Source organism: Bradyrhizobium sp. HKCCYLS2038 (assembly GCF_051167655.1).
Classification (GTDB): domain Bacteria; phylum Pseudomonadota; class Alphaproteobacteria; order Rhizobiales; family Xanthobacteraceae; genus Bradyrhizobium.
Map to the genome: position 1 here is coordinate 114,230 of NZ_JBNPTM010000003.1, position 445,922 is coordinate 560,151.

Annotated in this window: 449 protein-coding genes, 4 tRNA genes and 1 pseudogene (1 of these 454 cut by a window edge); 220 read left to right on the forward strand and 234 right to left on the reverse strand. The window is 65.4% G+C overall.

The window, feature by feature from the left end; translation table 11 throughout:
• The first annotated feature begins 119 nt into the window (after positions 1-119).
• Positions 120-734: a CinA family protein gene (locus ACQR1I_RS14100; RefSeq protein WP_315799941.1), complete on the forward strand. Its 615-nt coding sequence runs from the start codon at positions 120-122 to the stop codon at positions 732-734.
• A gap of 311 nt (positions 735-1,045) precedes the next feature.
• Here ACQR1I_RS14100 and ACQR1I_RS14105 read toward each other — a convergent pair whose 3' ends face one another.
• From ACQR1I_RS14105 to ACQR1I_RS14115, 3 genes are all read right to left on the reverse strand, one after another.
• Positions 1,046-1,348 (reverse strand): type II toxin-antitoxin system RelE/ParE family toxin, encoded by a 303-nt coding sequence (locus ACQR1I_RS14105; protein ID WP_434867329.1) that lies wholly within the window; start codon positions 1,346-1,348, stop codon positions 1,046-1,048.
• Entirely contained in the window at positions 1,327-1,554 is a 228-nt protein-coding gene (locus tag ACQR1I_RS14110; protein WP_434867328.1) for a hypothetical protein, read from the reverse strand. Before ACQR1I_RS14110 ends, ACQR1I_RS14105 begins: the two co-directional genes overlap by 22 nt.
• 340 nt (positions 1,555-1,894) lie before the next feature.
• Positions 1,895-2,164: a hypothetical protein gene (locus ACQR1I_RS14115; protein WP_434867327.1), complete on the reverse strand. Its 270-nt coding sequence runs from the start codon at positions 2,162-2,164 to the stop codon at positions 1,895-1,897.
• A 555-nt stretch (positions 2,165-2,719) separates the two neighbouring features.
• Between ACQR1I_RS14115 and ACQR1I_RS14120 the strand changes: the two genes are divergently transcribed.
• Positions 2,720-3,982 (forward strand): methyl-accepting chemotaxis protein, encoded by a 1,263-nt coding sequence (locus ACQR1I_RS14120; RefSeq protein ID WP_434867326.1) that lies wholly within the window; start codon positions 2,720-2,722, stop codon positions 3,980-3,982.
• 358 nt (positions 3,983-4,340) lie between these two features.
• Here the strand turns inward: ACQR1I_RS14120 and ACQR1I_RS14125 are convergent, their stop codons facing one another.
• Together ACQR1I_RS14125 and lipA are read right to left on the reverse strand one after the other, a co-directional pair.
• Positions 4,341-4,814, reverse strand: a complete 474-nt coding sequence (locus ACQR1I_RS14125; protein WP_434867325.1) for a type II toxin-antitoxin system RatA family toxin — start codon at positions 4,812-4,814, stop codon at positions 4,341-4,343.
• Between the two features lie 9 nt (positions 4,815-4,823).
• Positions 4,824-5,783 (reverse strand): lipoyl synthase, encoded by a 960-nt coding sequence (gene lipA / locus ACQR1I_RS14130; protein ID WP_434867324.1) that lies wholly within the window; start codon positions 5,781-5,783, stop codon positions 4,824-4,826.
• Between the two features lie 135 nt (positions 5,784-5,918).
• On the opposite strand from lipA, the gene ACQR1I_RS14135 reads away from it, so the two are divergent.
• Positions 5,919-6,584 (forward strand): DNA-3-methyladenine glycosylase, encoded by a 666-nt coding sequence (locus tag ACQR1I_RS14135; RefSeq protein ID WP_434867323.1) that lies wholly within the window; start codon positions 5,919-5,921, stop codon positions 6,582-6,584.
• 114 nt (positions 6,585-6,698) lie between these two features.
• Here the strand turns inward: ACQR1I_RS14135 and ACQR1I_RS14140 are convergent, their stop codons facing one another.
• The 5 genes from ACQR1I_RS14140 to ACQR1I_RS14160 all read right to left on the reverse strand — a co-directional run bounded on the left by ACQR1I_RS14140 (position 6,699) and on the right by ACQR1I_RS14160 (position 13,848).
• The gene (locus tag ACQR1I_RS14140; protein ID WP_434867322.1) at positions 6,699-9,563 is read right to left on the reverse strand and encodes a valine--tRNA ligase; all 2,865 of its coding nucleotides are present in this window, start codon (positions 9,561-9,563) and stop codon (positions 6,699-6,701) included.
• A 301-nt stretch (positions 9,564-9,864) separates the two neighbouring features.
• Positions 9,865-10,614: a PopZ family protein gene (locus tag ACQR1I_RS14145; RefSeq protein WP_434867321.1), complete on the reverse strand. Its 750-nt coding sequence runs from the start codon at positions 10,612-10,614 to the stop codon at positions 9,865-9,867.
• Between the two features lie 387 nt (positions 10,615-11,001).
• Entirely contained in the window at positions 11,002-12,408 is a 1,407-nt protein-coding gene (locus ACQR1I_RS14150) for a TolC family outer membrane protein (protein ID WP_434888734.1), read from the reverse strand.
• 280 nt (positions 12,409-12,688) lie between these two features.
• A complete protein-coding gene (locus tag ACQR1I_RS14155; protein ID WP_434867446.1) occupies positions 12,689-13,354 on the reverse strand; it encodes a protein-L-isoaspartate O-methyltransferase family protein in 666 nt (221 codons plus the stop codon).
• A 308-nt stretch (positions 13,355-13,662) separates the two neighbouring features.
• Positions 13,663-13,848 carry a hypothetical protein gene (locus tag ACQR1I_RS14160; RefSeq protein ID WP_434867319.1) on the reverse strand — a complete coding sequence of 62 codons (186 nt, stop codon included), beginning with the start codon at positions 13,846-13,848 and terminating at the stop codon, positions 13,663-13,665.
• A gap of 256 nt (positions 13,849-14,104) precedes the next feature.
• On the opposite strand from ACQR1I_RS14160, the gene ACQR1I_RS14165 reads away from it, so the two are divergent.
• Positions 14,105-14,179 (forward strand) — tRNA-Asn (locus tag ACQR1I_RS14165).
• A 233-nt stretch (positions 14,180-14,412) separates the two neighbouring features.
• Positions 14,413-15,771 carry a tyrosine-type recombinase/integrase gene (locus ACQR1I_RS14170; protein ID WP_434867318.1) on the forward strand — a complete coding sequence of 453 codons (1,359 nt, stop codon included), beginning with the start codon at positions 14,413-14,415 and terminating at the stop codon, positions 15,769-15,771.
• A gap of 114 nt (positions 15,772-15,885) precedes the next feature.
• On the opposite strand, the gene ACQR1I_RS14175 is transcribed toward ACQR1I_RS14170, so the two are convergent.
• The gene (locus tag ACQR1I_RS14175) at positions 15,886-16,155 is read right to left on the reverse strand and encodes a DNA -binding domain-containing protein (RefSeq protein ID WP_434867317.1); all 270 of its coding nucleotides are present in this window, start codon (positions 16,153-16,155) and stop codon (positions 15,886-15,888) included.
• A gap of 101 nt (positions 16,156-16,256) precedes the next feature.
• Between ACQR1I_RS14175 and ACQR1I_RS14180 the strand changes: the two genes are divergently transcribed.
• Complete coding sequence (locus ACQR1I_RS14180; RefSeq protein ID WP_434867316.1) at positions 16,257-16,670, forward strand: hypothetical protein; 414 nt, start codon at positions 16,257-16,259, stop codon at positions 16,668-16,670.
• Here ACQR1I_RS14180 and ACQR1I_RS14185 read toward each other — a convergent pair.
• Complete coding sequence (locus tag ACQR1I_RS14185; protein ID WP_434867315.1) at positions 16,652-17,275, reverse strand: SAM-dependent methyltransferase; 624 nt, start codon at positions 17,273-17,275, stop codon at positions 16,652-16,654. The genes ACQR1I_RS14180 and ACQR1I_RS14185 overlap by 19 nt on opposite strands.
• A gap of 264 nt (positions 17,276-17,539) precedes the next feature.
• Between ACQR1I_RS14185 and ACQR1I_RS14190 the strand changes: the two genes are divergently transcribed.
• From ACQR1I_RS14190 to ACQR1I_RS14200, 3 genes are read left to right on the forward strand one after another with little or no spacing between them, the layout of a single operon-like run.
• Positions 17,540-17,953: a hypothetical protein gene (locus tag ACQR1I_RS14190; RefSeq protein WP_434867314.1), complete on the forward strand. Its 414-nt coding sequence runs from the start codon at positions 17,540-17,542 to the stop codon at positions 17,951-17,953.
• Positions 17,954-17,959: 6 nt separating this feature from the next.
• On the forward strand, positions 17,960-18,682 hold the full coding sequence (locus tag ACQR1I_RS14195; protein WP_434867313.1) for a hypothetical protein: 723 nt from the start codon (positions 17,960-17,962) through the stop codon (positions 18,680-18,682).
• Positions 18,683-18,688: 6 nt separating this feature from the next.
• Positions 18,689-19,351 (forward strand): SOS response-associated peptidase, encoded by a 663-nt coding sequence (locus ACQR1I_RS14200; RefSeq protein WP_434867312.1) that lies wholly within the window; start codon positions 18,689-18,691, stop codon positions 19,349-19,351.
• A gap of 398 nt (positions 19,352-19,749) precedes the next feature.
• On the opposite strand, the gene ACQR1I_RS14205 is transcribed toward ACQR1I_RS14200, so the two are convergent.
• The 8 genes from ACQR1I_RS14205 to ACQR1I_RS14240 all read right to left on the reverse strand — a co-directional run bounded on the left by ACQR1I_RS14205 (position 19,750) and on the right by ACQR1I_RS14240 (position 23,853).
• Positions 19,750-20,568, reverse strand: coding sequence for a hypothetical protein (locus ACQR1I_RS14205; protein ID WP_434867311.1), 819 nt, complete (start codon positions 20,566-20,568; stop codon positions 19,750-19,752).
• 556 nt (positions 20,569-21,124) lie between these two features.
• On the reverse strand, positions 21,125-21,499 hold the full coding sequence (locus tag ACQR1I_RS14210) for a hypothetical protein (RefSeq protein WP_434867310.1): 375 nt from the start codon (positions 21,497-21,499) through the stop codon (positions 21,125-21,127).
• Positions 21,483-21,671: a hypothetical protein gene (locus ACQR1I_RS14215; protein ID WP_434867309.1), complete on the reverse strand. Its 189-nt coding sequence runs from the start codon at positions 21,669-21,671 to the stop codon at positions 21,483-21,485. Before ACQR1I_RS14215 ends, ACQR1I_RS14210 begins: the two co-directional genes overlap by 17 nt.
• Positions 21,672-21,855: 184 nt before the next feature.
• Positions 21,856-22,602 (reverse strand): hypothetical protein, encoded by a 747-nt coding sequence (locus ACQR1I_RS14220; protein WP_434867308.1) that lies wholly within the window; start codon positions 22,600-22,602, stop codon positions 21,856-21,858.
• A gap of 52 nt (positions 22,603-22,654) precedes the next feature.
• On the reverse strand, positions 22,655-22,870 hold the full coding sequence (locus ACQR1I_RS14225) for a hypothetical protein (protein ID WP_434867307.1): 216 nt from the start codon (positions 22,868-22,870) through the stop codon (positions 22,655-22,657).
• Positions 22,871-22,879: 9 nt separating this feature from the next.
• Complete coding sequence (locus tag ACQR1I_RS14230) at positions 22,880-23,227, reverse strand: hypothetical protein (RefSeq protein ID WP_434867306.1); 348 nt, start codon at positions 23,225-23,227, stop codon at positions 22,880-22,882.
• Positions 23,228-23,229: 2 nt separating this feature from the next.
• On the reverse strand, positions 23,230-23,622 hold the full coding sequence (locus tag ACQR1I_RS14235) for a hypothetical protein (RefSeq protein WP_434867305.1): 393 nt from the start codon (positions 23,620-23,622) through the stop codon (positions 23,230-23,232).
• A gap of 12 nt (positions 23,623-23,634) precedes the next feature.
• A complete protein-coding gene (locus tag ACQR1I_RS14240; protein WP_434867304.1) occupies positions 23,635-23,853 on the reverse strand; it encodes a hypothetical protein in 219 nt (72 codons plus the stop codon).
• A 420-nt stretch (positions 23,854-24,273) separates the two neighbouring features.
• Here ACQR1I_RS14240 and ACQR1I_RS14245 point away from each other — a divergent pair, with 420 nt between their 5' ends.
• Both ACQR1I_RS14245 and ACQR1I_RS14250 read left to right on the forward strand, forming a co-directional pair.
• Entirely contained in the window at positions 24,274-24,534 is a 261-nt protein-coding gene (locus ACQR1I_RS14245; RefSeq protein WP_434867303.1) for a hypothetical protein, read from the forward strand.
• Complete coding sequence (locus ACQR1I_RS14250) at positions 24,534-25,166, forward strand: hypothetical protein (RefSeq protein ID WP_434867302.1); 633 nt, start codon at positions 24,534-24,536, stop codon at positions 25,164-25,166. Before ACQR1I_RS14245 ends, ACQR1I_RS14250 begins: the two co-directional genes overlap by 1 nt.
• A gap of 10 nt (positions 25,167-25,176) precedes the next feature.
• Here the strand turns inward: ACQR1I_RS14250 and ACQR1I_RS14255 are convergent, their stop codons facing one another.
• The 10 genes from ACQR1I_RS14255 to ACQR1I_RS14300 form a co-directional block, all read right to left on the reverse strand.
• A complete protein-coding gene (locus ACQR1I_RS14255; RefSeq protein WP_434867301.1) occupies positions 25,177-26,091 on the reverse strand; it encodes a DNA N-6-adenine-methyltransferase in 915 nt (304 codons plus the stop codon).
• Positions 26,092-26,182: 91 nt separating this feature from the next.
• A complete protein-coding gene (locus tag ACQR1I_RS14260) occupies positions 26,183-26,344 on the reverse strand; it encodes a hypothetical protein (protein ID WP_434867300.1) in 162 nt (53 codons plus the stop codon).
• The gene (locus tag ACQR1I_RS14265) at positions 26,341-26,712 is read right to left on the reverse strand and encodes a hypothetical protein (protein WP_434867299.1); all 372 of its coding nucleotides are present in this window, start codon (positions 26,710-26,712) and stop codon (positions 26,341-26,343) included. Before ACQR1I_RS14265 ends, ACQR1I_RS14260 begins: the two co-directional genes overlap by 4 nt.
• Entirely contained in the window at positions 26,709-26,951 is a 243-nt protein-coding gene (locus ACQR1I_RS14270) for a hypothetical protein (RefSeq protein ID WP_434888735.1), read from the reverse strand. Before ACQR1I_RS14270 ends, ACQR1I_RS14265 begins: the two co-directional genes overlap by 4 nt.
• Positions 26,952-27,125: 174 nt before the next feature.
• Positions 27,126-27,479, reverse strand: coding sequence for a hypothetical protein (locus ACQR1I_RS14275; protein ID WP_434867297.1), 354 nt, complete (start codon positions 27,477-27,479; stop codon positions 27,126-27,128).
• 1 nt (position 27,480) lies between these two features.
• On the reverse strand, positions 27,481-27,633 hold the full coding sequence (locus tag ACQR1I_RS14280; RefSeq protein ID WP_434867296.1) for a hypothetical protein: 153 nt from the start codon (positions 27,631-27,633) through the stop codon (positions 27,481-27,483).
• A 234-nt stretch (positions 27,634-27,867) separates the two neighbouring features.
• The gene (locus ACQR1I_RS14285) at positions 27,868-28,173 is read right to left on the reverse strand and encodes a hypothetical protein (RefSeq protein WP_434888736.1); all 306 of its coding nucleotides are present in this window, start codon (positions 28,171-28,173) and stop codon (positions 27,868-27,870) included.
• 274 nt (positions 28,174-28,447) lie between these two features.
• Complete coding sequence (locus ACQR1I_RS14290; RefSeq protein WP_434867294.1) at positions 28,448-28,984, reverse strand: hypothetical protein; 537 nt, start codon at positions 28,982-28,984, stop codon at positions 28,448-28,450.
• A gap of 21 nt (positions 28,985-29,005) precedes the next feature.
• A complete protein-coding gene (locus ACQR1I_RS14295) occupies positions 29,006-29,212 on the reverse strand; it encodes a hypothetical protein (RefSeq protein WP_434867293.1) in 207 nt (68 codons plus the stop codon).
• Entirely contained in the window at positions 29,212-29,403 is a 192-nt protein-coding gene (locus tag ACQR1I_RS14300) for a hypothetical protein (RefSeq protein WP_434867292.1), read from the reverse strand. Before ACQR1I_RS14300 ends, ACQR1I_RS14295 begins: the two co-directional genes overlap by 1 nt.
• A 233-nt stretch (positions 29,404-29,636) precedes the next feature.
• On the opposite strand from ACQR1I_RS14300, the gene ACQR1I_RS14305 reads away from it, so the two are divergent.
• From ACQR1I_RS14305 to ACQR1I_RS14355, 11 genes are all read left to right on the forward strand, one after another.
• The gene (locus tag ACQR1I_RS14305; protein WP_434867291.1) at positions 29,637-29,951 is read left to right on the forward strand and encodes a hypothetical protein; all 315 of its coding nucleotides are present in this window, start codon (positions 29,637-29,639) and stop codon (positions 29,949-29,951) included.
• Positions 29,952-30,325: 374 nt separating this feature from the next.
• On the forward strand, positions 30,326-30,550 hold the full coding sequence (locus tag ACQR1I_RS14310; RefSeq protein WP_434867290.1) for a hypothetical protein: 225 nt from the start codon (positions 30,326-30,328) through the stop codon (positions 30,548-30,550).
• Positions 30,540-30,785: a helix-turn-helix domain-containing protein gene (locus ACQR1I_RS14315; RefSeq protein ID WP_434888737.1), complete on the forward strand. Its 246-nt coding sequence runs from the start codon at positions 30,540-30,542 to the stop codon at positions 30,783-30,785. Before ACQR1I_RS14310 ends, ACQR1I_RS14315 begins: the two co-directional genes overlap by 11 nt.
• A 294-nt stretch (positions 30,786-31,079) precedes the next feature.
• Complete coding sequence (locus tag ACQR1I_RS14320; protein ID WP_434867288.1) at positions 31,080-31,583, forward strand: NUDIX domain-containing protein; 504 nt, start codon at positions 31,080-31,082, stop codon at positions 31,581-31,583.
• 16 nt (positions 31,584-31,599) lie between these two features.
• A complete protein-coding gene (locus tag ACQR1I_RS14325) occupies positions 31,600-32,445 on the forward strand; it encodes an EamA family transporter (protein ID WP_434867287.1) in 846 nt (281 codons plus the stop codon).
• Positions 32,446-32,643: 198 nt separating this feature from the next.
• A complete protein-coding gene (locus tag ACQR1I_RS14330) occupies positions 32,644-33,090 on the forward strand; it encodes a response regulator (protein ID WP_434867286.1) in 447 nt (148 codons plus the stop codon).
• On the forward strand, positions 33,087-33,506 hold the full coding sequence (locus ACQR1I_RS14335) for a response regulator (RefSeq protein ID WP_434867285.1): 420 nt from the start codon (positions 33,087-33,089) through the stop codon (positions 33,504-33,506). The genes ACQR1I_RS14330 and ACQR1I_RS14335 overlap by 4 nt, the downstream gene beginning before the upstream one ends.
• Before the next feature lie 240 nt (positions 33,507-33,746).
• Entirely contained in the window at positions 33,747-33,926 is a 180-nt protein-coding gene (locus ACQR1I_RS14340; protein WP_434867445.1) for a hypothetical protein, read from the forward strand.
• A gap of 331 nt (positions 33,927-34,257) precedes the next feature.
• Positions 34,258-35,049, forward strand: a complete 792-nt coding sequence (locus tag ACQR1I_RS14345) for a transporter substrate-binding domain-containing protein (RefSeq protein ID WP_434867284.1) — start codon at positions 34,258-34,260, stop codon at positions 35,047-35,049.
• 230 nt (positions 35,050-35,279) lie between these two features.
• Positions 35,280-35,771, forward strand: coding sequence for a hypothetical protein (locus tag ACQR1I_RS14350; RefSeq protein ID WP_434867283.1), 492 nt, complete (start codon positions 35,280-35,282; stop codon positions 35,769-35,771).
• 24 nt (positions 35,772-35,795) lie between these two features.
• Positions 35,796-36,122, forward strand: a complete 327-nt coding sequence (locus ACQR1I_RS14355) for a hypothetical protein (RefSeq protein ID WP_434867282.1) — start codon at positions 35,796-35,798, stop codon at positions 36,120-36,122.
• Positions 36,123-36,176: 54 nt separating this feature from the next.
• Here ACQR1I_RS14355 and fusA read toward each other — a convergent pair whose 3' ends face one another.
• From fusA to ACQR1I_RS14370, 3 genes are all read right to left on the reverse strand, one after another.
• Positions 36,177-38,228, reverse strand: a complete 2,052-nt coding sequence (fusA, locus tag ACQR1I_RS14360; RefSeq protein WP_434867281.1) for an elongation factor G — start codon at positions 38,226-38,228, stop codon at positions 36,177-36,179.
• A gap of 425 nt (positions 38,229-38,653) precedes the next feature.
• On the reverse strand, positions 38,654-39,184 hold the full coding sequence (locus ACQR1I_RS14365; RefSeq protein WP_434867280.1) for an SMI1/KNR4 family protein: 531 nt from the start codon (positions 39,182-39,184) through the stop codon (positions 38,654-38,656).
• A 1,051-nt stretch (positions 39,185-40,235) separates the two neighbouring features.
• The gene (locus tag ACQR1I_RS14370) at positions 40,236-41,255 is read right to left on the reverse strand and encodes a 1-aminocyclopropane-1-carboxylate deaminase (protein WP_434867279.1); all 1,020 of its coding nucleotides are present in this window, start codon (positions 41,253-41,255) and stop codon (positions 40,236-40,238) included.
• 146 nt (positions 41,256-41,401) lie between these two features.
• Here ACQR1I_RS14370 and ACQR1I_RS14375 point away from each other — a divergent pair, with 146 nt between their 5' ends.
• Complete coding sequence (locus ACQR1I_RS14375) at positions 41,402-41,878, forward strand: Lrp/AsnC family transcriptional regulator (RefSeq protein WP_434867278.1); 477 nt, start codon at positions 41,402-41,404, stop codon at positions 41,876-41,878.
• Between the two features lie 107 nt (positions 41,879-41,985).
• Entirely contained in the window at positions 41,986-42,852 is an 867-nt protein-coding gene (locus tag ACQR1I_RS14380; RefSeq protein ID WP_434867277.1) for a DUF2147 domain-containing protein, read from the forward strand.
• A 68-nt stretch (positions 42,853-42,920) separates the two neighbouring features.
• Here ACQR1I_RS14380 and ACQR1I_RS14385 read toward each other — a convergent pair whose 3' ends face one another.
• Together ACQR1I_RS14385 and ACQR1I_RS14390 are read right to left on the reverse strand one after the other, a co-directional pair.
• Positions 42,921-43,328, reverse strand: a complete 408-nt coding sequence (locus tag ACQR1I_RS14385; RefSeq protein ID WP_008965351.1) for a (R)-mandelonitrile lyase — start codon at positions 43,326-43,328, stop codon at positions 42,921-42,923.
• Positions 43,329-43,376: 48 nt separating this feature from the next.
• On the reverse strand, positions 43,377-44,075 hold the full coding sequence (locus ACQR1I_RS14390) for a ribonuclease activity regulator RraA (RefSeq protein ID WP_434867276.1): 699 nt from the start codon (positions 44,073-44,075) through the stop codon (positions 43,377-43,379).
• A gap of 247 nt (positions 44,076-44,322) precedes the next feature.
• Between ACQR1I_RS14390 and pxpB the strand changes: the two genes are divergently transcribed.
• The 3 genes from pxpB to ACQR1I_RS14405 are packed head-to-tail and all read left to right on the forward strand — an operon-like array spanning position 44,323 to position 46,892.
• Complete coding sequence (gene pxpB / locus ACQR1I_RS14395; RefSeq protein WP_434867275.1) at positions 44,323-45,054, forward strand: 5-oxoprolinase subunit PxpB; 732 nt, start codon at positions 44,323-44,325, stop codon at positions 45,052-45,054.
• A complete protein-coding gene (locus tag ACQR1I_RS14400) occupies positions 45,051-46,085 on the forward strand; it encodes a biotin-dependent carboxyltransferase family protein (RefSeq protein ID WP_434867274.1) in 1,035 nt (344 codons plus the stop codon). The genes pxpB and ACQR1I_RS14400 overlap by 4 nt, the downstream gene beginning before the upstream one ends.
• Positions 46,086-46,118: 33 nt before the next feature.
• The gene (locus ACQR1I_RS14405; RefSeq protein WP_434867273.1) at positions 46,119-46,892 is read left to right on the forward strand and encodes a LamB/YcsF family protein; all 774 of its coding nucleotides are present in this window, start codon (positions 46,119-46,121) and stop codon (positions 46,890-46,892) included.
• 15 nt (positions 46,893-46,907) lie between these two features.
• Here ACQR1I_RS14405 and ACQR1I_RS14410 read toward each other — a convergent pair whose 3' ends face one another.
• The 6 genes from ACQR1I_RS14410 to ACQR1I_RS14435 form a co-directional block, all read right to left on the reverse strand.
• Positions 46,908-47,054, reverse strand: a complete 147-nt coding sequence (locus tag ACQR1I_RS14410; protein ID WP_434867272.1) for a hypothetical protein — start codon at positions 47,052-47,054, stop codon at positions 46,908-46,910.
• A 174-nt stretch (positions 47,055-47,228) separates the two neighbouring features.
• Positions 47,229-48,833 carry a sulfite reductase subunit alpha gene (locus ACQR1I_RS14415; protein ID WP_434867271.1) on the reverse strand — a complete coding sequence of 535 codons (1,605 nt, stop codon included), beginning with the start codon at positions 48,831-48,833 and terminating at the stop codon, positions 47,229-47,231.
• Positions 48,830-50,620: a NirA family protein gene (locus ACQR1I_RS14420; protein WP_434867270.1), complete on the reverse strand. Its 1,791-nt coding sequence runs from the start codon at positions 50,618-50,620 to the stop codon at positions 48,830-48,832. Before ACQR1I_RS14420 ends, ACQR1I_RS14415 begins: the two co-directional genes overlap by 4 nt.
• Before the next feature lie 344 nt (positions 50,621-50,964).
• Positions 50,965-52,119 (reverse strand): CmpA/NrtA family ABC transporter substrate-binding protein, encoded by a 1,155-nt coding sequence (locus ACQR1I_RS14425; protein ID WP_434867269.1) that lies wholly within the window; start codon positions 52,117-52,119, stop codon positions 50,965-50,967.
• On the reverse strand, positions 52,116-52,706 hold the full coding sequence (locus ACQR1I_RS14430) for an ANTAR domain-containing response regulator (protein ID WP_434867268.1): 591 nt from the start codon (positions 52,704-52,706) through the stop codon (positions 52,116-52,118). Before ACQR1I_RS14430 ends, ACQR1I_RS14425 begins: the two co-directional genes overlap by 4 nt.
• A gap of 228 nt (positions 52,707-52,934) precedes the next feature.
• Positions 52,935-53,498, reverse strand: a complete 564-nt coding sequence (locus tag ACQR1I_RS14435) for a hypothetical protein (RefSeq protein ID WP_434867444.1) — start codon at positions 53,496-53,498, stop codon at positions 52,935-52,937.
• Positions 53,499-53,771: 273 nt separating this feature from the next.
• Between ACQR1I_RS14435 and rimO the strand changes: the two genes are divergently transcribed.
• On the forward strand, positions 53,772-55,091 hold the full coding sequence (rimO, locus tag ACQR1I_RS14440) for a 30S ribosomal protein S12 methylthiotransferase RimO (RefSeq protein ID WP_434867267.1): 1,320 nt from the start codon (positions 53,772-53,774) through the stop codon (positions 55,089-55,091).
• A 46-nt stretch (positions 55,092-55,137) separates the two neighbouring features.
• Here the strand turns inward: rimO and ACQR1I_RS14445 are convergent, their stop codons facing one another.
• Positions 55,138-56,265 carry a DUF2336 domain-containing protein gene (locus tag ACQR1I_RS14445; protein WP_434867266.1) on the reverse strand — a complete coding sequence of 376 codons (1,128 nt, stop codon included), beginning with the start codon at positions 56,263-56,265 and terminating at the stop codon, positions 55,138-55,140.
• Positions 56,266-56,680: 415 nt separating this feature from the next.
• Between ACQR1I_RS14445 and ACQR1I_RS14450 the strand changes: the two genes are divergently transcribed.
• From ACQR1I_RS14450 to ACQR1I_RS14460, 3 genes are all read left to right on the forward strand, one after another.
• Positions 56,681-57,877 carry an acetylornithine transaminase gene (locus ACQR1I_RS14450; protein ID WP_434867265.1) on the forward strand — a complete coding sequence of 399 codons (1,197 nt, stop codon included), beginning with the start codon at positions 56,681-56,683 and terminating at the stop codon, positions 57,875-57,877.
• A gap of 241 nt (positions 57,878-58,118) precedes the next feature.
• Positions 58,119-58,466: a hypothetical protein gene (locus tag ACQR1I_RS14455; protein WP_434867264.1), complete on the forward strand. Its 348-nt coding sequence runs from the start codon at positions 58,119-58,121 to the stop codon at positions 58,464-58,466.
• 118 nt (positions 58,467-58,584) lie between these two features.
• On the forward strand, positions 58,585-59,337 hold the full coding sequence (locus ACQR1I_RS14460; RefSeq protein WP_434867263.1) for a hypothetical protein: 753 nt from the start codon (positions 58,585-58,587) through the stop codon (positions 59,335-59,337).
• A 19-nt stretch (positions 59,338-59,356) separates the two neighbouring features.
• Here the strand turns inward: ACQR1I_RS14460 and ACQR1I_RS14465 are convergent, their stop codons facing one another.
• The 3 genes from ACQR1I_RS14465 to pcsA form a co-directional block, all read right to left on the reverse strand.
• Positions 59,357-60,331 (reverse strand): quinone oxidoreductase family protein, encoded by a 975-nt coding sequence (locus ACQR1I_RS14465; protein ID WP_434867262.1) that lies wholly within the window; start codon positions 60,329-60,331, stop codon positions 59,357-59,359.
• A 195-nt stretch (positions 60,332-60,526) separates the two neighbouring features.
• Complete coding sequence (locus ACQR1I_RS14470) at positions 60,527-61,252, reverse strand: TerC family protein (protein WP_434867261.1); 726 nt, start codon at positions 61,250-61,252, stop codon at positions 60,527-60,529.
• Positions 61,249-61,983 carry a phosphatidylcholine synthase gene (pcsA, locus tag ACQR1I_RS14475; protein WP_434867260.1) on the reverse strand — a complete coding sequence of 245 codons (735 nt, stop codon included), beginning with the start codon at positions 61,981-61,983 and terminating at the stop codon, positions 61,249-61,251. The genes ACQR1I_RS14470 and pcsA overlap by 4 nt, the downstream gene beginning before the upstream one ends.
• A gap of 117 nt (positions 61,984-62,100) precedes the next feature.
• Between pcsA and ACQR1I_RS14480 the strand changes: the two genes are divergently transcribed.
• Entirely contained in the window at positions 62,101-63,300 is a 1,200-nt protein-coding gene (locus ACQR1I_RS14480; protein ID WP_434867259.1) for a UbiH/UbiF family hydroxylase, read from the forward strand.
• 64 nt (positions 63,301-63,364) lie between these two features.
• Here the strand turns inward: ACQR1I_RS14480 and ACQR1I_RS14485 are convergent, their stop codons facing one another.
• Positions 63,365-64,318 carry an AEC family transporter gene (locus ACQR1I_RS14485; RefSeq protein WP_434867258.1) on the reverse strand — a complete coding sequence of 318 codons (954 nt, stop codon included), beginning with the start codon at positions 64,316-64,318 and terminating at the stop codon, positions 63,365-63,367.
• Positions 64,319-64,451: 133 nt separating this feature from the next.
• Between ACQR1I_RS14485 and hspQ the strand changes: the two genes are divergently transcribed.
• Positions 64,452-64,784 carry a heat shock protein HspQ gene (gene hspQ / locus ACQR1I_RS14490; protein WP_008965329.1) on the forward strand — a complete coding sequence of 111 codons (333 nt, stop codon included), beginning with the start codon at positions 64,452-64,454 and terminating at the stop codon, positions 64,782-64,784.
• A gap of 104 nt (positions 64,785-64,888) precedes the next feature.
• On the opposite strand, the gene ACQR1I_RS14495 is transcribed toward hspQ, so the two are convergent.
• Positions 64,889-65,668, reverse strand: a complete 780-nt coding sequence (locus tag ACQR1I_RS14495) for an invasion associated locus B family protein (protein ID WP_434867257.1) — start codon at positions 65,666-65,668, stop codon at positions 64,889-64,891.
• Positions 65,669-65,940: 272 nt separating this feature from the next.
• Here ACQR1I_RS14495 and ACQR1I_RS14500 point away from each other — a divergent pair, with 272 nt between their 5' ends.
• The 3 genes from ACQR1I_RS14500 (at position 65,941) to ACQR1I_RS14510 (ending at position 70,706) form a co-directional block, all read left to right on the forward strand.
• Entirely contained in the window at positions 65,941-67,755 is a 1,815-nt protein-coding gene (locus ACQR1I_RS14500; RefSeq protein ID WP_434867443.1) for an extracellular solute-binding protein, read from the forward strand.
• Between the two features lie 66 nt (positions 67,756-67,821).
• On the forward strand, positions 67,822-69,330 hold the full coding sequence (locus ACQR1I_RS14505) for an AMP-binding protein (protein ID WP_434867256.1): 1,509 nt from the start codon (positions 67,822-67,824) through the stop codon (positions 69,328-69,330).
• A 143-nt stretch (positions 69,331-69,473) separates the two neighbouring features.
• Complete coding sequence (locus ACQR1I_RS14510; RefSeq protein ID WP_434867255.1) at positions 69,474-70,706, forward strand: GGDEF domain-containing protein; 1,233 nt, start codon at positions 69,474-69,476, stop codon at positions 70,704-70,706.
• Positions 70,707-71,016: 310 nt separating this feature from the next.
• Here ACQR1I_RS14510 and ACQR1I_RS14515 read toward each other — a convergent pair whose 3' ends face one another.
• The 3 genes from ACQR1I_RS14515 to ACQR1I_RS14525 all read right to left on the reverse strand — a co-directional run bounded on the left by ACQR1I_RS14515 (position 71,017) and on the right by ACQR1I_RS14525 (position 76,248).
• Complete coding sequence (locus ACQR1I_RS14515; protein ID WP_434867254.1) at positions 71,017-71,694, reverse strand: hypothetical protein; 678 nt, start codon at positions 71,692-71,694, stop codon at positions 71,017-71,019.
• 754 nt (positions 71,695-72,448) lie between these two features.
• Positions 72,449-75,961, reverse strand: a complete 3,513-nt coding sequence (gene mfd / locus ACQR1I_RS14520) for a transcription-repair coupling factor (protein WP_434867253.1) — start codon at positions 75,959-75,961, stop codon at positions 72,449-72,451.
• Positions 75,961-76,248: a succinate dehydrogenase assembly factor 2 gene (locus ACQR1I_RS14525; RefSeq protein WP_434867252.1), complete on the reverse strand. Its 288-nt coding sequence runs from the start codon at positions 76,246-76,248 to the stop codon at positions 75,961-75,963. The genes mfd and ACQR1I_RS14525 overlap by 1 nt, the downstream gene beginning before the upstream one ends.
• Positions 76,249-76,443: 195 nt before the next feature.
• Between ACQR1I_RS14525 and recG the strand changes: the two genes are divergently transcribed.
• The gene (gene recG, locus ACQR1I_RS14530) at positions 76,444-78,546 is read left to right on the forward strand and encodes an ATP-dependent DNA helicase RecG (protein ID WP_434867251.1); all 2,103 of its coding nucleotides are present in this window, start codon (positions 76,444-76,446) and stop codon (positions 78,544-78,546) included.
• 188 nt (positions 78,547-78,734) lie between these two features.
• On the opposite strand, the gene ACQR1I_RS14535 is transcribed toward recG, so the two are convergent.
• Complete coding sequence (locus tag ACQR1I_RS14535; protein WP_434867250.1) at positions 78,735-79,586, reverse strand: DUF1932 domain-containing protein; 852 nt, start codon at positions 79,584-79,586, stop codon at positions 78,735-78,737.
• Between the two features lie 156 nt (positions 79,587-79,742).
• Positions 79,743-81,671: an autotransporter domain-containing protein gene (locus ACQR1I_RS14540; RefSeq protein ID WP_434867249.1), complete on the reverse strand. Its 1,929-nt coding sequence runs from the start codon at positions 81,669-81,671 to the stop codon at positions 79,743-79,745.
• Positions 81,672-81,928: 257 nt separating this feature from the next.
• Between ACQR1I_RS14540 and ACQR1I_RS14545 the strand changes: the two genes are divergently transcribed.
• Positions 81,929-82,303 carry a VOC family protein gene (locus ACQR1I_RS14545; RefSeq protein WP_434867248.1) on the forward strand — a complete coding sequence of 125 codons (375 nt, stop codon included), beginning with the start codon at positions 81,929-81,931 and terminating at the stop codon, positions 82,301-82,303.
• A gap of 26 nt (positions 82,304-82,329) precedes the next feature.
• Here ACQR1I_RS14545 and ACQR1I_RS14550 read toward each other — a convergent pair whose 3' ends face one another.
• From ACQR1I_RS14550 to glmS, 3 genes are all read right to left on the reverse strand, one after another.
• Positions 82,330-83,115 carry a DUF502 domain-containing protein gene (locus ACQR1I_RS14550; protein ID WP_434867247.1) on the reverse strand — a complete coding sequence of 262 codons (786 nt, stop codon included), beginning with the start codon at positions 83,113-83,115 and terminating at the stop codon, positions 82,330-82,332.
• Between the two features lie 149 nt (positions 83,116-83,264).
• Positions 83,265-83,879, reverse strand: coding sequence for a LysE family translocator (locus ACQR1I_RS14555; RefSeq protein ID WP_434867246.1), 615 nt, complete (start codon positions 83,877-83,879; stop codon positions 83,265-83,267).
• Between the two features lie 375 nt (positions 83,880-84,254).
• The gene (gene glmS / locus ACQR1I_RS14560; protein WP_434867245.1) at positions 84,255-86,081 is read right to left on the reverse strand and encodes a glutamine--fructose-6-phosphate transaminase (isomerizing); all 1,827 of its coding nucleotides are present in this window, start codon (positions 86,079-86,081) and stop codon (positions 84,255-84,257) included.
• 230 nt (positions 86,082-86,311) lie between these two features.
• Here glmS and ACQR1I_RS14565 point away from each other — a divergent pair, with 230 nt between their 5' ends.
• Complete coding sequence (locus tag ACQR1I_RS14565) at positions 86,312-86,536, forward strand: hypothetical protein (RefSeq protein WP_434867244.1); 225 nt, start codon at positions 86,312-86,314, stop codon at positions 86,534-86,536.
• Between the two features lie 19 nt (positions 86,537-86,555).
• On the opposite strand, the gene ACQR1I_RS14570 is transcribed toward ACQR1I_RS14565, so the two are convergent.
• Together ACQR1I_RS14570 and glmU are read right to left on the reverse strand one after the other, a co-directional pair.
• A complete protein-coding gene (locus tag ACQR1I_RS14570) occupies positions 86,556-86,744 on the reverse strand; it encodes a hypothetical protein (protein WP_434867243.1) in 189 nt (62 codons plus the stop codon).
• Positions 86,745-86,766: 22 nt separating this feature from the next.
• Positions 86,767-88,113 carry a bifunctional UDP-N-acetylglucosamine diphosphorylase/glucosamine-1-phosphate N-acetyltransferase GlmU gene (gene glmU / locus ACQR1I_RS14575; RefSeq protein WP_434867242.1) on the reverse strand — a complete coding sequence of 449 codons (1,347 nt, stop codon included), beginning with the start codon at positions 88,111-88,113 and terminating at the stop codon, positions 86,767-86,769.
• A 145-nt stretch (positions 88,114-88,258) separates the two neighbouring features.
• On the opposite strand from glmU, the gene ACQR1I_RS14580 reads away from it, so the two are divergent.
• Together ACQR1I_RS14580 and ACQR1I_RS14585 are read left to right on the forward strand one after the other, a co-directional pair.
• Positions 88,259-89,539 (forward strand): hypothetical protein, encoded by a 1,281-nt coding sequence (locus ACQR1I_RS14580; RefSeq protein WP_434867241.1) that lies wholly within the window; start codon positions 88,259-88,261, stop codon positions 89,537-89,539.
• A 107-nt stretch (positions 89,540-89,646) separates the two neighbouring features.
• A complete protein-coding gene (locus ACQR1I_RS14585; RefSeq protein ID WP_434867240.1) occupies positions 89,647-90,027 on the forward strand; it encodes a hypothetical protein in 381 nt (126 codons plus the stop codon).
• Here the strand turns inward: ACQR1I_RS14585 and ACQR1I_RS14590 are convergent.
• Positions 89,987-91,567 carry a beta-(1-6) glucans synthase gene (locus ACQR1I_RS14590; protein WP_434867239.1) on the reverse strand — a complete coding sequence of 527 codons (1,581 nt, stop codon included), beginning with the start codon at positions 91,565-91,567 and terminating at the stop codon, positions 89,987-89,989. The genes ACQR1I_RS14585 and ACQR1I_RS14590 overlap by 41 nt on opposite strands.
• A 377-nt stretch (positions 91,568-91,944) precedes the next feature.
• On the opposite strand from ACQR1I_RS14590, the gene ACQR1I_RS14595 reads away from it, so the two are divergent.
• The 4 genes from ACQR1I_RS14595 (at position 91,945) to ACQR1I_RS14610 (ending at position 96,633) form a co-directional block, all read left to right on the forward strand.
• Positions 91,945-92,514 carry a beta-1-3, beta-1-6-glucan biosynthesis protein gene (locus ACQR1I_RS14595; RefSeq protein ID WP_434867442.1) on the forward strand — a complete coding sequence of 190 codons (570 nt, stop codon included), beginning with the start codon at positions 91,945-91,947 and terminating at the stop codon, positions 92,512-92,514.
• Positions 92,515-92,836: 322 nt separating this feature from the next.
• Positions 92,837-95,554: a glycosyltransferase gene (locus ACQR1I_RS14600; RefSeq protein ID WP_434867238.1), complete on the forward strand. Its 2,718-nt coding sequence runs from the start codon at positions 92,837-92,839 to the stop codon at positions 95,552-95,554.
• Between the two features lie 413 nt (positions 95,555-95,967).
• Positions 95,968-96,043 (forward strand) — tRNA-Lys (locus ACQR1I_RS14605).
• Between the two features lie 41 nt (positions 96,044-96,084).
• On the forward strand, positions 96,085-96,633 hold the full coding sequence (locus ACQR1I_RS14610; protein ID WP_434867237.1) for a metallophosphoesterase: 549 nt from the start codon (positions 96,085-96,087) through the stop codon (positions 96,631-96,633).
• Between the two features lie 47 nt (positions 96,634-96,680).
• Here the strand turns inward: ACQR1I_RS14610 and ACQR1I_RS14615 are convergent, their stop codons facing one another.
• Both ACQR1I_RS14615 and ACQR1I_RS14620 read right to left on the reverse strand, forming a co-directional pair.
• Positions 96,681-97,025, reverse strand: coding sequence for a hypothetical protein (locus tag ACQR1I_RS14615; protein WP_434867236.1), 345 nt, complete (start codon positions 97,023-97,025; stop codon positions 96,681-96,683).
• Between the two features lie 295 nt (positions 97,026-97,320).
• Entirely contained in the window at positions 97,321-97,791 is a 471-nt protein-coding gene (locus tag ACQR1I_RS14620; RefSeq protein ID WP_434867235.1) for a hypothetical protein, read from the reverse strand.
• A 492-nt stretch (positions 97,792-98,283) separates the two neighbouring features.
• Between ACQR1I_RS14620 and ACQR1I_RS14625 the strand changes: the two genes are divergently transcribed.
• The gene (locus ACQR1I_RS14625) at positions 98,284-99,546 is read left to right on the forward strand and encodes a hypothetical protein (protein WP_434867234.1); all 1,263 of its coding nucleotides are present in this window, start codon (positions 98,284-98,286) and stop codon (positions 99,544-99,546) included.
• Between the two features lie 343 nt (positions 99,547-99,889).
• On the opposite strand, the gene ACQR1I_RS14630 is transcribed toward ACQR1I_RS14625, so the two are convergent.
• From ACQR1I_RS14630 to ACQR1I_RS14640, 3 genes are all read right to left on the reverse strand, one after another.
• Positions 99,890-100,279 (reverse strand): hypothetical protein, encoded by a 390-nt coding sequence (locus tag ACQR1I_RS14630; RefSeq protein WP_434867233.1) that lies wholly within the window; start codon positions 100,277-100,279, stop codon positions 99,890-99,892.
• Positions 100,279-101,529, reverse strand: coding sequence for a hypothetical protein (locus tag ACQR1I_RS14635; protein WP_434867232.1), 1,251 nt, complete (start codon positions 101,527-101,529; stop codon positions 100,279-100,281). The genes ACQR1I_RS14630 and ACQR1I_RS14635 overlap by 1 nt, the downstream gene beginning before the upstream one ends.
• Positions 101,530-101,638: 109 nt before the next feature.
• Entirely contained in the window at positions 101,639-101,944 is a 306-nt protein-coding gene (locus ACQR1I_RS14640; RefSeq protein ID WP_434867231.1) for a hypothetical protein, read from the reverse strand.
• 105 nt (positions 101,945-102,049) lie between these two features.
• Between ACQR1I_RS14640 and ACQR1I_RS14645 the strand changes: the two genes are divergently transcribed.
• The gene (locus tag ACQR1I_RS14645; protein WP_434888738.1) at positions 102,050-102,211 is read left to right on the forward strand and encodes a hypothetical protein; all 162 of its coding nucleotides are present in this window, start codon (positions 102,050-102,052) and stop codon (positions 102,209-102,211) included.
• 47 nt (positions 102,212-102,258) lie between these two features.
• Here the strand turns inward: ACQR1I_RS14645 and ACQR1I_RS14650 are convergent, their stop codons facing one another.
• Positions 102,259-102,723: a hypothetical protein gene (locus ACQR1I_RS14650; protein ID WP_434867230.1), complete on the reverse strand. Its 465-nt coding sequence runs from the start codon at positions 102,721-102,723 to the stop codon at positions 102,259-102,261.
• A 738-nt stretch (positions 102,724-103,461) separates the two neighbouring features.
• Here ACQR1I_RS14650 and ACQR1I_RS14655 point away from each other — a divergent pair.
• Entirely contained in the window at positions 103,462-104,079 is a 618-nt protein-coding gene (locus ACQR1I_RS14655; protein ID WP_434867229.1) for a LysE family translocator, read from the forward strand.
• Between the two features lie 300 nt (positions 104,080-104,379).
• Here ACQR1I_RS14655 and ACQR1I_RS14660 read toward each other — a convergent pair whose 3' ends face one another.
• Entirely contained in the window at positions 104,380-106,017 is a 1,638-nt protein-coding gene (locus ACQR1I_RS14660; protein ID WP_434867228.1) for an isocitrate lyase, read from the reverse strand.
• A gap of 146 nt (positions 106,018-106,163) precedes the next feature.
• Here ACQR1I_RS14660 and ACQR1I_RS14665 point away from each other — a divergent pair, with 146 nt between their 5' ends.
• The 5 genes from ACQR1I_RS14665 (at position 106,164) to ACQR1I_RS14685 (ending at position 110,500) form a co-directional block, all read left to right on the forward strand.
• Positions 106,164-107,636, forward strand: a complete 1,473-nt coding sequence (locus ACQR1I_RS14665) for a helix-turn-helix domain-containing protein (protein ID WP_434867227.1) — start codon at positions 106,164-106,166, stop codon at positions 107,634-107,636.
• 179 nt (positions 107,637-107,815) lie between these two features.
• On the forward strand, positions 107,816-108,874 hold the full coding sequence (locus ACQR1I_RS14670; RefSeq protein WP_434867226.1) for an acyltransferase family protein: 1,059 nt from the start codon (positions 107,816-107,818) through the stop codon (positions 108,872-108,874).
• Positions 108,875-109,061: 187 nt separating this feature from the next.
• A complete protein-coding gene (locus ACQR1I_RS14675; RefSeq protein WP_434867441.1) occupies positions 109,062-109,427 on the forward strand; it encodes a hypothetical protein in 366 nt (121 codons plus the stop codon).
• 135 nt (positions 109,428-109,562) lie between these two features.
• Positions 109,563-109,976: a response regulator gene (locus ACQR1I_RS14680; RefSeq protein WP_434867225.1), complete on the forward strand. Its 414-nt coding sequence runs from the start codon at positions 109,563-109,565 to the stop codon at positions 109,974-109,976.
• A gap of 110 nt (positions 109,977-110,086) precedes the next feature.
• A complete protein-coding gene (locus ACQR1I_RS14685) occupies positions 110,087-110,500 on the forward strand; it encodes a group II truncated hemoglobin (RefSeq protein WP_434867224.1) in 414 nt (137 codons plus the stop codon).
• Positions 110,501-110,512: 12 nt separating this feature from the next.
• Here ACQR1I_RS14685 and ACQR1I_RS14690 read toward each other — a convergent pair whose 3' ends face one another.
• The 5 genes from ACQR1I_RS14690 to ACQR1I_RS14710 form a co-directional block, all read right to left on the reverse strand.
• A complete protein-coding gene (locus ACQR1I_RS14690) occupies positions 110,513-110,707 on the reverse strand; it encodes a hypothetical protein (protein WP_434867223.1) in 195 nt (64 codons plus the stop codon).
• 44 nt (positions 110,708-110,751) lie between these two features.
• A complete protein-coding gene (locus ACQR1I_RS14695; protein ID WP_434867222.1) occupies positions 110,752-111,150 on the reverse strand; it encodes an NUDIX hydrolase in 399 nt (132 codons plus the stop codon).
• 118 nt (positions 111,151-111,268) lie between these two features.
• Positions 111,269-111,757 carry a hypothetical protein gene (locus ACQR1I_RS14700; protein ID WP_434867221.1) on the reverse strand — a complete coding sequence of 163 codons (489 nt, stop codon included), beginning with the start codon at positions 111,755-111,757 and terminating at the stop codon, positions 111,269-111,271.
• Positions 111,758-112,466: 709 nt separating this feature from the next.
• Positions 112,467-112,643: a hypothetical protein gene (locus ACQR1I_RS14705; RefSeq protein ID WP_434867220.1), complete on the reverse strand. Its 177-nt coding sequence runs from the start codon at positions 112,641-112,643 to the stop codon at positions 112,467-112,469.
• Between the two features lie 10 nt (positions 112,644-112,653).
• Positions 112,654-112,905 carry a hypothetical protein gene (locus tag ACQR1I_RS14710; protein WP_434867219.1) on the reverse strand — a complete coding sequence of 84 codons (252 nt, stop codon included), beginning with the start codon at positions 112,903-112,905 and terminating at the stop codon, positions 112,654-112,656.
• A gap of 317 nt (positions 112,906-113,222) precedes the next feature.
• Between ACQR1I_RS14710 and ACQR1I_RS14715 the strand changes: the two genes are divergently transcribed.
• A complete protein-coding gene (locus ACQR1I_RS14715) occupies positions 113,223-113,576 on the forward strand; it encodes a DUF6481 family protein (RefSeq protein WP_434867218.1) in 354 nt (117 codons plus the stop codon).
• Positions 113,577-113,694: 118 nt separating this feature from the next.
• Here the strand turns inward: ACQR1I_RS14715 and ACQR1I_RS14720 are convergent, their stop codons facing one another.
• Positions 113,695-113,931: a pentapeptide MXKDX repeat protein gene (locus tag ACQR1I_RS14720; protein WP_434867217.1), complete on the reverse strand. Its 237-nt coding sequence runs from the start codon at positions 113,929-113,931 to the stop codon at positions 113,695-113,697.
• A gap of 354 nt (positions 113,932-114,285) precedes the next feature.
• On the opposite strand from ACQR1I_RS14720, the gene ACQR1I_RS14725 reads away from it, so the two are divergent.
• From ACQR1I_RS14725 to ACQR1I_RS14735, 3 genes are read left to right on the forward strand one after another with little or no spacing between them, the layout of a single operon-like run.
• Positions 114,286-115,308 (forward strand): TRAP transporter substrate-binding protein, encoded by a 1,023-nt coding sequence (locus ACQR1I_RS14725; protein WP_434867216.1) that lies wholly within the window; start codon positions 114,286-114,288, stop codon positions 115,306-115,308.
• Between the two features lie 3 nt (positions 115,309-115,311).
• Positions 115,312-115,854, forward strand: coding sequence for a TRAP transporter small permease (locus tag ACQR1I_RS14730; RefSeq protein ID WP_434867215.1), 543 nt, complete (start codon positions 115,312-115,314; stop codon positions 115,852-115,854).
• Positions 115,851-117,209, forward strand: coding sequence for a TRAP transporter large permease (locus ACQR1I_RS14735; RefSeq protein ID WP_434867214.1), 1,359 nt, complete (start codon positions 115,851-115,853; stop codon positions 117,207-117,209). Before ACQR1I_RS14730 ends, ACQR1I_RS14735 begins: the two co-directional genes overlap by 4 nt.
• Positions 117,210-117,288: 79 nt before the next feature.
• On the opposite strand, the gene ACQR1I_RS14740 is transcribed toward ACQR1I_RS14735, so the two are convergent.
• From ACQR1I_RS14740 to ACQR1I_RS14750, 3 genes are read right to left on the reverse strand one after another with little or no spacing between them, the layout of a single operon-like run.
• Positions 117,289-118,200 carry a hydroxymethylglutaryl-CoA lyase gene (locus ACQR1I_RS14740; RefSeq protein WP_434867213.1) on the reverse strand — a complete coding sequence of 304 codons (912 nt, stop codon included), beginning with the start codon at positions 118,198-118,200 and terminating at the stop codon, positions 117,289-117,291.
• Positions 118,201-118,223: 23 nt separating this feature from the next.
• Entirely contained in the window at positions 118,224-120,230 is a 2,007-nt protein-coding gene (locus tag ACQR1I_RS14745) for an acetyl/propionyl/methylcrotonyl-CoA carboxylase subunit alpha (RefSeq protein WP_434867212.1), read from the reverse strand.
• Positions 120,231-120,232: 2 nt separating this feature from the next.
• A complete protein-coding gene (locus ACQR1I_RS14750) occupies positions 120,233-121,840 on the reverse strand; it encodes a carboxyl transferase domain-containing protein (protein ID WP_434867211.1) in 1,608 nt (535 codons plus the stop codon).
• Positions 121,841-122,168: 328 nt separating this feature from the next.
• On the opposite strand from ACQR1I_RS14750, the gene ACQR1I_RS14755 reads away from it, so the two are divergent.
• Together ACQR1I_RS14755 and ACQR1I_RS14760 are read left to right on the forward strand one after the other, a co-directional pair.
• Complete coding sequence (locus tag ACQR1I_RS14755; protein ID WP_434867210.1) at positions 122,169-122,819, forward strand: TetR/AcrR family transcriptional regulator; 651 nt, start codon at positions 122,169-122,171, stop codon at positions 122,817-122,819.
• Positions 122,816-123,304 carry an Lrp/AsnC family transcriptional regulator gene (locus tag ACQR1I_RS14760; RefSeq protein WP_434867209.1) on the forward strand — a complete coding sequence of 163 codons (489 nt, stop codon included), beginning with the start codon at positions 122,816-122,818 and terminating at the stop codon, positions 123,302-123,304. The genes ACQR1I_RS14755 and ACQR1I_RS14760 overlap by 4 nt, the downstream gene beginning before the upstream one ends.
• Positions 123,305-123,375: 71 nt before the next feature.
• Here ACQR1I_RS14760 and ACQR1I_RS14765 read toward each other — a convergent pair whose 3' ends face one another.
• Entirely contained in the window at positions 123,376-123,681 is a 306-nt protein-coding gene (locus ACQR1I_RS14765) for an ETC complex I subunit (protein WP_172236498.1), read from the reverse strand.
• A 224-nt stretch (positions 123,682-123,905) separates the two neighbouring features.
• On the opposite strand from ACQR1I_RS14765, the gene ACQR1I_RS14770 reads away from it, so the two are divergent.
• From ACQR1I_RS14770 to ACQR1I_RS14790, 5 genes are all read left to right on the forward strand, one after another.
• Complete coding sequence (locus ACQR1I_RS14770; RefSeq protein ID WP_434867208.1) at positions 123,906-125,084, forward strand: OpgC domain-containing protein; 1,179 nt, start codon at positions 123,906-123,908, stop codon at positions 125,082-125,084.
• Between the two features lie 164 nt (positions 125,085-125,248).
• The gene (locus tag ACQR1I_RS14775) at positions 125,249-125,653 is read left to right on the forward strand and encodes a translational machinery protein (protein ID WP_434867440.1); all 405 of its coding nucleotides are present in this window, start codon (positions 125,249-125,251) and stop codon (positions 125,651-125,653) included.
• 59 nt (positions 125,654-125,712) lie between these two features.
• Positions 125,713-126,774, forward strand: a complete 1,062-nt coding sequence (locus ACQR1I_RS14780) for an efflux RND transporter periplasmic adaptor subunit (protein WP_434867207.1) — start codon at positions 125,713-125,715, stop codon at positions 126,772-126,774.
• A complete protein-coding gene (locus tag ACQR1I_RS14785) occupies positions 126,771-128,006 on the forward strand; it encodes an ABC transporter permease (protein ID WP_434867206.1) in 1,236 nt (411 codons plus the stop codon). Before ACQR1I_RS14780 ends, ACQR1I_RS14785 begins: the two co-directional genes overlap by 4 nt.
• Positions 128,003-128,707: an ABC transporter ATP-binding protein gene (locus tag ACQR1I_RS14790; protein ID WP_434867205.1), complete on the forward strand. Its 705-nt coding sequence runs from the start codon at positions 128,003-128,005 to the stop codon at positions 128,705-128,707. The genes ACQR1I_RS14785 and ACQR1I_RS14790 overlap by 4 nt, the downstream gene beginning before the upstream one ends.
• A 332-nt stretch (positions 128,708-129,039) precedes the next feature.
• Here ACQR1I_RS14790 and ACQR1I_RS14795 read toward each other — a convergent pair.
• The 4 genes from ACQR1I_RS14795 to ACQR1I_RS14810 all read right to left on the reverse strand — a co-directional run bounded on the left by ACQR1I_RS14795 (position 129,040) and on the right by ACQR1I_RS14810 (position 131,804).
• Positions 129,040-129,116, reverse strand: a tRNA-Pro gene (locus ACQR1I_RS14795).
• A gap of 224 nt (positions 129,117-129,340) precedes the next feature.
• Positions 129,341-129,994 (reverse strand): cold-shock protein, encoded by a 654-nt coding sequence (locus tag ACQR1I_RS14800; protein ID WP_434867204.1) that lies wholly within the window; start codon positions 129,992-129,994, stop codon positions 129,341-129,343.
• A gap of 200 nt (positions 129,995-130,194) precedes the next feature.
• A complete protein-coding gene (locus ACQR1I_RS14805; RefSeq protein ID WP_434867439.1) occupies positions 130,195-130,956 on the reverse strand; it encodes an SIR2 family NAD-dependent protein deacylase in 762 nt (253 codons plus the stop codon).
• A 566-nt stretch (positions 130,957-131,522) separates the two neighbouring features.
• Entirely contained in the window at positions 131,523-131,804 is a 282-nt protein-coding gene (locus ACQR1I_RS14810; RefSeq protein WP_434867203.1) for a hypothetical protein, read from the reverse strand.
• Positions 131,805-131,955: 151 nt separating this feature from the next.
• Here ACQR1I_RS14810 and ACQR1I_RS14815 point away from each other — a divergent pair, with 151 nt between their 5' ends.
• Entirely contained in the window at positions 131,956-132,099 is a 144-nt protein-coding gene (locus ACQR1I_RS14815) for a hypothetical protein (RefSeq protein WP_434867202.1), read from the forward strand.
• A 668-nt stretch (positions 132,100-132,767) separates the two neighbouring features.
• Here the strand turns inward: ACQR1I_RS14815 and ACQR1I_RS14820 are convergent.
• Complete coding sequence (locus ACQR1I_RS14820) at positions 132,768-133,070, reverse strand: HU family DNA-binding protein (protein ID WP_006614754.1); 303 nt, start codon at positions 133,068-133,070, stop codon at positions 132,768-132,770.
• 588 nt (positions 133,071-133,658) lie between these two features.
• On the opposite strand from ACQR1I_RS14820, the gene ACQR1I_RS14825 reads away from it, so the two are divergent.
• Entirely contained in the window at positions 133,659-134,111 is a 453-nt protein-coding gene (locus tag ACQR1I_RS14825) for a VOC family protein (RefSeq protein WP_012044102.1), read from the forward strand.
• A 318-nt stretch (positions 134,112-134,429) separates the two neighbouring features.
• Positions 134,430-135,071: a glutathione S-transferase family protein gene (locus ACQR1I_RS14830; protein ID WP_434867201.1), complete on the forward strand. Its 642-nt coding sequence runs from the start codon at positions 134,430-134,432 to the stop codon at positions 135,069-135,071.
• Positions 135,072-135,084: 13 nt separating this feature from the next.
• Here ACQR1I_RS14830 and ACQR1I_RS14835 read toward each other — a convergent pair whose 3' ends face one another.
• From ACQR1I_RS14835 to ACQR1I_RS14850, 4 genes are all read right to left on the reverse strand, one after another.
• Entirely contained in the window at positions 135,085-135,339 is a 255-nt protein-coding gene (locus ACQR1I_RS14835; protein WP_434867200.1) for a porin, read from the reverse strand.
• A gap of 76 nt (positions 135,340-135,415) precedes the next feature.
• Positions 135,416-135,673 (reverse strand): PilZ domain-containing protein, encoded by a 258-nt coding sequence (locus tag ACQR1I_RS14840; RefSeq protein ID WP_434867199.1) that lies wholly within the window; start codon positions 135,671-135,673, stop codon positions 135,416-135,418.
• A gap of 135 nt (positions 135,674-135,808) precedes the next feature.
• Positions 135,809-135,883 (reverse strand) — tRNA-Glu (locus tag ACQR1I_RS14845).
• Positions 135,884-136,099: 216 nt separating this feature from the next.
• Positions 136,100-136,432, reverse strand: a complete 333-nt coding sequence (locus ACQR1I_RS14850) for a Rieske 2Fe-2S domain-containing protein (protein WP_434867198.1) — start codon at positions 136,430-136,432, stop codon at positions 136,100-136,102.
• Between the two features lie 192 nt (positions 136,433-136,624).
• Here ACQR1I_RS14850 and ACQR1I_RS14855 point away from each other — a divergent pair, with 192 nt between their 5' ends.
• A complete protein-coding gene (locus ACQR1I_RS14855) occupies positions 136,625-137,377 on the forward strand; it encodes a hypothetical protein (protein ID WP_434867197.1) in 753 nt (250 codons plus the stop codon).
• A gap of 308 nt (positions 137,378-137,685) precedes the next feature.
• Here ACQR1I_RS14855 and ACQR1I_RS14860 read toward each other — a convergent pair whose 3' ends face one another.
• The 3 genes from ACQR1I_RS14860 to hemA all read right to left on the reverse strand — a co-directional run bounded on the left by ACQR1I_RS14860 (position 137,686) and on the right by hemA (position 139,957).
• Positions 137,686-137,901, reverse strand: a complete 216-nt coding sequence (locus ACQR1I_RS14860; RefSeq protein WP_434867196.1) for a hypothetical protein — start codon at positions 137,899-137,901, stop codon at positions 137,686-137,688.
• 103 nt (positions 137,902-138,004) lie between these two features.
• Complete coding sequence (locus tag ACQR1I_RS14865) at positions 138,005-138,580, reverse strand: hemerythrin domain-containing protein (RefSeq protein ID WP_434867195.1); 576 nt, start codon at positions 138,578-138,580, stop codon at positions 138,005-138,007.
• Positions 138,581-138,727: 147 nt separating this feature from the next.
• Complete coding sequence (hemA, locus tag ACQR1I_RS14870) at positions 138,728-139,957, reverse strand: 5-aminolevulinate synthase (protein WP_434867194.1); 1,230 nt, start codon at positions 139,955-139,957, stop codon at positions 138,728-138,730.
• Positions 139,958-140,383: 426 nt separating this feature from the next.
• Here hemA and ACQR1I_RS14875 point away from each other — a divergent pair, with 426 nt between their 5' ends.
• The 4 genes from ACQR1I_RS14875 to ACQR1I_RS14890 all read left to right on the forward strand — a co-directional run bounded on the left by ACQR1I_RS14875 (position 140,384) and on the right by ACQR1I_RS14890 (position 143,882).
• A complete protein-coding gene (locus tag ACQR1I_RS14875) occupies positions 140,384-140,623 on the forward strand; it encodes a hypothetical protein (protein ID WP_434867193.1) in 240 nt (79 codons plus the stop codon).
• Between the two features lie 206 nt (positions 140,624-140,829).
• Positions 140,830-141,858, forward strand: a complete 1,029-nt coding sequence (locus ACQR1I_RS14880; RefSeq protein WP_434867192.1) for a PrsW family intramembrane metalloprotease — start codon at positions 140,830-140,832, stop codon at positions 141,856-141,858.
• Positions 141,859-141,978: 120 nt separating this feature from the next.
• On the forward strand, positions 141,979-142,566 hold the full coding sequence (locus tag ACQR1I_RS14885) for an HdeD family acid-resistance protein (RefSeq protein WP_434867191.1): 588 nt from the start codon (positions 141,979-141,981) through the stop codon (positions 142,564-142,566).
• Between the two features lie 230 nt (positions 142,567-142,796).
• Positions 142,797-143,882 carry a 3-deoxy-7-phosphoheptulonate synthase gene (locus tag ACQR1I_RS14890; RefSeq protein ID WP_434867190.1) on the forward strand — a complete coding sequence of 362 codons (1,086 nt, stop codon included), beginning with the start codon at positions 142,797-142,799 and terminating at the stop codon, positions 143,880-143,882.
• Positions 143,883-143,929: 47 nt separating this feature from the next.
• Here ACQR1I_RS14890 and ACQR1I_RS14895 read toward each other — a convergent pair whose 3' ends face one another.
• From ACQR1I_RS14895 to epmA, 3 genes are read right to left on the reverse strand one after another with little or no spacing between them, the layout of a single operon-like run.
• Positions 143,930-144,166 (reverse strand): hypothetical protein, encoded by a 237-nt coding sequence (locus ACQR1I_RS14895; protein WP_434867189.1) that lies wholly within the window; start codon positions 144,164-144,166, stop codon positions 143,930-143,932.
• A 36-nt stretch (positions 144,167-144,202) separates the two neighbouring features.
• Positions 144,203-145,297: a lysine-2,3-aminomutase-like protein gene (locus tag ACQR1I_RS14900; protein ID WP_434867188.1), complete on the reverse strand. Its 1,095-nt coding sequence runs from the start codon at positions 145,295-145,297 to the stop codon at positions 144,203-144,205.
• A complete protein-coding gene (gene epmA, locus ACQR1I_RS14905) occupies positions 145,294-146,346 on the reverse strand; it encodes an EF-P lysine aminoacylase EpmA (RefSeq protein ID WP_434867187.1) in 1,053 nt (350 codons plus the stop codon). The genes ACQR1I_RS14900 and epmA overlap by 4 nt, the downstream gene beginning before the upstream one ends.
• A gap of 150 nt (positions 146,347-146,496) precedes the next feature.
• On the opposite strand from epmA, the gene efp reads away from it, so the two are divergent.
• The 3 genes from efp to ACQR1I_RS14920 all read left to right on the forward strand — a co-directional run bounded on the left by efp (position 146,497) and on the right by ACQR1I_RS14920 (position 149,097).
• Positions 146,497-147,063, forward strand: coding sequence for an elongation factor P (gene efp, locus ACQR1I_RS14910; protein ID WP_015666849.1), 567 nt, complete (start codon positions 146,497-146,499; stop codon positions 147,061-147,063).
• A 108-nt stretch (positions 147,064-147,171) separates the two neighbouring features.
• A complete protein-coding gene (locus ACQR1I_RS14915) occupies positions 147,172-148,758 on the forward strand; it encodes a M23 family peptidase (RefSeq protein ID WP_434867438.1) in 1,587 nt (528 codons plus the stop codon).
• Positions 148,759-148,833: 75 nt separating this feature from the next.
• Positions 148,834-149,097, forward strand: a complete 264-nt coding sequence (locus tag ACQR1I_RS14920) for a hypothetical protein (protein WP_434867186.1) — start codon at positions 148,834-148,836, stop codon at positions 149,095-149,097.
• A 246-nt stretch (positions 149,098-149,343) separates the two neighbouring features.
• On the opposite strand, the gene ACQR1I_RS14925 is transcribed toward ACQR1I_RS14920, so the two are convergent.
• Positions 149,344-149,526, reverse strand: coding sequence for a hypothetical protein (locus ACQR1I_RS14925; RefSeq protein ID WP_434867185.1), 183 nt, complete (start codon positions 149,524-149,526; stop codon positions 149,344-149,346).
• A gap of 59 nt (positions 149,527-149,585) precedes the next feature.
• Positions 149,586-150,053 (reverse strand): carboxymuconolactone decarboxylase family protein, encoded by a 468-nt coding sequence (locus ACQR1I_RS14930; protein ID WP_434867184.1) that lies wholly within the window; start codon positions 150,051-150,053, stop codon positions 149,586-149,588.
• A gap of 53 nt (positions 150,054-150,106) precedes the next feature.
• On the opposite strand from ACQR1I_RS14930, the gene ACQR1I_RS14935 reads away from it, so the two are divergent.
• A complete protein-coding gene (locus ACQR1I_RS14935; protein WP_434867183.1) occupies positions 150,107-150,679 on the forward strand; it encodes a MarR family winged helix-turn-helix transcriptional regulator in 573 nt (190 codons plus the stop codon).
• A 49-nt stretch (positions 150,680-150,728) separates the two neighbouring features.
• Positions 150,729-151,949, forward strand: coding sequence for a lytic murein transglycosylase (locus ACQR1I_RS14940; protein ID WP_434867182.1), 1,221 nt, complete (start codon positions 150,729-150,731; stop codon positions 151,947-151,949).
• Positions 151,950-152,273: 324 nt separating this feature from the next.
• Here ACQR1I_RS14940 and ACQR1I_RS14945 read toward each other — a convergent pair whose 3' ends face one another.
• The 3 genes from ACQR1I_RS14945 to ACQR1I_RS14955 form a co-directional block, all read right to left on the reverse strand.
• Entirely contained in the window at positions 152,274-152,639 is a 366-nt protein-coding gene (locus ACQR1I_RS14945) for a hypothetical protein (RefSeq protein ID WP_434867181.1), read from the reverse strand.
• A gap of 351 nt (positions 152,640-152,990) precedes the next feature.
• Positions 152,991-154,787: a flavin-containing monooxygenase gene (locus tag ACQR1I_RS14950; protein WP_434867180.1), complete on the reverse strand. Its 1,797-nt coding sequence runs from the start codon at positions 154,785-154,787 to the stop codon at positions 152,991-152,993.
• 454 nt (positions 154,788-155,241) lie between these two features.
• Positions 155,242-156,036, reverse strand: a complete 795-nt coding sequence (locus tag ACQR1I_RS14955; protein WP_434867179.1) for an NYN domain-containing protein — start codon at positions 156,034-156,036, stop codon at positions 155,242-155,244.
• 259 nt (positions 156,037-156,295) lie between these two features.
• On the opposite strand from ACQR1I_RS14955, the gene ACQR1I_RS14960 reads away from it, so the two are divergent.
• Positions 156,296-156,691, forward strand: coding sequence for a hypothetical protein (locus ACQR1I_RS14960; protein ID WP_434867178.1), 396 nt, complete (start codon positions 156,296-156,298; stop codon positions 156,689-156,691).
• Between the two features lie 37 nt (positions 156,692-156,728).
• Here ACQR1I_RS14960 and ACQR1I_RS14965 read toward each other — a convergent pair whose 3' ends face one another.
• Together ACQR1I_RS14965 and ACQR1I_RS14970 are read right to left on the reverse strand one after the other, a co-directional pair.
• Positions 156,729-157,163, reverse strand: a complete 435-nt coding sequence (locus ACQR1I_RS14965) for a 2'-5' RNA ligase family protein (RefSeq protein WP_434867177.1) — start codon at positions 157,161-157,163, stop codon at positions 156,729-156,731.
• A 179-nt stretch (positions 157,164-157,342) separates the two neighbouring features.
• A complete protein-coding gene (locus ACQR1I_RS14970; RefSeq protein ID WP_434888739.1) occupies positions 157,343-157,759 on the reverse strand; it encodes a hypothetical protein in 417 nt (138 codons plus the stop codon).
• 678 nt (positions 157,760-158,437) lie between these two features.
• On the opposite strand from ACQR1I_RS14970, the gene ACQR1I_RS14975 reads away from it, so the two are divergent.
• Both ACQR1I_RS14975 and ACQR1I_RS14980 read left to right on the forward strand, forming a co-directional pair.
• Positions 158,438-158,593 carry a hypothetical protein gene (locus ACQR1I_RS14975; protein WP_434867175.1) on the forward strand — a complete coding sequence of 52 codons (156 nt, stop codon included), beginning with the start codon at positions 158,438-158,440 and terminating at the stop codon, positions 158,591-158,593.
• A gap of 268 nt (positions 158,594-158,861) precedes the next feature.
• Entirely contained in the window at positions 158,862-159,134 is a 273-nt protein-coding gene (locus ACQR1I_RS14980) for a hypothetical protein (RefSeq protein WP_434867174.1), read from the forward strand.
• Between the two features lie 19 nt (positions 159,135-159,153).
• Here the strand turns inward: ACQR1I_RS14980 and ACQR1I_RS14985 are convergent, their stop codons facing one another.
• The 5 genes from ACQR1I_RS14985 to ACQR1I_RS15005 all read right to left on the reverse strand — a co-directional run bounded on the left by ACQR1I_RS14985 (position 159,154) and on the right by ACQR1I_RS15005 (position 162,891).
• A complete protein-coding gene (locus ACQR1I_RS14985; RefSeq protein WP_434867173.1) occupies positions 159,154-160,755 on the reverse strand; it encodes a DHA2 family efflux MFS transporter permease subunit in 1,602 nt (533 codons plus the stop codon).
• Entirely contained in the window at positions 160,752-161,927 is a 1,176-nt protein-coding gene (locus tag ACQR1I_RS14990; protein ID WP_434867437.1) for an HlyD family secretion protein, read from the reverse strand. The genes ACQR1I_RS14985 and ACQR1I_RS14990 overlap by 4 nt, the downstream gene beginning before the upstream one ends.
• Positions 161,928-162,031: 104 nt before the next feature.
• Positions 162,032-162,409, reverse strand: coding sequence for a PRC-barrel domain-containing protein (locus tag ACQR1I_RS14995; protein WP_434867172.1), 378 nt, complete (start codon positions 162,407-162,409; stop codon positions 162,032-162,034).
• A gap of 71 nt (positions 162,410-162,480) precedes the next feature.
• A complete protein-coding gene (locus ACQR1I_RS15000; protein WP_434867171.1) occupies positions 162,481-162,648 on the reverse strand; it encodes a hypothetical protein in 168 nt (55 codons plus the stop codon).
• 21 nt (positions 162,649-162,669) lie between these two features.
• Entirely contained in the window at positions 162,670-162,891 is a 222-nt protein-coding gene (locus ACQR1I_RS15005; RefSeq protein ID WP_434867170.1) for a DUF6894 family protein, read from the reverse strand.
• Positions 162,892-163,098: 207 nt separating this feature from the next.
• On the opposite strand from ACQR1I_RS15005, the gene ACQR1I_RS15010 reads away from it, so the two are divergent.
• Positions 163,099-164,112: an SDR family oxidoreductase gene (locus tag ACQR1I_RS15010; protein WP_434867436.1), complete on the forward strand. Its 1,014-nt coding sequence runs from the start codon at positions 163,099-163,101 to the stop codon at positions 164,110-164,112.
• Between the two features lie 16 nt (positions 164,113-164,128).
• On the opposite strand, the gene ACQR1I_RS15015 is transcribed toward ACQR1I_RS15010, so the two are convergent.
• On the reverse strand, positions 164,129-164,260 hold the full coding sequence (locus ACQR1I_RS15015; protein WP_434867169.1) for a hypothetical protein: 132 nt from the start codon (positions 164,258-164,260) through the stop codon (positions 164,129-164,131).
• A gap of 35 nt (positions 164,261-164,295) precedes the next feature.
• On the reverse strand, positions 164,296-164,478 hold the full coding sequence (locus tag ACQR1I_RS15020; protein ID WP_434867168.1) for a hypothetical protein: 183 nt from the start codon (positions 164,476-164,478) through the stop codon (positions 164,296-164,298).
• 699 nt (positions 164,479-165,177) lie between these two features.
• Between ACQR1I_RS15020 and ACQR1I_RS15025 the strand changes: the two genes are divergently transcribed.
• Both ACQR1I_RS15025 and ACQR1I_RS15030 read left to right on the forward strand, forming a co-directional pair.
• Positions 165,178-171,477 (forward strand): HAMP domain-containing protein, encoded by a 6,300-nt coding sequence (locus tag ACQR1I_RS15025; RefSeq protein WP_434867167.1) that lies wholly within the window; start codon positions 165,178-165,180, stop codon positions 171,475-171,477.
• A 13-nt stretch (positions 171,478-171,490) separates the two neighbouring features.
• Positions 171,491-172,981 carry an HWE histidine kinase domain-containing protein gene (locus ACQR1I_RS15030; protein ID WP_434867166.1) on the forward strand — a complete coding sequence of 497 codons (1,491 nt, stop codon included), beginning with the start codon at positions 171,491-171,493 and terminating at the stop codon, positions 172,979-172,981.
• 9 nt (positions 172,982-172,990) lie between these two features.
• Here the strand turns inward: ACQR1I_RS15030 and ACQR1I_RS15035 are convergent, their stop codons facing one another.
• Both ACQR1I_RS15035 and ACQR1I_RS15040 read right to left on the reverse strand, forming a co-directional pair.
• Positions 172,991-175,276, reverse strand: a complete 2,286-nt coding sequence (locus ACQR1I_RS15035) for an FdhF/YdeP family oxidoreductase (protein ID WP_434867165.1) — start codon at positions 175,274-175,276, stop codon at positions 172,991-172,993.
• A 281-nt stretch (positions 175,277-175,557) separates the two neighbouring features.
• Positions 175,558-176,118 carry a type 1 glutamine amidotransferase domain-containing protein gene (locus tag ACQR1I_RS15040; protein ID WP_434867435.1) on the reverse strand — a complete coding sequence of 187 codons (561 nt, stop codon included), beginning with the start codon at positions 176,116-176,118 and terminating at the stop codon, positions 175,558-175,560.
• A gap of 257 nt (positions 176,119-176,375) precedes the next feature.
• On the opposite strand from ACQR1I_RS15040, the gene ACQR1I_RS15045 reads away from it, so the two are divergent.
• Entirely contained in the window at positions 176,376-176,627 is a 252-nt protein-coding gene (locus tag ACQR1I_RS15045; protein ID WP_434867164.1) for a hypothetical protein, read from the forward strand.
• Positions 176,628-176,703: 76 nt separating this feature from the next.
• Here ACQR1I_RS15045 and ACQR1I_RS15050 read toward each other — a convergent pair whose 3' ends face one another.
• Complete coding sequence (locus ACQR1I_RS15050) at positions 176,704-176,934, reverse strand: hypothetical protein (RefSeq protein ID WP_434867163.1); 231 nt, start codon at positions 176,932-176,934, stop codon at positions 176,704-176,706.
• A 104-nt stretch (positions 176,935-177,038) separates the two neighbouring features.
• Here ACQR1I_RS15050 and ACQR1I_RS15055 point away from each other — a divergent pair, with 104 nt between their 5' ends.
• The gene (locus ACQR1I_RS15055; protein ID WP_434867162.1) at positions 177,039-177,230 is read left to right on the forward strand and encodes a DUF3072 domain-containing protein; all 192 of its coding nucleotides are present in this window, start codon (positions 177,039-177,041) and stop codon (positions 177,228-177,230) included.
• A 106-nt stretch (positions 177,231-177,336) separates the two neighbouring features.
• Positions 177,337-177,624 (forward strand): hypothetical protein, encoded by a 288-nt coding sequence (locus ACQR1I_RS15060; protein ID WP_434867161.1) that lies wholly within the window; start codon positions 177,337-177,339, stop codon positions 177,622-177,624.
• 19 nt (positions 177,625-177,643) lie between these two features.
• Here the strand turns inward: ACQR1I_RS15060 and ACQR1I_RS15065 are convergent, their stop codons facing one another.
• Positions 177,644-179,008, reverse strand: a complete 1,365-nt coding sequence (locus ACQR1I_RS15065) for a glycoside hydrolase family 3 N-terminal domain-containing protein (protein ID WP_434867160.1) — start codon at positions 179,006-179,008, stop codon at positions 177,644-177,646.
• Between the two features lie 211 nt (positions 179,009-179,219).
• Here ACQR1I_RS15065 and ACQR1I_RS15070 point away from each other — a divergent pair, with 211 nt between their 5' ends.
• The 7 genes from ACQR1I_RS15070 to ACQR1I_RS15100 all read left to right on the forward strand — a co-directional run bounded on the left by ACQR1I_RS15070 (position 179,220) and on the right by ACQR1I_RS15100 (position 188,431).
• Positions 179,220-180,707, forward strand: a complete 1,488-nt coding sequence (locus ACQR1I_RS15070) for a DUF4153 domain-containing protein (protein WP_434867159.1) — start codon at positions 179,220-179,222, stop codon at positions 180,705-180,707.
• Between the two features lie 23 nt (positions 180,708-180,730).
• Positions 180,731-181,426: a response regulator gene (locus ACQR1I_RS15075; RefSeq protein ID WP_434867158.1), complete on the forward strand. Its 696-nt coding sequence runs from the start codon at positions 180,731-180,733 to the stop codon at positions 181,424-181,426.
• A complete protein-coding gene (locus ACQR1I_RS15080; protein WP_434867157.1) occupies positions 181,423-183,042 on the forward strand; it encodes an ATP-binding protein in 1,620 nt (539 codons plus the stop codon). The genes ACQR1I_RS15075 and ACQR1I_RS15080 overlap by 4 nt, the downstream gene beginning before the upstream one ends.
• Before the next feature lie 311 nt (positions 183,043-183,353).
• A complete protein-coding gene (locus tag ACQR1I_RS15085) occupies positions 183,354-184,970 on the forward strand; it encodes an ABC transporter substrate-binding protein (RefSeq protein ID WP_434867156.1) in 1,617 nt (538 codons plus the stop codon).
• 24 nt (positions 184,971-184,994) lie between these two features.
• Positions 184,995-185,972 carry an ABC transporter permease gene (locus ACQR1I_RS15090; protein ID WP_434867155.1) on the forward strand — a complete coding sequence of 326 codons (978 nt, stop codon included), beginning with the start codon at positions 184,995-184,997 and terminating at the stop codon, positions 185,970-185,972.
• A 3-nt stretch (positions 185,973-185,975) separates the two neighbouring features.
• Positions 185,976-186,806: an ABC transporter permease gene (locus ACQR1I_RS15095; RefSeq protein ID WP_434867154.1), complete on the forward strand. Its 831-nt coding sequence runs from the start codon at positions 185,976-185,978 to the stop codon at positions 186,804-186,806.
• Complete coding sequence (locus tag ACQR1I_RS15100; RefSeq protein ID WP_434867153.1) at positions 186,803-188,431, forward strand: ABC transporter ATP-binding protein; 1,629 nt, start codon at positions 186,803-186,805, stop codon at positions 188,429-188,431. The genes ACQR1I_RS15095 and ACQR1I_RS15100 overlap by 4 nt, the downstream gene beginning before the upstream one ends.
• On the opposite strand, the gene ACQR1I_RS15105 is transcribed toward ACQR1I_RS15100, so the two are convergent.
• Positions 188,428-189,738: an NAD(P)/FAD-dependent oxidoreductase gene (locus tag ACQR1I_RS15105; protein WP_434867152.1), complete on the reverse strand. Its 1,311-nt coding sequence runs from the start codon at positions 189,736-189,738 to the stop codon at positions 188,428-188,430. The two genes, ACQR1I_RS15100 and ACQR1I_RS15105, sit on opposite strands and share 4 nt — an antisense overlap.
• Positions 189,739-189,887: 149 nt before the next feature.
• Between ACQR1I_RS15105 and ACQR1I_RS15110 the strand changes: the two genes are divergently transcribed.
• The gene (locus ACQR1I_RS15110) at positions 189,888-190,745 is read left to right on the forward strand and encodes a VOC family protein (protein ID WP_434867151.1); all 858 of its coding nucleotides are present in this window, start codon (positions 189,888-189,890) and stop codon (positions 190,743-190,745) included.
• Positions 190,746-190,785: 40 nt separating this feature from the next.
• Here the strand turns inward: ACQR1I_RS15110 and ACQR1I_RS15115 are convergent, their stop codons facing one another.
• The gene (locus ACQR1I_RS15115; protein WP_434867150.1) at positions 190,786-191,820 is read right to left on the reverse strand and encodes a 2Fe-2S iron-sulfur cluster-binding protein; all 1,035 of its coding nucleotides are present in this window, start codon (positions 191,818-191,820) and stop codon (positions 190,786-190,788) included.
• Positions 191,820-193,751, reverse strand: a complete 1,932-nt coding sequence (locus ACQR1I_RS15120) for an ethylbenzene dehydrogenase-related protein (RefSeq protein ID WP_434867149.1) — start codon at positions 193,749-193,751, stop codon at positions 191,820-191,822. Before ACQR1I_RS15120 ends, ACQR1I_RS15115 begins: the two co-directional genes overlap by 1 nt.
• Before the next feature lie 1,063 nt (positions 193,752-194,814).
• On the opposite strand from ACQR1I_RS15120, the gene ACQR1I_RS15125 reads away from it, so the two are divergent.
• From ACQR1I_RS15125 to ACQR1I_RS15170, 10 genes are all read left to right on the forward strand, one after another.
• Complete coding sequence (locus ACQR1I_RS15125; protein WP_434867434.1) at positions 194,815-196,566, forward strand: type I secretion system permease/ATPase; 1,752 nt, start codon at positions 194,815-194,817, stop codon at positions 196,564-196,566.
• Between the two features lie 3 nt (positions 196,567-196,569).
• Positions 196,570-198,510: an HlyD family type I secretion periplasmic adaptor subunit gene (locus ACQR1I_RS15130; RefSeq protein WP_434867148.1), complete on the forward strand. Its 1,941-nt coding sequence runs from the start codon at positions 196,570-196,572 to the stop codon at positions 198,508-198,510.
• 59 nt (positions 198,511-198,569) lie between these two features.
• Positions 198,570-200,705: an autotransporter strand-loop-strand O-heptosyltransferase gene (locus ACQR1I_RS15135; RefSeq protein ID WP_434867147.1), complete on the forward strand. Its 2,136-nt coding sequence runs from the start codon at positions 198,570-198,572 to the stop codon at positions 200,703-200,705.
• Positions 200,706-201,227: 522 nt separating this feature from the next.
• Positions 201,228-204,512: a beta strand repeat-containing protein gene (locus tag ACQR1I_RS15140; RefSeq protein ID WP_434867146.1), complete on the forward strand. Its 3,285-nt coding sequence runs from the start codon at positions 201,228-201,230 to the stop codon at positions 204,510-204,512.
• A gap of 163 nt (positions 204,513-204,675) precedes the next feature.
• Complete coding sequence (locus tag ACQR1I_RS15145; RefSeq protein WP_434867145.1) at positions 204,676-204,864, forward strand: hypothetical protein; 189 nt, start codon at positions 204,676-204,678, stop codon at positions 204,862-204,864.
• A gap of 223 nt (positions 204,865-205,087) precedes the next feature.
• On the forward strand, positions 205,088-206,836 hold the full coding sequence (locus ACQR1I_RS15150) for a hypothetical protein (protein ID WP_434867144.1): 1,749 nt from the start codon (positions 205,088-205,090) through the stop codon (positions 206,834-206,836).
• A 223-nt stretch (positions 206,837-207,059) separates the two neighbouring features.
• On the forward strand, positions 207,060-211,280 hold the full coding sequence (locus tag ACQR1I_RS15155) for a sulfotransferase (RefSeq protein ID WP_434867143.1): 4,221 nt from the start codon (positions 207,060-207,062) through the stop codon (positions 211,278-211,280).
• A 575-nt stretch (positions 211,281-211,855) separates the two neighbouring features.
• Complete coding sequence (locus ACQR1I_RS15160; RefSeq protein WP_434867142.1) at positions 211,856-212,449, forward strand: formyltransferase family protein; 594 nt, start codon at positions 211,856-211,858, stop codon at positions 212,447-212,449.
• A 293-nt stretch (positions 212,450-212,742) separates the two neighbouring features.
• Positions 212,743-213,093: a hypothetical protein gene (locus tag ACQR1I_RS15165; protein ID WP_434867141.1), complete on the forward strand. Its 351-nt coding sequence runs from the start codon at positions 212,743-212,745 to the stop codon at positions 213,091-213,093.
• A 52-nt stretch (positions 213,094-213,145) separates the two neighbouring features.
• A complete protein-coding gene (locus ACQR1I_RS15170) occupies positions 213,146-213,583 on the forward strand; it encodes a hypothetical protein (RefSeq protein ID WP_434867140.1) in 438 nt (145 codons plus the stop codon).
• 9 nt (positions 213,584-213,592) lie between these two features.
• On the opposite strand, the gene ACQR1I_RS15175 is transcribed toward ACQR1I_RS15170, so the two are convergent.
• Positions 213,593-213,808: a hypothetical protein gene (locus ACQR1I_RS15175; RefSeq protein WP_434867139.1), complete on the reverse strand. Its 216-nt coding sequence runs from the start codon at positions 213,806-213,808 to the stop codon at positions 213,593-213,595.
• 219 nt (positions 213,809-214,027) lie between these two features.
• Between ACQR1I_RS15175 and ACQR1I_RS15180 the strand changes: the two genes are divergently transcribed.
• Together ACQR1I_RS15180 and ACQR1I_RS15185 are read left to right on the forward strand one after the other, a co-directional pair.
• Positions 214,028-214,918: a DMT family transporter gene (locus ACQR1I_RS15180; protein WP_434867138.1), complete on the forward strand. Its 891-nt coding sequence runs from the start codon at positions 214,028-214,030 to the stop codon at positions 214,916-214,918.
• A gap of 186 nt (positions 214,919-215,104) precedes the next feature.
• Entirely contained in the window at positions 215,105-216,565 is a 1,461-nt protein-coding gene (locus ACQR1I_RS15185; protein ID WP_434867137.1) for a caspase family protein, read from the forward strand.
• A gap of 81 nt (positions 216,566-216,646) precedes the next feature.
• Here the strand turns inward: ACQR1I_RS15185 and ACQR1I_RS15190 are convergent, their stop codons facing one another.
• Together ACQR1I_RS15190 and cysK are read right to left on the reverse strand one after the other, a co-directional pair.
• Positions 216,647-216,886, reverse strand: coding sequence for a BrnA antitoxin family protein (locus tag ACQR1I_RS15190; protein ID WP_434867136.1), 240 nt, complete (start codon positions 216,884-216,886; stop codon positions 216,647-216,649).
• Positions 216,887-216,888: 2 nt separating this feature from the next.
• Entirely contained in the window at positions 216,889-217,854 is a 966-nt protein-coding gene (cysK, locus tag ACQR1I_RS15195) for a cysteine synthase A (RefSeq protein ID WP_434867135.1), read from the reverse strand.
• Positions 217,855-218,425: 571 nt separating this feature from the next.
• Here cysK and ACQR1I_RS15200 point away from each other — a divergent pair.
• Positions 218,426-218,644 carry a hypothetical protein gene (locus ACQR1I_RS15200; protein ID WP_434867433.1) on the forward strand — a complete coding sequence of 73 codons (219 nt, stop codon included), beginning with the start codon at positions 218,426-218,428 and terminating at the stop codon, positions 218,642-218,644.
• 139 nt (positions 218,645-218,783) lie between these two features.
• Here the strand turns inward: ACQR1I_RS15200 and tgt are convergent, their stop codons facing one another.
• Entirely contained in the window at positions 218,784-219,938 is a 1,155-nt protein-coding gene (tgt, locus tag ACQR1I_RS15205; protein WP_434867134.1) for a tRNA guanosine(34) transglycosylase Tgt, read from the reverse strand.
• 220 nt (positions 219,939-220,158) lie between these two features.
• Between tgt and ACQR1I_RS15210 the strand changes: the two genes are divergently transcribed.
• Positions 220,159-221,238 carry an aspartate-semialdehyde dehydrogenase gene (locus ACQR1I_RS15210; protein ID WP_434867133.1) on the forward strand — a complete coding sequence of 360 codons (1,080 nt, stop codon included), beginning with the start codon at positions 220,159-220,161 and terminating at the stop codon, positions 221,236-221,238.
• Between the two features lie 325 nt (positions 221,239-221,563).
• Here the strand turns inward: ACQR1I_RS15210 and queA are convergent, their stop codons facing one another.
• The 4 genes from queA to coaD form a co-directional block, all read right to left on the reverse strand.
• A complete protein-coding gene (queA, locus tag ACQR1I_RS15215) occupies positions 221,564-222,658 on the reverse strand; it encodes a tRNA preQ1(34) S-adenosylmethionine ribosyltransferase-isomerase QueA (protein WP_434867132.1) in 1,095 nt (364 codons plus the stop codon).
• A 128-nt stretch (positions 222,659-222,786) separates the two neighbouring features.
• Positions 222,787-223,251, reverse strand: a complete 465-nt coding sequence (locus tag ACQR1I_RS15220) for a peptidylprolyl isomerase (RefSeq protein ID WP_434867131.1) — start codon at positions 223,249-223,251, stop codon at positions 222,787-222,789.
• A gap of 266 nt (positions 223,252-223,517) precedes the next feature.
• Complete coding sequence (locus tag ACQR1I_RS15225) at positions 223,518-224,081, reverse strand: peptidylprolyl isomerase (RefSeq protein WP_434867130.1); 564 nt, start codon at positions 224,079-224,081, stop codon at positions 223,518-223,520.
• A gap of 74 nt (positions 224,082-224,155) precedes the next feature.
• A complete protein-coding gene (gene coaD / locus ACQR1I_RS15230) occupies positions 224,156-224,650 on the reverse strand; it encodes a pantetheine-phosphate adenylyltransferase (RefSeq protein ID WP_434867129.1) in 495 nt (164 codons plus the stop codon).
• 286 nt (positions 224,651-224,936) lie between these two features.
• Between coaD and ACQR1I_RS15235 the strand changes: the two genes are divergently transcribed.
• Positions 224,937-225,194 (forward strand): hypothetical protein, encoded by a 258-nt coding sequence (locus tag ACQR1I_RS15235; RefSeq protein WP_434867128.1) that lies wholly within the window; start codon positions 224,937-224,939, stop codon positions 225,192-225,194.
• A gap of 69 nt (positions 225,195-225,263) precedes the next feature.
• On the opposite strand, the gene gyrA is transcribed toward ACQR1I_RS15235, so the two are convergent.
• From gyrA to ACQR1I_RS15250, 3 genes are all read right to left on the reverse strand, one after another.
• Entirely contained in the window at positions 225,264-228,014 is a 2,751-nt protein-coding gene (gene gyrA, locus ACQR1I_RS15240) for a DNA gyrase subunit A (RefSeq protein ID WP_434867127.1), read from the reverse strand.
• Between the two features lie 171 nt (positions 228,015-228,185).
• Positions 228,186-228,584, reverse strand: a complete 399-nt coding sequence (locus ACQR1I_RS15245) for a DUF2306 domain-containing protein (protein ID WP_434867126.1) — start codon at positions 228,582-228,584, stop codon at positions 228,186-228,188.
• 196 nt (positions 228,585-228,780) lie between these two features.
• Positions 228,781-229,284 (reverse strand): single-stranded DNA-binding protein, encoded by a 504-nt coding sequence (locus tag ACQR1I_RS15250; RefSeq protein WP_434867125.1) that lies wholly within the window; start codon positions 229,282-229,284, stop codon positions 228,781-228,783.
• Between the two features lie 460 nt (positions 229,285-229,744).
• Between ACQR1I_RS15250 and ACQR1I_RS15255 the strand changes: the two genes are divergently transcribed.
• The 7 genes from ACQR1I_RS15255 to uvrA all read left to right on the forward strand — a co-directional run bounded on the left by ACQR1I_RS15255 (position 229,745) and on the right by uvrA (position 238,816).
• A complete protein-coding gene (locus ACQR1I_RS15255; RefSeq protein ID WP_434867124.1) occupies positions 229,745-230,512 on the forward strand; it encodes an outer membrane protein in 768 nt (255 codons plus the stop codon).
• Between the two features lie 193 nt (positions 230,513-230,705).
• Entirely contained in the window at positions 230,706-231,461 is a 756-nt protein-coding gene (locus ACQR1I_RS15260; protein ID WP_434867123.1) for an outer membrane protein, read from the forward strand.
• A gap of 248 nt (positions 231,462-231,709) precedes the next feature.
• Positions 231,710-232,492 (forward strand): outer membrane protein, encoded by a 783-nt coding sequence (locus ACQR1I_RS15265; RefSeq protein WP_434867122.1) that lies wholly within the window; start codon positions 231,710-231,712, stop codon positions 232,490-232,492.
• A 215-nt stretch (positions 232,493-232,707) separates the two neighbouring features.
• Entirely contained in the window at positions 232,708-233,436 is a 729-nt protein-coding gene (locus ACQR1I_RS15270) for an outer membrane protein (protein WP_434867121.1), read from the forward strand.
• 308 nt (positions 233,437-233,744) lie between these two features.
• Positions 233,745-234,392, forward strand: a complete 648-nt coding sequence (locus ACQR1I_RS15275) for an outer membrane protein (RefSeq protein ID WP_434867120.1) — start codon at positions 233,745-233,747, stop codon at positions 234,390-234,392.
• Positions 234,393-234,789: 397 nt separating this feature from the next.
• Positions 234,790-235,479, forward strand: a complete 690-nt coding sequence (locus ACQR1I_RS15280) for an outer membrane protein (protein WP_434867119.1) — start codon at positions 234,790-234,792, stop codon at positions 235,477-235,479.
• 274 nt (positions 235,480-235,753) lie between these two features.
• Complete coding sequence (gene uvrA / locus ACQR1I_RS15285) at positions 235,754-238,816, forward strand: excinuclease ABC subunit UvrA (RefSeq protein ID WP_434867118.1); 3,063 nt, start codon at positions 235,754-235,756, stop codon at positions 238,814-238,816.
• Between the two features lie 190 nt (positions 238,817-239,006).
• Here the strand turns inward: uvrA and ACQR1I_RS15290 are convergent, their stop codons facing one another.
• The 3 genes from ACQR1I_RS15290 to ACQR1I_RS15300 form a co-directional block, all read right to left on the reverse strand.
• On the reverse strand, positions 239,007-239,303 hold the full coding sequence (locus ACQR1I_RS15290) for a DUF1963 domain-containing protein (protein ID WP_434867117.1): 297 nt from the start codon (positions 239,301-239,303) through the stop codon (positions 239,007-239,009).
• A 134-nt stretch (positions 239,304-239,437) separates the two neighbouring features.
• Positions 239,438-239,740 (reverse strand): hypothetical protein, encoded by a 303-nt coding sequence (locus tag ACQR1I_RS15295; RefSeq protein ID WP_434867116.1) that lies wholly within the window; start codon positions 239,738-239,740, stop codon positions 239,438-239,440.
• Between the two features lie 174 nt (positions 239,741-239,914).
• Complete coding sequence (locus ACQR1I_RS15300) at positions 239,915-240,907, reverse strand: lipase family protein (RefSeq protein WP_434867115.1); 993 nt, start codon at positions 240,905-240,907, stop codon at positions 239,915-239,917.
• Positions 240,908-241,181: 274 nt separating this feature from the next.
• Between ACQR1I_RS15300 and ACQR1I_RS15305 the strand changes: the two genes are divergently transcribed.
• Positions 241,182-241,826 carry an HAD hydrolase-like protein gene (locus ACQR1I_RS15305; RefSeq protein ID WP_434867114.1) on the forward strand — a complete coding sequence of 215 codons (645 nt, stop codon included), beginning with the start codon at positions 241,182-241,184 and terminating at the stop codon, positions 241,824-241,826.
• 34 nt (positions 241,827-241,860) lie between these two features.
• Here ACQR1I_RS15305 and ACQR1I_RS15310 read toward each other — a convergent pair whose 3' ends face one another.
• The 4 genes from ACQR1I_RS15310 to ACQR1I_RS15325 all read right to left on the reverse strand — a co-directional run bounded on the left by ACQR1I_RS15310 (position 241,861) and on the right by ACQR1I_RS15325 (position 247,073).
• A complete protein-coding gene (locus ACQR1I_RS15310) occupies positions 241,861-242,796 on the reverse strand; it encodes a cytochrome D1 domain-containing protein (protein ID WP_434867432.1) in 936 nt (311 codons plus the stop codon).
• Between the two features lie 241 nt (positions 242,797-243,037).
• Entirely contained in the window at positions 243,038-243,604 is a 567-nt protein-coding gene (locus ACQR1I_RS15315) for an SRPBCC family protein (protein WP_434867113.1), read from the reverse strand.
• Between the two features lie 105 nt (positions 243,605-243,709).
• The gene (locus tag ACQR1I_RS15320; protein ID WP_434867112.1) at positions 243,710-244,393 is read right to left on the reverse strand and encodes a UPF0149 family protein; all 684 of its coding nucleotides are present in this window, start codon (positions 244,391-244,393) and stop codon (positions 243,710-243,712) included.
• A gap of 610 nt (positions 244,394-245,003) precedes the next feature.
• On the reverse strand, positions 245,004-247,073 hold the full coding sequence (locus ACQR1I_RS15325) for a methyl-accepting chemotaxis protein (RefSeq protein WP_434867111.1): 2,070 nt from the start codon (positions 247,071-247,073) through the stop codon (positions 245,004-245,006).
• 198 nt (positions 247,074-247,271) lie between these two features.
• Here ACQR1I_RS15325 and ACQR1I_RS15330 point away from each other — a divergent pair, with 198 nt between their 5' ends.
• The 3 genes from ACQR1I_RS15330 to ACQR1I_RS15340 all read left to right on the forward strand — a co-directional run bounded on the left by ACQR1I_RS15330 (position 247,272) and on the right by ACQR1I_RS15340 (position 248,316).
• Positions 247,272-247,550, forward strand: a complete 279-nt coding sequence (locus ACQR1I_RS15330) for a DUF2312 domain-containing protein (protein WP_434867110.1) — start codon at positions 247,272-247,274, stop codon at positions 247,548-247,550.
• 154 nt (positions 247,551-247,704) lie between these two features.
• The gene (locus ACQR1I_RS15335) at positions 247,705-248,049 is read left to right on the forward strand and encodes a zinc ribbon domain-containing protein YjdM (RefSeq protein ID WP_434867109.1); all 345 of its coding nucleotides are present in this window, start codon (positions 247,705-247,707) and stop codon (positions 248,047-248,049) included.
• Positions 248,050-248,124: 75 nt separating this feature from the next.
• A complete protein-coding gene (locus tag ACQR1I_RS15340; protein ID WP_434867108.1) occupies positions 248,125-248,316 on the forward strand; it encodes a hypothetical protein in 192 nt (63 codons plus the stop codon).
• 13 nt (positions 248,317-248,329) lie between these two features.
• Here the strand turns inward: ACQR1I_RS15340 and ACQR1I_RS15345 are convergent, their stop codons facing one another.
• Positions 248,330-249,298: a VOC family protein gene (locus tag ACQR1I_RS15345; protein WP_434867107.1), complete on the reverse strand. Its 969-nt coding sequence runs from the start codon at positions 249,296-249,298 to the stop codon at positions 248,330-248,332.
• A 460-nt stretch (positions 249,299-249,758) separates the two neighbouring features.
• Between ACQR1I_RS15345 and ACQR1I_RS15350 the strand changes: the two genes are divergently transcribed.
• Both ACQR1I_RS15350 and ACQR1I_RS15355 read left to right on the forward strand, forming a co-directional pair.
• A complete protein-coding gene (locus ACQR1I_RS15350) occupies positions 249,759-249,974 on the forward strand; it encodes a hypothetical protein (protein WP_434867106.1) in 216 nt (71 codons plus the stop codon).
• A gap of 227 nt (positions 249,975-250,201) precedes the next feature.
• On the forward strand, positions 250,202-250,432 hold the full coding sequence (locus ACQR1I_RS15355; RefSeq protein WP_434867105.1) for an FmdB family zinc ribbon protein: 231 nt from the start codon (positions 250,202-250,204) through the stop codon (positions 250,430-250,432).
• A gap of 22 nt (positions 250,433-250,454) precedes the next feature.
• Here ACQR1I_RS15355 and ACQR1I_RS15360 read toward each other — a convergent pair whose 3' ends face one another.
• The 8 genes from ACQR1I_RS15360 to ACQR1I_RS15395 all read right to left on the reverse strand — a co-directional run bounded on the left by ACQR1I_RS15360 (position 250,455) and on the right by ACQR1I_RS15395 (position 256,801).
• Positions 250,455-250,886, reverse strand: coding sequence for a Rieske (2Fe-2S) protein (locus ACQR1I_RS15360; protein WP_434867104.1), 432 nt, complete (start codon positions 250,884-250,886; stop codon positions 250,455-250,457).
• A gap of 94 nt (positions 250,887-250,980) precedes the next feature.
• A complete protein-coding gene (locus ACQR1I_RS15365; RefSeq protein ID WP_434867431.1) occupies positions 250,981-251,703 on the reverse strand; it encodes a DUF3750 domain-containing protein in 723 nt (240 codons plus the stop codon).
• A 132-nt stretch (positions 251,704-251,835) separates the two neighbouring features.
• Positions 251,836-252,573, reverse strand: coding sequence for an SH3 domain-containing protein (locus ACQR1I_RS15370; protein ID WP_434867103.1), 738 nt, complete (start codon positions 252,571-252,573; stop codon positions 251,836-251,838).
• Positions 252,574-252,703: 130 nt separating this feature from the next.
• Entirely contained in the window at positions 252,704-252,850 is a 147-nt protein-coding gene (locus tag ACQR1I_RS15375; RefSeq protein WP_434867102.1) for a hypothetical protein, read from the reverse strand.
• A gap of 21 nt (positions 252,851-252,871) precedes the next feature.
• Positions 252,872-253,834: a hypothetical protein gene (locus ACQR1I_RS15380; RefSeq protein WP_434867101.1), complete on the reverse strand. Its 963-nt coding sequence runs from the start codon at positions 253,832-253,834 to the stop codon at positions 252,872-252,874.
• 130 nt (positions 253,835-253,964) lie between these two features.
• Complete coding sequence (locus tag ACQR1I_RS15385) at positions 253,965-254,780, reverse strand: DUF2066 domain-containing protein (RefSeq protein WP_434867100.1); 816 nt, start codon at positions 254,778-254,780, stop codon at positions 253,965-253,967.
• 25 nt (positions 254,781-254,805) lie between these two features.
• Entirely contained in the window at positions 254,806-255,102 is a 297-nt protein-coding gene (locus ACQR1I_RS15390; protein ID WP_434867430.1) for a copper-binding protein, read from the reverse strand.
• Between the two features lie 847 nt (positions 255,103-255,949).
• Positions 255,950-256,801 (reverse strand): 3-hydroxybutyryl-CoA dehydrogenase, encoded by an 852-nt coding sequence (locus ACQR1I_RS15395; protein WP_434867099.1) that lies wholly within the window; start codon positions 256,799-256,801, stop codon positions 255,950-255,952.
• Between the two features lie 329 nt (positions 256,802-257,130).
• Between ACQR1I_RS15395 and ACQR1I_RS15400 the strand changes: the two genes are divergently transcribed.
• The 13 genes and pseudogenes from ACQR1I_RS15400 (at position 257,131) to ACQR1I_RS15460 (ending at position 267,683) form a co-directional block, all read left to right on the forward strand.
• Positions 257,131-257,577 carry a hypothetical protein gene (locus ACQR1I_RS15400; RefSeq protein ID WP_434867098.1) on the forward strand — a complete coding sequence of 149 codons (447 nt, stop codon included), beginning with the start codon at positions 257,131-257,133 and terminating at the stop codon, positions 257,575-257,577.
• Between the two features lie 111 nt (positions 257,578-257,688).
• The gene (locus ACQR1I_RS15405) at positions 257,689-258,153 is read left to right on the forward strand and encodes a DUF2231 domain-containing protein (protein ID WP_434867097.1); all 465 of its coding nucleotides are present in this window, start codon (positions 257,689-257,691) and stop codon (positions 258,151-258,153) included.
• Positions 258,150-259,490 (forward strand): annotated as a pseudogene (locus tag ACQR1I_RS15410) (PQQ-dependent sugar dehydrogenase). Before ACQR1I_RS15405 ends, ACQR1I_RS15410 begins: the two are co-directional and overlap by 4 nt.
• Before the next feature lie 38 nt (positions 259,491-259,528).
• Positions 259,529-259,726 carry a hypothetical protein gene (locus ACQR1I_RS15415; RefSeq protein ID WP_434867096.1) on the forward strand — a complete coding sequence of 66 codons (198 nt, stop codon included), beginning with the start codon at positions 259,529-259,531 and terminating at the stop codon, positions 259,724-259,726.
• Positions 259,727-259,844: 118 nt separating this feature from the next.
• The gene (locus ACQR1I_RS15420) at positions 259,845-260,057 is read left to right on the forward strand and encodes a hypothetical protein (RefSeq protein WP_434867095.1); all 213 of its coding nucleotides are present in this window, start codon (positions 259,845-259,847) and stop codon (positions 260,055-260,057) included.
• 91 nt (positions 260,058-260,148) lie between these two features.
• Positions 260,149-260,952 carry a DUF72 domain-containing protein gene (locus ACQR1I_RS15425; RefSeq protein ID WP_434867094.1) on the forward strand — a complete coding sequence of 268 codons (804 nt, stop codon included), beginning with the start codon at positions 260,149-260,151 and terminating at the stop codon, positions 260,950-260,952.
• A gap of 14 nt (positions 260,953-260,966) precedes the next feature.
• Positions 260,967-261,500, forward strand: coding sequence for a DUF4142 domain-containing protein (locus tag ACQR1I_RS15430; protein WP_434867093.1), 534 nt, complete (start codon positions 260,967-260,969; stop codon positions 261,498-261,500).
• Between the two features lie 300 nt (positions 261,501-261,800).
• On the forward strand, positions 261,801-262,538 hold the full coding sequence (locus ACQR1I_RS15435) for a Crp/Fnr family transcriptional regulator (protein WP_434867092.1): 738 nt from the start codon (positions 261,801-261,803) through the stop codon (positions 262,536-262,538).
• Between the two features lie 72 nt (positions 262,539-262,610).
• On the forward strand, positions 262,611-264,677 hold the full coding sequence (locus ACQR1I_RS15440) for a sensor histidine kinase (protein WP_434867091.1): 2,067 nt from the start codon (positions 262,611-262,613) through the stop codon (positions 264,675-264,677).
• A gap of 446 nt (positions 264,678-265,123) precedes the next feature.
• Positions 265,124-266,020 carry a hypothetical protein gene (locus ACQR1I_RS15445; protein ID WP_434867090.1) on the forward strand — a complete coding sequence of 299 codons (897 nt, stop codon included), beginning with the start codon at positions 265,124-265,126 and terminating at the stop codon, positions 266,018-266,020.
• Positions 266,021-266,175: 155 nt separating this feature from the next.
• Positions 266,176-266,382 (forward strand): hypothetical protein, encoded by a 207-nt coding sequence (locus ACQR1I_RS15450; RefSeq protein WP_434867089.1) that lies wholly within the window; start codon positions 266,176-266,178, stop codon positions 266,380-266,382.
• A gap of 115 nt (positions 266,383-266,497) precedes the next feature.
• Positions 266,498-266,890 carry a hypothetical protein gene (locus ACQR1I_RS15455; RefSeq protein WP_434867088.1) on the forward strand — a complete coding sequence of 131 codons (393 nt, stop codon included), beginning with the start codon at positions 266,498-266,500 and terminating at the stop codon, positions 266,888-266,890.
• A 118-nt stretch (positions 266,891-267,008) separates the two neighbouring features.
• The gene (locus tag ACQR1I_RS15460; protein ID WP_434867087.1) at positions 267,009-267,683 is read left to right on the forward strand and encodes an HAD family hydrolase; all 675 of its coding nucleotides are present in this window, start codon (positions 267,009-267,011) and stop codon (positions 267,681-267,683) included.
• Positions 267,684-267,687: 4 nt separating this feature from the next.
• Here ACQR1I_RS15460 and ACQR1I_RS15465 read toward each other — a convergent pair whose 3' ends face one another.
• The 4 genes from ACQR1I_RS15465 to ACQR1I_RS15480 form a co-directional block, all read right to left on the reverse strand.
• The gene (locus ACQR1I_RS15465; protein WP_434867086.1) at positions 267,688-268,524 is read right to left on the reverse strand and encodes an HD domain-containing protein; all 837 of its coding nucleotides are present in this window, start codon (positions 268,522-268,524) and stop codon (positions 267,688-267,690) included.
• A gap of 158 nt (positions 268,525-268,682) precedes the next feature.
• Positions 268,683-269,018, reverse strand: a complete 336-nt coding sequence (locus ACQR1I_RS15470) for a cytochrome C (protein ID WP_434867085.1) — start codon at positions 269,016-269,018, stop codon at positions 268,683-268,685.
• A gap of 10 nt (positions 269,019-269,028) precedes the next feature.
• The gene (locus tag ACQR1I_RS15475) at positions 269,029-269,913 is read right to left on the reverse strand and encodes a hypothetical protein (protein WP_434867084.1); all 885 of its coding nucleotides are present in this window, start codon (positions 269,911-269,913) and stop codon (positions 269,029-269,031) included.
• Positions 269,914-270,130: 217 nt separating this feature from the next.
• On the reverse strand, positions 270,131-270,313 hold the full coding sequence (locus ACQR1I_RS15480) for a hypothetical protein (RefSeq protein WP_434867429.1): 183 nt from the start codon (positions 270,311-270,313) through the stop codon (positions 270,131-270,133).
• A 221-nt stretch (positions 270,314-270,534) separates the two neighbouring features.
• Between ACQR1I_RS15480 and ACQR1I_RS15485 the strand changes: the two genes are divergently transcribed.
• The 3 genes from ACQR1I_RS15485 (at position 270,535) to ACQR1I_RS15495 (ending at position 271,450) form a co-directional block, all read left to right on the forward strand.
• Positions 270,535-270,768 carry a DUF6894 family protein gene (locus ACQR1I_RS15485; protein WP_434867083.1) on the forward strand — a complete coding sequence of 78 codons (234 nt, stop codon included), beginning with the start codon at positions 270,535-270,537 and terminating at the stop codon, positions 270,766-270,768.
• Between the two features lie 14 nt (positions 270,769-270,782).
• Positions 270,783-270,944: a hypothetical protein gene (locus ACQR1I_RS15490; protein ID WP_434867082.1), complete on the forward strand. Its 162-nt coding sequence runs from the start codon at positions 270,783-270,785 to the stop codon at positions 270,942-270,944.
• Between the two features lie 116 nt (positions 270,945-271,060).
• Positions 271,061-271,450 (forward strand): hypothetical protein, encoded by a 390-nt coding sequence (locus ACQR1I_RS15495; RefSeq protein ID WP_434867081.1) that lies wholly within the window; start codon positions 271,061-271,063, stop codon positions 271,448-271,450.
• Positions 271,451-271,489: 39 nt separating this feature from the next.
• Here the strand turns inward: ACQR1I_RS15495 and ACQR1I_RS15500 are convergent, their stop codons facing one another.
• Positions 271,490-272,788 (reverse strand): ArgE/DapE family deacylase, encoded by a 1,299-nt coding sequence (locus tag ACQR1I_RS15500; RefSeq protein ID WP_434867080.1) that lies wholly within the window; start codon positions 272,786-272,788, stop codon positions 271,490-271,492.
• A 191-nt stretch (positions 272,789-272,979) separates the two neighbouring features.
• Between ACQR1I_RS15500 and ACQR1I_RS15505 the strand changes: the two genes are divergently transcribed.
• Positions 272,980-273,234 (forward strand): hypothetical protein, encoded by a 255-nt coding sequence (locus ACQR1I_RS15505; RefSeq protein WP_434867079.1) that lies wholly within the window; start codon positions 272,980-272,982, stop codon positions 273,232-273,234.
• Positions 273,235-273,295: 61 nt separating this feature from the next.
• Here the strand turns inward: ACQR1I_RS15505 and ACQR1I_RS15510 are convergent, their stop codons facing one another.
• Positions 273,296-273,886, reverse strand: coding sequence for an NADPH-dependent FMN reductase (locus ACQR1I_RS15510; protein ID WP_434867078.1), 591 nt, complete (start codon positions 273,884-273,886; stop codon positions 273,296-273,298).
• 143 nt (positions 273,887-274,029) lie between these two features.
• A complete protein-coding gene (locus ACQR1I_RS15515; protein ID WP_434867077.1) occupies positions 274,030-274,287 on the reverse strand; it encodes a hypothetical protein in 258 nt (85 codons plus the stop codon).
• Between the two features lie 325 nt (positions 274,288-274,612).
• On the opposite strand from ACQR1I_RS15515, the gene ACQR1I_RS15520 reads away from it, so the two are divergent.
• Entirely contained in the window at positions 274,613-275,065 is a 453-nt protein-coding gene (locus ACQR1I_RS15520) for a hypothetical protein (RefSeq protein ID WP_434867076.1), read from the forward strand.
• Between the two features lie 31 nt (positions 275,066-275,096).
• On the opposite strand, the gene ACQR1I_RS15525 is transcribed toward ACQR1I_RS15520, so the two are convergent.
• From ACQR1I_RS15525 to sfnG, 7 genes are read right to left on the reverse strand one after another with little or no spacing between them, the layout of a single operon-like run.
• The gene (locus ACQR1I_RS15525) at positions 275,097-276,293 is read right to left on the reverse strand and encodes an acyl-CoA dehydrogenase family protein (protein ID WP_434867075.1); all 1,197 of its coding nucleotides are present in this window, start codon (positions 276,291-276,293) and stop codon (positions 275,097-275,099) included.
• 28 nt (positions 276,294-276,321) lie between these two features.
• A complete protein-coding gene (locus tag ACQR1I_RS15530) occupies positions 276,322-277,098 on the reverse strand; it encodes an ABC transporter ATP-binding protein (RefSeq protein ID WP_434867074.1) in 777 nt (258 codons plus the stop codon).
• Positions 277,099-277,152: 54 nt separating this feature from the next.
• The gene (locus ACQR1I_RS15535) at positions 277,153-278,484 is read right to left on the reverse strand and encodes an ABC transporter substrate-binding protein (RefSeq protein WP_434867073.1); all 1,332 of its coding nucleotides are present in this window, start codon (positions 278,482-278,484) and stop codon (positions 277,153-277,155) included.
• A gap of 26 nt (positions 278,485-278,510) precedes the next feature.
• Positions 278,511-279,566 (reverse strand): branched-chain amino acid ABC transporter permease, encoded by a 1,056-nt coding sequence (locus ACQR1I_RS15540; RefSeq protein WP_434867072.1) that lies wholly within the window; start codon positions 279,564-279,566, stop codon positions 278,511-278,513.
• Positions 279,566-280,456 carry a branched-chain amino acid ABC transporter permease gene (locus ACQR1I_RS15545; protein WP_434867071.1) on the reverse strand — a complete coding sequence of 297 codons (891 nt, stop codon included), beginning with the start codon at positions 280,454-280,456 and terminating at the stop codon, positions 279,566-279,568. Before ACQR1I_RS15545 ends, ACQR1I_RS15540 begins: the two co-directional genes overlap by 1 nt.
• Positions 280,456-281,373 carry an ABC transporter ATP-binding protein gene (locus tag ACQR1I_RS15550; protein WP_434867070.1) on the reverse strand — a complete coding sequence of 306 codons (918 nt, stop codon included), beginning with the start codon at positions 281,371-281,373 and terminating at the stop codon, positions 280,456-280,458. Before ACQR1I_RS15550 ends, ACQR1I_RS15545 begins: the two co-directional genes overlap by 1 nt.
• An 11-nt stretch (positions 281,374-281,384) precedes the next feature.
• Positions 281,385-282,491: a dimethylsulfone monooxygenase SfnG gene (gene sfnG / locus ACQR1I_RS15555; protein ID WP_434867069.1), complete on the reverse strand. Its 1,107-nt coding sequence runs from the start codon at positions 282,489-282,491 to the stop codon at positions 281,385-281,387.
• A gap of 718 nt (positions 282,492-283,209) precedes the next feature.
• Here sfnG and ACQR1I_RS15560 point away from each other — a divergent pair.
• The gene (locus ACQR1I_RS15560) at positions 283,210-284,553 is read left to right on the forward strand and encodes an FAD/NAD(P)-binding protein (RefSeq protein WP_434888740.1); all 1,344 of its coding nucleotides are present in this window, start codon (positions 283,210-283,212) and stop codon (positions 284,551-284,553) included.
• Positions 284,554-285,494: 941 nt separating this feature from the next.
• On the opposite strand, the gene ACQR1I_RS15565 is transcribed toward ACQR1I_RS15560, so the two are convergent.
• Together ACQR1I_RS15565 and ACQR1I_RS15570 are read right to left on the reverse strand one after the other, a co-directional pair.
• Complete coding sequence (locus ACQR1I_RS15565) at positions 285,495-285,752, reverse strand: hypothetical protein (protein WP_434867067.1); 258 nt, start codon at positions 285,750-285,752, stop codon at positions 285,495-285,497.
• Between the two features lie 66 nt (positions 285,753-285,818).
• The gene (locus tag ACQR1I_RS15570; protein WP_434867066.1) at positions 285,819-286,865 is read right to left on the reverse strand and encodes a DUF2778 domain-containing protein; all 1,047 of its coding nucleotides are present in this window, start codon (positions 286,863-286,865) and stop codon (positions 285,819-285,821) included.
• Between the two features lie 223 nt (positions 286,866-287,088).
• On the opposite strand from ACQR1I_RS15570, the gene ACQR1I_RS15575 reads away from it, so the two are divergent.
• The 4 genes from ACQR1I_RS15575 to ACQR1I_RS15590 all read left to right on the forward strand — a co-directional run bounded on the left by ACQR1I_RS15575 (position 287,089) and on the right by ACQR1I_RS15590 (position 291,181).
• A complete protein-coding gene (locus ACQR1I_RS15575; RefSeq protein ID WP_434867065.1) occupies positions 287,089-287,520 on the forward strand; it encodes a DUF1810 domain-containing protein in 432 nt (143 codons plus the stop codon).
• Between the two features lie 152 nt (positions 287,521-287,672).
• On the forward strand, positions 287,673-287,918 hold the full coding sequence (locus ACQR1I_RS15580; RefSeq protein ID WP_434867064.1) for a hypothetical protein: 246 nt from the start codon (positions 287,673-287,675) through the stop codon (positions 287,916-287,918).
• A gap of 216 nt (positions 287,919-288,134) precedes the next feature.
• Positions 288,135-290,231, forward strand: a complete 2,097-nt coding sequence (locus tag ACQR1I_RS15585) for a PAS domain-containing protein (RefSeq protein WP_434867063.1) — start codon at positions 288,135-288,137, stop codon at positions 290,229-290,231.
• A 29-nt stretch (positions 290,232-290,260) separates the two neighbouring features.
• Positions 290,261-291,181: a dienelactone hydrolase family protein gene (locus ACQR1I_RS15590; protein ID WP_434867062.1), complete on the forward strand. Its 921-nt coding sequence runs from the start codon at positions 290,261-290,263 to the stop codon at positions 291,179-291,181.
• A gap of 18 nt (positions 291,182-291,199) precedes the next feature.
• On the opposite strand, the gene ACQR1I_RS15595 is transcribed toward ACQR1I_RS15590, so the two are convergent.
• The 3 genes from ACQR1I_RS15595 to ACQR1I_RS15605 form a co-directional block, all read right to left on the reverse strand.
• Complete coding sequence (locus ACQR1I_RS15595; RefSeq protein WP_434867061.1) at positions 291,200-292,822, reverse strand: ABC-F family ATP-binding cassette domain-containing protein; 1,623 nt, start codon at positions 292,820-292,822, stop codon at positions 291,200-291,202.
• A gap of 105 nt (positions 292,823-292,927) precedes the next feature.
• Positions 292,928-293,386, reverse strand: coding sequence for a hypothetical protein (locus ACQR1I_RS15600; RefSeq protein WP_434867060.1), 459 nt, complete (start codon positions 293,384-293,386; stop codon positions 292,928-292,930).
• Positions 293,387-293,588: 202 nt separating this feature from the next.
• The gene (locus ACQR1I_RS15605) at positions 293,589-294,623 is read right to left on the reverse strand and encodes a glutamine synthetase beta-grasp domain-containing protein (protein ID WP_434867059.1); all 1,035 of its coding nucleotides are present in this window, start codon (positions 294,621-294,623) and stop codon (positions 293,589-293,591) included.
• 542 nt (positions 294,624-295,165) lie between these two features.
• Between ACQR1I_RS15605 and ACQR1I_RS15610 the strand changes: the two genes are divergently transcribed.
• Entirely contained in the window at positions 295,166-295,360 is a 195-nt protein-coding gene (locus ACQR1I_RS15610; protein WP_434867058.1) for a DUF2735 domain-containing protein, read from the forward strand.
• A gap of 91 nt (positions 295,361-295,451) precedes the next feature.
• Here the strand turns inward: ACQR1I_RS15610 and ACQR1I_RS15615 are convergent, their stop codons facing one another.
• The gene (locus tag ACQR1I_RS15615; RefSeq protein WP_434867428.1) at positions 295,452-295,757 is read right to left on the reverse strand and encodes an MliC family protein; all 306 of its coding nucleotides are present in this window, start codon (positions 295,755-295,757) and stop codon (positions 295,452-295,454) included.
• A 95-nt stretch (positions 295,758-295,852) separates the two neighbouring features.
• Here ACQR1I_RS15615 and ACQR1I_RS15620 point away from each other — a divergent pair, with 95 nt between their 5' ends.
• On the forward strand, positions 295,853-296,593 hold the full coding sequence (locus ACQR1I_RS15620) for a tyrosine-protein phosphatase (RefSeq protein WP_434867057.1): 741 nt from the start codon (positions 295,853-295,855) through the stop codon (positions 296,591-296,593).
• 12 nt (positions 296,594-296,605) lie between these two features.
• Here ACQR1I_RS15620 and ACQR1I_RS15625 read toward each other — a convergent pair whose 3' ends face one another.
• From ACQR1I_RS15625 to ACQR1I_RS15635, 3 genes are all read right to left on the reverse strand, one after another.
• Positions 296,606-297,310 (reverse strand): hypothetical protein, encoded by a 705-nt coding sequence (locus tag ACQR1I_RS15625; RefSeq protein WP_434888741.1) that lies wholly within the window; start codon positions 297,308-297,310, stop codon positions 296,606-296,608.
• 102 nt (positions 297,311-297,412) lie between these two features.
• On the reverse strand, positions 297,413-297,631 hold the full coding sequence (locus ACQR1I_RS15630) for a hypothetical protein (protein ID WP_434867055.1): 219 nt from the start codon (positions 297,629-297,631) through the stop codon (positions 297,413-297,415).
• 90 nt (positions 297,632-297,721) lie between these two features.
• Positions 297,722-298,312, reverse strand: a complete 591-nt coding sequence (locus tag ACQR1I_RS15635; RefSeq protein WP_434888742.1) for an SGNH/GDSL hydrolase family protein — start codon at positions 298,310-298,312, stop codon at positions 297,722-297,724.
• A gap of 233 nt (positions 298,313-298,545) precedes the next feature.
• Between ACQR1I_RS15635 and ACQR1I_RS15640 the strand changes: the two genes are divergently transcribed.
• The 3 genes from ACQR1I_RS15640 (at position 298,546) to ACQR1I_RS15650 (ending at position 300,403) form a co-directional block, all read left to right on the forward strand.
• Positions 298,546-299,226 carry an SDR family oxidoreductase gene (locus ACQR1I_RS15640; protein ID WP_434867053.1) on the forward strand — a complete coding sequence of 227 codons (681 nt, stop codon included), beginning with the start codon at positions 298,546-298,548 and terminating at the stop codon, positions 299,224-299,226.
• 95 nt (positions 299,227-299,321) lie between these two features.
• Positions 299,322-300,020, forward strand: coding sequence for a DUF2161 domain-containing phosphodiesterase (locus ACQR1I_RS15645; RefSeq protein WP_434867052.1), 699 nt, complete (start codon positions 299,322-299,324; stop codon positions 300,018-300,020).
• 77 nt (positions 300,021-300,097) lie between these two features.
• Positions 300,098-300,403 (forward strand): hypothetical protein, encoded by a 306-nt coding sequence (locus ACQR1I_RS15650; protein WP_434867051.1) that lies wholly within the window; start codon positions 300,098-300,100, stop codon positions 300,401-300,403.
• A 97-nt stretch (positions 300,404-300,500) separates the two neighbouring features.
• On the opposite strand, the gene ACQR1I_RS15655 is transcribed toward ACQR1I_RS15650, so the two are convergent.
• From ACQR1I_RS15655 to ACQR1I_RS15665, 3 genes are all read right to left on the reverse strand, one after another.
• Positions 300,501-301,124: a GNAT family N-acetyltransferase gene (locus ACQR1I_RS15655; protein ID WP_434867050.1), complete on the reverse strand. Its 624-nt coding sequence runs from the start codon at positions 301,122-301,124 to the stop codon at positions 300,501-300,503.
• A 161-nt stretch (positions 301,125-301,285) separates the two neighbouring features.
• Positions 301,286-301,684, reverse strand: coding sequence for a PaaI family thioesterase (locus ACQR1I_RS15660; RefSeq protein WP_434867049.1), 399 nt, complete (start codon positions 301,682-301,684; stop codon positions 301,286-301,288).
• A gap of 117 nt (positions 301,685-301,801) precedes the next feature.
• Entirely contained in the window at positions 301,802-303,082 is a 1,281-nt protein-coding gene (locus tag ACQR1I_RS15665; protein ID WP_434867048.1) for an ArgE/DapE family deacylase, read from the reverse strand.
• A 147-nt stretch (positions 303,083-303,229) separates the two neighbouring features.
• Between ACQR1I_RS15665 and ACQR1I_RS15670 the strand changes: the two genes are divergently transcribed.
• Both ACQR1I_RS15670 and ACQR1I_RS15675 read left to right on the forward strand, forming a co-directional pair.
• Positions 303,230-303,382 carry a hypothetical protein gene (locus ACQR1I_RS15670; protein WP_434867047.1) on the forward strand — a complete coding sequence of 51 codons (153 nt, stop codon included), beginning with the start codon at positions 303,230-303,232 and terminating at the stop codon, positions 303,380-303,382.
• A 17-nt stretch (positions 303,383-303,399) separates the two neighbouring features.
• A complete protein-coding gene (locus tag ACQR1I_RS15675; RefSeq protein WP_434867046.1) occupies positions 303,400-303,648 on the forward strand; it encodes a DUF6719 family protein in 249 nt (82 codons plus the stop codon).
• 271 nt (positions 303,649-303,919) lie between these two features.
• Here the strand turns inward: ACQR1I_RS15675 and ACQR1I_RS15680 are convergent, their stop codons facing one another.
• Positions 303,920-305,158 (reverse strand): hypothetical protein, encoded by a 1,239-nt coding sequence (locus ACQR1I_RS15680; protein ID WP_434867045.1) that lies wholly within the window; start codon positions 305,156-305,158, stop codon positions 303,920-303,922.
• Here ACQR1I_RS15680 and ACQR1I_RS15685 point away from each other — a divergent pair.
• The 3 genes from ACQR1I_RS15685 to ACQR1I_RS15695 all read left to right on the forward strand — a co-directional run bounded on the left by ACQR1I_RS15685 (position 305,120) and on the right by ACQR1I_RS15695 (position 309,349).
• Complete coding sequence (locus ACQR1I_RS15685; RefSeq protein WP_434867044.1) at positions 305,120-306,001, forward strand: hypothetical protein; 882 nt, start codon at positions 305,120-305,122, stop codon at positions 305,999-306,001. The genes ACQR1I_RS15680 and ACQR1I_RS15685 overlap by 39 nt on opposite strands.
• Positions 306,002-306,167: 166 nt before the next feature.
• Positions 306,168-307,499: an HlyD family type I secretion periplasmic adaptor subunit gene (locus tag ACQR1I_RS15690; protein ID WP_434867427.1), complete on the forward strand. Its 1,332-nt coding sequence runs from the start codon at positions 306,168-306,170 to the stop codon at positions 307,497-307,499.
• Between the two features lie 125 nt (positions 307,500-307,624).
• Entirely contained in the window at positions 307,625-309,349 is a 1,725-nt protein-coding gene (locus tag ACQR1I_RS15695) for a type I secretion system permease/ATPase (protein ID WP_434867043.1), read from the forward strand.
• A gap of 103 nt (positions 309,350-309,452) precedes the next feature.
• Here ACQR1I_RS15695 and ACQR1I_RS15700 read toward each other — a convergent pair whose 3' ends face one another.
• Both ACQR1I_RS15700 and ACQR1I_RS15705 read right to left on the reverse strand, forming a co-directional pair.
• On the reverse strand, positions 309,453-309,812 hold the full coding sequence (locus ACQR1I_RS15700; protein ID WP_434867426.1) for a hypothetical protein: 360 nt from the start codon (positions 309,810-309,812) through the stop codon (positions 309,453-309,455).
• A gap of 386 nt (positions 309,813-310,198) precedes the next feature.
• On the reverse strand, positions 310,199-310,750 hold the full coding sequence (locus tag ACQR1I_RS15705) for a CreA family protein (protein WP_434867042.1): 552 nt from the start codon (positions 310,748-310,750) through the stop codon (positions 310,199-310,201).
• A gap of 229 nt (positions 310,751-310,979) precedes the next feature.
• Here ACQR1I_RS15705 and ACQR1I_RS15710 point away from each other — a divergent pair, with 229 nt between their 5' ends.
• The 4 genes from ACQR1I_RS15710 to ACQR1I_RS15725 all read left to right on the forward strand — a co-directional run bounded on the left by ACQR1I_RS15710 (position 310,980) and on the right by ACQR1I_RS15725 (position 315,165).
• Positions 310,980-312,728, forward strand: a complete 1,749-nt coding sequence (locus tag ACQR1I_RS15710) for a L,D-transpeptidase family protein (protein WP_434867041.1) — start codon at positions 310,980-310,982, stop codon at positions 312,726-312,728.
• Between the two features lie 156 nt (positions 312,729-312,884).
• Positions 312,885-313,457 (forward strand): glutathione peroxidase, encoded by a 573-nt coding sequence (locus tag ACQR1I_RS15715; protein WP_434867040.1) that lies wholly within the window; start codon positions 312,885-312,887, stop codon positions 313,455-313,457.
• Between the two features lie 174 nt (positions 313,458-313,631).
• Positions 313,632-314,585, forward strand: coding sequence for a polysaccharide deacetylase family protein (locus ACQR1I_RS15720; RefSeq protein ID WP_434867039.1), 954 nt, complete (start codon positions 313,632-313,634; stop codon positions 314,583-314,585).
• 19 nt (positions 314,586-314,604) lie between these two features.
• Complete coding sequence (locus ACQR1I_RS15725; protein WP_434867038.1) at positions 314,605-315,165, forward strand: dihydrofolate reductase; 561 nt, start codon at positions 314,605-314,607, stop codon at positions 315,163-315,165.
• Between the two features lie 12 nt (positions 315,166-315,177).
• Here the strand turns inward: ACQR1I_RS15725 and ACQR1I_RS15730 are convergent, their stop codons facing one another.
• Both ACQR1I_RS15730 and ACQR1I_RS15735 read right to left on the reverse strand, forming a co-directional pair.
• Entirely contained in the window at positions 315,178-315,633 is a 456-nt protein-coding gene (locus tag ACQR1I_RS15730; protein ID WP_434867037.1) for a DoxX family protein, read from the reverse strand.
• A gap of 146 nt (positions 315,634-315,779) precedes the next feature.
• The gene (locus tag ACQR1I_RS15735; RefSeq protein WP_434867036.1) at positions 315,780-318,092 is read right to left on the reverse strand and encodes an NADP-dependent malic enzyme; all 2,313 of its coding nucleotides are present in this window, start codon (positions 318,090-318,092) and stop codon (positions 315,780-315,782) included.
• A 267-nt stretch (positions 318,093-318,359) separates the two neighbouring features.
• Between ACQR1I_RS15735 and ACQR1I_RS15740 the strand changes: the two genes are divergently transcribed.
• The gene (locus ACQR1I_RS15740; protein ID WP_434867035.1) at positions 318,360-320,342 is read left to right on the forward strand and encodes a hypothetical protein; all 1,983 of its coding nucleotides are present in this window, start codon (positions 318,360-318,362) and stop codon (positions 320,340-320,342) included.
• Between the two features lie 817 nt (positions 320,343-321,159).
• Here ACQR1I_RS15740 and ACQR1I_RS15745 read toward each other — a convergent pair.
• Together ACQR1I_RS15745 and ACQR1I_RS15750 are read right to left on the reverse strand one after the other, a co-directional pair.
• Positions 321,160-321,396 (reverse strand): hypothetical protein, encoded by a 237-nt coding sequence (locus ACQR1I_RS15745; protein ID WP_434867034.1) that lies wholly within the window; start codon positions 321,394-321,396, stop codon positions 321,160-321,162.
• Positions 321,397-321,820: 424 nt separating this feature from the next.
• Positions 321,821-322,270, reverse strand: coding sequence for a GNAT family N-acetyltransferase (locus ACQR1I_RS15750; RefSeq protein WP_434867033.1), 450 nt, complete (start codon positions 322,268-322,270; stop codon positions 321,821-321,823).
• A 113-nt stretch (positions 322,271-322,383) separates the two neighbouring features.
• Here ACQR1I_RS15750 and ACQR1I_RS15755 point away from each other — a divergent pair, with 113 nt between their 5' ends.
• Entirely contained in the window at positions 322,384-323,010 is a 627-nt protein-coding gene (locus tag ACQR1I_RS15755; RefSeq protein ID WP_434867032.1) for a LysE family translocator, read from the forward strand.
• Between the two features lie 29 nt (positions 323,011-323,039).
• On the opposite strand, the gene ACQR1I_RS15760 is transcribed toward ACQR1I_RS15755, so the two are convergent.
• Entirely contained in the window at positions 323,040-323,933 is an 894-nt protein-coding gene (locus ACQR1I_RS15760) for a LysR family transcriptional regulator (protein ID WP_434867031.1), read from the reverse strand.
• 114 nt (positions 323,934-324,047) lie between these two features.
• On the opposite strand from ACQR1I_RS15760, the gene ACQR1I_RS15765 reads away from it, so the two are divergent.
• From ACQR1I_RS15765 to ACQR1I_RS15775, 3 genes are read left to right on the forward strand one after another with little or no spacing between them, the layout of a single operon-like run.
• Positions 324,048-324,650 carry an FMN-dependent NADH-azoreductase gene (locus ACQR1I_RS15765; RefSeq protein WP_434867030.1) on the forward strand — a complete coding sequence of 201 codons (603 nt, stop codon included), beginning with the start codon at positions 324,048-324,050 and terminating at the stop codon, positions 324,648-324,650.
• 30 nt (positions 324,651-324,680) lie between these two features.
• Positions 324,681-325,517 (forward strand): pirin family protein, encoded by an 837-nt coding sequence (locus ACQR1I_RS15770; RefSeq protein ID WP_434867029.1) that lies wholly within the window; start codon positions 324,681-324,683, stop codon positions 325,515-325,517.
• A 25-nt stretch (positions 325,518-325,542) separates the two neighbouring features.
• A complete protein-coding gene (locus ACQR1I_RS15775) occupies positions 325,543-326,391 on the forward strand; it encodes an SDR family oxidoreductase (RefSeq protein ID WP_434867028.1) in 849 nt (282 codons plus the stop codon).
• 49 nt (positions 326,392-326,440) lie between these two features.
• On the opposite strand, the gene ACQR1I_RS15780 is transcribed toward ACQR1I_RS15775, so the two are convergent.
• The 4 genes from ACQR1I_RS15780 to aspS form a co-directional block, all read right to left on the reverse strand.
• Positions 326,441-327,991, reverse strand: a complete 1,551-nt coding sequence (locus ACQR1I_RS15780) for an ABC transporter substrate-binding protein (RefSeq protein ID WP_434867027.1) — start codon at positions 327,989-327,991, stop codon at positions 326,441-326,443.
• A gap of 437 nt (positions 327,992-328,428) precedes the next feature.
• Positions 328,429-329,925: an MBOAT family O-acyltransferase gene (locus tag ACQR1I_RS15785; protein WP_434867026.1), complete on the reverse strand. Its 1,497-nt coding sequence runs from the start codon at positions 329,923-329,925 to the stop codon at positions 328,429-328,431.
• 5 nt (positions 329,926-329,930) lie between these two features.
• Positions 329,931-331,025: a hypothetical protein gene (locus ACQR1I_RS15790; RefSeq protein ID WP_434888743.1), complete on the reverse strand. Its 1,095-nt coding sequence runs from the start codon at positions 331,023-331,025 to the stop codon at positions 329,931-329,933.
• A gap of 43 nt (positions 331,026-331,068) precedes the next feature.
• On the reverse strand, positions 331,069-332,841 hold the full coding sequence (aspS, locus tag ACQR1I_RS15795) for an aspartate--tRNA ligase (protein WP_434867024.1): 1,773 nt from the start codon (positions 332,839-332,841) through the stop codon (positions 331,069-331,071).
• 267 nt (positions 332,842-333,108) lie between these two features.
• On the opposite strand from aspS, the gene ACQR1I_RS15800 reads away from it, so the two are divergent.
• On the forward strand, positions 333,109-334,584 hold the full coding sequence (locus ACQR1I_RS15800; protein WP_434867023.1) for a protein adenylyltransferase SelO: 1,476 nt from the start codon (positions 333,109-333,111) through the stop codon (positions 334,582-334,584).
• A gap of 396 nt (positions 334,585-334,980) precedes the next feature.
• A complete protein-coding gene (gene rnd / locus ACQR1I_RS15805) occupies positions 334,981-336,129 on the forward strand; it encodes a ribonuclease D (protein ID WP_434867022.1) in 1,149 nt (382 codons plus the stop codon).
• A gap of 97 nt (positions 336,130-336,226) precedes the next feature.
• On the opposite strand, the gene ACQR1I_RS15810 is transcribed toward rnd, so the two are convergent.
• Positions 336,227-336,394: a hypothetical protein gene (locus tag ACQR1I_RS15810; RefSeq protein ID WP_434867021.1), complete on the reverse strand. Its 168-nt coding sequence runs from the start codon at positions 336,392-336,394 to the stop codon at positions 336,227-336,229.
• A gap of 32 nt (positions 336,395-336,426) precedes the next feature.
• On the opposite strand from ACQR1I_RS15810, the gene ACQR1I_RS15815 reads away from it, so the two are divergent.
• Entirely contained in the window at positions 336,427-336,603 is a 177-nt protein-coding gene (locus ACQR1I_RS15815) for a hypothetical protein (RefSeq protein WP_434867020.1), read from the forward strand.
• A 22-nt stretch (positions 336,604-336,625) separates the two neighbouring features.
• Here the strand turns inward: ACQR1I_RS15815 and ACQR1I_RS15820 are convergent, their stop codons facing one another.
• From ACQR1I_RS15820 to ACQR1I_RS15830, 3 genes are read right to left on the reverse strand one after another with little or no spacing between them, the layout of a single operon-like run.
• Positions 336,626-337,207 (reverse strand): isochorismatase family protein, encoded by a 582-nt coding sequence (locus ACQR1I_RS15820; RefSeq protein ID WP_434867019.1) that lies wholly within the window; start codon positions 337,205-337,207, stop codon positions 336,626-336,628.
• Positions 337,204-337,827 carry a GNAT family N-acetyltransferase gene (locus ACQR1I_RS15825; protein ID WP_434867018.1) on the reverse strand — a complete coding sequence of 208 codons (624 nt, stop codon included), beginning with the start codon at positions 337,825-337,827 and terminating at the stop codon, positions 337,204-337,206. The genes ACQR1I_RS15820 and ACQR1I_RS15825 overlap by 4 nt, the downstream gene beginning before the upstream one ends.
• On the reverse strand, positions 337,814-338,455 hold the full coding sequence (locus tag ACQR1I_RS15830; RefSeq protein ID WP_434867017.1) for a hypothetical protein: 642 nt from the start codon (positions 338,453-338,455) through the stop codon (positions 337,814-337,816). Before ACQR1I_RS15830 ends, ACQR1I_RS15825 begins: the two co-directional genes overlap by 14 nt.
• 55 nt (positions 338,456-338,510) lie before the next feature.
• On the opposite strand from ACQR1I_RS15830, the gene ACQR1I_RS15835 reads away from it, so the two are divergent.
• The gene (locus tag ACQR1I_RS15835; protein ID WP_434867016.1) at positions 338,511-339,554 is read left to right on the forward strand and encodes a LysR family transcriptional regulator; all 1,044 of its coding nucleotides are present in this window, start codon (positions 338,511-338,513) and stop codon (positions 339,552-339,554) included.
• 16 nt (positions 339,555-339,570) lie between these two features.
• On the opposite strand, the gene ACQR1I_RS15840 is transcribed toward ACQR1I_RS15835, so the two are convergent.
• Entirely contained in the window at positions 339,571-340,713 is a 1,143-nt protein-coding gene (locus ACQR1I_RS15840; RefSeq protein WP_434867015.1) for an autotransporter outer membrane beta-barrel domain-containing protein, read from the reverse strand.
• 358 nt (positions 340,714-341,071) lie between these two features.
• Here ACQR1I_RS15840 and ACQR1I_RS15845 point away from each other — a divergent pair, with 358 nt between their 5' ends.
• Positions 341,072-341,281 carry a cold-shock protein gene (locus tag ACQR1I_RS15845; RefSeq protein WP_434867014.1) on the forward strand — a complete coding sequence of 70 codons (210 nt, stop codon included), beginning with the start codon at positions 341,072-341,074 and terminating at the stop codon, positions 341,279-341,281.
• A gap of 154 nt (positions 341,282-341,435) precedes the next feature.
• Here the strand turns inward: ACQR1I_RS15845 and purN are convergent, their stop codons facing one another.
• Both purN and purM read right to left on the reverse strand, forming a co-directional pair.
• On the reverse strand, positions 341,436-342,089 hold the full coding sequence (purN, locus tag ACQR1I_RS15850) for a phosphoribosylglycinamide formyltransferase (protein ID WP_434867013.1): 654 nt from the start codon (positions 342,087-342,089) through the stop codon (positions 341,436-341,438).
• 13 nt (positions 342,090-342,102) lie between these two features.
• On the reverse strand, positions 342,103-343,176 hold the full coding sequence (gene purM, locus ACQR1I_RS15855) for a phosphoribosylformylglycinamidine cyclo-ligase (protein ID WP_434867012.1): 1,074 nt from the start codon (positions 343,174-343,176) through the stop codon (positions 342,103-342,105).
• Positions 343,177-343,333: 157 nt separating this feature from the next.
• On the opposite strand from purM, the gene ACQR1I_RS15860 reads away from it, so the two are divergent.
• From ACQR1I_RS15860 to ppx, 4 genes are all read left to right on the forward strand, one after another.
• On the forward strand, positions 343,334-343,888 hold the full coding sequence (locus ACQR1I_RS15860) for a CDP-alcohol phosphatidyltransferase family protein (protein WP_434867011.1): 555 nt from the start codon (positions 343,334-343,336) through the stop codon (positions 343,886-343,888).
• A 76-nt stretch (positions 343,889-343,964) separates the two neighbouring features.
• Positions 343,965-344,642 (forward strand): chromosomal replication initiator DnaA, encoded by a 678-nt coding sequence (locus tag ACQR1I_RS15865; RefSeq protein WP_434867010.1) that lies wholly within the window; start codon positions 343,965-343,967, stop codon positions 344,640-344,642.
• 149 nt (positions 344,643-344,791) lie between these two features.
• The gene (locus tag ACQR1I_RS15870) at positions 344,792-346,987 is read left to right on the forward strand and encodes an RNA degradosome polyphosphate kinase (protein ID WP_434867009.1); all 2,196 of its coding nucleotides are present in this window, start codon (positions 344,792-344,794) and stop codon (positions 346,985-346,987) included.
• Positions 346,988-347,014: 27 nt separating this feature from the next.
• On the forward strand, positions 347,015-348,514 hold the full coding sequence (gene ppx, locus ACQR1I_RS15875) for an exopolyphosphatase (protein ID WP_434867008.1): 1,500 nt from the start codon (positions 347,015-347,017) through the stop codon (positions 348,512-348,514).
• 27 nt (positions 348,515-348,541) lie between these two features.
• Here ppx and ACQR1I_RS15880 read toward each other — a convergent pair whose 3' ends face one another.
• A complete protein-coding gene (locus ACQR1I_RS15880; RefSeq protein ID WP_434867007.1) occupies positions 348,542-349,405 on the reverse strand; it encodes a TerC family protein in 864 nt (287 codons plus the stop codon).
• A gap of 99 nt (positions 349,406-349,504) precedes the next feature.
• Complete coding sequence (gene ndk / locus ACQR1I_RS15885; RefSeq protein ID WP_015667252.1) at positions 349,505-349,927, reverse strand: nucleoside-diphosphate kinase; 423 nt, start codon at positions 349,925-349,927, stop codon at positions 349,505-349,507.
• 285 nt (positions 349,928-350,212) lie between these two features.
• Between ndk and ACQR1I_RS15890 the strand changes: the two genes are divergently transcribed.
• The 3 genes from ACQR1I_RS15890 to ACQR1I_RS15900 all read left to right on the forward strand — a co-directional run bounded on the left by ACQR1I_RS15890 (position 350,213) and on the right by ACQR1I_RS15900 (position 352,804).
• Entirely contained in the window at positions 350,213-350,482 is a 270-nt protein-coding gene (locus ACQR1I_RS15890; RefSeq protein ID WP_434867006.1) for a sulfur globule protein precursor, read from the forward strand.
• A gap of 188 nt (positions 350,483-350,670) precedes the next feature.
• A complete protein-coding gene (locus tag ACQR1I_RS15895; RefSeq protein ID WP_434867005.1) occupies positions 350,671-350,871 on the forward strand; it encodes a hypothetical protein in 201 nt (66 codons plus the stop codon).
• Positions 350,872-350,935: 64 nt separating this feature from the next.
• Positions 350,936-352,804: an ABC-F family ATP-binding cassette domain-containing protein gene (locus ACQR1I_RS15900; protein ID WP_434867004.1), complete on the forward strand. Its 1,869-nt coding sequence runs from the start codon at positions 350,936-350,938 to the stop codon at positions 352,802-352,804.
• Positions 352,805-352,850: 46 nt separating this feature from the next.
• On the opposite strand, the gene ACQR1I_RS15905 is transcribed toward ACQR1I_RS15900, so the two are convergent.
• From ACQR1I_RS15905 to ACQR1I_RS15915, 3 genes are all read right to left on the reverse strand, one after another.
• A complete protein-coding gene (locus ACQR1I_RS15905) occupies positions 352,851-353,348 on the reverse strand; it encodes a hypothetical protein (protein WP_434867425.1) in 498 nt (165 codons plus the stop codon).
• 205 nt (positions 353,349-353,553) lie between these two features.
• Positions 353,554-354,006, reverse strand: a complete 453-nt coding sequence (locus ACQR1I_RS15910) for a DNA polymerase III subunit chi (RefSeq protein WP_434867003.1) — start codon at positions 354,004-354,006, stop codon at positions 353,554-353,556.
• Positions 354,007-354,020: 14 nt separating this feature from the next.
• Positions 354,021-355,517, reverse strand: a complete 1,497-nt coding sequence (locus ACQR1I_RS15915; protein ID WP_434867002.1) for a leucyl aminopeptidase — start codon at positions 355,515-355,517, stop codon at positions 354,021-354,023.
• Between the two features lie 332 nt (positions 355,518-355,849).
• Here ACQR1I_RS15915 and lptF point away from each other — a divergent pair, with 332 nt between their 5' ends.
• The 10 genes from lptF to ACQR1I_RS15965 all read left to right on the forward strand — a co-directional run bounded on the left by lptF (position 355,850) and on the right by ACQR1I_RS15965 (position 369,337).
• Complete coding sequence (lptF, locus tag ACQR1I_RS15920; protein ID WP_434867001.1) at positions 355,850-357,019, forward strand: LPS export ABC transporter permease LptF; 1,170 nt, start codon at positions 355,850-355,852, stop codon at positions 357,017-357,019.
• Positions 357,016-358,113, forward strand: coding sequence for an LPS export ABC transporter permease LptG (lptG, locus tag ACQR1I_RS15925; RefSeq protein WP_434867000.1), 1,098 nt, complete (start codon positions 357,016-357,018; stop codon positions 358,111-358,113). The genes lptF and lptG overlap by 4 nt, the downstream gene beginning before the upstream one ends.
• Positions 358,113-360,611: an LPS-assembly protein LptD gene (locus ACQR1I_RS15930; protein WP_434866999.1), complete on the forward strand. Its 2,499-nt coding sequence runs from the start codon at positions 358,113-358,115 to the stop codon at positions 360,609-360,611. Before lptG ends, ACQR1I_RS15930 begins: the two co-directional genes overlap by 1 nt.
• Positions 360,612-360,716: 105 nt before the next feature.
• Positions 360,717-361,652, forward strand: a complete 936-nt coding sequence (locus ACQR1I_RS15935) for a SurA N-terminal domain-containing protein (RefSeq protein WP_434866998.1) — start codon at positions 360,717-360,719, stop codon at positions 361,650-361,652.
• Positions 361,652-362,653 carry a 4-hydroxythreonine-4-phosphate dehydrogenase PdxA gene (gene pdxA / locus ACQR1I_RS15940; protein ID WP_434866997.1) on the forward strand — a complete coding sequence of 334 codons (1,002 nt, stop codon included), beginning with the start codon at positions 361,652-361,654 and terminating at the stop codon, positions 362,651-362,653. The genes ACQR1I_RS15935 and pdxA overlap by 1 nt, the downstream gene beginning before the upstream one ends.
• Entirely contained in the window at positions 362,650-363,510 is an 861-nt protein-coding gene (gene rsmA / locus ACQR1I_RS15945; RefSeq protein ID WP_434866996.1) for a 16S rRNA (adenine(1518)-N(6)/adenine(1519)-N(6))-dimethyltransferase RsmA, read from the forward strand. Before pdxA ends, rsmA begins: the two co-directional genes overlap by 4 nt.
• 27 nt (positions 363,511-363,537) lie before the next feature.
• On the forward strand, positions 363,538-364,596 hold the full coding sequence (locus ACQR1I_RS15950) for an alcohol dehydrogenase (RefSeq protein WP_434866995.1): 1,059 nt from the start codon (positions 363,538-363,540) through the stop codon (positions 364,594-364,596).
• A gap of 107 nt (positions 364,597-364,703) precedes the next feature.
• Positions 364,704-366,053 carry a caspase family protein gene (locus tag ACQR1I_RS15955; protein WP_434866994.1) on the forward strand — a complete coding sequence of 450 codons (1,350 nt, stop codon included), beginning with the start codon at positions 364,704-364,706 and terminating at the stop codon, positions 366,051-366,053.
• A gap of 53 nt (positions 366,054-366,106) precedes the next feature.
• Entirely contained in the window at positions 366,107-366,610 is a 504-nt protein-coding gene (locus ACQR1I_RS15960; RefSeq protein ID WP_434866993.1) for a hypothetical protein, read from the forward strand.
• 288 nt (positions 366,611-366,898) lie between these two features.
• Positions 366,899-369,337 carry a hypothetical protein gene (locus ACQR1I_RS15965; protein WP_434866992.1) on the forward strand — a complete coding sequence of 813 codons (2,439 nt, stop codon included), beginning with the start codon at positions 366,899-366,901 and terminating at the stop codon, positions 369,335-369,337.
• Positions 369,338-369,344: 7 nt separating this feature from the next.
• Here ACQR1I_RS15965 and gmk read toward each other — a convergent pair whose 3' ends face one another.
• From gmk to fabD, 7 genes are all read right to left on the reverse strand, one after another.
• Positions 369,345-370,004, reverse strand: a complete 660-nt coding sequence (gene gmk, locus ACQR1I_RS15970) for a guanylate kinase (RefSeq protein ID WP_434866991.1) — start codon at positions 370,002-370,004, stop codon at positions 369,345-369,347.
• Between the two features lie 3 nt (positions 370,005-370,007).
• Complete coding sequence (locus ACQR1I_RS15975; RefSeq protein WP_434866990.1) at positions 370,008-370,895, reverse strand: YicC/YloC family endoribonuclease; 888 nt, start codon at positions 370,893-370,895, stop codon at positions 370,008-370,010.
• A 123-nt stretch (positions 370,896-371,018) separates the two neighbouring features.
• Positions 371,019-372,305 carry an endolytic transglycosylase MltG gene (mltG, locus tag ACQR1I_RS15980; RefSeq protein WP_434866989.1) on the reverse strand — a complete coding sequence of 429 codons (1,287 nt, stop codon included), beginning with the start codon at positions 372,303-372,305 and terminating at the stop codon, positions 371,019-371,021.
• 259 nt (positions 372,306-372,564) lie between these two features.
• Positions 372,565-373,830, reverse strand: a complete 1,266-nt coding sequence (gene fabF, locus ACQR1I_RS15985) for a beta-ketoacyl-ACP synthase II (RefSeq protein ID WP_434866988.1) — start codon at positions 373,828-373,830, stop codon at positions 372,565-372,567.
• A 222-nt stretch (positions 373,831-374,052) separates the two neighbouring features.
• On the reverse strand, positions 374,053-374,292 hold the full coding sequence (locus ACQR1I_RS15990) for an acyl carrier protein (protein ID WP_006610957.1): 240 nt from the start codon (positions 374,290-374,292) through the stop codon (positions 374,053-374,055).
• 435 nt (positions 374,293-374,727) lie between these two features.
• Positions 374,728-375,465: a 3-oxoacyl-[acyl-carrier-protein] reductase gene (gene fabG / locus ACQR1I_RS15995; protein WP_434866987.1), complete on the reverse strand. Its 738-nt coding sequence runs from the start codon at positions 375,463-375,465 to the stop codon at positions 374,728-374,730.
• A 34-nt stretch (positions 375,466-375,499) separates the two neighbouring features.
• The gene (gene fabD / locus ACQR1I_RS16000) at positions 375,500-376,456 is read right to left on the reverse strand and encodes an ACP S-malonyltransferase (protein WP_434866986.1); all 957 of its coding nucleotides are present in this window, start codon (positions 376,454-376,456) and stop codon (positions 375,500-375,502) included.
• 372 nt (positions 376,457-376,828) lie between these two features.
• Here fabD and rpsF point away from each other — a divergent pair, with 372 nt between their 5' ends.
• From rpsF to rplI, 4 genes are all read left to right on the forward strand, one after another.
• On the forward strand, positions 376,829-377,302 hold the full coding sequence (gene rpsF / locus ACQR1I_RS16005) for a 30S ribosomal protein S6 (RefSeq protein WP_434867424.1): 474 nt from the start codon (positions 376,829-376,831) through the stop codon (positions 377,300-377,302).
• Between the two features lie 5 nt (positions 377,303-377,307).
• Positions 377,308-377,547: a 30S ribosomal protein S18 gene (gene rpsR / locus ACQR1I_RS16010; protein ID WP_008963441.1), complete on the forward strand. Its 240-nt coding sequence runs from the start codon at positions 377,308-377,310 to the stop codon at positions 377,545-377,547.
• Positions 377,548-377,679: 132 nt separating this feature from the next.
• A complete protein-coding gene (locus ACQR1I_RS16015; RefSeq protein ID WP_434866985.1) occupies positions 377,680-378,627 on the forward strand; it encodes a DUF2232 domain-containing protein in 948 nt (315 codons plus the stop codon).
• 51 nt (positions 378,628-378,678) lie between these two features.
• A complete protein-coding gene (gene rplI, locus ACQR1I_RS16020; protein WP_434866984.1) occupies positions 378,679-379,272 on the forward strand; it encodes a 50S ribosomal protein L9 in 594 nt (197 codons plus the stop codon).
• Between the two features lie 62 nt (positions 379,273-379,334).
• On the opposite strand, the gene ACQR1I_RS16025 is transcribed toward rplI, so the two are convergent.
• Positions 379,335-380,087, reverse strand: coding sequence for a hypothetical protein (locus tag ACQR1I_RS16025; protein WP_434866983.1), 753 nt, complete (start codon positions 380,085-380,087; stop codon positions 379,335-379,337).
• A gap of 408 nt (positions 380,088-380,495) precedes the next feature.
• Here ACQR1I_RS16025 and ACQR1I_RS16030 point away from each other — a divergent pair, with 408 nt between their 5' ends.
• The 6 genes from ACQR1I_RS16030 to ACQR1I_RS16055 all read left to right on the forward strand — a co-directional run bounded on the left by ACQR1I_RS16030 (position 380,496) and on the right by ACQR1I_RS16055 (position 386,956).
• On the forward strand, positions 380,496-381,746 hold the full coding sequence (locus ACQR1I_RS16030) for a class I SAM-dependent methyltransferase (RefSeq protein ID WP_434866982.1): 1,251 nt from the start codon (positions 380,496-380,498) through the stop codon (positions 381,744-381,746).
• 162 nt (positions 381,747-381,908) lie between these two features.
• Positions 381,909-382,031, forward strand: coding sequence for a hypothetical protein (locus ACQR1I_RS16035; RefSeq protein ID WP_434867452.1), 123 nt, complete (start codon positions 381,909-381,911; stop codon positions 382,029-382,031).
• Between the two features lie 275 nt (positions 382,032-382,306).
• The gene (locus tag ACQR1I_RS16040; protein ID WP_434866981.1) at positions 382,307-383,815 is read left to right on the forward strand and encodes a replicative DNA helicase; all 1,509 of its coding nucleotides are present in this window, start codon (positions 382,307-382,309) and stop codon (positions 383,813-383,815) included.
• Positions 383,816-383,860: 45 nt separating this feature from the next.
• Positions 383,861-385,060: an alanine racemase gene (gene alr / locus ACQR1I_RS16045; protein WP_434866980.1), complete on the forward strand. Its 1,200-nt coding sequence runs from the start codon at positions 383,861-383,863 to the stop codon at positions 385,058-385,060.
• 860 nt (positions 385,061-385,920) lie between these two features.
• Positions 385,921-386,118, forward strand: coding sequence for a hypothetical protein (locus tag ACQR1I_RS16050; RefSeq protein WP_434866979.1), 198 nt, complete (start codon positions 385,921-385,923; stop codon positions 386,116-386,118).
• A 31-nt stretch (positions 386,119-386,149) separates the two neighbouring features.
• On the forward strand, positions 386,150-386,956 hold the full coding sequence (locus tag ACQR1I_RS16055; protein WP_434866978.1) for a hypothetical protein: 807 nt from the start codon (positions 386,150-386,152) through the stop codon (positions 386,954-386,956).
• Positions 386,957-387,807: 851 nt separating this feature from the next.
• Here ACQR1I_RS16055 and ACQR1I_RS16060 read toward each other — a convergent pair.
• The 3 genes from ACQR1I_RS16060 to ACQR1I_RS16070 form a co-directional block, all read right to left on the reverse strand.
• Positions 387,808-388,080: a hypothetical protein gene (locus ACQR1I_RS16060; RefSeq protein WP_434866977.1), complete on the reverse strand. Its 273-nt coding sequence runs from the start codon at positions 388,078-388,080 to the stop codon at positions 387,808-387,810.
• A gap of 272 nt (positions 388,081-388,352) precedes the next feature.
• A complete protein-coding gene (locus ACQR1I_RS16065) occupies positions 388,353-389,657 on the reverse strand; it encodes an SCP2 sterol-binding domain-containing protein (RefSeq protein ID WP_434866976.1) in 1,305 nt (434 codons plus the stop codon).
• 34 nt (positions 389,658-389,691) lie between these two features.
• Entirely contained in the window at positions 389,692-390,510 is an 819-nt protein-coding gene (locus ACQR1I_RS16070) for an SDR family NAD(P)-dependent oxidoreductase (RefSeq protein ID WP_434866975.1), read from the reverse strand.
• Here ACQR1I_RS16070 and ACQR1I_RS16075 point away from each other — a divergent pair.
• Positions 390,509-391,183, forward strand: coding sequence for a TetR/AcrR family transcriptional regulator (locus ACQR1I_RS16075; RefSeq protein ID WP_434866974.1), 675 nt, complete (start codon positions 390,509-390,511; stop codon positions 391,181-391,183). The genes ACQR1I_RS16070 and ACQR1I_RS16075 overlap by 2 nt on opposite strands.
• Positions 391,184-391,250: 67 nt before the next feature.
• Here the strand turns inward: ACQR1I_RS16075 and ACQR1I_RS16080 are convergent, their stop codons facing one another.
• From ACQR1I_RS16080 to ACQR1I_RS16095, 4 genes are all read right to left on the reverse strand, one after another.
• Positions 391,251-391,820, reverse strand: a complete 570-nt coding sequence (locus ACQR1I_RS16080) for a GNAT family N-acetyltransferase (protein ID WP_434866973.1) — start codon at positions 391,818-391,820, stop codon at positions 391,251-391,253.
• Positions 391,821-391,889: 69 nt separating this feature from the next.
• A complete protein-coding gene (locus ACQR1I_RS16085; RefSeq protein ID WP_434866972.1) occupies positions 391,890-392,381 on the reverse strand; it encodes a hypothetical protein in 492 nt (163 codons plus the stop codon).
• A gap of 129 nt (positions 392,382-392,510) precedes the next feature.
• Entirely contained in the window at positions 392,511-393,245 is a 735-nt protein-coding gene (locus ACQR1I_RS16090; RefSeq protein WP_434866971.1) for an FkbM family methyltransferase, read from the reverse strand.
• 131 nt (positions 393,246-393,376) lie between these two features.
• Positions 393,377-393,613 carry a cysteine rich repeat-containing protein gene (locus tag ACQR1I_RS16095; protein WP_434866970.1) on the reverse strand — a complete coding sequence of 79 codons (237 nt, stop codon included), beginning with the start codon at positions 393,611-393,613 and terminating at the stop codon, positions 393,377-393,379.
• Between the two features lie 27 nt (positions 393,614-393,640).
• Here ACQR1I_RS16095 and ACQR1I_RS16100 point away from each other — a divergent pair, with 27 nt between their 5' ends.
• Entirely contained in the window at positions 393,641-394,411 is a 771-nt protein-coding gene (locus ACQR1I_RS16100) for an exodeoxyribonuclease III (protein WP_434866969.1), read from the forward strand.
• A 25-nt stretch (positions 394,412-394,436) separates the two neighbouring features.
• On the opposite strand, the gene ACQR1I_RS16105 is transcribed toward ACQR1I_RS16100, so the two are convergent.
• Positions 394,437-394,925 (reverse strand): hypothetical protein, encoded by a 489-nt coding sequence (locus tag ACQR1I_RS16105; RefSeq protein ID WP_434866968.1) that lies wholly within the window; start codon positions 394,923-394,925, stop codon positions 394,437-394,439.
• Between the two features lie 161 nt (positions 394,926-395,086).
• Positions 395,087-395,812, reverse strand: a complete 726-nt coding sequence (locus ACQR1I_RS16110; protein ID WP_434866967.1) for an alpha/beta fold hydrolase — start codon at positions 395,810-395,812, stop codon at positions 395,087-395,089.
• A 103-nt stretch (positions 395,813-395,915) separates the two neighbouring features.
• Between ACQR1I_RS16110 and ACQR1I_RS16115 the strand changes: the two genes are divergently transcribed.
• A complete protein-coding gene (locus ACQR1I_RS16115) occupies positions 395,916-396,905 on the forward strand; it encodes a helix-turn-helix domain-containing protein (RefSeq protein ID WP_434866966.1) in 990 nt (329 codons plus the stop codon).
• Here ACQR1I_RS16115 and ACQR1I_RS16120 read toward each other — a convergent pair.
• Positions 396,897-397,193 (reverse strand): hypothetical protein, encoded by a 297-nt coding sequence (locus tag ACQR1I_RS16120; RefSeq protein ID WP_434866965.1) that lies wholly within the window; start codon positions 397,191-397,193, stop codon positions 396,897-396,899. The two genes, ACQR1I_RS16115 and ACQR1I_RS16120, sit on opposite strands and share 9 nt — an antisense overlap.
• 253 nt (positions 397,194-397,446) lie before the next feature.
• On the opposite strand from ACQR1I_RS16120, the gene ACQR1I_RS16125 reads away from it, so the two are divergent.
• The 6 genes from ACQR1I_RS16125 (at position 397,447) to ACQR1I_RS16150 (ending at position 403,164) form a co-directional block, all read left to right on the forward strand.
• Positions 397,447-398,172, forward strand: a complete 726-nt coding sequence (locus ACQR1I_RS16125) for a sulfite exporter TauE/SafE family protein (protein ID WP_434866964.1) — start codon at positions 397,447-397,449, stop codon at positions 398,170-398,172.
• A gap of 19 nt (positions 398,173-398,191) precedes the next feature.
• Complete coding sequence (gene radA / locus ACQR1I_RS16130) at positions 398,192-399,691, forward strand: DNA repair protein RadA (RefSeq protein ID WP_434866963.1); 1,500 nt, start codon at positions 398,192-398,194, stop codon at positions 399,689-399,691.
• 175 nt (positions 399,692-399,866) lie between these two features.
• Positions 399,867-400,493, forward strand: a complete 627-nt coding sequence (locus tag ACQR1I_RS16135; RefSeq protein WP_434866962.1) for a CvpA family protein — start codon at positions 399,867-399,869, stop codon at positions 400,491-400,493.
• Between the two features lie 59 nt (positions 400,494-400,552).
• Entirely contained in the window at positions 400,553-402,049 is a 1,497-nt protein-coding gene (purF, locus tag ACQR1I_RS16140) for an amidophosphoribosyltransferase (protein WP_434866961.1), read from the forward strand.
• Positions 402,050-402,059: 10 nt separating this feature from the next.
• Positions 402,060-402,215: a hypothetical protein gene (locus ACQR1I_RS16145; protein ID WP_434867451.1), complete on the forward strand. Its 156-nt coding sequence runs from the start codon at positions 402,060-402,062 to the stop codon at positions 402,213-402,215.
• Between the two features lie 205 nt (positions 402,216-402,420).
• Positions 402,421-403,164, forward strand: a complete 744-nt coding sequence (locus ACQR1I_RS16150; RefSeq protein ID WP_434866960.1) for an SDR family NAD(P)-dependent oxidoreductase — start codon at positions 402,421-402,423, stop codon at positions 403,162-403,164.
• A 4-nt stretch (positions 403,165-403,168) separates the two neighbouring features.
• Here ACQR1I_RS16150 and ACQR1I_RS16155 read toward each other — a convergent pair whose 3' ends face one another.
• The 5 genes from ACQR1I_RS16155 to ACQR1I_RS16175 form a co-directional block, all read right to left on the reverse strand.
• Complete coding sequence (locus ACQR1I_RS16155; RefSeq protein WP_434866959.1) at positions 403,169-404,800, reverse strand: hypothetical protein; 1,632 nt, start codon at positions 404,798-404,800, stop codon at positions 403,169-403,171.
• Positions 404,801-405,000: 200 nt separating this feature from the next.
• Complete coding sequence (locus ACQR1I_RS16160; RefSeq protein ID WP_434866958.1) at positions 405,001-405,393, reverse strand: 4Fe-4S binding protein; 393 nt, start codon at positions 405,391-405,393, stop codon at positions 405,001-405,003.
• Positions 405,394-405,693: 300 nt separating this feature from the next.
• Positions 405,694-406,032 (reverse strand): hypothetical protein, encoded by a 339-nt coding sequence (locus tag ACQR1I_RS16165; protein ID WP_434888744.1) that lies wholly within the window; start codon positions 406,030-406,032, stop codon positions 405,694-405,696.
• Entirely contained in the window at positions 406,029-407,267 is a 1,239-nt protein-coding gene (locus ACQR1I_RS16170; protein WP_434866956.1) for a patatin-like phospholipase family protein, read from the reverse strand. Before ACQR1I_RS16170 ends, ACQR1I_RS16165 begins: the two co-directional genes overlap by 4 nt.
• Positions 407,264-408,166 carry a DUF3313 family protein gene (locus ACQR1I_RS16175; RefSeq protein ID WP_434866955.1) on the reverse strand — a complete coding sequence of 301 codons (903 nt, stop codon included), beginning with the start codon at positions 408,164-408,166 and terminating at the stop codon, positions 407,264-407,266. The genes ACQR1I_RS16170 and ACQR1I_RS16175 overlap by 4 nt, the downstream gene beginning before the upstream one ends.
• Positions 408,167-408,346: 180 nt before the next feature.
• On the opposite strand from ACQR1I_RS16175, the gene ACQR1I_RS16180 reads away from it, so the two are divergent.
• The 3 genes from ACQR1I_RS16180 (at position 408,347) to ACQR1I_RS16190 (ending at position 411,585) form a co-directional block, all read left to right on the forward strand.
• Complete coding sequence (locus ACQR1I_RS16180) at positions 408,347-408,979, forward strand: TetR/AcrR family transcriptional regulator (RefSeq protein ID WP_434866954.1); 633 nt, start codon at positions 408,347-408,349, stop codon at positions 408,977-408,979.
• 98 nt (positions 408,980-409,077) lie between these two features.
• A complete protein-coding gene (locus ACQR1I_RS16185) occupies positions 409,078-410,214 on the forward strand; it encodes a hypothetical protein (RefSeq protein ID WP_434866953.1) in 1,137 nt (378 codons plus the stop codon).
• Between the two features lie 144 nt (positions 410,215-410,358).
• Positions 410,359-411,585, forward strand: a complete 1,227-nt coding sequence (locus ACQR1I_RS16190; protein WP_434866952.1) for an ABC transporter substrate-binding protein — start codon at positions 410,359-410,361, stop codon at positions 411,583-411,585.
• A gap of 65 nt (positions 411,586-411,650) precedes the next feature.
• Here ACQR1I_RS16190 and ACQR1I_RS16195 read toward each other — a convergent pair whose 3' ends face one another.
• From ACQR1I_RS16195 to ACQR1I_RS16230, 8 genes are all read right to left on the reverse strand, one after another.
• A complete protein-coding gene (locus ACQR1I_RS16195) occupies positions 411,651-412,919 on the reverse strand; it encodes a TCR/Tet family MFS transporter (protein ID WP_434867423.1) in 1,269 nt (422 codons plus the stop codon).
• Positions 412,920-413,003: 84 nt separating this feature from the next.
• Positions 413,004-414,137, reverse strand: coding sequence for a helix-turn-helix transcriptional regulator (locus ACQR1I_RS16200; protein ID WP_434866951.1), 1,134 nt, complete (start codon positions 414,135-414,137; stop codon positions 413,004-413,006).
• Between the two features lie 241 nt (positions 414,138-414,378).
• Positions 414,379-415,749 (reverse strand): ribosome biogenesis GTPase Der, encoded by a 1,371-nt coding sequence (gene der / locus ACQR1I_RS16205; protein ID WP_434866950.1) that lies wholly within the window; start codon positions 415,747-415,749, stop codon positions 414,379-414,381.
• A gap of 84 nt (positions 415,750-415,833) precedes the next feature.
• Positions 415,834-416,367 carry a hypothetical protein gene (locus ACQR1I_RS16210; RefSeq protein WP_434866949.1) on the reverse strand — a complete coding sequence of 178 codons (534 nt, stop codon included), beginning with the start codon at positions 416,365-416,367 and terminating at the stop codon, positions 415,834-415,836.
• 44 nt (positions 416,368-416,411) lie between these two features.
• Entirely contained in the window at positions 416,412-417,065 is a 654-nt protein-coding gene (locus ACQR1I_RS16215) for a tetratricopeptide repeat protein (protein WP_434866948.1), read from the reverse strand.
• A gap of 179 nt (positions 417,066-417,244) precedes the next feature.
• Positions 417,245-418,840 (reverse strand): class I adenylate-forming enzyme family protein, encoded by a 1,596-nt coding sequence (locus tag ACQR1I_RS16220; RefSeq protein ID WP_434866947.1) that lies wholly within the window; start codon positions 418,838-418,840, stop codon positions 417,245-417,247.
• Between the two features lie 111 nt (positions 418,841-418,951).
• Positions 418,952-419,539, reverse strand: coding sequence for an NnrU family protein (locus tag ACQR1I_RS16225; protein ID WP_434866946.1), 588 nt, complete (start codon positions 419,537-419,539; stop codon positions 418,952-418,954).
• Positions 419,540-419,721: 182 nt separating this feature from the next.
• Positions 419,722-420,312: a hypothetical protein gene (locus ACQR1I_RS16230; RefSeq protein WP_434866945.1), complete on the reverse strand. Its 591-nt coding sequence runs from the start codon at positions 420,310-420,312 to the stop codon at positions 419,722-419,724.
• Positions 420,313-420,475: 163 nt separating this feature from the next.
• On the opposite strand from ACQR1I_RS16230, the gene ACQR1I_RS16235 reads away from it, so the two are divergent.
• Positions 420,476-421,207 carry an aspartate/glutamate racemase family protein gene (locus ACQR1I_RS16235; RefSeq protein ID WP_434866944.1) on the forward strand — a complete coding sequence of 244 codons (732 nt, stop codon included), beginning with the start codon at positions 420,476-420,478 and terminating at the stop codon, positions 421,205-421,207.
• A 6-nt stretch (positions 421,208-421,213) separates the two neighbouring features.
• On the opposite strand, the gene ACQR1I_RS16240 is transcribed toward ACQR1I_RS16235, so the two are convergent.
• Positions 421,214-421,999 (reverse strand): gamma-glutamyl-gamma-aminobutyrate hydrolase family protein, encoded by a 786-nt coding sequence (locus tag ACQR1I_RS16240; protein WP_434866943.1) that lies wholly within the window; start codon positions 421,997-421,999, stop codon positions 421,214-421,216.
• Between the two features lie 244 nt (positions 422,000-422,243).
• On the opposite strand from ACQR1I_RS16240, the gene ACQR1I_RS16245 reads away from it, so the two are divergent.
• The gene (locus ACQR1I_RS16245) at positions 422,244-423,392 is read left to right on the forward strand and encodes an AI-2E family transporter (RefSeq protein ID WP_434866942.1); all 1,149 of its coding nucleotides are present in this window, start codon (positions 422,244-422,246) and stop codon (positions 423,390-423,392) included.
• An 8-nt stretch (positions 423,393-423,400) separates the two neighbouring features.
• Here the strand turns inward: ACQR1I_RS16245 and ACQR1I_RS16250 are convergent, their stop codons facing one another.
• From ACQR1I_RS16250 to ACQR1I_RS16280, 7 genes are all read right to left on the reverse strand, one after another.
• Positions 423,401-424,570: a M20 aminoacylase family protein gene (locus ACQR1I_RS16250; protein WP_434866941.1), complete on the reverse strand. Its 1,170-nt coding sequence runs from the start codon at positions 424,568-424,570 to the stop codon at positions 423,401-423,403.
• Positions 424,571-424,700: 130 nt separating this feature from the next.
• Positions 424,701-425,249, reverse strand: a complete 549-nt coding sequence (locus ACQR1I_RS16255) for an HD domain-containing protein (RefSeq protein ID WP_434866940.1) — start codon at positions 425,247-425,249, stop codon at positions 424,701-424,703.
• 18 nt (positions 425,250-425,267) lie between these two features.
• Positions 425,268-425,570 carry an antibiotic biosynthesis monooxygenase family protein gene (locus ACQR1I_RS16260; RefSeq protein ID WP_434866939.1) on the reverse strand — a complete coding sequence of 101 codons (303 nt, stop codon included), beginning with the start codon at positions 425,568-425,570 and terminating at the stop codon, positions 425,268-425,270.
• A 68-nt stretch (positions 425,571-425,638) separates the two neighbouring features.
• Entirely contained in the window at positions 425,639-426,868 is a 1,230-nt protein-coding gene (locus ACQR1I_RS16265; RefSeq protein WP_434866938.1) for a diguanylate cyclase, read from the reverse strand.
• 422 nt (positions 426,869-427,290) lie between these two features.
• The gene (gene rpsI, locus ACQR1I_RS16270) at positions 427,291-427,773 is read right to left on the reverse strand and encodes a 30S ribosomal protein S9 (RefSeq protein ID WP_006611043.1); all 483 of its coding nucleotides are present in this window, start codon (positions 427,771-427,773) and stop codon (positions 427,291-427,293) included.
• Between the two features lies 1 nt (position 427,774).
• The gene (gene rplM / locus ACQR1I_RS16275) at positions 427,775-428,239 is read right to left on the reverse strand and encodes a 50S ribosomal protein L13 (protein ID WP_434866937.1); all 465 of its coding nucleotides are present in this window, start codon (positions 428,237-428,239) and stop codon (positions 427,775-427,777) included.
• Positions 428,240-428,397: 158 nt separating this feature from the next.
• Complete coding sequence (locus ACQR1I_RS16280) at positions 428,398-428,829, reverse strand: PaaI family thioesterase (RefSeq protein ID WP_434866936.1); 432 nt, start codon at positions 428,827-428,829, stop codon at positions 428,398-428,400.
• Positions 428,830-428,899: 70 nt separating this feature from the next.
• On the opposite strand from ACQR1I_RS16280, the gene ACQR1I_RS16285 reads away from it, so the two are divergent.
• The 3 genes from ACQR1I_RS16285 (at position 428,900) to ACQR1I_RS16295 (ending at position 431,940) form a co-directional block, all read left to right on the forward strand.
• The gene (locus ACQR1I_RS16285; protein ID WP_434866935.1) at positions 428,900-429,721 is read left to right on the forward strand and encodes an enoyl-CoA hydratase; all 822 of its coding nucleotides are present in this window, start codon (positions 428,900-428,902) and stop codon (positions 429,719-429,721) included.
• 125 nt (positions 429,722-429,846) lie between these two features.
• Positions 429,847-430,431: a CoA-binding protein gene (locus tag ACQR1I_RS16290; protein WP_434866934.1), complete on the forward strand. Its 585-nt coding sequence runs from the start codon at positions 429,847-429,849 to the stop codon at positions 430,429-430,431.
• Positions 430,432-430,656: 225 nt separating this feature from the next.
• Positions 430,657-431,940, forward strand: a complete 1,284-nt coding sequence (locus tag ACQR1I_RS16295; RefSeq protein WP_434866933.1) for an O-acetylhomoserine aminocarboxypropyltransferase — start codon at positions 430,657-430,659, stop codon at positions 431,938-431,940.
• 290 nt (positions 431,941-432,230) lie between these two features.
• Here ACQR1I_RS16295 and ACQR1I_RS16300 read toward each other — a convergent pair whose 3' ends face one another.
• A complete protein-coding gene (locus ACQR1I_RS16300; RefSeq protein WP_434866932.1) occupies positions 432,231-432,425 on the reverse strand; it encodes a hypothetical protein in 195 nt (64 codons plus the stop codon).
• Between the two features lie 327 nt (positions 432,426-432,752).
• Between ACQR1I_RS16300 and ACQR1I_RS16305 the strand changes: the two genes are divergently transcribed.
• Positions 432,753-433,091 (forward strand): hypothetical protein, encoded by a 339-nt coding sequence (locus ACQR1I_RS16305; protein ID WP_434866931.1) that lies wholly within the window; start codon positions 432,753-432,755, stop codon positions 433,089-433,091.
• Positions 433,092-433,234: 143 nt separating this feature from the next.
• Complete coding sequence (locus ACQR1I_RS16310) at positions 433,235-433,549, forward strand: hypothetical protein (RefSeq protein WP_434866930.1); 315 nt, start codon at positions 433,235-433,237, stop codon at positions 433,547-433,549.
• A gap of 7 nt (positions 433,550-433,556) precedes the next feature.
• Here ACQR1I_RS16310 and ACQR1I_RS16315 read toward each other — a convergent pair whose 3' ends face one another.
• The 3 genes from ACQR1I_RS16315 to ACQR1I_RS16325 form a co-directional block, all read right to left on the reverse strand.
• The gene (locus ACQR1I_RS16315) at positions 433,557-433,880 is read right to left on the reverse strand and encodes a transcriptional regulator (protein WP_434866929.1); all 324 of its coding nucleotides are present in this window, start codon (positions 433,878-433,880) and stop codon (positions 433,557-433,559) included.
• Positions 433,881-433,981: 101 nt separating this feature from the next.
• A complete protein-coding gene (locus ACQR1I_RS16320; protein ID WP_434866928.1) occupies positions 433,982-434,209 on the reverse strand; it encodes a type II toxin-antitoxin system RelE/ParE family toxin in 228 nt (75 codons plus the stop codon).
• Between the two features lie 709 nt (positions 434,210-434,918).
• Positions 434,919-435,998, reverse strand: a complete 1,080-nt coding sequence (locus tag ACQR1I_RS16325; protein ID WP_434866927.1) for a COX15/CtaA family protein — start codon at positions 435,996-435,998, stop codon at positions 434,919-434,921.
• Positions 435,999-436,100: 102 nt separating this feature from the next.
• Between ACQR1I_RS16325 and ACQR1I_RS16330 the strand changes: the two genes are divergently transcribed.
• Complete coding sequence (locus ACQR1I_RS16330; RefSeq protein WP_434866926.1) at positions 436,101-436,322, forward strand: DUF2842 domain-containing protein; 222 nt, start codon at positions 436,101-436,103, stop codon at positions 436,320-436,322.
• On the opposite strand, the gene ACQR1I_RS16335 is transcribed toward ACQR1I_RS16330, so the two are convergent.
• Entirely contained in the window at positions 436,323-437,384 is a 1,062-nt protein-coding gene (locus tag ACQR1I_RS16335) for a polysaccharide deacetylase family protein (RefSeq protein WP_434867422.1), read from the reverse strand.
• Between the two features lie 275 nt (positions 437,385-437,659).
• Here ACQR1I_RS16335 and ACQR1I_RS16340 point away from each other — a divergent pair, with 275 nt between their 5' ends.
• Entirely contained in the window at positions 437,660-438,892 is a 1,233-nt protein-coding gene (locus ACQR1I_RS16340) for a GNAT family N-acetyltransferase (RefSeq protein WP_434866925.1), read from the forward strand.
• Here the strand turns inward: ACQR1I_RS16340 and ACQR1I_RS16345 are convergent.
• Positions 438,889-441,222 carry a GumC family protein gene (locus ACQR1I_RS16345; RefSeq protein WP_434867421.1) on the reverse strand — a complete coding sequence of 778 codons (2,334 nt, stop codon included), beginning with the start codon at positions 441,220-441,222 and terminating at the stop codon, positions 438,889-438,891. The two genes, ACQR1I_RS16340 and ACQR1I_RS16345, sit on opposite strands and share 4 nt — an antisense overlap.
• A 403-nt stretch (positions 441,223-441,625) precedes the next feature.
• Here ACQR1I_RS16345 and ACQR1I_RS16350 point away from each other — a divergent pair, with 403 nt between their 5' ends.
• The 3 genes from ACQR1I_RS16350 (at position 441,626) to ACQR1I_RS16360 (ending at position 445,750) form a co-directional block, all read left to right on the forward strand.
• Entirely contained in the window at positions 441,626-442,717 is a 1,092-nt protein-coding gene (locus ACQR1I_RS16350) for a glycosyltransferase family 4 protein (protein WP_434866924.1), read from the forward strand.
• A 153-nt stretch (positions 442,718-442,870) separates the two neighbouring features.
• The gene (locus ACQR1I_RS16355) at positions 442,871-444,397 is read left to right on the forward strand and encodes an undecaprenyl-phosphate glucose phosphotransferase (protein WP_434866923.1); all 1,527 of its coding nucleotides are present in this window, start codon (positions 442,871-442,873) and stop codon (positions 444,395-444,397) included.
• A gap of 87 nt (positions 444,398-444,484) precedes the next feature.
• Complete coding sequence (locus ACQR1I_RS16360) at positions 444,485-445,750, forward strand: O-antigen ligase family protein (protein WP_434866922.1); 1,266 nt, start codon at positions 444,485-444,487, stop codon at positions 445,748-445,750.
• On the opposite strand, the gene ACQR1I_RS16365 is transcribed toward ACQR1I_RS16360, so the two are convergent.
• Positions 445,747-445,922 carry the 3' end of a saccharopine dehydrogenase family protein gene (locus ACQR1I_RS16365; RefSeq protein WP_434866921.1) on the reverse strand. The gene runs 1,003 nt beyond the window's last position, so 176 of the gene's 1,179 nt are visible here — the last part of the coding sequence; the start codon falls outside the window, past its right edge — the gene reads right to left on this strand; its stop codon occupies positions 445,747-445,749. The two genes, ACQR1I_RS16360 and ACQR1I_RS16365, sit on opposite strands and share 4 nt — an antisense overlap.

Below are 445,922 nucleotides of genomic sequence, written 5' to 3' on the forward strand. Positions count from 1 at the left end.
TCGCCCTGGCGTGGCGAGGTGAAACCGAGGCCGTGGAAGCGTCTCGACTCCATCGAGGCCATCCATCCTCGGCAAGGTCATGTTGGGGTAGCTATCGCGTCGAGGGACGAGCGGGACACATGGCGAGCGAACGACAGATCGGCTCCACCAGCGCGCTGGCCCGCTCGCTGCTCGACCTGTGCCGGTCGCGCAAGCTGATGATCGCGACCGCCGAATCCTGCACCGGCGGTCTCGTCGCCGCCGCGCTCACCGAGATCCCCGGCTCCTCGGATGTCATCGACCGCGGCTTCGTGACCTATTCCAACGAAGCCAAGCGCGCGATGCTCGGCGTCGAGGCCTCGACCTTGCAGACCTTCGGCGCCGTCTCCAAGGAGACCGCGATCCAGATGGCGGTCGGCGCGCTCGAACGCGCCGACGTCGATCTCGCCGTGGCCATCACCGGCATCGCCGGCCCCGGCGGCGCCACCCCCGGCAAGCCGGTCGGCCTGGTGCATTTCGCCGTCGCCGCCCGTGACGGCCGCATCACCCACCGCGAACACCGCTTCGGCGCCATCGGCCGCAGCACGGTTCGCACCCGCTCGGTGATCGAGGCGCTGCGCATGCTGATGGAGCTGGCCCGGCCGCAGGTGCCGGCCAAGCCGAAACGCGCCGCGGCGACGCGGCTGCGCCCGCGGGTGGCACGGGCGCCGCGGTTGCATCCGGTGAAACGGCCGCCACGGCGGCCAAGGACGTAGTTGCGAACGCTGCGCCCTGCTCTCGCCACGCCGTGATCGCGAACGCAGCGACGCGATACAGTTCTTTGGCGAGTTCAACAAAGCGACGTCGTCGCCCCACCCTCCGCCGTCATCCCCGCGAAAGCGGGGATCCATAACCCCAGGGCGTGGTGTGGCGCCACGCCGGTGGCTCCGATCTCGTCTCGCCACGTCCGCCGCGGAGTATGGGTCCCGGGTCGGCGCCTGCGCGGCGCTCTGCGCCGCTCCGGCTTGCCCGGGACGACGGCGGTGGGTGGACTCGCAATGAGGAAAAAATGGTTCTCGACCTCAAGTCATGCCGACTCGTCCGGATCGCGCGCCGCGTGACGCACGCCATGAACGATCACCTCATCAGCAGTGACTTCATAGTAGATGAGGTAAGGATACGGGTTGACGACCAGCCTCCGCAGGCGTGGATGGCTCGATGGAGCGCCCGCTCTGGGATGATCCGCCAACATTTCCAGAGCCGATTTGATTCGGGTCTGCACACGCCTCGCGCCGCTTGGCGAATGAGCGGCAATATAAGCCAGAATGCCCTCAAGCTCGCGGGCCGCGCGAGTCGTGAAGCGGAGTTTCAGAGACCGTGCTTGGCCCATATGGCCTTGATCTCGTCGTCGGTCGCAAACTGGCGTTGATCCGCCTCGCGAAGCGATCCTTCGAACGAAGACAGGTCTGCCGGAGTCAACTCGACGCGAGCCTCGTCGTGTCCGGCCAGCCGCAACAGCACGCGCGCCAGTTCGTCCTGCTCTTCGGCTGGAAGCCGGCGTGCGACGTCGAAAGCCTGGTCGAGCAAAGTCGTCATGGTGACACTATAGACCTTCGTGCGCCGAGCGGAAAGCGGCGGAAAACATCGGCACGGAGGCGCGCGCGTTGCGGGAAAGCACATCGATGGCGGGCAATTTATTGTTCTTTGCTTAGCGACGCCGTCGCCCCACCCTCCGCCGTCATCCCCGCGAAAGAGGGTATCCATAGCCCCAGGTCGCCGTGTGGCGGCACGCCGGCGGCTCCGGTCTCGTCTCACCACGTCCGCCGCGGAGTATGGATCCCGGGTCGACGCCTGCGCCGCGCTTTGCGCCACTCCGGTTTGCCCGGGACGACGGCGGTGGGTGGGACTGGCGCTTCTGGCCGGTCAGCACAGCCTTTCACGCGACCGAATTGGCGGCGACATGACGAGCCGCCGCGCCTTGGGATCCTGCGCCAGGCGCAGATGACGGGCGCATGTCAGCACGCTCGTCGGGCAAATCACCGGTGCCGTGGACGTTCCAGCACGACAATCCGCGCGCATCGCCATCGTTGCAACCACCTCCAATACGGGTGCGCCAAAACGCGATATTCGTCAGCGCCTTCAACGCCCGACTCACTGTCCAGTCCGCCCCGCAAAAATATCCTTCTTTGATTTTTCCGAAATCCATGTTTCCCTCCCCTCATCCCGCCTCGACACGAGGGGCGTATCGCGATCGTCACGAGACGCGAGGTGGGAGGCGATGGCCGCCGAGGGGCCGCAGCGCGTCTTGGACGTGCGGACGGACGGCTCTTGGCGGACGTGAAGTCGCAGCGTCCTGACACCCCGAAGCTGGTGTCACGCCGGTGGTGATGATGATCCACCGGTCACGGGGGCAAGACAGCCGGTCCCCGGGGAGACTGCGTATAAGCGTGAAGACCATCGCGCAGGGAATGCCGGTTGTCGGCTGAACCTGTGGTGACTGCCGCCTGCTTTTTGTTTGCAGGCGGGCCATGGGTTGCGGCCAGCACCCGGCATTCCCTGCGCCCTCGTGACGTCAGAGGGTCGAACGATAGGCATAGCCCGGACGCGATTGCGTCGCGGAAGCCGCGGCTGCACGCCTGCCGTCACCCGTCCGGATCGCTCCCCGACGATTATCGTCCGCGCCGCTCTCCCCGAAAGGTTTTGGTTAATTTTGTCCTGCTAGCTCTGGTGCATTCCTCTCTGACAGTGGATTCGGGACCCCATGGCCTTTTTCTCCGGCAAGTCGGCTGATCGCACGCACAACCTCCTGATGGCCGAGCTGTTCGAACGCCATCGCGACGCCATCCTGGTGATGTCCGAAGGCAAGATCATCGCCTGCAACGAGACCGCGGTCCGGTTCGGCGGCTTCCGCAGCAAGCAGGACCTGCTGTCGCGCTCGCCGGCAACGATGGCGCCCGAGATCCAGCCCAACGGCAAGCGCTCCGCCGACATGGTCAAGGAGATGGACGCCAAGGCCAGGCGCGAGGGGCACGCCAGCTTCGAGTGGACCACCAAGCGCGCCGACGGCAGCCCGGCGCTGGTGCAGATCACCCTGGTCCCGACCCAGGTCGAAGGCCAGACCTACGTCATCAGCTTCCGCCGCGATCTCGCCGACCTCATTGCCGCCCGCGAGGAGAAGAAGCGCGCGCTCGACAAGATCGCCAAGGATTTCGAGACCTCCGTCGGCGCCATTGCCAACGCGATCTCCGGCGCCTCGCGCGATGTCGAGACCACCGCGGCCTCGCTGACGACCACCGCGGACCAGGCGGCGCAGCGCGTCGCGCTGGTCGCCTCGGCGTCAAGCTCGGCCTCGTCCAACGTGCAGTCGGTGGCGGGAGCGACCGAGGAGCTGTCGAGCTCGGTCAGCGAGATCAACCGCCAGGTTGCGACCTCCTCGACGATCGCGGCCGAAGCCGTCGAGGCGTCCTCGCGCACCAACGATCTCGTCAACAGCCTGGCAGACGCCGCCGCCAAGATCGGCGCCGTCACCGACATGATCAACGCGATCGCGAGCCAGACCAACCTGCTGGCGCTGAACGCGACGATCGAGGCGGCCCGTGCCGGCGATGCCGGCCGCGGTTTTGCCGTCGTCGCCTCGGAGGTGAAGAGCCTGTCGAGCCAGACCGCCAAGGCGACCGACGAGATCTCGGCCCACATCAGCGCCATGCAGCGCGCCACCAGCGACACCGTCGCCGCGATCCAGGGCATCGGCGGCACCATCGGCCAGATCAGCGAGATCGCCAAGACGATCGCCACCGCCGTCGACCAGCAGGGCCACGCGACGCAGGAGATCGCCCGCTCGGTCAGCCAGGCCGCCAGCGGCACCCGCGAGGTCGCCACCAATATCGGCTCGGTCAGCCAGACGGTGGAGTCGGCCGGCGGCGCCGCCCGGCAGATGCTGGGCGCGGCCGGACAGCTCGCCAGGCATGCCGACGAGCTGCGCGGCAAGGTGAGAGACTTTTTGACCGCCGTGCAGGCGGCGTAGGGTTTCAATCGCAGGCGAACCGTCCGCGATCGGACCGGCTCCGCGGCATCGTCGCGGAGCAGCTGTTTGAGACGTGGATAGGATATTTGAGCAGCGCCACCTTTGGCGTCGCCTTGCTATGAGTTGGCTGACCGCCCGCCTCACCCTCCGCCGTCGTCCCGGGCAAGCCGCAGCGGCGCAAAGCGCTGCGGAGGCGCCGACCCGGGACCCATACGCCGCGGCGGATGTGGTGAGACGAGATCGGAGTTACGGGCGTACCGCCACACGGCACCCTGTGGTTATGGATCCCCGCTTTCGCGGGGATGACGACTGAGGGTGGGACGTCGACCTCAGTACATCATCGGCAGAAGCTATCGGCCTACGTCGACGATACCGCCGGTTTCCGCCCGTAGATCGCGTCCGCCCGCTTTTCGAACGCCGCCGACATGCGTGCGAACACCGTGTCGAACATCGAGCCCATCAGCATCGCCAGCATGCGGCTCTTGAACTCATAGGCGATGAAGAACGTCACCTCGCAGGCGCCCTCGCCACGCGGGTCGAAGCTCCAGCGGTTTTCAAGATTGGAAAAGGGCCCGCTGACATACTCGACCAGGATCTTGCGCCCTGCCCGGTCGAGCGTGACGCGGCTGGTGAAGGTCTCCTTGACCAGCTTGAACGACACCGTCATGTCGGCGACGATGACCTCGGTGCCGTCGGGCTTCGGGTTGCGCTGGCGCACCACCAGCCGCTCGCACAGCGGCACGAACTCGGGATAGCGCTCGACATCGGCGACGAGGTCGAACATCTGCTCGGCCGTGTGCGGCACGCGCCGCTTGTTGGAGAATCTCGGCATCTCGTGTCGTCAGCGTGCGATGGCTTCGCGCGCGGCCTTCAGCTTGGCAAAGTCCTCGCCGGCATGGTGCGAGGAGCGCGTGAGCGGGCTCGCCGACACCATCAGGAAGCCCTTGGTGTAGGCGACGGTCTCGTAGTTGGAGAACTCCTCCGGCGTGACGTAGTTCATCACGGCGTGGTGCTTCTTGGTCGGCTGCAGGTACTGCCCGATGGTGAGGAAATCGACCTCGGCCGAGCGCAAATCGTCCATCACCTGCAGTACCTCGTGGCGCTGCTCGCCGAGGCCGACCATGATGCCGGACTTGGTGAAGATGGTGGGATCGATTTCCTTGACCCGCTGCAGCAGCCGGATCGAGTGGAAGTAGCGCGCGCCCGGACGGACCGAGAGATAGCGCGACGGCACGGTCTCGAGGTTGTGGTTGAAGACATCGGGCTTGGCGGCGACGACCTGCTCCAGCGCGCCGTCCTTGCGCAGGAAGTCGGGCGTCAGCACCTCGATGGTCGTGGTCGGGCACTTCGCGCGGATCGCACGGATGGTCGCCGCGATATGGGCGGCGCCGCCGTCTGCGAGATCATCACGATCGACCGAGGTGACGACGACATGGGTGAGGCCGAGCTTGAAGGTGGCCTCGGCGACGTAGTCCGGCTCGTTGCCGTCGAGCGCTTGAGGCAGGCCGGTCTTGACGTTGCAGAAGGCGCAGGCCCGCGTGCAGGTGTCGCCCATGATCATGAAGGTGGCGTGCTTCTTGTCCCAGCACTCGCCGATGTTCGGGCACCCGGCCTCCTCGCACACGGTGACCAGGCCGTTCTCGCGCACGATGTTGCGGGTGTCGGCATAGCCGCGGGTGGTCGGCGCCTTGACGCGGATCCAGGCCGGCTTGGCCGGCGAGACCGAGTCCGGCCGGTTCACCTTCTCGGGGTGACGGGGGCGCAGCGGCGTGTTCGAAAGCGTGTCGACGATGGTGACCATGGATGCCCAGCAAATCTCTGTTGCGCCCTAGCTATTCCGTGCCGCGGCGCGCCGCAACCGGCTGGCCGAGGATACCAGGGCATGGCAGATATGGGCAGCGCCCGCGGGCGCTCATCCCGGCAGATTTTCTCGAGAATGGCGCAAAAACCGGCAAAAACTCCCGGAGTTTCACGGCCTCGGGGCGCAGGCGCAGGCAAGCGGCTGACGCGGGCGTTCTTCGCCCGCGACGTGCTCCAGGTGGCGCCGGACCTGATCGGGGCGACGTTCCTGGTCGATGGCGTCGGCGGGATCATCGTCGAGGTCGAGGCCTATCACCACACCGACCCGGCGGCGCATTCGTTCCGGGGGCCTACCCCGCGCAACCAGGTGATGTTCGGCCCGCCCGGCTTTGCCTATGTCTACCGCTCCTACGGCATCCATTGGTGCGTGAACTTCGTCTGCGAGCCGGAGGGCTCGGCCAGCGCCGTGCTGATCCGGGCGATCGAGCCGACGATGGGCGTGGACGAGATGCGGCGGCGGCGTGGGCTGGAGGATGTGCGGGCGCTGTGCTCGGGGCCGGGCAAGCTGACGGAGGCGATGGGGGTGAGCATCGCGCATAACGGCCTGGCGCTGGATGCTCAGCCGATCGAGCTGTTTGCGCGAACAGGCGACGTCGAGGTCGTCACCGGCATCCGCATCGGCATCACCAAGGCCGTCGAGCTCCCCTGGCGCTTCGGCCTGAAGGGCTCGCGGTTCCTGAGCAAGCCATTCGCAAGCCCAGCTGTCGTCCCGGGCAAGCGCAGCGCGACCCGGGACCCATAACCACAGGGAGAAGTGAGACGACGTCAAGCCTGCCCGGCGGAAGCATCAGGCGGTCCCGGCTTTCGCCGGCACGACAGCGGAGGATGGCGCCGCAGCGGGGGTAACGCGGCCGAGCTACACGCCCTGCAGCCGCGACAGCGCGTCCTGGAACTTGGCCTTGCGGGCCAGCGCCGCCTCGCGCTTCTCCTTCTCCTCCTCGACGAGCTCCTCGGGCGCGTTGGCGACGAACTTCTCGTTGCCGAGCTTCTTGTCGACGCGCTCGATGTCGGCCTCGGCCTTGGCGATCTCTTTTCCAAGGCGGGTGCGCTCGGCGGCGAGATCGATGACGCCCTTGAGCGGCAGCGCGGCGACCTCGCCGCGGACGACGAGCTGGGCGGAGCCTTCAGGGGCCGTATCGGCGAAGGACAACTCGGAGATCTTGACGATGCGCTTGATCGCGTCGGTCCAGCGCGGCGCGCGCGCCTTCGTCTCGGCCGAGGCGCCGACCAGGACCAACGGGATCTGGGTGCCGGGCGGGATGTTCATCTCGGCGCGGACCGATCGGATCGAGGTCATCAGATCGACCACCCAGCCGATCTCGGCCTCGGCGGCCTCGTCCTTGAAGCTGGCGGCGTCGAACGAGACCAGCACCGGCGGCACCAGGGGATCGCCGAAGCTGGCGGCCGACAGCGCCGCGATCTCGGCGACGGTCGGCGTGTCCAAGCGGTGCGGCCACGGCGACAGGGTCAGCAGCCCGTCGCGCTTGGCGGTCGACTCCCACAGCGCCTCGGTGATGAAGGGCATGAAGGGATGCAAGAGCTTGAGGATCTCGTCGCGCGCCCACGCCACCATCGCCCGCGTCTCGGCCTTGGCCGGACCGTCCTCGCCAAGCAAGGTCGGCTTGGAGAGCTCGACATACCAGTCGCAATAGACGTCCCAGACGAAGCGGTAGATCGCGTTGGCCGCGTCGTTGAAACGATAGGCCTCCAGCGCCTCGGTCACCTCGCGCGTCGCCGCGGCCGCCTCATGGGCGATCCACCGGTTGAGAGGCTCCTTGGCCGAGGCCGGATCGAAGCCTTCGGTCACCGCGCAGCCGTTCATCTCGGCGAAGCGGCTGGCGTTCCAGAGCTTGTTGGCGAACTTGCGATAGCCGTCGACACGCTGGGTCGACAGCTTGATGTCGCGGCCCTGGGCTGCCATCGCGGCGAGCGTGAAGCGCAGCGCGTCGGCACCGTGCTCGTCGATCAGGGCCAGCGGATCGATGACGTTGCCCTTCGACTTCGACATCTTGGCGCCCTTCTCGTCGCGGACGAGCGCATGGATGTAGACCGTCGAGAACGGCACCTCCTTCATGAAATGGATACCCATCATCATCATTCGGGCGACCCAGAAGAAGATGATGTCGAAGCCGGTGACCAGCACGTTGGTCGGGTAGTAGCGCTTCACCTCCGGCGTATCGTCGGGCCAGCCGAGCGTCGAGAACGGCCACAGCGCCGAGGAGAACCAGGTGTCGAGCACGTCCTCGTCGCGCGTGATGAAGCCGTCGCGCTTGTTGCGGTCGAGCGCCATCTCGCGGCCCTGCTCCGCCGTGATGACCTCCTGCTCGACGTAGTAGCCGATGGCGTGGCCGACGGCCTCCTCCTCGGTCTCGGCGACGAACACCTTGCCGTCGGGACCGTACCAGGCTGGGATCTGATGGCCCCACCACAACTGGCGCGAGATGCACCAGGGCTGGATGTTCTCCATCCAGTCGAAATAGGTCTTCTCCCAATTGCGCGGCACGAAAGTCGTCGCGCCCGAGCGCACGGCCGCGATCGCCGGCTGCGCCAGGGTCTTGGCGTCGACATACCACTGGTCGGTCAGGAACGGCTCGATGACGACGCCGGAGCGGTCGCCATGCGGCACCATGTGGGTGTTGGGCTCGATACGCTCGAGGAAGCCGAACGCCTCCAGCCGCTCCAGGATCTTCTTGCGCGCGGCGAAGCGCTCGACGCCGTGGAATTCCTTGGCGAACTCCTCGGAGCCCTCGGGGAGCCCGCGCAGATAGTCCTCGTTGTCGGCCAGCGCGATGCAGCCTTCGCGATCGAGGATGCTGATCTGCGGCAGGCCGTGGCGGCGGCCGACTTCGAAGTCGTTGAAGTCGTGCGCCGGCGTGATCTTCACCGCGCCGGTACCCTTCTCCGGATCGGAATAGGTGTCGGCCACGATCGGGATCTCGCGCCCAACCAGCGGCAGGATCACGCGCTTGCCGACGAGGTGCTGATATCGCTCGTCGTCCGGATGCACGGCCACCGCACTGTCGCCGAGCATGGTCTCGGGACGCGTCGTGGCGACGACGATGAAGCTGGTCGGATCCTCCGGGCTGAACGTCTTGCCCTCGATCGGGTAGCGCAGGTACCAGAGGTTGCCCTTGACCTCGATCTGCTGGACCTCGAGGTCGGAGATCGCGGTGAGCAGCTTCGGGTCCCAGTTGACCAGCCGCTTGTCCTTGTAGATCAGCCCGGCGCGGTGCAGCTCGACGAACACCTTCACGACGGCCTTAGACAGGCCCTCGTCCATAGTGAAGCGCTCGCGGCCCCAGTCGCAGGAGGCGCCCAGGCGCTTCAACTGGTTGATGATGGTGCCGCCGCTCTCATCCTTCCACTGCCAGACGCGCTCGAGAAACTTCTCGCGGCCCATCTCGCGGCGGCCGGGCTGCTGGCGCTCCATCAGCTGGCGCTCGACGACCATCTGGGTGGCGATGCCGGCGTGGTCGGTGCCCGGCTGCCACAGCACGTCGCGGCCGCGCATGCGCTCGAACCGGCACAGGATGTCCTGCAGCGTGTTGTTGAGCGCGTGCCCCATGTGCAGCGAGCCGGTCACGTTCGGCGGCGGGATCACGATGGTGAAGGGATCGGCGTCGCGGCGGTCCGGCCGGCCGGCGGAGAACGCGCGCGCGTCCTCCCAGACCAGGGACATGCGGCCTTCGAGGTCGGCGGGCTGATAATTCTTTTCGATCATGACATTCTCAGCAGGCGCCAAGGCCGGCCGTCCAATTCCGGATATCGCGGAACCTGTCCCGGTCCTTGCTCTCGACCTGAACAAGCTCACGCAAATTGTTGATGCCTTGGCTCTTTTCGGACTGATGTCCGGCCGGAGCAGCGCTCGCGCAGAGCACTCTCCGAACCGCCCGGCCGGGATCAGCTTGAATGGGCTAGAAAGCCGCCGCAGGCCGCCAAGTCAACAGCGGCGGCGAACAATGCTGAGCTGCCGGACGCCGGCGGCGGGGTGCGGGCGTCGCACCGCGAGGCGCGATCGCGCCTCAGCGGCCGCCACGCGAGACGCGCTCGATCTCGGCCTTGACGATCCGCTCGACCAGAGCGGGCAGATTGTCGTCCAGCCAGGACTTGAGCATCGGCCGCAGCATTTCCTTGACCAGATCCTCGAGCGTCCGGGCGTTGTTGCTGAGAACGGTGTTCGCCAGCGCGTTGAACGCCGACTCCACGGCGTTCACCGTCGTCTGCGCCAGAATCGGCTGCTTCGGCGCCAGCGGCTCGAACGACGTTTCGAATGACGATGCAGGCGGCGGCGCCTTGTGCGCCAGACGTCCGGATTCGATGAACTCGATGTCGTCCTGCGGATCCACCTTGCGGAAGGAGGCCGCTGCTGGGGCGGGAGCCGGGGTCGGTGGTGCCACTGCCATGTCGTCCGTCAACTCGAGTACTTCAGGCTCCGGCTCAGGCTCGGGTTCAGCCTGTGCCGGCGCAGTCGTTTCATCCAAACCCGCCAGCAATGCGTCAATGTCGTCCTGGCTGTTGCTCGCGGCCGCAGCGGGCGGCGGCGGAGGTGGCGGCGGCGCAGGCTTCGCCGGTGCCGCGGCAGCGATCTTCGACGGCGGGATGTCGTTCATGACCGGTTTGGGCGCCGGCGCAGCGGCGGCGGGCTTTTCGGCCTTGGGCTCCGGTGCCTTCTCGGCCGCAGGCGGCTTAGCCTCGTCGTCGGCAATGATCCGCCGGATCGACGCCAGAATCTCCTCCATCGAGGGTTCTTGGACCTTCGCAGGCTGCGTCATTTCCGACTCCAAATCAGCGACGCTGCTGCACGCGTCGTCTCAGCGCAAAAACATGGGGCGCTGGAGCCAAGTGGCTTGGACTTCTCTTCGGACATGCCGACTTGTCTCCAGACGAGGCCTGATCGATGCAGAACAACAGGACGATACTGACCAGATCGGAGACTATTCTTAGAACAACATCCGACGCACTGCGAATCGTTCCGCGGCCATTTTGAGGCTATGTCATGGCAACAAATGATTGCAAGCAAGGGCGGTCGCCAACCGGACAAGCACGGAATTCGACGGAGAAGCGTCTCTCATCCACCACAACCGGGAACACCTACTACAAACAAAAATCCCCCGGCCAGCGGCCGAGGGATCGGAATAGGGATCGGCGTTAAGATTAGACTAACGGCCGTCGGGCGTACGAACACCGGCCCAGCTGTCGCGGACCTGCTGATAGTGGACGGTCGGATCGTACACCGTCGTCGGCAGGTTCAGGACCTGCGGCGACAGCCGGCCGATGCGCTGCAGCACGTTGTAGGAAGCCACCACGCGATCATGCTGGGCGGTAACCAGCGACACCCGCGCGTTGACCAGCGCCTGCTGGGCGTTGAGCACGTCAAGGGTCGTACGCTGACCCGCCTTCGCTTCCTCGCGGACACCATTGAGCGCGATTTCGGAGGCAGACACCTGAGCCTGCGCCGATTGCACCTGAGCCTTGCCGGCGAGCAGATTGCCCCACGCCGATACCAGATCGGAGCGGGCCTGATCGCGAGTCGTTTCCAGGTTGAGACGCTGCTGCGCCAGGGTTTCCTTAGAAGCCCGGATCAGCGCGTATTCGCCGCCGCCCTGGTAGATCGGAACACTGACTTGCGCGACCGCCGAAGCGCCGAAGCTGCGGAACGTGGTCAGCGTCTGCTCGTACGCCTGCTGGGCCGAGGCTTGCAGGGTCACCGTCGGCAGCAGCGCGCCTTCCTGGATCTTCACCTGCAGGTACTGCACGTCGATGCCGTAGATCGCCGCCGTGACGTTCGGATTCTCGGTCAGCGCAAGCTGCACGGCCTGCTGCAGCGTCGACGGCAGGAAACGGTCGACCGGCGAGCCCGGCGCAAGATTTTCCGGATCGCTGCCGATGATGCGGCGGAAGTTCGAGCGCGTCGTCGTCAGATTCGATTCGGCCGTGAGCTGCTGGGTGCGGCCGGCTGCGAGCTGCGCCTCGGACTGCGCGACGTCGGTGCGGGTGACTTCGCCGACGTTGAAGCGATCACGGGTCTGTTTGAGCGTCTGCTCGAGCACGCGGGTGTTGCTGCGCTGAACCTCGACGATCGCCGAATCGCGCAGGTAGTCCATGTAGACCTGCGCGGCCTGGAACAGCACGGTCTGCTCGAGAACACGGAGCGCCTCGCGCTGTCCGGACACTTGAGCCTCGGCCTTGCGAACGCCGTTCGCCGTCTGCTGACCGTTATAGAGTGTCTGCGTCACGTTGATGCCGACACTGCGCGGCGCATTTTCGCCGTGGCTCACGCTGCGCACGATCGCCGTCGGCGTACCCCCAGCATTGATCTGAGAGTCCTGATACTGAACGCCCGCCGACGCTGTAAGATTGACCTTCGGCCGATATCCGGAAAGAGCCTGCGGCACGCCTTCATCGGTCGAACGGACCAGAGCCCGCTGCGCGTTCAGCTGCGGGTTGTTCTGATAGGCGCGAACCAGCGCAGCCTCGATCGTGTCGGCAAGCGCAGGCATTGGGCCCGCGTAAGCCATCACGAGAACCGCAGCCGCCGCCGCGGTGACGAGCTTCACCCCAAACATCCCTGTTCCATTCTCGTTGTTACCGGCTCGAACGCCAAGCCGGGCCGTAAACCTGATAGAGACTCCCGCGCACCTCACACCTTATTCCCCATGCAAGCGCAACGGAACCTCTCTAGGCTGGAACCCGTACGGAAACTCCCGACGTGCAGCATCCGGGCCACACTCCTGAATTGAAACAGAATTCAGCCGGCCCGCGGCCGCAAATACGACGCAAGCTCTCCCCCTCAAGCTACCTGGATCGCCGCCCTGCCGCCCATCGGGGCGGAACACGGCAAGCGATCTAGAAAACGAACTCTGGGACCTGCTCGAGACCCGGCAGAATCGGCGCCACGGCATCGAAAAGGACCCTGCTGCCGACTTCACCATGCGATCGCGTAAAGATCATGGCGCGAGCTGGCCGGTTCCTGGCGAAGACGCCGACGAGCCGACCGCCCTCCTTCAGCTGGCCACACAGGCCATCGACGGCGATGGCGGAGGCCCCGTTCAGGAGAATCACGTCGAAGCGACCATCAGCCGGGTCCCCCTGCGAAGCAGGTGCAACCCGAACCGAAACCGGGCCCCCCTCCGCTCCGGCAAGCAACTGCTTGGCCCGTCCTTCGAGAGCCGGGTCGGGCTCCGTCGCGGCCACGCTCGCGGCGAGCTTGGCGGCGAGCGCAGCGAGATAGCCGGTCGCGCAGCCGACCACGAGCACGCTGTCCGTCGGCTTGATCGCGGCGGCCTGCAGCAGCTTTCCAGTCAGCATCGGGTTGATCAGAAACCGTTTCGCAGAACCTGCATCCGCGACGTTGAGATCCTGATCGAGATAGGCCAGCGCCTGCCGGTCTGACGGCACGAAGGTCTCGCGCGGCACCGTCAGCATGGCATCCAACACACGATGATCGGTGACGTCATTGGTGCGCACCTGGCCATCGACCATTTTGAGACGCGCCGTCGCGAAGGAGGACATGAGCAGACCTGCTGGAAAGGCGGATGAACCGCGAACGATCTGCGCAGTCTTTTGGTACAAGGTTTTTGAAAACGCAACACGGCGTTCGAACGGGTGCGGCACACCGCGCGCCAGCGGGATGCAAGTGCCAGCATGCATCGGCAGCGCACGAGAGCTGCGACCACCCGTCACCGGCTCCGCTGCCGGCGCGGTCGCGCCGGTCAAGCTCGCAGAGCAAGCCTCTGATTTTCGAACAGTTTGAGTGGTGACGGCAGCCGTCTTGGCCGCACTGATCCCGCGGGCAAGCGAACTTGCGGTGAGCGCCGATTCTACTCGATCACGACGGCCAACCGGCCGAGCAACCGAGCGAGTTCGTCCAGCTGCTCCGATTCCCCCTCGGTCACCGCCTGGGCCAACCGCGATAGGCACTCATCGTCGGTGAGTCGCTCGACCTGGTCGGGAATCAGCGACGGTGACGTTTCACCTCGATCGACCTGAAAAAGGGTGTTCGACATCTGAAAGCGCTCCATGACCCCCGCACCGCACAGTTCCAGCCGACTATCTCCGGCCATTTGCTCCCGTTCTAGTGAATTTCCTGTCATCCAATTGTGGGCGCCAGCTGCCCACCGAGCGTTCAAAACAAGGATAAGCCTCTGGATTCCTGAGCCTTTGATCGCGCGGTGACAATCGTCACAAAGATGCGAAAACGTTCTAGGCAAGGCCGGAAGGCTTTGTTATACGCACCCCGCTCGCGAACATCGTTTCGCCTGTTCCTCGGTAGCTCAGCGGTAGAGCATTCGACTGTTAATCGAATGGTCGCTGGTTCGAATCCAGCCCGGGGAGCCAGATGGCTCTTTTCCAGCCAAATCACCCCCATAAGGCACCGGATCAATCAGGCCTCAAAGTCCTGACTTTGCTCGTTTTTTAAGGTTTCAGACCGGATCGGGCCGTGTCGGGCCGGGTCATTGGGGGCCTAAAGCTGGTGGCCTGACTGGTGGCCTTCCCCACTTGAGGCCACCAATTGCTGGTGGCCTAATGCTGATGCGCCCGGTTGGGGGCGTTTCAGCGAGGGGGCCAAAATGGCGAATCCCACACTCAGAGACATCGCAAAGGCCGAGAAAGAGGCCAAAGCGGACGGCAAACCCCGCAGGCTCGGGGCAGGCAATGGCCTGTTCCTGGAAGTCAGCCCGGCCGGGGGAAAGTCCTGGAAGTACAAGTTCCGCCTTTACAAGGGCGACGGCGACGACCGCCGCGCGATCCAGAAGGAACTGACGATCGGCAATTACGACCTCACCACCGAGGACGAGGCCCGCGAGAAGCACAACGCCGCCCGGAAGCTGGTCAGAGACAACGAGGACCCGGCTGCCGCGAAGCAGGCAGAAAAGGCCACCAAGCAACAGGCCGAGGCCACCAGCAAAGCCCCCATCCTGACCTTCCAATCGGTGGCCGCGGAATGGCTCGCCATGCGGGACAAGATCGGCCGGGCTGGCAAGACCGCCGATCGCGCCGAGCGGATGGTGCGCTACCTGACCAAGGCGTTCGGTAGCACCGAGATTACCAAGGTCGAAGTCTCGCACCTCGCCGAGGTCCTGAAGAAGGCCGAGGCCGAAGGCAAATACGAGACGCGGGTGCGGCTGCAGGGACACGCCATCAAGATCATGGGGTTCGCTGTCGCTCGCGGCTACATCACGGCCAGCCCGTTCGCGGCGATTCGCGACGTGTCCGAGGAAGGCTGGATCAGCCCGTCCGAGACGCACGAACGGCGCAAGGCGGTTACCGACGAGCCGGACGGCGCTGCCAAATTCGGCGAGCTGATGCGCGCGATTGATGGCTATGAGGGCCGCAATGACAACCTGATCGGTGCCGCGCTCAAGCTGCTGGCGCTGACATTTGTCCGGCCGGGCGACGTCCGCAACGCCCGATGGGAGCAATTCGACCTCGACAATGCGAAATGGTCGGTGCCGTTCGACACCGGCAAGCAAAGGACGCAGCGCAAGAAGGCCAACTTCCGCGTCGGCAAGCCGCATGACGTCCCGCTGTCCCGGCAAGCCGTCGAATTGCTCCGCGAATTGAAGGAGTTCACGGGCGATCAGCTGCTCCTATTCCCCGGCAGGCAGAATGGCCGCCCTCTCAGCGACGGAGGCATGAATGCCGCGCTCAAGGTTCTCGGCTATGGCGATCGTCACGACCCGCACGGCTTCCGCAGCTCGGCGTCTACTATCCTCAATGAGGAGCGCACCGAGGACGGAGCCGTTCGATTCGATCCCGCATTGATCGAGATGCAGCTCGACCACGTGGACGACTCGGTCCGTGCCCTCTACGCGCGCGGCACCTATTGGCCGGACCGCGTCCGGCTCATGCAGTATTGGGCCGACAAGGTCGACACCCTGCGCAACCCGCCGAAGCCCAAGCCGGATCTCAGCGTTGTTGCTGCGTAATATTCGGTGCCCAGATGTAACGCGCGCGAGGCGCTCAGTGCTCCTATTCCGCGCGGGCGGACCCGCCGCCTGCTCCGACGATCCGGAGCCGCCGCAGGGCCAAGCAAGCGCGCCTCAGTCCGGCCCTCTCAAGAAGCCCTTATAGCCGACCTCTGACAGCCATCTGGCCCGCGCAAGGTGACTGTCATAGGCCCACCGCGTCCGATCCGGCTCGGCTTCCGGATCACGATGCAGCACGATGCGGGACACCTCGCGCCAATCCGCCCCCTCCGCGGCTGCATCGAGTAGCCGGAGATACGTGACGAAGTGCTGCTCGTCGTATCCGGTCAGCGTCTGGTCATCGGGTGCCAGGTCGGCAACATCGGGATCAAGGTGCTTGGTCATCGGCGCTCCGGCGGTCTCTCGGGATTACCCGTAACATGCCGTCGCTTGCCGCCGACGCCAAGGCAATCGCTTGCCAAGTTGGCCCTTAGAGGCAACAGATCGTGAAAGCCGCTCTTGAACGCCTGCACTTTCCAAGTCAATCTGCACAACCAGAACGATTACTGTACGACCTTTGGGTGCTTTCAATTTTATTTTGGGAGAGCGCGAGTATGGCGATGACAATCCATGACGCGAAAATTGCGATCGGCATGCTGGCACGCGGCGACAACCAGCACGATGTTGCGGCTTGGTTCGGTGAAAATCAGGCCAGAATCGTGGAGGCTTCACAGGGAAAGTACGGGACGACTGAAGCGGCCCCTACTTCCGAACTGCCGCCAAAGGGGCCTCCAGGCATCAAGGGACGACGGCTGCATGCCTTTGTAGAGAAGGCGATCAAGGCATTAGAAGCGGGAGACAGTGCAGCGGCACTTCAAAACCTTCGTGATGGAATGGATCGTTACAACAAGTCCGAATAGTCGTCGTCGCGCTCAAGCGTCTTTCGACAAGGGGGCACCCATTTCAGCTGTGGGTGACCCAAGTACTGCTTGTTCCAGATTAACCAAGCATATCCGGTCGCGGTTGACGCCTTGCGATCCAACCTTCCCTTGACCATGGGCACTCTCTCGACGAACTGCGCGAAGACGGAGGGCGGTGTTCGGGAGAAGATACTTTCGTAGCGCCCTAAGCTTTCTAGAAACACTGTCCGCGCGAGGATCGCCACTCCTGTCTTTGCGACCGTCAGCGCTCTGACAACGAATTCCTCGGCAAGCCGGAAGGGCGGGTTGGTGATGACCCAATCGTGAGAATCTGTTTCGTAGGGGTAGGTCAGGAAATCGCGCACGGGCGCAAAACCATAGGGATACGCGTCGGCGGCATTGACCCGACTGAAGTATTCCTTCAGCGGACGCACCATATGTCCTCGCCCGCAAGCCGGCTCCAGGCATGTCTGCGTAGCTAGGTCGAGCTTCGGTAGAAGATGCTCGCACAGGGCACGCGTCGCCCACGGTGGAGTCGGAAAGTCGTCAGGGCTGTCTGCGGCCTCGCTGCGTTGCGCCATCACCGCATGCGAAGTGTTCTGCATCTGACTTCCCAGGGAATCACAGCCGCGCCAACCCAAATCGACCTCAGGCGGTACCTGCAGGTCAATGCAAATCCTCGCCCCTCCCAGAACCGGAGACAAGGTCTCAGCGCGCGGTAGTGCCGCGCGCGCGTGGAGAGCGCCAGTGCCGATCGAAGCGGCGACGCTCGGCGCAGCTGGGCGGGATTGACCACTTGTGGCTTGGGCCGTTTTCCACCGCAAGGCCTAGCGGCTTTCCATAACGCCGGTTCAGGGGAATCATGCACCATGAGCACGAAATCGCGCGAACGGCTTTATGGCGCCGCCATCCGCATTGCAGCGGAACAAGCCGCTCGCGCGCGAAAGAAGGCCGACCGCCTCGCATGCATCGCCTGGAACAAGCGGATGCTTGAAGCCGGTGGTCCGGCGCAGCCGTCCCCGACCCTGGGCGATGCCTTAAACGTCGGCTTCGGCTATCTGGAGGTTCGATGCCTCGGTTGCAACACCAACCAGACCGTGGCGCTCGACATCATCCGGCGACCGAAGACCACGCCAATACATGAGCTCGAGCGATACATGCGCTGCAGGGACTGCTCGCAGCTGCGCGGCTATCCATACAAGCGGAGCGCGCTCGTCGCGCTGCGGGAGACCAAGATTTCTGTGGGCGACCCGCCGGGCATCTCGTCGCCGGAGGAGCGATAGCAAAAAATGACCCTCAACGAGTTGATTGGTCCAGCGGTCATTGCCGCCGTTGTTTCAGGACTTGTATCGCTGATAGGCAATATCTTTTCGAACCGATCTTCTCGCACAATTAACTCCGACAAGATCGCATCAGAGCTTCATCTAGCGGAGCGCAAATTCGATTTCGAGAAAGAACTGGCAGAAAAGCGATTTAGATATGAGCGTGAGCTACATGACTATGGACGTCGCGTTGAGTTCGCCGAAGACGTATTGGCTTCGTTCTACAAACTTCAGGATACCATCCGCGAGATAAGAGTCCCGTTTTCATACGAAGGCGAAGGCGTCACACGCAAGAGAGGCGACCAAGAAACCGTGGCGGAAGCGCGTTCCAGAAATCACTACTACGCACCGATAGAGAGAATGAATAAGCACAAAGATTTTCTTTCGGAGCTAATCAGTAAACAGTATCGCGCTCAAGCTGTTTTTCAGAATGACATTGATCACGCCTTCGCCCTGGTGACTGAAGTGCTGCACTCGATCCAGATTTCTTCTAACATGCTTGTACATAACGTGAAGCAAGGCAGTCCATATGACCCCACTCTGATGAAAGAGCTTGAACGTGATATATGGGCTGCAACGGCACCCGGCGAACCCGACCCAAATCGCGAAAGAATTGAGCAGGCGATCGAGATTGTCGAACGGGCGGTTCGTCCAGCGTTGCAGCAGCGTACAAGCGTGCTTCTGGGCTGATTACAAATGTGCAATTTGTATTCGATCACGACTAACCAAGCCGCGATCGCCGACCTGTTCCGGGTCGTCCGCCGATACGAAGGCAACCTGCCGCCCATGCCCGGCGTGTTCCCGGACTATCCAGCGCCGGTTATCCGCAGCAATGACGAGGACCGCGAGATGGTGTTGATGCGGTGGGGGATGCCGCCGCCGCCACGCACGGGCGGACCGCCTGTCACTAACATCCGCAACACGTCGTCGCCGCATTGGCGCGGCTGGCTGAAGCCGGAGAACCGCTGTCTCGTGCCGTTCAACAGCTTCGCCGAATACGCGCCGGAGCCTAACCCGGAGACCAAGAAGAAGGACGTCGTTTGGTTCGCGCTCTCGGACGATCGGCCTCTCGCCTGCTTCGCCGGCATCTGGACCGAGTTCAAGGGCGATCGCGGCACCAAGTCCAAGCCTGTGCCGGGACCGCATCTTGTCTATGGGTTCTTGACGACAGAACCCAACGCAGTGGTCGCACCGATCCACCCGAAGGCAATGCCCGTCATCCTAACCACGGCCGAGGAGCACAAGGTATGGCTTCGCGCGCAGTGGGACGAAGCCAAGGCATTGCAGCGGCCGTTGTCGGACTATGCGTTGAGCATCGTTGCTCGGGGCCAAGAAAAAGAAGACCTGTTAGCCGAGTGAAGGATGGGAAGGAGACATGCCCTTTGTTCCGATCTAGCGCGAAATGACAGACCGCCAACAATACCGGCCATTCAATAGGAGCGGCTTCTGTCGGCCTGCATTGCGGAGCACAAGGGCACAATCGTGACGCTCTCCTGGTCAGGTTACCCTTTGGGCGTGCAAACGGCCGAAACTCGGGGAGCCGAAGCAGAAGCAGGGAGATAAGTTCCGCGTTTTGCGGCGGCTTCTGCGGCAGCACCGACTTCACTCTTCATACGCTCCGCTTCCGCGAGAACAGCAAACCGGGCAAGCCCACAAGCTCGCTCGGAATCAAAGATACTTTGATAGCTGCTAGGTGGCTGCCCGTACGCAAACCACGTCACCAGAAGGACGTAAGACATCGCGCTCTCCGGATCGACTCAATTGGCCGACTCGTCAGCGTTTCCGGCATCGATCTTATCGATCACGCGAGGCCGTGAAAGCCGCCGCTTCTGACGTTTCACGAAGTCCTCCAGAGCCTCAAGCATCAATTCATCAATTGCCCCACTTGCGATCAGCTTGAGATAATTTTGAGGATCGGTTTCCTCGGTGAACACCACCCGCTCGCCTTCAGCGGGGACAATCCTCTCCCGCTTGACCGGAAGCAGTAGCGGGCTTCTCAACTGAGCACCGGTTCCATTATCCACAGTTTGTCCCCACTCAACAGCATCACTGTCATCCTTCTTATCAGATTTTAGAGCCCTGGTGAATTCGATGCTATCATCGAAAACCTTCAGAAACTGCCGTGCTCCATCGTCAGTGAACCCTCGATCAATGCGCAACTCACTTATGCAAATGCCGTCACCGGGTCGGCCGTCGCGCCATCTTTCTGCATATTCCGCAATGAGCTTGGGCTTCAACGCGGCTTCGGCCAGGGCAGCTTCTCGCTCGCCGGGGCGCTCGTCTTCAAGGGCTTTGAAGGCCAGATCAGTAACCTTCAGTTTCCTATTATCCCCGGACCCTTGATCTTCCAACAGACCATATGCGAGTAAGGCCGCAATGGTTTGAAGAGTTCCGCTGCTCTTGGCTCCCCAACCCCAGGCCGCAGCAACGTCGACAACGCGCGCTTCATGTCGTCGCGCGTTTGCGTACACCGCTCTCACGCGTTCCACCGCCCTGCTTAGACCGATGTACGGAAACGAAGGGCTGCGCTCTTTTCTTTGCGCTGGCCCTTGGCCAGCGCCTTCAGTATTAGTCATGACAAGCTCCCGAGGCTGCGCGCTGTGAATTGCGAATTATGCACTGATAGCCTGTCACGATGTAATTGACAAGCTGTCACGCCTCAGGCAGAAGCATGGTTAAGGAGATTTGCCATGACAACAGTCTGAGCCCTTCGGAGCGCCAGCCGAGCACCAAAGGGCCATGAAAAAGGAACGGGCCGCAAGCGCTACCCGTCGAAAGGAACGCAAGCGGCCCGGCAATCGGCTTCAGTCTTCTCGGGGGGAATCTCAGGGCGCCGCCCCCAACATTCGGGAATGTTGGTATGGCTCCAGTATAAGCCCTCCTTTGACGACCCAGAAAGCAAGGACCGCCGCGGTTGCCGCCTCGGCGGTCCTTCGTCCTTGGCTTTCGGCCATTGACGATCCTAAACATACGCCTTTCAGAGAGAGTCTTCCAGAGGGACGGAAGATGCGACCTACCTCGGCCGCCCATCGATAATCGTCTGTGCGATCCAAGGCTCTATTGCCTCCTGTACGCACGGAGGGCAGTCTCCTGCCGTACACACCGCGTAGGCACATCGATGCAGCCATGGGCCTAAAACTGAAAATGAAGCCGTACTGTCCGAGCTATGCCCGCGTGGACGATCGTCAACCCAACAGCTCGTGTCGACCCCGGCAAAAGCTGCCCTAAACCGCCTCCCGATGTCAGTCCGAAAGTCTGGACGGTGTTATCAGGAATGATGCGCTCGCCACCTCCGACCACGGCAACTTCGTAACCGCAGTCCTTAAGTTCGTTGATCAGGCTCGAATCCGGCAGGCACTCGACGACCACTAGATTGGCTCCCGGTACCGACACTATCCAGCCGCCACGCGCTGTGACCCACCTATTAAGTTCGGCGAACCGCTCCAACCGGCTCTTCTTCTCGGCCACGCCCATCGGGATGTAGCGGGTCTCATCCTTCGGTTTCATGCGCAATCGCCATCACTGCGTCGACATACTGCTGCAAGGTCTCACGGAGGCCCGCCACGTCGCGCTTGGTGCTCTTGGGCAGGAACCGCATGGTCGTGAGCCGGACGACAACATTCGCGGCGAGGTCTTCGACTTCGCGCAGTGCATAGTCTCGGCGCACCGGAATCGCCATCAGTGCACCCTGACCCGGATCGACCCGGCGGCATCGGGACCGAACCGGTCCAGGACCGCAGCGACAACGTCAGAACGGGTCATCGGGCGCGGCGCTATCACCCCGGATGGGCACCAAGGATGCGGCATGCGGTCATGCATCCAGAGATCAACGGCGGCATGCACGGCGGGATCGTCGCTGTAGGTCACCCCTGCCCCCCATATTGGCCAGACGCGAGCATCGAGAGATAGCGACGCTTGTTGGCAGCATACATGCGCTCCTTCTCGTCATCGGACAGATACAGCCCACTGACCGCGCCAAACGAGTTCCGGGCGATCTGGCGCTCCTCGGCGCTCAAGGTGATCAATCCGCTTTCCTGTCGTCCCGACGCGGAAGGCACTCCGCGCGATACCGGAGCCGAGATCGGGACGGAACGTCGTGTCGCCGTCGTCGGCCGCAGCTGCGGCGGTGCAGCTTGCGGAGACGAATGGACGGGGGAACGCGGCTCCGAGATTGGCGCGGCCGTCGCAGAGGATGCCGGATCGGTCCGGAGAGGTGCGGTGCGGGTCCGCTCGATCAGATCCAGATCAGCCGTGACACCGCCGAGAATGCGGCTCTTCATTGCCTCCGTGTCGTCCTCGACGCCGTCGGCCAAGGCGGCGGCGTAGTGCCTTGACGCAAGCGGGGCAATGGTCGGGTCCATGAGCCGGGGGTATTGCCGCAGCGTGTCGCGCTTGAACTCAGAGATGCCGGGGATGCGGTCAATCTGCTCGGTGATCGACGGCGGCGGCTGCCTCGCCATTTCCTCGGCGTGGCGCTGCGCCTGCAACGCTTCCTTGAGCGGGTCCGCCGACTCGGCACTGGTGCCGGCTTCTGCCGGTGGCTGAGGCGCCGCGCCTGGCGGCGCAACATGGTCCACCAGCGGCACGGCACCGCCATCCTTGAATGCCATCGGCTTTCGATACTTCCGACGTGTCACCACCGGATCACCATCAAGCTCAAGATCAGCCGACGCGTCGAACGTTCGGCATGTAGTCGTCTTCGCCAACGTGGTTCTTGTCCGTGCGGCCCGGACCTTTGGCCTTGGGGGGCGTCTTGCCCGGATGCAGCGAGTTCTCGCTGGCGTAGCTCGCCCAATAATCCAGGGTCTTCTGATTGCGGCTCTCGCCGCTCGGTCCAACTTGGCGCTTGTACTCGCGAAGGCGTGACAGCAGCGACATCGGCGTCTCCTATTGGTTGCGGGTTCGGAAGCTCGTGACTTCCATCGGCTGTCCGAGTTCATCGACGCGGACATTGGCATCACGTCCGGGACGCTCTGGCCGATGGCCGCGCGCCGCTTCCTGCAAATATGAGGCGCGCGTGCGGTGTAAATAGTCCGCGAGCGCAACGGCGACATCGCTTCTTCCGCCGTAGATGTTGCTGCAGGGGCGCGTCCCCGCAGGGTGCTCGATCTGCGCGGACCACTGCTTTGGATTGTTGTTCATCTGGAACGCGCGGGCGACGCGCTGGTCGCCGTTGGCCTCACGCTCGACAATGTAGACCTCAGCGACTGCGGTGCTCTTGAAGGTCAGGACCATGGCTACCTCCGGACCGTTCCCTGATCGTCGCGATATTCGCCGGTTCGGCGCATATGCTGGTAGCGCGATTTCTGCCGCGCATACATCTCAAGCTTCTGCTCGCGCGACAAGCTTGGATTTTGGCTGAAGTTCTCCGCGATCTTGACCTCTTCATCGCTCAGGCCGTGCGGGTTCTGCTGCCGAGCCGATGCCTGCGATTGGCTGTAGTACGTGTTGGCGCGCTGGCCCAAAGCGGCTTCCTGCGCATCGAGTTCGAGGATGCGATTGGCGGCATAGTTGACCCTGTCAGGGTCCTCGGCCATTCGCCCGGCCTCAAGCTCCGCTGCCTGCTGCGCCTTCTCCTCCTGGATGCGCTGGAACTGTGCGGTCATGATCGCTTCGTAACTGTAGCTCACAGCTCACTCCTATCAGACTGATTTGGTTGACACGCGATGTGCGGCGCCGTTGGCCTGCTGTTGCAGCACGGCTGCAATTGCGCCGTGGTGCGTCAGATGGGCATGGAGCGCCTGTCGCAAATGATCCGATCTGTCCATCAACGATGCCTCAGCGAGCAGTACCAGCGCGTCGTATTGCTCCGGCGTCGTCCAGAACTCCAATTTGATCGGAAAGCGAGGTGGCTTGGCCATGTCGACGTCCTGTTAATTGCATGCGATGATCTGGCGCGAACACCGCTCTCGTCCGTACGTCGTCGCGTCCGTGCCGCGGCGCGATCCTGCCAGAGCAATTGCGGTATTCGCTCCACGCATCGGCGAGCCGATCGTTTGCCTTGTTCAATTTGTCAGCCGAGCCGCCGCGCCGATACTTCTCCGTCGCGTTGCGGACTTCCGCTTCAGCTGCGTTGATGTCCGCAGCGGCGCGTTCCAAGTCGCTCATAACCGTTTCCTTCTTGATAGTGCCACGGCATAAGCGCATTTTATACCTTGCCTCGGTCGCATGCAATGCGCCGTAGAATGTCACGGGAGACAAAGGTGCAGCCGCGATACATCACTATTAGTAGTTCAGGCTCTAGTCCGTGGCAGCTGACGAACATGCAGGGGCAGCCGCCGATGCAGATCGGGTTCGGCATCCGCGTCGCCTCACTCAGCTCGACTTACCAAGTCGACGTCACGCTGGACGACCCGACGAATACGTTCCCGTCGTCAGCGGGACCGACAGTTTTCTCGGCCAGTGCCATCGGTGGGCCCATCACGTCGTCTCAGAACCAAATCGGTGCGATTTCGACCTGTCCGATCGCGCCATGGCGCGTGACCAACAACAGCACCGGCGGGGCCGTGACGGTCACGGCAGTTCAAGCCGGGATCGGCTGATGACGGACGAGATCACGATCATTGCCGATGGGCGCGAGGCCTTGGCTCGCATCCGTCAAGGCGAGCGAATGTCGTTTCAGGACTGGTGCGCCGTCGGCCGCGCCTGCCGCATCGGTCGCCGCGAGGCGATGATCCTTGCCGGCGTCAACTCGCCCAAAGGCGCCGCGTACAGCCTCCGCATGAGCGGCTGGCTGGCCGACCACGGTCTCGGCGACATCGACCGCATGGATCAGTTCTGGTCGATGCAGATGGCCGACAATGTCGAAGCTGTTGCGGCTTGGCGTGACGCCCTGCCCGAACTCAAGCGCCGCCGGTACACGACGCCGCACGGCATCGTCAGCGGTTGGCGCAAGAGCTTGCGATGCCCGTTGCAGAAGGTACGGAACATCGTTCAGAAGCCGCGCTCTCCGTCGAAGGCCAAAGGCGCTCCGATCGGCTTCTCCGGCGAGACGATCCGCCGCGCCGCCGTCGCTATGCGCGACGAATGGTGTAACGACGTTTTCGTGCTTGCTCGCGTTGCACTTCAGGCAGCGATCCGCAACGAAGCGGACTTGATCGAACTCCTGCCGGTCAAGCGTGGGCATCCGGTTCACCCAGCCCCCGTCGCCGTCGGGCCTACTTTACATCTTTGAGCTTGGTCGCTCACCGAGTGAAGCCAACGTCTCGGAATGCTTCCCGGAAGGTGATGACGTCCTTGCCAAAGTAAAAGAACGCCTGCCCCTGGGTTGGCGACGCCAGAGACCCATCTGGCGCTTCAAACCGAATACGGCCGCGCGTGAAGCAGATTGCAGCGGCTACGGTGGCCAACTTCTGAAACCACGCCGTGTCCGTGTAGTTGTGCGTGAGCATGATCGCCGCCTTGACGTGGCCCGCCGACAACTCGGCCAGAATCTTGTCGGCGAACTGCTCGATGAGCGGTTGAGCATACGGCGGGTTCAGCCACACATGGCCGTTCCAGTCTCGACAGAGCCCGTCATCTTCCCTGCTGAAGAACGCCTTGGCTCGAATAGTGCGCTGGGCCTGATCGTTGGATGCCGGATCGAGATCGATGTTGCCGAGCACGCAGCGGGCCAGATCGACGTACTCAGCCGGCGTGTACCATTCGTTGTCGCTGGTGCCTTGAGTACCACGAATGTTCTTCCTATCAAAGACGGTGCGCACAGCGCGGTTCACTGCATCGCGGGCTTCTGCAACCTTCTCCTCGAATTGCTCATCCGACATCGCGCCGAGTGTCCGCGCCTGATGAGCGAGGTTCTTGTCGATGCCCTGCTCGGCCAACGTCGGCTTAACTTGGGTTTTTTCCAAACCTAAGTCAGTCCGTCTGCCTTGGGCCAACCCAACCGTCTCCTTCTGAGCGACGCGCAGTTGATCAAGTCTGCGCGTGGCGCGCATCCTAATCTCGATAGCATTGGCCTCCAGCTCCCGGTTCTTCGCCTGTCGGGCGTAGGCCGCCATGGCGATCGCCTCGTCACGGATGTCCTTGACTTCATCGATAGCCTTGGCCGCCGCAAGCGCACGGCACGCAGCGTCATATCGAACTAGAGTGGTTGATGTCACACCTATCTAGGGGGCTTGCGGTGGGGCGCGGCTTGGTGCGGGGTGCCGGAGCGCGCTGATGAAGTCGCGATAATTGTTGTGTCGGTGGTTTCTAGAGAGGCAACGGTCCGCCGCGCTCTGCCTCAAGCTGTTCGATCTGCCTGATGGCCTGCAGCAACGCTGCCATCGCCTGCCGGCGATCCTCCGGGTTCGTCGCGTTCTTGATGTAGCGCTCGGCGGCATCGATCCGGCGCTTGTGTTCCTCCTCGGTCATGCTGCCTCCTCCTTGGCGTGGCAGGCGATGAGCGCTCGTGCCTCAAGCTCGACTCCACGGAGAGCGTAGTAGAGGAAAAAGTTCCGGTCCTCCTCCGACATGTCACCAAGGGCCTCGACGTGCTTGTCGACGACCGCGTCGGCTATGTCTCGCGGGACAAGGTCAAGGCCGCAGACCGTGTACTCCGCAATCGTCTTGATGACCTCGACGACACGGTGTGCCTCCTCAGCCAATTGTTGTTTGTCGGCGGCATCCGGGTGCACCTTCACAAGCCCGCCCAGCACAGCAAGCTCGCAGAGTTTTAACTGTGACAGGCCGGGGTTCTCTGCGGCCAGACGGTCCATGTCGATTGGATGCCCGTCGCTCATACCCTGACCTCCTCGAACGGCTGCAACACACCCAGCTCGGCACCGTACTCGACCGGATCGATGAACGCCCGATCAGCTTGGTTGCGCCTCAAATCAACAACGAAATACTCGCCGTATGCATCCAACCACCGCGAGTCCTTGCGACAGTGCCGCAGCGCCTTCCAATCAGGTGCAAGCTTCCGGTTGATGCGCGCGATCAGCGCCCGCATCGTCACTGGTACCTGTTTCTCTGCCGTCATGTGTACCTCCCTCGATCGGCGAGCGGAGATTACGCGCATCAGCGCGGCCGTGAAGACGTGCGGGCGTGATTGAGTGTCGATAGCGACAAGATCGGTGTCGATAGCCGACAACAACAGTGGCATGGCTCACGGTCATGTTGTAGTCGCCTCGCGATGGGAGGCGCGGAGGGTGCTTCAGGCGCAACCCGGCCATGGCGGCGTCGGCGCCGTCAAATCCGCTGGACGAGGCTGCTGGACGCCTTCCTGCGCGGGTCTAAGTCCGATCCGATACCGGTAGAACGACGTCGTCACCAGATCGCCTTCGCAGACGATCACAGCGCCCGTCTGCCAATTCGTGACCCGTCTCGGCGCATCTCGCGTCGTCTGGCCGATGAACTGCGCCGAGAATCCGCCCTGACCCCAAATGCCCGCCAAGCCTGGCGCGACATCCGCCGGCACTTCGACAACCACGGCGTCGCCATCCTCGGCAACAACGCGGCCATGGTTGCCCTCGGCGATCTGGCGGGCACGGGAAAGACGATCGGACATGCTAGCGGTGGTTCTCAGCGCAGTACTTGCACATCATGCCCGTGTCGTCGGGCTTCAGCTTGCATTTGCAGAAGGCGCATAGGCGCTCGGTCTTGGGCTTGGGCTTGTCGTCAGCGGGAATATCGATCTTGGGTCGCTGTTCGCGGTCGCGCATCGGGGTCTCCAGGTTGTGCTGAACCCAACCTAAGCATCATTAGAACCGGCCGGAACGAGCCCCTTCGCGGTTTACGGAAGATTAGCCGGGGAAAAGGGGGAAAACCCGCCGGTCGGAAACCGACCACCCGGAACGAGTCCCCATGGCAGTCAGCCGAGGGCGCGAGCATCGCCAACTTGTTCTGCGACTGGCGCAGGCGTTTGGGTCGGTTGGCCGCAGGCGTGTACGAGGGCTTCAGTAAAGGACCCTAAACACCCCGTACCCAACAAGCGCGACAGCGCACAGGATTTGGCCTGCGCAGCGCCAGAACCTTCCTCGTTCGCCATACGCGTGCAACCCGGACAGCACCGCCGCGAGAAACGGATTGATCATCGCTGCATAGGCTGAAATCAGCTTGAGCGTACTCATCAGCGCGCCTCGGATCTCCTGGGAAGCTAGAGGGACCATCAATGATTCCCTCTGGGCAGAGCAACTGTGGTCCACCCGGAGCGAGTTTTCTCCACCCACAAATATGTGTAGTTGCGAATCTTCGAGTTCCATGAACGGGTCCCATCTGGACGCGTGTGGTGACGGAGATGCGGGTCCCATTTTCTCAGAGGCGGTGCGCAAATAGGCGGCCCTACACCCATCGGAACCTTCCCTCCCCCGCCCTAGGGGGCGGAGTGGCGTCACCGGGGTTGCCGTGGCCCGCGGTGGCGGCGGCGCTCGATGTCGCCGATCCCGCCCGCCGACCTGCCCGCCGAGGGCTCGGCTGTCCTGCTTCCCGAAGGAAACAGAACGCGCTCCTAGATGTGGAGGCGAACTCGTCCAGACGTCAGTCGGAAACCTCAATGTTATCAACGGGCATCGCCTCGATCGTCTTGGTTGTCACCTCGGCCGGCTCGGCAAGGCCACCAGGTCGGCCACCAGGGCGCTTGCCGATGAGGACGAGCAGCGCATCGGCCGCACCGTCACCAAGCTGCTCGCGGATCGCCTCGACGACCTCGGCCTCGGTCTGCGCGGCGGCAAAGTCGCCCGGCGCGCCGCTCTCCTTGCGGTCGACGATCAGACCATGCAGCCGCGCCTTGACCGTGATGGCCTGCGTCATCGCCGAGGGCTGCTCCAGCCGGCGGGCGAGCGCGGCAGCCTCGTCCAGCTCGCGCGTGATCGACTGCACCGTCACGCGGTTTTCCCGCGCCATGTCCTGCCTGATCTCGTTCATGCGCTGCATCACCCGTGCATTACCTTGCAGACGATATGGTGAGCCATCGTTGAAGGCATAGCCAGCCTGAACATAAGCGCGATACGGCGGGATGCCTCGGCAGACGAGTTGGGCGAAGCGTTCTTGCCTGACTGATGGGAGAGGCGGCACGGGAAGGCCTCATAGGTTCGATTAGGAGCCCGCTGGTGCGCGGAAGGTGTAGCCGATGCGGTAGAGGCCTCGGTCTGCGTCGGTGACCTTGGCGAGCCCGCGCGCGGCGAACTGCGCAAGGATGATCGCGGCGGCATCGATGGACAGGCCCGACTTGGCGGCGAACTGCGCCAGCGTCAATGGCGGGCTCATGCGCATGTTGATGTTTATCGACTTGGCTTTGGGCATCACCGGCTCGATGAGATCGTCATCTGACAAGTCGAGATCATAGCAGGCGTCAGATTGCCGTACACGTACAACTGCCGTTCGAAGCGCAAGAGCATGTCGAGCCGCGATTGCGTCGGCGCGCGGCGCTTGGCGGTGTCGATCAGCAGCGCGTGCATCTGCGACGTCGGCAGTGTGATCATCGGTTTCGGCATCGTCGTCTCCATCATACGCGTGTGACATGCGCTTCGCCTGAGGGCTGCGCTTCTGTCACGCGCTGCGTCCGGGCACACTTCCGCTTCCGTCAGTCCTCCCCTCCCGTGCAAGAGGGGAAAGACGGAATAGGACCGCTATTTCCAGTCGCTTTATCCGGGCGCCGCGTCACGTGCGGCCAAGCGGTCCTCCGCGCGGGGCTTGGACCCGCGCGAACGGGGGATGAGTTGCCTCGGTGTATCGCACGCCAATAGCGATGCTGCGTGCGGGGCCGGAATCTCTGACATGCGGCTTCATCGTCCGTTCCGTCAGAGCAAGAGCCCGCGACATTGCTCGGGATAATGCGGCCGAGCGCGCTGCGGTCGTCATCGACGGCTTGGCTCGACTGCCGGGCGACAGGAACACGGCCGGGCTCGACCTGTCGCCTTTCAGCGATCGGACTTCTGATGAGCTAACAATTGTCGGGACCACCGAGCGGCAATTGTCGACACGCATTGAAGACCGATTGCTGGTCTTCCGCGCAGGGGGCAATTGCTTTCGCCGAGATTGAAGGCTATTTGATCATTGTCCGGAGTTGAGGCCGGATGCCTTCTCGCGGCTCGCGCAGCTGGTCCCTGCGTGGGCCGCCCTCATGTTGGGGGCTGGCCATCCGTTTACGGCCGATCCGAACGACTCACAATGCCACGACATTGGGCAATTGTTGTGATCCGTCAGCCGAGTTAAACAAACTCTTCAGAAATCACTTTAAGAACGCGGCTCCAAGCCGTTGATGAGTCGCGCTCTTAATCTTTGGACTCTCATTGCAAGATTTTTTTTGCGCGAGCTATCGACACCGATTTTATGGCGCGGCCTGTTCTGAGCCGGCGCGATCAACTAATAACTACGTCGTCCAATGTTGGACGATTTCAAACATGAGACAGGAGCATGAGTGACCCCGATCCGGTCGTCGCTGCCGCTAGGGCATGGGCCGATCAGAACGAGTCAAAGCAAGACCCGCGCGAGCTTGAGCGACGTCTGAAGGGCATCAAGTACCTCTGCGGAGTGGCGCGGAGACTGGCCGCAAGCGGCAAGCCAATCCACATCCGGACCGCACACGACGTGCTGGACAATATCAACAAGCCGTTCGAGGAGAGTGACGATGAGTTCTAACGGCTCGCCGAAGATGCGCTTGGGCACGGTGCGCGAGGCATGCAAGGAAGGCGCGATGTCGGCCCCGACGCTTTACAGAATGATGCGGGCCGGTCAGGTCAAGGCGTATCGGCGCGGGACGAGAACGCTGATCGATCTCGACAGCCTCATCACCGACAGCGGGTTGAGGCCCTGGACGCCCCTGCCGAGCCCCGTGGTGAAGCGGAAGCGGAAGACGGCCGAATCGGTGGCCTAATTGGTGGCCTAATCTGTAAAATCTCGTCGGGCCAACTCAGCAAACACTGGAGATACAGGGCTGGATCACCAAAAGGTGATCCAGCCCGGGGAGCCAATTCGGCCCATGCCGATTGGCTGCACTCAATCCATCCAAGCCATACTCTCTGACCTCTGCGGCCAAATGCTCACGCGGACGGACGCGACCGGTGGCCCATGAGCGGCTTCGCGCATGGGACTCCGGCAATCCCGTTGCCTTGACGGCCGCCGTTCGGTCGGGCAAGCGACCGTCGAACTCTCCGGGCAGCGATCAGCAATGGCCATCTCCGATCATCTCCGAGCCGTCCGTAGCAAGGTGGGCCACGATCTGCTGGCGACCACGGCCGTTTCAATCTCCGTGTTCGACGACGCCGGACGTATCCTGCTCGGGCATGACGCGGAGACCGGACTCTGGACCTTGCCCGGCGGCGCGGTCGATCCGACGGAGCATCCGGCGGATGCCGCGCGGCGAGAATGCTTCGAGGAGACCGGCCTGCTCGTGCGCCCGCGGCGTCTGCTCGGCGTGTTCGGCGGCCCCGAGTTCCTCATTCGTTATCCGAACGGCGATCTGACCTATTATACGGTGATCGCCTTCGAGGCGGACGTCATCGGCGGGGTGCTCGCGGCCGACGGCCAGGAGATCGCTGCCTTGCGCTTCGTCGACAGATCGGAGTGGGAGCGGCTCGATGTGTCACCGTCGAGCCGAATCATTTCGCGCCAGGCCCTCGCCCACGATCACGCCCCCTACTTCGCGCCGGCGCTCTGGCAGCCCGGCGCCTGATTCGCCGAGCTTTCCGTTGGACCCAGTCGCCGCGCTTCTCATGCTGCTCGCCGGCCTGCTCCATGCGAGCTGGCATGCCATCGTCAAGAACGGCAGCAGTCTCGCCATCCTAGCCGGCATGGGGCTCGTGAGCAGCATCGTGACCCTGCCTTTTCTGTTCTTCGTCGCGGTCCCCTCGGCATTGACGTGGCCGCTCATCCTGGCGTCCCTCGTCCTGCACGCGGCGTACAAGGTGAGCCTCACGGTGACCTACGGGTCGGCCGAGTTCGGCCGCTCCTATCCGATCGCCCGCGGCTCCGTGCCGCTGTTCGCCGCGATGTTTGCCTATGTGGTGCTTCACCAGCAGCCCGACGCCGGTCAGCTCGTCGGCATCGCCATCATCTGTCTCGGCATTTTCGGCCTCGCGCGCGACCGCATCCATGGTCGCATCGATCGGCGCGCGCTTGGTGCGGCCATCGTCGCAGCGGCGATGGTTGCCGGCTACTCGGTGGTGGATGCCGCCGGGACGCGGCAGGCCGAAGGATGGGCCTCCTTCACGGCTTGGATCGTGGTGCTGGACAGTCTCGTCTTCTTTCTCGTCGCAACGGCGCGCCAAGGCGCGGCGATCCTGTCGGACATTCGCGCAGGCTTCATTCCCGTGCTCATCGCCGGCGTGCTCGGCCTGACCTCGTTCGCGGTGTTTCTGTGGGCGCTGAGCCGCAACCCTATTGCGAACGTCGTGGCATTCAGGGAATGCAGCGTGCTGTTTGCGAGCCTCATCGGAGTCTTGTTCCTCGGCGAACGAGCGACGATTCGGCGCTTGTGCAACGCCGCCCTGGTGGCCGTCGGGCTCGTCTGGATCGCAGCCGTCAAGGCGAGCTGAGCACACGCAAGCACAGTTCCATCTTCATCGTATCGTACACACGACGGTAAAATGAACAGCAGCAGCACTCGCGACCGTAACTGCTGGTTGCAAATTAGCTGCAACTAATTCAGTCTGGTTTAGTTTGTTGTTTCGAGTCTCGGAGCATTGTCCTCGTAGCGTGCGCGTCCTTCAGTCCAAATCATACTGAGGTGGCCCATGCCTACCGTTCTCATTATTGACGATGATTTTGCCACGCGCGCTGCGCTGGAAACGTTGCTGAAGAAGAAAAAATTCTGCGTCTTCCTGGCGCCCGACGGGCCGACCGGGATTCGGCTGCTCGGCAGTGTGTCGTTTGACGCCGTGGTGATCGATATGTTCATGCCCGGTATGGATGGACTCGCGACGATCCGTGAACTGATCAAGATCGATCCGACGGTGCCGTTCATCGCGATCTCCGGTTACGCGTTCACGGACAAGAAGCAGGGCGCCCCCGATTTCCTCGGCATGGCGATCAAGCTCGGAGCGACTGCTGCGCTGCAGAAGCCGTTCGACCTGCTCGATCTGCTCGAGGCGATCGATCAGGCCATCGAGGTCCGCCAACGATTGCTGACCGAGGCCCGGCAGCCTCGCTCGGCATCAAATTCGGTCAGGAGAGCGTCATGACGAACATTCTTGTGGTCGACGATGAAGTCGGTGTGTGCTGCGTCATCCAGCACCTTCTTGTTCGCCAGGGTTACGCCGTCACCGCGATGACTGACGGCCGGCTCGCGCTGGACGCTGTCGTCCGCGACGATTTCGCGGCGGCCCTGATCGATCTCAACCTCGCCGACATCGACGGTAACGAGGTCATCAGGGCGGCACGGGCGGCGCATCCGGACATGCCGATCGTCATGATGTCCGGCATGATCCTGGAGCAGGAAGCCGGGACGCCCGACTTCCTGAATTCGTTGGCGAAGGTCAGAGGGCTGCACCAGCTCGCAAAGCCGTTCAAGCCAAGCGATCTGACGCGTCTGATGCGAGACATTCTCACGCAAGACGAGGAATTCGCGTTCCCGGCCGTGGCAGGCCAGCGCCGATGACGGCGTGAGGGCGCGCTTCGTTCACGATGCGCGACGGCCAGTTCAGATAAAAACGGCTGTTTGTGATCTCGTTCACAGCTATCGGAGCAAGACTTGGCTACCGTCCACAGGCACGGAACGAAAGACAACGGTAACCAATTGGGTCTTTCGCCGTCGATCGTTACAATTTAAGTGATCCGCTCAATTTGGACAGAGTAGAGCTTTGTCATGGTGGTTTCCGCAGTTCGTGTGGGGGCCATGATGAGCGAAGCCGAGTACGAGATGATGCTGGACGTTGTCAGAACGGCAATCGCACCCGAGCCCGAGATCGATCCCATGAGCCGTCTGTTTTCCACTCTGTCGTTTCCCAAGGCGGCCAACGACAATCACGGCGCCTGGCCGTTGATTCCCTTCCCCGACGGCTGGTTCGCGGCCTGCTGATTCTATCGTCCTCATTCCATCGGCGAACGTTCAGAGCGAACAATGCACCGATGATGCGCGCCTGATCGGGAGATCCAGCCGAACCGGGGCTTCGCGGTCGGGGGCGCTGCATCTGCGGCAGGACATCCGGAATGATGCGCTGATCGTGCACGCCATGGCTGGCTCGCCGCAGCGCCAACGGCGCCTACGGACCTTCCGGCCGGCACCTGCAGCCATCGACATGCGGCATGGCCCTGGCCTCGCGACCAGAGAAACCGCCCTCACCCACCCCTCGTCGGACATGCCGCAGTCGGCTAAGACTGGCGCGGCAAACCAAGCGAGGTATTTCAATATGGGACTTTTCAACCGGACCGTCGCCGCCCTGACCGGACTTGCGCTGTTCTGCGGCGTTGCGGCCGAGCCGCTCGCCGACCAGGCCTCCCGGCTCGACGAGATCGTGCAGCGCGGCAGCCTTCGGGTCGGCATGACCGGCGACTACAAGCCGTTCACCTATCTCGACAAGGCCACCGGCAAGTTTTCCGGCTTCGATGTCGACATGGCCGAGGCGCTCGGCAAGGCGCTCGGCGTCAAGGTCGAGTTCGTCCCGACCAGCTGGCCGCAGCTGATGAAGGATTTCGAGACCGACAAATTCGACGTCGCCATGGGCGGCGTGTCGATCACGCTCGACCGCCAGAAGAAGGGCCTGTTCTCGACCGCGATCATGCGCGAGGGCAAGACTCCGATCGCGCGCTGCAGCGACACCTCGAAGTTCCAGACGCTCGCCGACATCGACAAGCCGGGCACCCGCGTCGTGGTCAATCCCGGCGGCACCAACGAGCGCTTCGCCCGCGCCAACATCAAGGCCGCCGACATCCGCGTCCACCCCGACAACGTCACCATCTTCGACGAGATCGCCAAGGGCGATGCCGACCTGATGATGACCGACGCCTCGGAGACCCGCTATCAGCAGAAGCTGCATCCCGGAGTGCTGTGCGCCGTCCACCCGGAGAAGCCGTTCGACTTCTCCGAGAAGGCCTACTGGCTGCAGCGCGACGTCGCACTGAAGGCGTTCGTGGATCAGTGGCTGCACATCTCGAATGAAAACGGCAGCTATCAGGCGATTTACAAGGCTTGGTTTGATTGAGGCTGCGCAGCGCCAGTAAGGGCCGGCCGGCTTTGCAGATCCTTGCGCGTGCGATGCGCAGGGAGCACCGGGCCGGCCGCCAACTGATGGTTTCAACCTTGCTGGACACACGCTGGCTGCGGCGTAGGCGCGAGCGCGGCCATGCGCTATGAATGTTGCGTGAGCTTTTCGGGGGCATCATGCAATCTCGCCGCGGGCCGATCGCCGCACTGTTGTGCGGTGTTGTGACGATGTTTGCGCTGGCCGCCGTGAGCAGCCCGGCGCAGTCGGAAGTCCCGTTCACATTCACCATGCCGCAGAGCCAGGTCGCTCTGAAAATCTCCGAGCCGGCGCTCCGGCCCGATCCCGTTGATGGCGCAAGGCCAGGCTACTTCAAGCTGAGCCGCGCGCAGCCCTTGCTGATCCTGAGCGGCTGGCTCGAGCCGGCGCAGCAGTACAAGGGCCTCGAGGCGTTCTGGGCGGCCGAGTTGACATCGCCGGCACTGTCCGGAACCAGGGCACCGACGCGTGTCGAGAAGCTGCGGGAGGGCGCGTGGGAGGTGGTGGCCTACGACGTCTCCATCCCGGGCCTCGTCCAGTCCAATCTGCGCGCCGAGCGCGTCGAGGCGAATACGTGGATCGATCTGCACCTCTCCACCCGGGTTACCGACCCAGGCAAGTCGGTGAAGTCGCGCGCTGACCTGTTGAAGATATTGCGGCAGGTGCAAGTGGTGAAGAAGTAAGCGCCCCTTGTGAGGAGACGGGTATTGAGACGCATCGCTCCCGTATTGCTTGCCGCCATCATCATCGGTCCTGCTCACGCCTACGATCCGGGTCAGCGCGTGACTGCATCCAGGGCCGCGGTCTCCTGCCGGTCGTGGCAGACGCTGAAGGCCCTTGCCGAGCTGATGGATGACACCGCGCGTTTTGCGAAGTTCTGGCTTGCAAAGAAGGCGTCCGGCGAGTGCAGAACCCTTCCGATCGGCACCGTGGTGATCGTCGACGATGATCAGCGCGTCGGCGACAAGGCGATCATGCGGATGCATACCGCGACTGGGGGCGTCTACTGGACCTATCCCTCGTATTTCAAGTAGCCGGGTTTGCGGAGAGAGATGAGCGGCAATCTGCCGCTCATCTCGTTGTTGTCGTCACGCGGACCGGGCCGCCTTGTCAGCCAGGCCTTTCGGCGCCGGCGCGTAGCGTGAGAACGCCATTGCGTGGACGGCGCGCCCTTGCGACAGCGACCTCAGTGCACTGACGTAGTTGAACAACTCCGCCAGCGGAACTTCGGCCGCGACGCCCTGCCCGCGTGCGATCGGCTCCATCGCCAGAATCCGACCTCGCCGGCTCTGCAGGTCGCCGATGATACTGCCGAGATAGTCCTCGGGAGTCGTCACGACGACACGCATCACCGGCTCGAGCAGCACCGGAGCAGCCCTTGCGAAGCCGACCCGAAACGCCTCCTTCGTCGCCAGTTCGAATGCCAGGCCGGACGAATCCTTCTGGTGGAAGGCGCCGTCCAGCAGGGTCACCTTCAGGCCGAGCACGGGATATCCGCCAGGCCCCCCGTCGAGCAGCGATTGGCGGAGCGCCTTCTCGATCGACGGGATGAACTCGCGCGGAATGGCGCCGCCGACGGTCTTGTCGACGAACAGGAGTCCCGTTTCGCCGTCCTCCGATGGCTCGAAGGCGAGGTGAACGCGCGCCATCTGCCCGGGGCCGCCGCTCTGCTTGCGCAGCGTGTGATCGACCTCGCTTCGCCGTGACGCGGCCGCCCGGTAGGCGACCTCCGGCGCGCCGATGACAGCATCGACATGATAGTCCTCCTTCAATCGTTCGACGGCGATCTGCAGATGCAGCTCGCCCATGCCGCGCAACAGCGTCTGGCCGCTGTCCGCATCGACGACGACGCGCAGCGATGGATCGCTCCGCGCCATCAGCGCCAGGGCCTGTCCCAACCGTTCCTGGTCCTGGCCCACGCGCGGTTCGACCACCGCCTCGATCACCGGCGCCGGGATGACGAAGCCGTCCAGCACGACAGGCCGCGCCGGATCGCTCAAGGTGTCACCTGCGGCGACGGATTTCAGGCCGACGACCGCGACGACGTCGCCGGCCGAGGCTTCGTCGATCTCGGTCTGCGCATCGGCCTGCATGCGCAACAGCCGGCCGATCCGCTCCGCCCGGTCCGCTGTCGCATTGGTCACCGAGGTCCCCGCCGAAATGCGACCGGCATAGACCCTGGTGAACGCCAGCGTGCCGAACCGGCTCGCCTGCACCTTGGACACCAGCGCCGCAAACGGCTGGTCCGGATGCGGCAGCCGGCGCTCGACGTCGCCGTTGCGCGGGTTGACACCCGTCACCGGCGGCCGGTCGACCGGTCCCGGTGCATAGTCGATGATGGCATCGAGCAGCGGATGAACGCCGACGTTCCGGTACGCCGAACCGCAGAGCACCGGCGTCAGCCGTCCCGCGATGCAGACCTTGCGGATCGCCGCCTTGATCTGCGCCGCGCCGATCGCGTCACCGGCGAGATAGGACGCCATGATCGCGTCGTCCTGATCCGCCAGCGTCTCGAGCAGACGCTGCCGCTCGGTCTCCGCCGTGCCGCGTAGCTCCTCCGGAATGGCGCAGACGTTCGGCGACGGGCTTCGCCCATCCCAGCGCAAGGCCTGCATCGACACGAGGTCGACCACGCCGGCGAACTCGCCCTCGCTTCCGATCGGAAGCTGCAGAACGAGAGGCGCGGCCCCGAGACGATCAGCGATCATCTCGACGGTGCGCTGCAGATTGGCGCCGACCTGGTCCATCTTGTTGACGAAACACAGGCGCGGCACATCGAGCCGATCGGCCTGGCGCCAGACCGTTTCCGACTGCGGCTCGACGCCGGAGACGGCCGAAAACACCGCGACGGCGCCGTCGAGCACGCGCAGAGAACGCTCGACCTCGATCTGGAAATCGACGTGGCCCGGTGTGTCGATGATCGTGACGAACGCATCGCGCCATTCACACGAGATCGCGGCGGCCGAAATCGTGATCCCATGCTTCTTTTCGAGCGCATGGGAGTCGGTCTCGGTGTTGCCCGTGTGAACGTCGCCGGCCTGATGGATCCGGCCGGTGTCGAGCAGGATGCGCTCGGTCAAGGTGGTCTTGCCGGCATCCACATGCGCCATGATGCCGATGTTTCTCAAGATGCGGGTCATCTTCAAACTCCGCTGGAGTCTCTGGACTGAAATACGAGTCGCGCAGCGTCGCGCCGCGGATCCAGAGGATGCGCAGCGGCGAGCCTGGGATGCGCGCGTGCGCACGCCAGGCTTCGACGTCTCAGACTCGATGTGGGGCAATGTGCCGGTGGCGTCGGCCGTCCGGCATCGGAGGGGAGGCGCGCAAGCACGCCTCAGCGGACGCGCTAGCGAGACTCCCGGTGCTGGCTATCGTCCGTCATGGTACGCCTCTGTCTGTCCGCGTCTGCCGCGGGGCGCTGTTCCCTAGGGACATCACGGTTGAAAGTCAAGATCAGGACGTCAGGGCTTCGTCAGAAGCATCGGCCTCTGTTACAGGTCGCTCCGGCGCGGCATGCGCCTTTGCGCGACTGGACACTTCGACCTCTGTGGCTTCGCACCGAGGTTCAGACATCGAAGGCAGATGCGAAGTCGAGGCTGCGGATGAACGTCTCGAAGTCGTCCGCGAGAAGCGTGATCCGATAACGCCACTCCTGATCGACATGCACAACCGACGGCTCGCCATCTGGACCGCACGTCCGGTAGTCAAGACAGATCATGTCGTGACCAGCAGACGGGCAATCGGCAAAATAGATTCCGATCGGCGGGTAGCCCCACGCGTCCACCCAAAACCGACTGCCGCGTTCACCGCACAGCGAGTACCTCCCGCGGCTTCCGATGGAATAGAGCCCAGTGATGGCCACGTGGTCTTCAGCCCACGATGTCGGAGAGGGACTGCGGATGCAGGTCTTCTTCAGAACGCCGCCATTGTGCTGACGACAGAGTTCAAGGTAGGCGGCCGGAAGCGTGTAGCCCAGCTGCTTTTGCACCGCCGCGATCGTCGACGGGTCGGGCGGCTCGTCGAAATAGTCCGTGTTCGCATGATCAGAGTCGACCCAGAAATCGGTCAGATCGAAATCTCGATAGATCCGCACCATGATTCAACAACCCGCTCGGCAATTCCGGATCGAGGGTTCGCGCCGTGATCGGCATTAAATCCTACCCCGACCATCGCTCCGGTCCAAGCCGATCGCGATTTTCGCGGCTCTCCGACTGGCGAGTGTCTTCTCGACGGCTGCGCCAAAACACGAAGTTTGCGTGCAATATCAATGCAAATCAGTGTGTCCAGTACTCTCGGCACAAATTTTCTTCTTTCGTTTTTCAGAAATCTATGATTGACTGCCTGCATCCCACCTCATCGAGAGGGGCGTTGCGCGCGATCGTCACGACACGCGAGGTGGGGAGGCGATGGCCGTGTTGTTGCCGGGCGTGCTTGCACGCCGACGAGCGGCAATGATGCGGGCGTGAAGTCGTGTGGTCCTGACGCCGCGACGCTGGCGTCAAGCTCGGGGGTGATGATGATCTCCTGGGCGACGGTGGCTAACAAGCCGGACACCGGGGAGAGCACGATATAAGCGTTAAACCGTCGCGCAGGGAATGCCGGTGATCGGCTGAACCTGTGGTGACTGCCGCCTGCTTATTCTTGTGCAGGCGGGCCATGGGTGAGGCCTTCACCCGGCATTCCCTGCGCCCTCTCTATTTGAGAGGGTCCGACTGATGGATCACTCGGACGTCATGCGTCGCGAGAAGGCCAGGTCATGTGTGGATCGCTCGTGCAACAAATTCGGTGTCATTCCGGGGCGCGCAACGCGCGAGCCCGGAATCCATACGCCGTGACGAGCTTGTTGGATGGAGCGGCCGACGTGCCTGATATGGACATTCGTGGTTATGGATTCCGGGCTCGCGCGTTGCGCGCCCCGGAATGACGGCGTCATGCATGGATTGCCCGCGCGACACATTCAGTGTCGTCCCGGCCTCCGAGCCGGGACCCAGACTCACAGGCCGTCGTTTGTGGCAGGCGCGGAGATGCAGTGGACGACAACACCACGGCCGGTGGTTATGGGTCCCGGCTCGGAGGCCGGGACGACAGTTGTAGTTGGTGCGGCACCTCGGCTCATCGCGACGAGGTGCGGGCAGCCTACGATGGCCTCAGCCGTTGCGATACGTGTAGCTGTAGCCGTTGATCGCGGGGGCGCCGCCGAGATGGGCGTAGAGGACCTTCGAGCCTTCCGGGAAGTAGCCCTTCTTGACCAGGTCGATCATGCCCTGCATCGACTTGCCCTCGTAGACCGGGTCGGTAATCATCGCCTCGGTGCGGGCGGCGAGACGGATGGCCTCGTTGGTCTCGGCGCTCGGCACGCCATAGGCCGGATAGGCGTAGTCGTTGAGGATGACGATCTCGTCGTCGCGCACCTTGCGGCCGAGCTCGACGAGCTCTGCGGTGTTGTCGACGATCTGGCGGACCTGGGCACGGGTCTGCTCCGGCGTGCCGGAGGCATCGATGCCGATGACGCGGTCGGCGCGGCCGTCGGCGGCGAAGCCGACGATCATGCCGGCTTGCGTCGAGCCGGTGACGACGCAGACGATGACGTAGTCGAACTTGATGCCCATCTCGGCTTCCTGCGCCCTCACCTCCTCGGCGAAGCCGACATAGCCGAGGCCGCCGAACTTGTGCACGGAGGCGCCGGCCGGAATGCCGTAGGGCTTGCCGCCGGCATCCTTGACCGACTGGATCGCATTCTCCCAGCTCTTGCGGATGCCGATGTCGAAGCCGTCCTCGACGATGCGGCTGTCGGCGCCCATCAGGCGGGTCATCAGGATGTTGCCGACGCGGTCATAGACGGCGTCCTCGTGCGGCACCCAGCTCTCCTGCACCACGACGCACTTCATGCCGATCTTGGCCGCGGTCGCCGCCACCATGCGGGTGTGGTTGGACTGCACGCCGCCGATCGACACCAGCGTGTCGGCATTCGACTCGATCGCGTCCGGCACGATGTATTCGAGCTTGCGCAGCTTGTTGCCGCCCATCGCGAGGCCGGAGTTGCAGTCGTCGCGCTTGGCATAGATCTGCACCTTGCCGCCGAGCGCCGCGGTCAGCCGCGGCAGATGCTCGATCGGGGTGGTGCCGAAGGTGAGCGGATACTTCTTGAACTTGTCGAGCCGAAGCACGGGATCTCTCCGTGGGTGGTGGAATGGGTCGGCCGCACCATACGAGAATGGACGAGAAAGGTGCTCTCTTTATTGGCCTGCATTTCCGTGCTTACGTCGGACGAAAGCCAGTTTTACGACGATTTCTCTCACCTGACGGCCATCCGATGAAAGAACCTTCCGATACCGAACTCGACCGCGTCGACCGCCGAATCCTGCAGCTGCTGCAGAAGGACGGCCGCATGAGCAATGCCGAACTTGCCGCGGCGGTCCATGTCAGCCCGGCCACCTGTCATCGCCGCACCCAGCGCCTGTTCGACGACGGCTACATCAGAAGCGTGCGCGCACAGATCGCGCCCGAGAAGGTCGAGCGCAGTGCGCTGGTGCTGGTCGGCGTGGTGCTCGACCGCTCGACGCCGGAGAGCTTTCGCACCTTCGAGGCGGCGATCCGCAAGCTGAAATTCGTGCTCGACTGCCACCTCGTCGCCGGCGATTTCGACTTCTTCCTCAAGATCCGTGTCCGCGACATGCAGGACTTCAACCGCATGCATGGCGACCAGCTGATCTCGCTGCCGGGGGTGCGACAGACGCGCACGTTCTTCGTGATGAAGGAGGTGGTCGACAATGCGCCGCTCGATTTCTGAGCAGGCCGGGTTCTGAGCAGGCCTTGGATTGAACCGGGGTTGCCGCATCTGCGACTTACCAGCGCGTGAGCTCGCTCACATCAGCAACCGGCATGGCGGAGACACTGATGAAGAGGCTGTTGGCTGTTGCGGCAGTGGTGCTGGCGAGCAGCGCCGCGCAGGCGCAATACGTCATCGAGTATGGCGGCAACACCATCCGCATCGATCCGGACCGCGGCACGGTGCAAATCCCCGGGGTCTACGACAACACCGAGCAGAAGAAGGCCAAGAAGGCCAACAGCGGCCAGGATGGCCAGCGCAAGCAGCCAGCCGCAGCGCCCGCCGAGGCCGCTGTGACGCCGGCTCCTGCGGCGCCAGCGCCGGCTACCCAGGTTCCAGCCGCCCCCGCTCCGGCGGCGCCCGCGACTGCAGCCGCGCCCGCCACTCCACCCGCCACGCCGGTCGCACCAGCGCCGGCCCAGGCAGTTGCACCGCCGGCGCCCGTCTCCCCCGCGCCGGCGTCACCGCCGGCTGCGGCGACGACGACGGTCGCCGCGCCGGCTCCCGTCGCTCCAGTTCCGGTAGTCCCTGCCCCTGCGGCCCCGCCGCCGCGTGCAGCCCAGACGCCCGCGACCGTTGCCACGGCTGCGCCGCCTCCGGCCGCTGCCGCCGCAGCGCGCGATCCGAACTCGCCGGTGGGCCTGTGGCTGACCGAGGAGAAGGAAGGCAAGATCCGCATCGAGCCCTGCGGCGCCAATCTGTGCGGCTACGCCGTGGACGCCAAGACCAGCCAGAATGGCGAGCAGATCCTGATCAACATGCGACCGAGCGAGAAGGGCCAGGAGAAGAAGTGGAGCGGCCGCATCTTCGATCCGAACAGCGGCAGCACCTACGACTCGACCATCGCCCTCAAGGGAGCCGACAGTCTGAAGGTGCAGGGCTGCGCGTTCGGCGGCATGTTCTGCGGCGGCCAGACCTGGACGCGGGTGAACTGAAGGCAGCTTCCGCAAACGAAAAGCGCGCGGGCTTTCGACCGCGCGCTCGTCATGATGTCCGTGCGGAATTAGCCAACCGGCGTGGCGTATTCCTCATCGGTGACGTGCTCCATCCAGGTGACGTGCTCGCCATTCAGCGATTCATGCATCGCGACATGGACCATGCCGGTGGTCGGCGCCGCGCCATGCCAGTGCTTCTCGCCCGGCGGGATCCAGACGACGTCGCCGGCCTTGATCTCGCGCACCGGGCCGCCCTTGGCCTGCACGCGGCCGACGCCCTGGATGACGTAGAGCGTCTGTCCGAGCGGATGGGTATGCCATGCGGTGCGCGCGCCCGGCTCGAACGCCACGCGGGCGGAGGCGACGCGGGCCGGCGCCTGCGGCGTGATGATCGGGTCCTGCCACACCGTGCCCGTGAAGCTTTCGGCCGCCGCGCGGCGCGTGGGGCGGGAGCCCGCGAGATAAACGTCCACCATGATCGTGCCTTTCCTGAAACTCTGCCGTCGATCGACCGACGCCGCGACCTACTTCTTCGACGCGGCGTAGCGCGCCTTGGTCTCGGCGTTCATCGGATACAGGCCCGGCAGCACCGCGCCCTTGTTGACCTCGTCGACGATCCAGGCCTCCATGCGTTCCTGCTCGGGGCCCTCGGCGAGCACGTGATCGAGCATCGCCTGCGGGATCAGCACGGCACCGTCCTGGTCGGCAACGATCACGTCGTTCGGGAACACGGCAACGCCGCCGCAACCGATCGCCTCGCCCCAGCCGACGAAGGTCAGGCCCGCGACCGAAGGCGGCGCCGCATAGCCGTCGCACCACACCGGAAGTCCGGTGCCGAGCACGCCTTCGAGGTCGCGCACCACACCATCGGTGATCAGCGCGGTGACGCCGCGCTTGACCATGCGCGCGCACAGGATGTCGCCGAAGATGCCGGCGTCCTTGACGCCCATGGCGTCGACGACGGCGATGCAGCCCTCGGGCATCGCCTCGATCGCGGTGCGCGTCGAGATCGGCGACGACCAGGATTCAGGCGTCGCCAGATCCTCGCGCGCCGGCACGAAGCGGAGCGTAAAGGCGGCACCGACCAGCCGCTTCTGTCCCGGGCGCAGCGGCTTCGCGCCGCGCAGCCAGACGTTGCGCAACCCCTTCTTCAGCAGGACCGTGGTGATGGTCGCGGTGGTGACTTGGGACAGGGTCGCGATGGCTTCGGGCGTGAGGGACATTGTGAGACTGGCGCTCCAAACAGGCTGGCGAAAAAAGCAGGCGCATCTTGCGAGCGGCGGTCGTGCCGTCAAGGGCTCACGAGGTGCACACCGCGCATGCGGGGTTGCGGGAGGCCCGATAACGTCTCCTTATCGCAAGACATCCGATTAATTTATTGAATTTTCGAGACTTTTTGCCTTTGACCCAATTCCACTCGCGATCGAAACGAGCTAGATCAGGGACCATCAACGCGGACTCTTCGGACTCATGGCCGACCTTTTCCCACCCCCTCGCCTGCTGCCCAGTGGCGACAGTGCCGTCACCGTCGAGTTCAGCCGGACCATCGACGAGACCGCCAACCGCCGCGTCCTGGCCCTCGATCACGCGCTGGCTGCGGCTGCGATCGACGGGATCACCGAGACGGTGCCGACCTATCGCTCGCTGCTGGTGCACTACGATCCCGGCGTGATCGATCATGCGGCGCTCGGCAGCCGCTTGCTCGCGCTGTCGGCCGGCTCGCTTGCGCCGGAGACCGACATCAGGCGCTGGCGGGTTCCGGTCTGCTATGGCGGCGAGAACGGCATCGATCTCGAGGACGTCGCCAAGGCGCTGAGCCTGACGCCGGACGAGGTGGTGGCCCGCCACGTCGCTGGCACCTACCGCGTCGCGATGATCGGCTTCACGCCCGGCTGGTCCTATCTGTCGGGCCTCGATCCACGCTTGCAGATGTCGCGCCGGCAGAACCCGCGGCTCGCGACGCCGGCAGGCATCATCGCCATCGGCGGCATCCAGACCGGCATCCAGTGCCTTGCCGGCCCGTGCGGCTGGCACCTCTTGGGCCGGACCGCGATGCGGACGTTCCAGCTGCACCGCGAGCCGACGTTCCTGCTCGAGCCCGGCGACGAGGTCAGCTTCACCGCGGTCGACGTGAAGACTTTTGCCGAGCAGGAGCGCGCCGCCGAGGCTGGCGAGCTGATCGCGGAACGGATCGCGGCATGAGCACGCTGGTTGTCACGCAGATCGGCCCGGCCAGCTCGGTTCAGGATGGCGGCCGTTTCGGCGCGCAGCGCTACGGGCTGACGCCGTCGGGCGCGATGGACAAGCTGGCGCTGGCGGCAGCGAATAGCCTGGTCGGCAATGAGCTGATGGCGGCTGCGATCGAGATCGGGCCGTTTGGCGCGACGTTCGCCGCAAAGGGCGGCGCTGTGCGCGTGGCACTGTCGGGTGCGCCGCGGCCTGCTGATGTCGCTAAGCGTTCGATCGAGATGAATACATCGGTGACATTGAACGACGGCGAAAAGCTCACACTCGGCTTTGCGCGTGGCGGCTCGTTCAGCTATCTCGCCATTGAAGGTGGGATCGCGGGCGAGCCGATGTTCAGCAGTCTCTCCGTGAACGCGCGTGCGGGGCTTGGCAGCCCCTACCCGCGGCCGCTGCAGTCCGGCGACATCTTCGATGTCGCGCCTGCTGGCCAGATGCCGGAGATGCAGATCGAATTGCCGAAGGACAGCGGCGCGATCCGCGTCGTGATGGGACCGCAGGACGACGAGTTCAGCGACGAGATGAAGGCGGTGTTCCTCGGCAGCGACTGGATGGTGTCCGCGACCAGCGATCGCATGGGCTATCGCCTCGAAGGACCCGTCATCCGTCATCTGCACGGCCACAACATCGTCTCCGACGGCACCGTCGAGGGCAGCATCCAGGTGCCCGGCAATGGTTCACCGATCGTGCTGATGTCGGACCGCGGCACCAGCGGTGGCTATCCGAAGATCGCGACCGTAATCTCAGCCGATTATGGTCGTCTGGCGCAGACGCCGGCCGGCACGCCGTTCCGCTTCAGGGCGGTTGGCATGGCCGAGGCGCAGGCGGAACTGCGCCGCTACAAGGAGCTGTTGCGCAGCCTGCCCGGCCGCGTCACCGAGCTCGCGAGCAGTGAGTTCAACACTGACGCGCTGTTCACGGCCAATGTCGCCGGCCATGCCGTCAGCGCAACCGACGTCGCGACGTGGCCCGGAGTGACGCCTGACTAGCAATTGCATCTCATCAACGAGCGGACCCATCACATGACCAGCACCGTCGATCTGAACTGCGACCTCGGAGAAAGCTTTGGCCCGTGGGAGATGGGCAACGACGCCGCGATGATCGAGCTGGCGACGTCCGTGAACGTCGCCTGCGGCTTTCACGCCGGAGATGCCGACATCATGCGCCGGACGGTGGAGATGGCCAAGGCCAAGGGCGTCAGCATCGGCGCGCATCCCGGCTATCGCGACCTGCACGGCTTCGGCCGGCGGCCGGTGCCGGGGCTGAAATCGTCCGAGATCGAGAACCTCGTCGCCTACCAGATCGGCGCGCTGCAGGCGATCGCGACGGCGGCGGGACACAAGGTCACGCATGTGAAGGCCCATGGTGCGCTGTCCAACGTTGCCTGCGAAGACGACATGACGGCCAACGCGATCGCCAAGGCGATCAAGGCGGTGGATCCCAGCCTGATCTTCGTCGTGCTGGCGAATTCGAAGCTGGTGACAGCCGGCGAGAAGGCGAACCTGTCGATGGCGCACGAGGTGTTCGCCGATCGCGCTTATGACGACAACGGCCTGCTGGTGTCGCGCAGCAAGCCCGGCGCGGTGCTGCATGATCCCAAGGTGATCGCCGATCGCGTCGCGCGCATGGTGCAGGATGGCGCGGTGATCTCGGTGACGGGAAAGGTCATGAAGATGCGCACCGACACCGTCTGCATTCACGGCGACACTGCCGGCGCCGTGGAGATCGCGCGCGAGGTGCGCAAGGCGCTCGAGGCCGCGGGTATCAAGGTGGCGCCGTTCAAGACGGCGCCGTGATCGAGAGGAATTTGATCAGAACGGATGCGTGAAGGGCATTCCGAGAGTAATCGCTGCGATCAGCGCCACGGCGCCGTAGAAGGCGACCAGCGCTGCAGTGGTGCTCCGCTCGCGCATGGCGCGAGCCTGAGGCATCGGGCGCAGTTGTGTGATCGTCTGCATCGGCGGTCTCCTGAAGTTCCAGCCCCGACAGAAATGCGTTCTCGGGGCCGGGCGCAAGGCAACCGGCGAAATAACGACAAGCCCCCTGCCCGGGGTCCGCTTGGAACCATAAAATTCTCGGCCGCTGTTCCGGCCGAGAATTTTATCCGCTGGGTTCCAACCCGATTCGCTTGGTTAATAGACGTCGAGCTGGAACCGGCCCTTTTTCTTGAGATCGGCGACAAAGCTGACGGCCTCGTCGGTCGAGCGGGCGCCGAACTGCGCGACGATGTCGACGAGTGCGCGCTCGACGTCCTTGGCCATGCGCTTGGCATCGCCGCAGATGTAGAGATGAGCGCCATCGGCAAGCCAGGTCCACACCTCGCGGCCGACCTCGCGCATGCGGTCCTGGACGTAGAACTTCTTGTCGCCGTCGCGCGACCACGCCAGCGACAGCCGCGTCAGCAGGCCGGCGGTCTTCATCGCGTTGAGCTCGTCGGCGTAGAAGAAATCGCAATCGCTGCGCTGGTGGCCGAAGAACAGCCAGTTCTTGCCCGGCGCGCCGGTCGCCTTGCGATCGAGCAGGAAGGCGCGGAACGGCGCGATGCCGGTTCCCGGGCCAACCATGATGATCGGCGTCTTCGGATCGGCCGGCAGCGCGAAGCCATGCGCCTTCTGCACGTAGACGCGCAGCTTGTCGCCGGGATTGATGCGCTCGGCCAGGAAGGTCGATGCAAGGCCGAGCCGCTTGCGCTTGCCGATGACGTAGCGGACGCAGTCGACGGTCAGCGAGAGTTTGCCCGGCGTCGCGTTGTGCGACGAGGAGATCGAGTACAGCCGCGGCTGCAGCGGCTCCAGCGCCTCGACGAAGGCCTCCGGGTGCGGTCGCACGCCGGAGAACTTCTGCAGCACGGCCATGACGTCGAGCGTCGCCGCATCGCCATCGGGATCCTCACCCTGTGCCAGCCGCCGCGCCTTCTCGCGGGTGGCGCCGCCGGTGACGAAGGAGATCAGCTCGAACAGCGAGTCCGGCGCCGGCGACAGCGAGACGTCCTCCAGCAGGCACTGCCGCAGCGGCTTGCCGTTCACCTCGGTCATGTGCGAGGCGCCGAGCAGCGCGATGATCTGGTCGACGAGACCGAGGTCGTTCTTGGCGAAGATGCCGAAGGAATCGCCCACCACATAATCGAGCCCGGCCTCGCCGAGATCGAACTCAATGTGCCAGGTCTCCTTCTCCGAACCTTGCTTGTTGAGCAGGCGCCGCGACAGGAACGTCGCCTCGACCGGATTGTCACGCGAGCGCCCCGCCTCGTTGACGACGACCGACACCTTCGCGGGCACTGCTGCCGACGCGGCGGGCTTCGTCACTGGCGCCTTGTCGATCTCCTCGTACAGTGCCTTCAGCATCCGCGCGGTTTCCTTGCCGCCGGGGACGCACAGGTTCAGCCGGGCTTCGCTGCGATCGGCGATCGCATCCGAATAGTCGCTGCAATTGTAGCCGCACTGGCCGCAATCCTGCTGCGCCATCGCGGCCATCATGCGCCGGCGCAGCGGACGCCCGTCGGCGAGCTTCATGCGGTCGGCGATCGGCATCGTCTGGTCGTGCCAGGGCGCCTCGCCATCATCGCCATCGCCGGCGGGCGCGAGCACGGCGCCGTTCTGCGCCGGCGACAACGCCGTCGTCCCGTCGAGGCCAAGGGCGCCGGCGAGGAAGCCGTTGAGCCAGGAACGCTGCGCCTCGGAGAACGGCGCGGTCGGCGGGATGATCTCGATCTTCGACATGGGTGTGATCTGGTTCATGCTGACACCTCGGACGAGGTCTGGGCTTCGGCAAGCTGGCGCAGCGCTTCGCCATCGTGGCGACGGGCGAAGGCGAGGAAGGTCTCCTCGGGCGAGGCGCGATGGGCGAGATAGGCCTTGAGCAGCTTCTCGACGGTCCGCGGGGCATCCGCCGCCTTGAGGTCGCGATAGACCTCGCGGCCGATATCGGCCTGCGGTCCGAAGCCGCCGCCGGCGAACAGATGATAGCCCTCGACAGTGTCGTCGCCGTCGCCGACCGGCACCTTGGCCCCGATCATGCCGATGTCGCTGATGTAGTGCTGCGCGCAGGAGTGATGACAGCCGGTGAGATGGATGTTGAGCGGCGTGTCGACTTCCACCCTGCTCTCGCACCAGTCGGCGATCTCGGCGGCGTGCTTCTTGGTGTTCGATGCCGCGAATTTGCAGCCGGCATTGCCGGTGCAGGCGATCAATCCGGCGCGGAGGGGCGACGCCTTCGTCGACAGTCCGATCTTCTCGATCGCGGCACAGGCCAACGCGGTGTTGTCGTCGCTCACACCGGACAGCAGCAGGTTCTGCCAGACCGTCAGCCGGATCTCGCCGTCGCCGAGATCGGCCGCGATCTTCGCCAGCGCGCGCATCTGGTCGGTCGTCAGCTTGCCGAGCGGCAGCACGACGCCGATCCAGTTCAGCCCCTGCTGCTTCTGCTGATGCACGCCGATATGCGCCATGCGATCGGACTCGGGACGCGGCTTCAGCGCCTCGTCCGGCACGCGCGTCAGCTTGCGTCCGAGCTTCGCCTCGACGGCCTCCATGAACTTGTCGTGGCCCATGCTGTCGAGGACGTATTTGAGCCGCGCCTTCAGGCGGTTGGTGCGGTCACCGGTCTCGATGAACAGCCGCACGATCGCGTCGGCGACCTCGGTCGCACGCTCCGGCTCGACCATGATGCCGGTCGGCTTGGCAAAATCCTTGTGGCCGGTGATGCCGCCGAGGCCGAGCCTGAACCAGACGCCCGGCGCAGCGCCAAAGCCGTCTTTCACCTCGATCGCGGAGAACGCGATGTCGTTTGTGTCTTCCAGCGCAGCGATGCGGCCGGCGCCGTCGAACGCGACGTTGAACTTCCGCGGCAGTCCGTACAGCGAGCGCTCGTTGAGGATGTGGAAGTGCCACTCGCGCGCATAGGACCGCGTATCGAGCAGCTCCTGCGGATCGATGCCGGCCGTCGGCGTTCCCGTCACGTTGCGGATGTTGTCGGCGCCGGAGCCGCGCGCGGTGAGGCCGAGATCGGAGAGCCCTTCCAGCAGCATGACCGCATGCTTGGGAGGAATCTCGCGCAGCTGCAGATTGGCGCGCGTCGTCACGTGGCTATAGGGACCGCACAGCTGATCGGCGAGGTCGGCGAGACCCGCGAGCTGCCAATGCTTCATGATCCCGTTCGGAATCCGCAGCCGGCTCATGTAGGAATCCTGGGCCGGCGCGACGTGGAACAGGCCGAAATAGCGCCAGCGGAAATTGTCGGCCGTCGACGGCGCGGCGTTGCTGCGGGCCTGCTCCTTCAGCCGCTCATAGGCATCGAACGGATGCAGCTCGCGTTTGACCTTCTCCTGGTCGGCGAGCTTGCGCCCGGATGCGATCACCTTGTCCTGAGCCTTGATGTGGATGGCGTCGGGCCCGGTCGGCTCTGCGGCGGTCGTGGCCGCAGCCGGAGCACGGCTGCCCAGGCTGACCTTGAGACCGACGGCCAAGCCCTCGAGGTAGCGCTTCTGCTCGTCGTTGAAGTCGACTGACACGGGTTCGATTTTCATGATGGCGGACGAAGCTCCAGCGGCCACGGCGATCGGCTTTGAGGATGGGATGAGGACCGCCTCGTCCGAACGCCCGGCTCGGGCGTGTTCAGATCAGCGGTCCGATCAGCTTCGTTGCTGCGGAAATCCGGCAAGGATTGCAGTCAGCGGCATCTGTGGCGGCCGACTGCACTGCAACATTCAAGTTGCGTGCCAGACACAAAGCCCAGGAAATGTGAGGAAAAAACAGCGCTCTGCCCGAATCGCCGAGCGCGCCAATGCAGGCCGAAGCCCCGAAAAGCGGGCATGCCGCCCAAATATTGGTCGGCAGAGCTGGATGCCCGAATTCTGATCGTCGCGGTGGATCAGGCCTTCCAGCGGCCGATCTTGAAGGCCTCGAGATGGCCCAGCACGTCATCGGCCGCGAATGGCGGACCGGCAAACGCGCCAATGGCGCTGTCCTGCGCGGGCCCGGCCGTTCCGAGCGCCGCGTCGTACATATCCGGCCGGAAAACGCCCATGGCCGTCTCCAGCGCCTCGCCGCTGAGCGGTGTCTGCCCCCAACGCACCATCTGGGCATACAGCCAGGCGGCCTGGATCTTCTCCGGCCGAACCGCCCCCTCACGGCCGACCAGCAGGTAGCGCGAGCTTTCCCGGATGGTACCGTCCGGCGAGATCTTCAGCCGACCGTCCAGGGTGCGCTGGAGCACCTCCGCATCGACCCCGATCCTCTCTGGCTGAGCCAGGATGCGCGCCGCCTCTTCGCGGTTCTGCTCGATGAAGTCAGCCGCGCGCGCGCACGCGCGAACCAACGCCGTCAATGCGTCCGGATGCTTGTCAGCCCAGCTCTGCCGGACAGCGAGCACCTTCTCGGCCGCCCGCACCAGCACATCCGAAACGAAATGCAGGATGTGCCCGATGCCAAGATCGACTGCGATCGAGTTCCAGGGGGCGCCGACGCAGAAGGCATCGACATGACCATTGGCGATGCTGTCGACCATGTAGGGCGGCGGCAGCACCACCAGCCGGACGTCCTCGTCGGGATCGACGCCGCCCGCCGCCATCCAGAAGCGAAGCTGATAGTTGTGGGTCGAGAACGGAAACGTCATGCCGAAGGTGAGCGGTTCGGCGCCCGCCTTGCGCCGCTCGGCAACCACGCGCGCCAGCGCGAGGGCCGTGGCCATCGGGTCGAAGCGGTCGCCGTCGAGATTCGCCATGATGGCTGCGTGCAACGACGGGGTCACCGTGATGGCGTTGCCGTTCACGCCAAGGGCGAACGGCGCCACGATCGGAACCTTGACATGACCGATGCCGAGGCTGGAGGCGATGGCGACGGGAGCGAGCAGATGGGCCGCGTCGAACAGTCCGATATTGAGCTTGTCGCGCACGTTGGACCAGGAGACCTCGCGGACCAGCGTGACATCGAGACCTTCCGCCGAGGTGTAGCCCTTGTCGACGGCGACAATGAGGGCCGCAGCATCGACCAGCGGAATGAAGCCAATGCGAAGCGGCCCGGTCATTTCAGCATCTCCGAGGCGGTCAGGATCGATTGCGCGATCTCGCCGATCTTTTTCTTCTCGCGCATCGCCGTAGAGCGCAGCAGAACGTAGGCCTCCTCTTCGGTGAAGCCCTTCATCTTCATCAGAATGCCCTTGGCCCGGTCGATGACCTTGCGATCTTCCAGCGCCGACTTGGTGCGCTCGAGTTCATCCTGCAGCTTCGAGAACGCATTGAAGCGCGAGATGCAGAGGTCGAGAATCGGCTTGATCCGCTCCTTCTTGAGACCATCGACGATGTAGGCGGAGACGCCGGCCTCGACGGAAGCCTGGATCGAGGCGGCGTCGCTCTGGTCCACGAACATCGCGATCGGCCGGCGGACCGCGCGGCTGACCTGGAACATCTGCTCGAGCACGTCGCGGCTGGGGTTTTCCAGGTCGATGACGATGACGTCGGGGTCCAGGGCATAGATGCGCGCCAGCAGTCCCTGCATCTCGCTGACATGCACCACGCCAGTAAATCCCGCCTCCCGCAGACCCTCTTCCAGAATGGCTGCGCGGATCGGGCTCTCGTCAACGATTACGATTTTAGGCGACTGCTCGGCGGTCATCGATCACCAGGGGGATCCGGGCGGTCATCCATAGCATGGACGCGGCCGCCTTGAAGCCTTGTCTTTCTGAGTATTTCGGACTAGCTGACGCCCAGCCCATCGGGCAGTTCCAAGATGCAGCAGGGTTCCACGTCCAAGATCAGCCTTGTTTCGCGCGGTTGCGGCTGAGACAACGAATGGATGCTTTCGACCCGGGCGGCTCCCGGCATGTCCGCCCGGAGCCGGTGGTCACGGAATCAGTGCGCGAGCGATCATCTTGTCGAGAAGTGGCACTGCAGCCAGCACTGCCGTCTCGTTGAGGCCGGAGATCACCAGCTGCACGACGTAGGAATTGCCGTCCTTGTCGAGATCAGCGTAATGCGCGATGACTTCGATCGGCTGGTCCTTCAGAGACGGATTGTCGTAGCGGTTGATGATGACCTTCGGGTTGATCGAGGGAAGCGCGGTGATCTTGGCATTCGCGTCGGATGTCGCCATCCAATTCCGATCGCTGCCTGCGACCCATTGAGACAATGCGATCCGATCCTTGTTGTAACTTCCTCGGGCATAGATGATGGCCTCGGCTTTGCCGAATTTCTTTCCGACAGGCACGAACATCGAGGCGCCGTATCTGAGACTCGCGGCCTCGTTCCTCACCCACCCATCAGGGGCATCCACGCGGGGCCTGAATTCCGCACACATGCCTGGTTTGCCATCGCAGACATGGATGATCTTGTCGACTTCAGCTCGCACCGGAAACGTCGCGCCATAGGAAACGATGACGAAGGCCATGCCGAGGATAAAGCGGCGCATCGCTGTTGAGCTCCGTTGAATCAAGCAAGAAACAGAATAACCACCAAAACGCGCAGGTTCGAGCAAATCGGCCCCTCCGCTCGCTCGATTGGAACGAGCTCCGGCATCAAGAGCCCTCAGTCCGTCCATACCTCCCGGATATGGCCGATCGCCTCACCATATCCAGGAGCCTGCTTTAATATCGCACCGCCCACCTTCGTTATTGAATTTCTTCATCAGATCAATTAGTTGGGGTGCCATATCCGAACAATTCAACAGGTCCCGGGCGAGCACATGGACAGAGCGCCGCGCATTTCTTTTACCAGCCTCGGTTGTCCGAAGGCGCTGGTCGATTCCGAGCGCATCATCACGCGGCTGCGCGCCGAGGGCTACGAGCTCGCCCGCAAGCATGACGGCGCCGACATCGTCATCGTCAATACCTGCGGCTTCCTCGACAGCGCCAAGCAGGAATCGCTGTCCGCCATCGGCTCGGCCATGGCCGAGAACGGCAAGGTCATCGTCACCGGCTGCATGGGCGCCGAGCCGGAGCAGATCGAACAGGCCTATCCCGGCGTGCTGTCGATCACCGGGCCGCAGCAATACGAGAGCGTGCTGGACGCCGTTCACCGGGCGCTACCGCCCGTGCACAACCCGCATCTCGACCTTGTTCCTCCGCAGGGCGTCAAGCTGACGCCGCGCCACTACGCCTATCTGAAGATTTCCGAGGGCTGCAACAACCGCTGCACGTTCTGCATCATTCCGAAGCTGCGCGGCGATCTGGTGTCGCGAACCGCGGCGGACGTCCTGCGCGAGGCCGAACGCCTGGTCGAGGCGGGCGTCAAGGAACTGCTGGTGATTTCGCAGGACACCTCCGCCTATGGCCTCGACCTGAAATACGCCGAGAGCCAATGGAAGGATCGCAGCGTCCGGGCCCGATTCCTCGATCTCGCCCGCGAGCTCGGCGATCTCGGGGCCTGGGTCAGGCTGCACTACGTCTATCCCTATCCGCATGTCGACGAGGTCATCGGGCTCATGGCCGAGGGCAAGGTGCTGCCCTATCTCGACATCCCCTTCCAGCACGCCAGCCCGAACGTCCTGAAGGCGATGAAGCGGCCTGCGGCGCAGGACCGGACGCTGGACCGGATCAAGAGCTGGCGGGCCGCCTGCCCCGATCTCGCGCTGCGCTCGACCTTCATCGTCGGCTTTCCCGGCGAGACTGACGCGGATTTCGCCTATCTGCTGGATTGGCTGGAGGAGGCCGAAATCGATCGGCTCGGCTGCTTCAAGTATGAGCCCGTCGCGGGTGCGACGTCGAATGCGCTGCCCGATCAGGTCGCCGACGAGATCAAGCAGGAGCGCTGGAACGCATTGATGGCGCGGCAGCAGAAGATCTCCGCCCGCAGGCTGAAGCGGAAGGTCGGAACGCGCCAGCAAATCATCATCGACGAGGTCGGCCCGACCGTAGCCAAGGGCCGGTCCAAGGCCGACGCCCCCGAGATCGACGGCGCCGTCTATCTGTCGAGCCGGCGGCCGCTCCGCGTCGGCGAGATCGTCACAGCCAAGATCGAACGGGCTGACGAATACGATTTGCACGGTACCGTTGCCGGGTTCTGATCCGGCCAAGCAGTTGTCCCGTGTCGAAGCGGTCGGCGCCGACCGCTCATTGGGATTTGGCCGGCGCTGATGCCCTGACGCTCCACAGCTTGAGCAGGCGCTGCGCCTCGTCCAGCGTCAGCGCGAGGTATTTCGTCTTCAGCTTGGTCAGTTCATCGGGCTTCGTCTGGCCGGAGACGAACCGGCTGTCGAGGATCGTCGCGACCGTGTTCCAGCTCAGCCCCGCGGCCTTGCAGGGCACGAGAATGCCGTCGCTGCGCAGGCTCTGCATCAACGGGCGCACCAGCTCGACGCTGCATTTCGCGAGCTCCGCGATGGCTGCGATCGTTTCGGTGTAGCGGCGCTGCCGGGCGAAATCCTGCAGCATCGCTTCGTCGAGCTTGCCGGTCTGCTTCAACTGCCCGACCGTCAGCTTGGCGCTGCCGAAATCGCGACAGCGCGACATGTCCTGCTCGGCGACGGCAGCCGCCGCTGAGATCGCACTGCGTATTTCCTCGTAGAGATGCGGCGGTGCGGACGCGAGCAGCCGCGCCCTGACGGCTTCGGTGGCCTGCAGCAGCAAAGTCCTGCGCAGCGTCGACGGCAGATCGGCGCGAATGCCGGTCGCGATGGCGAGCTCGGGGTCGACAACCGCCTGCGCCAGAACGATCGCGAAGCCGGCTGCAGAAATTCGCGCCCCCGGATTCTTCATCAGCTTCCGGCTGACACTCGGAAAACGCCGGACCAGCAGCGCGTCGGTGACGATCTCCTGCAGCCACCAGCGGCCGGCGATGGCCACCAGGTGCTTCTCGCCCCTCGTATTCGCAATCTCGACCAGATCCTCGGGGGTGAGCCGCGGCGATTCCGACAGCACCGGTCCGGCCACCGCGATGTCGTCGTGATGTGCGAGCCGCCGGATCACGGCCAGCGGGGCCTGCGGCACGGGCGCAAGCTGCGCGCTCAGCTCCGCCAGCGCGATCCGCGCCCCGACGTCGGCCAGTGCCCGTAGCTCGATGGTATTCACGAGACGTTCGAAGACGTCGGAAAACAGCGCGTGCTGCTCAACGTCGAGGCTACCGGCCGAGGCGATGAACAGCGACGCGACCCGCTCTGCGACGCCGGAGCAGCGTTCGGCTGAGCCGGTGGCAATCGCCGCCTGCACTTCGTCGGCGATCGTGAGATGGGGCTTCGACATCGCTCGTCCTGAGCGTTGCATGGCAACAAAGAGGCACCGTAAGCGAAGTCGCTAAATGTTTGGTAAAATTAGAACTAAGCAGTCTGAGGCCCGTCCTAGCCGGGCGGCTAGCGCACACCGGCCGGGCCTTGCGGCCACATGCCTCGCATCCTTTGGTGGTGGCCGGCGGAATGCTCGGCTTGACAGCGGTCGCGCTTTACCTGTATGGGCCGCCGCATGATCTCCAACCGGACCAACCGCCGCGCCGCCGTTTGCCGTCGTCACCGCCGTGACGATGCCGGGGCGCGCCATGTCCGAAAACGTTGCTGATCGACTAACTCATCAGCTCCCAGTTTTCGAGAAGGCCGCTCCCGCAAAGGAGCGGCCTTCTCGCTTTTGGCCCGTCGTTTTCCCCCAGCGCATAGGAGACTTGAACATGCTGACCGCTCCCCATCCATATGACGCCCTGATGGAGATCACGGCGCGCCCGCGCACCGTCTTCGTCCAGGGCAAGGGCTCGTGGCTGTGGGACGACGGCGGCAAGCGCTACCTGGACTTCATCCAGGGCTGGGCGGTGAACGCGCTCGGCCACGCCCCGGCAGAGCTTGCCAAGGCGCTGGCCGAGCAGGCGACGCGCCTGATCACGCCGAGCCCGGCCTACTTCAACGATACCAGTCTGAAGCTGGCGAAGGCGCTGGTCGACCACTCCTGTTTCGATCAGGTGTTCTTCACCAATTCGGGCGCGGAGGCCAACGAGGGCGCCATCAAGCTTGCGCGCAAATACGGCGCCAAGCGCAAGAACGGTGCCTACGAGATCATCACCTTCGAAGGCGGATTTCATGGACGCACGCTCGCGACGATGTCGGCGTCTGGCAAGAAGGCGTTCGAGCCACTGTTCGAGCCGAAGGTGACCGGCTTTCCAAAGGCGCGCCTGAACGACATCGCCTCGGTCGAGGCCCTCATCTCCGACAACACCGTCGCCGTCATGCTGGAGCCGATCCAGGGCGAGGCCGGCGTCTGGCCAGCGACGACCGAGTTCTTGCAACAACTGCGGAATTTGACGAACCAACATGGGCTGCTGCTCATCGTCGACGAAATCCAGACCGGCATGGGCCGCACCGGAAAACTGTTCGGCTACGAGCACGCCGATGTCGTCCCGGACATCATGACCCTGGGCAAGGGCATCGGCGGCGGCGTGCCGCTCGCGGCCCTGCTGGCGACGAACGAGGCCTCATGCTTCGAGCATGGCGATCAGGGCGGCACCTTCAACGGCAATCCGCTGATGTGCGCCGCAGGGCTTGCCGTGCTCGATGTGATCGAGAAACCGGAGTTCCTCAAGTCGGTCGTGGACAACGGCATCCACCTCGAGAGCGAGTTGCAGCGCATCTCCGCGCGGCATGGGCTCGGCGAGGTCCGTGGTCGGGGCCTGCTGCTCGCGCTCGACGTCGTCAGACCGATCGCGCCATCGATCGTGGCTCACGCTTTCGAACGGGGCCTGCTGCTGAATGCGCCGCGGCCGGATACGCTGCGCTTCATGCCGGCGCTCAACGTCACCCGGGACGAGATCACTGCGATGATCGACCAGTTGGACGACCTCCTGAACAAGGCCGGCGCGGCACGCTGCGTGGCGTAGCCGGGTGTGTAGCCGAGGCGCAGGGTGCCAAGTCGCATCCTGCGTCTCGGCTGCTCGTTTGGGAGGCAAGCTGCTAACAAGTTCGCCTTTGAGATGAACGCCCATTTGATTTCCATCAAGGACGATCGGGTTCGCCAACGACGATGTTGTCGGGGCCAAACACCTGCGATCCGATGCATGACGTTGTATCTCTCGGGATATAGCGTCGTACGGGATGTGATCAGCTCGTCAGGGACGAGGCTTGCCGGACCAAGCTGATGATCATCCCGCCGACAACGACGTCGGCACGCAAGAAGGAGATGCAAGTATGGCGAGAGACAATCTGGCTCGGGTGCTGCCCGCCGCGGACACGCGCAGCCACATCGCCCCCGCTGCCGCCACCGAAGAAGTGTTGATCCACGTCCGCTTCTTCCCAAACTCCGACATCAACACGATCGGCGAGAAGCCTGCCAGCCTCACCGCCAACGAGTGGTATGAGCGGCTCCTGGACATGGCCCGTCCGCATTACCAGACCTTCGCGGGCGGCCGCGGTTTCTTCCGCATTCCCCGCCCCTGCTTCGAGGCGATCCTGAAGGACGTCGCGGCCTGATCGGGCTCTCTCCGAGTGAGGCGGTGAGCGTCCTCTCTGCCTCATTCCTGTCGACCGCGGTGCGCCGGGTGCGCCGCGGTCGCTGGCGTTTCATCGTCGCGCATGGTGGAGGATGGGGATGAGCGACGCGGCCTGTCATGAACTGCAGCGCATCTTCAGTGCGCTCGTCGTCTCGACCCCGGCCGCACCGAACCTGGTGAACGTACTGGCCGATCGCGCTTTCGATCTGTTCGAGGCGAATATCGATGCGCAGACGGCGCAACTGCCGGCGCTCGCTTGCGCGAAGGGCTGTCCGTCGTGCTGCGCGCTGCGGGTCACCGCAACGGCCCCGGAGATCTTTCTGCTGGCACGCTACATCCGACAGATCGACGAGCGCATGTCGGCGACGGCGCTCGGCTCGCTGGCGCGGCGTGTCAAGCTCGCCAACCGCTCTACGCGCGGCCTGGGCGAGGCGGAGCGGATGGCGCTGCGCCAGCCCTGCCCGTTCGTGGTCCGCGGTGGCTGCATCGTTCACCCGGTGCGCCCGCTCGCCTGCCGCGGTCACGCCTCGTTCGACCGGCGCGCCTGCGCCCAGGCGATGGCCGGACGGGATGTCGAGGTGCCGGTATCGGCTCCGCACGTGGCGCTGCGCAGCCTGGTGCAGGACTCGCTGCGCGCGGCGCTCAATGCCGCCGGGCTCGCCTCGGATCTCTATGAGCTGAATCAGGGCCTTGCCCTGGCGCTCGATGATGTCGAGCGCGAGAACGCCTGGCGTCGGGGAGAAGACAGCCTCGCCCCGGCGCGGATCGCGCCCGCCACGGCGGCACAGACGGATCAGGTGTTGTGGAGCCGTGCCGCTGGTCCCGAAGCCGCCGTCAGGGACGACGCCTAGCGCGCGTCGCGTCGGCGGCTCACGGTTTCAGGATCGAGGCGCCCGTGGTGGCGCGGCTCTCCAGGTCGGCATGCGCCCGTGCGGCATCCTTCAACGCATAGGCGTGATTGATAGGGACGTGCAGCTTGCCGCTGATGACCGCGGAGAACAGCGTATCCGCACCTTCGAGCAGCTCCGAGCGCTTGCCGATATAGTCGTTGAGCTTCGGCCGGGTCGCGAACAGCGAGCCATGGCTGTTCAGTTCGGCGATCGAGAACGGCGGCACCGGTCCCGAGGCGTTGCCGAAACTGACGAACAAGCCGCGGGGCTTCAAGCAGGACAGCGACCCCGGGAAGGTCGACTTGCCGACGCCGTCATAGACCACGTCGCACAGCTCGCCGCGGCTGATCTGCTTCACCCGGCCGGCGAAGTCCTCCTCGTTGTAGAGGATGACATGATCGCAGCCATTGGCCAGCGCCAGATCGGCCTTGGCCTTGGAGCCGACGGTGCCGATGACATGCGCCCCGAGCGCGCGCGCCCATTGGCAGGCGAGCAGGCCGATGCCGCCCGCAGCCGCATGGATCAGCACGCGATGGTGCGGCTCGACCTTGAAGGTCTTGTGCAGCAGATACCAGACCGTCAGGCCCTTGAGCATCAGCACCGCACCCTGCTCGTAGGTGATGTGGTCCGGCAGCTTCACCAGGCGCTGCCAGCCGATGTTGCGCTCCGTGGCATAGCCGCCGAGATTCTCGTAATAGGCGACGCGGTCGCCGGGATGGAAATTCGTCACGCCCTGACCGACGGCGATGACCTCGCCCGCCGCCTCGTTGCCGGCGACGAACGGCAGGCCGGGCGCCTTGTACAGGCCGGTGCGATAATACACGTCGATGAAGTTCAGGCCGATCGCATGCTGGCGGATGCGGACCTCGCCGGGACCGGGCGCGGCAAGATCGATCGGCTCATAGACGAGGGCCTCGGGGCCTCCCACCTTGTGCACGCGCACCGCCTTGGCCATTCCGCGAACTCCCCTTCGGACCCGCTTGCGGCAGCATCTGAGACGCCGGCGCAAGAATTTCCGACAATTACCTGATTCTCAGCCGACATTCGGCCCGGCGCGCGCGAACCGTGACGCCCCTCGACGATGCCTTGGTCGAAAGCGAAGGCGATCACGCGCGCCTTGTCAACTCAGCCCTTCAACCCAGCCCGTCACTCAGCTCTTGCGTTTCCGGCGGTTGCGGGAAGCCATCACGTTGAAGGCCTCGACCGCGAGGGCGAAGACGATGGCGAAGTAGATGTAGCCGCGCGGGATGTGGAACTCGAAGCCGTCAGCCACCAGCGCCACGCCGATCAGCACCAGGAAGGCAAGCGCCAGCATCTTGGTGGTCGGATGGTTGGCCACGAACCGCGCGACCGGTCCGGATGAGACATACATGATGATCATGGCGATGATGACCGCCGCGATCATGATCTCGAGATCCTGCGCCATGCCGATCGCGGTGATGATCGAGTCCAGCGAGAACACGAGATCGATGACGATGATCTGCAGGATGACCCAGAAGAACTTGTTGGCGCCGCCGCCCTCCTGCCCCTTCTCCTCCCGTGCCTCGACCTCGCCGTGGATCTCGTGCGTCGCCTTGGCGATCAGGAACAGGCCACCCGCGATCAGGATGATGTCGCGCCAGGAAAAGCCGAGACCGCGGATCGAGAACACCGGCTGGGTGAGTCCGATCAGCCAGACCAGCACGCTGAGCAGCATGATGCGGAAGATGAGCGCCAGCGCCAGGCCGATCTGGCGGGCCCGCGTCGCCTGCGGCTGCGGGATGCGCGAGGTGATCACCGACAGGAAGATGACGTTGTCGATGCCGAGCACGATTTCGAGCGCGGTCAGCGTCAGCAGCGCGGCCCATGCTTCGGGACTGGTCAGGAGGTCGATCATGCTTTCAAAGATCTCAACAGGCGGATCGCGGAGTCGCTGGCGACGATGTAAAGGCCGATGGCGCACAGTACCGCGGTGACAATGGGACTGACGACGAAATCCTGGGCCAGCGCGTCGATGACGAGGATGCCCCAGAGCGCCACCAGCGGCAGCGTCAGCCAACGCAGCCGTGCGACGCGCACCGGGTGGATGACGTGAAACGGGGCGAAGGTCAGCGCGATCAGGACTGCGAGTCCCAAGGTGGCGAGCAGCGGCGGCGGATGCAGCAGGAACAGGTAGAACGCGGCGATGTTCCACAGTCCCGGAAAGCCGCGAAAATGATTGTCGTCGCTCTTCATGCGGCGGTCGGCAAAATACAGCGCGCCGGTCACCGCGATGCCGACGCCGATCACCGGCGCGGCCAGCGGCAGCAGCATGCCGCTCGCGGTGATCGCATAGGCCGGCACGAACACATAGGTGGTGAAGTCAACGACGAGGTCGAGCACGTCGCCCGACCAGTCCGGCTGCAGGTTGATGACATCGAGCCGGCGCGCCATCGGTCCATCGATGCCGTCGATGATCAGCGCGACGCCGAGCCACCAGAACATCGCGGTCCAATGCTCGCGGACCGCCTGCAGCATGGCCAGCAGCGCGACGCCCGCGCCGAGCGCCGTGAAGACGTGCACTGAAAACGCCGCGGCGCGTCGCGCGGACGTCGCCGATATCTCGCTCGTTGGTCTCACCTGATCCATGCAGCTGCAGTGCTATCAGGAATCGGAGCGAATTGCATATCGTCGCTTGCGGCGATGCGCCGCGCAGGCGCGATCGCGGCCCTTGAAAAAGCGCGCGGGAAGGTCAATTGTTCCGCCATGACCGACCTGGAAAACAGCTTCGATGTCGTGGTTGTCGGTGGCGGGCCGGCCGGGCTCGCGGCCGCCATCGCCCTGTCACAGACCGGTGCCCGCACCGCCCTGGTGGCGCGCCACGCCCCCTATGCCGACAATCGCACCACCGCCCTGCTCGGCGGCTCCGTCGACTTCCTCGACGAAATCGGCGTGTGGTCGGCCTGTCGCGATCGCGCGGCCGGGCTGAAGGCGATGCGGCTCGTTGACGACACCGGCCGGCTGATCCGCGCGCCCGAAGTCCGCTTCGTCGCCGACGAAATCGGCCTCGAATTATTCGGCTACAACATCGCCAACGCGGTTCTGGTCGACGCGCTGGAGGAGCGCGCGCGCGCCATCGAGGGACTGGTGCGGATCGCCGAGGACGCCGAGAGCGTCCGCAGCGACGCTCAGTCGGTCACGATCACCACTTCGTCCGGGCGCACGCTCAGCGCGCAGCTCGCAGTCGGCGCCGATGGCCGCCACTCGCTGTGCCGCGAAGCCGCCGGCATCGGCGTCAGCCGTCGCGCGTTGCAGCAGACCGCGCTGACCTTCAACATCAGCCATGCGCGGCCGCACCACAACGTCTCGACCGAATTCCATACGCCGCACGGGCCGTGCGTGTTCGTGCCGTTGCCGGGCGACCGCTCGAGCGTGGTGTGGGTCGCCGCGCCGAAGGAAGCCGAGCGGCTGCATGGCCTCGACGACGACGCGCTGTCCGCGGCCGCCGAGCGGCAGTCGCACGCGATCTTCGGCCGCGTCCATGTCGAACCGGGACGGCACATGTTTCCGCTCGGCATCGAGCGGCCGCAGCGCTACGCCCAGAACCGCATTGCGCTGATCGGCGAAGCCGCGCATGTCGTGCCGCCGATCGGCGCCCAGGGACTGAACCTCGGCCTGCGCGACGGCATCGACATCGCCGAGGTCGTCCGCCAGGCCAGGGCCGCCGGCGAGGATCTCGGCGCACCGCAGGTGATTGCCCGCTACGGCGCGGCGCGCCGCGCCGACATTCTGAGCCGCACCTTCGTCATCGACGTCGCCAACCGCTCCCTGCTCAGCGACCTGCTGCCGGTGCAGTCGATGCGCGCGGTGGGGATGCATCTGATCGGCGGCATCGGTCCGCTGCGGCGATTGGCGATGCGCGAAGGGCTGGCGCCATCCTGGCGCACGAGCCGCAGGGCGGGCTGATCTTACCTCTCTGTTTGAGCATGATCTTTTCGGAAAACCGGACTCCACTTTTCCGGATCGTGCTCTAAGGAAACACCAGCCGGCCGCTCTGGATCAGCCACATCACGCTGGTGAGCGAGACCACGGACGCGAAGGTCCCGATCAGCACGGCTGACGAGGCCGGCTCGATCCAGCTGTCGTGCTGGCGCGCGATGACGAACACGTTGAGCGCCGGCGGCAGCGCCGCCATCAGCACCGCGGTGGCCGCCCAGGGCTGTGCGAACGGCCCGAACAACAGCATCAGCCCGAACGACAGCAGCGGGTGGATCACCAGCTTCACGATCGTCAGCACCGGCACCTCCCAGGGCAGCCGCTCGAATGGACGCAAGGCCACGGTGACGCCGAGCGCGAACAGCGCCGTCGGCGCCGCCGCGTTCTGGAGAAACTGCAGGGTGCGGTCGAGCACAGCCGGCGGATGAAACTGCAGCGCCGCGGCCAGGATGCCCGCGGCAGTCGCCATGATCAGCGGGTTCTGCAGGATCTGGCGCAGCACGGTGCGCAGCGCATGCGCGATCGAGGCGTGATCGCGCTCGGTGAGCTCGACCAGCAGCGGCACGATCGAGAACAGGAAGATGCTGTCGCAGCAGAAGATCAGCGCCGTCGGCGCCGCCGCCTTGGCGCCGAGCACGGACAGCGCCAGCCCCGGTCCCATGTAACCGATATTGCCATAGCCGCCAGCGAGACCGGCCATGGTCGCCTCGCGCAGCGATAGCCCGCCGATGAGCTTGCCGAGCAGCAGCGCCAAGGTGAAGGTGAGCATGGTTGCGAGCGTCGTTGCAACCAGGAAGGGTGGGTTGCTCAGCTCCGTAAACGGCGTCCGCGCGATCAGGTTGAACAACAGAGCCGGCAGCGACACGTAGAGCAGGAAGAAGTTCATCCAGGCCAGCCCGGCCTCGGGCAGCCTCCGCCATTTACCGCAGGCGAAGCCGATGAAAACGACGCCGAAATAAGGCAAAGCGAGATTGAGAATGTCGATCATGGATCTCGGCGGGCGGCCCTCTGCGGGCCCGGAATGCGGGAGGTCGCGGCGCGGCGCGATTCGGGAACTGTCTAGATTAAATCCGCCGGAGGGGCACTAGCATCGGCCTCAATCCTGGTCTATTCGACTAAGCATGATCAAAGCGCGAACCGCCAAGTTTCAGATCGGTCAGATCGTCCGTCACCGGGTGTTCTCGTTCCGCGGCGTGATCTTTGACATCGATCCGGAGTTCAACAACACCGAGGAATGGTGGTTGTCGATCCCCGAGGAGGTCCGGCCGCACAAGGATCAGCCGTTCTACCATCTGCTGGCGGAGAACGCGGAATCCGAATACGTCGCCTATGTGTCGGAACAGAACCTGGTTCCGGACGAGTCCGGCGAGCCGATCCGGCACTCTCAGGTTGCGGAGATCTTCATCAAGGACAAGTCCGGCGGCTACCGCCCGCGCAATCCGCTGCTGAACTGATCCGCCCGCTCGAAACTTTCGCCGGTCGCACTACGACACCGAATTCGCGGCACCGAGCTCAAGAAAAAAGGCGCTCTCCTGAGCGCCTTTTCTTGTATGCGGTCTTACTGCTTGGCCTGAGGCTGGGCCTGCTGCTCCAGCTTCTTGCGCTGCTCTTCAGCGCGCTTCTGCAGCTCTTCCTGCAGCTTCTGCTGGGTCTTCTCGAACTCCTTCGGATCGGTCGGCGGACCGTCATAGGCCTTGGCGAAGCTGCTGTTGCCCTCCTGCAGCGGCAGCGGCAGCGTCAGCGCGGTTCCGTTCGAGTTGAACGCCTGGACGTAGAGGGTCTGCCCCTTCTTGAGGCTGTTCACGAAATCCGCGGAGGCCTCGTAGTCCGACATGCAGCCGTTCTGGAAGCAGATCACGAATTTGCCGTCGATCGGAGTTCCGGTATCGACCGCGATCCGCGTTCCCGGCTGCAGCTGCATGCCGAGCGGCAGGGTGACGCGCAGGATCTTGCGCGGCTCGCCTTCGGGCTCGATGATCACGGCCGCAACCACAGGCTGACCGGACTCGATGCGGCCGTCCTTGCCGATGAAGCAGACCTGCTTGGCGTTGGCGTCCTGGCCCTTGAGGCAGAACTTGGTCCAGGGGGCGTAGATCAGCTGCGGCATGTCGGCGGCCTGCGCCTGAGGCTGGCCGCCGGCGGGAGGCGCGGCAGGCGCCTGGGCGGCCGGCGCGGGGGCCTTGGGGGCGGCAGCCGGAGCCTTCGCCTTGGGCGCAGCAGGCGGCTGGGCCTGCGATTGCGCCTCCGAAGCGAACGAAACGGCCAGCGCGGTGACCGCCAGCAGGGCGATGCGCCGCCCACGCGGCCCAACCGACGAGGCCAAGTCACGGAAATACATTGCGGAAAACCCTTTCTGAACGGCAGCGCCCGAGACCGCCAAAGGCGCCACACCAAGCCGTTGAAGCGGCTGTCTCCTCAGGAAATGAGGCGGTTAAGTGACAGGCGTTGCCGCCCGGCTCAATTGACCGCTTTCATAACGTGGTGCGCGGAAAGATCAATGCCGCGAGACCATGGCAAGGCTGGGGTCTAGCGCTTGCCGGCCTGTGTTAAAAGCCTGTTGTGGCCTGTTTCGAATCAAATGCTTGCGTTCTGGTCCTGACGTTGCAGCGCGTGTTCGGCAGGGCGCTGCGCGGCTGCGCCGTGGTCCTGGCGCTGTGGCCCGCCCTCAACGCGGCAACGGCGACCGCCGCCGAAACTGCGGCAATTGCCATGCATGGGGCCCCGGCCCTGCCCGCCGGCTTCGATCACATGGCCTACGTCAATCCGGACGCGCCCAAGGGGGGACGCCTGGTGTGGGGGCTGCTTGGAACCTTCGACAGCCTCAACCCGTTCATCGTCCGCGGCGTCGCAGTGCAGCAAATCCGCACCTATGTGGTCGAAAGCCTGCTCGCCCGCGGCAATGATGAGCCGTTCACGCTGTACGGGCTGCTGGCGCGGAGCGTCGAGACCGACGACAACCGGACCTACGTCACCTTCCGGCTCGATCCCCGCGCCCGCTTTTCCGACGGGCAGCCGGTGCTCGCTGACGACGTGGCGTTCTCCTGGAGCCTGCTGCGTGACCACGGCCGGCCGAACCACCGGCAGTACTATGGCAAGGTCGCCAAGGTCGACGTGCTCGATCCCCTGACGATCCGGTTCGATTTCGGCGGCGAAGAGGATCGCGAGCTGCCGCTGATCCTGGGCCTGATGCCGATCCTGCCGAAGCACGCTACCGACGTGGCCGGCTTCGAGGACACCACAATGACGGCACCGCTCGGCTCCGGTCCATACCGCGTGACGGCGGTTCGCCCCGGAGCGAGCGTTACGCTGAGCCGAAATCCCGATTATTGGGGCCGCGACCTGCCGATCAATCGCGGATTGTGGAACTTCGACGAGGTCCGGCTCGATTACTACCGCGAGGCCAACGGCCAGTTCGAAGCCTTCAAGCGCGGCCTCTACGACTTCCGCGTCGAGACCGAGCCGCTGCGCTGGCACGACGGCTATGATTTTCCGGCGGCGCGCAATGGCGAGGTCGTCCGCGACAGCATCACCTCGGAGATGCCGCAGCCGTCGCAGTTCCTGGTTTTCAACACCCGGCGCGCGGTCTTCGCCGACGTCAGGGTGCGCCGTGCGCTGACGCTGCTGTTCGACTTCGAATGGATCAACCGCAACTATTTCTTCGGCCTGTACCGCCGCAGCGGCGGCTATTTCGCCGGCTCCGAGCTGTCCGCCTATGGGCGCGCGGCTGATACGGCCGAGCGCGAGCTGCTGAAGCCTTTCGCCGCGCAGATCCCGCAGGACATCATGGACGGCAGCTACCGCCTGCCGGTGACCGACGGCTCCGGCCGCGACCGCACCACCTTGAAGGCGGCGCTCGATCTGCTCGACGCCGCTGGCTACGGGCTCGACGGCACGGTGCTGCGGCAGCGGATGACCAAGGAGCCGCTCGCCTTCGAGATCCTGGTCACGACGCGCGATCAGGAGCGCATTGCGCTGGCCTATACCGCAAGCCTGAAGCGCGCCGGCATCAATGCGTCGATCAGGGTGGTCGATCCCGTGCAGTTCGACCAGCGCCGGCTCAGCTTCGAGTTCGACATGATCCAGAACCGCTGGGACCAGTCGCTGTCGCCCGGCAACGAGCAGGCGTTCTACTGGGGCAGCGAGGCCGCCGGCCGGACCGGGACACGGAACTACATGGGCGCCAAGGACCCGGCGATCGACGCCATGATCGCCGCGCTGTTGCGGGCCCGCGACAGGACAGAATTTATCTCGACCGTTCGTGCATTGGACCGTACCCTGATGGCGGGGTTCTACGCTATTCCAGTGCTCAATGCCGCCGAGGAATGGATCGCTCGGTGGAATCGTATAGAACGGCCCAAGAGGACAGCTTTGACGGGAGCGCTCCCGGAGAGCTGGTGGCAGCGGCCGGAGCCGGCACCCAAATGACCAACCGGGGCAGTTGGTCTTGAGGGAATTTGTATTAGCCGGATCCGTGAAAGTACGGGGCAACAGGTGAATCAGGCCAATACGTCGCCGACGCTCGACGCGTTGTTTCAACGCATTCTGGCGCGCAAGCCGGATGCGGTCGCGTTGGTCGATCCGATCAACAAGCAGCGCATCACCGGCCGCTCTCCGATGCGTCTGACCTATGCGGAAGCGGATCGGGTGATCTCGGCGCTATCTGCGCATTTCATCGACGCCGGGCTGCCGCCGCATTCGGTCATCGCCGTGCAGTTGCCCAACACCATCGAGTTCGTGCTGACGGTTCTCGCGGCACACCGCGCCGGGCTGGTCGTCGCCGTGTTCCCGCTGCTGTGGCGCCAGTCCGAGCTCGTGGCGGCCTTAAACCGCACCAGCGCGCGGGCGATCGTCACGATGTCGAAGGTCGACGGCGTCATCCATGCCGACCTCGCCATGAATGCCGCGGCGGAAGCGTTCTCGATCCGCCACGTCTGCGGCTTCGGCAACGATCTGCCCGAGGGCATGTTCTCGCTCGACCAGTCGATCGCCAAGCCGTCGCGCTCGACCCGCGGGCTGATGCCGGACGGCCGCAAGGCCGCGATCGTCTCGTTCGACGTCACGGCCGACGGCTTCCGTGCGGTGCCGCGCAGCCATCTCAGCCTGATCGCCGGCGGGCTTGCCATCTCGCTCGAGAGCGATCTGCCGCAAGGCGTGAACATGATGTCGGCGTTCGTGCCGTCCTCGTTCGCAGGCCTCGCCGCCTCCGTGGTCACCTGGCTGCTGTCCGGTGGCAGCCTCGCTTTGCATCATCCGTTCGACGCCGATGGGTTGGAGCAGCAGCTCGCCGAGCTCGCTTGCGACACGCTGATCGCGCCGGCGCAGTTCGTCCTGCGCCTCGACGGCGGCGAGCTCGCCGGCCGCCTGCCCAATCTGCGCTACGTGCTCGGCCTGTGGCGCGCGCCCGAGCAGGTGGCCTCGAGCCCGGCCTGGAAGACGCGCGACATCGAGCTCACCGACGTCTATCTCTTCGGCGAAGCCGGCCTGTTCGCGGTGCGCCGCACCTCGGCCGACGGCAATCCGGGACCGGTCAAGCCGGGTCGCCAGGGCGCGCCGCGCGAGCAGCCGGGCTCGTCGATCGCGGGCGAAATCCTGGTCACGCCGAAGGGCACGCTCGGCCTGCGCGGACCGATGGTGGTGATCGCCGCCTACGCGCCGCCGGCGCCGCCCAGTGACTCGCTGATGCCGCCGCCCGCGCGCGACTATGTCGATACCGAGTATGCCGTGCGGCTCGACCGCGCCCACGACACGATCTCGATCACCGCGCCGCCGGCCGGCGTTATGGCGGTGGGCGGCTATCGCTTCCTCGCCCAGGATCTGCATGAATGGTCGCGGCGGCTGGGCCAGGGCGCCCTGCTCACCGCCCTGCCCGACCGGCTCAGCGGCCACCGGCTCGCCGGGCGTGCGATGGACAATGCGCGGGCCCGCGAAGCGCTGGCGGAACTCGGACTGAACCCGCTGATGGTCGAGGCGTTTCGCGACCGCGCCACGTCGACGGGCTGACCGCGCTGCAGAACTTGCCGCGCTGGTCCAGTGCGGAAGCCTTGTTGCAGAAAGCCTTGCTGCAGTCGGAACAGTGTTGACGCCGCGTTAACAGGAGAACTCTAGGATCGCGCAGTATCATCAGCGTATCCTGAGTTTCCTGGATGTCTCAACAAGGCCCGCTTCTCGTCGTCTCCCGGTCCGCACGCGCTTCGCTGATCGCGGCCCTCGACGCGGCGCAAATCCTTCCCTCGATCGAGAGCCGCTGGGACGACGCGACGGCCATCGTCTCGCGCGTCCAGCCGGCGGCCGTGCTCGCGGTCATGGACGGCGCTGACACGAACGACATCCATGCCATCTCGCGGCATCTGGACGCGCGCAAACCCTACATTCCACTGATCGCCATCGCGCCGGGCGATGCGACACTGCCCGACAACGCCATTCCCCTGCACGGCAGCGACAACACCGACCGCCTGCTGGCGCGGCTGCGCGCCGCGCTGCGGGTTCGCACGCTCCACGCCACGGTGCTGCGCCGCCTTGCCGAGAAGAAGACGGACGGTGCGACGCTGCCGGAGACCGACCCGCTCGACGATGCGACGGTGCTGCTGCTCGGCCGCGGCGCCTCGATGCCGGGTCTGTCGGTGGCGCTGGGCCAGCGCATGGCGGTGGTCGGCGCGCTGAGCATCGAGGCCGCCGCCAAGCATCTGTCGAGCCGGGACATCAACGGCGTCGTGCTCGGCGAAGGTTTTACGCCGCGCGTCGTCGACGCCTTCCTGGCCGTCCTCGCCGAGGACACCCGCTTCCGCAATCTCGCGGTCGTCGTTACCGCCAACCAGCCGGCGCCGCTGCAGGAGCTCGCCAATCTCGAGATCATCGCCGGCGAACCGGCGCGCATCGCGGCGCATGCGCTGCCGATGATCCGGCAGCACGCCTTCGAGGCCCGCCTCAACCGCACCCTGCGCGCGATCGAAGCCGGCGGCATGCTCGATCCGCAGACCGGCCTGCTCACCCGCAACGCCTTCGCGCGCGACTTCGCCACCGCCGTCAGCCAGACCCAGAAGCGCGGCGGCAGCCTCGCGGTCGCCCGCTTCGCGTTCGATCCGGTGAATCCGCGCGCGCAATATGACGGCGCCCGCATCATCAGCCGCCTGATGCGGCGGATGGATTTCGGCAGCCACGAGGACAACGGCTCGGTGGTCGTGGTGTTCGCCGAAACCGACCTGCGCTCCGCCCACGTCATCGCCCGCCGCCTCTCCAGCGTGATGCGCCACACCTCGCACGGCAAGCGCGAGACCCGCAGCGAGCCCTCGATCACCGTCGCCGCGCTGCAGCCCAACGACACGGCGCGCACGCTGCTGGCCCGCGTGTACGGCGAGGCGCAGCGCGCGGCCTCTTAAGATTGAGGCGCCGCTCCTTGCCCCAGGTCATTGCGAGCGCAGCGAAGCAATCCAGAGTCCCGCCCGCAGCCCTGGATTGCTTCGCTGCGCTCGCAATGACGCATAGAATTATCAGCTCGCGTCTACCCAAAGACGCTGGACCGTAGGGTGGGCAAAGGCGCATTCCAGGTCTCGCAACATACGAGCTACCAGATGGCGCCGTGCCCACCACCTCACGGCACGGCGCAAAGCGCGACGGTGGGCACGCCGCCGCCTGACGGCGACCGCTGTGCCCACCTACGGGCTCACAACAAAGCGCGAACGATCTTCCTCAATCGGGCAACCGGCTCTCCAGAGCCTGCATGTATTGCTCCCGATAATTGACGGCGAGCCGACCTCGACCGACGAAACCATTTCTGCACGCCTCTCGCCAGGATTCGAACTCCCTGCGCTTCCCGGCCGCAACCAGACTGGCCGCGACAGCCGTCTCGCCCATCTCGAGCCGCGACTTCGCCATGGGCTCCATCGCAGCTCTGCTGAAGACCTCGACGTCGCAGTACGGGTGAAAGTCCGGAACGACCTTTTGCAGCAGGGTGTTGACGACGTCTACGAGATGACAACGGATGGCGTCAGCTTGCGGAGGATCAAATCCGACATAGTCTGACTTGTGACCGTTGATCATCTCCAGTGCAGCTATCGGATAAAGCTGGGTTCGCGCCTTGCGGATCTCGGGCACGTCGAGGCCATAGGGCGACGGCGGCCGGAGGTCGCGAAGCATCTCCTCGGCCTTCGGCCAGCGAAAGCGCGTCGTCCATGTCACGACCAGCTCGCCGCCCTTTTTGATGTGGAAGCCAAACTCCGCCTCGAGACTGATCTCGGGTCCACGGCAAAGTTCGATGATGAGGCGGCGTGTCGTTCTGCCTTCCGTGACCGTTCCTGTCACCGCAAGGCCACGCTGTTCGATCGTGGTCGCGAGGAACGCCATGAGTTCTTTGACGAGAGACAGCATTGCGTTGCTCAAGCGGTGCAGGGATCACCCAGGTTCACGATAGACAAAATTAATCCGAATTGTCGAGCCGTTGTGCTGCGTAGGAGGGCAAGGGCGCATGCAAGGCTTCGCTGCATGCGAGCAATCAGATCGCCCCGTGCCCACCATCTCACCGCTGAGCATGCCGGCCGACGGTGGGCACGCTGCCGCCGTCGGCGGCCGCTTTGCCCACCCTACGGGACGTGCGCCGGACTACGCCCGTCGCCTGACGTCATTGCGAGCGCAGCGAAGCAATCCAGGGCGTCAGTGGAAACTCTGGATTGCTTCGCTGCGCTCGCAATGACGCTGTGAACGATCAGCTCGCGTCTCGTTCAAAGCCCCAACACCGGTCCGTAGGGTGGGCAAAGGCGCAGGCACGGTCTCACCACATGCGAACTATCAGATGGCGCCGTGCCCACCATCTCACTGTTGAGTATGCCGGTCGACGGTGGGCACGCTGCCGCCTGACGGCGGCTGCTTTGCCCACCCTACAGACCGTCACGATCTGATCCAAACACGTGCATGTTGAGATCGCGCATTTGCCCCACTCCTATGGTGCAATCCCAGCTCGACTCGGGGGCATCTGACGAAGCGGAGCAATGCGTCATGCACAACCGGCAATCTCGCGAGGAGACCGATTGGGTCAGCGTCGTGGCCATCGTCGCGGTGTTCCTGATCGCCAGCCTTGCCTTGCATTTCGGCTGGCAGCTTCGGTGAGACTCGAGCCGGCGGGGCGTCACGCCGCCTTCTTCTCCGCGAGCTCAGCCAGCTCCTTGAGAATATCCGTGGTGCCCGCCAGCCGCTTTTCCGGCGTCTCCCAGATCTGCAGGAACACCACCTTCATGTCGGGGCGCACCTTGGCGGCCTGGCCGTGGCGCTTGATGAAGGCGACGAGGCGATCCGGATAGGCGAAGCTGTTGTCGCGGAAGGCGATGACGGCGCCCTTCGGGCCGGCGTCGACCTTCTCGACATTGGCTCTCCGGCAGTAGTTCTTGATCGCGGCGACCTTGAACAGATAGCGCGTCTCGTCCGGCAGCTTGCCGAAGCGGTCGCGCAGCTCGGCAGCGAAGTTCTCGATCTCCTCGTCGGTCTCGAGATCGGCGAGGCGGCGATACAGCGACAGCCGCACCGAGAGATCGGAGACGTAGTCCTCCGGGATCAGCACGGGCATGCCGATGGTGATCTGCGGCGACCAGCGGTCGACGGTCGGCTCGGTGATTCCCGCCTTGAGGTTCTCGATCGCCTCCTCCAGCATCGACTGATAGAGCTCGAAGCCGACCTCCTTGATGTGCCCGGACTGCTCGTCGCCGAGCAGATTGCCGGCGCCGCGGATGTCGAGGTCGTGGCTGGCGAGCTGGAAGCCCGCGCCGAGAGTTTCGAGCGATTGCAGCACGCCGAGGCGCTTCTCAGCCTGCGCGCTGACCTTGTGGGTCGACGGCAAGGTGAACAGCGCATAGGCGCGCAGCTTGGAGCGGCCGACGCGGCCGCGCAGCTGATAGAGCTGGGCGAGGCCGAACATGTCGGCGCGGTGCACGATCAGCGTGTTGGCGCGCGGAATGTCGAGGCCGGATTCGACGATCGTGGTCGACAGCAGGATGTCGAACTTGCCGTCGTAAAACGCCCCGATGATATCCTCGATGACGGTCGGGGCCATCTGGCCATGAGCGACCGCGACCTTCATCTCCGGCACGGTCTTGTCGAGGAACTCCTTCACCTCCGCGAGATCGTCGATGCGTGGCACGACGTAGAACGCCTGGCCGCCGCGATAGCGTTCGCGCAACAGCGCCTCGCGGATCATCACGGGATCATGCGGCGCGACGAAGGTACGCACGGCGAGACGGTCGACCGGAGGAGACGCGATGATCGACAGCTCACGCACGCCGGTCAGCGCCAGCTGCAAGGTGCGCGGGATCGGCGTCGCCGACAGCGTCAGCACGTGGACCTCGGCGCGCAGCTGCTTCAGCCGTTCCTTGTGGCTGACGCCGAAATGCTGCTCCTCGTCGACGATGACGAGGCCGAGGTCGCGGAACTTGATCGACTTGCCGAGCAGCGCGTGGGTACCGACGACGATGTCGACCGAGCCGTCGGTGAGCCCCTTCTTGACCTGGTTGAGCTCCTTGGTGCTGACGAGCCGCGAGGCCTGCGCCACGTTGACCGGAAAGCCCTTGAAGCGCTCGGTGAAGGTTTTCGCATGCTGGCGCGCGAGCAGCGTGGTCGGCACGACGACGGCGACCTGCTTGCCCTCGAGCGCGACCGCAAACGCGGCGCGCAGCGCCACCTCGGTCTTGCCGAAGCCGACGTCACCGCACACCAGCCGGTCCATCGGACGTCCTGCTTCGAGATCGGCGAGCGTTGCCTGGATCGCGCCGAGCTGGTCCTCGGTCTCGTCATAGGGGAAGCGGGCGCAGAACTCGTCGTAGAGACCGGCCTGCACCGGCAGCTTCGGCGCCTCGTGCAGCATGCGCTCGGCGGCGATCTTGATCAGCTCGCCGGCCATCTCGCGGATGCGGTTCTTGAGCTTGGCCTTGCGCGTCTGCCAGCCGGAGCCGCCGAGCTTGTCGAGCTCGACACTGGTCTGGTCGGAGCCGTAGCGCGACAGCAGCTCGATGTTCTCGACCGGCAGATACAGCTTGGTCTCGCCGGCATAGCGCAGCTCAAGACAGTCGTGCGGCGCGCCGGCGACTTCCAGCGTCTGCAGGCCGACGAAGCGGCCGATGCCGTGATCGACGTGAACGACGATGTCGCCGATGGCGAGGCTCGTCACCTCGGAGATGAAATTGTCGAGCTTGCGGCTGGCGCGGCGCGGCCGCACCAGGCGGTCGCCGAGGATGTCCTGTTCGGAGATGACGGCGATCTGGTCGGTCTCGAAGCCGGTTTCCAGGCCGAGCACCGCCAGCATGGTCTCGTTGCGCGGCGTCGCCTGCACCACGCGCCAGGTGTTGACGCTGGTGACGTGGATCAGCTTGTGATCCTTCAACATGCTGGCCATGCGGTCGCGCGAGCCTTCGCTCCACAGCGCGATCACGACCTTCTTGCGCACCGACTGCAGCGCCTGCACGTGGGCGACCACGGCCTCGAACACGTTGACGGCGGCATCGTTGCGCTCGGGTGCGAAGTTGCGGCCTTGGCGTGCGTTGATGTCGACCACAGCAGTGCCCTCAGGCACGGCAAACGGCGTCATCCGCGCCAGCGGCACGGTGTCCAGCCGCTCAGCCCATTCGGACGACGTCAGATACAGGCGATTGACCGTCAGCGGCTTGTAGATCGCTCCGCCGCCGGGATGCTCCATCGCCTCGCGGCGTGCGTCGTAATAGTCGATGATCTGCTTGAAGCGCTCGCGCGCGGCGTCCTCGCCCTGCGGCTCGATCACGATGGGCGTGTTCGGCAGATAGTCGAACAAGGTCTCCATCTTGTCGTGGAACAGCGGCAGCCAATGCTCCATGCCCGGATAGCGGCGGCCTTCGCTGACGGCCTCATACAGCGCGTCGTCGCGCTCGGGCGCGCCGAACTCGGCGACATAGCCCATGCGGAAGCGGCGGATGGTATCGGTGATCAGCTGGAATTCGGAGACCGGCACGAGATCGAGCGAGCGCATGTCGAGCAGCGTGCGCTGGGTCTCGGCATCGAAGGTGCGGATCGATTCCAGGCTGTCGCCGAAATAGTCGAAGCGCACCGGCTGGTCGAGGCCGGCGGGGAAGAGATCGAGGATGCCGCCGCGCACGGCATACTCGCCACTCTCGCGCACGGTCGAGGAGCGGTGGTAGCCGTTATGCTCCAGCCAGGCGACGACGGAGTCCATCGGCACGACATGGCCGGGCGCCACCGACAGCGCCTGCCCCGCCATGGTGGCGCGCGCCGGCACGCGCTGCACGATGGCGTTCACGGTGGTCAGCACGATCAGCGGCTTGTCGCTGCCGGCGAGGCGCGACAGCCGCGCCAGGGTCGTGACGCGCTGGGCCAGGATGCCGCCGTGCGGCGAGACGCGGTCGTAGGGCTGGCAGTCCCAGGCTGGGAACTGCATCACCGGCAGATCCGGCGCGAAGAAGTCGAGCGCCCGCGCCAGCTGCTGCATCCGCGCGCCGTCGCGACAGACCACGGCGAGGCTGACCGCCGGCGGCTTCGGCCTGGCGGCGATCGCCCGCGCCAGATCGGAGACGACGAGGCCCTCGGCGCCCTCGGCGACATTGGCGAGCGTCAGTGCGCGCCCCGGGGCGAGGTGCTCGGCAGGCGACTTGACCGAACTTTTCATCAATCGGCGTCCACCGCACGGAAGGCCTGGATGCGCGCGAACAGCGCCGGGGTCTGCTCCGGCGGCAGCGGCCGGGCGCCTGTGATCGCGGCGTAGAAATCCGGGTCAGGGACTTCCAGCAGCTGCTCGAGCTGATCCAGCTCGCTCTCGGTGAGCGTGCCGATCTCGGCATCGGCGAAGCGGCCGAGGATCAGGTCCATCTCGCGGGTGCCGCGGTGCCAGCAGCGGAACAAGAGCCGCTTGCGACGGTCGTCGAGGCCTTGGCTTGATCGGGTGGTCCCTGTCATCGCGGTATCCCTGCAGTACAACGCCGAAAGCCCGGACGGTGCCGGGCGCGGCTCGATATAGCGATGCGCGGTGCCTATGTCAGCCCTCAGCGCCTGCAGAACCGGCATGCGGGACCGCGAAAACGACGAAAAAAGAGGTGGATGCCGGGGCGTTCGCGGCTATTCCGGCTCGTAAACCGCTTTAAGTGTCCATCCATGCGCCCTGCCATCCTCAATCCGTTGTTTGCGCCGGTCACCACCCTCTCCGGGGTCGGGCCGAAGCAGGACAAGCTGCTGCGCTATCTGCTCAGCTGCAGCGAGACGCCGCGGCTGGTCGACCTGCTGCTGCACCTGCCCGCCTCCGTGATCGACCGCCGCAACCGGCCCAAGGTGCGCGACGTCGAGGCCGGCACGGTCGTGACGCTGGAAGTGACGGTCGATCGCCATCGCCCGTCGCGTAACGCCCGCGCGCCCTATCTCGTTTACGCCAGTGACGACACCGGCGACGTCGTGCTGACCTTCTTCCGGCCCAAGGGCGACTACATCGAGAAGATCCTGCCGGTCGGCGCCAAGCGCTACGTCTCCGGCACCGTGCAGATGTATGACGGCGTGCCGCAGATCGTGCATCCCGATCGCATCCTCGATGAAGCCGGCTTCGCCAAACTGTCAGGAATCGATCCGGTCTATCCGCTGACCGAAGGCCTCGCGCTCGGCTCGCTCAGGCGAGCGATCGCGGCGGCGCTGACCAAGCTGCCGGAGCTGCCGGAATGGATCAGCCCGGAGGTGCTGAGCCGCTGCAACTTCCCGCCGCTGAGAGAGGCGCTGACGCGGGTGCATGTCCCGCAGGAACTGACGGATATCCTCCCCGAGAACCCGTTCTGGTCTCGCCTCGCCTTCGACGAGCTGCTCGCCGGCCAATTGGCGCTGGCGCTGGTGCGGGCGCAATTGCGCCGTCCCGCGGGCAACCGCCATGCCGGCGACGGCCATCTGCGCCGCAAGGTCATCGACGCCCTGCCCTATGCGCTGACGAACTCGCAAGCCCAGGCGATCGAAGCCATCGCGGCCGATCTCGAAAAGCCGGTGCGCATGCTCAGGCTGCTGCAGGGCGACGTCGGCTCGGGCAAGACGGTGGTGGCGCTGCTCGCGGCGGCCGCCGTGGCGGAAGCCGGCAAGCAGGCCGCGCTGATGGCGCCGACCGAGATTTTGGCACGCCAGCACGCCAAGACGATCACGCCGCTCGCCGAGCGCGCCGGGATGAATGTCGCCATTCTCACGGGGCGCGAGAAGGGCAAGGAGCGCCGCGACATTCTCGCGCGCCTGGAGGCCGGCGAGATCGACGTCCTGATCGGCACGCATGCGCTGATCCAGGACGACGTCATCTTCAAGTCGCTGGCGCTCGCCATCGTCGACGAGCAGCACCGCTTCGGCGTGCGCGAGCGACTGGCATTGACCTCGAAGGGCGAGGCCGTTGACGTGCTCGTACTGTCGGCCACGCCGATCCCGCGCACGCTGGTGCTGACCTATTTCGGCGACATGGACATCTCCGAGTTGCGCGAGAAGCCGGCCGGCCGGCAGCCGATCGATACGCGTGCAGTCGCCGACACCAGGCTCGGCGAGGTCATGGAGGCCGTCGGCCGCGCCCTCCAGGCCGGCAAGCTGGTGTACTGGATATGCCCGCTGGTCGAGGAATCCGAGGCCGAGGGCATCGATCATCTCACCAACGCGACGGATCGCTTCGAGAGCCTGCGCGAGCGCTTCGGCGACAAGGTCGGCCTTGTCCACGGCAAGATGAAGGGCAGCGAGAAGGACGACGTCATGGGCCGCTTTGCGGCGCATGAGCTGCGTCTGCTGGTGGCCACGACGGTGGTCGAGGTCGGCGTCGACGTGCCCGCCGCGAGCATCATGGTGATCGAGAATGCCGAGCGCTTCGGGCTGGCGCAATTGCACCAGCTGCGCGGCCGCATCGGCCGCGGCGCGGAGGCGTCGACCTGCATCCTGCTCTATCACGAGCCGCTCGGACCGATGTCGAAGGCGCGGCTCGCGGTCATCCGCGAAACCACCGACGGCTTCCGCATCGCCGAGGAGGATCTCAAGCTGCGCGGCGAAGGCGACGTGCTCGGCATCCGCCAGAGCGGCCTGCCCGGCTATCGCATCGCCCGCCCCGAGGTGCATGCGCAACTCATCACGCAGGCCCGCGACGAGGCGCTGCGCATTTTGAAAGAGGATCCCAAGCTGAAGGGCCCGCGCAGCGACGCGTTGCGCTGTCTGCTGTATCTGTACGAACGCGACGAGGCGATCCCGCTGCTGACGGCGGGGTGATCAGGTCGGTGCATCAACAAGCTCCACCGTCATCCCGGCCTTGAGCCGGGACCCATAACCCCAGGGAGCAGTTCGAGGCAGACGCGTCGGCCTGCTCGCAAATCACAAAGGCCGCGGAGTATGGATCCCGGGTCGGCGCCGCGACGCGCTGTCGCGCATCGCGGCTTGCCCGGGATGACGAGCTGAAGTTATTTCTTCCTGCAGCTCTCGGCGAACGCCACCAGCTGGGCCGCCTCGGTGCCTGCGCCCTGCAGGTCGGCGGCGATGTGCTCGAACAATCTGGCAAATCCCTCGTAGACGAGCGCCGCCGGATGATCGTCGCCGAGAAAGCCCGCGATCTCGCGCATTTCGGCGACCCAGCGATAGGCCTTCGGCAGCATGTCCGGCAGCGCGGTGCCGAGCCGCGCATGGATGTTCGGCGCGCTCGCCGCCAGCTCGTCGCGGAGCGCGTCGGCAGCGCCGGCCCGCGTCGCGGCCAGCACCATCGCGGCGCCGAGCCCGGTCAGGCCCTTGTTGATTCCGGCATAGGACATCTTCAGAGCCGAGGCCGCGCCGATCGGGCCCTGGATCACGCGCAGATCGAGCCCGAGCTGACCGAGCACGGCGACATCGGCCGCAGCCTCGCCGCTGACATGGAACGTCGGTCCCTTGCTGCCCGGTTTCGGCGGCACGCCGATGATGGCGGCGTCGACCAGGCGCGCGCCCGAGGACAGCACGATGTCTTCGATCGTCCGGATGGTCTCGACGTTGACGGCGTTGCAGTCGACGATGATCGGCTTCTTGGAATTGCGGTTGATGAGTGTCGCGAGCTGCTCGGCGAGCGCCACGGCCTCGCCGGGCGGCACGATCGACAGGATGATGTCGGCATGCGCGATCTCAGCGTCGCTCGCAGCGGTCATGCCGGACGCGGCCGCCCTCGCCTGCGTGGCCGCGCTGCGGCCTTGCAGCGATGTCAGCACCTTGCAGCCGTGCTCGGCGAGACGGGCGGCGACGGCGCTGCCCATGGCACCGGGCGCGATGATGGCAATGCTGGGGGACATGAGGACTGGCTCCAGTGATCACGATGGCCGCGGAGACTAGGCGCATCCGGCGAACCAACGGAATACACGAAAACGGAGGGGCAGCCCTTCCGGACTGCCCCTCGCCACGGCCACAGCAGCAGTCGCGCCCCCCAGCGCCTGCTGCTTCAGCCGAACTCAGAACGAGATCTTCAACCCGCCGCTGCCGAAGAAATCGTCGCCGCCGGTCCGGCCGATGGTGCGCGAGACCGTCGCCGTCAGCGCCACGTTGCTCCAGAACGGCGCCATCACGCCGGCGCTGACCCGGCCATAGGCGTTGTGCGAGGTGGCGCTCGGAACCGTCCAGTTGTTGACGATGAGCGGCGCCGAGGTCGCGCTGTACTGGATCAGGCGGCCGTTGCCGATGATGTCGTCATCGAGCGTCAGGTTCAGGTACGGACTGATGGTGGCGCCCTGCAGCTGGAACGGCGTGCGCAATTGCACGCCGACGCTGCCGATCAGGGTCTCGGCGGTCTGCGAGCCGACCGTGAGCGTCAGCGCGGGATCGCCAGCCTCGGTGAAGGCGTCGACGCGAGCGCGCGCATAGGTCAGGCCGCCGATCGGCCCGAGCTTGGCGGCGCCGGCATCGAACAGATAGCCGGCCTTGCCGGCCGCGACGAAGGTGGTGCCGCCGGGGTTCGAGGTGATGGTGTCGACGATGCCCGGACGGGTGTTGCGATAGTCCTGGTGACCGATCGTGGCGAGACCTTCGGCGAACAGGTTGCTGCTGGCCCACGCGCCATAGACACCGAACTGATAGGAGTTCGCGTCTGACGTGCCGGTGTTGTTGAACAGCTTCGCCTTCGGGTTGGCGTAGTCGAACGCGGTGCCGATCATGGCGTTCGCCGACAGCCGGTACTCGACGCCGATGGTGCCGCCGATGCTGTCGAGGTTGAAGCCGTTCGACGCGACGTTGCCCTGGCGATTGCTGAGGCCGCCATTGCCCTGCATGTAGAACGACCACGGGCTCACGGGTGCCAGCGGCGGAGCCTTGGCGTAAGGCGCCTTGGTCATGGCGGCAAAGGAGTTCATGGTCGACGGCGCAAAACCTGCGGTCTCGCGGAACATGTCGAGCTTGCCGAACAGCGTCGAGGCGAAGCCCATCGCGCTGATCGACGCCACCTCGCCCTGCGGCGCCAAGGTCAGCGGCGCATTGAGACGGTTGACGATGTACTGGCCGAGCACCTCGAAGCCGTGCGAGGTGAGATGCACCTGGTCAACGTAGAATAGCGACTGATACTGGAGGGCTGGATTGCCGATACATGCGTTCGTGCAGAGAACGCTGCTGAAGCCATAACGCGACAGATTGGCCCGAATCTGCGCTCCAATCAGTCCAGTGTCGACATATTCGACCCGCACGCCGGAACGAGCCACGCCAGCGAGCGAGGCCTGCATGAGGCTGTTGTAGGTTTGGCTGAACGCCGACCCGGCCGGAGCATTGGGCTGGGTGGCCGCCTCCGGCAGCGTGCTGACGTCGCCGACCGTGAACACGATGGTGCGTGCGCCGGCGCCGACGATCGCGTTGATGCCCGCCATCGCCTGCCCCGCCGTCACCGCTGCGGCTGCCGGTGCGCCGGCGAGCGAGTTGCCGGTGAGGTAGTAAGCCCGCGCGTCATTGCCGCCGATCGAGATCTCGACCAGGTCGGTGGATGCGATCTGGCCGGAGAAGCCTGTCATGCCGAGGAAGCCGGTCAGGCCGCTCCACTGCTGCGCAAAGCCGGGGGCGCCGGGGGTAACGTTGGTGGTGCCAGCTTGGGCGCCGCCGATCGCGTAGTTGATCTGGGGAATGCCGAGCAGCGCCGACGTCGTATCGACGAAGTTGGTGCCGCCGCTGAAGCGGCCGGTCGGATACAGCGTGGCCGGACTCACCACGGCCGGCGGAGTGACGACGGTCCATTTTCCTAGCGCCGTGAGAAGGGCCTTGAGATTGCCCGTGTCGGCGTAGCTGTCGCCGAAGGCCTGGATGCGCGTAAAAGTCGTTTGGGCCGATGCCTGCCCCGTTAGTTGCAGCGACGCGGCCGATAACGCGAGCACACCCCACAAGCACGCCTTACTCACAACTCTCATACGCTTCCTCCGCCACGCCTTCCCTTTGTTTGCGCAATGTTTCCATTGTGGCGAACTGAAACACCACCGCCCGTCGGTTGTAGGTGCAAGGGCGTCGCTTGCTGTGCCTTCCGGGCATCATCATGCAGCGCGAAGCACCACTCAGCGCACGCACGCCCGCCCGGCGCACGGCTGAAACACTGCTGACAGAATCTGGCAGCGGGCTCGGCTATTCCCGCGGGCAAGCGCCGCTGCCGGCGCCGCCAACGGAGACACCCATGCCCGAGTTCAGCTTCCTGATTCTCTATGTCGACAACCCGCCAGCCAGCGCGGCCTTCTATGCCGATCTGCTGGGACGTCCGATCATCGATCAGTCGCCGACCTTCGCGATGCTGCCGCTGCGCGACGGCGTCATGCTGGGGCTGTGGTCACGGCACACGGTCGAGCCCGCCGCGGCCGGCGCCGCAGGCTCAAGCGAGGTTGCATTCACGGTCGCCGATGCCGGTGAGGTGGAACGCATTCACGACGACTGGAAGGCGCGCGGCCTGCCGATCCTTCAGGCGCCGACGCGGATGGATTTCGGCACGACCTTCGTTGCGCATGATCCCGACGGGCATCGCCTGCGCGTGTTCGTGCCGCAGGACGCCGGCTGATCAGCCGGCGAACTCAGTCGGCTAGATCAGTCGACCTTGGCCGGCTCCAGTTGCGGCGCCGGCTGGGCATTGGCGATGCGCGCGGCGTTGGCCATGCTGGCGAGCGCCGCTGCCTTCTTCTGCTGATCGGAGCCGGGCTGCACCACGCCGCAGGACATGATCAAGGTTGCCGCATCCTCGGCACTCATGTCGATATCGATGATCTTGCTCCTCGGCAGATAGAAGAAGAAGCCGGTCGTCGGGTTCGGTGCGCACGGCAGGAACACCGAAATCTGCTCGTCGTCGCCCGGCAGGCGGTTGGCGATTTCCGTGCTCGGCGGCTGCGAGATCAGCACGATCGACCACATCCCAGGCGAGGGAAACTCCACCAGGCCGACCCTGCGCAGGCTGGAGCCCTTTCCGGAAAACAGCGTCTCGAACACCTGCTTCAGACCGCGATAGATCGCGCGCACCGCGGGAATGCGGCCGAGCAGACGCTCGCCGAGATCGACCAGGGTGCGCCCGATCAGGTTGGCGGCGAGGAAGCCCACCAGGGTCAGACCGATCACGGCCACGATCAGCCCGGAGCCGGGCACCCCGAACGGCAGATAGGTTTCGGGGCGGTAGGCCAGCGGCACGAACGGACGCACCAGGCCGTCCACCCAGGTGACGAACCACCAGGTGAGATAGAGCGTGATCGCGACGGGTCCGGCAACCACGAGCCCGGTCAAAAAGTAGTTTCGAAACCGAAACATCAACCCATGGTGGGGCGTCTCGGCCGGAGCTTCGGCCAAGGGATCGGTCTCGGGCGGCACGTCGTCGCGGGAACTCATGCGAACTTCCAGGTCGGATCAGGTCTCAGCTAGGCTCTTAGCAGATTTTTGAAAGAGCAAGGCCCTCTTTCCGACACAGCCGGGCGCTTTGCCGCCCGCGTGTGGCGGTCCGCGCTGCCCGCGGGCAAAATGCGTCAAAAATCAGCCTGCTAGGCGCTGCGCAGCGGCAGGGCCAATCCCACGGCCACGAAGATGCCGCCGCAGACCTGGTTGAAGCGGCGCCCGGTCCGGGCGAGCCAGGGACGAACCCGGGCGGCGGCGCTGGCGATCGCGACCTCGGTCAGGAATTCGGTCACCGTATAGGTCAGGGCGACGATCGCGAACTGCCCGAGCAGGCTGCGACCGGGATCGACGAATTGCGGCAACAGCGCGCTGAAGAACAGCAGGCATTTGGGATTGGTCGCCGCGGTCAGGAAGCCCTGGCGAAACATCTGATGTCCGCTGGCCCTGGCGCTCGCATGGCCGAGATCGACCGCCACCGGCGGCGATCGCCACAGCTTGATGCCGAGCCAGGCGAGGTAGAGCCCGCCGATCCACTTCAGCACGATGAGCCAGGTGATCGAGGACTGCACCAGCGCGCCGATCCCGAACATGCACAGCGCCATGATGAGGATGAAGCCGATCAGGCCGCCGGCGATGGTGAACAGCGTCTTCCGTCCGCCATGCAACGCCCCGTGCGTCAGCGCCAGCAGGCCGTTCGGCCCGGGTGTGAGCGAGATGCCCACCGCGGTGACGAGGAATAGCAGCCAGGTGTTGAGAGCCATCGGGATTACCGTGATGAAGCGGACCAAGCGATCGGTGCAGGAGTGGTCGTCCGACGCTGATGTCGGATTGCGGATCGGATGGCAAGCGGACGATCGCGTATGGGCTGCGGGGCAGGACGTCCAAACTCAGTCGTCGTCCCGGGCAAGCTGCGCCGACGCGCCAGCGTTGGCGCAGCGCCGACCCGGGACCCATACTCCCGGAAGGTGGTTTGGGCCCGGCTGGAGCTGCCAGAGTTGCCAGCCGTGAGACGCGGTGGTTATGGATCCCGGCGTTCGCCGGGATGACAGCGGTTGTGCGGAAACGGTCTCGCGTCTCACGCCCTCGCGCTTAGCAAGTGATGCGAGAGTACCGCCTGCGGTGCCGCGTTCGCGCCCCTACTCCACCGTGACCGACTTGGCCAGATTGCGCGGCTGGTCGACGTCGGTGCCCATGACGACGGCGGTGTGATAGGCGAGCAGTTGCACCGGAACGGCGTAGACGATCGGGGTGAAGGTCGCGGCCATGTCGGGCATGGTGATCGTCACCAGCGACTCCACGGTCGCCTCCTCGGCGCCCTTGGCGTCGGTCATCAGGATGATGTTGCCGCCACGGGCGGCGACCTCCTGCATGTTCGACACCGTCTTCTCGAACACGCGATCATAGGGCGCGATGACGACGACCGGCATGGTCTCGTCGATCAACGCAATCGGGCCGTGCTTGAGCTCGCCGGCCGCATAGCCCTCGGCGTGAATGTAGGAGATCTCCTTCAGCTTCAGCGCACCTTCGAGCGCCAGCGGATAGGAGGTGCCGCGGCCAAGATACAGCACGTCCTTCGACTTGGCGATCTCGCGGGCGAGCTTCTCGATCTGCGGCTCGGTGGTCAGCGCCGAAGCGATCAGGCGCGGCACCTCGACGAGGCCGTGCACCAGCTTGGTCTCGTCGGCTTCGGAGAGTTCTCCACGTCCACGTCCTGCAGCGATCGCCAGCGCCGCCAGCACCATCAGCTGACAGGTGAACGCCTTGGTCGAGGCGACGCCGATTTCGGGGCCGGCCAGGGTCGGCATCACGATCTCGCTCTCGCGCGCAATCGTCGATGTCGGCACGTTGACGACAGAGAGCGTGTGCACGCCCTGCGACTTGGCGTAGCGCAGCGCCGCCAGCGTGTCGGCGGTCTCGCCGGACTGCGAGATGAAGATCGCAAGATCGCCCTTGCGCAGCGGCGCCTCGCGGTAGCGGAACTCGGAGGCGACATCGAGTTCGACCGGCACGCGCGCAAACCGCTCGAACCAGTATTTGGCGACGAAGCCGGCATAGCTCGCGGTGCCGCAGGCGGTGATCGAGATGCGCTGGATGTCCTTGAAGTCGAACGGCAGCCGCGCCGGCAGCATCACGCGTTCGGTGCCCATGTCGACGTACCGCGCCAGCGTGTGGCCGACGACTTCGGGCTGCTCGTGGATCTCCTTGGCCATGAAGTGGCGGTAGTTGGCCTTGTCGACCAGGAACGACGACGCACCGGATTTCAGCACGTCACGCTTCACCACTGCGCCCGATGCATCATGGATGATGCCGGAGTCGCGGGTGATCTCGACCCAGTCGCCATCGTCGAGATAGCTGATCGTATCGGTGAACGGCGCCAGCGCGATCGCGTCCGAGCCGAGGAACATCTCGCCGTCGCCATAACCCATCGCCAGCGGCGAGCCCTTGCGGGCGCCGATCAGGAGATTGCCATGCCCCTTGAACAGGAAGGCGAGCGCGAATGCGCCCTTCAGATGCGGCAGCGACGCAGCAACCGCCTGCTGCGGGGTGTGACCCTTCAGCAGATAGGAATTCACGAGATGAACGACTGTCTCGGTGTCGGTCTCTGAGGTGAACTTGGCGCCCTGCGTTTCGAGCTCGGCACGTAGTTCGCGAAAATTCTCGATGATGCCGTTGTGCACCACTGCAACGTTGTCAGTCGCGTGCGGATGCGCGTTGCCCTCGGTCGGCTTGCCGTGCGTTGCCCAACGCGTGTGACCGATGCCGGCGTGGCCCTTCAGCGGCTCCCGCTCAAGCCGCTTCTCCAGGTTCTTGAGCTTGCCCTCGGCGCGCCTGCGATCCAGGTGATCACCTTCCAGCGTCGCAACGCCCGCGGAGTCGTAGCCGCGATATTCGAGACGCTTGAGGGAATCGACGAGGTGCTCGGCAACCGGCCCGCGTCCCAGGATCCCGATGATTCCGCACATCAGCGCTAGTCCCCAAATCGTCGAGAGAGATTCAAATGCGTGGCAATGTCTTAACGAAAACCGCGCGCTTTCAGGATTCAATAATTATTGCGGATTGCGACAGGGTTAAGTGGCAGGTTTAACCGCGCGGACGGCCAATCAACTCCGGTTCGACGCGGAGGTCAGTTCGAAGCGCGCTTAACGCCCGGTCAACGCTTTCACGGCGACACTGTCGCGTCGGAGATGACGCCATGACCAATAACCGCTCGACTGATCCCAAAGGCACCAGCCCGCTGAGCCTGTCGCACCCCACCTCCGGCAGCCATCTCGCGCACTGGCCGCCGCCGACCCTCGCCCATGAGCTGAAGCCGATGCCGATCAAGCATCGCACCAACGAGCCCGTCAAGCACGGGACGCGGCGCGGCTGGCGCCTCACGCGGGCAATGTTCGCCGAGTTCCAGGACGACGAGGACTAGCTTCGCACGGCGGTCAACATCAGACGAGCCAGGCCCAGGCGATCGTGCCGATGAGCGCCCAAACACCGATTCCGGTGAGGAACATGATGTCCCGCCCCGGCGCAAGACCGATCGCAGCGTAGAGCATGCGGCCAGACAACGTTGCCAACCGCATGGTCGCGATCAGCACCTCCCTGGCCACGTCGAAGATCAGCTGACCGAGCTCCACGCTGCCCTTCCCGCCCCGGCCTCTATTTCTTCTGACGTTGCTTCGCGGCCCGGAACCGCGCCGCCGCGCCCTCGCGCGTGGTCTGCGGACTGCGCTCCAGCGCCAGCGCATCATCGGGCACATCGCGCGTGATCACCGATCCCGAGCCGATATAGGCGCGTGCGCCGATGTTGATCGGCGCCACCAGCGAGGTGTTCGTGCCGATGAAGGCGCCCTCGCCGATAACAGTCTTGTACTTGTTGAAGCCGTCGTAGTTGCAGGTGATGGTGCCGGCGCCGATGTTGGAGTTGGCGCCGACATGGGCGTCGCCGATGTAGGACAGATGGTTGACCTTCACGCCCGGCTCCAGCACCGCAGCTTTGGCCTCGACGAAATTGCCGATCTTGGCGCCGTCACCCATCGACGTTCCGGGTCTGAGACGCGCGAACGGTCCGAGCAGCGTCTTGCTGCCGAGCCTGGACTGCACGATGTGCGAGAATGAATGCACGATGGCGCCGTCGCCGATCGACACGCCCGGTCCGATCACCACGAACGGCTCGATGGTCACATCCTTGCCGAACGTGGTGTCGGCGGCGAGATACACCGTCTCCGGCGCGATCAGGGTCACGCCGGCGTCCATCGCCGCCTGCCGCAACCGGGTCTGCATCGCGGCTTCGGCCTGGGCGAGCTGCGCCTTGGTGTTGATGCCGCGGACCTCGTCCTCCGAGGTCTCGATCACGACCGCTTCGAGGCCGAGCTCGCGCGCGATCGCGACGGCATCGACGAGATAATATTCGCCCTTCTTGTTGGCGTTGCCTATCTTGTCGAGAATCGCCAGCGCGTGCCGGCCGTCGAGCGCCATCACACCTGCGTTGCACAGCGTGATCGCCCGCTCCGCCTCGCTGGCATCGGCCTGCTCGCGGATCGCGACCAGCTTCGATCCGTCCATCAGCAGGCGGCCGTAGCCGGTCGGATCGGCAGCACGGAAGCCGAGCACGGCGATGGCTGCGCCCGCGGCCAGCGGCGCCCGCAGCCGCGCGAAGGTGTCGGCGGTGATCAGCGGCGTATCGCCGAAGGCGACCAGCAGGTCATCGGCGCCGCGCGCGATCGCCGGCCGGGCCGCCAGAACCGCATGCGCCGTGCCCAGCCGCTCACGCTGGACGAAAATGTCGGCGTTGGGCCGCAGCCGCTTCGCCTCACGCTCGACGGAGTCGTGATCGGGACCGATCACCACGGCCACGTCGGCACCATCGCCGTGCGGCGCCGCCGCCAGCACGTGAGCGAGCATTGATTCGCTGGCGATCGGATGCAGCACTTTCGGGATGCTGGTGCGCATCCGCGTGCCCTCGCCCGCCGCAAGCACGATCGTGAGACTGGTTCGAGCGGTCATTCAACACCTTGAAATAAGTAGGCAATCAGAAGCGCCACACCGGCGCTGTCATAAAGCGTTTTCTGCCCGCGGCAAGCCGCAGCAGCTGAAGCCTATGGTGGTTTTCCTGATAATGTTCGCTTCGTGATTCGATTAAGGCAGGTTCATGGCTAGGGACTTCCACAAAACAGCCGGCGCGCAAGGAGCTGAAAAGACGGGCGGAACGCTGTCCGGACTGTTTGCGGACGAGAACGAGTTCGATCGCCGGGCGATGTGGCGGCTCGGCTGGTGGGGTGCGGGCGCCGTCGGCGCCGTCGGCCTGGCCGTTGTCGCCAATCAGGCCGCCCACGGGCTGCGGCAGGACCGGATCTCCGCGGCCGATCTGTCGCGCCAGGCCCAGCTGATCCAGTCGCTGGCACGGGAGACGCAGGGCGAGGCGCGCCAGCTCGGCGCCGCCATCGAGACGCTCAACACCGACCGCGACCGACTCTATGCGCGCGTGACCGTGCTCGAACAGGGCCTCGAATCGGTCACCGGCACGCTCGCCAAACAGGGTTCCCAGGCCGCCGCCGGCCCGCCGATCGCCGGCAAGTCCGCGCCGCCGGCGATCGCCTCGGTCGAGACGCAGCCGTCCTCGCTGTCCCCAAGCGCATTGCCGGCCTTTGCCAACATGTCGCCCTTCATGGCGGCGCCGAGCGGCGCGCCGGGAACCGCCAGTCAGCCCGCCAGTGCGGCCCTGCCATCGCCGTCCCCGTCGCCGATGGAGGCCGCGAAGCCGCTCTCCGCGGCCATGCTCGCCGGAGGTCCCGCGCCCGCCCCCGCCGCGTCGCCATCCCCGGCCGCCGCCGGCAAGCCCGTGGACGGCGACAAGCTCGCCAAGGCCGAACTGCCCGCCGAGACACCGGCGGCGAAGAGCACGGATAATGCGGATGCCGTGGCTACGATCGTCCAGAAGACCGAGTTTGCCGTCGATCTCGGCGGGGCCAGTTCGATTGGCGGCCTGCGGGCGATGTGGCGCGGCCTGAGCAAGGCCAACCCTGATCTGGCCGCGCTGCGGCCGATCATCATGCTCAAGGAAGGCCAGGCCGGTCCCGGCATGCAGCTGCGGCTGGGCGCCGGCCCGCTCGGCGATGCTGCCGCGGCAGCCAGGATCTGTGCGGCGCTGGCCGAGCAGCAGCGTCCCTGTGAAACCACCGTCTATGACGGCCAGCGCCTGGCGATCCGCGACGAGCCCGAGGCCAACGAGACGGTCAAACCGGCCGTGCCGGCGGTGCAGAAGCCGGCGCCGGCCCAGCGCCGCCGGGTGCTGCAGCCGCAGGCGCAGCAGCGTCACGGCAGCCGGCGCGAGGAGCCGCCGGCAGCGGCGGTCGCGCCCGCGGCGCCCCCGGCCGAGGCGCCAAAGCCGGAGCAGCCATCGGCGCTGTCGTCGTTCTTCCGCCGCTCCTGAGCTCAAATCATCTCGCCGCGAAAGGCACTTGGAGTGGATTGCGAAGCCAATCCGTGAAGCCCGTTTGCGGCTTGTCCGCAGGCCCGTTCCGCAGCATAGTCCCGCGCATGAAAAAGACCCCGTTCCGCCTCTCGCCGTATCAGGTGCAATGGCTCCTGATCGTCGGCTTCGTCACCGTCGGCTATGCCCTGTATCTGCGATATCTCGCGATCGAGCTGTCGAGCGTCGCGCTCGCCTGCGACGCCGGCCTGCAGACGCTCGCCTGCAAGAGCCGGGCGGTCGCGACGACGCTGTTCAAGAATTCGGTGTTCGGCGCCACGGCGCTGGTGATCGCGGTGCTGCACGTGATGCGGCCGTCGATCGTGCTGCTCACCGGCGGACTGGTCGCCGCCGGGCTCGGCATCGTGCTCTACAACATCGTGCTGTCAGGGCTGGCGATCGGCCTGCTCATCCTCGGATTTGCGCGGCCCGCGCCCGCCACAGCGTAACGGCGAGCGTCAGGTACATCGCGCAGGTCCACAGCGCCTGCCAATTGTCGCGCCCCTCGTTGTAGATGACGTAGACCGAGGCGATCGCCAGCAGGCCGGCGAAGCTCGCCTCCGCGATCGGACGCACGCCTTGCGCCGGGCGGTTTACCATGAGCATCGCAAACGGCACCACCGCCATGGTCAGGCTGGCGAACGGGAAGTCGCGGTAGCGCGGATCGAACACGAAGCCGAGCGCCGTCTGGGCCGCGATCAGCACCGTGACCATCAGAACCAGACCCAGCGCATAGGTTATCTTGAGCTGCTTGCGGCCATCGGCCGGCCCGAGCAGATCGAGAAAGGTCGGCAGCGGACGGCCGGCCATCGCAGCATTGGCGGCCAGGATCGGCGACAGCACGCCGGCGGCGAGCAGCGCGCCCCATTGCAGCCAGCCGCCGAAGCCGAGGCTTTCATAATACATCTTGTCCGCGGCCATGCCGAACAGCACGCCCGCCGTCGTCGCCGAGATGCCGACCCCGATCCAGGCCGAGATGTGCGGCGGCCAGGGCCGGCGCCGCACCGTGAGCCAGCCGGCCATGAAGACGATGAAGGACAGGGCCATGCCGGCGCCCATCTGCAGCTTCCACTGCGGATAGTTGCTGATGGACTCGCCCGGCGGATATTTCAGCGCCCGCGTATCGTCGCTGATCAGGCCCCAATAGCCACCGACCGTGCCCTCGAGCTTGCGCTTCCACGGCTGGTCATAGGCCTCGATCAGATTGACCCGGAAATTCTCGCGCTTGGCCAGCGTCAGGATCTCCGACACCACCCGCGCCTGGTTGGCGCGCGACGGCAGCGCGCCCTCGCGCATCCGCCCCTCGCTCGGCCAGCCGGTCTCGCCGATCAGGATCTCCTTGCCGGGGAAGGCCACGCCGACCTGCTGGCGGATGGTATCGACATGCGAGGCGGCAAACTTGGCGCGCACCGGCATGTCCTCCCAGTAAGGAAGAATATGAACGGTGACGAAGTCGACGATGTCGTAGAGTTCGCGGTTGCGCAGCCAGAACTCCCAGACGTCGGCATAGGTGACGGGCACCTGGACCTGCGCCTTGACGCTGCGGATGGTCGCGGCGAGGTCGGCGGTGGTCATCTCGCCGCGCAGCAGCACCTCGTTGCCGACCACGACGCCGGTGATCACCTGCGGATAGCGCTTGATCAGGTCGACGGCGATGCCGATCTGCTGCTGGTTCTTCAGCTTGTTGGAGCCGAGCCAGATGCCCTGGATGACCTTGATGCCGACGCGGGCGGCGATTCCCGGCACCTGGTCGAGACCGTTCTCGATCGAATAGGTGCGGACGCATTCTGAGATCTTGGCGAGCTGGACCAGGTCCTGCTCGATCTGCTCGGCGTCAATGTGGGTGGTCGGGTCGAGCGGGCTCTGCTGGCCCCGGAACGGGGCGTAGGAGACGCATTGCACCTTCGAATCGAGCTCGATCGGCGCCCGGGCGAGCGTGATCGGCCTGGCCAGCCACCACCACGCGGCGGCGATGACACCCAAGGACATGAGCAGAAGCGCCAGCGGCGTACGAAGGGATTTCAGTTCCGTGTCTCCAGGCAGGGAGGTGTCGATTACCCGGTCGGCGGCGATCTGCCAAGTAGGCGAACTCCGGAGCCCCCAGGCGTGGGCGGCTCCCGATCCCAATCCGGCTTTTACGATGACGCGAGAAAGTTGGGGCGTTGCTGGACAAAATCCGAGATTCCAGTCATTGGGAATCCCGGGCTGACCTGCCCGTTGCGTCCGTTGTTTGGAGCGGTTCACTCGCCCGTTAGGAACGGCATGCGATGGTCGGAATCAACCTCCCGCCGCAATCGGGGCTGATTTGACCGGCATCAACACTGCGTCCTCGAGGGGACGGCATGAAGGCAACATTCGGGGAATTTATGGGTCGACGCGTGCTCCAGTCCAAGTTTTCGGTTTTGCGCCTGTGTGCGGCTCTCGGCCTTTCGGTCCTGGCCGGCCTGCCCGGCGCCTTCGCCCAGAGCGGCAACGACCATCCCCAGGACCAGAAGCCGCAGGCGGCCAATCCGGCCGACGCCAAGGAGAACCAGCGCAAGGCGGACGAGTTCGGCGAGGCCGCCCAGGCGCTCAGCGGCGGGCCGGCCGGCAATCCCGAATGCGTCTGGCTCGGCCGCCGGGTCGTGCAGCTGCTGTACCGCGACGACCTCGATACCGCCTTCCGCCATCTCGACCTGTATGACCGCTTCGGCTGCCCGGGCGGCCATGTCCAGGCCTCGTTCCGCTGCCTGACGCGGTTCATCGCCCAGATCGACGACAAGGTGCCGAACTCGCTGAACAACCACGTCCACACCTGCTGGATCAATCCGGACGCCAAGCCGCAGGTGGCCGCCGCTCCGGCGCAGGCCGCTCCGCCGGCTCCGGCCGGGTCGGCCCCGCAGGCCGCTCCGGCGGCGCCCGCGGCACAGCCCGCGCCGCAGCCGGCCAAGCAATAGGCGCCCTGCCCGCCCGCCGCGCCGGGCTGCTCGGTGAGGATTGCAGGACCGCTGCAGTTGTTTAATCGCGCTGCAGCGGTATCCTGTCGCAGGTGGTTCGGCGTCGATCGGTCCGGCGGTTCAGCCCTCGTTCAGTGATGAACCGGCCTTAATGTGACCATCGGCAGGGCCAATGACGGACTTGCCGGTGTCTGATCGAAGCCGCGCTTCGCATGGCGTGCCTGGGCAGCACGCCGGCCGAGCGTGTCGCCGGTGCGCCGCGCGCCTCCCGCGTCGGAACAGCCGCTCCTCACTCTTCAAGCCCGCCATGGTGTCCTGACCGATGCGCGTGATCGCAGCCGTCATCCTGTTCGTCGCCGCCGCGCATGCCGCGCTGTGGGGCGTGTTGCAAACCAAGCAGAGCGCGCCCGATTTCACCGGCATGCTGCCGAGCGTGTCCTACGCGCCGTTCGAGGGCACCGACCATCCCGACGTCGACAACATCCCGAATGCCGAGCGCATCCGAAGCGACCTGAAGAAGCTCGCCGGCATCACCCGCGCGATCCGCCTGTATTCGTCGACCGGCGGCGTCGAGCTGGTGCCGCCGATCGCGGCCGAGGTCGGCCTCAAGGTCATGCTCGGCGTCTGGATCGACAAGAACGAGGACCGCAACAAGCGCGAGATCGCCGCCGCCGTGCAGCTCGCCCGCCGCAACAGCAACGTCATCGGCGTCGTCGTCGGCAACGAAACGCTGTACCGCGGCGAGCTTAAGCCCGAGCAATTGATCGGCTACATCAAGCAGGTCAAGAAGTCGGTCAGCGTGCCCGTCACGACCGGCGAGATCTGGAACATCTGGCGTGATGACGTGAAAGATGCCGACCGCGAAGGTCGACCGACCTTGGCATCGAGCGTCGACTTCATCGCCGCGCACGTGCTGCCCTATTGGGAGTTCTTCAACCACACCCAGGCCGTCGACCAGGCCGTGGAGCGCTACCAGGTCTTGCGCGAAAAGTTCCCCGGCAAGCGCATCGTCATCGCCGAGTTCGGTTGGCCGAGCGAGGGCTACAACCGCGGCATCGCCGATCCCGGCCCGTTCCAGCAGGCCTGGGTGCTGCGCAATTTCGTCACCCGCGCCGAGTCGATCGGCATGGAGTACAACATCGTCGAGGGCATCGATCAGCCCTGGAAATTCTTCGAAGGCGGCGTCGGCCCGTACTGGGGCGTGCTCAACGCTGCGCGCGAAGCAAAGTTCTCCTGGACCGGTCCGATCGTGAACCCGGACTATTGGAAGCTCGCGACCATTGCCCTCCTCGTCGGCGTGCTCTTGTCATTGCCGATCGTGCGGCTGCGCCGGCCGACGGTGCTGCAGGCGATGCTGCTGGCGATCACGGCGCATGGCGTCGGCGCCTGGGTCTCCAACGTGTTCGCCTATTGGAACGTGCATTATTTCGTCTGGGGCTCGGCCTTCGCGCTGACGCTCGGCCTGACGCTCCTCGTGCCCTTGATCCTGATCGCGATGGCCCGCATCGAGGAGATCGCGGCGATCGCGTTCGGCCGCGCGCCGCGTCGGCTGCTCACCCGCGACAAGGTCGCGCGCGAGCGCATCAAGGCTCCGGAGGGCTATTGCCCGAAAGTCTCGATCCACGTGCCGGCCTATTTCGAGCCGGTCGAGATGATGAAGCAGACGCTCGACGCGCTGGCGCGGCTCGACTACCCGAACTACGAGGTGGTCTGCATCATCAACAACACGCCCGACCCGGCGTTCTGGCAGCCGATCCAGGATCACTGCCGCATGCTCGGCGAGCGCTTCAAGTTCATCAATGCCGAGAAGGTGAAGGGCTTCAAGGCCGGCGCGCTGCGCATCGCGATGGAGCGCACCGCGGCCGATGCCGAGATCATCGGCATCATCGACGCCGACTATGTGGTGACGCCGGACTGGCTCTCCGATCTCGTCCCGGCCTTCGCCGATCCCGCCGTGGGCCTGGTGCAGGCGCCGCAGGAGCATCGCGACGAGGATTTGTCGCTGATGCACTACATCATGAACGGCGAATATGCCGGCTTCTTCGACATCGGCATGGTCCAGCGCAACGAGGAGAACGCGATCATCGTGCACGGCACGATGTGTCTGATCCGCCGCGCGGCGATGGACATGGCCGGCGGCTGGTCGAGCGACACGATCTGCGAGGACACCGACCTCGGCCTCGCCATCCAGGAGCTGGGATGGCAGACCCACTACACCGCCACCCGCTACGGCTCGGGCCTCCTGCCCGACACCTACGAGGCGTTCAAGAAGCAGCGCCATCGCTGGGCCTATGGCGGCTTCCAGATCGTCAAGAAGCACTGGCAGCGCTTCCTGCCCGGCCGGAGCCGGCTGACGGCGGACCAGAAGCGCGAGTTCTCGCTCGGCTGGCTGAACTGGCTCGGCGCCGAGAGCCTCGGCGTGGTCGTCGCGATCCTCAATCTGATCTGGGTGCCGATCGTGGCCTTCGCCGGCATCGCCATTCCCGACAAGATCCTGACCATCCCGATCATCGCCGCCTTCGTGGTGTCGCTCGCCCACTTCCTCATTCTCTACCGCCTGCGCGTCGCGATCCGGCCGTGGCAGATGTTCGGCGCGATGATCGCGGCAATGTCGGTGCAATGGACGGTCAGCCGCGCCGTGGCGCAGGGCCTGATCACCGAGCATCTGGCGTTCGCCCGGACGTCCAAGGGCGGTCTCTCCAGGATGTCGATCGAGTTCCAGGCGTTCTGGGAGGCCGTGATCGGCGCCCTGCTCCTGATCGGCGCCACCATCCTGATCATGACCAACTACCACGCCATCACCGAGCTCTACATCTTCGCCGCGGTCCTGATCCTGGAGAGCCTGCCGTTCCTCTCGGCGGTCGCGATCGCCGTGCTGGAGATGTCGCGCATCAACTCCTTCGAGTTCTGGCGCCACGCCACCATCCGCACCGCCGAACTGATCGGCCTGCGCCCGGTCTGGGTCCCGGAGCTGGCCGGGCCAGGGATGCAGCCCGCGCCGCTGAGCGCGGCGGCGACGAAGGTGGTGGAGAAGGTTTAGGCGGAGCGCGCGGCAACGAGCGAGCGACCGCTGTGCCCATCTCCTTCCTCACACACCGTCATGGCCGGGCTTGTCCCGGCCATCCACGTCGTTCGGCATTCTGAGGCCGACGTGGATGCCCGGGACGAGCCCGGGCATGACGTGCCTCAAGAGAGCCTCCCACCAGGCCATCGCGATGCTCTCGCATCGCCTGGAGAACCACCGCGCCCCCTGTGGTTTCCCTCCCCGCCCTATTGACCGGACCGCACCCACCCCCTACACAGCGCGCACGACAGCATGCGGCCCACGGGTCAGGGGTTACCCTTATTCCCGCAGCCCGCAGTGAACCACGGCCACGCCGCAAGCGTTCTGATGGTATCCTGCCGATGAACCGGACAGTGACGGCGAGCCGTCACACCGCTTCCAAGGGAAGCGAGCGCGTAGCTCAGCCGGTAGAGCACGTGACTTTTAATCATGGGGTCCCGGGTTCGAGTCCCGGCGCGCTCACCACCCTTGTTTTCCCCACCACGATCCCCGCCCGACGCGGCGGGATGAGGAGACTACCGCTCATCAACATCTTCTTCACGGCCGACCGCCATTTCGGTCACGCCCGTATCATCGAGCTGGCGAAACGCCCGTTCTCCTCCGTCGCCGAGATGGACGAGATCATGATCGAGCGCCACAACAAGGTGGTGAGGCCGGGCGACATCGTCCACGATCTCGGCGACTTCGCCTTCGCCGACCACGAGCCTTACCTCCGCCGTCTCAACGGCCAGATGCATCTGACGCTCGGCAATCACGACAATACTAGACGCATCAAGGCCGCCCGGCATCTCTGGGCCAGCATCGAGAGCCTGCGCAACATCACGCATCCCGACGGCACCCATCTGGCGCTCTGCCATTACGGCCTGCGGGTGTGGTCGAAATCCCACCACGGCGCCCTCCACATCTACGGCCACAGCCACGGCCGCCTCCCCGGCGACAGCCAATGCTGCGACGTCGGCGTCGACTGCTGGGATTTCACGCCGGTGTCGATCGAAGAGATCAAGGCGCGGCTGGCGACCTTGCCGAAGCGCAGGGAGCCTGATCATCAATCGTGACAGAGGCCTGATGGCGCATCGTGCGGAAGCCGCGCCACGCTCGCAGCTCAGTAGCAGTTGGTCCGGTACTGCCCCATTCCCAGGTGCATGGTCGTGCAGCGCTGCGGCGGAGGCGGCAGCGGCGCGAGCGCGGGGCCGGCTTGCGTGGCCGTCTGGTTGTTCTGTGGCGGCGGCGCGTTCGCCAGGATGGCTGTCTCGGCGGCATTGGCGGCGTCATGGCCGGCGGCGCGGGTGGCCCGGCATTGAACGTAGGCCGGTGAGCCCGGCTGGGCGCCATAGCTCTGGCAGTCCCGATCGTCCTTGGCCGCCAGCTGGGCCCTGACCTCTTCAGTCGACTTGAAACACCCGGCCAGCAACGGCGCGGCCAGAACAACCACCAGCAAGTATCGCATTACCCCGTCTCCGCCGCCGCACTGAACCGCAACTTGAACGGGAGATCAAGCGCGATCGGCGCAATCGTGGCGCGGCGATTTTCTGCAACAGAGCTGGTCGCTTTTCGTAACACCCGCTCGACGAAATGAGGCCTCGTGCGCATGGACGCAGAGCGATGCTCGGCGTCTTGCAACGTTAGTTGTGTGCACTGTCACCGCGACGGCGGCGAACAAGCAGGACGCATCGAGGTGATATGGCCGGGCCTCGACACAGCGCTGGTCGAGCCCCCCTGCCAATCACGAACGATCCCGTCCATTACCTGACGGCGGGAGGATCGGCATCCATCACGACCTTCGCCACGGGATAACGCCAGTCGTTCTTCGAATTGTCGGCGGCGGCATCGATGCCTGCCACGATGACGGCACCGATGAGCCCGCCATTGACGCCGCTGGCCAGACGCGCCCGGCGTGTCGCATCGAACGGCGCGACCGTGATCATCCGCTTCTGATAGCCGGGCTTCTGGCAGGTCACGGCCAGCGTGCTCGACTGTCCGCGATAGAGCGGCACGCGCACCTGCGCGGGGCTTGTCATGGATGCGGTGAAACCGGTGGCCTCCAGCGAGCAGGCGGCCCCGGTCATCTCGACCTCGCCCTGGCCGGCATTGCCATAGGTCCGCACTTCCACCAGCTGGTCACCCGCGAAATCGGGCACGCTCGCGCCGGTCCGGCGCTTCGGCTCGTAGACGTCGATCCCTCGGCTGCCGGTGTTCGGCCTGATGTCGGTCACACTGCTGACCGCAAGCGGCGCAGCACACCCGCCAAGGCACGCCCCTCCAAGGATCGCCAGCCAAGTGGCAGACCAACGCAAACAGTCCATTTGAGCCCCCCAGCCCAATTGTGGTGAAATAGCGGTAGCAGGGTCCAATCCGACCAACAATAGCCGCAACCTCGGGGAGAGTAGAGCGACCATCAAAAACCGCCTGAGTTGCGGGCAGGACACAGTCGCTGTCGTCCCGCAGCATCAAATAGGCCGGTGGAACGGAGGTGTCAGACGATCGCCGAACCACAACTTACGCGAGAACTCAAGCGCGATTGGCGCAATTGCTTGTAGGTGTAGGCCGCCAATGTCTGCAACAAAGCTGGTGGCTTTCCCCAACACCACTTCGGCGAAATGATGCCTCGTGCCAATGGACACAGCGATGGTCGGGTTGTTGCGACTTCATTTTTGTACACTGTCGACGTAACTCACACCGTAACTCTGAGAGAGGGAGGGCGCGTGATGACGCTCGCAAAGCGTCTGCTGTCGTTGACTCTGATGGCTGGCCTTGCCCTTGGTCTTGCCGCATGCGATCCGAGCCAAAGCCAAAGCGACGGCATCAAGTTTGGCTGGTTCTATCGGATGGTCGTCGATCTGTCCCACGGCGACGAGCCGCTCAGTATCGAAGTCATCATCGCCTGTGGCTCGGAAGTCAGACAAATCCTGGGGGAAGGGCGCAGCGCCCGTGCGCTCTGGGCTCCCTACATCTACGGCGTTCGCACCGGGAACGGCGAGGGCGTGCTGGTTCAAAGCCCCAACGTCTGCGATCGCGATGTCACCAAGCAGCCGGTCCCCGCCGATTTCATGCCGGTCGTGTTCTGGACGCCGGACGCGGCCAATCTCGAATTCCTCGTCGCCTATCTCCATGAGCGGGCCTACGAGCAGCCTGTCTCGAAGCTGACATTTCATCGCGCCACGATTACCGAGGCAACCGAGGCCGACTACAAGGCGTGGCGTGAGACAAAATGGAAGGACAATATCGTCCCGATCGGCGATCCGCGGGAGGATCAGATCAACGCCCGAAGCTTCTTCCGGGGCGAAGGATTTTTTCAAGCTGGTGATCCACGCAATAAATCATTGCTGCGCATGGCGTGCTTTTCATTTCTGCGGGTTCCAATTCCGCCGGATCTGCGGGAATTGGTGGGGGCACATTGGCCGCCGGATCGCCCTCGCTACTGGCTACTCGACTGGCGCGTCGTCCGCCCGATCATATTCGAAGAGAATCCGCAAGAAACCCGCTACTGGGAACGATTTCGCGCTGAGGCAGAGCGGCGCGGCGTTCTGCGCGGCGAGGAGCCGCGTGGTCTTCCGACGTTTTATGAGGGCACGGGTGTCAACCGTTCATCGGGTGTTGGCAGCATCGGGGTCGGCCGGCTCGCCTCCGGTCAAGGTCTTCGGATTCCTTATCGCGTGGAAACGGGTTATCCGTGGGCCACCGAACGGATGCGGACACAAGGTTCATTCGACCTTCATGCGGACACTGATGGCGGCGCCGACCAGGGCTTCGCCTACTGCTATCGCGACATGTTTGGATACTACTTCGCCACACCACTGGGTACGCCGAGAAGAGCGGCCGATCACCGCATTTTCATCGACAATCAACTGATCGGAACCTGGCCGGAAGCGACAGCCATGGCTCCGGGCGCCGCCATCATCGAGCGCGACGAGTACATCTGGCTCAACAACGATTTTGACCTGACGCACGAGCTCGCGAGGATGCAATGAAGATCGAAACGAACGACGCATTGATCAGCGATTGCGTCTACGCATAACGGTCCGGTCCACTTGATCCCATTGCATTCGCCCTGTTTACGGACGCGTTGAATGCATGGTCACCCAACCTCGGGAGAATCACCTGGAACAGGGCTGAGCAGCACCTGACCGTTGCCCCTCCCCATTCAGTAAGTTGGGCCCCAGACCGGGATGAACTGGAACTTGTCCAGACGGGTGTCGCTCCAAGAACCAAACAGCGACTGGTCGCCAAAGTGCATTGGTGGCGAATGATCCCCATCAGCAGTGTCCACCTTCAATCGAACCTCGCTTGGACAATCCCTTCGCGACTCGACGTTCAACACGAATGAAATCGGCAGCACATCTCTCGCATTACGAAGGATTGAAAAAGCTCCTCCTTTCCAGACCGCGTGATCTCGAAAAGAAAGAAAAACAGAAACTTCTTGGGGTACGCCGGCTGGCGATCGAGCGCTTGCACCAACTCGCCTCGCACTACGGCCTTACAGGCGCCAAACGACGCACTGGGCGACAAAACCAACATCGAAGTCGCAACCAGGACAACAATCATGGCAGAAGGGAACGGGGCTCTGCGCACCATTGCTGTCGAAGCGGCGACCACTCCAAGATCTTTACTCAGATCGATGGGCGCGTCAGCCGAACCTCGACGATAAGTTTCTTCCGCAAACGCTGCGGCGAGCTGGATACCGGTCCGCGCTGTGTTCGCCATTACAATCCCCCAAAAATGTTGACGAGTTCATATTCGCGGAAGAAATACACGTATTCGTCGCGCTCGACGGCCACTCCGGATCGAGTCCGGCCTCCGCCATCTTCGTGCGCCTCCTGGATCAACTCGCCATTGATCCGATTGACCGTGCGACCAAGGTTCAATTGCCAGTCGATGTAGGACGGGAATCCCGTAACGTTGGAAAGGGTGTCGCAATAGGCAAAGCCACGTAACTCTGGAAGGACCTCAGTTGCAGTCCAGCTGAGGTTTGTCTTTGCAGCGATATCCGGCGGAAGGCGGCCATCTGGGCCAAGCAGGTTGGGTGTGAAATCCGTGCGCGCCGGATAAATTGCGCCCGCCACGTCGTCTGCTCGGTACATCACCGCTCCGGCCTTAAGCCCGGGAAGTCCCTGGGACGCGCCATGCGACAAGTACTGCTCGAACCGGTAATCATCGAACAACCACTCGGGCAAGACGTTACCCGCCGGGCGCCCTCGCAGAATACGCTTCACCTCTTCATTGGTGTGCCAGTAAGTCGGTCGATCGACCGGCCATTTTGCATTGACCGGCGCGCGGACTGCATCCGCGAGCTTCACACGCGCGGCCGCATGGCAGCGCGTTCCCATAAAACGATCGCCGATCTTCCAACGAATCTGATCCAACTGATTCTTCGGATTTATGCCGAGAACTTCAAAAGTCAGAAAGTTTTTGGGAGCCTCGACACGGCGCCATTCCTCCCACTGGGGCTTGGTGGCCTCACTGATCGTGGCACCAAGGAACTTCATTTCGGAACGGGGGCTATCGTATGCGTCATCGGAGGCATACGCCAGACCGAACCACGGCTCATCCGCGTTTTGATAGGTTACAACGAGCGGCAGCAGCGCGGCGGGGACCTTGCCGTTGGCCGTGGTCTCGCCGCCGCAGGCCTGCGGCGGCTTCACCACGACACCGCGGCCATCCGTCATCTTGAGACCGTAGGCCATCGGTAGGATGCCAACCTCAACGGTCCGATCGTTGTCCATGTAGCGCGTGATCTTGACGTTGCAGCCGACGACGATGTCGAAGTTCAGGGGCGCGCCCCTGTAGACGAGCTTGACGTTCAGTCGGTAGTAAGTGCCTGAGTCCCGCTCGACCGACTTGGTGTAAGACCATCGTCGCAGAAGCGCCTGGACGGTCGATGTGTCACCGGCAAACCCAGCCGCCACAAGCAGCGCTACGATCACCACGAGAACGAGAGTACGCCCGACGTTCATGATGCTCTCGGATGTTGCGATTGCGGGGACAGCGACTACCGGTTACAGACGCCGGTTACAGTGACAGTGCACGAAACTACTGTCGACGTCGGTTAAGGCGGCACGGCCCTCACCCACCCACCGCAAACCCCAGCACCAGCTGCTTCGGGCTCTGCTTGAACTCCTTGAGCACCGCGGCGCGGGCCTTCTCCGCCAGCTCCGGCAGTGGCTTGTCCGTGTAGAGCTTCGGAAACGTCACCGTGACCGAGGTCAGAGTGCCGTTGTTCCAGTTGAAGCCGACGGCGGGCTTGACGCCGGTTTCGGCGAGGAGGTCGGCTTCGACGGCGCGGCTGTAGGCCATGCCGTTCTGGACGGCGTCGATCATGCCGCAGCCGGCGAGACAGGCGATCAGGGGGAGCAGCGCGAGGGCTCGCATGGCGTTTCACTCCGACGTTTCATACTGACTGGCCCTGCCAGGGCCGCGCCCTGCGCATGCGTATGATATAGCAGCGTGTAGGGCAGACCTGGTGGAAGGATCATCATGAAGGCGGACAATCGTCTGGCACTCACGTGCATGGCGGTGATCGCGGTCCTGATGGTCCTGCTCCTGTCCGCCAAATATGACGACTGCCAGTCGCGCGGACAGGCGGAGGCCGAGTGCTTGCGCCAAGCTCGACTGCACCCCCCGACCTGGCGGCCCTGAGCGAGCCCCCGGGGCAAGGCTGTGACACTGCACGGCCTTCGCTTCCCTCATGCATCATCGAACACCCTGCTCTCGCGGAATGTCGCGAAGAACTGATCCGAAGCCGCAAGCAGCCGCTCCTTGCTGAGAGCGGTAGTCAACCCACCCAACGATCCACTAAATCGAACGACGACCTTGTCGGGATCCTTCGAACGCGGCCTCGCATCCGTGGTCCAGGAGAGGTTCAGGGAATTCACCCGCACGATATCCTGCCGTTCGCAGGCCTCTCTGATCGATTGGAAAAGCATACGCGCCTCGTCGAGTGACAGCTCGACCGAGCCGACATCGCCAAGCGTACAATCCAACAGGAACGTGGGACGTCGAAATCCGACGTAGATGCCATCACGACGTCCGAAAAGTTGAATTTTCTCGTAGACGCGTTCGTTCTCCGCCTCGCGCGCGGCGGCACGTTGTTTCATCACTTGGACGGCCTCGCGCAGAGACTTCGAGATCCGCTTCATCGACGGCAGCATGCTGAGACGTCCGATCGTTCGGGAATGACCGAGATAAATTAGATTATTCAACGGCATCGACACAATCAGCCTCGTCCAGTCCTGCCCCTGAAAATTGCCGCTTCCATTTTTCCGAAACTCATGCTACACAGCACTGCCATCCCGTGCTCCTCGAGAGGGGCGGATCGCGATCGTCACGGACGTTGGGTGCGGGGAGCGGTGGCCGCGGCTGGCTGCAGCGCGCTTGCGCGCGGACGAACAGCCTGACGCGGACGTGAAATCGCGTGGTCCTGGCGCCCCGAAGCTGGCGCCAAGTCCTCTGGGGATGATGATCCCTGAGGGCGACGGTCGCTATCAAGCCGGACACCGGGGCGATCGCGTATAAGCGTGAAGACCATCGCGCGGGGAATGCCGGTTGTCGGCTGAACCTGTGGTGACTGCCGCCTGCTTTTTCTTCTGCAGGCGGGCCATGGGTTGCGGCCTGCAGCCCGGCATTCCCCGCGCCCTCTGTTGGATGAGGGCGAACGATCTCGCAAAGCTCGGACGCGACACGCGTCGCGATGACGGATGAACGCGTCCCGTGCCCGCTTTTCCCTCTGTGCGCCCTCGGCGATGACGCGCACCACGAGACGCCCGGTCGTCACCGAGCCGTGTCCTGCGCCCTCCTATCGTCCGCCGCTGCGCCGTGGAAGGATGCAGCCGATGTGAAGCGCGCCGACCGCCTTTCGCCTGAACGGCCACGCCCTTGGGAGCCCACCAATGTCCACTGCCTTCCTGCTGACCTCGCTGATCGTGGTCGCTTCGCCCGGCACCGGGGTGCTCTATACGCTCGCGGTGGCGCTGACGAAGGGGTCGCGGATGAGCATCGCGGCGGCCTTCGGCTGCACGCTCGGCATCATCCCGGCGATGCTTGCCGCGATCGTCGGGCTCGCCGCCGTGCTGCACACCAGCGCGCTGGCCTTCGCCGCGTTGAAATATTGCGGCGTGGCCTATCTTCTGTACATGGCCTGGCAGACGCTCGGCGAGCGCGGCGCGCTGTCGGTCGAGGCCAAGGAGGATGCGGCTGCGCGCTCGGCTTGGCGGGTGGTGCTGACCGGCTTCCTCATCAACATCCTCAATCCAAAGCTGTCGATCTTCTTCCTCGCCTTCCTGCCGCAGTTCATCGCGGCCGACGAGGCGCATCCGCTCGCGGCGATGCTGGAACTGTCGGCCACGTTCATGGCGATGACGTTCGCGGTGTTCGTGGTGTACGGACTGTTCGCCGCCGCCGTCCGCGACCGCATCGTCAGCCGGCCCCGAATCATGACCTGGCTCCGCCGCGCCTTCGCCGGCGGTTTTGCCCTGCTCGGCGCGCGGCTGGCGCTGAGCGAGCGGTGAGAACCCGGAGTATTGCGGCGAGAGGCTCGCGTAGAAAAGCCGTCCTAAGCTCCGCAGCGCGGGGCCAATTTGTTGCTCGTCATGCCCGGGCTTGTCCCGGGCATCCGCGTGGCTCCGCAGGCGCCGAACGACGTGGATGGCCGGGACAAGCCCGGCCATGACGGCGTGGAGAGAGGTAACCTCAAGCTTCCAGGTTCACGATCGGCGACAGCAATGAGGCGTATCGCCAAAAAACGAAACCCGCCCGAAGCACTCGGCTTCGGGCGGGTCCTGTCAGTCCAACTACTCACCCGGCGGAGATCAGCCGAACTGGTTCATCGTGTTGTGCGCGCCGCCGGCCTTCAGGGCCTTGTCGCCGGCGAAGTATTCCTTGTGGTCGTCGCCGATGTCGGAGCCGGCCATGTTCTGGTGCTTGACGCAGGCGATGCCCTGGCGGATCTCGGCGCGCTGGACGTTCTTGACGTAGCCCAGCATGCCCTGCTCGCCGAAATACTCACGGGCCAGGTTGTCGGTCGACAGCGCGGCGGTGTGGTAGGTCGGCAGCGTGATCAGATGGTGGAAGATGCCGGCGCGCTTGGCCGAGTCCGCCTGGAAGGTGCGGATGCGCTCGTCGGCTTCCTTCGCCAGCGGGGTGTCGTCGTACTCCGCCTTCATCAGCTCGGCGCGGTTGTACTTGCTGACGTCCTGGCCCGCTTCCTTCATCGCGTCATAGACCTGCCAACGGAAGTTGAGGGTCCAGTTGAACGACGGCGAGTTGTTGTAGGCGAGCTTGGCGTTCGGGATCACCTTGCGGATGCGGTCGACCATCTTCGCGATCTGCTCGATATGCGGCTTCTCGGTCTCGATCCACAAGAGGTCGGCGCCGTTCTGCAGCGAGGTGATGCAGTCGAGCACGCAACGGTCCTCACCGGTGCCGGGGCGGAACTGGTAGAGGTTCGAGGGCAGCCGCTTCGGACGCATCATCTTGCCGTTCTGGTTGATGATGACGTCGCCGCTGCGCGCAGTCGCGGGCGTCACTTCCTCGCAATCGAGGAAGCTGTTGTACTGGTCGCCGAGATCGCCGGGCTGGCTGGAGAAGGCGATCTGCTGCGTGAGGCCGGCGCCGAGCGAGTCGGTGCGGGTGACGACGATGCCGTCCTCGACGCCGAGCTCCAGGAAGGCGTGGCGGCAGGCGCGGATCTTGGCCAGGAAGACGTCGTGCGGCACGGTGACCTTGCCGTCCTGATGGCCGCACTGCTTCTCGTCGGAAACCTGGTTCTCGATCTGCAGCGCGCAGGCGCCCGCCTCGATCATCTTCTTGGCGAGCAGGTAGGTCGCCTCGGCATTGCCGAAGCCGGCGTCGATGTCGGCGATGACCGGGACGACGTGGGTCTGGAAGCCGTCGATCTTGGCGATGATCTCGGTCTCCTTCGCCTTGTCGCCGGCCTTGCGGGCCGCGTCGAGCGTGCGGAAGAGATCGTTGAGCTCGCGCGAGTCGGCCTGGCGGAGGAAGGTGTAGAGCTCCTCGATCAGCGCGGGCACCGAGGTCTTCTCGTGCATCGACTGGTCCGGCAGCGGGCCGAACTCCGAGCGCAGCGCCGCGATCATCCAGCCGGAGAGATAGAGGTAGCGGCGATCGGTCTTGCCGAAATGCTTCTTGATCGAGATCAGCTTCTGCTGCGCGATGAAGCCGTGCCAGCAGCCCAGCGACTGGGTGTACTTGGTGCTGTCCTCATCGTAGGCGGCCATGTCGGCGCGCATCACGGCCGCGGTGTAGCGGGCAACGTCGAGACCGGTCTTGAAGCGGTTCTGCAGGCGCATGCGCGCCACGGCCTCGGCGGTGACGCCGTTCCAGGTCGGGTTGCTCTCGAGCAGCGCACGCGCCGCCTCGACCTCGGCCTGGTAGGACGAGGGTCCCTGGAGAGCCTGGTCGTTCAGTCCACGCGGTTGGAAGTTCATGTCCGTGATCCCTTGGTTAAGGACAACCTGGGACCTGTTGTAAGCACCTGCAGCTGATGGACCAGACATTGCGCGGAAAACTTGTCACACTTTACAAATCTCTCGTGTATAGCTGTAAGGAGATTACAGACGGGAGATGACCGGCCATGAGTACCGCCACGGCGCGCTCGATCTTCATGGGTCCACGCCTGCGCAGGCTCCGACGCGAGCTTGGCCTGACCCAGGCAGACATGGCCGCGGACCTTGAGATTTCAGCTCCTTACGTGGCGCTCCTGGAGCGGAATCAGAGGCCGGTCACGGCCGACATGCTGTTGCGGCTGGCCCGGACCTACAAGATCGACCTCGCCGACCTCGCCGGCGACGGCGGTGCCGACCACACCGCGCGGATGCAGTCGATCCTCAAGGACCCGATGTTCTCGGACATCGACATCCCCGCGCTGGAGATCTCCGATCTGGCAGTCAGCTATCCCGGCATGACCGAGGCCTTCCTGCGGCTCTACACGGCCTATCGCGAGGAGCAGCTGGCGCTGGCCGAGCAGCGCGCGCCGGCGGTCTCCGGCGGTTCGCCCCGCCCGGGCAATGACGGTTTCGACGCCAACGACCCCGTGGCCGACGTCCGCCGCTTCCTCGCCGCCCGCCGCAACAACTTTGCTGGCCTCGACGATGCCGCGGAGCGGCTGGCGCAGGCGATCGCGCAGGGGGCGCCGACCGGCTCGCCGCAGATGCCGGGCCCGGCCGGGCTGATCGAACGCTTTCGCGCCAAGCACAATCTGCAGGTCCGCTACATGCCGCCGAACGTGATGCTCGGCTCGCTCCGGCGGCTCGATCTGCATCGCCGCCAATTGCTGATCGAGGATTCGCTGGACAGTGCCAGCCTCAAATTCGAGCTGGCGCGGCAGCTCGCTTACCTCGAGCTCGACAGCGAGATTGGAGCTGCGCTGGAAGACGGCAAGTTCGCCAGCAAGACCGCCGAGCTGTTGGCGCGCCGCGCGCTCGCGGCCTATGCGGCGGCTGCGATCATCATGCCCTACTCGATCTTCGCCAAGGCCGTCGATGCCAGGGCCTACGATCTCGAGGCGCTGGCGCGGCAGTTCGGCACCAGCTTCGAGCAGACGGCGCATCGCGTCACGACGCTGCAGAAACCGGGCGCCGAGAAGATCCCTTTCTTCCTGATCCGCGTCGATCCCGCCGGCAACATCTCGAAGCTGCTCGACGGCGCCGGCTTTCCGTTCGCCCGGCATGGCGGCGCCTGCCCGTTGTGGTCGGTGCACGGCATCTTCAAGACGCCGCGCCAGATCATCACGCAATGGCTGGAGCTGCCGGACGGACGGCGCTTCTTCTCGATCGCGCGCACGGTGACCGCCGGCGGCGGCTCCTATGGCGCGGTTCGTGTCGAACGCGCGATTGCGGTGGGCTGCGCCGCCGAGCATGCGGGGCAGTTGATCTACACCCGCGACGGCCACGGCCCCGATGCCGACGCGCCGACCCCGATCGGCGTCGCCTGCCGCGTCTGCCACCGCCCGAAATGCGCCGCCCGCTCGGCGCCACCAATCGGCCGCGAAATCCTCCCGGACGATTTCAGGACGTCGTCCGTGCCGTTCGGGTTCTCATCGGATTGACGGCGGTTCTGTGACCAAGATGGCACACATCGGTGCGAAAGGAGCGTGGCGGGTTCGGCAAGCTGTCGAGACGTATCATTTTACCGCTGTGATTTGTGTCCGTTCATTACTGTCCGTTGCTAGGACTGACGGAGTTCAATCGGCGCGTGGTGCGCCCGGACGTCAGCGTGTGCAGCGCCATGAACGACCCGCATCGTGGATTCTGGCCGATCCTCGGCGGCGTGCGCTTTCTGCTCGCGATGTGGGTGCTGTTCGACCACACCTACAATTTCGGGCCGGCCGAACGGGCCATTCCCGTCCTGACGAAGAGCGGGCTGATGGCCGTGATGTGCTTCTTCATCATCTCCGGCTTCAGCATCCATCACTCCATCGCCACCCGGCCCGCCGGCTATCTCCGCCGCCGCGTCCTCCGCATCCTTCCGCTCAATGCGCTTGCGGTCCTGATCGCCTGGCTCGCCTGGTCGATGTTCGGTACGTCCGGCGGCTACCTGGCTCCCGCCAGGCCGCCGACGCCGTTGCAGTTCATCGGCTGCATGCTGCTGCTCGAAGCCTTCCTGCCGATCATGATCTCCTTCCTCTACCCGGCATGGTCGCTGTCCATCGAGGCGATCTACTACCTGCTGGCGCCGCTGTTCAAACGGCTAGAAGGCCGGCCGTACATTCCGGCGATGATGATCGCGTCAGGACTGTCGTTCGTCGCCTTCCCGCTGTTCCCCGACGACTACGTCGCCGACCGCAGCTCCTTCTGGCTAACCGCCCTCGTGATGCTGTGGGCCTGGCTTGCCGGATGGGTCGCCTATCGGCAGCCCCGCGACCTGCGTTATCTGATCGGGCTTGGAATCGCTGGCCTCGCCGGGGTTGCGACCCAGGCGAAGTTCTTCGACGTCGCCGGATTTGCATCGGCTGCGGTCAATTGCGTCGCCTGGATCGGCACCCTGATCCTGGTGTTCTACCGGGTCGGCGACGTCGGCGGCAGAACGGCGGCCGTGTTCGACTACCTCGGCGAACTCAGCTTCCCGCTCTACATCCTGCACTATCCAGTCCTGTTCGCGGTCAGCGGCTCACTCTTCAAGCATTACCCCGACCTGAACTACGGCATCACACAGGTGGTCGTCTCCATCGCCGCGGCCGTACTGGCCTACCATCTCGTCGACAAGCCCCTGCGCGTGGCCCCAAGGACCAGCCGGGCGCCGACAACGCTCCTCGACGCACGGCTGGCGCCAACCGCACGGCACTGATCGGCGCAAGGCTGGCGCGGCGGAAGCGCCGGATGGCGCTATGGCCGTCATCAGAAGCCCGGAAGATCGAACGGGAGAACGACCTCACTGAAAGTTCCGGGCTTGACGAAACAGTCACAAACCCGACAAAGATTGCGCCAAAGTGTCGCGGCGGAGGTGTTCCATGCGATATGTCGACGGCGCGGTGATGTTCTTCAGCCTGTGGCTGCTGGCGTCCATGCTTCTCGACGCCCTGACGCCGCCGGAATTTACCTTCTACATGATCGGCCCCGCGATCGCACCCGCGGTGCTGGTCACCGGCTTCCTGTATTGGCTGCGCATCCCGCCGCTCGACTTCGCCGTCGTCTTCGCGACGCTCTGGATGGTCTCCGAGATGGCACTCGAGATGATCGCCCCGAAGCCGCTGTCGCCGCTGATGGCCGTGGTCGCGGTCGCGCCGCTTGTCGTCGCCGGGATCCTCGTGAACGTCCGGCAGTGGCGGCGGATGCGCGGACACGTCAGGCCGGTCGCGTCCGCCGCGATCAAGGGCGCCGCAGTCCCGGGTCCACGTTAGCGCCGGTCCTCTTGTGCACATACGCGTGCACAAATTTCCGTAATTCTACGGGAATGAAAATTTACGCGGAACTCAGAAACCGGCTCTTAAGCTCTGAATGCCCATCAAGAGCCGATACACAGCCGCGCAGGGACCATGCTCAACGAACTTCTCGTGATCGAAGATGCCGACGTTCATCTCTCGATCCTGCGCAAGATCGCCGTGCAGGCGGGCTTTGCGACGACCGGCGTGAACTCGGTGGACGGCGCCATGAGCGTGCTGCGCCGGCGCAACTTCGAATGCATCACCCTCGACCTCAATCTCGGCGAACGCTCCGGCACGGAAGTGCTGCAGCTGCTGTCCGACATGAAGTCGCGCACGCCGATCCTGATCATCAGCGGTTCCGACGACCAGACCCGCGACATCACGGTGCGCGCGGGCAAGATTCTCGGCCTCAACGTCTTCCCGCCGTTCTCGAAACCGGTCGACCTCGCGCTGCTGCGCCAGACGCTGCGCCAGATTGCAGCCGACACCGACCGGCAGCGCCTCGTCAAAGCCAATCTCCGCTAGTACGCGATTCCTCGCCTTAGGCGACACCGGCTGCTCGCTTTGATTCAGATCAAGGCGCAGCCCGACCGCCGCCTGTTGGCTCTCAACGAGGCGAACGGGAACGAGATGCAATGACGGCAGCGGAGTCAGCCAGCGAAGCAGTTGTGGTCGAGGCCACGCCCTACGAGCTTGTCGGCGGGGAAGCGGGCGTTCGGCGCCTGGCCGAGCGGTTCTATACGATCATGGACGAGGAGCCGGACGCGCGCCGAATTCGCGCCATGCACGATGCGGATCTCGGGCCGATCAAGCAGCTGCTATTTGAGTTCCTGAGCGGCTGGCTGGGCGGGCCGGCGCTGTATTTCGAGCGCGCGGAGCACCGCTGCATCATGTCGGCGCATCGGCCCTACCCGATTGGCGATGCCGAGCGCGACGAATGGATGACGTGCATGCGCCGTGCGATGTTCGACTGCGACATCACCGGCGACATGTACGATCTTCTGGACCGGGCGTTCCTGCGCATGGCGAACGCGTTTCGCACGCGCTAGGCAAGCTGACGTTCAGCCGTGCTTCCCAGCTGATTCGCGCGCGAGTCGCTCGGCGCGAAGCCGCTCACGGTTCTTGTAGAAGGCCCGCTGGGCCTCCTCGTGCTCGCGCATGGCCTGCTCGGCATCGGCCTTGCGCACGGCATCGCGCGCCTTTCGCTCCTCGGGCGTCAAGACGCGCGGCGGTCTGGCTGTGCTTTCGTAAGTCATGCCGATACAACGCGTAGCGCCGCGAGACGTTCCCCGGGCCGAAGCTAGGCCTTGCGCGAACTCGGCTTGCGCGGGAACAGCCGGTCGCGGATGTAGCGCGAGGTCGGGGTCAGGCTCAGCCCGTAGGGCTTCTGCCAGACGGCGCGGTCGATCTCGTCCTTGTCGCCGATCTCCAGCCGTCCCTTCGCGTGCTTGGCGATGAAAATCGCATCGCTCATCTTGCGTCCCGAACGTTTGTTGGTGGCCGTGACTTCCTTCCAGAGCTTGAGACGGCCAAGCTTAAGCTTCGGCAGCTCTTCTTTGATCTCGCGCTTGAGGCAGTCCTTCGCAGTTTCCCGCGCCCGTTTGCGTCCGCCCGGAAACATCCAGCGGCCGTCAACGCGCCGCCGCACCAAAAGAACCTTTCCGCCCTTGGCGGCAACGAGCTTGGACGCCTTGGCCATGGCCTCGGAAACTCTTGATACGAGCAATGCAGCGGACCCTAACAGGATTCGCTCCAATTCCCGCTCCGGACCTTTTCGGAGCCTCCGCGGCTGCGGCGTCGCGATCGACCTCCCTGGTTCAGTAGCAGGACCGCGGATCGACCGCGACGTATTGTCCGGACGGATAGCGGTAGTAGCAATTGCCTTGCGACAGGTAGTAGCCCGGCCGAGACGCGGCGGAGGCTCCTGCGATCGCGCCGGTGGCGCCACCGATCACGGCACCCGCAGCCGCACCGCCGGCCTTTCCGGTCAGAATGCCACCAAGCACACCGCCGATGATGGCGCCGCCGAGCGCGCTGGCGCCGGGGTCCGGGTCAGCCGGCGGGGCCGGTTCATAGGCGACTGGGGGCGGCGCCGGCTCATAGACCGTCGCCGGCGCATAGACGACGTCGTCGGCGTAGTCGTCGGAGACATAGGTCGGCGGCCCTTCCATCGGCTCCGCATAATAATACCAGACACCGCCAACGTCCCACCACCAGCCCGGACGGCCGTTATGGACCTCATGGCGCCAGCGGCCGCCTTCCCAGCCGATTCTGCCGCGATAGCGTTGTCCGCCATAGTCACGCACAGCGATCGTCCCACGGGCATAGCGTCCATCCACGGGCCGACCGACGACGGCGGGGCCAGGTCCGGGCCGCGGACCGGCGCCATGCTCGAAACGACCGCGGTCAGCGCCAGGAGGCAGCGGGTGCGCCTGCTGCGCCACAGGAGCCGGTGGCCCGCCCTGTGGCATCACCATAGCGCGTGCCGGCGGCCCCCCCGGCTGTCCCTGAACGGGTCCTTGCCGCGGCGACTGAGCCTGCGGTGCTGGGCCGCCGGGTCCACCTGCCTGGGGCTGACGGACGACACCGGGCGGACGGCCGTGCGGCGGGTGTCCAGGGCCGCCCTGGTCCGGCGACGGCCCTTGGCCTTGTCCATAAACAGGCAAGGCAACCGCGGTCAGTATCGCCAGCGCAGGCAGCCATGATCTGGATGCGACGAAAACTGTCATGCTTGCCTACCCCTCACTCGCCCGCCCTCTGCGGGATTGCTGCCCGAGCCGAGACCAGATCCCGTGTCGGTCCCATGCATCACCGATTGCGTCAGCGATGCCTATCCGCGCGCAGCGCGGGCCTTCTCGAACACACCACACGCTTCGCGACAAAGTCGGTAAAATCGCGACGATTTTGCGGCCGCAGCCGTCGCGCCGTCCGAGTATATCGGCAAGCGACGTTGATTCGCCGCCATGATCGGAAACGACAGGCGTGCGGATCAGGACCAGGGCCGCAAGGCGGACATCAGCGGTTCGGCTCGATCACGTTGCAATTGGAGCGGCCCGAGATCAGGCAATCCTGCATCTTGCTGGCAGACGTCAGGCTGTGCGCCAGCCACAACCCGAACAGAATCATCGCCGCTGCGAACACCAGCCCCGCCACTGCGCCGCCCCGCCCATTGCCCGCGTCTCTTTCGCTCATCGCGGATCGCCTACACCGGCTGCGGATGGACGGCATCAGCATGAGGCTCGGACGGTTGGCGCGACGCAGGCATCGTCGATTCGATCCGCGTGCAGCTGGTCACCCAGAGCAGCTTGCCACAGTCCCACTCCGCGCCGAGCACCCCCTTCGGCGCCGCTCGGGGATGGGCAAGTACCGCAGTCATGACCATCGCACTGACGGCCGAGGCAAAAAGGATGAGCACGAGCGTGATACGTCCGCGCCTCGCAAACATCGAGGTCATGGCGGTAGACTCCTCTGGAAGGCACATCCAAAGGGTGCGCCAATGCCCGAGCCTGTGAGGCAATTCACAGCGGGCCGACCTTCGTCAGCTTGACGGGGGGATGCTTACATAGCCACCGGCCCGCGCCATGCAAGCGCCAAACCTGCGCAATGTGCCGGAAGCGCGATAAAGCATTTGTCATCGACGCGTGCGATCCTATACACACGGCCTCGCGTCAGCCTGGGCTCGGTTCACGACATCGTGGAGAAAGAGCTGCCGGCGCATGCAGCCCGAACCCCATTATCTAGCAACACCAGTAGCGAAGTGACGACGTCTCCATGAGAGGATTCAAGGAACCCGGATTTGCCGATCGGCAGAAGGCCGCGCAGCAGGCCCGCCAGGGCATCTTACAGAAGTTCAAGGCGCAGCCCGGGCCGGATGATCCCGAGGTTGTGAAGCGCCGGCAGGAGCGCGAAGCTGCGGCGGCGCGCCGCGAGCAGCAGCGCCTCGAACGCGAAGCCGCCAAGGCCGAGCAGATGCGGATCGAGGAAGAGACAAAAGCCGCCGAGGCCGAACGGCTTGCCCGCGAGGCGGAAGAAGCTGCCGCTCGCGCGGCCGATCTGGAAGCCGAGCAGAAGGCCAAGCGCGACGCGCGCTATGCCGCGCGCAAGGCACGCGGCAAAAAGAAGTGATCTAGCCCGGCCATTTACAGGTCGGACCGTCGAGCGGCGCCATGGTGAGTTGCTCACCACGGCGCCTGCAAACTCGCGCGAACGGCTATGCGCCGAACGTGATCGGCGAACGGTCCGCTCAGTTCTTCTTCATCATGCCGTCGTCCTTCTTCATGCTGTCCTTGGACATGGCATCTTTCTTCATCCCGTCCTTGGCCATCGAATCCTTCTTCATCCCGTCGTGGGACATCGAGTCCTTCTTCATGGCGTCGTCCTTGCTCATCTTGTCCTCGGCGAAGGCCGCAGGAACGGCCGCGACGTTGAGGGCGAAAACGGCAGCGGAGATGCTGAGGATGAGGCGGCTACGATTGGTCATGATGATCGCTCCTTCGAGGGCGGGTTGGACGGCAATGATGTGCCGCTCCTCAGTCTCGACGCATCGGGACGAGCGATTGTTACGGGCCTAAGAATTTTTTCTGCGCGACAAGCTTGAATCAAACTTTGTCGGTGTTTGAACGGTCGACACAATTTTGCCCGGCGAACGCATGTTAGTACAACCCGCATCGGGACTCTCAGGCTGGGCAGTTGCGCCGCAGCAATATGTCGCCTCCCATGCATTTGACCTCGAACGAACTGTATTGTTCGGCTACAGGTATGCCAGCAGACCGGCTCGCAGAGTGCGCTCATGAACCGGCCGGAACCCAATCAGAAGTTGTACAGGGGAACTCCAATGCTTTCACGCCGCCAAGTCATCGCGTCCGCGCTCGCTGCACCCGCCATTCTGCGCTTTGGAACCGGCACGGCTCACGCGGCGACCACCCTGAAGATCTCCCACCAATTCCCCGGTGGAACCATTGACAAGGGCGACTTCCGCGACCGTCTCTGCCGCGTCTTCGCCGAGGAGGTGTCGAAGCGCTCGGGCGGCGAGATCGCGTCCGAAATCTACCCCAACTCGTCGCTGATCAAGACCGTCGCGCAGTTCTCGGCGATGCGAAAAGGTGCCCTCGACATCAGCCTCTATCCGATGCCGTACGCGGGGGGTGAGCTTCCCGAAACCAACATCGGACTGATGCCGGGTCTCGTCACCACCTACGATCAGGGGATGCGCTGGAAGAACGAGCCGGTCGGCAAGGCGCTCAGCGATTTCCTCGCAGACAAGGGCATCATCCTCCTGTCCTGGATCTGGCAGGCCGGCGGCGTTGCCAGCCGCTCGCGTCCGCTGCTGACCCCCGAGGACGCAAAAGGCATGAAGGTTCGCGGCGGCTCGCGCGAGATGGACATGGTGCTGCAGACCGCCGGTGCGTCGGTGCTCTCGGTTCCGTCGAACGAAATCTATACGGCGATGCAGACCGGCGCGTGCGATGCCGGCATCACCTCCTCCACCAGCCTGATCTCGTTCCGCCTCGAGGAAGTCTCGAAGGCGCTGACCTCCGGCGCCAAGGCCTCCTATTGGTTCATGCTCGAGCCGCTGATGATGTCGAAGGCGAGCTTCGACAAGCTGCCGAAGAACCAGCAGGACATCATCCTCACCGTCGGCGCCGAGCTCGAGGCGTTCGGGCGCAAGGGCGCGCAGGAGGACGACATCGAGGTCGCCAAGGTCTACGAGAAGGCTGGCGCCAAGGTCTCCGAGCTCGATGCCGAGACCGTGAACAAATGGCGCGACATCGCCCGCGACACCGCCTGGAAGGACTATGGCGGCAAGTCGGCCAGCTGCGCCAAGCTGCTCAAGCTCGCCTCCGACGTCGCGGCCTGATTGATGCACGCTCCCGTCTCCGATAGCGAGGCTACGCCGACTGGCGCCAGCGGACCGCTGGCGCCTATTCAGCGTGTGATCTCCGCTCTCAACAGCATTATCGTCGTTTTCGCCGCGATCGCGCTGGTCGCGGCCTGCATCATCCTGAGCTACAGCGTGGCCGGTCGCGCGCTGTTCAAGGCCGCCAATTATTGGCAGGACGAGGCCGCCGTGTTCCTGCTGGTTGGCGCCACCTTCATGACCGCCTCCTACGTCCAGGAGCATCGCGGCCATGTCAGCATCGAGGCCTTCGTCGGGCTGATGTCGCCGCTGGCCAACAAGATCCGGCTCTGGCTCGTCGACGTCGCCAGCTTTTTGTTTTGTGCCTTCTTCACTTGGAAGTCCTGGACCCTCACCCATGAGGCGTTCGAGGATGGCCAAGTGTCCAACTCGATGTGGTCGCCGCCGCTCGCCATCCCCTACGGCCTGATGGCCGCCGGCATGACTCTGCTGTGCATCCAGTTGCTGCTTCAGGTCATTGCGCCGCTGACCGGAGCGCGTCGATGAGCGTGTTTGGAATCGGGGTTGCCTACGGGGTTGCGACCCTGTTTGCGATGTTTGCGGGCATGCCGATCGCGTTCGCGCTCGGCGCCGTCGCCGTGGTCTTCATGGCGATCTACATGCCGACCGCCTCGCTCGATACGGTGACGCAGAACGTCTACGAGGAGATGGCGTCGATCACGCTGCTGTCGATCCCGCTGTTCATCCTCAAAGGCGCCGCCATCGGCCGCTCGCGCGCCGGCCAGGATCTCTACTCGGCGCTGCACGCCTGGCTGCATCGCGTGCCCGGCGGCCTGGGCGTCGCAAACGTGTTCGCCTGCGCGCTGTTCGCGGCGATGGCGGGATCGTCACCGGCGACCTGCTCGGCGATCGGCTCGGCCGGCATTCCCGAGATGCGCAAGCGCGGCTATTCCGGCGGCTTCGCGGCCGGCATCATCGCCGCCGGCGGCACGCTCGGCATCCTCCTGCCGCCGTCGATCACGATGATTCTGTTCGCGATTGCCGCGGAGAAATCGCTTGGACGCCTGTTCCTCGCCGGCATCGGCCCGGGACTGCTGCTGGTCACGCTGTTCGGCCTCTATGCCGTCGTGCGCTTCCGGCAGGAATATGCGCGGGCGAAAGCGGTCTACGAGAAATCAGGCACCTGGTCGGACATCCTGACCAAGGACGAGTACACCATGGCGCAGCGCTTCTCGGTGCTGCCGCGGGTGATCCCGTTCGTGCTGCTGCTGACCGGCGTGATGGTGGCGCTCTATGGCGGTCTGGCCACGCCGTCGGAGACTGCTGGCCTTGGCGGCATCCTCGCGCTGGTGCTGATTGCGATCATCTACCGGGTCTGGAGCCCGACCGATCTCGCGCCGATCATGAAGGCGACCTTGCGCGAGTCGACCATGCTGATGCTGATCATCGGCATGTCGCTGCTGTACTCCTACGTGATGAGCTATCTGCACATCTCGCAGTCGGTCGCGGAGTCGATCGTGGCGATGCACCTGCCGCGCTGGGAGCTGCTGTTCGCGATCCTCTTGATGGTGGTCGTGCTCGGCTTCTTCCTGCCGCCGGTCTCGATCATCCTGATGACGGCGCCGATCATCCTGCCGCCGCTGCGGGCGGCGAATTTCGACATCATCTGGTTCGGCGTCGTCATGACGATCGTGATGGAGATGGGCCTGATTCACCCGCCGGTGGGCTTGAACATCTTCGTCATCCGCAACGTCGCGCCTGATATTCCGCTGCGCGAGGTGATCTGGGGTACGCTGCCGTTTGTGCTGCTGATGATGGCGGCCGTGCTACTGCTGTGCTTCGTGCCGCAGATCTCGACGGCGCTGCCGGATTTCGTGATGGGGCCGGATCTCAGCCGCTAGCGCGGCCGCGAGTGGCCAATAGAGAGTAGCGAATAGGGATCGGAGATCAGTCGGGCCTCCCTTCCCTACTCGCCGTTCGCTACTCGCTACTCGCCCGTTTCGCTTTCGCATTCAGCGCCGCGGCGACGCGGCTGACCGGCGGGCGGCCGAGCAGGCGGCTCATTTCGTTGGTCGCTGCCAAGAGCTTCGTCATGTCGACGCCGGTGCGGATGCCCATGCCTTCGAGCATGTAGACGACGTCCTCGGTCGCGACATTGCCGGTCGCGCCGGGCGCAAACGGGCAGCCGCCGAGGCCGCCGGCGGCGGCGTCGATGACGCGGACGCCCTCCTCCATGCCGGCATAGAGATTGGCCAGGGCCTGGCCGTAGGTGTCGTGGAAATGCATCGCCAGATGCGACACCGGCACGTCGTCGCAGACGGCGCGCAGCATCTGCTTGGCCTTCACGGGCGTGCCGACGCCGATGGTGTCGCCGAGCGAGACCTCGTAGCAGCCGAGGTCCCACAGCGCCTTGGCGACGTCGGCCACCGCCTGCGGCTTGATCTCGCCTTCATAGGGACAACCCAGCACGCAGGAGACGTAGCCGCGCACCTTGATGCCGTCGGTCTTGGCGTGGGCGACGACCGGCTTGAATCGCTCGAGCGATTCCTCGATTCCGCAGTTGATGTTGGCGCGGGAGAAGCTCTCGGACGCCGCTGTGAACACCGAGATCACCTTGGCCCCGGCCGCACGCGCAGCCTCGTAGCCCTTCACGTTGGGCACCAGCACGTGGAATTCGCCGGGCAGCGCGGCGACGCTGCGCATCACCTCGTCCGAGCCCACCATCTGCGGAATCGCCTTGGGCGAGACGAACGCGCCGACCTCGACGGTGCGCAGGCCGGCGTCAACCAGGGCACGGACGAAGGCGATGCGATCGGCCACGCTGACGGACGTCTTCTCGTTCTGCAGGCCGTCGCGCGGGCCCATTTCGATGATGCGCACGCTCTCGCTCATGCTGACCTCTTTGGGTTTGAGGATCAGGCGGAGGGTTCGACTTCCGCCAGCTCGACGCCTTCCTGCACGATGTCGCCGACCTTGCACTTGATGGCCTTGAGCACACCCGCAAACGGCGCGCGCAAGGTCTGCTCCATCTTCATCACCTCCAGCGTCAGGATCGCCGCGCCCTTCTCCAGCACGGCGCCCTCCTGCGCCAGCAACGCCACCACGGTGCCCGGCAAGGGCGCCACGATCTTGTCCTCGCCGCTTTGCTCTTCGTCGTCGCCGCCGAACGGATCGATCCAGTGCAGATCGAACCGGCCATTGCGGGTGCGCAGATACAGCTCGTGCCCCTCGATGACGGCCACCACATGGGATTTGACACCGTCGCGCACAAGGTCGAAGCCGCCGTCATCGGTCGGAACTGCGGAAAACGAACTTTCACGGCCTTCGACCGAAAGGGTCTGCACGCCCGGGCCATACGACAACGTGACAGTCTGCGGCTCGCTGCCTGCGCCCTGGCGGAACGATAAGACGCGCTGCCGCAGGCCGACGGGCATCCAGCCGGAGGCGCGCCAGGGTGATCCCTGCTCCGCCATGGCCGCTCTCTGCTCATCCGTCAGGATCGCGGCAACCGCTGCGCAGAGTTCGAGATCTCCGGCCGCCGCGCCTGACTGGGTCAGATGCGCCAGATGGCGTTCGATGAAGCCGGTGTCGATCGCATTCGCGACGACGTCGGGGTGCGTCAGCAGCGCCGACAGGAACGGGATGTTGCTGACGATGCCGCGGACGTCAGTATCCTCCAATCCGCGATTGAGCCGCTCGATCGCGACCTCGCGCGTCGGCGCCCAGGCGATCATCTTGGCGAGCATCGCGTCGTAATAGGGCGACACGCTATCGCCCTCGCGATAGCCGGCATCGATGCGCAGACCGCCGGCTTCCGCCGGAAGCCGCCAGGTCTTGATGGTCCCGACCGAAGGCATGAAGTTCTTGGCCGGGTTCTCGGCGTAGACGCGGGCCTCGATCGCATGGCCGTGCAGCCGGATCTGGTCCTGCTTCAGCGGCAGCTGTTCGCCGAAGGCGACGCGGAGCTGCCATTCGACGAGGTCGACGCCGGTGATCAGCTCGGTGACGGGATGCTCGACCTGCAGCCGCGTGTTCATCTCGATGAAGAACACGTCGCGGCCGTCGGAGACGAACTCGATCGTTCCCGCTCCGACATAGCTGACGGCGCCGGCCGCCCGCCGCGCCGCGGCGCACACGGTCTCGCGCTGCGCCGGTGACAGCGTCGGCGACGGCGCCTCCTCGATCACCTTCTGATGCCGGCGCTGCAGCGTGCATTCGCGCTCGAACAGCGAGACCAGGTTGCCGTGGCTGTCGCCGACGATCTGCACCTCGATGTGGCGCGGGTTCTCGACGTACTTCTCGATCAGCACGCGGTCATCGCTGAACGCCGCCTTGGCCTCGCGCTTGGCGCTGGTGACGGCATCGGCGAGATCGCCCGCCGCATGGACCACGCGCATGCCGCGGCCGCCGCCGCCGGCGGAGGCCTTGATCAGCACGGGGAAGCCGATCCGCGCCGCCTCGTTGGCGAGCGTCGCCTCGTCCTGCGCCTCGCCGTGATAGCCGGGCACCAGCGGCACTCCCGCCTGCTCCATCAGAAATTTGGAGCCGGACTTGGAGCCCATCGCGGTGATCATCGCAGCCGTCGGGCCGACGAACACCAGTCCAGCGTCGAGACAGGCCTGGGCGAACTCCGCGCTTTCGGACAGGAAACCGTAGCCGGGATGGACCGCTTCGGCACCGGTCTGCTTCGCGGCCTCGATCAGCCGCTCGATGTTGAGATAGGAGTCGCGGGCCCGCGCCGGGCCGAGCAGCACCGCCTCGTCGGCCAGCGCGACGTGCTGCGCGTTGCGGTCCGCCTCGGAATAGACCGCGACGGTCTTCAATCCCATCGCGCGCGCGGTACGGATGACGCGCACGGCGATCTCGCCGCGATTGGCGATCAGGAGCTTGCGAAAGCGACGATACAATCCCGGGCGAACCATGATCACATCCTGAACAGGCCGAACCTGGTCGGCTCGACCGGGGCGTTGGCGGCAGCTGATAATCCGAGCCCGAGCACCAGGCGGGTGTCGGCGGGATCGATCACGCCGTCGTCCCACAGCCGCGCGGTCGCATAGTATGGATTGCCCTGCGCTTCGTATTGCGCACGGATGGGGCTGCGAAATTTCTCTTCCTCTTCCGCGGACCAGTTGTCGCCCTTGGCCTCGATGCCGTCGCGGCGGACCTGGCTCAGCACCATCGCCGCCTGCTCGCCACCCATCACCGAGATGCGCGCGTTCGGCCACATCCAGAGGAAGCGCGGCGCGTAGGCGCGGCCGCACATGCCGTAGTTGCCGGCGCCGTAAGAGCCGCCGATCACCACGGTGAATTTCGGCACCGAGGCGGTCGCAACCGCCGTCACCAGCTTGGCGCCGTCGCGCGCGATGCCGCCGGCCTCGTATTTCTTGCCGACCATGAAGCCGGTGATGTTCTGCAGGAACACCAGCGGAATGTTGCGCTGGCAGCACAATTCGATGAAGTGCGCGCCCTTCAGCGAGCTCTCGCTGAACAGGATGCCATTGTTGGCGATGATGCCGACCGGATGACCCCAGATGTGGGCAAAGCCGCACACCAGCGTCTGGCCATACAGCTTCTTGAACTCGTCGAACTCCGAGCCGTCGACCACACGCGCAATGATGTCGCGCACATCGAACGGCTTGCGGCCGTCGACCGGCACGACGCCGTAGATCTCCTCGGCGGCATAACGCGGCTCACGGACCTCGCGCATGTTCAGCTGGGTGCGCGGACCCGGCGGCTTCAAGGTGCCGACGATGCGCCGCGCGATGCCGATCGCATGCGCATCGTTCTGCGCGTAGTGATCGGTCACGCCCGATTGCCGGGAATGCACGTCGGCGCCGCCGAGCTCCTCGGCGCTAACCACCTCGCCGGTCGCGGCCTTCACCAGCGGCGGGCCGCCGAGGAAGATGGTGCCCTGGTTGCGCACGATGATGCTCTCGTCGGACATCGCCGGCACATAGGCGCCGCCGGCCGTGCACGAGCCCATCACGATCGCGAGCTGCGGAATGCCGGCAGCCGACATCTGCGCCTGGTTGAAGAAGATGCGGCCGAAATGCCGCTCGTCCGGAAAGATCTCGTCCTGCAGCGGCAGGAAGGCGCCGCCGGAATCGACCATGTAGACGCAGGGCAGATTGTTCTGCCGCGCGATGTCCTGGGCGCGCAGATGCTTCTTCACCGTCATCGGATAGTAGGTGCCGCCCTTGATGGTGGCGTCGTTGGCAACGACGACGCACTCACGACCCGCGATCCGGCCGATGCCGGTGACGATGCTCGCGGAATGAACGTCGCCGCCATACAGCCCGTGCGCCGCCAACGGCGACAGCTCCAGGAATGCGGTGCCGGGATCGAGCAGCAGGTCGACGCGCTGGCGTGCCAGCATCTTGCCGCGCGACAGATGCCGCTTGCGCGAGGCCTCGCCGCCGCCCTCGGCGACCTGCGCCAGCTTGGCTCTGAGGTCGGCGACCAGGCCGCGCATTGCCTCGGCGTTGCGCGCAAAGTCTGACGACGAGGGATCGATGGTGGAATGCAGCGTCATGATCGGCGTCTTCGTTGCTTGGACCGGAGGGGAAGCGGTTGAGAGCACGCGTCAGACTGCGCGCGGCCGTGCCGGCCGCTGCCAGGGCGGGTGTACCATCTCTGGCGGCATGCTGTCCTCCCGTCCGCGGCGGCCGATTCGGGGCCGTCCCTCATTAACGAATTAAACGATCATACGTTTTTAAATTCTATTCTCAAGCGGATTGTTGTAGAGTTCGACCTGAACTTCAGCCCTTTGAGACGACGAGTGTTTTTGTATCCCAACCCAGGATGCGGATCGGATCGGGTTGCCAGCACCGGCACCCCCAGGCCGGTCCGGCGAGGCTGACATGGCACGCACGATCGGGTCGCATGGTCCGACGACGATGGAGGCCATCCGCAAGGCCGGCCTGCGGCTGATCTTCGAACATGGCTATGAGGCGATGAGCCTGCGCCAGCTCGCCGCCGAGGTCGGCATTCAGCCGGGCTCTCTCTATAATCACATCAGCACCAAGCAGGAGCTGCTGTCCGAGCTGATCCAGGACCACATCAACGACCTGCTGGGCGAGCTGGAGCTGGCGCTTCAGGACAAGCAGTCGCCGGTCGAACGCCTCCGGGCGTTCGTCGCCTTTCACGTCACCTACCACATGACCCGAAAGCGCGAGGTGTTCATCGCCAATTCGGAGCTGCGCAGCCTCGAGCCGCGCAACTATGAGGCGGTGGTCGCGCTGCGCGGAGCCTATGAGCGCCGGCTCGCCGACATCCTGACCGATGGCGTTGCGCAAGGCGTGTTCGACGTGGACGATGTCCAGGTCGCGACCTTTGCCATCATCGCGCTGCTGACCGGCCTGTGCAGCTGGTATCGTCCCGGTGGCCGACTGACCAGGGACGCGATCATCGCGGCGCATGAGAAGCTCGTGCTGTCCGGCGTCATGCCGCGGAGCGTGGCGGCCGGCGGCGCCGCGCCACGGCAAGACGGACCAGGCATTACCGAGCGATGACGCAGCGCCCCGACCTCGACGCGATCGACCGCAGGATCCTCGCGGAGCTCCAGGCCGACGGTCGCATCCGCATCAACGAGCTCGCCGACCGGGTCGGCATCTCGCACCCGAACTGCCTGCGACGGGTTCGTGCGCTGCGCGGCAGCGGGGTGATCAAGGGCATCCGCGCCACCATCGACGAACGGGCGCTGGGCTATGAGGTGGTCGCGTTCGTGACGATCCAGCTCGAGAGCCAGAACCAGGCGGCGCTGGCGGCGTTCGAGGCGGCGATCATGCCGCTGCCCTGGGTGCAGCAATGCTGGCGGCTGTCGGGGGACGCGGACTTCCTGCTGAAATGCGTCTCGACCGGGGTTGACGGCATGAGCCGGCAGCTGCGGCAATTTGCGGCCCTGCCCGGCGTTCGCACGATCAGAAGCCTGCCGTCGCTCGGCCAGTCGAAGGACGGGCTCCTGCCCATCCCCGGCCTCGATGGCAGGCCCGAATAGGGCTGGGAGATACCGCCGGCTGGTCAGCCCCGGACCTGCCCAGATCAGAGGGTCCAGACAGTGGGTTCGGGTCAGTGCGTCCAGGGCTCGCCGCGGCGGAAGGAGAAATTGTCGGCATAGGCGATCTGCCGCTTCACCGGCTCTTTCGGCTCGATCACCTGGTACGGAATACCCTTGCGCTCGCAATAGGCGATCGCCTCCTCCTTGCTGTCGAAGCGCAAGGTGACCTGCTGCTTCATGTCCGAGGAGGACGTCCAGCCCATCAGCGGCTCGACCGCGCGGGGCTGCTCCGGCTCGTAGTCCAGCTGCCAGTCCCGGGTCTTGGCCTTGCCGGATTGCATCGCGTTCTTGGCCGGCTTGAAAATGCGTGCGGTCATGGCGGGAAGAGCCCCTCGAAGCAGCGGTGGTCGTGTGTTTGGCGGAAACGGCCGGGATGGGGTACACGCAGACGTCAGCACGGAACGGTGATTCCCATCCTGGACATGACCGTTTATCGTGCCCGTATAGTCATTCTGCCGTCCCGTGACAATCTCGGTCGACTGCCACGGCACCTCCCCGCTCCCCGAACCTTCCTCTTTCAAAACAGTGCGTTGAAGCGGCCATGAAAATCAATGCGACGCTGCCCGAGAAGGGGCGCGACCTTCGGCTCGACCTGTTTCGCGGGATCGCCAACTGGGCGATCTATCTCGACCACATCCCCGACAATGTCGTGAACTGGATCACGACCAGGAATTACGGCTTCAGCGACGCCGCCGACCTGTTCGTGTTCATCTCCGGCTACACGGCGTCCTTCGTCTACGCCCGCATGATGATCGACCGCGGCTTCATCGTCGGCGCGACGCGCCTGACCAAGCGGGTGTGGCAGCTCTACGTCGCCCACATCGTGCTGTTCGTGATCTACATCGTCGCGATCAGCTTTCTGGCGACCCGGTTCGGCGCCTCCGATATCATCGACGAGTTCAACGTCGCCGGCCTCGTCGATCACGCCAGCGACACGCTCGCGCAGGGCCTGATCCTGAAGTTCAAGCCGGTCAATCTCGACGTGCTGCCGCTCTATATCGTGCTGATGGGCTTCTTCCCGCCGGTGCTGTGGATGATGCTGCGCCAGCCGGACCTGACGATGATCGTCTCGATCGTGCTGTGGCTCGTGGCGCGGCAGATGGGCTGGAATTTCGCGGCCTATCCGGCCGGCACCTGGTACTTCAATCCGTATTGCTGGCAGGTGCTGTTCGTGTTCGGCTCGTGGTGCGCGCTCGGCGGCGCCCGCCGCTCGATGGGCATCATCATGGCGCCAGCGACACTCTATTTCTGTATCGCCTATATGCTGCTCGCACTGATCATGACGATGGCCGGCCGCTTCCCCGATCTCGGGGCAATGTTTCCGCACTGGCTCTATGCGGCGTTCAACCCGAACGACAAGACCAACCTCGCGCCCTACCGCTTCCTGCATTTCGTGGTGATCGTGATCCTCGTCATCCGCTTCGTGCCCAAGGAGTGGCCGGGCCTAGAGTGGAAGGGGTTCGATCCGCTGGTGGTGTGCGGCCAGCAGTCGCTCGCCGTGTTCTGCGTCGGCGTGTTCTTGTCCTTCATCGGCCACTTCACGCTGATGCTGAGCTCGGGTTCGCTGCTCGCGCAGATCCTGGTCAGTGCGGCCGGCATCGCCATCATGACGACGGTCGCCTACTACATTTCGTGGTCGAAGCGGCAGGACAAGCCGCTGCCGAAGCCGGCGGCAGCCAAGCCAGAGCCAGCAGCTGCGAAGTCAGCCGTACCAAGCTGAGCCCTCGCCGGCGGGCGAGCACACGGCTTGCCCGTTGACCTGCATCAAGGGGTCTCGTCGAGGTCCCGCTAAGGTCCTGATCACACGGAATGCCGCGCCCGCGGCGCGCTCGCTCCGTGGCGAGCGCAGGCTGCATGCGGCGACTTGCTGACAAGGACCAGATCATGTCGACCCATTTTCACGCCATCGTGTGGCTCGATCACAGCCAGGCCAAGCTGTTCCATATCGGCCTGACCGGTGCCGACGAGGTGACGCTGCATCCGCATCTGCAGACCAAGCACCTGCACCACAAGGCGAACGTGACCGGCAGCGGCCACGCGGCGACGGACAAGCATTTCCTCGAGGAGATCGCGGCGGCGCTGAACGATGCCGGCGAGATCCTGATCATCGGACCGGCCGGCGCCAAGACCGAGCTTGCGAAGCATCTGCACGAGAAGCATCCTGCGATCGCAAAGCGCGTTGTCGCGGTCGAGGCCGCTGATCATCCGACCGATCGCCAGATCGTGGCCTACGCGAAGCAGCACTTCAAGATGGCGCCGCCCCGCGTCGCGACGGGCACCGCGGGCTGAACCGGCCGTCCCGTCGCAGGGTCCGTTCGACCATGGACATGCAGACGCCGGATCAATCCATGTCCATTCCTGCCACGCCGGCTGCCGATCGCAGCCGGCGTCGCTTTCCCTGGTCCGGACTGCTCGCGACCGTCGTCGCCGTCGTGGTATTGGCGGGCCTCGCGGCGTGGTGGCTCCGTGGCCCAGAGGTCACGACTGCCCGCATCGCGCGTGGCGTCGCGGCGGAGATCGTCTACGCGACCGGTGCGGTCGAGCCGGAGACGTGGTCGCGGACCACGCCGCTGGTGCGCGGCCGCATCGTCGAACGCTGCCGCTGCGAAGGCAAGGCGGTGAAGGCCGGAGACGTGCTGGCACGGCTCGACGACAAGGAAGCGCTGGCCACGCTGAACGATCTGCGTGCCCAGGAAGAATTCCAGCTACGCGAGTTCGACCGTCAGTCGCAGCTGCTCGCCCGCGGCGCGGCGACCTCGCAGACCTATCAGCGGGCCGAGAGCGACTTGGCGCGCATCCGCGCCCAGATCGCGGCACAGAGCCAGCGGCTCGACTATTTCAAGCTGGTCGCGCCGATGGACGGCATCGTGCTCAAGGAGGACGGCGAGGTCGGCGACATGGTCGACCCCGGCACCATCCTCTACCGCGTCGGCCTGGAAAAGCCGCTGTGGGTGGTGGCCGACGTCAACGAGGAGGACATTCCGCGCGTCCACGTCGGCCAGAAGGCCCTGCTGCGCACGGACGCGTTCGGCAACCAGGCCCTGCCCGGCACCGTCAAGCAGATCACGCCCGCCGGCGATCCCATTGCGAAGACGTTCCGCGTCCGGATCGGCCTGCCGGATGACACGCCGCTGCGCGTAGGCATGAGCGTCGAGGCCAACATCGTCAGCCGCGAGGCGGCCAACGCGCTGCTCGCGCCGGCCAATGCCGTCGTCAACAACAGCCTGCTGGTGATCGAGAACGACCGCGTGCACCGGCGCAAGGTGCGCATCGGCATTCGCGGTTCCGCGGCCGTCGAGATCCTCGACGGCGCCCAGGAAGGCGAGCGTGTCGCCGCGCCCGCCACCGCCGATATCAAGGACGGCGCACGCGTCCGGCCGATCGACAGCGAAGCGTCGCCGCCGCCATGAGCCTGGTCCTCGCCATCGCCTGGACCCATGTGCGCCACCGCGCCCGGCAGACGCTGGTCGCGATCGCCGGGGTCATGACCGGTGTCGCGTTCTCGGTGATGATGGCGGCGATGATGGAGGGCTCGCAGGACGACTTCATCCGCACGCTGGTCGACGCACTGCCGCACATCTCCATCACCGACGAGTTGCGCGAGCCGAGCCGGCAGCCGGCAGACCAGTTCTATGCGGCGGCGGAATTCCATGGCCTGACCCCGAACGTGCGCAGGCCCGGCATCAAGAACCCGATGGCGACCATCGCCTCGCTGCAAGCCTGGGTGCCGGGCGCGCTCACGGCGTCGGTGCAGTCCAAGGCCGTGCTGCGCTTCGCCGGCCGCAATCTGACGGTGTCGATCATCGGCATCGATCCGCATACCGAGGCCGAGGTCTCGACGCTCGCCAGCCACATGCGGCAAGGCAGCCTGAATTCGCTGTATCGCTCCTCGCACGCCATCCTGCTCGGCGACCGGCTCGCCGCCAAGATCGGTGCGCGGGTCAATTCCAACATCACGCTCGCCTCGGCCGAGGGCACGAGCATGAACGCCACCGTGGTCGGCACCTTCCATTCCGGCTTCCGCGCCACCGACGAAACCACCGGCTACGTGCTGCTGCGCACGGCCCAGACCCTCCAGCGTCAGACCGGCATCATCAACGAGATCCGGGTGCGCACCAACGATCCGATGCAGGCGCGGCTGATCAGCGAGCGCATCGGCGAGCAGACCGGCTACAAGGCGATCTCCTGGCAGGAGGCGCAGGAGGACCTGCTTGCCGCGATTACCCTGCGCAACGTGCTGATGTACACCATCGTCGGCGCCATCCTGCTGGTCGCGAGCTTCGGCACCTACAACATCATCTCCACCATCACCCATGAGAAGACCCGCGACATCGCCATCCTGAAATCGCTCGGCTTCCGCGACCGGACCATTCGCGCCATCTTCATCATCGAGGCGTTGTTCATTGGCATGACCGGCGCCGTGTTGGGCTGGGCGGCGGGCTATCTGCTGACGCGGGGTCTCGCCTCGCTCGAGTTCAAGACGCCGTTCTCCGACTACAATCATTTGCCGGTGCTGTATTCGGTCAAGCACTATCTGCTCGCCACGGCCGTCGCGCTGGTCTCCAGCCTGGTGGCCGGCTACTTCCCCGCCCGCGCCGCCGCCCGGCTGCATCCTGTCGACATCATCCGGGGCGCGACGTGAGCCCGCCGCTGATCGAGGCGCGGAAGGTGACCAAGATCCTGCCGGGCGAGGTGCCGGTGACGCTGGTTGCCGACATCGATCTGGCGATCCAGCCCCGCGAGTTCATCGCCATCACCGGCCCCTCCGGCTCGGGCAAGTCGTCGCTGCTCTATCTGCTCGGCCTGCTCGATCTGCCGAGCCAGGGCGACGTGCTGATCGACGGGCGCTCGACCTCGGCAATGAGCGAAGACGAGCGCGCCGAGGTCCGGCTGTCGCGGCTCGGCTTCGTCTTCCAGTTTCATTTCCTGCTGCCGGAATTCTCGATCACCGAGAACGTGGCGCTGCCGATGCGCGCGCTCGGCCGGCTGTCGCCGCGCGCAATCGCGCAACGCGCCGAAGAGCTGCTCGCCTCGCTCGGGCTCGCCGATCATCTGCGCAAGACGCCGGATAAACTGTCGGGTGGCCAGCGCCAGCGCGTCGCGGTGGCGCGGGCGCTCGCCAACGATCCGCCTGTCATCCTCGCCGACGAGCCGACCGGCAGCCTCGACACCGCGGCCACGGCCCAGGTGTTCGGCATCCTGCGTGATCTCGTGATGGTCAGGGGCAAGACGGTGGTCGCGGTCACGCACGACCTCAACCTCGCCGCGCAGATGCAGCGGCGCGTGCACATCATCGATGGAAGGCTGGCCGATGATGCACGGACCACGCCGACGACGCGCTGATGCGATGCTGGCAGATTGACGGGGCGGGCGGTACCAGAGCGCGGCGCATGTAATTGATTTAGCGCAAAGACGCCTCACGTCGATTCCGCTGTTGTGCGGCTTGGCGGATGTTCCTTCCCCGGATTCACCCGCTCCACTTCGGATGCTCCCGGGTTTTGCCGCTGCGGGGGCATCCGAATTTTTTTGTCTTGCGACCGCATCGGCTCGGCGCCGACCACGTCGTTCACCGACGTCTCGAGAGGTACGCTCGCGAGCTTTACGCTCTCAACGGCCAACGGCCGAGCAATCCTCGAGGCGAAATTGGTCCCCCGGGCGCGCCACCGTGATGGGAGTGGTCGGGGCAGCTGGATTCGAACCAACGACCTGCAGTACCCAAAACTGCCGCGCTACCAGGCTGCGCTATACCCCGATATCCCTTGCAGGACCACTGTCCTGGGAAGGCACGTCACTACACGGTCGCGGCTTCGGCAGCAAGGCCGCGGACCGCCCGGTTCCGGCTTGGCCGCAACGACACATGTGGTCCAGGACAGCGTCCACACGCCCCGCCCTCGCCGCAACGCGCCCCTCCAAACGACGAGGCCCCACGGAGGCAGCTCCCCGGGGCCATCAGCGTTCGATATCCGTCTGACGCGTTCAGTGCGACGACAGCGCCGGCGATCCGGTCTCTGGATGGATCTCGGCTGCCATCATGCCCTTGGAGCCCGGCCCAAAGCGAACCAGGACCCACTGGCCTGGCCGCAACTCGGTCATGCCGAACCGCCGCAGGGTCTCCATGTGGACGAAGATGTCCGGCGTGCCCTCACCGCAGGTCACGAAGCCGAAGCCGCGCAGCCGGTTGAACCACTTGACCTGCGCCCGCTCCAGCCCGCTGGTCGGCGTGACCGTGACGTGGGTGCGCGGCGGCAGCATCTGCGCCGGATGGATCGCCGTCGACTCGTCCATCGAGACGATGCGGAAGGCCTGATAGCCCTTGGAGCGCTGCACGCACTCGACCACCAGTCGAGCGCCTTCATAGGCGGTCTGATAGCCGTCGCGCCTGAGCACCGTGACGTGCAGCAGCACGTCCGGCCAACCATTGTCGGGAACGATGAAGCCGTATCCCTTGGAGGCGTCGAACCACTTGATCACGCCGCTGATCTCGACGAGCTCCTCGCCGAGACCGGCGAGCGCATCGATCGAAGCGTCGCGCGCCACCCCGCCTTGATAGTCTGCCCCGAGCCGGTTGGGTGCAGCCACACCCGTAACCGGTAACCCGAGCTTCTTGGACTCAAATCCGTCCGACCCCATAACCCCGGACCCCACAGATCAATTTATGAGCCGCCACCCCTGCAACGGCGCCTTCAGCATGCACTCATCGATTGTACCCAGACGAGTCACGCGAATCTCTCGAATCAAAAGATAACATTCCCTTGTGCCTCGCATAGACAAAAATCGGATTCAGTAAGGCATATGAACAGCGTTGCGGGCAAAAATGCATCAACTTCCGTTCAATTACGGATGAAAGGTCCGAGTACCTCACCAATGTCATCGTGGATGACGAGGTCGGCAACGTCATCCTGATCAGTTGGTTCCCGATTGATGATCACCAGTCGCGCACCTGCCCGCTTCGCCATCAGCGGAAAGCCCGCGGCCGGCCACACGACCAGCGAGGATCCGATCGCGAGGAAGAGATCGCAATGCTGCGCAAGCTCGGTCGCGCGTTGCATCTCCGCTTCCGGCATCGCCTGACCGAACGACACCGTCGCGGTCTTCACGGGCTCGGCGCAGGCCGGACAGTCGGGCGCCGCCTTGTGCTGCGTGAAACGCTGCCGCACCCAGTCGAGCTCGTAGCGCTGCCCGCAGCCGATACAGCGCGCATAGGTGGTGTTGCCGTGCAGCTCGATGACGTGATCGGCGGCGAAGCCCGAGTCCTGATGCAGATTGTCGATGTTCTGGGTGATCACGGCCGGGATCTTGCCAGCGCGGTAGAGCGAGGCGAGCGCGCGGTGGCCGCGTCCGGGATGCGCCGCCGCAAATGTCTCCTGCATCGCGAAGCGCCGCCGCCATGCCTCATCGCGTGCATCCTGGCTGGCGACGAACTCGTCGAAATGGATCGGCCGGTTGCGCGTCCATAGTCCTCCCGGCGAACGGAAGTCGGGAATGCCCGTCTCGGTCGATATCCCAGCGCCCGTAAATGGCACGATCACTTTGGCTGCGGCGATCATCTCGCCCAACCGGTCCACACCACCTTGCGCATGAGATCGGATCATCGACGCCCACCCCGCGACGAGACAACGCGTTCGCCACCGCGACGATACCACAACGGCGACGGCAGATGTGCGCTCCCCGATGGTGCACGTTCGACACAAGCGGAACGAGTCGCCGCGCGGGATTCTACCGCAACGATGCCCACCCTCGTCGCTGTCCCCAGACAACCGGCGCGCCCGGACAACGTTGCTGGTGCTGTCCGCAATCGCGCCTCAATTGCCCGTCCACATCGCGCCGGCGATTCGCCAAGTAGTTTGTCACGCGTCTCGAGGCGAGGCTCGCACCCATCGCACCGGAGCAGAGAGGATCCGTGGGAAAGAAAGAGACGAAGGACGACCGGCGCGCCCGGGAGCGCGCCGAGATCACGGCAAGGATTGCGCGATTCAAATCGACCCAGGAAAGGTTCGCGCGCGAACGCGAGGAATATGCAAGCCAGGCGTGGCGGAAAGCGCAGCGCGGCGAAGCGGCGGACTAGCGCAGCGATCGGCACGATCCCCAGCGGACGCGCTGAGCGCCACCCATGAAAAGAGCCCGGAGGCTGACCTCCGGGCTCTTTGGGTTTCACTGATTACCAGTGGTGCCGCCAGTGGTGGTACCGGTGATAATAAGGGCCGCCATAATAGGCGTAGGGACCAGGCGCGTACACGTAGCGCGGCCCGCCGTAATAGCCGTAACCCGGGCCATAGTAGTACGGTCCCGACGCGGCGACCGCGCCCGCCGTCAGCGCGCCGGCAGCCAGACCGAACGCGAGACCCGGACCGATGCCGCGCGCCTGCGCCGGAGCCGGCGCAGCAATCGCCGTTGCGGCGACGGCGCCTGCGGTCGCCAGAATTGCCAATGTTTTTCTCATCATGTCCTCCAATTCCGATGCGACCGAACAACGCGGACGGCCGGGCTTTGGTTGCAGTCCGCACACCGTCGTGAGCACCGGAACCCGATGGGTGTCAGCCGGTTCATCAAGTGACGCCGCCGTCCATCGTCGGCCAAGCGGGGGATCTCTGATGGCATCTTGGCTGGAACTTCTATTCAACATCATTGGCTATGGCGGCTTCGTCGTGCTCGCCTCGCATCATCCCGAACATGCGGTCGCTGATACCGGCGGGGAGCGCGTGCTCGACGAGACGGATCTTTCCGAACGGGTCTGACGGGTCATCATCCACCGGCCATCCCCAGCATATCCACAGGCCGCTTCCCAGACGCTTCGTCCTGCAGACCAACGACTTGCTGCGCAACATCCGCGCGGCTGTCCCCACCAGCCTCCTGCGCTCTCGCCAGATGGGTATGGGGCCGTCGCGACGAGCACTCCTGACACTTAGTTGCTCCGTCATGGCCGGGCTTGTCCCGGCCATCCACGTGGTTCTCAGAGCGCTGAGCGATGTGGATGGCCAGGACAAGCCGGGCCATGACGACTTGGAGGAAGTCCAGCGCGCACCCCTCCCTATCGTCAAATGCGATAGCCGGATGGCTACTCCACCTGCCCTCGCCAGATTCTCGAAAAGCCGTTGAACCTCTCGGCGGCAAGCCAAGACACATCAGTACTGGGGATTTCAGGGCCCAGTCTTCGAGGGTGGCGCCAGGCGACGATGATACTCCGTCGCGCTGGCGCTGCTGTCGTTTGAGCGGCCGCCGACCGCACCAGGGCGGCCCATAGGTGCGGTGTATGCCAGCGTATGCGCCACGGCCGCGCCCGGACGGCAGCCTGCACGGTACAGCACGACCGCTCGGCGATGGCGCGCTCAATGCTGCGCCCAACAGAAAAGGCCCCCTTTGCAGGGGGCCTCTGTGTCTCGATCGAGACGATCGCCGATCTCAATCAGGCAACAGCGTCCTTGGCGGCCTTGACCGGGCGCGCGCGCACGATCTTGCGGGCCGGCTTGGCCTTGAACATCATCTCTTCGCCGGTGAAGGGGTTGGTACCCTTGCGCGCCTTCACGGCCGGCTTCTTGACGACGACGAACTTGGCGAAGCCCGGCACCAGGAACACGCCGTTCTTCTTCAGCTCCTTGTGGCCGACGTCGGTCAGCGTCTCCATGACGTTCTTCACGTCACGCTTGGACAGCTCGGTGGTGGTCGCAATCTTCTCGATCAGCTGCGACTTGGACAGTTGGGTAGCCATCGTATCTCCTTAGGATTGGTAGCGTGAATGACGAGACGACTGCGCGGCTATCAGCGCATTGCTGCGCAGACGGGTCGGGGCTTTCTGGCTGCATTGCACAGCCGTGACTTCAGTCGTCTGGTGGACGTATCACCCCGCGCTTTTTCGGGATTCTCCTGCATTTCAAGGGGCCCCGAAGCACCCATAGCGGCAGCAAAATTCCAACGCAGCGCCAAGAAGTCAAGCTGCGATGGCGCTCGAAGCGACCAGGCGATTCATTTTCCCCTATATTTCTAGGCATTTTCGACCTTCTTGCGTGATTTTGGCCGCACATGACCGCCGGAAAGCGCTGAAAAACCCGAATGCGAGCGGCATTGTGCGCACGCAGGGACGTCGCGAATCACTGCTGAAATAGGGATTCGCAGGCGGTGCGCGGCTGATCGAACGGTCAGCGGGCGAGCGCGCCGCGGCCGAGGCCGCAGGATTCGATGCGGTTGCATGCCATGCCGATCATCAGCCCTGATGCCCCCGGGAAAGATTTGCTGCTATGGATCGACGTCCAAGGGCGGTCGTTGAACGTCCGCCTCAAGCTTCAGGGAGACCCAAACGATGCGCTATCTCCACACCATGCTGCGCGTGCGCAATCTCGACGCTGCGCTGAAATTCTATTCCGACGCGCTCGGCCTCAAGGAGGTGCGGCGGATCGACAACGACAAGGGCCGCTTCACGCTGGTGTTTCTCTGCGCACCCGAAGATGAACACCTGCTGAAGAGCCTGCCGCCGACGCGCGGCGCGCCGCTGGTCGAGCTCACCTACAATTGGGACGAGGAGAGCTATGGCGAGGATCGCTTCTTCGGTCATCTCGCCTATGAGGTCGACGACATCTACGCGACCTGCGACCGCCTGATGAAGCTCGGCATCACCATCAACCGGCCGCCGCGCGACGGCAACATGGCCTTCGTCCGTTCGCCGGACCTGCATTCGATCGAGCTGTTGCAGAAGGGCGAGCCGAAGGCTCCGGCCGAGCCCTGGCTGTCGATGCCGAACACCGGACATTGGTGAGATCAGCCTTCCCGCATCGTGCCCGGAACATCACCGCCCCCCTCGCGTTGTCGCTCCGATTGACGGAGAGATACGAGGAGGCCGAGATGGGTCGAGGAATCTTGCTGTGGTTGTTGGGCGTGCCGATCCCGGTGATCATTCTGCTGTGGCTGTTCTTCGGCCGCTGATGGCCGGGAACGACCGCAAGCACGACTGATCACGCGACGCGTTCAAGCGACGCGACACGTTCAACCGAAAAGCCCCGCGAGATGCGGGGCTTTTTGCGTGAGATGCGCTATCAAGGCGGCAGCAGCACTCAAGCCATGACAGGAGCCGATCGTGCCCGCCGCAACGCAACTGACGATCTGGGGACGCCGCAATTCGGTGAACGTGCAGAAGGTGCTGTGGTGTCTGGACGAGCTCGACATCGCCTACGAGCGCATCGATGCCGGCATGCAGTTCGGCCGCAACAATGAGCCCGACTATCTCGCGATGAACCCGAACGGCCGCATCCCGACGCTGGTCGAGGGTGATTTCGTGCTGTGGGAGAGCAACGCGATCATGCGTTACCTCTGTCTCTCCCACGGTGGGAACACGCCGCTGTACCCATCTCTGCCGCGGCAGCGGGCCACGATCGAGCGCTGGCTGGATTGGACCCTGTCGGCGGTGCAGCCGATCGAACGTCCCTTGTTCTGGGGACTCGTGCGCACCCCAGCCGAGCAGCGCGACATGTCTGCGCTGCAGAAGGCCGCTGACGAGGCCGCGGTGATGTGGCGCATCCTGGATGCGCATCTCGCCGGGCGGACGTTCGTCGAAGCGGAAACATTCACGCTCGCGGACATCGCGCTCGGCGCCTATGCGCGGCGCTGGTTCGGCGTTGAAGGCGTGGTCAAGCCGGATCTGCCCAGCATCAGCCGCTGGTATCAACTGATCTCGCAGCGGCCGGCCTTCATGCGCCACATCGCGCCACCGCTGTCCTGATCACACGGAGCGCTCAGCGCCCGAGCGAGCCGCCGGCCCCGACCCGCAACTCGCCGCCTACTTTGACACACGTGTCGGTGCCCTCGACGCGCACGAAGTTGGGGCCGTAGGACGCACACGGATTGATCTTGGCCGCGCCGGAACGCGGCGTGAGGCGGCTCGTGGCCGCAGCCTTTGGCGACAACAGCGACATGCCCTGGGAACCCGCAGAGGCCGCGGGAACGATGACGAGCCAGGCGATCGTGCCGACAACGAGGGATCTGAACATCACCCTTGTTAACGCATCCGGTGCGACGGCGCTCGCCAAAACATCCGAGTGCGGAGATGTCTCCGGGAGCGCGGCCTTAGCGACCGATGAACTTCACGCCCACCGACGCGCCGCGGCGCCACATCACCTGGCACAACCGCCCCGTCCGTGCGTCCCTCGCAAACGCCAGCCGGATGGTCGCAGGCAGCGCCGCAGCATCTTCCAAGGTGAGCTTGGCGCCGGAACTCGAGATGTCCTGGACGAGGCAATGGCGCACGGCAAATCCGCCATCCAGCGTAATCCACGCCGGCTGCTTCATCGATTTGCGGGCTTCTCGCTTCTTTGGCGCGGCCATCATCCTGCTCCTGCTCAACTGCTGCAGTACGGCAAGGACCCTAATGGACGGTTGACCGGGGCGAACAACCTCGTCCGCCGTTCGGCGCGGGGCGATGATGGCTTCAATTCTGGGAACACTGCGCGCCGCGCCAAGTGGCGCTCCCTAGCGGAATCGAACCGCTCTCTCCACCGTGAAAGGGTGGCGTCCTAACCGATAGACGAAGGGAGCAAGACGTCCGATGTCGCGGAGGCCATAGGACCGCCGGCGCCATCGTCGTTTGCACGCTCTTGGCAAAACCCACGTCAAATCAGCGACTTGAGACGATGATTTGCGAGGTCGGCTGAACCACCGAGGTGATTCCGTGCCGCGCGCGCCGAACGTATAGAGGCGTTTTCCTGGCCGGGCAAGCCGCCCGTGGCGGTGACTTCGGTACGCCCGTCCCTGTCAGCGCGCCGCGAACAGCGGCGAGATGCCGTCGGTGTCGATATACACCACGCCATCCTCGACCTTCACCTTGTATTCCGCCAATGCGCTCTCCTGCGGATGAACGGGCATGCCGGTCAGAGCGTCCCAGGTCCAATTGTGGACGGGGCAGCTGAGCAGCTTGCCGTCGAACCCAGCGTCCTCCAACGGCGCTGCGGTGTGCGGACAGATGCCCTGATAGGCCTTGAGCGGACCGTTGTCCGGCCAGGCAAGCATGATGAGCTGGGCATCCGCGATGACCAGGCGCATGCCGCCTTCGTCGATCGTGTCGGCCTTGCAGACGCGGGTGAACATGAACGCCCTCCTCCCTGTCCCGAGATCAAGCGCGTAGCAAGACTCGTTCCCCGGCGAGACCGGCGAAACAAAACATCGAAAAGCGCTGGCACCCTTCTTGCTGCCGCATCGCAGAGACCGCGTTGTGATCACCGCAATGTCGTGAAAGCGACAGAGCGCGCGATCCGGCGGCAAGCTGCGGCGGAGTGCGACATGACCGATATGACGGAGCTGAGGACGCGCAAGGAGCCGCTCAATCTGGCCATCGTTCATGTCGATCCCGACGCATTCATCGCAAATCTCATGGGTTGGCTTGAGATCACGGCCTTCATCAAGGCGCAGCGTGCGGGCGAGGCCAGCGTGCCCGCCGATGGCAGGACGCCCCCTCTGTCGGCGGCACAGTTGAAGAACGGCGGCGTCCACGAGGTCGGCAACGATGCGCTGTTCGCCTTCGCGATGACGGCCGCGTTGAAAGGCGACAAGGCGGCGGTCGACAAGGTCGAGGCCGCGCTGCTCGATCAGATGGGCAAGGATTTTCCCGGCTCGTTCGCCCTGTGGCACTTCCGCACGGCGATCGAAGCGCCGACCACGCTGGACGACTTCGTCGGCCAGGCCGGCAAGAAGATGCTGACAGGCGACCTGCCGCCACCGCCGCTGCGCGCCAAGGAGAACTGGAGCGCGGGCCTGCGCTTCTTCGAGAAGGCGCGCAAGTCCAACTTCGTCCACGAGATCATGTATCCGCTGGCGAAATGGACGCGGGCCCGCTGGACCGAGACCGCCGAGAAGGGCGTCGCCTTCCTGCATCACATCGAGGACAATGTCCCGGTGCTGCGCGAGGTTCTGGAGGAGCCGCGCAACGACCAGGCGTTCATTGCCAACGTCCTGCTGAGGCTCGCGCCTGCGGTCGATATGGAGCTCAACGAGGAGTACCAGGGGTTCCTGCGCTCGCTCGCCCGGCGCAACTGAACGAAGCAATCGTTACAGGGCGAATGAAGCAGCCCGGTCGACGCCTGATCAGGCGATCGCGAAATGGTCACCACGCAAAAAGGCCGGCGGGCGTTACGCCGCCGGCCCCTTGTCGCGACTGTCGGCTCCGGCCGTCCGATTCCGTCGCACTCCTGGGGGAGTATGCGAACAGGGTCGCGCCGGCTGGTTAACGATCAGTTAATTTACAACTATCACAATACCCAAATCTCAGCCCTCACACCTAGGCGCCGGACCCTTGGAGACCGGGCGCGGCGCGAGATCGGCGGGCGGCGGGGTTGTCGTTGGCTTCAGCTCAGCAGTAGCGCGCGCTTCTTGTCGCGACGAAGCTTGAGCTCCTGGCAGCCGGCAAGACGCACAAACTCCTGCGGATACATATCGTAGCCGTGACTGCCATACGCATTCTGCTGCGCCATAGGCGTCTGCGCTGGTCGGTCAGCGGGACGCCCGACAGCTCCGGTCGATGCGCCCCTCACCGGATCGAGCCCGGTATTTGAAACGGCCATAGCGTGCTCCGTGAAAGAGTGCCTGCCCCCCAGTGGAACTATAGTCCGTTGCAGGCCCGGCGCAATTGAGACAAAACGACCTTGTTGCGAAACCGAGGCGTCTTCAGCTCGCGGCGCGGGCCAGCTCGGCCTCCTGCTCCCAGCGCAGGATGGTGCGCTCGAGATTGTGGAACTTCTCCGCGACCTCGCCTGCGAACAGCGGGTCCTTGCGGTCTGACATGCGCGCGTCGATGTCGGCCCAGTCTTCGGGACGCAGCGCGTGCAGGGCCGCCGGAAACAGCAACGTCTCCTCCTTGCGCAAATGCTCGCGCTGGCTGTCGATGAACTCGTGCACGGCGGCGTGGAAGCTTTCGCGCAGGATCTCCTGGTCGGCCAGCACGGCATTGACGGCCTCGGCGAAGCCGCGCAGCCGCTGTGCCTCGCTCTCATGCTCGTCGTCGACGTCGCCATAGGTGGCGGCCGCCGCCGGATCGCGCTCGCGCAGCTTGCCGAAGATCATCTCCTCCTTGGGATGATGACAGCTCTGCGGATAGTCCTCGAAATAGGCGATGATGCTCTGGAGAATGTCGTAGTCGGGCCGCCGGTTGTGATCGAACAGGTCGAGCTCGTGCTCAAGCACCACGAGCAGCCTCTCGATATTTCCATGCTCTTCCAGCAGCGCTTCGATGATCTTGGCCATGGCTGCCCTCGCCTGTGTGCCGGCCGGGCCCGGCCGAACCGGCTTGTTCCTTGATGCCAAAAGACTACGCCCGCGCGAGCGCGGGCGGCATTGCGGCAGATCAAACTGACAGGATGATCTGACAGGTTGGCGGGACAGCCGGACTGCCTACTCAGCCGCCAGCGCCTGCGGTTTTCGGGCGAGCCCAAGCCGGTCCCAGACGTCGACCAGCGCCTCGGCGAGCGCGTCGATCAGGCGATCATCATGGTAGGGCGACGGCGTGATCCGCAGCCGCTCCAGGCCGCGCGGCACGGTCGGATAATTGATCGGCTGGATGTAGATGCCGTGCTCGGACAGCAGCAGGTCGGATGCCATCTTGCACTTCTCGGGATCGCCGACATGCACCGGCACGATGTGGGTGTCGGACGGCATCACCGGCAAGCCGGCGGCGTTCAGTACCGCCTTGAGCCGGGCAGCCCGGTCCTGGTGCCGGTCACGCTCCCATTGCGAGGTCTTGAGGTGACGGATCGCAGCGGTGGCGGCGGCGCACACCGGCGGCGGCAGGGCGGTCGTGAAGATGAAGCCCGGCGCGTAGGACCTGACCGCATCGATCAGGTTGGCATTGGCGGCGATATAGCCACCGAGGCAGCCGTAGGCCTTGGCGAGCGTGCCTTCGAGAATGTCGATGCGGGCCATCGCGCCATCGCGCTCGGCAATGCCGCCGCCGCGCGGACCGTACATGCCGACGGCGTGAACCTCGTCGACATAGGTCAGCGCGTTGTAGCGCTCGGCGAGGTCGCAGATGCGATGCAGCGGCGCGACGTCGCCATCCATCGAGTACAGGCTTTCGCAGACGATCAGCTTGGGCCGGTCCGGATCGGCGGCGCGCAGCAGCTCCTCGAGATGGGCCAGGTCGTTGTGCCGCCAGACCTGCTTCTCGGCGCCGGACTTGCGGACGCCCTCGATCATCGAATTGTGGTTCAGCGCATCCGACAGCAACAGGCAGTTCGGCAACAGTTTTGCGATGGTCGAGATGCCGGTCTCGTTGGAGACGTAGCCCGAGGTGAACACCAGCGCCGCCTGCTTGCCGTGGAGATCGGCGAGCTCGCGCTCGAGCTCGATCAGCGGATGGTTGGTGCCGGCGATGTTGCGGGTGCCTCCGGCGCCCGTGCCCATGCGCGCGGCGACGTCGACCATGGCGCCGATCACCTTCGGATGCTGGCCCATGCCGAGATAGTCGTTCGAGCACCAGATGACGACGTCCCTCGGGCCTTCGGGCGAATGCCAAATCGCGCGCGGAAAACGACCTGCAAGGCGTTCGAGATCGGCGAACACGCGATAGCGGCGCTCCTGGTGCAGTTGATCAAGGGCGCGGTCGAAATAGCTGTCGTAGTTCATGATCTCACTTCGTCCTTCCCCTGCCCGGCGGCTTGCCACCGGAGTTCCAGCCGGCCCTCAAGGGTCTGTCGCCCCGCTACCAAAGACCGGTTCTGCGCAGCGTTCGTTGATCCAGATCAGCCATCAGGCAGGTTGCCGGGCATCGCCGCCCGCTCTGGACCAGGGAGCGATGGAGCAGCGGCAAGTTGGGTTGGTGCTCTCAGCGCCAAACGCATGTCGTGCGCTGGAGGAGCACTCCCGTCCTGCGAGCAATGCGCCGCATTCGCAGCCTCACCCGCGCCAGGAATTTTAAACTTGGGCGACATTGGCCAAACATTTGCACCCTTTCGCGGCGAACTATGGCAGGCATCGCTGGCGCGAGCCGACCACCCAGACCTGGGTCAGAACTGCATCGTGCGCCGCCGCCGGCCGCATAAGAGGGGCATCATGAGAGGTCTTCCACTGGTCCTTGCGACGCTTGCCATCAGCCAGGCCGCCCATGCCGAGGGGCTGGAGTGCCGTCGCGTCGCCGATCCGACCCCGCGGCTGAGCTGCGTCGAGACGCCGACGACGGCCCAGGCCCCAGCGCCGGGCCGAACCGACGGCTGGACGCCGCCCGACCCGCGGCCGCAAGCCCCGGTGCGGGACGGCGATGGTGTCGCGCCGAGAGGCTCCCGGATCCGCTGAGGCGATCGGCAGGCGGGCGGCGCGGACGCAGGAGCCGGCGAAACAATAACCTGCGTGATCATGCCTTGATGAACGGCTGTTTTTGCCGACATGTAGGTGGTCTTGCAGGTGGTCTTGCCGCGCGACGTTGGAGCGGCGCCCGCCTTGCGACCGCCGCATGAATGAACAGCCGGTGCCACCGGGCGGGCATCGAATGATTGGAGACCATGGCCTACCTGCCGTCACAAATGAGCCTGCTCGAGGCGCTCGCGACCGTGGTCGGAACCGCCGCGATCGCGCCTGCCCTGCTCATCCTCTGGCTGGTGGTCGCAGCGGGTGACAATTCGGGGCCACCGCTCAAGATCTGGACGGCGTTCCTGCTCGGCGCAGCCAGTGTACTGCTGCTCGGCATCATCCGTGCGCCGTTCCAGCACATCGGATTGTCGATCGAGAATCCCTGGATCGCGCAGCTGGTCAGGGCGCTGTTCAGCGTCGCCCTGCCCGAGGAAATCGCCAAGGTCGCGGTGATCGCAGCGCTCTGGTCGCGGCGCCGGCAAGTCGGCAATGCCATGGACACCGTGTTCTACGGCGCGGCGGTCGGCCTCGGCTTTGCGGCCTACGAGAACCTCGCTTATCTCGTCCAGCATGCCGAGATGTGGCGCTCGCTGGCGATCCTGCGCAGCGTGCTCACCGTGCCCTTCCACGGCGCGCTCGGCATCATCGCCGGCGCCTATCTCGCGATCGCCCGCACCGGAACGGCGCTCGGCGCCAACAGGCACAATCGCGACTGGGCGCGGATGTCGAGCTGGGCGCTGGTGTTGGCCGCCCCCGTGCTGCTGCATGCGGCCTTCGACTATCCGTTGCTGCTGCTGCAGCGCGCGTCCAACCTCGATTCCACCTCGCGTCTCTGGCTCGGCGGCGCCAGCGTGCTGATCGGGTTCTCGTCGATCGGCTTTGCCGTGCGGCTGGTGCGGCGGGTCGCCCATCACCACACGCCGCGCACCGAGCTGGCGCGGGCGCGGCTAAGCCAGCTGCGCCGGATGTGGGCGTTGCTGCTGCTCGGCGGCGCGGCCGGCTTCGTCGGCCTCGGCTTCGTGCTGACCTCGGTCCGGCACTGGCTGTTCAACCCGGATCGCAACCTCGCCGGCGTCCTGGTTCCACTCGGGCTGACGGCGATCCTGTTGGGCGCGGCTCTCCTGGTTGTCACGACCACGATCTATGTTTTCGGCCGCAACCGGATGCGCACGACCGCGTAGACGCAACATCCGCGGAACTCGATTGCAACGAAACGGGCGGCGCGCGCTTGTTCCCGCCGTCGGTCCTCCCCATCTGCGTGGGCAGACGGGCACGGCGTGCCGTCGTCGGAGTGATGATCAATGACCCTTCCCCAGGATACGATTCCGCCCGAGTTGGAACGCATGAGGTCGCAGATGAGCGCGGCCGTGCGCGCGCATTGGAAGGCCTTTCTGATCGAGGGCATACTGCTCGTGGTGCTCGGGCTACTCGCCATGATCCTCACGCCGCTGGCGAGCCTTGCGGTCACGATCTTTCTCGGCTGGATGTTCCTGGTCGCCGGAGTCGCGGGGCTCGCGCTGACCTTCTGGGCGCGCGGCATGCCCGGGTTCTGGTGGTCGCTGCTGTCGGCCGTTCTCGCCATCGTCGCCGGCCTCATCCTGGTGGCGCAGCCGGTCCAGGGCACGCTCACGCTGACCGTCGTGGTCGGCGTCTATTTCCTCGCCGAGGGCGTCGCCACCATCATGTACGCGCTGGAGCACCGGCGCGAATTGTCCGGGCGCTGGTCGTGGCTGGCGATCTCCGGCATCGTCGACATCGGCATCGCCGGCATCATCATTTCCGGCCTGCCGGGCACGGCGGCCTGGGCGATCGGCCTCCTGGTCGGCATCAATCTGTTGTTCGGCGGCCTGTCGATGATCGGCATGGCGCTCGCGGCCCGAAACGCCTGAGTCAGACGCCGGCGAACTTTCAAGATGACAAGCGGCCCCGCGGCCGCTATAGGGACAACATGATCAACGTCGCCACCAGCTATTATTGGTACTTTATCTACGACAGCTCGCTGGCGGCGGGAGGATCGCGCTCAATCTGACACATTGCAGCAAGATATCCGAACAAGCCGCCAGACCTGGCGGCTTTTTTTGTGCCGGCAGGTGCCCTTCAAGTGACACAGGAGCCCGCCGTGCTGAGTACGACAGACGATCTTCGCATCAAGGAAATCAAGGAACTGAGCCTGCCGGTTGAGGTGATGGACGAGATTCCGCGCACCCTCACCGCCACCCGCGTCGTGATGGCCGCGCGCAACGCGATCCACGCCATCCTGACCGGCGGCGACGACCGCCTGCTGGTCATCGTCGGTCCCTGCTCGATCCATGACCCCAAGGCGGCGCTCGACTACGCCAGCCGCCTCGCCGCCTTGCGCGAGCGCCTGAGCGACCGGCTCGAAATCGTGATGCGGGTCTATTTCGAGAAGCCGCGCACGACAGTGGGCTGGAAGGGCCTGATCAACGATCCCGATCTCGACAACTCGTTCGACATCAACAAGGGCCTGCGGCTGGCGCGCAACGTGCTGTCGGCGGTCAACAATCTCGGCCTGCCCGCCGGATGCGAATTCCTCGACATGACGACACCGCAATACATCGCCGACCTCGTCGCCTGGGCGGCGATCGGCGCGCGCACGACCGAGAGCCAGATCCACCGCGAGCTCGCCTCCGGCCTGTCCTGCCCGGTCGGCTTCAAGAACGGCACCGACGGCAACATCCGCATCGCCACCGACGCGGTGAAGTCGGCGGCGCATCCGCATCATTTCATGGCGGTGACCAAAGGCGGGCGCTCCGGCATTGCGGCGACCACCGGCAACGAGGACTGCCACATCATCCTGCGCGGCGGCTCGGGCCCGAACTACGACGCCGCTCACGTCGAGCAGGCCTCGGCCGAGCTGGTCAAATCCGGCCTGCCGGCACGGCTGATGATCGACACCAGCCACGCCAATTCGAGCAAGAAGCCGGAGAATCAGCCGCTCGTGGCCGCCGACATCGCCGGCCAGCTGGCCAAGGGCGAGGAGCGCATCATGGGTGTGATGATCGAAAGCCATCTCGTGGCCGGACGTCAGGACGTGAAGCCCGGCGTGCCGCTGACCTATGGCCAGAGCATCACCGACGGCTGCATCGGCTGGGACACGACGGTCGAGGTGCTGGAGCAGCTTGCCGATGCGGTGGCCGCGAGGCGCGCTCTGCGGCGCGATGCGCTGCGCGAGCGCTCGGCCTGATCCGCATCAACGACGCGGCGCGCTTTTCGGGCGCGCCGCCCGGCGGCTCAGCAGCCGCGGCAGATGCTCTTGATCTTGCGGTCGAGCTCGCGGTCTTCCTTGGTCTTGCCGCTCATCGAATTGTCCTCGGCCTGTTCGGCCTGGGGCAGATCGGCCGGGCGCGGCTGGCGGCGCTTCTTCCCGGCCTGCGTCGTGGAATCGCCGCTCATGCCGCTGCTCTGCGCCAGCACCGCGCCGTCGGCCACCAGGATCAGGAGCCCCATCGCGATCGCAAGTTTCTTCATGTTGCTCCTCCGTGTCAGCGGAATCGGCCAATCACTTCATTCCCCAGCGGGCGGATAGAGGTGCGCCTCGCCGCAATAGTCAACCACACGATAGCGCCGTTGCGCAGCTTCGGCATGATCCTGCGCAACAGAATCCTCGGCAGTGATGTATTGCGGCCCGACCGGGACCTTGCCGTAGCCGCCGGGAATGTCGAGCACGTAGTCCGGCTGGCACAGCCCGGACACGCGGCCGCGCAACGCCCGAATCAGCGCCTGTCCCTGCGCGAGCGTGGTGCGCAGATGCGCGGTGCCCGGCGCCAGGTCGCCGTGATGCAGATAATACGGCTTGATCCGCGTCTCGACGAAGGCCCGCATCAGTGCCTCCAGAGTGGCCACATCGTCATTGATCCCGCGCAGCAGCACCGACTGGCTGACCATCGGGATGCCCGCGTCGACCAGCCGTGCACAGGCGGCGCGCACCGACGGGGTCAGTTCGCGCGGATGATTGGCGTGCAGCGCCACCCAGGTCGCCGCGCCCTGTACCTTCAACGCATCGACCAGAGCCTGTGTGATGCGCTGGGGATCGGCGACCGGCAGCCGCGTATGAATCCGGATGATCTTGACGTGGTCGATCGCCGCGAGCTCGGCCATGATCTCCTGCAGCCGGCGCGGCGACAGCATCAGCGGATCGCCGCCGGTCAGGATCACCTCCCAGATCTCGCTATGGGCGCGGATGTAGTCCAGCGCGCCGCGATACGCAGTCTCCGACAGCGCATTGTCCTTGCCCGGCCCGACCATCTCGCGGCGGAAGCAGAACCGGCAATACACCGCGCAGACATGGACGAGCTTGAGCAGCACGCGGTCGGGATAGCGATGCACGATGCCCGGCACCGGCGCATGCGCGTCATCGCCGATGGGATCGTCGCGCTCGCCAGGGGCCGCAATCAGTTCGTCCGCCGACGGCACGAACTGGCGCGCGATCGGATCATTCGGATCGTCGCTGTCGATCAGGTCGGCGAGATGTGTTGTCACCGCGACCGCATAACGCTCCGCGACGCGCTCAAGCACCGCCTGCTCGGACGGCGCAGCCAGGCCCTGCGCGACGAGATCCGCCGCGCTGCGCAAGGTCGTCGGACGCTCGATCCGGTTCATCGCTCACCTGCCGGCGGCGTCCACACCACCTGATCGATCCTGAGCGCGCCGGCCGCCAGCATCACCAGCCGGTCGAAGCCGAGCGCGACGCCGCTCGCCTGCGGCATCTCGGCCACAGCGGCGAGGAAATCCTCATCGAGCGGATAGCGCTCGCCATAGCGCCGCTGCTTCTCGTCCATCTCCGCCTCGAACCGCCGGCGCTGCTCGGCCGCGTCCGTGAGCTCGCCAAAACCGTTGGCGAGCTCGACGCCGCAGGCATAGACCTCGAACCGCTCGGCGACGCGGGGATCCGCCGCCGTCACCCGCGCCAGCGCGGCCTCCGGGGTCGGATATTCATACAGCACCGTCACCCGCCCGTTGCCGAGCTGCGGCTCGACGTGCTCGACCAGCACCTTGCTGAAGAGGTCCGACCAGGTGTCGTCGTCGCTGACCCGGACCTTGCCCTGCACCGCCGCCGCCAGCGCGTCGCGATCGCCGGTGCGGTCGCGGATCGTCGCCAGCAGGTCGATCCCGGCGTGACGTTCGAAGGCTCCGGCCACCGTCAGCAGCTGCGGCTCGGCGTAGGGATCCGCGGTCCGGCCGCGAAAGGCAAACTGGCGGATTCCGGTCGCCTGGGCGGCATGGGCGATCACCACCACGGTATCGGCCATGATGGCGTCGTACGGCGCCTCGGCCCGATACCACTCCAGCATGGTGAATTCCGGCAGATGCAGATCGCCGCGCTCGCGGTCGCGGAAGACGCGGGCAAACTCGAAGATGCGCCGCTCCCCGGCCGCCAGCAGCTTCTTGCAAGCGAATTCCGGAGAGGTCCTGAGATACCGCCGATGCCGCGTTCCATCCGCGGCCGCCAGCTCCGTGGCCGGCGCGTGCAGATGGGTCTCGTTGCCCGGCGACAGCTGCAGAATGCCGGTTTCGACCTCGGCAAACCCCTGCTCGTCGAACCAGGCCCGCAGCGCCCTGGTGATGGCCGCCCGCGCCTGCAGGAACGGCCTGACGTCGGCGTGCCGCTGCGGCGACCACCAGGGGGAAGGTGCAGGCTCCCGGGCCATCAGGCGATCGCCCGCTGGGGGCGCAAAAGGCTGGCCAAAAGACTGGCAACGCCGGACAAAATCAGTATGTTGCCGCCCGAAACCGCATCCCGCGTCACATGGCGCCCAGGCCCTGCCCGGCGCCCCCTTTTCAGTGTCAGGAAAACAGCTTTGAAAGTCATCGCCAGCTCTATTCGCAAGGGTAACGTCATTGAGCAAGATGGAAAGCTCTATGTCGTCGTGACCGCCGAGAACATCCATCCCGGCAAGGGCACCCCGGTCAGCCAGATCGAAATGCGCCGAATCAGCGACGGCGTGAAGATCTCCGAGCGCTACAAGACCACCGACCAGGTCGAGAAGGCGACGATCGAGGAGCGCAACTTCACCTTCCTGTACGAAGATGCCGACGGCTTCCACTTCATGAACCCGGAGAGCTACGATCAGGTCCAGGTGCCGAAGGACGTCGTCGGCAATCAGGCGGCCTATCTCCAGGAGAACATGACCGTCAAGCTGTCGATGCACGACGTGGTGCCGGTTTCGATCACGCTGCCGCAGCGTGTCACGCTCGAGGTCGTCGAGACCGAGCCGGTCACCAAGGGCCAGACCGCGTCGTCGTCCTACAAGCCGGCCGTGCTCTCCAACGGCGTTCGCACCGGCGTGCCGGCGCACATCACCGTCGGCACCCGGATTGTCGTGATGACCGAGGACGGCTCATACTGCGAGCGCGCCAAGGACTGACCACCGTGTTGGTCTGACGCGTGAGCAGCTGACGCCGGGGGGCGTTCGGGGTTGGGGGCAAGGATCGGGGCAAGGGGCACCATCGTCGCCGCCGTCGTGGCGGTGATCATGACGCTGGCGGCGTCGTCCGCCGGACGCGCCGCGGACGCGTTCGCCGGCCCCGCCGTGACCGTGAACCGCGCCGATTGGCGCGCGGCAATGGATCAGCTCCGCTCCGAACTCAGCGCGGCGCCCGAGGTCGCCGGCGACTTCGCGCTGTCGGCGCGCCGCCGCAGCGCAAGCGCCGACGACGTCGGCAGGCGGCCGGCGCTGGTCCAGCTCAACGGCGTGACATCAGCAATCTTCACGGGGATCGGACGCAGTCCGGTCCCCGTTTTGCTGCCGTTCGACACGCCAGCCTATCTCAGCGCGCGCCGGCTCGGCGCGATCGATCCGCAGGTGCTGCCCCGCTACCAGGCCGATTTCCGCACCGACCTGTTCGATGCCGGCCCGTCCGGCTACGACGCCGTGTTCTCGCTGCCGCCCGAGACGACGCCCGGCCTGCCGTCGCGCATCTTCGCAAGGCCCGTCGAGGTCCAGATCACCGGCTCCCTGATCACCTACGACGTCGCGGATCCCGCCGGCGGCAAGGGCGAGGCCGTCAAGGCGCTCGCCGCGCAATATCCGGACCTGCGCCGCTTCATCCGCGAGGGCTATGTCCGCTACGCCTTCACCCGCTTCGGCGTGCCCTATGTGGTGTCGATCCAGTGCCTCGACAGCGCGCCGCGGCCGAAGCGCCTCGCCTGCCGCGAGGCTTATCCGATCGCTGAGCGCTTTCTGAAGGCGCTGCGCGTCGCCGGCGGCCAGCCGTCCCGCATCCCGCCGGAGATTGCTCCGCTTGCCGCCGAGCGGCCCGCCGCGCCCGATCCCGATTTCAGCTACCGCCCGCCCGGCGACATCGTCGCCAACTCTGGCGCGCGCGGCCAGACCGGCCGCGCCGACCGCACCGCCTATTCGCAGATCCGCTTTCCACTCGACGCGCCGGCCTATGTGCATTCGCAATCATTCGGCCGCCGCCGCGCCAGCGACAAGTTCGAGCAGCCCTGGAGCCAATATCCCTGGCGCGACAATTTCTGCGAGGCCCGCGACTTCAACGTCGGCCAGTGCGCCAGCGGCTTGGGTCACCAGGGCCAGGACATCAGACCAGGCGTCTGTCCCGTGCGCCGCGACGGTCCCGACGGTTGCGATCCGTGGCGGCAGCGCGTGCTCGCGGTACGCGACGGCGTCGTGATCCGGAGCGCCAAGCAGCAGGGCGCCATCATCCAGGTCAACACCGGCACCGAGCATATTCGTTTCCGCTACATGCACATGAACCCGACCGCGATGGACAATGACCGCTTGCTCAACGGCCGGTCGTTGCGCGAAGGCGAGCCGATCGGCGTGGTGTCGAACTATCTCGATCATCCCAACGGCACGACGCGCCACCTGCATTTCGACGTCCAGTTGTTCACGCGCGACGGCTGGATCTGGGTCAATCCCTACGTGACCCTGATCGCCGCCTATGAGCGCCTGCTCGGCGGCCGCGGCCGCGAGATCGGGCCGCAGGAGATGGCCGCATCGCCGCCGGCGGTCACAGGCGGCATCGCGTCGCCGGCGCTGGGTCCCTCGCCGCTCGGCCCTGCCGCCGACGCCGCCGCAGGACGGGATCGGAACTGATCGCACAGGCCCAGCGACGCAGGGCCGGAACCGACATCCACCGCTCCGGGTTATCAGGTGCATGGAGGATGACGGATGGTGACAGGCACGCCTCACCGCAGGACCGGACCCGCGCTGATCGCCGTCACGATTGCGCTATGCTGCGTCGCCGCACTGACGATGCTGGTACGCGATCGCTGGCATCCACCTGAGATCAAGTCCGCCGAAGCCGCGCGCCACTCCACAACAGGCGAAGTCGCCCGCGCCGCCGGCGCCCGGGTCATGCCAACCGATCCCAGCCTCGCGGTCGAGCCGAAACCGGAAGGGCCCAAGCGCGCGCAGCCGGCCAATCCGTTCTGAGCACGCAGTTGATCCCATCGGTCGCGCTAGCCGGCTCTCGAATATGCCTCCGGGCTGTCTCGCGCAGTGCGATCGCATTGATGATCGGGAGTGCTACGCTCATCTGTCTCCACGTCGTCATGGCCGGGCTTGTCCCGGCCATCCACGTCGTTCAACACTCTGAGCACCACGTGGATGCCCGAGACAAGCCCGGGCATGACTGAGAAACTAACTGCCAGCATTTCAATCTCGAAGGCGGTCCCCCCCTCACGCCGACCACTTGTCCTCTTCGCGACGGTGCTCTTCGGCGTTGAGGCGTTCGGCGATCTCGTGCGCCATCGCCTCGTCCTTGGTCTTCGCGATCGGCTTGCCGTTCTGGCACCGCACGCGGTCCTCGTCGGCCTCGAGCGGAAAATCATCCGGCTTGAGCGGCTCGTTCGTCTCCGGCATGCGCGCCTCCTCTCGTTTTGAGGCACAACACGCAGGTCGCCGCCGCGGTTCCCTACCGATCAGGCGGATCGCGCCGGCCGCTCCGCCGGCGTCCAGCGGAACGCGACGCCATAGCGATTCCACAGGTTGATCACGCCGATCGCCGAGGTCAGGAAGATCAGCTCGGTCTCCGAGAATTCGGCCTGCGCCTTTGCGTACACCTCATCGCTTACCCCGCCCGCGAGCGTCGTCAACGCCTCGGTGAAGGCCAGCGCGGCACGCTCGCGCGCGGTGAACTGCGGCGCCTCGCGCCACACCACGACCAGGTTGATCTTGTCGGTGGACACGCCGAGCTTTTCGGCCATCAGCACGTGATGCTGCACGCAGAACGCACAGCCGTTGATCTGCGACGCCCGGATCTTGATCAGTTCCAGCAGCTCTTTGTCGAGGCCGGCCTTGGCCGCCTGCTGGCTGATCGCAAGGAAGGCCTCGTAGAGCTCCGGTGCCCGACGCCTGAAATCCGTGTACTCGCTGCGCGCATGTGACATGATCGATTCCGTATGTTATCAGTGTTCTGACAACATATCAGAGCTCTGATTTCATGCGCAAGGCACGGACGTCATCACCTTCGCGAGGGCGACGAGAGCGAGGAGAGCAACAGCGCCCGGCACGGGCCGCGCAACGGCCGAAGCCGGCCGTCGATCGCGCCGTCGCGCCGCTCCGTCCACCCGCGCCCGGTCAGGGCAAGCGCGGCGAGGACGGCCACCTCGCTTATCTCTTGCGCCAAGCGCAGGGGGCCGCGCGGCTGTCGCTCGAGCGTGCGCTCGGCGCGACCGGCCTGACGCATCCGCAATTCGTCGTGCTGACGATGCTGAAAGCCTATCCCGGGCTGTCGGGCGCCGACTGCGCCCGCGTCGCGCTGCTGACGCCGCAGACCGTGAACGTGATCATCGGCAATCTGGAGCGCGACGGCGCCATCCGGCGGACGCCGCATCCGGTCCATGGCCGGGCGCTGCAATGGGCCCTGACCCGCCGCGGCGAAGCGCTGCTGGCCAAGGCGCGGCGCCAAGCCACGGCGCTGGAACGCCGGCTCGTTCGCGGCGTGAGCAAGCGGGACATCGCAGCGATCCGCCGCTGGCTGGCGCGGGTGGCTGCCGAGTTCCATCCGGATTGACCGCTTCCGGGGCCTGCCGCCCGCCCGCTTCAGCGGCTAGACTGGCGACATGACCCAGCCCGATTCCACCACCCGCCGCGCCCTGCTCCGCTCCGGCCTCAGTGCCGCTGCGCTGCTCGTCCCCGCCCTGCCCGCGACCGCCGCGCCGGCCGAGTTCGAGGCGTGGCGCGACGGTTTTCGCACCCGCGTCCTGGCGAAGGGAATCTCCCAGGCGACCTGGACCCGCGTCATGGCCCGGCTCGAGCCCGACATGAGCGTGTTCAAGGAGATGCGCAATCAGCCGGAGTTCAAGGAGCAGCTCTGGCAGTACATCAACCGCCGGGTCTCCGACTGGCGCGTCATCAACGGCAAGGTCGCGCTCAAGCAGAACGAGGCGGTGTTCGCGCGCATCGAGAAGGATTTTGGCGTCGAGCGCGGCACCCTGCTGGCGCTGTGGGGCGTCGAGTCGGCCTATGGCGATCCGCTGGTGCAGCAGAACCACATGCGCCCGGTGTTTCCCGCACTCGCCGCGCTCGCCTGGAACGAACCGCGCCGCAAGGCCTATTGGGAGACCGAGCTCACCAATGCGCTCAAAATCGTCGACCGCGGCTGGAGCAATCCGGAGGAGATGCGCGGCTCGTGGGCCGGCGCGATGGGCCACACGCAATGGATGCCCGAAGTCTGGCTCAATGTCGGCTTCGACTATGACGGTGACGGCAAGATCTCGCCGTTCGGCAAGCCTGACGACGCGCTCGGCTCGACCGCGCGCTATCTCGTCAACCGCGGCAAGTATCATCGCGGCGAGCACTGGGGCTATGAGGTGCGCACGCCCGGCAACATCTCAGGCAGCAAGACCTACGCGGCCTGGCAGGCGGCCGGCGTCAGCCGCGCCGACGGCCAGCCCTTCCCGCAGCCGAATGCCTCGGCGCAACTCTGGATCCCCGTCGACGGCGGCCCCGCCTTCCTGTTGGGTCCGAACTTCTACTCGGTGAAATCCTACAATCCCGCGATGAGCTACGCGCTCGCGATCTGCCATCTCGGCGACCGCATCCTGGGCGGCCCGCCGTTCCTGCAGCCGTTCCCCGGCTCGGAGCGCGCGCTGACGCTCGCCGAAGTGCAGGAGATGCAGAAGCGCCTCACCGCATCAGGCTTCGACACCGGCGGCACCGACGGCCGCGTCGGCAACGACACCATGAAGGCGATCCGCGACTTCCAGGCCAAGGCCGGCATTCAGCCCGCCGACGGCTATGGCGGCCTGAAGGTGCTGGCAAAGCTCAGGCAGGGCGGCTGATGAGTTCAAAATTGTAGGGTGGGCAAAGGCGCAGCCGCGCTCCGTCGAGTTCGTGGTCGGAGTGGCGGCGTGCCCACCATGCCGCTGCTCATCACCGCGCCAAGCGGTGGCCACGCGACCGCCTGCGGCCTCCGCTTTGAAATTCCTAATCGGCGAGTTCATAGCGCATGACTTGAACTCTCCAGTTTGGAAGTCTCAGTCACACAGGGCTGGCCAAACGCCACGCTTCGGGCAGCTCGGTTGGACGCTTACGAGGCAGAAGTGGACATCAGACAGCCGCTGGCGGCATTTGACCCGTTGCTGGAAGGATCGCCTGAGGTCAGCTCAAGTACGCAGCAAAACGAACAAACCCCAGATGGCCCCGACAGCAACCCAGACAATGATCTCCCAACAAACGTAGGCAAACGCGCTGTCCGCCCACTTCTCTGCGTCTTGCATGATTTGTGGTCGAGTGGCTGCGCGGGCCCGATCATCGATGGGCTTATCCAGTTTGAATAGTCGCCGCAGCATCAGAACCGCAAATAGTCCGCCAACAGCAAGGAACGCCACTAGCGGGTATGTACCGAGGCTGACGCTGACCGCAAAAATGAGTAACCCCAGGGGGACCCAGACAACGACTTCGCTACCAAAGTGATCGACGACCCATTTGCCGCGGGCTTTCAAGAATGCGTCTGGTTCTGTCTTCTGCACGAGATGAAGGTTAGCATGGAACCGGCAATCGAAAATTCAATCTCCGCAAAAAGTGAAACGGGCTCGAATTGACCTTCGGCAGCTCCCTCCCCCCGCTGGGGACGGCTGCAACGTCAACTTATGGCCCGCTCTGGACCTTCCGGAGCGGCATTCAGAATGTCCGCTCTCGGGGGCGACCGGAAGTTGGTCGCGTGAGTGCCTCACGGCAACTTCTGCCCTGAGCTGACTTCGCCCATCGTTTGTGACGCCGAATGGGATGGATCTCTGCCGAACACAGCCGGCCAGAGAACGCTCCATCCCAATTGCGCCAGGGGGCTCGTGTAGCCGCCAGCCCGCGAGCCCGCCGCGATCTCATCCCTTATGATGGACCGCCTGCAGGCCATAGACCGGCGTCGGCAGGCCCTCGTAGCGCGCCTTCAATTGAAGGGACAGGAATTGCGAGTAGTGGCGCGACTGGTGCAGATTGCCGCCGTGAAACCAGAGCGCTTCCTGCTGCGTCGGCTTCCACATGTTGCGCTGCTCGCCTTCCCAGGGGCCGGGGTCCTTGGTCGTATTCGAGCCGAGGCCCCAGACCTTGCCGACCTTGTCGGCCATGTCCTGGCTGATGAGATCGGCGACAAAGCCGTTCATCGAGCTGTAGCCGGTGGCGTAGACGATCACGTCGGCCGGCAACTCCTTGCCGTTGTCGAGCCTGACGCCATCAGGCGTGATCTCCTCGACCTGGCCTGCGACCAGCTTGATCTTGCCGTCGATGATCAGCTGCGAGGCGCCGACGTCGATGTAGTAGCCCGAGCCGCGGCGCAGGTATTTCATGAAGAGCCCGGAATCGTCGTCGCCGAAGTCGACCCGGAAGCCGGCCTTCTCCAAACCCGCGTAGAAGTCGGAATCGTCCTTCCGGATCTTGTCGTAGACCGGCTTCTGAAACTGATTGAGGATCCTGTAGGGGAGCGAGGCGAAGATCAGATCAGCCTTCGCCGTCGTCATGCCGCCGCGGACCGCGCGCTCGGAATACAGATCGCCCAGGGATTCCATCAGCGACTCCGAGCGTACGATGTGGGTAGTCGAGCGCTGCACCATGGTCACGTCGACGCCCGCCTCGTACAGCGCGGCGCAGATGTCATGCGCGGAATTGTTCGAGCCGATCACGACCACCTTCTTGCCCTTGTAGCGGTCGGGACCCGGATGGCGCGAGGAATGGTGCTGCTCACCCTTGAAGCTGTCCATGCCCTTGAGCCGCGGCATGTTCGGCTTGGCCGACATGCCGGTCGCAAAGACGAGTTGCTTCGGCTTGAGCGTGATCTCCTTGCCGTCGCGTTCGACGACCACGGTCCATTCCTTCTTGGCGTCGTCCCATTCGGCGTGTTTGGCCGTGGTGCCGGTCCAGTAGTTCAGCTCCATGACCTTGGCGTACATCTCCAGCCAATCGCCAATCTTGTCCTTGGGTGCAAACACCGGCCAATTCTTCGGGAAGTCGATATAGGGCAGATGATCATACCAGACCGGGTCGTGCAGGCAGAGCGACTTGTAGCGGTTGCGCCAGGAGTCGCCGGCTTTGGCGTTCTTCTCAATGATGATCGTGGGCACGCCGAGCTGACGCAGCCGCGCGCCCAGGGCAATCCCGCCTTGGCCGCCGCCGATGATGAGCACATAGGGCTGGGTCTTGAAGCCGAGCTGCTCGGTTTCCTCGTCGCGCAATTCCTTCCAGGTCTTGGCGCCGGGATTGACGCCGTGCCGGGCGCCGAGCGGCCGGGTGAAGCCGGCCTTCTCCTCATGACCTTTCAGTTCGACCATCGTTGTCAGGAGCGTCCAGATCTGGCCGTTCTGGAGTCGGATCAGGCCAAATCCGCGCGCGACCTCGGTCTCGAACGAGATCCAGGACTCGGTCACGCCATCAGCTTCGGTTGGCGTTTCACCCTCGGCGATTTTCCAGTTGCGCGGCTTCACGCGCGCCAGGCAGGAGCCGAGCATGTCGCGGACCTGATCGCGGCCTTCCATCGTCTTGATGTTCCAGGTGAACGCGACGAGGTCGCGCCAGTAGCATTCAGGCGCGAACATTGCGACGGCGGCGTCGAGATCCGCGGCCGCAAGCGCGGCTTCGAATTTGTCGAGAAAAGCTTGGACGCGAGCGGCAACCGTGGTGTCGAGCATGATGTCCTCCCGGGGATCGTTTTCGTTTGTTATGCGGTTCGCGCAAGCTTATCTCAACTCTTGAGCGAATCCAGAGTCGCTTTGTCCCATCTTCCCTTTTTCAATTCTTCTCGGGCACTCGCTCTCCGCAACGATGCTGTGCGTGCCATTGATTTGCTGCGGTGCATGAGTCCGGACGTGGCCCACCGCGACACTTTTGCGCAGCCGCACGAACTCGGTCGCCAGCGGCGCAAATCGGACGCAGTCGCCAGTCACATGACGTCGCTAATTTTATAGGTATACAGCTCACCCGAGATCGTAGGGTGGGCAAAGGCGCAGCCGTGCTCTCGCAACGATCGAGATCGTCGTGGCGCCGTGCCCACCGTCCCGCCGCGCAGCTTGCTGATGCACGGTGGGCGCGCTGCCGCCTCCGGCGGCCGCTTTGCCCACCCTGCCCGATGCTCGCAAATCTGAACTACGCCTTGGCCGCCGTCTCACGGTGGCCCCTCGCAGCCCTCGCCTTTGGCTGCGACGCACTCGCCACCTTCACGCGGATCCTCACCGAGCCGCCGCCCTTCGACTGCTCCTCGATCTCGAAGGCGCCGGTCTTGCGCACGAGATCGCTCAGCTTGCGGCAGCCATAGGTGCGCGGGTCGAAGTCGGAGACGAGGTTGGAGAGCTGCTTGCCGACCTCGCCGAGCGCGACCCAGCCGTCCTCGCTCTCCATCTGCGTGATCACCTTCTTGATCATGGGGGTCGCCGCGCTGATCGGCTGCAGCGGCTTCGGCGCCGTAGCGCTGTCGTTGTCCTTGCTGCTCACCGCGTCGCTGCGCAGATTCTCGGTGTAGACGAAGCGGCGGCAGGCTTGGCGAAAACTCTCCGGCGTCTTCTGCTCGCCGAAGCCGAACACGTCGACGCCCTGCTCGCGGATGCGCGCGGCGAGCCGGGTGAAGTCGCTGTCGGATGACACCAGGCAGAAGCCGTCGAACCGGCCGCTGTGCAGCAGGTCCATCGCATCGATCACCAATGTGATGTCTGAGGCGTTCTTGCCGCTGGTGTAGGCGAACTGCTGCTGCGGCACGATCGCATAGCGCGCCAGCGTATCCGCCCACGGCCTCGAGCGCGGGCTGGAGAAGTCGCCATAGATCCGGCGCACGCTGGCCTCGCCGATCTTGGCGATCTCCTCGAACAGACCGTCGACGATCTTGGCCGAGGCATTGTCGGCATCGATGAGAACGGCGAGACGTGGCGAGCGAGGTTCGGATGGCATCACGGATCCCCTGACAAAGGTCATTTTGCTTCCTTATACGCGCCCGACGATCCCGACCGAGTCCTTTCCTATCTCATCTCACGACAATCGATTCTTTGCGACCACTGCGGCAACGCGGTCCGAGCCGGCCGCGGCCGCCCCCTCCTTTCGTATAGGACCTGACTCCGGGCTCCCGCCCCATTCGAGCGACGGCTTTCACTTTCCTTTAAGTTGCGTCATACAAAGATACCCAGACCCAACGATGGGGGATCTGCGGCAGATGATGAAGGAAGGCACCTATTCCGCCTGGTTCAAGACCCCGATGGGCCAGGGGACGGGCATCGTGGAACTGGTGGGCGGCCGGATCTGCGGCGGCGACGCCTTCTTGAGCTATACCGGCACCTATGAAGCCGAAGGCGACCGCTTTACCGCGCTGCTCAGGACGAGACGTCACGCCCCCGGACAGCCGTCGCTATTCGGCCCCGACGAGCTGACACTCAGCCTCGAAGGGTCCTGCAGGGGCTCGCCGGTGACCTGCTGGGGCCATGCGGCCGAAGCTCCCGACGTGCCGTTCGAGGCCATCCTGCTGTTCTCGCAGACCGACTCAGACATCCCCTCGCCACGTCCGCAACGAACCGGCGCGTCCCTCCAACTTCCGAAGCCGATCTGGCGCTGAGCCGACGCACTTGCAGGCCTGACCCGTTGCGGACGGCTCATGCCAATTTCTGCTCCGCGATGATGTGAACCGGCGGAAACATCACGCAATCGACGACGTCGAAAACGACGGTGAAGGACTGATCGAATGCGCGCGCGAAAGCCATCGCGTCAGCGCGGCGCTCCTCCCTTATCCGGGTGCCCAGGGTGCAGTGAGGCACCCATGCGCCTGGTCGATAATGCTCACGGCAAAGTGCGGGAGCGATCGAAGCGGCGATGGCCGCATGCCATTCGAGCAGCACGGCATCGGCCTCGGGCTCGGCCCACAGAACGAAACGCGGATGCGAGAACCATCTGATACGGCTGAACCGAACATGCAGAGCCGCGCCATCCGACACGGCCTCGCGCATGGCCCCCCAGACGGTGCCGGGGTCGAGTGTGGGCGTGTCGTAGATCGCCAACGAGAGGTGCGGCCGGTAGCCCAGCTCGCGCATCGAGGACCCTTCCTCGAAAGCCGCGACCTCGTCCCACAGACGTTCGATCTGAGACGCGGATGCATGGTCAGATCGGAGATTCAGCGCTATCGCCATTGCCGGACCGCACTCACTTCGGGCCTAGGGATCGGCGCGGATGTTAGCGCGGCCTGCGGCGCCCGCAAGCCCATTTCGGCATACTAGAATTTTTTGCTTGCTTTGATTTTGAAAATCAGAAATAATCCGGCCATCCCGTCCTCGTGAGAGGGACGCTTCGCGATCGTCACGATGTGGAGGGCGGTGATGCGGTGGCCGCGATCGGTCGCAGCGTGCTCTCGTGGCGCGCCGACGAACGGCAGGTTGCGGACGTGAAATCGCGTGGTCCTGGCGCCCCGTTGCTGGCGCCAAGCCCGGGGGTGATGATGATCCCCCGAGCGACGGTGGCTATCGAGCCGGACACCGGGGAGAGCGCGTATAAGCGTGAAGACCATCGCGCAGGGAATGCCGGTTGACCGGCCTACCTGTGGTGACTGCCGCCTGCTTTTTGTTTGCAGGCGGGCCATGGGTGAGGCCTTCACCCGGCATTCCCTGCGCCCTCTCGCTTCAACGAGGGCCATTCTCGAGCATCACTCGGGCACGACGTGCTGCGAGAGTATTGCCGGCTGCCTACGGCGCGTCATGTCCGGTCTCAGATGAGGGCGTGTCGCGACGGCAACACGATGAGGCGGGGATCATTGTGCGGCTGTTGTTTGACACGTGCATTCTGGGGGAGACTGCGGCGGCGCGCTTCCATCGCCGGCCTTCATATGATACCGGTCATTACAGTCATCTAGGGCGGCTCTGCGGCCACAGTTGGCCACAGGAGTTAACCTGTCGCCACATGACGGCCGTGGTGGGCATATCCCGACTCTATACTTCGAGTTGCTTTTGCAACCGCCCGTGCTTCGACTGCGGCGGTGTTCGCGACCCAGGTCGCGCCTGCCTGCTTCAGGCAAATGCCTGCAGAATTAGGCTCAACTACGTGCGCCGTTCGCAAAAATGCGCTCGCAATTTCCTTCAACAGCTAAGACGTGCAGCAGTACTTGGTACAACTTAGATCAACCTGTGATTTAATTTACACATCATTTACTTTCCTCAACTTTGCCCCAAATTGTGCACGATGCTGGGCTCATATTCATAATTAGAACTCTTCGCAGACCCCACATCGTGACCGGTCCGAGAAACGGTTCTAAGCGCCTCGACTATACTTTCAGAGCTCACTCTTCGTCTTCGTATTGCGTACAGAGGTCCAACACATGACAACCCTGACCAAGGCTCTCCCGACCCATCTCGAAGAGACCCGCATCGACTCCGACAAGCTTCGGACGATCCTGATGTTGTGCGGTGCAACCGCGTTCGGCTTCATTCTTCACGCGACGTACGGTCTCGATCTCAGCTACGCATTCTTCTGATCGACCGCGCCCACCGGCGGTGGCCGGCGGGCTCGCGCATTTGCGGACGCGATGGCGTCCTCCCGGCGCGCGGGACCCATTGAAATGGCCCCGCGCGTTGCCTTCTCCAAACGGCACGCGTATCGCGCGACGGCGTTGCGGATTGGCTGCCACCACAGGCTTTCTTCAGCTTTTGCACAACGCGGCCGCACCGCTCCCACAATTCCGCCGCGACGTTTGGACACGCTGAGGGTGTGAAGACGTGAGTTGCTTGAGGAAGAGTAGCGTCATGCGTTCGCCAATGTACGACCTCTATCAGATGAAGCAGGACCGTCTGCCCAAGGGCGCACGGTCGGCTTGGCTCAGGACCCGGCCGAACGAGCCGCCGCCCGCGGCCGACGACTGGATTTTCGTCGGCAAGGAGCGCCATCCGAGCCGCTGGACCATCGCCGAGATGAACGAGCGAGGTACCTGCTACCGTGAGATTCCGATCTGGCTGTCGAGCCGGCGGGATCATGCGGCCGCGGCCCCAGCAGGCGGAATTCAGAAGCCTGCGGCCTGAGGCAGCGGCGCCGCAGGGCTCAGTGCCGGCGCGGAGCATCGAGGTCGATCGACCTCATGCTGAGCGCGATCGGCACCATGAGCAGGCCGAGCAGCGCCAGGGTCCAGAACACGTCGATATAGGCGAGCAGCGCCACCTGGTGCTGCAGCGTCTGAGCGATCCAGGCGGTGGCGCGGCCGGCGGCCTCGCTCGCATTGGAGCCGTGGGACTGGAAGTAGCGGGTCACGGCCTCGATCGTCTGCTGATAGGCGACGTCCGACGGTGCGGCGTGCTCGGCCAGCCGGCTCTGATGGAATTGCTGCCGCTGCGCCAGCATCGTCTGCGACAGCGCCACCCCCATCGAGCCGCCGATGTTGCGGGCAACATTGATCAGGGCCGACGCCTGGTTGGTCTTGTCCGCCGGCACGCCGTCATAGGACGCGGTGGTGACCGGAAGAAACAGGAACGGCAGCCCGACCCCGAGAATCACCCGCGACAGCGCCGCGTAGCCATAGGTGATGTCGCCGGTCAGTCCGGTGAGGTACCACATCGCGCCGGCGACGACGCAGGCGCCGAACACCAGCAGATACTTCGGCTGCACCACGCCGACGAGACGGCCGACGACCGGCATCATCATCATGGTGACGATGCCGCCGGGCGACAGCACGAGGCCGGCGAGCAGCGCGGTGTAGTTCAATTCCGCCTGCAGCAGCTGCGGCAGCATCTGCGTGGTCGCGATCAGCACCGCGCCGGTGGCGAGCATTACCAGGAAGCAGGCGCCGAACTGCCGCCGTCCGAGCAGGCGGATGTCCACGATCGGCTCGCTACGGCTGAGCTCCCAGGGAATCAGCGCGAGCAGGCAGATTCCGGCCACGATCGCGAACCAGACGATCATGGTCGAGCCGAACCAGTCGTTGCGCTGGCCCTCATCGAGCACGAATTCGAGCGCACCGAGCCCGACGGCGACCAGCGCGAAGCCGACGAAATCGACCCGCAGGCCGTTGCGCAGCAGGCGGCGGCGCTCCTCCTCCGCTCCGGAGGGTTCGCTGACCAGCGAGCCGACCAGCACCAGCGAGAGAATGCCCATCGGCAGGTTGATCAGGAACACCCAGTGCCACGAATAGGTATCGGTGATCCATCCGCCCAGCGTCGGCCCGACCACCGGCGCGACGACGACGGCGACGCCGTAGATCGCGAAGGCCTGGCCGCGCTTGTGCGGTGGAAACGAGTCAGCAAGGATCGCCTGCTCCGAGGTCGCCATCCCGCCGCCGCCCAGCCCCTGCAGGATCCGGAACAGCACCAGCGATTCCAGGCTCCAGGCCAGGCCGCACAGCAGCGACGACACGGCGAACACCGCGACGCAGATCATGTAGAACCGCTTCCGGCCGATCACCGTCGCCAGCCAGCCCGAGATCGACAGCACGATGGCGTTGGCGACAAGGTAGCTGGTGATGACGTAGGTGCTCTCGTCGATGCCGACCGCAAGCCCGCCGGCGATGTGGCGGAGCGCGACGTTGGCGATCGTGGTGTCCAGCACCTCCATGAAGGTGGCAATCGAGACGACGAAGGCGATCAGGTAGGGGTTGTGGCCGCCCGCCGCCGATCGCTCCGGCGACCAGCCGCCTGCCGCCACCTCGCTCATCGGACGCGAGTCCAGGGCACGACCGACATGCCCGGCCCGACCGGCAGGTCCGCCGGCCAGTCGTCGATCGTGATCTTGACCGGAACGCGCTGCACCACCTTGACGTAGTTGCCGGTCGCGTTCTCCGCCGGCAGCAGGCTGAACGCGGTGCCCGAGCCCGGCTGAACCGAGGCGACCTTGCCGGTCAGCTTGCGCTCGGGATAGGCGTCGATCCGGACCTCGACCGGCTGTCCCGGCCGCATGTCGGTGAGCTGCGTCTCCTTGTAGTTGGCGACCACCCAGACGTCGTCCGGCACGAACATCATCAGGCTCTGCCCGGCGGTCGCGAGCGTACCCTTGGCGGCGCTCAGCTTGACGACGCGGCCGGGCTCTGCGGCCGTGACATCGGTGTATTGCAGATTGAGGTTGGCCTGGTCGAGCTGCGCCTGCGCCTGCTGCAGCGACGCCCTGGCGCTTTCGAGCTGGGCCTGCAGGGTCTTGATGCCGAGCTCGGCCGCCGTCAGCGCGGCCTTGACGCGGGTGGTGTTGGCCTGCTGCGATTGCAGGTCCGACCGCGTCTGCTGCTCGCGCTGCACGGTGCCCGCGCCGCGCTGGACCAGATCGCGGGCGCGCTCCTCCTCCTGCTGGGCGAACTGCAGCTGCGCATCGGCCTGGTCGACCTGCGCCTTGGCCTGCGCCACCTGCTCCTTCTGGCTCGCGATCTGAGCCTCGATGTTGTCGACATTGGCCTCGCCGACCGCAACCTGCGCCTTGGCCTGATCGATCGCGATCCGATAGTCGCGCGGATCAATCCGCGCCAGCACGTCGCCGACATTGACGTGCTGGTTATCTGTCACGGGCACGTCGATGACATAGCCGCCGACCTTCGGCGCAATGGAGAAGCTGCGCGCCGCGATGAACGCGTCATCGGTCGATTCATAGTGCCGGACATTCAGCCAATAGGCGACAGCGCCGAGTGCTGCGAGCAGCACGACCGCGACAGCGCCGGCGGTGAGCCAAGGATGCGCGCGCAACCGGTCGCGCAGCGACGGCTTCGGCGCCGGTTCGGCTGCCTCTGTCGGCTTGCTCTTATCGGTTCGGCGATCGCGCTCGGGCATCGGCTGCTCGGAGCGCCGGTCATCCGGGCGCAGCTGATCCGCGGACGGCCCGCGCGGCCTGGTCTGGGCATCCACGGACATCACCTCAATGTCGAAAGGGGTGTTGCGCGCGTGACCGCGCCGCACACCAATCGGGTCCCCGGACCTTCGTTCCGCGGGCGCGAACTCAATTCGCGCGACTAGGCAATCGATATGCCGTAGTAGTCGTCGACCTTGCGTCCGGTCGCGAGGTCGGCCCAGTCCCATTCGCGCTCGTCGGAGTATTTCGGCGCCCCACGCAGCTGGTCCTCGGTGACTGCCGTGACATAGCCGCCGAGCCGCGTGTCGTATTTCAAGGATTGCCACGGCAGCGGATAGCGGTCATTCCCGAGCCCGAGAAAGCCGCCGAACGCCAGCACCGCGTACGAGACCCGTCCGCTCAGCTTGTCGATCATGACGCGTTCGATGGTGCCGATCTTGTTGTCGTCAGCGCCGTAGACGGCCGTTCCTTCGACCTTGTCGCTGCCGATCAGATTTCCGTATTCGCGCCGGTCGAGCATGGATGTGTCGAGCGTCATGTAAGCCTCCATTCCTACGGAGCAAGAAACGTGCTGCCCGGCTGTGACGTTCCCCAGCCATCGGCCCTTAGTCACTCGGATCGGGACCGGTCATCGCTCTTCCGTTCCGGATGTCGCGTCGCCTCGTGGGTGGGCGATTGGGGAGACGTCGTCTGATGGACCTGCTGCGCACGTTCCTTGTCGGCCGGCTGTTCCTCGCCGCGTTCCGTCCTCACGATGCCCTGGCTATCCTTGGTCATTCGCCTCTCCTCTCATGCTTGCTAGTGAAGCACGTCGAGCGGGACACGGCAGATCTCGTCTCCCTCCTCGTTTGTGACCAGTACAACGTAGTTCCGGTGACGAAGCTCGGGATGATCCGCGATCAGTTGCCGCGCGATCACATCGGCCGAGTCCATGGCCTCGACATCGCCAGGCAGCTCGACATAGCGTTCGGCCGCGATCGGCTCACTGTTCGTCAAATCAAAGTGATAGAACGGCATCATCCTGCTCGGTCCTTGCGACGCGCCTGAAGCCACGCCGCGTTTGTCATGTACGCTCTGACACGACGCACGCATCGGGCCTTCGTTCCGCGGCAGACCAGGCAGAGCCAATCGGCCGCAGGACAGGAGTTGATCAGCATTTTATTTGCGGCAAAACGGACCATTGGCAGTCGTTGCTGGTTGGTGACCACACTCAACAGGAGCAACTGCATGGCAGACGATCAAAAGTCCTCAATGTCCCGCCGCCGGATGGTCGGGGCGACTGCGACACTCGCGGCTGCTTCATTGACTGCAGCAGCAGCGAAAGGACGCGAGACGATGGCTGGCGATTCCGAACACAGCGCAGGGTTGGTCGACCCGACGGACAATTATCCAAAGCCGCCGTTCGAACGGCAGTCCCAGCCATGGCCCGGCCTGGCGAGCAAGATGTCACCGCGTCCTGACCACGGCGAGACCAGCTACAGGGGTTCCGGGCGCCTTGCAGGGCGCAAGGCGCTGATCACCGGCGGCGACTCCGGAATGGGGCGTGCAGCAGCCATCGCCTATGCGCGCGAAGGCGCCGACGTCGCGATCAACTACTTGCCCAGCGAAGAGCCGGATGCGCAGGAAGTGGTCGCCCTGATCAAGGAAGAAGGCCGGAAGGCGATCGCTCTCCCGGGCGATCTCCGCGACGAACGCTTCTGCGAGCAGTTGGTCCAGCAGGCGGTCGATGCGCTGGGCGGACTGGACATCGTCGTCAACAATGCCGCACGCCAGCAGACGCGCAAGTCCATCCTCGATGTCTCCTCGGAGGATTTCGACGCGACGATGAAGACCAACATCTATGCCCCGTTCTGGATCATCAAGGCTGCCCTGCCTCACCTCAAGCCCGGCTCGGCGATCATCGGCACCTCGTCGGAGCAGGCCTACGATCCGTCGCCTGACCTGTACGACTACGCTCAAACCAAGGCTGCCACGATGAACTACGTGAAGTCGCTGGCCAAGCAGCTCGGACCCAAGGGCATCCGGGTCAACGCGGTCGCGCCTGGCCCGATCTGGACCCCGTTGCAGGTGTCCGGGGGAGCGACAATGGACAAGCTGGAGAAATTCGGTGGGCAGACGCCGCTCGGCCGCCCCGGTCAGCCAGCCGAGCTGGGCTCGATCTACGTGCAGTTGGCTGCCGCAGATGCCAGCTATGCCAACGGTCAGGTCTACGGGTCATCGGGAGGCTCGGGGCAGCCGTGAGGCTGCCCTTGCCTCATCAGATATGAGTCACGGGTTGAGGCAGCGAATAGGCCTCGGTATGGACCTGACGGATCGTCGTAAACGCTGCGACCGCCGAAGCCACGCTGAAAGCGGTCAGCAGTGCGATGAGTACGGTACGAGGCGCCATCGGGAAATCCTCCTGTCGCTTGTCTAGTCGCAAACTCAGTCCAGCCTTCTCTTCGCTACGGGCGTAACTTCGCCGTCGAGCCAGTCCTGCTCGAGGGCCAGTGCGCGCCAGCCTTGGGCCATCCGCGTGAAGCGTCGGAATGCCGGATCTCCCCCTGCTCGCTCGGCGAGTTGAAGGCAGTTCTCGGCGTTCTCTCTGAAGATGTCTGACTGTTTCATCTTCTCTAGCTGGGCAGCAAGCGGAGAAGCCGCAACCGCGTTACGCGATATTAATGTGCTCGGGAACCTGCGCGCTGTACCGCCGCCACTTCGAGCCTGATGAGCTCAGGCAGTTGGTCGAGACTGCGCAGGCTGACATGCGGACGGAGCAACTCGACGTAAGGAGCGCTCTCGTAACGAAATAGTAACGGCCGTGTATTGCTCTCGGGCATCTTGTCCCTGCCCTGATCCCCATTGTTGTCGCGACCTCCGGATCAAGAGGTGCCGCTACCACTCGGATTCTGACTGGCGGTTCCGGGGGGCGGTGCAGCCCGCGGATCGCGCCGAACTCGCGGCCGGATCGCCCGTCACGGATCCTGGCCCGCTCGGTCCCCCTGATTGGGCCAGCGCCGCCGCAGGTGTCAGAACCAGGAACACCGCAAGACAGCCTCCTAGTTGTTGTTTCATGAGCTTCTCCTCACCGGAAACAAGCCGGTTCTTCCGCCGCCGTTCCTACAGTTGCCGGCGTCCCAAGCCGCGGGGAAAGATTTTTGGAACTATTTTCCCGCGTCGATGTTGAGCCGCTTGTGCCAGCTACGAGCGGTTCCATTCGCAAGGAAACACGGCATTCGGCTTGATTTGAGTAGTAGGCGCGGCTTCTATGCCCGCGACTCGTAAGACTCAGATCTTGCCGGCAGACATTCTGCCTGGGGGAACTTGATGAGCGATCTCGACACGGCTGCCGGTTCGATTCCTGCTCGGCAGGGCTTCAGTCGGAATGGCAATGGAACCGAAACGCCCGACGCCAGCCAGGACCTTCTGCGCGCGCTTCAGGCCATGCGCTCAGGCGACTTTTCAGTCCGCATGGGCGGCGACTATCTTGGCATTGAGGGAAAGATCGCCGATACGTTCAACGAGATCATCGCCGCCAATCAGCGCATGGCTCAGCAGCTCGAACGCGTCGGCCAGGTCGTCGGTCGCGAAGGCAAGACGCGGCAACGCGTCAGGTTCGGCATCGCAAGCGGATCATGGGCCGACATGGAGAGCTCGATCAACACGCTGATCGATGACCTCCTATGGCCGACCCGCGAGGTGACCCGCGCCGTGGCCGCGGTCGCCCAGGGCGATCTGTTGCAGACGGTGAAGCTCGACGTCGACGGCCGGCCGCTGGGTGGCGAGTTCCTTCAATCCGCCACCATCGTCAACACGATGATCAAGCAACTGAGCGTGTTCACCTCGGAGGTGACGCGCGTGGCGCGCGAGGTCGGCACCGAGGGCAAGCTCGGCGGCCAAGCCCAGGTGCCCGAAGTGACCGGGGTCTGGAAGGATTTGACCGAGAGCGTCAATTCCATGGCCAACAATCTGACGGGCCAGGTCCGCAACATCGCGGAAGTGACGATCGCTGTCGCCAATGGCGACCTCTCCAAGAAGATCACCGTCGACGTCCGCGGTGAGATCCTGCAGCTCAAGGAAGCCATCAACACGATGGTCGATCAGTTGCGCTCGTTCGCCTCGGAAGTGACACGCGTGGCCCGCGAGGTCGGAACCGACGGCAAGCTGGGTGGTCAGGCCATCGTTCCCGGCGTCGCCGGCACCTGGAAGGATCTGACCGACTCGGTCAACGCGATGTGCGGCAATCTGACTGCACAGGTCCGCAACATCGCGAACGTCACGACCGCGGTGGCGCGCGGCGACCTGTCGCGCAAGATCACGGTCGACGTCCGCGGCGAGATCCTGGAGCTCAAGGACACCATCAACACGATGGTCGATCAGCTCAACGCGTTCGCGTCAGAGGTGACGCGCGTCGCGCGCGAGGTCGGCACCGAAGGCAAGCTCGGCGGTCAGGCCAAGGTGCCCGGCGTCGCCGGCACCTGGAAGGACCTGACCGACAACGTCAACTTCATGGCCTCGAACCTGACGGCACAGGTCCGCAACATCGCCGACGTGGCGACTGCGATTGCCAGCGGCGATCTGTCGAAGAAGATCACGGTGAACGTGTCCGGCGAGATCCTTCAGTTGAAGGAAACCCTGAACACGATGGTCGACCAGCTCAACGCCTTTGCCGGCGAAGTGACGCGCGTGGCGCGTGAGGTCGGCACCGACGGGAGGCTCGGCGGCCAGGCCAACGTGCTCGGCGTCGCCGGGACCTGGAAGGACCTCACCGAGAGCGTCAACTCGATGGCGTCGAACCTTACGGCGCAGGTCCGCAACATCGCCGAAGTGACGACTGCGGTGGCCAACGGCGACCTCTCCAAGAAGATCACCGTCGACGTGCGCGGCGAGATCCTGGAGCTGAAGGACACCATCAACACGATGGTCGATCAGCTCAACGCCTTCGCCGGCGAAGTCACCCGCGTCGCGCGCGAGGTCGGCACCGAGGGCAAGCTCGGCGGCCAGGCCATGGTGCGCGGCGTGGCCGGCACCTGGAAGGACTTGACCGACAGTGTCAACTCGATGGCCTCGAACCTGACCGGGCAGGTCCGCAACATCGCCGAGGTCGCGACCGCTGTCGCCAAGGGCGACCTGTCGAAGAAGATCACGGTCAACGTGTCGGGCGAGATCCTTCAATTGAAGGAAACGCTGAACACGATGGTTGACCAGCTCAACGCTTTCGCCGGCGAAGTCACGCGCGTCGCGCGCGAGGTCGGCACCGACGGCAAGCTCGGCGGCCAGGCCGAGGTGCCCGGCGTCGCCGGCACCTGGAAGGACCTCACCGACAGCGTCAACTCGATGGCCGGCAATCTGACCGCGCAGGTCCGCAACATCGCGGAAGTGGCAACCGCCATCGCCGGCGGCGACCTGTCGCGCAAGATCACGGTCGACGTGCGCGGCGAAATTCTGAGCCTGAAGGAAACGCTGAACACGATGGTGGATCAGCTGAACCGCTTCGCCGGCGAGGTGACGCGCGTCGCGCGCGAGGTCGGTACCGAGGGCCGGCTCGGCGGCCAGGCCAACGTGCCCGGCGTCGCCGGCACCTGGAAGGATCTCACCGACAGCGTCAACTCGATGGCCGGCAATCTGACCGCGCAGGTCCGCAACATCGCCGAGGTGACCACGGCCGTGGCGCGCGGCGACCTGTCGCGCAAGATCACCGTCGACGTGAAGGGCGAGATCCTCGAACTGAAGAACACCATCAACACGATGGTCGATCAGCTCAACGCCTTCGCCTCCGAGGTGACGCGCGTCGCGCGCGAGGTCGGCACCGAAGGCAAGCTCGGCGGCCAGGCGCAGGTGCCGGAAGTTGCGGGCACCTGGAAGGACCTGACCGACAGCGTCAACTTCATGGCTTCCAACCTGACCGCGCAGGTTCGCAACATCGCCGAGGTCGCCACCGCGATCGCCGGCGGCGATTTGTCGAAGAAGATCACGGTCGACGTGCGCGGCGAGATCCTACTGCTCAAGGATACCCTCAACACGATGGTCGAGCAGCTTCGATCGTTCGCCGCCGAAGTGACGCGTGTGGCGCGCGAGGTCGGCACCGAGGGCCGGCTCGGCGGCCAGGCCGTGGTCCCCGGTGTCGGCGGCACCTGGAAGGACCTCACCGACAACGTCAACCTGCTCGCCGCCAACCTGACCACGCAGGTCCGCAACATCGCCGAGGTGACCACGGCCGTCGCGCGCGGCGACCTGTCACGCAAGATCACCGTTGACGTGAAGGGCGAGATCCTCGAGCTGAAGAACACCATCAATACGATGGTCGATCAGCTCAACGCCTTCGCCGGCGAGGTGACGCGCGTCGCGCGCGAGGTCGGCACCGAGGGCAAGCTCGGCGGCCAGGCTCAAGTGCCTGGCGTGGCCGGCACTTGGAAGGATCTCACCGACACCGTCAACTTCATGGCCGCCAATCTGACCGAGCAGGTGCGCGGCATCGTGAAGGTCGTCACCGCCGTTGCCAACGGCGATCTGAAGCAGAACCTCACCGTGAAATCGAAGGGCGAGGTCGCAGCACTCGCCGAGACCATCAACAACATGACCGAGACGCTCGCGACCTTCGCCGATCAGGTCACCAGCGTCGCCCGCGAGGTCGGCGTGGAGGGCCGGCTCGGCGGACAGGCCAACGTGCCCGGCGCGGCCGGCACCTGGAAGGATCTGACCGGCAACGTCAACCTGCTCGCCGCCAACCTGACATCGCAGGTCCGCGCCATCGCCGAGGTCGCCACCGCCGTGACCAAGGGCGATCTCACCCGCAGCATTCAGGTCGATGCGCGCGGCGAGGTCGCCGAGCTCAAGGACAACATCAACACGATGATCACCAACCTGCGGCTCACCACCGACCTCAACACCGAGCAGGACTGGCTGAAGACGAACCTCGCCCGTTTCACCAACATGTTGCAGGGCCAGCGCGATCTGACCACCGTCGGCCGCCTGCTGCTGAGCGAGCTGACGCCGCTGGTGAATGCGCATCGCGGCGTGATCTACCAGGTCGAGAACGAGTATACGCCGCAGCTGCGCCTGCTCGCCTCCTACGCCAATGACGGTGTCTATCCGCATCGCCAGCTGGTCCAGTTCGGCGAGGGGTTGATCGGCCAATGCGCGATCGACAAGCGCCAGCGGCTGATCTCGGAGATTCCGTCCGACGTCATTCCGGTGGGATCCGCCCTGCTCCGCGCCGTACCGAAGAACCTCGTGGTGCTGCCGGTGCTGTTCGAAAGCCAGGTGAAAGCCGTGATCGAGCTCGCCTCGCTCAGTCCGTTCACGACCTCACAGATGACGTTCCTCGACCAGCTCACCGACTCCATCGGCATCGTACTGAACTCGATCGAAGCGACGATGCAGACCGAGGGTCTGCTGAAGCAGTCGCAGCAGCTTGCCGCGGAGCTGCAGGCGCAGCAGCGCGAGCTGCAGCAGACCAATGAGCAGCTCGAACAGAAGGCGCAGCAGCTGGCCGAGCGCAACGTCGAGGTCGAGCGCAAGAACCAGGAGATTGAGCAGGCCCGCCGCGCGCTCGAGGAAAAGGCGACCGAGCTCGCGCTGACGTCCAAGTACAAATCCGAGTTCCTGGCGAACATGTCGCACGAGCTGCGGACGCCGCTCAACTCCATCCTGATCCTGGGCCAGCAGCTCACCGAGAACCCGGATGGCAACCTCAGCCTCAAGCAGGTCGAATTTGCCCGCACGATCCACGGCGCCGGCACCGACCTGCTCAATTTGATCAGCGACATTCTCGACCTCTCCAAGATCGAATCCGGCACCGTGACGGTGGATGCCGAGGAGATCCTGACCGCGAACCTGCTCGAGACGGTCGGACGCCCGTTCCGGCACGAAGCCGAGAACCGGCTACTCTCGTTCAACATCGACGTAGACCCGAACCTTGCGCGGAGCATCGTCACCGACTCCAAGCGCCTGCAGCAGGTGCTCAAGAACCTGTTGTCGAACGCTTTCAAGTTCACCGCGGAAGGCGGCGTCCGCCTGAAGGTGTCCGCTGCCCTCGGCGGCTGGAGCACCGAACATCCGGTGCTCAACAGCGCACCCGCCGTCATCGCGTTCGAGGTCGCCGACACCGGCATCGGCATTCCCCAGGACAAGCAGAAGCTGATCTTCGAAGCCTTCCAGCAGGCGGATGCCGGCACCAGCCGCAAATATGGCGGCACCGGACTGGGGCTCGCCATCAGCCGCGAGCTCGCGAACCTGCTCGGCGGCGAGATCCATCTGCGCAGCGCCCCCGGCAAGGGCAGCACGTTCACGCTCTATCTGCCGCTGAAATATTCCGGTCCCACAGTCGCCCCCCGCGTGAGCTCCGCTCCGCCGGTTCAATACACCCCGCCGCTGCTGCCGGCGCCGCCGCAGACGGTGCCCGACCGCGTCGTCGAGCAGCTGGCCGACGACCGGTTGAACCTCGCGCCCGGCGACACGATCCTGCTGATCGTCGAGGACGATCCGCATTATGCCCGCGTGCTGGTCGATCTCGCGCGCGACAAGGGGTTCAAGATCCTCGTCGCCAACCGTGGCGCGGAAGCGCTCGAACTGGCCAAACAGTATCAGCCGGCGGCGATCTCGCTCGATGTGTTCCTGCCGGACATGCTCGGCTGGACTGTCCTCAGCCAGCTCAAGCACAATCCGCTGACGCGGCACATTCCGGTGCAGATCATCACGCTGGACGAAGACCGCCAGCATGCGCTGGCGCGCGGCGCATTCTCGTTCGTCAGCAAGCCGACCACCACCGAGGGCGTCAGCGCTGCGCTGTCACAGATCAAGGAATACGCCAAGCCGCGCCGCAAGCGGTTGCTGATCGTGGAGGACAACGCCGCCGAGCAGCTCAGCATCCGCCAGTTGCTCGACCACGACGACATCGAGATCCTCACCGCGGAAACCGGCGCCGGCGCGCTCGATGCCTTGCGCAGCATGCCCTATGACTGCATCGTGCTCGACCTGCGACTGCCCGACATGAGCGGCTTCGATGTGCTGGAACAGTTGCGGTCCGATGAGTCGCTGTCGAGCGTTCCCGTCGTCGTCTTCACCGGGCGCGAATTGTCCGCCGAAGAGGATGCGGAGCTGCACACGATGGCGCGCAGCATCGTCGTCAAGGGCGTCGAATCTCCGGAACGTCTGCTCGACGAGACGGCGCTGTTCCTTCACCGCGTCATCACGGAACTACCGATCGAAAAGCAACGCATGCTGGAGAAGCTGAATAGTTCCGATGAGGACCTGATCGGCAAGACCGTGCTGCTGGTCGACGACGATGCCCGCAACATCTTCGCGCTGTCCAGCGTGCTGGAACGGCGCGGCATGAAGGTTCTGACAGCGACGACCGGAGCCGAGGCGATCGAACTCGTGCAGCACACCCCTGCGATTTCGCTCGTGCTGATGGACATCATGATGCCGCAGATGGATGGTTACCAGACCATCGGCGTCATCCGGCAGAACCCTGCCCTCGCCCGTCTCCCGATCATCGCGCTGACCGCGAAGGCCATGAAGGGAGACCGTGAGAAGTGCCTCGAAGCCGGCGCTTCCGATTATCTCGCAAAACCCGTCAACACCGAGCAGCTGCTCCTTGCGATCCGCATGTGGCTGCACCGCTGAACGGCTCATCATCATGGAACATCAGAAGGTCAACATTCTCCTGGTGGACGACCAGCCCGCTAAGCTGCTGGCCTATGAAGTCATCCTGAAGGAACTCGGCGAAACGCTGGTGGTTGCCACCTCCGGCCGCGAGGCACTGGAGATTCTGCTGAAGAACGAGATCGCGGTGATCCTCGTCGACGTCTGCATGCCCGAGCTCGACGGCTTCGAGCTGGCGCAGATGATCCGCGAGCATCCGCGGTTTCAGAAGATCGCCATCATCTTCATCTCGGCCGTGCAGGTGAGCGATTTCGATCGGTTGCGCGGCTACGAGATGGGCGCCGTCGACTACGTGCCCGTCCCCGTCGTGCCGGAGGTCCTGCGCGCGAAGATCAAGGTCTTCACCGAGCTCTATCGCAAGACGCGCGAGCTCGAGCATCTCAACCTCGAGCTCGAAGACCGGGTGCGCGCGCGCACCGCGGAACTCGAGCGCTCGACCGCCAAGCTGGTGGAAAGCGAGCAGCGACGCAGCATGGCGATTGCGGCCGGGCGGATGGGCTCGTGGGATTGGGACGGTGTCAACGGCGACTGGATGTGGGATGAGGGGCAGTACCGCATCTTCGGAGTCTCGCCCCAGAGCTTCGAGCTGAACGGCGTGAACATCATGGGTCTGCTGCACCCCGACGATGCCGAACGTGCGCGCCGCCTTCTCACCGAATTCGGCCGCGGCATCACCTCCTACGAAGCCGAATTCCGCATCGTACGTCCGGACGGCGAGGAACGCTGGTGCGTCGGCACGGCAGCGGCTACTACCGACAAGGCGGGCCGTGTGGTCCGCGTCAGCGGCGTCACGATCGACATCACCGAGCGCAAGCGCGCCGAGGAACGCCAGAACCTGCTGACGCGCGAGGTCGATCATCGCGCCAAGAACGCGCTGACGCTTGCCCAGTCGATCGTGCGCCTGACCAAGGCCGACAGCGTCCAGACCTATGTCAGCGCCGTCGAGGGCCGCATTAGCGCGCTCGCGCGCGTTCACACCATCCTGTCATTGTCGAGCTGGCAGGGTGCCGAGATGAGCCGGCTCGTCTCAGAGGAGCTGGCGCCCTACGCGAGCAGCGGCCAAATCGCGTTTGGCGGCGCGGAGCTGCAGCTGGAACCGGCAACGGCGCAGACCCTGGCGCTCGCTCTGCATGAACTGGTGACCAACTCGGCCAAATATGGCGCGCTGTCGGTCCGCTCGGGTCACCTGTCGGTGACATGGGGCGTGGAGCAAGACCGGCTCGATTTGACCTGGATCGAAACCGGCGGACCGCTGGTGCGGGTGCCGACCTCCCGGGGGTTCGGAACCCGCAGCCTGATGGCCAGCGTCGAAAGCCAACTCGGCGGTCGCGCCTCGTTCGACTGGCGGCCGGAAGGACTGGTCTGCCATCTGGTCGTTCCGCTTCGCCCCGGGGCGACGCCGCCGGAGGTCACCAGCTCCTTCGTCGAGGCGGCGCCCAATGAAGCGCGCCGCGCCGCCGGCTGAGGATTGCGCTCAGGCGCCCTGCTCGCGCGTGATCCGCACCGGCACCGATTTGGCGGCCGGCACCTTGCTGCCTTCAGCATAGTGCCACAGCGGGATCAGGTTGTTGCACTCCGGGTAGTAGGCCGCAATGCTGTTGCGCGGAATGTCGAACGCCACCGCCTGCAAGCCGCCGAGCGAGCGCTCGACGCCGTCATCGGCAACCGTCGACAATCGGATCAGGTCTCCCGGCGCGATGCCGAGGTCCGTCATGTCTCCAGCATGCATGAAGACGACCAGGCGGCCACCGCTCACGCCGCGGAAGCGATCATCCTCGTTGTAGATGGTCGTGTTGAACTGTCCGTCGGCGCGCAGGGTCATCAGCTGGAACACGCCGTCGCCCTGCTGCGGCGGATTGAGCGCCGCCTTGGGCACGGTGAAGTTGGCCTTGCCGGTCGAGGTCTTCCATTTGCGCTCGCGCGCGCCGAGCGGGCGGGCAAAGCCGCCAGGCTGAAACAGCCGCTTGTTGAAATCCTTGAACTGATCAGGATAGGTGCGCTCGATTGCGTCCCTGACGAGTGCATAATTGCCGACCCAGGCATCCCAGTCGACCCGCGGGTTCGGTTGCAGTGTGGCCTTGGCCAGTCCGGCCACGATCGCTGCCTCCGACAGCAGACCTTCGGCGACGGGTTGGCGCTGGCCGCGCGAGCCGTGGATGCAGGCGGTGGAATCCTCCATCGCCACAGCCTGCTCGCCGCTCGCCTGCCGGTCGATCTCGATTCGACCGAGGCATGGCAGCAGATAAGTCACCTCTCCGGGCACGAGATGGGTGCGGTTGAGCTTGGTTGCGATCTGCACCGAGAGCCGCAGCTTCGACCAGGCCGGCTCCATCAACGAGCGCTCCGGCACGGCGCGCAGGAAATTTCCACCGAGGCTGACGAAGCCCTTCACACTGCCTTTGATGATCGCCTCGCAGGCATCGACTGTTGTGAGGCCGTCCTGGCGCGGCGGCTCGAATGCATAGAGCTCCGCGAGCCGATCGAGTGGCACCAGCTTGATCTTCTCGGAAATCCCGACGGTCCGTTGCCCCTGGACGTTGGAATGGCCGCGCACCGGCGAGATGCCCGCGCCGGGCTTGCCGATGTTTCCGCGCAGTAGCAGCAGGTTCACGATCATCTTCGCGGTCTCGACGCCGTGGCGATGCTGCGTGATTCCCATTCCGTAGTTGGCGATCACCGCATGCGCCGACGCATAGACCTTTGCAGCCTCCAGAAGGGCTGCCCGGTTGAGGCCTGAGGCCGTCTCGATGTCGTCCCAAGAGGCCTGTCGGCAATATTGCGCGAACGCCTCGAAGCCATGCGTATGCTGCTCGACGAAAGCCACATCGATCACGCGCGGCCGCTTCGTTGCGACTGCGGCGTCGTCCGCCTCGATCACGGCCTTGCAGAGGCCCAGCAGCGCGGCGGCGTCACCGCCGACCCTGAGCTGATGATACTGCGTGCTGATCCGCGTGCCGCCGGTCAGCACCATCTCGATCGGATTCTGCGGATTGGTGAACCGCTCCAGGCCGCGCTCGCGAAGGGGATTGAAGGTGATGATGGGAACGCCGCGTTGCGCCGCCCGCTGCAGCGGGTGCAGCATGCGCGGCGAATTGGTCGTCGTGTTCTGGCCGAAGAAGAAGATGCAGTCGGTCTCGTCGAAATCCTCCAGCAGCACCGTCCCGACGGGCACGCCGATTACCTCAGGCAGCGCGACCGACGTCGATTCGTGGCACATGTTGGAGCTGTCGGGAAAATTGTTGGTGCCGTACATGCGACCGAACAGCTGGTACATATAGCTGGTTTCGAGCGAGGCGCGCCCGGACGTGTACATAACCACCGCGCGCGGATCGAGCTTCCTCAGCTCACCGCCGATCTCGGCGAAGGCCTGGTCCCACGTCACCGCAACATAGCGGTCCGTGGCTTGGTCGTAGCGCATCGGATGCGTCAGGCGCCCCTGCTCTTCGAGCTGATGGTCCGACCAGCTCCGTAGCTCGCTCAGCGCATGCTGCGCGAAGAACTGCGGGCCGACCGTCTTGCCGGTGATCTCCCAGGCCGTCGCCTTGGCGCCGTTTTCGCAGAATTCGAACGGATGCGGCTTGGCCGGCTTGGCCCAGGAGCAGCTCACGCACATGAAGCCGCCCGGCTTGTTCTGCTTGAGCAGAATCTCGCTGCCGAGCAGCGTGACCTCCTCCTGCGTCAGGATGCTCGCGACGGCTTGCACCGAGCCCCATCCGCCGGCAGGCCCCGTATAGTCCTGGATCTTCGCCTTCTCGCTCACGCCACATCTCCGCGGTCGGGAAAACCGGCCAACCCGGGATGTCACTGCAAGTTCCGTCTCCTCACGGGAGCTTGCGATGGAGGGGCGCATCGCTTAGCCCACGTGCAATTTTAGGAACGACGCGGCCCATTGGACGTCTTCCATGGGCCTTCGGCGGCGTTCCCCCATCTCGCTGGAGGCACTCCGTGTGGACTGCGGCCCAGCGTTCGACCCCTCGGGCGCTGGGCACGTCGTTGCGGAGTAGCCGGGCATGGCCCGGCTCTCCTCGCCCTGCGCTGGCGTTACGCCGCGCTGCGCCTGACGTGCCGGCCCTCCTTGACTTCCTCGATGATCTTGGCGCTGAAGGCTTCCAGATCGCCGGGATTGCGCGAGGTGATCACGCCCTGATCAACCACAACCTCGGCGTCCTGCCACTCGGCACCGGCGTTGGCGACATCCGTCTTGATCGATTTATACGACGTCATCTTGCGCCCCTTCGCGATGCCGGTCTCGATCAGGAGCCAGGGCGCGTGGCACACGGCCGCGACGATCTTCTTGGCGTCGAAAATATCCTTGATGAACTTCAGAGCCTTCGGCTCCAGGCGAAGCAGGTCCGGGTTGATCTGTCCGCCAGGGAGCACGATCGCGTCGTAGTCGGATGCGGACGCCTGATCGAGCGTCTTGTCCACCTTCACGGGCCGTCCCCAATCCTTCTGATCCCAGCCCTTGATTTCGCCCGCGGCGAGCGACACGATCTCAACGGTTGCGCCAGCTTGCTTCAGGCGATCGCGCGGCACTTCGAGCTCGGATTGCTCGAACCCGTTGGTGGCGAGGATCGCGATCCTCTTTCCTTCGATGTCCATTGTCTTCTCCTGTCTGAATCGACACCGCGAGCAACCTTGCGCGCGCGGCCATCGTTCCCGCGACCAACCAAGACCGATCGTCACAACTGATCGACTGGCGGCTTCATCTCGCCATGGAACAGCAAACCGCGACTGCTGTTTGTATGGAGCGCGCAGCACTGCCCTCACGTCCATGACGCGAGCGAGGCCGGTGCTCCGTCGCGCGATGCGATCTGGAGCCCCACGTGCCTTACGCATTATTTGAGAATGACGAACAAATGACGCGGCCGTTTCGAACCGAGCGCGAGGTCTGGGAGGCGGCCGAGCAGGCCGACCTCGTCACGCTGGATGCGCATGGTGAGAAAGTTCTCGACAACAGTCTCGAGATCAAGCCGTGCGAAGCCACCCCGGACGAGCTCGCTGGCTCCGGACAAGACATCGTGATCCCGGAGGCACGCGATGCCGACGCGCTGCGCAGTTCGCAGCAAAACTCGCCGTCACGCGAGAAGAAGACGACGCTGACATCCTGATCAGCAGGGATTAACGGAGAGGCTCCCGCGCCGCTGACACCTCCCGCGACGCACTTCAGCCAGCGTCGAACACATCTCAGCCGTGTCTGGCAGACCTCCGACGCGTCATTCCCTCGGCACTTTCCAGCTTGAGCTGCTCACGTTGCTCTCGCAGGCCATCGAGCCTCGTCAGCATACGCTGCAGCAACGCCTGCGCCGCTTCCGTGGCAATCCCGGCGCGCTGCAATTGCACGATCTCACGCCGCTGCCGACCCACCTGGATACGCAACCGGTCGATTTCCGATCGAACGAAACTGAGGTCGTGCATGAAGCCCTCGCTGAGACCACGAAAACACCTTAGAACAAAATAGGAACATTTGGCAAGTCAGAAGTGTTCAAGGACAGCGAAATCGGCAGCCGCAGAGGTGGATCATGACAGAGAAGCTCGAAAAGGACCCCAGTGACTGGGTCTCGGGAGACGATCCGATGACGGACGCTCAAGCGTCTTACTTGAAGACCCTCAGTGAGCAGGCCGGCCGGCCCGATCCGACCGAGCGTGTGCGAAGCAAAGCGGAGGCATCCGAACTGATCGATGAGATGAGACGCGCCGCAGGATTGGACTGAGTTCCCCCACCTGATCGGTATTGCGATGCGCCGGCACTGACGCGCCTCGCTGTCGCGAATCACGACTCTGTCGTCTACTCTCTGCGGCCTTTCCCGGGGGTGCACCATGGTTGCGGACAGTGATAGCAAGGTTGCGTGGCACCGCGCTCAGCTCAAGAAGAACCGCGCGGCGCTGAAGCAGATCGAGACCACCCGTTTCACGGTCGGCGAGAGCGCGGACGCGAAGGCGATCGAGCGGACCAAGCGGCAGGTTGCCGAGCTTCAGCTCAAGATCCGGGAGTCGGAACAGGTCATCGGTGCGCACGACAAGCAGACACGGCGCCCACTGGCGACGGACCTTCGCAGTCTGTCCAACGTGGCCTGGCGCAACTGGACCGGCAACGGCCCACGCTGACATCAGAGGCGCTCCCTGCTCAATCGATCTTTCGACCTCCGGTCGGCGATTGCGCCGGCGTCACCGAGGCATTCGCCGCGAGCGGTCCATTGTCGCCAGCCATCCAGCGCGTGAGCCGGTCGTCGCTCCTGCGCAACGCGTCGAGGTCGATGCGCCCTTGCGCGAACGCCTGCTTGGCGCAGGCAAACGCGCGATGGAACTGCGTGCCGTCATACGCGACGAGCAACAGATCGGCGCCGCCGTTGAGCGCCTCGACGACCGCCTTGCAGAGGTCGCGGCCGTAGATTGCGCCCATGACGAGATCGTCGGTGATGATCACGCCCTGGTAGTTCCAGCGGCCACGGATGAGGCCGTCGAGCACCGCCTTGGAATGCGAAGCGGGCCGCTCCGGATCGATGGCGTCGACCATCACGTGACCGACCATCATCGCCGCGTGAGAGTTGTCGAGCACTTGGCGGAACGGCCGCCAGTCCGATTGGTCCAGCACGTCGGCCGGCGTCTCGAGCTGCGCGGAGAAATGATGGGTGTCAGCTTCGACCCGACCGAGACCCGGGAAGTGCTTGACCGCCGCATGAACACCGCTTGCTTCCAGGCCGCGGACATAGCCGAGCGCGATGTCGCCCACGACAGCCGGATCGTTGGAGATGGCACGCCGTCCAATCAAGGTGTGGAAGTCCATGCGGTTGCGCTTCCAGCGCGGACGCAGATCGACGACCGGCGCGAGGTTGAACGTGATGCCCGCCGCCGCCAACACCTGTCCCTGCGCGCGCCCCATCTCGAACGCGTCATGCTCACGACGCGTGGCGGGCACATCGGCCAACGTCGCAAGGCCAGGCATGTTCGGCAAGGTCGGAGACAGATGCGCGACCGTGCCGCCCTCCTGATCTGCCGACACCAATAGCGGCGGCAACCCCGCATTGCGGCGCTCGGCCTGCAAACGCGCGAGGTCGGCGCGCAGCTGCGCCTCGGTCCGGCCGCGCACGTTATGATGTGTCACATAGATGCCGGCGATCAGGCCCTGCCGCGCCAACGCCGCCGCCTCGTCCATCCCGGTGTAGCCGACGACGAAATGCCGCCCGAGCGCGCGCGCCACTTCGGGGGTGGTGCGGAACGTCTCATATGTCCTCCAGGCAAACATGAACTGCGTTGCCGTCAGCGCGATCAGCGGAATGCACCACGCCAGGGTCAGCATGCGGCCGCCGATTCCACGGTGCCAGCGCCCATTCAGCAGGAGCAGCAGCGGCGCAGCGAAGCCGACGACGAACAAGGCGGCGTGGCCAGGCCCGCGCAGGCGGACCAAATAGGGCTCGTTGCTGTTCAGCGTGACGAAAATGAAAACCAGAGCAAGGATCCAGAGGACGAGAGTCCTGATACGTCCGAGCATGTGTGCAGCCGATCATTGCTGGAGAGCGACGTCTCTCCCGTAACGCCGTCAATCTGCCTGCACCAGCTGCAGAATCGCGACTGCACAAAATCTGCAAACAAATCCTGAAATGCTGCAGAGCCCCTCGGGAGCCGCTGCAAGCTCCTGCGGCATGCTCGGTCATCGGCTGGCGAACGCCAGCGCGCCGTGCCCCAATCGAGGATATCAGTAAATGACCAGCTCTGCAGAGCCGCTGGCTGCACCAGCCGCTTCGCTCTCAACGTGGCAACAATTCGCGATCGCCTTCGCGCTGCTCGGGCTCGCCGACGCCCTGTTCTACGATCAGCCCCCGGGGCTGTCCTTTGCGATCTTCGCCGCTGCGCTAGTTGCGGCCAGCCTGCTCGTCAATCACGCCAGCATCGACCGGCCGCGGATGATGCTGGCCACCTTCACTCTCGTGCTGGGCCTGCTGCCGGCGATCGAGGATTTCACCCTGCTGTCCGTTTCGGGCGTCGTGCTCGCAACGCTTTCGGTGATCGCCCTGTCGACCAATCCGGACGCCAGAGGACTTCGCCTGCCCCTCACGGCTGCACGACAGTTGCTCCTGATCGGACCTTTGAGGCTGATCCCCGACGCCATCGCCACCATTCGCGCGCATGATTTCACGCGGCTTCTGCTGACCTGGAGCATTCCGCTGGCGCTTGGCCTCGTCTTCGTCCTGCTGTTTGCCACAGCCAATCCCGTCATCGAGCAGTGGCTCGATCAACTCCGGCCGCAGAGCGCCGTCACCAATTTGAACTTCGGCCGCCCCATCTTCTGGTTCTTGATGCTGTCGCTGATCTGGCCGCTCATCCATCTGCGCTGGCGGCAGCGGACGACGACGCCAAGTCTGCCGATAAGCCTGCCGATCGATGCCTTGACCGAACAGGCAACGTCGGTCGTCGCGCCCATCCTCGGTCCGCAGACCGTGGTCCGCTCTCTCCTGCTGTTCAACCTGCTGTTTGCAATCCAGACGGTGCTCGATGGCGTCTATCTGTGGGGGCATGCGGCGCTTCCCAACGGGATGACATACGCCACCTACGCTCACCGCGGCGCCTATCCCCTGATCGTCACGGCGCTCCTGGCCGCGGGCTTCGTCATCATCGCCGTCCGCGGCCAACACGAGGACGAGCCGCGGCTCATCCGTCCGCTGGTCTACCTCTGGGTCGGACAAAACCTGCTGCTGGTGATATCGTCGATCCAGCGGGTCCACATCTACATCCAGACATACCTGCTGACCCACTGGCGGATAGCGGCGCTGGTCTGGATGGCGCTAGTTGCCGTCGGCTTGATCCTGATCGTGATACGGATCGTCCTCGACCGTCCTACGGCGTGGCTCGTCCGCATGAACCTGATGACGCTTGCGGCAACGCTCTATGCCTGCTCACTCGTGAACTTCTCCGGACTGATCGCCGACTACAACGTCGCGCATAGCCGTGAGGCTGGACGGAGCGGCGCCGAGATCGACATGCAGTATCTCTCGAGCCTCGGCCCGCAGGCTCTGCCGGCGGTCCGTTGGAGCATGCTGCTGATGCCACGGGAGCCGGGACTGTCTCGGGTGCAGGACCGCCTGCTCGAGCAGCAAGCGAACGACATGGCGAACTGGCGCTCCTGGACGTTCCGCGGCTGGCGCTTGCAGCGCTATCTCGATACACATCCCTTCAGCCACACGCCAAGCTGATGTCCCGCCGCGGAGCCCCGACCGTGTCCCCCCGAATCCTCATCGTCGACGACGATCCACATATCCGTGAGGTCCTGCGCGTCGCTCTGAGCAAGGCCGGCATGGCGGTGACGGAAGCCGCCGATGGCCGGGCCGCCCTGGTCAAGTTCGGCGAGGACCGCGCCGACCTGATCGTGCTCGACGTCGGCATGCCGGAGTTCGACGGTCTCGAGGTCTGCCGGCGCATCCGGCGGACCTCGCAGGTGCCGATCCTGTTCCTGTCGGCGCGGGACGAGGAGATCGATCGCATCCTCGGGCTCGAGATCGGCGGCGACGATTACGTCACCAAGCCGTTCAGCCCGCGCGAGTTGGTCGCCCGCATCAACGTCATTCTCCGCCGGGTCGCATCCGGAGATCGCACAGCGGAGCCCGAGGAGCTGACGCACGGCCGGCTCCGGCTCGATCCGCAGCAGCACCAGGCCCGTTTCGGCGAGACGCCGCTGACGCTGACGGCACTGGAGTTCAGCATCCTGCGAACCTTGATGACGCGGCCCACCGTCGTCTTCAACCGCGAGCAGATCATGGGCGCGGCCTATCAGCTCAACATCCAGGTCTCCGACCGGACCATCGACAGCCATATCCGCAACATCCGCGCCAAGCTCGCAGCGGCCGGCTGCGAGGACGCCATCGAGACCGTGCATGGCGTCGGCTTCCGGCTCGGCCGCTGCGGCGCGCCATGATGGCGCCGACCCCAAAGCGGAAATGGCGCCCGTCACTCGGGCAGATCATGTTCGGCGTGCTGGCGCTCGTTGCCACGCTGCCGCTGGTCGGGCTGTTCTTCTTCCGCATCTACGACAACCAGCTGATCCGCCAGACCCAGGCCGAACTGATCGCGCAGAGCCGCGTGCTGGCCGCCGTCTATGCCGAGGAGGTCACGGCGCGGCTCGCGGCCGGCATTCCGCTGGGCGCGGAGATCCCGCCGGAAGCCCGGCCCGACGATGCCGACGAGGTGACACCGATCCGTCCCCTGCTCGACCTGCTCGCCGACGATCTGTTCGTCCGCCGCCCGGATGCCCGCGAGGCCAGCCAGCCGGCCGACCCGGCTTATGTGGCAATCGGCGCGCGGCTCTGGCCGGTGGTACGCGAGACCCAGAAGGTCACCCTCGCCGGATTTCGCGTGCTCGATCCGCAGGGCATCGTGATCGCCGGTCGTGACGAGATGGGCAAATCACTTGCCCATATCGAGGAGGTCGCCGCCGCCCTGAAGGGAAAATACCGCGCGGCACTTCGGATCCGGATTCCGGACAAGTCGCCGCCGCCGATCTATTCGATCAGCCGCGGTGTCGGCGTTCACGTCTTTTCGGCGATGCCCGTGGTCGTCAACGATCACGTCGCCGGGGTCATCTACACCTCGCGAACACCCCGCAACATCTTCGAGCATCTCTATGTCGAGCGCGGCAAGTTCATCGCGGCCGGCTCCGCGATCGTGCTCACGACGCTGCTGGTCGGCCTCATCGTTGCCCGCACCATCACGCGGCCGATGCGCGAGCTGGTCGATCGCGCCGGCCGGATCGGCCGCAATGACCCCGAAGGCTTCCGCCCGCTCCCCCATTACGGCACGCGCGATTTCGCCGAGCTGGCCGAGCACTTCTTCGCCATGGCCGAGCAGCTGGCGCGACGCTCGACCTACATCAGAAACTTCTCCGCGCATCTGACCCATGAACTCAAATCGCCGCTGACCTCGATCAAGGGCGCGGCAGAGCTGATGCTGGATTCGCTGCATGCATCGTCGGATCATCTCACGCCTGCGGAGCAAGCGAAATTTCTCAACAACATCCTCGGCGATGCCGAACGGCTGGACCGGATGGCGCAGCGCCTGCGCGAGCTCGCCCGTGCCGAAGCCGTACAGCAGAGCGAAGCCTGCAGCCTGTCCGACGTGATCGCGCCGCTGCGCGAGCGCTTTCCTGCCATGCAGATCGAAGTCGACGGCTCTCTCGAGCGCCAGGTCGGTCTGTCGAACGAGACGTTTCTGATCGTCCTCACGCATCTCGCCGACAATGCCGCGCGACATGGGGCTGGTAAGATCAGGCTGGAAGCCGAGGCTCATTCCGATCGGCTCGTCCTGAAGGTCGGCAACGACGGCAGCCCGATCTCGCCGGCGAACCGGGAACGGATCTTCGACGCGTTCTTCACCACGCGGCGGGACAGCGGCGGCACTGGAATGGGACTGGCAATCGTGCGCGCCGTCATGATGAGCCATGGCGGGGAAATCAACCTCCTGCCGGCCGAACACGACGTCTGTTTCGAGCTGTCTCTGCCGGCTCGCGGAGAGCCGCGACAGACCCACCTCAAATAGCACCGCACCCCTGCTCTCCTCCGAGGTTGCAGGTCGGGTGCAGATCTGTCTGTGGAGGACGCCGGACCGGGTCCGGCTACGGTTCGCGCGCCGGTGCCGGCGGCAGCAGACAATTGCCATGCTGCCGGTCCACCGAAATCCGGCCATCCTGTCGAACGTTCGTATACGAGCAATCCATTGCCCGATCGCCGCTCCCGCGGCTGCGACGGTTCGGCCGCGCAAAGGGGAATGACTCGGCCGCGCGATCCGCGTAAGCTTCAGGCTTATTGCACCATCGGCCAGCCCCTTGCTGCGTCCTTCGGGAGACCTTGATGAATTCGAGCCGTTTCGAGATCAATCGCCGCACCGCGCTTCTCACCTCCGCTGCGATTGCCGCCAACGTCGTCAATCCGTTGCGCGCCTTCGCCCAGGAGACGCCGCGCAAGGGTGGCGTGTTCAACGTCCATTACGGCGCCGAGCAGCGGCAGCTGAACCCGAGCCTGCAGGCCTCGACCGGCGTCTACATCATCGGCGGCAAGATTCAGGAAAACCTCGTCGACCTCGACGCCCAGGGACAGCCGGTCGGTGTTCTCGCCGAGAGCTGGGAAGCTGCGCCCGACGGCAAGACCGTGACCTTCAAGCTCCGCAAGGGCGTCACCTGGCACGACGGCAAGCCATTCACGTCCGAGGACGTGGCCTTCACGGCGATGAACATGTGGAAGAAGATCCTCAACTACGGATCGACCCTGCAGCTGTTCCTCACTGCGGTGGATACGCCCGATCCGCAGACGGCGATCTTCCGCTACGAGCGCCCGATGCCGCTGAACCTGCTGCTTCGCGCCCTGCCGGATCTCGGCTACATCTCGGCCAAGCACATCTACGAGACCGGCGACATCCGCCAGAACCCGGCCAACCTGGCGCCGGTCGGCACCGGGCCGTTCAAGTTCGTGAAATACGAGCGCGGCCAATACATCATCGCCGAGCGCAATGCCGACTACTGGCGCTCGAACGCGCCTTACCTCGACCGCATCGTCTGGAAGGTCATCACCGACCGCGCCGCCGCGGCGGCGCAGATGGAAGCCGGCGAATTGCACTATAGCCCGTTCTCGGGGCTCACGATCTCGGACATGGCGCGGCTCGGCAAGGACAAGCGCTTCATCGTCTCGACCAAGGGTAACGAAGGCAACGCGCGCACCAACACGCTCGAGTTCAACGTCCGCCGCAAGGAGCTCGCGGACATCAAGGTCCGCCGCGCGATCGCGCACGCGATCAACGTGCCGTTCTTCATCGAGAACTTCCTCGGCGATTTCGCCAAGCTCGGCACCGGTCCGATTCCGTCGACCTCGACCGACTTCTATCCCGGCGCCAACACGCCGCAATATCCCTACGACAAGGCCAAGGCCGCGGCGCTGCTCGACGAAGCCGGCTACAAGCCGGCTGCCGGCGGCAACCGCTTCTCGCTGAAGCTGCTGCCCGCGCCCTGGGGCGAGGACATCTCGCTGTGGTCGACCTTCATCCAGCAGTCGCTCGGCGAGGTCGGCATCGCGGTCGAGATCGTCCGCAACGATGGTGGCGGGTTCCTCAAGCAGGTCTATGACGAGCACGCCTTCGACCTGGCGACCGGCTGGCACCAGTACCGCAACGATCCTGCCGTCTCGACGACGGTGTGGTACCGCTCCGGCCAGCCCAAGGGCGCGCCCTGGACCAATCAGTGGGGCTGGGACGACGCCAAGATCGACAAGATCATCGACGATGCCGCCACCGAGGTCGATCCGGCCAAGCGCAAGGCGCTCTATGCCGATTTCGTGCGCGAGGCCAATACCGAGCTGCCGGTGTGGATGCCGATCGAGCAGATCTTCGTCACGGTGATCACGGCCAAGGCGCGCAATCACTCCAACACGCCGCGCTGGGGATCGTCGAGCTGGCACGATCTCTGGCTTTCCGCCTGAGCCGAGCTCCGTCAGGATGAGGCCATGCGCATCTTGAGCCTTGCGGGGCGGCGGCTCGCCGCCTCGGTCCCGACCCTTTTCCTGATCCTGATCGGCGTCTTCCTGCTGCTGCAGCTCGCGCCCGGCGACACGGTCGACGCGATGATGGCGCAGATGGGCGGCGGTGATGCCGCGACTGCGCGCGAGCTGCGCCGGTTCTACGGGCTGGACGTCTCCGTGCCGATGCAGCTCGTCAACTATATGTGGCGGCTCGTGCGGCTCGATCTCGGGTTCTCCGCAATCTACGGCAAGCCCGTCGCGGCCGTGATCCTGGAGCGGCTGCCGCCCACCCTGCTGCTGATGATCTCGGCGCTGTCGTTTGCCTTCTTCTTCGGGCTCGTCCTCGGCGTCATCGCGGCGCGCGGCGTCAATCGCTGGCCGGATACGCTGATCTCGACCGTCGGACTGATCTTCTACGCGACGCCCTCGTTCTGGTTCGGCCTGATGGCCATCGTGGTGTTCTCGATCTATCTGCAATGGCTGCCGGCCGGCGGCTTCGAGGACATCGGCGCAGTCAGTACCGGGATCTGGCGCATACTCGACATCGCGCGCCATCTGATCCTGCCGTCGTTGACGCTCGGATTGATCTTCCTGGCGATCTATCTGCGCATCATGCGGGCGTCGATGCTGGAGGTCCTCAATCTCGACTTCGTGCGCACGGCGCGCGCCAAGGGCCTGGACGAAACCAGGATCATCACCCGCCACGTGCTGCGCAACGCGCTACTGCCGATGGTGACCCTGATCGGGCTGCAGGCGGGAACCATGCTCGGCGGCTCCGTCGTCGTCGAGACCGTGTTCTCGCTGCCGGGCCTCGGCCGGCTCGCCTACGAGTCCGTGGTGCAGCGCGATCTCAACACCCTGCTCGGCATCGTCTTCGTCTCCGCCCTGCTGGTGATCTTGGTCAACTTCATCACCGACCTGCTCTACGCGCGGCTCGATCCGCGCATCAGCGCGGAGAGCTAGCGCATGGATGCCGTGAAACGCTACTTTCGCAGCCCGCCGGCGGTGCTGGGTCTGATCCTGCTGCTGATCGTCATCGGCATGGCCGCAAGCGCCGGCTATCTCTATCCGCGCGACCCGCTGGCGCTCGCCGGACGTCCGCTGGTCTGGCCGTTCGCCAATCCGCGCTTCCTGCTCGGCACCGACAATTCCGGCCGCGACATTGCCGCCCAGATCTTTCACGGCGCGCGGATCTCGCTCCTGATCGGCGGCGTCGCTACGCTGATCGCGGTGACCATCGGCGTTCTCGTCGGGGCCTTGGCCGGCTACTACGGCGGATGGATCGACAACATCCTGATGCGGATCACGGAGGCGTTCCAGACGTTGCCGAACTTCGTCCTGCTGCTGGTGCTTGTCGCCGTGTTCGGCTCGACCTTGACGACCGTCACGATCGCGGTGGGCATCGTCTCCTGGCCCGCGCCGGCGCGTCTGACACGGGCCGAGTTTCTCTCGCTGCGCAACCGCGAATTCGTCCAGGCCGGCCGGACGCTCGGCATGCGCGACACGCAACTGATCCTGCGCGAGATCCTGCCGAACGCGCTGCCGCCTGTCATCGTCTACGCCGGGGTCGTCATGGCGGTCGCGATCCTGCTGGAGAGTGCGCTTGCCTTCCTGCGTCTGTCCGACGCCAACGTCGCCTCCTGGGGCAACCTGATCGGTCTCGGTCGCGACGTGCTGCGCGTGCAGTGGTACGTCTCGGCGATCCCCGGGGTCGCCATCCTGATCACCGTGCTCGCGGTATCCCTGGTCGGCCAGGGCCTCAATGATGCGCTGAACCCACGGCTGAAGCAGCGATGAGTTCGACAGGACCCATCCTCGCGGTCGACCGGCTCAGCGTGAGCCTGCCACGCGGCGCCGACCGCACGCATGCCATTTCCGAAGTGTCGCTCTCGATCGCCGAGAACGAGATCGTCTGCATCGTCGGCGAGTCCGGCTCGGGCAAGTCGATGATGGCCAACGCCATCATGCGGCTGCTGCCTGAAGGCGTCAGCACCGACGGCGGCCAGATCCTGTTCGCGGGACGCAATCTCTGCACGGCCCCGGCCGCCGAGATGCGCAGCATCCGCGGCGCAGACATCGCCATGGTGTTCCAGGAGCCGATGACCGCGCTCAATCCGCTGCGCACGATCGGCGACCAAATTGGCGAGGTTCTGGAGATCCACACCGATCTTTCCAAGGCCGAGATCAAAACCCGCGTGCTGTCGCTGTTGTCAGACGTCAACATCCCCGATCCGCCGCGCGCGGCGAAAGCCTATCCGCACGAGCTGTCCGGCGGCCAGCGGCAGCGCGCGATGATCGCGATGGCGCTGGCGCTCGATCCGAAGCTCCTGATCGCCGACGAGCCAACCACGGCGCTGGACGTGACGACGCAGGCCCAGATCCTCAAGCTGATCCGGGAGCTGCAGCAGCGCCGCCGGACAGCGGTGCTGTTCATCACCCACGACTTCGGCGTCGTCGCCGAGATCGCCGACCGTGTCGTCGTCATGCAGCACGGCGTCGTCGTCGAGCAAGGTGCCGCGAGCGACGTGCTACGCCATCCGCAACACGCCTATACGCAACAGCTGATGGCCGCGGTGCCGCCGGTTACGGCGCCACCGCCGCGCGCTCTGTCGAATGACACCATCCTCGCCATCTCGGGCGTGGCCAAGACCTATCGGACCGGCGGCTTCCTCGGCCGCGGCGAACGCGTGACCCACGCCGTCAAGGACGTCTCATTGACGCTGCCAAAGGGCGCGACGCTCGGCATCGTCGGCGAGTCCGGCTCCGGCAAATCCACCCTCGCCCGCTGTATCATCCGCCTGATCGATCCCGATTCCGGATCGATCCTGCTCGACGGTCATGACTGGGCCCGGCTGTCGCGCGGCGAGATCCGGCAGCGCACGCAGCAGATGCAGATGGTGTTCCAGGATCCGTTTGCCTCGCTGAACCCGCGCCGCAAGGCCGTCGAGCTGGTGGCGCAGGGGCCGATCGTGCATGGCACGCCGCGCGACCAGGCGCTCAGCGAGGCCCGCGAACTGTTCAAGCTCGTCGGCCTCGATCCTTCCGCTGCCAATCGTTTTCCGCACGAATTCTCCGGCGGCCAGCGTCAGCGCATCGGGCTTGCGCGCGCGCTGGCGCTGAAGCCGGCTGTCCTGGTTGCTGACGAGCCGGTGTCGGCACTCGACGTTTCCGTACAGGCCCAGGTCTTGCGGCTGCTTACCGATTTGCGCGAGCGGCTCGGCCTGTCGATCATCTTCATCACGCATGACCTGCGCGTCGCGGCACAGATCTGTGATCTCGTCGCCGTGATGAAGGACGGCCTCGTGGTCGAGCACGGTCTGACACACGACGTGTTCAGCAGTCCGCAGCATCCTTACACGCAGGCCCTGCTCGATTCTATTCCGGGCGGCGACTTCGCCCGGACCGCGCACGGCTCGATCTAAGCGATCTCTCGCGCGTCGCGATAACGGTACAACAGCAGCTTCAGCGGTGCGAACGGCCGCAGCAGCCCGTGCGCGGGAATGGTGACGGGCTCGGTGAACGGCAGCGCCAGCTCGTCAGCCGGCACGCCGCGAACAGCCTTGGCGAGCTCGGCACCGAGCGGAATGGTGAGCGCGACCGCACGCCCGTTGCAACCTGTCCAGCCATAGGCATCCGGGCCGAGACGGTGAATCCGCGGCATGTAGTCCGTGGTCATGCCGACATAGCCGTTCCAGACGTAGTCGAACTTGACCTCGCCGATCTGCGGCCACAGCCGCTGCAGGCGCTCGGCAACGCGCGCCTTCAGCCGCTCGGCCTTGTTGCCGGGACCGATCACGGCGCCGCCCGTCACCAGGCGATGACGCGCGTCATAGCGCGCGAAGTAGAGCTCGCCATGGGTATCGGACATCGCCTGCCGCGCCGGGATGATGGTCTTGCGCACATTGTCGGACAGCGGTTGCGTGGCCATCTGCCAGGACAGCACCGGCATCACCTCATGTGCGATATCGGGCGCGAGCGCCCTCGAGAACTCGCCGGTATAGGCATTGCTCGCCAGCACCAGCGCACGCGCCGACAGCTCTCCCCGCGCCGTGCGAACCACCCAGCGGTCGCTGCGCCGCGCGAAATCGATCACCGGCGAACGCGCATAGATGCGCCCGCCCAGGCTCAGCACTGTCCGCGCCAGACCGCGCGCCAGCGCCAGCGGATTGATGTGGCCGCCGGTCCTGTTCCAGAAGCCGCCATGCCACGCATCGGAGCCGAGCATGTCGCGCGCCTGCTCGCGCGACAGCAGCTCGACCGGAGCGCCGAATTTCGACCACTGCTTGAACCGGCGCTCGGCGATCTTGATCCGGCCGGGCGAGTGCACCGGCTGCACCCAGCCGGCCTGCTCGTGCTCGGCGTCGATGTTGTATCGTCTCACCGTGTCGAACAGGTTCGACGCGCTGTCGCGCAACATCGCGACGAAGCGCTCGCCGGCCGCACCGTGGCGCGCGATGAGATCCTCGGGATCAGGACGCGACAGCGTCGGGATCACCTGGCCGTTGTTCCGGCCCGACGCGCCCCAGCCCGGCTCCATCGCCTCCACGATGGCGACATCGGTCCCGGCCTCGCGCAGATGCAACGCGGTCGACAGCCCGGTGAACCCGCCGCCGATGATCACCACATCGGCCTGCGCGCTGCCCTGAAGCTCGGGCAGATCGGGTCCCGGCGGGGCATGCGCCGCCCACAAGGATGGCGGCCATTGAACGGAATTGGTGGTCGTGCTCATCGTGGACAGCCCATCCTTGCTGGTCGATCGACCTGCCGGAGATCGATCTTGCCTTGCGCCCGGTGCCCGGCCGCGCCGGTTGCGGCGCATGGGTCGATTGGGCATAGTTCGGCCGCAATATGCCAAGTTCGCTGCAAGGAGACAAACGCGTGGCCCTCAAGAATGTCATCGGTATCGATCACGCGGTCGTCGTGGTGAAGGATCTCGACGCGGCGGCCGAGACCTGGAAGCAGCTCGGCTTCACGCTGTCGCCGCGCGGCACCCACAGCGCCAAGATGGGGTCGGGCAATTACACCATCATGCTCGATCCGGATTACATCGAGCTGCTCGGCATCCTCGCCGAGACCGACCACAATGTTCCGACCCGCAATTTCCTGGCGCAACGCGGCGAGGGCATCGAGCGCATCGCCTTCACCGCGATCGACTCGGCTGCGGGCGCGGACGAGATCCGCGCCAAGGGCTTCGAGCCGATCGGGCCGATCGACTTCGAGCGTCCGGTGCCGCTGCCCGACGGTACGATCTCGGCAGCAAAATTCCGCGTCTTTCAATGGCCTGTGGCGGAAGCGCCCGGCGGCCTGCGCATCTTCGCCTGCCAGCACAAGACGCGCGAGACGGTTTGGATTCCGGAATTGATGACGCACGCCAACGGCGCCAAGCAGCTCAAGCAGGCCCTGATCGTCACGCCCGATCCCGCCAAGGATGCGGCTCATCTGTCGCGGCTGATCGATCGTGACGGGCGCAGCGAGGCCGATGGAGCCGTGACGGTCGCCTCGGGCGGCGACCGTGCGGATTTCGTGTTCCTGACACGGGATCAACTGGCCGGCCGCTACCCCGGTGTCTCACTCGCTGGTCTGCCCGAGCGCGGCGGCGCCGGCCTGGTGCTGGCATCGCATGATCTGATCGCCACCGCGAAGGTTTTGGGAGCGTCAGCTGTCCGCAGCGGCGCCAGCGTGGTCGTGCCGCCGGCTTCCGCGACTGGCACGCTGCTCGCGTTCGTGGCTGGCTAGAACGGCGTGAGGGCGGCCGCCTGGCGCGGCCGCTGCGCCCTCATTCCGCCGGCTGGAACATGGCCGGACGACCGCGCTGGCTGTCGAGCCAGCCGACCAGACGATCCATCAGCCCGCCGCTCGACTCCGACGGCTGCGCCGAGGAGACGAACGGATCGCAATGGCACTTTGCGCCGCCGGCGCGCGCCATCTTCGCCACGGCTTCGGTCATGGCCGGCGCGCCGCAGGTGTAGACGACGTCCGTCGGCCTGATTTCGGGCATGTGCTCGGTCGGGCGGCCGCTGCGAATCGCCGGCGAGACGTTCTGCGGCTCCGAGACGATCGGGACGATCTTGACGTTGGGAAAGCGCGCGAGCCGGCACAGCGCCTGGTGCATGTAGAACGATTGCAGCGTGCGCGAGACGACGATGAAGATGATCTCTCGCTTCGGATTCTCTGTAATCGCGGCGACTGCGATCGCCCACATCGGCGCGAAGCCGGTGCCGCTGGCGACCAGGATGATGCGCCCGCGATGCTTTTGCCGGAAGAACGCGGTGCCCAGCGGCGCGGTCAGCTTGACGCGATGGCCGACCTGGATGTCGCGACCGAGCGCCGACGACACCAGACCGTCCTTCAGGATGCGGATGTGCAGATACAGCAGGTGACTATCCGGCGCTCCGACCATCGGATAGGTCGGGCTGTAGCACCGCGTCGGAAATCCGCGATACTGCACCTTGGCATATTGTCCTGGGAAGAAGCGCAGCGGCTTCGGCATCTCGATGGTGACGCCGACGACATCCGGCGCAAGGCGCACGAGATCACCGACCTCGCAGTTCATCGTCACCGTTTCAGGAACGGGCTCGGTGATGATCTTCAGGTCGGACACGACGCGCGCCTGGCAGGCATGCGCCATGTCGCCTTCCATGCCGCCGAACAGCTTGCCGTCGACGACGGTGACTTTGCAGGATCCGCAGATTCCGCTGCGGCAGTCATGAGGCAGATCCACGCCACTGTTGATGGCGCCGTCGAGCAGGATATCGCCTACGTTCGCGTAGAACGTTTCCTTGTTGTACTGGATCTTGCAAATCTTCCCCATCACTGCACCTCAAGTCGCATAGGCCGGATCTGCCTCGTGTGTCTGATCTGGGTATGATCGAAAGCCGCGACTCGCATGAAGACGCCATTCTTGATCGGGACGTCGTACTTGCTTTTCGTGTCCAATTTGCGGGCAATTTCGAGCGTCCAATAGCCCGCCGCCCAACGTGCGGCACACCTGATGTCGGCACGATCGCCGGTGAACTCGCCGTTGACGATCACGCCGGGCACGACCGTCCCGATCGGCGTCTGCGCGTCGGCTTCGGCCGAATATGGCACCGATTCCGCCTCCGTCATGAACCAGCGCGCGCCTTCGCTCTCGCCAATGTTCGGATCGAGCGAGATGTCGCCCATCGCCGCGGTCATCGCCGCGATATCCTTGGGCAGGCGCTTCGGCCTGACGCCGCGGTTTCCGAGTCTCGCCGCCTCCCTGTCGATCACGAAATTGTCCGAATAGTTCGCCGTCCCCGGGTCCGGCGCAAAGCCTCCTTTGTAAGGCGCAAGCCCCTTGACCTGGTCGGCCGTCGGCTCGGCCGGCGGACCAAAGTGGCTGTCGTCCATCCATCCCGTCGGGCCGCCGCTCGTCGCCTTCCAGAGCCACGCATCGGCGTAGAGGTTCGGTGCCGGCGTATAATGGATGCCGCGCCCCGACAGAGTTGCCGGCTTGTCCGGCATCGGCTGCGCGCTCATGTGAAACGTTCGGTCGGCGGCCAGCGTGATCGGCAGCGTCGTGAACAGCAGCGAAAACTTGTCCTCGTTGAAGTCGTTCTCGTCGCCCTTCTCGAAGCCGTTGTGCAGCAGATGCCACCCGTCGGCCTTCTTGATCAGCGGCAGCTGCTTCAGCGAACGTGTCGGATCCTCCCAGGTGACGAGAAAATACACCCACGTCCCGTCATGCGCCGCCTTGATCCAGACGCGCGATTCGCCCGTGCCGTCGAAATTGTCGCCCTGGTTGGTCGTGACCATGTGCGGCTGGATGTTGCGCCAGACGCGATCCGACGAATCGCCGTCGAGTGTCGGCGCATCGGACGAGGCAATCCGGTACACCGTGACGGTGTCCTCGGCGTAGTAGTCAGCGGCGAACATCGCCGAGCCGATCACGATAGCTGCCGCTGTCGCGACCATGAAGGGGTTGGCCTGAAAGCTCGGATTGCGACGACGCGAATTGCCCTTTGCCGGCGGCGGACGCATTCTGCCCGACGGCATCCGCTGCTCGGGCCGACTACGCATCGGCTCCTCCATGCGCCGCGCGGCGGGGATGGGCTCCCGCAATGGGGGCGCCTTGGGCCGCGCCGGAGCGGCAGGCTTCGGCGGCGCTTCGGCCTCTTCGAGCTTCTCAGATTGTTCGACCAGCATCGTCAACAGTTCGACCGGATCCAGTTTTGGTGGCGGCGGCGGCAAGGGTGCCGGGCGAAACACGCGGTAGAGCTGCATCTTTCCACCGATGCTGAAGTGAACCAGCACGTGCAGCACCAGGAAGGCTGGAATGACCCAGGTCGCATACCAATGAATCATCATGGTGGCGTAACCGGACGCCACGCCGAAAAACAGCATTCCTCCGGTGACGATCAGGGTCGCCATTGCGATGAACAGCACCCAGTGAAGCATGACGCTGATTGAGCCCAGCCGTGCCGGCCGGCGACCGAACAGGCCCTTAAAACGCATCCTGTCGATGGCGACGCGCCGGCCGAGCCCCGACTTCGAGATGTAGATCATGTAGGCGACGGCGACGCTCGCCAGCACGACGCCTGCGGGCATGTGCCACGTCCAGGTCCGATGCCGGGGCAGCAGCCAGTCCAGATTGTTCGCGATCCAGGCATGATTGGGCGCTTCGGTTGCCATGCGCAGTCCGGTCAGGAAAGCGATCACGGTGGCCCCAACCAGCGTCCAGTGCAGAAAGATCGTTCCGTAGTCGGTTTTGCGAATCTTCATACGTGCGCCTCCCGACCTGCGCGCACGCAATCGGCACGATACGCAGCCGATCCTGCGACCAATTTCATATTCCACGGGCCGACCGCGACCTGCTGGCCTGCCGAACGCGCAGCGCCAACCATCAGCCTTCGTCCCGACTCCACTTCCGCATCACGCGCTCTAGTGGTGATGTAGTTCAGCAAATTTCGTCCCCCAAGATACTCTCATCGGCAACTCTCTCGTCTGACATCGACGCAATCAGCGTCGCCTTCTCCTTCGATCGTTGCCCTCTACGCTCGGCGTGACCTGGAAGATCACGCCCCGAATGGACCAGTTGCAGCAGCCGGAGCCGGTGACGTGTTGCTCGGACCGCTAGTCCACTGGCCTGCGTTGTCCTCCTTGCTTTGTTCTATCGCTGTCTAGAGCGGATGCCCGGCGCATGCCGGCGGTCCGTTCGCTGGAAGAACGTCCCACGGGTGGCCTGGACCGCTCTGAACGATTGCCAGGCGATCGATGATGGAAGAATCCGTGTGTTGATGGTGTTGATGTGTTGCCGCCGCTATCACTATCGTTCCCCACACTGCCGTCGGACGCCGCATGATCGAGATGACAAAGCGAGTCCGTTGCACCGCAGGAAGATTTATTCGGCTTCGTGGCGTCATTCGGCCCGGACCGCGACCAATGAGTGCAGAAGCAAGGTGATAGACAGACGAATGTGTGACGTGGCCACCCGTCGATCGTGACGATCTGTAAAACAATGGTCCGGGCTGACGGTTGAAATCTTTTGCCGTGGCGAGGCTTTGCCAGCTCGATCCGGTTTTTGCGGCGGGCCAAGCGCTTTAAATCCGTTCGCGGGTCCGATCGTCGCCCACTGCGACAGAATTGCCCATGTGTCTCATTGTTGCCGGAAAATCGTCAGTATCGACTGGCAGAAGCGATCGTTGAAGTGTTGTCGTTTGGGAGACGCGTCTGGATGAGTCTGGCTCAAGACCGCCCGAGAACAAAGGCCGCGGCTGCCATTACCGACCTTCTCTCGGGAAGCGACGATCCGGTAACGCGCGGATTGCGGCAGGCCGTCAAGCGCATGGCCGGCATCGGCGTGTTCAGCGGCGTCATCAACATCCTGATGCTCTCCGGCTCCGTCTATATGATGCAGGTCAATGACCGCGTTGTTCCCAGCAAGAACCTCGCGACGCTCATCGGCCTGTCCGTCATGATCCTGGTGGTCTATCTCATCCAGGGCTATTTCGACGCGCTGCGCACCCGCATGTTGTGCCGGGTGGCCACCGTGTTCGACGCCAGCTTGCAGGACGCCATCCATCACGCTCTGGCCACCCTGCCCCTGCGCGGCACCAAGCCCATGTTGATGCAGCAGCCGCTGCGCGATCTCGACCAGCTCCGCGCGTTCATGTCGAGCATGGGACCGACGGCGTTCCTCGACATGCCGTGGATTCCGATCTTCCTGATCGGCATGTTCCTGTTCCACCCGCTGATCGGGATCACCGCGATCATCGGCACGGTCGGCATCATCTCGATGACGCTCGTGACCGACAGGCTGTCGCGCCAGGCGAGCAAGTCCGCCAGCGACACCAGTGCCGCCCGGCAGGTACTCGCCGATGCGACCCAGCGCAATGCCGAGGTGATTCGCGCGCTCGGAATGTCTGACCGCTTTTCGGCGCGATGGAACGCCGTCAACGAGCGCTATCTGAAGGACAACATTCGCGCGAGCGACGTTTACGCCAATCTCGGCGCGGCCGCGAAAGTGCTGCGCTACATTCTGCAGTCGGGAATGCTCGGAATCGGCGCGGCGCTCGTCGTCTCGGAGCAGGCCTCCGGCGGCGTGATGATGGCGTCGTCGATCCTGATGGGCCGTGCGCTCGCGCCCATCGAGATCGCGCTCGGCAGCTGGAAGCAGCTGGTGGCCGCACGCCAGGGCATCATGCGCCTGCGCGAGATCTGCAAGGCGACCGCCAAGCCGGAAGCGCCTCCCGTCGCGCTGCCGCGCCCCTTCCGCGAGCTGAGCGTCCAGGAGCTGACGGTGACCGCGCCGGGCACCGATCGCACGATCGTTCAGAACGTGTCGTTCTCGATTCAGGCCGGCACCGGTCTGGCGTTGCTCGGCGCGAGCGCCTCCGGCAAGACCTCGTTGTCGAAGGCGCTGGTCGGCATCTGGCCCGCACAGCACGGCTCCGTTCGTCTCGACGGCGCCGCGCTCGATCAATGGAGCAACGAGGACCTCGGTCGCCACATCGGCTACCTGCCGCAGGACGTCGCGCTGTTCGACGGCAGCATCGCCGACAATATCTGCCGCTTCGACGAGAATGCGAGCTCCGACGCTATTCTGAAGGCGGCGCAGATCGCCGGCGTCCACGACATCATCCTGCGTCTGCCCGAGGGCTATTCCACACGAATCGGCCAGGGCGGCATGTCCCTGTCGGCGGGTCAGCGCCAGCGCGTCGGCCTTGCGCGGGCGGTCTATGGCGATCCGTTCCTCATCGTCCTCGACGAGCCGAATGCGAACCTGGACACCGACGGCGAGAACGCGCTGAGCCGCGCCATTCAGATCATGCGGCAGCAGAATCAGAGCATCGTCATCGTCATCTCGCATCGTCCGAGCGCACTGAATGCGCTCAACATGGCGCTGGTTCTCTACGAAGGCAAAGCCATCGCATTCGGCCCCTGCCAGGAGATCTTTGCCCGCGTTGCCGGCGCCAACAAAGCCGCCGGTCCTGCCGTCACGCATGCCCCCGCAGCACCGCGGGTTGCCGCTCCCGCAGCGGCGCCCAATCCGAATGCCCGATTGCTTCGTCGCGCCGCCCCAGCAGAAAGCGCTTGATCAATGAAACACATCAACGACTTCAGGCCGTTCGACGATGATGAATATGTGCGACCGAAGACCCGCGCGGTCGGTCCGCAGGGCGATGCACTGATTCTCGAGCTGCAGCGTCTGCAGGGCGCGTTCGACGACGGTTCGGACGAAGACCCAAGGGACCGACGCGGCGCACGCGACGGCGGCAAGAAGCGCCGGCGTCCGCCGCCGTCGCAAGCCAGGCCCAAGCCACGCTCCAAGAAGGGCAGCACGATGGGCCGCGCGCTGTCGCTGTTCGGTCTGGGCGCACAGGCACAGAAGCCGCGCCGAGGTGAAGGCATCCGCGAGATGGACTGGCAACAGCCTGCGTCGATGCGGACCTATGAGCCGGAGTACGGCCAACCCCAGCGCAATGTCCCCGCGCGCGCGCCGGGCAACAATAGCAACGCCCTCGTCGATGTGAGGGATGCGCGCCGTGATGGCGGCTTCAACGGCGGCGCTCCGCGTTCGATGGGACAACAGAATCTCCCCGCGCGATTCGAGCACGTGCCTGCCGTTCCGCAAACCGGAGTCCGTCGCCTGGTCGGCACCGCCGGCACGGCATTGACCACCGGCATGACCTTCATCGCCGCACAGGGCACGGCTGCCTATCTCGACGACGACTCGGACGAATCACTCGTGCCGCGCGTCGGCCGCATGTTCGAGAACGAGTTGCGTCTCGGCCTGCGTGTCCTGCTCATCGCGGGAGTTCTCGGCGGCGGCTGGCTGACGCTGGTGCCGCTGGCCGGCGCGGTCGTCGTGCCCGGCAATCTCGTCGTGCAATCCAACGTGAAGGCCATTCAGCATCCGACCGGCGGCATCATCGCCGAGATCAAGGTCGACAACGGCAAGCGCGTCGCCGCTGGCGACCTGCTCGTCCGGCTCGATGCGACGCAGAGTCAGGCCCAGCTGCAATCGATCACCAAGCAGTTGAACGAGCAGCGCGCCAGGATCGCTCGCCTGTCCGCAGAGCGCGATGGTCTGGAGCAGCCGGAGTATCCGACGACGCTGACCTCACGCGCCGACGATCCGAACGTTCGTGCCGTCATCGCCTCGGAAAACGCGTTGTTCAAGGCGCGTGCCGTCACGCGCAAGAGCCAGAAGGAATTGCTGCAGGGACGAATCGTGCAGCTCAACAACGAGATTGGCGGCATGGAGTCCCAGCTCGACTCGAAAAACAAGCAGATCGACCTGATCAAGGGCGAACTGGCGGGCGTGCAGGACCTCTACGACAAGCGGCTTGTGCCGCTGACGCGGCTGACGACGCTGCAGCGGGAAGCCGCGCGAATCGACGGCGAACGCGGACAGCTGGTGTCGAGCGTCGCGGAAACACGGTCGAAGATCAGCGAGGCCGAGTTGCAGACTGTAAAGGTCGATCAGGATTTCCGCAGCGAGGTGGTGAAAGATCTCAGCGAGTCGCAGGCCAAGGAAGGTGACCTGGTTGAAAAGAGCGTGGCCGCACGCGATCAGCTCGACCGCATCGAGATGCGCGCGCCGAACTCCGGCACCATCCACCAGCTTGCGGTCCACACCATCGGCGGCGTCATCAAGCCCGGCGAAACCATCATGGAGCTGGTGCCCGAATCGGACGAGCTGCAGGTCGAAGGGCACGTGCAGCCGAAGGACATCGATCACGTCCATACCGGTCAGGACGCGATGGTGCACTTCAACGCCTTCAATTCACATACGACGCCGAAGTTGAGTGGCCAAGTCTCGTTCGTGTCGCCCGACATCACCAACGACCAGCGGACCGGGTCCACTTTCTACACGGTCAGGATCACGCTGCCCGACGAGGAGCGCAAGCGGCTCGGCGACGTCAATCTGAAGCCGGGCATGCAGGCCGAAGTCTATGTCCAGACCGGCAGCCGCACGATGCTCAGCTATCTGATGAAGCCGGTTCTCGATCAGTGGCGCCGCGCCTTCGTGGAGTGATTTGAGCCTGAAGAACCGCGGTCTGCGATGCCCGTCGCAGACCGCATCAGCACCTTAGCATGAACGTCGCACATATTCCCCGCACCTCGCACCAGACGATGGTGCCGACAGCCGAGAGCGCCCAACAGGGCGCCGAGACCGGCGCGTCTGATCGCGCGGGCAAGCCGCGCCTGCCACCTCCGGCGGCCGTGCCGACCCAGGAGGGTCCGTACGGGCTTCGCTTCGACTTCAATGACGGCTGTCGCGTCATGCTGCCGGACAACGGACGGGCCTGGCGCGTCCGGATGAGCGATCGCGAGACCGGGAACGTCCTGTTCGACGTCGACCTTCGCGCCGGACACGTCAACAGCAGCAAGCGATACTTCGTCCCGTTCAGGCTCGAGGTCTGGTCGCAGGACGAGCGCGTGCTGTGTCACGACTACGATGCGAGCGAACGCGACGTCCTGATTCAATTTCCCGTCGGCACGATCGGCGACATCATCGGCTGGATCAGCTACGCCGTGAAGTTCAAGGAACGGCACGGGTGCCGGCTGACTTGCGCCATGGGCGAGACCCTCATCCCGCTGTTTCAAGGCGCCTATCCGGACATCACGTTCGTGACTCACGAGGCGGTGCAGGCGGAGCGGTTTTATGCGACCTACTCCGTGGCCTTGTTCTTCGACGATGCGGAGCTCGTCTATCAGCCCTGCGATTTCCGCCAGGTCGGACTGCATCGGCACGCCGCCTATATTCTCGGCGTCGATCCGGCCGAGCAGCCGCCGCGGCTTGCGGTCGCCGACGACAGCCGTCCGATCGCCGAACCATATGTGTGCATCTCAGTCCAGGCGACCACCCAATGCAAGCATTGGAACAATCCCGAGGGCTGGGATCGTACCGTGGCCTTCCTGAGGGCGCGCGGCTATCGGGTGATCTGCATCGACCAGCACCCCGTCCGCGCTCACGGATCGTATCGAACGCAGATCCCCGCCGGCGCCGAGGATCAGACCGGCGACCGGCCACTGCTGGAGCGCGCCCGCTGGCTCCGACATGCTGCGCTGTTCGTCGGGCTTTCCAGCGGCCTGTCGTGGCTGGCCTGGGCCGCCGGCATCCCGGTCGTTCTGATCAGCGGCTTCTCCCACCCCGTGAACGAGTTCACGACACCCTATCGCGTCATCAACTATCACGCCTGCAACGGCTGCTGGAACGACCGCAGCCATCGCTTCGACCACAAGGATTTCCTCTGGTGTCCGCGGCTGAAGGGCACGCCGCGCCAATTCGAATGCACCCGCCTCATCACCCCCGAGCATGTCGTGGCGACGTTGCTGCGCATTCCCGGCTTGAGAGGCGGCCAGCCGCCCAATTCGCAAGAACGCCCCTCGACTGAGGACGATGCGCGCGAACGACTTCCAGGCGACGCCAATCCAGACCGCTTACTTGGGACACATCCACCACGGACGCGCTCGGGTGACGAACCGCTCGCAATCAGCGCCGTGCTCGCAGGCGACTGCGGCGACGTTCACCACGGCGGTCTGGCTGTTGGACTCACGGTCGGCGCCGGCAGGATGCTGGATCAGGCCGCCGCGCAGATCGCAGCAGGCGACCGCGCTGCGACCAGCGGTGACGTGGCCACCGCGCTCGAATACTACAAGCAGAGTGCGGCCATGGTTCGGACCTTGACCGAAGCCGATCCCGACCACGTGGGCTTCCAACGCAAATTCTCGGTCACGTTGAACCGCATTGGCGCCATTCTGTTCGTGCAGCGCGACCTGGAGCGCGCCCAGGCGGCGTATGCCGCGAGCCTTGCCGTCGCCCAGCGGCTCCACGCTGCCCAGCCCAGCAATCCAGCCTTCAAGCAGGATCTGGTCTGGTGCCACGCGCTGCTGGCGGACGTGCTCGCGGCTCAGGACCGGCACCAGGAAGCGTTCGACCACCGCCGCGCGAACGCTGCGCTGACGACGCAGATGGCCGCTCTCGCTCCGACCGACCCCACACTGCAACGGGCGCTCGCCACATCCTATCAGAACCTTGCCGATGCCCTCGTTGCTCTCGGCAATTACGATGGCGCACTCGCGGCCTACCGCGTGAGCCTGGGCCTGATTCAACGGGCGCTGAGCGTCAACGCTCAGGATGCAGCGTGGAACCAGCTCTACACCACGCTGCTGCAGAGAATCAGGACCGCGCTGCAAATCCAACGTCAGGCCGCGCCGCCGTCCTGAGTTGCGGAGCGCGCCATCGGCGCGTGCCTCGCATCTCTTCGGATCCTCACGGTCGTCGCCCGAAACATCTGCGACTCTCACGAAAACAGTGCATGTCCGCCGCGCCCTGCGGCGCGCGCCCAAATTGCCTTGACGCTCTGCTGCGCTGGCGAGAAGCGGGCAGCAACTTGACGAGATGATGCAGTTCGCGTCAGATTGACGCAGCCCGCAATTGGGCTTGCCACCGGATATCAACCACTTGCTGGCCTCTCGAGGCCCCCCGGTCACAGCTCCGCGATGCCCGAACATCAACATAATTGCGGGCAGCCCGACGCTTCTTTTGGCCTGATTTCTGCGACCAAATAGCACAGTGCGACAAACTATCGCGCGACAGATCATCGCGCGGCAGAAGATCGCACACACGCGAAGCGCAACTCGGATGCGGGGCGCGTGCGGCGGCAGGGTCGATGCAATCCGCATCGTCTGGCCAGTTTCAATACGGGGCCCTGCCGGGCATCGGATGAACTTGGGGAGAGATGATCCATGGCGAACAACACCTTCAACCCGACGGCCCTGGCCAATGGAACGTCGAACCTGCTGGTACGCGCATCTGCGCTCAACGCGTCGACCGACCTCGTCCAGGCGGGCGTGGTGTTCAACGATGCAGTCCGCGCCTCGCTCGGCCTGTTCTCGCAGGCCGGCAGCGGCAACTCGAATCCCTTCCTCGGCAGCTACACCACCGATATGCACGCGGTGCAGAATGACATTGCCGCGATGCTCGCCAATCCGGGACAGGTGACGCTCGGCGGCCAGACCTTCACATTGAACGCAACCGACACCGCGGTGCTCACCAATGTGCAGGCGCAGCTCTCGACCTTGATCACGGCCGCACAGCAGACCACCAACGCCGCGATGATCAGCGCCGCCGATCAGACGCTGCACGCCGTCCAGCAGGAGATCCTGCAGGAGATCAACGGCGATGCGCATCTCTCCGGCGCCTTGAACAAAGTGACGTTCCTGGCCAACACCGGCGGCCAGGACGTCGCCTTCCAGAATACGCCCGCTGGCGCCGATGACGCAGCGACGCTGGCCGCGGCAACCGCGGGCAACACGCTCAAGGACGTCGGCCTCGTGTTCAACAAGGTCGTCGATCTCGCCTCGGGCGGAATTCACACCGGAAATCTGCAGGAGGTCACGACCGACCTCACCGCGATCTCGCAAGGCCTCACCAACATCCTGAACAACAAGACCCAGCTCGCTCAGATCGAGAACGGCGAGACGGCGAACGCTGCCGCGCTCACCACGATTCACCTGCAGACGGTGCTCGGACAGATCAACCTCGAGCTTAATCAATACGCCAAGGCGGAAACGACCGGCAATCAGGCGGCGTTGCGCGGCACCGCGGACAATCTGCTCGACAGCATCGACATCATCCAGAACGACGCCAATCTGAACATGGCGGCCGGCGGCAACGGCATGCCCGGCCATGCCGGCGGTTTCGCGGAAGATCCGGGCGGGTTGACCGGCACGGTGACCAAATTCCAGGACAACCAGGCGCAGACCAATTTCTGGGCCGCGTTCCTGGCGGAAGGCAATACGATCAACGCCACTCTGCAGAAGATCTCGACCGGCGGCGCCCAGGCCAGCGCAGCGCTGGTCACGCAGATCCAGAACTACCAGCAATTCGGTGCCAATTTCGACGCCGCACAGGGCAACGTGTTCCGCGGCCGCTTCGACAACGAGCTGCTCAGCGGCACGCTCGAGGCCGACACTGCGGCCGCGGTGAAGGGCCTGCAGGGCATTCTCAACGGCGACACCGGCGCAGCGCTCGCCGCCGACAAGGCAGCGATCAACGCTGCGGGACAAGGCTTCGCGGCCGACGCGATGGACGTCTCCGGCAACAACATCGCGATTGGCGGCGCGACCTATGTCGGAACAGCGACGACGGTCTCCACCGCCACGTCGGTGCACGGCCTCGCCCAAGGCACGATCCCGGTCACGGCCACGCCGAACATCGCCAATGGCACCGGCGGCACGACGTCATCCACGACCACGCCGGCGCCGGTTGCCGTGAACTTCAATCCGACCGCGCTCGCCAACGGCACGTCCAACCTGCTGACGCGTGCCACCGCGATCCAGCACTCGACCGACCTGGTACAGGCCGGCGTCGTCTTCAATGACGCGGTTCGCGCTTCGCTCGGCCTCTTCAGCCTCGCGAACAGCGGCAACTCACCCGCCTTCCTCACCAGCTACCAGGCCGACATCACCGCGGTGCAGACCGACATCGCCGCGATGCTGGCCAATCCCGGCCAGGTCACGCTCGGCGGCAAGACGTTCGCACTGAACGCGACCGACACGGCCGTTCTCACCAATGTCGAGGGCCAGCTGGGCACATTGCTGCAGGCCGCAGGCCAGTTTGCAAACGCATCGACGAGCGCCGCAGCCAGCCAGACGATCCATGCGCTGCAGCAGGAGATCCTCGGAGAGATCCACAACGACGCGCATCTGGCGAATGCGCTGAACAACGTCCCCTTCCTCGCCAACACCGGCGGCATGGACGTGGCCTTCCAGACCTCACCCGCCGGCGCGGACGATCCGGCGAGCCTTGCTGCCGCCACGGCTGGCAACACTCTCAAGGACGTCGGTCTCGTCTTCAACAAGGCCGTCGAGGTCGCTTCGGGCGGCATCAACACCGGCAATCTTGCCGAGGTCACCGCGGACTTCACTGCAGTCCAGCACGGATTGACGGCGATCCTCAACAACCAGACCCAGCTCGCGCAGATCGAGGCTGGCGAGACCGCCAATGCGGCCGCGTTGACGACGATCCATCTGCAGACTGCCCTCGGCCAGATCAACCTGCAGCTCACCAAGTATGATCAGGCCGCCACCACTGGCAATCAGGCCGCCCTCCGCGGCACCGCCGACAACCTGCTCGACATCATCGACATCATTCAGGGCGACACCAACCTGAACATGGCGGCTGGTGGCAACGGCAATGCCGGCCACGCCGGTGGCTTCGCTGAGGATCCGGGCGGGCTCAAGGGAACGGTCACCAAGTTCCAGGACAACCAGGCGCAGACGAACTTCTGGGCGGCGTTCCTGGCCGAGGCCAACACGATCAACGCGACCCTGCAGAAGATCTCGACCGGCGGAGCCCAGGCCAGCGCAGCCCTGATCACGCAGATCCAGAACTATCAGGCGTTCGGCGCGAACTTCGATGCCGCCCAGGGCGCCGTGTTCCAGGGCCGCTTCGACAACGAGCTGCTCAGCGGCACGCTGGAGGCCGACACCGCGGCGGCGGTCAAGGGCCTGCAGGGCATCCTCAACGGCGACACCGGTGCCGCACTCGCAGCCGACAAGGCGATGATCAACGCCGCCGGCCAGGGCTTCGCGGCCGATGCGATGGACGTCTCCGGCAACAACATCCCCGTCAATGGCGGCACCTATGTCGGCACCGCGACCACGGTCTCGGCGGCGACCTCCATCAAGGGCACGGCGCAGGGCACCATTCCCGTGACCGCAACACCGAACCTCGCCAATGGCACCGGCGGCACCGCAACCGCGGGGACGACGGCCGGGGCTGGAGGAACCGGTGCGGCCGGCGGCACGGCGGCAGGAGGCGGAGCGGCCGGGAATGGCGGCGCGGGAGCTGGCGGCACGACAAATGCGGGTGGCGCGGCCGCCGGCAACAACGGCAGCAACCACACGCATAGCAGTCACTGTCACCACCACGACCACGGCCACAGCTCACATATGGACCAGGCCGCGGCTGCGGCTCCCGCTCCCGACATGTCGCATCACCTGGCGATGCATCACATGTGGGCTTGAGACGGACCGGCCGAGGACCATCGGCCGGGTACCGCCGACCGCAACACCGACGAGCGCCGTCGCGAGCTCTTCACTCCAGCCGGCGCTCTCGAAAATCAGACCGAAACGAAAGCCTCGGAGGACGGAGGAACCAGTTTGGAAATCGACCCGGGATGCCGGACTCATGTGCGTCCCGTTCCGCCTCGATCCGACCTTCAGCAATGGAACGTTTCTAATGAAGGCCGGGAAACACGACGCAACAAAAGGGCAACTTCTTGTCTGGACCGTGCGCCGAAGCGTCGCCCAGATGGGATGTTGCAAAGATGCCACGACTAAAATCAAGGAGTTAGAACGCTTCTACGTGCCGCCGTGACCTCGCTGCGACACCGGACGCATGCCCGAACAACATCATATTTGAGGACTCCGCGACGCTTCTTTTGGCCCCATTGGAGCAAATAATTCCCAAGTGCTTCGAGGCTGCGACAAATCGCCCGCTCCGCGCTGAGTGAGCGAGACGTCGTAACCCGATCAACGCCCGCATGCTGCCCCTACGCCAAGCAGCAGACGCCGGGTTGAAACTTGGGGAGATTGATCTAATGGCAGCCAATACCTTCAACCCGACGGCGCTGGCGAATGGCACGTCAAACCTGCTGGTTCGCGCCTCCGCGCTCAACCTGTCGACCGACCTCGTGCAGGCCGGCGTCGTGTTCAACGATGCGGTTCGTATCTCGACCGGTCTGTTCTCGACGCCGCAGAACAGCGGCAACTCCAATCCGTTCCTCGGCAGCTACACCACCGATCTGCATGCCGTGCAGAACGACATCAACGCGATGCTGGCCAATCCCGGCCAGGTCACCGTGGGCGGCCAGGCGTTCACGCTGAACGCTACCGATACAGCGGTGCTCACTCAGGTGTCGAACGAGATCACCACGCTGATCAACGCAGCACCCAACACGGCCAATCCGGCGACGCTCGCTGAGGCCGATCAGACCCTCCACAACGTGCAGATGCAGATCCTGGGGCAGATCCACGGGGATGCGCATCTCTCGGCCGCTCTCAACGGCGTTCCCTTCCTGGCCAATACGGGCGCCATGGACATCGGGTTCCAGCCCCTGACCGTCGGCAACGACAGCGCCACCAATCTTGCAGCTGCAGCGGCAGGCGATCTGACGGCCATCGGAACGGTGTTCAACGCCGTCGCCACCCTGTCGATGGGCGGTATGAGCGCCAACAACATCAACCAGGTCCAGGCTGATTTCACGGCCGTGACGAACGGCCTTCAGGCGATCCTGAATGACCCGGCGAAGCTCGCCGCCCTCGAGGCCGGCCAGACCGCCGTCGATGCGCAAACGACGACACTGCATCTGATGACACTGCTGAGCCAAGCGAAACTTCAGCTCAACAACTACGATGTCGCCGAGACGATGGCCAGTCCGACGGCGCTGCGCGGCTCGGCCGACAACATCGTCGACATGATCGACGTGTTTCAGAACGATGCGACGCTCAACAAGGCGGCGGGCGGCACCGGCATGCCGGGACATGGCGGCGGCTTCGCCGAGGATCCGGGCGGGCTCACCGGCACCGTCACGAAGTTCCAGGACAACCAGGCGCAGACCAATTTCTGGGCAAGCTTCCTCGCCGAAGGCAATACGCTCGGTGCAAAACTGGTTGCAGTCGCCAATGGCACAGGCACGGCGTCGCAGGCCCTGATCGACCAGATCACGAACTACCAGAACTTCGGCGCCGCGTTCGACATGGCGCAGGGGGCGGTATTCAAGGGTCGGTTCGACGACGAGCTCGCCGCCGGCGCTCTGCAGTCCGACACCATCATGGCCACCAAGGCGCTCATGGGCATCATGAACGGTGACACGGGGGCGGCCCTGGCAACCGACCAGGCGATGCTGCAGGCTGCGGCCGCGAACTACATCGGCAATGCCGGCGACATCGCGGGCAACAACATCGCAATCGGCGGATCGGCCTACGTGACCTCGGCGACGAGCTTCGTGACGGCGACGGCGGTCAACGGCATTGCCCAGGGCACTGGCATGCCGGCAGGCGCCAACCCGAACATCGCCAACGGCACCGGCGGAGCGGCCGCTGCTCCGACCACCCCGACACCGACGACACCGGCGCCGACCACTCCCACTCCGACGACGCCGGCCCCGACGACACCCACTCCGACGACACCGGCACCGACCACCGGCGGCAACACCAACAACATGCATCACCACCACTGCCACCACAGCCACAACACGGCGGCAGCGGCAGCGGCCGGTACGGCGGCTGCAGCCACGGCCGCTCCCGATATGTCGCATCACCACGCGATGCATCACATGTGGGCCTGACGCCTCCACAAGACGACCGACAAAAGCCGGCGCAGACCCTTGGGTCTGCGCCGGTTTCGTCGTGTCCGGGGAGTGTCGGACTGCAACCGGATCGTGTTGCGCTCCCACGCGGCCGGCTGGAACGGTTCCAAACGATCGACCGGAATCGGCGCATGCCAAGCCTCCGTTTCGCTTCATTCCGCCACGACAACTCCTTCCGTCGAACAATCAGTCAGTTGTGATCATGAACGAGCCAGCACTCGCCTTCCGTCCCCGACTCGTGTCCGCATCGACCGACGCCAGCGCGAAAATCCCCTCCCCGATCGACGGGCGCGCTCTACAGGTCGCCGAGGTGGCTTACCGGAAGGTGCTTGCTCTCCAGCCCGGACATTTCCGGACCCTGTGCAGCCTTGCGACCGTCCGACTGCAACTCGGCGACGCGGGCGAGGCACGAACCCTGCTGGACCGGGCTGCGGACGCGGCCGGCGACTCGGCGGACCTGCACTTGACGGTGGGAAAAGCATTTGCGGGTCTGGGCGACCTTGCCAAGGCGACATCCCATTTCGCGCGCGCCGCTGCGCTCGACGAATCGTCGGTCGAGTCCCGCCTGCTGCTCGGCGGGGCGCTGTACGGCCTAGGCGATCCCGCAGCGGCTGTTCGGCAGCTCGAATTGGCGCTTGCGATCGACGGCAAGAATCCGGACCTCCACCAGGCCCTCGGACTCGCGCTGCAGCGGCTCGGCCAATTCGAGCGAGCGATGTCGCATCACGAGGCTGCGCTTGCGGCGAGGCCACAATTCGCGGCGGCAGCCGGCAGCCTCGGTGATGCCAGCCGGCAGCTCGGCCGCCATTCCGAAGCGATCGGCCACTATACCCGCGCACTCGGCATCGAACCCAATATGCCGATGGTTCTACTCAATCTCGGCGGCTGTCATCAGGCGATGGGGGAGCTGGATGCCGCCATTCGTGCTTTTCAGCAGGCGCTCGCGCTGAACCCTCGTCTCGCCGAGGCGCACTACAATCTCGGCAATATCCACCTCGATATGAAGAGCTGGCCTGGCGCGATTTTCCATTTCGAGCGCGCCGTCGCGCAACGTCCGGATTTCCCCGAAGCGCACAACAACTTTGCCAATGCGCTGGAGTCGTTGGGCCGACGCGAGGAGGCGCTGTCGCATTATGACGAGGCGCTGCGGCTGCGGCCGGACTACGCCATGGCCCACCGCAATCGCGCCGACTCGCTGCGCAACGCCCAGCGATACGACGAGGCCATCGCCGGATACCAGGCCGCTCTTGCGCACGATCCGCGCGACACGACGACGATGAACCATCTTGCCGGGGTCCTGACGATCGTCGGCCGGCTCGACGAAGCCGCGCGGGCGTACGAATCTGCATTGGCGGTCAACCCGCGCAGCATCGGCACTCACCTCAACTACAGCGTGGTCAAGCCGTTCGCGATCGACGACGCGCGCTGGGCGCCGCTGCAGGAACTCGCAGCGAATTCCGAGACGCTCACCGAGGACGCGCGCATCGCCCTGCACTTCACGCTCGGCCGCGCGTTTGCCGACATCAAGGATGGCGAACGGTCGCTGGTGCACCTCAACGCCGGCAACGGCCTCGAGCGCCGCCGCATCAACTACGACGAGAACCAGACGCTGCGCCAGATCGAGCGCATTCGCGCCGTCTTCTCCAAGGACCTGCTGCAGGCGCGCGCCGGCCACGGCGATCCATCCGAGGCACCGGTATTCGTGATCGGCATGCCGCGGTCCGGCACCAGCCTGGTCGAACAGACGCTGGCCAGCCATCCTGCCGTGCATGGCGCCGGCGAGGTCAACTACTTCGCAGCGGCCGTGGCGCGGTTCACCGATCCTGCCCGCGGCGACTATCCGGAGATGCTCGCCAAGCTGTCCGATGCCGACATCATGACCTTGGCCCGCAGCTATCTCGATCGGTTCAGCAGCCTGCCGGCCGATACGCGGCGCGTCGTCGACAAGATGCCGTCGAACTTCCTGTTCGCCGGACTGATCCACCTGGCCCTGCCGAATGCGCGGATCATTCATGTCCGTCGCAATCCGATCGACACCTGCCTGTCCTGCTACACTCAGCTGTTCGCCGAGCCGCAGCCCTTCGCGTACGACCTCGCTGAACTCGGCCGCTATTACCGCGCCTATGACGCGCTGATGGGTCATTGGCGGACGGTGCTGCCGGAGGGCGTCCTGCTGGAAGTGACCTATGAGGATATGGTGCGCGGCTTCGAGGCGCATGCGCGCAAGATCGTCGCGCATTGCGGACTGGCATGGGACGATGCCTGCCTGTCGTTCCACGACAATGACCGCCCGGTGAACACCGCCAGCCTGGTCCAGGTCCGCAAGCCGCTGTTCTCCGGATCCGTCGGCCGCTGGCGCATGTATGGCGGCCGGCTCAAGCCGCTGCTCGATGCTCTCGGCAGCCAGGCGGTTCGTCCGACGATCGCCGAGGCGGTCGCCGGCGTGGCGCAGCCACAGCCCACGAACGTCGCTCCGCCCGTGGTCACGCCGACGACGGAGTCGCACCCGTTCGACGCGACGCGGCTGGCGTCGCTGCAGACGCTGGCCGACGGGGTCGTCGCCGTCGCCAAGAAACTGCAGAGCCGCGGCGAGACCGGTGATGCCGAGCAGATCTTCAAGCTGATCCTGGCTGGCCAGCCGACGAATTTCGATGCTCTCGTCGGCCTCGGCATGATCTCGACCACCTTCAACCGGCTCGACGAGGCCAAGGACTATTTCCAGCGCGCTGCGGCGGTGAACGACAAGTCCGCTGAAGTCCATGGCAGCATCGGCGCCGTCGAAGGCTCCGCGGGCAACTACGACGCTGCGGTGCAACACTACGAGACTGCACTGTCGTTGTCGCCGAGCCATCCCGGCATTCTCTACGGCTTTGCGATGGTCCGGCAGAGCCAGGGACTGGTCGACGAGGCGATCGCGCTGCTGCTCAGGGCGATCGACAACAAGCCGCAGCACCTCGATGCGCATTTCGCGCTCGGCAACTTGCTCTACACGGCAGGAAAGGACATCGAGGCGGCGAGACACTACCTCAAGGTCCTCGACTTCAGCCCGGAGCACGCGGAGACCCACAACAACATCGCCAACGTGCTGCTGCGACAGGGTCATCGCGAGCGCGCCATCGAGCACTACAAGCGGGCGCTGGCCGGCCGGCCCGATTATGCCGACGCGTACGGCAATCTCGGCAATGCGTTCCTGGAGCTCAACCGGCTCGAGGAATCGATCGAGCAGAATCTCCTGGCCATCAAGATCAAGCCGGAGCGGTTCGGCTCCTACAACAATCTCGGCGTCGCCTACCAGGCGCTCGGCCGCTTCGAAGAGGCGACCGCCGCGTTCCAGAAGGCCCTGGAGCTCGCACCTGACGACGCGCCTATCCACCTCAATCTGGCGAACATGTCGAAGTTCAAGCCGGACGACAGCCGCTTGCCCGCCCTGCAGAAGCTGATCGAGCGCGCCGACCAGCTCGACCAGGAGAAGCAGATCGCGGCCCATTTCGCGTTTGGCAAGGCGATGTCCGATCTGAAGGACTACGACGCCGCCTTTTCGCATCTGCACACGGCCAACGCGCTCAAGCGCCGGACCTTCGACTACGACTCCGGGCAGCGGCTCGCCATGATGCAGAACGTCGCCGCCCGCTTCACGCCCGAGTTCTTCCGCTCGGTCGCGGGACATGGCGACGACTCCTGGGCTCCCATCTTCATCGTCGGCATGCCGCGCTCGGGAACCACCCTCATGGAGCAGGTGCTGGCGAGCCATTCCAAGGTATTCGGCGCAGGCGAGCTCGAGACCTTCAAGGACCTGGTCGGCGAATGCGCCAGCCGGCAGAAGGTCGTTCCGAACTACCCGGACCTGGTGACCCTGCTGCCGCCCGAGGAGATGACGAATCTCGGACAGGAGTACACGGCACGCGTTCGCGCGCTGGCGCCCGAGGCCGAGCGCATCGTCGACAAGATGCCGCTCAACTTCCTGTTTGTCGGAATGATCCACGCCGCCTTCCCGCGTGCGCGCATCATCAACACACGACGCGACCCGCTCGACAATTGCGTATCCTGTTACTCGCTGCTGTTCACGGGAGCCCAGCCCTTCGCCTACGACCTGACCGAGCTCGGCCACTATTACAGGGGCTATGAGGGCGTCATGGAACATTGGCACAAGGTGCTGCCGCCGGGCATCCTGATGGATGTGCAATATGAGGATCTGGTCGACGATCTCGAAGGCGTCTCGCGCCGCGTGCTCGCCCATTGCGGGCTCGACTGGGAGGACGCCTGCCTCGACTTCCATCAGACCGAACGCACCGTGCGAACCGCGAGCCTGATGCAGGTGCGTCAGCCGCTGTATCGCGGCTCGATCGGCAGCTGGCGGCGTTATGAGAAGCATCTCGGGCCGCTATGCGCGGCCCTCGGCATCGACCATCCGCCACATGCATAGAACAACGAAGGCGCCGGCAAATAACCGGGTGCTCTGGCCCAGGGATCGGTGACAGGCGAGGCACCCGGCTATCCGGCCGCGCGGCGGAGCGGCTTATGCAGTGTGACCGAAGGCCTTTAAGAAATTATCCTCATCATACGTGCTGCTCCGCACGAACTACGAAATTTTACTGCAATCAGAAGTTGATTAGTTGCAACTGACAATAATCAAACGCCACACGTTCGTAGACCGGCCAATGGCGCAACCGGCCACTCTGCCCGATCTGATCAGTCCATAGTCGGCCGTCAGCTACATAGCCAGGCGCCTCCAGCGCCTGCGACGACGGCGGTCGAGGCCAATAGATCGATATGAAGCCGGTCCCCGACCGGCACCGAGCGGGAGTTCGTCCGTCGCTCTCAGCTGGGCGGGCCGGGCTCCCCGCGCGAGCCCTCGGCCAGCCCGTTCTTCGCCGGCTGTGGTGAAAGCACAGCTGGTGCTTGACCTGCGCGCCAAGGCTTGGTTTGACCCGAATTGGCCCGGTCCGCTCAACCTGATCGGGTCTCGCCCCCGCCCCAACCATGGAAGATGCCCCCGCCATGCGTATCACCCTCGTCGGTTCCCGCCATTTCGGTGTGGCCACACTGAACATGCTGCGTGACAGAGGTATCGAGATCGCGCGGGTCGTCGTGCATGACGGCGAGGACCGGCTGGCCGCGGCGGCGCGCGCGGCGGGGATCGAGGTGCTGGTTCAGGCCAACCCGAAGACGGTGCCGGCCAGTGAGATCGCACCCGGAACGGATCTGATCGTCACGGCCCACAGCCATGCGCGGGTGACGCAGGAAGCCGTCAAGGCGGCGCCGCTCGGCGGCATCGGCTACCATCCATCACTGTTGCCGCGGCATCGCGGCATCGCCGCCGTCGAGTGGACCATCAAGGAAGGCGATCCGATTGCCGGCGGCACCATCTATCATCTGGCGGATCGCATGGATGCGGGCGCCATCGCCGCGCAGGACTGGGTGTTCGTCAAGAAGGGCGAGACGGCCCGCGAGTTGTGGGAGCGCGCCCTGGCGCCGCTCGGTCTGAAGCTGCTCGGCGACGTGGTCGAGGCTGCGAAAGCAAGCGGCACGATCCCGGCCAAGCCTCAGGACGAGCAGTTTGCGACCAAGGCACCCAGCCTGACGCCGCACTGACGACGGGCTAGCGAGCTGAAATCCGTCTCGAGCGCGCAGCGGGTCGGTCGACGCGCTGCGCAGCCGGCCGACTACAAACTCCGCCGAGGCAAGACTTTGGTACCGCTCTGCTCATGTCGTGCGCGAGGGCGCAATTTGCTCATATTGTCGCCCAAATGGCTCATGGGGGGAATCCGCATTAATCCTTAACGCACTGAAACTGTTCAATAATATTTCGTTTTGGCGCTGCGGCAAATTTTCGTCACAATTCGTCCCAATAAGCTTCTCATCACAGACATGAGGGACATCGATTCATGCGTCTCGACCGCATTGGAATGGCTTTCGCCGCGTCGATCCTGGCGGGCAGTGCAGCCGCCCCCGCTTTCGCCCAGTCGCCCTATGACGGCCAGTGGCAGGTCACCATTGTCACCAGCAGCGGCAGCTGCGAGCCCACCGCAAGCTCGACCCTGACTGTTGCAGACGGTAAGGTTTCGGCGGCCGGCGCCAACGTGACGGGTTCGATTGGGCGCGAAGGCCTGGTTAAGGTCTCGATCAATGGCGCTTTCGCGAATGGACAGCTCAGCGGCAATTCCGGCTCGGGGAAATGGAACGGCGCGTCGGCAGGGATTCCCTGCAGCGGACGCTGGCAGGCCTCGCGCCTCTAAGGCTCGACCTCTCCTGAATTCATCAAAACGGCGGCTCCCGGGAGCCGCCGTTTTGCTGTCGGGGCTGCTGGCAGCCTCGCCCGGGCACACCGATCCCGGCCCGTTCACCGGCTTGGCCGGCACGTGGAACGGCAGCGGCACTGTCGCCCTCGAGGACGGCTCGACCGAGCGCATTCGCTGCCGCGCCAACTACGGGGCATCCAGCGCGCGAATGACCCTGGTCCTGACCTGCGCCAGCGACGCCTACAAGTTCGGATTGCAGGCCAATCTCGCCGCCGAGGGCTCGGCGATCTCCGGATCCTGGACCGAGACCAGCCGTGGCGTCAGCGGCGTGCTGCAGGGACGCGGCGGCGGCGGCAACTTCCAGCTCGTCGCGACCACTGCCGGCTTCAACGCCAACATCGCGATCGCGACCCGCGGCAACAAGCAATCCGTATCGATCCGCGCCGACAGCCAGTTCCGCGCAGCAAACATCTCGCTGGCGCGCTGACCAGGACGTTCAGGCGCGCTTGGCGCCCGAGGCCGGCGCCGGAGCCAGCTGCGCCGCAGTTCGCTTGATCGTCTTGGCGATCAGCAGCGCCTGCTCCCGGGTCATGGCGAAATCCTGCTTGCCCTTCTGCGTGGTCAGCGACAGCACCAGGAGATGCGGCTCCTGCTCCGGCCAGCCAGTGGCAAAAGCGGTCAGGAAATCGGCTGAGGTGGCGCGCTCGGTCATTTCGGGAACTCTGCCTTGGCTGTTTCGCGGCCGTCGCTTTAGGACGAAACGCGCGCACACTCCAATGTTTTTCTGGCGCGCGGCAGCGCTTGCAGAGACCGATTCCGGCGGCCGGGTTGATGCGCTGCACCGTTGATTTCGTTTGCAATGAGGGGCCTTGAGAGGTGATACAGCCCCTCCTCCCTTCAGCTCGAACCTTCTCTCCCAGACAGCCGCCTGATGCACCGCTCAGCTTCGAAAACGATGGCCGCGATGTGGATGGCTGGCTGGCTCACGCTCATGCTCGTCATGGCGGTCGCAGGCCGCGAGGCCGTGCGCGAGCTCAACGTGTTCGAGCTGATGGAGCTGCGCTGTCTCATCGGCCTCGTCATGCTGTCGCCGGTCATCGCCCTGAGCGGCGGTCTGGCGACCCTCCGAACGACGCGGCTGAAGCTGCATGCGGCCCGCAACCTCATCCATTACGGCGCACAGCTGGGCTGGTTCTTTGCGCTGACCCTGATCCCGATCGGCCAGGTCGTGGCGATCGAATTCACGATGCCGATCTGGACCGCGCTGCTGGCGGCCACCTTTCTCGGCGAGCGCATCACGCTGTTCAAGCTGCTGGCGATCGCGCTCGGCCTGGTCGGTGTCGTCGTCATCGTGCGCCCCGACACCGGCGCGATCAATCCGGGGCAGCTCATCGCGCTCGGCGCGGCCGTCGGCTTCGGCATTTCGATCGCGCTGGTCAAGTTCCTGACCCGCTCCGAGCCGACCGTCTCGATCATCTTCTGGATGCTGGTGGTGCAGTCCGTCGCCGGTCTCGTGCCGACGCTGCTGCTGTGGTCGTGGCCTTCCGCCACCGCATGGGGCTGGGTCATGCTCGTGGCCCTGTGCGGCACCTTCTCGCATTTCTGCATGGCCCGGGCGATGCTCTATGCCGACGCCACCATCGTGATACCGATGGACTTCCTGCGGGTGCCGCTGACCGCCACCGTCGGCTGGCTGGTGTACTCAGAGCGGCTCGACGGCTTCACGGTGCTGGGGGCTGCCCTGATTCTGGCGGGAAATTTGTTGAACCTGCGGCCGCCGCAGTCTCGCGCAGTGCCGGTGGGCGAGACTGTCGGACGCTGAGGCCGCTCATCGTGTGATCAGAGTCACGGAACTCTGCTTATACACGCGATCGGCGTTGGCATCGCGCAACACTCGCGAACTGCTTTGTGGCGGAAGCGAGATTTTTTGCATCGGAACAAGACTTTTCGACCCGACCCGCGACAAATGCGGGAGTGATCGCTTCGCTAATCGTTGGGGGATCTCCTGATGCGCATTCTCACCATCACCTTGTCGCTGCTCTGCGTAGTGCTGACCGCCGAGGCCGCCAAGGCCGACCGCCGCGTCGCCTTCGTGGTCGGCAACGGCGCCTACAAGACCGTGACCCAGCTACCGAACCCACCGGTGGACGCCAAGGCCATGGCCGCCACGCTGCGCAACGTCGGCTTCGACGTGGTCGAGGGCACCAACCTCACGCGCGACAAGATGACCGAGAAGCTGCTCGACTTCGGGCGCAAGGCGCAGGGCGCCGACATCGCGGTGTTCTATTACGCCGGCCATGGCATCGCGATCGCCGGCACCAACTACCTGCTGCCGGTCGACGCAGATCTGAAGTCGGAGATGGACGTCAAGCTCGGCTCGGCGATCAACATCGATGTGACGCTCGACCAGACCATGGGCGATGCCAAGGTCAAGCTGGTGTTCCTCGACGCCTGCCGCGACAACCCGTTCGCCGCCAAGATCAAGTCGAACTCGCCGACGCGCAGCGTCTCCGTGCAGACCGGCCTCGCAGAGATGAAATCCGGCGAAGGCACGCTGATCGCGTTCGCCACCGGCCCTGGCCAGACCGCGCTCGACGGCGATGCCGGCGCCAACAGCCCGTTCACGCGCGCGCTGATCTCGCACATCGCCCAGCCCGGCGTGGAGATCCAGCAGGCGATGACCTCGGTGCGCGCCCAGGTTAACGAGGAGACCAGCAAGGGCCAGCTGCCCTGGGGCCATACCAACCTGATCGGCGCGGTGTATCTCAACCCGGCCGCGGCGCCGCCGGCCACAGCCGCGACCGCGGGCACCACGCCCGTCGCCGCCGCCACGGGCCAGAGCGCCGGCGAAGCCGAGCTCGAATTCTGGCGGTCGGTGAAGGATTCCAACAAACCGGAAGAGCTCAACGCCTATCTCTCGACCTACCCGAACGGGCAGTTCAAGTCGCTCGCCATGGCGCGCATCGCGTCGATCGAGAGCGGCGCGATCAATACCGCGACCCGCAACGTCGCCAAGGGCGTCGACCCCGCGACCTTCACCGAGGAAGGCACCCAGGTCAGCGAGGATCAGATCGGTCTCGACAAGACCAAGCGGCGTGACGTGCAGCGTCGCCTGACCGGTCTCGGCTTCGACACCAAGATGACCGGCGCCTTCGACGACGAGACCCGCAGCGTCCTCAAGCGCTGGCAGGCCGCGCGCGGCTATCCCTCGACCGGCTTCCTGACCAAGCTGCAGCACAAGGCGCTGCTGGCCGAGGCGCAGCCTGCGCCCGCCACGGCCGCGATCGGCGACGAAGCCAAGCCGCGCCGCGCCAAGCCGGCCGGCAACGTCGCAGCCGGCAACCCGCCGCCGCAGGGCGCGCCCGTCTACCGTAATCCGCCGCCGCAGGATAACGCCGGCAATGCCGCCGGAGCCGCCTTCATCGGCGGCATGATGGGCGGCGTCCTCGGCGGCGCCCTGCGCCGCTGAACCCGCTTCGCAAAGCAAAAAGCCCGGACCATGCGGTCCGGGCTTTTTCGTTTCAAGTTGTCAGTCTTGAGCAGAACGACGTCAGAGCCCCGCGGCCTTGCGCAGGGCGGCATTGATGCGGTCCTGCCAGCCCGGTCCTGTGGACTGGAAATGTTCGAGCACGTCCTGGTCGATCCGCAACGTCACCTGCTCGCGCACGCCGGGCACCGCAGCCTTCTTCGGCGGCGCTTCGACCGGCTTGGTGGTGACCTTCTTGAACGCGGCCTCCGCCTCGGTGCGGGCGTCGGCGAGCGTCCGCGGACGCCGCGGCTGGTCGGCCATGATCAGATCCCCTCGAACAATGCCGTGGACAGATAGCGCTCGGAGAACGACGGCACGATCGCCAGGATCGTCTTGCCGGCATTCTCAGGCCGCTTGCCCAGTTCGAGCGCCGCGGCAATCGCCGCGCCCGAGGAGATGCCGCCCGGAATACCCTCGTTGCGTGCCAGCGCGCGCGAGGTGTCGAGCGCCGTCGTGCTGTTGACCTTGACGATCTCGTCGATGATGGCGCGATCGAGAATGTCCGGCACGAAGCCCGCGCCGATGCCCTGGATCTTGTGCGGCGAGTGCTGGCCGCCGGACAGCACCGGGCTCTCCTCCGGCTCGACGGCGACGACCTTCAGGCCGGGCTTGCGCGACTTCAACACCTGGCCAACGCCGGTGATGGTGCCGCCGGTGCCGACGCCGGCGACGAACACATCGATGTTGCCGTTGGTGTCGTTCCAGATCTCCTCGGCCGTGGTCCGGCGATGGATCTCGGGGTTGGCGAGGTTCTTGAACTGCTGCGGCATCACGGAGTTCGGTGTGGTTCGCAGAAGCTCCTCGGCGGTGGCGATGGCGCCCTTCATGCCCTGTCCCGCCGGCGTCAGCACGATCTCGGCGCCGAGGAAGGCCAGCATCTTGCGCCGCTCGATCGACATCGATTCCGGCATCACCAGTTTCAGCTTGTAGCCGCGCGCCGCAGCGACGAAGGCGAGCGCGATGCCGGTATTGCCCGAGGTCGGCTCGATCAGCACCGTATCGGGGTTGATCACGCCGGCCTGCTCCATGGCCAGGATCATGCCCACACCGATGCGATCCTTCACGCTGGCCGCCGGATTGAAATACTCCAGCTTGGCGAGGATGGTTGCTTTGACGCCGTGCTGCTCCGGCAGCTTTCGCAACCGCACAATCGGCGTATTGCCGAAGGCGTCGACAATTGAATCAAATACCCGACCACGCCCGGGACGCTGCGTCGCAGCTGACTCCATTTGAATGACTCCTTGCGCCCTCCGGCGCGACAGTGAAAATTGTCCTGACTATCTTCAGCGAGCTTGCTGCGCTGCGCAAGCACGTTTCCGCGACCGTTCGATCATCGCGGCGCACAACAAGTCGTCGTTAAATTGCGCAAAACCTACGCATTTGTGTTGCGACAAGGTCAATAAACCCAGTGTATGTTCGGACGGAGATTCACGGTACAGGTGCTGCTGCCCCGTCAAACGTCAGCAAGGTGTCAGGTCGGGAATGGTAAGACGATGGCACGCTGACGATGATCGAAGACGACGATGATCGAAGACCGAGTATCGCCGGCGAAATAGTGAGTGTTGTGGAGCGGACGCTATAAGTCCAATGACCAAAAGTACACTCGCCAAAAAATACGCGCGCTGAGACGATAAACTTAAAAAAAGCGGACCACTCAACAAGAACAGACCATCCAGACAAACTCTTTGTGTGACGGAAATTCGAACCGTTGAAAGTTGGACTGGCTTCAAAGATGGACTCGCTCGAGACGGAATGTTTCGAACCGAGATCGCCAACAAAGAGATCGCCCAGGAGGTCCCTATGTCAGCACTCGCTGAGCTCATGTCGACTGCATCACCCCGGCCGAATCCGCGTGGCTGTGATCTGCCGACATGCCCGGTCTGCGCCGACTCCATGATCGCGGCCGAAGCGTCCGCCTATTTGGCTGACAACGCGATCAGCTATCTCTGGACCTGCGACACCTGCGGCTACGGTTTTGTCACCAAACACTCGGTCAAGAGCCGCTTCATCTGCAACTGAACGGCTTCCCGTCAGAAACGTTCCTCGGCGTGATGCCGCAGCCGTCACGCCGCCGTGGAGCGGTCCCAGCTCGCATTGCTCTCTTTGACGGCACGGTCCGCCACTCACGGCGCGGCCGACGAAGCCGGCCGGCCAGGCCCTACCTGGCGTGCGGGGAGATGTCACCACGTGACCAATCGGCTTTGGTGCGCTCGTAGAAGCCCGTAAAGCCCCCTCGCGCGATCGCCTCCCGCATCCCCGCCATCAGAGATTGGAAGTAGGCGATGTTGATCTCCGACAGCAACGTCGCGCCGAGCGCTTCGCCGGCCTTGATCAGGTGATGCAGATAAGCCCGGGCGTAGCTGCGCGCCGGCGGCCACGGGCTTTCCTCGTCTAGCGGACGCGGATCGTCGGCGTGGCGCGCGTTGCGCAGATTGACCGGGCCGAAGCGGGTATAGGCGACGCCGTGACGGCCGTTGCGGGTCGGTAGCACGCAGTCGAACATGTCAACGCCGCGCTTCACGGACTCAAGGAGATCGTCCGGCGTGCCGACGCCCATCAGATAGCGGGGACGATCGGCCGGCAGCGCCGGCACCGTCGCCTCGATCATCTCGAGCATGACGGCCTGCGGCTCGCCGACGGCGAGGCCGCCGATCGCGTAGCCATGGAAGCCGATGTCGACCAGCGCCTGCGCGCTGGCCAGGCGCAGCGCCGGCACATCGCCGCCCTGCACGATGCCGAACAGCATGTAGCCATCCGGCGCGGTCTCGAAGGCGCGGCGGCAGCGCTCGGCCCAGCGCAGTGACAGCCGCATGGCGCGCTCGATGTCGGCCGGCTCGGCGGGCAGCCGTACGCATTCGTCGAGCTGCATGGCGATGTCGGAGTTGAGCAGCCGCTGCACCTCGATGGCGCGCTCCGGCGACAGCTCGATCTTGGCGCCGTCGATATGCGAGCGGAACGTCACTGCCTGCTCCGTCACCTTGCGTAAGCCCGACAGCGACATCACCTGGAAGCCGCCGGAATCCGTCAGCATCGGCCCGCCCCAGCCGGTGAAACGCTGCAGGCCGCCAAGGGCGGCGATGCGCTCGGCGGTCGGACGCAGCATCAGGTGATAGGTGTTGCCGAGCACGATGTCGGCGCCGGCCTCGCGCACGTCGCGCCAGTGGATGCCCTTCATCGCGCCGGCGGTGCCGACCGGCATGAAGGCCGGCGTGCGGACCACGCCATGCGGCGTCGTCAGCCGGCCGGTGCGGGTCGCGCCGTCGGTGCCGAGCAGCTCGAAATGATTGGGAAGGTCGCCAGTGGGGGAGCTCATAGCCGGCTTATTGCGTCAGGATGGCCCCCGATTCAACCGCGATGCAGCCGTTTTCGCCGCTTTGGGCCGTTGACGGCGGTTCCGGCCGCCCCTATGGTCTCGCGCCATGTCGACCTCGACCAAACGCACGACGAAAACCACCAAGCCCTTGCGGGCCTCGGGAGGCGTGCGCGCGTAATCGACCTCGATCGCGACCATCTTCGAACCGAAGCCCCGCCTGATGAAGGTCCGGGGCTTTTTTTATGCCCAAATTCCTGACCGGAGACCTGAAGACGTGCCACACGATCCCACCATTGCCATCGTCGGCGTCACCGGCGCCGTCGGCGCCGAGTTCATCGCCACCCTGGACCGCCGCAACGTTCCCGTCGGCAGGCTGAAGGCGCTGGCGAGCGCCCGCTCGGCCGGCCACACCCTGACCTTCCGGGGCCAGACGATCGTGATCGAGGAGCTGACCGAGCGCTCGTTCGAGGGCGTCGATATCGCGCTGTTCTCGGCCGGCAGCGGCATCTCGAAGAAGTTCGCGCCGATCGCCGTCCGCTCCGGCGCCGTCGTGGTCGACAACTCCTCGGCGTTCCGCATGGACCCGAACGTGCCGCTGGTCATCCCGGAGATCAACGCCCGTCGCATCCGTGACCACAAGGGCATCATCGCCAACCCGAATTGCGCGGCGATCACGGCGCTGGTGCCGCTGTGGCCGATCCACCAGAAGAACCGCATCAAGCGCGTGATCATCTCGACCTACCAGGCTGCGAGCGGCGCCGGTGCGGCGGCGATGGACGAGCTGGTGCAGTCGACCCGCGCCAACCTCAACGGCCAGGTCTATGCGCCCAAGGTGATGCCGCATCCGTTCGCGTTCAACCTGTTCAGCCACAATACGGCGATCGATCCGGAGACCGGCTACAACGACGAAGAGACCAAGGTCATCAACGAGACCCGCAAGATCTTCGAGGATGAGGGCATCGCGATCGGCGTCACCTGCGTCCGCGTGCCGGTGCTGCGCGCGCATTGCGAGGCCATCGCCTTCGAGTGCGAGAAGCCGATCAGCGAAGACGAGGTCCGCCGCATCCTTGCGACCGCGCCCGGCGTGCGTCTCGTTGACGATCGCGCCAAGAACTACTTCCCGATGCCGGTCGACGCCTCAGGCCAGGACGACGTTCTGGTCGGCCGTATCAGGAAGGATCTGTCGGATCCGAGCGGCCACTCCATCGCGATGTTCGTCGCCGCCGATCAGTTGCTGAAGGGCGCCGCGCTGAATGCCGTGCAGATCGCCGAGCTGCTGCCGGAGCGGGCGATGGCGTAAGGCGGGCACGCGTTTCGCGTCACCCACCACTGTCATCACCAGAGAAAGCGGGTGGTTCAGTACCCACCAGCAGCTGTGATCGGCCGAACCGCCACGGCGTACTGGATTCCCCGCCTGCGCGGGGAATGACAGCAGAGTCGTGGCCCCATCGTCTCCGCATCGTCATTCCGGGTCGCGCGAAAGCGCGAGCCCGGAATCCATAGCCACAGGCCGCAATGGGACGCGAGATGTCCGTGGCGCTCGTCTTCGTAACGATAGCCGTTCGTGGTTATGGATTCCGGGCGCACCGCTGCGCGATGCCCCGGAACGACGGGCGGATGGATCCTTACGGTTCGACGACGCGCTCGTCCTGTTGCCGGAACAACAAACATGCATCGCCGTACGAATAAAAGCGGTACCCGCTCCTAATCGCGTGCGCATAGGCCGACTGCATCGTCTCCAGCCCGGCGAAGGCCGAGACCAGCATGAACAGGGTCGAGCGCGGCAGATGGAAGTTGGTCATCAGGATGTCGACGGCGCGGAAGCGATAGCCGGGCGTGATGAAGATCGAGGTCTCCGCCTCGAACGGCGCGATGGTGCCGTCCGGCTGCGCCGCGCTCTCCAACAGTCGCAGCGATGTGGTGCCGACTGCGACAATGCGGCCACCTTCGGCTTTTGCCTGGTTCAGCGCTGCGGCGGTCTCCGGCGTGAGGCTGCCCCACTCCGCATGCATGCGGTGGCCCTCGGTGTCCTCCACCTTGACAGGAAGGAACGTGCCGGCGCCGACATGCAGGGTGACACGCTGCAGCCCGACGCCGCGCTCCCGTAGCCGCTGCTCGAGCGCGGGGGTGAAGTGCAGCCCGGCAGTGGGCGCAGCGACGGCACCCTCCTTGGCCGCAAACATCGTCTGATAGTCGGCCGCGTCCTGCTCATCCGCCGGCCGCTTACCGGCAATGTAGGGCGGCAGCGGCGGCCGGCCGAGGTCGGCGATGGCCTGGTCGAGCGCCGGGCCGTGAAACACGAAGGCCAGCGTGACCTCGCCCTCCTCGCCCTTGGCCTCGACGGTCGCGTCGAGATGGCCGAGCAGGCAGACCTTGCCCTCATTGCCGAAGCGGATCGTGTCGCCCGGCGCGAGCTTCTTGGCCGGCCGGACCAGCGCCTGCCAGCGCGAGCCGTCGAGCCGCTTGATCAGGGTCGCCTCGATCTTGGCCTCGGTCTCGCGGCTGATGCGGCGGCCGGACAGCTGCGCGGCAATCACCTTGGTGTCGTTGACGACGAGCTGGTCGCCCGGCTCCAGCCAGTCCGGCAGGTCACCGATGGTGCGATCGCGCAGCACGCCGTCACCCTGCACCACGAGCATGCGCGCCGCCTCGCGCGGGCCCGCGGGGCGCAGCGCGATATTCTCGGGCGGCAGATGGAAATCGAACAGCTCGGTGCGCATCGTCGTTCTGGAACGATCGAAAACCTCATCCTGAGGAGCGCGTCAGCGCGTCTCGAAGGATGAGGCCCGACTGTGGCCTCATGGTTCGAGACGCGTGCTGCGCACGCTCCTCACCATGAGGGTCTTAATTACGCCGCGTCGGCGGCCATGTAGGCCTTCACGATCTTGTCGGGGTTCTGCACCGGCTCGCCGCGCTTGATCTTGTCGACATTGTCCATGCCGTCGGTGACCTTGCCCCAGACGGTGTACTGCTTGTCCAGGAAGCGGGCGTCGTCGAAGCAGATGAAGAACTGGCTGTCGCCGGAATCCGGGTTGGCGGCGCGGGCCATCGAGGTCGTGCCGCGGACGTGCGGCTCGGCGTTGAACTCGGCCTTCAGCTTCTTGCCGGAGCCGCCCATGCCGCTGCCCTGCGGGCAGCCGGTCTGCGCCATGAAGCCGTCGATCACGCGGTGAAAGACGATGCCGTCATAGAAGCCCTCGCGGACGAGCTCCTTGATGCGCGCGACATGGCCGGGCGCGAGGTCGGGACGCATCTCGATGGTGACGGGGCCCTGGGTGGTTTCGAGGATCAAGGTATTTTCGGTCACAGCCATGCTGGTCTCTCGTTGGGTTGAATGGATGAGGGGCAGGACAACGGACAGTCCGGATGAAATGTCGCGGCGCCTTCTGATGTGCGGCCGTCAGCCCTGCTGACGGCAATCCGAGCACAACGAGGCCCGGGCGATGCGGGTCCAGAATAGACCCATCGCGCTTAAAGCTGAAGCCGCCCGTCCTGTCGATGCGGCGGCTGGCGGCGTAGTGAAGGGTTCCTTCAAGCGGGAACCCGGGCTCGAGATCCCGGTGCCCTGCCCTCTTCGGGCTACTTGATGTCGGAGGCGACCTGGACCTTGACCATCTTGTCGGGGTCGGTCACGGCGCCGCCCGCCGAGCCCGGAGGCGCCTTCTTGAGCTTGTCGACGACGTCCATGCCCTGCACGACATCGCCGATCACGGTGTACTGGCCATTGAGGAACGAGGCGTCGCCGAAGCAGATGAAGAACTGCGAGTTGGCGGAATCGACGCTGTCGCCGCGCCGCGCCATGCCGACGGTGCCGCGCTTGAACGGCGTCGGCGAAAACTCCTGCTTCAGGTTCGGATATTTCGAGCCGCCGGTGCCGTCGAATTTCTGGCCGTCGCCGGTCTGCGCCATGAAGCCGTCCATGACGCGATGAAACGGCACGTTGTTGTAGTAGCCCTCGCGCGCCAGCGTCTTCAGCCGCTCGGCGTGCTGCGGGGCGAGATCGGTGCGCAGCTTGATGATGATGCGGCCCTTGGTGGTATCGATGACCAGCGCATTCTGCTTGTCGAGACCGGCGGGCAGCGATTGCGCCAGCGCCGGCAGCGCGAACACGAGGGCGACGACGAAAGCGAGAGCTCGGATCATGGCAACTCCGAAAGGGTGATGAGAGGGAAAGGCGAAGGATGGCCAGCCGACGCTGGGCGCTGGCTGGCGAATAGTCAGGCGAATTTGGCCTTGAGCGGCGCCACCACCGACGGCGGCACGAAGTGCGAAATCTCGCCGCCCATCGCGGCGATCTGGCGAACCAGGCTGGCGTTGATCGGACGGACCGGGACCGACGCCGGCACGAACACCGTGTGGATGGACGGTGCCATGGTCTGGTTCATGCCGGCCAGCTGCATCTCGTAATCGAAATCCTTGCCGTCGCGCAGGCCGCGGATCATCAGGATCGCGCCAGCCTTCGCGGCGGCCGTGACCGTCAGATTGTCGTAGGTCGAGGCCTCGAAGCCGCAGCCGGCGGCGGCCGCGACCGGGCCGAACACCTCATGGGCCATCGCCAGCCGCTCCTCGGTCGAGAACAGCGGCTTCTTGCCGTGGTGCACCCCGACCGCGACGATCAGCCTGTCGCAGAGATGGACGGCCTGCCGGACCACGTCGAGGTGGCCATTGGTGACGGGATCGAACGAGCCCGGATAGAGCGCAATGCGTTGCATGCGCCCGTCCTATACCGGCCGGAACAGGGCGGCAAGCGGGCTGGCGCAGCCGTGATCGCGCCGGAATGCGCATCTGGCGCAGCGAAGCTGCGACGAAGCGCGGCCGGAACCTCTAGGCGCGGCGCCGATTGTTTCGTTGGAACCGCAATGACGAAACACATCGACCGCGGCACGAAACCAATTCGTTCGGTCTGCGAAGGACTGCCGAAACCCGAATTGGTTATCAAATCATTAACGAACGAACGGCCGGAAAGGCCCGACAGCAAGACCACGACAGGGGACCGTCATGATCAAAGCGCTTTCTGCGATTGCAGCAGCCGGTTTCGTGGCTGCCGCCTTCACCGTTCTGCCCGGCTTCGCGCCGGAGGTGAACGCCAGCGTTCCGCAGCCGCTGGCCAAGAGTGATCGCCTGGATTTCCGCCCGATCGGCCGCGACTGCTCGCAGCAAGCCTGGCCGAATTTCGAAGCGTCTTGCCTGCGCGGCGCCGGCACCAAGACGACGATCCGCGAGGCGCGGATCGTGGGCGTCGAGCGGCCGCAGTGAGAGATAGCGAATAGGTAGGACCTGATTGCTTCCCTATTCGCTACTCCCTAGTCGCCATTCGCCTTCTCATCATTCGCCGTTCGCACCGTCGGTCCCATTGCCGCCGTTGCCGTTCTCCGTTTCCTCGCCGATGTGCTCGACCGAGACGACGTGCTCGTCGTCGGCGGTGTTGAACACGATCACGCCCTGGGTGGAGCGGCCGGCAATGCGGATGCCGTCGACCGGGCAACGGATCAGCTGGCCCTTGTCGGTGACCAGCATGATCTGGTCGCTGTCCTCGACCGGGAACGAGGCGACGAGCTTGCCGTTGCGGTTGTTGACCGACATCGCGACGATGCCTTTGCCGCCGCGGCCTGTCGTGCGGTACTCGTAGGACGAGGTGCGCTTACCATAGCCGTTGACCGACACTGTCAGCACCACCTGCTCCTGCGCCGACATCTCGACATAGCGCTCCTGCGACAGCTGGATCGCCCCTGCAGCCGCATCCTCGCTTTCGGTCTCGACCGGCTCCTCGGTGGTCGCCTCGCCCGACATCGCCCGGCGCATCTTCAAATATGCCGTACGCTCGTCCGAGGTCGTCTCGACATGGCGCAGGATGGTCAGCGAGATCACCTTGTCGCCTTCGGCCAGCGCGATGCCGCGCACGCCCATCGAGGTGCGGCCGGTGAACACGCGGACGTCGGGAACGGGGAAGCGGATGCACTGGCCGCCGGCAGCGGTCAGCAGCACGTCGTCGCGCTCGGTGCAGATCTGCACGTTGACGATCTCTTCGCCGTCGTCGAGCTTCATCGCGATGATGCCGGAGCGCCGCACGTCGACGAAGTCCGACAGCTTGTTGCGCCGGACGTTGCCGCCGGTCGTGGCGAACATCACGTCGAGATTGGCCCAGGAGGATTCGTCCTCCGGCAGCGGCATGATGGTGGTGATGCGCTCGCCCTGCTCCAGCGGCAGGATGTTGATCAGCGCCTTGCCGCGGCCGTTCGGCGCCGCGATCGGCAGCCGCCAGACCTTCTCCTTGTAGACCTGGCCGCGCGACGAGAAGAACAGCACCGGCGTGTGCGTCGAGGCGACGAACAGCCGGCTGACGAAATCCTCCTCGCGGGTCTGCATGCCCGAGCGGCCCTTGCCGCCGCGACGCTGCGCGCGATAGGCCGACAGCGGGACGCGCTTGGTGTAGCCGGCATGCGACACGGTGACGACCATGTCCTCGCGCTGGATCAGGTCCTCGTCCTCCATCTCGCCTTCCTGCTCGGCGATGACGGTGCGGCGTGGCGTGGCGAACTCGGCCTTGATCGCCGACAGCTCGGTCTTGACGATGTCCTGCACCCGCGCGCGCGAGCGCAGGATGTCGAGGTAATCGGCGATCTCGACCGCGAGCTTGTCGAGCTCGTCGGAGATCTCCTCGCGGCCGAGTGCGGTGAGGCGCTGGAGGCGGAGGTCGAGAATGGCCTTGGCCTGCTCGAGCGACAGCCGCGCGGTGCCGTCCGGATTGATGCGGTGGCGCGGATCGTCGATCAGCGTGATCATCGCCGCCACGTCCTGCGCCGGCCAGTCGCGCGACATCAGGGTTTCGCGCGCGGTGTTCGGATCGGGCGAGGTGCGGATGACCCGGATGATCTCGTCGATGTTGGCAACCGCGATCGCAAGGCCGACCAGGATGTGGGCGCGGTCGCGCGCCTTGTTGAGCAGGAACTTGGTCCGCCGCGTCACCACCTGTTCGCGGAACGCCACGAACACGGTCAGCAGATCCTTCAGGTTCATGGTCTGCGGCCGGCCGCCGTCGAGCGCCACCATGTTGGCGCCGAAATTGGTCTGCAGCGGCGTGAACTTGTAGAGCTGGTTCAGCACCACGTCCGGCACGGCATCGCGCTTGAGCTCGATGACCACGCGAAAACCGTCGCGGTCGGATTCGTCGCGCAGGTCGGAGATGCCTTCGATTCTCTTTTCGCGCACCAGCTCAGCGATGCGCTCGACCATCGAGGCCTTGTTGACCTGATACGGAATCTCCGTGATCAGGATCGCCTCGCGATCCCGTCGGATGGTGTCGATCGTCACCTTGCCCCGCATCACGATCGAGCCGCGGCCGGTGTGATAGGCGGAGCGGATGCCGGCGCGGCCGAGAATGATGCCGCCGGTCGGGAAGTCCGGCCCCGGAATGATCTGGTTGAGCTCGTCGATCGACAGCGCCGGATTGTCCGTCAGCGCGATGCAGGCGTCGATCACCTCACCGAGATTGTGCGGCGGGATGTTGGTCGCCATGCCCACGGCGATGCCGCCGGCGCCGTTGACGAGCAGGTTCGGGAACTTCGCCGGCAGGACCGACGGTTCCTTCTCCGAATTGTCGTAGTTCGCCTGGAAGTCGACGGTGTCCTTGTCGAGATCGTCGAGCAGCGACTGCGCGATCTTGGTCAGGCGCGATTCCGTGTAGCGCATCGCCGCCGGCATGTCGCCATCGACCGAGCCGAAATTGCCCTGGCCATCGATCAGCGGCACGCGCATCGAGAAGTCCTGCGCCATGCGCACCAAGGCGTCATAGACCGACTGGTCGCCGTGCGGATGGTATTTACCGATGACGTCGCCGACGGTGCGCGCCGACTTGCGGTACGGCTTGTTCCACTCGAAGCCGTTCTCGTACATGCCGAACAGGATGCGCCGGTGCACGGGCTTGAGGCCGTCGCGCGCATCGGGCAGCGCCCGCGCCACGATCACGCTCATCGCGTAATCGAGGTAGGAGCGTTTCATCTCATCGAGGATGGAGACGGGACGAATGTCGGAAGGTCCGCCCGGCTCGCCGGGCTTCTCATCTTCTTTATCGGACAAAGGGGATACCGGTCGGTTTTGACACGCGAAAATCGCTTGGAATCATATAGCGCAGGAGCGCGCCGCAGGCCACCCCCAAGGCGCCCCGGACCTCGCTTTTTCTGCTCGCCTTTCCAGTCACTTAACAGGGCTTCTGCAAGCGCCCGAAGGACGCCGCAGGAGCCATCCCGGCTACGGTCCGAAGACCACCTTGTGCATGATCCGTCCGGGCAGCAGCGTGAACGCTCCGGCAATCACCAGGGCGCCGGAAAACAGCATGATCATGGCCCGGCGATGCGCCGCCACCCGATGGCGGTGCGCCGCCCAGACGGCCAGCGGGAGCATGGCCAGCGTGTAGATCGACAGCAGATGGATCGGGCTGAATGGGCCGACCAGCCGGATGGTGTGGATCCAGAACGAACTGGCCGCGACCGCCATCATGAGCGCGACCCAAACCCAGCCGACCGCTCGATGCGGCAATGTGCCTTTCGGCGCGGCGAACTGGACCACGCCCAGCGCGAACGCCGTCATGGCAGCAAACGCGTGCAACACGACGGCTGACTCGGCTTCGAGCAAGGGTGCGAAGCTCATTGATACCCCCGTGGTCAGCGGCTCGGACCCGGCGGCAGCGTCGATGCCGATCCGCCGGCAGAACGCACTTTGATCGACTGCCGCAGCCCTCGCGCAGCGATCATTACACCTCGTATCACCATCTGCGGAGGCAGATCAGTTTGCTCCCGTCCAAACGGGACGGAAGCCAACTCTCGTCGGAATTGATTGCGCGCGCTCAGAACGGAATGTCGTCGTCCATGTCGCTGTTGCTGCGTCCGCCACCGCCGGCCGAGGCGACGGCACGGCGCGGCGGCGCCATCGACGGGCCGCTGCTGCCGAAATCGCCACCGCCCATGTCGTCGGCGAAGTTGCCGCCGCTACCGCCGCCGCGGCCACCAAGCATCGTCAGCGTCGAGTTGAAGCCCTGCAGCACCACCTCGGTCGAGTACTTCTCGACGCCGCTCTGGTCGGTCCATTTGCGGGTCTGCAGCGCGCCCTCGATGTACACCGTGGCGCCCTTCTTGAGATACTGCTCCGCGACCTTGCAGAGACCCTCATTGAAGATCACCACGCGGTGCCACTCGGTCTTCTCCTTGCGCTCGCCGGTCGCCTTGTCGCGCCATGTCTCCGACGTCGCGATGCTCAGATTGGCGATCGGCCGCCCATCCTGGGTGCGGCGGATCTCCGGGTCCTTCCCGAGATTGCCGACCAGAATCACCTTGTTCACGCTACCCGCCATCACACTCTCCCGCGGTTTTCACATCACCGGACCGGCCGTCCCTACCGGCCTCTCGGCACGATGTGGCTGAACCTTCCTCTCGGCGCGGACCCTATACGGTTGCCGCGCCAGCCACCCGTGCCGTCGCTCGCTTATCCACATATAGCATCAGGCGCCGCGTTGTTCCAGGTTTGTTCGCCCCGTCGTGCATGCAACCATGCAGCGAGTTCCATGGAACCCGATGGAACCCAAACGGACGAAAATGGAACCCGGAAAAGTTCCATTCAAACGACGAAAAATCTTTAACTTACATCAACTTAACCTGCCTTACTTCCTCCTGTCCTGTGGCTTTTGGGAGACGGTATCTTGGGTTGAATCGCGTATGTTTGCGGTGGATTGAGGCCGCAAAAGCGGCCGCACCAATTCACAAGAGCGCGCCTCCGGGGACCCAAATGGAGACGCCAAACGCGGGAGACTTGGGATGAAGAAAATTTTCCTTGGAGCTGTCAGCTTGATGGTTTTGGGGGCTCTGGCCCCCGCGAACGCCGCCGATCTCGCCGCGCGCCCCTATACCAAGGCGCCGATGGCTGCGCCTGCACCGATTATGACCTGGACCGGCTTCTATCTCGGCCTTCAGGGCGGCGGCGGCTGGGGCCGCAGCGATGAGACGTTCTTCCTGGCGCCCAACACGGCCACCTTTGCCGGGACGCAGCGCTACGACTTCAACGGCGGCTTCGTCGGCGGCGTGTTCGGCTACAACTGGCAGGTCGACAACGTCGTGTTCGGCATCGAAGGCGACTACCACTGGGCCGACATCAACGGTCGCTCCTCGGTCATCAGCACCGGTGCCGGCTTCGGCGATACCTACTTCACCCGGCTGCGCGGCTTCGGCGACATCAAGGGCCGCCTCGGCTGGGCCGCGGGCCCTGCCCTGTTCTTCGTCAGCGGTGGTGCCTCGGCCGGCGACTTCCAGCATCGCTACGACCCGGGCACCGCTCCGCCGCCGGCCGGCGCCGCTCAGAACGATTGGCGCTGGGGCTGGACCGTTGGTGCGGGCGCGGAATACATGTTCGCCCCGAACTGGTCCGCCAAGGTCGAGTACAACTACATCGACTTCGGCCGGAGCACGATCCAGTACACGAATGCTCCAGTCGTGTTCGCCAACCGCTCCGAGTGGAACGATACCATCCACACCGTCAAGGCGGGCATCTCCTACCACTTCGGCGGACCGGCCCTGTCGCGCTACTGATTGCACGCAGGAATTGAAATATGTCGAAAGGCCGGCCTTGTGCCGGCCTTTTTTTGCTTGTCGGAACCGACACTTGCTGGGCTGCTGTGTCGTTTGGGTGACGGCTTTTTCGGATCAAAGGGGCTACAAGCTGTTGCGGGTGAGCGTTGGTGAGAGCGTGCGTGCGGGCGTCGGACTTGGTTTGGGGACTGCGATGAGAAGGCTGTTGCTGGGGGCGACAACTTCGCTGGTGCTGGGGATGGCGCCGGCCATCGCTGCCGATTTGCCCGCGCGCACCTTCACCAAAGCGCCCGCGATGATCACCACGATCTATGATTGGAGCGGGTTCTATCTGGGCCTGAACGCCGGCGGCGCGTCTTCCCGGACCTGCTGGACCAATCTCGTCACCCTCGCCGGCGTCGCCGCCACCAATGCCGAGGGCTGCCACGATGCCACCGGCGCTCTGGCCGGCGGCCAGATCGGCTACCGCTGGCAGACCGGCGGTTGGGTGTTCGGCGTCGAAGGCCAGGGCAACTGGGCCAACCTCAAGGGCAGCAATCCCAGCCAGCTTGCTCCCGGCGTGACCAACCAGACCAAGATCAATGGCGTCGGCGTGGTGAGCGGCCAGATCGGCTACGCCTGGAACAACGTGCTCTGGTACGTGAAGGGCGGCGCCGCCGTGGCCGGCGAGAAATACACTGGGCTGACCACTCCGACCGGGTTGCCGTTCGATCAGGCCTCCGCGACGCGCTGGGGAGCCGCCGTCGGCACCGGTGTCGAGGTTGGCTTCGCCCAGAACTGGTCGGTGGCCGCTGAATACGAGCATCTGTTCATGGGCAACCGGACGCTCGGCTTCACCGGCGTTCCCGGTGGCGCTGCGACGCGGACCGATTCCGTCGGTCAGGACGTCGACATGGCCACGGTGCGCGTCAACTATCGCTGGGGCGGCCCGGTCGTCTCCAAGCACTGACGAATCACATCTGCTGACATCCGCCAACGATGCCTCGGCTGTCCGGGGTTTTGGCGTTTGCGCGCCCCGATCGGCCGCCGAGGACTGATTTACTGGTCCTTAAGCACGACCGACACATCCCGCTGAAGTGACGCGACCATTCACGGCTTTAGAAATCTGTCTTCCCTACAACCTGCCCCAGGCCACGCGAGTGGGCTCGGATCGGAGGGATCCGACGAGACGACATCTGGGATGTGGGGAAGACAACCATGCAGAAGACGACACTAATCGTAACCGCCGGCGTTGCGGCGCTGGGGCTGACGCCGGCGGGCGCCGCCGACTTTGCCGCGCGGCCGTACGCCAAGGCGCCGCCGCCGGCCTATGTCACGCCGTTGCCGAGCTGGGCCGGGTTCTACCTCGGCGCCAACGGTGGCGCCGACTGGAGCCGCAATTGCTGGACGCTGAACAACGTCGCCGGCGTAGCCGTGGTGCCGACGCAGGCCGAAGGCTGCCACAACGGATCGAGCGGCCTGATCGGTGGCCAGGTCGGTTATCGCTGGCAGGCCGCGAGCTGGGTGTTCGGCGTTGAAGCCCAGGGCAACTGGACCAATCTGAAATCATCCAATGCGAGCACCGCAGCGCTCGCCGCCGGCGTCACCAACAACACCAAGACCGACGCCATCGGCCTGTTCACCGGCCAAGTCGGCTATGCCTGGGGCAACGTGCTCTGGTACGTGAAGGGCGGCGCCGCCGTCGCGCACAACAAGTACACCGGCACCGCCACCAACGCCGCGCCCTTCGCGGTCGGCACGGTCCTGGATTCGGCCAGCGAGACCCGCTGGGGCGGCGCCGTCGGCACCGGCGTGGAGTACGGCTTTGCGCCGAACTGGTCGGTGGCCTTCGAGTACGATCACCTGTTCATGGGCTCGCGCGATATCAGCTTCCCGGTGGCCGCGGTGAACGCCCGCGTCGACACCATCAAGCAGGACATCGACATGGCGACCGTCCGGGTCAACTACCGATTCGGCGGCCCGGTCAGCGCGCGCTACTGACGAAAAAACGCGCTCCTCGGAGCGCATTGGAAGGCCGGCGCTCGCGCCGGCCTTTTTCGTGTCGGCAGCCCGGCACCGACGCGGCGATTTTGTGTTAAATATTTGATTTATAACGCTTTTTCACCTCTGTGGCGCATCCGTTACAGCCTCCCCGTGGCCCGCGATGTATCAACGTGCCATCGCTTGTCATTCCAAACTCCTCGGGGGAGCATTTGATGAAAAAGTTGCTCGTGATCACGACGGCCCTCGTCGGCATCGCAGCCGCCAATTCCGCTTCGGCGGCAGACCTCGCCGCGCGGCCCTACACCAAGGCGCCGCCGATGATGGTCGCCATCAACGACTGGAGCGGCTTCTACGCCGGCATCAACGCAGGCTACGGCACCAGCCGCAATTGCTGGACGATCGTCGGCGGCGCGGCCGAAGGCTGCCACAATGCCACCGGCGGCACCGTCGGCGGCCAGTTCGGCTATCGCTGGCAGATGAGCTCGGTGGTGTTCGGCCTGGAGGCGCAGGGTAACTGGGCCGACCTGACCGGCCAGAACAACAGCCTCGTGTTCCCGGTCGACTCCAACCGGACCAAGGTCAACGCGCTCGGCCTGTTCACCGGCCAGATCGGCTATTCCTTCGACAACGTCCTGCTCTATGCCAAGGGCGGCGCTGCGGTGACGAGCTCCAAGCACGACATCTTCTCGGGCGTGATCTTCGCCCCGCTCGCCACCACCACCAGCACGCGCTGGGGTGCCACGGTCGGCGCCGGTGTTGAATTCGGCTTTGCTCCGAACTGGTCGGTCGGCTTCGAATACGATCACCTGTTCATGGGCAACCAGAACGTGACCTTCCGCGGCGCCGTCTTCACCCAGACCGACACCATCAAGCAGGACGTCGATCTGTTCACGGCCCGGCTGAACTACCGCTTCGGCGGACCGGTCGTCGCCCGATACTGATCGGGTTCGACAACCGAAGGTTTCTTCGTCCAATGAAACCTCGAAAGGCCGGCGTCGAGCCGGCCTTTTTTGTTGCGCCCTTGCCATCGGCACCGCGCTGCAACACGCGGAACCAAGCATTTGAGTTACATCGACTTTCTCCAGTTTCCCCGTAAATGCCCGGTTTCGCCCGCGAGTGTGTCTTCCGGGTGACTGCAATCGGTGCGGAACCCGGCTATAGGACGGTCGTCAACTTGAACGAGAAAGTCTGTTTCGTGCGTAAGAGCTTTGGTGCGACGCGGGCTTCGACGACTAGACTGGAGACAAGAATGAAGAAGATCCTGCTCGCGACCGTGGCTCTGGCCGCTCTGGCCGCTCCCGCCGCCGCCGCTGATCTTGCTGCGCGCCCGACCTACACCAAGGCGCCGGTCGTTGCCCCGGTTCAGACTTGGACCGGTTTCTACATCGGTGCGATGGGCGGTTATGCCAGCGGCCAGTTCGGCGGCACGTTCACCCAGCAGGGTGGCTTCGTCGGTGGTACGGCCGGCTACAACTGGCAGGCTGGCGCCGTCGTGTACGGCATCGAGGCTGACGCTGCATGGGCCGACATCAACGGCACCGGCGTCGTCGCCGGCTTCCCGGGCACGCTGACCTCGCAGATCCGCGACTGGGGCACGGTCCGCGGCCGCATCGGCTATGCCTTCGGTCCGACCATGCTGTACGCCACCGGCGGTTACGCCTGGGCCGACAACCGTCTGACGAGCTCGTTCTTCAACAATCAGTCGCCCAGCAACATCCACTCGGGCTGGACGGTCGGCGCCGGCGTCGAATACATGTTCGCCCGGAACTGGTCGCTGAAGGGCGAATACCTCTACAAGAGCTTCGGCGCCGCGACCTACAACTACACTGGCGGCTTCGTGAACTCGGGCAACATCAACATCCACTCGGCTCAGTTCGGCATCAACTACCACTTCTAAGACTTGGCCTCCGGGCCAACGCACAGAGAAACCTCCGCTCTCGCGAGCGGAGGTTTTTTTGTTCTCACTATGCGCTCGCCCGCTGCGCGCGAGATGCGCGCCGGACAAGCTTATTGACGGTTCGCGGTGGCCCGGTCACACGCGGAACTCACAGGTTGCATCCTGACGGAACTCACGTTCTGCGCCTTGTTGCATCGGCGCAACGCTGCACGTCTCGCAACCCATTCAATCCATTCTGTTTTTTTCGCGCCCCCGTATTTCCCCCGTTTCGTCTGAAGTGTGGCGCCGAAGTGACGGCTGTGCGCCAGGAAGCCGGCTATGACCGCAACGTAAACGGGGGAACTAGAACTAACAGTGTGTCGCCTGCCGCAAGGCAGGTCTTGGGGAGTTGCGTATCATGTTGCGTATTTTGCGGACGGCTAAGACTCTGATTCTGACCGGTGCTGCCCTGACTGGTGCCTTGGCCGTGCTGGCTGCGCCGGCCACGGCGGCTGATCTGGGGACCGAAAACTATCTCAAGGCGCCGGTGGCGCCTCCGCAATTCAGCTGGGCCGGCTTCTATCTCGGCACCTCCGGGGGCTTCGCCTTCAACAGGGGCGCGCTCAACGGCGGCCTCGCCGGCGCCACGGCCGGCTACAACTGGCAGAGCGGCAACATCGTGGTCGGCGTCGAGGCCGATGCAGCCTGGACCGACATCAGCAGCTCGAACACCATCGCCACCCTTCGCGGGCCCGGCATCTTGACGGTGAAGGTCCAGGACTGGGGAACGTTCCGCGCCCGCTTCGGCCGCAGCTTCGGCAGGCTCCTGGTGTACAGCACCGGCGGCTTCGCCTGGGACGAGATGAAGCTGTCACTAGCGGGACCTGGCGCGTTCAGGGCGTCCGACAGCCATTTTCACGGCGGCTGGACGGTGGGCGGTGGCGTCGAATGGATGCTTGCGCCGCAATGGACGGTGAAGCTTCAGCATCTCCACCGGAGCTTCTCGAGCGAGACTTATACGTTCAGCGCGCTTGGCCGCAGCGTCAGCCGCGGCACCGGCACGGTCGGCATGCATTCCGTCGATATTGGCTTCAACTACCGCTTCTGAGGTCGGCACCAGCGCGATCGGGCGCCAAGCCTCCGCCTGAGGGCGGAGGCTTTTGTTTGTTCCTCGCGCGGTATCGGAGGCGCCCAGCCGGACCGGCTGCTGCCAGACGCTGCCATTCGCCGAACGCATTGTTGATGATTCGCTGACGGCACTGGAAATCCAGGCTCGTTCTTCCTACGTTCCGACGATACCTTTTCCCTCTGGCGTCCGATGGCCGGCTTCCGGCGAACGCGCCTGCAACGATGGCGCGTCACAGCGCCGTGGGACGATCGTCATGGATGAAGTGCTCAAGGCCAAGCAGCGCGCGCAAGCCAACCAGTCGAGCCTGCGGGCGATCACCATCCGCGGCGCCCGCGAGCACAATCTCAAGAACATCGACGTCGAGATTCCGCGCGACAGACTGGTGGTGTTCACCGGCCTGTCCGGCTCCGGCAAGTCCTCGCTCGCCTTCGACACCATCTATGCCGAGGGCCAGCGCCGCTACGTCGAATCGCTGTCGGCCTATGCGCGCCAGTTCCTGGAGATGATGCAGAAGCCGGATGTCGACCAGATCGACGGGCTGTCGCCGGCGATCTCGATCGAGCAGAAGACAACCTCGAAGAATCCGCGCTCCACCGTCGGCACCGTCACCGAGATCTACGACTACATGCGCCTGCTCTGGGCGCGCGTCGGCGTGCCCTATTCGCCGGCCACCGGCCTGCCGATCGAGAGCCAGACCGTGTCGCAGATGGTCGACCGCGTGCTGGCGCTGCCGGAAGGCACGCGACTCTATCTGCTGGCGCCGGTCGTGCGCGGACGCAAGGGCGAGTACAAGAAGGAGCTCGCCGAATATCTCAAGAAGGGCTTTCAGCGCGTCAAGATCGACGGCACCTTTCACGAGCTCGCCGAGGCGCCGACGCTCGACAAGAAGTTTCCGCACGACATCGACGTCGTGGTCGACCGCATCGTCGTGCGCCCCGACATCGGCCAGCGCCTCGCTGAAAGTTTCGAGACCGCGCTGAAGCTCGCGGAAGGCCTGGCCGTTATCGAATTCGCCGACCCCGCCCCCTCCTCGTCATCACCGGGCCGCGCCGAAGGCGCGAGACCCGGTGATCCATCCCCTTCAAAGGAGATGGATGGCCGGGTCAAGCCCGGCCATGACGATAAGAAAAAGGTGGCAAAAATCCACGACAAGAGCGGGCCCGAGCGCATCCTGTTCTCCGAAAAATTCGCCTGCCCGGTCTCCGGCTTCACCATTCCCGAGATCGAGCCGCGGCTGTTCTCGTTCAACAATCCCTATGGCGCCTGCCCGGAATGCGGCGGCCTCGGCGTCGAGCAGCATGTCGACGCCGACCTCGTCATTCCCGACAAGGACGTCACCTTGCGCAAGGGCGCGATCGCGCCCTGGGCCAAGTCGTCGTCGCCCTACTATCTGCAGACGCTGACCGCGTTGGCCAAGTTCTACAAGTTCACGCTCGACACCAAGTGGAAGGACCTGCCGAAGAAGACGCAGAACGCGCTGCTGCACGGCTCCGGCGATGACGAGATCAAGTTCACCTATGAGGACGGCGTCCGCGCCTACGACACCAAGAAGCCGTTCGAGGGCGTCATCACCAACATCGAGCGCCGCTTCCGCGAGACCGAGAGCGAATGGGCCCGCGAGGAGCTCGGCAAATACTTCAACGACGTGCCCTGCGCCGGCTGCAATGGCTTTCGGCTGAAGCCCGAGGCGCTGTGCGTCAAGGTCGGGGCTAAGCACATCGGTGAGATCTCCGATCTCAGCGTCAAGGCCGCCGGCGAATGGTTCGCCGAGGTGCCGAAGCAGCTCAACGCGCAGCAGACCGAGATCGCCACCCGCATCCTGAAAGAGATCCGCGACCGCCTCACCTTCCTGCTCGACGTCGGCCTGAACTATCTGACCCTGGCGCGCTCCTCCGGCACTTTGTCAGGCGGCGAGAGCCAGCGCATCCGCCTGGCCTCGCAGATCGGCTCGGGGCTGACGGGCGTGCTCTACGTGCTGGACGAGCCGTCGATCGGCCTGCACCAGCGCGACAACGCGCGCCTGCTCGATACCCTGAAGCGGCTGCGCGACCTCGGCAACACCGTGATCGTCGTCGAGCACGACGAGGATGCCATCCGTCTCGCCGACTACGTGCTCGACATCGGCCCCGGTGCCGGTACCCATGGCGGCAACATCGTCGCCGAGGGCACGCCGGCCGAGATCATGCGCAATCCGGCATCGCTGACCGGCAAATATCTGACCGGCGAGTTGGAGGTGGAGGTGCCCGAGCGGCGGCCGCCGAACCATCGCCGCACCATCAAGGTCATCAACGCCCGCGGCAACAATCTCAAGAACGTCTCGGCCGAGATTCCGCTCGGCCTGTTCACCGCCATCACCGGCGTCTCCGGCGGCGGCAAGTCGACCTTGCTGATCGACACGCTCTACAAGGCGATCGCGCGCAAGCTCAACGGCGCCAGCGAGGGCGCCGCGCCGCACGACCGCATCGAGGGCCTGGAGCACATCGACAAGATCATCGACATCGACCAGTCGCCGATCGGCCGCACCCCGCGCTCGAATCCCGCGACCTATACCGGCGCGTTCACGCCGATCCGCGAATGGTTCGCCGGCCTGCCGGAGTCCAAGGCGCGCGGCTACGAGCCCGGCCGGTTCTCGTTCAACGTCAAGGGCGGCCGCTGCGAGGCCTGCCAGGGCGACGGCGTCATCAAGATCGAGATGCACTTCCTGCCCGACGTCTACGTCACTTGCGACGTCTGCAAGGGCAAGCGCTACAACCGCGAGACGCTCGACGTCCTCTTCAAGGGCAAGTCGATCGCCGACGTGCTCGACATGACCGTCGAGGAGGCCGCCGAGTTCTTCAAGGCGGTGCCGCGCGTGCGCGACACCTTCGAGACCCTACGCCGCGTCGGCCTCGACTACATCCATGTCGGACAGCAGGCCACCACGCTGTCCGGCGGCGAGGCGCAGCGCGTCAAGCTCGCCAAGGAACTGTCGAAGCGCGCCACCGGCCGCACGCTCTACATCCTCGACGAGCCGACGACGGGCCTGCATTTCCACGACGTCAAGAAGCTGCTGGAGGTGCTGCACGAGCTGGTCGCGCAGGGCAACACGGTGGTCGTCATCGAGCACAATCTCGAGGTCATCAAGACCGCCGACTGGGTGATCGACCTCGGCCCCGAAGGCGGCGACGGCGGCGGCGAGATCGTCGCCTGGGGCCCGCCCGAAGACATCGTGAAAGCGCCGCGCAGCTACACGGGACAGTTCCTGAAGCCGGTGCTGGAGAAGTCAGCCAAGCCGAAGAAGCGCGGGCGTGGCGCCGCGAGCGAGGCGGCGGAGTAGTTCCGCCACCCCGTCATTGCGAGCGAAGCGACGTGTCCGCCGAAGCCCCTTGGGCGTAGGCGGAAGCAATCCAGAGCTGAGCGGGAGACTCTGGATCGCTTCGTCGCTCCGCTCCTCGCGATGACGATGGGACGACGGGCTTGCGCGCCATGCGAGAGCCTGCTGCTTGGTACGAATGCTAAGTCGTGCATCAGTTCGATTGAACAAACGACTCGGACTCGAAGCAACCAAAACACAGGAAGACGTAGATCATCCCGCAATCCGCGATGCATATCTCGTCATTGATCGAGTCGAGTTGCCCGTAGAACGTCATCTTGACCCGGCGGGTCTTGCAGGTCGGCCATTCGTCACCCTGGATGAAATCGGGACTTCCACCGAGCTGGTGCCTGCGCCCGATCGGCTTTGGCGCCCATTTGAAGGGCGGCATTTCGCGCGCGGCGTCATCCAACGGTTCGGGGGTGAGCTGAAACGGCGGAATGACTTTCATGCGTGGGTCCGCTGGACTTCGAGGTGATGACGGCTCGCTCCAGCCTATTGTCTACCGCCCGGAAGGCAACGACAAACCCGCCGCTCGGCTAAGAGCGACGGGTTCGATCGAACGACCCTAGCCTTCGGCGAAGATTACCACTGCCGGTAGACGCCGGTCAGCGTGCCATTGTTGTTGCCCTGCGGGCCGACATCGCCCTGGGTCGAGCTCGGGGTCGGATGGTTGGTGCCGTTGTAGCCGCGGCCCCAGGTCGCCGGACCCGGTCCGTAGACGGGCCCAGGTGCGGCCCCGTAGACCGGCTCGGAATCGGTGGTCGCCGGCGGCGGAACCCAGGCCATCGAGTCACCGTAGCGGGCATAGTCTTGGGCGGACGCGGCGGCGGTGCCGATGACCAGTGTCGCGGCGGCCAATGCGGCCATCTTGATCGTGCGTTGCATGTCGGTCTCCTTGCTTTTTGTGCGGGGTCAACGGCCGCACTGCGCAAGGCGTTCCTGCACCGCACACTCACAAAAATCGTGATGACGAGTTGATCGGCGTATTTTGCCGCACCCCTTGCAGGCCTGCGGACGCAGGCCTGCAAGCTGAAACGCGACGTGCGTCGACGCAGAGACCTAGGCCGCCACGGCGACCGCGCGCGGCCGTGCCACGCCGGTCTTGGTGACGCCCGGCAGCGGCGGCGCAGCGACGCCGGTTGCATGCGGGAAGTACTGCAGCTGCATCGAATGCATGTAGCCCGCTTCGGCGGTCCAGGAATCGTTGGACTCCGCGATCGGCGCAGTCGTGAACGGATCCGGGTTGCTCGGCACGATGGCCGTGTAGGTTGGGATGGTCAGGCTCAGCGCCTCCAGCGGAAGATAGATCGAGATGTAGTTGGTATCCTTCAGCACCGGCCCGGGCGCCGGATAGGTGCCGAGAATGCCCTTCAGGTTGGCCCAGCCCATCGGCACGACGTCGTTGCTGTTGACGGCTGCGTAGTAGGTGTAGGCCGATGCGAAGCTCGTCGCGAACCCGTCATTCCACATCGTTGGGCAGGCAAAGGTGTGCGGCCACAGCGTGAACGTCATTGATGAATTCAGCTTCGGCAGCTGGTCCTGCAGCCAGGCCGTCGCCACCACGGCCAGGGCGCCACCGAGGCTGTGCCCGGTCACCATCAGCTGCAGGTTCTGCTTGGCGGCGACGCCACGCAGATAGTCCAGCAAGGAGAGGCCGGTTGAGGGATCTGTCATCCCGATCGCCAGCGCCAGCGCATCGTTGATCCCAGCACTGATCTGCTGCGGCGCGCCGGCCTGCTGCGGATACAGCCATGGCACGAGGTAGAGCGCGTCGGCATCGGCCAGCACGTTCTCGAACGCCGCGCCGACCGAGCCATCGACATCGGTGCCGCGAAATGCCAGCGCGTAGCTGCCGTCCTTGCCTTGCGCGACATAGGCCAGCACGCCGTTGTTGACGGCCGGTCCCCAGCACAGCGTCCACGGACCATTCGCCGCACCCGACGGCACGGCGCCGAGCAGCTTGGTGAAATCGGCGGGCTGAACGGTATCCAGGGCGTCGTCGATATAGGCGAAGTAGGACAAATAGGCAGCAGCAACCTTGTTGAGGGCCATGTGAAATCTCTCTCGAAAGGGGTTCGTTGAAAAAACTTCATCAAATTGCGCGCGACCAAGTGATCGGCACGACGTCACCATAGGTGCAGTACACTTCGCGCGCACATCACAACATGTTCAACCCGAGGTTATCGAACCGGAAGGCAGGAGCGCAGCACCCATCAACGCATCTGATTGCGCCGGCGCCGCACGGTTGCTAAGTCGCAGATCCCCTGACAGCGTGCTCGGGATCTCCTTCACACCCCGCTCATCAGACAAATCTTCACGCGGTCCGATGCCCTACTCCCTTGTCATCTTCGATCTCGACGGCACGCTGTCGGACAGCTTTCCCTGGTTCCGGCTGCATGTGAATGCGGTCGCCGAACGCTTCGGCTTCCGCCAGGTGAAGGACGAGGATGTCGACGGGCTCCGCCATGCCTCGACGCGCGAGATCCTCGACTTCCTCGCGGTGCCGCGCTGGAAGCTGCCGTTCATCGCCCGGCACGTGCGCAAGCTGAAGACCGCGCATGCCGCCAGCATTCCGCTGTTCGACGGCGTCGAGAGCATGCTCGACACGCTCGCCGCCCACGGCATCCGGCTCGCGCTGGTGTCCTCCGACTCCGAAGCCAATGCACGCCAGAAGCTCGGATCGCGCGCCGGCCTGTTCGCCGATTACGACTGCTCCGCCTCGGTGTTCGGCAAGGCGCGGAAATTCCGCCGGGTCGTGAGACGCGCGCGGGTCGCGCCGGGCGCTGTGATCGCGATCGGTGACGAGACCCGCGACATCGAGGCCGCGCGCGCCGCCGGCATTGCGTTCGGCGCCGTTACCTGGGGCTACGCCGCGGAGAAGGCGTTGCGCGCCCACCAGCCGGAGCTGGTGTTCACGCAGGTCGCGCACATCGCCGAGCAGCTGCTGGCTGCGCCGAAGCAAGATCGCTAGCCGCGGAGCATGATCTCGTGCGTGCCGACGAGCTTCAGCGCCGCAGGAATGAGCCGAACGCGCGCGGACCGTCACCGACCTTGATCTCACCCGCGACCTTCAGCGCTCCGACGTCGATGACGCTGAGGATGTTGCTCTCCCAATTGGCAACGATGACGCGCTGGCCGTCGGCGGTGGCCTCGATGCCCTCGGGATAATCGCCGACCGTGATGCGCTTCACCGGCTGCAGGCTCGCCAGATCGAACACGCTGACCGTTCCGTCATATTGGTCGGTGACGAACCCCCTGCCCTGGGCCAGCGCGACCGCATAGGGCCGCAAGCCCACCTTGACGCGGCCGATCTCGCGCCGCTCGGCGAGATCGATCACCGAGACGTCGTTGGAGCCGACATTGGCGGTGTAGGCGCGCTTGCCCTCCCCATCGATGGTCACCCCGAACGGCCGCGTGCCGACCTTGACGGTCGCAAGGCGCTGGCGCGTGGCGGTGTCGATCACCGAGACCATGTCGTCGTCGCGGTCGGCGGACAGCAGCAGCGTGCCGTCAGGCGTCACCGCGAGGCCAGAGGGCGACGCGCCGACCGCGATGCTCGCGGTGACGGCACGGGTCTTGGCATCGATCACGCGGATCGCCGCGTTGTACCAGTCGGCGACATAGACCGTGGCCCCGTCGGGCGCCACCGCGATCCCGAGCGGCCCGCCGCCGACATCGATGCGCGCCGTCACCTTGCGCTCGGCAGCATCGATCACGCTGACCGTCTTGTCGTCCGGGCTCGCGACATAGGCAAAGCGGCCGTCGGCCGCCACGGCCACCCCGGCCGGCTTGCCCCCGATCGGAATGGTCGCCACCGGCTTGGAGGTCGCGAGATCGACGATGGTGAGATCGTCGCTGAGCTGATTGGTGACGAAGGCTTCTTCGGCGTGGGCAGGGATGGCGAAGCAGGTGAGCAAGGCTGCGAGCAGAAGAGTCGGGATCCGATACGAAAAAAGAATAGCACTAGAGCGGCCCCTCTCTCGCGGCTTGCTCGGTGCACCTCGCCCCGCTTGCGGGGAAAGGTCGGATTGCATCGTCAGATGCAATCCGGGTGAGAGGGTACAGGTCTCAGCACGCCCACTTCCCGTGCGTCTGCCCCTCACCCCAACCCTCTCCCCGTAAGAACGGGGAGAGGGAGCGCACTGCGTGCTGAGCGCCATGAGCGTCCCCCACCCGCGCTCGTCAGCTCCCGCTCTCCACCTTCTTCTTCAGGCCCTCCAGGCCGCCCTTGTACAGCCCGGTCACCGCGTTGATCGCGGCCTCGTCGCTCAGTTCCGGCGGCGGGTCGTTGTTAGGGAAGCCGCGATAGAAGGCGCCGGTCCATTCGACCACGCTGCCCTTGCCGTCGGCGCTCGGCGTGACCGAAATGGTCGAGGCGTAGTTCGTCACCGGCAGCACCTTCACGTCGACGGCGGTGATGCGGTACGAATAGCTCATCTTGTCGGCGTCGTATTTGTAGAGCTCCTCGTCGACGGTGGCGCCGCCCTTCAAGGTCAGCTTGCGCGTGGCGCCGACCTCGTTGCCCTTGTCGCCCTCGGTCTTCTCGACAGGGCCGAGCCAGCTCATGTCCTGGAAGTTGCCCATCACCGCCCACACCTTGGCGGGCGCGGCGTTGATCTCGACATGCTCCTGCACCTTGCGCCGGGTCGGGCCATGCGCATCCGCCGTCAAGATCGTGAATGTCAGGGCCGTCGTTCCGATCGCGAGCGCTGCCACAGCCGTCAGCGCCTTGCCGAACACCATCCTCATCTCGTTTCCTCAGGTCGTTCTCATTGGCCCGCGCATCCGGCGCGGGCGGCCCATCTTTGCACCGCTCCGGATTGTTGCAACAAAAAAGACCGTCCTGCCGCCGCCTCAATTCGCGCCGCAGCAGCGCTTATATTTCTTCCCGGAACCGCACGGACAGGGATCGTTGCGGCCGATCTTTCCCAGGGAAGCAAACGGATTGGGACTGTCTTCGAAGGAGGGCGTGCCGGGCAATGGCGCCCCGCTTTGGCGGTATTGATACAGGGTCAGAACCGCATCGCGGATGTTTCTCGGCGCGTTGCGACTGAGATTCCGATATTCGACGGGATCCGGATTTTCGTCGAGTGTCGCACCGATCATCATCCCCAGGCCCACCGCGGCCATCGCAACTTCGCCGCCCACCCGCTCATAGGCATCGAACCGCCGGCGACGCAGGTCCGTGGCTGCCGCAAAGCCGTCGATCCACAGCTCCCAGACCACATCGCCGTCGGGTTCGATCGGAAAGCGTGGCTGATACCGCTCGGGCTCGCGCGCCAGTGTGCGCGCGATGTCGTCATGATAGGCCCTTACGAGGTCGAGCACCGTATTCGCATGATCGATGCTCGCAAACACCGAGCGTTGTCCCTTGCCGAGCCCGAACGCGGCTGCGAACCACTCGCCGGGCGGCACCATTTCGGGCAGGATCAGAAGGCCGGCGATGAAGCCGTCGAGCTCCTCCAGCACCATCGCCCGGTCGTCGAGCGCGAGCAGCGCCTGCTCGAGCGCTTCATGAGGGTTGCCCTGCTCCGTCATCTGCACCGACCTGATTTGCCCGACGACCAGGCTAGGCGGCCGCCAAGCAATGGGTTTGACACCAAACCAGTCGCGCGCGCAAAATCTAAATTTCAAAGCGCGATCATCGGCATCACACCTGTCCAGTCCTGTCGCGAAAAATATTCCGCTTTCGTATTTATCGAATTTCGGTTTTCCTGTCGCCGTCCCGTCCTCACGAGAGGGGCGCTTCGCGGTCGTCACGGGCGTGGAGGGCGGGATGCGATGGACGTCACGGCCCCGGTGCTTTTGCGCAGACGACGGGCGTCGTGGCGGACGGCGAAATCGTGTGGTCCTGACCTCCCGACGCTGAGGTCAAGCCGGCGTCGATGCTCATGCAGCGCGCCGGCGACGGTGGCCAGAAAGCCCGGCGCACCGAGGAGAGCACGTATAAGCCGGTAGAAACCGTCGCGCAGGGAAGGCCGGATGTTCGGCCAATCCTGTGGTTCCTGCCGCCTGCATTTTTTTTCGCAGGCGGGCCATGGGTGCGGCCTGCACCCGGCCTTCCCTGCGCCCTCTCTGTTCGAGAAGGCGTGACATGAGCAACACCCGGGCGCTCGATGCGTCGCGGGATCGAGGCTGCTTGTCGATGCTACGCGCGCCGAACCGTCCCCAGGAAGCCTTCCACCGCGACGCGGAAGCGATCGGCGTCGGTGGACATGCGGCGCACCGAATCGACCATCGCCGCGCCCGCATTGCCGGTCTGGCGGTTGAGCGCTGCGACCGAGCCGATCGTGTCGGTGACGGCGCGGGTGCCCTGCGCGGCCTGCTGGAAGTTGCGGGAGATCTCGGTGGTGGCGGCGCGCTGCTGCTCGACCGCGGCGGCGATCGCCGTCATCTTCTCGTCGATGCCGGCGATGTTGCCGCTGATGCCGCGGATCGCCTCGACCGACTCGCCGGTGGCGGCCTGGATCTCGGCGATCTGCCGTGTGATGTCATCGGTCGCGGTCGCCGTCTGCGACGCCAGGTTCTTGACCTCGCCGGCGACCACCGCGAAGCCGCGGCCGGCCTCACCGGCGCGGGCCGCCTCGATGGTGGCGTTGAGCGCCAGCAGGTTGGTCTGGCTGGCGATCGCGGTGATCATCTTGACCACCTCGCCGATGCGATTGGCGGCACGGTCGAGCATCTCGACAGTGGCGTTGGTCTTCGCCGCCCGCTCGACCGCCTGGCGCGCATCGGCTGCGGAGGCCTGCACTTGCGCCGCGATCTCGGACACCGAGGCCGTCAGTTCTTCGGTGGCGGCGGCGATGGTCTCGAGATTGGTCGTCGCTGTCTCCGCCGCGCTGGCGACGGCCGTCGTCTGCTCGGTCGATTCGTCGACCAGCTTGCGCACGTCGCCGGCGCTTTGATCGAGCTGGCCGGTGGAGTTGCCCATGCTGACGATGACCGCCTGCACGGTGTCGTCGAAACTCCGGCAGGCGCTGTCGATCGCCTGCGAGCGCTCCAGCCGCTTGCCCTGGTCGAGTTCGCGCTCATTGGCCAGCCGCTCGGCCGTGGCGGCGCTCTCGCGCAGGCCTTCGAGCGCCGCGGCCATCGCGCCGAACTCGTCGGCATGGGTGAATTGCGGCACCTTCGTCTGATAGTCGCGCCGGCCGATGTGGTCGATCGCCTGCATCAGCGCCGCGACCGGACGCACCAGGCGGACGCGCACCGCGCGCAGCGCCGCGGCCGCGACCAGCAAGGCGATGACGAAGGCCATCGACTGCATGATCAGGCTGGTCAGCGCCGCCGCCCTGATCGCCTCCGCCCGCGCGATGGCGCCGTCGAGCGCGGTCATGCCGATGGCGATGATGCCGGCGAACGGGCCCTGACAGAACGCATTCCATTCCGGCGCTGGCATCGCCGGCTTGCCGCTGCCGTCGAAGCCCTTGGCGAGCTGGTCCATGCGCTGATGCGCCGCCTCGACCTCACCGCGCGACGACTTGACCACAGACGCAAGCCCGGAGCCGCCGGTGCCCGCCAAGAGGTCGTCGAGCCCCGCCCAGCCGGCGCCAACGGTGCCGCGCCATTGCGCGATGGTGGCCTTCTGGGCGTCGTCGAGCGGCTTGGAGCTGTTGATGTTCGGCCGCAACGCAGAGCATTGCAGCCCATAGCGGTCGCGGACCTGCCAGGCGAGGCGGCGGGCCTGCACCATCCTGGCGATCTCCGGATCTGTCATCCAGGCGCGGTTGGAGACGGCGAGAGAGGCGGCGTTGGCAGTGTCCAGCGTCTTGGTCATGGCGTCGTACCACGCTTGGGTCCGCGCCAGCACCCGCTCAGCCTTCGGCTTGGCGGCCTCGTCGAACAGCAGCTTGAACTGCGGCACGGTGGCGTCCCAGTTCGCCTTCAGCCTGGCCACGAGATCGTCGCGCTCGGGCATGTCGACGCCGGCGAGCGCGGCGGCGATGCCAGCGTAGCCCTTGGCCTCGATGCCCTGGTATTCGGTGAGCTTGGCGCGCGGATCGTCCTCGGCGAGCAGCACGCTCTGGATGTCGCCGCGATGGGCGCGCATCACCAGAACGTTCTGGAAGATCGCCTTGTCGGCCGCCGTGAGCTGCTCCGTCGCCACGCTCTCGCGATAGCGACCCGCAGCGCCGCTCATCAGGATCGCCGTCGACAGCAGGATGCCGGCCGCCAGGACCGACAGGAGCACCATCAGCAGGGTGCTGACCGATTTCTTCATCACGCGCCGCCTCACACACCGTAAAGTGGCAGAATGACGCAATTACACAAATTCTTCCTTAACCATGTGGCGGCACCGGCGGCCGCCCGGTTCCGCGTTAAGCACGTCGGACGCGCCGCTGTGGGCAAGGCCTCCGCGTTAAGACATTGGCAACGAACTGCCGCGCATTTTCGCAGTCCCATTAGTACAGGAGTCACCATGTCAGAGATCGGCATTCCCGGCGCGCGCATTCGGTCCTTCGTCGAGCGGATCGAGCACCTCGACGGCGAACTGGCGGAGCTGAACGAACAGAAGAAGGAAGTGTTCGCCGAGGCCAAGGGCGAGGGCTTCGACGTCAAGATCCTGAAGGAGATCATCAAGCTCAGGAAGCAGGACCAGGACGAGCGCGACGAGCACGAGACGCTGCTCGATACCTATCTGCGGGCGATGGACGCGGCCGAGCCGGCGGCGAAGGCGCCCGAGCGCAAGGCGGCGTGAAGCGAGGCACGCTCGGCCAGCGACATCTCGACAACGACAGCGCGCGATGGCTCTGCAACGCGCGCTGTGACTGCTGCCGCAGGCGATTTTCCTTGCCCGGTTCCATGCCAGCCTCTAACGCTGCGCCACGCTTCTGCCCGCGCCCGAGGATGAGATGACCGACGCAGTGACCTGCCCGCAATGCCGCTCCGAGCACGCCTATCAGGACGGCGCGCTGTGGGTCTGTCCGGAATGCGGTCACGAATGGAGCGGCGACGCGCCAGCCGCAGCCGCGGACGATACGAGCATCCGCGACGCCAACGGCAATGTGCTCGCCGACGGCGACAGCGTCATCGTGATCAAGGACCTCAAGGTGAAGGGCTCGTCGTCGGTGGTGAAGGGCGGCACCAAGGTGCGCAACATCCGCCTGCAGGAGGCCAGCGACGGCCACAACATCGCCTGCAAGATCGACGGCATCGGCCAGATGAACCTGAAGTCGGAGTTCGTGCGCAAGGCCTAGCGCCGAGGTCTAGCGCAAAGCCTCCCGGAACATTCCCGACGCCGCCGCGTTCGGATCAACAACGGGAGGACGGCCATGCTGACGGACGACCAGATCGCGACGCTTTCGGATATCGGCCAGGCGATCGCCTTCTCGCCCCAGCGTCAGGACGAGATCGACGGCCTGATCCGCGAAGGCTACGTCGCCAAAGATGGCGACATCTACGAATTGACGGCCAAGGGCCAGAAGGTGCTGACCGATCGCGGCGCCGGCCTCAACGAGGCTTGAGGCACGGCTCGCGTCACACCCGGATGAGCCTGACCTTGGTGCCCCACGGATCTGCCGTCTCGAACCCGTCGGGCATCGCGACCAGCACGGCCCCCGCCTGACGCAACCGCGCCTCCTGCCCGGCGAGCAGTTCCTCGCCCCTCACCTCGAACGAGAACCACGACAGACCCGTCGAGCCATCATCACGCCGGCCGGCGCCGGCGCTGCGCCAGGTGTTGGCGCCGATGTGATGGTGGTAGCGTCCCGATGACAGAAAGGCCGCGCGATCGATCGTCCGCGTCGTATTGAGCCCGATCAGGGACGTGTAGAAGCCGCTCGCCTGGCTGATGTCGCCGACCTTCAGATGCACATGGCCGATACGCAGGCCGTCGGGCGCGCCGGCGTAGTTGCTGGTGCGCGTATCGGTCAACGCCACGAGGTCGTCGATATCAAGCTGTTCGGTGCCCATTCGGACGACGCCGTCCTGCCACTGCCAGAGCTCCGGCGCCCGGTCGGCATAGACCTCGACGCCGTTGCCCTCGGGGTCATCGAGGTAGACGGCCTCGCTCACATTGTGATCGGCGAAGCCGGTCAGCGGCGTGCGGTTGCGCGCGACATGCACCAGCCAGCGCGCGAGATCCTTGCGGGTCGGCATCAGAAACGCGGTGTGAAACAGGCCGGCGGCGCGCCGCGATTCGCGGCTGGCGCCCGGACGCGGCTCGAGTTCGAGCAACGGCACGCCGCCGGCGCCGAGGCGGACGGACGTCTCGGTCCGCTGCAGGATCGAAAGGCCGATCACGTCGCGATAGAAGGCGGCGACCTTGTCCGAATCGTTCACCCGCAAGGTGACCATGCCGATGCGGATCGGCGTGCGGCTGGCGAAGGTCGGGCCGGCGACGGCGCTCTCCCCGCCTTCGGCCCGGGCCGCGGCGATGGCGGCCATCGTCATCGACGAGACGCCGGCCAGCTTCAGCAACGCACGACGCGTGAAATCGGCAGTCATGAAATTCCCCCAGAATGATCCGTCTTCCTACGGAACCGTTCGGCCACCGCGCAAGTCCAAGGCCACGGCGAGCCGCTCACGTGCGTGTGAGCCCCTGCTCGCCGTACTCCGAATTCGGAACCCGGCGGTAACTCAGCCCTGCCGCCTTATCCGAAAGGCAGCTCAAGAGCGCTGCAGAAAAAGCAGCGACTGCCGCTTGTTTGACATCGCTGGATGCGGTTGCCCGCAGTCATCGCAGACAGCTGCCGCACGACACCAACAGCGCAACTCATCAGCACCGGAAGAGCACGGGCAGCAGCGAACTCAACGTGACCTCGGCGGCGATCTCATCACGCATCTGTCGCCCTGAGGTAACACCGTAACAATCCTTTCCGTAGCTGAGCGGCCTGGATTCATCCGTTGGCATGAACTCTGCTTTCGTTGTCTTCACCGGGTCCAACTCTTTGGAGGCAGAATCAACGTGCTCGTCACTCTCGTCGCAATGCTCTGCAACGGCCAGCTCTGCATGGAGAAGGTCGTCACCAACAGCGAGATGTCCGGCATCACGATGACATCATGCGCAGTCAACGCGCAGATCGGAATCGCCGACTGGATGTCCAAGGGTCCCTATCACGAGTGGCGTCTTCAGAGTTACAAGTGCGTCGCCGGCAATTACGTGCCCAAGACACACGCATGATCCCCTGGGCGGCTGGTATCCGGCTCGGAGCCAGCCGCCGGCTTGATATAAGCGAGGGCATGTCGACTGTTGGACGCAGGCTTCGTCGCATTCGAAACAGACGATGGAGCCAAGAGACGCCGTTCGTATGCGAATGAGCGTGATTGAGCCGCGAAGGGTGCGTTCCGCGCGGTCTCCATGCTGGCCCGCTTCATGCAATGCCCATCCCGCCAACGAGGGGATGCGCCATGCCGTTCTACAGCTTTCATTGCCCAGCCTGCGCTGAGGACGTCGAGCTCTTGATCGGGATCTCGGAAAAGCCGCTATGCCCGACCTGCGGCGGCCGCAAGCTCGTCCGGTTGCCATCGCTGCCGGCGCCCCCGGCGCGCAGCCCTGGCCTGATCAAGGCGGCGCGGGCCCAGGCAGCTCGCGAGGGCCATTTCAGCAACTACAGCCGCGCGGAACGGAAGAAGCGCTGACGCCTGGCGGGGCCGCCGCCGATCAGTCGGAGGTGATATGCACCTCCGGGACGGTGTCCGAGGGATCGTCGATATCGAGACCATCCTCCTCATCGAGATCGATGTCCGACAAACAGATGTCGCCGTCGTCGATGACGAGTTCGATCGCCGTCAGCGCCTTCCCCTGACAAGGCCCCGCGAAGCACTGTCCGCTGTCGAGATCGAACATCGCTCCGTGCTGACTGCATTTGAGGAAATTGCCCTCGTCGTCCATGACCTCGCCAAGCCGTTTGTCGAGGCGCGCGCCCTCGTGCGGGCAGACATTCTCGAATCCGTAGAAATTGTTGCCCTTGCGTGTAACCAGGATCGGCCAGGGCTTGGCGGGGCCGTCGGGCTCGCGTCGCTGCAGGACGAAGGCCCGCGCCCCACCATCCTCCACCTCATAGGTCGTGCAGATCGCAAACAACGTGCTCATCGCCAGCCTCCTCTGGCGCATACACGACATTGAACGCGCCCGAGAAAGGTCCGCAGCAAGCGACATGCCAGCCGTCGCGACATGAGCGTCGGCCTCACGCCAGGGGCATGCCGAGGCGCCCGATGCCGGGCAACTTGAGTGCAGGCCGCCGCATGTCGACACCGAGAACGCCGCCGAAGAAGTTGAGTTCGAAACCTTCGATCCAGCCCACCGTCAGTCCGAGATAGCCGCCCAGCGAGAGGAACAGGCCGGTCCCGGAGGCCGTGCGTCCCCACCACCGCTCGTAAGGGAAGTCCTTGCCGATCGCGGTCGGCGGCAGCACGGCGTTCAGCTCGGGGACGGCATTCAAGGCCGCCTGCACGAAGGTGTTGGAATTCGGCCCCGGCCAGGCGTTGTAGTCGCCATAGGAGCGGAAGCGATAGGTCTCGATCACCTTGCGGATCTTCGGGATCACGCGTTCGGCGTCGTCACCGTCGACGACCAGAACCGTTTCCGGCAAAGCTCCGAACCAGCGTCCGTCCGGCGCGAAGCCGTCGACCCGGACCGGCTCGCCCCAAGCCGTGTAGTCGTAACGCGTATAGCGCGCCGCGCCGTGTTCCTTGACCACGATCCAGGTGTGGACCGCAAAGATCCCGCGCCAGCGCACCGTCCGCGCAGCGAACACCCGCACGATCGCGTCGACATGATCCTGGGGCGACGGCAGCAGCCCCGCGCTCGAGCGATCCGCGGTCTGCCAATTGCCGCGGCGGTCGCCGCGCAGATAGTTCGCGGCCGACAGCGAGAGCGGAGCGATGATGAGCAGCAGGAAGACGAGCACGAGCTTTTTCACGACGGACGAACGATGACACAGATGCTGGTGACTCGCATGTAGTCATCGTCCCGGCTTTCGCCACCGGCTGGACGCGCGCCGCTACGATCCTACGCTCGCCTGCCCCGCTGGCGGGCGACGTCAATGGCGGTGAAAACCGCCCCCGCCGCCGGATCGACCGCCGCCGCGCATGCCGCTTCCGCCACCGCGTGGAGCATTCATCATCGCGCTGCCTCCGAAATGATGACTTCCGCCAAGTTGCGACAGGCCGCCGACCATCCGCATTTGCGCCCGCGCGCCCTGCGGCGGACCGCCGGTGGGAGAGACGGCGACCGCGACCGGCCTTACTCCGGGACGGCCGGCAACCGGCGCCGGCGAACCGGCCACCGCCCCCGGGGCGCCCACCGGGTGCGCGCCCCCGCCCGGGCCGGCAGCACCCATGTTGGGCTGAGGCGGAGTTTGAGCCATAGCAGGCGGCTGACGGTTCCAGTAGCGGTTCCAGAACGCGTGGCGATGATACCAGGGCCGCCCGAAGTAGAAGCTGCTCCAATAGGTCGTCAGCACGAACGGAGCGACCGGCACATACTCCACGTATTCCGGGAGATAGACGTAGGACTGGCCATTGAGATAGGCGAGAGCTCTTGCCGCTACCCACCCGCGCTCCCCCGCCAAGCTGACATCGCACCACGCGCCGCCTTCGATGCAGCCATGGATGGTGACACGCGTGCCGGCCGGAATGCGCTCGACGGCCGGAAACCCGGATCCGGGTCCAGCGCGCATCGTGGCCGAACTGCGCACCAGACCGGGGGCGGCTGCCGCCATCGATGCGGGGGCGGCGATCAGCAATGCCGCGACGAGACACGTTCTGAGCTTCACCACGAGCACCTCCTGGCCGTTTCCTCAAGCGATCGCGCCACCACACGCGCTTCGCATCGATCAGGACGTGATGGTGACGGGCTATCGCGGCAACCTCACGGCGCTTCGGTGGAGATGGTGATCACAGCCCGCCTCATTGAACACGCTCGAAGGTGGGAAGGTCATTGCTTGGCTTCAGCGGCGCGACCTCAACCTTGACCAAGGCCGGCGTCGACACGAACCACAGGGCGGCAATCGCGGCCATCGCGGCCGCCACTGCAAGAGCGGATATCTGCTTCATCGGTGTTATCCCGCAAGCCGATCAATGGCTGATGATCACGCCGTGCCGCTGCCTGGACGGATGGTCGGCGGCGACGAGCGCCTGCACGTCGCTGGCGATGACGGCCTCCGGGAGCGGGACCGGCTCGAGACCTGCGAAGCGGCGATAGAGCGCGCCCATGATGCCGCCATAGGCCAAGGCCGGGAGCAGCAGGAAGGTCACCGGAAAGACCGGCATGAACGGCATGATCAGCAGAACGAAAGTCACCGCCATGGCCGCACCGATCCCGGCATATTCGTAGCCGCGCTGCCTGCTCAACGCGCGTGCGATGTGGTGCAGGGCGAGCACGAAGATGGCCGAGGGCACGCTCGTTGCGACCAGGATCGCCATGAACATCTGAGCCGGAATCGCTGCCGCGAACAGCGGCCCGGTGCCGTCGGCAAGCCGCGACGGCAGCAGCAGCGAAGTGATCGTGAACGACAAAATGGCCGTCAGCACGGCGGGCATGGTCGACGCAATTGCGACCGCGGCCACCGATGAGCGGACCCGGATCGGACCGTCGAACGTCAGTGGAGCGGGCGCAGCGTCCCCTGCAACGGCACCGTCGGCGCCGCGGCCGCCCCGCGCTGGTGCAGGAATCAGCCCTGCGAATTGATGGTAGAGAAAGCCGCAGATCATGCCGGCGACCGTCGGAAGCAAACCCAACGTCAGCACCACTCCTCCCGTGCCCGGCAATTGCGTCGCGCTGCTCTGGATCTCGATCGCGTAGCTCGCGGCCGCCATCGCACCGCCCATTAGCCCGTAACCGAGCCGGCTCGCAATCCGCGCCTGCTGCAGCAGCCAGTGGCCGGCAAACAGCAGCGCCGCATCCGTGATGATGCGCTTGGCGTAGAGCATGACGACCTGATCCGGCACCGGAAGCTCAGGCGGCGACGCTGCCTGCAGACCGAGCGCGGCCATCGCGACGAGGCCCCCCTCGACCATAGCCAGCGGGATCAGAGCCACGAAAAGCGCTCGTGGTGAATTCCTGACGATGTACATGCGCCCCTCCTGGGCATTCACCGTAGGAGGGAAGGATTACCGTCAGGGCGATGAGAATAGTAAAATGCGATGGATCGCGCGGCCGGACGTCCGCTCACGGCGCACCGTTGCCGGACTGGATCTGCGCGGCGCGGCCCAATGCGCGGCGAAACGTGTCGTCGAATGTCGCGCCACGAAGCCGCCAGCGATGCTCTGTGCCCGCCGCATCGAGCTGCCATTGCGACACCCAGCTAAGCTCTGCATCGTCCCATGTGAGGTGACCCCGCAACGTCACTCCGGCGCCCGACAACGTTCCCGCGTCCGGCACCGGCGGAAGCTCGGCGCCAACATCGACGCGGCTGGCCTGCGCGACGGTCGGAAGCACCAGATCGAGGCCTCGCTTGCCGGCTGCCGCGCGCAGCGCGTCGCGTTGCAGGTCAGACTGCCGATCGTCGGAGACAACGAGAAAGCTCCGGCTGCCGTTGGTCATGACGACGATCACGCCGATCGGCAATCGCGCCGCCAGCCATGGCTTCACACCGAGCTGAGCGAGCAGATCGTCGATCCTGGCGCGATCGAACGACACGGTGAGGTCGTACGGCCGGTCGCGTGTGCCCTGCTCATCGTGCTTCGGCTTGCCCGACATCTGGTCGTGATAGTCGAAACCGGTGACGAACTCCGCGGCCCGTGCCTTCAACGGTACGAGCCTCGCATCACCGCTCAACTGGAATGCGCCGGACACCTTGATCAGGACGTCTTCGAGGCAGGCCGCAAAGCCGACGCGGCGATTGTCCTCGCCCTGCCCTGTGACGACGGTCTGGGCCCTATAGAGATCGTCGGTCGCGGCCTTTGCAGCATCGCAGAAACCGACGAGCAGCCACAGTCCGAGGCACCATGCGCCGCCATGCCAGAGGAAGCCCCGCTGCCGCATCCTGTCCTCGTGAAGCCCAGGGGGGTTATTTCTGCCGATCAAGCTTGATGATGGTCTTGGCACCGCTGCCATCGGACGTCGAGAATGTGACCCGATCGCCGGCGTGGACCTCCTCGATCATCGCATTGTCCTTGACCTTGAACTCCTCGGCCGCGGCGACGTTGGCGCCGACGGTTCCATTCTGAACCCGCTTGATGGCCACGGTTCCATTGAGCCGGTTGATGCCCGTCACCACGCCCGTGGCGCCCTGCTCCGCAGCAAGCGCAGGCAGGCCCGACACGAGCGCCGCGATGGCGGCCAAAGTGATCGTTGTTGCTTTCATCGCTGTTCTCCCGCTGTCTGGTTCGCGGCAGACAAGACGCCGCAAATCCGTTTGGTTCCCGACGATGGCGTATCCGGTCTCACCATAATCGCACATGAACGACGCAGTTTGAAGAGAGCGGCAGACCAGCAGCGGTGCCTGCATCTCGTCGATCGACTTGCAGATTCGAGTTCAACGAGCATTTCGAACTACACGACCGCCCGCGCCACTCGGCTCACGCCAAGCTGCACGACGCATGTCGTCATTCCCTTTGATTTGTAGTCAATTGTGGCGCGGTTTTGCTGTCTGCGTTGCGTCGCCGCGGAAAGCAATGCGGTAACAGCCAATTCATCATTGCGTCATGATGCGCCTTGACAGCGACCTTCGACAGGAGGACCATTACCGACGTTGTTCATCGCGAGGATCGTCCAGGGCGCCCCCGTCACGATCGAACAACAATACAATGATGACGAGGAGGTTTGATGACTCCACCTCCGTACCCGATCCGCTGAGTGCGATAGTTTCGTTTCGGGCCATCGCATAGCGGCAAACCACGAACGGCACGCCGGGCCCGGGCTTAGCGGGCTGCATCAGCAAGGCATGGCCCCTTGCCCGCCCGGCGCTGTGCCGTGATGATTCGGACAACAGCGGCGAGGCGACGAGATCAGCGGTCTCGGCGCAATTTGGCGCGATTGTCTCCCTTAGGGCGTGCCGTCGCGCTCGGACCCTGCTGTCGCCTGAGCAAGGGCGCTCGTCCCCTGCAAATGCTCGTTCGCAGCTCTATGCACCTTCGGCCGCGTGGCGACGGGCTCGTGGCCCGTCGTCGCGCAAGCTCATTCTGCCCACCGTCAGCGGCTGCCCGAAGCCGCTACTTCGCGTAGTCGTAGAAGCCTTTGCCGGTCTTACGGCCGAGCTGGCCGGCTGCGACCATTTCCTTCAGCAGCGGGGCCGGACGATATTTCGGATCGTTGAAGCCATTGTAGAACACCTCCATCACCGACAGCATCGTATCGAGGCCGATCAGGTCGGCCAACGCCAGCGGGCCGATCGGATGATTGCAGCCGAGCTTCATGCCCTCGTCGATGTCGGCGGCCGTTGCGATGCCTTCCGAATACGCGAAGATCGCCTCGTTGATCATCGGGCACAGGATGCGGTTCACCGCAAAGCCCGGGCTGTTCTTGGCGGTGATCGCGACCTTGCCGATCCGCTTGGCGAAGTCGACCGCCGCGGCGTGAGTGGCGTCGGAGGTCTGGAGGCCGCGGATCAGTTCGAGCAGCGCCATCATCGGAACGGGATTGAAGAAGTGCATGCCGATGAAGCGATCCGGCCGGTCGGTGGCGGTCGCAAGCTTGGTGATCGAGATCGACGACGTGTTGGTGGCGATCACCGCCTCCGGCTTCAGGCTGGCGCAGAGATCCTTGAGGATCTTGAGCTTGAGCTCCTCGTTCTCGGTCGCGGCCTCGATGACGAGATCACAGGTCGACAGCTTGGCCTTGTCGGTGGTGCCGGTGATGAGCGACAGCGCCTTGTCCTTGTCGGCGGCCGTCATCTTCTCCTTTTTGACCAGGCGGTCGAGGCTCGAGCCCAGCGTGGCCAGGCCGCGTGCCACCGCCTGCTCCGAGATGTCGACCATGACGATCGGCACGCCGGCGGCGGCGCAGACCTGCGCGATGCCGTTGCCCATGGTGCCCGCTCCGATGATGCCGACCGTCTGAATCATTGCCGCTCTTCCCTCTGGTTCTACCCGGGCTGATGCGCCCGCTCTCTGGCGTGCTGCTTAACAGGCTATCGCGCCGCCCGGTAGACCCTGGCGGACCGTCTGCGCCAGGTCAGCGAAGCGGCACGGGCCCCCGGTACAATCGGGCCTTGCGACCGTTTCGGCCAGCGTGTGAGCTGCTCCTGCAGGGAGCGTCGTCCAGGCCCCTCCTCCCCGAGCGCTATTCAGTGCCTCGACCGCGGCTCTTGCGACAGGAACGGATGCGAGTGCCTCTCGTTGGTTGTCCGTTCGGCGGCCGCTTCCGCCGAGCGCACCGTATGGAGGCGCACGATATGAACGGCGGAGCTGCAACATTCTGGGGTTGGGGCCTCGGCATCGTCATCCTCGGCCTCGTCCTTGCTTTTGCGGCCACGCGGGCCGGACGGCTGAGACCTGGAGAGCGCGCGCAACTCGATGAGAATACACGTGCGTCGCTCGCGGCTCACGACCGGGCGGAGCGCGGCACCGGCGCCGGGTCGCGCGTTCCGGGCATGCAGAGCAACACACCGTACGCCTTGTTGATTCCCATTGTCGTGGTCGCCGCCGCCATTGCCCTGATGTTCTGGTCGTTCGCCGGCGACAAGGCGCCACAGCAAGACGCACAGAAAACCGATCAGCAGACCACCGGCAACGCCGCGCCGAAGCAGAGCGCGCCGGCGGCCGCGGCGCCGACCGCGCCGGGCAACGACACCGCAGGCGACAGCGCACGCGGCAATGGTCCGCTGAACAAGAGCCGCTGAAGTTCGTCAGGGCAACGTACCACATGCCCTGAGCGGCTTCGTTCGAACGCCAGCAGCGGCAAGGTCTCGTAGCGCGAGCCCTTGCTGACAACACGCTCCGAGGAGACCGCCTTGGCGACCGCCGAAACGAACCATCCCGCTCTGGAGCCGACGGCAGCCATTGCCGGGCATCCGATCCATCCCATGCTGGTGCCATTCCCCATTGTCTGCTTCATCGGCGCTCTCGTCACCGACATCACCTATTGGCGAACCGCCGAGATCATGTGGGCCGACACCTCGGCCTGGCTGCTCCTGATCGGCCTCGTCATCGGCGTGCTGGCTGCTCTGGCCGGCCTCATCGACGTCCTCGGCAACCGGCTGATCCGGTCGCAGACGCCGGTCTGGCCGCACATGATAGGCAACCTGATCGTGCTGGTGCTGGCCTTCTTCAACAACCTGATTCATTCGCGCGATGCCTGGACGTCGGTGGTCCCGACCGGGCTCATCCTGTCCCTGGTGACGGTCCTGATCCTGCCAGTCACTGGCTGGCTCGGCTGGGCGCTGGTGTACCGTCGCCGCGTGGGAGTGGCCAAATGAGAACCGTCACCTCACACCGACTTGCGCCACTGCTCGCAGCGCTGCTGCTCGGAACGACCGCGTTCACCCTGACGGGCTGCAACGAAGGCGGCGACCCCAAGGCGGAGGTCGGCGGCAACGTCAAGCTGCCGTCGTTGACGCAGTATCTGGTCCCGCCGATGAACATCGCGAGCGTCGTCGGCTGGAAGCAGGGCGAGATGCCGAAGGTTGCTCCGGGGCTGAAGATCGAGGCGCTCGCCACCGGCCTGCAGCATCCGCGCGAGCTCTACACGCTACCGAACGGTGACGTGCTGGTCGTGGAATCCAAGGCGCCGCCGGCTCCGCCCGCGAAGCGGCCGAAAGACATCATCATGGCGTTCGTCGAATCGTGGGCGACATCGGGCGGCAGCACCGGACCGAGCAACCGTGTCACCCTGCTGCATGACGCCAATGGCGATGGCGTGCCCGAGCAGAAGAGCGTCTTCATCGACCACATGAACTCGCCGTTCGGCGTCGCCCTGGTCGGCAACGATCTCTACATCGCCAACACCGACGCCATCGTGCGATATCCCTACACGCCAGGCGAAACGCAGATGAAGGATCCCGGCACGACGCTGACGTCGCTGCCCGGCGGTCCGATCGATCACCACTGGACCAAGAGCCTGACGGCAAGCCCGGATGGCCGGCTGCTTTATGTCGGCGTCGGCTCCAACAGCAATATCACCGAGAACGGGATGGAGGCCGAGAAGAACCGCGCGGCGATCCTCGAGGTGGACCGCAGCTCCGGCCGTTGGCGCATCTTCGCCAGCGGCCTGCGCAATCCGAACGGGTTGAGCTTCGAGCCGCAAAGCGGCGCCTTGTAGACCGTCGTCAACGAGCGCGACGAGATCGGTCCCGATCTGGTGCCGGACTACATGACCTCGGTGAAGGACGGCGGATTCTATGGCTGGCCCTACAGCTACTACGGCCAGCACGTCGATCCGCGGGTGCGGCCACAGCGGCCTGACTTGGTCGAGAAGGCAATCGTGCCGGACTACGCGCTCAGCTCGCATGTCGCCCCGCTCGGCATGACCTTCTACACGGCCGACGCGCTGCCGCAGGCCTATCGCGGCGGCGCCTTCGTTGGCGAGCACGGCAGCTGGAACCGCACGCCTTTGAACGGATACAAGGTCGTCTACGTTCCCTTCAGCGGCGGCAAGCCCAACGGCGAAGCGCAGGACGTTGTCACCGGCTTCCTCAACGATCGCAACGAGGCGCGCGGGAGGCCGGTCGGTCTTGCCGTCGACAAGACCGGCGCGCTGCTGATTGCCGACGATGTCGGCAACACCGTGTGGCGCGTCACGGCAGCGGGCAGTTGATCCGCGAGTTGCAAGGCCGTTCGATCATGGAGGATGCAATGGGACTGGCTCAATACGCGATCGTCGCCGTCGACGACCATTGGAGCGTGCTGCACGACGGCAACGTTCATGGCGACTATGCGACCAGGGAAGCGGCGTTCGAATCGGCCGTCGCAGCCGCGACGCTGGCGATCAAGCAGGGCCACGAGGTCCACCTGAGCGTGCCCGGCAACGACCCCGAACGTTCCAACTATTGACCCGTCGCCGCCGGTTCCCGCACAACGTCCCCCGATCGTGATCTGCACGCTAACATGGCTTAGCGACAGCACAGCGCGGCTGATCGAGACTTCCGCTTGCTGAACAGGAGGTCTTGCGATGGCGGTCAAGCGGAACAGGCGCAAACAGACGATCTCTTTCGAGGAACGTCTGCGTCAGGCGGCGGCAGAAGCCCGGGAGGCAGCGCGGCTGCTGCCGATCGGAGCCGAACGTGACAGCATGCTGAAGAAGGCGCTTCAGGCCGAGACTGCGGCCCACATCAACGAACTGCTCAGCGCGCCGCCGCGCTATGACGTCGCCAATTCGCGCTGAGAGCTATAACGAGTCCTGCATCGCGCCCGTTCGGAACCTTGGCGGATGTCGAAGCTTCTGCGTCTGAGACCACGCGACGCAGGAACATCGCATGACGAGGATCATGATCGGTACCTCGGGCTGGGACTACGGATCGTGGCGCGGCGCGTTCTTTCCGGCCGGCCTGCTGCTCAGGCACCAGCTTCCCTACTACGCGACCCAGTTCGACACCACCGAGCTCAATGGCGTGTTCTACCGCACGCCAAGCGAGGCGGCCGTCCGCGGCTGGCGCGACCAGACCGGGCCGGGCTTCGTATTCGCCTGGAAGGCGTCGAAATTCATCACGCATTGGAAGCGCCTGTCCGAGCGGTCGGTCAACAGTCTCGAACTGATGGAGAGCCGGCTGGCGCTGCTCGGCGACAAGGCCGGCCCGGTGCTGTTTCAATTGCCGCCGCAGTTCGAAGTCGATGCCGATCGGCTGAAATCCTTCCTGGCGCTGCTGCCCGGCCATCGCCGCTACAGCTTCGAATTCCGTCATCCGAGCTGGTACAGGCCGGCCATCCTGCGCCTGCTGAAAGATGCGAACGTCTCGTTGTGCCTTTCCGATCATCACGACGCGCCGGCGCCGTGGCGACGCACCGCCGATTTCGTCTATGTGCGCGGCCATGGGCCAGGCGGCCGCTACAAGGACAGATATCCCGACGCGACGCTGGCGGATTGGGCCAAGCGCATCAAAGGCTGGTCCGCGCGTGGCGTCGATGTCTTCGTCTACTTCGACAACGACCAGAAGAGCGCGGCTCCGTTCGATGCGTTGCGGCTGCGCACTCTGATCGAGCAGCCTCGCAGCCGTTCACGGCCTCCGGCGCGCAGCGCTTCGGAACTGCGCGCCCGGCTTCCGGTTGTGTCCTCGACCTGACATGAGAGGACGACATGAAGCGCACGATCATCGCCATCAGCTGCCTGATGCTGGCCGGACCGGCTTTGGCCCAATCCATCGGAGAGAAGACGGGAGTCAATTCGGCGCTCGGGATTACGCCGAGCACAGAGGACTTCGTCAAGCAGGTCGCCATCAGCGACATGTTCGAGCTGCAGTCCAACAAGCTGGGCGAGGAGAAAGGCAACGCCCAGGAGAAGAGCTTTGCCGCGCAGATGGTCAAGGACCACACCAAGACCTCGGGCGAGCTCAAGAGCATGGTCGACAGCGGCAAGCTCAAGGTGCAGCTCCCGACCGCACTGGACAGCGCCCATCAGAGCAAGCTCGACAAGCTGAAGGCGGCCAATGGCAAGGACTTCAGCTCGGATTTCGACGACATGCAGGTCAGCGCGCACAAGGACGCGGTGTCGCTGTTCGAGCGCTATGCCAAGGGCGGCGACCATCCCGAGCTGAAGGAATGGGCCGGCAAGACGCTTCCGGCGCTCCAGCACCACCTCGAGATGGCGCAGAACCTCGACAAGGCGAAGTAGCCGGCCCGCGACTGATTCTGATACATGCGAAGGGCGCTGGAGCGGAAGGTTCGGCGCTCTTTCCTTGCCGCTCGAATACCTGCCGGAAGGGGATCCTATCGCCCACCAGGTGATCCTGAATCTCGCAGGATCGTCCACCGAAATTGACGTCAAGCGACAGTCACCGCCTCGAACTCAGCGCGAAAGGCGGGAACCCACGGTTCCTAGGCGACGAGACGTGACTAATCAGGTACGATGCTAACCTAGGTTATTGAACCTGCATGCTCCGGAACCCCTATAACCAGCCGGGGGAACCACTCCTTGAGTCATCTGGTCCGCAAGCTTGAGAATTTTGTCCGCCTGTCTGCATCGGACCGCCTGATGCTCAACCGCGCGGCCGCGCAACGGGTGCGGACCTTCGCGCCGCGCACGGACATCGCGCGGGAGGGCGAGAAACCGAAGGATGTCCATCTGATCCTGAACGGCTGGGCCTGCCGCTACAAGCAGCTCGAGGACGGCCGTCGCCAGATCGTCTCGTTCTTCCTGCCCGGCGACATCTGCGACCTCAACATCTTCATCCTGCGCGAGATGGACCACTCGATCGGGACCATCACCCCGGTGTCGATTGCCGACCTGTCGCGCGAGTTCTTCGACGAGATCAGCGCCGGCTATCCGCGCGTCGCCGCCGCCTTTTGGTGGGAGACGCTGGTGAACGCCGCGATCCAGCGCGAATGGACCATGAATCTCGGGCAGCGCACCGCGTCCGAGCGCATGGCCCATCTGTTGTGCGAGCTGTTCTTCCGGTTGCGATTGGCCGGATTGACGGAGAACAACAGCTGTCATTTCCCGTTGACGCAGGCCGATCTCGCCGAGGCGACCGGCCTGTCAAAAGTCCACGTCAACCGCACCCTGCAGGAGCTGCGCGCCAACAATCTGATCGTGCTCAAAGGCAAAATGCTGGTGCTGCCGGATCTCGAACGCCTGATGAGCGCCGGCCTGTTCAACGCCAATTACCTGCATCTGGATCGCGAGGGACGCCAGCTCGATGCGAATGAATGAGCCGTCGCGGGAGCCAGCGGCAGCAGATTGCGCTATGCTCGCCAGCTGGGGCGCTCTGCCGGGGAAACGGCGATGGTTGAACGGCGTAACGATGATGCAGGATTCGAGCAGGAGGTCGTTCAGCGACTCGGGCTGATGCCCAACCTGTTTCGGCCCACGCCGTCAGCGCCGGACGCCGCCCGGCAGCTGTGGCAGTTCGCCAAGAGCGCCTATCTCGACACCCCCTTGCCGCCGCTGTTCAAGGAACGACTTGCCGTTCACCTGTCGCGTCTCGGCCGCTCGCCCTACTGCCTGGCGCGCCACTTCGGCTTTCTGGTCGGCCTCGGTCATCCCGGCGGCGACCGAACGTGCCGCCCCGAAGCGATTGCGCGCGCGCGGCAGCTCCTGATGCAGCCATTCGCGGACCCTGCCGGCGTTACGGCCGCGCTCGAACGGCTCGAGGCGGTCCGCGATCCCTGCGACATTCCCGCGCCGTCCAGCGCGGAAGAATCCGACCTGTTCGCTGCCGCAGCCGCGCTGTTCACGCAAGCCGACGCCCCCGACCGGGCGCAGCGCGCCCTGCGCACAGCATTCGGCGACCGGCAAGTCGAACTGCTCACCGCCTTCCTGACCTATTTGCGGATGGCGCAGTTCTGGGCCGACGCCCATCCGGAGCTGACGATCGATGTCGATGTTGCCGCGCTCATGCAATCCGATCCGGACCTCGCCGCTGATCTCTTCCGCAGCGCCGGGCGAGATGCGCCGCCGCCCCAGGCGCCTGCTGCCGACGGCGGTGTATCCAGCGCGCACCGGCTGCGACGGCTGCTGGAAATCGACTCGGTCGGCGTGCTGTTCTTCGACCATGCCGAGGGCACGCTGATCGACGCCAACGACGGCTTCCTCGCGATGACCGGCTATTCGCGCGAGGAGGTGCGCAGCGGTCAACTGACGTGGCAGAGCCTGACCCCGCCGGAATGGGTCGAAAGCTCCATATCGCAGATTGCCAATCTGCAGCGCACCGGCCGCATCGGGCCCTATGAAAAGGAATACTTCCGCAAGGACGGCGAGCGGTCCTGGATGATGTTTGCCGGGCGCGACATCGGCGACGGGACGCTGGTCGAGCTTGCCATGAACATCGACGACCGCAAGCGCACAGAGGCCGCGCTGCGCGACAGCGAGGCACGCTTCCGCCAGTTCGGCGAAGCGTCGTCCGATGTGGTGTGGATCCGCGACGCCGCGACGATGCAGTGGGAATATCTCAGCCCTGCCTTCGAGACGATCTATGGGGCGAAGCGGGCCGCGGTGCTGCAGGGCGACCACGTTGCGCGGTGGACGGAATTGATGCTGCCGGAGGACCGGCCGCGCGCCATCGAAAGCCTCGAGCGCGCCAGGCAGGGCGAACGCGACAGTTTCGATTTCCGGATCACGCGCCAGCCCGACGGCGACGTGCGCTGGCTTCGTATCCGCTGTTTCCCGATGGTCGACGACACCGGACGGGTGCAACGGATCGGCGGCATCACCCAGGACATCACCGCGCTCGTGTCGGCCGCCGAGCACCAGAAGTTTCTGCTCGCCGAACTGCAGCACCGGGTGCGCAACATGCTGGGGGTGATCCGCTCGATCATCCGGCGCACCGGTGAAGGCAGCGACAATGTCGAGGATTTCGCCAGTCATCTCGAGGGCCGGATTGCTGCGCTGTCCCGCATCCAGACCGCAGTCACGCGTGACCCGCTCGCCGGCTTCGATCTCGCCGAACTGATTGCCGACGAGTTGCGCGCCGGCGCTGCGCGCGAGGAGCAGAACTTCTCGCTGTCAGGCCCGAGCTTGCGAATCAAGGCGAAGGCCGCCGAGAACATCGGCCTCGCTATGCACGAACTCGTGACCAACGCGCTGAAATTCGGGGCGCTGACGGTACCCCGCGGCTTCATCAATATCGACTGGCGGATCGAAGACGACGATGAGATCGGCTGGCTCGTTCTCGACTGGCGCGAAAGCGGTCTGTCGGCCGACCCGATCGCTCCGCGGCGAGACGGCTTCGGCACGGTGCTGCTCGAGCAGATGCTGCCCTATGACATCGGTGCTGTTGTCACCAGGCGATTCGACCCGAAGGGCCTGCGTTGCGAGATTCGGCTGCCGACAAACGACATTCTCAAGTCCTGATGCAGCTCGCGGGGACCATGCCGTGCCGCGCGCGGCGGCAACAATGGCCGGGCGCCCCGCCCGCCGGGAACCGCCATCAGCATAGCCTTCGTCGTTCATTGGGAGTAAACTACTCTAGGTCGCGCGGGCGTCATGTCTTCGCCTTGGTTTGGGCGGATATGGCGCAGGCGGGCGAACAGGCCGCAAGCGGGTGTCGTGCAGCCAGGTGGACGTTGCGTAGCGCGCGGTCCGCGACTGACTTGGATCTTGGCCATGCCATCTTCCGGGGCTTGGCTCGAGCCGCGCGTGTTGTGAAGCGTGATACCGTGCACACGCAGGTGCGTGAGCATGAGGGACAACCGGTTTCAGGGTCGGCGCTGATGCACGATGCGACGTTGCTCGCCTCGTGACGCAAGACCCGCCGAGCGCCGCCGTCGGCGCGGACGACAACGGAGGACGGAGCGTCAATGCTTGCAACGACGACCACGAACGACGGGAATGCGCAGCCGCATGCGACGATCGATCCCGACATCGTCCTGGCGGCCCGAGCTGATCGCGTGAGCGTGGACCCCGACCGCCGGCCGGCCGCGCGCGCTGCCGAGGTTCAGCCGCCCAGGCTGGATCCAGAGTTCAGATCCGCAGCAGCCGAACTCGCCCCATCCGGGGAACGCCGAGGCATCGGCACCTGGGTCGTCCGCACCATCCTGGTCGTGCTGTTTGGCGTCTGCAGCGCCGTGGCCGCGGCCGCCTGGCAGAGCTATGGCGATCAGGCCCAGGAGATGATCGCACATTGGATGCCGCGCATCTCGCTGGTCTCCAGCGCAGATCGCGACACGTCTGCGGCTCCCGCCGCGCCGGCGTCGCAGGAGTCCGCCCCCGCCATGGCAGCGGCGCCAACGCAAGACGCCGCCCCGAGTGCGACGGCCGCAGCCGCCTCGCCGGAGCAGGTTCAGATGCTGCAATCCATGACGCATGACCTGGCCGCCCTCAGCCAGCAGATCAGCGATCTCAAGGCCAGCATCGCGCAGCTCAAGGCCGGCCAGGATCAGATGGCCCGCGAGATGGCACGGGTGGCGGAAGCCAAGCCTGCCGAGCGGACTGCGGATACGCGGTCGTTCGACCCGCGGGCCATCGAGCAGACCTTGCGCCCGCGGCCGGCACCGCGCCCGGTCACGGCCGCCGTCGCGCCGCCACCGCCTCCGGGGGCCGTTGCTGTGCCGCATCGTCCCCGGCCCAGCCCGCCCGCGACCTCCGGCGCGGTTCCGCCGCCTCCCGCCCCGATGTCGCTGCAGTCAGCGCCTGCGTCGCAGGCGGCCGCCGATCCCGATCAGCCGGTTGTGCGGCCTCCCATGCCGGTGCGGTGAGGAGCAGCCCGAGAGCGACGTTGCCGCGCGCGGCGACGTCGTCCCGCTTGTCGTGGCTGCGCGTTCCGAGCTAAGGAACCGCGTCCGAGGTGCTAGCCGTCCACGCACGGTTCAATCAGCCGGCTCACGCACCAGCAGATCTTGGCGAGGGATTCATGAGCCTGACCGATCCGACCAGCCTGTCGACGTCCCAGCTTGCCGACCGCATCGCGATCCTGCGCGACAACATCCGCCAGATTACCGAGCAGGCGGCCTCGCAGTCCGGCGCCGCCGACGAGGAGCGTAACGCCGATCGCCTGGCACAGCAGAGCGATGAGCTGGAGGTGCTGCTCCAGGAGCAGGAGCGCCGCCTCGGCAAATAGCCCGGGACCGGCGTTCGACCCGCACCAGATCGCTTTTTTTGCGCTGCGCTCGGAGTTGCGGGCGTCGCGTCCAGGAGCTAGCCTCCCCGCAAAGAATCGGGAGGATGCCAGGGTTATGCGAAACGGTCTGCGTTGCACTTTGACCATTGCAGCATTGCTAGCGGGTGCGGCTTCGGCCAGCGCCGAGCCGCGGCACATCTACACGACCATGGTGCTCGAGGCGTTCGCGACCAAGGTCGAATGTCAGGGCATCGACGTCGCCTATCAGGATCTGGTCCAGAAGGCCCAGGACATGCACTTGCCTGACGGGACCACCGAAAAGGTGCGCAATGCGATCGCCTATATGCACACCGGCGGGAAGATGGGCCAGAAGCAGGATGATGACCTGATGGCCGAGGTGGCCGTTGCCACGCAGGCCATCGACATGGATCAGCGCCGCCTGGGCATGTCGAACTGGTGCGAGGAGCAAAAGAAGACGCTGGCCGGCTTCATTCGTCCCAAGAGCTGAAAGAGCTGATCGGAGCGGCGGCCGCGCAGGTGCTGTCGCCGGCGGGAAGGAACGCGAACGGCCGCTGCCGCTTGGCCTTGCAGCCATCACGCCTGCAAGGCCATCGCCGGAGCCCGCCATGCACATCGAGACCGCCTTCCTGTTCGACCTCGACGGCACGCTGGTCGACAGCGTCTATCAGCATGTGCTGGCGTGGAAGTCGGCACTCGATGCCGAGGGCATCGAGCTCTCGGTCTGGCGTATCCATCGCAAGATCGGGATGAGCGGCGGCCTGTTCACCAACCAGCTGCTGCGTGAGACCGGCGTGGCGATCGAGCCGGACCGGATCGAGCGGCTCAGGCGGGCGCACGCGGCGGCGTATCAGGGGCTCGGACAACAGGTGCGTCCCCTGCCCGGCGCGCGCGAGCTGCTCGGCTTCCTGACCGATGCCGGCATCCCCTGGGCGATCGCGACCAGCGGACGGATGGAGACCGCGGCGGTCAATCTCCAGGCTCTGGGCGTCGACCCCAGGCAGAGCCCGGTCGTCACCCGCGACGAGGTCCGCTATGCCAAACCGGATCCCGACCTGTTTCTCGCGGCCGCCGCCCGCCTCGACGTGCCGATCGAGCGCTGCGTCGTGGTCGGCGACAGCATCTGGGACATGCTGGCCGCAACGCGTTGCCGCGCGCTCGGCGTCGGCCTGCTGAGCGGCGGCTATGGCTCGGAGGAGCTGCGCCAGTCCGGCGCCATTCGCGTCTACGAGGATCCCGCCGATCTGCTCGGCCATATCGACGAAGTCGGCGGCCGGCGCTAGCTGATCAGGTCTGCGGGCCTGACAGCGAGATGTCGCGCTCGGCGCGAAACACATTGGCGTAGAGATTGGCGATCCACTGCCGCCCCGTCGAGGTCATGTTGAGATAGCGGATCTCGGTCTGGATGTGCGGCGCGACGCTGTTCCAATAGAACTGCGGATAGCGATGGACGATGTCGGCCGGCGACTCGTAGCCGAGCTGGCGATTCATGCCGACTTCCTCGAACTCGTGGTACAGCGCATTCGCCTTGCGGATGTAGTTGGGATCGCCGAGCTGTCCGATCAGATCCGCAGCGCGCACGATCGACTGCTCCTCGTCGAACTGCTGGCCGGCGAGCGGCGGAAACCGCGTGCCCTCGATGGCGCGGGCGATGCGGTCCTTGTCGAGCGGCGTCATGCCCTCGATACGGTCGATGACGTACAGCTTCGAGCGGTCGACGTGATAGGCCATCAGGCTCGCATCCGAGGAGCCGCGCGGCAGGGTGATCTTCCGCCCTTCGCGATCGATGACGAAGCCGTCCGCGTCGTCCTCGCGAAACAGCCCGCGCACATAGCCGATGTCGTGCAGCAGGCAGGCCATGATGACATGCACGTAGTCGTCGGCCGTGATGTGGCTGTGAAGCGCGCGGCCGCGCAGGATTTCGTGCCCTGCCAGCGTCACCAGCAGCGTATGCTCGACGTTGTGATACAGCGCATCGCTGTTGCCGATGCATTCGAGCGCAACGCGCGCCGCCGCCGGAAGGATCTCCGACAGTTGGGCTTGGGATGATCCGAAACGACGGCGCATATAGGAGCTCAGAAACTGCTCCAGCGCCGCTGCCGCGAGCTCCGGTAAGGTCATCATCGCCGCTGCCCCGCCTCAGCCGGCCCATGGCGGCTTTTTCGGTCACGCCGTATGGTTCACTCAGCCGCTGTGGCGGTTCAGCATAGCCCAGGTTGCAGAAGCGGGCCATACCCGGATCTCGCCTTCCGGGAAACTGCGGCCTGTTGCGCGCTGCACAGCTAACGACCGCGCACCGGCAGCGGTGGACGCGGCGGCCGTTCGGCGCGGCTACCAGTCCGTGCAATCCTGGTCGGCCGGCCACCGGCCGGCGTATCGACCGACTGCAGGTAGGTGCTCAGCGCCGAGGCCGAGTCCGAGCTGCTCGTGTAGTGCTGCTGCAGGAAGAGATAGAGCGTCAGCCGGAAGCGGCCCTTGGCGAGACCGCGCGGCGAGCGATGGCAGCTCGCGCAGCTGTCGGCGAACAGGCGCGGGGCCGGCTTGCCCGCGTCCAGATTCTCCGCGCTCGCGCCGTTGATGGCCATCAGCACGAGCGCCGCCGCAGCGGCCAGCCGCATGCCGACCGACTCAGGCCACATCGGCCTGCGGGCTTTCCACGGCCTGCACGCCGAGCGCGTCGAGATCGACCAGCGCCGGATCATCCGGCATCGGCTCGCTCTGCTGCTGCCCGCTGCCATGAACATGCATCAGCGTCTGCACGCGGCGTGCGTTCAGATAATCGACGTGCTGATGCGCCAGCGCCGGCGGCAGCAGCGACTTGGGCAGAGCCGTCATGGTGTAGGCAGCGACGCGCTTCACCGCTTCGCCCTCGCGCCAGGTCAGAGGATTGAGCGTGTAGATCATCTGCCGGTCGGTCTCCGGCGCGGGCAGCGGCTTGGCATCGGGCGGCGCCAGCAGCGCGATGTTGATGTTGCCGGCCCGGGTGCGCGAGGCCGAAGCGCGCAATTCCCAGCAGATCAATTCGGCGGCGGACAGCACCTCGCGCCTGATGTCGTCGACATCGCCGGCAAAGCGGCTGGCTTCGCTCAGCACGGCCCGGCCGCGCGTCACCGCGTCGACCAGGGCCGCCGCGCCGATCTCGAACCGGGGCACCGCCTGCTCGATGGCTGCGGCGACCGCCTCGATCTCGTTAGCTGCGCGATCGCGGTCGCGCTGCGCCACGGATTCCGACAAGGCGCGCTCGGCGAGGATGATCTGCTCGTCGCATTCGGCCAGCGCGGCGCGCAGCGCCTTGGCCTTGAGCTCGACCGACTGCATCTTGGCCTCGGCGCGATCGAGCTGGCCGTTGCTCGCACTCGCCTTGGCGAGCCGATCGGCGGCAGCCCGTTTCTCCTCCAGCGCCTGCTCGGCGATCCGCAACCGCTCCGAGAGCTTCTGCCGCGCGGACTGCTTGTCCTTCAGCGCACGCTCGAAGATCTCGACCGGGCTGAGCTCACGCTTGAAAAAGACCATGGCGACAATCCTTGGACAATCGTTGGGCGAAAAGCGCGCCGACGCCGTGGCCGCCGCGGCGAATCAAGGGCCGAATCATGTTGTCGGATTCATGCGGGGAAATTGGGTCGGAAACCAGGATGAGTTGCGAGCGGTGCGCGCCACCAAGGCGCCGGGCCGCTCGACGCGGCCGGCGTCCCCGGCCCGCTGTTCCATGCCCGACCGATGGGAGCCCGCCTCAGCTCTGATGCGGCCCGCGCATCATCTTCATGGCGTCGGCGATGTGGCGCCACTCACGCGCCTCCTCCGCGTCGCCCTTGTGCTCGCAGGACACGGCCTTCTGCGCGGCCTGCGCGATCGCTGCGGCTCCGTGCATCTCGAGCATCTGCCTGGCGATCGCATGAACCTGGATCTCTGACATCATGCGCGGTGCTCCTATCGCACTGGAATTCGGCGTTAACCACGGCATCCCGCGAGGGGTTCCATAACGAAGCCGTTGTGTGACTCCGGTCACTGCAAAGCGGTTCCAAAACGCAACACTAGGCCCGTAATTTAACCTACGTGCTCAATCGTAATTTCGCAGGCCGTGCTGCGCTGTTACTTCTGAACCAGATTCGGCAGGGGTTGGCTGAGGAGTGAGACATGACGCAGGTCTTCTTTCATTGCTCCAACGACGATGAGATCCTGATCGACCGGCGTGGAACCGCGGTCGTCGATCTTGCTGAGGCCCGCGCTCATGCGGCTCGCGTGGTGAACGCGTTGATCTCGGCCGAGACCGAGGAGGACTGGCGCGACTGGGTGCTTCACGTCGCCGACGATCTCGACGAGGAACTGTTCGCGATGCCGTTCTCATCCATTCTCGGCCGCATGCATTGAGATCGAGGGATCGGATGTTCGTCTCTGGTACCCGCCGTCTGATTGCGCTGCGTGAGCGTTGGAGGAGCTTCTTCGCACTCGTCAGCGATCCCTATCGCCCTGAGCGCTACTACATGCGTGGCCCCGGACCGAAATGGCGGGCCAAATACGAAGCGCGGCGCGTGACGCAGAGCTAGCCGGCCGCGGACGCCCTACCGAAGCGGCCGAAGCGCATCCAATCGATCGGTCCCGCCGCATTCTCTCGCCACATTTGTCCTGCATTTCGGCACTGGTGAGACGGAGGGGACATCGCATGACCAGAATGCTGACCACAACGGCGCTTGCGCTCACAATCATGGCAGCGGCCGTGACGGCATCGCCTGCGCGGGCCGATGAGCATCGCGGCGGCGACGCGGCTTTGGGCGCACTGTCGGGCGCAGTGGTGTTCGGGCCGGTCGGAGCCGTGGCGGGTGCCGTGGTCGGCTATACGGCCGGTCCGTCGATCGCGCGGTCCTGGGGCTTCCGCCGCTCGCACACGGCGCGTTCGCAGCAGGCCCGGCGCCCGGTCAGAGACAGCCAGGCGGCGATGACCGATGCCCCGCCGCCGCAGGCCATGCCGCGCAGCGCGCCGCCGCGGACCGCCGCGGCGACGCCGCCAGCGCCGCGCGGCCCTGTCGCCCCGCCGGTGCAGACGCTCGAATAGCCAAGGGCCAGCCGCAGCGGCGCAGCAGCGCGATCGACATCACGCGCTCCGCAGCCCGCACCATTGCGCGACGAACATCGCGATCGAGAGCGTGGTCTTGCGCACGCTGTCGAGATCGACCCGCTCATCGAATGCATGCGGACCGATGCCATACGGCCCATAGCACAGCGCCGGAATGCCGTAGTCGACCGTGTAGTAGCGCGTGTCGTTAACGGCGGTGGACAGCCGAACCTCGAGCGGCTTGTCGAACACACGGGCATGGACGTCGGCCAGTGCGGCCTCGGCGGCGCTGCCCGGCTCGCACACGGCGGGATCGGCCCGGAAGCCGCTCCACACCAGCTCGACCGGATTCTCCGACAGGAAGCTGTCTTCGGCCTGCGCCTTGGCAAGGCACTCCTCGATTCCGGCCATGGCCTGGGCCGGCGTCTCGCCAGGCAACACGCCGAGCCGGCAATCGAGATCGCACCAGGCTGGTGTCGAGCTCGCCCAGTCGCCGCCCTTGATGATGCCGACGTTGAACTTGATCGGATTCTTGACCGCGGCAAACCATGCGTTCGACTTGGCTCGCGCATTGATCTCCGTCGTATGGTCCTGGAAGGCGCGGATCAGATGCATGGCCGACAGAATCGCGTTGGTGCCGGTTTCGGCATAGGCGACGTGCACCGGCGTGCCGCGCACGCGCAGGCGGAACCAGATGGCGCCGACCTGGGCGCGAGTCAGCGTATGGCCGGTCGGCTCCGGGATCAGGCAGGCATCTGCCGTGTAGCCGCGCATCAGGGTCGAGAGCGCGCCGTTGCCGGTGCTCTCCTCCTCCGTCACCGTTTCCAGATGAATGCGCCCGTCCGGCACGAAGCCGGCCGCCTTGATCGCATCGAGCGCGAAGATCATCGCGGAAACCCCGGCCTTCATGTCCTGCGCGCCGCGGCCGATCATCCAGCCGTCGCGCACGACGGCCTCATAGGGCGCGTCGTTCCAGAGATCGGTCGGTCCCTCCGGCACGACATCGATATGCCCCTGCAGGATCAGGCTGCGGCCCCTGCCGTCACCATCGAGCGTTGCCACCACCTGCCTGGAGCCGTCGAGCGCGATCGCATCCATCGGCGCCGCCTTCGGGTGCCGCATCAGGTCGACGTCAGCCAGGCTGAAGCGGTCGACCTTGTAGCCGCGCGTTTCGAACTCAGTCGCCAGCCAATCCTGCACCGGCGCTTCCTCGCCGCGCAGGCTGCGGAACTGCACGAGCTGCTGCAGGAAGGCGACCTGCTCGGCGAAATTGGCATCGATGGCCGCGGCGAGCCGCTCCATCACGTCGTTCGGCACCGCCGCCGCAGTTTCAGTCACGCTAACCCTCCAGCCTTCTTCGCACCCTCGTGCCGCGCACCAGGAAATTGGAATGGCGTTCGCGGCAGCGCCACACGATAGCAGAATGCGGCCATTCTCATGCGCCCAGCGGGCGGAACCGGGACGGGCCGCCCAAATGTTTCCACAATCTGGATTTGAAAAGACGAGGCTTCGAGCAGGAGAACCCCAACATGCGGATCACCCCGGTGATCTTCGTCGGTTCGCTGGCTGCCCTCGTCGCGGCGACGGCAGCGCCCGCACTGGCGAAGAATTCCCAAGTCCCCAAACCCGACGATCAGACCACCGCGTCCAGCCCATGCCGCGCCTATCAGCAAGCCGCTGACGGGACCTGGAAGGAACTGCCGTGCCTGGGCCAGGGCCAGGCCGCCAGCGCGCCGCGCCGCCAGCAATCGGTGACCAACACGCCGGGTAGCACGGCGCGGTAGTAGAGGCGCAGCCCGGGACGGAGCGCGTCACGCGCTCTGTCCCCCCCCCGCCCGTTCGATCTCAATAGGGCGGCGCCTTGCGCGCGCGCTGCTCGCGCCCCGCTTCGACCCACCACAACAGATCATCGGCAAAGCGCGGAAACGCGTGCGCGAGCGCCTTGCCGGCATCGCCGGTCGGCTCGCCCTCGGCCGACAGCGCCTGGCCGATCGGCCCGACCGCGAGCGTGCTCGACACCACGACCATGCCCATCTCCGACAGCGTGCCATGCCAGGCGGTGGCGGCGCGTGCCCCCGACAGCCGGCCGGCCGAGTAGCTCGCGATCGCCGCCGGCCGCCAGAACCATTCCTCGAGGAAGTGGTCGGTGAGGTTCTTCAAGCCGGGCTGCATGCCCCAATTGTATTCGCCGGTCACGAACACGAAGCCGTCGGCGGCGCGGATCTTGGCGGCAAGCTCGGCCATGGCGGCAGGCGCCTCGCCCGGTCTGTACTCCTTGTACATGCGGTCGAGCATCGGCAGGCCGATCGCCTTGGCGTCGATCAGCTCGACGTCATGGCCCTTGCCGCGAAACCCGTCGACGACGAATTGCGCAAGCCGGATGCCCATGCGGTCGACCCGGTAGGAGCCGTAGAGGACGAGGATGCGGAAGCTCATGGCGGGTCAACTCCTGGCCGGGTGCGTCCCGCCAGTTCTACCACACCAGGATTGTCGTCGAGGGCGTCGAAGTGACGCCGCAGACCGGTCCGGTTGCCGATCGGCGGCGGGTCTCTGTCAGGGGGAGCCGGATACGGAAACGGCTAGCGCGTCACCGTGGCCGATGCGGAGCGTTCGCTGGGCCGGCCGAACACGCTGCGGCAGCCGTCGCTGAGGCTGGCGCGCTGCTTCATCATGCAGGCAGTGATACGGTCGCGATCGGGGATCTCCGACGAGCAGAGACGGAACACGTCGCCCATGCACAGCCGCCGCTGGTCGTCCTCGGTAAAGGCGTAGCCTGCGCGCGGGGCGGCGACCATCGCCAAAGCCAGCCCCGCCATCGCCACATTCAAGTTCCGCATCCTGAACAGTTTAGTTCGCATCGACGTCCCCAATTCGCCCGCTGTTTGTCTTGTTCACCCGCTGCTTGCGCTGCTGTCGCGAAGCAGTTGCCGCCGCAGAATCAAATGATGACACGTCGCTGCGCGCCTTCAACAAGCGCTCGCTTCCCTGCACCACTATTTTGCGCGCTGTTGCATCTTCGACTCTCTGCACTGCCGCAGAACCCGAGAGGCGCCGCCAAATTGTCATTAGGCGAACGCAATCCCGCCCAGCCGCGCTCACACTCTCGCGGCGTAGTGACGGCACATCGGGGGCTGTCGTCCCGAGCCGAGTTGGGAGCTGGTCATGGCGTACACGATGATCGCGGAGCGGGATCATCATAAGATCCGCAAGCAGCGCGAAAGCGCGCTCATCGTGCTCGCGAACGCTCAGGTCATGGAGGCCGAGGGCTGGACGGTCGTGATCACCGATGAGGACGGCAACACCCTGCCGCTCGTCGAGTTCGAAGCCAGCCTGTCGGAGAAGTTCTCGTCCTGGTACAGGGCGAAGCCGCGGCCCGTGGTGCCGACCACCATCCCCGTACCGAACCTGTTCGAAGCTGCAGCGAACGATGACGCAGCGCCGGAAGCCGTCGTGGCCGCCGCGCTCGCAGCCGAGCAGGCGGACACGCCGGTTGCCGAGGTCCAGCAGATCGCCGAGGACGATTTCGAAACCGCCGAGACGGCCAACGCCGTCCCGGCCGAGAACGCCAAGCGCGAAGAGGCCGCGCTCAACGTCGACGTCGTGATGGTCGACTAATGCTGCGGCCGCACCGCAGCATCGGCCAGCATCACTCACCGCCCTCGTAGAACAGCTCGAGCGGCAGCCCGACCTGGGCCTTGCCGATCCATTCGCGGGCAATGATGTTGGACGGCCCCATCGCGATCGCCGCGCGGGCATCGCGGAAGGCGCGCTCGATCGGGCCACGGTGGTAGCCATAGCCGCCGGTCACCGTCAGCGCCGTCGATGCCACCTTGTTGGCGACCTCGGCCGCGTGCACCTTGAACTCGGTCAGCGGGATCAGGATTTCGCTCTGCGGCTTCCTTGAGCGCCAGAGTTCGTCGAGCTTGTGCGCGAGCTCGATCCGCCACGGACGCAGGCTCTCGACCAGCACCTTGGCGGCGCCGAGCTCCTGCCGGATCGCCTGGTAGTCCGACAGGCTCTTGTTGCGGTCCTTGTGGACGAAGCCGGTGGTGTGCGCGACCGCCGCATTGAGCACGCCGCGCGCCAGCCCCTCCCAGACCGCGCCGAGTCCGATCAGATAGACGGGCGAGACGCCGTCATAGATGATCTCCTTGCCCTGCCCTTCGGCACCGAGCCGGTCGCGCCGGGGCACATGCACGTTCTTGTAGCTGATGCCGCCGGAATGGTTGGCGCGGACGCCGAGCGCCTCCCATGGCTTGGACTCGATGCCGTCGGCCTTGCCGTCGACGATGAAGAAGATGATGTCGGCCTGGTCCTTGGCGCCGGGCGTGCGGGTCTGCGCGACATAGAAGTCGGCCTGGCCGGAGCTGGTCGTGAACGACTTGTCGGCGTTGAGCCGATAATTCTCGCCGTCGCGCGAGGCTTCGGACAGATTGTACCACCAGTGCCCGCCAGTGGCGCGCTCGCTGGTTGAGTAAGTCCCGAGCAGCCGGCCGTGGTTGGCCTTCAGCCAGCGTTCCTTCTGGTCGTCGGTGCCGAACAGGTTGATGGTCTGGGCGGCGCCGACATGCATGACATAGACGAGGCCGGTCGAGGCATCGGCCTGGCCGATGCGGTAGGCGGCCTCGGCGAAGTCGACATGGCCGAGCCCGAGCCCGCCGAACCGGGGATCGTTGAGCACGCCGGTCCAGCCGGCCTCGGCCAGCGCCAGCAGATTCTCGCGCGGGAAACGCCCCTCGCGATCGTTGCGATCGGCATTGGCCCTGATCACGTCAGCGACGACGGCGTCGAGCTGCGGATAAGGACGGTCCTCGATCTTACATGCGGCAGTACTGGTCGCCATGCGGCGTCTCCTCTCTCTGGATGATGGATCAGGCCACGGCCTGCGTTGAAGCCGACGGCGCGGTCGCGCAGCCGAGATAGAGATGCTTGATGTCCGGCCGCTGCCGGAGCTCGTGCGCGGGACCGGCGAGCACGCTGCGGCCGCCTTCGAGCACGATGGCGTGGTCGGCGAAGCGCAGCGCCACGGTGGAGTTCTGCTCGGCGACCAGGATCGACAGCCCCTCCTCCGCATTGAGCCGCTTCAGCGCGCGAAAGATTCCCTCGACCACGAGCGGCGCGAGCCCCATCGACGGCTCGTCGAGCACCAGCAGCCGCGGCCGCGACATCAGCGCGCGGCCGATCGCGGTCATCTGCTGCTCGCCGCCCGAGGTAAGCCCGGCCACGGCGCGGCGATGCCGCGTGAGCTGCGGGAACAAAGCGTAGACCCGCTCGAGACCGGTGCGGATGTCAGCGCGCGACGCATCGCGGCCAACAGCGCCGGTAATCAGGTTCTCCTCGACCGTGAGCGAGGCAAAGCAATGCCGGCCTTCGAGCACCGGCACGAGGCCGGCGCGTACCAGCTGCGCGGCCGAGGACGCCGCGACATCGCGTCCAGCGTAGACGATGCGGCCACCGGTGACCTGGCCGCGCCGCGCCGGCAGCAGCGCCGACACCGCCTGCAGCGTCGTCGACTTGCCGGCGCCGTTGGCGCCGAGCACGGCGACGATCTCGCCACGCCGCACGGCAAACGAGACGTCGCTGACGGCCCGGATCGCCTGGTCATAGGTCGCGGCGAGGTGCTCGACCGAGAGCAGCACGTCACTCATGTCCCGAAATCCTTGAATGAACTGCGCGGGAGCAAGCTCCCGCGCAGTCTGACCTTACTGGCCGACCGGATCGTCACCGGAGGTACGGATCTTGATGCCGTGCTCCTGCGCGTAGGCCGTCGAGGACTTCTCGATGATCGGCCGCAGCGCCGCCCAGTCCGGCGAGATCCAGTCGGAGACGACCTTCCACTTGGCGCCGTCCCATTGCTGGAACGTCACGCGGCCATTGCCCTCGTGATTGTCCCAGGTGACGTTGATCGAGTGGAACAGGCCCTTGGCGCCGAGCGCCTCGACCCGCGCCGGATCGAGCTGGAGATGCTCAAAACCCCAGCGCACCTCGTCGCCGGTCAGCGTGCGACTGCCGAATTTCTCCTGCGCAATCCTGACCGCCTCGACGTTGAGGATGCCGTTCACGATGCCGAGATTGTGGTAGACGCTGCCGATCCGCTTCTTGTCGTCGAGATTGCCCTTGCCGGCGCCGTAGACGGTCTTGATCACCTCCTGCAGCACCGGATATTCGGCGCCGGAGGCCTGCGTGGTGATCGCGACATAGCCCTTGGCGGCGTCGCCCGCCGGGATCACGTCTTCTTCTGAGTTGGACCAGACGTTGCCGATGATGTGGTCGACCGGGAAGCCCACCTTCTGCGCCGTCTTCAGCGCCACCGGGTTCATCACGCCCCAGCCGCGCAGCACGACATAGTCGGCCTTGGCGCGGCGGATCGACAGCCATTGCGACTGCTGCTCGTTGCCGGGATGCGGCACCTCGATCTGCTCGAGCTCGAAGCCGTATTTGTCCGCGAGCAGCTTGTAGATCGGGATCGTCTCCTTGCCATAGGGCGAGCCGTGATAGAGCACGACGAGCTTCTTGCCCTTCAGCTTTTCCGGCCCGCCCTCGCGCGTGGCGATGTAGTTCACGATGCCCGAGGTCTCGCTGTAGGGATTGAGCAGCAGCGGGAACACGTAGGGGAAGACGCGGCCGTCGGTGGAGTCGGTACGGCCGTGGTTGATGGTGATCAGCGGGACCTTGTCCTTGCCGATGCGGTCGATCATCGCATAGGCGATGCCGACCGAGAGCGGATTCCAGGCGGCGACACCCGGCCGGCTCTTCAGACGCTCATAGACCTCGACGCCGCGCTCGACCTCGTACTGCGTCTCGCCCTCGTCCCAGGTCAGCTTGACGCCATTGACGCCGCCGTCGCGGGTGTTGATGAGGTTGAGATAATCGATGAAGCCGCCGAAGAAGCCCGTGCCACCGGCCGCATAGGGGCCGACGCGGTAGCTCTGCAGCGGGAAGAACTGCTCGTCGGCTTGTGCCGGCAGGCTTGTCGCGAGCCCAAGGGCGAGTGCCGCCCCCAAAGCCAGCTTCGCACGTCTGAACGTCGTCATCATGATCTCCTTCTGGTGTGACTGTTTCAGGGCTGGGGTGAACGGAGGCGGCGCGCCGCGGCGGCCGTACGGTCGATCAGCGCGACCAGGCCGCGCGGCTCGGCAATCAGGACCACGATGATCAGCGCGCCGATGACGATGCGCTGGCTCATCTCGAGCACGCCGGAATTGAACACGCTGCCGAGCACGGCCGCTCCGAGCCGCGACAGCAGCAGCGGAAAGGCGACGATGAAGGCCGCCCCGACGAAGGCGCCGCGCAGCGAGGCGAGACCGCCGATGATGATGATGAACAGGATCTGGAACGAACGATCGAGGTTGAAGCCGGCCGGCTCGACCGTGCGCAAGTAGGCGAACGCCCAGAGCACGCCGGCGACGCCGATCAGGAACGACGAGAATCCGAAGGCGAGCAGCTTGGTGCGGAGCAAGGGCACCCCGATCACCTTGGCCGCGACCTCGTGGTCGCGCACCGCGATGAAGTTACGGCCGGTCTGCGAGGCCAAGAGCCGCGCCGTCAGCGCGGCGGCGACGGCGACGATCGTCAGTGAGAATACGTAGCGGCCGGTCGCACTCGTGAACGTCAGTCCGCCGACGCGGATGACGGGCGCGTCGATCACGCCGGAGGCATTGTCGTTTGAGAACCAGCCGAACTTGGTCAGCGCCCACTGCACGACGAACTGCGCTGCGAGCGTCGACACCGCGAGATAGAAGCCGCGCAGCCGCAGACTCGGCAGGCCGAACACGATTCCGACAGCAGCGGCGATGCCGCCGGCCAGCACGATGTCGGCGAGGAGCGGCAGCCACGACAATCTAAGATTGAGATTGTAGGCCGCATAAGCGCCGACCGCGAGGAACGCCGCCGACCCCAGCGACACTTGGCCGGCATAGCCGGTCAGCACATTGAGCCCGACCGCCGCGAGCGCCAGCGCCAGGAACGGCGTCAGCACCGCGTCCATCAGGTAGTCCGAGCCGATCAGCGGCACCACGCCATAGCCGAGCAGGAGCAGCAGGACGAGGCCGAGTGCGTTAGCGTTGAGCAGCGATGACCGCGCCGGTGTCGGGAGAGCCTGTGAGATCGTCGTCATCACACCCGCTCCACCAGCTTCTGCCCGAACAGGCCGGAGGGCCGCACCAGCAGCAGCGCCAGCGCGACGACATAGGCCGCCCAGGCCTCGATGCCGCCGCCGAAGAACGGCCCGACATAGACCTCGGCGAGCTTCTCGATCGCACCGATGAGCACCCCGCCGACGATCGCGCCGGTGATGGAATCGAAGCCGCCGAGCACCAGCACCGGCAACGCCTTCAGCACCACCAGCGACAGCGAGAACTGCACGCCGAGCCGCGCGCCCCACAGCAGACCCGCCACCAGCGCGACGATGCCGGCGGCCGTCCACACCGCGGCCCAGACGCGCGGCAGCCGCAGGCCCACCGCGAGCGCCGCGAACTGGTCATCGGCGACCGCGCGGAATGCGAGCCCGGTGCGGGTATAGCGGAAGAACAGCGTGAACAGCGCCACGAGGCTGCCGGCGACGCCTGCGGCGAACAGGTCGAAGCGGCTGATGAAGACGCCGCCAATATCGAACGGAATATCGCTGACGCCGATGTCGAGACCGTGGACCTGTGTGCCCCACAACAGCTGCGCCGCGCCCTCGATCACATAGGACAGGCCCAGCGTCGCCATGAACAGCGTGATCGGCGGCTGGTTGATCAGCGGCCGCAGCACGGCGCGCTCGATAGTGATGCCGAGTGCCACCATGATCGCGAGCGTGGCGAGCAGCGCCAGCGCGAACGGCGTGCCCCGCTCGACCAGGCTGACGAAGGTCAGCGCCGCGAACAGCAGCATCGCGCCTTGCGCGAAATTGAGCACGCCCGAGGTCTTGTAGATCAGCACGAAGCCGATTGCGACCAGCGAATACATCACGCCGGAGAGCAGACCACCGACCAGCACCTCGATGAGAAACTGATAGTCGAACATCAGATCGCAAGCTCCGTTTCGTCCTCGTGGGCGACGCCGAGATAGGCGTCGATGACGGCCTGGTTGGTGCGGATCTCGGCGGGCGGCCCGTCGGCGATCTTGCGGCCGTAGTCGAGCACGGCGATGTGGTCGGAGAGCTCCATGACGATGCCGATGTCGTGCTCGATCAGCACGATGGTGGTGCCGTAGCGGTCGCGCGCGCCGCGCACGTGCTGGGCCAGCTCCTGCTTCTCGCTCAGGGTCACCCCGGCGAACGGCTCGTCGAGCAGCAAAAGTCTTGGACGCGCCACCAGCGCGCGAGCCAGCTCGACCCGCTTCTGCAGGCCGTAGGGCAAGGTGCCGGCGATCCGATCCTTGATGTCGGCGAGATGCAGGAAGCCGATCACCTCCTCGGCGGCGGTCCGGTTCTCAGCCTCGATCCGGCGCGCCAGCGGCGAGCCGACGAGTTGGCGGATGAAGCCGGCGCGGACACGGTGCGCCAGCCCCATCAGCACGTTGTCGAACACGGAGAGCCCCTTGAACAACGCGAGATTCTGAAAGGTGCGGGCGACACCGTGACGCGCCAGTCGCGCCGTCGGCACCTGACGGAACGCGTGATCGCCGAGCCAGATCTCGCCTCGAACAGGCCGGTAGAGCCCGCTGACCACGTTGAGCAGCGAGCTCTTGCCGGCGCCGTTGGGGCCGATCACCGCGCGGATCTCGCCCTCCGCGACGTCGAGATCGACATCGCGAAGCGCGGCAAGCCCGCCGAACGACAGCGAGATGCCGTCGAGCCGCAGCACCGCCCTTGGGCCGCCCGCATCAAGCCGATCCGGCACGCCCGCCGGCTCTGCGGCAAGCACCTGGCGCGCCGTCCCTGGAGCCCACGTCTCCAGGGCCAGCACGTCCAGCGAGGTGGTGAGCCCGCTCAACAGCATCGCACCCCGCCCTACTCGGCCGCCTGCAGGCCAGCCTTCGCGCCTGCTTTGGCTTCGAGCTCGCGCACCAGCGGGATCACGTGCTTGCCGAAATAGGCGACCTCCTCCTGGAAGTGCAGGAAGCCGAGCAGCACCAGATCGACACCGACCTCCTTGAGCGCCACGATGCGCTCCGCGATCTGCTGCGGGGTGCCGATCAGGTTGGTCTTGAAGCCGTCATTGTACTGGACAAGATCCTCGAAGGTCGATTTCGCCCAATTGCCCTCGCGCTCCGGCGAGGCCTTGCCGGCATTCGCCACCTCATGCGCGAAGGCGTGCACCGCTTCGGGATTGGCGTGGTCGATGATGTCCTTCAGCACAGCCTGCGCCTCGACCTCGGTGTCGCGCGCGATGGCGAAGGCGTTGACGCCGATCTTGACCTGGTGATTGTTGGCCTTCGCCTTGGCCCTGATGTCGTCGACCTGGGCCTTGATGCCCTCGACCGAATTGCCGTTGGTGAAGTACCAGTCGGAGACGCGCGAGGCCATGTCGCGCGCCGCGCGCGAGCTGCCGCCCTGGAAGATCTCGGGCTGCGGATCGATCGGCTTCGGCTTCAGCGAGTAGTTCGTGAAGCGGTAGAAGTCGCCGCGGAGATTGAAATTGTCCTCGGTCCAGATGCCGCGCAGCGCACGGATGAACTCCTCGGAGCGGCGGTAGCGCTCGTCATGATCGAGCCAGGGCTCGCCGATCGCGGTGAACTCGCCGCGGAACCAGCCGCTGACGATGTTCACGGCGACACGGCCCTCGGTGAGATGATTGATGGTGGCGATCTGCTTGGCGACAACAGCAGGATGCCACGGGCCCGGCAGGATGGCAGCGATCACCTTCAGCTTGGTCGTCGCCTCCAGCAGCGCATGGCTGAACGAGACCGATTCATGCTGATATTCGGCGCCATAGCCGGCGGTGAAGCGGATCTGGCTCAGCGCGTAGTCGAAGCCGCTGGCTTCGGCGATCTGCGCCAGCTTCTTGTTGTAGCCGATGTCCCAGCTGGTGCGCTGCTCGATATTGGAGATCACCAGGCCACCCGAAACATTGGGCACCCAATAGGCGAACTTGATGGAAGTGTCTTTCGTGGTCATGCGCGTCCCTCGTTTGTCCTCATGGTCATGCATGCCGCCACCCTGCCGTTCGGACGACGTCCTGCATTTGCGCTGCAGATGCCGCAGCACATGTTGAGTGGCGTTGTGATGTCGAGATGGCAGCAGGCAACGCCTGCCGATGTCACCGCGGCTGCGCGCCGCGACGTCCGGATCAGTGCATCAACAGAGCCCAGTGCGCTTGATGCACAGCAAGTTTCCATTCACTGATCGAGCGCTGTGTCGTGAGAAGCGACCGTCTCTGCTGATCATGCACATCCCTCTATCGGTCACCATCGACCGACATGCGAATTGTCGCAGAGAAGATGCAGCCGGACGAGTCCAAGATGATCTCTTTTTTAGGTTGGAGGTAAAAGCGACTTCCTTAGTTGTGTCGCGCGCGCATGGTTTGTTTTCTTGATGGAACAGAGAGGCCACCGCGTCGCTCGCGCGCGACGGAGATGCCAGGCGAATACGGAAACAGGCACAATTGCGACCTGCAGCAGAACGATGTGATCCGCACGACAGCCGGATACACCATCACATCGCGCACGACATCGGTTGCTCTTGGCGAGTCTTGCAGAACATCTCGCCTTTCACGACGCGCCAATGAGGAACGTTGTTTCAAAGTGAAGTCCGCAGTCGTCATGCTGAGCGCTTGGGCTAGTGGACATCATCACTTCAGCCTAATGTTGATTGGAAGCAGCGACGACTGATGGACATGACCAGACGACATGCGATCGTGGTAGGTGGCGGTGCAAGCGGCGCCTTGGCCGCGGTACATCTGCTCAACCAGGCTGAACCCCGCTACGCGGTGACCTTGATCGAGAAGTGGGAGGAGTTCGGGCGAGGCCTCGCCTATCGAACCACGAACCCGGATCACCTTCTGAATGTCCGCGCCGGCAACATGAGTGCCCTGCCAGACGATCCCGATCATTTCGTCCGCTGGCTTGCTGCGCATTCCGATCTCGGCTTGGCCGACTCCTATTGCTTCGTGCCTCGACGAATCTTCGGCGACTACATCGCAAGCTTGATCGAGCCGTTCGCGTTGGCCGGCAGCGGCGCGGCGCTGACATTGGTGACGGGCGAATGCGTCGCGATCAGCGAGGGTCCGGACGGGATCCTGGTAAGACTCGCCGACGGCCGCAGCTTGCATGGTGACGTGCTCGTGCTCGCGACCGGCAACGATCCGCGGCAAGCTCCGCCGGCCTACTACGCCAATCCCTGGGGGCCGCAGGTCGATGCCGGTCTGCCAAGGGACGCCTCGCTCCTGATCCTCGGTGCCGGATTGACGATGATCGATTTCGTGCTGACCCGCGTGCGGGCCGGACACCAGGGGCCCATCTTGGCGATATCACGACGAGGGTTGATGTCGCACGCCCATCGGCAGGTCGATCCGGTCACGGTCGACGAGCGCGACGTGCCGTTCGGCGCCAGCCTCGGCGTGTTGCTGCGCTGGCTCAGATCGCGCGTGGACGATCATGTGGCGGCCGGTGGCGATTGGCGCAGCGTCGTGGACGGCATCCGGCCGTTCACCCAGAGACTTTGGCAACGGCTTCCGCCGGCGTCGCGACGGCAGTTCCTCGAGCATGCCCGGGCGTGGTGGGAAATCCATCGCCATCGCATGGCTCCGGCCGTGGAGGCCATGATAACCCGCGTGATCCGCAGCGGTCAGTTGAACGTGATCGCAGGCAAGGTCGTCGAGACGTCGGTGATCGGCGCAGGTGCACGAGTCAGGTATCGTCGCCGCGGCCGCAACGCGCACGAAACGATCGATGTCGCCGCCGTGGTGGATTGCACGGGCATCGTGCTGGACCCTGGCGCGACGACCAATCCGGCCCTGCGGAGCCTGTTCGCGCAAGGCTTGGCTCAGGTCGATCCATTGCGGATCGGACTTCATGTCACCAACGACTGCGCCCTCGTCGCGACGAACGGCGTCGCGTCCACGCGCCTTTTCGCCGTCGGTCCCCTGACGCGGCCCGCGTTCTGGGAGATCATCGCCATCCCGGACATCCGCAACCAGTGCGCTGCGCTGGCGCATCGTCTCGGCCAGGATAGGCGCTAAGGGCAAATCGGGAAAAATTCGAGCCGTTAGCAGATGCGCGAAAAATCGAAATTCACCTGCCCCGTCAAGCTGATTTGGCCTGTCCAGTCCCGCCGCGAAAAATATTCTGCTTTTCAGAATTCTAATTCTGTGTTTCCTTCATCCCATCTCCTGCTCGCAAGAGGGGCGTATCGCGGTCGTCACGGACGTGGAGCGGGAGGAGCGGTGAACGCGATGGCAGCGCAGCGCATCTTGCGCCGACGAACGCCGCCGTCGCGTACGGTCAAGTCGCGTGGTCCTGGCATCCCGACGCTGATGCCCCCGCGGCGGCGTGCTGAGAAGCACGTCGTCGTGCACGGTGACCAGAACGCCCGGCGCACCGGGGAGCGCGCGAAGCAGCCGTTAAGATCATCGCGCGGGGAATGCCGGTTGCCCGGCTGAACCTGTGGTGACTGCCGCCTGCTTTTTTTCTGCAGGCGGGCCATGGGTTGCAGCCAGCAGCCCGGCATTCCCCGCGCCCTCTGTTTGGGGAGGGCAAGACGGATGAATCACTCGGGCGCGTCAGGCGCTGCGAGAATACGAGAACATGCGTGCAGCAGCGTTTCCGCAATTCGGCGTCATTCCGGGGCGCGCGTAGCGCGAGCCCGGAATCCATACGCCGCAGCAGAACTCGTGAAACGAGATGGAGCTACCGTAGTGCCTCATCACACGGGCCTGTGGTTATGGATTCCGGGCTCGCGCTGCGCGCGCCCCGGAATGACGGTGGCGAGCGGGCGCCCCACCCACCGCTGTCATGCCCGCGCAGGCGGGCATCCAGTACGCCGCGGCTTCTCAGGCAGATGACGATAGCCTCGGCGTACTCAATCTGCCGGTCAAGCCGGGCGATGACACCGATTGAAAGGCAAGCGGGTGGTCAACAAAAGCCCGAGGCCGATTGTTGGACGTCACCGTCCCAGACAAGCTCACAACAGCTTCGCGCTCACGAACAGCGTCCGCACCGCGTTGGTGGCCTGCACCGTCATGATGGCGCTGTCGGCCGCATCCTGCAGCGCGGCCATGGCCTGATCGTGCAGCGACTTGAACTCCATCCATTCGACGGCGTTGAGGCTGGTGAGGAACTGATGGGCTTGTCCGACCGTCGAAATCACGAACGGCTTGCCGTTCACTTTGATGTTGAAGGTGGTACGCAGACGCGTTTCCGAGTTTGCGGGATCGTTCATGAAGACCTTCCGGAAGATGCGACTGACGTCACCGCCGCGGCCGCGCGCAGGTCCGGCAACAAATCGTCACTCGGTCTTCTGCGCGGTCCGCGTCGGGGTGCCAGCCTCGAGCCCGACAACGACGACGAGTCGGTTGAACTCGCCGTCATCATACGCCTTCAGGAAGCGATCGTAATTCTTGATCGACACACAGCCGTTCGAATCACCCTCGGGACCAAGCATATAGGGGTGGGTCAGCAATCCGCTGCGACCGAGGGTCGTTCCGTCGACCACGTTCATGCGCAGCGCGCGGACGCCGTGAAACGGTTTTTCGCGCGGCTTGAGATCGTAGGTGGCGGGCGGCGTTGCGCCGACCATGCGCTGATTGACGTGCTCCGGGTCGTCACGCAGGCTGCCCATGCCGGAATGGGCCTCGAGCCCGATGCCGGACGGCAGATAGACCATCTTGGCCTTGATGTCGTACACCGCGGTCCTCTCGTAACCGAGCGCACCAAGATCGATGCCGGAGCGCACGACGCCGCTGTCCGGGCCGAGCGAGGCGAACTTGGTCGGGCTCGGCAGCAGGTCGGAGAGTTTTTGCAGGATCGAGCGGTCATCGACTCGCCCGATGGCTTCGGTCGCGCTCGCCGAGACGAGATTGGTCGGCAGGTTGGCCACCGCTGGTCGTGGCCGCGGCAGGGGCACGCCGGGTGCCGGCAGCGCAGCGGCGCTGCCTTCCGTGAGTGTCGGCCGCCAATCGCTGCTGGCGAGGTCGCGTCCGCTGGCGTCGCGCGATTCCATGCCCTTCACCAGCGCGGCGCGGGCGTCGAGCAGCTGGCGGTCGATGCCGCGCATGGCGAAGCGGTCGAGGGCGCGAACGGCATCTTTTTCCGAATAGGCAGATGCGGAAGCGGAGGCCGGCGCAAACCGGGTCTCAAAAGTCATGGACGCCGGCGGATTGGCGGCCGGAAGGGCCGCCGTCGTCAGTGGCGTCGACGGTTCGCTGTCAATGCCGACCCAGGCGGCCACACCCGCGGCCACCGCGAGCGCAGCAAGCACGACCGCGATCGCTTCGGAGTGTCCGAAACGTCCGCGCAACAACAGCACCTCAACGCTTGCTTCACTGGAAGCCATCACGTCCCCGATATACCCCCCTTTTCGGACACTCACGGAAGTGCCCGACCCCAAGGGGTACGATTCGACCCGTCATGACATAGGATGGCAAGACTGCGGCATAATCTAGACAAACACCAGCCCCGGGTTGCTCCGGCATTGTCGACAAAGCGGCCGGACAGCGATTCCGCTGACCGACCAAAATCCCGTATTCTCATTTTAATTCAATGAATTGGAGCGAACGATGAATGCGACGCCTGATGATCTCGGCCGATTTGTCGACGCACAGGATTCAATTTATTCCCGCGTGATCGCCGAACTTGCGGTCGGCGCCAAGCAAAGCCACTGGATGTGGTTCGTCTTTCCCCAGGTCGAAGGGCTGGGCAACTCCACCATGGCCCGCCGCTACGCGATCGCGTCGCTCGCCCAAGCCGAGGCCTATCTCGCCCATCCCATGCTCGGCCCCCGCCTGCGCGAATGTACCCGCCTGGTGCTTGCCGTAACCGGCAAGTCGCTGCCCGACATCCTCGGCGCGCCCGACGACGTCAAGTTTCGCTCCTGCATGACGCTGTTCGATGCGGTCAGCCCCGACGACATCTTTGCGGAGGCGCTCGCGCGCTACTGCAACGGCGCACGGGATCCGGCGACGCTGGTCTTTCTGCAGCGCGGCAACTGATGAGCACGCGGCTACCGTCGACGCGTCGTTCGACGGACATATGTGCCCTGCTGCCTCACCGGATTTCAGGTGATAGCCGCAAGACCAAACTTGATCGCGTCAAGATTTGCGGGTCCCATCCGCCGCGTTGTTTGTCCCAAGGAGACACGCTCATGAAGAAGCTTTTCCTGATTGCCACGCTCGCGACCTTCGCCGCCGGCTCCGCCTTCGCTCAAGACAGCTGCGAGACCAAGGCCGTCGGCAAGGACGGCAAGCCGTTGGCCGGCGCCGCCAAGACCTCGTTCATGAAGAAGTGCATGGCCGACACCTGCGAGACCAAGGCAGTCGGCTCCGACGGCAAGAAGCTCGCCGGCGCGGCCAAAAACAGCTTCATGAAGAAGTGCGAGGCCGGCGGCTAAGGCGTGGAGAGCATAGCGGCGCCCCGCCCGAGGGCGGGGCAGACGCGCGATTGGCCGAGTTCCATCATGCGACGAGTTCCATGAGGAAGGAGCGTACCGCGGGCATCGTTGACATGGTATGTTGTCAGCCGTCCTTCACATCGAGCTGCACATGCCCTGTCCGTTTCACGTCTGCCCCTGCCCTCTGCGACCGACGTTCCGCGAGGCGCTTGCAGCGTGAACTCCACTGAGATCGACGCGCTCCGGCAGCGGCTGCAGGAGCTCGAACGCGAGAATGCCCGCCTCGAGGCGCTGTTTGCCGCCGATGCCGGGCGACGGGCCCGCGCCGAGACCGCGCTCGCCGAGAGCGAAGAGCGCTACCGGACGCTGTTCAACTCGATCGATGAAGGCTTCTGCATCATCGAGTTTTTCGACGGGCCGCACGGCCCGCTGAGCGACTACGTCCACGTCGAAGCCAATCCGGCCTACGCACTGCACGCCGGCATTCCGAACGTGGTCGGACAGAAGGTGCGGGAGATGGTGCCGGACGAAGCCGGCGGCTGGGTCGAACTCTACGGCGGCGTCTTGCGCACCGGCGAGCCGATCCGCTTCGAACGCGAACTCGTCGCGACCGGCCGCTACCTCGAGCTGGCTGCCTTCCGGGTCGAACCGGCGAGCCGCCGGCAGGTCGCGGTGCTGTTTCAGGACATCACCGCGCGCAAGCGCGCCGAGGCCGCGCTGCAGGAGATCAACGACACGCTCGAAGCGCGCGTCGTCGCCGCGCTCGCCGAGCGCAAGCTGCTCGCCGACATCGTCGAAGGCACCGATGCCTTCGTCCAGGTGGTCGACATGCAGTTCCGCCTGATCGCCATCAACGGCGCCGCCGTACAGGAATTCGCACGCATCTTCGGCCTCCACCCCAAGGTCGGCGATCATCTGGTCGAGCTGTTCGATAGCCTTCCGCAGCAACAGGCCGCGGTTCGTGACGTGTGGGCGCGCGCCCTGGCGGGCGAGGAGTTCGTGGAGGTCGGCGAATTCGGCGATAGCGGCCGCGACCGCCGCTTCTACGAGTTGCGCTTCTCGGCGTTGCGCGACGCCAACGGCGAGCAGATCGGCGCCTATCAGTTCGCCTATGACGTCACCGAGAGGCTGCGCGAGCAGACACGCCTGCTCCAGGCCGAGGAGGCGCTGCGTCAGTCGCAGAAGATGGAAGCGGTCGGACAGCTGACCGGCGGCATCGCGCACGACTTCAACAACCTGCTCACCGGCATCATGGGCTCGCTCGAGATGCTGCAGACCCGACTGCGCCAGGGCCGCTTTTCGGAAGTCGACCGCTACGTCGCGGCCGCCCAGGGCGCCTCGAAACGCGCGGCTGCGCTGACGCACCGCCTGCTCGCCTTCTCGCGGCGGCAGACGCTCGATCCCAAGCCGACCGACGTCAACCGGCTGGTGATGGGCATGGAAGAGCTGGTCCGCCGCACCGTCGGCCCGCAGATCACGCTCGAGGTGGTAACGGCCGCAGGACTGTGGCCCGCGCTGGTCGATTCCTCGCAGCTCGAAAGCGCGCTGCTCAATCTCTGCATCAATGCCCGCGATGCGATGCCTGGGGGTGGGCGGATCACCATTGAGACGGCCAACAAATGGCTGGACGATCGCTCCGGCCTCGAGCGCGACGTGCCGCCGGGCCAGTACATCTCGCTATGCGTCACCGACACCGGCACCGGCATGACGCCCGACGTGATCGAGCACGCGTTCGATCCGTTCTTCACCACCAAGCCGATCGGCCAGGGCACCGGCCTCGGCCTGTCGATGGTCTATGGCTTCGTCCGGCAGTCCGGCGGCCAGGTGCGGATCTATTCCGAGCTCGGCGAGGGCACCACGATGTGTCTCTACTTCCCGCGCCACCATGTCGGCGAGGCTGAGATCGCCGATCCCACACGGCAGCGTGCCGCGATGTCGGCGCGGACGGGACTGACCGTTCTGGTGGTCGACGACGAGCCGACCGTGCGGATGCTCGTCATCGAGGTGCTCGACGAGCGCGGCTATGCTGTGATCGAGGCCAAGGACGGTCCCACCGGCCTCGCCACCCTGCAGTCGCACGCGCAGATCGATCTGCTGATCACCGATGTCGGTTTGCCCGGCGGCATGAACGGCCGGCAGCTCGCCGATGCGGCGCGCGCGACGCGGCCCGACCTCAAGGTGCTGTTCATCACCGGCTACGCCGAGAACGCCATCCTCGGCAGCGGCCATCTCGCGCCGGGTATGCAGGTGCTGACGAAGCCGTTCGACGTGGAGGCGCTGGCCGGCCGCGTCGCCGAAATGGTGGAGAGCTGATGGAGGGCAGCCGCGGATCAGTTGGACCAATGACGGCTCGTCACGCGTCACCTCATCGGAACACGCTGTGCAGCGCCGCTGCACGGCTTGCGACATGGACTGCGCTCGCTGTGCTATGGCTCGCCCCCGCCGTCGCTGCCGAGCCCGACACGGTGTATTTTCCGAGCACCGATGGCCGGACCGAGGTGACGGGCTATCTGTTCAAGCCGCAGGGCCGCGGCCCGTTTCCGGCAGTGGTCATGCTGCACGGACGCGGCGGTCCGTACTCCTCCAACGTCAGTGCCGACTGCACCCTGGTCTCACGCACGACCCCCGCATCGCCGTGCAATGCCGGCACACTGTCGAAAAGACACGTGATGTGGGGCAGCTACTGGGCGGAGCGCGGCTATCTCGCGCTGCTGCCCGACAGTTTTGGTCCCCGCGGCAAGGCGCACGGCTTTGGCCGTCATACGCATGACGATCCGGAGCGCGACGACGTCAATGAACGGACGGTGCGACCGCTCGATGCCGAGGGGGCGCTGGCTTATCTGCGTCAACGCAGCGATGTCGCAGCGAGCCGGATTGTGCTGCAGGGGTGGTCCAACGGCGGCAGCACCGCATTGAACGTTCTGCTGCGACAGGGCCTGCAGTCATCCGGCTTCCGCGGCGCACTGATCTTCTATCCGGGCTGCGGTGAGAACTCGCTGCTCGGTCCGACGCTGAGGACCCGTGCGCCGGTCCAGCTGTTCCTCGCCGCCGACGACGAGGAGGTCTCCCCAGCGCTGTGCAGCGCCATGGCGGAACGTTCCCGGCAAGCCGGCACCGCAATCGAAACCACGATCTATCCCGGTGCTACACACGGCTTCGACGAGCCATCAGCCAGCCGCCAGGCCATCGCGGGCAACGGACCGGCGATGGACGACACACTCCGGCGTGCCGCTCCGCTCGTGCTGGAATGGCTCAGGCGATGATGCAGACCAGCCTCGCGCTCAGCTGCGCAGGCCCGGCGCCTCATGACCGCTGCGGGCGACGTATTCGGTGTAGCCGCCGCCATATTGATGCAGCCCGTCGGGCGTGAGCTCCAGCACGCGGTTGGAGAGCGCAGCGAGGAAATGGCGATCATGCGAGACGAACAGCATGGTGCCCTCGAAGCTCGCGAGCGCCGCGATCAGCATCTCCTTGGTCGCCATGTCGAGATGGTTGGTCGGCTCGTCCAGCACCAGGAAGTTCGGCGGATCATAGAGCATCTTGGCCATCACCAGCCGCGCCTTCTCTCCTCCCGACAGCACCCGGCAGCGCTTCTCGACGTCATCGCCGGAGAAGCCGAAGCAGCCGGCCAGCGCGCGCAGCGACCCCTGCCCGGCCTGCGGGAACGAGTGCTCCAGCGACTCGAACACGGTCTCGTCACCATCCAGCAGGTCCATCGCATGCTGCGCGAAATAGCCCATCTTGACGCTGCCGCCGATCGTCACCGATCCGTCATCGGGCTCTGCGGTGCCGGTGACGAGCTTCAGCAGGGTCGACTTGCCGGCGCCATTGACGCCCATCACGCACCAGCGCTCGCGGCGCCGGATCATGAAATCGAGCCCCTCATAGATGCGCCGGCTGCCATAGCTCTTCGACACCTTCTTCAGCGCCACCACATCCTCGCCCGACCGCGGCGCCGGCAGGAAGTCGAACGCCACGGTCTGGCGGCGCTTCGGCGGCTCGACGCGCTCGATCTTGTCGAGCTTCTTGACCCGGCTCTGCACCTGCGCCGCATGCGACGCCCGCGCCTTGAAGCGCTCGATGAACTTGATCTCCTTGGCGAGCATCGCCTGCTGGCGCTCATATTGCGCCTGCTGCTGCTTCTCGTTCAAAGCCCGCTGCTGCTCGTAGAAATCGTAGTCGCCCGAATAGGTGGTGAGCTGGCCGGCGTCGATCTCGATCACCTTGTTGATGATGCGGTTGATGAACTCGCGGTCGTGCGAGGTCATCAGCAGGGCGCCCTCGTAGCCTTTGAGGAAATGCTCGAGCCAGATCAGGCTTTCGAGGTCGAGATGGTTCGACGGCTCGTCGAGCAGCATCACGTCGGGACGCATCAAGAGAATGCGCGCCAGTGCGACGCGCATCTTCCAGCCGCCGGACAACCGGCCGACGTCCTGGTCCATCATCTCCTCGGAAAAGCCGAGGCCCGCCAGCGCCTCGCGGGCGCGGCTGTCGAGCGCGTAGCCGTCGAGCTCCTCGAACCGCGCCAGCACCTCGCCATAGCGCGCGATGATCTCGTCCATCTCGTCGGCCCGGTCGGGATCGGCCATCGCCGCCTCGAGCTCCTTGAGCTCGGCGGCGACCGACGACACCGGCCCTGCCCCGTCCATGACCTCCGCCACGGCGCTGCGGCCCGACATCTCGCCGACGTCCTGGTTGAAATAGCCGATCGAGACCCCTCGATCGATCGAGACCTGGCCCTCGTCCGGCTGCTCGCGGCCGGAGATCATCCGAAACAGCGTCGTCTTGCCGGCCCCGTTCGGGCCGACCAGCCCGATCTTCTCACCGCGCTGGAGGGCGGCGGAGGCTTCGATGAACAGAATCTGGTGGCCGACTTGCTTGCTGACGTTATCGAGGCGGATCATGAGGGCTCAGGCGGTGGACGGGTTGCCGCCGCTCTTAGTCGATGCGCGCCGCCGGTGGAAGGCGCAATTTGCACCGCACAACCCACGCCTCCCGAACCGGCCCGGTCAGCGGCCCTGTGGCCGGAAATCCTGGTTGCCGAACGGCTTTTCGGTCGGGATGCGGATGGCGACATAGCCCCGATCCATTGTCGCATGGCACGCGTTGCAGCCCGACGTCAGCTCGGTGACCCCCGCCGCGAACCGTTTGCCGTCCTTGGCGGTAATCGCGTCGGAGATCGACTGGATCGGCTGACCCAGCGTGGTGACGTTGGTCACCGGCAGGCCGGCATAGAAGCTGGCGGCGTCCGAGAGGCTCTGCTTCAGCTGCGCCAGCTCGTAGGCGGCGAGATCCCAGTTCTTGGCCTGTCCGGCAAACCACAACTTGGCGTGCCGGACCTGGACGAGGTTCATGATGTCGCCCAGCCGCGGCAGATATTGGTCCGCGTTGGACGGCACCGGCGCGACAGCGAGCGAGAGTGCCGTGCCGGCGAGTATCGCTCCAACCATCCATCTCCGATTCTTCATTCGACACTCCGCTTGCCAGATCCGCGTCTCCGCCGCCGAGGAGACGCATACCGCTGCCGCCGAAGGCCGGTCTTGCGATCGATCAAGACGGATTTGGAGAGGGCCACCGCGAAGCGAAGTCTCGAAACGAATGATCCGCCGAAGCGGCTGCTCCGGCGGATCATCAGGTCAGCCCCCTGCCCGGGGTATCGTGTTCGGCGTCTTAGGCTGCGGCTTTCGCGCCGGTCGGAACCACGGCGATCGTCTTCAGCACCTGAGACGCGATCTGGTAGGGGTCGCCCTGGGAGTTCGGACGGCGGTCTTCCAGATAGCCCTTGTAGCCATTGTTGGCGAAGGAGTGCGGCACGCGGATCGACGCACCGCGATCGGCAATGCCCCAGCTGAAGGTGTCGATCGAGGCGGTCTCGTGCTTGCCGGTCAGACGCATGTGGTTGTCCGGACCGTAGACCGCGATGTGATCGGCGCGCGCTTCCTTGAACGCGTCCATCAGCTTCTCGAAGTACTCCTTGCCGCCGACTTCGCGCATGTGCTTGGTCGAGAAGTTGCAGTGCATGCCCGAGCCGTTCCAGTCGGTGTCGCCGAGCGGCTTGCAGTGGAACTCGATGTCAATGCCGTACTTCTCGGTCAGGCGCAGCATCAGATAGCGGGCCATCCACATCTGGTCGGCCGCGGTACGCGAACCCTTGCCGAACACTTGGAATTCCCACTGGCCCTTGGCCACCTCGGCATTGATGCCTTCGTGGTTGATGCCGGCCGCGAGACACAGGTCGAGATGCTCTTCGACGATCTTGCGGGCGACGTCGCCGACGTTCTTGAAGCCGACGCCGGTGTAGTACGGGCCCTGCGGAGCCGGATAGCCGTACTCGGGGAAGCCGAGCGGACGGCCGTCCTTGTAGAAGAAGTACTCCTGCTCGAAGCCGAACCACGCGTCCGGATCGTCGAGGATGGTGGCGCGGGCGTTCGACGGATGCGGGGTCTTGCCGTCCGGCATCATGACTTCGCACATCACCAGGGCGCCGTTGGTACGGCCAGCGTCGGGATACACGGCGACCGGCTTCAGCACGCAGTCGGAGCTATGGCCTTCGGCCTGCATCGTCGACGAGCCGTCGAAGCCCCAAAGAGGCAGCTGTTCCAGGGTCGGAAAAGAGGAAAATTCCTTGATCTGTGTCTTGCCGCGCAAATTCGGCACCGGCTTGTAGCCGTCGAGCCAGATGTACTCGAGCTTGTATTTCGTCATTGAGCCTCTCTGTCTTATCGAAAGGTGGGAGCCCAGCAATCGAAGGCGCCCCGCTTACCCGGCCACGATCGGCCAGCGCACTCTTAAGCATGGAACGTGCCAAAACCCGCGGCGTCCCGTCGCATCCGGTGCGCGACGCACGGGGCCGGTCCGGGCTGCTTTTCTCCCGCACTGGGTGCGGCAAAGCAACGCGGCCACCCTTTCACGAAATTCTGATCGTCCATGAAGTTGTGCGAATACGCGCTTGATTTTGCGCCGTTTGCGGCGCTGCGCAAAGTCGGACGAACAAGGCCGAGGCAGTTCCCGGACATTTTCGAGAAGTCTCAGACGGTCTTTCCGCAACCTTTGGTCTAGCCCAAGCATTAGTCACGGGTGCGCTGCTTTGCTGAAAGCAATCAGCCGATTGCCTCAGAAATACGCAGATTGTGATTTGCTTTTGATCATGTTGCATTCCTTGGGGCACGGCCGATATCGGGATTCGGTAACCACACGAGAACGAGTCGGGCGCACCATCGGTGGTCCGATGGATGAGGAGAGGCGAAATGGACACACGACTGGATGAGGGATCCGCAAGGATCTACCAATTCCCGAGCGGAGGCCGAGCGGGCCTGGCGGGACGGCCATATGGCCAGGCGGACTCGCGGCCGATTGCGCCGTCGATTCAGCCGACCATCTGCAGCGGCAGCTGGTATCATGACGAGGCGATCCAGGAAGCCAAGCCGGCGTGGGACCGCTGATGCCCAGCTGTTTCCTGACGCGATCGCGCTTACACTGAAGGGTCGGACCGTTGAGGTTCCGGCCCTTTTGCTTGGGCGCCACCGTCGGCGTCTATGACTGCTCGCAACTCGTCGCAGGCCGCCGGGCATGGCGGATCATGGTTTGGCCGTCCCGGCTCTGGGTCAGCGTGACCCCCGCCCCCGAATAGCGCCGGCCGGACACGGCAAACCGGCGCGCCAAGGTCACCTCGCCACCGTCGATCAGCACGAACGCGCGCGAATCCTGCGGATAGAAGCCGACAATGAACCGGGTGCCGTCAGCGCACCGATAGCTGCTGACCGCCTGTGCATTCGCCCGCGGTTGCAGGGCCACTGTCGCGGCAACAGTCAACAAAGCCGCGGACAAGATCGATTTCATCACGTTCCCCTGCTCCGTTCTAGAGCCTCCGTCCGCGGATGAGAACCGAGACATCGGCGTTTCGCACAGGAGCGCGATCTCGTAGGATGAGGGTCATGTCCGATCCTCACCGCCATCTCGACCTTCAGGGCGCCAGCAACTTCAGAGACCTCGGCGGATACCCCAGCGCAGACGGCCGTCACGTGCGCTGGCGGCTGCTGTTTCGGTCGAGCCATCTCGGCCAACTGACCGAGAGCGATCTGGCGATCCTGCAGCGGCTCGGCATCCGCGCTGCGTTCGATTTCCGCGGTCGCGATGAACGCATGACTGGCCCGTGCACAATGGCTGACATCACCGTGCACTCGCTGCCGATCGAGCCGAGCGTCGTCCCGGCGTTGCGAGCCCTGGCCTCTGCGGGACGCCTCACGACCGAGAATGCCGTCGATCTCATGCGCGAGTCCTACCGCAACTATATCCGCAAGCACACGCCGCGCTTTCGCACGCTGTTCGAGCATCTCCTCAAGGATCATGCGCCTCTGGTGATACACTGCACCGCCGGGAAGGACCGCACCGGGGTCGCGAGCGCACTGATCCTGCATGCGCTCGACGTGCCGGAGAACGTCATTCTGGAAGACTATCTGCTCACCAACCAGCTCTATCGAAGCGACACCGCGGCTCATCCAGATCTCCCAGGCGATGTGGTCCAGGCGATCAGAACGGTGCAGGCCTCTTTTCTGGCAGCGGCCTTCGAGGCCATGCGCGGCGACTACGGAGATGTCGGCAATTATCTCAGTGACGGCCTGGGTCTCGGCCGGGCGGAGCGCAAAGCCCTGCAGGAGCGTTACCTCGCTCCGTAAGATCCGGGTCGATCAGTCCGGCAGCTTCGCCCGCTGCACAGAGACGACACGAGCCGCGGCCGACGATTTGACCGTCTTGATCTTGAGCTCGACACGAAATCCGAGAGCGGCCTCTTCGCTCTTGGGGATGAACAGGATCGCTGCAAAGCTCAAGCCGCCTTCGGCATCGAGCTTGACCGGCAGGTCCTCACGGATGCGAAACACGCGCCCCTTATCGGCACCGCGCGGGCTCTTGGTCCGCACCGTGCGCTCGACCAGCTCGTGCAGATCCAGCACCACGACGCCGGACTCGCTGATGGCGTAGAAGCGAAATGAGTCGGTGTCCCAGCGACTGTTGGCGACCTCGACGACGGCACGGCTGTCGGGCGACCAGGCAGCAATGAGATCGTAGCGGTTGGCGCGCATCTCGCCGGTCGCCCAATAGCTGCCGCCGAGCTGGCCGAGCACGGCACCGTCCGGCAGCCTGACCAGCACGTCTTCGAGAACTCCGGACGGCTCGGCCTGTCCAGACGGCAATCCTTCGGACGTGCGCCAGCCAAAGGCAAGCTTGCCCGATGGAGCAATCGTGGAGGGAAAGACGCGGAGCGCGTCCTTGCCCTCACCGCAGATGAAGCTCTGATGCTGATCAGCCACGCAGCTCGCTTCGGCGCCGAAGGCGGCCATGCTGATAGCGGCGGCGATGAGAGCTCTGGCGGCTGCTGCGCGGATCGGACTCATACGCACATGTTAGCCAGATAGAACGCGCAGCGCACGTCCAGAGTGTCACCGGCTCACAAGAGAGCCGATAACAGACGTAGTAGACTACCAGCTAGCTCCGCTTCAGGCGGCTTCGATATCGGCCGTCTCCGCGGCTTCCATCGCATCGAGATCGGCAATGACCTCCTCGAACGCGGAGATCGCCTGTTGCACGGCCGCAATCTGCATCAGCTCCCAGCCGCTGACCGGGCCCGCTCGATTCTGCAAGGCGACCACGAGATCCCGCCGCTGCTCTTTCAGCTGCACCAGCGGCAAACCATGGTCCGGCAGATGTCTCATCATGGCAAAGCTCCAACGCCCATCAAGCGGCATAGGAGACGCTAGCCCGGCAACCTCGCAATCTCCTTACGAAAGCCCGGCAAATTTTATCGATCAGACGCGCGCCGGCGGCGAGCCAATCGCTTGCGCAAGCGCCTTGCTGACAGCTGCCGTCGCGCATTCGCTCATGTGGAGCCCGTCGTCGTGGCCGTCATCCAACGCCGACAGCGGTATCTGGCCGGTGTCACACCAGCTCTTCATGATCGCCCAGCGCGTGAACAGATTGACGCCGGCCGCCGACGTGACCCGCTCTATCCGCCGCTGCATGTCCTCCGCGGCCTTCAACCTCTCCGGCACCGTGACGATCGCAGCCGTGTATTGCAGGTCCATGACGACGACATCGGGAGGCAGCCGCGACAGCCATTCGAGCCCCACGCGCAGCGCCGCCTCGACCTCGTCGAAACTGTAGATCTGATACCGGTAGGCGGCGTTGGTGCCGACCTGCCAGATCACGAGCGAAGGCTGCTCTGCGATCACATCGCTTTCGATGCGCGACAGCTCTTCGGCCGCTTCCTGCCCGCCAATGCCACGATTGAGGACGTCGATCACGCAGCCGAAATTGGCCTGCCGCAGCAACTGCTCGACCCGTGCGGGGAAGCCGACGATGCCATTGGCACCCGCCGTCGAGGACGAGCCGAGCGCCACCGCCCTGCTCTTGCGCTGAGTACTAAGACTCTGCCGGAAATGCGTCAGCGAGAAACGAAATGAAATAGAAGCGTCGGGAAAATCGCAAGGAATCGTCAAGAATATCACTCCCGGCCCAGCCACGCCCTGAGATTGCAAATCAATGCCGCGGCTGCGCGGCCATTGCAACTCGTTCGCTTGGCAATAGTATAATGATGGGCGTGGCGGGCGCGTGAGCGGAGACCGGGGACGGAATGAACGGAGCAGTGATTGTCATTACGGGGGCGCAAGGCGCGCTGGGGCGCAGCGTTGCCGACCTCGCTTTGGCGCGGGGAGCGCATGTGGCGGGAATCGATCACGCCCAAGCCGAAATCCCGGCCAGTGATGACCGTATCGAGCTCGGAGGCGTCGATCTGTCCGATCCCGAACAGGCGAAGATCGCAATCGACTCGGTGGCCGCCCATTTCGGGACGTTGGATGCTCTGATCAACATTGCCGGCGCATTCGCGTTCGAGACCACCGCCGACGGCGATGACAGCATGTGGGACAAGATGCATGCGCGAAACCTCATGACGGCCCTGCACGCCTCGCGTGCCGCGATCCCGCATCTGGTCCGCTCGAGCACCGGCCGCATCGTCAACATCGGGGCCATGGGCGCGCTTCAGGCGGGTGCCGGCATGGGTCCCTATGCCGCCTCCAAGTCCGGCGTCCATCGCCTGACCGAGGCGCTCGCGGCGGAGTGGAAAGGCAAGATTACCGTCAACGCCGTGCTGCCTTCGACCATCGATACGCCCGCGAATCGTGCCAGCATGCCGAAGGCCGATTTCGACAAATGGGTGACGCCGCAGGAACTCGCCGAGGTGATTTTGTTCCTGGCCAGCGATGCGGCAAGCGGCGTGACTGGCGCGCTGATACCGGTGGCCGGCCGCATGTAGCTTCGGCACGCGATGCATCTCAGACTTGGCGCTGACATCACGCGACGCATCGGGCTAGACTCGCGCAGCGCCTGAGTCGCACGCATGGACGGACCTTGGAAACCGCGCTCTACCTGCCCGTCAAACGCTTTCTCGAGAGCCTCGGCTTCACGGCCAAAGGGGAAGTCGGCGGCTGCGACGTCGTAGCGCTCAAGGGCGATGATCCGCCGATCGTCGTCATCTGCGAGCTGAAACAGGCATTCAATCTGGAACTGCTGCTGCAGGCCGTGGATCGCGCCGGCGCATGTGACGAAGTCTGGATCGCCGCCCAATTGTCGGCGCGCGGCAAGGGCCGCGAGAGCGATGCACGCTATCGCAACCTGTGCCGCCGGCTCGGCTTCGGCATGCTTGCGGTGACATCCACCGGCCAAGTCGAGGTGCTGGTGCCGCCGCCAACCGCGGCGCCGCGCAAGAACCCCAAGAAGCGATCGCGTCTCGTGAGCGAGCATCAGCGGCGCAAGGGTGATCCCGTTGCCGGCGGCTCGACCCGCGCGCCGGTGATGACCGCTTATCGACAGCAGGCGCTGGCCTGCGCCTCGGCGCTATCCGGTGGCCCGAAACAATTGCGCGACCTCAAGGCGGAGATCCCCGATGCGCCGAAGATCCTGCAGCGCAATGTCTATGGCTGGTTCGATCGTGCCGATCGCGGCGTCTACGGTCTGACCAAAGCCGGGCACGCGGCCTTGCGCCGCTGGCCCCAGGATATCCACATGACGGAGGCACCGTTGCCCAATCGCGACATGGTGAATGCATAGCTGGGCTGCCCCGTCGATTTGATATTGCAATGCAACAAAGCTGCTTCTAGGTATCCCGGACGAGACACGAGGTCCCCATGAGCGAAGATTGGAACACCAAGTACGGTCCGCGTCGCGTCAGGCGTGATCCCCCGACTCTGGAAGAAGCGATCTTCGCCGCGTCCGGCATTACCGATGACGTGCAGGCCCAGGCCGAGATCGCGTCGGCGCTGATGGGGATGCCGCTCGAGCAGGTGCTGCCGGAAGTCAAGAAGGCGGTCCGCGTCGCCGCGCGCACCAACACGCGCGTCATCACGGCCGATCAGGGCACGCAGCAGCGCGCTGTCGTAGTCGAACGCCGCACCGTGCGCCGCTTCAACTTCGACAAGCGCACCGGCACCTGAGCGCGCCCGCGCTCGGCGCACATCACACTGGATCTTCTCAAAATAAGAGCGCGACAGTTCGGCTGTCGCGCCCTTTGTGTTGCTGCGGCTGGTCGTCTCAAGCCGCGCGCTGATTGCCATACATGCGGGTGACCAGCTTCCAGCAGGCGCGATTGAGATTGAACAAGGCGCGTGCTGCGGCAATCGGCGTGTCGATCACCAGCTTTGCGAGTTCATCCTGCGGCTGCTGCGTCAGGTCGATCGTGCCGGTCGACTCGCCGTGGCGGAACGCCAGATGCGCGCCGAACTTGGCGGCCAGCGCCCGCATTGCGTGGTTCTGCGATCCCGTCGTGACGCGCAGCCGGCGATAGCCCTTCCAACGTGCCTCGGAGATCACGCGCTGGAACAGCAGGCTGCCGACGCCGCGCCGGCGCACGCAGGATTCCACGCTGAAGGCGATTTCCGGAAGCTCGTCGTCCGACTGCTCCGGCGGATGCAGCTCGGCGGCGCCCCGCACCATGCCGTTCTCCATGTAGGCGACGACGATCGTGCCGTCAGCCGCACAGCGGGCCGCGTAGCGCTCGATGAATTGGTCATCGAGGAAACCGTTGAAGCGATCGTGCCGGCTCTCAGGATCGAGCCGCAGCAGATGATCGCGCAGCAGCGGCAGTTCCTCGTGCTGGCTCAAGGTCCGCACATAGCCGAAGCCCGGCCGGGGACGAAATGGATCTAACTGTGACACTGCCAAGACTCCTCTTCGAAGCCCCTCGCGCACAGACGTCTTTCCCTAGACAGGGCGTATATTGTGCATCGCAACATTCATTGCAAGCCCCCTGCTCTACGGGGAGAACATGCCGCCATGCGCTGATAGCGTGAGTTAATAATTCGTTTGTGTACGAATCATCACAGCACGAGCTGCGTCTGAGTCACCATCGCCACCAGCCGGCCATCCTCGGTCTCGACCCGCGTCTGCCATACCTGGGTGCGGCGGCCGCGATGAACGGGAGTCGCGATCGCCGTCACGATGGTCCCCTCCTTGGCGCCGCCGATGAAATTGGTCTTGCTCTCGACGGTCGTCGTGCCCTTGGCGTCCTCGGGCAGGTTGATCACGGTGGCGGCGGCGCCGACCGAATCCGCCAGCGCCATGACCGCGCCGCCGTGGATGGTGTGATGCAGGGTGCAGAGATCCGGCCGGACCAGCATCCTGGCGACGACGCGCTCGGAGCTCGCCTCGGTGAACGTGACGCCCTTGAGCTCAGCGAACGGCATCTTCAGCGCGTTGATCTTCTCGAGCGGCGTCATGCTGCTTTCTTCCCTTCATCTCCAAGGGTACGTCATCTGCCACTATGACCTGGATGCGTCGAGCGCCGCATCGAAGGCAATGACCTGCGAGGTCATTGCCTTCGATCAGCGCACTACTCAGGCCGTCTCGACCCCGCACCAGTCGGCGATGAACAAGGCCATGGTCTTGGTCGCCTGACGCAGCGAATCGAGCTCGACATATTCGTTGAAGCCATGCATCGCCGCGCCTGTCGCGCCGAAGCAGAGGCTCGGGATGCCGTAGTTCAGCCCATAGAAGCGGGTGTCGGTCAGCGCGGTGAACACGAGGTCCTGGACCTCGCCGCCATACACTGCGCTGAACGCCCTGCCGAACGCCGCCTCCGGCTCTGCCGAATTGGTCAGCTCGTAACCTTCCGACAGGAAGCCCGACCACTCGACGACAGGCGGATTGTTGGACAGGAAGCGGTGGTCGCGCGAGGCTGCGGCAACGCAGGCGAGGATCTCGTTCTGGCACTCCTTCACCGACCAGCCCGGCAGGATCGCAATCCGGCAGTCGACATCGCACCAGGCCGGCACGCTCGAGGCCCAGTCACCGCCCTTGATGATGCCCGGATTGAAATTGATCGGATGATTGAGCGTCTTGAAGTGACGGTCGGTCTTGGCGCGCTCGTTCCAATCCGCTTCCAGCTTCTCCAACGCATGAATCAGGTGATAGGTCGCCTGGATCGCATTGGCACCGATGCCCGCCTCGAACACATGCGCCGGAAAGCCGCGCACCTTGATGCGGAACCAGATCACGCCGACCTGTGAGCGCACCATCTTGCCGCTGGTCGGCTCCGGAATGAAGCAGGCATCGGCACGATAGCCACGTTGCAGGGTCGACAGCGCGCCGACGCCGGTGCTCTCCTCCTCGATCACGGACTGCACGTGAATGCGCGCCGTCGGCTTGAAGCCGGCCGCTGCGATGGCATCGAGCGCGTACAGCGCGCCGATCGTGCCGGACTTCATGTCGCAGGCGCCGCGGCCATACATCCTGCCGTTCTTGACGACCGGCGAAAACGGCGGCGTGTCCCACATGTAGAGCGGACCGGCGGGCACGACGTCGCAGTGACCTTGCAGGATCAGCGATCGGCCGGCCGTCGTCGCCGGCCGATAGGTGCCGACGACGGTTCGCGCTTTCGAGAAATCATGCTCGATCGGACCGTAACCGCGCATGTCCTTGAGCTCGTCGAGATCGATGTGCCAGTCGTCGACCTCGTAGCCGCGCGCGCGCAGCAGGTCGCCGAACATGTCCTGACACGGCCCCTCGGCACCGCGGGTCGAAGGTATCGCGACGAAGTCGCTCGTGGTTCCGATCTGGCGGTCGAAGCCGGCGTCGACGGCGTCGACGATCCGCTGCGCGATGTCTGGGGTGATCATGCCTGTCCAGGTTCCAATTGCCGATGACCGCAGCAAACCACAAACCGGCGCGCGGTTGCACCGGATTCGCCGCTGCTTTCAGAATCGCAGGCCCGCTCGTACATTGATGCATACGAAATTCTGCAATGACATATTCTGGAATTTGGCATGTCGGATCATCGCAATATTTTGTACTTCCTCCTGGGCATTCTCACTGCGGCCATCATCGTGCTCGGCTACAATCTCTATCAAGCCAAGCGACAGCCCGAAGGTGTCCAGATCAATCTCGGGCCGAACGGCCTGAAGATCGAGGGAAAGTAAAAGCAATGCGTCCTGTCATGCCGTCGCTGTTGGGCGCTATTTCGCTCAGCGGTCTTCTCCTGGTCGTGCTCACTGCTCCGGTCCATGCACAATATGTCGGCCGCGAGCAGGACGTCACCGACCTCCGGCTCGGGCAGCGCGTACTGGTCGACGACGGCACCTGCCCTGCTGGCCAGGTCAAGGAGGTCTCCGGATCCAAGATGGTGGAGACCGGCATTGTCCGCGCCGTGAAATGCGTGCCGCGTTTCGGACCGAAGAAGAAGTAGTCACGTCGCTGCATGGCCTGACGACGTTCGAAGCAAATAGCCTGCATGGCCGCCTGTGGTGAGCTGGATCACACCGGCTCGAACGACGTGACCCAGCGCACATTCCGCGACCGTTCCTTCCAGCGATCCTCTCCCCGCAATTCGGATCAATCTGCGGTCCGCGCCCTCGCGCGCGGCGCAGCCACGGCGGGGAAAGCACATGAGCTTCGACAACGGGATCAACCATGACAACGGCTTTGGCGAACAGCTGGGCGACGGCATCGCATCAGGCCTATCGGCCGCGGGCTCGGCCATAGGAGGCGATACCGGCGACGCCGTGGCGTCCGCCAGCGACGCCATCGGTCATCTGGCCGGTGATGCCGCGGGCATCGCGAGCGGAGGCTCCGGTGCGCTCGCGGCCGGCGGCGACGCACTCCAGACCGTTGGCGACCTCGCAGGCGGCGACGTCGGCGAGGTGCTGAACGCCATCGGCGATGTGCTGAAGGATGGGACGGAAGGGCTCGGCGACAAGGCTGGTGACGCCATCGGCTCGGCGATCGGCGATCTCGGCCATGCCATTGGCGGCGATGTCGGCGACGCCGTTGCTGGCGCGGCCGACGTTATTGGCGACGTCGCCGGCGACGTGATCGGCGGCGCGATTGGCGCGCTGACCGGCGGTCCCGGCGGCTTGGCCGATGCCGCAGAGGGCGCGCTCGGCGCCGTCGAGCATCTCGCCGCGGGAGCCGCGGAAGGGTTGGCCGGAGCGATCGGCGGCGATATCGGTCAGGACATCGGCGGGCTGGTCAACGCTGTCGGCGATGCCGCGGGCGCAGTGCACGATGCCATCGGCGCAATCGAGGGAGCTGGGAGCGCTGTCGGCGGAATCATCGGCGGCGCGGTTGGCGCAGTCGAAGGGATCGGCGGCGCCGTTGTCGGCGCAATCACCGGCGCCGGCGACGTAGGTCATGCCGTCGACGGCGTCATCGGTGCGACCTTCGGTGGTGTTGAAGGGGCTGTCGAGGGTGCAGCCGGCGGACTGGGGGGCGTGGTCGAAGGCGTCACGGGCGCCGTCGATGGCGCCCTCGGCGCTGCCGGAGATGTGGTTGGCGCCACCGGAGGCCTGCTCGGCGACGCCGGACACGGCCTTGAGAACCTCGGCAATGACATCGGCGGAGTGGCTGGCGACATTGTCGGTGGCATCGGGGTCGGCCTCGAAGGCGCGGGAGCCGCGCTGAACGAGGTCGGAGGATTCCTCAATAATGCCGGCGACGTCATCGGGGGCATCGGCGGCGCTGTCGGCGGCGCCATCGGCGAGGCCGGGGGCGCGATCGGCGGCGCCATCGGTGACGCCGGACACGCAGCCGGCGATGCCATCGGCGGCGTCGTCAACGAGGTCGGCGGTGCGATCGGAGATGCCGTCGGCGGCGCGATCGACGCCGTCGGAAGCGCAATCGGAGATGCCGCGGGCGCCGTCGGCAGTGCCCTCGGCAGCGTGGTCGACACCATCGGCGGTCTGTTCGGCGGTGGTCACGACAATGGTGGCGAAAACCCCGGCTCAGGCGGCGGCGAAGGCAATAACGCCGATCACGGCGGAAACAGCGGCGGCGGCGACAATGCAGGCGGCGGCAACGAGGGTGGCGGCAACGAGGGCGGCAACGGAGAGGGAGGCGAGGCCGGCAACGGCAATGGTGGCAACGACAATGGCGGCGGGGGCGAAAATGGCATGCCCGACCCCGAGGGAGGCGGCTCGGGCGGCGCGAACTCCTCGCCGAATCCGGATGGCGGCGATACCGACGGCAATGATGGCAACAGCCACATCTCCCTCGGCGGGCATGGCCACGGCGGCGGCGATGGCCTGGGCGAAGGCGTCGGTGATCTCGGCGACATGCTGGGCGCGCCCGGCGGTCTGCACGGATCGCACGGTTCCAACGCCGTCGATCCGTTCCACAATCCCGGTGAAGAAATGCCCAATCCCGACGACTCCGGGTCGGGAGGACCGACCAGTAACATCGCCCATGTCCTCGCTGGCGGCGACCTCTCTGCACTCAATGCTCATGGCAGCGACAGCAGCAGCATCGTGATCGGCGGCAGCTTCTGGGACCAGGCAGCCGGCTCGGCGCAGGGCAGCAGCCTTGCAACAGCCAACTCCGAACTCGGCGGCGCGTCCGGTGCTCAGGTTTCGCACTTGATGGCTGCCGACTCGATCAGCGAGAGCAGCACGCACGATCTCTCCACCTCTCTCGACAGCAGCGCTCATGCGACTCTCAGCCATGGCCTCGCCGACGCAGGGTTCGCGCATGATGCCGGGCTCGGATCGATCGCGCTGCACGACCTCTCGCTCGGTAACGCCTTCGCCCATCAGATGCACATCTGACGACCGCGTCGTGATCGCGTGGATGCTGCCGCACGCCGCGGCAGCATCCACCATGCCATCAGCCCTGTGACATGCCGCACAGAAACGATGCCGCCACTTCCGGTTAGATCCACCGCAGACCGAATTTCGGACTCGCAAGGGGGACCAGATGTCGCACGATCTCACGATGGACAGCGCAATCAGCATGCCGGGCAACGGCTCCAGGACGGTGCCCAAGGGTGATTTCCACCGCTACGCCCTGCTCGGCTATCTCTCGATCGCTCTCGTGTTCGGCGGCTTCGGCGTGTGGGCGGCCTATGCGCCGCTCGACCGCGCGGCAATCGCGCCGGGCACGGTCTCCGTCTCGGGCGACCACAAGGTGGTCCAGCATCGCGAAGGCGGGATCGTCACGGAGATCCTGGCGAAGGAGACCACGGCGGTGCACCGCGGCGACCTGCTGTTCCGGCTGCAGCCGACCGAGGCGCAGGCCAACACCGACCTGCTGCGCAAGCAGATGGACGCCGCGCTGGCTGAGGAAGCGCGTCTGCTGGCCGAGCGGGGCAACGCCCGCATGATCAGCTTTCCCGACAGCCTGCTCAAACGGCAGAACGTTCCCGAGGCCGCCCTCGCCATCGCCGACCAGCAGCGCCTGTTCATCGAACGCCGCAACGGATTGATCAGCCAGGTCAACATTCTCAACTCGCAGATCGCCCAGCAGCAGCAGGAGCTCACGGGCCGCGATCGTCAGCGCACCGCGCTCGTCGCACAGCTCGCCAGCTTCGACACGCAGATGAACAATGTGCGGCCGGCAGTCGCCGCCGGCTACTATCCGCGCAACAAGTTCCTCGAGCTGCAACGTGATCGCGCCCGTGTCGAGGGTGATCTCGGCCAGGCGCAGGCCGATGTTGCCCGGCTGACCCAGACCGCCGGGCAGACGCGTCTGCAGATCGATCAGACACTGCAGAAATACATGACCGAGGTCGGCCAGCAGCTCGACGGCACCCGCGCCAAGCTGTCGGACCTGCGCGAGAAGCTCGTCATTGCCGAGGACGTGCTGCGCCGTGTCGACATCCGGGCCGAGCGCGACGGCATCGTCATGAACATGAAGGTCCACACCGTCGGCGCCGTCGTGAAGCCGGCCGATACGCTGGCCGAGATCGTGCCGATCGGCGAAGGCGTCGACGTGATGGCGCACGTCTCTCCCCGCGACATCGAAAGCGTCGCGATCGGCCAGAAGGCCGAGGTGCGCTTCCCCAATTTCTCCTCGCGCACGACGCCGACCATCTTCGGCAAGGTCCAGAGCGTCTCGGCGGACGCGGTGGCCGACGAGGCCACCAAGCAGAGCTATTACTCGGCGCGCGTCGTGATCGACTATTCGACCTTGCCGCCCGACATCGCCAGCAAGATCCTGCCCGGCATGCAGGCCGACGTCATCATCTCCACCGGCGAACGCACCGTGCTCGAATATCTCGTCGGTCCGCTGCTCAACACCCTGGCCAAGACGTTCCGCGAGAAGTGAGCGAACGCCCCGGGGTGACGACGGGCCCTGCCCGCGTCGCCCCGACCGTCTGTGTGAGCTTCATCACGGTGGCTTGCTCCGGCCTGGAGGAAGCTCCCCTGGCTATTTGCAAGAGGGGATCTGACATGACGACGACCACCACCCGAAGCCCGCTGGGAGCCGCGCTCCGCGCCTGCTTCCCCGCGCTCACCGCCACCTTCGTGCTCAGCCTCTTCATCAACGCGAGCATGCTCGCCTCGCCGCTGTATTCCATGCAGGTCTACGACCGCGTGCTGACCAGCCGCAGTATCGGCACGCTCGTCATGCTGACGCTGATCGTCGCCGTCTTCCTGGTGCTGTACGGCGTGCTGGAATTCGCCCGCTCCGGCGTGCTGGCGCGCGCCGGCGTCCAGTTCGAAGGCACGCTGCGCCATCCGCTGTTCGAGACGATGATGAAGGCGGAGCTGTCGCCGCGGCATCGCTTCGGCCAGCAGATCATCCGCGATGCCGAGACCATCCGCGACTGCATCTCCAGCGGCACCGCCGCCATTGCCTGCGATCTGCCGTGGACGCCGGTGTTCGTCGCACTGTGCTTCCTGCAGCATGCCTATCTCGGCATCCTCTCGCTGCTCGGCGCTACCGTGCTGTTCTCGCTGGCGCTGTTCACCGAGTTCTACACGCGCTCCAGCGTCGAGCGCACCAATGCGCTCGCCAACGAGGCCTCGCGCTTCGTCGCGGCGGCGCTGCGCAATGGCGAGGTGGTGCGCGGCCTCGGCATGGGCGACATCGTCATGGACCGCTGGAGCTGCCGGCAGTCGGCGATGGTGGATGCCCACAGCACGCTGGTCGAACGCGGCGCGGCGATGCATTCCGTGACCAAGTTTGCCCGCATGGCGGTGCAGACCTCGCTGCTGTGCATCGGCGCGTGGCTCGCGATCGAGCAGCAGATCTCCCCCGGCGCCATGATGGCAACCTCGATCATCATGGGCCGCGCGCTGGCACCGGTCGAGCAGGTCGTCGGCCAGTGGAAGCGCATCATCGCGGTCCGCTCCGCCTACCGCCGGCTGGACGAGCTGTTCCAGGCGCTCCCCGTGACGGCCGCTCCGACCGCCCTGCCGGCGCCGCGTGGCGACATTGATGTCGAGAACGCGGTGGTGTGGCCGCCGGCCGCGGGTCGTCCGTCGGTCAAGGGCGTCAGCTTCTCGCTCAAGGCGGGCGAGAGCCTGGCCATCGTCGGCGCCTCCGCCAGCGGCAAGTCGAGCATGGCACGCGCCATGGCCGGCGTCTGGCCGCTCCGCGAGGGCGTGATCCGGATCGACAATGCGGCCTACAGCCAGTGGGATCAGAACCGGCTCGGCAAGCACATCGGCTACCTGCCGCAGGACATCGAGCTGTTCTCGGGCACGGTCGCCGACAACATCGCGCGCCTCGCCAAGGTCGATGAGGCCGCCGTCGTCGCCGCCGCCAAGGCTGCCGGCGCGCATGAGGTGATCCTGCGCCTGCCGAACGGCTACGACACCCCGATCGGCGAAGGCGGCGTGGCGTTGTCGGGCGGCATGCGCCAGCGCGTCGGGCTTGCGCGGGCGCTGTATGGCGATCCGCGGCTCCTGATCCTGGACGAGCCCAACTCCAACCTCGACGAGGATGGCGAACGGGCCCTCGCCCATGCCATGGCCCAGGCGAAGGCTGCCGGCCGCACGGTGATCGTGGTGACGCATCGCCCGCAATTGCTGGCCCATGTCGACCGCATCATGGTGATGTCGTTCGGCAAGTCGCTCGCCTTCGGAGCACGCGACGAGGTCATTGCCAAGATGCGGGGCCAGCGCGTGGTGGTCGCTCACGACCGGAATGCGAACAGCGCGGCCGCCTGAGATCGAACCACGTGCCATGGTCAGCAGCGGCTCAGAGCCGCTGCTGAGGGGTCTTGGAAGGTCGTGACCAGAGCAGCGAGTCCGGACTTGGGCAGTCGTCCGGTCATCCGGCCGGATCGAACAGGCACTGCAGGGTGGGCTTCGCGATCTTGGTGAAGGTCGGGCCGATCTCCGCCTGTTTCCCGGGAGGCACCCAGCCGGTCTCGATCGTCGGCACACCAGTCTCGCTGATCCCGCGCAGCAGCGCCTCGCGCAGGTCTGCATCCTCGACCACGGCAGCGGCACGGTCGTGCAGGCAGGAGCAGACCGCTTCGGGATGCTGCCAGCGTCCGAGCATGTGAGGCGCACATTGGCGGACGAACTCGCCGCGCAGGTCAGGCATGCGGGCCGTAGGCCGAGCTTGCGTGGATGACCAGGACAGAGAGACCGCGGCGATCGCCGCAAGACCCAATCGAAAAAGCATGGTGGATGAATGGCCTCGGGTTCTCGTCATCGCAGCCGGAGCGCAGGACGCCATCAACATAGGCCTGGCTTCGTCACCGGTTACCTTCTGCTTAGCGGTCTCAAGTTTCATTTCGTCTGCGCTAGATGCCAGAAACGGTTTCTTGGCTCGCACGCATTGTTTCACGCGAATCAAGCGACGACATAAAATACAACCAAGAAGAGCAACGCGCACGCTGATCAAATCAAAAGCAGTGCAACGTACGCCTCGCTTTGCCATCCAGATTCGGCATCTCCCCCCGCAAGGTCGAGCCGCGCTGGATAGGTCGGAGAGCGGCCGCAACGTCCCGCCAGGCGTTTGCTGCCGAGCGGGGCCTCACGCGGCCGCCATCAATCTCGCATCCGGCCTTATTGAATGAAGTCACCGCACTTCTGGACCTCACCGTCGTCAGCTCTGCCCCACGGCATCACCGGCACCGACGACGTCGAGTTTTTCGGCGATCCCTCGATCAGCTTGTCGGAATAGACCATGTAGACCAGGACGTTGCGCTTGGCGTCGCAGCCGCGCACGATCTGCATCTTCTTGAAGAACAGCGAGCGCCGCTGCCGAAACATGTCGTCGGCCTGTTCGAGCTTGCGCTTGAAGCGGATCGGTCCGATCTGCCGGCACGCGAGCGAAATGTCCGAGACCTCCTCGGCGAGCCCGAGCCAACCGGCATAGCCTCCCTTCTGAGGCACGGTGAAATGACAGGCGACGCCCTCGACCTCAGGATCATCAACGCCATAGGTCGCGAGCTTGTCATTCGGGCTGAGCAGCTTGAACACCGTCGAGCGGCGGAAGATCAGATCCGGCTCATCGGCGGCGTAGGCTGACACCACTGGTGAAGACAGCCCGATAAGCAAAAGCAAAGCTAGGGTTTTCAGCCACAGATCAAACCGGGTGGTGGCTCTGAACGACATCTGGGTCTCCGTTATACCGCCGCTGCACGGCATACCGCCCATGTAGGAACACAGAGACCCGCTAGGAAGGCGCTTACGGCTTTTGCTTTGCGCAATGCGCGTTTAACGCGCTGTGAGGCTTTTCTGCTACGATTGGGACGAAAATCACGCAGGGCAGAAGCCCCAAGCTGGTGAACGCAGACTCCGTCTGCGACACTAAAGACCAGATGGTTCTTGAGGATTTGCCGGAATGTTCTGCGTTCATGCAGCCGCCAGGGGGCGGTTTTATTGTGCCGCAATCGTTTCAGTCCCGCTTGTCATAGCCGCAGCGTCACAGGCTGACGCGCAATCCTATCGTTACTGGGACGAGCAGCAGCCGGTCGCGATCGCTCCGGCGCCGCGCGCAGCCATGCCGCGCAAGCCCAAGGCGCGCCACGGCCACAAGGCAACGATCGAGAAGGAAGCTGCCAAGCCGCAAGGGCCGGTCACGATCGCCGTGTCGGTCAGCAAGCAGCAGCTCAAGGTGTACGACGCCAACGGCCTGTTCGCGGAAGCGCCGGTGTCGACCGGCATGAAGGGGCATTCCACCCCGATGGGCGTGTTCAGCGTCATCCAGAAGCAGAAATTCCACCGCTCCAACATCTATAGCGGCGCGCCGATGCCGTTCATGCAGCGGATCACCTGGTCCGGCGTCGCCCTCCATGCCGGCGTTCTTCCCGGCTATCCGGCCTCCCACGGCTGCATCCGGATGCCCGCGAGCTTCGCTCCGCGGATCTACGGCTGGACGCGGATGGGCTCGCGCGTGCTGGTGACGCCGGGTGAAGTGGCTCCCGCCAGTTTCTCGCATCCCTTGCTCGCCGCGTTGAAGGCGCCGCAGCCGACCGCATCGGTCCAGCCGGAGGCGAATGGTCCGGCCGCGGTCAAGTCGGACAAGGGCGCGGCGGCCGCCGCGACCATCACGGTCGCGACAACGGACCTGCGCGCCACCATCGGCTACGCCGAGATCAGCCGCTCGGGCGAGGACGCGCCGGCCGCCTCCCGCCAGTTGCGCACGGCCGACGCCAGCAATTCCGCAGGCCTCCCGGCCATGGCCTCGGACGCCGCGCCCGCAGGCGCCAATGCGAGCGCGAACAACGGTGATACGGCCGACTTGAAGCCCGCAGTTACCGAGACCCCCATCGACGCGAAGACCGAGACCAGTTCGGCCGCCCCGAAGGCCGCCGACCAGGACGCGAGCAAGCCTGGAGACGGCGAGCCCGGATCCTCGTCCGCAAGCCAGCCAGCCAGCACGGCCCAGGCGCCCACCTCCGATGCGCCGGCCAAGGCTGAGAAGGCTGACGCCGCCCCGGAGACCAAGACGATCGCGGATAAACCCGCTGACGCCGCCACTGGCGAGACCAAGGTCACGGACAAGCCGATCGCCTCGCCGGCGACGAGCGCAGAGGCGCCGGCTACGCCCGCGGACGCCAAGGACTCCGCGAAGGACCAGTCGCGCGTTGCTGCACCGGAAAAGGTCATCGCGCCCAAGCCGGAGTTGAAGCGCAACAGCCAGGTCGCGATCTTCATCAGCCGCAAGGATTCCAAGCTCTACGTCCGGCAGAACTTCGCGCCGGTGTTCAACACGCCCGTGACCATCGCATCCAGCGACCGGCCGCTCGGCACGCATGTGTTCACCGCCGCCACTGACAAGGCCGATCCGGCCGCGATGCACTGGTCGGTCATCTCGCTGCCCGCCTCTGCGCGCAGCGCTACGGCCAATGATGGTGCGGACAAGGCTGTTCGACGCGGCAAGAAGACTGCGGAGGCCCATGTCGAAGCCAAGCCGGCGATCATGCCGGACAGCCCTGCCGAGGCGCTCGACCGCATCACCATCCCGGCGGATGTCGTGGCGTGGCTCGGCGAGGCGCTGTCGGCCGGAAGTTCGTTGATCGTCTCCGATCAGGGCATCAACCAGGGCGAAACTGGCGAGGGCACCGAGTTCATTCTTTCGCTGCGCTGACGACCGACGACGTCCCTCTTTCCGCCCTACCGCAGGGGTATCCCCTTGCTGGAACGCAGTCTGATCCAACGCAACGCCACGGCCGTTCAACGAACGGCCCGTAGGGCGTCGGCGGATTCGTGCTTCACGGGGCTGGCTCAGCACAGGAGATTCACAATGATCGATCGCAGGATGGTTGTTCTCGGCCTCGGCGCGTCCTTGACCGGCGCGACGTTCGCCTCTGCCGCCCGGGCCGACAACGCGGTGAGCAAGACGACGGCCTACCGCTTCTCCTTCCCGGCGCTGTCGGGCGAGCCGATCCGTCTGGCCGATTTCAGCGGCAAGCCGGTGCTGGTGGTGAACACGGCCTCGCAATGCGGCTACACCCCGCAATATGTCGGCCTGCAGCAGCTGTGGAGCGAGTTCCACCAGCGCGGACTGTCGATCATCGCGGTGCCCTCCAACGACTTTCACCAGGAACCTGGCGTCGCAGGCGATATCGCCGAGCTCGCCAACAAGGAATACGGCGTTACCTTCCCGATGACGGCCAAAGCGGTGGTCACCGGCTCCAATGCCCATCCGTTCTACCGCTGGGCGGCCGAGGCGCGGCCCAAGGAGACCCCGCGCTGGAACTTCCACAAATATTTGATCGGCCGTGACGGCTATATCGCCGACGTCTTCGCCTCCTCGGTCGATCCGACCGATACCCGGGTCAAGACCGCCGTGGCCCGGATGCTCGCCGAGGGCTGAGCAACACTTTAAGCAACACTTGGCAAGAATGCGGCGGAAGCGGACAACTTCCCCGTGTTTTTGCCTCGTTTCCTTTTGGCGCCCATCCGGCTCGTGGGGTAATATCCCGGCCCGGATGGTGGAGCGACTCCGGAGATCGGCGCTCCCGTTGCAACAACCCCGAGGGAACACGAGATGCGGATTGCGGCTGGATTGGTGTTCGCAAGCTCTTTGGCGGCTTCGCTGTTGACGTCTGGCGCGGCCTGGTCGCAGGCCCAGCGCACGGCCGCAGCGACCGCTCCCGCACCGGCTGCGGCAACCCCCGCGGCTGCTGCCGCCCAGACCCAGCCGCCACGCGCTCCCTGCATGAACCCGGAGGCGCTCGGCGTCGGCCGCACCGTCGAGATCGACACGACCGGTGGCCCGGGCTTCGGCTTCGAGCACTTCAAGGATCTCGACTTCCTCAAGGACCACGAAGTCGTGCTGACGTTCGACGACGGTCCGTGGCCGGAGAACACCCCCGGCGTGCTGAAGGCGCTGGCCGACCAGTGCACCACCGGCATCTTCTTCATCATCGGCAAGCACGCGACCTACTATCCGGAGATCCTGAAGCAGGTCTACAACGCCGGCCATACGGTCGGCACGCACACCTGGTCGCATGCGGCGCTGACCAACAAGAAGCTGACCGAGGACCAGCGCAAGGAAGAGATCGAGCTCGGCATCAGCGCCGTGAAATGGGCGCTCGGCGGCAACTCGCCCGCGCCGTTCTTCCGCTTTCCGGCGCTGCAGCATCCGCCGGAGATGGTGACCTATCTCGGCACCCGCAACGTCGGCATCTTCTCCTGCGACCTCGACTCGTTCGACTTCAAGGCGCGCAATGCGCAGGCGGTGATCGATGTCACCTTCAAGAAGCTCGACAAGCTCGGCAAGGGCATCATCCTGATGCACGACTTCCACAAGCACACCGCAGAAGCCCTGCCGGAGATGCTGCGCCGCCTGAAGGCCGGCGGCTACAAGGTGGTCGCGATGCGCGCCAAGGCGCCGGTGCAGTCGCTGCCGCAATATGACGAGCAGCTCGGCAAGGTCGCGAAGCTGCCGACGGTGAGCCAACGGCCGGTTTCGAGCGTTGTGACGACAGTGTCCGAATGATCTGGGATCTGTTTCGTCAGTGAACAAGCTTCGTCTCGAAGGTTACGTCATCGTATCGGCCGACGGCATGTTGGCCGATTCCCACAATGTGATGCCGGCGGCGCTCAAATTCCCGGGCGACGCCGTGTTCTTTTCCGATGCGCTCGACAGTGCCGACCTGATCGTGCACGGCAGGAACTCGTATGAGGACCAGCCCAATTCGCCGAAGCGCCGGCGGATCGTCGTGACCCGCAAGGTGGCGGCGCTGGCGCCGGACACCGAGAAGCCGCTCTCGACGCTGTGGAACCCTGCGGGCGCCTCGTTCGAGGCCGCCTGCGAGGCCGCCGGCGTGACGGCCGGCCGGGTGGCGATCATTGGCGGCCCCGTCGTGTTCGACATGTTCATGGACCGCTACGACACGTTCTTCCTGTCGCTCGCGCCCCACGTCTCGCTGCCCGGCGGAGAGCCCTGCTTCACCACGGTCGGCCCCGGCCGGTCGCCGCAGCAGGTGCTGACGGCGCATGGCTACAGCCCCGCCAATCAGCTGATGCTCGATCCCGACCACGACGTCAGCGTCACCGCCTGGAAACGGTCCGCGTAGACGACGGACCGGCTAGATGTCGCCATAGGCGTTCTGCGCGGGCGCCTTCGGCCCGCGGCCATAGCCGAAGATCATGAACAGCGCGCCGATGATCGAGAGATTCTTCAGCGCGTCGATCAGCGTCTTGGCGTTGTCGGGCGGCGTCTGGTTCCAGAAATCGTGGAAGTAGAAGATCGTCGCGCCGACGAAGATGATCATCAATAGCGCAAAGAAGCGGCCGAGAAAATTCAGCGCGATCATGGCGCCGGCGAGCAGCTCGAACGCGCCCGCGGCGATCGCCAGGATCTGCGGCATCGGCATCTTCGCGGCCGCCTCGAGCTGCGCCGCATAGGGCGCGAGCAGAGGCGGAATGGTGACCTTGGCGGCGATCAGATCGGCGGTCACGGGAATGCCGAACAGCTTGGTCGCGCCCGAATAGATGAAGATCACGGCGAACAGAACGCGCCCGAATGTAATGAAACCCGGCATTCTCGCCCTCACGGATCGACTAGAAACGAATGGTGCCGGCCAGCCGGCGGGATGTGTGACATCGCGAACGCTTTTCAACAATAAAGGCGGGCGGAATGCGACCGAAACCGGACGAATTCCGCCACACTTCGATCACGTCAATTCGATCACGCAAACAGCGTCGGCTGCGCCCTCCCCGCCCGCTCTTGCGCCTCGACGGCGGCCACCGCCGTCATGTTGAGAATGCCGCGCGCCGTCACCGACGGCGTCAAGATATGCGCCGGCCTGGCCGGGCCGATCAGGATCGGCCCCACCGGAACCGCATCCGCCAGCACCTTGATCATCTGATAGGCGACGTTGGCGGCATCGAGGTTCGGCATGATCAGCACGTTGGCCGACCCTTCCAGGTCGGAATGCGGCAGGATCAGCTTGCGCGCGGTCGCCGACAGCGCGGTGTCGCCCTGCATTTCGCCGTCGGCCTCGAGGTCCGGCCGCCGCTGCTTCAGAAGCGCCGTCGCCTGCCGCATCTTGCGCGACGAGGCGGTGTCGTAGCTGCCGAAATCGGAATGCGAGACGAAGGCGATCTTCGGCTTGATGTTGAAGCGCATGACGTGATTGGCCGCGAGCGAGGCCATTTCGGCGAGCTCATCGGCGGTCGGATCGGGACGCACCTGGGTGTCGCCGATGAAATAGGCGCCCTTGCTGGTGATGGTGAGCGCGAGCGCCGCGAAGTCGCTGACCCCCGGCATGAAGCCGATGATCTCGCGGACATGACGCAGATGGCTCATGTAGCGGCCCTCGACGCCACAGATCATCGCATCGGCCTCGCCCCTGACGACGGCGAGCGCCGCGATCACGGTGGCGTTGGTGCGCACCACGGTGCGCGCCGCATCCGGCGTCACGCCGCGACGTCCCGCAATCTCGATGTAGCTCTGCACGTAGGAGCGGTAGCGCGGATCGTCCTCGGGGTTGACGAGGTCGAAGTCACGCCCGGCCTTGATCGACAGGCCGAAGCGCTTGATGCGCGCCTCGACCACCGAGGGACGTCCGACCAGGATCGGCCGCGCCAGCTTCTCCTCGAGCACCACCTGGGTGGCGCGGAGCACGCGCTCGTCCTCGCCCTCGGCGTAGATCACGCGCACCGGCTGCGCCTTCGCCTTGGCAAACACCGGCTTCATGACGAGGCCGGAGCGGAATGCGAAGCGCTCGAGCAGCGCGGTGTACTCGTCGAAATTGGTGATCGGCCGCGTTGCGACGCCGGACTCCATCGCCGCCTTTGCCACCGCCGGCGCGATGCGCAGGATCAGGCGCGGATCGAATGGCGAGGGGATCAGCGAGCCCGGGCCGAAGCCCTGCGTCTCGCCGGTGTCGAAGCCGCGCGACACCGCGTCCGACGGCGGGTCCTGCGCGAGCTGCGCGATCGCATCGACCGCCGCCTGCTTCATCGCCTCGTTGATCGCGGTGGCGCCGACGTCGAGCGCGCCACGGAAGATGAACGGGAAGCAGAGGACGTTGTTGACCTGATTCGGAAAGTCCGAACGTCCTGTGCAGATCATCGCGTCGGGCCGCGCCGCGCGCGCCTCCTCCGGCATGATCTCGGGATTGGGGTTGGCCAGGGCCATGATCAGCGGCTTCTCGGCCATCTGCTTCAAGAGTTCCGGCTTCAGTACGCCGCCGGCGGAGAGGCCCAGGAAAATGTCCGCACCGCCGATCACCTCGGCGAGCGTGCGCTTGTCGGTGTTCTGCGCATAGACCGCCTTCCACGGATCCATCAGCGTGTTGCGGCCCTCATGCACCACGCCGTCGATGTCGCAGACCCAGATATTCTTGCGCTGCGCGCCCATCGACACCAAGAGATTGAGGCAGGCGATCGCGGCGGCGCCCGCGCCCGAGGTCACGATCTTGACGTCGGAGATCTGCTTGCCGGCCAGCGACAGCGCGTTCTTGATCGCGGCGCCGACGATGATCGCGGTGCCGTGCTGGTCGTCATGGAAGACCGGGATCTTCATGCGCTCCTTGAGCCGCGCCTCGATCTCGAAGCACTCCGGTCCCTTGATGTCCTCGAGGTTGATGCCGCCGAAGGTCGGCTCCAGCGCCGCCACCGTCTCGACCACACGGTCGATGGTGTCGGCCGAAATCTCGATGTCGAACACGTCGATGCCGGCGAATTTCTTGAACAGCACCGCCTTGCCTTCCATGACGGGCTTGGAGGCCAGCGGGCCGATATTGCCGAGGCCGAGCACCGCGGTGCCGTTGGAGACGACGGCGACCAGATTGGCGCGCGCGGTCAGCGTCGCGGCCTCGGCCGGGTTGTTGGCGATTTCGGTGCATGCAGCGGCGACACCCGGCGAATAGGCCAGCGCGAGGTCGCGCTGGTTGGCGAGCGGCTTGGTGGCCTGGATCTCCAGCTTGCCGGGCCGCGGCAGGCGGTGATAGGCCAGGGCTGCGGAACGAAGATCTTCAGAAAAGGACGACGACATACGTGCTCCAGCGTTTCCGACCCGGATTTTTGGTCTTTTGAGTTTCGCTCAGACGTCGGTTTTTCCGGCCGGTGGAAGCGCATGTGATGCACGTTGGACGGCTTTCATGCAACATCCGAAACCATGGCTGGCGGCGTCCCGGACCCGCAATTTTCCTTTTCGCAGAAGCACATCCCTACTCCATCGATTTCCCTGAGACCATCACCCCTCCTGCTGCCTAAGGCTTAAGCGAGCATTTGGGGCGAGCATTTGGGCGGAGCACATCGAATGACCCGTATCCTGATCGGAATCCTCGTCGCGGTCGCGCTCGGCATCGCCGGCCTCATCGGCGTCCCCTGGTACGCCCAGGCGCGCGCCGAGCGCGAGGTTGAGGCGAGCTTCGCCCAGATCCGGCAGAATGGCGCGACCGCGACCCACGGCAAGGTCGGTTTCGACCTGTGGTCGCGCAAGTTGACAATCGCCGATGTCAAGCTGGAGTCGTCCAGCCAGCCGCCGGCCAGCATCAGCTTCGGCAGCATCGTCGCGACCGGGCTGAGCCAGCCTGATTCCGAGCATGTCAGCGCCGCCAGCATCGAGATCAGCGACATCGCGATGGCTGGCCAGATCGCCGGCTCCTCGCCGTTGCGCCTGAACTACAAGCTGCCGCAGCTGGTGGTGAAGGACTATGCCGGCCCGGCGCGGTTCGCCGCGATCCCGGCCGGCGCCAGCATGCTGGAGACCTACCGGGCGGTTGGCCAGCAATTCGTTGCGATCAGCGCCTCGTCGATCAGCGTGCCGCGGACGACGGGCACCATGGAGGGCGGCCCGTCGGCGGCCCCGGCCGAATTCACCTATTCCGGGCTCAACTTCGACACCATCAAGGCCGGCCGCATCGCCAACTACAAGCTCGACGAGGTCACCTTCACGATGACCCCGCAGCAGCCGGGCGGCAAGGCCGACAAGATGCAGGGCCGCATCACCGGAATCGCCCATCAGGACATGGATGCCAACGCGATTCTGGCAGCCCTCAATCCCGAGGCCGCCAAGGACGACCGGACCTACCGCGTATATGGCAAGGTTACGATGGGAGCCTACGAGATCACCACGGACTCCGGCTTGAAGATGCGCATGGACGGCGCCGCCACGGACGAAGTCAGCGTCCAGCCGGCGCGGCTGCAACTGCCGGCGCTGTTCGCGGTGCTGCCGACCTCGCCCACCGCGCAGCCGACGCCCGATCAGATGCGGGAGTTGATGGAGAAGGTCGCGGGCATCTACGAGGGCCTGGCGATCAGGAACGCGGAGATTCGCGGCCTCTCGATCGACACGCCGCAAGGGCCGGCCAAGCTCGGCGCGATCCGCTTCGACCTGCACGACGGCAAGGGCGACGTGGCGATCGAGGGCTTCGACGGCCGTGGGCCGAGCGGCCCGGTCACGCTCGGCCGCTTCGCGCTGAAGAGCTTCGATCTCGCCGGGCTGATGCACTTCGCCGCCAGATATGCCGCCACCGGCGCCAAGCCGGCGCCGGCCGATGCCGCTGACATGCTGAAGCTGCTTACCGGCATCGAGCTGAAGGCGCTGAGCGCGCCGTACAAGGCCGGCGACAAGCCGGTGCGGATCGACAGTTTCAGCCTCGACTGGGGCCAGTTCGTCGGTCCCATCCCGACCCAGGCGCGGCTCGTCGCCAAGTTGGCCAGTCCGCTCGATACGTCCAATCCTGCCCTGCTGCCGCTGCTGGTCGCCGGTATCGACAGCGCCGCTCTCGATGCCGACCTCGGCCTCGGCTGGACCGAGAACTCGGGCACGTTTGCGCTCGAGCCGTTCAAGCTCGAGGTCAGCAACCTGATCGGCGCGACCGCCAGCGCCTCGCTGTCGCAAGTGCCGCGCGAGGTGTTCACGATGGACATCCAGCAGGCTACGACTGCCGCCGCGCGGATCGAGGCCTCCGGGCTGCAATTGACCCTGCGCGACCTCGGCGCCGTCGACGTGCTCGTCGCCAACTACGCGCGCGGTCATGCCATCACCCGCGACGCCGCGCGCAAGGCGCTGGTCGACGTCATCAAGGCGATCGGCGCCCAGGTCGCCGCCGGCAATGCCGATGCAGCCAACGCGGTCGACGCGCTCAGCCGCTTCATCGAGAGGCCGCGCCAGACCTTCACGCTAAAACTCTCCCCGCGCGCCAAGGTGCCGGCGATGCAACTCGCCCAACTCTTCGCCACCGACCCGCCGAGCGCGCTGGCGCAGTTCAAGATCGAGGCCCAGACGGCGCCGTAACGAACGTGTGAGTCGACGTCTCTCCCCGATGTCATTCCGGGGCGCGCGTAGCGCGAGCCCGGAATCCATAACCACGACCGCGCATGAGGACTGAGGTAGCTCGACAACGGCATTCCTTCGTCAAAGGATGCTCCGGGAGTATGGATTCCGGGCTCGCGCTGCGCGCGCCCCGGAATGACGTGCGGAGAGAGTTTGCCACAAGGCGACAATCGCACATGGGGACGACGAGCGCTCCGAGAGCATAAGCAGACGTCTCTTGGGAGGACACACCTCGGCGATCCCGCGGCTCATCTGCCCGAGTTGTTCCGGTCGTTCGCCCTCTCTCCTTGAAGAGGGCGCAGGGAATGCCGGGTGAAGGCTTCACCCATGGCCCGCCTGCGAAAAAAATGCAGGCGGCAGGTACCACAGGTGCTGCCGGTCAACCGGCATTCCCTGCGCGGTGGGCTTTTCGGCTGCTTCGCGCTCTCCCTGGTGCGCCGGGCTTGTTGGCCACCATGCGCGCACTGCGCTCTCGGCACAGCACGCGGGGACACCAGCGTCGGGGTGTCGAGACCACGCGACTTGACCGTCTGCACCGTGCCGTTCGTCCACGCACTCCATGAGCACGTTGCGACCACGATGCAGCCACCGCCTCCCCACCTCACGTGTCGTGACGACCGCGAACCGTCCCTCTTCATCGAGGCGGGATGGCCGGAAATGTGGAGGTGATTTGCCCGACGGTGCAAGGGAAAAGATTGCGGCGAACTCACACGACGGGCAGTTGGCGCATGACGGGGTTGCACGGATTGCCCGTCGGGCAGAGTAGCAGAACGCCGAACTACATGACGGTCAGTGACATCGCCATATATCTTAGAACGTAGGGTTTCACGGCAGACTTTCCGGCAGGCGGCTCGGCTCCGAAGAAGGCGACATAGCAGTCGTAGCCACCGATCTCGGGCTCGTGCCAGCAGTGAATGACGATGCCATATTCAGGGCCGCCATCCTGGTGACCATCATAGCGAACGGCCGTTCCGGGCGGCAGGTAGGGGTCGGGAATAGACTGAGCGTTGGACATGGCTAACTCTCATTCGCGGATCATGTGCGCATGATGGCAGGGGCCGTGCCGCCTCCGTCATCTCCGTTGGTCACCATGAACATGGCTTCCAAGGTGACAATCAACGAACAGTGACGTTCCACGATAGATCACGCGGTATGGGTCCCGGCGTACGCCGGGACGACAGTTGTGGTCGCTGCTCCAGCACGGTCAAAGCTTCTGCCGTTCGCGCAAACTTTATTTGTCATCCAGTTGTGACGCTGCGCCCGCAACACTGTGGGCCCGACTGCACACCCCATCTCCACTGTCGTCCCGGCGCACGCCGGGACCCATACACATAGCACGCGGTTCGAGGCAGGATGGTCGCTCCAGCGTTTGCAGGCAAGATCGCCGTTTCTATCAGCGCCGGAGCGCACGCGCGCGGCGCGCTTCGGCTTGCTCGTCGCTACAATTGCTTCGCGAAACACGCGGCCTCTTCCCTGCCGGCGTACTTGCCGTAGTTCGGAATCCGCCGATAGCCGTGCCGCTCGTAGAAGCCGACCGCGCGCGTGTTGACCACACGCGTCTCCAGCCAGATCGCCTGATAGCCGTAGGCGGCCGCCGCGGTTTCGAGATGCGCAAGAATCGCGGCACCGACTCCTGCCGTGCCGGGGCGGGCGAACATCCGCTTCACTTCAGCAATCCGGGCCTGCAACGGACGCAGCGCGCCGCAGCCGACCGCCTGCCCTGCGCCATCTCGGGCGATGACGAAACAGGCCTTGGGTCCGCGCACATCGTCGGGATCGAATGACGAGCGGCCGCTGTCGCCAGTAATGCGCGCGAGCGTTGCCGACAATTCCGCGATCAGAGCTTCGGCGGTGGCCGAAGCTGGGTCTTCAATGGACATCGTCAGCATGCGCGCATCATTCCGTCGTCACTGCGGCGCTGCTGTCGCAGGCCGACCGCTTTGCCTCGTCGAGCCGATGACCCTACAATGTTCGTCATCCCTAGAGCAAAGACGCACAGCACATGCCCGCCCTCACCACCCTCCTCCTCTTCCTCTCCGCCGCCCTGGTCGTCGCGCTGACGCCGGGTCCCGGCATCTTCTACATCGTGGCGCGAACACTGGCGGGGGGCCGTGCCGAGGGGCTGGCCTCCAGTGTCGGGCTCGGGCTCGGCGGCCTCGTGCACGTGATCGCCGGTGCAGTCGGGCTGTCGGCGCTGGTGATGACGAGCGCACAAGCCTTCACGGTGCTGAAGATCGCGGGCGCGCTCTATCTGATCTGGCTCGGCATCAAGACCTGGCGCGAGGCGCGGGTCGCGGCGCCTGCGGAGGTCACGACGACCGGCAGCCGGCGCGCATTCCGCGAGGGGATCGTCGTCGAGGCGCTGAACCCGAAGACGGCGGCATTCTTCCTCGCCTTCATCCCGCAATTCGTCGATCCCGCCGGCCCCGTCGCCGCGCAGTTCATTGTGCTCGGGCTGATCTCGGTCGCGCTGAACACCAGCGTCGACCTCGTCGTAACGGTCTGGGCGGCCAAAGCGCGGCATGGGCTGGTCAAGCGGCCGGGCGTGGTGATGCGGATGCGGCAGGCGTCGGGCGCCGTGATGTGCGGGCTCGGCGGCGCGCTGCTGTTTACACGGCGCGCGAGCTGATCGGCGACAGCCCCGAGCCCCTGGTCTTATTAGTCCACCTGCTGCTTCAGGCGATCGATCAACCAGCGGCCGGCCGGTCCCGGCGGCGTGTCCGTGCGGTAGACAGCCGACATCCGGATTTGCGTATCGGCCTCCGCCCCCGCGAGCGTGAGCGGCACCAGCGCGCCGCTGGCCAGATCGGCCTCGACGACATGGAAGGGCATGCCGCCCCAGCCGAGACCGCCGCGCAGAAAGGCGTGTTTTGCGCCGAGGTCGGACAGCCGCCACGTCCGCGATGAGAACACGCGCAGGTCCTGGCCCTCGGTCAGGCGCGAGCGATCCGTCAGCACCAGCTGGACGTGCTCGCTGAGCACGTCGGGCGAGATCGCGCCTTCGCAGCGCGCCAGCGGATGGTCGGCGGAGGCCACCATCAGATAGCGGATGTCGCGCAGCTGCTCGCTGCGCAGATCGGGATGGCCTGCCAGCAGCGGACCGCGAATACCGAAGGCGCAACGCTTCTCCAGCACCGGCTCGATGACGGCCCCCATGCCTTCCACCGAGACCCGCAAGGGCGTGCCCGGAAACCTCTGCTGAAACGCAGCCACCGCCTCGGTGAGGACAGCGGTCGGGAACAGCACGTTGACGGCGATGCTGAGCTCCGGCTCGAGCCCCTGCGCCAGCCCGCGCGCACGCGCCTTCAGCTCGGCCAGACCGTCGGCGACCGCCCGCGCATCCGCCAGCAAGGCGCGGCCGGCCGGCGTCAGCGCCGGATAGCGGCCGGTGCGATCGAACAGGCGAACCTCGAGCTGCGCCTCGAGGTTCGCGAGGTTCTGGCTGATGACCGACTGCGCCCGGCCGAGCTTGCGGCCGGCGGCCGAGAAGCTGCCGGTTTCGGCCGCGGCAACGAAGGTGCGGAGCTGGTCCAGGGAGATACCGTCGAGCATTTCTATCGTCTAATTCGATGGATAATATCGAATTATATTGCCTTTTCCGATCTATCGCAACCGACCATGGTCCCGGGCGACAGGCGGCGATGCTGCCGCAACCCGGAGACCCCCATGAAGCTGCTTCACATCGATTCCAGCGTTGCCGGCCCCGGCTCGGTGACCCGTCTGCTGTCGGCCGAGATCGTGTCGGCGCTGACCAAGGCCGCCCCGGCCGAGACCGCCTATCGCGACCTCGCCGCCGAGCCGGTGACGCATCTGACCGGCGCGCATCTCGCCGCCATGCAGGGCGGCGCTGCCGATCCGGCCCTGCAGCAGGACATCCACGATGGCCTGCAGGCGATGGAGCAGTTCCTCGCCGCCGACATCGTCGTGATCGGCGCGCCGATGTACAATTTCGGCGTCCCCTCGCAGCTCAAGGCCTGGATCGATCGCCTCGCCGTGCCCGGCAAGACCTTCGTGTATGGCGAAAAGGGTCCGGTCGGCCTGTGCAAGGGCAAGAAGGTGATCATCGCCTCGGCGCGCGGCGGCATCTTCAGCGTGGGATCGCCGATCGCCGCGCTCGATCATCAGGAGACCTATCTGCAGGCATTCTTCGGCTTCCTCGGCATCTCCGACATCTCCTTCGTGCGTGCAGAAGGCGTTGCGATGGGGCCGGAGGCGCGCGCGAAGGCGATCGAGGCCGCCAAGGCGCAGGCCCTGGCGCTCGCCGCCTGACACCACGGAACTGATCTCGCGAGCGCTCCCATGGCCGTCGCTTTCTCCTCCATCACGACCGCGCAGACCCGCGGCACGGCCGGGCGCTTCCTGGTCAAGGCCGTGAATCTCGCCGGGCTCGGGCCGGTGGGCTCGCCGGTGCTCGTCCTGGATGATTTCAGGGTGAGCGGCCGGCCGTTCCCGCCGCATCCGCACGCCGGCTTCTCAGCCGTGACCTATGTGTTTGCGGATTCGGCGGGCGGCCTGCGCAGCCGGGATTCGCTCGGCAACGACGTCACGATCGGTGCCGGCGGCATCGTCTGGACACAGGCCGGCAAGGGCCTGCTGCATCATGAGATCCCCGCCGACGCGCAGGAACTTCATGGCCTGCAGCTGTTCGTCAACCTGAGCGCGGCCAACAAGCTGCGCACGCCGCGGATGCTGCACCTGGCGGGAGACGAGGTGCCGGAATGGAGCAGCGGGGACGGCGACCGCGTGCGCGTCGTCGTTGGCTCGTTCAACGATGTCGCCTCGCCGCTGGTGCCCGCGGAGCCCTTCACCCTGCTCGACGTGACGCTGCGTCGGGGGATCGGCTACGCGCTGACGCCCGGCCATGTCGCCATCGTCTACGTCGTGCACGGCGCGCTGGCGATCGCGAGCGATGCCACTCATCACGATCTCACCGAGGGGCAAGCGATCGCCCTGCACGGCGAAGGGCGCGCGGTGCTGGCGGCCGATGGCGCGGCCCAGCTCGTCATCCTGTCCGGTCCGGAGCTGCAGGAGCCTGTTGTCATCGATGGCCCCTTCATCATGAGCAACGAGCAGCAGATCGCCGCCGCCTATGCGCGGTACCGCGCCGGCGGCATGGGGCGCCTGGCGCCGCTCTGACAAATCACCCATCAGGAGCTCTCAAATGTACGCAGTCACCGGAGCGACGGGGCAGCTCGGCCGCAAGGTCATCGCGCAGTTGCGCGAGCGCGTGCCCTCCTCCGACATCGTCGCCATCGTCCGCAATCCCGGCAAGGCGGCCGATCTCGGCGTCACAAGCCGTGCCGCCGACTACGCCGATCCCGCGGCCCTCGAACGGGCGCTGTCCGGCGTCCACAAGCTGCTGCTGATCTCGTCGAGCTCGTTCGCGACGCGACAGGCCGAGCATGGCAACGTGATCGTGGCCGCCAAGCAGGCCGGTGTCCGGCACATCGTCTACACCAGCCTGCTCCATGCCGAGCAATGGACGCCCGGCTTCGCCCGGGACCACGTCGAGACCGAGCGATTGCTCGGTGAGTCCGGGCTCGGCTTCACCATCCTGCGCAACGGCTGGTACTGGGAGAACCACACCGCGAGCCTCGGCCTTGCGCTCGGCCACGGCGTGCTGATCGGCAGCGCCGGCGATGCGCCGATCTCCTGGGCTTCGCGGCGTGACTTCGCCGACGCCGCGGTTGCCGTGCTCACCGGTAACGACCATGCCGGCCGGACCTATGAGCTCGCCGGCGACCAGCCGCATACGCTGGCCGAGCTTGCCGCCGAGGCCGCGGATCAGAGCGCCGAGCCCGTGGTCTATCAGAATCTCAGCCAGGCCGAGCACGCCGCCTTCTACGAACGCGCTGGCCTGCCGCCGCCGGTCGCGGCGATGATCGCCGAGATCGAGGCGCAGGGCGTCGCGTCCGGCGTGCTGCGCGACGACGGCCGCACGCTGTCGCGGCTGATCGGACGGCCGACGCAGTCGCTGCGCGAGGCCGTCACCGAGGCACTGGCGAGCTGACCACAAAGGCTGAGAGGCTGTTGTCGCCCACCCCGTGCGCCATTCGCGCCTACTCCAGCTCGATTGCCTGGTAGGTGCCGGACTCATCCAGCGCGGTGCCCCAGATCTTGTGCGAGGCTTGGTGCTCGGCGCGGCCGAAGGAGAGCTTGCTGCCAAGGCCGAGATCGATGCTCTGCATCGCCTCCAGCGTATCGACCAGCCGCTCGGTCTCGAGCGGTGTCGTCTGCTTCAACGCCTGGATCAGGATGCTCGCCGAGATGAAGCCCTCGAGCGAGGTGTAGGTCGGCCCCTCGCCCGGGAAGTACTTCTCCAAAGCCGTCTTGTACTCGAGCACGAGGCTCGAATGGCCGGCCACCGAGGGCACGCCCTGTGTGACGATGACGCCGTTGGTGTATTTCGCGCCGAGCAACTTCAGCTCGGCGGCGAGCGAGGTGGATCCAACGGCTGAGATGCTGGCATAGATCAGTCCCGGAACCGCATCGTGGGTCTTCTCGATGAACTTTGCGGCGGCGCGGTCGGTCGCGATCATGATGACGGCCTTGATCGGCTTGGTCTGCGCCTTGAGCTTGCCGACAGCCTCGTCGACGTCCAGCGTGGCACGCGGAAAGCTGTAGCGGATGATCGGATCGGTGATGCCGAGCGCGCGGAACGCCTTGGCGACACCGTTGGCGCCATCGTCGCCATAGGCGTCGTCCTGCGCGAGCACCGCGATCTGCTTCGCCGGGATGCGCTTGACCTTGATCAGGTAGCGCACGATCGCATCGGTCTCTTCCGCATAGCTCGCACGGTAGTTGAAGACGTAGCGATCCGGCGGATCGCGGCGGAGGACGGAGGCGCCGCTATTGGGCGCGAAGAACAGCGCGCGGCGCTCCAGCGCATAGGGGATCGCCACCGCACCGTTGGCCGTGCCCATGTTGCCGATGAAGCCGAACACCTGATCCTTCTCGTAGAGCTGAGCCATGGCCGCGAGCGTCCGCGTCGGGTCGTAGCCATCGTCGGCCGCGATCAGCCGCAGCTTGCGGCCGTTGATCCCGCCGGCGTCGTTGGCGCGGTTGAAGGCGGTGTCGATGCCGAGCTTCATCTGTCGCGCGGGCTCCTTGCGGACCCCCGAAAACGGGATGACGATACCGAAGCGGATCTCGGTCTCGGTGACGCCGTTCGGAAGCGGGGGCGGCAGGCTGGCCGTCGGCTGCGTCGCGGCAGCGGCACTGGAGGGGGTCAGCGCGAATGACAGCGTGGTGGCCGCGGGTTGCGCAGTGAGCGAGCGCTCCAGCTCGGCCAATTGACGGTCTGCGGTCTGGCAGTTCACCAGCGCGGACGTGACCCGGCCGCGACCCTCGGCGATGTAGCTGTTGAAGCTGCGGACGAGCCCGTCGCGCTCACCGTTGTTCGACGAGGCCTGACGGATCACCTCGCTGAACTGATCAATGACGGTCTGGACCCGCCCCTGGGCGATGTCCCGGCAGGTCGCCGCCTGGCCGACGACCGGACCGACACGGGAGGAAAGATCACGAACGACATCGGGAGAAATCGCGGTCGCGGAGGCCGCAGGTACGAACGAGAAGGCCGCGAGAACAAGCACACACCAGCGAACGGTCATTTCAATTCTTCCGTTTCTTTTGATTGGTTGGCTACGTTGACTAATCGGGTCAGAGAGGCATCCTAATAAGGACAGGTTGCGTGACACCGCAACCTCCATACGGTTGATGGCCGCGCGAGGGGACGTGCCGCGAGCCTGCTGTGGCGGCGCGCTTCGAACTACCTGTCGTGAAGTATCGAGCTAACAACTCATTTGTTCGATTGCCGCCGCACGTTCAATGATTTACCGCATCGCACAGCGGTCAGTGCGGGACGTGGTTCGATGACGCACGCGCAAGGCTTCTTGCCTGGACGCCACGCGCCGAAGGCGAGCACGAGCGTGAGATGAAGTTGTTAGCAGCCTTAACCGGCGTTAACGCGAGACGCTCAAACGCGCAACGGATTCTTAAGGGCTGGGTCACCTTGCGCGAGAGCCGCGATTCGGCGCCGCTGCGTCGATTAGAATTGGAAGTAGAGAAACTCGAGCCGCTGCCACATCCCGAACAGCGACAGGGTCAAGGCCGCCGCGGTCAGCGCGGCCCATCCGGCTGTCGGCCGCCAGCGCAGCCGGCCATCAGGCTCGGGCGCATGATGATATTCCCGGTAGCCGAAGATCTGCAGCGTGTTGGGACAGCCGAGCGCGACCGCGAGCGCGCATCCGACGATCGCGGCCCCGAGCCAGAACAAGCCGTTCGGTCCGACCCAGATGGGAAGGCCGAACGTGGTGAACACAGGCGACGGCACATAGTCCGGCCCGCTGAGCGGATAGCCGACGAGTCCGCCGAACATCCGCGCCGCACCGCCGGTCGTGCCTGCGCGAAAGAATACCCAGGCCAGCACGACGCTCGCGAAGGTCAACGCCCAGCTCGCCAGACGCGCCACCATGGCGCGGGGCTTGCCGTCGCTGCCGCGCAGAGTTCGCCAGAGATGATTGACGATGAGGTAGGCGCCGTGCAGTCCGCCCCAGATCACGAAATTCCAGCCGGCGCCATGCCAGAGGCCGCCGAGCAGCATCGTGATCATCAGATTGACATGGCGGCGCGCCGGGCCCTGCCGGTTGCCCCCTAAGGGGATATAGAGATAGTCGCGCAGGAAGCGCGACAGCGTGATGTGCCAGCGCCGCCAGAAGTCGATGATGGACAGTGATCGATAAGGCGAGCGGAAGTTCACCGGAAGACGGATGCCGAACATCAGGGCGAGCCCGATCGCCATGTCCGAATAGCCGGAGAAATCGAAATAGATCTGCAGCGCATAGGCCAGCGTCGCGAGCCAGGCGAAGGCCGGCGACACCGTGCCGCCGGCGTCGACATGCGCGAACACGGGACTGACGAATTGCGACAGTTCGTCCGCGATCATCACCTTCTTGAACAGCCCGGCGGCAAAGATCGCGACCGCGCGCGCCGCCAGCACCGCGGTGCGACGGCTCGGCGCGCGCTTGAACTGCGGGATCATCTCGGCGTGATGCACCAGCGGGCCGGCGATCAGATGCGGGAAGAAGGTCACGAACAGCGCGTAGCTGACGATGTCGCGCTCCACTTTGGCGCCGCGCATGACGTCCACCAGATACGCAATCTGCTGGAACGTGAAAAAGGAGACGCCGAGCGGGAGCAGGATGTTCGCCGGCGCGACATGCGTGCCCGTGACCGCGCCGAAGCTGTCGAGCAGGAAATTGGCGTATTTGAAATAGGCCAGCAGCGCGAGATCGACGGCGACGCCGCACAGGCCGACCACGCGGCGCCGGCCTTCATTTTCCATCAGCAGGCCGAGCGAGAAGTTCATCGCGATCGACGCCACCAGCAGCAGCAGATAGGCCGGATGCCAGGCTCCGTAGAAGATCAGCGATGCCGCCAGCAGCACCAGGATGCCCGCGCGCGGCGAGTGCCGGCGCGCCGCGGCGAAGGCCAGCAGCGTCGCCGGCAGAAATTGGAACAGGAACGTGAAGGACGAAAACAGCACGACGATCAGGGGGCGAGCCGGGAGAGCAGGCTCCTGGTGTAGAGCGGCATTCCATCCTTGTTCATATGCATCTCGTCGCTGTAGTCGGCCACGGTGAGTCCGTCGACCATGTGCATGTCGAGGACTGCAAAGCCGCAGCGCTCGGCTGCGTGCCGAAGCAGCTGCAGCGTCTCCGCCTCATGGCTGAGCCAGGCGACGTCGGTGCTGCGATCGCCAGGAATCCAGGGCGGCTCCACGACGGTGAGCTTGCGCGTCAGCCGGACGAGTTCGCACATCGCCTCGACGGCACCGCGCGCCCGCGGACCCGAGACATCCCAGTTTTGATAGTGCGGGTGCCGCCCGAGCATCGGATAGTCCGGCGCCCGGCCAGTGAGCGCCATGACGCCACCTTGCGGCGGCACGGAGCCATGGATCGCTACGCCCTGCACATCGGCGAGACGCGCCGCGAACGAGGTCCGAATGTATCGGATCAGGGTGCCGATCCGGAGTGGCAGGAAGTCTGCCAGACGCTGCGCCACGCTCTGGCGCGCGACGACATCGATCGGATAGACCGCAGCCGAACGAACGCCCTCGTTGAAGACGAACGGCGCGACGCTGAGCACGACATGCGCGTCACGAAACGCATCGGGAAACGCGCGCGCGGCGCCGAGCACGGCGAGCGGCTCGCCGGCCTCATAGGCGATGTTGACCGCATATCCGGGCCTCTTGCCCAGGATGTCCGCCGCGAGAAACGGATCGACGCCAAACTCGGTTCTGCTCTCGCCGGCAAAGATGAGCTGCGGCTGCGATTGCAGCAGCGGCAGTTTTCGCGCGAGCTCGATGGGAATGTCGACGTGGACCAGATCCGCGAGCGCGAGCAGTCCGGCAAGACCGATCAGCCACAGCAAGACGGTCCCGGCAAGCACGCCCACCGCCGAGCGGAGGCAGGCGCCCAACACACAGGTTCGCGCGAACGGAATTTGCGGTGACCAGACTTCGACCATCTTGGCCGAACATTTGACGGGCACGCGCGTCAAAATTGCGTCACGCAGGCCGATCATTGCACGGAAAATGACCTTGCCGCGGGCATCGGCGATGCCGCCGCCACGCTCTCCCCGCACTTGCAATCACGGCGGGAAGAGCTTGGTGCCGAACTTGACCGACCTACTTGTTCGGCAAATTGGTCCGGATGTGCAGCTCGCGGAGCTGCTTGGTCGAGGCTTCCGACGGCGCGCCCATCAAGAGGTCCATGGCCTGCTGGTTCATTGGGAACAGCGAGATCTCGCGCAGATTGTTGGTGCCGCAGAGCAGCATCACGATGCGGTCGACGCCGGCCGCCATGCCGCCATGCGGCGGGGCGCCGTACTGGAAGGCGCGGTACATGCCGCCGAAGCGGTCGACCACTTCCTGCTCGCCATAGCCCGCGATCTCGAACGCCTTCACCATCGCTTCCGGCTTGTGGTTGCGGATGCCGCCGGAGGCGATCTCGTAGCCGTTGCAGGCGATGTCGTACTGGAACGCCTTGATGGTCAGCGGGTCCTTGGTCGTGAGCGCCTCGAGGCCGCCCTGCGGCATCGAGAACGGGTTGTGCGAGAAGTCGACCTTCTTGTCGTCCTCGTTGTACTCGTACATCGGGAAGTCGACGATCCAGGCCAGCGCGAAGCGGTCCTTGTCGATCAGGTTCAGCTCCTCGCCGACCTTGGTGCGGGCAAGGCCTGCGAACTTCCAGAATTTTTCCGGATCGCCGGCGACGAAGAAGGCGGCATCGCCCTCCTTCGTGCCGATCTGGCTGCGGATCGCAGCGGTGCGCTCCGGGCCGATGTTGTTGGCAAGCGGACCCGCGCCCTCGCCGCCCTCGCGCCACATGATGTAGCCGAGGCCGGGTTGGCCCTCGCCTTGCGCCCAGGAGTTCATGCGGTCGCAGAACGCGCGGCTGCCGCCACCCGGGGCCGGGATCGCCCAGACCTGGTTCTTGGGGTCCTCGAGCATGCGCGCGAACACCTTGAAGCCGGAGCCGCGGAAGTGCTCGGAGACATCCTGCATCTCGATCGGATTGCGCAGGTCGGGCTTGTCGGTGCCGTATTTGCGCAGCGCCTCAGCGAACGGGATGCGCGGCCAGCCCTTGGTGACCGGCTTGCCCTTGGCGAACTCCTCGAACACGCCGGTGATGACCGGCTCCATGGCGGCGAACACGTCCTCCTGCTCGACGAAGCTCATCTCGACGTCGAGCTGATAGAACTCGCCGGGCAGACGGTCGGCGCGCGGATCCTCGTCGCGGAAGCACGGCGCGATCTGGAAATACCGGTCGAAGCCGGACATCATCAGCAGCTGCTTGTACTGCTGCGGCGCCTGCGGCAGCGCGTAGAACTTGCCGGGATGGATGCGCGACGGCACCAGGAAGTCGCGCGCGCCCTCCGGCGAGGACGCGGTCAGGATCGGCGTCTGGAATTCGAAGAAGCCCTGCTCCTTCATGCGCCGGCGCATCGAATCGATGATCGCGCCGCGGGTCATGATGTTCTGGTGCAGCTTGTCGCGGCGCAGGTCGAGGAAGCGGTACTTCAGCCGGATGTCCTCGGGATAGTCCTGCTCGCCGAACACCGGCAGCGGCAGCTCGGCCGCCGGGCCCAGCACCTCGATGTCGGCGACATAGAGCTCGACCTGGCCGGTCGGCAGCTCGGCATTCTCGGTGCCTGTCGGTCGGTGACGAACCTTGCCTTCCATGCGCACGACCCACTCCGAGCGCAGCTTCTCGGCGAGGCCAAATGCCTTGGAGTCGGGATCGACCACGCATTGGGTGATGCCGTAATGGTCGCGCAGATCGACGAACAGCACGCCGCCATGGTCGCGGATGCGATGGCACCAGCCGGACAGCCGGACCGTCTCTCCGATGTTGCTGTCGCGGAGCGCGCCGCAGGTGTGGGTCCGGTAGCGATGCATGGTCGTCCTGAATGGTCGTCGTGAGGAAAAGGGAATCGGCGCAGCCGTGAAGGGCGCATGGCCGAATGCGCGCAGGGTTTAGCCGAGCCGCCCCGGCGCGGCAACCGCAGGAACGGGCCTTTTCCGCCCTCCCGCGGCGATATGCTCGGGGGCGGCCCAGGGCAGATGCAACCCGACATGCTGCTGCCGGATTGGACTGCCGCCGAAGCACTCATCTGACGGCCGTTTGGGCTCGAAAAGCGGCCGCCTTGCGCCTATCTTGGAGCCATGACCGTGCGTTTCCCCTTCCAGAACTCCTACGCCGCGCTGCCGGACAATTTCTTTGCCCGGGTCGCCCCGACGCCCGTCGCAGCACCCCGCCTGATCAAGCTGAACCGGCCGCTGGCCGAGGAGCTCGGGCTCAACCCGGCCGAGCTGGAGGCGCCGGAGGGCGCCGAGATCCTGGCCGGCAAGACCGTGCCGGAGGGTGCCGAGCCGATCGCGATGGCCTATGCCGGGCATCAGTTCGGACATTTCGTGCCGCAGCTCGGCGACGGCCGGGCGATCCTGCTCGGCGAGGTCGTCGACCGCAACGGTACCCGCCGCGACATCCAGCTCAAGGGCTCCGGCCCGACGCCATTTTCCCGCCGCGGCGACGGCCGGGCCGCGCTCGGGCCGGTCCTGCGCGAATACATCGTCAGCGAAGCGATGGCGGCGCTGGGAATCCCGACCACCCGGTCGCTGGCGGCGGTCGTCACCGGCGAGCAGGTCTATCGCGGCACCGGCCTGCCCGGCGCGGTGCTGACGCGGGTCGCGACCAGCCACATCCGGGTCGGCACGTTCCAGTATTTCGCTGCCCGCCAGGACGTCGAGGCCGTGCGACGGCTCGCCGACCACGTCATCAGCCGGCACTATCCGGATCTCGCCAGCACTGAGCGGCCCTATCACGCGCTGCTCGACGCCGTGATCGCGCGCCAGGCCCGGCTGATCGCCGACTGGCTGCTGGTCGGCTTCATCCATGGCGTCATGAACACCGACAACAGCTCGGTCTCGGGCGAGACCATCGATTACGGCCCCTGCGCCTTTATGGACGGCTATGATCCGAAGCAGGTGTTCTCGTCGATCGACGAGTTCGGCCGCTACGCCTTCGCCAACCAGCCGCGCATCGCGCTGTGGAACCTGACGCGTTTCGCCGAATGCCTGCTGCCGCTGTTCGGCGATGACAAGGATCAGGCGATCAAGCGGGCCGAAACCGCGCTCGACGGCTTTGCCGCTCAATTCACCGACGCCCACCAGGCGGGCCTGCGCCGCAAGCTCGGCCTGTTCACGCAAACGGAGGGCGACCAGCCGCTGGCGCAGGCGCTGTTCGACACCATGGCCGCGGCCAAGGCGGACTTCACCCTCACCTTCCGCCGGCTCAGCGACGCCGCCGGCAGCGGCGATCTCAGCGAGGTCCGCGCGCTGTTCGAGGATCCCGCGGATTTCGACGAATGGGCCGCGCGCTGGCAGCAGCGCCTCGCCGAGGAACCGCAGACTCCGGCCGAGCGGCAGGAGGCGATGCGCAAGGTCAATCCGGCCTTCATCCCGCGCAATCACCGCATCGAGGCCGTCATCACCGCGGCAGTCGAGAACGACGACTACGCGCCGTTCGAGGAACTGCATGCGGTGCTGGCCCGGCCCTATGACGATCAGCCGGACCGTACCGATTATGCCCAACCGCCGCAGCCCGAGGAGCGCGTGCTGCAGACCTTCTGCGGCACCTGACACGCAGTCTTAACCTCGCATCCACCATCGCCCGTGCCGCGGCCGCGTCCTTAAGAAACGATCAACGCAGCCCCGACAAGTTGATGCAACTGATCGGGGAGGTTGCGAACGTGGACGCGCTGGTATTCGAATTCATGGGCCTGGCAATGATCGCGCTGTGCCTGATCGTGCTCGCAGTCCCCGCCGGGCGCCGGCCCTCGGGCCGCGTCAGGCACCATTGACCCTCCCGCCCTGGCTACCGTCAACCATAGAGCGATCGGCCGCCACAGTTACGCTTGCGTTCCGGCCTGATTGGGCCGACAAGCGGGGACGAATTTCGTCCCCCGCCCTTTGCCGACACCCTTGACTTGTCAGCGTTTTCGGACGACGGCGTAAGTGCCTCGTCATGGATCGTTCATGGACTTGATCACCACCACCGCGGACCTCGCGGCCGCCTGCGCCCGTCTCGCTCATCACCCGGTCATCACCGTGGATACCGAGTTCCTGCGGGAGACCACCTACTATCCCCTTCTCTGCGTCGTGCAGATGGCGAGCCCGGACGAAGCCCTGGTGATCGATGCGCTGGCCGACGGCATCGATCTCACGCCGTTCTTCGACCTGATGGCCAACGAGAAGGTGCTCAAGGTCTTCCACGCCGCGCGCCAGGACATCGAGATCATCTGGCACCGCGCCAACATCGTGCCGCATCCGATCTTCGACACCCAGGTCGCCGCGATGGTGCTGGGTTACGGCGATAGCATCGCCTATGACCAGCTGGTCGAGCGCATCACCGGCCACCGTCCCGACAAGACCCACCGCTTCACCGACTGGTCGCGCCGTCCGCTCTCCAAGGAGCAGGTTCACTACGCCGAGGCCGACGTCACCCATCTGCGCGACGTGTTCGCAGCTCTCGATGCCGACCTCAAGAAGCGCAAGCGCAGCGACTGGGTCAGCGAGGAGATGGAGATCCTGACCTCGCCCAAGACCTACGATTTCCATCCCGAGCGCGCATGGGAGCGGCTCAAGACGCGGGTCCGCAAGCCGAAGGAGCTCGCCGTCCTGATGGAGGTCGCCGCGTGGCGCGAGCAGGAGGCACAGAGCCGCGACGTGCCGCGCAGCCGGGTGCTGAAGGACGACGCCGTCGGCGACATCGCCACCCATGCGCCGACATCGATCGAACGGCTCGGCACCTTGCGCTCGCTGCCGAAGGGCTTCGAGCGCTCGAAATGGGGAGCCGACATCGTGGCCGCGGTGCAGCGCGGGCTGGCCCGCGACCCCGCCTCGCTGCCAAAGCTGGAGAAGCCGCGCAACAACTCCAATGGTGCAGCCATCGTCGAGCTGCTCAAGGTACTGTTGCGCATGACCTCCGAGCGCCATGCCGTGGCCAGCAAGGTCATCGCGACCGTCGACGACCTCGAGCAGATCGCGGCCGACGACGCCGCCGACGTTGCTGCACTGCAGGGGTGGCGGCGCGAGCTGTTCGGCGAGGCCGCGCTGGCGCTCAAGCACGGCAAGCTCGCGCTGGCCATCGAGAAAGGCCGCGTCATCAGGGTTGACCGGGTCTGAGACGGCTGACCCGAGCCGGCCTCGTTTACCCAGTTTATTGCAGGCCCCGCCGCATCCGGCCATGGTGCCCCAGCTTCACTCCAGGATCACTCCAGGTTCACTCGGCGCCTGTCCTTCCCCTCAACTCCGCCTCGATTGTCTGCGAAACCTCGACCAGAGCCATCGACAGGATGTAGGCGCTGGTCGGCAGGTCGAGCCGGCGTGCCCTGGCAATGGCCGCCCGGAGACTGCTCGCCAGCTCTCTGAGCTCGTCCTCTCGGGTCATTGTTTTTGATTTCTCGTTGCTGGAGCCACCGCGTGAGCAAGGACGATCGCGAACCGCCGGGTCAGAAACTGCTCCGCCTCATCAGCGATAATCCAGTCGACTCGCATGTCGCGGAAGCCCTGCGGCTTGTCATCGCCTTCAACAAGGTCACCGCTCCGTCCGACCGTCGCCTGGTCATCGAACTGGCCGAGCGCCTCGCCGAGGGCTGAACGCCCGGCGGATCACAGCGGATCACACCACGAGCCGGCCGCAGGCCTTTCTCAGATCGGCGCTGTCGACAACGCTGGCAAAATTGCCGATCACCCCGGTCACCACCAGCCGATACGTCGCGGCGTCGCCGGCGCAGGCCTGGCGGCAGGCCACGGCATCCTCGATCACCTGATAGCGATGACTGCGATGGAAGCCGTCGATCACCGTCGACAGGATCGTCTCGTCGAGCGAGAAGCCGAGCAGAACGCAGCGGATGCGGCGCATGTTCGACATGTACTCGGCGAACCGCGCCGAACTGTAGGCCGACGGCAGCGGGTGCTCGAAACTCAGCTCGCCGGGCGTCGGCCTGAACTCCGGAAGCCAGTTCGTCAGGTTCGAAGCCGGATTGAACCACGCCGCCTGCGCGATGCGCTTGAGGTGGATGATCGGCCAGAGATTGCCGCGCCACAACGCCAACAGCTGCCGGCAGCGCGACATCACGAGCTCGCCGTCGGCGATGAGATGCTTGCGCCCTTCGGCGAGATATTCGCACTGCAGGTCGGCACAGACCAGAACCGGCGGATCCGATTCGGTCTGGCCGAAAACGTCGCGGTTCGACATCATGCCCTCGCGGCGGCAATGTCACGCAATGGCGACGATGCCGGCCGGCCAGCAGAGAGGTCGAGCACGCCCGGCCGATCCCAGTCGCCCTCGGGACGGATGATCAGATACGGATCGCTGTCCAGCGTGATCGCATCCTCGCGAGGCTCGAGATCCAGCACCATCTCGGTGTAGGAAAAGTCGGAGAAGGTCAGCTTGCGGTTATGGCCGAGCGGCTTCGCGCCGAAATGCGCCCAGAAATCGACCAGGCGATCCTGTGCGTGGCCATAGGCCTTCTTGAAGCCCTTGCGCCGACAATAATCGAGCGCCTCGCGGACCAGCTTGAACGACAGTCGCGACCGCCGGTGCTGGTGACGCACCGCGAGCCGCTCGACCTTGGCGAACTCGCCGAAGAAGCGCACGCGCACGCAGCCCGCCGGCTCGTTGCCGACAAAGCCGAGAAAATGCGCGGCTACGAGATCATTGCCGTCGAACTCCTCCTCCATCGGACAATCCTGCTCGGCGAGATAGACGGCCGAACGGATCGCCGTGACGAGCATGAGATCATTGGGGTCGCGTGCGATCCGCACCGTGATGGCGCGGGCGTTCGCCGCTGCCGGCTTGACCGAACTAATACCGTGCATCGGAAACGCTCCCTTCTACTTGATTTTGCATCAACTGGATCGGCGGTGCGACAATCTCGCGCAACCGGTTCCAGGGCCTCTGGTAGGTCCACAGGTCGGGCCGGAAGCTTGGAACAGGGGTGAAACCGAGCGCACCGAGGAACGCCCGCCCCTCCGTGCTGGACGGCTGCGCGTAGTAATCCGCCGAGCGGAAGCGTGCGCCGCGCAGAACTTCTGCGACATTGCCAAGTCCGATCGCTCCGCGGCCTTGCGCGACGAGCGCCCAGACATAGATTGCAGCAACCTCTTCATCCGGCCGCGCCAGATACCTCCGCGGCGGATCGTTCAAATTGAACTCATCGTTTAACAACGCCTCAACTCCGGCGCAGTTGAGATAGAGAAAGGCGATGCCGCCGAGCAGGTTCCTGCCGCGACACAACACGAAGATCGACGTTGGATCGTGCTGCAGGAATTCCGCAAGCTCCCGCTCGGACGCCCGAACGCCCGGAATTTCCTTCCGTGCGAGCGCTGCCAGTTCGTCGAGTTGATCCGACCTGACCGGATGCGCATTAATTAGATCTGTTGATGGTAAACTGTCGAGCTGATGTCGCACCATCAATTCCGTGCTTCCGAAACGTGGGTTCTGCATCTATGTTTCCAGCTAGGCTTTGATGACGTCATCATACTTGTCGGGGCTCGAGTGTATGCGGCAACATTTGCATCGGGGTGCTGCATCTACGCAGCACCGCAAGTCTGACGAAGCGCTTAATGCCTCATGGGAAGATTTAAGAGCATTTCTTCTTTGTACGCGGCATCAGAGCTTCAGGAACGCAGCGGACGTTCTCGGACTGACTGGCACCACCCTGATGCGCAAGATCGACCGCCTCGAGGAGGAGCTCGGGTTCAGGCTCTTCATCCGCGATCAGTCCGGACTCTCGCTCAGTGACGAAGGACGTTCGCTTCTGTTCGACGTCGAACAGATGGAACGGCTGAGCTTCAACATCTTCCGGCGCGCCGCGATCGCGACCGATGCGCAGGGGTCGGTCCGTGTTGCCGTCACCGAGGGACCCGGCAATTTCTGGATTCTGCCGCGACTGATCGACTTTCAGAAGACCTATCGCCGAATCATGGTCGAACTCAGCTGCGCCATGGAACAGGCCGACGTATCGCGTCTCGAATCCGACATCTCGATTCAGTTCGCGCGGCCGACCAACCCCGACGTGATCGTCAGCAAGCTCGGCCGGCTGCACATCTACGGCTTCGTCTCGGAGGCCTATCGGGATGCGTACGGATTGCCGGCATCGCTGGCCGATCTCAAGAACCATCGCATCATCAAGCAGCACGGCGTCCAGCTCGATGAAACCGGCTACGCGCGCATTCTTGGTCTGGAGTCCCTCGAAGGCATCGTCGGCATCTCGACCAATTCGAGCGTTGCAGCCCTCTATGCCGTCGAGCGTGGCGCCGGCATCGGATTCCTGCCGACGTCAGCCGTCGCGCTGGGCGCGCCGCTCGTGCCTGTCGATCTCGGCATCAACTATCACATGGACCTGTGGCTGACCTATCACAAGGAGTTCCGCAACTCCGAGCGGCACAAGATCGTCATCGATTGGCTGAAGCAGATTTTCGACCCGAAGGCGCACGCCTGTTTCCGCGATGAATTCATTCATCCGCTCGATCTCGTGCCGTTGATGGCGCAAGCGCGGGAAACCGCGGGTTTCAGCAGCTACGTCGCTCCGAAGCCGGTCTAGGGAACGGCCGGTCGCTCTACCATTTCAGCTCGACGCCGAGCGTGCCCTGGTGCGATTGCAGCACGGACCGGAGCTTCGCGTCGTAGTTCAGATAGATGCGGGCGGTGCGGGTCAATGACAATGACATCGCCGCGCCAGCGTCGGCTCCATAGCGTCCCTCGCCCAATCCCTGCAGCGTGATGCTCTGTGGGCCAAGGCTCACGGTCAGCGAGCCGAGATTCTGTACGACATTGTCGACGAACTTGGCGTAGGCGGAGAGATCGAGGATCTTGCCGTCGACCACGAAGTAACGACCGACCTCGGCCCCGACCAGAATGCGCGCACGCTCCAGCGAGGTGCCGCTCACCGACACCGGATCCAGCCCGCCGCTCTCCTGGAACGCAGCCGTGGTGGCGCGCGCATATTCCAAGGCCAGCTTGGGCACGACGCGGCTCTCGCCGACACTCCAATAATAGTCGATCTCGCTCAACACACCGGTGATGTGGGCGGCGTAGGCCGAAGTGGCCGCTCCGAAACCGGTGTCGCGCCGCGCATTGATGCCGCCAAAGCCGTGGACGACCGCGATCGCCCAGGTCCACGGACCGTTGTCGACCGAGGCGTTGAAGCCGAACTGGGTCAGGTCGAGCGTGGCCGACTGCAGCGCCAGCGGCACATCGACCCAGGTGCGGCTCTGGTCGACCGACAGGCCGATGTTCACGCCGGGGATGACGCGCATGCCGAGACCGGCGACGCCGCCCCAGGTCGTCCGTCGGTCGCCCGCGAAGTCACCCTGGGCGCTGGCCCGGGCCGTGATGCCGTAGGTCTCGCCCCATGTCCGGAACCTCGGCGCCTCCGAAGCCTCGGAAGCGCCGCCGCCGCCGGGATTGCTGCGCAGCAGCCGGTTGCCACCGTGCGTCGCCTCGGTTCCGAGACGCTCGAGGAAGCTCGATCCGCGATTGAGCACGGCTTGTCCCGACGACAGGTCGGCACTGACAGCCGCGGGGGTCGGGCTGGGCGACGGGCTCGGTAGCGGACCGGCGGCGACACTGGGCAGGCTCTCCGCCTGCGCCTGCGTGCAGACCAGGACGACCGCCAAGCCGAAGGCCCGCACAGCCGGAGCCCCGCAACGTGCCCCGGGGCGGCTTCGCCCGTTCTGCCTTGTCCGAGATGCCCCACGCATCGATGCGGTCACCAGTCCAAATTTGTTAAATATCGGCCGAGACGATTTGCCCGCAGTTCCCCATGCCGGTCAATCCAGCTCTGCCGCCGCCCAGCCGCGCTGCAGAGAAATGTGGTTCCCGCGCCACAACAAATACCGCTGGCGCAAGCTGGCCGGCGCGACGCCGCGACGCGTCCGCCCAGCCTGCGCAAACTTGATATCAACGGAAAATCGTGATGCAATCCGAGCACAATCGGATTGGCCGTTCGACTGTGCGTTTCGTGACCACTGAAATCCAGCAGACTTCGGGAAGCCCGTTTGTGGCGTGGCACGCGAGAGCGTGGCCGCGTCTTTTTTTCGTCCAGACGAGGAGACAGCGATGCCGAGCTACAAAGGCAGCGTGAAATGGTTCAACCCGACCAAGGGTTATGGCTTCATCAAGCCGTCCGGCGGAGACAAGGACGTCTTCGTCCACATCTCGGCCGTGGAACGCGCGGGGCTGACGACGCTCAACGAAAACCAGGCCATCGAATATGATCTGGTGGAAAGCCGCGGCAAGACGTCAGCCGAGAACTTGAAGGTGTCCTGAGACAGCTAACAAGCAGGAGCAGCTTCGCCTGCGTTCTCCTGCGTATCAATGGCCAATATCCGCAGAGCATGCGGATCTCTAGACTGCGTCGCGGTTGCAAGGGCAGCCTTGATGTTCCCCGGCCTCGCCGGGGATTTTTTTGTGCGCAAGCGAGCTACGACGCCGCGGGCCAGACCAAAATCGCATCGGTCTCCGACACCGACGATGTGCGGCAGAGATCGCCTTCCAGTCGCACCAGCCCCTTGGCCAGCAGCCGCAGCGCCTCGGGATAGATGCGGTGCTCGACACGGAGAATGCGCTCCGACAGCGTATCGGGCGTGTCCGCGTCCCTGACGACGACGGCGCCCTGCATCACGATCGGGCCGGCATCCGTTTCCGGAATGACGAAATGGACCGTGGCGCCGGAGATCTTGACGCCGGTACGCAACGCCTGGCCGTGAGGATCGAGACCAGGGAAGGACGGCAGCAGCGACGGATGGATGTTGAGCATCCTGCCATACCAGCGCTGGACGAACTCCGCCGTGAACAATCGCATGAAGCCGGCGAGACAGATCAGCTCGATGCCACGCGCATCCAGCGCCTGCTGCAGCTTGGCTTCGAAGCCGGCGCGGTCCTTGCCGAACGGCTTGCTCTCGATGATCTCGACGGCGATGCCGTTCTCGGCGGCCTTCTGCAGACCCGCAGCATCGGCGCGGTTGGAGATCACGACGGCGATCTCCGCCGGAAACTCCGGCTGCGCCGCGGCGCGGATCAACGCGGCCATGTTCGAACCACGGCCGGAGATCAGGATGGCAACGCGCCGCTTCATCGGGCCACTCGTCTCACAGCGCCAGGTCGAGCGCGCCGGTGTAGATCACGCGCTGGTCGCCGCTCGCAGGAACGACCTCGCCGAGACGCGCGACATGCTCGCCACCAGCGGTCAGCACCTCGGTGACGGCGTCGACGGCCTCGGCCTTGACGATCGCGATCATGCCGATGCCGCAGTTGAAGGTGCGCAGCAGCTCGAGCTGGGCGATGCCGCCCTGCTCCGCCAGCCATTTGAACACCGGCAGCACCGGCAGGCGCGGCAGGTCGATCGAGACGCCGAGATGTTTCGGCAGCACGCGCGGAATGTTGTCGGTGAAGCCGCCGCCCGTGATGTGGGCTAGCCCCTTGACTGCGCCAGTCTCGCGGATCGCCCGCAGGCAGGACTTCACATACAGCCGCGTCGGCGTCAGCAGCGCCGCGCCCAGTGTCAGCACCGGCGCGAACGGCGCAGGCGCGTCGAAGCCGAGACCGGACTGCGCGACGATCTTGCGCACCAGCGAATAGCCGTTGGAATGCACGCCGGATGAGGCCAGCCCCAGGACGACGTCGCCGGCGGCGATGTCCGGCGACGGCAGCAGCGTGCCGCGTTCGGCCGCACCGACGGCAAAGCCGCCGAGATCGTAGTCGCCGTCCTTGTAGAGGCCCGGCATCTCCGCCGTCTCGCCGCCAATCAGGGCGCAGCCGGATTCGCGGCAGCCTTCGGCGATGCCGGCCACGATCGAGGCGGTGGCCTCCGGATCGAGCTTGCCGCAGGCGAAGTAGTCGAGGAAGAACAGCGGCTCGGCGCCCTGCACCACGAGATCATTGACCGACATGGCGACGAGATCGATGCCGATCCCGCCATGCAGCCCGGTCTCGATCGCGATCTTCACCTTGGTGCCGACGCCGTCGGTCGCGGCGACCAGGATCGGATCCTTGAAGCCGGCCGCCTTGAGGTCGAACAGGCCGCCAAAACCGCCGATCTCGGCATCGGCGCCGGCGCGGGCGGTCGCGCGCACCAGGGGCTTGATCATGTCGACCAGACGATTGCCGGCGTCGATATCGACGCCCGAATCTGCATAAGTGAGCCCGTTCTTGCGCTCGGTCATGGTCAAAACCCCTAATCTGGCCGCTGGTTACGTCGGATTCCGGCTGCGCGCAATGGCTCGCAAGGGGCTCGTCCCCATACTATCTAGGAACCGGACCGGTTCGCCCTGCTTCGGAATCGGGTGGTGTTTTGATCGAGTTGCCGTCGGGACCTGCTGCGTGACCATTCCCCACAGTCTCCCCAACCTGATTACGCTGGGTCGAATCCTGCTGGTTCCGATCGTCGTCTGGGCCATCGCCGCCGGTGAGATGGAAGTTGCCTTCCTGGTGTTCGTCGTCGCCGGGGTCAGCGATGCCGTGGACGGCTTCCTGGCCAAGCGGTTCAATCTGCGATCCGAACTCGGTGCGCTGCTGGATCCGCTGGCGGACAAGGCGCTGCTGGTGTCGATCTTCGTCACCCTGGGCATCTGGGGGGCCATCCCGCGCTGGATCGTGATCCTGGTGGTCTCGCGCGACATCATGATCGTCGCGGCCGTGATCGTCTCCTGGCTGTTCGACCGCCCGGTCGCGATGAAGCCGCTGATGGTCTCGAAGCTGAACACGGCAGCCCAGGTCGGATTTGCAGCCCTGGTGCTGGCCTCGCTCAGCTTCGGCTTCGAGCCGAAACCCTATGATGCGGTGCTGATGGTGCTGGTAACGGCCTTTACCCTCGTGTCGGTCGGGCTTTATCTGGTCGAATGGGTTCGCCACATGAACACCATCGAGGTGCGATGAATCGGTGCAGCAGGCCCGCCGCAGCGATTCACGATTGTCACGTCTCGCGCACGCCATCACAGGGAGCACGTCAAACTTGGCCGGCCACATTCCCCCGCGTCAGCTGGCCTTCACGCTGCCACACGCGGAAAGCCTGACACGGGACAATTTCCTCGAAGGCGCCGGCAACGCGGCCGGGCTGGCCCTGATCGACGCTTGGCCGGAATGGCCGGCACGGACGATGTTTCTCGTCGGGCCCGACGGCTCCGGGAAAAGCCATCTGGCCGCGATCTGGGCCGAGCGCGCCGGCGCCCGTTCGCTGTCGGCGCATGCACTGGAAGCGAGCGCCGTCCCGGGCGCGCTCGCCACCGGTGCCCTGGTGCTGGAAGATCTGACTGCGGCCGATCTCGACGAGCGGGCCCTTTTTCACCTGCTCAATCTGGCGCGCCAGGACGAGGCCTTCGTGCTGATCACCGCGCGTGACGCGCCCATCGCGATGCCGGTCGCGCTGAGCGACCTCAAGTCGCGGCTGCGCGCCGTGCCGGTGATCACCCTGCTGCCGCCCGACGACCAGCTGTTCCGCGCCCTCATCGTCAAGCTGGCGGCGGACCGGCAGCTGTCGATCGACGAGACGGTCGTGAGCTATCTCACCACCCGCATCGAGCGCTCCTACGCCGCCGCGCGCCGGACCATTGCGCTGCTGGACGAGGAGTCACTGCGGCTGGGACGGCCGGTGACCCGGGCGCTCGCCGCCGAACTGCTGCGCCCCCTCTGACGTGGTCCCCTGCCGGCATCTTGACGGCTGACATCGGGGGAACCTCAATGGTGTCGGGAACGTCATCCCCTGGTCATTCCAATTGAGCTACGGTCCGCCGCTGCGCACGACTGATTTGATGCCGTTATCGGATATGGAACAAAGTTCTGATGGACACCGAACAAGCCATTGAGATTCAAGATAAAGAGCCGGTTTCCGCATCCCCGCTCAAGATCGCCTCGAGCCCGGAGCGCTTCATCAACCGGGAGCTGTCCTGGCTGCATTTCAACCGTCGCGTTCTCGAGGAATCGGTCAATCCGCGGCATCCGGCGCTGGAGCGGGTGCGCTTCCTGTCGATTTCGGCCAACAACCTTGATGAATTCTTCATGGTCCGCGTCGCCGGCATCCGCGCCCAGGTGCGCGAGGGCATCGCCGAGCGCAGCCCGGACGGGCTGACGCCGACCGAACAGCTGAAGCTGATCAACGAGACCGTGTCGCAGCTCGCCATCGACCAGCAGGCGATCTGGCGCGACCTGCGCAAGTTTCTCGCCGAGCTCGGCATCGTGCTGGTCGACGGCCAGGACGTCACCAAGACCGAGCGGACCTGGATCGAGGACCACTTCCTCGCCAACATCTTTCCGCTGCTGACACCACTGGCGATCGACCCGGCGCATCCGTTCCCGTTCATCCCGAGCCTCGGCTTCACGGTCGCGTTGCAGCTGACGCGCACCGCCGATGGCAGGCCGATGAACGCGCTCATCCGCATGCCCGGCAAGCTCGACCGCTTCATCCGCTTCCCCGGCGCCAAGGACGGAGTGATCCGCCTGATCACGCTCGAACAGGCGACCGGCCTGTTCATCGGCCGGCTGTTCCCCGGCTACACCGTCAAGGGTCAGGGCGCGTTCCGCATCATCCGCGACAGCGAGATCGAGATCGAGGAAGAGGCCGAGGACCTGGTGCGGCTGTTCGAGACCGCACTGAAGCGGCGGCGCCGCGGCTCGGTGATCCGGCTCGAGATCGAGGCCAACATGCCGGAGGAGCTGCGCCGCTTCGTGCAGAATGCGCTGTCCACGACCGACGACGAGGTGTTCGTGGTCGACGGCGTGCTGGCGATGAACGAGCTGTCGCAGCTGACGCGGGTCGACCGTCCCGACCTCGAATTCGCGCCCTATGTGCCGCGCCATCCCGAGCGCGTCCGCGACCATGGCGGTGACATCTTCGCCGCGATCCGTCAGAAGGACCTGATCGTCCATCATCCCTATGAATCATTCGACGTCGTCGTGCAATTCCTGCAGCAGGCGGCGCGCGATCCGGACGTCGTCGCCATCAAGCAGACGCTGTATCGCACCTCCAACAATTCGCCGATCGTGCGCACGCTGGTCGAAGCTGCCGAAGCCGGCAAGTCGGTGACGGCGCTGGTCGAGCTGAAGGCGCGCTTCGACGAGGAGGCCAACATCCGCTGGGCGCGCGATCTGGAGCGCGCCGGCGTGCAGGTGGTCTACGGCTTCCTGGAGCTGAAGACCCATGCCAAGCTGTCGATGGTCGTACGCCGCGAGGGCGGCAGCCTCACGACCTATGTGCACACCGGCACCGGCAACTATCACCCGGTCACTGCGCGCATCTACACCGATCTGTCCTACTTCACCTCCGACCCCGTGATCGGCCGCGACGTGACGCGGGTGTTCAACTACATCACCGGCTATGCCGAGCCGATCGACATCGAGAAGATGGCGGTGTCGCCGCTCACGCTTCGCAAGCGCATGATCGAGCACATTCACGGCGAGACCAGCTTTGCCCGCCAGGGCAAGCCGGCCGTGATCTGGATGAAGATGAACTCGCTGGTCGATCCCGACATCATCGACGCGCTGTACGAGGCCTCGCAGGCCGGCGTCTCGATCGAGCTGATCGTGCGCGGCATCTGCTGCCTGCGGCCCGGCCTGCCGGGCCTGTCGGAGAACATTCGCGTCAAATCGGTGATCGGGCGCTTCCTCGAGCACGGCCGCATCTACTGCTTTGGTATGGGTCAGGGCCTGCCCAGCGCCAAGGCGGCGGTCTACATTTCCTCGGCCGACATGATGCCGCGCAATCTCGACCGCCGCGTCGAGGTGTTGTGCCCGCTGCAGAATCCGACCGTGCACCAGCAGGTGCTGGAGCAGATCATGGTCGCGAACCTGAAGGACACCGAGCAGAGCTGGCAATTGTTGCCGGATGGGTCGTCAACGCGTATGAAGGCCGCGAAGGGCGAGGAGCCGTTCAACCTGCACAATTACTTCATGACGAATCCGAGTCTGTCCGGCCGTGGAAAGTCGCTCAAGGAATCATCACCGCGCCGGCTCACGCGCCGAAATGAACGCCATCCGTCGTAGCCGCGGCTGCGATCCGAGGATGCCGCGGTGACACGGCCTGCTGACCGGGCCGCCAGTGTCGGCGTCATCGACATCGGCTCGAATTCGGTCCGCCTCGTCGTCTACCAGGCGATGGAGCGCAGCCTCGTCACCGTGTTCAACGAGAAGGCACTGTGCGGCCTCGGACGCGAGGTCCAGACCACCGGCCTGCTTGCCGCCGACGCCGTCGACAAGGCGCTGACCGCGCTGAAACGGTTCCGTGCGCTCTGCAGGGTGCAGAAGGTCGGCGAAGTTCACGCGATTGCCACGGCCGCCTGCCGTGATGCCTCGAACGGTCCTGACTTCATCGCCAAGGCCGAGAAGATCTGCGGCGTGTCGATCCAGATCCTCACCGGTCCCGAGGAGGCGCGCTATTCGGCGCTCGGCGTCATCTCCGGCATCCACAAGCCCGACGGCATCGTCGGCGACCTCGGCGGCGGCTCGCTTGAGCTGATCGACGTGCGCGGCCACCAGGTGCGCAGTGGCGTCACCCTGCCGCTCGGCAGCCTCGCGCTGCAGGATCTCGCCGAGAAATCGCTCAAGAAGGCGCAGCGGATCGCGAGCGAGGCGCTGACCGACCTGCCGCAGCTGCTGGCCGGAAAGAACCGGACCTTCTACGCGGTCGGCGGCACCTGGCGTGCGCTGGCGCGCATCCACATCATCCAGAGCGGCTATCCGCTCGGCGTGATGCACGGCTATGCCATCCCGGCCGCGGATGCGCTGGCCTTCGTGCGTCGCCTGCGCCGGCTCGTCGCCGCCGACATGCTGGCCGACATCGAGGCCATCGCCGAGGCACGCCGCCCGCTGCTGGCCTATGCCGCGCTGGTGCTCGAGCACATCATCCGCGTGGCCAAGCCGACGACGGTGGTGTTCTCCACCTTCGGCGTCCGTGAGGGCCTGCTCTATTCGAAGCTTCCCGACGCCGAGCGCGCCAAGGACGGCCTGCTCAGCGCGGCGCAGGGGCTCAACGAGCTGCTGTCACGCTCGGCGCAGCACGCGCGCGAGCTGATCGACTGGACCGATCGGCTGTTCCGCGTCGTGCACATCCGCGAGACCGAGGAAGAGCGGCGGCTGCGCCACGCAGCCTGCCTGATGTCCGACATCGGCTGGCGGATGCATCCGGATCATCGCGGCGAGCAGACCTACGGCATCATCCTCAACGGCAATTTCGGCTCGATCAGCCACGAGGGCCGCATCTTCGCCGCGCTGTCGGTGTTCTTCCGTTACGAGGGCCAGCGCGACGAGGCGGCGGCCCCTGCCCTCACCGAGCAACTGAGCCCGGCCCAGATCGATCGCGCGCGCCTGCTCGGCACCGCCTTCCGTGTTGCGCATCTGATCTCGGCGGCGCGGCCCGGCGTGCTGTCTGCCACGCATTTCCGCACCCAGGATCGCAAGCTGATGCTGGTGTTCGAACATCATCTGGTCGACCTCGTCGCCGATCGCGTCGGCGGCCGCTTCAAGCAGCTCGCACGCCTCGTCGGTCGCTCCGGCTCAGTGGTGCTGAGCTGACTAATTAGCTAACTAGCAACCGGATCGTCAGGGCAGATCGACCCCGCGCGCCGGCGCAGACTCGAGTTCGCCTTCGGCCTGGCGCTGCAAAGCGCGGCCGCGCCAGATCGAGCCGGCGACCAGCACCACCGCGGCGCCGAGCAGCGACATCAGCGTCTCCATGACGTCGATATGGCCAGTCAGATTGGACTTGCCGGCGAACAGGGCCGAGGCGGCCTCGATGCTGATGTTGACGGTGCCATCGAGCACATGGTGCAGCATCGGCTCGATCGCCGGATCCGTCGCGATCACCTCGCCGGCGACCCAGCCAAGCAGCATGGCGCCGAGCCAGACCAGGAGCGGAAAACGGTCGAGCACGAGCATGATCAGCGCCGCGCCCGCGATGATCAGCGGAATGCTCATCGCAAGGCCGATGATCAGGAGCGAGGCCTGACCGTTGGCGGCAGCCGCCACCGCAATCACGTTGTCGAGGCTCATCACGAGGTCAGCCAGCGCGACGATCCGGACCGCATGCCACAGCGTGGTGCCGGCAGCGATGTCGTCGTTCTCGTCTTCGGGGACGAGCAGCTTGGCGGCGATCACCAGCAGCGCGAGGCCGCCGATCAGCTTGAGATAGGGAAGCGCCATCAGGGTGGCGACGATGCCCGTAAACGCGATACGCAGCGCGACCGCGATGCCGGAGCCGGCCACCATGCCCCAGAAGCGATGCTTGCCGTGCAGGCCGCGACAGGCCAGTGCGATCACCAGTGCGTTGTCGCCCGACAACAGCACGTTGATCCAGATGATCTTGCCGAGCGCGAGCCAGAAGCCGGGGCTGTGCACGTCGGTCTGAAATTGAGCGAGCAGATGGCCGAAGCTGGCGGAATCAGCGAGTTGCGTTAGCCAATTCACGGCCGGGCCTTTCATAGTCGTTATGGAGGTCGGACCGACGCACGGCATCGGGCCGAAGAGATGTGCAGCGGAACTTGCGTCCCGCCGCACGATCGTGAATCAGCCGACGATCTCGTTGCCGGAGAAGAACTGGGCGATCTCGATCGCGGCAGTTTCGGCGGCGTCCGAGCCGTGCACCGAATTCTCGCCGATCGACTTGGCGTGCGCCTTGCGGATGGTGCCCTCGGCGGCCTTCGACGGATCGGTGGCGCCCATCACGTCACGGTACTTCAGGATGGCGCCCTCGCCTTCCAGGACCTGGACCACGACGGGGCCGGAGATCATGAAATCGACCAGCTCGCCGAAGAACGGCCGCGCCTTGTGCACGGCATAGAAGGTCTCGGCCTGCTCGCGGGTCATGCGGATCCGCTTCTGGGCCACGATGCGCAGGCCGGCCTTCTCGATCAGCGCGTTGACCGCGCCGGTGAGATTACGCTCGGTCGCGTCGGGCTTGATGATCGAAAAGGTGCGCTCAATCGCCATGATATCGTCCTTGGAGGTGCGGGATTTGGGTGAGTTGCGGGCTTATATCGACGCGATCGGCCGACGGCAAGCGATCGGGACCCCGCCCGGAGCTCGAAGCCTTACGACAATGTCACGATTCTGAACGCAGCCTGAAGGCTCCGTGCCACCAGCGTTCAGCTCCCATGCCCTAGGGTGGCTGCCAGCGGGGGACGACGAGCCGATCACCTCACGGCAACGGCCTTCTCCCAGCCTCATCCGTCCGATCATCTCGGCGCCACCAGCGCCGGCATCCAGGAGACGATCATGTTGCGCAAACTCTCCCTCATCGCGGCGGCCGCCGTTGCCCTGGGCGCAGCCGCCCTCGCCCCGACCGCGGCCTCGGCCCATTGGCACGGCGGCTGGCATGGTGGTGGATGGCATGGCGGCTATGGCGGCTGGCACCGTCCGTTCTATGGCCCGCGCTTCTTCGTCGGCGGTCCGGCCTACAGCTACGGCTATGGCGGCTGCTACGTCCGCCGCGTGGTTCCGACCCCCTGGGGACCGCGCTGGCGCTTGGTCAACCGCTGCTACTGATCCGAGTCTCGGCGCGGCATCCGCCCCCCGCCACGCCGACCTCGTATTGCCCCGGCGTCCCCCAACGCCGGGGCTTTTTTTCATGCATTTTCAACTGAAAGTCGACCAGCCGCCCGGCCACGCGGAAACCAATAGGCGTGCCATGACTTGATAGAGCATCGCTCTACAATTGCTCTTGGAACTCCGTCATGACTGGCCGCACCACCGATTTCAGCGAAGCGCTCGATCGCAAAGTCAGCCGATCGATCTGCGACGCCGTGGGTGAACGGCTGCAACGCAGTTTGCCTCCGGACGCCTCCCATCTGCCCGGTCCGCTGGCAAACCTCATGAACGAGTTGCGCAAGCGTGACGACGGCAAGCGTGACCTTGGGATGACCCGGTTCGAATGACCTGAGCGCCTGAAGCCGCGACAAAGCGGTTGCGTTTGGCCGCGCGCGCGGTGACAAGGCGCGCATGCTTTCCATCTCCGACATCTCGATCCGTCTTGCCGGACGGCTTCTCATCGACCACAGCTCGGTGCAGATCCCGCCCGGCGCCCGCGTCGGCCTGGTCGGCCGCAACGGGACCGGCAAGTCGACGCTGTTCAAGGCCATCCGCGGCGAACTGTCGCTGGAGAACGGGACCATCACCGTACCGCCACGATGGCGGATCGGCAGCCTGGCCCAGGAGGCGCCGAGCGGACCGGAAAGCCTGGTCGAGGTGGTACTCCGGGCCGATCTCGAACGCGATGCGTTGCTGCGCGAAGCCGAGACCGCCGAAGACCCCGACCGGATCGCGGATATCCAGACCCGGCTGGTCGACATCGATGCCCATTCGGCCCCCGCGCGCGCCGCCGCCATTCTCAGCGGCCTCGGTTTTTCCGCCGCCGACCAGGCCCGCGCCTGTGCCGAATTCTCCGGCGGCTGGCGCATGCGGGTGGCGCTCGCCGCAACCTTGTTCGCCGCCCCCGACCTGCTGCTGCTGGACGAGCCGACCAACTATCTCGACCTCGAAGGCACGCTGTGGCTGGAGGACCATCTGGCGCACTATCCGCGCACGGTGATCGTGATCAGCCATGACCGCGATCTCCTCGAAACCTCGGTCGACCAGATCCTGCATCTCGACCGTGGCAAACTGACGCTGTACCGCGGCAGCTACTCCTCCTACGAGGAGCAGCGCGCGACCCGCGAAATGCTCGACGCCAAGGCCGTCAAGCGCCAGGAGGCGGAGCGCGCGCGGCTGCAATCCTTCGTCGACCGCTTCAAGGCCAAGGCCTCGAAGGCGCGCCAGGCGCAGTCCCGAGTCAAGATGCTGGAGCGCATGAAGCCGATCACCGCGCTCGTCACCCAGGACGTCCACGAGATCAGCTTCCCCGCCCCCGAGAGATTGCTGTCGCCGCCGATTATCGCCGTCGACAACGCCTCCGTCGGCTACGATCCCGCGCAACCCGTGCTCAACCGCGTGACGCTGCGGATCGACAATGACGACCGCATCGCGCTGCTCGGCGCCAACGGCAACGGCAAGTCGACGCTGGTGAAGCTGCTGGCGGCCCGGTTGGCGCCGTTCTCCGGCAAGGTGACGCGCGCCGACAAGTTGTCGATCGCCTATTTTGCCCAGCACCAGCTCGACGAGCTCGACGAGGCTGGTTCGCCCTACACGCATGTGCGCAAGCTGATGGGCGAGGCACCGGAATCGAAAGTGCGTGCCCGCGCCGGCGCGATCGGTTTCTCCGGCAAGGCAGCCGACACGCTGGTGAAGAGCCTGTCGGGCGGCGAAAAGGCGCGGCTGCTGCTCGGGCTCGCTACGTTCTTCGGTCCGAACATGATCATCCTGGACGAGCCGACCAACCACCTCGACATCGACAGCCGCGCCGCGCTCGCCGAGGCGGTCAACGAATTTCCGGGCGCGGTGATCATGGTGTCGCACGACCGCTATCTGATCGAGGCCTGCGCGGATCGTCTCTGGGTCGTCGCCGACCGCACGGTCAAGACCTATGACGGCGATCTCGACGACTACAGGCGCATGATCCTGTCGGCCCGCAGTGCGACGCCGTCACGCGATAATGAGCGGTCGCAGAGCACGGAGAAACCCGAGCGGCCGCGCGGCGACAACAAGCGGGGCTCGCTGAAGCAGAAGATCTCGGCTGCGGAAGCCGAGATCACGCGCATCACCGATATCATTGCCAAGATCGACGACGCCTTGTCGCTGCCCGACATTTTCACGCGCGATCCGAAGCAGGCGGCACAATTGTCAAAGGCGCGCGCGAATGCCGCCGAGGCGCTGGCACGCGCCGAGGAGCAATGGCTGGAAGCCAGCACGCTCTACGACGAGGCCGCGAGCTGACGCGTTGCGCCGCAGCCGTCTTGCGCAGCGGCATGAGCCGGCGAAATCAGCCCGCCCGCTTCTTCGCCTTGGCGGGCTTCGCCATCTTCGACGCCGGGCCGGGATCGGGGGCGCGCTCGATCGAGCTCAATCGTCCCGCCGTGAACGTGTACACGCCGGCGCGCGCGCCGCGCAGCCACGTCACGGTCGCGACGCGATCACCGCCATTGTTGCCGATGTTGACGCTGTCCGGCGCACCAATGCCGCGGACGACGTCACATTCGGTGTGGCCGAGCGCGACGGTGCCGCCGGCGGGCACAGGCGCCGCGCCCGCGTCGCTGGACAGCGCGTTCGCTCCTGCAGCACCGGCCGCCGGTGCCATGCCCGGACACCCGCCATCAGCACCGACGAGATCTTCGGCCCCGATCGGCTTGTCCGGCGTCAGCGGCGGCGTATCGATCGAGATGCTCTTGATGAACAGGCGCTGCGGCCGGTTGAACCATTCGTTGTCCTTGGACAGCAGATCGCCCGCGCCCGAGCAGCCGGACACGGCCGATGCAAGCACCAGGAACGCCAGAACGCGCGTCAGCTGTTTGTTGTCTCGCACGATGAACCTTGCTGAATTGCAACCGGTGGACAGTGTAACGTCTTGTCCCAACACCACTTTGCGGCACGTTCGTGGCTTTGCCAATGCTCTGCCGGTAGATCCGGCAGTTTATCATTAATCGCGCGGCGCAGCCACGATGACCCGCGTCACGATGCTTACGCCATCATTGCCGACGTTGCCAACGCCCTCGCTCGTCGGCCTGCCAATAGGTGACATCGAATCCACGCGTTTTGCAATCGGTCCATGCCGACCGCGCCGCCGCGAGCGCATCCGTATCATCACCGTTGAACACGAGCACCATGCGCTCATAGTTGTGCGCGTCGGACGGCAGCGGCGCGTTGTCCACCAGGAACCGGACATTGGCGCCGTTGGGATTGGACTCTTCCACCGCCAGCACGATCGGCTGGTCGGCCGCATCCGCCACGCGCCAAGTGGCGTGGGGCAGAAACGAATCATCACGATACGTCCACAGATGCGCATCCAGCGCATCTGCACGTTCTTCCGAGGTCGATTGCACGACGACTCGCCAGCCGCGCTCGAGCGACTTCTCGAGCAGCGGCGGCAGCACGCCTTCCAGCGTCATGTTCTGCAGATGATAGAACAGAACTTCGGTCATCGCACAGCGATCCCCTACCTCGCTTCGTAGGAATCCCACACCAGCCGGTCGAGCAGACGAACGCCATAGCCGGATCCCCAGCTCTGGTTGATCTCCGATTTCGGCGCGCCCATTGCGGTGCCGGCGATGTCGAGATGCGCCCAGGGCGTATCATTGACGAAGCGCTGCAGGAATTGTGCAGCCGTGATCGAGCCGCCGTGGCGGCCGCCGGTGTTCTTCATGTCGGCGAACTGCGAATCGATCAGCTTGTCGTATTCGGAGCCGAGCGGCATGCGCCAGACCTTCTCGCCGGTCTCCTGCCCCGCCTTGATCAGCTTGTCGGCCAGATCGTCATTGTTGGCGAACAGGCCGGCATGCTCGGTGCCGAGCGCGACCATGATCGCCCCCGTCAACGTCGCCAGATCGATCATGAATTTCGGCTTGAACTTGGTCGCGACGTACCACAGCACGTCGGCGAGCACGAGTCGGCCTTCAGCGTCGGTATTGATGATCTCGATGGTCTGCCCGGACATCGACGTGACGATGTCGCCGGGGCGCTGGGCGTTGCCGTCCGGCATGTTCTCGACCAGGCCGATCGCGCCGATCACGTTGGCCTTGGCCTTGCGGGCCGCCAATGCGTGCATCAGGCCGACCACACAGGCGGCACCACCCATGTCGCCCTTCATGTCCTCCATCGAGCCGGCCGGCTTGATCGAGATGCCGCCGGTGTCGAAGCACACGCCCTTGCCGATGAAGGCGACCGGCTGCTCGCCCTTCTTGCCGCCATTATAACGCATCACCACCGTGCGGCTCGGCCGCGCCGAGCCCTGGCCGACGCCGAGCAGCGCGCCCATGCCGAGCTTCTTCATCGCTGGCACGTCGAGGATCTCGACGGTCACGCCGAGCTTGCGCAGGGCGGCAGCGCGCTTGGCGAACTCCTCCGGGTAGAGCACGTTCGGCGGCTCGTTGACGAGATCGCGCGCCAGAATCACCCCGTCCGTGACATGGCCGCGCGGCGCGAACGCCTTCTTGGTGGCGGCGACGTCCGACACGGCGATCGAGATCGTGGCGCTGACGCCGCCCTCTTCGTCCTTCTTCTTGGTCTTGTAGCGGTCGAACCGATAGGCCCGGAGCCTGATGCCGGACGCGAGCGAGCTGACCTGATCCGCCGTCATCGGGCCCGCCTGCAGCTCGGCCAGCACCGTGACCGGCTCAGTTACAGCGTGGAGCTTCCCGGCTAAGGTACCGCCATATTTGAGAAAATCCTTCTCCTTGTGATCGCCGCCCTTGCCCGTGCCGATCACGATCAAGCGCTGAATCTTGATTCCCTCGGGTGCCGGCAGGTCGAGCACCGCACCATCCTTGCCCTTAAACCGGGTCGCCCCGGCCGCGCGCTTGATGAGATCCGAGACCCCTCCCAGCGCCTTGTCGGTCGCGACTCCAAGTCGCAGGGTGTCGTCGCAAAATGCCACGACGATACCGCGCGGCGCGGTCGACAGCGGGACGAAGCCGACCTTGACGGCGTCGGACATCAGCAATCCTCCAAATTCGATGTGAGAGCCGCCGACGTCCAGAAATCCGAGCGGACAGACGGGGATGGCGGCAGTTCGGAACCCAACTTCGCAGCAGTATGGCCCGCCTTGACCGGAGCTGCCAAGCCTCCCGTGGCGGGGCGGCCACAACAATGAAATTTTAGCCGAATTTTCGTGGCGCCACGCCACAGCCATTTTGTCGACGGATCAAAGGGATGGTAATGATATTCACTGCCCATGGAACGTGATGGCGCCAGCAGCCTGAGGGACCCGTTCCGAGGGTGGCTGCAGCGCTCGTTCCGGGACTGCTGAACGGGGATCGAGCGCGCACGATGGGGTCCATCGACAGGTACATCTTTCGCACGACGCTGGCGTCGTTTGCGGTAGTCCTGGTCAGCCTCACCGGGGTGATCTGGATCACCCAGGCGCTGCGCGGCATCGACCTGATGACCAGCCAGGGACAGACCATCCTGACCTTCCTCGGGATCACCGGTCTCGTGATCCCCTCGCTGCTCGGCGTCATTGCCCCGATCGCGCTGATGATCTCGGTGTCGCACACGCTGAACAAGCTGGCGACCGATTCGGAGATCATCGTCATGAACGCCGCCGGCATGTCGCCGATCCGGCTGTTCGTGCCGTTCGCCTACGCCACCTGCGTCGTCGCCATGCTGGTGACCGTGCTCGCGTCCTATATCGCCCCCGACGGCCTGCGCCGGATCAAGCAGTGGGACGCCGAAATCACCGCCGACGTGCTCACCAACATCCTGCAACCCGGGCGTTTCGCGCAGCTCGACCAGAACCTGACGATCCGGATTGGCGAGCGGCAGCCCGGCGGCAAGCTCAAGAGCATTCTGATCGACGACCGCCGCGACCCCAAGGAACGAATCACGATTGTCGCCGAGGAGGGCACCGTCGCGAAGAACAGCGACGGCTCCTTCCTGGTGCTCGAGGATGGCAATCTGGAACGCTTCGAGCTCGGCAAGCGCGAGCCGGCGATGGTCGCGTTCGCACGCTATGCCTTCGACATGTCGAAGTTCTCGAACCAGGGCCGCGACGTCACGCTCGGCATCCGCGAGCGCTATGTGTGGGAGCTGATGGCGCCGTCGGAGGACGATCCGATCTACAAGCAGATCCCCGGACAATTCCGGCAGGAGCTGCATGACCGCTTCCTGGCGCCGATCTATCCCTTCGCCTTCGCCGCCCTCACCTTCGCGTTTCTCGGCGCGCCGCGCACGACCCGCCAGAGCCGCAACTTCTCGTTCGGCAGCGCCATTCTCGCGGTGTTCGGGGTGCGCATGGCCGGCTTTGCCTGCTCAGTCATGACCGTGAAGACGCCGATCGCAGCGCTGATTCAGTACCTCATGCTGTTCGGCGTGCTCGGCCTGAGCATCTGGATCATCATCGGCGGCATCGTGGTCGAGCCGCCTGCCCGGCTGGTGGAAGCGATCAACCGCTCCAATGCGCTGATCGCGCGGCTGTTCAGAAGGCCGGCCGCCGCATGAACATGGTCACCAACACGCTCGGGCGCTACTTCGCCGGCCGCTTCCTGGTCTCGGCGGTCGGCGTGTTCGCGAGCATCTTCCTGCTGCTGGTGCTGGTCGATTACATCGAGATGGTGCGCAGGACATCCGGCCTGGCGTCGGCCTCCGCGCTGATGGTCGCCGAGACATCGCTGTTCCGCGTGCCGCAACTGCTCGAGAAGATGATGCCGTTCTGCGTGCTGATCGGCGCCATGACCTGCTATCTCGCGCTGTCGCGCCGGCTCGAGCTGGTGGTGGCGCGCGCAGCCGGCGTTTCCGCCTGGCAGTTCATCGCCCCGGCGCTGGCCAGCGCGCTCCTGCTCGGGCTGATGGCAACGACGCTTTACAATCCGATGTCGGCCAACCTGCGTGAGCTGTCGAAGCGGATGGAAGCCGAACTGTTCGGATCGGCGCCTGGCGGCGGCGTGCAGGATGCGTCCGGCTTCTGGCTCAATCAGCTCAATCCGGACGGCTCGGTCATCATCAATGCCGCGCGCAGCGAGCAGCAGGGCGTTCGGCTGACCGGACTGACGCTGTTCCGTTTTGATACGGACAAGCGCTTCAAGGACCGAATCGAGGCGCGCGAGGCGACGCTCGAAGAGGGCCAATGGGTGTTCAAATCGGTGCGCCGATTCTCGCTCGACGCGCCGCCGGTGGACGAACCGACGTTCATCCTGCCCACCACGCTGACGCCGGCGCAGGTTCGCAACAGCTTCTCGACCCCCGAAACTGTGTCGTTTTGGCAACTGCCGAGCTACATCCGTTCGTCGGAGAGCTCGGGCTTCGCGACCGCAGGGTATCGATTGCAGTATCATAAGCTGATCGCGCAGCCGTTTTTGCTGGCTGCGATGGTCATGCTGGCCGCGTCCGTGTCGCTCAGGTTCTTCCGAATGGGTGGCGTACAAAAAATGGTTTTGAGTGGCGTGGGCGCCGGCTTTCTGCTCTACGTTTTGTCGAAAGTAACGGAAGATTTGAGCAAGGCTGCGTTGATGGAACCGATCGTTGCGGCGTGGTTGCCCGTATTCGTCGGCGGCCTCACCGGATTTATGGCTTTGCTCTACCAGGAGGACGGCTAGTGTCGTTCGTTGCCGTCCGTCAGACCGCGCTCGCCGCGCTCCGGCAGAATGCCGTTGCGCGCCTTGCGTTCGCGCGCGCGCGTTGCGCCGGGTCTGTCGTACTCGCGTTTGCGCTGACGCTCGGCCTCGTGCTGGCGGCAGCGGTTGATGCTGCGCTGTCGCCTGCCGCCGCGCAGAGCTTCACCTACAATCCCCGTCCGCCCAAGCCGCCGCCGCCGCGTGTCGCCAACGACAACCAGATGCTGGTGCAGGCGACCGAGGTCGATTACGACTACAACAGCTCGCGCGTGTCGGCGGTCGGCAACGTGCAGCTGTTCTACAACGGTACATCGGTCGAGGCCGACAAGGTCATCTACGACCAGAAGACCAAGCGCCTGCATGCGGAAGGCAACATCCGCATGACCGACGCCGACGGCAAGATCACCTACGCCAACAGCCTCGACCTGTCGGACAATTACCGCGACGGCTTCGTCGATTCGCTGCGCGTCGAGACCGAGGATCAGACGCGGATGGCGGCGACGCGCGCCGACCGCTCGAACGGCAATTACACCGTGTTCGAGAACGGTGTTTATACGGCTTGCGCGCCGTGCAAGGACAATCCGAAGAAGCCGCCGCTGTGGCAGGTCAAGGGTGCGCGCATCATCCACGACCAGACCGAGAAGATGCTGTATTTCGAGAACGCCCAGCTCGAATTCTTCGGCGTCCCGCTCGCCTACATCCCGTATTTCTCGACGCCCGATCCGACGGTGAAGCGCAAGAGCGGCTTCCTGATGCCGGGCTTCAGCCAGAGCGGTGTCTACGGCTTCGGCGTCGACATCCCCTATTACTGGGCGATCGCGCCGGATTACGACGCGACCTTCACGCCGCGCATCACATCCAAGCAGGGCGTGCTGCTGCAGACCGAATTCCGTCAGCGCCTCAGCAATGGCACCTATCAGGTGCGGCTGTACGGCATCGACCAGTTGAACCGCAACGCCTTCGCCGGCCAGCCGGGCGACCGTCAGTTCCGCGGCGGCCTGGACACCAAGGGCCAGTTCGCGATCAACGACAAATGGGTCTGGGGCTGGGACGGCATCCTGCTGTCCGACTATACGTTCCTGTCGGATTACCGGCTGGCGCAGTACCGCGACCCGTTCAACTCGTTCATGAGCCTGCCGACGGAGGCGATCTCGCAGCTGTATCTGACCGGCGTCGGCAGCCGCAGCTTCTTCGACGTCCGGGCGATGCACTACCTGAGCTTCTCCGGCAACCAGCAGACCGTCCCGGTGGTGTATCCGGTGCTGGATTATTCGAACGTGCTGAACCATCCGGTGTTCGGCGGCGAGTTCAGCTACAAGACCAACTTCGTGAATCTCACGCGCGAACAGGCGGTGTTCGATCCGATCACGCAGACTGCCAACACCGCCGGCCTGTGCACGGCGCTGTCGGCCGATCCGCGCGCCCGGCTGCCCACCCAGTGTCTGCTGCGCGCCACGCCCGGCACCTATACCCGCCTGACCGCGCAGGCCGAGTGGCGGCGGTCCTACACTGACCCCTATGGTCAGATCTGGACGCCGTTCGCGATCCTGCGCGCCGACGCGATCAACGCCAACGTGTCGGCGCAGCCAGGCGTCGGCAACTTCCTGCAGACCGGCGACACCCAGGCGCTGCGGCTGATGCCGACGATCGGCCTGGAGTATCGCTACCCGTTCATCAACGTACAGCCGTGGGGCACGACCACGATCGAGCCGATCGCGCAGGTCATCATCCGGCCGAACGAGTCCTATGCCGGCAAGCTGCCGAACGAGGACGCGCAGAGCCTGGTGTACGACGCCAGCAACCTGTTCAGCGTCGACAAGTTCTCCGGCTACGATCGTGTCGAGGGCGGCGGCCGCGCCAATGTCGGCGTCCAGGCGACCACGCAATTCGATCGCGGCGGAACCATCAACGTGCTGTTCGGCCAGTCCTACCAGCTGTTCGGCCTGAACTCCTTCGCCGTGCAGGACATGAACAACACCGGCATCGGTTCCGGCCTGGACAAGCGAGCCTCCGACTACGTCGCGCGGGTGGATTATTCGCCGAACCGGACCTACACGTTCAGCATGCGCAGCCGGTTCGACCAGCAGACCCTGAACGTGCAGCGCTTCGAGGCCGAGGCGAAGGCCAATTTCGACCGCTGGTCGCTGGCGCTGACCTACGGCAACTACGCCGCCGATCCGGCGATCGGCTACCTCAACCGGCGTGAGGGCATCCTGGGCAGCGGCTCGGTCAAGGTCGCGCCCAACTGGGTGCTGACCGGTGCGGCGCGCTGGGACCTCGCCGCCAACAAGATCAACCAGTATGTGATCGGCGCAGGCTATGTGGACGATTGTTTCGTGCTGGCCGCGAACTACGTAACGTCGTATAATTATACGGCAGGTGCCACTCCACCCGTTCTGAGCCATGCCTACATGCTGCAGATCGGGCTTCGGACGCTTGCGACGTCCTCGACCAATGGAACGGGTGGCGGCCTCCAGTAGTGCGCGCCGGCTTCCGACCGGTGCAAGTCGGGCGGAAACGATCCTGACAACGAGCCGAGGCGCCGCTGCCGGTTTGATTCACATTGCGAACAACGAAGCTTGGTCATGACCATCGCGTTCCCTCCCCGCATTCTGGCCCTGGCTCTCTGCAGTCTCGCGCTGCTGGTGTCGATTGCCGGACTATGTCCCGCTCACGCCCAGGGCATTGTCGTGATGGTGAATGGCGATCCCATCACCAATTTCGACGTCGAGCAGCGCATGAAGCTCAACTTCTTGAGCACGCATAAGCAGCAGACCCGCCAGGAGGTCATCAACGAGCTGATCGACGACAAGGTGAAGATCAAGGAAGGCAAGAAGTTCGGCGTCGAGCCGACGTCCTCCGACATCGACCAGTCGTTCGCCGGCATGGGTTCGCGCATGCGGCTCAACGCCGAGCAGTTGGCAAAATCGCTCGAAAGCCAGGGCGTCCGCGCCGAGACGCTCAAGGCCCGCATCAAGGCGGAGATCGTGTGGTCCAGCCTGGTGCGCGGCCGCTACAAGGAACGCCTGCTGGTGTCCGACAAGGACGTCGCCGCCGCCGCGGCAGCCGCCGGTGATTCCGATCAGCAGGGTCAGGCCTTCGAATACAAGATGCAGCCGATCGTGCTGATCGTCACGAACTCGTCGGACCAGGGCGCCATGGAGGCGCGGCGCAAGGAGGCCGAGGCGCTGCGCGCGCGGGTTCAGACCTGCGCCGAAGCCAACAATGTCTTCAAGACGACCGCGAGTGCCGTCATCAAGGAGATCGTCGTCAAGACCTCGGCCGACATTCCGCCCAATCTGCGCAAGCTGCTCGACGACACGCCAATCGGTCACCTGACCCCGCCCGAGGCGACCAAGCAGGGCGTTCAGATGGTCGCGCTGTGCTCGCGGAGTCCGACCACCATCGATACTCCGAAGAAGCGTCAGATCCGCGAAGAGATGTACACCAAGAAATATGAAGCGACGTCGAAGGCCTATCTGCAGGAAGTCCGCAAGGCTGCGATGATCGAATATCGCTGATGAGCAAGCCCCTCGCGCTCACGCTGGGCGAACCTGCAGGCATCGGACCCGACATTACCCTGCAGGCGTGGCTGCGCCGCACCGAGCTTGACCTCCCGGCATTCTACCTGCGCGGCGACCCGGGCTTCCTCACGCAGCGCGCAAAACTGCTCGGCCTCGAGGTTCCCATCGCGGAGGTGGATCCGGCTGACACGGTCCAGACATTCGCCAAGGCATTGCCCATCGTCCCCACCGGCCATCGCGTGACGTCCCAGCCCGGGCGTCCCGATGTGACCAGCGCCGAGGCGGTCATCGGGTCGATCCGTGAAGCCGTCGCCGACGTCAAGGCCGGACGTGCCGGGGCCGTCGTGACCAATCCGATCGCGAAGGCCGTGCTGTATCGGGCCGGCTTCTCCCATCCCGGTCATACCGAGTTTCTCGCCGAGCTCGCGGCCGATAACGGCAGCGTTCCGCAGCCGGTGATGATGCTGTGGTCGCCCGTGCTGGCCGTCGTGCCGGTGACCATCCACGTGTCACTGCGCGAGGCGATCGAACAGCTCACCAGTCCGCTCATCACCTCCACGACCCGCATCGTTGCTGCCAGCCTCCGGCGTTATTTCGGCGTGTCACGGCCACGCATCGCCATGTCAGGACTCAATCCGCATGCCGGGGAAGACGGCGCGCTGGGCAGTGAAGAGGATGCGATCATTGCGCCGGCGATCGCCAATCTGCGCAATGCCGGCCTCGACGTGCAGGGTCCGCTGCCGGCCGACACCATGTTTCATGACGCCGCGCGCAAGACCTACGACTGCGCCGTCTGCATGTATCACGACCAGGCCCTGATCCCGATCAAGACGCTGGCGTTCGATGACGGCGTCAACGTCACGCTAGGCCTGCCCTTCATCCGCACCTCGCCCGATCACGGCACGGCTTTCGCGATCGCCGGCAAAGGCACGGCCAATCCGGCCAGCCTGGTGGCGGCGCTGCGTCTGGCCGCGCGCATGGCCAGCCGAGCCGCATGAGCGCGATCGACGACCTGCCGCCGCTGCGCGAGGTCATTCGCGAGCATCAGCTGTCGGCGCGCAAGGCGCTCGGCCAGAACTTTTTGCTCGATCTCAATCTCACAGCCCGCATCGCGCGCGCGGCGGGCCCGCTCGAGGACGTCACGGTCGTGGAGATCGGCCCCGGTCCGGGCGGCCTCACGCGCGCGCTGCTGGCGCTCGGCGCCCGCCACGTGATCGCGGTCGAGCACGACGAGCGCGCCATTCCTGCGCTGCAGGCGATCGCCGAGCGCTATCCCGGCCGTCTCGAGATCGTCTGCGGCGACGCGCGCACGTTCGATCCGCGTCCCTACCTCGGCAGCAACAGGGCCAAGATCGTTGCCAATCTGCCGTACAACATCGCCACTGCGCTGCTGGTCGGCTGGCTTTCCGCCGAGCCTTGGCCGCCCTGGTACGACATGATGGTGCTGATGTTCCAGCGCGAGGTCGCCGAGCGCATCGTGGCAACCGAGGACGAGGAGGCCTATGGCCGGCTCGGCGTGCTCGCGAACTGGCGCTGCGAGACCAAGATCCTGTTCGACATCTCGCCGTCGGCCTTCGTGCCGCCGCCGAAGGTGACGTCCTCGGTCGTGCGGCTGGTACCGCGCGCCGCGCCGGAGCCGTGCGACCGCCGCGCGCTCGAGCAGGTCGCCGCCGCAGCCTTCGGCCAGCGTCGCAAGATGCTGCGGCAGAGCCTGAAATCGCTGCCTGCCGATCCCGCGCGACTGGCCGCTGCCGCCGGCGTCGATCCGACCCGCCGCGCCGAGACCATCCCGGTGTCCGGCTTTGTTGCCATGGCCCGCGAATTGACCAATAGTCGCGCCGACAACAAATCGTAATCGACAAGCATTTCAGGGAGATGTCTCATGGCGTTGATGCGCCGCCAGTCGCTCGTCAAGTTCGACGCCCCGCTCTGCGAAACCATCGTCGAGACGCCGAAGCCGGCGGGACGCGAGGTTCTCGTCCGGATCGAACGCTGCGGCCTGTGTCATTCCGACCTTCACATCCAGGACGGCTATGCCGATCTCGGCGGCGGCAAGCGTCTCGACACCACCCGCGGCATGACCCTGCCCTTCACCCTGGGACATGAGATCGCCGGCGTGGTCGACGAGGTCGGGCCCGACGCGCCGAAGGAGCTGATCGGCGCGCGGCGCGCGGTGTTTCCGTGGATCGGCTGCGGCCAGTGCCGCGACTGCGCCAATGGCGACGAGAATCTGTGCGCCAAGCAGCGCTTCCTCGGCGTCTCGATCGATGGCGGCTTCGCCACGCACGTGCTGGTGCCCGACGCGAAATATCTGCTCGAATATGATCCGCTGCCGGTCAACCAGGCGGCGACCTTGATGTGCTCGGGCGTCACCGCCTATGGCGCGCTCAAGCGCCTCGTCGACCGGCCGCGGCAGCGCAATCTGCTGCTGATCGGTCTCGGCGGCGTCGGCATGATGGGATTGTCGTTCGCGCAGGCGATGTTCAAGCAGCCGATTTCGGTCGCCGATCTCTCCGCCGCCGCGCGCGAGACGGCGCTGAAGAACGGCGCCGCCACGGCCTACGACCCGGCCGAGCCGGACGTGATCAAGCGCATCCTCAAGGAGACGGACGGCGGCTTCGACGAAATCGTCGATTTCGCCGGCAACGAGAAATCGATGGCGTTTGCAGTGGCGGTCGCCGCGCGCGGCGGCAAGATCGTCGTCTCCGGACTGATGGGCGGCCAATTCACCCTGCCGATGGTTCAATGGGTGTACAAGCGCATGACCATCGAGGGCTTCATGGTCGGCACGCTCGCCGAAGCGCACGAGCTGATGGCGCTGGCGCGCGCCGGCAAGATCAAGCCGCCGCCGATGCGCGAGGAGCCGATGGGCGACGTGCAGAAATGGATCGATGCGCTGCGCGCCGGACACGTGGTCGGACGCGTCGTGCTGACGAACTGATTAGTTCACTCCCTGAACATTGCAGGCGGCCGCGGCACTTGCGCCATGGCCGTCTGCTGCTACTCTGCCCCATCGCTTGATAGGACGTGGCGACGGGGCCCGAGGTGATGCAACGATGCGCGTATGAAGGTAGCCGCCTGCTGCTGGCGGCCTTTCTGGTATTATGCTGCATCCTGCCTGCGCACGCCGAGAAGCGCGTCGCGCTCGTGGTCGGCAACTCCGCCTATCGCAACATCGCAAGCCTCGACAATCCGGCCAAGGATGCCGCGCTGATGGCGGAGACCTTGAAGCGTCTCGGCTTCACGCTGACCGGCGGCCGCGCCCAGCTCGATCTCGACAAGCCGGCGATCGACGGCGCGGTCCAGAGCTTCGGCCGTGAGGTCCAAGGTGCCGATGTCGCGCTGTTCTACTACGCCGGGCACGGCGTGCAGGTCGCCGGCGCCAACTATCTGGTGCCGGTCGGCGCCAATCCGACGCGCGAGGCCGATGTCGATTTCCAGATGATGGACGTCAATTTGGTGCTGCGGCAGATGCAGGGCTCGGGCACGCGGCTCAACGTCGTCATCCTCGATGCCTGCCGCAACAATCCATTCGGCACGCGCAGCCTGCGTGCGGCCGACGGCGGCCTTGCGCAGATGCGTGCGCCGGACGGCACCTTGATCTCCTATGCGACGCAGCCGGGCAACGTCGCGCAAGATGGCGACGACGGTCATAGCCCGTATACGAAGGCCCTGGCAGCGACCTTGACGCAGCCGGGCCTCGACATCTTCCAGACCTTCAACCAGGTCGGCCTGGCCGTGAAGCGCGCCACCAGCGGCGCGCAACAGCCCTGGGTGTCGTCCTCGCCAATCGACGGCGCTTTCTACTTCGTACCGCCAGCGCCGCAGAGCGGGCCACAGGTCGCGGCGATGCCCGCGCAGGAAGCGCCGGCCACGACGCTGCGGCCCGATCCCGACCGCATCCCGCTCAAGGATGCCGCGCTGATCGGCGAAGTCCGCGATCGTCTCTACGAGCGCAATTTCGATCCGCAGTCCGGCGATGGCCGCGATACGCTGGCGCGCGCGATCAGCCGGTTTCAGGAGAAGAGCAACATCACACCGACCGGTGAAGCCACCGAGGGCCTGCTGAGCCGGCTGCGCAAGCTCGACGATCTCAAGCCGTGGGGCTCGATCGTCTACGGCGTCGACAACAACAAATGGGGCATGTCGTGGAATCACGCCTCGCGCCGCGCCGCCGTCGCCGATGCGCGGTCGAACTGCGGATCGGCGAAATGTCCCGTCGAACTCAGCTTCTACGGCGCCCATTGCGGCGCTTTCGCCATCTCGGACAAGTCATGGTCGCTGATACAGCGGGATACCATCAAGGCCGCGCGCGACGCCGCTCTTGACGACTGCGGCAAGGCTGGAAAATCCTGTCGCATCGTCGGCGCGGTATGCGCCGACGGCTCCGGCCGGTGAGCGAACCCATGGTCAAACTAAATGATCGAACTAACAGGATGCGAGGGCAACGAATGACGCCGATGCGAGTTGCGCGCTGGGCAGGTGGAGGCATCCTGGCCTTCCTGATGATGGCGCTACCGGGCACCGCGCTCCGGGCGCAATCGGGCAGTGCAGGCGGCAGTATCGGCAACGATGACAAGGCGATCTCGGGCTCGCGATCCGAGCCGCGTGCGGTCGAGCGCGAACGGCCGTCGCCGCGCCGCAGCTCGTCCGAAACGCCCCGCGCACGGCCTTCCGGCGGCGCCAACAGCTTCGACGGAGCCTGGGTCGTCACCAATATCGGAGGCGCCGCCTGCCCGGGAACACTGAGCTCGGCCGTGGTCGTCACCAGCGGCAAGATCATCGCTCAAGGCGTGACGTCGGGGACGGTCTCCCCGAGCGGCGTGGTCAGTTCATCCGGCAGCGACAACGGCGTCCGCTTCACCACGTCGGGCCGGGCCAGCGGCCGCACCGCCTCCGGCACCTTCCGCCGCAGCGACGGCTGCTCGGGAACTTGGACCGGCGTCAAGCAGTAGCGGACGCACTGGCTGGCGGCGGTCAGCAGCAGAGATCGTTCGTCCACAAGCGCAGCGCTCGTCAGCGCCGCAGCCTTGCTCGCACGCGGACAATCGATCTTTACTGATGTGGCGGATTTGCCGCGACATCGCGGCCAAATGTGCTGGGCGTGACGCGGGTCCCGTTGTGGGAAAAAAGCCGCACCTTGCGGGGAAAGGAGTGGGCCAGAATTAATCCGGAATTGCGGCTCATTGCCACCCAACTTGTTTCCGAGAACGCACCGTTGCGTCGCGTATCCGGAGTCATCAATGGCAAGCCGAACGGCAGGAGTTGCAATCGCCATTGCAGCCGGCATTGCTGGACTTGCCTTGATCGTGATGCCGCGCGTGGTGATGGCCGCGGAAGACTGCCTGACCGAGCCGAGCGGAGAGAAATCCGACGCGCAGCGTTGGTATTACCGTTTCGATCGCGGCACCAACCGACGTTGCTGGTATCTCAAGGATGCCAACGGCAACACCCGGGACATCGCGGCACCGCCGCGCACGCCGCAACAGCCCGCCCCCTGGGATTTCGGTCAGCCCACGCCGCCCAAACTGACCGCCAAGCGCGGCGATGGGCCTGCAACGCGCACCGCCGCCGACGCCCTCGCAGAAGCACCCGCGCCACGGCTGCGCACCGACCTTGCGGTGAGAGGCACGCCCAAACCTCAGAACGTCGCGATCACGCCGACGACCTTGACGGCGTCGGACGCCAGCCTGCCACGCAGCCTCGATAGCTCGCCCTGGCCGTCCGCCGCGCCGCAACGCGTCGAGCCGACGACGAGTGACGTATCACCTGCCGCCATGGCCGATGAAGGCAATGCCGAGGCGGATGCCAACGCGACGCCACCGGCCGACGGGTCGGCGATGGGTCCGCCGAAGACGACCAAGCCCGGGGCCCCGATTCCCATTCTGATGCTCGTGGTGGTGGGAGCGCTTGCAATCTCCGGCTTGCTGGCCAGCGCGCTCTATCGTCTCAGCCGGGTCGGTCGGAAGCGCCGGCGCGGGACTGACTGGCACGCGACGGAAAAAACGCGCCGCTCGCGCGCCAAGCCGCGCGGCAAGGTCCAGGCCACCGCGAACAATTCGGGCTTCGGTCAGTTTAATGCCCGCGGCGCGTCCGCCGGCTCGGCCGGTTTTCGCACACCAGAGCCGGCGTCGGCGCTCGACGTCGCCAGCGCACGCCTGTCCGCGTCGATGCCCGAGCAGGTCCCACCACGGCCAACCCGCGCAACGGCCCCCGCGGCCTATCAGGACGCGGCCTATCAGGATGAAGCCTATCAGGACCGTGCGAGCGCGATGGCGGGCCGACGCGAGCGCGACGAGGCAGCCGAAGTGCCGCGGTTGCAGCCGGCCGCCGACGCCGCAGTGTGGCAGGCTGCCGATCAGCTCGCCGATCAGGCCGCCGTCCGGCACGCCGCAATGACGGCTGCCGCGGCCACGGCGCAAGGCGACCCACGATCGCCTGTCTCGCAAGCCGCCCCTGGCATGCAGCAGGCTCAGTTGGCGGCTGCTCAACGCGCTGCCGCTCACGCGGCTGCGGCCAAGCTCGCGGCTGCCCAGGCCGCGGCCCGCGAACAGGCTGTGCCTCAGAACGCGGCCTCCCCCGGCGCGCCAGCTGCAACCTGGCCGGCCGCGCAGATGCCTCCGGTCCCGGCCGCCGCAACGACGGCGGCAACCCAACCAGCTGCCCCATCACAACCGGCCCCCGCGGACGCGACCGCTCCCGTCGACGTCGGCGAGATCGTCTCCGCCCTGCGAAGGGCGCGGAGCGGCGCTGGCGCGACCGCCGGTGCGGCGCCGATGGATGCCGCAAAAGTCATCGCTGCGCTGCTGGTGTCCCGGGCGGCCAAGCGACGCGACTCGCAGCCAACGCCGGGCGATCAGGGCGCGGCCCCGCCTGCAGTGCCGATGGCCGGAGCGGCTGCAACTCAGGCCTTCACACCCCAGGCCACTCAATCCCCGCAGCAGCAACCCGATCGCGCCTATGATGGTCAGGCGGCTACGCAACGCGCTGCCACGATGGCCCCTTCCGCGGGCTCGTCGGCGCCGCCGTCAAATGACCCGGCCGCGGCGCTGATCGAGACCCTTCGCGCCCATGCGGCGCGGCAGCCCACGCGCCAGCCGGACGACGAACAGGCTCCGCTCCCCGCAGCGGCCATGGAATCGCCGAGCGACGACTCCGATCTGGATGATCCAGCGGCGGCGTTGATCAACCTGCTGCAATCGCGCTTTGCGCTGCCCGAAGACGAGATGGAGGCCGAGTCGCCCCAGGACGACGACCGCGAGGCTTACGAGGCGGAGGCGTTCGTCGCCGAGGCGCCGCGGCGCAATCCCCCCGTCCAGGGCGATCCGGCCGCCCAGCTGATGAGCTTGCTCGAGTCGCGCTCCTCACTTCCGCCGGTGCCCGCAGCACCTGAGCGCCCGCGGCCCCAACCGCAGCAGCAGCGGCCCCAACCGCATCAGCATCAACCGCATCAGCATCAACCGCAGCAGCATCAACCGCAGCAGCATCAAACGCAGCAGCATCAAACGCAGCAGCAGCGTGCGCTGTTCGTGCCGCCGCCGTACGAGGACCCGGCGACCCCGCCGCTCGACTTCATCCCGCGGCCTCAGGCGCTGCGACCGCGGCCGCGCAACATTCATCAACAGGACGATGAGCTCGACGGCATCCAGGACATCCTGGCGCGCCTCGGCCGCCGCGCGTAGGCGGATCTCAGCCCTCGAGCTGGCGCTGCAGCTCGCGCACGAACGTCGTCAGCCCGGTCCGGCGCTCGCGCTTCAGGCGCTCGGCCTTGAGGATCGATTGCACCTCGGCGAAGGCATCGTCGACGTTGCGGTTGATGACGATGTAGTCGTACTCCGCCCAGTGACTCATCTCGTGGCTGGCGCGGCTCATGCGGCCACGAATGACCTCGTCGGAATCCTGCGCACGGGTGTGAAGCCGCTTCTCGAGATCGGCAGCCGACGGTGGCAGGATGAACACGCTGACGACGTCCTGCCGAGCCTTCTCGCGCAATTGCTGCGTGCCCTGCCAGTCGATATCGAACAGCACGTCCCGCCCCGCCGACAGCGCCGCTTCGACCGGCGGGCGCGGCGTGCCATAGCGGTTGTCGAACACGGTCGCCCATTCGAGCAGCTCGTTGCGCTTCACCATCTCTTCGAAGCGCGCGCGGTCGACGAAGTGGTAGTCGCGGCCGTCGATCTCGCCGGGACGCATCGCGCGTGTCGTTGCCGACACCGACATCTGCAGTCCCGGCATGCGCTCGATCAGCATGCGCGACAGCGTCGTCTTGCCCGCCCCCGACGGCGACGACAGCACGAACATCAGGCCGCGCCGCTCGACTCCATCAAAGCTTCCGTCGTGAGCCGCCATGGATCACTCCAGATTCTGGACCTGTTCGCGAAACTGCTCGACTACGGTCTTCATCTCGAGTCCCGTGTTCGTCAGCTCGATGTCGTTCGATTTCGAGCAGGTGGTGTTGACCTCGCGATGGAATTCCTGGGCGAGGAAGTCGAGCCGGCGGCCGACCGGCCCGCCCTTGCCGAGCATCTCGCGCGCTTGGGTAACGTGCGAGGCGATGCGATCGAGCTCCTCGCGGATGTCGGCCTTGGCGGCGATCAGGAGCGCCTCCTGCGCCAGGCGATCGGGGTCAAAGCGATCGGACGTTTCGAGCAGCGCTGCGACCTGCTCCGCGAGCCGCGCCTTGATGGCCTCCGGCTTGCGGCCGGGCGACGCCTCTGCCTTTTTCGCCAGCGTCTCGATCTCGTCGACGCGCTGGTTGAGGATCTGTCCGAGCGTGTCGCCTTCGCGCCGGCGCATCTCGACCAGGTGCTTCAGCGCCGTCTCGAACGAAGCGATGGCAGCGTCCTTGGCCGCCTTCTCCTCGGCCTCGTCGCTCTCCGGCTCGACCACCTCGATCACACCCTTGATCGACAGCAGGCCGTCGATGCTCGGCGCGACGGCGTCGATCCGGCCGGACAGCGAGCTCGCCACCTTGACGATGGCCGCAAGCACGTCCTCGTTGATGCGCACGGCGGAGCCGGCTTCGGCGCGTTTGACGGTGAGGTTTGCATAGACGGTGCCGCGCGACAGGACCTCAGTCGCACGCTTCTTGGCGAAGGCCTCGACCTCGTCCCAGCCCTGCGGCAACCGCACCCGGACGTCCAATCCCTTGGCGTTGACCGACTTCAACTCCCACTCGAACGAGTAGGGACCGCTCGCCCCGTGACTACGGGCAAAGCCGGTCATGCTCGACAGCGCCATTTCAGCAATATCTCCGGCACATCAGGAACGGGCGACAGACTCGCCCCACCAAAAGTGCGCGAACCTTACGGCCTTTTGGCCAAATGTTAAGCCCGGTTCTGCGCGGCCGGCATCCGTGGGAAATTATTGCTGAACGACCGGCGGGCTCGGCTGGGCCGCCCCTTGCCGCGCCCCGTTACCGGGGTTTGCGGGCGCTGCGCCAGTCGCACGATTGGCAGGCGGCTTCTTGGCGCCCACGGGAGGTGTCCTGGGGGCTGCGCCCGCAGGATCCACCGCTGATCCGCCGGCCATCGCCGGCGGCGCCTCGTCGGGCTCGACCGTGTCGTTCTGGGTCTGCCGCTCCATCGCTCTGAGCTTGGCGACGTTCTTCTGGTGCAGATCGTAGGTCTCGGTGAAGGCATGGCCGCCGGACCCGTCGGCGACGAAATACAGGTCGCGCGTCCGCGCCGGATTCGCGGTCGCTTCGAGCGAGGCGCGGCCCGGGTTGGAAATTGGCCCTGGCGGCAGGCCCTCGATCACATAGGTGTTGTAGGGCGAGGGCTGCATGATCTCGCTGCGCTTGATCGGACGCCCCAAGGTGCCCTTGCCGCCGACCAGGCCGTAGATGATGGTCGGATCGGACTGCAGCTTGATCCGCTGCTTCAGCCGATTGACGAACACGGCCGCGACGCGGCTGCGCTCGTCGGGCTTGCCGGTCTCCTTCTCGACGATCGAGGCCAGGGTCACCAGTTGCTCGGGCGACTTGACCGGCAGGTCGGGGCTGCGGCGCTCCCAGATCTCGGCCAGCACACGCTTCTGCGCCTGCTGCATGCGCTGGATCACCTGGTCGCGGCTGGTGCCGCGCGGGAACTTGTAGGTCTCCGGCAACAGCGTTCCCTCGCGCGGAATCTCGCGGACGCTGCCGGTGAAGATCTCATTGTCCGACAGACGGGCGACGATCTGCTCCGACGTCAGCCCTTCGGGAATCGTGACGCCATGCTGTACGACCTTGCCTTCGACGATGACGCCGATGACGTCCCGCAGCGAGGCGTTCTTCTGGAACGCATACTCGCCCGGCTTCAGGTCGGAGCTTGCCTTGAGCGCGTAGACGCCGCCGATGAAGATCCACGGATTGACGTCGATCACGCCTTCGCGCGCCAGCACGTCGGCGATGTCGCGCTTGCCGGCGCGCTGCGGAATGTTGACGATCTTGTCTTCCTGCAGCGGCCCGGCGGCTTCGAGAATCTGCCGGCCATAGTAGTAGGCGGCCCCCGCTCCGATCATCGACAGCAGCAGCAGCGTGATGATCGCATTGCCGACGACGACGAAGGGATTGCGCGCCCGCTCGGAGCGACGTGGCGGGGGCGGCACGCGTTCGGGCTCCAGCGCTGCGCGCGGACTACGGGGCGAGATGGGCGGCCGTTCACTCATCGATGCAACCTTCAGTGCTGTCGCTCTCGTCGTGGCCGTGCGCACCCCACGCAAGCGACCTGAAGTTCACGCCCATCCTCACGATTCATCATCGAATACGGCGAAAAGGTGTTTCGCCGGGTCTCATGGCCATGGCCGCCCGTTCCGCGCCTGATCGTCCTGCGAAGGACACGCGAACTCTTAGGTTCTAGTGTGGCTGTGGTCGGAAATCCACGTGACGAAACCGCAACGGTTCGCAGCGGTATTCCAACCTTCCTCACTAGCTCACCACGCGCCGCAGAATTACCGACGCATTGGTGCCGCCGAAACCGAACGAGTTCGACAGCGCCACGTTGATCTCCCGCTTGCGTGGCGTGTGCGGCACCAAGTCGATCGCGGTCTCGACCGACGGGGTCTCCAGATTGATCGTCGGCGGCGCGATGTTATCCCGAATCGCGAGAATGCTGAAGATCGCTTCGACAGCGCCGGCGGCGCCGAGCAGATGGCCGATCGACGACTTGGTCGACGACATCGAGATCTTCGAGGCGGCGTTGCCGAGCAGGCGCTCGACCGCGCCGAGTTCGATCTCGTCGCCGACCTGCGTCGAGGTGCCGTGGGCGTTGATGTAGTCGATGTCGGCAGCCGTGATGCCGGCGCGCTTCATCGCCGCGCTCATGCTGCGGAAGCCGCCATCGCCATCCGGCGAGGGGGACGTAATGTGATAGGCGTCACCCGACAGCCCATAACCAACGACCTCGGCATAGATGCGCGCACCGCGCGCCTTCGCGTGCTCGTATTCTTCCAACACCACGACACCGGAGCCCTCGCCCATCACGAAGCCGTCGCGATCCTTGTCGTAGGGACGCGATCCCCGTTCCGGCGTGTCGTTGAATCCGGTCGACAAGGCGCGCGCCGCACAGAAGCCGGCCATGCCGATCCGGCAGATCGGCGATTCGGTTCCGCCGGCGACCATGACGTCGGCATCGCCGAGCGCGATCAGCCGGCTTGCATCACCGATCGCATGGGCGCCGGTCGAGCAGGCCGTGACCACGGAATGATTGGGGCCCTTGAGGCCGTGCTCGATCGAGACGTAGCCCGACGCCAAGTTGATCAGTCGTCCCGGAATGAAGAACGGCGACACCTTTCGTGCACCACGCTCCTTGAGCAGGATCGCAGTGTCGGCGATGCCCGAGAGGCCACCGATGCCAGAGCCGATCATTGTGCCGGTGGCGCAGCGGTCCTCTTCGGTCGCAGGATGCCAGTTGGCATCGTCGAGCGCCTGGCGCGCGGCGGCCATCGCGAAGATGATGAAGTCGTCGACCTTGCGCTGGTCCTTCGGCTCCATCCACTGGTCGGCATTGAAGGTGCCGTCGCTGCCGTCGCCTCGCGGCACCTGACAGGCGATCTTGGCCGTCAGATCGGACACGTCGAATGTCTCGATCCTGCGCGCGCCGCTCTTGCCCTCGAGGATGCGCTGCCAGGTCGTTTCCACACCACAGCCGAGCGGCGAAACCATGCCAAGGCCCGTGACGACAACCCGCCTCATGTTCGTTTCTCCAGACCCGACCTTGAGCGCGTATGGTTCGGCTGACGGCCGTCGCTGCTCATTGGGTCAGTTGTTTTGATCAACACGATCGGGCCGGGCAGCGCATCCGCATCGTGCACCCCGGCCCTCATGCGACGGCGCATCGCGACGCCGCCAATAGCAAGAAACCGGTCGACCGCACGACGCGGACCGGCCGGTTTCGCACAACTCTCGCCCGGAGCCTCAGCTCTTGGCGTTCTTCTCGAGGAACTTGGTGGCGTCGCCGACGGTCAGGATCGTCTCCGCGGCATCGTCCGGAATCTCGCAACCGAACTCTTCCTCGAAGGCCATGACGAGCTCGACCGTGTCGAGGCTGTCCGCACCGAGGTCGTCAATGAAGCTCGCGTTGTCGACCACTTTCTCGGGCTCGACACCAAGGTGTTCGACCACGATCTTCTTAACCCGCTCGCCAATCTCACTCATCGTTCAACCTCGTGCTTGTTCCTTTAAGACCAGACCCCCGGATGATCTGCGTCACCCCGGCCGTGAAACTTCCTTCGCGATCGCGCAAAACCAGATTTGCCCCGCAGCGCCCCTTTACCGAAATTGACGGACACACGTGCGGTCCGAAAACTTCGGAAACGGGGCCACTCACAAACTCCAATCCACACTCCCTGAGGCCGGTACGCCTCCGATCCAGGGGGTTCTAACAGGAACCCGGACCAGCAGCACCAGCCGACGGAGGCCCGGCGAACGATGGCAGCTCGCCCCGCCAATATACAGGGTTTGGACATCCTGCAATGGCGTTCTTCGTGCCCCCATGAGCGGTCCGGTTACCATACACGCAAATCATTGCCCACACGGCCCAGGCAGATCGCTGCGACGTCTTTTCGCCGCATTCCCAACCGCCGCGGCTGCCTAGATCATGGCCATGCCGCCGTTGACGTGAATCGTCTGTCCGGTGACGTAGCCCGCCTCGTTGGAGGCGAGGTACACCGCAGCTGCAGCAATATCCTCGGGCGTGCCCAATCGCGCCGCGGGCACCTTGGCCAGGATGCTCTCGCGCTGCTTGTCGTTGAGCGCGTCGGTCATCGGCGTCTTGATGAAGCCGGGTGCGATGCAATTGGCGGTCACGCCGCGCTTGGCATATTCGGCGCCGAGCGTCTTGATCATGCCGATGATGCCGGCCTTGGACGCGGTGTAATTGCCCTGCCCCGGATTGCCGGTGACGCCGACGATCGAGGTGATCGCGATGATGCGGCCGAAGCGCTTGCGCATCATCAGCTTGGTGGCGGCGCGCGAGAGGCGGAAGGTCGCCGTCAGGTTGACCCTGATGACTTCATCCCAATCCTCGTCGCGCAGCTGCACGAACAGGTTGTCACGGGTGATACCGGCGTTCGCGACGAGAATGTCGACCTGCCCCATCGCCTGCTCCGCAGCCGGCACGAGTGCCTCGACCTCGGCCGCATCCGATAGGTTGCAGGGCAGCACATGCGCGCGGCTGCCCAGCTCGCCAGCCAGCGTCTCCAGTACCTCGCGGCGCGTGCCGGACACGGCAACGGTCGCGCCCTGGGCATGCAAGGCCTTGGCGATCGCATTACCGATGCCGCCGGTCGCGCCGGTCACCAGCGCGGTCCTGCCAGTCAGATCGAACATCTCAACTCTCCTCAATGCCGCTGTGCGCGGCGCATTACGCCTTCGCCGCGGCGAGCGCATCCTTCGCAGCCGCGATATCCGCCGGCCCGCCGACCGCCACGCCGACGGCGCCATCCGCGATCCGCTTGACCAGACCGCTCAGCACCTTGCCCGCGCCGATCTCGAAGAAGCGGGTCACGCCCTGGCCTGCCATATAGGCGATCGATTCGCGCCAGCGCACCGTGCCCGTGACCTGCTCGACCAGGCGGCGGCGAATCTCGTCGGGATCGCTGATCGGCGCGGCGAGCACGTTCGAGACCAGCGGCGATGCCGGCGCCTTGATGGTGACCTTCGACAGCGCATCGGCCATTACATCGGCGGCCGGCTGCATCAGCTGGCAGTGAAACGGCGCGGAGACCGGCAGCAGCATGGCGCGCTTGGCGCCCTTGCCGCGCGCAATCTCGACGGCGCGATCCACGGCGGCCTTGTTGCCGGACACCACGACCTGGCCACCGCCATTGTCGTTGGCGGCCTGACAGACCTCGCCCTGCGCCGCCTCCTCGGCCACAGCGACCGCGGTCTCATAGTCGAGTCCCAGCAGCGCGGCCATGGCACCGACGCCCACCGGAACGGCCTTCTGCATGGCAAGGCCGCGGGTCCGCAGCAGGCGGGCGGTATCGGCGATCGTCAGGCTGCCGGCGGCGGCCAGCGCGGAATATTCGCCGAGCGAGTGGCCGGCAACGAACACGGCGTCCCGACCGACCGAGAACCCCGCTTCGGCCTCTAGCACCCGCAAGGTGGCCATCGAGACGGCCATCAGCGCCGGCTGCGCATTCTCGGTGAGCTGGAGCGTCTCAGCCGGGCCTTCCCAGATAATGGCGGTCAGCTTCTCGCCGAGGGCCGCATCGACCTCCTCAAACACCGCGCGCGCCGCCGGAAACGCGTCTGCGAGCGCCTTGCCCATGCCGACGGCCTGGGACCCCTGCCCCGGAAAAGTGAATGCTGCCGTCATGGCCGCTCCCTGAACGTTCCAAAATCCCTGGAATTGAGTAACTTTGGCCGGAAAGACACTGGCCAAGGCCGGGATGTCAAGCGCGAGACTGGCGCATTTCGACCACTTTCCCTTGCCTCGGCTTCGAAAATCGGTATAAGGCCCGCCATCCGTGGATCCCGAGCCGGGAGCTGAACGGACGGTCCCAGCAAATTCGCCTTGCTCATTCTTGGGGATTTACCTCTCCAAGCGGTCCAGGCGGCTTTGATGTGGCAGGGCCAGTCGGCCCGTCGTCCCGTGTTCCCGCCTTCTGAGCTGACGTCTGCGAGTCCTTTCCAAAAAGGTCTCGAAGGGCTTGACGCCGGGATTTGCGCCAACTTGGAAAGGACAGCCATGCCGCTTTACGAGCATGTTTTCCTCGCGCGTCAGGACGCGAGCACCCAGCAGGTGGAAGAACTGACGACTCAGATGACCGGTATCGTCGAAGGTCTCGGCGGCAAGGTCACGAAGACCGAGAATTGGGGCGTTCGCTCCCTCACCTACCGCATGAACAAGAACCGCAAGGCACACTTCGTGCTGCTCAACATCGACGCGCCGTCCGCGGCGATCGCCGAGATCGAGCGCCAGGAGCGGATCAGCGAGGACGTCATCCGTTACCTCAGCGTCCGCGTCGAGGAGCTCGAGGAAGGCCCGTCTGCGATGATGCGCAAGGCCGATCGCGACCGTGAGCGCGACGACCGCGGCGGTGGCTTCCGTGGTGAGCGCGAAGGCGGTGGTTTCCGTGGCGATCGCGAAGGCGGCGGCGGATTCCGCGGTGATCGCGGCCCGCGCCGGCCGCGCGAAGAAGAAACGACGGAAGAGGAGTGAGATCAATGGCTGAAGCACCCGCACGCCGTCCGTTCTTCCGCCGCCGCAAGACCTGCCCGTTCTCGGGCCCGAATGCGCCGAAGATCGACTACAAGGATTCCAAGCTCTTGATGCGCTACGTCTCCGAGCGCGGCAAGATCGTGCCGAGCCGCATCACGGCTGTCTCCGCCAAGAAGCAGCGTGAGCTGGCCCGCGCCATCAAGCGCGCCCGCTTCCTCGGCCTGCTGCCCTACGTCATCCGCTAAGCGCGGACCTCGGACCGGCGGCCTCGCGCCGCCGGCTCCTTTCGTTGAATTCTCATAAGGCTTCCGGGTCGTCCGGTCGCCGATGGTTGGGGCCTTACCGCCTCTAACCGCTCGAAGGGAGCGGGACAGCTGATGATCGGACAGATACTCATCGCGCTCGCGGCAGGCGCCGCCTCCGCCGTCATGTTCGCCTCGACCAAGTCGGGCGTGATGATGTCGCTTGTCCTCGCCTTGCTCGCTCCCGTTCCGCTGATGGTCGCCGGCATCGCCTGGGGCCGCCTTTGTGCGGCGATTGCCGGCTTGGTGGCAACGCTTGGCGTGCTCGCCATCTTCGGTTTCGAGCGCGGTCTGGCCTTTGCCTTGTCGGCGACGCTGCCCGCCTGGTGGCTCGGCCATCTGGTCCTGCTCGGCCGGACGACGACCGGCCCCTCCGGCCAGGACACTGTCGAATGGTATCCTGCCGGCAACATCCTGCTCTGGATTGCCGTCATCACGGCGCTGATCGTCGCGTTTGCGTTCGGCACGGATATGTCGGCCACGAACCAGGAACTTCGGCGGCTGCTGGGGCGCGTCCTCGCCAACACCGTGACCCCCGATGTCGTCGACATTCCGCGGCTGGTCGAATTCCTGATCTTCATGGCGCCGCTGCTGGCCGCGATGATGACGACCACGGTGCTGGCGCTGAACGTCGTGATCGCCGCGAAGATCACGGCGATCTCCGGCCGGCTGATGCGTCCCTGGCCGCGCCTGCGCGACACCAAGCTGCCGCTGATGACCCTGCCGGCGCTGTTCGCGATCATCGCGTTCTGCTTCCCCGACGGCCTGGTCGGCATGCTCGCGCGGATCGCCGCTGCGGCGCTGCTGACCGCCTATGCACTCACCGGCTTGGCTGTCCTGCATACGCTTACCTTGCCGATGCGGACGCGACCGCTGTGGCTCGGCCTCGCCTACGCGATGCTGGTCACCTTCATCTGGCCGATACCCATGCTGGCGATGACCGCCCTCGGCCTCGCCGACGCCGCCTTCGACCTCCGTCACCGCTTCGGCCCCCGGCGGCCGCCGCCGTTGCCGGTGCCTTAAAAGTTTCAACCTCACACCAACCGCTTCCGAACATCCTGAAGGAGAACATCGATGGAAGTCATTCTGCTGGAACGTGTCGCCAAGCTCGGCCAGATGGGCGAGATCGTGAAGGTCAAGGACGGGTTCGCCCGCAACTTTCTGCTCAAGCGCAAGAAGGCGCTGCGGGCCACGGCCGAGAACAAGGCCAAGTACGAAGGCATGAAGGCCGAGCTCGAGGCCAACAACATCAAGGCCAAGGGCGAGGCGTCCAAGGTGGCCGAGAAGATCGACGGCCGCGACATCATCATCATCCGCCAGGCCTCCGAATCCGGCCAGCTGTTCGGCTCGGTCTCGGTCCGTGACATCGTCATCGCGCTCGCCGCCGACGGCATCACCGTCAGCCGTCCGCAGGTCTGGCTCGACGCCCCGATCAAGGCGATCGGCAAGCAGAAGATCACCATCGCGATCCACCCTGAGGTCGAGACCTCGGTGACCGTGACGGTGGCCCGCAGCGCCGACGAGGCCGAGCGCATCAAGCGCGGCGAGGACATCTCGACCCGCCAGGAGGACCGCGACGCCGCAGCCGAAGCCATCGCCGCCGCCGGCGAGTTCTTCGATCCGGAAGCCCAGGACGAGGGCGCCGCCGAAGCGCCGGCGCAGCAGTAAGAACCCAAGTCAGCACCATCTGCGGAAAAGCCCGGCTCAGCGAGCCGGGCTTTTTTCATTTCTCATCGCGCAGGCGCCGACGCTTCCGGCGCCGGCGTCACCGGCGGTACCGGATCGGCGCGCAGCGCCGGGGCGGCATCGCTCGATTTGGGCGTCTCGACCCGCGGCGGCTCGGCGCGGACGGTATTGTCGTCGCGAGCCACCGCCGGCCGGGTCGCTCCGGTCGACTCGCTGCGGGTGTCGTCCGATGCGGCGCCCTCCTGGGCCGGCTTCTTACGCTTGCCGCGCTTGCTCTTCGCCCCGGGCCCGCTGCCCTCGCCGTCGGCGGGCGCAACGACCTGATCCTTGTTGTCGGACGCCGCGTCCGGCTTGGGCTCCGACCGCCTTGAATGATGTCCCGAGCGGCGGCGCGGTTCGGCCGCACCTGCCGCAGCATCGGCCGCCGCCGGCTTCGCCTCGGCCGGCTCGGTGGCCGAAGTGCGCGACCGGCGCTCGGACCGCGTCTCCCGGCCTTCGCGGCCCTGATGGCCCGAGGCGCGGACATCGGTGCCGCCGTTGGCAAGCACGTAATTGGCGAGCACGCCGGCCATTTCCGGGCTGGTCGTATAATGCTGCCGCAGGAAGCCGGGCAGCGATCCCGGCGACGTATTCTTGACGAGACCCCGCGGCGACTTGTGGCAGGCCACGCAGGTGCCGTTGTAGATCTGCGCCGGGCTCTTGCCCGCATCGAGGTTTTCTTGCGCCATGGCGGCGCCCGCCAGGCCCATGCAGACCACCGCCACCACCGCCGCCAGATTGAGCGCTCGGCCCACCATCGTCATTCTCCGCCTATGGTTTTGCCCGCACGGCGCCGCCCGCGACACGAGCCGCCGTGCTCCCTCTCGCCATCCGGGGAGACGTGACCCGATCCAGGCCGCGGCCTCTCCGCGATTGCGATGCCTCGCAGCCTCGTCCGACGAAAGCGCCGAACACCGGCTGGGAGCCGGCGGCCGCGGCCTTTTTAACGGATCGGAGAGGGAAAGAAAGCGCACAGATGCCCCAGCTCACAGCTCTGACTCCCTCGATGTCACGTCGAAATAACTGCATCGTGTTCGCCGGAGGAGCAACATCTATGCCCATCAAGCAACATAGGTAAGGTTCGAAACGGAACCATTCGGGTCGCCATGCGTCTGATGCGCGTGCGGGGATCAGCATCTCACGAGACAGCTCGTCGGGTGGTGTCGATGGACCGGTTGTTGCGTCGTCTTCTCAATCACTTCATTTGCCGCGGATCGATCAGCTTCACGACCGCGGACGGGGCCACCTTCCGCTGCGGCGACGGCACCGGCGTCCCGGTCGCGGCCAGGTTCGTGACCCGCGAGGCCCAGCGCCGCATCCTGACCAACCCCGAGCTGGCGCTCGGCGAGATCTACATGGACGGCAGCTTCGTGGTCGAGCAGGGCTCGATCGCCGACTTCCTGGCCATCATCATGAGCCAGCCGGCGGCCCTGCCCGACTGGGCCAAGCCGCAATGGTGGCTGCGCTATCTGGTCCGCCGTCTGCGCCAGCTCAACATCCGCGCCCGCGCGCGCCGCAACGTCGCCCATCACTACGATCTCGACGGCCGGCTGTACGCGCTGTTCCTCGACGCCGACCGGCAATATTCCTGCGCCTATTTCGAGACGAAAGGCAGCACGCTGGATGATGCTCAACTCGCCAAGAAGCGGCACCTCGCCGCGAAGCTCCTGATCGCCCCGAACCATCGCGTTCTCGACATCGGCTGCGGCTGGGGCGGCCTTGGGCTGTATCTTGCTGAGATGACGGCGGCCGAAATCACCGGCGTGACGCTGTCGGCCGAGCAGCTGCAGGTCGCCAATGCGCGCGCGGTCGAACGAAACCTGTCGGCGTCCGCCCGCTTCCTGCTGCAGGACTATCGCGACGTGCCCGGCAGCTTCGACCGCATCGTCTCCGTCGGCATGTTCGAGCATGTCGGCGTCGCCTTCTACGACACGTTCTTCCGCCGCTGCGCCGAGCTGCTCGACGACAACGGAGTGATGGTGCTGCACTCGATCGCCCGGTCGGAAGGACCGGATGCCACCAATCCCTGGATCGCCAAATACATCTTTCCCGGCGGCTACATCCCGGCGCTGTCGGAGGTGCTGCCGGCGATCGAGCGCGCCGGCCTGCTGGTCTGCGACATCGAGATCCTGCGACTGCACTATGCGGAGACGCTGAAGGCCTGGCGCGAGCGCTTCATGGCGCGCCGCGAGGAGGCGGTGCAGCTCTATGACGCGCGATTTGCACGAATGTGGGAGTTCTATCTGGCGGTGTCCGAGATGGCATTCCGCAAGCAGAACATGATGAACGTCCAGATTCAGCTCGCCAGGCGTCAGGACGTCGTGCCGATGACCCGCGACTACATCCATCGCGAGGAAGCCCGGCTGCGAACGCGCGAACGCCGCAGCCGGCCCGCCCTGCGGATGGCGGGGGAATAGAAGGCGCGCTTGTGCCGCAGCTTCGAAAATCTCCAGATGCTCATCTTTCGCATGACATCTTGAGAATGAAACAGCACCCGTCCGTCGCAGATTCTCAAACAAATCGTCCGGTCTGTGAACTGGCTCACAGATCCCGGGGTCTTCCGGCCGTAGTGTCCCGGCATGACCCAGAGCCCCATCCGAGCCATGCTGGAACCCAAGACCGACCTCAGCACCGATTATGCGCTGATCGCCGCCGGTGTGGGCGCTTCGCTCATTGCCCTGCTCTATCTGCTGCTGATCTGACGCATCGCGTAAAAAAGACCACAGCCTCAGCGCCGCCGGTCGTGACCGCTGCGGCGTGATTTTGCATGCCGCCGCTCTCGCGGCGTGATTGCACCGCAGTTCCGCTTCTCCCTCCGCGGCGCCGAGTCCGCCTGTTCCCGTCAAGCACGGCATCTGGCGAGTCCGGATTCATCCACCAGATTTAGCAGACGGTGAATAGAGGCCACGTTTCGCTTTCGCTTCGCGCGCGACTGGCGCTTTATCCCCTCCCCTTCAAAGCTGCTAAACACGCATCCATGGCATTGACCGATTCGAACGTTCACAAGCTGGCTCCCACGGACGCCGCTGCGCCGGCCTATCGCAGCGCGCCTCACAACATCGAGGCGGAGCAGGGTTTGCTCGGCGCCATTCTCGTCAACAATGATGCGTTCTATCGCGTCTCGGACTTCCTCGAGCCGAAGCATTTCTTCGAGCCGCTGCACCAGACCATCTTCGAGACCGCCTCGAGCCTGATCCGGATGGGCAAGATCGCGACGCCCGTCACGTTGAAGACCTTCCTGCCGGCCGACGTCGATCTCGGCGGCATGACCGTCGGCCAGTATCTGGCGCGACTCGCTGCCGAAGCGACCACGATCATCAACGCGCAGGACTATGGCCGCACCATCTACGATCTGTCGTTGCGCCGCGACCTGATCGGCATCGGCGAGGACATGGTCAACGTCGCCTATGATGCGCCGGTCGACTTCGCGCCGCGCAACCAGATCGAGGACGCCGAGCGAAGGCTGTACGAGCTCGCCGAATCCGGCCGCTATGACGGCGGGTTCCAGAAATTCTCGCAGGCGCTGACTGTCGCGCTCGACATGGCCGCCAAGGCGTTCCAGCGTGACGGCAAGCTGTCCGGCATCTCGACCGGCCTGCGCGACCTCGACGCCAAGATGGGCGGCCTGCAGCACTCCGACTTGATCATCCTCGCCGGCCGTCCTGGCATGGGCAAGACCTCGCTCGCCACCAACATCGCCTACAATGTCGCCCAGGCCTATGTCCCCGAATTGCAGCCTGACGGCACCTATCGGGCCGCGCAGGGCGGCGTGGTCGGGTTCTTCTCCTGCGAAATGAGCGGCGAGCAGCTCGCCACCCGTATCGTTGCCGAGCGCAGCGGCATTCCGTCGAGCATGATCCGCCGCGGCGGCATCACGGAAGCCGATTTCGAGAAGCTGCGCGAGTGCTCGATCGAGCTGCAGTCGCTGCCGTTCTATGTCGACGAAACCGGCGGCATCTCGATCTCGCAGGTGATGGCGCGCGCCCGCCGCCTGAAGCGCCAGAAGGGGCTCGATCTCCTGGTGATCGACTACATCCAGCTGCTGTCGGGCTCGGGCAAGCGCGGCAACGACAATCGCGTGCAGGAAATCACCGAGATCACCACAAGCCTGAAGGCGCTGGCCAAGGAGCTCAGCGTTCCCATCATCGCGCTCTCGCAGCTGTCGCGTCAGGTCGAAAACCGCGAGGACAAGCGGCCGCAGCTGTCGGACCTGCGTGAATCCGGCTCGATCGAGCAGGACGCCGACGTCGTGCTGTTCGTGTACCGCGGCGAATACTACCTCGCCGCCAAGGAGCCGCGTCCCGGCACCGAGGAACACCAGAAGTGGCAGATGGAAATGGATCTGGCGCTCGGCAAGGCCGAGGTGATCATCGGCAAGCAGCGTCACGGTCCGACCGGAACCGTCGAGCTGCACTTCGACGCCTCGGTCACGCGCTTCGGCGATCTCGCCCATGACGGCCTGCCGCCGCAGCATCACGACTATTGACCGTGTGCGGTTGAACCGGGGCGCTCCGGCGCGTACAACCGCCATATGAGTGTTCCCGAACAGAAACCTGCCGAGGCGGCTGTCGCTGGGCAGACCATCTCGGCAGCCGATGATGCGATCCCCGCCAGCGCCACCGGCGTGCTGACCATCGATCTCGATGCGCTCGCCGCCAACTGGCGCAAGCTGGAAAAGACCGCAGTCCCCGCCGAATGCGCCGGCGTGATCAAGGCCGACGCCTATGGCTGCGGCATCCCGCAGGTGGCGCGCACGCTCGCGGCCGCCGGCTGCAAGACCTTCTTCGTCGCCACCCTTGCCGAGGCCAAGGTCGCCCGCAGCGCCCTGCCCGATACCGCCGCACTTTACGTGCTCGACGGCTTCTTCCAGAACACCGGCGAGGACTACGCCGCGATCAACTGCCGCCCGGTGATCGGCGATCTCAACGAGCTCGCCGAATGGGACATGTTCTGCCGCCGCACCGGCTGGAAGGGCGGCGCCGCCATTCACGTCGATACCGGCATGAACCGGCTCGGCCTCAGCCCGATCGACGCGCAAGGCATGATCCCGCGCATCCAGAGCGGTGATCACGGCATCACCCTGGTGATGAGTCACCTCGCCTCCGCCGAGCAGATCAACAGCCCGTCGAATGCGCGCCAGCTCGCCACCTTCCGCGAGGTCGCGAGCGTCTTCACCGGCGTGCCGGCCGCGCTCGCGGCGTCCTCCGGCATCTTCCTCGGTGCCTCCTTCCAGTTCGACATGGTGCGGCCGGGTGCTGCACTCTACGGCGTCAACCCGACGCCGGAGGCCGACAATCCGATGCAGCCGGTCGCCGAGATCAAGGCCCGCATCGTGCAGCTGCGCGACCTCGCGCGCGGCGATGCCGTCGGCTATGGCGGCACCTGGACGGCGCGCCGGCCGACTAAGATCGCGATCCTCTCGGCCGGCTATGCCGACGGCTATTTCCGCGCCGCGTCTTCCAACGACGGCACCCGCGGCGCCGACGTCATCATCGCCGGCCAACGCTGCCCGATCGCCGGCCGCATCTCGATGGACCTGATCGCGGTCGACGTCACCGAACTGCCGCCGAAAGCCGCCCGCCGCGGCCACTTCGCGACCCTGCTCGGCGAAGGCATCACCGTCGACGAACTCGCGCATCATTTCGGCACCATCGGCTACGAAGTCCTGACCAATCTGGGACGGCGCTATCACCGCATCTACAAGGGTGGCGCCGCGCCCGCGGAGAGCTGATCGCGCCGCTCTTCTGCATAATGCGCGCACCACTGCCTCCCCGCCGTCATTGCGAGCGCAGCGAAGCAATCCAGGGCTACGCACACCACCCTGGATTGCTTCGCTGCGCTCGCAATGACGGGCTGATGGATATCGGCAAACATGCGCAGCAACACCCGCTGCCATCACCTGGATGAGTGCTGGCGAGGCACCCGCGGTGTTCGGACGCGCACCATCGTTCTCGCGGCAGTAAACGCCCGAGGCTTGCATCTCGTTTTCACCCTCTTCTCAGAACGAGGGCGCAGGGAATGCCGGGTGCTGGCCGCAACCCATGGCCCGCCTGCAGAAAAAAAGCAGGCGGCAGTCACCACAGGTCCAGCCGGTCAACCGGCATTCCCTGCGCGATGGCTTACGTCTTATGCGTACTCTCCCCGGGGATCGGCTGTCTTGCCCCCGTGACCCGTGGATCATCATCACCATCGGCGTAGCATCAGCGTCGAGATGCCAGGACCATACGTTTTCGACGTGCACTCAGGACCGTTCGTCCGCACGGCCAAGCCATGCTGCGACCCGAAGCGCCCACCGCATCCCACCCCGCGTGTCATGACGATCGCGATACGCCCCTCGTGCCGAGGCGGGACGGCGACATACAATCATGATCTTCGGAAAAACAAAAGTCAAAAATTTCTGGCGGCAGGACTGGACAGAACGAGTCGCGTTGAGATCGTTCATGAATTTAGCATCTCGACGCAGCCTCCTAGCCAGAAACCAGCTCTTGCAACGATCAAGCCTGCCCTCCAAATCAAACGAGCCGGGCGAAAGACTTCAGTCGGATCGGCCGGACCAGGCAACTTCACCACGCGGCTCAGGAGATATCGCGCATGTGGCGCCCTTCACTGGCACAGGTCGAGGCTGCCGCTCGGGTTCTGCACCGCGAGGGACTTCACCACCACTGGTGGGAGCCTTACCGAAAAACGTACGACGAAATGGCTGCAACCGATGCAATTGCAAAGGAAGAGTTCGATGCGATTGTCGAGCGGATGCTGATGGCGGCCCACGGGGCAGCATCGTTACAATAGCCCTGCCGGACGTTCACCGAAGGGATGAGGCGTGTTCTCCAAACTCAAAGACATCGCGACAGGCGCTGCGAAAAGCGTCAGCGGACAGTTTGCGCGAGCGTCCAGCGCCATTGCCGATCTCGCTGCCAGTCTGGCGACTCGCGCAGCCGCGGCGGCCGATCTCGGCAGGATTCTCGATATCATCGAAATGGTCCCAGGCGTCACCTTCGACCGCCCCGACGTGAATGCCGATTTTCTCGAAACCTTGCTGGCCGCGGTGCAGATGGGCGAGCTCACCATTGCCCTGCATTACCGCAAGGAGACCGAAGCCAGCGTGGTGCGGCTGCATCCCGTCGCAGTGGCAACGGCCAATGAGTTGAGCGGTGCGGACGGCAAATTCTTCTCGAAGATCCTGGTCAGCGCCGCGGACGACAAGCCGGCCATCCAGATGCTGATCAATTCCGAGCATCTGGCGAACAATTATCGGCACGTCACCGCCGACACGCTGGTCAACGCGCTGACCTTTCCGATCGAAAACGTCAAAGGCGGGTTCATCATCGCCCGATCGTTTCGTGCGATCGCGCGACCGATCGCGGGCTGGTTGCTCGGGATCATCTTCGATCAGGGCGAGAAGCTGCACCGGCGTCTCCGCGGCTCTCGGGACGACGATCCGCCGCAACCAGCTTCAACGTCGGCGGAGGAGCAATCGGTTGACACGCCGGCTGCCGCGACAGCCTCGGAAGCTAGCGACGGCACCAGCTCGGGACTTCCATCGCACCAAGGCACGCCGCCGAATGACGACCACCAGATCGAAGGAGAGCCGGTTCATCTGGATCGCCGTTCCGACAGCGCCATGTGAACAAAGCTCTTCCTTGCGCGCAGCGTCTGCTATCAGCATCCGCGAGCACGGTGCGCCCCCTCTCCCCGTTCTTCACCCGTTCTTCACGGGGAGAGGCTTGGGGTGAGGGGGCAGCACGGGAAGTGCTGATCTGGGGCAGTCGAATTGATCGATGGACCGACGGTCCGCATCCACGTCGAGCGAATCTGCGAATCCGATGGACCTGTGACTTGGCTTCCTATGTGCCATGCCCCTCACCCGGATTGCTGCGCAATCCGACCTCTCCCCGCAAAGGGCGGAGCGAGGTTGCGCCGTCCGTGTCGAGGAGACTGAGCTAACAATGACGAAGGTAGCGCCGTCTCTCAAACTATCAGTCTCCGCGAGCACGGTGCACTCCCTCTCCCCGTTCTTCACGGGGAGAGGGTCGGGGTGAGGGGCAGCGGCACGGGAAGTGCTGATCTGGGGCACTTGAGTCGATCGATGGAGCGACGGTCAGCACGTCGAGCGAATCTGCGAATCCGATGGACCTGTGACTTGGCTTCATATGTGCCATGCCCCTCACCCGGATTGCTACGCAATCCGACCTCTCCCCGCAAAGAGCGGGGAGAGGTTGCACCGTCCGCGTCGAGACCGCCTGCATCAACAAATGATGAGGCAACGTCCTCTTCTTCCAACTATCAGTTCCGGCAAACAGTGCGCTCTGCTGATCTCAGACAAACAGAATTCTGGTGACAGTGCACAAAACTTGCCAAGAGTTTTATGCTCCGTCACCAAAATCCCGGCAAGATCTCCTCGAAGCTGCAAATTTCTCTTTCCGCTGCGGCGAGGTCGTGCCGATGGTTGAAGCTGTGGCGAACTGCGAAGCAGTCCGTTCAGGCGAACTTCGGCGCGGGATCCGACGCGGTCACGATCCTGGTCAAGCACCGCTCCAAGCCGGCGCGCATGGCGCGATCGGCCGCGGCATCGTTCCGCCTGAGGTCCTGATCTCGCGCGAACTCGCGCAGCGCCACATACGCTTCGTTAAGTGCCGTTTCGAGGTCGCCCTCCGCCTCGAACCCCAGCTCGTCCAGCTCCTGTTGCGAGGTCTCCCCGCCGTCCAGGATGTGCATCAGCAGTCCGATGACGTCCTTGATATCGCGGTCCATTGGAGCTTCTCCACACGCACGCTCGCTCGCGATCCGTTTGATTCCAACCCGATCATTCCGAAGCCGCAGGCGTCGGGGCCGCTCAAGCCGCGGTGCACCGCCTCGACGTCTCGATCGTGATCCTGGCGCAGCCGCCGACGGGGGGCGAGCGCATCGGATGCGGGATCGGGGGCTTGGCCGTGGCGCGGCTCGCAGAACGTCCATGAGCCTAGCAGAAAAGGCGGGCCGTTGTCTCTCCCGCACCGATCGCTGGCCTCGTCCCCTGCCCGCGCTCAGGACGGAAAGCACTTCCCGAACGCCGCCATCAGGCGCACCGGCCCCTTCAGCCGCAGCGCGCGCGTCAGGATCAGGCGGGCCACGGAGATCTCCTTGGCGAGGAAGCGTAGCCACGCCTTGCTGTCGGCGGTGATGCGGAGGTCGGCCTTGCCGACATGACCGCGTTGCACGGTGAGCCGGCGATTGCGGATGGTGACGGTGGCCTCGGCCGGCTCCTGGCCCGTGAAGGTGAAGTGATAGATCGCATCCAGGCCCTTGGACTTGCCGGGCTGGAAGGTCAGGCGCATGCCGTCGAGGAAGCCGCGGATCGAAGTCGCACGGACGCTCGCCCGCACGAAGCGGACCGTCTTGTGGGGATAGCGCCGCGCGACGTAGTCGGCGGCGTCGCTGCCGGGGACGACATAGACCGGCTCGGTCCTGCGCGTCAGCGGCTCGAGCACGTCTGCGACGTGCTGCTTGCGGTCGGCGAGATAGGGTCCGATGACGTCGTGGCCTGCCGGGCAGACGGCGAGGCAATAGGCGGCGTTGTAGTTCGGCCCGTAGGACAGGCTCTGCCAGCGCGTCACCGTCTCGGCGTAGCTCACGCGGCTGCGGAGATCCTTGGCCGAGTGCGACTCCGCGATGTCCTCGACGAAGTTGACGAAGCCGCCCATGAACTGCTGATAATTGTGGGTGAGGCAGGCGGAGAAGTCGAAGGCGCCGTCGGGCTTGATCGCACCGACCGGACAGGCCGCGACGCACAGCTTGCATTCGAGGCATGGATTGTGGTCGAGCGGAGCAGCGACCGCATCGACCTCGGCGGCGATCAGCACCGTGCCGAGCAGGATGAAACTGCCGAAGCGCGGATGAATGACGCTGCGATGGATGCCCATGCGGCCGAGGCCTGCGGCCTCGGCGGCGCGCTTGTGCGAGACGATCCAGGCGCGGTCCGGGAAACGGTCCATCTCCATCGGGAACGCCATCGCCGGATTGAGCGCGCGGATGCCGCGATCCTCGAGCGCGCGGACGATGCCCCGCGCGACCTCGTCGATGTGATCGCCGGAACGATGAAACTCGAGATTGGCGACCGAGCGCGCCGGCGAGCGGACCGGTTCGCGATGCATCCGTCCGACCAGCACCAAGAGCGTGCGCGTCCTGGGAAAGGCCGAGAGAATATGCGGACGATCCTCGGCAAGGCCGGGATCGTCGATGGAGGCAAGGCCGCAATCATCGGCACCGCAGGCGCGCGCGAGATCGAGCAGCTCCGCGGCCGCAAGCCGCGGTGATGCGACGGCAACGGAGGACAGTGTGTCGGTCGTCATGGCATCGCACTCCGGGCTTTGGAAAAAGATCGGCTCACGCCGCCTGCGTCATGCCGGCCATCACCCGCGCCAGCATCGCGGCACGAGCCGAGCGCGGCAGCAGCATCAGGCTCGCCTCCAGCGCCTTGGCGAGGAAGCCGGGACGCACCGTGGTGCGCCGTCCGAGCATGTTGAGCGTGCCGACGGCGACCTCGTCCGGCGTCTGGCCGCTGCGGATCGTCATGCGGGCGCGCTGGCCGAAGCCGCTCATGACAGGCCCCGGCGCCGAGGCCAGCACGTCGACGCCGAGCGGCTTGAGCTCCGGCGCCAGACCCTCGGCGAGGCTCTGCACGAAGGCCTTGGTCGCCGCGTAGTTGGCGACGCGCGCCACGCCCTGGAACGCGACCAGCGAGCTCATCAGGACGATGCCGCCGCGCCGGCGCGCGGCGAAGCGGCGCCCGAACAGATGCGTGAGTTGCGCCAGCGCGCGGCAGTTGACATCGATCATGTTCAGCTCGGCTGCGAGCTCACCCTCGACGAACGGGCCCGCGGTGCCGAAGCCGGCGGCGGCGACCAGCAGGCCGACATCGAGATGGGCGGTCTCCCGCTCGATCCGCGCGACGTCGTCCGGCACCGAGAGATCGGCTGTGATCACGACTGGCCGGAGGGACGTATGCGGCTCGAGCTCGGCGGCGAGCGCATCCAGCACGGCCTTGCGACGTGCGACCAGCACGAGGCCGAAGCCGGCCTCCGCCAGCCGCATTGCCAAGGCACGGCCGATCCCATCGGAGGCGCCGGTGACGACCGCGTAGGACCCGTAGGCCCGCTTCAGGCGCTCGGCCTGCGCGAGCGGTCGCTGCAATGGGTGGGTCATGGATGAGATCCTGTTTAGATTACGATCGAACTCTATTTGCAAAGATGTCGAACGACCGCTAAATTGTCAAGCTACACGAGGCAGGTTCGATCAGATGCGCAAAACCCGGGAACAAACCGCTGAAAGCAAAGCGAAAATCGTCGATACGGCGGCACGGCTGCTGCGCGAGCGCGGGGTTGCCGGGGCGAGCATCGCCGACGTGATGGGGGCCGCCGGCATGACGCAGGGCGGCTTCTACCGGCACTTCGCCTCCAAGGACGACCTGCTCGCGGCCGCCACGCGGCACGCCTTCGCCAACATGGCCGACGGCATCGACCGCGACACGGACAAGGGCGGAGCCGAAGCGGCGCTGGCGGCCTATGTCGCGCGCTATCTCTCGGCCGAGCACATCGCCCACCCCGGCATCGGTTGCCCGGCGGCAGGCTTCGGCGCTGATGCCGGGCGGATTCCGGACGTGCTCGGCGCCGAATTCGCCGACGGCGCCGAGCAGCTGATCACGCGTGTGGCGGCCGGCCTGGCCGCGCGTGGCGTAGCCGAGCGCGAGGCGCGCGGCGAAGCGATCCGGACGCTGACGATGCTGATCGGCACGGTGGTGATGGCCCGCGCGCTCGGCCCCTCGGCCCTGCAGGACGAGATCGTCGCGGCCGCGCAGGACAAGCTCGCGGCCGAGTGAGCGGCGGCCGTCCCCGTTGGCCTGTCAGTTGCGCGTCATTTTCGAAGCTCGCGCAACGTTGAGCGCTCTACGCCGCCTGCTCTCCACCGCGCGCATCCGTCGCCAGCAGCGCATAGAGCATGTCATCGCGCCATTCCTCGCCGACGCGCAGATGGTCGCGCAGCTGGCCCTCGCAGCGGAAGCCGAGCTTTTCGGCGAGGCGACGCGAGGCGGCATTGTCGGGGTGGATCAAGGCCTGCACGCGGTGCAGGCCGAGGTCGCCGAAGCAATGGTCGATCATCGCCGACACCGCTTCCGTCGCGATGCCCTCGCGCTGCCGGGCGGGATCGATGATGTAGCCGATCGCGGCGCGCCGGCTTCGGATGTGGCCGTCGTGATAGTTGACCATGCCGATGCAGCGGTTGCTCGTCGCCTCCGCCACCGCCCAGAACCGGTAGTAGGACGGCGTGCAGTCGATGAAGCGGCGCACGGCGCGCTCGCTCTCGATCGGCTTGGTATGCACCGGATGATTCCAGAACCGCATCGCAGCCGGGTCGCTGAAGCAGCGGTGCATGGCGTCGGTGTCATCCGGGTGAAACTGACGCAGCCGCAGCCGGGTGGTCGAGAGGATCGGATGCGCGACTGGTGCTTTGGCCATGGCGGACTCGTGCAGACGAAGCCCGAGCCTAGCAGCGATCCGGGGCGAGGCACCAGCGGCGCCGATGGTCTATTTTCCGCTCAGCTTGATCGAGCCGAGGATCTTGGTCACCGCCGCGGCATTGCGCTGGAAACCGTCCGGCGTGCCCCATTGCGCGATCTGCAGACAGCGTTTGCCAGGCAGCGGTGCAACCAGGGCGACGATCTGCCGGGCCTTCTTGTCCTCGGAGCCGGAATACTGCGTCGCGCTGCCTTGCAGGCCGGGCAACGGCACCGCGCTGTCCTTGGCGGAGGCGCGATCGATGCTCATGCCGTTGCGGGTCAGCATCGCCACCACGTCGTCGCGCGCCGCCGTGCAATCGGCGCCGGCGAACGTATAGATCGTCATGAAGAACGCGTTGCCCGGCGCCGCCGCGTCGACGCCGTCCTCGGAATGGTTTGGATTCCAGCCGTCGGGGACGGTCACCGTGAAGGCGGATTTCTCATAGGGCACGCCGAACGATCCGGCCAACGCCGCGGTCGACATAGCCGCCATGCAAAGCGCCGCCAGCAATGTTCTCATGTATCCCCTTCCCTCGCTTGAATCGGTGATCGCTCTCGCAACGCGCCCGCGGCGCGTTGCATTGGTCACGCCATCGCCCTGTACGGTTCATTGGCAAAGCCAATTGGCTCGCAGCATCATCGGATCATCTCAAGCCGGCGCGGCGCTGCTTCTGAAGATGAAGTTGTTGCAGTAGTCCTTGCTCTTCCAGAACCACTCGCCGTCGGTGCGCTGGTGGCGCTCGGGGTCGAAGCTCGAAAGCGGGAGCAGGCGGCCGCGGTGGATGAAGCTGCCGGAATAGCCGAGGCCGCGCAGCAGCTCGAACGTCTCGTACACCTTGTCGAGCGTGGCGAGGCGGCGGTCGCATTCGAGCACGATCAGCGGGCGGCAGCGGCGCAGCGTGTTCACGGCACCGCTGAGGACGTCGAGCTCCGCGCCTTCGACGTCGATCTTCATCGCCGAGACGTTGCGATCGGCGGGCAGATAGTCGTCGAGCGAAATCGTCTGCACCTCGATCGGCCGGTTGGGCTCGGCGGGCTCGAGCAGCGACGCGCCGGGCTGGTGGCCGTCCGGGATGAACAGCGTCCGCGTGCCCGACGCAGCATCGACGGCGCGGCGCTCGACCACCACGTTGCTGAGGGAAAAGGCCGTGCACAGCCGCGACAACTGATCGGCGAGATCCGGCTGCGGCTCGAACGCGATCGCGCGGCCCGGCGCCGACCAGCGCGCCAGCCAGTACAGGAAGCTGCCCTTGTTGGCGCCGATGTCGCAGACGACGTCACCGGGCCGAATATGCTTGCGCAACTCGCGGAGTTCGGTCCGGTGATCGCGATATCGGGATCGGATCACCCTGACCAGAAATCGCGCCGCCTCTCGATCGATCATTCGTTCCTCAACATTTGCGCGGACGGGGACACCTGGATCGGGACGTGTCCACTTCTGGGCTGCCGTCAGCTGGCAACCAGGCCAACCGCACTGCTTGGCCGGTCCTTTACCGCTTCTTGGTCAGACGCGCGCTATTCCTTCTTCACGGCGTCGTCCATCACCTTCTTGCAGGCCTCGGAAAGTTGGGCGTATTGCCGCATCATGCAGGCGATGATGCGACCGCCACCGGGCAGGATGTCGGGGCAGAACCTGTTGTAGTCGGCCAGGCAGGCGGTGCGCTGCTCGTCGGTCGGCAATGTCTGGGCGCGGGCTGCAACGGCGAGGCCAAGCGACAGCGTGAACGAAATGACGATTGCGAGCTTGAACATCCGGCCCTTCCCCCCTGCAGCGGCATCATGAAGATCGCGACCTTCAACATCAACAATGTCCGACGCCGTCTCCCCAATCTGCTGGGCTGGCTCGGTGCCGCCAAGCCGGACATCGTCTGCCTGCAGGAGCTGAAATGCACCCAGGCCGAGTTTCCTGCCGATGCCCTGCAGAAGGCGGGCTATGCCGCGGTGTGGCAGGGCCAGAAGACCTGGAATGGCGTCGCGATCCTCGCCCGCAAGGCCGAGCCGGTGCTGACGCGCACCGCCCTGCCCGGCAATGCCGGCGATCACGAGGCCCGCTACATCGAGGCGGCGGTGCGCGGCATCGTCGTCGGCTGTCTCTACCTGCCGAACGGCAATCCGCAGCCGGGACCGAAGTTCGACTACAAACTCGCCTGGTTCAAGCGGCTGCGCAAGCACGCGGCTGGTTTCATCAAAGACGATCTGCCGGTCGTGCTCGCCGGCGACTACAACGTCGCGCCGACGCCTGAGGACATCTACCCGACCCGGTCGTGGGACAAGGATGCGCTGATTCAGCCGAAGAGCCGCGCCGCCTTCAAGGCGCTGCTCGACCAGGGCTGGTGTGACGCGATCCGCACCCTGCATCCGGAGCAGCCGATGTTCACGTTCTGGGACTACAAGCGCAACCGCTGGCCGCGCGATGCCGGGCTCCGGCTCGATCATCTGCTGCTGAGCCCGGTGCTCGCGCCGCGCCTGAAAAAGGCCGGCGTCGATCGCGCCATCCGCGGCGAGGACGGCGCCAGCGATCATGCGCCAGCCTGGATCGTGCTGACATGATTTGCCACGGCCGAGCCTGATCGGGTCAGCCGCGATCGGGCCAGACCTGCTCGAGGTTGGTCGTCCGCTCCGGTAGCCCCTCGGTCAGCACCGCCATGCCGCCGCACACCGGCAGATGCACGACCAGGCTCGCGGCATCCGGCACGTTCGGGCGCGGCGTCACGTTCCACAGCATGATCTCCTGGCGCGTGCGGCGGATCTCCTTGAACTCGTAGCTGAACGTCTCCGATCCGCGCGGATATTCGCGCCACAGATCGCCTTCCTTGCGAAAGCTGCTCTGGGTGCCGCCGAAGCGGTCGGCATAGGTCAGGCAGGCCGGCAGGCCCAGCGTGTCGAGCACGGCGGCGCCGACGTTCGCGGCGGCGGGAATGACGCTGTTCACGGCACCGATCGCCGCGAACACGGTGGTGATCGCGCCGGCCGCCATCGCGAGCCAGCCGGTCTTGGACACGCCCTTCTGCGTGGGCGCTTTCGTATTGAGAACCTTTGACGACGACAGATGGAGCTGGGCCATGACTGCGATCTCCGATGCTTGAGCAGGGATTGCTGACCAACCGGGTCCGTTCATCGGAGGTTAATCTGTCAGGTCTCGGCCCCAGCGAATGTGAGGTGGATCACAACCAGGAATTTGCACCTCCCTTCTTTGCACGGCTGACGGTCAGCGCCCCTGCCCGATCAGTCCCGCCCGGCGTCCATGATCGCCTGTGCCAGCCTGCCGGGATCGGAGAAGCACAGCTCGTGACTGCCGGGCACCTGGACCAGGCGGAACAGGCCGAGCTTGCCGGACAGGCGTGGATGCCATGGCAGGCTGTGCGGCAAGGCCGTGTCCTCGGTGCAGTTGATGTAGGACTTGGCGATGGCCATCTCGGCCGGATTGGTCTTCAGCTTGATCGCATCTGTGAAGGTCTTGTTCGGATGCGGATTGAGGATCTCATAGGTGCGCGTCGCGGTGGCGAGATCAGCGTCGTTGATGAAGGCCTCGCGCCAGACCGGGAACGGCAACACCACCGAGCCGTCGCCGCGCTCGGCCGCGACCGCGTCGAACAGCGCGACGTAGTGCGGCGGCACCATGTCGTTGAGACATTCGCCGTTGTTGGGCACGAACGCATTCCAGTAGATCAGCCGGCGGATGCGCTCGGGCATGCGGTCGGCGACGCCGGTGATGACCATGCCGCCATAGGAATGCCCCATCAGCACGGCGTCGGTGATGTCGTGCGCTGTGAAGTAGTCGCAGATCGAGCCGATGGCCTCGTCGAGGCCCGATGTCTTGGCGTCGCCAGGACGGTTGCCACGGATGGTCGGCAGATGAACGGTGTGGCCGGCAGCGCGGATCGGCGCCGCGACGGGCTCGAGCTCGGCGCCGGTATGCCAGGCGCCATGGACCAGGACGTAGGTTGACATCGATCGCTTCCTTTGCACGATGAACGACGGTGCAAGGACAATGGCCGCACGGCGTCACCGGCGCTTGGCCGCAACTGAACCCAAATGGTCTCGGAGTGAACCGATGCCGGGCGCGGAGCCGGAACGTCAGCGGAGCTGGAATACGGCCATGGTGCGGCCGGAGGAGCAGTTCTCCTATTACCGCGAGGCGATCTGCCAGGCCTTCATGAACCTGACGCCTGAGCCGGCGCGCGGATTGGGCTTTGCGGCGGAGGTGCAGCACATCGGCCTCGGCCATGGCGCCATCAACCGCGTCAGCTTCCCCGAGCACATCGTGCGCCGCTCGCGCATGGACATCGCCGCCTCCGACCAGCGCTGCTTCTATTTGAATCTCAAGCTCGCCGGGCGCTGCACGATTTTGCAGGACGATGGCGAGGTCAGCCTGTCCGCGGGACAGGTCGGCATCTTCGACAGTGACCGCACTTTCGAACTACGGCACGATCGCGGGCCATCGCTCGGCGTCATCTCGTTTCGCGTCCCGGCCGATGCGCTGTTCGCGCGCCTGCCGACTGTTCCGGACATCGCGCCGACACGGCTGTCCGACGATCCCTGCCTCGGCGCGCTGATCGTCGAGACCGCGCGCTCGCTCAACGCCAATGCGCTGCGGCTCACGGCCGACGATGCCACGGCGCTGTTCGATGTGCTGCTCGATCTGGTCGCGCTGAGCGTCTCGCGCCGCGGCCGCCGCGAGGCGCATGCGACCGCGTCATTCGCCGATGCCACCACATTGGCGCTGCGCCGCGCCATTCACGAGCGGCTGCGCGAGCCGGGCCTGACGGTGGCTGCGATCGCCTCGGCCGTCGGGATCAGCGAGCGCTACGTGCACAAGCTCCTGGCGCGCGCCGGCACCAGCTTCTCCGAGCTCGTGATGGCGCGACGGCTCGATGGCGTCGCGCGGGACCTGCGCGATCCGGTGCGCGCCGGCCACGACATCGGTCGCATCGCGTTCGACTGGGGATTTTCTGATTTGTCGCATTTCACGCGCCGCTTCAAGCAGCGCTTCGGCACGCGCCCGCGCGACTGGCGCGCCCAGGCGAAAGACCTGTCAGGCTGACAGCCGCCGGGCATTGGCGGCGACGTGCTCGCGATAGCGGCCGACGACGGCGGCAGCCGACGCGCCGGCGCACAGGCTGGCGGCGGCCTCGAACGCGGCGGCGATCTTCTCGCCGACCATCAGCTGCGCCTCGTACGGGGAGTCCTGATCGCCGCGCGCGAACTTTTCCAGCCGCAGCCGGATCACCTCGCTGGCCTCGACCGCCAGCATCGCGCCGGCGAACCAGGGGAAATCGGCGGTGGCGGCCGCATGCGGCTGCACGTTCGGGGATGTCGGCCGTCTGCTCATCGTCGCCTCGCTGCGGAAACATCGGCAGGTGATGCGACGAATACGCTTCAACTTTTAAAGGTGCAGACGCACAATCATCGCGGATTCCGATTCTCATCGAACCACCTGTTAACCACCGACCGAGCTCTCTCCTCAGTCATTGCGAGGAGCGCAGCGACGAAGCAATCCAGGGTCCCACCCGGAGCCCTGGATTGCGTCGCTTCGCTCGCAATGACGTGGAGAGGTCTCGGCCGCTTCGCAGAGGACGACAACCTTGGGCTTTCTGTTCGTCCTCGCCGTCGGCCTCGTCGCCGGCACCTTGTCCGGCATCGTCGGCACGGGATCGTCGATCATGCTGATGCCGGTGCTGGCCTATGAGTATGGGCCGAAGGAGGCCGTGCCGATCATGGCGGTGGCGGCCGTCATGGCCAACCTGTCGCGCATCCTGGCATGGTGGCGCGAGGTCGACTGGCGCGCGTGTGCGGCGTATTCGGTGACCGGCATTCCGGCGGCGGCGCTCGGCGCCCGCACGCTCCTGATCCTGCCGTCGCAGGCCGTCGACCTCACGATCGGGCTGTTCCTGATGGCGATGGTGCCGGCGCGCCATTGGCTGGCGCGGCACGACCTCAAGGCCAATCTCTGGCACCTCGCGATCGGCGGTGCGATGATCGGATACCTGACTGGCATCGTGGTCTCGACCGGGCCGCTCAGCGTGCCGCTGTTCCTGTTCTACGGCCTGTCGAAGGGCGCCTTCCTCGCCACGGAGGCGGCGAGTTCGCTCGGGCTCTACGTCTCGAAGTCGATCACCTTCCAGCGCTTCGGCGCGCTGACGCCGGACATCCTGCTGAAGGGCCTGATCGCCGGCGGCTCGCTGATGGCCGGCGCCTTCGTCGCCAAGCGCTTCGTTCTGCACATGAAGCCGGACGTGTTCCGCGTGGTCATGGATGGCATCATGCTGGCCGCGGGCCTAAGTATGTTATGGAACGCCACCCACTCCTGACCGCATCGATTCTCCCGACATGGCCAAGACCACGCTCTCCTTCGTCTGCCAGAACTGCGGCGCGGCCTATTCGCGCTGGCAGGGCAAATGCGAGGCCTGCGGCGAGTGGAACACGCTGGCCGAGGAGGACACGACGGGCGCGACTTCGGCGCCGGTGTCGCTGCGCTCCAAGCGCAAGGGCCGCACGTTCCAGCTGGAATCGCTGACCGGCAAGAGCATCGACGCGCCCAGGCTATCCTCGGGCATGACCGAGCTCGACCGCGTCACCGGCGGCGGTTTTGTGCGCGGCTCCATTCTGCTGGTCGGCGGCGATCCCGGCATCGGCAAGTCGACCTTGCTGACCCAGGCCACCGCGATGATGGCACGCGCCGGCCATCGCGCCGTCTACATCTCCGGCGAAGAAGCCGTCGCCCAGGTCCGGCTGCGCGCCGAGCGGCTGGGCTTGGCGGATGCGCCGGTGCAGCTGGCGGCCGAGACCTCGGTCGAGGACATCATCTCGACGCTGTCCGAGGGCGCCGTGCCGCGGCTGATCGTGATCGACTCGATCCAGACGATGTGGACCGACACGGTCGAATCGGCGCCGGGCACGGTGACCCAGGTGCGCGCCTCGGCGCAGAAGCTGATTCGCTTCGCCAAGAAGTCCGGCGCGGCCATCATCCTGGTCGGCCACGTCACCAAGGACGGCCAGATCGCCGGCCCCCGCGTCGTCGAACACATGGTCGATGCGGTGCTGTCGTTCGAGGGCGAGGGATCGCAGCAGTTCCGCATCCTGCGCGCGGTCAAGAACCGGTTCGGCCCGACCGACGAGATCGGCGTGTTCGAGATGACCGGCCTCGGCCTGCGCGAGGTCACCAATCCCTCCGAGCTGTTTTTGTCCGAGCGCGATCTCGGCAGCCCGGGCACGGCCGTTTTTGCCGGCATCGAGGGCACGCGTCCGGTGCTGGTCGAAATGCAGGCGCTGGTGGCACCGACCTCGCTCGGCACGCCGCGCCGCGCCGTGGTCGGCTGGGATCCGAGCCGGCTGTCGATGGTGCTGGCGGTGCTGGAGGCGCATTGCGGCGTCAAGCTGTCGGGCCACGACGTCTATCTCAACGTCGCCGGTGGCCTTCGGATTCACGAACCCGCAGCCGATCTCGCCGCGGCGGCGGCGCTGGTCTCCTCGCTGGTGAATGCTCCGCTGCCGCCCGACGCGGTGTATTTCGGCGAAATCTCGCTGTCGGGCGCGGTGCGTCCTGTCGCTCAGACCTCGGCCCGCCTGAAAGAAGCCGCCAAGCTCGGCTTTCTGCGCGTGGTGCTGCCGGAGCGCGCGCGCGGCGAAGCCGGCGGCGACGCCGGCCTGAACCTCAATACCGTCGGCGGGCTGACCTCGCTGGTGGCCGATATCGCCGCGCGCGGCACGCCGCGCGCCCGGCAAAACAGTGTCCGCGACGAGGGGGATGCCGCCGAACAGGGCCGCCGCGGCCCGAGCCATGCCGAAAAAAATGCCACACCAGCGAGATTCCGCCGCCAGGACGGCTAGCCGGACCGTGACGTTCGCGTGACTCGCCGCTATACAACGCCGCAACCGGGTGCGCGCAGGACCATCTCACGCGCATCCGGACTTGACCGGGGAACCCTGCTCTCCTCCGATCTGGAGGATCGGTCCTCCGTCGATTCGCGAACCTTGGACCTGTCGAAGTGGACCTGAGCAGCCGATGCCGATAACGCTCCTCGATCTCATCCTGCTCGGTGTCATGCTGATCTCGGGGCTGCTCGCGATGGTCCGCGGCTTCATGCGCGAGGTCCTGTCGATCGCAGCCTGGGGCGCGGCCGCCCTGGTCACGCTTTATTCATTCTCCAAGCTGCTGCCGACCGCGAAGACCTATTTCAACAACGATACCGTCGCGAGCGTCGTCGTCGTTGCCGGTACTTTCGTGGGCACGCTGCTGATCGTCTCGGTGATCACGGTCAAGATCTCCGACATGATCCTCGATTCGCGCATCGGCGCGCTCGACCGCACCCTCGGTTTCCTGTTCGGCCTCGGCCGCGGCCTCCTGATCGTCGTGGTCGCGTTCCTGTTCTTCAGCTGGCTGGTGCCGGACAAGCAGCGCCCGGACTGGGTTACTGCCGCCAAGTCCCGGGTCGTCCTGCAGGGAACCGGGGATTGGATGATGTCGCTCTTGCCTGACGATCCCGAGAACACCATTTTAAAGAAATTCAAGAAGAACAAGCCGGACGACGACCAGACTGACACCGAGTCGCCCGCAGCGGGCGGCGATGGGTACAGCAAGCCTGCCCGCGACAGCTTGAAGAAGCTGATCGAGAAACCCGCGGCCAAGTGAGCCAAGCCCAGAAGAGAGGCGCGATGGACCAGCACCACGATTCTTCCGGCGGAGCCCACATGGATATCCACGCAGATCTGGACTTCGGACCTCAAGCCTACACGAGAGACCCTGACCTGGACGGAGACACGCTGCGCGAAGAGTGCGGCGTGTTTGGCATTTATGGGCACAATGATGCCGCTGCCATCACCGCGCTCGGCCTGCATGCGCTCCAGCATCGCGGCCAGGAAGCCGCCGGCATCGTCTCCTATGACGGCACCCGCTTCCACAGCGAACGCCGCCTCGGCCTGGTCGGCGACACCTTCTCCCGCCGCGAGGTGATCGAACGCCTGCCCGGCAGCGCCGCGGTCGGCCATGTGCGCTACGCGACGACGGGCGCCACGATCCTGCGCAACGTGCAGCCACTGTTCGCAGAGCTGAACGCCGGCGGCTTCGCGGTCGGCCACAACGGCAACCTCACCAACGGTCTCACCCTGCGCCGCGAGCTGGTGCGCGCCGGCGCCATCATGCAGTCGACCACCGACACCGAGGTGATCTTGCACCTCGTCGCGCATTCCCGCCGCACCAACTTCATCGACCGCTTCATCGAGGCGCTGCGCGCGCTCGAAGGCGCTTACTCGCTGGTCTGCCTGACCAACAAGAAGCTGATCGGCGCGCGCGATCCGCTCGGCATCCGCCCGCTGGTCTACGGCGAGCTCGACGGCTGCCCGATCCTGGCCTCCGAGACTTGCGCGCTCGACATGATCGGCGCGCGCTACATCCGCGACATCGAGCCGGGCGAGGTCGTGATCTTCGACGAAGCCGGCATGCACAGCCACAAGCCGTTCCCGCCGAAGCCGGCGCGCCCCTGCGTGTTCGAATACATCTACTTCGCGCGTCCCGACTCGATCGTTGGCGGCCGCTCGGTCTACGAGGTCCGCAAGGCGTTCGGCGCGCAGCTCGCGCGCGAGAGCCATGCCGAGGTCGACGTCGTCGTACCGGTGCCCGACTCCGGCGTGCCCGCAGCGATCGGCTACAGCCAGCATTCCGGCGTGCCGTTCGAGCTCGGCATCATCCGCAATCACTATGTCGGCCGCACCTTCATCCAGCCGACCCAGGCGATCCGCGAATCCGGCGTGCGCATGAAGCACTCGGCCAACCGCGCCGCCATCGAGGGCAAGCGCATCATCCTGATCGACGATTCGCTGGTGCGCGGCACCACCTCGCGCAAGATCGTGCGCATGATGCGCGACGCCGGCGCCACCGAGGTGCATTTCCGCCTGGCGTCGCCGCCGATCCTCTATCCCGACTATTACGGCATCGATCTGCCGGATCGCGGCGGGCTCTTGGCTGCCACGCATTCCCTCGAGGAAATGCGCGAGCTGATCGGCGCGGATTCGCTGGCGTTCCTGTCGATCGACGGCATGTACCGCGCGATGGGCGAGCCGGCCCGCGACCCCGCGGCGCCGAAATACGCCGACCATTGCTTCACCGGCACCTACCCGACCCACCTCACCGACCAGTCGCTGGTCGAGCCGACCCAGCAGCAGCTGTCGCTGCTGGCGGAAGCGAGCTGAGGCTCAAGCCGTGAGCATGCTCCAGCCGGTCCTTGCAGCGATCGGCGGTGCGCTTCTGCTCGCGTTCATCGCGTTCGCGTTCCGCCAGGGCCTGAAGGTCACGCCGGACGATCGGCCAGATCGGAGCGGCCAGACCAACTACGGCGGTGGTGGCGGCGATACGTGACTGGCTTGCGCGCCCATCTGGCCGTCGTCCCGGCCTGGCGCGCGATTGCGCGCCTGGCGCCGGGACCCATAGCCACCGAATCCTGTTTGACGGGCAGGACTAGCCACAACCGGCCAACTCCCTCATAACCGCCGCGGAGTATGGGTCCCGGCGCCAGGCGCGCAATCGCGCGCTAGGCCGGGACGACGGCCTAGAGATCATCCTGATGACCCTTCCCCTCACTAACCGCATCGCCCTCGTCACCGGCGCCTCGCGCGGCATCGGCCATGCGACCGCGCGGGCGCTCGCCCGTGCCGGTGCGCATGTCGTGGCCGTCGCCCGCACGCAAGGCGGCCTGGAGGAGCTCGACGACGAGATCCGCAAGGAGACCGGCAACGGCGCCACCTTGGTGCCGCTCAGCATGACCGACAGCGACGGCATTGCCCGGCTCGGCGCGGCGCTGCACGAGCGCCACGGCAAGCTCGACATCCTCGTGGGCAACGCCGCCGTGCCCGGCCCTTCCTCGCCGCTCGGCCATATCGATCTCAAGCCGTGGAACGACGCGGTCGCAGTCAACCTCACCGCCAACTTCCAACTGATCCGCTGCATGGAGCCGCTGCTGAAGGTCTCGGATGCCGGCCGCGCCGTGTTCGTCACCTCGGGCGCCGCCGCCAAGGCACCGGCCTATCTCGGTCCCTACGCTGCGACCAAGGCCGCGATGGAAACCCTGGCGCGCGTCTGGGCCCATGAAACCGAGCGCACTCCGCTCCGCGTCAATCTGTTCAGCCCCGGTCCGATCCGCACCCGCATGCGCGCCACGGTGTTTCCCGGCGAAGACCCGATGACGCTCGACACGCCCGAGCAGGTCGCCGAATTCATCGTGCCGATGTGCGCGCCCGCCTGGACCGAGACCGGCAAGCTCTACGACTACAAGACCCGCACGCTGAAGAGTTTTCAGCCGCCGGCGTGAGCGGCTATTTCGCGGCTTCCGCGATGGTCAGGCCGACAACGGCGAGTTCGTCGATCTGGCGCTCGGTCTCGGTCTGCCGGCCGGCGAGCTGGATGGCGACTGCAGGAGAGATCGGCGTCATCACCTCGACAAGATGGTCGATGGCGGCCGAATCCTTGACGTCGAAGCGATCGAGGAACTCAAGGATAGCCCGCGGATAGCTGTGGCCTTCCGTGCGCCATTTCAGCTTGGCGGCGAGGGTTGCCTGGTATCCGTCGAGCGCCACGGGACGCTCCGTTGCAAGCTTGATCGCCTCGTCCAGCGCGCGGCGGGCGTCCTGCTCATTGTCGACATCGAGCCAAGCTCTCGCGACCTCCAATAGAATTCGAACATCCGGCGCCGCGCGCGCCTGTCGCTGCAGTTCTTCGATCGCCGGACGCGCCACCGCTGCATTCCCCTGATCGATCGCCCGTCTCACCACGTCGTAGGTGACGTCACGCATCCTCGCGTCGTCGCTGATCTTGGCGACCACATCGAGCGCACCTTCGACATCGCCGCGGCTGGCGCGCATGAGCGCGAGGTTCTCAAGAATCGAGTTTCGTTCGACCTTGTCGCTCGGCGAGGCTCGGGGTGCGTCTTGTGCGACGAGCAACGCCTCGCGGTCGGACCTCACGGCACGGTCGGTACGGCCAAAGCGGAAATACGATGTTGCGGCAATGCCCAGGCACTCGGTCCGTTCGCGCGGGGCATCCATGGCATGAACTGCCCTCTCGACATCCTGATCCCGCCCAAGCTCGACCAACGCCGGGATCACAATTCTGAGTATGTTGAGCTGTTCTACCGGTCTTTGCCCATGGATCCACTCCGGCCACGACTCGATCATTTTTGCGGCCTGCTCCGGCAATCCGGCGGTCGACAGCAATCGGGCCAGCGGCACCGCATTCATCACACGATCGGAACTCGATTTGTCATACAGCCGGTCGCCGATCCGAGACACCGCTTGCGACAGCTCGGACTGCCCGCGCTTGGACGCATCATGGAGCATCAGCAGCCAGGCATACGCCTCGTTGGCGCGCTCGGTCTCCTGCCAAGCCGCCTCGCGCAAGCTCGCTGCCGCTGGGTACGCTTCGGCGAGATAGAGCAAGGCGCCCACGGACGACGCGCCGCCGCCCTTGAACAGCTGCGCCGCGCGATCGATCTGTCCGAGCATGGCCCTGAGCCGACCAACCTCGTGCAAAATCAACTTCCGGAGGTCCACTCTCTCGTCGGCGTCCAACGACGACAACGCCTGCTCGACCTCATCGACGAGTTGTATCGCGCGGGCCGGCGGCTCCTTCTCCGCCATGTGCGCCGCCACGGAGAGCAGACCACCGAGGCGCTCTAGCGCAGAGCTGCGTTGCCGCGCCAGCTCGATGGCGCGATCGAACCGGCCGGCCTCGGCGACCCTCTTGATGTCATACCACAGCGGCGGATCGGGAGTGTCGGCATGCACATAATCGAGCGCGACTTGGATGCTGCCCGGCGCCAGCTCCCGTTCGGCAAAGGCGACGTGCCGGCGAAAGTAGCTGTCGTCGGGCAGCGTCTTCGCCAGCTTGAAAATCGCTGACGCCAGACACTTCGGTGTCGGTGCTGCGCCACAGTCGACGGGCTCGCTCATGGCCGCGACCGACAGGCCCGAGCACAACGCCACGGCCGCAAGGCCGCACAACCAGCGGAGCATGCCGCTCGCCTCCTCTGCAACGTGCGGAATTCATACCGCAGCGGCATCATCCGGACAACGCGCGACCGAACGGAGGCTGCGCGTCCCGACAGGATTCGCTGATCGCACATGCGATCGGCGCAGCGAGATCGCGAGGTTCAGCGCCGTGTCGTCATGTTGCTGTCCGCTGCGACCTCGACGAGAGAGATGGCGCGCTCGGGACAGGCGACCACGCACAGGCCGCAGGCGAGGCAGCGGTCGCTGTTCGGCGTGGTGGCCGTCTTCATGCCGTGGAAGCGGACGCGCATCCTGCCGAGGAAGGACAGCGCGCGGAAATCGTCATCGCTGATCGGCGCGACGTCGAAGACGTCGTAGGGGCAGACCTCGATGCAGTCGCCCTTGGCCTCGCATCTGTTGCGGTCGACGACCGGCACGAAGCGGCCCGGCTCCGCCGAGCAGCCGACACCCGGCCGCTTCGGATGCTGCGCGGCCTTGCGGACCTTGGCGGCATTGGTGCGCTTGGAAAGTGTCGGCTGGGTCTGGTCGGTCACAAGGTCTGCTCCTGCTTCACGTGCGTCAGCGGATCATGGACATCCACCCATGTTGCCCGGCTACTCGCCACACCCAACAGGCGTCGTCCCGGCGAACGCCGGGACCCATACCGCGTGATGCTTGTTGGGACAGAAAGCCTGGGTTGCCATCGTGGACAAACATTGCCGCCGGTGGTTATGGGTCCCGGCGTGCGCCGGGACGACAGCTGAGGGTGCCGTCGACACCGGAACTCTCTCACGCACGCCGCCCCTCAAAACGCTCGTCACTGGAGCGCCGCAATCTCTCACCGGCATCATCAACTACTTTGGCGCAGGACTCGTAACCGCTGGCTTTGCCGCCGCTGGCTTTGCCGGCGTGCCCTTCAATGCCGCCGGCAGCTGGCGGTCGCGGGCGGCCTCGAGCTCCTTGCGCGCCTTTTCCTGCTGCTCCACCGAGAGCACCGGCCGCTGGTCGTCATGCGGCGGCACGTCGTTCACGGGCAGATAATTGTAGGTGTTGTGAAAGTCCGAGGCCGCTTCCGGCGCGGGCGTGCTGGACGTCGCGCAGCCGCCGAGCGACAGGATCATCAGCAGCGCCCCGCCGGTCAGCACCGCGCGCGCAGAGGCTCTCACGCCGCAACGGCGCTGCGCGCTCATCATCGCGCAGCCGCCATCGTGCGCGCAGGCAGTTGCGCGGTGATGCCATGTTCGTCGGACTGCAGGCCCGGCAGGCTCCTTACCCAGGGATAGCCGCGGCGGCCCATCTCGAAACCGCGATCGAACAGCGCGGTCATGTAGGTGCGATCGAACGGACCATCGGATTTCGCCTGGAAATCCGTCGGCACGCTGGCAAGGTTGAAGTCGATGCCGTTGAACTTCGCCACCGAGTAGATGCGGTAGATGTCGCCAATGCCCTGGTTCTTGATCAGCGTCGACAGCGAGCGCTGCGTCACCGAGAGCACATCGGCGCCGACGCTCTCGAACTGAGGATCGATGCGGGCATTGCGGATGACATAGAGATGCGCGCCGTTCACGCTACGCCGCGGACCGCGGCCGGAGACGAGGCGCAGCACCGAGGGGCCGATGAACACCTGCCGCGTCACGCCGCCGTCGACATGCAGCTCGTCGTAATCCTTGTCGCCGATCCGGACCTTGATGCGGACGGGCGCGAAGGCGCCGGGCACGGTGGCGGAGGCGAGCAGCACCTGGCGGAACAGGTCGATCGCCTCGGGCGTGTCGGCGGCGGCGATGCGGCCCATGTCCCACAACACCGGGCGCTGCGCGTCGAGATTGGTGGTGCCGACCAGCAGCACCCTGCCCTTCGCGCTCTCGCGCGCGACGTCGCGCAGGAATTCGCGATCGACATATTTCTCGATCAGCCGGGACAGCGGCGTGTTGTCGGCCAGCGCCGAGCCCTGCAGCAGGCCTGGAATGTTGACGGTGAAGATGTCCTTGCGCTCATAGGCGGTGAAGATCTCGCGCAGCTTGTCGTCGTGCGCGCGGCCGAGAAAGACGAACGGCGCGATCAGCGCGCCGGAGCTGACGCCCGTCACCATATCGAAGCTCGGCCGGCTGCCGGCCTCGCCCCAGCCGGCCAGCAGGCCGGCGCCGAACGCGCCGTTCTCGGCACCGCCTGATATTGCCAGGAAGTTCAGCGGACGCGAGGCGGCCACTTCTGCCGAGGCGCGCTGCATCGAGGCCTCCGCCATCCGCGGCGACGGCTCGTCGCCCCAATAGCGCACGTCACGAAAGCCGACCGGCTCGGCACGAATGGCCGCCATCTCGGGCGCCGCGTTGCGCGGCAGGATGGCGGCGCAGCCGGCCAGCTGCAGCGACGCCACCAGCGCGACGGCAAAACGCGAGACAATGGCGCGGAAAGTCATGACGGGCTTCATCGCGCGGGTTGCTGCTCCATGCTCGCGACTTCCGGCGAGGACGGCGGCGACGAGGTTTTGGCCTCGTCCGCGCCCTTGTCGGTCCAGCCCGGCGGCAGGCCGAGGCCCGCGCCGACGAATCCCTTCAGACCCGGGAAGCGACCAAACTGCTCACATGCGGCATATTTAGGGGCGCCACCGAGCTTGGCCGGCACGCTCGACACCGATGGCAAAGACGTGAACGAAGCGACGCCCGAAAACGGCGACTCGCCGGTCGACACCAGCTTGGCGAAATCAGCACCGAACTCGGACGCAAGGTCATAGGCGTCGCCATCCTTGGCCATGCGTGCCGTCGACGCCGAATTGGCGCCGCGCGCCCACACCATGGCGGCCTTCTGGAAGCCGGCGAAGTCGCGCGCCTCGGCCTCGACCGACAGAGTGCCGAGACCGACCGGGAGGCGCGGCACCGGCACCGGAACGGCCGGCAGCGCGACGCTCTTGGCGATGGAGGCAGCCTGCGAGGCGGCGGACGCGGTCGCGTTGGTCGGCGTTGCATGGGTGACGGTCGCCTTCACGATCAGATCGGCGTCCTCGTCCGGCGCGACCACACGAAAACGCTCGCTGAGCCGCAGGCACATTTCGCGGCTGATGGCGTTGGCCACCAGCTTCCGCTCGGTCTCGTCGAAGGCGACGTCGCCTCGCGGTGAAAACGCGGTCGGCTCGATCCGGACCGTCTTGGCCTCGAGCAGCTCCTTCTTGTTGGCCTTGATCTGGGCGCGCGTCACCAGACCGTTGGCGTCGGCCAGGCGATCGTAATTCTTCAGCGAGCCGGCGCGCTCCAGCGGCGCGGTCGCACAGCCGGCGGTCGCGGACGACAGCAACAGCAGCGCCGTCCATTGCAGCGGGGCGAGACGCGACATCTGCGGGAGACCCATTGATAGATAACTCACTCTAATTAAGTCCACACGCTTCAGGACTTGTCCATCCAAAATAGATCAAATTCTCTAGATTAGAGCGGCGAGAAATATTATTTTATATTACAACGAGTTGCCGGAGCTTGATGAAGTGCGGCGGAAAATGGACGGGCAGAGTTCGAGGCGATGAGGAAGGTCGATCCGGTCAGGCACGAGCAGAAGCGGCGGGAGATTCTCCAGGCCGCCTTGGCGTGCTTCGTCAGGGACGGGTTTCACGGCGCCAGCACCACCGACATCTGCGCCGAAGCCGGGATCAGCCCGGGCCACCTCTATCACTACTTCCCCAGCAAGGAGACGATGATCCAAGCGCTGGTGGAGCAGAATCTCAGCCATGCCGCCTCGCGGCTGCAGGTGATCCTGGCGGCGCCCGATGTCATCGAGGCGCTGGTGCAGGAGTTCGAGAGCACCAGCATCCATCAGCCGCAGGCGCAGGTGCTCACCGCCGAGGCGCTGGCCGAGGCCTGCCGCAATCCGGACTTCGCGGCCATCGTCCACGCCCATGCGCGCGCGATGCGGGCGTTGCTCGTCGACTTCATCGTCAAGGCGCAGCGCCGTGGCGAGGTCGATACGGGGCTCGATCCCGAGGCGACTGCCAATATCCTGTTCGCTGTCGTGGACGGCGCTCGGGCGCTGCCGATCCGCAATCCGGCCGTCGATATCCAGCAGAGCTCGCAGCATCTGCGGCTCATGCTGAGACGCTTCCTCAAGCCGGCGGCGGCGCCCGCGGTCAAGTCAATTGCCGCGCAGACGGTCGATTGAGATGGCGCGTCGCCACCTGAGATTGACACCCTGCCCTGCCCGCGATTGACTGCGCTCAACTAAGCGGATGACCGCAAGCAATCGATCGGGAGGATGCCATGACGCGAGCACGACGCGGAGGCGCGAGCGGTGTTGTCCGAACGTTGCTGCTGGCCATCGTCGCGACCGCCGGTGCCCTGCTCCCGCAGGCCGCCAGCGCCGGAGAAATCCCAACCTTCGCCGTCGAGCCGTCCTGGCCGAAACAACTGCCCAACAACTGGATCCTCGGCCAGGTCGGCGGCATCACTGTCGACAGCCAAGGCCATGTCTGGGTCATCCATCGCCCGCGCTCGTTGACCGACGACGAGAAGGGCGCGGCGCTGAATCCGCCACGCTCGAAATGCTGCATCCCGGCGCCGCCGGTGCTGGAGTTCGATGCCGACGGCAATCTGCTGCGCGCCTGGGGCGGCCCCGGACCGGGCTACGAATGGGTCGGCCGTGAGCACGGCATCGAGATCGACGAGCGCGGCTTCGTGTGGATCGGCGGCAATGCCGACAACGACAATGCGATCCTGAAATTCACCCTCGACGGCAAGTTCGTGGCGCAGGTCGGATCGATCGCACCGAGCAAGGGCTCGAACGACACCACACAGCTCGGCAAGCCTGCGGAGACCGCGATCGACAAGGAGGCCAACGAGATCTACGTCGCCGACGGCTATGGCAACCGGCGTGTGATCGTGTTCGACGCCACTACGCTGGCCTACAAGCGCCACTGGGGCGCCTATGGCCATGTCCCCGACGATGGAAAGCAGCCGCCCTATGATCCCAAGGCGCCAGTCTCGCAGCAGTTCGGCAATCCGGTGCACTGCGTGAAGATCGCCGAGGACGGCCTCGTCTATGTCTGCGACCGCATCAACGACCGTATCCAGGTGTTCAAGAAGGACGGCACGTTCGTGACCGAGTGGTTCTACGAGAAGGCCACGCTCGGCAACGGCGCGGTCTGGGACATCGCAATCTGGCCCGATCCCAAGCAGAGCTACCTGCTGTCCGCGGACGGCGAGAACAACGAGATCCGGATCATCAAGCGGGCGGACGGCAGCGTGGTCGGAAGCTTCGGCCACAATGGCCGCAATGCCGGCCAATTTCATTGGGTGCACGCGATGGCGGTCGACAAGCAGGGTAACGTCTATACCGCCGAGGTCGACACCGGTAAGCGCATTCAGAAATTCAGGCTGACCTCGGACGCGCTGCGTTAACGCTAAGCTATCAGCACAAAGCTTGTGCGAGCCTCCCCCCTTTTGGCGCATTGCCGCAACTGACGAGACCGGCTATCCAAGGGGACGATCGGCAAAAGGCACCCAAGAAAGCCCTGCCGAAACACGACACCAGGGAGGACTTTGATGACGACGTCTCATGCGCGGCGAATGGCCGCGCTGCTTGCCGCCACCACGCTCAGCTTTGCCGGCTCCGCCTTCGCCGACGACAAGGTCGTCAAGATCGGCGTGCTCAATGACATGTCGAGCCTGTATGCCGACATCGGCGGCCCGAACTCGGTGGCTGCGATCAACATGGCGGTCGAAGATTCCGGCATGAAGGCCAAGGGCTGGACCATCGAGGTCATCAGCGGCGACCACCAGAACAAGCCCGACATCGGCGTCAACATCGGCCGGCAGTGGATCGACACCCAGAAGGTCGACGTGATCATGGATACGCCGAACTCCGGCGTGGCCCTGGCCGTCTCTAACCTGGTCAAGGAGAAGAACTCGATCCTGATCAACTCCGGCGGCGCCAGCGCCGATCTCACCGGCAAGGCCTGCAACGCCAACACCATCTCCTACACCTATGACACCTACATGCTGGCGAACGGCACCGGCAAGGCGCTGACCAAGGCCGGCGGCGACAGCTGGTTCTTCCTCACCGCCGACTACGCGTTCGGTCACGCGCTCGAGCGCGACACCTCCGCGGTCGTGACCGCCAATGGCGGCAAGGTGCTCGGCGCGGTCAAGCACCCGCTCAACACCGCCGACTTCTCCTCCTTCCTGCTGCAGGCGCAGTCGTCCAAGGCCAAGGTCATCGGCCTTGCCAACGCCGGCGGCGACACCACCAATGCGATCAAGCAGGCCTCCGAGTTCGGCATCGTCCAGGGTGGCCAGAAGCTCGCTGCGTTGCTGCTGTTCGTCAACGACGTGCACGCGCTCGGATTGAAGGTCGCGCAGGGCCTGACCTTCACGGAATCGTTCTACTGGGACCTCAACGAGCAGACCCGTGCCTGGTCCAACCGCTTCATCAAGCTGTCGCCAAAGGGCACGATGCCGTCGATGACGGTGGCCGGCATCTACGCCGGAACGCTGCATTACCTGAAGGCGTTGGACGCGATGGGCGGCAATCCGCATGACGGCGCCAAGGTCGTTGCCAAGATGAAGGAGATCCCGACCGACGATCCGCTGTTCGGCAAGGGCCCGCTGCGCGCCGACGGCCGCCGCCTGATCCCGGCCTATCTGTTCGAGGTCAAGAAGCCGGAAGAGTCGAAATATCCGTGGGACTACTACAAGCTGATCGCGACCATCCCGGCCGAGGATGCCGCCAAGCCGCTCGAAGCCAGCGAGTGCCCGCTGGTGAAGAAGTAACAGCGTAGACCTCATACGAGGCGGCGCGCCGCGCCGTCTCGACCCTAAGCCAGACCCTCATCCGTTCAAGATGAGGGTTTTTCTTTGCCTGCACGCAGCGTCCGCACCGCGATCCCCAGCGCTCCGATCAGCAGCACCGACGCCAGCAGGAACGGCGCGCCGGGCAGATGCAGCGGCGCGGCGGCGCCGATGAAATAGGCGAATGTCAGCGTGAACAGGAAGGGCCCTGCGAGCTGGGCCATGCTCTGCACGCTCGATGTCGCGCCTTGCAGCTGGCCCTGGCGGTCGGGCGGCACCAGCCGCGTCATCAGCGCCTGGATCGCCGCGCCAGAGACGCCCCATAGCGCCATCGCGGGAATGCCGAGCCAGCTCAGCTGTCCCGTGGGCGCGAGGCCGAAGATCAGGAAGCCCAGGGTTCCCGAACCAAGCCCGAGCATCAGCGCGCCGCGCTCGCCGAGCGAGCGCACGATCAATCCCACCGCCCCGCCCTGCACCACCATCGCGCAGACGCCGACGATCGCCAGAGTGAGGCCGACCGTGCGCGTGTCCCAGCCGTAGCGATAGGTCGCGTACAGCACGAAGGTCGACGGCAGCACCACATGGGCGAGCTGGGTGATGAAGTTGACGATCGACAATCCGAACAGCGTCTGGTCCGAGTGCAGCAATTGCAGCGCGCCGAGCGGATTCGCCGTTCGCCATCGGAACGGGTTGCGCCGCTCCGACGGCAGCGACTCCGGCAGCACGAGGAGTCCATACAGCGCATTGGCGAAGCTGAGCCCGGCCGCCGCCCAGAACGGCAGCCGCGGGTCGATGTCGCCGAGCAGCCCGCCGGTGGCAGGCCCGAGCACGAACCCGGCGCCGAACGCCGCCCCGATGCGGCCGAACACCGCCGCGCGGCGATCCGGCGGCGTCAGGTCGGAGATGTAGGCGAACGCGGTGGAGACACTCGCCGAGGTGACGCCCGAGATCAGACGCCCGACGAACAGCCAGGCCAGCGACGGCGCCAGCGCCATCAGCACATAGTCGGCGGCGAGGCCGAAGTTCGACATCAGGATCACCGGGCGGCGGCCGAACCGGTCCGACAGGCTGCCGAGCACCGGCGCGAACACGAACTGCATCAGCGCCCAGGCGGTGCCGAACACGCCGAAGATGCGCGCGGCCTGCGCGGTGTCGTTGGCAACGAAGCTCTCGATCAGCTTCGGCAGGATCGGCATGATCAGCCCGAGCGCGAGCATGTCGAGCAGGATGGTGACGAAGATGAAGGCGACGGCGCCGCGGCGTGGCGCCTGCGGCGCCGGCACGGGCTCGGAACTCGTCAGCTCGGTGTCGACCATCATCTGCCATCGCGTTACCGCCGTCCGGCGGACGCGGGGGGCCGACTTATACACGCAGAGCCCGGACCGGCAATCCGGCGGCCCTCAGCCGGATGCGGGGATGGCAAAGCCCGCCGCGAGCCTGACGAGATCGGCCTGGCGTTCGGCTCCCGTCTTGAGAAAGACGCGGCGCAGATGGGTCTTAATGGTGGTCTCGGCAACGCCGAGCACGCCGGCGACATCAGGCACGCCGCCGACCTCGACGATGCCGAGCAGGACGCGCAGCTCGGTCGGCGTCAGCCGATAGGCGCTGGCAATCAGCTCGGGCGTTTGCAACGGATCGAGCCCGGCACGGCGAATGAAGATCGCGGCGCTCGCCTGATAGAACTGTCCGACGGCGCGGCGGTCACGCGAGGTCAGCGGCAGCACATGAGCGACGTGATGCGCGCCATCCTGCGCCGTCATCAGCATCGCAGTGCCGCCGGCACCCAGCGCCGCATCACCGGCATTGCTGCGGGCGATGACGTCCTGCAGAGCCTGATCGGTGCGTCCGTTTCGCGCAGCGAGGCGGCCCTCACGCGTGTACAGCGGGTCGCCGGCATCGAGCAGCTGGCGTGCGGCGGCATTGGCGTGCACCAGCCGGCCGAGCCTGTCGACCAAGCCGATCCCGCAATTCATCCGCTCCAGCGCCGCGGCAAAGGCGGAAGCTTCCGACGATCTGAGATCGATCAGCCGGCTGATCAGGACGGCGCGGCGGATATGCGGCGCGATCCGCTGCATGCGCATGCGCGCGGCAGTATCCGCCAGGCCGTCGGCCTCATAGCGGAACACGCCGAACAGCGCCGCGGTGGTTGCGGATTTGTCGATGACGGTCGAGATGAAATCAACCATGTCCTGCGGCGCCGCCCATTCCCTGTAGAAGCGCGTGTTGCGCAACTCGTTCTGGGGCATCAGGTCGGAAACTGCGATCGGCTGTCCGATGTCGGCGAAGTACTGCCCGGCGGTGGCCGGATCGAGCTTCACGTATTTGTCGAAATACAGCTGGCAATACTGCGGATCGATGCCGGACTGACAGAGGACGTCGCCGCCTTCGACGATCGGGCTCTTGGAGAACACCGCCGCCACCTGGCCGCCGACGAAATGTCCGGCGCGGCCGACGACCTCCGGCCATCGCGACGGATCGAGCGTCGCATCGTAGATGTGTCCGATCAGATCGGTGATGTCGTCGGCCTGCGCCATCGCAACTCTCCACGCCCGGCGGAGGCCGCGCGCCGACCGGCTCGCCGCCCCACGATCCCATGCATAGGACCGCTGGAGCCGGCGAGCTTGGGCGGACGCGACGAAACGCGAGGCCAAAGCGAAATCCCGTCTCGACCCGTGGCGAGACGCCGACCGCTTAGCGCGACGACTTGAGAGAGCGATGTGCGCGCGGTCACGCTGGCGCGCGCAGCAGGCCCGCGTGACGCGTTTCAGGGGAGGATCAGTTCGGCCGCTTGCGCTTGTGCGCGAACGGGTTGGCCTTCTCGCGCAGAGTGATGCGCACCGGCGTGCCCGGCAGCTCGAAGGTCTCGCGCATCGAGTTGGTGAGATAGCGCAAGTAGGATTGCGGGATCGCATCCGCGCGCGAGCAGAACAGCACGAAGCTCGGCGGCCGCGCCTTGGTCTGCGTGATGTAGTTCAGCTTGAGGCGGCGGCCGGAGACGGCCGGCGGCGGATTGTTGGCGATCGCCCCTTCGAACCAGCGGTTCAGCGCCGCCGTCGGCACGCGCCGGTTCCAGACCGCATAGGCCTGGACGATCGCCTGCATCAGGCGGTCGATGCCCTCGCCCATCAGGCCGGACACTGCGACGATCGGCGCGCCCGCAACCTGCGGCAGCCAATGGTCGGCATCCCTGCGCAGCGCCGAGATCTGGCCCGGTTGAGCTTCCATCAGGTCCCATTTGTTGACGGCGAGGATCAGCGCGCGGCCTTCGCGCTCGATCAAATCGGCGATGCGCAGGTCCTGCTCCTCGAAGCGGTGCTGCGCATCCATCATCAGCACGACGACTTCGGCGAAGCGCACGGCGCGCAGCGCGTCCGCCACCGACAGCTTCTCCAGCTTCTCCTCGATCCGCGAGCGGCGGCGCAGGCCGGCGGTGTCGAAGATGCGGAAGCCGCGGCCCTTGTATTCGATCTCGACCGCGATCGAATCGCGCGTCGTGCCGGCCTCCGGGCTGGTCAGCAGCCGCTCCTCGCCGAGCAGGTGGTTGATGAGCGTCGACTTGCCGGCATTGGGGCGGCCGACGATGGCGACGCGGATCGGGCGTGCGGCGCGCTCCTCGTCGGTCTCCTCGCGCTCGTCCTCCTCCTCCTCGGTGGGCGGCACGAGCTTGCTGACGGCATCGTAGAGCTCGCCCATGCCTTCGCCATGCTCGGCCGAGATCTGGATGGGATCGCCGAGCCCGAGCGCATAGGATTCCATCGCGCCGAGCTCGCCATGCTTGCCCTCGCTCTTGTTGGCGAGCAGCAGCACCGGCTTGTCGGCGCGGCGGGCGAAATCGGCAAAGGCGCGGTCGGACGGCGTCAGTCCGGTGCGGGCGTCGATGACGAAGAACAGCGCGTCGGCGAGCGCGATCGCGGTCTCCGTCTGCTCCTGCATGCGCGCCGTAAGCGAGCCCTTGGGGCCCTCGTCGAGACCGGCGGTGTCGATGATCGTAAAGTGGAGATCGCCGAGCTTGGCCTCGCCCTCGCGGCGATCCCGGGTGACGCCGGGCATGTCGTCGACGAGCGCCAGCTTCTGTCCGACCAGGCGGTTGAACAGGGTCGATTTGCCGACATTGGGCCGGCCGATGATGGCGATGGTGAAAGGCATGATGATCCGTGCGCGTGTGCGCGCAGCTTTAGCGCATTCGGCCACAAAACCGAAACGGGGGTGCGGCCGATCCGCCGCGCGTCCTTAACGGTTGAACGAGCCGCTCGGCACCGGCGCCGGGAAGGTGCCGCCGGACTGGCGCATCGGCTGCTGCGCCGGCGCGGCGTCATCCGCTGGCGGTGCGGTGGTGCGGCGGCGCACGATCTTCTTGGGCTTCGGCGCGGGCGGCACAGCGGACGCGCCCTCCTCGACTGCCGCGGCTTCGCCGTCCTGGGGCTCGGCGGGCGCCGCACTCGGTGCGGCGGCCTGCTGCCGGCCCTTGGCGCCCTTCTTGCCCTTGGGCTCCTCCATCGCAGCAGGTGGCGGTGCCGCGGCCTGGGCGCCAGGATCGGCCATCTGCTGCTGCTGCGCGCCCTTGTAGAGGTCCTTCGGCACGCCTTGCTCGAGGCCAGGCACACCCTCGGGGAACACCGGCCGGCGGTCGCCCGGCAGCTTCTTCTTGGTGTCGAGGAAGTCCAGCAGGTCCGATGGATCGAAGCCGCCACCACCCGCGCATCCGCCGAGCACGCCGGTGAGGGCGACGAGCACGGTCAAGGCAATGAGACGTTGGGAGCGCATGGTCGTCGTTCCGATCGGTTCAGGTTTCGCCGAGAGCTGACGAATCAGCTCTTGGCCACCGCAGGCAGCAGCGCCTGCATCGCTTCGGCGCGCGAGCGCAGGCCCGGCGGCGTCTCACCATCCAGCGCAATCATGTCGAGCCATTGGCGGGCCGCGGCGGCATCATTGGCCTTCCAGGCAGACAGCGCCAGCAATTCGCGAGCGGCGTGGCGGAACGGTGCATCGGCCACGGTTTCGCCCTCGAGGCGCTTCTTGAGGTCGGCGTAAGGCGCCGTATCGACCAGCAATCCGGCGACGCGCAGCCGCGCCAGCGACTGCTGCTCGGAGCCGATGCTGCGATCCGCGGCCAGCTCGTCGAACAGCTTCACGCCCGCCGCCTTGTCGCGCGCCGCAGCTTCCGCGGCCTGGTGGAACCGCGCCAGCAGCCGGTATCCGGACGGCGCAGTGGCCGCGACCTCGGCGAACGCCTTCTCGGCCTCGGCAGGCTTGTTCTGCTCGGACAGCTCCAGGGCCTTGTTGAAGGCCGAGCCTGCCTCGGCGGCCTTCTTGCCCTCGACATACTGGTAGCCCCGCCAGCCGCCGACGCCGGCAATGATCAGCACCGCAGCCGCAATGATAAAGATCGAATACCGGTCCCACAGCTTCTTGAGCTGTTCCCGACGGACCTCCTCGTCTACTTCATCATAAAATTCAGACACTTAATGACATCCCATGAGATCCGCCGCGAGCTGCAGGACGGATGGTATTGAAGTGCCGCGCGAACAGGCACCTGCCCGCTTGCGGGCGCGGATACCGCGCCGTTATGGCGGAGGCAAGGCGCGCCCTCGCCAATCAAGGCGTTGCTCCCAGCTTCCGCCACCGTGCCGAAAGGCGGCTATCACGCCGTCAAGGCCTCGCGCAACTGCCGTTTCATCACCTTGCCGTTCGCATTGCGCGGCAAAGGGTCCGAGGTCACGACCAGGGTCTCTGGGACCTTATAGTCCGACAGCCGCTCGGCGCACCAGCTGCGCAGGGTCTCGCTGCTGGCGGGCGAACGGGTCACGACCACGGCGTGCACCCGCTCCCCCAGCACCGGACAGGGACGAGCGATGATCGCACTTTCGACCACCGCCGGATGGCTCGCCAGCACCGATTCGACCTCGGCCGAATAGATCTTGAGGCCGCCGCGGTTGATCATGTCCTTCTGCCGGTCGAACACCCGGACGAAATTGTCGGCGTCGATCGAGCCGAGGTCGCCGGAATGCCAGTAGCCGGCCGTAAAGCTTTCGGCTGTCGCGTCAGGCCTGTTCCAATAGCCCTTGATGACCTGGCCGCCGCCGATCCAGATCTCGCCGATTTCGCCACGCGGCAGCTCGCGGCCTTGCGCGTCCATCACCAGGATGCTGGCGCCCGGACAGGGCAGCCCGACGCTGTCGATATGACGAGCGGTCAGCACCGGCGGCATCAGCGTCGACGGCGAGGTGGTCTCGGTCGAGCCATAGGCATTGACCAGCCGCAGCCCCGGGATCTTGGCCGCGAGCTTCTCGATGGTCGCGACCGGCATCGGCGCGCCGCCGAAACCGCCGATGCGCCAGGATGCCAGATCGTGGCCGTCGAAGTCGGGCTGCAGCAGGCAGAGATTGTACATCGCCGGCACCATCACGGTGTAGGTCACCCGCTCGCGTGCGGCGAGCTTCAGGTACTCGGCGGCCTTGAACTCCGGCATGATGATCAAGGTGCCCGCGCAGCGCGCCATGCTGGTGACGTTGGCGACCACGCCGGTGACGTGGCCGAGCGGCACCGCGGCGATCGAGCGATCGGCCGGTGTCAGCCCGAGGCAGGCCTCGTAGATCATCGAGGAGTGCACGATGTTGCAATGGGAGAGCATCGCCCCCTTTGGCCGCCCGGTCGTGCCGGAGGTGTAGAGGATCATGGCGATGTCCTCTTCGGCGACGTCTTCGGCAGCCGCGAGCGGCGCGCGGTCGGCAAGACGCGCGAGCTCGCATCGACCGCGATCGTCATCGACGGCGATCCGATGCGCCAGCTCGGGAACGTCGGCAGCGTCCGGCAGTCGTTCGGCGAGCGCCGCCTCGTGCAGCAGCAGCTTGGCGCCGCAATCGTTCAGCACATAGGCGATCTCCGGCTTCTGCTGACGCGTCGAGAGAAGGACCGTGATCAGGCCGAGTTGCGCCGCTGCAAACAGAGTCAGGACGAATTCGATGCGGTTGCCGAGCAGGACCGCGACGCGATCGCCGCGTTGCAGCCCCTTGTCGCACAGCAGTGCGGCAATCTTTCCGGACTGAGGAATCACGTCTCGCCAGGTCAGCCGCCGATCGCCGCACACCAGCGCCTCACCGCCGCCTTTGCGCGCGGCCGCCTCCTCGACCATGGCCCAGATGCTGGCCGGACGGTCCGTGAACAGCGGCACCACGCGGTCGCCGAAACGCTGCTCGCAGCGCATCGGCGCGATGGCGGCATGTTGCGACCACTCCATCCGATCGCCCTCCCCGATTGTTGTTCTTGCTGGCCGGCCATGCCGGCAAGTGGTGCCGCTCATCACGAGCGGCATCGAAAGTGTCCTGCAGATTCTACAGTCAGACCAGCGCTAATTGCCGATGACGGGAATGCCCAGCACGACGGGATGGAACGCGAAGGCCAGCGCCAGATAGACGACGATGCCGACCACGACGGCGATGACGTCGTTGCCGACGCCGCCGACCGGAATCGGCGGGCCCCCGGCATCGGCGCGGCGCTTGAGCGAGATGCGATCGAACACCGCCCATGCCAGGATCGAGCCGAACAGGATGATGCCGCCGAGATCGCCATTGGCGAGCAGATGGCCGAACGCCCACAGCTTCACGCCGGCCAGCATCGGATGCTTCAGCGCCGTATAGATGCGACCACGGAGATAGGCCGCGACGATCATGATGACGGCCGGCAGCATCAAGGCGAGGTTGATGTGCTTGAGCGCCTTCGGCGGCGTCCAGACCTGGATCCAGCCGCCGCCGTTGCGGTACTGGGCAAAGCCCCAGACGATCAGCGCCAAGCCCGCGAGCGCGACGACCGTGTAAGCGAGCTTGTAGGTGCCCTCGCCCATCCGCGCGATCACCTGCGCCCTGGCCTCGCGCCGCGTCGTGAACACATGGGCGCCGAGAAACAGCACCAGCCCCACCACCATCACCAGAAGTCCCACGGCATCCCCCTCTCGTGCCCGCAAAGTCGTGGGACCTGGGTATCATTTTCGGGGGCGGCCCCGCAACGTGACCGGCATTTCGAGGTGAGGTGCCAGGCGCCTCAGCCGTCATTCCGGGGCGGCTCGCAGAGCCGAACCCGGAATGACGGTGGAGAGACGAGGGATCGGATGCAAGGCCGACGCTATTGCCGTTCCGACGTGCTCTTTAAATCGCGATTGTCGACATAGCGGATCGCGATCGGGCGGCCGGCCAGCGCGCCGCCGAGACCGGACGTGAGCTTCAGCGGCAGGCAGGTGCCGAGCGAGTCGTTGATCGCCTTCAGATAGGCGTCACGGGTCTCAGCTGATACGCCCGATGTGGCGAAGGTCAGCCGCGGCGGCGCCACCATCTCGCCGGTGCGCTTGAAGCTGAAGCGCACCGTCATCTGCATGCCCGCTTGCGCGGTCTGCTCCGGTGGCGGCGTCCAGCACGACCTGAGCTCGGCGAACAGTTCGCCGATCGTGTCGAGATCGTGATCGGGTCGCTGATACTTGGCTTCCTCGTCCTTGGACGGGCGGCTCTTGATCGTCAGCTGCAGGTTCTGGCCGTACGGATAATCCATCTCCGGAATGCACGGCCACGGACCGAAGATGCTGCAGGACGGCGTGCACGGCTGGTTGTCGAGCACGCTGCACGGCGTGTGCGCGAACGGGACCGGATTGAGGCGGTCGCGCGCGTCGGCCGCAACGGGCGCGGCAAACGACAGGACGAGAAGCAGCAGGACACGCAGCATGGCGACACTTCGCAAGCGGTGATCTCAGACCTGGTTCGCGGCAAAGCGCGATGCAAGCTCAATCGCGTTCACATCTGCGCGTTCCCCGCGCCCGCGAACACCTCTCGACCCTGCGCCCGGAACTCGGCTACAACACGGCGAACCCTCTCGAACGGATGCCACGATGAGCCGCGACAGCCAGACCATCATCAACGTCATCAATCCCAACATGACGGTCACGATGACCGAGCTGATCGCCAAGGCCGCCCAGGCCAGCGCCAGCCCGACGACACGGATCGTCGGCCGCACCGCGCGGTTCGGCGCCGCCTCGATCGAGGGGCATTATGACGAGGCGATCGCCGCGGTCGGCATGCTCCAGGAGGTCCAGGCCGGCGACGCCGAAGGCTGCCATGCGCATGTGATCGCCTGCTTCGGCGACCCCGGCCTGCTCGCCGCGCGCGAAGTGTCGGCCGCGCCGGTGCTCGGCATCGCCGAAGCGGCGATGCATGCGGCGAGCTTCGTCGCCACCCGCTTCAGCATCGTCACGACGCTGTCGCGCACCAAGGTCATCGCCGAGCATCTCGTGCGCAATTACGGCATGGAGCACCATTGCCGGAAGGTGCGCGCGGTCGATGTCGCCGTGCTCGACCTCGACAAGCCCGAGGCCAATGTCCGCGGCACGTTGCTCGGCGAGTGTCGCGCGGCGCGCGATCAGGATGGCATCGGCGCGATCGTGCTGGGCTGCGCCGGCATGGCGGATCTCGCCCACGACCTCTCGTCCGAACTGGGCATCCCGGTGATCGACGGCGTTGCCGCCGCGGTGCGCTTCGCCGAGGCGCTGGTCGGCCTGGGGCTCAAGACCTCCAAGCACGGCGATCTCGCCTTCCCCTTGCCGAAGGCGCGAACGACGCTCTGAGAGCGGTCAGGCGGCGCCGACCACCGCGGCGCCGGTCCGCTTCTTGACCGCCGCGCCGAACGCCTCGAACAGCTTGCGATTGATCGGGTTGCGCTGCGGGTCGTACTCGGCATGCCACTGCACGCCGAGCGCGAAGCTCGGCGCATCGGCGATGCGAATGGCCTCGATGGTGCCATCCTCAGCGATGCCCTCGATCACGACGCGCGCACCGGGGTCGAGGATGCCCTGGCCATGCAGCGAATTCACCTTGATGGTGTCGCAGCCGAGAATTCCGGCGAAGGCGCCGCCCGGCGTCAGCTTGACCTCGTGACGGTCCGCGAACACGACGGTGGGATCGGGATGGATCTCGCCATTCTCCAGCCGCGGCATGCGGTGGTTCATGCGGCCGGGGATCTCGCGGATCTCCGGGTGCAGCGAGCCGCCGAAGGCGACGTTCATCTCCTGCAGGCCGCGGCAGATACCGAACAGCGGGATGCCGCGCGCGACGCACGCCTGCGAGAGCTGCAGCGCGACCTCGTCGCGGTGGATGTCGTAGGGTTCGTGCTTGAGGCTCGGCTGGGTGTTGAAGCGGGTCGGATGCACATTGGCGCGCGCGCCGGTCAGCACCACCCCATCGACGACGTCGAGCAGCGCGCCGATGTCGGTGATCTCGGGGACGCCGGCAAACATCAGCGGCAGCGCGCCCGCGACCTCGGCCACGGCGCTCAGGTTGCGCTCGCCCACCATCTGCACGGTGAACCTGTTCTCGACACGATGGCTGTTGCCGATCACGCCGACCACGGGACGTCTCATTGCCCTCGTTCGTCTCCCTGCTGTCCCGGCGCGATCCGCGGATCTGCCAGCTGGAACAAATCATGCCTGGGTCGCCGCACCGGATCAACATGAGAAGGCGCGGGTCCCCAATGCCAATTCCGGAGACCGGGTGCCGTGGCGCACCTTGCGCGATGGACCGCCACGCAATAGCCGGCAAGCCCGCGCTTGATCCGCCACCGGTTTTGGCCAATGTGTGCGGGCCGAGCAGCACAGAGGATGAGCCATGACCGCCCCCGCCGACCCGCGCCTCCAGGACCGCAGCGACCTGGCCTGGGCGATCGCCGTGGGCGGCATCGGGGTGATCCTGTTCACGGCCACGCTCGCCTTCAGCTGGTATTACGCTGCGGCGCTGTTCCTGCTGTTCTCGGGCATGCTGCTCGGTGTCGCGCTCAACGCCATGACCAACCTGCTCGGGCGCGTGGTGCCGTGGCCCCATCCGGTGCGGCTGGTCATTGTCTGCGTGGCGCTGGCGGCGGTGCTCGTCGGCATCGTCTTCCTCGGCGGCACCACCATCGCCGACCAGGCCAAGGTGCTGAGCGACACCATCAAGTCGCAGCTCGGCACCATCAAGGGCTTCCTCGACCGCAACGGCATCGACACCAGCTTCTTCGACTTCAACACCACAGCTCAGGCCACCGCCGCGCCCGACGGCGGCACGACCACGCCGACGCAACCGACGTCGCATGGCCTGCCGGGCGGCCTGCCCTCACCGAGCGCGCTGGCGTCCTCCGGCGGCGCCATCGTCAGCCAGACTTTCAAGCTGCTGCTGGGCACGGTGAGCGCCGTGGGCAACTTCTTCATCGTGCTGTTCCTGGGCCTCGCCTTCGCGGCGCAGCCCGCGGTCTATCGCACCGGGCTGCTGTTCCTGGCGCCGGCCAAATATCGCGACCAGGCCACGGTGATCATCGACCGCATCAGCTATACGCTGGAGCGCTGGCTGATCGCGCAGATCACCACGATGTTCGCCGTCTTCGCCGTCACCTGGATCGGGCTCGCCATCATCGGCGTACAGAGCTCGTTCATCCTCGGCATCCAGGCCGGCCTGCTGGCCTTCATCCCGACCGTCGGCGCGATCATCGCCGGCGTCATCGTGGTGCTGGCGAGCCTGGCCTCGGGCTGGGTCGCCGCCGTCTCCGCCTTCGTGTTGTTCCTCGGGGTGCACGCGATGGAGAGCTACGTGCTGACGCCCTTGATCCAGCGCCAGGCGCTCGACATCCCGCCGGCGACGCTGTTCGCGGTCCAGATCCTGCTCGGCATCGTGTTCGGCGTCTGGGGCCTGACCCTGGCGCTGCCGCTGATGGCGATCGCCAAGGTCATGATCGACTACTTCAAGAGCGACCGCAGCACCGAGGACGCGGCGGCCGCCATCTGAGCGCGCGCTCAGCCCGCCGGCATCGCGGTCTCGACGAGCTTGGCCCAGTAGCTGATGCCGTGCGGGATCACCTCGTCGTTGAAGTCGTATTCGGGGTGATGCACGCCGGCGCCGGGGCCGATGCCCATGAACACGAACGCGCCGGGGCGCGCCTGCAGCATGTAGGCGAAATCCTCGCCGCCGAGCCGGGGCGGCATGTCGGTGACCACCTGATCCGGCCCGACGACCTTGCGCGCCACGTCGGCCGCGAAGGCGGTCTGCTCGGCGTGATTGATCACGACCGGATAGCCCCATTCGTAGTCGATCTCGGCCTCGACGCCCATGCCGCTCGCCAGCGCCGTCACGAGGTCCTTGAAGCGCTTGTCCATCAGGCGGCGGACCTCCTCGTCCAACGTGCGCACAGTGCCGCCGATGACTGCCGTCTGCGGAATGATGTTGTCGGCCGACGTCCCTGCATGGAAGCGCGTGATCGACAGCACCGCGCTTTCGACGGGATCGACGTTGCGCGCCACGATCGACTGCAGCGCGGTGACGATCTGCGCGCCGGCGATGATCGGGTCGACGCATTGGTTCGGCCGCGCGGCGTGTCCGCCGAGGCCCTTGAGGCGCACCTCGAAAGTGTCGGCCGCCGCCATCACGGCGCCGACGCGCGTCGACACGCTGCCGAGCGGCTGGCCCGGCGCGTTGTGCAGGCCGTACACCTCCTCGATGCCGAAGCGCTCCATCAAACCGTCCTCGACCATGGCGCGGCCGCCGGCGCCGCCCTCCTCGGCCGGCTGAAAGATGACGATCGCCGTGCCGGCGAAGTTGCGCGTCTCGGCGAGATAGCGCGCCGCGCCGAGCAGCATCGCGGTGTGACCGTCATGGCCGCAGGCGTGCATCCGGCCGGGGATGGTGGATTTGTGCGGGATGTCGCTGACTTCCTGCAGCGGCAGCGCATCCATGTCGGCGCGCAGCCCGATCACGCGCGGCGAGGCTGCGCGGCCACGGATGACGCCGACCACGCCGGTGCGGCCGATGCCGGTGACGACCTCGTCGACTCCGAACGATTCCAGCAGCTCGGCGACGCGCGCGGCCGTCCGGTGCACCTCGTAGAGCAGCTCGGGATGCTGGTGGAAATCACGGCGCCAGACCTTGGCGTCCTCCGCCAGCTCGGCGGCACGGTTGATGATCGGCATGGTGTCGAGGTTCCGAATTGAGGGAAATGGCCCGCATGAGGCCGACGAGCGCTTGGGCTCATTGCATGACGTGCGACAGCAAAAGACAAGCCACATTCGCACATGCGACGCTGCACGTGCTGCATCCCGGCTAGGATCGCAGCTGCTTCAGCTCGCGCGCGAGATTGGCCCGCGCCTGCGCATCGAGCGCGGCGGCGAAGACGGGATCGGGATAGATCACGGGACGGCTCGCGAAGCGCTCGAGCACGGCAGCTCGACCGGCGCGGTAAGCCTCGTCGGGAACATGCGCGTATTCGCGCCGGATCGCGCCGGCGTAGGCATCGTAGGCGTCGTCAGCAGCGCCGAGAATGGCGAGATCGATCGAGATCAGTAGCGCGCCGCGCCGGTCGCCGGCTGCAACGTCATGCGTCCGCGTCAGGCGGATCAGGCGGCCGACTTCGTCGCGGACGTCAGCTGCCACATGGCGCTCGGCGAGCAGCGCGCTCTGCTCCTCGTTGTCGGAACGCTGGGGATCGTAGACGACATCGTGCCACCAGATCGCCTGCGTCAGGATCTCGCGATCGCGGGCATCGAGACTGGCGACGCGATCGAGCCGCGCCAGGCAGTCCTCGATGTGGCTGAGATCATGATAGTGCCGCCCCGGCGCCGAATAGGCCGCGACCAGCTCCTCATGGGTCATGATCGCGGCTCGCGCGGTTCAGCCGGCGGAGGTCAGCACCGTCTCGGTGTGCTCGACCTCAGGCGGCGCGGCGAAATACTGCCCGACCAGGCCGCGCCATTCGGTGAAATTCTCCGAGCCGCGGAAATCCACCGTGTGGTTCTCGAGCGTCTCCCACTTCACCATCAGCCGATAGCGCTGCGGCTTCTCGATCGACTTGTGCAGCTCGAAGCCGTGAAAGCCCTTGGAGCGGCCGAACGCGGCGCGCGCCTTGGCGACAGCGGCCTCGAAATCCTTCTCCGTTCCCGGCTTGACGTCGATCTGGGCGATTTCGGTGATCATGTCGTGCGGCCTCCCCTTAAGTGTTTGACCGCTTGTCTAGCCCAGCGAGGCAGCGAGAGAAAGCCGTGTCAGTTGGAAATGGCCGCATGGCCGGATGGCGGCGCGGGCGCGGCCGCGACGGCTGCGGCGCGCTGGCGGCGATAACGCTCCAGCGACAGCGGCAGCTCGGCGGAGGCTTCGACGCGGTTGCGGCCCGAGCGCTTGGCCTTGTAGAGTGCGGTATCGGCGGCCGCGAGCAGCACGTCGAGCTCGATGCCGGCCGGCCCGCCGGCCACGCCGATGCTGACGGTGGTGTCGACCGGCTTGTCCTCGCAGACCACGCCCGAGGCCGCGAAGGCCTGGCGCACGCGCTCGGCGGCGACCATCGCTTCGTCCATCGAGCACGGCAGCAGTGCTGCGAACTCCTCGCCGCCGATCCGCCCCGACAGATCGGTGAGGCGGAGATTGTCGACCACGACATTGGCGAAGACCTTGAGGACGTCGTCACCCTCGGCGTGGCCGAAACGATCGTTGATCGACTTGAAATGATCGATGTCGAAGATCAGGACGCTGACCGGCCGCTGCGCCCGCGCCTCGCGCTCGATCAGCTGCCCGCAGGCATCGGCAAAGCCGCGGCGGTTGAGCAGCCCGGTCAGCGGATCCGTCGTCGCCGCGCGCTTGTGAGCGCTGACGATGCGCTCGGACACCAGCATGAAGATCACGAACACGGTGCCGACGGCATAGAGCACGAGCTCGATCGAGAAGATCGTGACCCAGGCGGCGGCGAAGGCGCCGTCGGCGTCGCGCAGCATGTTGCCGAGCAGGATCGGCAGCATCAGGACGAAGCCGTGCATGACGGGAACGATCAGCGCGGGCCAGCGCCGGTGTAGCGTCCGCCGCCGCTCCTGCCAGAGCTCGGCCGCGGTCAGCATGGCATAGATCACGACCAGGGCGGCGCCGATGGTGAGCCGCAGGGATTGCGCCGAGGGATCGAGCAGCATGCCGCTCGCGATCCAGACGATGGCGCCGAGCACGAGTCCCGGCACGCTCGGCGGCTTGCCATGGAAGACGCGCGCGGCGTTCCAGACCATGGCGGTGGCGATCAGCCCGATGGCGCTGAGGAACAGCGACACCGGATCGCCATAGACCTCGCCGATCAGGGTCCACAGCGCGATCGCGACCGCGCCAAGAATGTAGGCCGCGCCCCACCAGCGCAGCGCCGGGGTGTTCTCCTGCCGTCCGAAATACAGCAACATGGCGCCAAGCAGCGCCGCGACCATGGTCGCTACGATGTCGAGCGTCATGCTGTCGAGAACCATCCGTCACCTCGATTGCTGCGGCGGCGCTGAAACTCAGGGTTAGCGCCGCCTTATCGCGATCAAGCTACGGCCAGTCTGTTCGAAAGACGTTTGCCTGGGATGCCAAGTTTTCTCGAAAAGCCCGCCGCAAACGATCGGCAAATTTGCTGCGCAAAAATCTGCAAACAGGATTCAAAACCAACTGTGCGATCCGCGAGGCGCGCTCGCCGTGATTGCACGTTACCAACTAGCCGTCATTGGTGGTTGCGAGGCGCAGCATTGAGAATCAATGATTTCCCGTGCTGCGGCGAACACGCGCCGAGATGATGAGAAATCCGCTCAAATTTGAGCTCATCTGTCTCCACACAAACAAAACGGGCGCCCGAGGGCGCCCGTTGTAATGCGAAGCTGAGGATATCCGGTAATTCCCGGACTCCAGCAGATCAGCGCTTCGAGAACTGGAAGGAGCGGCGGGCCTTGGCCTTGCCGTACTTCTTACGCTCGACGACGCGCGAGTCGCGGGTCAGGAAGCCGCCCTTCTTGAGGACGCTGCGCAGCTCCGGCTCGAAGTTCGTCAGCGCCTTGGACAGGCCGTGACGGACCGCGCCGGCCTGGCCGGAAAGGCCGCCGCCGGCGACGGTGCAGATGACGTCGTACTGGCCCTTGCGGGCGGCGACGACCATCGGCTGCTCGATCATCATGCGCAGCACCGGACGAGCGAAATAGACTTCGATGTCGCGGGTGTTGACGGTGACCTTGCCGGAGCCCGGCTTGATCCAGACGCGGGCGACCGCGTCCTTGCGCTTGCCGGTGGCATAGGCGCGGCCGAACTTGTCGACCTTCTTCTCATACTTCGGAGCGTCGGGAGCGGTGACCGCGCCCTTGAGCTGCGACAGCTGATCGAGAGACTGGATGCTTTCGGCCATCTTATGCGGCCCTCGTGTTCTTGCGGTTCAACTTCGCGATGTCGATCTTCTCGGGGTTCTGCGCCTCGTGCGGATGATCAGGTCCGCCATAGACACGCAGGTTGCCCATCTGCACGCGGCCGAGCGGCCCGCGCGGGATCATGCGCTCGACGGCCTTCTCGAGCACGCGCTCCGGGAAGCGGCCCTCGAGGATCTGGCGCGCAGTGTGCTCCTTGACGTGACCGACGAAGCCGGTGTGCTTGTAGTACGTCTTCTGCTCGCGCTTGCGGCCGGTGAACACGGCGTGCTTGGCGTTGACGATGATGACGTTGTCGCCGCAGTCGACATGCGGGGTGTAGATAGGGAGGTGCTTGCCGCGCAGCCGCATGGCGACCAGCGTAGCGAGACGACCGACGACCAGACCCTTGGCGTCGATCACGACCCACTTCTTCTGGACCTCGGCCGGCTTTGCCGAAAAGGTTTTCATGAGAGATATCCGTGACAGGGAGAATGCGGCACGATCGGCGCGCCGAACTGGTGGCAGCTTCTAGAGAAGCGGCCTGCGTTCGTCAACGCCATCAACGCAAAATTACATCAGTAAAAACAAATACTTATAAATAAGGTGCAATAATACCCTCGAAAACCCTACGCATTCGGAATGGAATAGGTGGCCGTGACGTGGGCGATGGGATCGGGCGATTCCCCTGACAACAGAGTGACTTCGCCGACCGCGAGCCGCTTGCCGAGCTTGAGCAGCTTGGCCTCCGCCAGCACGTCGGCGCCGGCTGCGCCCTTGCGCAGGAAGTTGATGTTGAGATTCGTGGTCACCGCGAGCCCGACCGGGCCGATCGCCGACAGCAGCACGACGTACATCGCGAAATCGGCCAGCGCCATCAGGGTCGGCCCGGACACGGTGCCGCCGGGGCGCAGCATGCGCTCGCTGAAGCGCTGGCGCATCCGGCAGCTCTTGCCATCGGCGCTCTCGATCGAAATGTCGCCGCCGGTGCGGAACGCCTGCGGAAATTCCGCGTGCAGGAACGCTTCGAGTTCCGCAATGGTCATCTTCGCCGCCGTCATGTCTCCCCCTGCTCTGTCTCGTTGCCTTCTGTTACATTAGCCGCCAACACGCGCCCATATGGAAATCGCAATGTCCGCCCCTGCTCTCGCCAACGCGACCGACGCGCCGATCTTGTTGCGCGAGATGGCCGGCCCCGTCGCCGTTCTGACGCTGAACCGGCCGGCGCAGCGCAACAGCCTGTCGGAGGCGCTGATCGCCGAGCTGCACCACGCGCTCGCAGAAATCAGCGCCGACAAGGCGGTGCGGGCCGTGGTCATCGCAGCGAATGGCCCCGCGTTCTGCGCCGGCCACGACCTGAAGGAGCTCACCGCGCATCGCGCCGACGCCGATCGCGGCCGCGCCTTCTTCGCCAGACTGATGCACGCCTGCAGTGCTATGATGCAGGCCATCGTGCAGCTGCCGAAGCCGGTCGTCGCGTCCGTCCAGGGCATCGCCACCGCCGCCGGCTGCCAGCTGGTCGCGAGCTGCGATCTTGCGGTCGCCTCCGAGCGCGCTGCCTTCGCCACGCCGGGCGTCGACATCGGCCTGTTCTGCTCGACGCCGATGGTGGCGCTGACGCGCAACGTCAGCCGCAAGCAGGCCATGGAGATGCTGCTGACGGGCGAGCCGGTGCCGGCGACGCGCGCGCGAGAGATGGGGCTGATCAATCGCGTGGTCGCCGCCGGAACCGAACGTGACGCGGCGATTGCGCTGGCACAACAGGTCGCTCGCAAATCCGCGCATACGATCAAGCTCGGCAAGGAGGCGTTCTACCGCCAGGCCGAGATGAGCCTTGCCGACGCCTATCGTTATGCGGCAGAGGTGATGACCGAAAACATGCTCGCCCGCGACGCGGAAGAAGGCATCGGCGCCTTCATCGAGAAGCGTGAACCGACGTGGCGGGATGAGTAACCGCTCTCCGCTCTCTCCTCCGTCATTCCGGGGCGCCCGGAGGGCGAGCTATGATGCGCAATTGCGCATCATAGCTCGTGCTACGCACGCCCCGGAATGACGATAACTAACAGATTGCACCGATTATGAATCACGACACCTATCCCGACGACTACATCCGCGGCATCCTCAACGGCGTGAAGGTGATCGCGATGGTCGGCGCCTCGCCGTCCGAGATCCGGCCGAGCTTCTTCGCCTTCAAATACCTGGTGCAGCGCGGCTACGACATGATCCCGGTGAACCCCGGCCATGTCGGCAAGAGCCTGATGGGCCGCCCCTTCGTCGCCTCGCTCGCCGACATCGGCCGTCCGCTCGACATGGTCGACATTTTCAGAAGCTCGCAGCACATCATGCCCGTGGTCGACGAGGCGCTGAAGCTATCGCCATTGCCGAAGGTGATCTGGATGCAGCTCGGCGCCCGCGACGACGCCGCGGCGGAAAAGGCCGAGGCCGCCGGCATGAAGGTCGTCATGAACCGCTGCCCCAAGATCGAATACGGCCGGCTGTCGTCGGAGATCTCCTGGATGGGCGTCAACTCCCGCACCATCAGCGCCAAGCGCGCGCCGATCCCGACCCAGGGCATGCGGCTGTCGCTCAACCGCACCAGCGTCGGCGGCGGTACCACGGCGGCGGCCGACCGCGCCGCGAAGGACAGAAGCGATCCCGCCTGACGCATCTGCGAAAGGATCGTGTCGCGACGGTGGCGCGACACAGCAACGCATTTCAATTCGAGGCGATTGCCGCCGCCCACCTTGACGCCACCATGGCCGCTGGCAAATGTCGTCCGCCGGGATGACGCGGAGGCGCAAAAGAAAGCGCGCTATCGACACCGTCTCCCATCATCGATCCCTGCGCCCGCCGGCGCCGCGGAGGGATCTAGCCCAAGAGGAAACACCATGACCGATCGTGCCCCGGGATTTGCCACCCTCGCCATTCACGCCGGCGCCCAGCCCGACCCGACCACGGGCGCGCGGGCGACGCCGATCTATCAGACGACATCGTTCGTCTTCAACGATGCCGACCACGCCGCCTCGCTGTTCGGGCTGCAGGCGTTCGGCAACATCTACACCCGCATCGGCAACCCGACCAACGCCGTGCTCGAGGAGCGGGTCGCCGCGCTCGAGGGCGGCACCGCAGCGCTCGCCGTGGCCTCGGGCCATGCTGCGCAGGTCGTGGCCTTGCAGCAGTTGCTCTCCCCCGGCGACGAGTTCATCGCCGCGCGAAAACTGTATGGCGGCTCGATCAACCAGTTCACCCACTCGTTCAAGAGCTTCGGCTGGAACGTGGTGTGGGCCGACACCGATGACGTCGCGAGCTTCGAGGCTGCGGTCTCTCCGCGCACCAAGGCGATCTTCATCGAGTCGATCGCCAATCCCGGCGGCACCGTCACCGACATCGAGGCGATCGCGCAGGTCGCGCGCAAGGCCGGCGTGCCGCTGATCGTCGACAACACCCTGGCCTCGCCCTATCTGATCCGCCCGATCGACCACGGCGCCGACATCGTGCTGCACTCGCTGACCAAGTTCCTCGGCGGCCATGGCAACTCGATCGGCGGCATCATCGTCGATGCCGGCACGTTCGACTGGGCCGGCAGCGGCGACAAATACCCGATGCTGACGCAGCCGCGCCCCGAATATCACGGCATTCGCCTGCACGAGACGTTCGGCAATTTCGCCTTCGCGATCGCCTGCCGCGTGCTCGGCCTGCGCGACCTCGGACCTGCGCTGTCGCCGTTCAATGCCTTCATGATCCTGACCGGCATCGAGACCCTGCCGCTGCGCGTGCAGAAGCACAGCGACAATGCCAAGGCCGTCGCGGAATATCTCAGCAAGCATCCCGCCGTCGCATCGGTGAACTATGCCGGCCTGCCCGAGGACAAGTATCACACACTGGCCCGCAAATACTGCCCGAAGGGCGCCGGCGCGGTGTTCACCTTCTCGCTGAAGGGCGGCTATGACGCCGGCGTCAAGCTGGTGTCGAACCTGAAGCTGTTCTCGCACCTCGCCAATGTCGGCGACACCCGCTCGCTGGTGATCCATCCGGCCTCGACCACCCACAGCCAGCTCGACGACGCCGCGAAGGTGAAGGCCGGCGCCGGCCCGGATATCGTCCGCATCTCCGTCGGCATCGAGGACAAGGAAGATTTGATCGCCGACCTCGAGCAGGCGCTGGGGACGTAGGCGCGAGACCGTCCTGCCGATCGCGCCGCAGGTCCGGCAGATCGAGAGGCGTCTCTCTCTCCACGTCATGGCCGGGCTTGACCCGGCCATCCACGTCTTCGCCGCGGTGCCAAAGGCGTGGATGCCGGGTCAAGCCCAGGCATGACGAGCAACTCACACAACGCCCTGACAACGAGCTTCCCCAAAAACAAAGAGAGCGCGGGCGGCCCGCTGGGCTTCCGCGCTCTCCTTCGTCCCACGGTCGGGCCGTTGCCGGCTTCTCGGACCGCGCCCTCGTTAACCCGTCATCGTCATGTCATCAGGTGCAGCACGTCCTCACAGGCGTCGCCCGTCAGCGCCTGCGCCGACGCGGCCATCCGCCACCGCACCGCGATGGCCTGCAAGCAGGCGATATCCTCGTCGATATCAGTGTGATCAGGGTCCGACTTGCCGGTTCGTGACAGCAATTGTTGGCGCGCCGACGCGGAAACCCCAATGACCGACATGCTCGAACCCTTCTGGTCTGAGACTCTGCTGAAATGCAGCAGAGATTTGCCCCCTCCGACGCAGCTTCGGCGCTGCGTCAGGCCGGCCTTCAAAATCGCCGGCGGCTGTAAGCTTGCACCAGCACAACTTAACAAAAGCTGAAAAAACCCGTCCTTCTACGGATGATGGTGGCCTCCGGGCCACGGCTGGAAGGTTTTCGTTAACCATAAGCGGCCCATCCTGCCGCCCATGGAATCGCCTTCGGGAATCAGGCGCGAACGCAGCCGTCGACGCAATGGTTGGCGAAGCGTGCGCACGCCGCCCGAACAGACGTCGAGGAGAGCAGAATGCGAATGATGGTGATCATGATGCTGCTGGCGGCGACCGCGGCAAACGGCGTCGTGCTCGCAGCCGACCTGCCCGCCCTGCACGACAAGGTCGTCCACTACAAAGCCCGCCGTGCCGTGAAGGCACTGCCTCCGGCAGTCGCGGTCGTCAAGGACCCGGACTCGCTGATCTCCCCGATGCTGCCCTCGACGCCCATTCTGCTGGGACGCCAGGACCTGCCCGGCTACTACGGCCGCGCCTTCTCCTACGACTATCAAGGCGCCTACTACGGCGGCGAAGGCACCACGAGCTACATTTTCCGCCTGCCCTATGCTTGTGGCGTGACGGGGTATTGCTGAGGGCCCCGAACTAGCTTTGAACGCGCGCTGGCGGCGCTGATCACAAGACAATTCGGCTCATACCGCTTGTGCACCCCTTGCTTCCAGGGCACGATATCGCTCGACTGCCCGCGACTAGATCGGATGGGGCGCGCGAGACCGCCATGTCGCCGACACTGCAATCCGTCGTGATTCCGCTCGCGGTGCTGAGCATTGTCTGCGCTTCCTTCCACAGTTGCGCGACGATGGCCAGGAAACGGGTTTCCACTTGGAAGAGCGGCGCGACCTTCTGGTTCTGGCGGACAGTTTCACTGACCGGCCTTGAAAGGCGAGCAAAGACAATCTGGATGGACAGGCTGGGCTATGATGAAGCCGATGCTCTCGTCATCGCAGACTATCAATCGCTCGCCTACTTCCTGGCGGGCTTTGGGGGGTGGTCCGTGCTGGTCGCTGCCTGGTACTTCTTTGGCCAGCACTGAAGCTCCTTCACGCCGCTGCGACAGCGCGCACTTCGAGCTGCACGCCCGTTTCGGCTTGTAGTACATTGATCACTCCGAGAAGGTTCTCGGCCGTAGGATTGCCTGCGGGACCAAACATGCGCATCAGGCTCTTCGGCGGCCGACCGAGCGCCTTGCTCAACGAGTCGAAGCCGATCGTTGCGTTGATATAGGCACGCAGGCCGGCGCGCCCATCGTCGACCTCTCCGCGCAGCAGAGCGCTCACGGCCTCCTGGAACATCGCCTCGCGAAAAACCGGATCGCGTTCTGCGCGCGCTCTAACCGTCTCTTGGAAATCTCTCGTCAAAGCCATCTCCGGCTCCTGTCAGCTGCGCGCCTTGTAGTCCCGCCATCGTCTCAGCGCGGCTTCGATATCGACCTGTTGCCGCTGTTTGGTGCCTCCGCCCAACAGGATCACGAGCGTTCTGCCCCGCCATCCGACATCACCCGATAACCCGGCCCTCGATCGATGCGAAGCTCGGCAGCGCCTTCTCCGATCGGCTTCACGTTGGATGTGTTGCCATCGGCAACGCGACCAATCGCGATCGTCACGACGGCAGCAGTTCGCGCATCGAGAGCATCAAACCACCGGCGAAAAGGACTGACGCCATGCTCGTCGAGATATTCTTGGATCTCGATCATGGTACCCTATACGTTACCAAAAATGAACACCGAAAAGCCGGCCAATAAAAGTATTGCTTCGCCACCCAACTCAGCTTATGTTCTTGTTATGTTCCTGTCCAGCCGAGGGGCGCTTCCGGATCGTCCAGTTGCGTGGGGCGGGATTGCGGTGGACGTGGCGGGCTGTGCGTGGACGAGAGTTTGCGCGGACGAGCGGCTGGTCACGGACGGCGAAATCGCGTGGTCCTGGCGCCCCGATGCTGGCGCCAAGTCTCATGTCGGTGCTTTCAGCGCCGCGCGAGGTGACGGGGGCAAGACAGCCGGTCCCCGGGGAGATCGCGTATAAGCGTTAAAACCATCGCGCGGGGAAGGCCGGGTGTTCTCGGCCGTACCTGTGGTGACCGCCGCGTGCTTTTTTTGTTGCACGCGGGCCATGGGTGCCGGCCAGGCATCCGGCCTTCCCTGCGCCCTCGCGTGTTTCGAGGGTGAGACGATCGGCATAGCTCGGCGCAAACGGCGCGCGAGGATGAGGGGGCGTGTCTTCACGGTCCTGCACGCGAACGTGCGATGGCTTGCCCGGATCTGTCCACGCGTCATTCCGGGGCGTGCGCAGCACGAGCCCGGAATCCATTTGCCCACGGAATCTAATGCGCGATGGATTCCGGGCTCGCCCTGCGGACGCCCCGGAATGACAGCGGAGGTCGTTGCGACAGTGCGCGCGAAAAACGCCCTACCCCGCGGCCACCGCGGCTTGCGGCACCGCGACTATCGCGGCGCGGCGCGGCGACAGCCGCTCGGCCTGCAGTACGGCAAACGTCAGCACGAGGATCGCCGTGCCCTGGTGCAGCAGCGCCAGCGAGATCGGCACCACCATCAAGAGCGTCGCGATGCCCAGCACCGCCTGCACCAGGATCGCTGCGAGCAGCCGATGCGCGCCGCGCACGACGGCGCGGCCGCTACCCGCCCGCATCACGTCGAAGGCGTGCCAGGCGGCCAGCACGAACAGTGTGTAGGCGGTCATGCGATGCATGAACTGCACCGTCAGATCGTTCTCGAACAGATTGATCCACCACGGCGACTGCATCCACAGGCTGGCCGCCTTCGGGATCAGACCGCCGTCGATATCGGGCCAGGTGTTGTAGACGAGGCCGGCACGCAAGCCCGCGACTAGCGCGCCGAGATAGAGCTGCACGAAGGTGACGCCGACCAGCACCCAGGCCGTCAGCCGCAACCGCGCCGGCGCCTCGCCCTCCTCGCTCGGCCTGAGCCGCCGCAACGTCCAGACGGTGGCGGCATAGATCAGCAGCGCCAGCGACAGATGCGTCGCCAGCCGCACCGGCGCCACCTCGGTGCGCTCGGTCAGGCCCGAGGCCACCATCCACCAGCCGACCGCGCCCTGCAGCGCACCGAGCCCGAAGATCAGCCACAGCCGCCGGCCGAGCGGCCCCGACACGGCGCCGCGCCACAGGAACCACAGGAACGGCAGCAGGTAGACCATGCCGATGACGCGGCCGAGCAGCCGGTGGCTCCATTCCCACCAGAAGATCGTCTTGAACTCGTGCAGGGTCATGCCGGCATTCATCTGCCGGTACTGCGGAATGGTCTTGTAGGCCTCGAACGCGTCGTTCCAGGCCTGTTCGGACAGCGGCGGCAGCGTGCCGGTGATCGGCTTCCACTCGACGATCGAGAGGCCGGATTCGGTCAGCCTCGTCGCGCCGCCGACCAGCACCATCAGCGCGATCAGACCGGCGACCACCATCAGCCAGATGCGGATCGCGGAGAGATCTCGGGTGCGGGGAACCGGGGTCATGAAGCTTCAGGGCTCGATTGAACTGGGGCGTTCCGGCCCTTATAATCTCAGCGAAATCGCGCGCAAGCCGCTGCACGCCCAGCCAGAGCTGACAAATCCGTCATGACCATCCGCACCCGAAAGCTCATCGGCGCCGTCGCGCTGCTCCTACTCGCCTTCGTCTGGTCGATGATGGGCATGGTGATGGCGCAATTTCCCCTGATCGCCAATTCCGGCTGGATGCAGGCGGTGTATTACGTCGTCGTCGGGATGGGCTGGGTGTTGCCGGCGATGCCGATCGTCAGCTGGATGCTGCGCCCCGATCCGGAGCGGCAGCAGGGCTGATCAGCCGAGGTCGAGCCTGGGCTGCGAGACCAATTTTTCGCGCGGCAGGGTGACGCCGGCCATCAGCACCTTGAGCGCGCGCAGCGAGCGCGAGCGGCCGTCCCAGGCGATGCGCGGCAGCATGTGCAGGTTGGTGCGGCCCTCGCTCTGCACGACACCAGGGATCGCCGAGGCCGCGCTGACGAACCCGGCCTGCTCGGCAAGCACGACGTCGCTGCGGCGGAACGCGTCGCGATCGCCGAACGGATAGGCCATGTGCCGGACCGGGCGGCGTAGCGCCGTCTCCAGCACCGCCTTGCCCATCGCGATCTCGCGCTGGGCATCGGCATCCCTGAGATTGGCGAGCAGGTGATGATGCACGGTGGCGCTGCCGATCGTGACGTTCGGATCGGCGGCGAGGCGCGCGATGTCGGCCCAATCCATTGTGGCCCCGCGCGTCAATGCAGCGAGGTCGATCGAATGACGCGAGCAGAGGTCGCGGATCGCCAGCGACAGCTCGGACGGCGGAAGCTTGCTCAGCCAGCCCGCGAGATAGGCGAACAGCTCGTATTTTTCCGCCGGCTTGAACACGGTGAAGCGCTGCTCGCGATGATCGATCACCAGGCTGATGCGGGACTCGCGGGCGATCACCGCTTCCAGGCCGAGCCACCACGCTTCGCCGAGACCATCCGGAAACGCGCTGGGCACATAGACCGTGAACGGCACGCCATGCCGGGCGAGGACGGGATAAGCGTGCGTGATCAGGTCCTTCGAAGCGCCATCGAAGGTCAGGCAGGCAAAGCGCCCGCTTTCCGGCAGCCGTACGGCGCGGCTGCAGGCCTCGTCGAGTGTGACGATGTCATAACCCCAGCGCTTCAGGGCGCGGATGATCCTGTCGAGGAAAGCGGGTGTGATCTCCGCGCGCTTGAGCGGCTGAAACGCCCCCTTGCGGCGCGGCAGCACCCGCTCGAAACACAGGATGGCGCCAGCGCCCGCCCTGGCCCGCGACGCCAGCAGCGTACGGCCGCTGAAATACGCCAGCTCCAGCCGCGCGCTGCGCAGCCACCTGTTGTCCGACGACAATTGCCGCGCCCCTTCAGACACGTTCGACTTGAAACGAGACCACCTGCGCCCATCTGATGGAGGCAGAGGGTGGCGCGATCGCGTCATCGTCGCCGCCGCGTCGAATCAAGATCATTACGCCCTTAAGATCGCGTGGCCGAGACGGATTTGAACAGGTTTTTCTGGTGATATTCCCGATTTGGGACGCTGTCATTGCCATTACCCTTTGTTGAGACTTCTTTGCGAGGGTCTGACGGCCCAGAGCAACAAATTCCCACACCAACGCAGGTTGCGCGATGACCATGGCCGCCGTGATCGAGAGCCGGACGGCGCGGGCGCCCGCGCCGCAGCTGGCGTCGGGAATCGCGCGCGTCGACATCGTGTCCGATCTCGCAGCCGCCGAACCGGTCTGGCGCGCGCTCGAAGCGCCCGATCATGTCTCGACGCCCTATCAGCGGTTCGACCTGCTCGGCGCCTGGCAGCGCGCCGTCGGCGCCAGCGAGCATGCGGACCCGTTCATCGTCGTCGCGCGTGACGCCGAGCAGCGCCCGCTGCTGCTGCTGCCCTTGAGCTTGCGGCATGCGTTCGGCGCCAAGGTCGCCGCCTTCATGGGCGGCAAGCATACCACCTTCAACATGCCGCTGATGGACCGCGACTTCGCCGCGCGCGCCGATGCGTCCGATCTCGGCGCCCTGCTCGCGGCCTTGCGCGACCATGGCGGCGTCGATGTGCTCGCATTGACGCAGCAGCCTGCGCGCTGGCGCGATCTCGCCAACCCCTTCGCGCAATGGCCGCATCAGCCATCGGTGAACGATTGCCCGGTGCTCGCGATGCCCGCGGGTGCGGCACCCACCGCGCTGTTGTCGAATTCGTTTCGCAAGCGGCTGAAGAGCAAGGAAAAGAAGCTCCAGGCGCTGCCCGGCTATCGCTACATGGTCGCGAGCAGCGATGCCGAGATCGACGAGTTGCTCGACTGGTTCTTTCGCGTGAAGCCGGTGCGCATGGCCGAGCAGAAGCTGCCGAACGTGTTCGCCGAGCCCGGCATCGAAGCCTTCGTGCGGCACGCATGCATGGCGAAGCTCGGCTGCGGCCGTCGCGTCATCGAGATCCACGCGCTCCGCTGCGATGCCGAGATCATCGCGCTGTTCGCGGGCGTCGCCGACGGCACGCGCTTCTCGATGATGTTCAACACCTACACGCTGTCGGAAAATGCCCGCTGGAGCCCCGGGCTGATCCTGATGCGCTCGATCATCGACTACTACGCGCGGGGAAATTTTCGCGCGCTCGATCTCGGCATCGGCTCGGACGACTACAAGCGGATGTTCTGCAAGGACGACGAGCCGATCTTCGACAGCTTCGTGCCGGTCAATGCGCGTGGCCGACTGGCCGCGACGGCAATGGCTGCGACCGGGCGCGCCAAGCACGCCGTCAAGCACAGCCCGGCGCTATTCCGGCTGGCCCAGCAGCTGCGCAGCGTGTTGCAGCCGCGCGCAAGTGCCGCAAAGAGTGACGAAAAGACCGACGACTAGGCGGCGACGCCGCGCGGTCCCGGCTGGTTGCGGTTCGCGCCGCCGACCGGCGCTTTCAGCATGTAGACCGCGCCGAAACCGACCTCGCGCAGCTGCTCGCTCATCTGACTGCGAGCGTCGGCGGACATCGCGGGATCGGGCACGACGACCGCACGCGCCCCCGTCGTCAGGAGCTCGGCCGGGAGGTCCGACGCATTGCCAGCGTCGAGCAGCACATGGTCATAGACGCGCAGCAGCGCGTCGATCGCGAGCGCCAGCCGCGGCGACTGCAGCTGCTGACGATCGGCGCCGGGACGCCCGGCATTGACGAGATGCAGCCGCGAGGCCTGGTCCTTGGTGATGATGGACGCGAACGACGCCTCGCCCAGCATCAATTCGATCAGGCCCGGCGCAGCCGGGTCGACGGAGATGCCGGAAAGCCGTTGCGGGCTGCCGGCGAGGTCGACCAGCACCACGCGGGCCTGTGCGGCCATGGCGCGGGCGATCGACAGCGCCGCGTTGCTGACAGTCTCGCCGCCGGCGGTGCCGAGCACGGTGACCTTGTGGGCGCGCGCGCCTGCAGCGATCAGCCCAGCCGCAAGCTGCTCGAGTTCGTTGAGCGGCGGCACGGGCTTCGCCGGCTCGGGGACCGGCGCGACCGGCGGTGACACCGCGGCGGGCGCTGGGGCAGCGGAAACCGGTGTGGGGGAAGCGACATGAACCGCCGCAGGCGGTGGGGCTGCAACGGGCTCGGCGACCACCGGTGCGGGGACGGACGGCGGCGGCGGCGCGGGCGCAGCCATCGTCGGCTCGACGCGGGCCGCGGGCCGGGCTGCGACGGCCACCGGCGCGACCGGCGGCGCCGAGACCGCGCGCGGTGCAGTCAGGCGCAGCAACTCGCCGGTGATGACGACGCCCGACGTCAGCATCAGCGTCGCCAAGGTCGCGATCAGCACGACCGGCAGCTTCTTCGGATAGGCCGGCGTGTTGGAGACCACGGCCCGCGAGATGATCCGCCCTTCCGCCGGCGGCGTGTCGAGCGACTCGCGGGTGTTCGCCTCGCGGTATTTGGCGAGATAGGATTCCAAGAGGTCACGCTGCGCCTTCGCCTCGCGCTCGAGCGCGCGCAGCTTGACGTCCTCGCCGTTGGTCGAGGACGCCTGCTTCTTGGCCTGATCGAGGCTCTGGCTGAGCATCTGCACCCGCCCCTCGGCGATGCGCGCGTCGCTGTCGAGCGAGCGCGAAATCTTGCCGGCCTCGTCACGGATCTGGCGATCGAGATCGCCCAGCTGCGCCTTCAGCTCCTTGATGCGCGGGTGATTGTCGAGCAGCGTCGACGACTGCTCGGCGAGCTGCGCCCGCAGGTTCACGCGCTGCTCAGACAATCGCCGCATCAGTTCGGAATTGAGCACCTCGGACGCCTCGATCGGCTGGCCGCTCTGCAGCATCTCGCGGATCAGCCGCGCCTTGGTCTCCGCATCGGACTTCAGGGCGCGCGCGTTGTTGAGCTGGGTGTTGACCTCGCCCATCTGCTGGTTGGAGAGCGAGGTGTTGTTGGTGCCCATGAACGAGTTCGACTTGGCGCGGAACTCCTCGACCCGCGATTCCGCCTCCTCGACCTTCTTGCGCAGGCTCTGAATCTCTCCCGACAACCACTGGCTCGCCGACTTGGCCTGAGCCTGACGGGCATTCTGCTGCAGCACCAGATAGCCGTCCGCGATAGCATTGGCGATCTGCGCGGCAAGCGCAGGATTCTGCGACTGGAACTCGACGACGAGGACGCGCGACTTGTCGACGGCGTACACCGTCAGCCGCTCATAATAGGCGTCCATGACCCGCTCTTCCGGCGTCATCGACAACGGGTCCTTCACCAGCCCGAGCAGGGCCGCGACCGATTTCAGCGGCGATACGCCGCGCAGCACGGAATCGAACTCCGGCAGCTCCGCAAGCTTGTTCCGGGCGATGACGTCACGCGCCAGATCGCGCGACAGGACCAATTGCACTTGACTGGCCACCGCCTCGGGGTCGAGCGCCGTCCGCTCCTCGTTGCGCTCGCTGCTCGGCCGCAGGAACACGTTCTCACGACCGTCGATCAGGATGCGCGCTTCGGACTTGTAGCGCGGCGTGATCATGTTGACGGCGGTGACGGCCAAGGCCAGCGCAAGGAAAGTCGCACTCAGAATGAAGATGCGCTTGCGAGCGAGCGCACGTCCCACCATGCGCACGTCAAGATCGCCGGCGACGCCGGTTGGCTCCGCTGCCTGCAGCGTGCTCACCGGCTCCCGGACCGGAGCCTTCTCGACCCGCGCCGTCTTGTCGTTCCTGTCAGCACGCCAGAACGCCAACCGCATCATCCACTCCCGCGAGACACACGCCACGCCGCCACCATACGTGGTACGATCACACTCTATTAAGGTTGCTGCCCGGTTAATTCGGCCTACATCCCTGATCATCAGCAGGCAGATTGTGGGTTATCACTGAGCGACCGATCGTTAAGACGACGCCGGATCGTCGCAATAATTCACCGAAGCCGATCCGCGGACCAGGATGTGAGCCGTTTGTTAACCATCAACGATCTATCCAGATGAGACCCACACGAGATCCCAGTGACGAGAGGCACCCGTGCTTCCTCTTTCGACCAGTCGTCAGGTTCGTTCGCCCAACGACGGTTGGCGTAATCGCGCTCAGGCCGAAGATTCGAGCGGTCTTGATGCGGCCTCGTCGCCGAACAAGCCGCTGAGAATCCTGCACGCCGTGCGCGCTCCTGTCGGCGGCATCTTTCGGCACATCCTCGACCTCGCCAATGGCCAAGCCGACCGTGGACATCACGTCGGGATCATCGCGGACAGCCTGACCGGTGGCGCGCGCGCCGATGCGGCGCTTGCGCAGATCGCACCGCGCCTGGCGCTTGGCGTCCATCGCGTTGCGATCCATCGCGAGCCTTGGCCCACCGACGTCCTGGCGCTGCGCCGCTTCCATGCGATTTTCGGCAGGCTTGCCCCCGATGTGCTGCACGGCCATGGCGCCAAGGCCGGCGCCTTCGTACGCATGCTGCCGCACCGGCCCGGCACGATCCGGATCTACACACCGCACGGTGGATCGCTGCACTATCCGCGTAACACGCTCAAAGGGACTTTGTATGGACGCCTTGAGCGGGCGCTGATGAACCGGACCGAACTCTTTCTGTTCGAGAGCGTCTTCGCCCGCGACACCTACGAACGCATGATCGGCCATCCGCAGGGCCTCGTTCAATGCGTGTTCAACGGCGTGACGGCAGGCGAATTCGATCCGGTGACGCCGGCCGCGGACCAGACCGACCTCGCTTACGTCGGCGAGTTCAGACATATCAAGGGCGCCGATCTCCTGATCGACGCGGTCGCGCAGTTGCGCGCCGCCGGCAGGACGCTGACGCTGACGCTCGGCGGCGACGGCGAAGAGATGGCGCGCCTGAAGGCGCAGGTGGAGCGGCTTGGCCTGACATCTTCCATCCGCTTCATCGGGCACGTGAAGGCCCGCGAGGGCTTTGCGAAGGGACGCCTGCTCGTCGTCCCCTCGCGCGGCGACTCCATGCCCTACGTCGTCATCGAAGCCGGGGCTGCCGGAATTCCGATGATCGCAGCCCGGATCGGCGGGATCCCCGAGATCTTCGGGCCGCACGGCGAGGCGCTGTTCGCGCCGAGCAACGTCGACGCCCTCGCCAACGCGATCGCGGCCGCGCTCGATGATCCCGCTACCGCGCAGCTTCGCGCCAAGGCGCTGCGCGAACGGGTTTTCCAGCATTTTTCGCAGAAGGCCATGGTCGAGGGCGTGCTCGCTGCCTACCGCGAAGCATTTACCAAGACCTGACCTCATTTATCATCGCTAACCGTTTCTTCCGATTTGCCATTTAATCACGCCGGTGGGGAATTTCCTCCGGCGCTATCGGCGCTTACGTGACTAAGAATACTAACAAACATAATCCGGGCTTGTACGACTGTGGAACCGATCAACGCTCGCTCGATGTTGGATGCTGCTGCCGCAGCAACCGCGACCGCAACGGCCGGTCAGCCCGCCGTTGAACGGCGGCGCCGCTTGTCGCCTGCGGCGCTCGCCGTCGCCAATCAGAAGGTTCACCGCGCCTACTCTCCGATCGTCCTCGCCGGCGTCGTCCGCATCGCGGATTTCGTGCTGCTGAGCATCGTGGGTAGCATCATCTATTTCGGCTACGTCGTTCCGCTCAGCGGCTTCCATTGGGAGTACCTCGTTGCCATCGTCGGCTTGGCGGTCAGCGCCGTGATCTGCTTCCAGGCCGCCGACATCTATCAGGTCCAGGTCTTCCGCGCCCAGGTGCGGCAGATGACCCGGATGATCTCTTCCTACTGCTTCGTGTTCCTGCTGTTCATCGGCCTGTCGTTCTTCGCCAAGATCGGCAGCGAAGTGTCCCGCCTGTGGCTCGCGGCTTTCTTCTTCATCGGCCTCGGCGCGCTGATCGCAAGCCGCGTCGTGCTTCGCAGCCTGATCCGCAGCTGGGCCAGGCAGGGCCGCCTCGATCGACGAACCATCATCGTCGGCGCCGACCAGAGCGGCGAGGATCTGGTACGCGCGCTGAAGGAGCAGGACGATTCCGAGATCGAGATTCTCGGCGTGTTCGACGACCGCAATGATTCCCGCGCGCTCGAGACCTGCGCCGGCGCGCCGAAGCTCGGCAAGGTCGACGACATCGTCGAGTTCGCCCGCCGCACCCGCGTCGACCTCGTGCTGTTCGCGCTGCCGATTTCGGCGGAGACCCGCATCCTCGACATGCTCAAGAAGCTGTGGGTGCTGCCGGTCGACATCCGGCTCTCGGCCCATACCAACAAGCTCCGCTTCCGCCCCCGCTCCTATTCCTACCTCGGCGCCGTGCCGACGCTCGACGTGTTCGAGGCGCCGATCACCGACTGGGATCTGGTGATGAAGCAGCTGTTCGACCGTGTCGTCGGCGGCCTGATCCTGCTGCTCGCGCTGCCGGTGATGGCGCTGGTTGCGCTCGCGATCAAGCTCGACAGCCCGGGTCCGGTGCTGTTCCGACAGAAGCGGTTCGGCTTCAACAATGAGCGCATCGACGTCTTCAAGTTCCGCTCGCTCTATCATCATCAGGCCGATCCGACGGCGTCGAAGGTCGTCACCAAGAACGATCCGCGGGTGACCCGCGTCGGCCGCTTCATTCGCAAGACCAGTCTCGACGAGCTGCCGCAGCTGTTCAACGTCGTGTTCAAGGCCAATCTCTCGCTCGTCGGCCCCAGGCCGCATGCGGTGCAGGGCAAGCTGCAGAACCGGATGTTCGACGAGGCCGTCGACGGCTACTTCGCCCGCCACCGCGTCAAGCCCGGCATCACCGGGTGGGCGCAGATCAACGGCTGGCGCGGCGAGATCGACAACGAAGAGAAGATCCAGAAGCGCGTCGAGTTCGACCTCTACTACATCGAGAACTGGTCCGTGCTGTTCGACCTCTACATCCTGCTCCGGACGCCGCTGGCGCTGATGACCAAGAGCGAGAACGCCTATTGAGTTCGGGGATCCGGAGCGGGCGCCAGCCCGCTTCGTCTGTCTGGTTGGCCGGTCCCGCCGCGCGCTGCGTATGAGTATGAGTTCGTGATGGCCACCGCGGCGACAGCCGAGTTCGCGTTGAAGCCGATCGCCCCTCCGGGCGTGATGGCGCTGCAACGCGCGCTCGTCTGGCTGGTCGGCGCCTCCGGCGCCATCGTCTTCATCGAACCCAGCCCCTACGAGCTCGCGACGCTGGCCTCGGCCGCGGTGTTCATCGCCACCGGGATGCGGCTGCGCGCCGTTTTTCTTCCCCTCCTGCTGCTGCTGTTCCTGGTCAATCTCGGCTACACGATCAGCGCCATTCCGCTGCTCGACGATTCCAAGATCGCGAGCTGGATCGCGACCTCCTGGTACATGGCCTTCACGGCGATCTTTCTCGCCATGCTGACCGCGGAGGACACGCAGGCGCGGCTCGACATGCTTCGCCGCGGCCTGGTGCTGGGCGGCGCCCTGGCCGGTCTCGCCGGCGTCGCCGGCTATTTCCATCTCGTGCCCGGCGGCTACGACCTCCTCACGCTGTATGGACGGGCGCGCGGCACCTTCAAGGATCCGAACGTGCTCGGCGCGTTCCTCATCCTGCCGGCGCTGCTCGCGCTGCAGAATGTCGTGACCGCCCGCCTCGCCGCGACGCTGCGCGCCAGCTTTGCGCTCGGCATCATGTCGCTGGCCATCCTGCTCGCCTTCTCGCGCGCCGCCTGGGGCGGACTGGTGCTGACCGCCGCCTTCATGCTGGCGCTGATGGTCCTGACCAGCACGTCGCCGCGCGAACGCTCCCGCATCATCATCATGACCCTCGCCGCCGCGGTGGCTGGCGTCGTCCTGATCGGAGTTCTGCTCTCCATCGACTCCATCGCCGACATGTTCAAGCAGCGGGCGAGTTTCGACCAGAGCTACGACGAGGGACGCTTTGGCCGGTTCGGACGGCACATCCTCGGCGCCGACATGGCGCTCGACCTGCCGTTCGGGATCGGGCCGCTGCAGTTTCACAACTACTTTCCCGAGGACACCCACAACTCCTATCTGAACGCCTTCATGTCGGGCGGCTGGCTGTCCGGCATCTGCTATCCTGCGCTCGTCTTCACCACCGTCATTCTCGGCTTCCGTTATCTGCTCGTCCGCGCGCCATGGCAGCGCACCTACATCGCGGTGTTCTCGGCGTTTCTCGGCACCGTCGGCGAAAGCTTCATCATCGACACCGACCACTGGCGGCACTTCTTCCTGATGCTCGGCACGATGTGGGGCATGATCGCCGCCAACCGCCTGCACCAGATCGAAACCGGCCGATCCGCCGACATCGGCCCGCTCTCCTCCTAATCCTCCACCGCAAACGTCAGCCCGGCATGGTCGACGAGCCGCTTGATCAGGCTGTCGCCAAGCGCAGCGCCCGGCGTCCAGAAGCCTCCCTTCACGCCCGCGCCATCACGCAGCAGGCCGATGGCGCATTCACTGATCATCTTCGCCGTGAGCCCGTAGCCCGGATCGCCCC

Bases quoted from the DNA above. Each gene is read 5' to 3' on its own strand.
- ACQR1I_RS14320 (WP_434867288.1), top strand. From the start codon at position 31,080: ATGGCCATCTCCGATCATCTCCGAGCCGTCCGTAGCAAGGTGGGCCAC.
- ACQR1I_RS14825 (WP_012044102.1), top strand. From the start codon at position 133,659: ATGCGCTATCTCCACACCATGCTGCGCGTGCGCAATCTCGACGCTGCG.
- ACQR1I_RS15835 (WP_434867016.1), top strand. From the start codon at position 338,511: ATGCGGCAACATTTGCATCGGGGTGCTGCATCTACGCAGCACCGCAAG.
- hemA (WP_434867194.1), bottom strand. From the start codon at position 139,957: ATGAACTACGACAGCTATTTCGACCGCGCCCTTGATCAACTGCACCAG.
- ACQR1I_RS14230 (WP_434867306.1), bottom strand. From the start codon at position 23,227: ATGGTCCTGACCTTCAAGAGCACCGCAGTCGCTGAGGTCTACATTGTC.
- ACQR1I_RS14550 (WP_434867247.1), bottom strand. From the start codon at position 83,115: ATGAGTTCCCGCGACGACGTGCCGCCCGAGACCGATCCCTTGGCCGAA.
- ACQR1I_RS14840 (WP_434867199.1), bottom strand. From the start codon at position 135,673: ATGGCCGCGCCAAAGAAGCGAGAAGCCCGCAAATCGATGAAGCAGCCG.
- ACQR1I_RS14595 (WP_434867442.1), top strand. From the start codon at position 91,945: ATGGGTCGACGCGTGCTCCAGTCCAAGTTTTCGGTTTTGCGCCTGTGT.
- ACQR1I_RS15610 (WP_434867058.1), top strand. From the start codon at position 295,166: ATGGACACACGACTGGATGAGGGATCCGCAAGGATCTACCAATTCCCG.
- ACQR1I_RS14350 (WP_434867283.1), top strand. From the start codon at position 35,280: ATGTTTGCGCTGGCCGCCGTGAGCAGCCCGGCGCAGTCGGAAGTCCCG.
- ACQR1I_RS14590 (WP_434867239.1), bottom strand. From the start codon at position 91,567: ATGTCCTTGGGTGTCATCGCCGCCGCGTGGTGGTGGCTGGCCAGGCCG.
- ACQR1I_RS15200 (WP_434867433.1), top strand. From the start codon at position 218,426: ATGTCAGCACTCGCTGAGCTCATGTCGACTGCATCACCCCGGCCGAAT.
- ACQR1I_RS14710 (WP_434867219.1), bottom strand. From the start codon at position 112,905: ATGACCTCGATGTTTGCGAGGCGCGGACGTATCACGCTCGTGCTCATC.
- ACQR1I_RS14270 (WP_434888735.1), bottom strand. From the start codon at position 26,951: ATGACGGCAGAGAAACAGGTACCAGTGACGATGCGGGCGCTGATCGCG.
- ACQR1I_RS14430 (WP_434867268.1), bottom strand. From the start codon at position 52,706: ATGACCGCCGAGCAGTCGCCTAAAATCGTAATCGTTGACGAGAGCCCG.
- ACQR1I_RS14515 (WP_434867254.1), bottom strand. From the start codon at position 71,694: ATGCTGTCTCTCGTCAAAGAACTCATGGCGTTCCTCGCGACCACGATC.
- ACQR1I_RS14850 (WP_434867198.1), bottom strand. From the start codon at position 136,432: ATGTTCACCCGCGTCTGCAAGGCCGACACGATCGACGAAGGCGGCATG.
- ACQR1I_RS14115 (WP_434867327.1), bottom strand. From the start codon at position 2,164: ATGGATTTCGGAAAAATCAAAGAAGGATATTTTTGCGGGGCGGACTGG.
- ACQR1I_RS14450 (WP_434867265.1), top strand. From the start codon at position 56,681: ATGCTGACCGCTCCCCATCCATATGACGCCCTGATGGAGATCACGGCG.
- queA (WP_434867132.1), bottom strand. From the start codon at position 222,658: ATGCGCACCGAGCTGTTCGATTTCCATCTGCCGCCCGAGAATATCGCG.
- ACQR1I_RS15505 (WP_434867079.1), top strand. From the start codon at position 272,980: ATGCGGATCACCCCGGTGATCTTCGTCGGTTCGCTGGCTGCCCTCGTC.
- ACQR1I_RS14780 (WP_434867207.1), top strand. From the start codon at position 125,713: ATGTCCATTCCTGCCACGCCGGCTGCCGATCGCAGCCGGCGTCGCTTT.
- ACQR1I_RS16115 (WP_434866966.1), top strand. From the start codon at position 395,916: ATGCCGGGCGCGGAGCCGGAACGTCAGCGGAGCTGGAATACGGCCATG.
- ACQR1I_RS15740 (WP_434867035.1), top strand. From the start codon at position 318,360: ATGACCCGTATCCTGATCGGAATCCTCGTCGCGGTCGCGCTCGGCATC.
- ACQR1I_RS16110 (WP_434866967.1), bottom strand. From the start codon at position 395,812: ATGTCAACCTACGTCCTGGTCCATGGCGCCTGGCATACCGGCGCCGAG.
- ACQR1I_RS16250 (WP_434866941.1), bottom strand. From the start codon at position 424,570: ATGCCGATCATCAACCGTGCCGCCGAGCTGGCGGAGGACGCCAAGGTC.
- mfd (WP_434867253.1), bottom strand. From the start codon at position 75,961: ATGAAAAGTTCGGTCAAGTCGCCTGCCGAGCACCTCGCCCCGGGGCGC.
- ACQR1I_RS16025 (WP_434866983.1), bottom strand. From the start codon at position 380,087: ATGGTGGGCCGAGCGCTCAATCTGGCGGCGGTGGTGGCGGTGGTCTGC.
- ACQR1I_RS15105 (WP_434867152.1), bottom strand. From the start codon at position 189,738: ATGAGCACGACCACCAATTCCGTTCAATGGCCGCCATCCTTGTGGGCG.
- ACQR1I_RS15485 (WP_434867083.1), top strand. From the start codon at position 270,535: ATGACGCAGGTCTTCTTTCATTGCTCCAACGACGATGAGATCCTGATC.
- ACQR1I_RS14340 (WP_434867445.1), top strand. From the start codon at position 33,747: ATGAGCGAAGCCGAGTACGAGATGATGCTGGACGTTGTCAGAACGGCA.
- ACQR1I_RS14220 (WP_434867308.1), bottom strand. From the start codon at position 22,602: ATGGCATTCAAGGATGGCGGTGCCGTGCCGCTGGTGGACCATGTTGCG.
- ACQR1I_RS15175 (WP_434867139.1), bottom strand. From the start codon at position 213,808: ATGACCGAGCGCGCCACCTCAGCCGATTTCCTGACCGCTTTTGCCACT.
- ACQR1I_RS15735 (WP_434867036.1), bottom strand. From the start codon at position 318,092: ATGTCGTCGTCCTTTTCTGAAGATCTTCGTTCCGCAGCCCTGGCCTAT.
- lptG (WP_434867000.1), top strand. From the start codon at position 357,016: ATGAACATGGTCACCAACACGCTCGGGCGCTACTTCGCCGGCCGCTTC.
- ACQR1I_RS15605 (WP_434867059.1), bottom strand. From the start codon at position 294,623: ATGACGAAATACAAGCTCGAGTACATCTGGCTCGACGGCTACAAGCCG.
- ACQR1I_RS14535 (WP_434867250.1), bottom strand. From the start codon at position 79,586: ATGTCCCCCAGCATTGCCATCATCGCGCCCGGTGCCATGGGCAGCGCC.
- ACQR1I_RS14275 (WP_434867297.1), bottom strand. From the start codon at position 27,479: ATGTCCGATCGTCTTTCCCGTGCCCGCCAGATCGCCGAGGGCAACCAT.
- ACQR1I_RS15425 (WP_434867094.1), top strand. From the start codon at position 260,149: ATGACGAGGATCATGATCGGTACCTCGGGCTGGGACTACGGATCGTGG.
- ACQR1I_RS15375 (WP_434867102.1), bottom strand. From the start codon at position 252,850: ATGAAGCAGATATCCGCTCTTGCAGTGGCGGCCGCGATGGCCGCGATT.
- ACQR1I_RS15385 (WP_434867100.1), bottom strand. From the start codon at position 254,780: ATGCGGCAGCGGGGCTTCCTCTGGCATGGCGGCGCATGGTGCCTCGGA.
- ACQR1I_RS15755 (WP_434867032.1), top strand. From the start codon at position 322,384: ATGCCCGCCCTCACCACCCTCCTCCTCTTCCTCTCCGCCGCCCTGGTC.
- fusA (WP_434867281.1), bottom strand. From the start codon at position 38,228: ATGACCCGCATCTTGAGAAACATCGGCATCATGGCGCATGTGGATGCC.
- ACQR1I_RS14245 (WP_434867303.1), top strand. From the start codon at position 24,274: ATGCAGATCGGGTTCGGCATCCGCGTCGCCTCACTCAGCTCGACTTAC.
- ACQR1I_RS14205 (WP_434867311.1), bottom strand. From the start codon at position 20,568: ATGACTAATACTGAAGGCGCTGGCCAAGGGCCAGCGCAAAGAAAAGAG.
- ACQR1I_RS14110 (WP_434867328.1), bottom strand. From the start codon at position 1,554: ATGACGACTTTGCTCGACCAGGCTTTCGACGTCGCACGCCGGCTTCCA.
- ACQR1I_RS14330 (WP_434867286.1), top strand. From the start codon at position 32,644: ATGCCTACCGTTCTCATTATTGACGATGATTTTGCCACGCGCGCTGCG.
- ACQR1I_RS16280 (WP_434866936.1), bottom strand. From the start codon at position 428,829: ATGACGGCGGCGAAGATGACCATTGCGGAACTCGAAGCGTTCCTGCAC.
- ACQR1I_RS14435 (WP_434867444.1), bottom strand. From the start codon at position 53,498: ATGCGCCGCTTTATCCTCGGCATGGCCTTCGTCATCGTTTCCTATGGC.
- ACQR1I_RS14400 (WP_434867274.1), top strand. From the start codon at position 45,051: ATGAGCACGCTGGTTGTCACGCAGATCGGCCCGGCCAGCTCGGTTCAG.
- ACQR1I_RS15540 (WP_434867072.1), bottom strand. From the start codon at position 279,566: ATGACGACGATCTCACAGGCTCTCCCGACACCGGCGCGGTCATCGCTG.
- ACQR1I_RS15085 (WP_434867156.1), top strand. From the start codon at position 183,354: ATGAATTCGAGCCGTTTCGAGATCAATCGCCGCACCGCGCTTCTCACC.
- ACQR1I_RS15120 (WP_434867149.1), bottom strand. From the start codon at position 193,751: ATGAAGATTCGCAAAACCGACTACGGAACGATCTTTCTGCACTGGACG.
- ACQR1I_RS16100 (WP_434866969.1), top strand. From the start codon at position 393,641: ATGAAGATCGCGACCTTCAACATCAACAATGTCCGACGCCGTCTCCCC.
- ACQR1I_RS14610 (WP_434867237.1), top strand. From the start codon at position 96,085: ATGAGGAGACTACCGCTCATCAACATCTTCTTCACGGCCGACCGCCAT.
- ACQR1I_RS15030 (WP_434867166.1), top strand. From the start codon at position 171,491: ATGGAACATCAGAAGGTCAACATTCTCCTGGTGGACGACCAGCCCGCT.
- ACQR1I_RS14755 (WP_434867210.1), top strand. From the start codon at position 122,169: ATGGCACGCACGATCGGGTCGCATGGTCCGACGACGATGGAGGCCATC.
- ACQR1I_RS14545 (WP_434867248.1), top strand. From the start codon at position 81,929: ATGCCCGAGTTCAGCTTCCTGATTCTCTATGTCGACAACCCGCCAGCC.
- ACQR1I_RS16065 (WP_434866976.1), bottom strand. From the start codon at position 389,657: ATGACGACCGACACACTGTCCTCCGTTGCCGTCGCATCACCGCGGCTT.
- ACQR1I_RS14980 (WP_434867174.1), top strand. From the start codon at position 158,862: ATGCGTTCGCCAATGTACGACCTCTATCAGATGAAGCAGGACCGTCTG.
- ACQR1I_RS15720 (WP_434867039.1), top strand. From the start codon at position 313,632: ATGCGGATTGCGGCTGGATTGGTGTTCGCAAGCTCTTTGGCGGCTTCG.
- ACQR1I_RS14680 (WP_434867225.1), top strand. From the start codon at position 109,563: ATGCTCAACGAACTTCTCGTGATCGAAGATGCCGACGTTCATCTCTCG.
- ACQR1I_RS15915 (WP_434867002.1), bottom strand. From the start codon at position 355,517: ATGTCCGACGCCGTCAAGGTCGGCTTCGTCCCGCTGTCGACCGCGCCG.
- ACQR1I_RS14885 (WP_434867191.1), top strand. From the start codon at position 141,979: ATGACCCTTCCCCAGGATACGATTCCGCCCGAGTTGGAACGCATGAGG.
- ACQR1I_RS15210 (WP_434867133.1), top strand. From the start codon at position 220,159: ATGAAGGTCCGGGGCTTTTTTTATGCCCAAATTCCTGACCGGAGACCT.
- ACQR1I_RS15155 (WP_434867143.1), top strand. From the start codon at position 207,060: ATGAACGAGCCAGCACTCGCCTTCCGTCCCCGACTCGTGTCCGCATCG.
- ACQR1I_RS14725 (WP_434867216.1), top strand. From the start codon at position 114,286: ATGCTTTCACGCCGCCAAGTCATCGCGTCCGCGCTCGCTGCACCCGCC.
- ACQR1I_RS14860 (WP_434867196.1), bottom strand. From the start codon at position 137,901: ATGGCCGTTTCAAATACCGGGCTCGATCCGGTGAGGGGCGCATCGACC.
- ACQR1I_RS14240 (WP_434867304.1), bottom strand. From the start codon at position 23,853: ATGGCCAAGCCACCTCGCTTTCCGATCAAATTGGAGTTCTGGACGACG.
- ACQR1I_RS15745 (WP_434867034.1), bottom strand. From the start codon at position 321,396: ATGTCCAACGCTCAGTCTATTCCCGACCCCTACCTGCCGCCCGGAACG.
- rpsF (WP_434867424.1), top strand. From the start codon at position 376,829: ATGCCGCTTTACGAGCATGTTTTCCTCGCGCGTCAGGACGCGAGCACC.
- rpsR (WP_008963441.1), top strand. From the start codon at position 377,308: ATGGCTGAAGCACCCGCACGCCGTCCGTTCTTCCGCCGCCGCAAGACC.
- ACQR1I_RS14635 (WP_434867232.1), bottom strand. From the start codon at position 101,529: ATGAACGTCGGGCGTACTCTCGTTCTCGTGGTGATCGTAGCGCTGCTT.
- ACQR1I_RS16185 (WP_434866953.1), top strand. From the start codon at position 409,078: ATGACGCGAGCACGACGCGGAGGCGCGAGCGGTGTTGTCCGAACGTTG.
- ACQR1I_RS15695 (WP_434867043.1), top strand. From the start codon at position 307,625: ATGACGACGACCACCACCCGAAGCCCGCTGGGAGCCGCGCTCCGCGCC.
- ACQR1I_RS16325 (WP_434866927.1), bottom strand. From the start codon at position 435,998: ATGACCCCGGTTCCCCGCACCCGAGATCTCTCCGCGATCCGCATCTGG.
- ACQR1I_RS14875 (WP_434867193.1), top strand. From the start codon at position 140,384: ATGAGAGGTCTTCCACTGGTCCTTGCGACGCTTGCCATCAGCCAGGCC.
- coaD (WP_434867129.1), bottom strand. From the start codon at position 224,650: ATGCAACGCATTGCGCTCTATCCGGGCTCGTTCGATCCCGTCACCAAT.
- ACQR1I_RS16165 (WP_434888744.1), bottom strand. From the start codon at position 406,032: ATGATGAGCGCGCAGCGCCGTTGCGGCGTGAGAGCCTCTGCGCGCGCG.
- ACQR1I_RS16190 (WP_434866952.1), top strand. From the start codon at position 410,359: ATGACGACGTCTCATGCGCGGCGAATGGCCGCGCTGCTTGCCGCCACC.
- ACQR1I_RS14260 (WP_434867300.1), bottom strand. From the start codon at position 26,344: ATGACCGAGGAGGAACACAAGCGCCGGATCGATGCCGCCGAGCGCTAC.
- ACQR1I_RS16290 (WP_434866934.1), top strand. From the start codon at position 429,847: ATGAATCACGACACCTATCCCGACGACTACATCCGCGGCATCCTCAAC.
- ACQR1I_RS14225 (WP_434867307.1), bottom strand. From the start codon at position 22,870: ATGTCGCTGCTGTCACGCCTTCGCGAGTACAAGCGCCAAGTTGGACCG.
- ACQR1I_RS14760 (WP_434867209.1), top strand. From the start codon at position 122,816: ATGACGCAGCGCCCCGACCTCGACGCGATCGACCGCAGGATCCTCGCG.
- ACQR1I_RS14660 (WP_434867228.1), bottom strand. From the start codon at position 106,017: ATGAACTTCCAACCGCGTGGACTGAACGACCAGGCTCTCCAGGGACCC.
- purF (WP_434866961.1), top strand. From the start codon at position 400,553: ATGGATATCCACGCAGATCTGGACTTCGGACCTCAAGCCTACACGAGA.
- ACQR1I_RS15290 (WP_434867117.1), bottom strand. From the start codon at position 239,303: ATGAAAGTCATTCCGCCGTTTCAGCTCACCCCCGAACCGTTGGATGAC.
- ACQR1I_RS14310 (WP_434867290.1), top strand. From the start codon at position 30,326: ATGAGTGACCCCGATCCGGTCGTCGCTGCCGCTAGGGCATGGGCCGAT.
- ACQR1I_RS15295 (WP_434867116.1), bottom strand. From the start codon at position 239,740: ATGCAACGCACGATCAAGATGGCCGCATTGGCCGCCGCGACACTGGTC.
- ACQR1I_RS15895 (WP_434867005.1), top strand. From the start codon at position 350,671: ATGACTGGCCGCACCACCGATTTCAGCGAAGCGCTCGATCGCAAAGTC.
- ACQR1I_RS15650 (WP_434867051.1), top strand. From the start codon at position 300,098: ATGAGCGAAGATTGGAACACCAAGTACGGTCCGCGTCGCGTCAGGCGT.
- epmA (WP_434867187.1), bottom strand. From the start codon at position 146,346: ATGGCCCGGGAGCCTGCACCTTCCCCCTGGTGGTCGCCGCAGCGGCAC.
- ACQR1I_RS15565 (WP_434867067.1), bottom strand. From the start codon at position 285,752: ATGAACGATCCCGCAAACTCGGAAACGCGTCTGCGTACCACCTTCAAC.
- ndk (WP_015667252.1), bottom strand. From the start codon at position 349,927: ATGGCGATTGAGCGCACCTTTTCGATCATCAAGCCCGACGCGACCGAG.
- ACQR1I_RS14735 (WP_434867214.1), top strand. From the start codon at position 115,851: ATGAGCGTGTTTGGAATCGGGGTTGCCTACGGGGTTGCGACCCTGTTT.
- ACQR1I_RS14940 (WP_434867182.1), top strand. From the start codon at position 150,729: ATGACCCAGCCCGATTCCACCACCCGCCGCGCCCTGCTCCGCTCCGGC.
- rimO (WP_434867267.1), top strand. From the start codon at position 53,772: ATGGACAGAGCGCCGCGCATTTCTTTTACCAGCCTCGGTTGTCCGAAG.
- ACQR1I_RS14925 (WP_434867185.1), bottom strand. From the start codon at position 149,526: ATGCCGGAGACGAACGAGCCGCTCAAGCCGGATGATTTTCCGCTCGAG.
- ACQR1I_RS16210 (WP_434866949.1), bottom strand. From the start codon at position 416,367: ATGCGCTCCCAACGTCTCATTGCCTTGACCGTGCTCGTCGCCCTCACC.
- ACQR1I_RS16230 (WP_434866945.1), bottom strand. From the start codon at position 420,312: ATGCTGCGTGTCCTGCTGCTTCTCGTCCTGTCGTTTGCCGCGCCCGTT.
- ACQR1I_RS14155 (WP_434867446.1), bottom strand. From the start codon at position 13,354: ATGTCCTCCTTCGCGACGGCGCGTCTCAAAATGGTCGATGGCCAGGTG.
- ACQR1I_RS16015 (WP_434866985.1), top strand. From the start codon at position 377,680: ATGATCGGACAGATACTCATCGCGCTCGCGGCAGGCGCCGCCTCCGCC.
- ACQR1I_RS14865 (WP_434867195.1), bottom strand. From the start codon at position 138,580: ATGGCCAAGATCATCGAAGCGCTGCTGGAAGAGCATGGAAATATCGAG.
- ACQR1I_RS15255 (WP_434867124.1), top strand. From the start codon at position 229,745: ATGAAGAAAATTTTCCTTGGAGCTGTCAGCTTGATGGTTTTGGGGGCT.
- ACQR1I_RS15845 (WP_434867014.1), top strand. From the start codon at position 341,072: ATGCCGAGCTACAAAGGCAGCGTGAAATGGTTCAACCCGACCAAGGGT.
- ACQR1I_RS15990 (WP_006610957.1), bottom strand. From the start codon at position 374,292: ATGAGTGAGATTGGCGAGCGGGTTAAGAAGATCGTGGTCGAACACCTT.
- ACQR1I_RS14495 (WP_434867257.1), bottom strand. From the start codon at position 65,668: ATGTATTTCCGTGACTTGGCCTCGTCGGTTGGGCCGCGTGGGCGGCGC.
- rplI (WP_434866984.1), top strand. From the start codon at position 378,679: ATGGAAGTCATTCTGCTGGAACGTGTCGCCAAGCTCGGCCAGATGGGC.
- ACQR1I_RS16035 (WP_434867452.1), top strand. From the start codon at position 381,909: ATGACCCAGAGCCCCATCCGAGCCATGCTGGAACCCAAGACCGACCTC.
- ACQR1I_RS14200 (WP_434867312.1), top strand. From the start codon at position 18,689: ATGTGCAATTTGTATTCGATCACGACTAACCAAGCCGCGATCGCCGAC.
- ACQR1I_RS14625 (WP_434867234.1), top strand. From the start codon at position 98,284: ATGACGCTCGCAAAGCGTCTGCTGTCGTTGACTCTGATGGCTGGCCTT.
- ACQR1I_RS15440 (WP_434867091.1), top strand. From the start codon at position 262,611: ATGGTTGAACGGCGTAACGATGATGCAGGATTCGAGCAGGAGGTCGTT.
- ACQR1I_RS14855 (WP_434867197.1), top strand. From the start codon at position 136,625: ATGACCGATATGACGGAGCTGAGGACGCGCAAGGAGCCGCTCAATCTG.
- alr (WP_434866980.1), top strand. From the start codon at position 383,861: ATGAGTGTTCCCGAACAGAAACCTGCCGAGGCGGCTGTCGCTGGGCAG.
- ACQR1I_RS14470 (WP_434867261.1), bottom strand. From the start codon at position 61,252: ATGATCGACCTCCTGACCAGTCCCGAAGCATGGGCCGCGCTGCTGACG.
- fabD (WP_434866986.1), bottom strand. From the start codon at position 376,456: ATGACGGCAGCATTCACTTTTCCGGGGCAGGGGTCCCAGGCCGTCGGC.
- ACQR1I_RS16200 (WP_434866951.1), bottom strand. From the start codon at position 414,137: ATGGCGCAGGCCGACGACATCACCGATCTGATCGGACACATCTACGAT.
- ACQR1I_RS15360 (WP_434867104.1), bottom strand. From the start codon at position 250,886: ATGAGCACGTTGTTTGCGATCTGCACGACCTATGAGGTGGAGGATGGT.
- ACQR1I_RS14800 (WP_434867204.1), bottom strand. From the start codon at position 129,994: ATGGGGTCGGACGGATTTGAGTCCAAGAAGCTCGGGTTACCGGTTACG.
- ACQR1I_RS14195 (WP_434867313.1), top strand. From the start codon at position 17,960: ATGACCCTCAACGAGTTGATTGGTCCAGCGGTCATTGCCGCCGTTGTT.
- ACQR1I_RS14285 (WP_434888736.1), bottom strand. From the start codon at position 28,173: ATGGAACTCGAAGATTCGCAACTACACATATTTGTGGGTGGAGAAAAC.
- purN (WP_434867013.1), bottom strand. From the start codon at position 342,089: ATGAAGCGGCGCGTTGCCATCCTGATCTCCGGCCGTGGTTCGAACATG.
- ACQR1I_RS14315 (WP_434888737.1), top strand. From the start codon at position 30,540: ATGAGTTCTAACGGCTCGCCGAAGATGCGCTTGGGCACGGTGCGCGAG.
- ACQR1I_RS14785 (WP_434867206.1), top strand. From the start codon at position 126,771: ATGAGCCTGGTCCTCGCCATCGCCTGGACCCATGTGCGCCACCGCGCC.
- ACQR1I_RS15345 (WP_434867107.1), bottom strand. From the start codon at position 249,298: ATGACTGCCGATTTCACGCGTCGTGCGTTGCTGAAGCTGGCCGGCGTC.
- gmk (WP_434866991.1), bottom strand. From the start codon at position 370,004: ATGGCGGCTCACGACGGAAGCTTTGATGGAGTCGAGCGGCGCGGCCTG.
- ACQR1I_RS15140 (WP_434867146.1), top strand. From the start codon at position 201,228: ATGGCGAACAACACCTTCAACCCGACGGCCCTGGCCAATGGAACGTCG.
- rnd (WP_434867022.1), top strand. From the start codon at position 334,981: ATGGACTTGATCACCACCACCGCGGACCTCGCGGCCGCCTGCGCCCGT.
- ACQR1I_RS14695 (WP_434867222.1), bottom strand. From the start codon at position 111,150: ATGGCCAAGGCGTCCAAGCTCGTTGCCGCCAAGGGCGGAAAGGTTCTT.
- ACQR1I_RS15225 (WP_434867130.1), bottom strand. From the start codon at position 224,081: ATGATCCGAGCTCTCGCTTTCGTCGTCGCCCTCGTGTTCGCGCTGCCG.
- ACQR1I_RS16330 (WP_434866926.1), top strand. From the start codon at position 436,101: ATGACCATCCGCACCCGAAAGCTCATCGGCGCCGTCGCGCTGCTCCTA.
- ACQR1I_RS14300 (WP_434867292.1), bottom strand. From the start codon at position 29,403: ATGCCGAAACCGATGATCACACTGCCGACGTCGCAGATGCACGCGCTG.
- ACQR1I_RS15955 (WP_434866994.1), top strand. From the start codon at position 364,704: ATGCAACGATGCGCGTATGAAGGTAGCCGCCTGCTGCTGGCGGCCTTT.
- ACQR1I_RS15445 (WP_434867090.1), top strand. From the start codon at position 265,124: ATGCTTGCAACGACGACCACGAACGACGGGAATGCGCAGCCGCATGCG.
- pxpB (WP_434867275.1), top strand. From the start codon at position 44,323: ATGGCCGACCTTTTCCCACCCCCTCGCCTGCTGCCCAGTGGCGACAGT.
- ACQR1I_RS14460 (WP_434867263.1), top strand. From the start codon at position 58,585: ATGAGCGACGCGGCCTGTCATGAACTGCAGCGCATCTTCAGTGCGCTC.
- ACQR1I_RS16320 (WP_434866928.1), bottom strand. From the start codon at position 434,209: ATGATCGAGATCCAAGAATATCTCGACGAGCATGGCGTCAGTCCTTTT.
- ACQR1I_RS16090 (WP_434866971.1), bottom strand. From the start codon at position 393,245: ATGATCGATCGAGAGGCGGCGCGATTTCTGGTCAGGGTGATCCGATCC.
- ACQR1I_RS15430 (WP_434867093.1), top strand. From the start codon at position 260,967: ATGAAGCGCACGATCATCGCCATCAGCTGCCTGATGCTGGCCGGACCG.
- pcsA (WP_434867260.1), bottom strand. From the start codon at position 61,983: ATGGATCAGGTGAGACCAACGAGCGAGATATCGGCGACGTCCGCGCGA.
- ACQR1I_RS14135 (WP_434867323.1), top strand. From the start codon at position 5,919: ATGGCGCAAAAACCGGCAAAAACTCCCGGAGTTTCACGGCCTCGGGGC.
- ACQR1I_RS16080 (WP_434866973.1), bottom strand. From the start codon at position 391,820: ATGGCCAAAGCACCAGTCGCGCATCCGATCCTCTCGACCACCCGGCTG.
- ACQR1I_RS15660 (WP_434867049.1), bottom strand. From the start codon at position 301,684: ATGACGCCGCTCGAGAAGATCAACGCGCTGAAGATGCCGTTCGCTGAG.
- ACQR1I_RS16300 (WP_434866932.1), bottom strand. From the start codon at position 432,425: ATGTCGGTCATTGGGGTTTCCGCGTCGGCGCGCCAACAATTGCTGTCA.
- ACQR1I_RS15640 (WP_434867053.1), top strand. From the start codon at position 298,546: ATGAACGGAGCAGTGATTGTCATTACGGGGGCGCAAGGCGCGCTGGGG.
- ACQR1I_RS14920 (WP_434867186.1), top strand. From the start codon at position 148,834: ATGGTGACAGGCACGCCTCACCGCAGGACCGGACCCGCGCTGATCGCC.
- ACQR1I_RS14685 (WP_434867224.1), top strand. From the start codon at position 110,087: ATGACGGCAGCGGAGTCAGCCAGCGAAGCAGTTGTGGTCGAGGCCACG.
- ACQR1I_RS14345 (WP_434867284.1), top strand. From the start codon at position 34,258: ATGGGACTTTTCAACCGGACCGTCGCCGCCCTGACCGGACTTGCGCTG.
- ACQR1I_RS15270 (WP_434867121.1), top strand. From the start codon at position 232,708: ATGAAAAAGTTGCTCGTGATCACGACGGCCCTCGTCGGCATCGCAGCC.
- ACQR1I_RS14750 (WP_434867211.1), bottom strand. From the start codon at position 121,840: ATGACGCTGCATTCCACCATCGATCCCTCGTCGTCAGACTTTGCGCGC.
- ACQR1I_RS15460 (WP_434867087.1), top strand. From the start codon at position 267,009: ATGCACATCGAGACCGCCTTCCTGTTCGACCTCGACGGCACGCTGGTC.
- ACQR1I_RS14805 (WP_434867439.1), bottom strand. From the start codon at position 130,956: ATGATCCGATCTCATGCGCAAGGTGGTGTGGACCGGTTGGGCGAGATG.
- ACQR1I_RS14555 (WP_434867246.1), bottom strand. From the start codon at position 83,879: ATGGCTCTCAACACCTGGCTGCTATTCCTCGTCACCGCGGTGGGCATC.
- ACQR1I_RS16245 (WP_434866942.1), top strand. From the start codon at position 422,244: ATGACCGCCCCCGCCGACCCGCGCCTCCAGGACCGCAGCGACCTGGCC.
- ACQR1I_RS16240 (WP_434866943.1), bottom strand. From the start codon at position 421,999: ATGAGACGTCCCGTGGTCGGCGTGATCGGCAACAGCCATCGTGTCGAG.
- ACQR1I_RS15185 (WP_434867137.1), top strand. From the start codon at position 215,105: ATGCGCATTCTCACCATCACCTTGTCGCTGCTCTGCGTAGTGCTGACC.
- ACQR1I_RS15825 (WP_434867018.1), bottom strand. From the start codon at position 337,827: ATGCACGGTATTAGTTCGGTCAAGCCGGCAGCGGCGAACGCCCGCGCC.
- ACQR1I_RS15620 (WP_434867057.1), top strand. From the start codon at position 295,853: ATGTCCGATCCTCACCGCCATCTCGACCTTCAGGGCGCCAGCAACTTC.
- der (WP_434866950.1), bottom strand. From the start codon at position 415,749: ATGCCTTTCACCATCGCCATCATCGGCCGGCCCAATGTCGGCAAATCG.
- ACQR1I_RS14410 (WP_434867272.1), bottom strand. From the start codon at position 47,054: ATGCAGACGATCACACAACTGCGCCCGATGCCTCAGGCTCGCGCCATG.
- ACQR1I_RS14815 (WP_434867202.1), top strand. From the start codon at position 131,956: ATGGCATCTTGGCTGGAACTTCTATTCAACATCATTGGCTATGGCGGC.
- ACQR1I_RS14880 (WP_434867192.1), top strand. From the start codon at position 140,830: ATGGCCTACCTGCCGTCACAAATGAGCCTGCTCGAGGCGCTCGCGACC.
- ACQR1I_RS15395 (WP_434867099.1), bottom strand. From the start codon at position 256,801: ATGATTCAGACGGTCGGCATCATCGGAGCGGGCACCATGGGCAACGGC.
- ACQR1I_RS15160 (WP_434867142.1), top strand. From the start codon at position 211,856: ATGCGTATCACCCTCGTCGGTTCCCGCCATTTCGGTGTGGCCACACTG.
- ACQR1I_RS14915 (WP_434867438.1), top strand. From the start codon at position 147,172: ATGACGCTGGCGGCGTCGTCCGCCGGACGCGCCGCGGACGCGTTCGCC.
- ACQR1I_RS15340 (WP_434867108.1), top strand. From the start codon at position 248,125: ATGCTGACGGACGACCAGATCGCGACGCTTTCGGATATCGGCCAGGCG.
- ACQR1I_RS15245 (WP_434867126.1), bottom strand. From the start codon at position 228,584: ATGAGCTTCGCACCCTTGCTCGAAGCCGAGTCAGCCGTCGTGTTGCAC.
- ACQR1I_RS14740 (WP_434867213.1), bottom strand. From the start codon at position 118,200: ATGAGCGAGAGCGTGCGCATCATCGAAATGGGCCCGCGCGACGGCCTG.
- ACQR1I_RS16305 (WP_434866931.1), top strand. From the start codon at position 432,753: ATGCGAATGATGGTGATCATGATGCTGCTGGCGGCGACCGCGGCAAAC.
- ACQR1I_RS15690 (WP_434867427.1), top strand. From the start codon at position 306,168: ATGGACAGCGCAATCAGCATGCCGGGCAACGGCTCCAGGACGGTGCCC.
- ACQR1I_RS15055 (WP_434867162.1), top strand. From the start codon at position 177,039: ATGACAGAGAAGCTCGAAAAGGACCCCAGTGACTGGGTCTCGGGAGAC.
- ACQR1I_RS15070 (WP_434867159.1), top strand. From the start codon at position 179,220: ATGACCAGCTCTGCAGAGCCGCTGGCTGCACCAGCCGCTTCGCTCTCA.
- ACQR1I_RS15300 (WP_434867115.1), bottom strand. From the start codon at position 240,907: ATGGCCCTCAACAAGGTTGCTGCTGCCTATTTGTCCTACTTCGCCTAT.
- ACQR1I_RS14580 (WP_434867241.1), top strand. From the start codon at position 88,259: ATGGCTAGGGACTTCCACAAAACAGCCGGCGCGCAAGGAGCTGAAAAG.
- ACQR1I_RS15010 (WP_434867436.1), top strand. From the start codon at position 163,099: ATGGCAGACGATCAAAAGTCCTCAATGTCCCGCCGCCGGATGGTCGGG.
- ACQR1I_RS14675 (WP_434867441.1), top strand. From the start codon at position 109,062: ATGTTCTTCAGCCTGTGGCTGCTGGCGTCCATGCTTCTCGACGCCCTG.
- ACQR1I_RS14335 (WP_434867285.1), top strand. From the start codon at position 33,087: ATGACGAACATTCTTGTGGTCGACGATGAAGTCGGTGTGTGCTGCGTC.
- ACQR1I_RS15600 (WP_434867060.1), bottom strand. From the start codon at position 293,386: ATGAAGAATCGGAGATGGATGGTTGGAGCGATACTCGCCGGCACGGCA.
- ACQR1I_RS14835 (WP_434867200.1), bottom strand. From the start codon at position 135,339: ATGTTCAGATCCCTCGTTGTCGGCACGATCGCCTGGCTCGTCATCGTT.
- ACQR1I_RS15235 (WP_434867128.1), top strand. From the start codon at position 224,937: ATGATCAAAGCGCTTTCTGCGATTGCAGCAGCCGGTTTCGTGGCTGCC.
- tgt (WP_434867134.1), bottom strand. From the start codon at position 219,938: ATGAGCTCCCCCACTGGCGACCTTCCCAATCATTTCGAGCTGCTCGGC.
- ACQR1I_RS14425 (WP_434867269.1), bottom strand. From the start codon at position 52,119: ATGACCGGGCCGCTTCGCATTGGCTTCATTCCGCTGGTCGATGCTGCG.
- ACQR1I_RS16235 (WP_434866944.1), top strand. From the start codon at position 420,476: ATGAGCCGCGACAGCCAGACCATCATCAACGTCATCAATCCCAACATG.
- ACQR1I_RS15065 (WP_434867160.1), bottom strand. From the start codon at position 179,008: ATGCTCGGACGTATCAGGACTCTCGTCCTCTGGATCCTTGCTCTGGTT.
- ACQR1I_RS14705 (WP_434867220.1), bottom strand. From the start codon at position 112,643: ATGAGCGAAAGAGACGCGGGCAATGGGCGGGGCGGCGCAGTGGCGGGG.
- ACQR1I_RS14655 (WP_434867229.1), top strand. From the start codon at position 103,462: ATGTCCACTGCCTTCCTGCTGACCTCGCTGATCGTGGTCGCTTCGCCC.
- ACQR1I_RS14510 (WP_434867255.1), top strand. From the start codon at position 69,474: ATGTCTCAACAAGGCCCGCTTCTCGTCGTCTCCCGGTCCGCACGCGCT.
- ACQR1I_RS15450 (WP_434867089.1), top strand. From the start codon at position 266,176: ATGAGCCTGACCGATCCGACCAGCCTGTCGACGTCCCAGCTTGCCGAC.
- pdxA (WP_434866997.1), top strand. From the start codon at position 361,652: ATGAGCAAGCCCCTCGCGCTCACGCTGGGCGAACCTGCAGGCATCGGA.
- ACQR1I_RS15545 (WP_434867071.1), bottom strand. From the start codon at position 280,456: ATGTTCGACTATCAGTTTCTCATCGAGGTGCTGGTCGGTGGTCTGCTC.
- ACQR1I_RS14950 (WP_434867180.1), bottom strand. From the start codon at position 154,787: ATGCTCGACACCACGGTTGCCGCTCGCGTCCAAGCTTTTCTCGACAAA.
- ACQR1I_RS15765 (WP_434867030.1), top strand. From the start codon at position 324,048: ATGAAGCTGCTTCACATCGATTCCAGCGTTGCCGGCCCCGGCTCGGTG.
- ACQR1I_RS15420 (WP_434867095.1), top strand. From the start codon at position 259,845: ATGGCGGTCAAGCGGAACAGGCGCAAACAGACGATCTCTTTCGAGGAA.
- ACQR1I_RS15615 (WP_434867428.1), bottom strand. From the start codon at position 295,757: ATGAAATCGATCTTGTCCGCGGCTTTGTTGACTGTTGCCGCGACAGTG.
- ACQR1I_RS16180 (WP_434866954.1), top strand. From the start codon at position 408,347: ATGAGGAAGGTCGATCCGGTCAGGCACGAGCAGAAGCGGCGGGAGATT.
- ACQR1I_RS14375 (WP_434867278.1), top strand. From the start codon at position 41,402: ATGAAAGAACCTTCCGATACCGAACTCGACCGCGTCGACCGCCGAATC.
- lptF (WP_434867001.1), top strand. From the start codon at position 355,850: ATGGGGTCCATCGACAGGTACATCTTTCGCACGACGCTGGCGTCGTTT.
- ACQR1I_RS15625 (WP_434888741.1), bottom strand. From the start codon at position 297,310: ATGAGTCCGATCCGCGCAGCAGCCGCCAGAGCTCTCATCGCCGCCGCT.
- ACQR1I_RS15820 (WP_434867019.1), bottom strand. From the start codon at position 337,207: ATGATGTCGAACCGCGACGTTTTCGGCCAGACCGAATCGGATCCGCCG.
- ACQR1I_RS15515 (WP_434867077.1), bottom strand. From the start codon at position 274,287: ATGCGGAACTTGAATGTGGCGATGGCGGGGCTGGCTTTGGCGATGGTC.
- ACQR1I_RS15535 (WP_434867073.1), bottom strand. From the start codon at position 278,484: ATGACGACGTTCAGACGTGCGAAGCTGGCTTTGGGGGCGGCACTCGCC.
- ACQR1I_RS15700 (WP_434867426.1), bottom strand. From the start codon at position 309,812: ATGCTTTTTCGATTGGGTCTTGCGGCGATCGCCGCGGTCTCTCTGTCC.
- ACQR1I_RS14380 (WP_434867277.1), top strand. From the start codon at position 41,986: ATGAAGAGGCTGTTGGCTGTTGCGGCAGTGGTGCTGGCGAGCAGCGCC.
- ACQR1I_RS14995 (WP_434867172.1), bottom strand. From the start codon at position 162,409: ATGACGCTCGACACATCCATGCTCGACCGGCGCGAATACGGAAATCTG.
- ACQR1I_RS16150 (WP_434866960.1), top strand. From the start codon at position 402,421: ATGACCCTTCCCCTCACTAACCGCATCGCCCTCGTCACCGGCGCCTCG.
- ACQR1I_RS14210 (WP_434867310.1), bottom strand. From the start codon at position 21,499: ATGAAACCGAAGGATGAGACCCGCTACATCCCGATGGGCGTGGCCGAG.
- ACQR1I_RS15590 (WP_434867062.1), top strand. From the start codon at position 290,261: ATGACGGCTCGTCACGCGTCACCTCATCGGAACACGCTGTGCAGCGCC.
- ACQR1I_RS14280 (WP_434867296.1), bottom strand. From the start codon at position 27,633: ATGCGCGACCGCGAACAGCGACCCAAGATCGATATTCCCGCTGACGAC.
- ACQR1I_RS15305 (WP_434867114.1), top strand. From the start codon at position 241,182: ATGCCCTACTCCCTTGTCATCTTCGATCTCGACGGCACGCTGTCGGAC.
- ACQR1I_RS15960 (WP_434866993.1), top strand. From the start codon at position 366,107: ATGACGCCGATGCGAGTTGCGCGCTGGGCAGGTGGAGGCATCCTGGCC.
- ACQR1I_RS14150 (WP_434888734.1), bottom strand. From the start codon at position 12,408: ATGTTTGGGGTGAAGCTCGTCACCGCGGCGGCGGCTGCGGTTCTCGTG.
- ACQR1I_RS15115 (WP_434867150.1), bottom strand. From the start codon at position 191,820: ATGGGGAAGATTTGCAAGATCCAGTACAACAAGGAAACGTTCTACGCG.
- ACQR1I_RS15975 (WP_434866990.1), bottom strand. From the start codon at position 370,895: ATGGCGCTGTCGAGCATGACCGGCTTTGCCCGTAGTCACGGGGCGAGC.
- ACQR1I_RS14105 (WP_434867329.1), bottom strand. From the start codon at position 1,348: ATGGGCCAAGCACGGTCTCTGAAACTCCGCTTCACGACTCGCGCGGCC.
- cysK (WP_434867135.1), bottom strand. From the start codon at position 217,854: ATGGAGTCAGCTGCGACGCAGCGTCCCGGGCGTGGTCGGGTATTTGAT.
- ACQR1I_RS14215 (WP_434867309.1), bottom strand. From the start codon at position 21,671: ATGGCGATTCCGGTGCGCCGAGACTATGCACTGCGCGAAGTCGAAGAC.
- fabG (WP_434866987.1), bottom strand. From the start codon at position 375,465: ATGTTCGATCTGACTGGCAGGACCGCGCTGGTGACCGGCGCGACCGGC.
- ACQR1I_RS14630 (WP_434867233.1), bottom strand. From the start codon at position 100,279: ATGGCGAACACAGCGCGGACCGGTATCCAGCTCGCCGCAGCGTTTGCG.
- ACQR1I_RS15190 (WP_434867136.1), bottom strand. From the start codon at position 216,886: ATGGCCGACCAGCCGCGGCGTCCGCGGACGCTCGCCGACGCCCGCACC.
- purM (WP_434867012.1), bottom strand. From the start codon at position 343,176: ATGACCGAGCGCAAGAACGGGCTCACTTATGCAGATTCGGGCGTCGAT.
- ACQR1I_RS15550 (WP_434867070.1), bottom strand. From the start codon at position 281,373: ATGCTGTTGAGCGGGCTCACCACCTCGCTGGACGTGCTGGCCCTGGAG.
- ACQR1I_RS15100 (WP_434867153.1), top strand. From the start codon at position 186,803: ATGAGTTCGACAGGACCCATCCTCGCGGTCGACCGGCTCAGCGTGAGC.
- ACQR1I_RS15760 (WP_434867031.1), bottom strand. From the start codon at position 323,933: ATGCTCGACGGTATCTCCCTGGACCAGCTCCGCACCTTCGTTGCCGCG.
- ACQR1I_RS16030 (WP_434866982.1), top strand. From the start codon at position 380,496: ATGGACCGGTTGTTGCGTCGTCTTCTCAATCACTTCATTTGCCGCGGA.
- ACQR1I_RS15050 (WP_434867163.1), bottom strand. From the start codon at position 176,934: ATGCACGACCTCAGTTTCGTTCGATCGGAAATCGACCGGTTGCGTATC.
- ACQR1I_RS15630 (WP_434867055.1), bottom strand. From the start codon at position 297,631: ATGATGAGACATCTGCCGGACCATGGTTTGCCGCTGGTGCAGCTGAAA.
- aspS (WP_434867024.1), bottom strand. From the start codon at position 332,841: ATGCATCGCTACCGGACCCACACCTGCGGCGCGCTCCGCGACAGCAAC.
- ACQR1I_RS16135 (WP_434866962.1), top strand. From the start codon at position 399,867: ATGCCGATAACGCTCCTCGATCTCATCCTGCTCGGTGTCATGCTGATC.
- ACQR1I_RS16260 (WP_434866939.1), bottom strand. From the start codon at position 425,570: ATGATCACCGAAATCGCCCAGATCGACGTCAAGCCGGGAACGGAGAAG.
- ACQR1I_RS15060 (WP_434867161.1), top strand. From the start codon at position 177,337: ATGGTTGCGGACAGTGATAGCAAGGTTGCGTGGCACCGCGCTCAGCTC.
- ACQR1I_RS14690 (WP_434867223.1), bottom strand. From the start codon at position 110,707: ATGACTTACGAAAGCACAGCCAGACCGCCGCGCGTCTTGACGCCCGAG.
- ACQR1I_RS16120 (WP_434866965.1), bottom strand. From the start codon at position 397,193: ATGAGCAGACGGCCGACATCCCCGAACGTGCAGCCGCATGCGGCCGCC.
- ACQR1I_RS14170 (WP_434867318.1), top strand. From the start codon at position 14,413: ATGGCGAATCCCACACTCAGAGACATCGCAAAGGCCGAGAAAGAGGCC.
- ACQR1I_RS15675 (WP_434867046.1), top strand. From the start codon at position 303,400: ATGCCGTCGCTGTTGGGCGCTATTTCGCTCAGCGGTCTTCTCCTGGTC.
- sfnG (WP_434867069.1), bottom strand. From the start codon at position 282,491: ATGACCACGAAAGACACTTCCATCAAGTTCGCCTATTGGGTGCCCAAT.
- ACQR1I_RS14770 (WP_434867208.1), top strand. From the start codon at position 123,906: ATGAAAATCAATGCGACGCTGCCCGAGAAGGGGCGCGACCTTCGGCTC.
- ACQR1I_RS14145 (WP_434867321.1), bottom strand. From the start codon at position 10,614: ATGACGCAGCCTGCGAAGGTCCAAGAACCCTCGATGGAGGAGATTCTG.
- ACQR1I_RS15935 (WP_434866998.1), top strand. From the start codon at position 360,717: ATGACCATCGCGTTCCCTCCCCGCATTCTGGCCCTGGCTCTCTGCAGT.
- ACQR1I_RS15595 (WP_434867061.1), bottom strand. From the start codon at position 292,822: ATGATCCGCCTCGATAACGTCAGCAAGCAAGTCGGCCACCAGATTCTG.
- ACQR1I_RS14615 (WP_434867236.1), bottom strand. From the start codon at position 97,025: ATGCGATACTTGCTGGTGGTTGTTCTGGCCGCGCCGTTGCTGGCCGGG.
- ACQR1I_RS16340 (WP_434866925.1), top strand. From the start codon at position 437,660: ATGACCATGGCCGCCGTGATCGAGAGCCGGACGGCGCGGGCGCCCGCG.
- ACQR1I_RS15135 (WP_434867147.1), top strand. From the start codon at position 198,570: ATGAACGTCGCACATATTCCCCGCACCTCGCACCAGACGATGGTGCCG.
- ACQR1I_RS14765 (WP_172236498.1), bottom strand. From the start codon at position 123,681: ATGACCGCACGCATTTTCAAGCCGGCCAAGAACGCGATGCAATCCGGC.
- ACQR1I_RS14265 (WP_434867299.1), bottom strand. From the start codon at position 26,712: ATGAGCGACGGGCATCCAATCGACATGGACCGTCTGGCCGCAGAGAAC.
- ACQR1I_RS16075 (WP_434866974.1), top strand. From the start codon at position 390,509: ATGGATGAGATCCTGTTTAGATTACGATCGAACTCTATTTGCAAAGAT.
- ACQR1I_RS15800 (WP_434867023.1), top strand. From the start codon at position 333,109: ATGACCGTGCGTTTCCCCTTCCAGAACTCCTACGCCGCGCTGCCGGAC.
- ACQR1I_RS15275 (WP_434867120.1), top strand. From the start codon at position 233,745: ATGAAGAAGATCCTGCTCGCGACCGTGGCTCTGGCCGCTCTGGCCGCT.
- ACQR1I_RS15390 (WP_434867430.1), bottom strand. From the start codon at position 255,102: ATGAAAGCAACAACGATCACTTTGGCCGCCATCGCGGCGCTCGTGTCG.
- ACQR1I_RS15080 (WP_434867157.1), top strand. From the start codon at position 181,423: ATGATGGCGCCGACCCCAAAGCGGAAATGGCGCCCGTCACTCGGGCAG.
- ACQR1I_RS16050 (WP_434866979.1), top strand. From the start codon at position 385,921: ATGTGGCGCCCTTCACTGGCACAGGTCGAGGCTGCCGCTCGGGTTCTG.
- ACQR1I_RS15570 (WP_434867066.1), bottom strand. From the start codon at position 286,865: ATGGCTTCCAGTGAAGCAAGCGTTGAGGTGCTGTTGTTGCGCGGACGT.
- ACQR1I_RS14160 (WP_434867319.1), bottom strand. From the start codon at position 13,848: ATGTCGAACACCCTTTTTCAGGTCGATCGAGGTGAAACGTCACCGTCG.
- ACQR1I_RS14365 (WP_434867280.1), bottom strand. From the start codon at position 39,184: ATGGTGCGGATCTATCGAGATTTCGATCTGACCGATTTCTGGGTCGAC.
- ACQR1I_RS15455 (WP_434867088.1), top strand. From the start codon at position 266,498: ATGCGAAACGGTCTGCGTTGCACTTTGACCATTGCAGCATTGCTAGCG.
- ACQR1I_RS14670 (WP_434867226.1), top strand. From the start codon at position 107,816: ATGAACGACCCGCATCGTGGATTCTGGCCGATCCTCGGCGGCGTGCGC.
- glmS (WP_434867245.1), bottom strand. From the start codon at position 86,081: ATGTGCGGAATCATCGGGATCCTGGGACGCGGGCCGGTTGCCGAGCAC.
- ACQR1I_RS15900 (WP_434867004.1), top strand. From the start codon at position 350,936: ATGCTTTCCATCTCCGACATCTCGATCCGTCTTGCCGGACGGCTTCTC.
- ACQR1I_RS14175 (WP_434867317.1), bottom strand. From the start codon at position 16,155: ATGACCAAGCACCTTGATCCCGATGTTGCCGACCTGGCACCCGATGAC.
- lipA (WP_434867324.1), bottom strand. From the start codon at position 5,783: ATGGTCACCATCGTCGACACGCTTTCGAACACGCCGCTGCGCCCCCGT.
- rplM (WP_434866937.1), bottom strand. From the start codon at position 428,239: ATGAAAACCTTTTCGGCAAAGCCGGCCGAGGTCCAGAAGAAGTGGGTC.
- ACQR1I_RS14565 (WP_434867244.1), top strand. From the start codon at position 86,312: ATGACCAATAACCGCTCGACTGATCCCAAAGGCACCAGCCCGCTGAGC.
- ACQR1I_RS15670 (WP_434867047.1), top strand. From the start codon at position 303,230: ATGTCGGATCATCGCAATATTTTGTACTTCCTCCTGGGCATTCTCACT.
- ACQR1I_RS15265 (WP_434867122.1), top strand. From the start codon at position 231,710: ATGCAGAAGACGACACTAATCGTAACCGCCGGCGTTGCGGCGCTGGGG.
- ACQR1I_RS15005 (WP_434867170.1), bottom strand. From the start codon at position 162,891: ATGATGCCGTTCTATCACTTTGATTTGACGAACAGTGAGCCGATCGCG.
- ACQR1I_RS15040 (WP_434867435.1), bottom strand. From the start codon at position 176,118: ATGGACATCGAAGGAAAGAGGATCGCGATCCTCGCCACCAACGGGTTC.
- ACQR1I_RS14120 (WP_434867326.1), top strand. From the start codon at position 2,720: ATGGCCTTTTTCTCCGGCAAGTCGGCTGATCGCACGCACAACCTCCTG.
- ACQR1I_RS15705 (WP_434867042.1), bottom strand. From the start codon at position 310,750: ATGTCGTTCAGAGCCACCACCCGGTTTGATCTGTGGCTGAAAACCCTA.
- ACQR1I_RS15480 (WP_434867429.1), bottom strand. From the start codon at position 270,313: ATGTCAGAGATCCAGGTTCATGCGATCGCCAGGCAGATGCTCGAGATG.
- ACQR1I_RS14985 (WP_434867173.1), bottom strand. From the start codon at position 160,755: ATGAGCGAGGTGGCGGCAGGCGGCTGGTCGCCGGAGCGATCGGCGGCG.
- ACQR1I_RS15220 (WP_434867131.1), bottom strand. From the start codon at position 223,251: ATGGCTGTGACCGAAAATACCTTGATCCTCGAAACCACCCAGGGCCCC.
- fabF (WP_434866988.1), bottom strand. From the start codon at position 373,830: ATGAGGCGGGTTGTCGTCACGGGCCTTGGCATGGTTTCGCCGCTCGGC.
- ACQR1I_RS15665 (WP_434867048.1), bottom strand. From the start codon at position 303,082: ATGATCACCCCAGACATCGCGCAGCGGATCGTCGACGCCGTCGACGCC.
- ACQR1I_RS14715 (WP_434867218.1), top strand. From the start codon at position 113,223: ATGAGAGGATTCAAGGAACCCGGATTTGCCGATCGGCAGAAGGCCGCG.
- ACQR1I_RS15780 (WP_434867027.1), bottom strand. From the start codon at position 327,991: ATGACCGTTCGCTGGTGTGTGCTTGTTCTCGCGGCCTTCTCGTTCGTA.
- ACQR1I_RS15090 (WP_434867155.1), top strand. From the start codon at position 184,995: ATGCGCATCTTGAGCCTTGCGGGGCGGCGGCTCGCCGCCTCGGTCCCG.
- ACQR1I_RS14415 (WP_434867271.1), bottom strand. From the start codon at position 48,833: ATGAACCAGATCACACCCATGTCGAAGATCGAGATCATCCCGCCGACC.
- ACQR1I_RS14250 (WP_434867302.1), top strand. From the start codon at position 24,534: ATGACGGACGAGATCACGATCATTGCCGATGGGCGCGAGGCCTTGGCT.
- ACQR1I_RS16220 (WP_434866947.1), bottom strand. From the start codon at position 418,840: ATGGAGTGGTCGCAACATGCCGCCATCGCGCCGATGCGCTGCGAGCAG.
- ACQR1I_RS15260 (WP_434867123.1), top strand. From the start codon at position 230,706: ATGAGAAGGCTGTTGCTGGGGGCGACAACTTCGCTGGTGCTGGGGATG.
- ACQR1I_RS15000 (WP_434867171.1), bottom strand. From the start codon at position 162,648: ATGACCAAGGATAGCCAGGGCATCGTGAGGACGGAACGCGGCGAGGAA.
- ACQR1I_RS14960 (WP_434867178.1), top strand. From the start codon at position 156,296: ATGATGAAGGAAGGCACCTATTCCGCCTGGTTCAAGACCCCGATGGGC.
- ACQR1I_RS15510 (WP_434867078.1), bottom strand. From the start codon at position 273,886: ATGAGCTTCCGCATCCTCGTCCTCTACGGCTCCTACCGGGTCGACCGC.
- ACQR1I_RS15530 (WP_434867074.1), bottom strand. From the start codon at position 277,098: ATGAGTGACGTGCTGCTCTCGGTCGAGCACCTCGCCGCGACCTATGAC.
- ACQR1I_RS14465 (WP_434867262.1), bottom strand. From the start codon at position 60,331: ATGGCCAAGGCGGTGCGCGTGCACAAGGTGGGAGGCCCCGAGGCCCTC.
- ACQR1I_RS14650 (WP_434867230.1), bottom strand. From the start codon at position 102,723: ATGCTGCCGTCGATGAAGCGGATCTCGAAGTCTCTGCGCGAGGCCGTC.
- ACQR1I_RS14900 (WP_434867188.1), bottom strand. From the start codon at position 145,297: ATGAACCGGATCGAGCGTCCGACGACCTTGCGCAGCGCGGCGGATCTC.
- ACQR1I_RS15840 (WP_434867015.1), bottom strand. From the start codon at position 340,713: ATGCGTGGGGCATCTCGGACAAGGCAGAACGGGCGAAGCCGCCCCGGG.
- ACQR1I_RS15890 (WP_434867006.1), top strand. From the start codon at position 350,213: ATGTTGCGCAAACTCTCCCTCATCGCGGCGGCCGCCGTTGCCCTGGGC.
- hspQ (WP_008965329.1), top strand. From the start codon at position 64,452: ATGATCAAAGCGCGAACCGCCAAGTTTCAGATCGGTCAGATCGTCCGT.
- ACQR1I_RS15525 (WP_434867075.1), bottom strand. From the start codon at position 276,293: ATGGCGACCAGTACTGCCGCATGTAAGATCGAGGACCGTCCTTATCCG.
- ACQR1I_RS16195 (WP_434867423.1), bottom strand. From the start codon at position 412,919: ATGGTCGACACCGAGCTGACGAGTTCCGAGCCCGTGCCGGCGCCGCAG.
- ACQR1I_RS15250 (WP_434867125.1), bottom strand. From the start codon at position 229,284: ATGGCGGGTAGCGTGAACAAGGTGATTCTGGTCGGCAATCTCGGGAAG.
- ACQR1I_RS15580 (WP_434867064.1), top strand. From the start codon at position 287,673: ATGAAGAAGCTTTTCCTGATTGCCACGCTCGCGACCTTCGCCGCCGGC.
- ACQR1I_RS15145 (WP_434867145.1), top strand. From the start codon at position 204,676: ATGTGCGTCCCGTTCCGCCTCGATCCGACCTTCAGCAATGGAACGTTT.
- ACQR1I_RS15280 (WP_434867119.1), top strand. From the start codon at position 234,790: ATGTTGCGTATTTTGCGGACGGCTAAGACTCTGATTCTGACCGGTGCT.
- ACQR1I_RS16095 (WP_434866970.1), bottom strand. From the start codon at position 393,613: ATGTTCAAGCTCGCAATCGTCATTTCGTTCACGCTGTCGCTTGGCCTC.
- ACQR1I_RS15355 (WP_434867105.1), top strand. From the start codon at position 250,202: ATGCCGTTCTACAGCTTTCATTGCCCAGCCTGCGCTGAGGACGTCGAG.
- ACQR1I_RS14525 (WP_434867252.1), bottom strand. From the start codon at position 76,248: ATGACAGGGACCACCCGATCAAGCCAAGGCCTCGACGACCGTCGCAAG.
- ACQR1I_RS14385 (WP_008965351.1), bottom strand. From the start codon at position 43,328: ATGGTGGACGTTTATCTCGCGGGCTCCCGCCCCACGCGCCGCGCGGCG.
- ACQR1I_RS16345 (WP_434867421.1), bottom strand. From the start codon at position 441,222: ATGCGGTTGGCGTTCTGGCGTGCTGACAGGAACGACAAGACGGCGCGG.
- ACQR1I_RS16265 (WP_434866938.1), bottom strand. From the start codon at position 426,868: ATGGTTCTCGACAGCATGACGCTCGACATCGTAGCGACCATGGTCGCG.
- ACQR1I_RS15325 (WP_434867111.1), bottom strand. From the start codon at position 247,073: ATGAAGAAATCGGTCAGCACCCTGCTGATGGTGCTCCTGTCGGTCCTG.
- ACQR1I_RS15560 (WP_434888740.1), top strand. From the start codon at position 283,210: ATGACCAGACGACATGCGATCGTGGTAGGTGGCGGTGCAAGCGGCGCC.
- ACQR1I_RS16105 (WP_434866968.1), bottom strand. From the start codon at position 394,925: ATGGCCCAGCTCCATCTGTCGTCGTCAAAGGTTCTCAATACGAAAGCG.
- ACQR1I_RS15830 (WP_434867017.1), bottom strand. From the start codon at position 338,455: ATGCAGAACCCACGTTTCGGAAGCACGGAATTGATGGTGCGACATCAG.
- ACQR1I_RS15335 (WP_434867109.1), top strand. From the start codon at position 247,705: ATGACCGACGCAGTGACCTGCCCGCAATGCCGCTCCGAGCACGCCTAT.
- ACQR1I_RS14965 (WP_434867177.1), bottom strand. From the start codon at position 157,163: ATGCGCGAGCTGGGCTACCGGCCGCACCTCTCGTTGGCGATCTACGAC.
- ACQR1I_RS14730 (WP_434867215.1), top strand. From the start codon at position 115,312: ATGCACGCTCCCGTCTCCGATAGCGAGGCTACGCCGACTGGCGCCAGC.
- ACQR1I_RS16175 (WP_434866955.1), bottom strand. From the start codon at position 408,166: ATGTCGCGTCTCGCCCCGCTGCAATGGACGGCGCTGCTGTTGCTGTCG.
- ACQR1I_RS14485 (WP_434867258.1), bottom strand. From the start codon at position 64,318: ATGATCGACATTCTCAATCTCGCTTTGCCTTATTTCGGCGTCGTTTTC.
- ACQR1I_RS15965 (WP_434866992.1), top strand. From the start codon at position 366,899: ATGGCAAGCCGAACGGCAGGAGTTGCAATCGCCATTGCAGCCGGCATT.
- ACQR1I_RS15320 (WP_434867112.1), bottom strand. From the start codon at position 244,393: ATGACGGAGCAGGGCAACCCTCATGAAGCGCTCGAGCAGGCGCTGCTC.
- ACQR1I_RS14895 (WP_434867189.1), bottom strand. From the start codon at position 144,166: ATGAAGAAACTTGCGATCGCGATGGGGCTCCTGATCCTGGTGGCCGAC.
- ACQR1I_RS16285 (WP_434866935.1), top strand. From the start codon at position 428,900: ATGTCCGCCCCTGCTCTCGCCAACGCGACCGACGCGCCGATCTTGTTG.
- ACQR1I_RS16315 (WP_434866929.1), bottom strand. From the start codon at position 433,880: ATGGCTTTGACGAGAGATTTCCAAGAGACGGTTAGAGCGCGCGCAGAA.
- ACQR1I_RS15910 (WP_434867003.1), bottom strand. From the start codon at position 354,006: ATGACCGAAGTTCTGTTCTATCATCTGCAGAACATGACGCTGGAAGGC.
- ACQR1I_RS15180 (WP_434867138.1), top strand. From the start codon at position 214,028: ATGCACCGCTCAGCTTCGAAAACGATGGCCGCGATGTGGATGGCTGGC.
- rpsI (WP_006611043.1), bottom strand. From the start codon at position 427,773: ATGGCCGAAAGCATCCAGTCTCTCGATCAGCTGTCGCAGCTCAAGGGC.
- ACQR1I_RS16040 (WP_434866981.1), top strand. From the start codon at position 382,307: ATGGCATTGACCGATTCGAACGTTCACAAGCTGGCTCCCACGGACGCC.
- ACQR1I_RS14585 (WP_434867240.1), top strand. From the start codon at position 89,647: ATGAAAAAGACCCCGTTCCGCCTCTCGCCGTATCAGGTGCAATGGCTC.
- ACQR1I_RS16155 (WP_434866959.1), bottom strand. From the start codon at position 404,800: ATGAGCGAGCCCGTCGACTGTGGCGCAGCACCGACACCGAAGTGTCTG.
- ACQR1I_RS15490 (WP_434867082.1), top strand. From the start codon at position 270,783: ATGTTCGTCTCTGGTACCCGCCGTCTGATTGCGCTGCGTGAGCGTTGG.
- ACQR1I_RS14100 (WP_315799941.1), top strand. From the start codon at position 120: ATGGCGAGCGAACGACAGATCGGCTCCACCAGCGCGCTGGCCCGCTCG.
- ACQR1I_RS15715 (WP_434867040.1), top strand. From the start codon at position 312,885: ATGATCGATCGCAGGATGGTTGTTCTCGGCCTCGGCGCGTCCTTGACC.
- ACQR1I_RS15415 (WP_434867096.1), top strand. From the start codon at position 259,529: ATGGGACTGGCTCAATACGCGATCGTCGCCGTCGACGACCATTGGAGC.
- ACQR1I_RS14955 (WP_434867179.1), bottom strand. From the start codon at position 156,036: ATGCCATCCGAACCTCGCTCGCCACGTCTCGCCGTTCTCATCGATGCC.
- ACQR1I_RS16255 (WP_434866940.1), bottom strand. From the start codon at position 425,249: ATGACCCATGAGGAGCTGGTCGCGGCCTATTCGGCGCCGGGGCGGCAC.
- radA (WP_434866963.1), top strand. From the start codon at position 398,192: ATGGCCAAGACCACGCTCTCCTTCGTCTGCCAGAACTGCGGCGCGGCC.
- ACQR1I_RS16085 (WP_434866972.1), bottom strand. From the start codon at position 392,381: ATGAGAACATTGCTGGCGGCGCTTTGCATGGCGGCTATGTCGACCGCG.
- ACQR1I_RS14975 (WP_434867175.1), top strand. From the start codon at position 158,438: ATGACAACCCTGACCAAGGCTCTCCCGACCCATCTCGAAGAGACCCGC.
- ACQR1I_RS16295 (WP_434866933.1), top strand. From the start codon at position 430,657: ATGACCGATCGTGCCCCGGGATTTGCCACCCTCGCCATTCACGCCGGC.
- ACQR1I_RS14820 (WP_006614754.1), bottom strand. From the start codon at position 133,070: ATGGCTACCCAACTGTCCAAGTCGCAGCTGATCGAGAAGATTGCGACC.
- ACQR1I_RS14645 (WP_434888738.1), top strand. From the start codon at position 102,050: ATGAAGGCGGACAATCGTCTGGCACTCACGTGCATGGCGGTGATCGCG.
- ACQR1I_RS15020 (WP_434867168.1), bottom strand. From the start codon at position 164,478: ATGAAACAGTCAGACATCTTCAGAGAGAACGCCGAGAACTGCCTTCAA.
- ACQR1I_RS14540 (WP_434867249.1), bottom strand. From the start codon at position 81,671: ATGAGAGTTGTGAGTAAGGCGTGCTTGTGGGGTGTGCTCGCGTTATCG.
- ACQR1I_RS14930 (WP_434867184.1), bottom strand. From the start codon at position 150,053: ATGTCACATGCGCGCAGCGAGTACACGGATTTCAGGCGTCGGGCACCG.
- ACQR1I_RS14390 (WP_434867276.1), bottom strand. From the start codon at position 44,075: ATGTCCCTCACGCCCGAAGCCATCGCGACCCTGTCCCAAGTCACCACC.
- ACQR1I_RS15520 (WP_434867076.1), top strand. From the start codon at position 274,613: ATGGCGTACACGATGATCGCGGAGCGGGATCATCATAAGATCCGCAAG.
- ACQR1I_RS15130 (WP_434867148.1), top strand. From the start codon at position 196,570: ATGAAACACATCAACGACTTCAGGCCGTTCGACGATGATGAATATGTG.
- ACQR1I_RS16070 (WP_434866975.1), bottom strand. From the start codon at position 390,510: ATGACCCACCCATTGCAGCGACCGCTCGCGCAGGCCGAGCGCCTGAAG.
- mltG (WP_434866989.1), bottom strand. From the start codon at position 372,305: ATGAGTGAACGGCCGCCCATCTCGCCCCGTAGTCCGCGCGCAGCGCTG.
- ACQR1I_RS15770 (WP_434867029.1), top strand. From the start codon at position 324,681: ATGGCCGTCGCTTTCTCCTCCATCACGACCGCGCAGACCCGCGGCACG.
- ACQR1I_RS16355 (WP_434866923.1), top strand. From the start codon at position 442,871: ATGTTGGATGCTGCTGCCGCAGCAACCGCGACCGCAACGGCCGGTCAG.
- ACQR1I_RS15810 (WP_434867021.1), bottom strand. From the start codon at position 336,394: ATGACCCGAGAGGACGAGCTCAGAGAGCTGGCGAGCAGTCTCCGGGCG.
- ACQR1I_RS14190 (WP_434867314.1), top strand. From the start codon at position 17,540: ATGAGCACGAAATCGCGCGAACGGCTTTATGGCGCCGCCATCCGCATT.
- ACQR1I_RS14480 (WP_434867259.1), top strand. From the start codon at position 62,101: ATGACCGACCTGGAAAACAGCTTCGATGTCGTGGTTGTCGGTGGCGGG.
- ACQR1I_RS15495 (WP_434867081.1), top strand. From the start codon at position 271,061: ATGACCAGAATGCTGACCACAACGGCGCTTGCGCTCACAATCATGGCA.
- ACQR1I_RS14420 (WP_434867270.1), bottom strand. From the start codon at position 50,620: ATGAAAATCGAACCCGTGTCAGTCGACTTCAACGACGAGCAGAAGCGC.
- rsmA (WP_434866996.1), top strand. From the start codon at position 362,650: ATGAGCGCGATCGACGACCTGCCGCCGCTGCGCGAGGTCATTCGCGAG.
- ACQR1I_RS14445 (WP_434867266.1), bottom strand. From the start codon at position 56,265: ATGTCGAAGCCCCATCTCACGATCGCCGACGAAGTGCAGGCGGCGATT.
- ACQR1I_RS15045 (WP_434867164.1), top strand. From the start codon at position 176,376: ATGACGCGGCCGTTTCGAACCGAGCGCGAGGTCTGGGAGGCGGCCGAG.
- ACQR1I_RS15775 (WP_434867028.1), top strand. From the start codon at position 325,543: ATGTACGCAGTCACCGGAGCGACGGGGCAGCTCGGCCGCAAGGTCATC.
- ACQR1I_RS14640 (WP_434867231.1), bottom strand. From the start codon at position 101,944: ATGCGAGCCCTCGCGCTGCTCCCCCTGATCGCCTGTCTCGCCGGCTGC.
- ACQR1I_RS14775 (WP_434867440.1), top strand. From the start codon at position 125,249: ATGTCGACCCATTTTCACGCCATCGTGTGGCTCGATCACAGCCAGGCC.
- ACQR1I_RS16060 (WP_434866977.1), bottom strand. From the start codon at position 388,080: ATGGACCGCGATATCAAGGACGTCATCGGACTGCTGATGCACATCCTG.
- ACQR1I_RS15330 (WP_434867110.1), top strand. From the start codon at position 247,272: ATGTCAGAGATCGGCATTCCCGGCGCGCGCATTCGGTCCTTCGTCGAG.
- ACQR1I_RS14745 (WP_434867212.1), bottom strand. From the start codon at position 120,230: ATGGTTCGCCCGGGATTGTATCGTCGCTTTCGCAAGCTCCTGATCGCC.
- ACQR1I_RS15165 (WP_434867141.1), top strand. From the start codon at position 212,743: ATGCGTCTCGACCGCATTGGAATGGCTTTCGCCGCGTCGATCCTGGCG.
- ACQR1I_RS15095 (WP_434867154.1), top strand. From the start codon at position 185,976: ATGGATGCCGTGAAACGCTACTTTCGCAGCCCGCCGGCGGTGCTGGGT.
- ACQR1I_RS15575 (WP_434867065.1), top strand. From the start codon at position 287,089: ATGAATGCGACGCCTGATGATCTCGGCCGATTTGTCGACGCACAGGAT.
- ACQR1I_RS16360 (WP_434866922.1), top strand. From the start codon at position 444,485: ATGGCCACCGCGGCGACAGCCGAGTTCGCGTTGAAGCCGATCGCCCCT.
- ACQR1I_RS14600 (WP_434867238.1), top strand. From the start codon at position 92,837: ATGCGCGTGATCGCAGCCGTCATCCTGTTCGTCGCCGCCGCGCATGCC.
- ACQR1I_RS15150 (WP_434867144.1), top strand. From the start codon at position 205,088: ATGGCAGCCAATACCTTCAACCCGACGGCGCTGGCGAATGGCACGTCA.
- recG (WP_434867251.1), top strand. From the start codon at position 76,444: ATGCGCCCTGCCATCCTCAATCCGTTGTTTGCGCCGGTCACCACCCTC.
- ACQR1I_RS15400 (WP_434867098.1), top strand. From the start codon at position 257,131: ATGAACGGCGGAGCTGCAACATTCTGGGGTTGGGGCCTCGGCATCGTC.
- ACQR1I_RS15015 (WP_434867169.1), bottom strand. From the start codon at position 164,260: ATGGCGCCTCGTACCGTACTCATCGCACTGCTGACCGCTTTCAGCGTG.
- ACQR1I_RS14935 (WP_434867183.1), top strand. From the start codon at position 150,107: ATGCGCAAGGCACGGACGTCATCACCTTCGCGAGGGCGACGAGAGCGA.
- uvrA (WP_434867118.1), top strand. From the start codon at position 235,754: ATGGATGAAGTGCTCAAGGCCAAGCAGCGCGCGCAAGCCAACCAGTCG.
- ACQR1I_RS15470 (WP_434867085.1), bottom strand. From the start codon at position 269,018: ATGCGGCTGGCCGCTGCGGCGGCGCTCGTGCTGATGGCCATCAACGGC.
- ACQR1I_RS14185 (WP_434867315.1), bottom strand. From the start codon at position 17,275: ATGCAGAACACTTCGCATGCGGTGATGGCGCAACGCAGCGAGGCCGCA.
- ACQR1I_RS14405 (WP_434867273.1), top strand. From the start codon at position 46,119: ATGACCAGCACCGTCGATCTGAACTGCGACCTCGGAGAAAGCTTTGGC.
- glmU (WP_434867242.1), bottom strand. From the start codon at position 88,113: ATGACCGCTCGAACCAGTCTCACGATCGTGCTTGCGGCGGGCGAGGGC.
- ACQR1I_RS15730 (WP_434867037.1), bottom strand. From the start codon at position 315,633: ATGCCGGGTTTCATTACATTCGGGCGCGTTCTGTTCGCCGTGATCTTC.
- ACQR1I_RS14665 (WP_434867227.1), top strand. From the start codon at position 106,164: ATGAGTACCGCCACGGCGCGCTCGATCTTCATGGGTCCACGCCTGCGC.
- ACQR1I_RS15315 (WP_434867113.1), bottom strand. From the start codon at position 243,604: ATGAGGATGGTGTTCGGCAAGGCGCTGACGGCTGTGGCAGCGCTCGCG.
- ACQR1I_RS14970 (WP_434888739.1), bottom strand. From the start codon at position 157,759: ATGGCCCTCGTTGAAGCGAGAGGGCGCAGGGAATGCCGGGTGAAGGCC.
- ACQR1I_RS14810 (WP_434867203.1), bottom strand. From the start codon at position 131,804: ATGAGAAAAACATTGGCAATTCTGGCGACCGCAGGCGCCGTCGCCGCA.
- ACQR1I_RS15710 (WP_434867041.1), top strand. From the start codon at position 310,980: ATGTTCTGCGTTCATGCAGCCGCCAGGGGGCGGTTTTATTGTGCCGCA.
- ACQR1I_RS15870 (WP_434867009.1), top strand. From the start codon at position 344,792: ATGGACACCGAACAAGCCATTGAGATTCAAGATAAAGAGCCGGTTTCC.
- ACQR1I_RS15465 (WP_434867086.1), bottom strand. From the start codon at position 268,524: ATGATGACCTTACCGGAGCTCGCGGCAGCGGCGCTGGAGCAGTTTCTG.
- ACQR1I_RS16170 (WP_434866956.1), bottom strand. From the start codon at position 407,267: ATGAAGCCCGTCATGACTTTCCGCGCCATTGTCTCGCGTTTTGCCGTC.
- ACQR1I_RS15475 (WP_434867084.1), bottom strand. From the start codon at position 269,913: ATGGTCTTTTTCAAGCGTGAGCTCAGCCCGGTCGAGATCTTCGAGCGT.
- ACQR1I_RS14720 (WP_434867217.1), bottom strand. From the start codon at position 113,931: ATGACCAATCGTAGCCGCCTCATCCTCAGCATCTCCGCTGCCGTTTTC.
- ACQR1I_RS15750 (WP_434867033.1), bottom strand. From the start codon at position 322,270: ATGCTGACGATGTCCATTGAAGACCCAGCTTCGGCCACCGCCGAAGCT.
- ACQR1I_RS14295 (WP_434867293.1), bottom strand. From the start codon at position 29,212: ATGCCCAAAGCCAAGTCGATAAACATCAACATGCGCATGAGCCCGCCA.
- ACQR1I_RS14125 (WP_434867325.1), bottom strand. From the start codon at position 4,814: ATGCCGAGATTCTCCAACAAGCGGCGCGTGCCGCACACGGCCGAGCAG.
- ACQR1I_RS15125 (WP_434867434.1), top strand. From the start codon at position 194,815: ATGGCCGGCATCGGCGTGTTCAGCGGCGTCATCAACATCCTGATGCTC.
- ACQR1I_RS16310 (WP_434866930.1), top strand. From the start codon at position 433,235: ATGTCGCCGACACTGCAATCCGTCGTGATTCCGCTCGCGGTGCTGAGC.
- ACQR1I_RS15025 (WP_434867167.1), top strand. From the start codon at position 165,178: ATGAGCGATCTCGACACGGCTGCCGGTTCGATTCCTGCTCGGCAGGGC.
- ACQR1I_RS15950 (WP_434866995.1), top strand. From the start codon at position 363,538: ATGGCGTTGATGCGCCGCCAGTCGCTCGTCAAGTTCGACGCCCCGCTC.
- ACQR1I_RS14140 (WP_434867322.1), bottom strand. From the start codon at position 9,563: ATGATCGAAAAGAATTATCAGCCCGCCGACCTCGAAGGCCGCATGTCC.